This is a genomic window from Aquimarina sp. ERC-38 (assembly GCF_026222555.1).
Taxonomy (GTDB): Bacteria; Bacteroidota; Bacteroidia; order Flavobacteriales; family Flavobacteriaceae; genus Aquimarina.
Window position 1 is genome coordinate 1,609,287 of the sequence record NZ_CP098511.1, and the last position, 461,373, is coordinate 2,070,659.

Annotated in this window: 363 protein-coding genes, 3 tRNA genes and 4 pseudogenes (2 of these 370 running past the window's edge); 191 read left to right on the forward strand and 179 right to left on the reverse strand. The window is 35.2% G+C overall.

Annotated elements, in window-relative coordinates:
- The 3 genes from NBT05_RS06835 to NBT05_RS06845 form a co-directional block, all read left to right on the forward strand.
- Positions 1-1,080, forward strand: partial view of a prolyl oligopeptidase family serine peptidase gene (locus NBT05_RS06835; RefSeq protein ID WP_265772748.1) — the 3' portion only. Its footprint begins 1,050 nt before the window's first position; the window shows 1,080 of its 2,130 coding nt (coding positions 1,051-2,130); its start codon lies off the left edge, out of view; its stop codon occupies positions 1,078-1,080.
- A 73-nt stretch (positions 1,081-1,153) separates the two neighbouring features.
- Positions 1,154-1,726: a S8 family serine peptidase gene (locus NBT05_RS06840; RefSeq protein ID WP_265772749.1), complete on the forward strand. Its 573-nt coding sequence runs from the start codon at positions 1,154-1,156 to the stop codon at positions 1,724-1,726.
- Positions 1,727-1,815: 89 nt separating this feature from the next.
- Positions 1,816-3,153, forward strand: coding sequence for a hypothetical protein (locus NBT05_RS06845; protein WP_265772750.1), 1,338 nt, complete (start codon positions 1,816-1,818; stop codon positions 3,151-3,153).
- A 711-nt stretch (positions 3,154-3,864) separates the two neighbouring features.
- On the opposite strand, the gene NBT05_RS06850 is transcribed toward NBT05_RS06845, so the two are convergent.
- The 8 genes from NBT05_RS06850 to NBT05_RS06885 all read right to left on the reverse strand — a co-directional run bounded on the left by NBT05_RS06850 (position 3,865) and on the right by NBT05_RS06885 (position 9,318).
- Positions 3,865-4,914, reverse strand: coding sequence for an alpha/beta hydrolase (locus NBT05_RS06850; protein WP_265772751.1), 1,050 nt, complete (start codon positions 4,912-4,914; stop codon positions 3,865-3,867).
- Positions 4,915-5,416: 502 nt separating this feature from the next.
- Positions 5,417-6,589 carry a hypothetical protein gene (locus NBT05_RS06855; RefSeq protein WP_265772752.1) on the reverse strand — a complete coding sequence of 391 codons (1,173 nt, stop codon included), beginning with the start codon at positions 6,587-6,589 and terminating at the stop codon, positions 5,417-5,419.
- 222 nt (positions 6,590-6,811) lie between these two features.
- Positions 6,812-7,165 carry an NHLP leader peptide family RiPP precursor gene (locus NBT05_RS06860; protein WP_265772753.1) on the reverse strand — a complete coding sequence of 118 codons (354 nt, stop codon included), beginning with the start codon at positions 7,163-7,165 and terminating at the stop codon, positions 6,812-6,814.
- A gap of 284 nt (positions 7,166-7,449) precedes the next feature.
- Positions 7,450-7,776, reverse strand: a complete 327-nt coding sequence (locus tag NBT05_RS06865; protein ID WP_265772754.1) for an NHLP leader peptide family RiPP precursor — start codon at positions 7,774-7,776, stop codon at positions 7,450-7,452.
- Positions 7,777-7,919: 143 nt separating this feature from the next.
- Entirely contained in the window at positions 7,920-8,231 is a 312-nt protein-coding gene (locus NBT05_RS06870) for an NHLP leader peptide family RiPP precursor (RefSeq protein WP_265772755.1), read from the reverse strand.
- A gap of 28 nt (positions 8,232-8,259) precedes the next feature.
- The gene (locus NBT05_RS06875; protein ID WP_265772756.1) at positions 8,260-8,622 is read right to left on the reverse strand and encodes an NHLP leader peptide family RiPP precursor; all 363 of its coding nucleotides are present in this window, start codon (positions 8,620-8,622) and stop codon (positions 8,260-8,262) included.
- Positions 8,623-8,973: an NHLP leader peptide family RiPP precursor gene (locus NBT05_RS06880; protein WP_265772757.1), complete on the reverse strand. Its 351-nt coding sequence runs from the start codon at positions 8,971-8,973 to the stop codon at positions 8,623-8,625.
- Positions 8,974-8,988: 15 nt separating this feature from the next.
- Positions 8,989-9,318, reverse strand: coding sequence for an NHLP leader peptide family RiPP precursor (locus tag NBT05_RS06885; RefSeq protein WP_265772758.1), 330 nt, complete (start codon positions 9,316-9,318; stop codon positions 8,989-8,991).
- 652 nt (positions 9,319-9,970) lie between these two features.
- Here NBT05_RS06885 and NBT05_RS06890 point away from each other — a divergent pair.
- The 3 genes from NBT05_RS06890 (at position 9,971) to NBT05_RS06900 (ending at position 11,880) form a co-directional block, all read left to right on the forward strand.
- Positions 9,971-10,267 (forward strand): hypothetical protein, encoded by a 297-nt coding sequence (locus NBT05_RS06890; protein WP_265772759.1) that lies wholly within the window; start codon positions 9,971-9,973, stop codon positions 10,265-10,267.
- A gap of 192 nt (positions 10,268-10,459) precedes the next feature.
- A complete protein-coding gene (locus NBT05_RS06895; protein WP_265772760.1) occupies positions 10,460-11,410 on the forward strand; it encodes a 2-hydroxyacid dehydrogenase in 951 nt (316 codons plus the stop codon).
- Positions 11,411-11,415: 5 nt separating this feature from the next.
- A complete protein-coding gene (locus tag NBT05_RS06900) occupies positions 11,416-11,880 on the forward strand; it encodes a DUF1801 domain-containing protein (protein ID WP_265772761.1) in 465 nt (154 codons plus the stop codon).
- 178 nt (positions 11,881-12,058) lie between these two features.
- On the opposite strand, the gene NBT05_RS06905 is transcribed toward NBT05_RS06900, so the two are convergent.
- Positions 12,059-12,889: a mechanosensitive ion channel family protein gene (locus tag NBT05_RS06905; RefSeq protein ID WP_265772762.1), complete on the reverse strand. Its 831-nt coding sequence runs from the start codon at positions 12,887-12,889 to the stop codon at positions 12,059-12,061.
- 62 nt (positions 12,890-12,951) lie between these two features.
- On the opposite strand from NBT05_RS06905, the gene NBT05_RS06910 reads away from it, so the two are divergent.
- Genes NBT05_RS06910 through NBT05_RS06925 form a run of 4 tightly spaced genes read left to right on the forward strand, consistent with a single transcriptional unit; the run spans position 12,952 to position 15,999 of the window.
- Positions 12,952-13,614 carry a HupE/UreJ family protein gene (locus NBT05_RS06910; protein ID WP_265772763.1) on the forward strand — a complete coding sequence of 221 codons (663 nt, stop codon included), beginning with the start codon at positions 12,952-12,954 and terminating at the stop codon, positions 13,612-13,614.
- Between the two features lie 26 nt (positions 13,615-13,640).
- Positions 13,641-14,072 carry a deoxycytidylate deaminase gene (locus tag NBT05_RS06915; protein ID WP_265772764.1) on the forward strand — a complete coding sequence of 144 codons (432 nt, stop codon included), beginning with the start codon at positions 13,641-13,643 and terminating at the stop codon, positions 14,070-14,072.
- Positions 14,072-15,661 (forward strand): S41 family peptidase, encoded by a 1,590-nt coding sequence (locus NBT05_RS06920; protein WP_265772765.1) that lies wholly within the window; start codon positions 14,072-14,074, stop codon positions 15,659-15,661. Before NBT05_RS06915 ends, NBT05_RS06920 begins: the two co-directional genes overlap by 1 nt.
- A 29-nt stretch (positions 15,662-15,690) precedes the next feature.
- Entirely contained in the window at positions 15,691-15,999 is a 309-nt protein-coding gene (locus tag NBT05_RS06925) for a hypothetical protein (protein ID WP_265772766.1), read from the forward strand.
- Between the two features lie 19 nt (positions 16,000-16,018).
- On the opposite strand, the gene NBT05_RS06930 is transcribed toward NBT05_RS06925, so the two are convergent.
- Complete coding sequence (locus NBT05_RS06930) at positions 16,019-16,216, reverse strand: hypothetical protein (protein WP_265772767.1); 198 nt, start codon at positions 16,214-16,216, stop codon at positions 16,019-16,021.
- Between the two features lie 10 nt (positions 16,217-16,226).
- On the reverse strand, positions 16,227-16,799 hold the full coding sequence (locus NBT05_RS06935; protein WP_265772768.1) for a MarC family protein: 573 nt from the start codon (positions 16,797-16,799) through the stop codon (positions 16,227-16,229).
- 190 nt (positions 16,800-16,989) lie between these two features.
- Between NBT05_RS06935 and NBT05_RS06940 the strand changes: the two genes are divergently transcribed.
- A complete protein-coding gene (locus NBT05_RS06940) occupies positions 16,990-17,562 on the forward strand; it encodes a DUF3109 family protein (protein WP_265772769.1) in 573 nt (190 codons plus the stop codon).
- A gap of 292 nt (positions 17,563-17,854) precedes the next feature.
- Here the strand turns inward: NBT05_RS06940 and NBT05_RS06945 are convergent, their stop codons facing one another.
- Positions 17,855-18,601 (reverse strand): tetratricopeptide repeat protein, encoded by a 747-nt coding sequence (locus NBT05_RS06945; protein ID WP_265772770.1) that lies wholly within the window; start codon positions 18,599-18,601, stop codon positions 17,855-17,857.
- Entirely contained in the window at positions 18,601-19,143 is a 543-nt protein-coding gene (locus NBT05_RS06950; RefSeq protein WP_265772771.1) for an RNA polymerase sigma factor, read from the reverse strand. The genes NBT05_RS06945 and NBT05_RS06950 overlap by 1 nt, the downstream gene beginning before the upstream one ends.
- Before the next feature lie 710 nt (positions 19,144-19,853).
- On the opposite strand from NBT05_RS06950, the gene NBT05_RS06955 reads away from it, so the two are divergent.
- The 4 genes from NBT05_RS06955 (at position 19,854) to dgt (ending at position 25,796) form a co-directional block, all read left to right on the forward strand.
- Positions 19,854-20,831, forward strand: a complete 978-nt coding sequence (locus NBT05_RS06955; RefSeq protein ID WP_265772772.1) for a ribonucleotide-diphosphate reductase subunit beta — start codon at positions 19,854-19,856, stop codon at positions 20,829-20,831.
- A gap of 297 nt (positions 20,832-21,128) precedes the next feature.
- Positions 21,129-23,597: a ribonucleoside-diphosphate reductase subunit alpha gene (locus NBT05_RS06960; protein ID WP_265772773.1), complete on the forward strand. Its 2,469-nt coding sequence runs from the start codon at positions 21,129-21,131 to the stop codon at positions 23,595-23,597.
- Between the two features lie 371 nt (positions 23,598-23,968).
- Positions 23,969-24,268, forward strand: coding sequence for a hypothetical protein (locus tag NBT05_RS06965; RefSeq protein WP_265772774.1), 300 nt, complete (start codon positions 23,969-23,971; stop codon positions 24,266-24,268).
- A 178-nt stretch (positions 24,269-24,446) separates the two neighbouring features.
- Positions 24,447-25,796 (forward strand): dGTP triphosphohydrolase, encoded by a 1,350-nt coding sequence (dgt, locus tag NBT05_RS06970; protein ID WP_265773217.1) that lies wholly within the window; start codon positions 24,447-24,449, stop codon positions 25,794-25,796.
- A gap of 113 nt (positions 25,797-25,909) precedes the next feature.
- Here the strand turns inward: dgt and NBT05_RS06975 are convergent, their stop codons facing one another.
- The 18 genes from NBT05_RS06975 to NBT05_RS07060 form a co-directional block, all read right to left on the reverse strand.
- Positions 25,910-27,490: a sulfatase family protein gene (locus NBT05_RS06975; protein WP_265772775.1), complete on the reverse strand. Its 1,581-nt coding sequence runs from the start codon at positions 27,488-27,490 to the stop codon at positions 25,910-25,912.
- 80 nt (positions 27,491-27,570) lie between these two features.
- A complete protein-coding gene (locus NBT05_RS06980; protein WP_265772776.1) occupies positions 27,571-29,235 on the reverse strand; it encodes a SwmB domain-containing protein in 1,665 nt (554 codons plus the stop codon).
- Positions 29,236-29,247: 12 nt separating this feature from the next.
- On the reverse strand, positions 29,248-31,014 hold the full coding sequence (locus NBT05_RS06985) for a RagB/SusD family nutrient uptake outer membrane protein (protein WP_265772777.1): 1,767 nt from the start codon (positions 31,012-31,014) through the stop codon (positions 29,248-29,250).
- Positions 31,015-31,024: 10 nt separating this feature from the next.
- Complete coding sequence (locus NBT05_RS06990) at positions 31,025-34,114, reverse strand: SusC/RagA family TonB-linked outer membrane protein (RefSeq protein WP_265772778.1); 3,090 nt, start codon at positions 34,112-34,114, stop codon at positions 31,025-31,027.
- Positions 34,115-34,516: 402 nt separating this feature from the next.
- On the reverse strand, positions 34,517-36,337 hold the full coding sequence (locus NBT05_RS06995) for a right-handed parallel beta-helix repeat-containing protein (protein ID WP_265772779.1): 1,821 nt from the start codon (positions 36,335-36,337) through the stop codon (positions 34,517-34,519).
- Positions 36,338-36,525: 188 nt separating this feature from the next.
- Positions 36,526-38,028 carry a sulfatase gene (locus NBT05_RS07000; protein ID WP_265772780.1) on the reverse strand — a complete coding sequence of 501 codons (1,503 nt, stop codon included), beginning with the start codon at positions 38,026-38,028 and terminating at the stop codon, positions 36,526-36,528.
- 151 nt (positions 38,029-38,179) lie between these two features.
- On the reverse strand, positions 38,180-38,935 hold the full coding sequence (locus NBT05_RS07005; protein WP_265772781.1) for a T9SS type A sorting domain-containing protein: 756 nt from the start codon (positions 38,933-38,935) through the stop codon (positions 38,180-38,182).
- A 135-nt stretch (positions 38,936-39,070) separates the two neighbouring features.
- The gene (locus tag NBT05_RS07010; RefSeq protein WP_265772782.1) at positions 39,071-43,204 is read right to left on the reverse strand and encodes a hybrid sensor histidine kinase/response regulator transcription factor; all 4,134 of its coding nucleotides are present in this window, start codon (positions 43,202-43,204) and stop codon (positions 39,071-39,073) included.
- A gap of 321 nt (positions 43,205-43,525) precedes the next feature.
- A complete protein-coding gene (locus NBT05_RS07015) occupies positions 43,526-45,418 on the reverse strand; it encodes a right-handed parallel beta-helix repeat-containing protein (RefSeq protein ID WP_265772783.1) in 1,893 nt (630 codons plus the stop codon).
- A 180-nt stretch (positions 45,419-45,598) separates the two neighbouring features.
- Positions 45,599-48,010 (reverse strand): glycoside hydrolase family 2 TIM barrel-domain containing protein, encoded by a 2,412-nt coding sequence (locus tag NBT05_RS07020; protein WP_265772784.1) that lies wholly within the window; start codon positions 48,008-48,010, stop codon positions 45,599-45,601.
- 9 nt (positions 48,011-48,019) lie between these two features.
- A complete protein-coding gene (locus NBT05_RS07025) occupies positions 48,020-50,359 on the reverse strand; it encodes a glycoside hydrolase family 2 TIM barrel-domain containing protein (protein ID WP_265772785.1) in 2,340 nt (779 codons plus the stop codon).
- A gap of 16 nt (positions 50,360-50,375) precedes the next feature.
- Positions 50,376-51,941 carry a sulfatase gene (locus tag NBT05_RS07030; RefSeq protein WP_265772786.1) on the reverse strand — a complete coding sequence of 522 codons (1,566 nt, stop codon included), beginning with the start codon at positions 51,939-51,941 and terminating at the stop codon, positions 50,376-50,378.
- A 109-nt stretch (positions 51,942-52,050) separates the two neighbouring features.
- Positions 52,051-53,472 (reverse strand): sulfatase-like hydrolase/transferase, encoded by a 1,422-nt coding sequence (locus NBT05_RS07035; RefSeq protein WP_265772787.1) that lies wholly within the window; start codon positions 53,470-53,472, stop codon positions 52,051-52,053.
- Between the two features lie 169 nt (positions 53,473-53,641).
- The gene (locus NBT05_RS07040) at positions 53,642-55,012 is read right to left on the reverse strand and encodes a sulfatase (RefSeq protein WP_265772788.1); all 1,371 of its coding nucleotides are present in this window, start codon (positions 55,010-55,012) and stop codon (positions 53,642-53,644) included.
- 67 nt (positions 55,013-55,079) lie between these two features.
- The gene (locus tag NBT05_RS07045) at positions 55,080-56,495 is read right to left on the reverse strand and encodes a sulfatase (protein WP_265772789.1); all 1,416 of its coding nucleotides are present in this window, start codon (positions 56,493-56,495) and stop codon (positions 55,080-55,082) included.
- Between the two features lie 29 nt (positions 56,496-56,524).
- Positions 56,525-58,138 (reverse strand): T9SS type A sorting domain-containing protein, encoded by a 1,614-nt coding sequence (locus NBT05_RS07050; RefSeq protein WP_265772790.1) that lies wholly within the window; start codon positions 58,136-58,138, stop codon positions 56,525-56,527.
- Positions 58,139-58,188: 50 nt separating this feature from the next.
- A complete protein-coding gene (locus NBT05_RS07055) occupies positions 58,189-59,664 on the reverse strand; it encodes a sulfatase (RefSeq protein WP_265772791.1) in 1,476 nt (491 codons plus the stop codon).
- A gap of 77 nt (positions 59,665-59,741) precedes the next feature.
- Positions 59,742-62,387 carry a hypothetical protein gene (locus tag NBT05_RS07060; RefSeq protein ID WP_265772792.1) on the reverse strand — a complete coding sequence of 882 codons (2,646 nt, stop codon included), beginning with the start codon at positions 62,385-62,387 and terminating at the stop codon, positions 59,742-59,744.
- Between the two features lie 545 nt (positions 62,388-62,932).
- Between NBT05_RS07060 and NBT05_RS07065 the strand changes: the two genes are divergently transcribed.
- From NBT05_RS07065 to NBT05_RS07080, 4 genes are all read left to right on the forward strand, one after another.
- Complete coding sequence (locus NBT05_RS07065; protein WP_265772793.1) at positions 62,933-64,540, forward strand: glycoside hydrolase family protein; 1,608 nt, start codon at positions 62,933-62,935, stop codon at positions 64,538-64,540.
- A 384-nt stretch (positions 64,541-64,924) separates the two neighbouring features.
- Positions 64,925-66,475 (forward strand): sulfatase family protein, encoded by a 1,551-nt coding sequence (locus NBT05_RS07070; protein WP_265772794.1) that lies wholly within the window; start codon positions 64,925-64,927, stop codon positions 66,473-66,475.
- Between the two features lie 28 nt (positions 66,476-66,503).
- The gene (locus NBT05_RS07075) at positions 66,504-67,766 is read left to right on the forward strand and encodes a hypothetical protein (RefSeq protein WP_265772795.1); all 1,263 of its coding nucleotides are present in this window, start codon (positions 66,504-66,506) and stop codon (positions 67,764-67,766) included.
- A 63-nt stretch (positions 67,767-67,829) separates the two neighbouring features.
- A complete protein-coding gene (locus NBT05_RS07080; protein ID WP_265772796.1) occupies positions 67,830-68,537 on the forward strand; it encodes a hypothetical protein in 708 nt (235 codons plus the stop codon).
- A 90-nt stretch (positions 68,538-68,627) separates the two neighbouring features.
- On the opposite strand, the gene NBT05_RS07085 is transcribed toward NBT05_RS07080, so the two are convergent.
- From NBT05_RS07085 to NBT05_RS07140, 12 genes are all read right to left on the reverse strand, one after another.
- A complete protein-coding gene (locus NBT05_RS07085; RefSeq protein WP_265772797.1) occupies positions 68,628-69,260 on the reverse strand; it encodes an NAD(P)-dependent oxidoreductase in 633 nt (210 codons plus the stop codon).
- A 29-nt stretch (positions 69,261-69,289) separates the two neighbouring features.
- Positions 69,290-69,685: a DoxX family protein gene (locus NBT05_RS07090; RefSeq protein WP_265772798.1), complete on the reverse strand. Its 396-nt coding sequence runs from the start codon at positions 69,683-69,685 to the stop codon at positions 69,290-69,292.
- A 16-nt stretch (positions 69,686-69,701) separates the two neighbouring features.
- Positions 69,702-70,553, reverse strand: coding sequence for an alpha/beta fold hydrolase (locus tag NBT05_RS07095; RefSeq protein WP_265772799.1), 852 nt, complete (start codon positions 70,551-70,553; stop codon positions 69,702-69,704).
- Positions 70,554-71,012: 459 nt separating this feature from the next.
- A complete protein-coding gene (locus tag NBT05_RS07100) occupies positions 71,013-71,465 on the reverse strand; it encodes a nuclear transport factor 2 family protein (RefSeq protein WP_265772800.1) in 453 nt (150 codons plus the stop codon).
- A 5-nt stretch (positions 71,466-71,470) separates the two neighbouring features.
- Positions 71,471-72,934, reverse strand: a complete 1,464-nt coding sequence (locus tag NBT05_RS07105) for an arylsulfatase (protein ID WP_265772801.1) — start codon at positions 72,932-72,934, stop codon at positions 71,471-71,473.
- 26 nt (positions 72,935-72,960) lie between these two features.
- Entirely contained in the window at positions 72,961-74,343 is a 1,383-nt protein-coding gene (locus NBT05_RS07110; protein WP_265772802.1) for a sialate O-acetylesterase, read from the reverse strand.
- Between the two features lie 56 nt (positions 74,344-74,399).
- Positions 74,400-75,314, reverse strand: a complete 915-nt coding sequence (locus NBT05_RS07115) for a sialate O-acetylesterase (protein WP_265772803.1) — start codon at positions 75,312-75,314, stop codon at positions 74,400-74,402.
- Between the two features lie 11 nt (positions 75,315-75,325).
- Positions 75,326-76,210 (reverse strand): sialate O-acetylesterase, encoded by an 885-nt coding sequence (locus tag NBT05_RS07120; RefSeq protein ID WP_265772804.1) that lies wholly within the window; start codon positions 76,208-76,210, stop codon positions 75,326-75,328.
- Positions 76,211-76,511: 301 nt separating this feature from the next.
- Positions 76,512-79,310, reverse strand: coding sequence for a hypothetical protein (locus tag NBT05_RS07125; protein ID WP_265772805.1), 2,799 nt, complete (start codon positions 79,308-79,310; stop codon positions 76,512-76,514).
- A gap of 563 nt (positions 79,311-79,873) precedes the next feature.
- Entirely contained in the window at positions 79,874-80,899 is a 1,026-nt protein-coding gene (locus NBT05_RS07130) for a UDP-glucose--hexose-1-phosphate uridylyltransferase (RefSeq protein ID WP_265772806.1), read from the reverse strand.
- An 18-nt stretch (positions 80,900-80,917) separates the two neighbouring features.
- A complete protein-coding gene (galK, locus tag NBT05_RS07135; RefSeq protein ID WP_265772807.1) occupies positions 80,918-82,072 on the reverse strand; it encodes a galactokinase in 1,155 nt (384 codons plus the stop codon).
- Positions 82,073-82,220: 148 nt separating this feature from the next.
- Positions 82,221-83,219 (reverse strand): GntR family transcriptional regulator, encoded by a 999-nt coding sequence (locus NBT05_RS07140; protein ID WP_265772808.1) that lies wholly within the window; start codon positions 83,217-83,219, stop codon positions 82,221-82,223.
- Between the two features lie 300 nt (positions 83,220-83,519).
- On the opposite strand from NBT05_RS07140, the gene NBT05_RS07145 reads away from it, so the two are divergent.
- Complete coding sequence (locus NBT05_RS07145; RefSeq protein WP_265772809.1) at positions 83,520-84,626, forward strand: formylglycine-generating enzyme family protein; 1,107 nt, start codon at positions 83,520-83,522, stop codon at positions 84,624-84,626.
- Positions 84,627-84,811: 185 nt separating this feature from the next.
- On the opposite strand, the gene NBT05_RS07150 is transcribed toward NBT05_RS07145, so the two are convergent.
- The 3 genes from NBT05_RS07150 to NBT05_RS07160 form a co-directional block, all read right to left on the reverse strand.
- Positions 84,812-85,057: a transposase gene (locus NBT05_RS07150; protein ID WP_265772810.1), complete on the reverse strand. Its 246-nt coding sequence runs from the start codon at positions 85,055-85,057 to the stop codon at positions 84,812-84,814.
- Positions 85,058-85,276: 219 nt separating this feature from the next.
- A complete protein-coding gene (locus NBT05_RS07155; RefSeq protein ID WP_265772811.1) occupies positions 85,277-86,449 on the reverse strand; it encodes an IS256 family transposase in 1,173 nt (390 codons plus the stop codon).
- Positions 86,450-86,666: 217 nt separating this feature from the next.
- Positions 86,667-86,810 (reverse strand): hypothetical protein, encoded by a 144-nt coding sequence (locus tag NBT05_RS07160; RefSeq protein ID WP_265772812.1) that lies wholly within the window; start codon positions 86,808-86,810, stop codon positions 86,667-86,669.
- A 228-nt stretch (positions 86,811-87,038) separates the two neighbouring features.
- Here NBT05_RS07160 and NBT05_RS07165 point away from each other — a divergent pair, with 228 nt between their 5' ends.
- Both NBT05_RS07165 and NBT05_RS07170 read left to right on the forward strand, forming a co-directional pair.
- Positions 87,039-87,524 (forward strand): transposase, encoded by a 486-nt coding sequence (locus tag NBT05_RS07165; RefSeq protein WP_265773218.1) that lies wholly within the window; start codon positions 87,039-87,041, stop codon positions 87,522-87,524.
- Positions 87,525-87,579: 55 nt separating this feature from the next.
- Positions 87,580-88,812, forward strand: coding sequence for an IS256 family transposase (locus NBT05_RS07170; RefSeq protein ID WP_265772813.1), 1,233 nt, complete (start codon positions 87,580-87,582; stop codon positions 88,810-88,812).
- Between the two features lie 108 nt (positions 88,813-88,920).
- Here the strand turns inward: NBT05_RS07170 and NBT05_RS07175 are convergent, their stop codons facing one another.
- Positions 88,921-89,850 (reverse strand): UPF0236 family protein, encoded by a 930-nt coding sequence (locus NBT05_RS07175; protein WP_265771901.1) that lies wholly within the window; start codon positions 89,848-89,850, stop codon positions 88,921-88,923.
- 31 nt (positions 89,851-89,881) lie between these two features.
- Positions 89,882-90,103 (reverse strand): hypothetical protein, encoded by a 222-nt coding sequence (locus NBT05_RS07180; RefSeq protein WP_265771902.1) that lies wholly within the window; start codon positions 90,101-90,103, stop codon positions 89,882-89,884.
- Between the two features lie 196 nt (positions 90,104-90,299).
- On the opposite strand from NBT05_RS07180, the gene NBT05_RS07185 reads away from it, so the two are divergent.
- From NBT05_RS07185 to NBT05_RS07220, 8 genes are all read left to right on the forward strand, one after another.
- Positions 90,300-90,710 carry a response regulator gene (locus NBT05_RS07185; protein ID WP_265772814.1) on the forward strand — a complete coding sequence of 137 codons (411 nt, stop codon included), beginning with the start codon at positions 90,300-90,302 and terminating at the stop codon, positions 90,708-90,710.
- A gap of 208 nt (positions 90,711-90,918) precedes the next feature.
- Complete coding sequence (locus tag NBT05_RS07190) at positions 90,919-91,464, forward strand: heme NO-binding domain-containing protein (RefSeq protein WP_265772815.1); 546 nt, start codon at positions 90,919-90,921, stop codon at positions 91,462-91,464.
- Positions 91,457-92,665: a sensor histidine kinase gene (locus NBT05_RS07195; RefSeq protein WP_265772816.1), complete on the forward strand. Its 1,209-nt coding sequence runs from the start codon at positions 91,457-91,459 to the stop codon at positions 92,663-92,665. The genes NBT05_RS07190 and NBT05_RS07195 overlap by 8 nt, the downstream gene beginning before the upstream one ends.
- A 77-nt stretch (positions 92,666-92,742) precedes the next feature.
- A complete protein-coding gene (locus NBT05_RS07200) occupies positions 92,743-93,876 on the forward strand; it encodes an FIST signal transduction protein (protein WP_265772817.1) in 1,134 nt (377 codons plus the stop codon).
- The gene (locus NBT05_RS07205; protein ID WP_265772818.1) at positions 93,876-94,928 is read left to right on the forward strand and encodes a sensor histidine kinase; all 1,053 of its coding nucleotides are present in this window, start codon (positions 93,876-93,878) and stop codon (positions 94,926-94,928) included. Before NBT05_RS07200 ends, NBT05_RS07205 begins: the two co-directional genes overlap by 1 nt.
- A gap of 5 nt (positions 94,929-94,933) precedes the next feature.
- A complete protein-coding gene (locus NBT05_RS07210; RefSeq protein WP_265772819.1) occupies positions 94,934-95,251 on the forward strand; it encodes an Hpt domain-containing protein in 318 nt (105 codons plus the stop codon).
- A 10-nt stretch (positions 95,252-95,261) separates the two neighbouring features.
- On the forward strand, positions 95,262-95,981 hold the full coding sequence (locus tag NBT05_RS07215) for a LytR/AlgR family response regulator transcription factor (RefSeq protein ID WP_265772820.1): 720 nt from the start codon (positions 95,262-95,264) through the stop codon (positions 95,979-95,981).
- Between the two features lie 125 nt (positions 95,982-96,106).
- The gene (locus NBT05_RS07220; protein WP_265772821.1) at positions 96,107-98,533 is read left to right on the forward strand and encodes a DUF4114 domain-containing protein; all 2,427 of its coding nucleotides are present in this window, start codon (positions 96,107-96,109) and stop codon (positions 98,531-98,533) included.
- Positions 98,534-98,572: 39 nt separating this feature from the next.
- Here NBT05_RS07220 and NBT05_RS07225 read toward each other — a convergent pair whose 3' ends face one another.
- The gene (locus NBT05_RS07225; RefSeq protein ID WP_265772822.1) at positions 98,573-100,660 is read right to left on the reverse strand and encodes a tetratricopeptide repeat protein; all 2,088 of its coding nucleotides are present in this window, start codon (positions 100,658-100,660) and stop codon (positions 98,573-98,575) included.
- Between the two features lie 403 nt (positions 100,661-101,063).
- Here NBT05_RS07225 and NBT05_RS07230 point away from each other — a divergent pair, with 403 nt between their 5' ends.
- The 5 genes from NBT05_RS07230 to NBT05_RS07250 all read left to right on the forward strand — a co-directional run bounded on the left by NBT05_RS07230 (position 101,064) and on the right by NBT05_RS07250 (position 104,746).
- Positions 101,064-102,311 (forward strand): sugar isomerase, encoded by a 1,248-nt coding sequence (locus tag NBT05_RS07230; protein WP_265772823.1) that lies wholly within the window; start codon positions 101,064-101,066, stop codon positions 102,309-102,311.
- Positions 102,312-102,433: 122 nt separating this feature from the next.
- On the forward strand, positions 102,434-103,642 hold the full coding sequence (locus NBT05_RS07235) for a glycosyltransferase (protein ID WP_265772824.1): 1,209 nt from the start codon (positions 102,434-102,436) through the stop codon (positions 103,640-103,642).
- Positions 103,643-103,701: 59 nt separating this feature from the next.
- Positions 103,702-104,043: a type II toxin-antitoxin system RelE/ParE family toxin gene (locus tag NBT05_RS07240; RefSeq protein WP_265772825.1), complete on the forward strand. Its 342-nt coding sequence runs from the start codon at positions 103,702-103,704 to the stop codon at positions 104,041-104,043.
- On the forward strand, positions 104,030-104,332 hold the full coding sequence (locus NBT05_RS07245; RefSeq protein WP_265772826.1) for a helix-turn-helix domain-containing protein: 303 nt from the start codon (positions 104,030-104,032) through the stop codon (positions 104,330-104,332). Before NBT05_RS07240 ends, NBT05_RS07245 begins: the two co-directional genes overlap by 14 nt.
- 57 nt (positions 104,333-104,389) lie before the next feature.
- A complete protein-coding gene (locus NBT05_RS07250) occupies positions 104,390-104,746 on the forward strand; it encodes a helix-turn-helix domain-containing protein (RefSeq protein ID WP_265772827.1) in 357 nt (118 codons plus the stop codon).
- 7 nt (positions 104,747-104,753) lie between these two features.
- Here NBT05_RS07250 and NBT05_RS07255 read toward each other — a convergent pair whose 3' ends face one another.
- The 7 genes from NBT05_RS07255 to NBT05_RS07285 form a co-directional block, all read right to left on the reverse strand.
- The gene (locus NBT05_RS07255) at positions 104,754-106,040 is read right to left on the reverse strand and encodes a cellulase family glycosylhydrolase (protein WP_265772828.1); all 1,287 of its coding nucleotides are present in this window, start codon (positions 106,038-106,040) and stop codon (positions 104,754-104,756) included.
- Entirely contained in the window at positions 106,030-106,872 is an 843-nt protein-coding gene (locus NBT05_RS07260; protein WP_265770344.1) for an IS3 family transposase, read from the reverse strand. Before NBT05_RS07260 ends, NBT05_RS07255 begins: the two co-directional genes overlap by 11 nt.
- Entirely contained in the window at positions 106,872-107,267 is a 396-nt protein-coding gene (locus tag NBT05_RS07265; RefSeq protein ID WP_265770345.1) for a transposase, read from the reverse strand. The genes NBT05_RS07260 and NBT05_RS07265 overlap by 1 nt, the downstream gene beginning before the upstream one ends.
- A 26-nt stretch (positions 107,268-107,293) precedes the next feature.
- Positions 107,294-107,608: a hypothetical protein gene (locus NBT05_RS07270; RefSeq protein WP_265772829.1), complete on the reverse strand. Its 315-nt coding sequence runs from the start codon at positions 107,606-107,608 to the stop codon at positions 107,294-107,296.
- A complete protein-coding gene (locus NBT05_RS07275; protein WP_265772830.1) occupies positions 107,605-108,840 on the reverse strand; it encodes a hypothetical protein in 1,236 nt (411 codons plus the stop codon). Before NBT05_RS07275 ends, NBT05_RS07270 begins: the two co-directional genes overlap by 4 nt.
- Positions 108,837-111,914 (reverse strand): hypothetical protein, encoded by a 3,078-nt coding sequence (locus NBT05_RS07280; RefSeq protein WP_265772831.1) that lies wholly within the window; start codon positions 111,912-111,914, stop codon positions 108,837-108,839. The genes NBT05_RS07275 and NBT05_RS07280 overlap by 4 nt, the downstream gene beginning before the upstream one ends.
- Positions 111,915-112,266: 352 nt before the next feature.
- The gene (locus tag NBT05_RS07285; protein ID WP_265772832.1) at positions 112,267-112,929 is read right to left on the reverse strand and encodes an Abi family protein; all 663 of its coding nucleotides are present in this window, start codon (positions 112,927-112,929) and stop codon (positions 112,267-112,269) included.
- Between the two features lie 236 nt (positions 112,930-113,165).
- Between NBT05_RS07285 and NBT05_RS07290 the strand changes: the two genes are divergently transcribed.
- The 3 genes from NBT05_RS07290 to NBT05_RS07300 all read left to right on the forward strand — a co-directional run bounded on the left by NBT05_RS07290 (position 113,166) and on the right by NBT05_RS07300 (position 115,596).
- The gene (locus NBT05_RS07290; RefSeq protein WP_265772833.1) at positions 113,166-113,987 is read left to right on the forward strand and encodes a dolichyl-phosphate beta-glucosyltransferase; all 822 of its coding nucleotides are present in this window, start codon (positions 113,166-113,168) and stop codon (positions 113,985-113,987) included.
- Between the two features lie 144 nt (positions 113,988-114,131).
- Positions 114,132-115,151 carry an AraC family transcriptional regulator gene (locus tag NBT05_RS07295; protein ID WP_265772834.1) on the forward strand — a complete coding sequence of 340 codons (1,020 nt, stop codon included), beginning with the start codon at positions 114,132-114,134 and terminating at the stop codon, positions 115,149-115,151.
- Between the two features lie 4 nt (positions 115,152-115,155).
- Positions 115,156-115,596 carry a BLUF domain-containing protein gene (locus NBT05_RS07300; protein ID WP_265772835.1) on the forward strand — a complete coding sequence of 147 codons (441 nt, stop codon included), beginning with the start codon at positions 115,156-115,158 and terminating at the stop codon, positions 115,594-115,596.
- Here NBT05_RS07300 and NBT05_RS07305 read toward each other — a convergent pair.
- Positions 115,593-117,029, reverse strand: a complete 1,437-nt coding sequence (locus tag NBT05_RS07305) for a BLUF domain-containing protein (protein ID WP_265772836.1) — start codon at positions 117,027-117,029, stop codon at positions 115,593-115,595. The two genes, NBT05_RS07300 and NBT05_RS07305, sit on opposite strands and share 4 nt — an antisense overlap.
- Positions 117,030-117,326: 297 nt before the next feature.
- Between NBT05_RS07305 and NBT05_RS07310 the strand changes: the two genes are divergently transcribed.
- The 4 genes from NBT05_RS07310 to NBT05_RS07325 all read left to right on the forward strand — a co-directional run bounded on the left by NBT05_RS07310 (position 117,327) and on the right by NBT05_RS07325 (position 120,874).
- Positions 117,327-117,887 (forward strand): RNA polymerase sigma factor, encoded by a 561-nt coding sequence (locus NBT05_RS07310; RefSeq protein WP_265772837.1) that lies wholly within the window; start codon positions 117,327-117,329, stop codon positions 117,885-117,887.
- Positions 117,874-118,545 carry a hypothetical protein gene (locus tag NBT05_RS07315; RefSeq protein ID WP_265772838.1) on the forward strand — a complete coding sequence of 224 codons (672 nt, stop codon included), beginning with the start codon at positions 117,874-117,876 and terminating at the stop codon, positions 118,543-118,545. The genes NBT05_RS07310 and NBT05_RS07315 overlap by 14 nt, the downstream gene beginning before the upstream one ends.
- Positions 118,546-118,628: 83 nt before the next feature.
- Positions 118,629-119,825 carry a hypothetical protein gene (locus NBT05_RS07320; protein WP_265772839.1) on the forward strand — a complete coding sequence of 399 codons (1,197 nt, stop codon included), beginning with the start codon at positions 118,629-118,631 and terminating at the stop codon, positions 119,823-119,825.
- Positions 119,826-119,908: 83 nt separating this feature from the next.
- Complete coding sequence (locus NBT05_RS07325) at positions 119,909-120,874, forward strand: hypothetical protein (RefSeq protein WP_265772840.1); 966 nt, start codon at positions 119,909-119,911, stop codon at positions 120,872-120,874.
- A gap of 196 nt (positions 120,875-121,070) precedes the next feature.
- Here NBT05_RS07325 and leuB read toward each other — a convergent pair whose 3' ends face one another.
- The 4 genes from leuB to leuC all read right to left on the reverse strand — a co-directional run bounded on the left by leuB (position 121,071) and on the right by leuC (position 126,803).
- Positions 121,071-122,129, reverse strand: coding sequence for a 3-isopropylmalate dehydrogenase (gene leuB, locus NBT05_RS07330; protein ID WP_265772841.1), 1,059 nt, complete (start codon positions 122,127-122,129; stop codon positions 121,071-121,073).
- Positions 122,130-122,827: 698 nt separating this feature from the next.
- Positions 122,828-124,351, reverse strand: coding sequence for an alpha-isopropylmalate synthase regulatory domain-containing protein (locus NBT05_RS07335; RefSeq protein WP_265772842.1), 1,524 nt, complete (start codon positions 124,349-124,351; stop codon positions 122,828-122,830).
- A 140-nt stretch (positions 124,352-124,491) separates the two neighbouring features.
- Positions 124,492-125,088 carry a 3-isopropylmalate dehydratase small subunit gene (leuD, locus tag NBT05_RS07340; protein WP_265772843.1) on the reverse strand — a complete coding sequence of 199 codons (597 nt, stop codon included), beginning with the start codon at positions 125,086-125,088 and terminating at the stop codon, positions 124,492-124,494.
- A 302-nt stretch (positions 125,089-125,390) separates the two neighbouring features.
- Positions 125,391-126,803 carry a 3-isopropylmalate dehydratase large subunit gene (gene leuC / locus NBT05_RS07345; RefSeq protein ID WP_265772844.1) on the reverse strand — a complete coding sequence of 471 codons (1,413 nt, stop codon included), beginning with the start codon at positions 126,801-126,803 and terminating at the stop codon, positions 125,391-125,393.
- 478 nt (positions 126,804-127,281) lie between these two features.
- Between leuC and NBT05_RS07350 the strand changes: the two genes are divergently transcribed.
- Positions 127,282-127,354 (forward strand) — tRNA-Met (locus NBT05_RS07350).
- A gap of 480 nt (positions 127,355-127,834) precedes the next feature.
- Here the strand turns inward: NBT05_RS07350 and NBT05_RS07355 are convergent.
- On the reverse strand, positions 127,835-129,289 hold the full coding sequence (locus NBT05_RS07355; protein WP_265772845.1) for an aldehyde dehydrogenase family protein: 1,455 nt from the start codon (positions 129,287-129,289) through the stop codon (positions 127,835-127,837).
- A 316-nt stretch (positions 129,290-129,605) separates the two neighbouring features.
- On the opposite strand from NBT05_RS07355, the gene NBT05_RS07360 reads away from it, so the two are divergent.
- The 12 genes from NBT05_RS07360 to NBT05_RS07415 all read left to right on the forward strand — a co-directional run bounded on the left by NBT05_RS07360 (position 129,606) and on the right by NBT05_RS07415 (position 150,648).
- Complete coding sequence (locus tag NBT05_RS07360) at positions 129,606-130,571, forward strand: Brp/Blh family beta-carotene 15,15'-dioxygenase (RefSeq protein WP_265772846.1); 966 nt, start codon at positions 129,606-129,608, stop codon at positions 130,569-130,571.
- Positions 130,572-130,582: 11 nt separating this feature from the next.
- Positions 130,583-131,794: a lycopene cyclase family protein gene (locus tag NBT05_RS07365; protein WP_265772847.1), complete on the forward strand. Its 1,212-nt coding sequence runs from the start codon at positions 130,583-130,585 to the stop codon at positions 131,792-131,794.
- 123 nt (positions 131,795-131,917) lie between these two features.
- The gene (locus NBT05_RS07370) at positions 131,918-132,706 is read left to right on the forward strand and encodes an AAA family ATPase (protein WP_265772848.1); all 789 of its coding nucleotides are present in this window, start codon (positions 131,918-131,920) and stop codon (positions 132,704-132,706) included.
- 706 nt (positions 132,707-133,412) lie between these two features.
- Positions 133,413-136,532, forward strand: coding sequence for a SusC/RagA family TonB-linked outer membrane protein (locus NBT05_RS07375; RefSeq protein WP_265772849.1), 3,120 nt, complete (start codon positions 133,413-133,415; stop codon positions 136,530-136,532).
- Positions 136,533-136,542: 10 nt separating this feature from the next.
- Positions 136,543-138,450 (forward strand): RagB/SusD family nutrient uptake outer membrane protein, encoded by a 1,908-nt coding sequence (locus NBT05_RS07380; protein ID WP_265772850.1) that lies wholly within the window; start codon positions 136,543-136,545, stop codon positions 138,448-138,450.
- A gap of 14 nt (positions 138,451-138,464) precedes the next feature.
- Positions 138,465-139,316, forward strand: coding sequence for a hypothetical protein (locus NBT05_RS07385; RefSeq protein WP_265772851.1), 852 nt, complete (start codon positions 138,465-138,467; stop codon positions 139,314-139,316).
- Complete coding sequence (locus NBT05_RS07390) at positions 139,316-140,995, forward strand: sulfatase (RefSeq protein ID WP_265772852.1); 1,680 nt, start codon at positions 139,316-139,318, stop codon at positions 140,993-140,995. The genes NBT05_RS07385 and NBT05_RS07390 overlap by 1 nt, the downstream gene beginning before the upstream one ends.
- A gap of 10 nt (positions 140,996-141,005) precedes the next feature.
- A complete protein-coding gene (locus NBT05_RS07395) occupies positions 141,006-142,625 on the forward strand; it encodes a DUF5060 domain-containing protein (RefSeq protein ID WP_265772853.1) in 1,620 nt (539 codons plus the stop codon).
- Between the two features lie 135 nt (positions 142,626-142,760).
- Positions 142,761-144,326 (forward strand): alpha-L-fucosidase, encoded by a 1,566-nt coding sequence (locus tag NBT05_RS07400; RefSeq protein ID WP_265772854.1) that lies wholly within the window; start codon positions 142,761-142,763, stop codon positions 144,324-144,326.
- 49 nt (positions 144,327-144,375) lie between these two features.
- A complete protein-coding gene (locus tag NBT05_RS07405; protein ID WP_265772855.1) occupies positions 144,376-146,619 on the forward strand; it encodes a glycoside hydrolase family 3 C-terminal domain-containing protein in 2,244 nt (747 codons plus the stop codon).
- A gap of 188 nt (positions 146,620-146,807) precedes the next feature.
- Positions 146,808-149,114: a glycoside hydrolase family 3 N-terminal domain-containing protein gene (locus NBT05_RS07410; protein ID WP_265772856.1), complete on the forward strand. Its 2,307-nt coding sequence runs from the start codon at positions 146,808-146,810 to the stop codon at positions 149,112-149,114.
- 28 nt (positions 149,115-149,142) lie between these two features.
- Positions 149,143-150,648 (forward strand): sulfatase family protein, encoded by a 1,506-nt coding sequence (locus NBT05_RS07415; RefSeq protein WP_265772857.1) that lies wholly within the window; start codon positions 149,143-149,145, stop codon positions 150,646-150,648.
- Positions 150,649-150,756: 108 nt separating this feature from the next.
- Here the strand turns inward: NBT05_RS07415 and NBT05_RS07420 are convergent, their stop codons facing one another.
- The 7 genes from NBT05_RS07420 to NBT05_RS07450 form a co-directional block, all read right to left on the reverse strand.
- A complete protein-coding gene (locus NBT05_RS07420) occupies positions 150,757-152,898 on the reverse strand; it encodes a T9SS type A sorting domain-containing protein (protein WP_265772858.1) in 2,142 nt (713 codons plus the stop codon).
- Positions 152,899-153,027: 129 nt separating this feature from the next.
- Positions 153,028-154,287: a glycoside hydrolase family 117 protein gene (locus tag NBT05_RS07425; RefSeq protein ID WP_265772859.1), complete on the reverse strand. Its 1,260-nt coding sequence runs from the start codon at positions 154,285-154,287 to the stop codon at positions 153,028-153,030.
- Between the two features lie 3 nt (positions 154,288-154,290).
- Positions 154,291-155,670 (reverse strand): glycoside hydrolase family 28 protein, encoded by a 1,380-nt coding sequence (locus NBT05_RS07430; protein WP_265772860.1) that lies wholly within the window; start codon positions 155,668-155,670, stop codon positions 154,291-154,293.
- 5 nt (positions 155,671-155,675) lie between these two features.
- Entirely contained in the window at positions 155,676-156,554 is an 879-nt protein-coding gene (locus tag NBT05_RS07435; RefSeq protein WP_265772861.1) for a family 16 glycosylhydrolase, read from the reverse strand.
- 47 nt (positions 156,555-156,601) lie between these two features.
- Positions 156,602-157,987 (reverse strand): glycoside hydrolase family 28 protein, encoded by a 1,386-nt coding sequence (locus NBT05_RS07440; protein ID WP_265772862.1) that lies wholly within the window; start codon positions 157,985-157,987, stop codon positions 156,602-156,604.
- The gene (locus NBT05_RS07445) at positions 157,988-159,307 is read right to left on the reverse strand and encodes a sulfatase-like hydrolase/transferase (RefSeq protein ID WP_265772863.1); all 1,320 of its coding nucleotides are present in this window, start codon (positions 159,305-159,307) and stop codon (positions 157,988-157,990) included.
- 89 nt (positions 159,308-159,396) lie between these two features.
- Positions 159,397-160,164, reverse strand: a complete 768-nt coding sequence (locus NBT05_RS07450) for an IS5 family transposase (protein WP_265770084.1) — start codon at positions 160,162-160,164, stop codon at positions 159,397-159,399.
- Between the two features lie 416 nt (positions 160,165-160,580).
- On the opposite strand from NBT05_RS07450, the gene NBT05_RS07455 reads away from it, so the two are divergent.
- On the forward strand, positions 160,581-162,119 hold the full coding sequence (locus NBT05_RS07455) for a sulfatase-like hydrolase/transferase (protein ID WP_265772864.1): 1,539 nt from the start codon (positions 160,581-160,583) through the stop codon (positions 162,117-162,119).
- 380 nt (positions 162,120-162,499) lie between these two features.
- On the forward strand, positions 162,500-164,014 hold the full coding sequence (locus NBT05_RS07460) for an IS1634 family transposase (RefSeq protein WP_265772865.1): 1,515 nt from the start codon (positions 162,500-162,502) through the stop codon (positions 164,012-164,014).
- A 59-nt stretch (positions 164,015-164,073) separates the two neighbouring features.
- Here NBT05_RS07460 and NBT05_RS07465 read toward each other — a convergent pair whose 3' ends face one another.
- The 6 genes from NBT05_RS07465 to NBT05_RS07490 form a co-directional block, all read right to left on the reverse strand.
- Complete coding sequence (locus NBT05_RS07465; RefSeq protein WP_265772866.1) at positions 164,074-165,036, reverse strand: T9SS type A sorting domain-containing protein; 963 nt, start codon at positions 165,034-165,036, stop codon at positions 164,074-164,076.
- Between the two features lie 315 nt (positions 165,037-165,351).
- Entirely contained in the window at positions 165,352-168,276 is a 2,925-nt protein-coding gene (locus tag NBT05_RS07470; RefSeq protein WP_265772867.1) for a T9SS type A sorting domain-containing protein, read from the reverse strand.
- 190 nt (positions 168,277-168,466) lie between these two features.
- Positions 168,467-171,343 (reverse strand): glycoside hydrolase family 2 protein, encoded by a 2,877-nt coding sequence (locus NBT05_RS07475; RefSeq protein ID WP_265772868.1) that lies wholly within the window; start codon positions 171,341-171,343, stop codon positions 168,467-168,469.
- A 36-nt stretch (positions 171,344-171,379) separates the two neighbouring features.
- A complete protein-coding gene (locus NBT05_RS07480) occupies positions 171,380-173,884 on the reverse strand; it encodes a glycoside hydrolase family 2 TIM barrel-domain containing protein (RefSeq protein ID WP_265772869.1) in 2,505 nt (834 codons plus the stop codon).
- Complete coding sequence (locus NBT05_RS07485; RefSeq protein WP_265772870.1) at positions 173,871-175,430, reverse strand: sulfatase-like hydrolase/transferase; 1,560 nt, start codon at positions 175,428-175,430, stop codon at positions 173,871-173,873. Before NBT05_RS07485 ends, NBT05_RS07480 begins: the two co-directional genes overlap by 14 nt.
- Before the next feature lie 139 nt (positions 175,431-175,569).
- Positions 175,570-179,826 carry a two-component regulator propeller domain-containing protein gene (locus tag NBT05_RS07490; protein WP_265772871.1) on the reverse strand — a complete coding sequence of 1,419 codons (4,257 nt, stop codon included), beginning with the start codon at positions 179,824-179,826 and terminating at the stop codon, positions 175,570-175,572.
- Positions 179,827-180,089: 263 nt separating this feature from the next.
- Here NBT05_RS07490 and NBT05_RS07495 point away from each other — a divergent pair, with 263 nt between their 5' ends.
- From NBT05_RS07495 to NBT05_RS07525, 7 genes are all read left to right on the forward strand, one after another.
- Positions 180,090-181,100 carry a zinc-binding alcohol dehydrogenase family protein gene (locus NBT05_RS07495; RefSeq protein WP_265772872.1) on the forward strand — a complete coding sequence of 337 codons (1,011 nt, stop codon included), beginning with the start codon at positions 180,090-180,092 and terminating at the stop codon, positions 181,098-181,100.
- A 3-nt stretch (positions 181,101-181,103) separates the two neighbouring features.
- A complete protein-coding gene (locus tag NBT05_RS07500; RefSeq protein WP_265772873.1) occupies positions 181,104-182,756 on the forward strand; it encodes a UxaA family hydrolase in 1,653 nt (550 codons plus the stop codon).
- Positions 182,757-182,831: 75 nt separating this feature from the next.
- Positions 182,832-184,283, forward strand: a complete 1,452-nt coding sequence (locus NBT05_RS07505) for a tagaturonate reductase (protein ID WP_265772874.1) — start codon at positions 182,832-182,834, stop codon at positions 184,281-184,283.
- Positions 184,273-185,100, forward strand: coding sequence for an amidohydrolase family protein (locus tag NBT05_RS07510; RefSeq protein ID WP_265773219.1), 828 nt, complete (start codon positions 184,273-184,275; stop codon positions 185,098-185,100). The genes NBT05_RS07505 and NBT05_RS07510 overlap by 11 nt, the downstream gene beginning before the upstream one ends.
- Before the next feature lie 245 nt (positions 185,101-185,345).
- Positions 185,346-186,137, forward strand: a complete 792-nt coding sequence (locus NBT05_RS07515; RefSeq protein WP_265772875.1) for an SDR family oxidoreductase — start codon at positions 185,346-185,348, stop codon at positions 186,135-186,137.
- Between the two features lie 89 nt (positions 186,138-186,226).
- Positions 186,227-187,534 (forward strand): L-fucose:H+ symporter permease, encoded by a 1,308-nt coding sequence (gene fucP / locus NBT05_RS07520; protein ID WP_265772876.1) that lies wholly within the window; start codon positions 186,227-186,229, stop codon positions 187,532-187,534.
- A gap of 17 nt (positions 187,535-187,551) precedes the next feature.
- Positions 187,552-187,893, forward strand: a complete 342-nt coding sequence (locus NBT05_RS07525; RefSeq protein ID WP_265773220.1) for an L-rhamnose mutarotase — start codon at positions 187,552-187,554, stop codon at positions 187,891-187,893.
- Positions 187,894-187,926: 33 nt separating this feature from the next.
- On the opposite strand, the gene NBT05_RS07530 is transcribed toward NBT05_RS07525, so the two are convergent.
- From NBT05_RS07530 to NBT05_RS07545, 4 genes are all read right to left on the reverse strand, one after another.
- The gene (locus tag NBT05_RS07530; RefSeq protein WP_265772877.1) at positions 187,927-188,862 is read right to left on the reverse strand and encodes a helix-turn-helix domain-containing protein; all 936 of its coding nucleotides are present in this window, start codon (positions 188,860-188,862) and stop codon (positions 187,927-187,929) included.
- Positions 188,849-189,901 (reverse strand): flavin monoamine oxidase family protein, encoded by a 1,053-nt coding sequence (locus tag NBT05_RS07535; RefSeq protein ID WP_265772878.1) that lies wholly within the window; start codon positions 189,899-189,901, stop codon positions 188,849-188,851. The genes NBT05_RS07530 and NBT05_RS07535 overlap by 14 nt, the downstream gene beginning before the upstream one ends.
- Positions 189,902-189,904: 3 nt before the next feature.
- Positions 189,905-190,207 carry a carboxymuconolactone decarboxylase family protein gene (locus tag NBT05_RS07540; RefSeq protein ID WP_265772879.1) on the reverse strand — a complete coding sequence of 101 codons (303 nt, stop codon included), beginning with the start codon at positions 190,205-190,207 and terminating at the stop codon, positions 189,905-189,907.
- A gap of 218 nt (positions 190,208-190,425) precedes the next feature.
- Positions 190,426-191,175 (reverse strand): SDR family NAD(P)-dependent oxidoreductase, encoded by a 750-nt coding sequence (locus NBT05_RS07545; protein WP_265772880.1) that lies wholly within the window; start codon positions 191,173-191,175, stop codon positions 190,426-190,428.
- 309 nt (positions 191,176-191,484) lie between these two features.
- Between NBT05_RS07545 and NBT05_RS07550 the strand changes: the two genes are divergently transcribed.
- Positions 191,485-192,060 carry a VOC family protein gene (locus NBT05_RS07550; protein WP_265773221.1) on the forward strand — a complete coding sequence of 192 codons (576 nt, stop codon included), beginning with the start codon at positions 191,485-191,487 and terminating at the stop codon, positions 192,058-192,060.
- A 98-nt stretch (positions 192,061-192,158) separates the two neighbouring features.
- Here the strand turns inward: NBT05_RS07550 and NBT05_RS07555 are convergent, their stop codons facing one another.
- Positions 192,159-193,505 carry a POTRA domain-containing protein gene (locus NBT05_RS07555; protein ID WP_265772881.1) on the reverse strand — a complete coding sequence of 449 codons (1,347 nt, stop codon included), beginning with the start codon at positions 193,503-193,505 and terminating at the stop codon, positions 192,159-192,161.
- A gap of 406 nt (positions 193,506-193,911) precedes the next feature.
- Between NBT05_RS07555 and NBT05_RS07560 the strand changes: the two genes are divergently transcribed.
- Positions 193,912-194,709, forward strand: a complete 798-nt coding sequence (locus NBT05_RS07560; RefSeq protein WP_265772882.1) for a DUF2490 domain-containing protein — start codon at positions 193,912-193,914, stop codon at positions 194,707-194,709.
- A gap of 10 nt (positions 194,710-194,719) precedes the next feature.
- Positions 194,720-195,571, forward strand: coding sequence for an MORN repeat-containing protein (locus NBT05_RS07565; RefSeq protein WP_265772883.1), 852 nt, complete (start codon positions 194,720-194,722; stop codon positions 195,569-195,571).
- A 49-nt stretch (positions 195,572-195,620) separates the two neighbouring features.
- Here the strand turns inward: NBT05_RS07565 and NBT05_RS07570 are convergent, their stop codons facing one another.
- From NBT05_RS07570 to NBT05_RS07580, 3 genes are all read right to left on the reverse strand, one after another.
- Positions 195,621-196,259, reverse strand: a complete 639-nt coding sequence (locus tag NBT05_RS07570; RefSeq protein ID WP_265772884.1) for a response regulator transcription factor — start codon at positions 196,257-196,259, stop codon at positions 195,621-195,623.
- Entirely contained in the window at positions 196,256-197,008 is a 753-nt protein-coding gene (locus NBT05_RS07575; protein WP_265772885.1) for a sensor histidine kinase, read from the reverse strand. Before NBT05_RS07575 ends, NBT05_RS07570 begins: the two co-directional genes overlap by 4 nt.
- A gap of 629 nt (positions 197,009-197,637) precedes the next feature.
- Positions 197,638-198,255 carry a hypothetical protein gene (locus NBT05_RS07580; RefSeq protein WP_265772886.1) on the reverse strand — a complete coding sequence of 206 codons (618 nt, stop codon included), beginning with the start codon at positions 198,253-198,255 and terminating at the stop codon, positions 197,638-197,640.
- Positions 198,256-198,527: 272 nt separating this feature from the next.
- Here NBT05_RS07580 and NBT05_RS07585 point away from each other — a divergent pair, with 272 nt between their 5' ends.
- From NBT05_RS07585 to NBT05_RS07605, 5 genes are all read left to right on the forward strand, one after another.
- On the forward strand, positions 198,528-199,370 hold the full coding sequence (locus tag NBT05_RS07585) for a hypothetical protein (RefSeq protein ID WP_265772887.1): 843 nt from the start codon (positions 198,528-198,530) through the stop codon (positions 199,368-199,370).
- Between the two features lie 10 nt (positions 199,371-199,380).
- A complete protein-coding gene (locus NBT05_RS07590) occupies positions 199,381-199,833 on the forward strand; it encodes a hypothetical protein (RefSeq protein WP_265772888.1) in 453 nt (150 codons plus the stop codon).
- A gap of 9 nt (positions 199,834-199,842) precedes the next feature.
- Positions 199,843-200,607, forward strand: coding sequence for a hypothetical protein (locus tag NBT05_RS07595; RefSeq protein WP_265772889.1), 765 nt, complete (start codon positions 199,843-199,845; stop codon positions 200,605-200,607).
- A gap of 134 nt (positions 200,608-200,741) precedes the next feature.
- On the forward strand, positions 200,742-201,326 hold the full coding sequence (locus NBT05_RS07600) for a hypothetical protein (protein ID WP_265772890.1): 585 nt from the start codon (positions 200,742-200,744) through the stop codon (positions 201,324-201,326).
- Between the two features lies 1 nt (position 201,327).
- A complete protein-coding gene (locus tag NBT05_RS07605; protein ID WP_265772891.1) occupies positions 201,328-203,073 on the forward strand; it encodes a S8 family serine peptidase in 1,746 nt (581 codons plus the stop codon).
- 39 nt (positions 203,074-203,112) lie between these two features.
- Here NBT05_RS07605 and NBT05_RS07610 read toward each other — a convergent pair whose 3' ends face one another.
- The 5 genes from NBT05_RS07610 to mscL form a co-directional block, all read right to left on the reverse strand.
- Positions 203,113-203,898: a DNA-formamidopyrimidine glycosylase family protein gene (locus tag NBT05_RS07610; protein ID WP_265772892.1), complete on the reverse strand. Its 786-nt coding sequence runs from the start codon at positions 203,896-203,898 to the stop codon at positions 203,113-203,115.
- Between the two features lie 298 nt (positions 203,899-204,196).
- Positions 204,197-207,166, reverse strand: a complete 2,970-nt coding sequence (locus NBT05_RS07615; protein WP_265772893.1) for a S8 family serine peptidase — start codon at positions 207,164-207,166, stop codon at positions 204,197-204,199.
- 269 nt (positions 207,167-207,435) lie between these two features.
- Positions 207,436-208,563, reverse strand: coding sequence for an adenylate/guanylate cyclase domain-containing protein (locus tag NBT05_RS07620; RefSeq protein WP_265772894.1), 1,128 nt, complete (start codon positions 208,561-208,563; stop codon positions 207,436-207,438).
- Positions 208,564-208,687: 124 nt separating this feature from the next.
- Positions 208,688-210,130: a BLUF domain-containing protein gene (locus tag NBT05_RS07625; protein ID WP_265772895.1), complete on the reverse strand. Its 1,443-nt coding sequence runs from the start codon at positions 210,128-210,130 to the stop codon at positions 208,688-208,690.
- 152 nt (positions 210,131-210,282) lie between these two features.
- A complete protein-coding gene (gene mscL, locus NBT05_RS07630; protein ID WP_265772896.1) occupies positions 210,283-210,729 on the reverse strand; it encodes a large conductance mechanosensitive channel protein MscL in 447 nt (148 codons plus the stop codon).
- Between the two features lie 413 nt (positions 210,730-211,142).
- Between mscL and NBT05_RS07635 the strand changes: the two genes are divergently transcribed.
- Positions 211,143-212,156 carry a helix-turn-helix domain-containing protein gene (locus NBT05_RS07635; protein WP_265772897.1) on the forward strand — a complete coding sequence of 338 codons (1,014 nt, stop codon included), beginning with the start codon at positions 211,143-211,145 and terminating at the stop codon, positions 212,154-212,156.
- Positions 212,157-212,489: 333 nt separating this feature from the next.
- Here NBT05_RS07635 and NBT05_RS07640 read toward each other — a convergent pair whose 3' ends face one another.
- The 3 genes from NBT05_RS07640 to NBT05_RS07650 form a co-directional block, all read right to left on the reverse strand.
- Positions 212,490-212,690: a hypothetical protein gene (locus NBT05_RS07640; protein WP_265772898.1), complete on the reverse strand. Its 201-nt coding sequence runs from the start codon at positions 212,688-212,690 to the stop codon at positions 212,490-212,492.
- Positions 212,691-212,883: 193 nt separating this feature from the next.
- Entirely contained in the window at positions 212,884-213,192 is a 309-nt protein-coding gene (locus tag NBT05_RS07645) for a hypothetical protein (RefSeq protein WP_265772899.1), read from the reverse strand.
- Between the two features lie 142 nt (positions 213,193-213,334).
- Positions 213,335-214,102, reverse strand: a complete 768-nt coding sequence (locus NBT05_RS07650) for a DUF481 domain-containing protein (RefSeq protein ID WP_265772900.1) — start codon at positions 214,100-214,102, stop codon at positions 213,335-213,337.
- A 310-nt stretch (positions 214,103-214,412) separates the two neighbouring features.
- Here NBT05_RS07650 and NBT05_RS07655 point away from each other — a divergent pair, with 310 nt between their 5' ends.
- Positions 214,413-215,447, forward strand: a complete 1,035-nt coding sequence (locus NBT05_RS07655) for a potassium channel family protein (RefSeq protein ID WP_265772901.1) — start codon at positions 214,413-214,415, stop codon at positions 215,445-215,447.
- A gap of 148 nt (positions 215,448-215,595) precedes the next feature.
- Here NBT05_RS07655 and NBT05_RS07660 read toward each other — a convergent pair whose 3' ends face one another.
- From NBT05_RS07660 to lysS, 3 genes are all read right to left on the reverse strand, one after another.
- Positions 215,596-217,734 carry a catalase gene (locus NBT05_RS07660; RefSeq protein WP_265772902.1) on the reverse strand — a complete coding sequence of 713 codons (2,139 nt, stop codon included), beginning with the start codon at positions 217,732-217,734 and terminating at the stop codon, positions 215,596-215,598.
- A gap of 738 nt (positions 217,735-218,472) precedes the next feature.
- Positions 218,473-218,721, reverse strand: a complete 249-nt coding sequence (locus tag NBT05_RS07665) for a hypothetical protein (RefSeq protein WP_265772903.1) — start codon at positions 218,719-218,721, stop codon at positions 218,473-218,475.
- 282 nt (positions 218,722-219,003) lie between these two features.
- Complete coding sequence (gene lysS / locus NBT05_RS07670; RefSeq protein WP_265772904.1) at positions 219,004-220,713, reverse strand: lysine--tRNA ligase; 1,710 nt, start codon at positions 220,711-220,713, stop codon at positions 219,004-219,006.
- Positions 220,714-220,891: 178 nt separating this feature from the next.
- Here lysS and NBT05_RS07675 point away from each other — a divergent pair, with 178 nt between their 5' ends.
- Positions 220,892-221,050, forward strand: coding sequence for a YqaE/Pmp3 family membrane protein (locus NBT05_RS07675; protein WP_265773222.1), 159 nt, complete (start codon positions 220,892-220,894; stop codon positions 221,048-221,050).
- A gap of 29 nt (positions 221,051-221,079) precedes the next feature.
- Here the strand turns inward: NBT05_RS07675 and NBT05_RS07680 are convergent, their stop codons facing one another.
- Together NBT05_RS07680 and NBT05_RS07685 are read right to left on the reverse strand one after the other, a co-directional pair.
- Entirely contained in the window at positions 221,080-221,736 is a 657-nt protein-coding gene (locus NBT05_RS07680; protein ID WP_265772905.1) for a CPBP family glutamic-type intramembrane protease, read from the reverse strand.
- 248 nt (positions 221,737-221,984) lie between these two features.
- Positions 221,985-222,191, reverse strand: coding sequence for a hypothetical protein (locus tag NBT05_RS07685; RefSeq protein ID WP_265772906.1), 207 nt, complete (start codon positions 222,189-222,191; stop codon positions 221,985-221,987).
- A 122-nt stretch (positions 222,192-222,313) separates the two neighbouring features.
- Between NBT05_RS07685 and NBT05_RS07690 the strand changes: the two genes are divergently transcribed.
- Entirely contained in the window at positions 222,314-222,667 is a 354-nt protein-coding gene (locus NBT05_RS07690) for a helix-turn-helix domain-containing protein (protein ID WP_265772907.1), read from the forward strand.
- 20 nt (positions 222,668-222,687) lie between these two features.
- Here NBT05_RS07690 and NBT05_RS07695 read toward each other — a convergent pair whose 3' ends face one another.
- From NBT05_RS07695 to tpiA, 12 genes and pseudogenes are all read right to left on the reverse strand, one after another.
- On the reverse strand, positions 222,688-225,585 hold the full coding sequence (locus tag NBT05_RS07695; RefSeq protein WP_265772908.1) for a DEAD/DEAH box helicase: 2,898 nt from the start codon (positions 225,583-225,585) through the stop codon (positions 222,688-222,690).
- Positions 225,586-225,878: 293 nt separating this feature from the next.
- Complete coding sequence (locus tag NBT05_RS07700; RefSeq protein ID WP_265772909.1) at positions 225,879-226,325, reverse strand: DUF4844 domain-containing protein; 447 nt, start codon at positions 226,323-226,325, stop codon at positions 225,879-225,881.
- 560 nt (positions 226,326-226,885) lie between these two features.
- Positions 226,886-227,320, reverse strand: a complete 435-nt coding sequence (locus NBT05_RS07705) for a type II toxin-antitoxin system death-on-curing family toxin (RefSeq protein WP_265772910.1) — start codon at positions 227,318-227,320, stop codon at positions 226,886-226,888.
- A 1-nt stretch (position 227,321) separates the two neighbouring features.
- Complete coding sequence (locus tag NBT05_RS07710; protein WP_265772911.1) at positions 227,322-228,323, reverse strand: DNA-binding protein; 1,002 nt, start codon at positions 228,321-228,323, stop codon at positions 227,322-227,324.
- A 256-nt stretch (positions 228,324-228,579) separates the two neighbouring features.
- Positions 228,580-229,134 (reverse strand): helix-turn-helix domain-containing protein, encoded by a 555-nt coding sequence (locus NBT05_RS07715; protein WP_265772912.1) that lies wholly within the window; start codon positions 229,132-229,134, stop codon positions 228,580-228,582.
- Positions 229,135-229,144: 10 nt separating this feature from the next.
- Positions 229,145-229,483: a type II toxin-antitoxin system HigB family toxin gene (locus tag NBT05_RS07720; protein ID WP_265772913.1), complete on the reverse strand. Its 339-nt coding sequence runs from the start codon at positions 229,481-229,483 to the stop codon at positions 229,145-229,147.
- Positions 229,484-229,720: 237 nt separating this feature from the next.
- Positions 229,721-230,687: pseudogene (locus tag NBT05_RS07725) on the reverse strand (Fic family protein).
- 773 nt (positions 230,688-231,460) lie between these two features.
- Entirely contained in the window at positions 231,461-231,958 is a 498-nt protein-coding gene (locus NBT05_RS07730) for a hypothetical protein (RefSeq protein WP_265772914.1), read from the reverse strand.
- Between the two features lie 1,040 nt (positions 231,959-232,998).
- Positions 232,999-233,388 (reverse strand): hypothetical protein, encoded by a 390-nt coding sequence (locus NBT05_RS07735; RefSeq protein ID WP_265772915.1) that lies wholly within the window; start codon positions 233,386-233,388, stop codon positions 232,999-233,001.
- Complete coding sequence (locus NBT05_RS07740) at positions 233,381-233,842, reverse strand: DUF6896 domain-containing protein (RefSeq protein ID WP_265772916.1); 462 nt, start codon at positions 233,840-233,842, stop codon at positions 233,381-233,383. Before NBT05_RS07740 ends, NBT05_RS07735 begins: the two co-directional genes overlap by 8 nt.
- A gap of 216 nt (positions 233,843-234,058) precedes the next feature.
- Positions 234,059-234,490: a hypothetical protein gene (locus tag NBT05_RS07745; protein WP_265772917.1), complete on the reverse strand. Its 432-nt coding sequence runs from the start codon at positions 234,488-234,490 to the stop codon at positions 234,059-234,061.
- A gap of 48 nt (positions 234,491-234,538) precedes the next feature.
- On the reverse strand, positions 234,539-235,291 hold the full coding sequence (tpiA, locus tag NBT05_RS07750) for a triose-phosphate isomerase (RefSeq protein WP_265772918.1): 753 nt from the start codon (positions 235,289-235,291) through the stop codon (positions 234,539-234,541).
- Positions 235,292-235,737: 446 nt separating this feature from the next.
- On the opposite strand from tpiA, the gene NBT05_RS07755 reads away from it, so the two are divergent.
- From NBT05_RS07755 to NBT05_RS07765, 3 genes are all read left to right on the forward strand, one after another.
- On the forward strand, positions 235,738-237,192 hold the full coding sequence (locus NBT05_RS07755; protein ID WP_265772919.1) for a circularly permuted type 2 ATP-grasp protein: 1,455 nt from the start codon (positions 235,738-235,740) through the stop codon (positions 237,190-237,192).
- A gap of 10 nt (positions 237,193-237,202) precedes the next feature.
- Entirely contained in the window at positions 237,203-238,267 is a 1,065-nt protein-coding gene (locus NBT05_RS07760; RefSeq protein WP_265772920.1) for an alpha-E domain-containing protein, read from the forward strand.
- 88 nt (positions 238,268-238,355) lie between these two features.
- The gene (locus tag NBT05_RS07765) at positions 238,356-238,799 is read left to right on the forward strand and encodes a nuclear transport factor 2 family protein (RefSeq protein ID WP_265772921.1); all 444 of its coding nucleotides are present in this window, start codon (positions 238,356-238,358) and stop codon (positions 238,797-238,799) included.
- Positions 238,800-239,432: 633 nt separating this feature from the next.
- Here NBT05_RS07765 and NBT05_RS07770 read toward each other — a convergent pair.
- From NBT05_RS07770 to NBT05_RS07805, 8 genes are all read right to left on the reverse strand, one after another.
- On the reverse strand, positions 239,433-240,347 hold the full coding sequence (locus NBT05_RS07770) for a transglutaminase family protein (RefSeq protein ID WP_265772922.1): 915 nt from the start codon (positions 240,345-240,347) through the stop codon (positions 239,433-239,435).
- 5 nt (positions 240,348-240,352) lie between these two features.
- Positions 240,353-242,920 carry a circularly permuted type 2 ATP-grasp protein gene (locus tag NBT05_RS07775; RefSeq protein ID WP_265772923.1) on the reverse strand — a complete coding sequence of 856 codons (2,568 nt, stop codon included), beginning with the start codon at positions 242,918-242,920 and terminating at the stop codon, positions 240,353-240,355.
- Position 242,921: 1 nt separating this feature from the next.
- On the reverse strand, positions 242,922-246,218 hold the full coding sequence (locus NBT05_RS07780; protein ID WP_265772924.1) for a DUF2126 domain-containing protein: 3,297 nt from the start codon (positions 246,216-246,218) through the stop codon (positions 242,922-242,924).
- A 1,149-nt stretch (positions 246,219-247,367) separates the two neighbouring features.
- The gene (locus NBT05_RS07785; RefSeq protein WP_265772925.1) at positions 247,368-247,715 is read right to left on the reverse strand and encodes a hypothetical protein; all 348 of its coding nucleotides are present in this window, start codon (positions 247,713-247,715) and stop codon (positions 247,368-247,370) included.
- The gene (locus tag NBT05_RS07790; protein ID WP_265772926.1) at positions 247,688-247,933 is read right to left on the reverse strand and encodes a hypothetical protein; all 246 of its coding nucleotides are present in this window, start codon (positions 247,931-247,933) and stop codon (positions 247,688-247,690) included. The genes NBT05_RS07785 and NBT05_RS07790 overlap by 28 nt, the downstream gene beginning before the upstream one ends.
- Before the next feature lie 163 nt (positions 247,934-248,096).
- Complete coding sequence (locus NBT05_RS07795) at positions 248,097-248,762, reverse strand: HAD family hydrolase (protein ID WP_265772927.1); 666 nt, start codon at positions 248,760-248,762, stop codon at positions 248,097-248,099.
- Positions 248,755-249,723, reverse strand: a complete 969-nt coding sequence (locus NBT05_RS07800) for an ATP-grasp domain-containing protein (protein ID WP_265772928.1) — start codon at positions 249,721-249,723, stop codon at positions 248,755-248,757. The genes NBT05_RS07795 and NBT05_RS07800 overlap by 8 nt, the downstream gene beginning before the upstream one ends.
- Positions 249,724-249,754: 31 nt before the next feature.
- Positions 249,755-250,771: a glycosyltransferase gene (locus tag NBT05_RS07805; protein ID WP_265772929.1), complete on the reverse strand. Its 1,017-nt coding sequence runs from the start codon at positions 250,769-250,771 to the stop codon at positions 249,755-249,757.
- 716 nt (positions 250,772-251,487) lie between these two features.
- On the opposite strand from NBT05_RS07805, the gene NBT05_RS07810 reads away from it, so the two are divergent.
- Positions 251,488-256,779, forward strand: coding sequence for a T9SS type A sorting domain-containing protein (locus tag NBT05_RS07810; protein WP_265772930.1), 5,292 nt, complete (start codon positions 251,488-251,490; stop codon positions 256,777-256,779).
- 157 nt (positions 256,780-256,936) lie between these two features.
- On the opposite strand, the gene NBT05_RS07815 is transcribed toward NBT05_RS07810, so the two are convergent.
- Complete coding sequence (locus NBT05_RS07815; protein WP_265772931.1) at positions 256,937-258,079, reverse strand: acyl-CoA dehydrogenase; 1,143 nt, start codon at positions 258,077-258,079, stop codon at positions 256,937-256,939.
- A 536-nt stretch (positions 258,080-258,615) separates the two neighbouring features.
- On the opposite strand from NBT05_RS07815, the gene NBT05_RS07820 reads away from it, so the two are divergent.
- The 11 genes and pseudogenes from NBT05_RS07820 to NBT05_RS07865 form a co-directional block, all read left to right on the forward strand.
- Positions 258,616-259,845, forward strand: a complete 1,230-nt coding sequence (locus tag NBT05_RS07820) for a Glu/Leu/Phe/Val dehydrogenase dimerization domain-containing protein (protein WP_265772932.1) — start codon at positions 258,616-258,618, stop codon at positions 259,843-259,845.
- Between the two features lie 19 nt (positions 259,846-259,864).
- Positions 259,865-261,337: a sodium/proton antiporter NhaB gene (gene nhaB / locus NBT05_RS07825; protein WP_265772933.1), complete on the forward strand. Its 1,473-nt coding sequence runs from the start codon at positions 259,865-259,867 to the stop codon at positions 261,335-261,337.
- A gap of 104 nt (positions 261,338-261,441) precedes the next feature.
- Complete coding sequence (locus NBT05_RS07830) at positions 261,442-262,125, forward strand: MotA/TolQ/ExbB proton channel family protein (protein WP_265772934.1); 684 nt, start codon at positions 261,442-261,444, stop codon at positions 262,123-262,125.
- A gap of 1 nt (position 262,126) precedes the next feature.
- Complete coding sequence (locus NBT05_RS07835; protein WP_265772935.1) at positions 262,127-262,519, forward strand: ExbD/TolR family protein; 393 nt, start codon at positions 262,127-262,129, stop codon at positions 262,517-262,519.
- Between the two features lie 5 nt (positions 262,520-262,524).
- On the forward strand, positions 262,525-263,421 hold the full coding sequence (locus tag NBT05_RS07840; protein ID WP_265772936.1) for an energy transducer TonB: 897 nt from the start codon (positions 262,525-262,527) through the stop codon (positions 263,419-263,421).
- 6 nt (positions 263,422-263,427) lie between these two features.
- Positions 263,428-264,645 (forward strand): bifunctional folylpolyglutamate synthase/dihydrofolate synthase, encoded by a 1,218-nt coding sequence (locus tag NBT05_RS07845; RefSeq protein WP_265772937.1) that lies wholly within the window; start codon positions 263,428-263,430, stop codon positions 264,643-264,645.
- A gap of 447 nt (positions 264,646-265,092) precedes the next feature.
- Positions 265,093-265,845, forward strand: coding sequence for a hypothetical protein (locus NBT05_RS07850; protein WP_265772938.1), 753 nt, complete (start codon positions 265,093-265,095; stop codon positions 265,843-265,845).
- A 109-nt stretch (positions 265,846-265,954) separates the two neighbouring features.
- Positions 265,955-266,029, forward strand: a tRNA-Val gene (locus NBT05_RS07855).
- A gap of 286 nt (positions 266,030-266,315) precedes the next feature.
- Positions 266,316-266,483, forward strand: a pseudogene (locus tag NBT05_RS18450) (hypothetical protein); the annotation flags it as partial.
- Between the two features lie 27 nt (positions 266,484-266,510).
- Positions 266,511-267,083: a hypothetical protein gene (locus NBT05_RS07860; RefSeq protein ID WP_265772939.1), complete on the forward strand. Its 573-nt coding sequence runs from the start codon at positions 266,511-266,513 to the stop codon at positions 267,081-267,083.
- 158 nt (positions 267,084-267,241) lie between these two features.
- A pseudogene (locus NBT05_RS07865) lies at positions 267,242-268,441 on the forward strand (IS256 family transposase); the annotation flags it as partial.
- Positions 268,442-268,744: 303 nt separating this feature from the next.
- On the opposite strand, the gene NBT05_RS07870 reads toward NBT05_RS07865, so the two are convergent.
- On the reverse strand, positions 268,745-271,006 hold the full coding sequence (locus NBT05_RS07870) for a hypothetical protein (protein ID WP_265772940.1): 2,262 nt from the start codon (positions 271,004-271,006) through the stop codon (positions 268,745-268,747).
- 367 nt (positions 271,007-271,373) lie between these two features.
- Positions 271,374-273,398, reverse strand: coding sequence for an alkaline phosphatase D family protein (locus NBT05_RS07875; protein ID WP_265772941.1), 2,025 nt, complete (start codon positions 273,396-273,398; stop codon positions 271,374-271,376).
- A 385-nt stretch (positions 273,399-273,783) separates the two neighbouring features.
- On the opposite strand from NBT05_RS07875, the gene NBT05_RS07880 reads away from it, so the two are divergent.
- The 10 genes and pseudogenes from NBT05_RS07880 to NBT05_RS07925 all read left to right on the forward strand — a co-directional run bounded on the left by NBT05_RS07880 (position 273,784) and on the right by NBT05_RS07925 (position 285,429).
- On the forward strand, positions 273,784-276,807 hold the full coding sequence (locus tag NBT05_RS07880) for an FAD-binding protein (RefSeq protein WP_265772942.1): 3,024 nt from the start codon (positions 273,784-273,786) through the stop codon (positions 276,805-276,807).
- 177 nt (positions 276,808-276,984) lie between these two features.
- Positions 276,985-277,884 (forward strand): Hachiman antiphage defense system protein HamA, encoded by a 900-nt coding sequence (locus tag NBT05_RS07885; protein WP_265772943.1) that lies wholly within the window; start codon positions 276,985-276,987, stop codon positions 277,882-277,884.
- Positions 277,851-280,142, forward strand: coding sequence for a helicase-related protein (locus NBT05_RS07890; protein WP_265772944.1), 2,292 nt, complete (start codon positions 277,851-277,853; stop codon positions 280,140-280,142). The genes NBT05_RS07885 and NBT05_RS07890 overlap by 34 nt, the downstream gene beginning before the upstream one ends.
- 306 nt (positions 280,143-280,448) lie before the next feature.
- Positions 280,449-280,604 (forward strand): annotated as a pseudogene (locus NBT05_RS07895) (type II toxin-antitoxin system RelE/ParE family toxin); the annotation flags it as partial.
- Positions 280,605-280,617: 13 nt separating this feature from the next.
- Positions 280,618-280,920, forward strand: a complete 303-nt coding sequence (locus tag NBT05_RS07900) for a HigA family addiction module antitoxin (RefSeq protein ID WP_265772945.1) — start codon at positions 280,618-280,620, stop codon at positions 280,918-280,920.
- A gap of 209 nt (positions 280,921-281,129) precedes the next feature.
- Positions 281,130-281,561 carry a GNAT family N-acetyltransferase gene (locus tag NBT05_RS07905; RefSeq protein ID WP_265772946.1) on the forward strand — a complete coding sequence of 144 codons (432 nt, stop codon included), beginning with the start codon at positions 281,130-281,132 and terminating at the stop codon, positions 281,559-281,561.
- Between the two features lie 108 nt (positions 281,562-281,669).
- On the forward strand, positions 281,670-282,935 hold the full coding sequence (locus tag NBT05_RS07910) for an alpha/beta hydrolase (protein WP_265772947.1): 1,266 nt from the start codon (positions 281,670-281,672) through the stop codon (positions 282,933-282,935).
- A gap of 61 nt (positions 282,936-282,996) precedes the next feature.
- The gene (locus NBT05_RS07915) at positions 282,997-283,758 is read left to right on the forward strand and encodes a DUF3667 domain-containing protein (RefSeq protein WP_265772948.1); all 762 of its coding nucleotides are present in this window, start codon (positions 282,997-282,999) and stop codon (positions 283,756-283,758) included.
- 158 nt (positions 283,759-283,916) lie between these two features.
- Positions 283,917-284,441 (forward strand): DUF4304 domain-containing protein, encoded by a 525-nt coding sequence (locus NBT05_RS07920; protein ID WP_265772949.1) that lies wholly within the window; start codon positions 283,917-283,919, stop codon positions 284,439-284,441.
- A gap of 130 nt (positions 284,442-284,571) precedes the next feature.
- Positions 284,572-285,429 (forward strand): helix-turn-helix domain-containing protein, encoded by an 858-nt coding sequence (locus tag NBT05_RS07925; RefSeq protein WP_265772950.1) that lies wholly within the window; start codon positions 284,572-284,574, stop codon positions 285,427-285,429.
- Between the two features lie 63 nt (positions 285,430-285,492).
- Here the strand turns inward: NBT05_RS07925 and NBT05_RS07930 are convergent, their stop codons facing one another.
- Positions 285,493-285,858: a hypothetical protein gene (locus NBT05_RS07930; protein ID WP_265772951.1), complete on the reverse strand. Its 366-nt coding sequence runs from the start codon at positions 285,856-285,858 to the stop codon at positions 285,493-285,495.
- Positions 285,859-286,056: 198 nt separating this feature from the next.
- Between NBT05_RS07930 and NBT05_RS07935 the strand changes: the two genes are divergently transcribed.
- Positions 286,057-286,212, forward strand: coding sequence for a hypothetical protein (locus tag NBT05_RS07935; protein WP_265772952.1), 156 nt, complete (start codon positions 286,057-286,059; stop codon positions 286,210-286,212).
- 53 nt (positions 286,213-286,265) lie between these two features.
- Here the strand turns inward: NBT05_RS07935 and NBT05_RS07940 are convergent, their stop codons facing one another.
- From NBT05_RS07940 to NBT05_RS07955, 4 genes are all read right to left on the reverse strand, one after another.
- Positions 286,266-286,568, reverse strand: a complete 303-nt coding sequence (locus tag NBT05_RS07940; protein WP_265772953.1) for a nucleotidyltransferase domain-containing protein — start codon at positions 286,566-286,568, stop codon at positions 286,266-286,268.
- Positions 286,568-286,993 (reverse strand): nucleotidyltransferase substrate binding protein, encoded by a 426-nt coding sequence (locus NBT05_RS07945; protein WP_265772954.1) that lies wholly within the window; start codon positions 286,991-286,993, stop codon positions 286,568-286,570. The genes NBT05_RS07940 and NBT05_RS07945 overlap by 1 nt, the downstream gene beginning before the upstream one ends.
- Positions 286,994-287,109: 116 nt before the next feature.
- Entirely contained in the window at positions 287,110-288,147 is a 1,038-nt protein-coding gene (gene cydB, locus NBT05_RS07950; RefSeq protein WP_265772955.1) for a cytochrome d ubiquinol oxidase subunit II, read from the reverse strand.
- 2 nt (positions 288,148-288,149) lie between these two features.
- Positions 288,150-289,544 carry a cytochrome ubiquinol oxidase subunit I gene (locus NBT05_RS07955; protein ID WP_265773223.1) on the reverse strand — a complete coding sequence of 465 codons (1,395 nt, stop codon included), beginning with the start codon at positions 289,542-289,544 and terminating at the stop codon, positions 288,150-288,152.
- Between the two features lie 337 nt (positions 289,545-289,881).
- On the opposite strand from NBT05_RS07955, the gene NBT05_RS07960 reads away from it, so the two are divergent.
- From NBT05_RS07960 to NBT05_RS07980, 5 genes are read left to right on the forward strand one after another with little or no spacing between them, the layout of a single operon-like run.
- A complete protein-coding gene (locus tag NBT05_RS07960; protein ID WP_265772956.1) occupies positions 289,882-291,348 on the forward strand; it encodes an arginine decarboxylase in 1,467 nt (488 codons plus the stop codon).
- A gap of 28 nt (positions 291,349-291,376) precedes the next feature.
- Complete coding sequence (gene speB, locus NBT05_RS07965) at positions 291,377-292,231, forward strand: agmatinase (protein WP_265772957.1); 855 nt, start codon at positions 291,377-291,379, stop codon at positions 292,229-292,231.
- A 49-nt stretch (positions 292,232-292,280) separates the two neighbouring features.
- Positions 292,281-293,255 carry a deoxyhypusine synthase family protein gene (locus tag NBT05_RS07970; protein ID WP_265772958.1) on the forward strand — a complete coding sequence of 325 codons (975 nt, stop codon included), beginning with the start codon at positions 292,281-292,283 and terminating at the stop codon, positions 293,253-293,255.
- A 32-nt stretch (positions 293,256-293,287) separates the two neighbouring features.
- A complete protein-coding gene (locus tag NBT05_RS07975) occupies positions 293,288-293,827 on the forward strand; it encodes a Crp/Fnr family transcriptional regulator (protein WP_265772959.1) in 540 nt (179 codons plus the stop codon).
- 51 nt (positions 293,828-293,878) lie between these two features.
- Positions 293,879-294,433, forward strand: a complete 555-nt coding sequence (locus NBT05_RS07980) for a DinB family protein (RefSeq protein WP_265772960.1) — start codon at positions 293,879-293,881, stop codon at positions 294,431-294,433.
- 194 nt (positions 294,434-294,627) lie between these two features.
- Here the strand turns inward: NBT05_RS07980 and NBT05_RS07985 are convergent, their stop codons facing one another.
- The 9 genes from NBT05_RS07985 to NBT05_RS08025 all read right to left on the reverse strand — a co-directional run bounded on the left by NBT05_RS07985 (position 294,628) and on the right by NBT05_RS08025 (position 304,510).
- Positions 294,628-295,149, reverse strand: coding sequence for a hypothetical protein (locus NBT05_RS07985; RefSeq protein WP_265772961.1), 522 nt, complete (start codon positions 295,147-295,149; stop codon positions 294,628-294,630).
- Positions 295,137-295,442 carry a hypothetical protein gene (locus NBT05_RS07990; protein WP_265772962.1) on the reverse strand — a complete coding sequence of 102 codons (306 nt, stop codon included), beginning with the start codon at positions 295,440-295,442 and terminating at the stop codon, positions 295,137-295,139. The genes NBT05_RS07985 and NBT05_RS07990 overlap by 13 nt, the downstream gene beginning before the upstream one ends.
- Positions 295,429-295,725 carry a helix-turn-helix domain-containing protein gene (locus tag NBT05_RS07995; protein WP_265772963.1) on the reverse strand — a complete coding sequence of 99 codons (297 nt, stop codon included), beginning with the start codon at positions 295,723-295,725 and terminating at the stop codon, positions 295,429-295,431. Before NBT05_RS07995 ends, NBT05_RS07990 begins: the two co-directional genes overlap by 14 nt.
- A gap of 178 nt (positions 295,726-295,903) precedes the next feature.
- Entirely contained in the window at positions 295,904-297,418 is a 1,515-nt protein-coding gene (locus NBT05_RS08000; RefSeq protein WP_265772865.1) for an IS1634 family transposase, read from the reverse strand.
- Positions 297,419-297,623: 205 nt separating this feature from the next.
- Complete coding sequence (locus NBT05_RS08005; protein ID WP_265772964.1) at positions 297,624-298,493, reverse strand: glycosyltransferase family 2 protein; 870 nt, start codon at positions 298,491-298,493, stop codon at positions 297,624-297,626.
- A 4-nt stretch (positions 298,494-298,497) separates the two neighbouring features.
- The gene (locus NBT05_RS08010; RefSeq protein ID WP_265772965.1) at positions 298,498-299,565 is read right to left on the reverse strand and encodes a hypothetical protein; all 1,068 of its coding nucleotides are present in this window, start codon (positions 299,563-299,565) and stop codon (positions 298,498-298,500) included.
- A complete protein-coding gene (locus tag NBT05_RS08015) occupies positions 299,562-300,659 on the reverse strand; it encodes a glycosyltransferase (protein ID WP_265772966.1) in 1,098 nt (365 codons plus the stop codon). Before NBT05_RS08015 ends, NBT05_RS08010 begins: the two co-directional genes overlap by 4 nt.
- 12 nt (positions 300,660-300,671) lie before the next feature.
- Positions 300,672-302,138, reverse strand: coding sequence for a glycosyltransferase family 2 protein (locus tag NBT05_RS08020; RefSeq protein WP_265772967.1), 1,467 nt, complete (start codon positions 302,136-302,138; stop codon positions 300,672-300,674).
- An 800-nt stretch (positions 302,139-302,938) separates the two neighbouring features.
- Positions 302,939-304,510: a DUF4301 family protein gene (locus NBT05_RS08025; RefSeq protein ID WP_265772968.1), complete on the reverse strand. Its 1,572-nt coding sequence runs from the start codon at positions 304,508-304,510 to the stop codon at positions 302,939-302,941.
- Between the two features lie 362 nt (positions 304,511-304,872).
- Between NBT05_RS08025 and corA the strand changes: the two genes are divergently transcribed.
- The 3 genes from corA to NBT05_RS08040 all read left to right on the forward strand — a co-directional run bounded on the left by corA (position 304,873) and on the right by NBT05_RS08040 (position 306,874).
- Positions 304,873-305,937, forward strand: a complete 1,065-nt coding sequence (gene corA / locus NBT05_RS08030) for a magnesium/cobalt transporter CorA (protein ID WP_265772969.1) — start codon at positions 304,873-304,875, stop codon at positions 305,935-305,937.
- A 90-nt stretch (positions 305,938-306,027) separates the two neighbouring features.
- Positions 306,028-306,498: a hypothetical protein gene (locus NBT05_RS08035; RefSeq protein ID WP_265772970.1), complete on the forward strand. Its 471-nt coding sequence runs from the start codon at positions 306,028-306,030 to the stop codon at positions 306,496-306,498.
- A 19-nt stretch (positions 306,499-306,517) separates the two neighbouring features.
- Entirely contained in the window at positions 306,518-306,874 is a 357-nt protein-coding gene (locus NBT05_RS08040; protein WP_265772971.1) for a hypothetical protein, read from the forward strand.
- 56 nt (positions 306,875-306,930) lie between these two features.
- Here the strand turns inward: NBT05_RS08040 and NBT05_RS08045 are convergent, their stop codons facing one another.
- Together NBT05_RS08045 and NBT05_RS08050 are read right to left on the reverse strand one after the other, a co-directional pair.
- The gene (locus NBT05_RS08045; protein WP_265772972.1) at positions 306,931-307,680 is read right to left on the reverse strand and encodes a LytR/AlgR family response regulator transcription factor; all 750 of its coding nucleotides are present in this window, start codon (positions 307,678-307,680) and stop codon (positions 306,931-306,933) included.
- Between the two features lie 3 nt (positions 307,681-307,683).
- Positions 307,684-310,689 (reverse strand): ligand-binding sensor domain-containing protein, encoded by a 3,006-nt coding sequence (locus NBT05_RS08050; protein WP_265772973.1) that lies wholly within the window; start codon positions 310,687-310,689, stop codon positions 307,684-307,686.
- Between the two features lie 954 nt (positions 310,690-311,643).
- Between NBT05_RS08050 and NBT05_RS08055 the strand changes: the two genes are divergently transcribed.
- Entirely contained in the window at positions 311,644-312,186 is a 543-nt protein-coding gene (locus NBT05_RS08055) for a hypothetical protein (RefSeq protein WP_265772974.1), read from the forward strand.
- Here NBT05_RS08055 and NBT05_RS08060 read toward each other — a convergent pair.
- The 7 genes from NBT05_RS08060 to NBT05_RS08090 all read right to left on the reverse strand — a co-directional run bounded on the left by NBT05_RS08060 (position 312,183) and on the right by NBT05_RS08090 (position 319,628).
- Positions 312,183-312,584 (reverse strand): DUF2452 domain-containing protein, encoded by a 402-nt coding sequence (locus tag NBT05_RS08060; RefSeq protein WP_265772975.1) that lies wholly within the window; start codon positions 312,582-312,584, stop codon positions 312,183-312,185. The genes NBT05_RS08055 and NBT05_RS08060 overlap by 4 nt on opposite strands.
- Before the next feature lie 7 nt (positions 312,585-312,591).
- Positions 312,592-312,885 (reverse strand): TIGR03643 family protein, encoded by a 294-nt coding sequence (locus NBT05_RS08065; protein ID WP_265772976.1) that lies wholly within the window; start codon positions 312,883-312,885, stop codon positions 312,592-312,594.
- 11 nt (positions 312,886-312,896) lie between these two features.
- Positions 312,897-314,381, reverse strand: a complete 1,485-nt coding sequence (locus tag NBT05_RS08070; protein WP_265772977.1) for a cryptochrome/deoxyribodipyrimidine photo-lyase family protein — start codon at positions 314,379-314,381, stop codon at positions 312,897-312,899.
- Entirely contained in the window at positions 314,371-315,903 is a 1,533-nt protein-coding gene (locus tag NBT05_RS08075; protein WP_265772978.1) for a cryptochrome/photolyase family protein, read from the reverse strand. Before NBT05_RS08075 ends, NBT05_RS08070 begins: the two co-directional genes overlap by 11 nt.
- Before the next feature lie 10 nt (positions 315,904-315,913).
- A complete protein-coding gene (locus tag NBT05_RS08080; protein WP_265772979.1) occupies positions 315,914-317,218 on the reverse strand; it encodes a DASH family cryptochrome in 1,305 nt (434 codons plus the stop codon).
- Positions 317,215-317,355 (reverse strand): DUF2256 domain-containing protein, encoded by a 141-nt coding sequence (locus NBT05_RS08085; protein ID WP_265772980.1) that lies wholly within the window; start codon positions 317,353-317,355, stop codon positions 317,215-317,217. The genes NBT05_RS08080 and NBT05_RS08085 overlap by 4 nt, the downstream gene beginning before the upstream one ends.
- A gap of 134 nt (positions 317,356-317,489) precedes the next feature.
- On the reverse strand, positions 317,490-319,628 hold the full coding sequence (locus tag NBT05_RS08090) for an ATP-binding protein (protein WP_265772981.1): 2,139 nt from the start codon (positions 319,626-319,628) through the stop codon (positions 317,490-317,492).
- 275 nt (positions 319,629-319,903) lie between these two features.
- Between NBT05_RS08090 and era the strand changes: the two genes are divergently transcribed.
- Complete coding sequence (gene era, locus NBT05_RS08095; RefSeq protein ID WP_265772982.1) at positions 319,904-320,788, forward strand: GTPase Era; 885 nt, start codon at positions 319,904-319,906, stop codon at positions 320,786-320,788.
- Between the two features lie 49 nt (positions 320,789-320,837).
- Positions 320,838-322,145, forward strand: a complete 1,308-nt coding sequence (der, locus tag NBT05_RS08100) for a ribosome biogenesis GTPase Der (RefSeq protein WP_265772983.1) — start codon at positions 320,838-320,840, stop codon at positions 322,143-322,145.
- A gap of 110 nt (positions 322,146-322,255) precedes the next feature.
- Here der and NBT05_RS08105 read toward each other — a convergent pair whose 3' ends face one another.
- Complete coding sequence (locus NBT05_RS08105; protein WP_265772984.1) at positions 322,256-323,344, reverse strand: SDR family oxidoreductase; 1,089 nt, start codon at positions 323,342-323,344, stop codon at positions 322,256-322,258.
- Between the two features lie 91 nt (positions 323,345-323,435).
- On the opposite strand from NBT05_RS08105, the gene NBT05_RS08110 reads away from it, so the two are divergent.
- Positions 323,436-323,603, forward strand: a complete 168-nt coding sequence (locus tag NBT05_RS08110) for a hypothetical protein (protein WP_265772985.1) — start codon at positions 323,436-323,438, stop codon at positions 323,601-323,603.
- A 614-nt stretch (positions 323,604-324,217) separates the two neighbouring features.
- On the opposite strand, the gene NBT05_RS08115 is transcribed toward NBT05_RS08110, so the two are convergent.
- From NBT05_RS08115 to NBT05_RS08140, 6 genes are read right to left on the reverse strand one after another with little or no spacing between them, the layout of a single operon-like run.
- Positions 324,218-325,021 carry a TPM domain-containing protein gene (locus NBT05_RS08115; RefSeq protein ID WP_265772986.1) on the reverse strand — a complete coding sequence of 268 codons (804 nt, stop codon included), beginning with the start codon at positions 325,019-325,021 and terminating at the stop codon, positions 324,218-324,220.
- Positions 325,021-325,461 carry a TPM domain-containing protein gene (locus NBT05_RS08120; protein WP_265772987.1) on the reverse strand — a complete coding sequence of 147 codons (441 nt, stop codon included), beginning with the start codon at positions 325,459-325,461 and terminating at the stop codon, positions 325,021-325,023. The genes NBT05_RS08115 and NBT05_RS08120 overlap by 1 nt, the downstream gene beginning before the upstream one ends.
- Positions 325,461-326,066, reverse strand: coding sequence for a LemA family protein (locus NBT05_RS08125; protein ID WP_265772988.1), 606 nt, complete (start codon positions 326,064-326,066; stop codon positions 325,461-325,463). Before NBT05_RS08125 ends, NBT05_RS08120 begins: the two co-directional genes overlap by 1 nt.
- A gap of 20 nt (positions 326,067-326,086) precedes the next feature.
- Positions 326,087-326,416 (reverse strand): MerR family transcriptional regulator, encoded by a 330-nt coding sequence (locus NBT05_RS08130; RefSeq protein WP_265772989.1) that lies wholly within the window; start codon positions 326,414-326,416, stop codon positions 326,087-326,089.
- Positions 326,417-327,535 carry a CapA family protein gene (locus tag NBT05_RS08135; protein WP_265772990.1) on the reverse strand — a complete coding sequence of 373 codons (1,119 nt, stop codon included), beginning with the start codon at positions 327,533-327,535 and terminating at the stop codon, positions 326,417-326,419.
- Positions 327,535-328,512: a M23 family metallopeptidase gene (locus tag NBT05_RS08140; RefSeq protein WP_265772991.1), complete on the reverse strand. Its 978-nt coding sequence runs from the start codon at positions 328,510-328,512 to the stop codon at positions 327,535-327,537. Before NBT05_RS08140 ends, NBT05_RS08135 begins: the two co-directional genes overlap by 1 nt.
- Positions 328,513-328,725: 213 nt before the next feature.
- Here NBT05_RS08140 and alaS point away from each other — a divergent pair, with 213 nt between their 5' ends.
- Both alaS and NBT05_RS08150 read left to right on the forward strand, forming a co-directional pair.
- The gene (gene alaS, locus NBT05_RS08145) at positions 328,726-331,371 is read left to right on the forward strand and encodes an alanine--tRNA ligase (RefSeq protein WP_265772992.1); all 2,646 of its coding nucleotides are present in this window, start codon (positions 328,726-328,728) and stop codon (positions 331,369-331,371) included.
- The gene (locus tag NBT05_RS08150; RefSeq protein WP_265772993.1) at positions 331,372-332,337 is read left to right on the forward strand and encodes a GSCFA domain-containing protein; all 966 of its coding nucleotides are present in this window, start codon (positions 331,372-331,374) and stop codon (positions 332,335-332,337) included.
- Here the strand turns inward: NBT05_RS08150 and NBT05_RS08155 are convergent.
- The 3 genes from NBT05_RS08155 to gldJ all read right to left on the reverse strand — a co-directional run bounded on the left by NBT05_RS08155 (position 332,334) and on the right by gldJ (position 336,527).
- Positions 332,334-333,164: an O-methyltransferase gene (locus NBT05_RS08155; protein WP_265772994.1), complete on the reverse strand. Its 831-nt coding sequence runs from the start codon at positions 333,162-333,164 to the stop codon at positions 332,334-332,336. The genes NBT05_RS08150 and NBT05_RS08155 overlap by 4 nt on opposite strands.
- A 73-nt stretch (positions 333,165-333,237) precedes the next feature.
- Positions 333,238-334,539 carry a UDP-N-acetylmuramoyl-tripeptide--D-alanyl-D-alanine ligase gene (locus NBT05_RS08160; protein ID WP_265772995.1) on the reverse strand — a complete coding sequence of 434 codons (1,302 nt, stop codon included), beginning with the start codon at positions 334,537-334,539 and terminating at the stop codon, positions 333,238-333,240.
- Positions 334,540-334,853: 314 nt separating this feature from the next.
- A complete protein-coding gene (gene gldJ / locus NBT05_RS08165; protein ID WP_265772996.1) occupies positions 334,854-336,527 on the reverse strand; it encodes a gliding motility lipoprotein GldJ in 1,674 nt (557 codons plus the stop codon).
- A gap of 215 nt (positions 336,528-336,742) precedes the next feature.
- On the opposite strand from gldJ, the gene porU reads away from it, so the two are divergent.
- From porU to NBT05_RS08205, 8 genes are all read left to right on the forward strand, one after another.
- Complete coding sequence (gene porU / locus NBT05_RS08170; protein WP_265772997.1) at positions 336,743-340,567, forward strand: type IX secretion system sortase PorU; 3,825 nt, start codon at positions 336,743-336,745, stop codon at positions 340,565-340,567.
- Positions 340,568-340,607: 40 nt separating this feature from the next.
- Positions 340,608-341,786, forward strand: a complete 1,179-nt coding sequence (gene porV / locus NBT05_RS08175; protein ID WP_265772998.1) for a type IX secretion system outer membrane channel protein PorV — start codon at positions 340,608-340,610, stop codon at positions 341,784-341,786.
- A 197-nt stretch (positions 341,787-341,983) separates the two neighbouring features.
- Entirely contained in the window at positions 341,984-342,466 is a 483-nt protein-coding gene (cdd, locus tag NBT05_RS08180; RefSeq protein WP_265772999.1) for a cytidine deaminase, read from the forward strand.
- Positions 342,467-342,608: 142 nt separating this feature from the next.
- Positions 342,609-343,610: a pyruvate dehydrogenase (acetyl-transferring) E1 component subunit alpha gene (pdhA, locus tag NBT05_RS08185; RefSeq protein ID WP_265773000.1), complete on the forward strand. Its 1,002-nt coding sequence runs from the start codon at positions 342,609-342,611 to the stop codon at positions 343,608-343,610.
- A 3-nt stretch (positions 343,611-343,613) separates the two neighbouring features.
- Positions 343,614-345,290 carry a pyruvate dehydrogenase complex dihydrolipoamide acetyltransferase gene (locus NBT05_RS08190; RefSeq protein ID WP_265773001.1) on the forward strand — a complete coding sequence of 559 codons (1,677 nt, stop codon included), beginning with the start codon at positions 343,614-343,616 and terminating at the stop codon, positions 345,288-345,290.
- A 410-nt stretch (positions 345,291-345,700) separates the two neighbouring features.
- Positions 345,701-346,279: an NUDIX domain-containing protein gene (locus NBT05_RS08195; RefSeq protein WP_265773002.1), complete on the forward strand. Its 579-nt coding sequence runs from the start codon at positions 345,701-345,703 to the stop codon at positions 346,277-346,279.
- On the forward strand, positions 346,280-347,296 hold the full coding sequence (locus NBT05_RS08200; protein ID WP_265773003.1) for a M20/M25/M40 family metallo-hydrolase: 1,017 nt from the start codon (positions 346,280-346,282) through the stop codon (positions 347,294-347,296).
- A gap of 18 nt (positions 347,297-347,314) precedes the next feature.
- On the forward strand, positions 347,315-347,995 hold the full coding sequence (locus NBT05_RS08205) for an SDR family NAD(P)-dependent oxidoreductase (RefSeq protein WP_265773004.1): 681 nt from the start codon (positions 347,315-347,317) through the stop codon (positions 347,993-347,995).
- A 4-nt stretch (positions 347,996-347,999) separates the two neighbouring features.
- Here the strand turns inward: NBT05_RS08205 and NBT05_RS08210 are convergent, their stop codons facing one another.
- Complete coding sequence (locus NBT05_RS08210; protein WP_265773005.1) at positions 348,000-348,488, reverse strand: hypothetical protein; 489 nt, start codon at positions 348,486-348,488, stop codon at positions 348,000-348,002.
- Between the two features lie 560 nt (positions 348,489-349,048).
- Between NBT05_RS08210 and NBT05_RS08215 the strand changes: the two genes are divergently transcribed.
- Genes NBT05_RS08215 through NBT05_RS08225 form a run of 3 tightly spaced genes read left to right on the forward strand, consistent with a single transcriptional unit; the run spans position 349,049 to position 352,185 of the window.
- Positions 349,049-349,648: a SprT-like domain-containing protein gene (locus NBT05_RS08215; protein WP_265773224.1), complete on the forward strand. Its 600-nt coding sequence runs from the start codon at positions 349,049-349,051 to the stop codon at positions 349,646-349,648.
- Positions 349,645-350,724: a mannose-1-phosphate guanylyltransferase gene (locus NBT05_RS08220; RefSeq protein ID WP_265773006.1), complete on the forward strand. Its 1,080-nt coding sequence runs from the start codon at positions 349,645-349,647 to the stop codon at positions 350,722-350,724. Before NBT05_RS08215 ends, NBT05_RS08220 begins: the two co-directional genes overlap by 4 nt.
- A gap of 3 nt (positions 350,725-350,727) precedes the next feature.
- Positions 350,728-352,185 carry a DUF389 domain-containing protein gene (locus NBT05_RS08225; protein WP_265773007.1) on the forward strand — a complete coding sequence of 486 codons (1,458 nt, stop codon included), beginning with the start codon at positions 350,728-350,730 and terminating at the stop codon, positions 352,183-352,185.
- A 225-nt stretch (positions 352,186-352,410) separates the two neighbouring features.
- Here the strand turns inward: NBT05_RS08225 and NBT05_RS08230 are convergent, their stop codons facing one another.
- Complete coding sequence (locus NBT05_RS08230; RefSeq protein ID WP_265773008.1) at positions 352,411-353,175, reverse strand: ABC transporter ATP-binding protein; 765 nt, start codon at positions 353,173-353,175, stop codon at positions 352,411-352,413.
- Positions 353,172-353,912: an MlaE family ABC transporter permease gene (locus NBT05_RS08235; protein ID WP_265773009.1), complete on the reverse strand. Its 741-nt coding sequence runs from the start codon at positions 353,910-353,912 to the stop codon at positions 353,172-353,174. Before NBT05_RS08235 ends, NBT05_RS08230 begins: the two co-directional genes overlap by 4 nt.
- A 116-nt stretch (positions 353,913-354,028) precedes the next feature.
- Between NBT05_RS08235 and pafA the strand changes: the two genes are divergently transcribed.
- Positions 354,029-355,696 carry an alkaline phosphatase PafA gene (gene pafA, locus NBT05_RS08240; RefSeq protein ID WP_265773225.1) on the forward strand — a complete coding sequence of 556 codons (1,668 nt, stop codon included), beginning with the start codon at positions 354,029-354,031 and terminating at the stop codon, positions 355,694-355,696.
- Between the two features lie 169 nt (positions 355,697-355,865).
- Here pafA and NBT05_RS08245 read toward each other — a convergent pair whose 3' ends face one another.
- The 3 genes from NBT05_RS08245 to NBT05_RS08255 all read right to left on the reverse strand — a co-directional run bounded on the left by NBT05_RS08245 (position 355,866) and on the right by NBT05_RS08255 (position 357,666).
- Positions 355,866-356,726: a glycosyltransferase gene (locus NBT05_RS08245; protein WP_265773010.1), complete on the reverse strand. Its 861-nt coding sequence runs from the start codon at positions 356,724-356,726 to the stop codon at positions 355,866-355,868.
- 9 nt (positions 356,727-356,735) lie between these two features.
- Entirely contained in the window at positions 356,736-357,257 is a 522-nt protein-coding gene (locus NBT05_RS08250; protein ID WP_265773011.1) for a methyltransferase, read from the reverse strand.
- Positions 357,258-357,393: 136 nt separating this feature from the next.
- Positions 357,394-357,666, reverse strand: coding sequence for a hypothetical protein (locus NBT05_RS08255; RefSeq protein WP_265773012.1), 273 nt, complete (start codon positions 357,664-357,666; stop codon positions 357,394-357,396).
- 111 nt (positions 357,667-357,777) lie between these two features.
- On the opposite strand from NBT05_RS08255, the gene NBT05_RS08260 reads away from it, so the two are divergent.
- Positions 357,778-358,152: a hypothetical protein gene (locus NBT05_RS08260; protein WP_265773013.1), complete on the forward strand. Its 375-nt coding sequence runs from the start codon at positions 357,778-357,780 to the stop codon at positions 358,150-358,152.
- A 59-nt stretch (positions 358,153-358,211) separates the two neighbouring features.
- Here NBT05_RS08260 and NBT05_RS08265 read toward each other — a convergent pair whose 3' ends face one another.
- The gene (locus NBT05_RS08265; protein ID WP_265770084.1) at positions 358,212-358,979 is read right to left on the reverse strand and encodes an IS5 family transposase; all 768 of its coding nucleotides are present in this window, start codon (positions 358,977-358,979) and stop codon (positions 358,212-358,214) included.
- A 441-nt stretch (positions 358,980-359,420) separates the two neighbouring features.
- Between NBT05_RS08265 and NBT05_RS08270 the strand changes: the two genes are divergently transcribed.
- From NBT05_RS08270 to NBT05_RS08295, 6 genes are all read left to right on the forward strand, one after another.
- Entirely contained in the window at positions 359,421-360,107 is a 687-nt protein-coding gene (locus NBT05_RS08270; protein ID WP_265773014.1) for a TetR/AcrR family transcriptional regulator, read from the forward strand.
- Positions 360,100-361,767: a peptidase domain-containing ABC transporter gene (locus tag NBT05_RS08275; protein WP_265773015.1), complete on the forward strand. Its 1,668-nt coding sequence runs from the start codon at positions 360,100-360,102 to the stop codon at positions 361,765-361,767. Before NBT05_RS08270 ends, NBT05_RS08275 begins: the two co-directional genes overlap by 8 nt.
- A gap of 3 nt (positions 361,768-361,770) precedes the next feature.
- Positions 361,771-363,132 (forward strand): HlyD family secretion protein, encoded by a 1,362-nt coding sequence (locus tag NBT05_RS08280; RefSeq protein ID WP_265773016.1) that lies wholly within the window; start codon positions 361,771-361,773, stop codon positions 363,130-363,132.
- 81 nt (positions 363,133-363,213) lie between these two features.
- The gene (locus NBT05_RS08285; protein WP_265773017.1) at positions 363,214-364,662 is read left to right on the forward strand and encodes a TolC family protein; all 1,449 of its coding nucleotides are present in this window, start codon (positions 363,214-363,216) and stop codon (positions 364,660-364,662) included.
- A gap of 148 nt (positions 364,663-364,810) precedes the next feature.
- Positions 364,811-365,041, forward strand: a complete 231-nt coding sequence (locus NBT05_RS08290) for an addiction module protein (protein WP_265773018.1) — start codon at positions 364,811-364,813, stop codon at positions 365,039-365,041.
- On the forward strand, positions 365,042-365,344 hold the full coding sequence (locus NBT05_RS08295) for a type II toxin-antitoxin system RelE/ParE family toxin (RefSeq protein WP_265773019.1): 303 nt from the start codon (positions 365,042-365,044) through the stop codon (positions 365,342-365,344). It begins immediately after the preceding gene.
- 63 nt (positions 365,345-365,407) lie between these two features.
- Here NBT05_RS08295 and gcvP read toward each other — a convergent pair whose 3' ends face one another.
- Positions 365,408-368,272, reverse strand: a complete 2,865-nt coding sequence (gcvP, locus tag NBT05_RS08300; protein WP_265773020.1) for an aminomethyl-transferring glycine dehydrogenase — start codon at positions 368,270-368,272, stop codon at positions 365,408-365,410.
- A gap of 321 nt (positions 368,273-368,593) precedes the next feature.
- On the opposite strand from gcvP, the gene NBT05_RS08305 reads away from it, so the two are divergent.
- Positions 368,594-369,409, forward strand: a complete 816-nt coding sequence (locus NBT05_RS08305) for a hypothetical protein (RefSeq protein WP_265773021.1) — start codon at positions 368,594-368,596, stop codon at positions 369,407-369,409.
- A gap of 38 nt (positions 369,410-369,447) precedes the next feature.
- Here NBT05_RS08305 and NBT05_RS08310 read toward each other — a convergent pair whose 3' ends face one another.
- From NBT05_RS08310 to NBT05_RS08325, 4 genes are all read right to left on the reverse strand, one after another.
- On the reverse strand, positions 369,448-369,714 hold the full coding sequence (locus NBT05_RS08310) for a hypothetical protein (protein WP_265773022.1): 267 nt from the start codon (positions 369,712-369,714) through the stop codon (positions 369,448-369,450).
- Positions 369,715-369,717: 3 nt separating this feature from the next.
- Positions 369,718-370,272 carry a sigma-70 family RNA polymerase sigma factor gene (locus NBT05_RS08315; protein ID WP_265773023.1) on the reverse strand — a complete coding sequence of 185 codons (555 nt, stop codon included), beginning with the start codon at positions 370,270-370,272 and terminating at the stop codon, positions 369,718-369,720.
- Between the two features lie 302 nt (positions 370,273-370,574).
- Positions 370,575-372,602, reverse strand: coding sequence for a M3 family metallopeptidase (locus tag NBT05_RS08320; RefSeq protein ID WP_265773024.1), 2,028 nt, complete (start codon positions 372,600-372,602; stop codon positions 370,575-370,577).
- A gap of 1,069 nt (positions 372,603-373,671) precedes the next feature.
- Positions 373,672-375,081, reverse strand: a complete 1,410-nt coding sequence (locus NBT05_RS08325; RefSeq protein WP_265773025.1) for a DASH family cryptochrome — start codon at positions 375,079-375,081, stop codon at positions 373,672-373,674.
- A gap of 558 nt (positions 375,082-375,639) precedes the next feature.
- Between NBT05_RS08325 and ppk1 the strand changes: the two genes are divergently transcribed.
- The 10 genes from ppk1 to NBT05_RS08375 all read left to right on the forward strand — a co-directional run bounded on the left by ppk1 (position 375,640) and on the right by NBT05_RS08375 (position 390,459).
- Positions 375,640-377,658 (forward strand): polyphosphate kinase 1, encoded by a 2,019-nt coding sequence (ppk1, locus tag NBT05_RS08330; protein WP_265773026.1) that lies wholly within the window; start codon positions 375,640-375,642, stop codon positions 377,656-377,658.
- Positions 377,659-377,784: 126 nt separating this feature from the next.
- The gene (locus NBT05_RS08335) at positions 377,785-378,348 is read left to right on the forward strand and encodes a type 1 glutamine amidotransferase domain-containing protein (protein WP_265773027.1); all 564 of its coding nucleotides are present in this window, start codon (positions 377,785-377,787) and stop codon (positions 378,346-378,348) included.
- 134 nt (positions 378,349-378,482) lie between these two features.
- Positions 378,483-383,459, forward strand: coding sequence for a translocation/assembly module TamB domain-containing protein (locus NBT05_RS08340; protein WP_265773028.1), 4,977 nt, complete (start codon positions 378,483-378,485; stop codon positions 383,457-383,459).
- Positions 383,460-384,174: 715 nt separating this feature from the next.
- Positions 384,175-386,499 (forward strand): BamA/TamA family outer membrane protein, encoded by a 2,325-nt coding sequence (locus tag NBT05_RS08345; protein WP_265773029.1) that lies wholly within the window; start codon positions 384,175-384,177, stop codon positions 386,497-386,499.
- A 146-nt stretch (positions 386,500-386,645) separates the two neighbouring features.
- Entirely contained in the window at positions 386,646-387,371 is a 726-nt protein-coding gene (locus NBT05_RS08350) for an MBL fold metallo-hydrolase (protein WP_265773030.1), read from the forward strand.
- 4 nt (positions 387,372-387,375) lie between these two features.
- Entirely contained in the window at positions 387,376-387,999 is a 624-nt protein-coding gene (locus NBT05_RS08355) for a nitroreductase family protein (RefSeq protein WP_265773031.1), read from the forward strand.
- 9 nt (positions 388,000-388,008) lie between these two features.
- Positions 388,009-388,641 (forward strand): NADPH-dependent F420 reductase, encoded by a 633-nt coding sequence (locus NBT05_RS08360; protein WP_265773032.1) that lies wholly within the window; start codon positions 388,009-388,011, stop codon positions 388,639-388,641.
- Between the two features lie 3 nt (positions 388,642-388,644).
- On the forward strand, positions 388,645-389,037 hold the full coding sequence (locus NBT05_RS08365) for a hypothetical protein (RefSeq protein WP_265773033.1): 393 nt from the start codon (positions 388,645-388,647) through the stop codon (positions 389,035-389,037).
- Between the two features lie 32 nt (positions 389,038-389,069).
- Positions 389,070-389,369, forward strand: a complete 300-nt coding sequence (gene hpf / locus NBT05_RS08370) for a ribosome hibernation-promoting factor, HPF/YfiA family (protein ID WP_265773034.1) — start codon at positions 389,070-389,072, stop codon at positions 389,367-389,369.
- 190 nt (positions 389,370-389,559) lie between these two features.
- Positions 389,560-390,459 carry a mechanosensitive ion channel family protein gene (locus tag NBT05_RS08375; protein ID WP_265773035.1) on the forward strand — a complete coding sequence of 300 codons (900 nt, stop codon included), beginning with the start codon at positions 389,560-389,562 and terminating at the stop codon, positions 390,457-390,459.
- 115 nt (positions 390,460-390,574) lie between these two features.
- Here NBT05_RS08375 and NBT05_RS08380 read toward each other — a convergent pair whose 3' ends face one another.
- The 4 genes from NBT05_RS08380 to NBT05_RS08395 form a co-directional block, all read right to left on the reverse strand.
- Positions 390,575-391,258 carry a hypothetical protein gene (locus NBT05_RS08380; RefSeq protein ID WP_265773036.1) on the reverse strand — a complete coding sequence of 228 codons (684 nt, stop codon included), beginning with the start codon at positions 391,256-391,258 and terminating at the stop codon, positions 390,575-390,577.
- A 191-nt stretch (positions 391,259-391,449) separates the two neighbouring features.
- Positions 391,450-391,947, reverse strand: coding sequence for a 5-(carboxyamino)imidazole ribonucleotide mutase (gene purE / locus NBT05_RS08385; protein WP_265773037.1), 498 nt, complete (start codon positions 391,945-391,947; stop codon positions 391,450-391,452).
- A 9-nt stretch (positions 391,948-391,956) separates the two neighbouring features.
- Complete coding sequence (locus NBT05_RS08390; protein ID WP_265773038.1) at positions 391,957-393,114, reverse strand: 5-(carboxyamino)imidazole ribonucleotide synthase; 1,158 nt, start codon at positions 393,112-393,114, stop codon at positions 391,957-391,959.
- A 151-nt stretch (positions 393,115-393,265) separates the two neighbouring features.
- A complete protein-coding gene (locus tag NBT05_RS08395) occupies positions 393,266-393,457 on the reverse strand; it encodes a DUF433 domain-containing protein (protein WP_265773039.1) in 192 nt (63 codons plus the stop codon).
- Positions 393,458-393,743: 286 nt separating this feature from the next.
- On the opposite strand from NBT05_RS08395, the gene NBT05_RS08400 reads away from it, so the two are divergent.
- Entirely contained in the window at positions 393,744-394,316 is a 573-nt protein-coding gene (locus NBT05_RS08400) for an adenylate kinase (protein ID WP_265773040.1), read from the forward strand.
- Between the two features lie 71 nt (positions 394,317-394,387).
- Positions 394,388-395,392, forward strand: coding sequence for a GTPase ObgE (obgE, locus tag NBT05_RS08405; RefSeq protein WP_265773041.1), 1,005 nt, complete (start codon positions 394,388-394,390; stop codon positions 395,390-395,392).
- 11 nt (positions 395,393-395,403) lie between these two features.
- On the opposite strand, the gene NBT05_RS08410 is transcribed toward obgE, so the two are convergent.
- Positions 395,404-395,727, reverse strand: coding sequence for a GNAT family N-acetyltransferase (locus NBT05_RS08410; protein ID WP_265773042.1), 324 nt, complete (start codon positions 395,725-395,727; stop codon positions 395,404-395,406).
- Between the two features lie 232 nt (positions 395,728-395,959).
- Here NBT05_RS08410 and NBT05_RS08415 point away from each other — a divergent pair, with 232 nt between their 5' ends.
- Positions 395,960-396,607 (forward strand): hypothetical protein, encoded by a 648-nt coding sequence (locus NBT05_RS08415; RefSeq protein WP_265773043.1) that lies wholly within the window; start codon positions 395,960-395,962, stop codon positions 396,605-396,607.
- Between the two features lie 20 nt (positions 396,608-396,627).
- Here the strand turns inward: NBT05_RS08415 and NBT05_RS08420 are convergent, their stop codons facing one another.
- Positions 396,628-402,699, reverse strand: coding sequence for an alpha-2-macroglobulin family protein (locus NBT05_RS08420; RefSeq protein ID WP_265773044.1), 6,072 nt, complete (start codon positions 402,697-402,699; stop codon positions 396,628-396,630).
- Between the two features lie 180 nt (positions 402,700-402,879).
- On the opposite strand from NBT05_RS08420, the gene dtd reads away from it, so the two are divergent.
- The 14 genes from dtd (at position 402,880) to dnaG (ending at position 416,146) form a co-directional block, all read left to right on the forward strand.
- Entirely contained in the window at positions 402,880-403,332 is a 453-nt protein-coding gene (gene dtd / locus NBT05_RS08425; RefSeq protein ID WP_265773045.1) for a D-aminoacyl-tRNA deacylase, read from the forward strand.
- Positions 403,333-403,485: 153 nt separating this feature from the next.
- Positions 403,486-403,812, forward strand: coding sequence for a nucleotide pyrophosphohydrolase (locus NBT05_RS08430; RefSeq protein ID WP_265773046.1), 327 nt, complete (start codon positions 403,486-403,488; stop codon positions 403,810-403,812).
- Position 403,813: 1 nt separating this feature from the next.
- Positions 403,814-404,065: a hypothetical protein gene (locus tag NBT05_RS08435; RefSeq protein ID WP_265773047.1), complete on the forward strand. Its 252-nt coding sequence runs from the start codon at positions 403,814-403,816 to the stop codon at positions 404,063-404,065.
- Positions 404,065-405,297 (forward strand): 3-phosphoshikimate 1-carboxyvinyltransferase, encoded by a 1,233-nt coding sequence (locus tag NBT05_RS08440; protein ID WP_265773048.1) that lies wholly within the window; start codon positions 404,065-404,067, stop codon positions 405,295-405,297. The genes NBT05_RS08435 and NBT05_RS08440 overlap by 1 nt, the downstream gene beginning before the upstream one ends.
- Before the next feature lie 104 nt (positions 405,298-405,401).
- Positions 405,402-406,451: a tRNA preQ1(34) S-adenosylmethionine ribosyltransferase-isomerase QueA gene (gene queA / locus NBT05_RS08445; RefSeq protein WP_265773049.1), complete on the forward strand. Its 1,050-nt coding sequence runs from the start codon at positions 405,402-405,404 to the stop codon at positions 406,449-406,451.
- 277 nt (positions 406,452-406,728) lie between these two features.
- The gene (locus NBT05_RS08450) at positions 406,729-407,712 is read left to right on the forward strand and encodes a chalcone isomerase family protein (protein WP_265773050.1); all 984 of its coding nucleotides are present in this window, start codon (positions 406,729-406,731) and stop codon (positions 407,710-407,712) included.
- Positions 407,713-408,063: 351 nt separating this feature from the next.
- On the forward strand, positions 408,064-409,104 hold the full coding sequence (rlmN, locus tag NBT05_RS08455) for a 23S rRNA (adenine(2503)-C(2))-methyltransferase RlmN (RefSeq protein ID WP_265773051.1): 1,041 nt from the start codon (positions 408,064-408,066) through the stop codon (positions 409,102-409,104).
- A 99-nt stretch (positions 409,105-409,203) separates the two neighbouring features.
- Positions 409,204-410,181 carry a polyprenyl synthetase family protein gene (locus NBT05_RS08460; RefSeq protein ID WP_265773052.1) on the forward strand — a complete coding sequence of 326 codons (978 nt, stop codon included), beginning with the start codon at positions 409,204-409,206 and terminating at the stop codon, positions 410,179-410,181.
- A 129-nt stretch (positions 410,182-410,310) separates the two neighbouring features.
- On the forward strand, positions 410,311-410,880 hold the full coding sequence (locus NBT05_RS08465; RefSeq protein WP_265773053.1) for an RNA polymerase sigma factor: 570 nt from the start codon (positions 410,311-410,313) through the stop codon (positions 410,878-410,880).
- On the forward strand, positions 410,861-411,631 hold the full coding sequence (locus tag NBT05_RS08470; RefSeq protein WP_265773054.1) for a hypothetical protein: 771 nt from the start codon (positions 410,861-410,863) through the stop codon (positions 411,629-411,631). The genes NBT05_RS08465 and NBT05_RS08470 overlap by 20 nt, the downstream gene beginning before the upstream one ends.
- Positions 411,632-411,707: 76 nt before the next feature.
- Complete coding sequence (locus tag NBT05_RS08475; RefSeq protein WP_265773055.1) at positions 411,708-412,772, forward strand: hypothetical protein; 1,065 nt, start codon at positions 411,708-411,710, stop codon at positions 412,770-412,772.
- Positions 412,773-413,178: 406 nt separating this feature from the next.
- Complete coding sequence (locus NBT05_RS08480) at positions 413,179-413,619, forward strand: antitoxin Xre-like helix-turn-helix domain-containing protein (protein WP_265773056.1); 441 nt, start codon at positions 413,179-413,181, stop codon at positions 413,617-413,619.
- Positions 413,616-414,077, forward strand: coding sequence for an RES family NAD+ phosphorylase (locus NBT05_RS08485; protein WP_265773057.1), 462 nt, complete (start codon positions 413,616-413,618; stop codon positions 414,075-414,077). Before NBT05_RS08480 ends, NBT05_RS08485 begins: the two co-directional genes overlap by 4 nt.
- A gap of 80 nt (positions 414,078-414,157) precedes the next feature.
- Complete coding sequence (dnaG, locus tag NBT05_RS08490; protein WP_265773058.1) at positions 414,158-416,146, forward strand: DNA primase; 1,989 nt, start codon at positions 414,158-414,160, stop codon at positions 416,144-416,146.
- Between the two features lie 24 nt (positions 416,147-416,170).
- Here dnaG and NBT05_RS08495 read toward each other — a convergent pair whose 3' ends face one another.
- Positions 416,171-416,803: a response regulator gene (locus tag NBT05_RS08495; protein WP_265773059.1), complete on the reverse strand. Its 633-nt coding sequence runs from the start codon at positions 416,801-416,803 to the stop codon at positions 416,171-416,173.
- A 146-nt stretch (positions 416,804-416,949) separates the two neighbouring features.
- Entirely contained in the window at positions 416,950-417,738 is a 789-nt protein-coding gene (gene nadE, locus NBT05_RS08500; protein ID WP_265773060.1) for an NAD(+) synthase, read from the reverse strand.
- 219 nt (positions 417,739-417,957) lie between these two features.
- On the opposite strand from nadE, the gene gldB reads away from it, so the two are divergent.
- Positions 417,958-418,932: a gliding motility lipoprotein GldB gene (gene gldB / locus NBT05_RS08505; protein ID WP_265773061.1), complete on the forward strand. Its 975-nt coding sequence runs from the start codon at positions 417,958-417,960 to the stop codon at positions 418,930-418,932.
- Positions 418,925-419,263, forward strand: coding sequence for a gliding motility protein GldC (gene gldC, locus NBT05_RS08510; RefSeq protein ID WP_265773062.1), 339 nt, complete (start codon positions 418,925-418,927; stop codon positions 419,261-419,263). The genes gldB and gldC overlap by 8 nt, the downstream gene beginning before the upstream one ends.
- A gap of 247 nt (positions 419,264-419,510) precedes the next feature.
- Here the strand turns inward: gldC and yiaA are convergent, their stop codons facing one another.
- A complete protein-coding gene (gene yiaA, locus NBT05_RS08515; RefSeq protein ID WP_265773063.1) occupies positions 419,511-419,939 on the reverse strand; it encodes an inner membrane protein YiaA in 429 nt (142 codons plus the stop codon).
- Between the two features lie 170 nt (positions 419,940-420,109).
- On the opposite strand from yiaA, the gene NBT05_RS08520 reads away from it, so the two are divergent.
- Entirely contained in the window at positions 420,110-421,600 is a 1,491-nt protein-coding gene (locus NBT05_RS08520; RefSeq protein ID WP_265773064.1) for a hypothetical protein, read from the forward strand.
- A gap of 563 nt (positions 421,601-422,163) precedes the next feature.
- On the opposite strand, the gene NBT05_RS08525 is transcribed toward NBT05_RS08520, so the two are convergent.
- The 3 genes from NBT05_RS08525 to NBT05_RS08535 form a co-directional block, all read right to left on the reverse strand.
- Entirely contained in the window at positions 422,164-423,516 is a 1,353-nt protein-coding gene (locus NBT05_RS08525) for a hypothetical protein (protein WP_265773065.1), read from the reverse strand.
- Positions 423,517-423,849: 333 nt separating this feature from the next.
- Complete coding sequence (yihA, locus tag NBT05_RS08530) at positions 423,850-424,461, reverse strand: ribosome biogenesis GTP-binding protein YihA/YsxC (protein WP_265773066.1); 612 nt, start codon at positions 424,459-424,461, stop codon at positions 423,850-423,852.
- Positions 424,462-424,504: 43 nt separating this feature from the next.
- A complete protein-coding gene (locus NBT05_RS08535) occupies positions 424,505-425,269 on the reverse strand; it encodes an alpha/beta fold hydrolase (protein ID WP_265773067.1) in 765 nt (254 codons plus the stop codon).
- A gap of 312 nt (positions 425,270-425,581) precedes the next feature.
- Between NBT05_RS08535 and mraZ the strand changes: the two genes are divergently transcribed.
- From mraZ to NBT05_RS08650, 23 genes are all read left to right on the forward strand, one after another.
- Positions 425,582-426,052 (forward strand): division/cell wall cluster transcriptional repressor MraZ, encoded by a 471-nt coding sequence (gene mraZ / locus NBT05_RS08540; RefSeq protein WP_265773068.1) that lies wholly within the window; start codon positions 425,582-425,584, stop codon positions 426,050-426,052.
- Positions 426,039-426,941 (forward strand): 16S rRNA (cytosine(1402)-N(4))-methyltransferase RsmH, encoded by a 903-nt coding sequence (gene rsmH / locus NBT05_RS08545; protein WP_265773069.1) that lies wholly within the window; start codon positions 426,039-426,041, stop codon positions 426,939-426,941. Before mraZ ends, rsmH begins: the two co-directional genes overlap by 14 nt.
- A 38-nt stretch (positions 426,942-426,979) precedes the next feature.
- Complete coding sequence (locus tag NBT05_RS08550; RefSeq protein ID WP_265773070.1) at positions 426,980-427,297, forward strand: FtsL-like putative cell division protein; 318 nt, start codon at positions 426,980-426,982, stop codon at positions 427,295-427,297.
- Between the two features lie 54 nt (positions 427,298-427,351).
- Positions 427,352-429,292, forward strand: coding sequence for a penicillin-binding protein (locus NBT05_RS08555; protein ID WP_265773071.1), 1,941 nt, complete (start codon positions 427,352-427,354; stop codon positions 429,290-429,292).
- Positions 429,289-430,755: a UDP-N-acetylmuramoyl-L-alanyl-D-glutamate--2,6-diaminopimelate ligase gene (locus tag NBT05_RS08560; protein ID WP_265773072.1), complete on the forward strand. Its 1,467-nt coding sequence runs from the start codon at positions 429,289-429,291 to the stop codon at positions 430,753-430,755. The genes NBT05_RS08555 and NBT05_RS08560 overlap by 4 nt, the downstream gene beginning before the upstream one ends.
- Before the next feature lie 37 nt (positions 430,756-430,792).
- Positions 430,793-432,022: a phospho-N-acetylmuramoyl-pentapeptide-transferase gene (gene mraY, locus NBT05_RS08565; protein ID WP_265773073.1), complete on the forward strand. Its 1,230-nt coding sequence runs from the start codon at positions 430,793-430,795 to the stop codon at positions 432,020-432,022.
- Positions 432,023-432,027: 5 nt separating this feature from the next.
- On the forward strand, positions 432,028-433,410 hold the full coding sequence (gene murD, locus NBT05_RS08570) for a UDP-N-acetylmuramoyl-L-alanine--D-glutamate ligase (protein ID WP_265773074.1): 1,383 nt from the start codon (positions 432,028-432,030) through the stop codon (positions 433,408-433,410).
- Positions 433,411-433,508: 98 nt separating this feature from the next.
- Positions 433,509-434,723: an FtsW/RodA/SpoVE family cell cycle protein gene (locus NBT05_RS08575; protein ID WP_265773075.1), complete on the forward strand. Its 1,215-nt coding sequence runs from the start codon at positions 433,509-433,511 to the stop codon at positions 434,721-434,723.
- Position 434,724: 1 nt separating this feature from the next.
- Positions 434,725-435,816, forward strand: coding sequence for an undecaprenyldiphospho-muramoylpentapeptide beta-N-acetylglucosaminyltransferase (gene murG / locus NBT05_RS08580; protein WP_265773076.1), 1,092 nt, complete (start codon positions 434,725-434,727; stop codon positions 435,814-435,816).
- Entirely contained in the window at positions 435,816-437,165 is a 1,350-nt protein-coding gene (gene murC / locus NBT05_RS08585) for a UDP-N-acetylmuramate--L-alanine ligase (RefSeq protein ID WP_265773077.1), read from the forward strand. Before murG ends, murC begins: the two co-directional genes overlap by 1 nt.
- A complete protein-coding gene (locus NBT05_RS08590) occupies positions 437,162-437,878 on the forward strand; it encodes a cell division protein FtsQ/DivIB (RefSeq protein ID WP_265773078.1) in 717 nt (238 codons plus the stop codon). Before murC ends, NBT05_RS08590 begins: the two co-directional genes overlap by 4 nt.
- 7 nt (positions 437,879-437,885) lie before the next feature.
- A complete protein-coding gene (gene ftsA, locus NBT05_RS08595) occupies positions 437,886-439,304 on the forward strand; it encodes a cell division protein FtsA (RefSeq protein WP_265773079.1) in 1,419 nt (472 codons plus the stop codon).
- A 132-nt stretch (positions 439,305-439,436) separates the two neighbouring features.
- Positions 439,437-441,479 carry a cell division protein FtsZ gene (gene ftsZ / locus NBT05_RS08600; RefSeq protein ID WP_265773080.1) on the forward strand — a complete coding sequence of 681 codons (2,043 nt, stop codon included), beginning with the start codon at positions 439,437-439,439 and terminating at the stop codon, positions 441,477-441,479.
- Between the two features lie 97 nt (positions 441,480-441,576).
- Positions 441,577-442,026, forward strand: a complete 450-nt coding sequence (locus tag NBT05_RS08605) for a GatB/YqeY domain-containing protein (protein WP_265773081.1) — start codon at positions 441,577-441,579, stop codon at positions 442,024-442,026.
- Between the two features lie 123 nt (positions 442,027-442,149).
- Positions 442,150-442,223, forward strand: a tRNA-Arg gene (locus NBT05_RS08610).
- A gap of 104 nt (positions 442,224-442,327) precedes the next feature.
- Positions 442,328-442,666: a DUF418 domain-containing protein gene (locus NBT05_RS08615; RefSeq protein ID WP_265773082.1), complete on the forward strand. Its 339-nt coding sequence runs from the start codon at positions 442,328-442,330 to the stop codon at positions 442,664-442,666.
- Positions 442,667-443,379: 713 nt separating this feature from the next.
- A complete protein-coding gene (locus NBT05_RS08620; protein ID WP_265773083.1) occupies positions 443,380-446,430 on the forward strand; it encodes a SusC/RagA family TonB-linked outer membrane protein in 3,051 nt (1,016 codons plus the stop codon).
- 35 nt (positions 446,431-446,465) lie between these two features.
- A complete protein-coding gene (locus NBT05_RS08625) occupies positions 446,466-447,995 on the forward strand; it encodes a RagB/SusD family nutrient uptake outer membrane protein (protein ID WP_265773084.1) in 1,530 nt (509 codons plus the stop codon).
- A 505-nt stretch (positions 447,996-448,500) separates the two neighbouring features.
- The gene (locus NBT05_RS08630) at positions 448,501-449,925 is read left to right on the forward strand and encodes a glycosyltransferase (protein ID WP_265773085.1); all 1,425 of its coding nucleotides are present in this window, start codon (positions 448,501-448,503) and stop codon (positions 449,923-449,925) included.
- 266 nt (positions 449,926-450,191) lie between these two features.
- The gene (locus NBT05_RS08635; protein WP_265773086.1) at positions 450,192-452,909 is read left to right on the forward strand and encodes a malectin domain-containing carbohydrate-binding protein; all 2,718 of its coding nucleotides are present in this window, start codon (positions 450,192-450,194) and stop codon (positions 452,907-452,909) included.
- A gap of 77 nt (positions 452,910-452,986) precedes the next feature.
- Positions 452,987-453,601 (forward strand): MarC family protein, encoded by a 615-nt coding sequence (locus NBT05_RS08640; RefSeq protein ID WP_265773087.1) that lies wholly within the window; start codon positions 452,987-452,989, stop codon positions 453,599-453,601.
- Between the two features lie 140 nt (positions 453,602-453,741).
- Positions 453,742-454,338, forward strand: coding sequence for a Crp/Fnr family transcriptional regulator (locus NBT05_RS08645; RefSeq protein WP_265773088.1), 597 nt, complete (start codon positions 453,742-453,744; stop codon positions 454,336-454,338).
- A 123-nt stretch (positions 454,339-454,461) separates the two neighbouring features.
- A complete protein-coding gene (locus NBT05_RS08650) occupies positions 454,462-455,040 on the forward strand; it encodes a YceI family protein (protein ID WP_265773089.1) in 579 nt (192 codons plus the stop codon).
- A 160-nt stretch (positions 455,041-455,200) separates the two neighbouring features.
- Here the strand turns inward: NBT05_RS08650 and NBT05_RS08655 are convergent, their stop codons facing one another.
- Positions 455,201-456,895 carry a hypothetical protein gene (locus NBT05_RS08655; RefSeq protein WP_265773090.1) on the reverse strand — a complete coding sequence of 565 codons (1,695 nt, stop codon included), beginning with the start codon at positions 456,893-456,895 and terminating at the stop codon, positions 455,201-455,203.
- A gap of 206 nt (positions 456,896-457,101) precedes the next feature.
- The gene (locus tag NBT05_RS08660) at positions 457,102-458,154 is read right to left on the reverse strand and encodes an acyltransferase family protein (RefSeq protein WP_265773091.1); all 1,053 of its coding nucleotides are present in this window, start codon (positions 458,152-458,154) and stop codon (positions 457,102-457,104) included.
- Positions 458,155-458,525: 371 nt separating this feature from the next.
- Here NBT05_RS08660 and NBT05_RS08665 point away from each other — a divergent pair, with 371 nt between their 5' ends.
- The gene (locus NBT05_RS08665) at positions 458,526-459,392 is read left to right on the forward strand and encodes a zinc-dependent peptidase (protein ID WP_265773092.1); all 867 of its coding nucleotides are present in this window, start codon (positions 458,526-458,528) and stop codon (positions 459,390-459,392) included.
- Between the two features lie 357 nt (positions 459,393-459,749).
- Positions 459,750-460,460 carry a Bax inhibitor-1 family protein gene (locus tag NBT05_RS08670; protein WP_265773093.1) on the forward strand — a complete coding sequence of 237 codons (711 nt, stop codon included), beginning with the start codon at positions 459,750-459,752 and terminating at the stop codon, positions 460,458-460,460.
- Positions 460,461-461,014: 554 nt separating this feature from the next.
- Here the strand turns inward: NBT05_RS08670 and NBT05_RS08675 are convergent.
- Positions 461,015-461,373, reverse strand: partial view of a YpdA family putative bacillithiol disulfide reductase gene (locus NBT05_RS08675; protein WP_265773094.1) — the final stretch only. 631 nt of this gene lie beyond the right edge of the window; 359 of the gene's 990 nt are visible here — the last part of the coding sequence; its start codon lies off the right edge, out of view; it ends in the stop codon at positions 461,015-461,017.

The following is a 461,373-nucleotide window of genomic DNA, read 5'->3' on the forward strand; positions in this document are numbered from 1 at the left end:
ACATTAAAAAATGGCACTGTAGGAAATTTATATTGGATTGATAAAAATAATCATACTAGAAAGATAGCATTGCCATTTAGTACAGGATATATTGAAGTATCTGCTTTAAGTAAGGATCAACCGGATATTTCCATAACGCTCCAAGGCTGGCTAAACCCTAAACGTAAATTTACATTTGACTATCAAGCAGAAAGACTTATTGAAGATCAAGCGTTAAAGACCATATACCCAAAAATCGAAGATGATCAATTAAATAACTTAATTGTTGAAGAAGTAGAAGTGCCATCCAGAGATGGGGTATTAATTCCGTTATCACTTATCTACTCTAAAGACATGGTAAAAGATGGTTCTAATTCGGTATTGATAAGAGCCTATGGGGCTTATGGAGTCCCTATGTCACCCATCTTTAGTCATAGTCTTTTACTACCGGCATTTGAAGGAGGTATATATGCGATTGCTCATGTAAGAGGAGGAGGTGAAAAAGGGGATCGTTGGTATAAGGCAGGATATAAAGCAACCAAAAAAAATACCTGGCAGGATTTGATAGATTGCACGCAATTTTTAATTGATCAAAATTATACTGCAAAAAAGAAAGTGGCCATGTGGAGTGGTAGTGCTGGGGGTATTACAATAGGAAACGCACTGGTAAAAAGACCGGAGCTTTATGGTGCAGCGATTATAGATAATGGTGTATTAAATCCTTTACGTTTTAATCATGCACTTAATGGGATAGACTCCATGCCGGAATTTGGTTCGCCTAATGACCTGGAAGAACTACCTTACCTTGAGCAAATGGATGCTTTTACTAACATTAAAGAAAAATTAGATTATCCCGCAACTTTATTAAGGCTGGGTATGAAAGATCAACGGGTGGATCCTTTCCAAACCATGAAGTTCGGAGCCAAACTTAAAGATTACCATATGGGTAGTAAACCGATCCTTATTTATCCGGATTTTGAGTCCGGGCATCTATTACGTTTAGATAGTAAAGAAAAACAATTTAGAAAGACAGCAGAAGCAATCGCTTTTGCTCTATTACATACCGGACATCCAAAATATCAATTGGAAGTACAGAAATAACATAATAAAAGCTACAGATGAAATTTTGGACTTATGTATTATTTACTCTTTAAGCAATGGTTATAATAGTTTTATGCAAACAAAAGCCGCTGGAAACGAATCCAAAAATATAGATAAGCATTTGCATTATCCTAATGATTGGGCGAATGGAAAGGAGATAGTTGACAATTTTATACTGGTGGGAGCAACTTCAAAAATTCCGGACGAACATTTTGTAGCTTCTTTTTCTAATTACGGAAAAGAGCAAGTTGATCTTTTTGCCCCCGGAAAAGAAGTATATACTGCCCATTGGAAAAATACTTATAACATTACACAAGGCACTTCTTTTGCATCTCCAATAGTTGCCTATGTTGCAGCCTTAATTAGATCCCATTATCCAAAATTAACCGCTCCTGAAGTAAAACAAATCTTACTAAACTCCGGAACACCTTATGATTTGAATATCGAAATCAAACAGGAAGATGGAACTAAAAGCAAAGTTCCTTTCTCTAAGCTTTCTAAAAGTGGGAAAGTGGTAAATGCTTATCAGGCTTTGTTAATGGCGAAGATATTAAGTAAAAAATGGATAAGAATTATACGTTTAACTTTTAAAATTTTAAATTTATACAACTTTCTTCATTTGAGAATTACCTATTCACTTACATAGTTATGATCTAAAAATATTTAGAAGTGTAAAATAATTAAGTGTAAATATGTAATTAATAGTATACTTGTAGAATCATTACTGTCGGACTTATGAGTACAGATTATAAAAGTGAATCCTTTAGAAAATTACTTGATAAATTACAACAAGAAAGTTGGCAGTTGGAATTATTAGTATCCGGATTTGTAATCTTTGGTTTGTTTGCTGCGGTTGATAAATTACAAGAACCTATTAATCGAACTTCAATAGAGGGTCAAGTACTAATAAGTATATTTATGATAACTCTGTTAGTATCCTGTTACTCTATAATTTTAAACCTTATTCTTCACTTAATTTTACGTGGTTTATGGATTGGAGCCTTGGGTTTACGCTATGTGTCTGGAGATATTGATTTTGAAGTTTTAAATTATAATAAAAAATTTACAAAATATCTTAAAAAAAGAATAGTTTCTTTCGATAAATATTTGGCTACGTTAGAAAATACGTGTAGCGTTTTATTTGCCATATCCTTTCTATTAGTTTTTTACTTAATATCATTTTTTATTATCTCTTTGCTTTTTGCGGCTATAACTTTTTTTGTATTTAAGAATGATAGTTTCTCTGAGCTAACACAGCAATTTTTGGGATATTCCTTACTAATTTTACTCGCAATAGGTGTCTTATTTACATTCTTAGATTCTCTTACTGTTGGCTACTTCAAACGAAATCGGTACATAGCCAAAATTTACTACCCAATCTATTACATTTTTAGTTTTATAACACTTTCTTTTTTGTACCGATCTATCGTACATAATTTTATAGATAACAAGTTTGGAAAAAAGATTTTTAAACTTTTAATTCCTGTATATATAATAATTTTATTCATAACTAACATTGAGTATCAAGTTTCTAATTACATAGGAACTAATTCTTTCAAGAGGATTAACATGGATATAGTTATGTCTAGGAATAGCTACGAAAACAATCTTGAAGATAATAAAGATCTAGTAAAAGTTACTTCCATTCCATCAAAAATTATTAATAGTAATTATCTAAATTTATTTCACACTTATAATGGTAAAACTGAAGATCATATTTTCGCATATGATAGTACAATGCTTCCTAAAAAAGATGAACGTGGCTATTTTTTAGGTTTGTTCCGTCTTGGCGAAGATACGGATTCTATAATTAAAGTAAAGAAAGAAAAAGCTCGACAATATTTGTGTACGTTTAATCAATCTCATCAAATTTTAATTGACACTATATCCTTTCCTAGTGATTTTCTAATAAGTTATAATAAAAAAGAGCAACTTGGCTTTGAGACGGTATTAAATTTAAAAAACCTTTCGGAAGGAAAACATATATTATATCTTAAACGTTTAGAACGAAATAATCAAGATAGTTTGATTACCAAAGAAGTGAGTACAATCCCTTTTTGGTATTATAAATAGTAAGATTTGCTCTATTGTAGGGTAAACTTCCAAGTGTGTTTTCTTCGTATATAGGCTATAGTAGTAGTTCTTCTAGTTTGAGCATACTGTGCTCTAGTATTAGCTGTAATGTGTCAGTCAGCCATTCTTTGAAATTAATTCCTTGCATTTTATAGCTTTCAAAAAAAGTAATGTAGTATTACAGCGTTTTGTGCTACCTTGTACGATCCGCAGAAAATATAATTCTTTCTTTCGATTAATATAGGTTGGATTGCATTTTTGATCAGGTTTTTATATCGTTCGATGCGTACATTATCAAAGATGACTTTCAGTTTTGGATGTTAATTGATGAAATAAATTTACGCACTACCAATGTGTAGCCTTCCTTTTTTTATGGCATGAGATGCTGCAAATTTTTTTTGATTCTGACCTGAAATCTCAAAATTCCTTACTAACTTAACATCTGTTATTTTGTGTCATAACTTATATTTATTTGCGACAACAAAACTAAGTCGCATAATATACTTTGGACAATGTAGTTGCTTGGTGAGATACCACCAGAACGTCAATAACAACCTTATCAGTGGTCATGCTTTAGAAAGGGGTTTAGTTCAGTGCATCCATAAAGTTCTCAGTAAACTTTGAATTTAAAATAAAACAGATTCTCTTTAAGTAATTACTTCTTTGCATTGTATCCCACCTCAAACTTAATTATCGTAGGCTGTTCTTCTATCAAATGTCAGACTTTATAAACTTTATTATTTCAGACACATAATCTTGTTGGTTTTCAATGTTCATCGAGTGACCTGATTTTTTAATTACCTTTAATTCAGAATTTGGATAAAGTTCCTTATATTCGTGAGCAAATTCCCAATCTAAGTAATCACATTCGGGTTTTAATATAAGAACTGGTTTGTCATATTTTTTCATATCGTTTCTTATACTTTCAGGAACATTTTCGTAGGATTGATTTGTGAACATTGAGCAATACATTCCTGGCCTTCCTACAGGTTTTGAAACTATGGTAGAATCACAGACCATAGCTTTTACAAATTCTTTAGAAATCTTGTGTAAAATCCCATCAACTTTATTATCACTTATAAAACTAGTATTTCTACTAACCTTCGCTAAACTTAACCAAATTATTTCTCTAAAACTAAAATCATTTATTTTTGTATTGATTTTATTAATTCTCTCATCAATATCTGTTAGTTTATAAATATAATCTGGGGTGTTAAATTTATCATAATTTGTAGAATAGACAGGATGGATTTGACCTGGAGCTGTTAAAACTAATTTAGTTATTAAATTAGGATTATTAGATACAAAATATGATGCTAAAAAACCTCCCCAAGATTGTCCTACTAATATTACATTAGGCACATTCAATTTTTCTAATATTTCTTTTAAATCTTTTGAATGACGATCAACGGTATATTCATCAGGATTTTTAAGCCTTTTAGATAATCCGCACCCTATTTGGTCATATAAATAAACGTTGTATCCTTGTTTAGATATTTCCCTATATGTTTCAATAGTTGAATTGTCTATATAACCACCCGGACCGCCATGAAGATAGATAATTGTCGATTTAATTGATTCGACTTCTGATTTTAGTTGTGTGTACGCAATTTTAGATCCAGTACTTAATTCCCAATATTGAGTAGATTTTCTTGGGGTGTCATCAAAATCTGATTCAAAGTTTGGAATTAATATCCATATAATTATCCCTATAATTAGGATTAATGGTATATATATCAAAGGTTTTCGTATAATTTTCATATTATTTTAAATTTCTTCAAAATAATTGACATAATTTCCATTTTAAATACAATATCTCTTTGAAGTAATCAAAATTACTAAAATTCAAACTAAATATTAATATAAAGCTTAATTCCTGTCAAATTATACCCTCTAATTTTAAAATGACTGCAACCAGCAATAAGTTCCAAATCTTCTTCAGTTAGTTCCATATCGAGGTTTATATCTAAATCTTGAGGATTGGCAATAATGTTAAGATACAATGTAGAAGTGTCAGTTTGATTATTTACCTGGATTTCAGCTCCTTCAAACTTAAATTCTCTTACAGTTATCTTATAAGTGTGGCAACTGGATCATTTATTAAACTTTGCTTAAACGACTAGTCTTAACATGTTTTGGCATATATTTTTTGCAAGGTTACTCTCTACATTTGTTTTTAATTCGATCAAATTCATTTTTTTAATTAAAAAACTAACAATTAGTTTGTTTATAATTTTTATTTTTCCTCAATAAATATGGAATGTTATGCTAGTACAAATTTTATAACTTCTTCCATTCTAAAATTTGCCATGGTTTTATCTATTTCATTTTTTAGTCTATCCATCATGTTATAATCTGTTAATGTATTTTTTTCAAATTTGTTCATCAATTTTTTGAAAATATTCCAGTAATTGGGATTATCATCTGGATGAGGTATGTGACCAGAAACACCAAGTTTCTGTAACCTTTGTGCAATGTCTTCACGATCGTAACATTGAGTTCCAATTGTAAGAAATGCTGTTTTTGTTATCAATGGGTAATGGTATATTCCAGAGCCACATTGATGGATAACTAAATCTGATATTTTACAAATGTAATTCAAAGGCAACAATTTATTATAAAAAACATTATGTTTATACTGTTCGCTTATTTTACAATCATTGGTAGTTATTATAGCATAATTACGTTCTGCGAAGTATTCAATATATTTTTCAACAGGTGTTTTGTCGACAGTACCCGTTGTGACAAAGACAATAGGTTTGCCTTTATTTAATTCAAAAAATATCCCTAACCTAATTAATAGATTCTTCGAAGGTTTATTTTTTATAAATAGAGGACCAGAATAGAAATATGATGGTCTATTTTCTATGTTGTCTGGAAGGCACTCAAGAGAGGGTATTCCAGGAATAATCTTCGCTTTGGCACTTTTATATACGCTAAAATTATTTTGATCATCAAACTTACTATTTTGCAATAACCTGGAAGCAGTTTTTGATGACTCGGCAAATGAAGGTTGTACAGAGTCTGCCTTTTCCATAGAATGAAGATGGTTAGGATTTCTATAACTTTTATCAATTGACCTAAAAAATCCTGTCCTTTGAATAGAAATTCTAGGTACATTATTCTTTTCTGCTATAAGAGGGGAAGTAAGTGAACAGTCTTCTATGATTAAGGTAGGTTTTATTTTTTCGTATGCCTCTTTTTCTTTTTTCATCACATACTCTATGGCTTGTTTTCTATTTTTTAGATGCTTAGTTTTATCTCCAAAATAGTCTATGGGTACACAACTCACACCTTTCCTTTTTAAAAAATTTTGTAGGTCATTATGAGCCAAGAAATAGCTGTTCATACTCGTGTTATATTTATTATTTAGGGCAAGTAATGGAAGCATATGCGACAAACCTCCAGTAAAATATGGTATATTTAAAATAGTCATTTGGATAAAATAAGTTAAACGGTTAGGGAGCTTTTACGCATTTTTTTCCAACGGTATAGTTGATCAATTCCGATCTTAGTTCTTTACTAAAAACATATATTTATTTTAAAATTGTTATATTATATATAATCAAATCATTCCAGAAGCGTAGTTAATTTCCATTTTATAAGCAATGTGTATAAAGCAAGATTATTTGCCTTATACACATTGTTTATGTATTTACTACCACTCAAGGTGTATATCAATTTCTATCGCACCCCATAAATAACTTCCTTCTATATCAATTACAACGCCACCTGCAATAACTTCCAAATCTTCTTCAGTTAATTCCATATCGAAATCTGCAACTAACTCTTTTGGATCCGCAGGAATGTTAAGATATAAGGTTGAAGTATCTGTTTGATCATTTACCTGAATTTTTACTCCCTCAGGATTAAATTCACCCTTTGTAATCCTATTAAGCGTAGCAATAGGATCATTAATTAAACTTTGCTTAAATTCTTCATTTTCCCATGCTTTTGCATAAATTTTTTGTAAGTTACTGTCTGCTTTCTTTTGCAATTCTACTAAATTCATTGTTTCTCAGTTTTAAATATTAATAATTAATTTGTTTATAAATGTTATTTTAAAATGCAACTAAAAGGTAATGTTGACTTTAAATTATCAAATGAGTCATTTATACAACCAACTCTGTACCTTCAGGTAAATTGAACTTTTCTCCGGTTAATTTTTCTATTGCTTCAATAGGATTGTAATTCAACTCTGTTTTTAGAGGCTTCACTTTTCCATGCCTTAGTAACGATCTGCCGAAAACACTATCAACTTTACCTTTAAAATTTTAACACAATACTAATTAGGTTTTATTGAATAATCCAATTCAGTATCGGATGGTCTCTATATCGAAAATCTCTTCCACCTGCAATGATCTCTAATTCTTTTTCATTCAATTCAATATCGTCCAAATCTCTTTTGGTTGGAATATTAATGTAAATAAAATGTTTATTTGTTTGATCTTGTACCACTAAGGTTTTACCTTCCGGGATGTTTAATTTTTTTCCGGTGAGTTTTTCAATTGCTGCAACTGGATTAGCAATCAATTCCTGTTTAAAACTTTCATCTTCCCAGGATTTTTTGATAATAGTGTTTAGGATTTCTTGTCCTTTTTGTTGTTGTTCTGTAGATGTCATTTGTTTTTAGTTTATAAAGTTTGCATTCCATTCTATTTTCCGTAATCTATGAGTGAGCTAGAGAAGTTTTGATAAATTACTTTTCAACTTCGCTCGAAATGACTGGTAAAAGAATAGTATGCTTGCCTCGATTGATGAATAATTTATTTTAAAAAATCTCCGAAGACATCATTAAAGATTTCTATTATTGATTTACCCCCCGCAACCGCTTCCAGTTGATCTTCGTTAAGTTCTACATCTTCGGCTGGTGCCGTAGGAATATTAATATATACCGTATCTTCTGCGGTTTGATCACGTACTACCAGCGTTTTTCCTTTAGGAATGTTTAACTTTTTACCAGTTAGGGCTTCAATGGCTGCTACCGGATCAGCGATTAGCTCTTGTTTAAAACTTTCATTTTCCCAGGCTTCATTGATGATCTGTTGGTAGCGTGCTTGCTCTTTAGATACTTCCATAATAACTGTTCGTTTTTTGATGAATTAATTACCCAAAAGGAAAGTTGTCCGGAGCTTTTTCGTCAATCCAGATAGTAGGATCCCATATTTGCGGATCACCAAATTTGATGATAGGTATTTCAATTCCTCCGGCTACGGCTTCTAACTGCTCTTCGCTTAACTCTACATTTGCCGTATCTACTGCTGCGGGGATATTGATGTATACCGCATTCTCATCCGTTTGATCACGTACCACTAGCGTTTTTCCTTCGGGAATGTTTAACTTTTTACCGGTTAAGGTTTCAATGGCTTGTATTGGATTTACAAGTAGTTCCTCTTTAAAACTTTCGTTTTCCCAGGCTTCGTTAATAATTTGTTGATACAATTGTTGTTCTCTTGTTAGTTCCATCATTTAAAATTTTGCAGTGTTAATTTTTTCCCAGGGTAGTGAAGGTCTAGGGTAGAAAATAAGAGGTCTTTTTATTAGCTCATATCCTCCGGCAACCGCCTCTAGTTGTTCCTCATTTAACTCTACATCATTATCCTCAACAGGCATTGCTGCTGGAATATTGATATATACCGTATTTTCATCTGTCTGATCTCTTACTACCAGCGTTTTTCCTTCAGGGATGTTTAACTTTTCACCGGTTAAAGTTTCTATCGCCTGTACCGGATTTTCTAGTAATTCAGCTTTAAAACCTTCGTTTTCCCAAGCTTCGTTAATAATTTGTTGAAATAACTCTTGTTCTTTTGTAAGTTCCATAATATTAGTTTTTAATTACATTTCTGGTGTTGGGTCAAAAGGGGAAGGGAAATTTGGGATAATCCATTTTGGTATATCATTTCTTCCCCCAGCAACCGCTTCTAATTGTTCTTCACTTAGTTCCGCATCAACAGGTATTGCTGCCGGGATGTTAATGTATACGGTAGATTCATCCGTCTGATCTCTTACTACCAAGGTTTTTCCTTCAGGGATGTTTAACTTTTCCCCAGTTAAGGCTTCGATAGCTTGTACTGGATTTTCTATTAAGTCCTTTTTAAAACTTTCATTTTCCCAGGCTTCGTTAATAATCTGCTGGAACAGTTGTTGTTCTTTAGATAATTCCATGTAAATAATTTTTGATGATGATGCTACTAACTTTTAGCAGCTTTCTTGATGGTAAAATTAGGTCGTGAAGTATAGATAAAAATGCCAAATACACTGACGGAAATACCTTTTTTTAGTTGACTAGGCAAAAGGCACTAGGCAGAAGTTTTTTAGTTATTGTGGTTGCTAAGTTATCTTTTACTCGTTATTAAGTTATTATGTTACTAGGTTTATAAGAATCTTAGACGCAAAGTTTCAAAGCCTCAAAGTACCAAAGAATCTAAGATTCTTAAAATCTATATACTTGTATATCTTTGCATCTCTACCTCTCTTCTACTTTGTAACTCTACAACTCTACATCTCTGCAACTTTGTAACTTTGCACCTCTGCTACTTTATAACTTTGCATCTCTGTACCTCTACACCTCTACACCTCTGCAACTTTGTACCTTTTCCCCTCTGCTTCAAAAAAACTACGGTCTTATCATACTTGTTAAAAGGGAAATCTTTATTTAGCACTTATTTTTAACATTAAGAGAAAAAATTTTTGTTTTTAAGGGATAAAAAACTTAATTTGAGGACAACTTAACCTACAGATTAATGAAAAATTTTATATGTTTGCAACAGCTTATTCGCTGATGCTCCGATAGTTTATCAATTATAAGCCCTAAATAATGAACAAACTCGACCACCATAGTTGCTTTTTAAAAAAGATAGATGATTTTATCTACATGCTCATGGAAGCAGGTAGTAATAATTCGTTATGCCTTTTTGACCTGAATCATGTCAAAGAGCAATACGTAAAGATCAAAGCATCTTATCAAAGACATCCTGACTATTTTGACCTGCAGGATTTTGCAAATAACTATGCTTTTTCCTATTATCAGAAAAATAATATTTTGGATTATCAAAATCAAACCGATCAAATGGCTACACAAATTGTCGAATATGTGAGCGGACTTGAAACTTAATTCGACTTCCTTTTTTAGTAAATGTGTAATAGCGTAACTCTTTGTTGAGTTGCGCTATTTTAATACTACCTAAGTATAATTCAAGTTACAATCCTAAAAATTGTCGAACACCCCTAAAAAAAACAACCTCAACCAGGCAGTTTTAGTTTTGTACTTTTGATTTTAGTTCAGTTTCAAAACTAAAAAAGACGTATGAAGATTTTACACCTTGATAACAACCATCCTCTGCTTATTGCTGAACTAGATAAAGCAGGTTATCATAATGATACGGACTACACTTCGGATAAAAAGGAAATTGAGGAAAAAATTAGTAATTATGACGGAATTATCATCCGTAGTCGTTTTGCTATAGACCGTTCTTTTTTAAGTAAAGCAACCCATCTTAAATTTATTGGTCGAGTAGGGGCAGGATTAGAAAGTATTGACTTGAATTTTGCTAAACAACAAGGAATCCATCTATTTTCCGCACCCGAAGGAAACCGTAATGCTGTTAGTGAGCATGCACTTGGAATGTTACTAGCGTTATTTAATAACTTAATCAATGCAAACGAAGAAGTAAAAAACGGGCAATGGAACCGCGAAAAAAATCGTGGAATTGAATTGGATGGAAAATTCATAGGGCTTATCGGGTACGGAAATATGGGAAAGGCTTTTGCTAAAAAACTTCGGGGTTTTGAGGTAGAAGTGCTTTGTTACGATATAAAAGAAAATGTGGGTGATCAAAATGCAACACAAGTACCTTTATCCGTATTGTTTAATAAAGCTGAAGTGGTAAGCCTACATACCCCCTGGACTCCCTTGACGGATAAAATGGTGAATCAGGAATTTATTAATAACTTTAAAAATCCATTTTGGTTATTAAATACTGCCAGGGGTAAAAGTGTGGTAACAGAAGATGTGATGGTTGCTTTAAAAAACGGTAAGATACTTGGAGCCGGACTAGACGTTCTGGAATACGAAAAACTGTCGTTTGAACAGTTATTTGGAAGTAAAGAAAGCATGCCGGATGCATTACAAGAACTTTTAAGTATGAAACAGGTCATTTTAAGTCCGCATATTGCCGGCTGGACGGTTGAATCTAAAAGAAAACTTGCACAAACTATCGTAGATAAGATCATAGCACAATTTGGTGTACAAAACTAAAGAGAATGAAAGAAGAGCCCTTACCAAGTATTGAAAGTTATATCAACAACCTTCCGGAGGAACGAATAACACCTATCCGAAAATTACGAAAAGTCATTAAAGATAACTTACCTAAAGGTTTTTCAGAAGAAATAAATAATAGGACGATAGGATTTGTAGTGCCTCTTAATTTATATCCAAAGGGCTATCACTGCCAACCTAACCAACCTCTGCCTTTTATAAATCTGGCTTCGCAAAAAAATTACATAGCCCTACATCATATGGGAATATATGCTGATCCGAACCTTCTAACCTGGTTTAAGGAGGAGTATACAAAACATGTCAAAACTAAATTAGATATGGGTAAAAGTTGTATTCGTTTTAAAAAGGTAAACAACATACCCTACACGCTTATAGCAGAACTAGCTGCTAAATGGACTCCGCAACAATGGATAGAAACTTATGAAAGGGTTATCTATAAAAAAAGCTGAAGAAATAAATTCCTTCAGCTTTATGTATTTATTTTATCATTTAGTGTCCAAGATAATTTTATATTATTGATTTTCAATATTGTAATAATTAGTTTTGATTCCAGAAGCAATAGCAACCTGCCCGTCCGCAAGCGGGTCTTGCATCTTTACAGGACACTAATGTTGTTTTATATCAAAATTAAGCCTTACCTGGTAGATTCTCCTGAAATAAATGTACGTCTCTTTGAGGATAAGGAATAGAAATTCCGGCTTCATCCAGTTTCATTTTACTGGTTTCCAAAACATCAAATAAAACAGTCCAGTAATCTTCAACTAATACGGCTGGTCTTACAATTAAAACAATAGCACTATCTCCCAATTCACTGACAGCCACCTGTGGTTCAGGGTCTTTTAATACTTTTGGATGATCGTTTAAAACCCCTAGTAATACTTCCTTAGCTTGTTTAATATTATCATTATACCCAATGCCTATGGTAATATCAACTTTAGCAGTTCCCTGTGAAGTATAGTTAATGATATTTCCGTTAGACAAAGCTCCGTTTGGAATAATGATTTCCCGGTTTTGCCAATTCGTCATTTTAGTCGTAAAAATATCAATCATTTTAACTGCTCCAATTTGGCCTTGTGCTTCAATGACATCTCCTACGCGGAATGGCTTAAAAATAAGGATAAGTACCCCTCCGGCAAAATTGGATAGCGAACCCTGTAATGCCAGTCCGATAGCTAGACCTGCAGCGGCTAATACGGCAGCAAAAGAAGTGGTTTCAACCCCTAGGGTTCCTAGAACCATAATAATCACCAGGATCCAAAGCCCCCATCTTAAAATGCTTACCAAGAATTTTTCCAATCCCGGATCGTAATCCACTTTTTGCATGGATTTATTAGCAATTTTGATAATTCTTTTAATTACCCAATTACTTACAATTAAAATAAGAATAGCTCCAATAACTTTTGGGCCAAAATCAACAACAAACGCGATGCCCTGATCAATCCAGGTTTGAATTTCCATAAGATATTAATTTTAAGATTTTAACAAATGTAATCGGATATTACCAAAATTTCAAAAAGGTTATGAATACTTTAAAATTTGTATCTTTTTGCATTTACGGCATTTATTGTATTTTAGCAGAGACCTCAAAAGCACACTTAATGTCTGAATTTTGGCTGTATGTACAATTAGGTTTCTATCACGTACTTGATTGGAAAGCTTATGATCACATTCTTTTTTTAACGGTACTGGCAGTATCATTCTCTGCAGATCACTGGAAGAAAGTACTGTGGGCGGTAACCGCATTTACCTTAGGTCATACCATAGCTCTATTTTTATCTATTTATAAAGTAGTAAGTATTAATAAAAATATGATCGAATTTTTAATTCCGGTAACCATACTGATTACTGCTATTTTTGTAGTAGTCAGGTCCGGTAGTTTAAAACAACAAGCTTTATCTCCTGTTTTTATTGGAATAACTATATTTTTCGGATTGATACATGGCTTTGGGTTTTCTAACTATTTTAAAGTGATTAGTAGTAATACCGGAGCAAAATTAATACCCGGATTATCGTTTGCTACCGGGATTGAACTGTCACAATTACTATTAGTGGTAGTTGTATTATTGGTTGGGTTTTTGGTACAGCAATTCTTTAAAGTTGCAGAACGGGATTGGGTACTGGTCATAGCTTCTGTTGTTATAGGAATGACCATCCCTATGGTACAGAATAATTGGATTTTTTAATTGTGATACAAGCTTACCTGAATTAAATGCCAGCATTAAAACAATTACGATATGATAAAGCTTATTTACGCATTGCTCGTGAATGGGGTAATTTGTCACATTGTAAACGTAAAAAAGTAGGAGCATTGATTGTAAAAGACCGGATGATTATTTCAGACGGGTATAATGGCACCCCTACTGGCTTTGAAAATCCCTGTGAAGATGAAGAAGGCTATACTAAGTGGTACGTATTACACGCAGAAGCAAATGCTATTTTAAAAGTAGCTTCTTCTACACATTCATGTAAGGGAGCAACCTTGTATATTACCTTGTCTCCCTGTCGCGAATGTAGTAAATTGATTCACCAGGCCGGGATTGAGAGAGTTGTGTATCAAAATGCCTATAAAGACAATTCAGGATTGGAGTTTTTAGAAAAAGCAGGAGTATTAATTGACCATATTTCGGATTTAGACAATTGATGGGAGGATATTCAAAGAAATTTTTACCGCTGGTTATCGGAGTTGCAATGGGATCCGGCGTTTTTTTAGGAAGCAGACTGGATTTTGATGATCCGGCCGCCGAACTTTTTACGTATAATTCTAAAAAAGAAAAGCTAAACCGCTTAATTGATTACATTGATTACGAATATGTAGATGAAATTGATACGGATAGTATTGTAGATGTAACTGTTAATCGAATTTTAGAAAATTTAGATCCGCATTCTACCTATATTTCTCCGGAAGAACTGGAAGGTATTACTGAAAATATGCAGGGTGATTTTATCGGGATCGGAGTTACCTACTATCCCTATAACGATACCATATCCGTAATTAACACGATTAAAGGCGGACCTAGCGAACAGGCGGGGATCAAGGCGGGAGACCGTATATTGATGGCGGATAACGACACGCTGTACGGCCCTCAATTGCAACAAAGCCAATTAGCCGGTAAACTAAGAGGGGAGTTAAATAGCCGGGTACGCTTAAAAGTATACCGTCATGGCAGAGGAACTTTTGACGTTACCGTAACCAGGGGTAAAGTACCTTTAGAAAGTATTGATGCCACCTATATGCTTACCTCCTCTATGGGGTACATAAAAATTAACCGCTTTGCCGAAACTACGTTTACCGAATTTAAAAAAGCCCTACGTAAATTAAAAAAAGAAGGAGCTGCTTCTATGATTATAGACTTGAGGGATAACGGAGGCGGTTTTATAGCCCCGGCCCTTAAAATTGCCGATGAATTCCTGGAAGATGATAAATTAATTATGTTTACTAAAAATAAAAAAGGAACTATTGAAAATAATTACGCTTCCAGTACCGGTATTTTTGAAAAAGGGGATTTGTACGTATTACTAAACGAAAATTCAGCTTCTGCCAGCGAAATTTTTGCAGGTGCCATACAAGATAATGATCGGGGCACCATTGTTGGTCGCCGATCATATGGAAAAGGTCTGGTACAACGTGAAATGTCATTAGGTGACGGGAGCGCAGTACGTCTAACCATTTCGAGGTATTATACTCCGACCGGTAGGTCCATTCAGAGACCTTATAAAAAGAACGGGAACAAAGCTTATTTTAACGAATACCTGGAACGATATCGCAACGGGGAATTACAAAGCGCTGATAGTATCCAGGTAGCAGACTCCTTAAAGTTTAGGACACCCGGTGGTAAAATTGTGTACGGCGGTGGCGGGATCATACCAGATATTTTTGTAGGTAAAGAAGGATCAAGAGCAAGTGAAACCTTAAGTTATATGGTGCGTAACGGATTTATGGGTCGGTATGTATTTGAACAAATTGATAAAGATAGGGCAACCTACCAGGATTGGTCAAGAACTGATTTTATAGACAATTTTGTAGTAGATGATACAATGGCTGACGGTTTTATGTCTTATGCTGAGGAAGTTGGTATTAATATGAACCTTACCAATTACCAGGATCTATTAAAAAAATACCTAAAAGCAATTATTGCCCGGCAACTTTATAATAGCAGTGCCTATGAACAAATACTGAATAAAGAAGATCGTATGGTGAATAAAGTTTTATCTTTATATCAGAATTCGTAAAATACTAACCAGGCAAGTACGTCACTTTTATGTTCGAGATCAAGGAATATTTAATGGCAGTTGCCATATGTTCACCTTTGCTATTTTTTATTCTGGCGGTAACTTTTAGGCTACTTGATAATAGTGCCTCTATATTTTTGGACCATGATATTCTATTAGATTCCGCTTATGTGTCTAATAGTTTGATTAAAAAACAAATTGAAGATTCTAACGATGAAAAACTAAAGAAAAGACTTAAAAATTCCCTTCGATACCGAAAATTACATTACATTTTTATGATCCTGGCAATAGCAACCTTACCCATAGTGGTTGTGATAGCAGTATTATTTATTATCTGATGATCCTAAAAATGATAACCTATCCTTGCGCTTTTTCCTTAATTTTATAAGAAATTAATAAGGTAATTAATAAAACTATAGCACTGGCGCAACCTAAAATACTGTAAACAGCAATTCTGCTATTACCTTCTAATAAATTTGTAAAATTAAGTAAGGTTGCATTATAAACAGCAAGTGCCGAAGCCAAAACAAGTAAGATATATACTAAATATTTCATAAGCTATAAGTTAAAAAAGACCTTTAATATTAGTTGCAAACAATTTTACTGCAATAGCCAGAAGAATCACACCAAAGATTTTCCGGATAACATTAATCCCCTGTTTACCTAAAAAACGTTCAATACGCCCAGAAGACTTAAGGACAATGTATACAAAGATAATATTTATTAAAACAGCAATGATGATATTAATAGTCGCATATTCTGATCGTAGGGATAATAGCGAGGTCATTGTTCCGGCACCTGCAATCAGCGGAAAAGCGATAGGTACCACAGCAGCCGTTTCCGGAGCATCATCTTTATATAGCTGAATGCCTAAAATCATTTCAAGGGCAATAAAAAAGATAATAAAAGAACCGGCAACCGCAAAGGAGTTAACGTCTATCCCAATAAGGTTTAAAATCTTCTTTCCTACAAATAAAAAAACAATCATTAAAATGCCTGCAACAATAGATGCCTTTTCACTTTGAATATGTCCTACTTTATTACGCAAACCTATAATGATAGGAATACTACCGATGATATCAATAACCGCAAATAAAATCATACTGGCAGTTAGTACTTCTTTTAAGTCAAAATTCATAATTTGGGATTTAAAAATTTTGAGTGCAAAAGTACGTTGTTCTTTGTATATAATATCTACAAATAAGTACAATTGTCAAATATTCAGGGTTTTAACACATAGCAGTATTTTTTTATTTAAAACTAAAACAGGGTACAGTTTTACTATTCAGGATTCATACTTTTTATTGAATATCTCGTACCTTTGACAAATGTTTCAGTTAGGAAAAACCATCGTTTCAGAAGAAATTTTTAAAAAAGATTTTGTGTGTAATTTATCAGCTTGTAAAGGGGCTTGCTGTGTACAAGGAGAGGCGGGTGCCCCGGTTGAAACAGAAGAGGAAGCTATACTGGAAGACATCTATCCAAAGATTAAAAAATACCTACGACCCGAAGGTATTGCAGCTATCGAAGCGCAGGGAACTACCATTAAAAATGATTTTGACGAAATTGAGACCCCACTGGTGCAGGGAGAAGAATGTGCCTACGTAATTTTTGATAAAAAGGGAACAGCCAAATGTGGTATTGAAGAAGCCTACAATCAGGGAGCCATTACCTGGAAAAAACCCATTTCCTGTCATTTATACCCGGTCAGGGTGCAGCAATATACAGAGTTTGCAGCGGTTAACTACCATAAATGGTATATCTGTGATGACGCCTGTACACTAGGGAAAGAATTACAGGTTCCCGTTTATACTTTTGTAAAAGAAGCCTTACAGCGCAAGTTTGGAGACAATTGGTATCAGGAGTTAGAAAAAATAGCTCAACAGTATTTATCCAAATAAAAAAAGACAAGATCGGTAATAGTATTTTCGATCAATTTGTAGTAAGATGTAAAACTATAACTATCGTATATTTAGATAAAAAAGCGTCGTTTCTAGTGTCTTTTCGTAATAAAAATGAAGAAAAATTGCCTGTCTTTTATTCGATCGAGGATATCGAGAATAGCTTTTTTGACTAAAATATCAATCATCTTGGGCTTTGGATAAATGACTTAATGGTTCTACTAAGTTTTAACGGTATATAATTATAGCTTCGTTCTACATAATTATGACTAAAATTAATAAAAAGAAGCAGTTACTTATCAATTTCGCTAAGTAAGTCCGGGGCTTCTTTCCTTTTAAATGAACTGTTTCTGATCAAATCTTTTAACATATATATCGACTTATCCGTTTGCTTTAGTTTTAGATATGCTAAAGAAAGATACCACATCCCGCGATCCGTTAGTTTTCCGTTTCGGGCAAGATAATCTTCCAGAGTACGAGCAGCTTTATCATATTGCTGCAAGGCTAATTGCGAATTACCTTGGTATAATAATAAATAAGGACGGTTATACTGTTCATAGGCATTTTGAAACTCCAGGACGGCATGCTCATAATCTTTTTGCTCATAGGCAAGAAAAGCCTCTTTTTCCGAATCATTTTTTTCAGAGTTATTACCTCTGGTAAAAGGCAACACTACATTTTGGTAAGGTTCAAAATAAACGGCATATAATTGATCGGTATTGATTCTGGAAGATTGCCATATAGCAACCCCGGCCAGTGCAACTGTTAGAAATATAATTGCCGCCGCAATCCATTTTTGATAAAGGGGTAATACCTTTGACGTTGTCGATTTTGATGTATGAATCCTTTCTTCAAAGCGTTTTAAGTCTTTTTTTAAATCCATACGATTCTGCCGACCTGCAACTTCTCTTACATCATTTAGAAAACGAATTTCATCTTTTAAATCCGGGTTTTCTTCTTTTAACTTTTCAAACAAGGATGTTTCTTCGGGGTTCAAAGATCCTTGTATATACTTGTCAAGTAATATATCTTTCTCCATTATGACGGTGTTTTAATAAGTTCCTTTAGGGCTTTTAAACAATGGGATTTTTGACTCTTAACTACACTTTTATTTTCGTAGCCCAGGCTTAGGGTAATCTCGTCAATAGTTAGTCCGCGGTAATAGAACAAGGTTAACATTTCCTGGCATCTTTTTCCTAATTTTTTAAAAGATTCATGTAACCGTTTGCTTTGTGGTGATGGTTCAGCTTCTTTAAAAATATAAGACAAGGCTTCGGTTTCCGTATCTTCAGGAAGGTCTTCAAAGGTCGTTGTCTTCTGCTTCTGCTTTAAAAGGTCATAGATTTTATATTTTCCAATACTAAATAAGTACGTTTTTACAGAACTTTTAATATCGTCTAATTTTCCTCTGATAGCATGTTCACGTAAAGCAATAAAAGATTCCTGATAAATATCAATCACATCATCATGGGTAAGATCATACTTTCCGGCAAATTGTATAAACGAAGTACGATAAGAGGTATACATTTTTTCTAAAGAATGGTTCCCTCCTTTTTTTAATAAACGTATTTCTTCTTTCATAAATAGAATGAATTGATGATTCTTTGGAAGAAAAGGAAGGTACTATTTTATTTAAAAGTAAAAATAAGATTCCAAATTAAAATAAGTTTTTTTGATTTAAGCTAACATTTTAAACGATAAAATTAGGTTTTTTCAAAATAAGAAATTTCATACGTATTGAGTCCAAAAAATTAGAATTTAAAAATGAAATAAAGATCGAAATTTTATTTTTTAAAGCTGTTTTTTGATTAGTTTTTTGTACCAAAATCAGTTAAAAACCGCTTATCAAAAACCGTTAGTAAATCTGTTGAAAACCATGCGGAAGCCGTATGTTTAAAGGCTTGATAAGGTAATTGAGTAAGTATTAATTTTTATAAGCAATTCAGTTGTAAATAACTGTAATTTAGAATTTTAACTAGTGAAGTTGAAAAGGTAAAATGTGTACTATCACTTTTTCATGTTGAAAACTTTGTTGAAAAGCTCTCGTTACTTTTTGTTGAATACAGGCTTCTATTTTTGATCTTTGTTAAAGAACTGATCGAAGCTTTTCTAATAAAGAACCAGAAATTGATTTTTGTCTGTTATTGAAATTATTTTTTAGTTGTATGGCTAAGGCAATAGAACCAAAAAAGTGGAAATAAAGGGGTAAAAATTCTTTTGTAATTGTTTTTAAAGTTAGGATTAGTCCTACAGCTACGAAAAAGAAAAATATCAAATTTTAAGACACCCTTATGAATGCAGTAGAGCCAATTTTAGAAGAAAATAAAGACCGATTTGTAATTTTCCCTATTAAACATCATGATATCTGGGAGTGGTATAAAAAATCAGAAGCCAGTTTCTGGACGGCAGAAGAAATTGATTTACATCAGGATCTCACGGATTGGTCGGCTAAACTAAATGATGATGAACGTTATTTTATCAAACATATCCTTGCCTTTTTTGCAGCATCTGATGGTATTGTAAACGAGAACCTGGCAGAAAACTTTGTCAATGAAGTTCAATACAGTGAAGCAAAGTTTTTCTACGGCTTTCAGATTATGATGGAAAATATCCATTCGGAAACCTATTCTCTATTAATCGATACGTACGTAAAAGATGAAAAGGAAAAAAATCGATTATTCCAGGCATTAGAGAACTTTCCGGCAATTAAAAAGAAAGCGGATTGGGCATTAAAATGGATTGAATCCGATTCTTTTGCAGAGCGGTTGATTGCTTTTGCCGCAGTAGAAGGGATTTTCTTTTCCGGGGCTTTTTGTTCTATATTCTGGTTAAAGAAAAGAGGTCTGATGCCAGGACTTACGTTTTCTAACGAGTTAATCTCACGGGACGAAGGGGTGCATTGTGATTTTGCCGTACATCTACATAATCATCACTTAATTAACAAAGTGCCTAAAGAACGTATTCGAGAAATTATCGTAGATGCATTAAATATAGAAAGAGAATTTATTACAGAATCTTTACCGGTTAGCCTGATTGGGATGAATGCCAATTTAATGACGCAATACCTGGAGTTTGTCACCGATCGTTTATTAGTAGAACTAGAATGTGATAAAGAATACGGAACTGCTAATCCGTTTGACTTTATGGATATGATTTCTTTACAAGGAAAAACAAATTTCTTTGAAAAAAGAGTATCCGAATACCAGAAAGCCGGGGTGTTAACTAAAGATGCAGAAGAAGATAAAATCAGTTTTGACGCTGAATTTTAATAAAAACCATAACTCACACACAAACTATAAAAATCAAACAGAACTAGTTTGATTTTTAAACAACTAGTATCATTCTGAGCCTATCACGGCGGCTATAGTTAACCTGGCAACCGTAATTTTAAGTATAGCCGCTGATGGAACGGGCTCAGTTTGACTTTTTTTAAAGTTGATTACTTGGTAAAATAAGAATTGATGTAATAATAATAGTAGTATTTCCCGACTGGAAAACTGCTTTGAAATAGTAAAGGAAACCTCAAATTTTAATAAAAATAAAAACCACAAAAAATCCCGAAGCATATGTATGTAATTAAGAGAGACGGCCATAAAGAGCCGATTATGTTTGACAAAATCACTGCCCGAGTAAGAAAACTATGCTATAGTTTAAATCCTCTGGTAGACCCGGTAAAGGTTGCAATGCGTGTCATAGAAGGTTTATACGATGGGGTTACTACCAGTGAACTGGATAACCTGGCGGCTGAGATTGCAGCAACCATGACAATTACCCACCCGGATTACGCAAAGTTAGCAGCACGGATTTCGGTTTCTAACTTACATAAAAATACGAAGAAAACATTTTCTGAGGTAGTTACGGATTTATACGAATATATTAATCCGAGAACGGGTAAAAAATCGCCTTTAATTGCAGATGAGGTCTATAAAGTAATTAAAGAAAATAAAGAAAAGTTAGATTCTACCATTATTTATAATCGGGATTTCGGGTATGATTATTTTGGGTTTAAAACCTTGGAGCGGTCCTATTTATTAAAGATTGATGGTAAAATAGCAGAACGGCCACAACATATGTTAATGCGTGTTTCTATCGGGATTCACCTTAACGACCTGGACGCAGCTATCGAGACCTATGAGTTGATGTCTAAAAAATTCTTTACGCATGCAACTCCCACGCTTTTTAACTCCGGGACACCTAAACCTCAGATGTCATCTTGCTTTTTGTTGACCACCAAGGATGACAGCATTGATGGTATTTATGATACCTTAAAACAAACGGCCAAAATATCACAATCTGCCGGAGGAATCGGGCTTTCTATTCATAATGTACGAGCCACCGGTTCGTATATTGCCGGTACTAATGGGACCTCAAACGGGATCGTGCCTATGCTTAAAGTCTTTAATGATACAGCACGTTATGTAGACCAGGGTGGGGGCAAACGTAAAGGTTCTTTTGCTATTTACGTAGAGCCGTGGCATGCGGATATTTTTGATTTCCTGGATTTAAAAAAGAACCACGGAAAAGAAGAAATGCGCGCCAGGGATTTATTTTATGCCATGTGGATTCCGGATTTATTTATGGAAAGAGTACAAACCGATGGGACCTGGACGCTGATGTGTCCTAACGAATGCCCGGGGCTTTATGACATGCACGGAGAAGCTTTTGAAAAGAAATATGAGCAATACGAAGCCGAAGGAAAAGGAAGAAAAACGATCAAAGCCAGGGAACTATGGGAGAAAATATTAGAATCCCAAATTGAAACCGGTACCCCGTACATGTTGTACAAAGATGCGGCTAATAGAAAGTCAAACCAGCAAAACCTGGGTACTATCCGTTCTTCCAATTTATGTACGGAAATTTTAGAATATACCAGCCCTGATGAGATAGCAGTGTGTAACCTGGCATCCATTGCCTTACCGATGTTTGTAAAGAACGGGTCCTTTGATCATAAAGAATTATTCAGGATTACCAAGAGAGTTACTAAAAACCTAAACAGGGTGATTGATCGTAACTATTATCCGGTAAAAGAAGCAGAAAACTCAAATATAAGACACCGTCCTATTGGATTAGGGGTACAAGGACTGGCAGATACCTTTATTCAATTGCGCATGCCCTTTACCAGTGACGAAGCTAAGCAACTGAACCAGGAAATTTTTGAAACTTTGTATTTTGCAGCAGTTACCGCTTCTATGGAAGAGGCTAAAGTAGATGGTCCATATCAAAGTTATGAAGGTTCCCCGATTTCCAAAGGAGAATTTCAATATAACCTTTGGGGGATTAAAGATGAAGAATTAAGTGGTCGTTGGGACTGGGCAAAACTACGTAAGCAAGTCCTTAAGAACGGGGTTCGGAATTCATTATTAGTAGCGCCTATGCCTACCGCTTCCACTTCACAGATTTTAGGAAATAATGAAGCCTTTGAACCTTACACCAGTAATATTTATACCAGACGCGTGCTTTCCGGAGAGTTTATCGTGGTTAACAAACATCTTTTAGAAGATTTAGTAAACTTAGGACTATGGAGCGATGACTTAAAAGACGCCATCATGCGGGCTAACGGTTCCGTTCAGAACATTGACGGGATACCGCAGGAACTTAAAGATCTTTATAAGACAGTTTGGGAGTTGAGTATGAAGGATATTATTGATATGTCTCGCCATAGAGGGTATTTTATCGATCAGTCACAATCTCTTAATTTATTTATGGAAGGGGCAACAATGTCAAAACTGACCTCTATGCATTTTTACGCCTGGAAAAGTGGTTTAAAAACAGGAATGTACTACTTACGAACAAAATCTGCGGTAGATGCTATCAAATTTACATTAAGTAACGCAAAAAAAAAGAAACCTTTGATTGAAGAAACCATTGCAACTACCACAAAAATCAGGGAAACTAAGGTAAATGGTGCGGTTGAAGTAAGTTCGCAACCTACCGTAACTACAGAAGGAACATCTTTAAGCCCGGAAGAACTAAAAGCTTTGATAGCACAATCAAAAGAAGCTGAAGGAGATGATTGCCTGATGTGCGGATCATAGTAAGAACGTACTATTATTTGATACAATAGGGGTGCCTATACAAGACTGATTACAAACAGGAAATTTTTTTAATAAGTGTAGTAAAAAGGAGGCTGAATTATAAAGGTCTCCTTTTTTTTTGCTATAAACTTTATAATCGAAGCAGTTTAATTTTAAAAAGAACACACATAAAACCATACTTTACTACTTTAGAAATTCAAATTAGAAAAACATAAGATAATACCATGATTTAGCGTTATCTATAAAAGAAGATATGTGTAATAATAGGGTGAAACCATAAATACACTACTTTAAAAATAGTTTTTTATTGTTAAAATTTTGTTATTTATATCTATTTTTTACTACATTTAAATCTCTGAAACTGACAAAATATGGAAGACCTAACCATCCATCATTCTTTGTGTCCTCAATGTAATAATGATATTACCTACAGCACCATCTCCTGTAGAAGTTGCGGATTTGTAATCAAACAACCGAATAAGCAACAGAAAGTATTTCATAAAAAATCGATTGGAGACCGAAAAAGAATGCTTTTTAAAAAACGTATGCATAACATAGCAATTACGCTATTTTGGATCATAGGACTTACCTGTTCGGGTTTTTTGGTCTATTTTATGGTAACTGCCTTTCAGGAGGCTTTCTTTCCGGATATAGGAATGCATACGGAGTAGCGCAAAGGTATATAGCGATTAAAAATAGCAAGTCTACCAACTTCATCAACCGGTCAAAGATTAACAAACTACACTTTATTAGCTAATTTCGAAAAGTTCCAACTACTTCCATTCATTCTTTTTTCTAAACCTTATATTTGACTTGCATTTAATTTGAAAAAATCGTTCTATGCCTCAAATGAAATGGGAGCAACTACTCTCTTTAAAAAGACAAGGAGATACACAAAAAAGAATCCGTAAAGAACAGGATGAAACCCGATTGGGGTTTGAGGTAGATTATGACCGTATTATTTTTTCTTCCGCGTTTAGGAGTTTACAGGACAAAACCCAGGTAATCCCCCTGTCTAAAACCAGTTTTGTACATACCCGGCTTACCCATAGTTTAGAAGTTTCCGTAGTAGGGCGCTCCCTAGGTCGTTTAGCCGGAAAACAAATTTTAGAAAAACATCCGCAACTTTCCGAAATCCATGGGTATCAGTTTAATGATTTTGGAGCAATTGTAGCGGCAGCGGCTTTAGCGCATGATATTGGAAATCCACCTTTTGGGCATTCCGGTGAAAAAGCAATAGGCGAATATTTTAAAAATGGGGCAGGTAAAAAATATAAAGACCAATTAACATCAGAACAATATCAGGATTTAATTTCTTTTGAAGGAAATGCTAACGGCTTTAAAATATTAACCGAATCCAGAGAAGGCATTGAGGGCGGACTACGTTTATCGTATGCAACCCTGGGTGCATTTACTAAATATCCTAAAGCGTCTTTACCTTATAAACCTACCCATCATATTGCCCATAAAAAATACGGATACTTTCAGTCTGAAGAAGAACAATTTACAGACGTAGCTCAAGAAACCGGTTTGCTACTGCATAAGATAGATAATGCCTCAACTTATAGCCGACACCCCTTAACCTTTCTGGTAGAAGCAGCTGATGATATTTGCTATACCATTATTGATTTTGAAGACGGGATTAACCTGGGGTTAATTGATGAAGAATATGCGCTGGAATATTTAATAAAACTGGTTAAAAATTCGATTAATACTAAGAAATATGGTAAACTCAATACCACTGCTGATCGGTTAAGCTATTTAAGGGCGTTGGCAATCAATACTTTAATACAGGAGGCAACGGATACTTTTATAAAATATGAAGAAGAGATTCTATCCGGAACTTTTGCCACTGCTTTACTCGACAAAAGTGAATATCAAGCCCAAATAGAGGATATTTTAAAAACCAGTATTAAAGAAATTTATGAAAGTCCTGAAGTGCTGGAAAAAGAAATTGCCGGATATGAAATTTTACAAACACTATTAGACTGCTATTGTACTGCTGCTGATAATTATACTATAAACGAGTGTACAAACTACGACAAGCTTATCTTAAAATCCGAAAAAGACTGCTTTACTTATCAGTCCCTGGACCTTTATACCCGTTTGATTAGTATTTGTAAATACGTAGCCAGTCTTACGGATGGTAATGCGGTTCTAAAATTTCAAAAAATTAAAGGCACAAGTGTAGCTAAATGAAGATTCAAGTTATTTAATACTGATTTAGCTATATAAAAGAAGTGGTTTAAACAGTTGTAAACTATCCAAACCACTTCTTCTTTATGACTTAACTATTTAAGTAGTAGTACGCTTTATCTAAACTGAATTTCTTTAACGTCCGCAGCATTGTCTGCTCCTCTTAAAGATGTAAAAGTAGTCATCATTTCTTCAAGTTTTTCGGGGTTTGCTTCTGCCAGGTTATTCTTTTGACCCATATCTTCATTTAAGTTATATAATTGCGGGTAAGGAAAACTACCCACTTCAATACCTACTTCTTTTCTGAAGTTCTCTCCTTTATATGGAGGGATCATTAACCAGTCACCTTTTCTTAAAGCAGTTCTTCCGGAAGCTTCAAGGATTAAACTTTCCCGAGCTTCTTCTGCATTACCTAGTAAAGCATCCAGAACATTTTTACTATCCGTAGTAGTTTCTTCCGTACCGGTCAAATTTGCCAGGGAAGCTAATAAATCCATTTGACAAACAATAGCATCAGATACTCCGGGCTCAATTTTACCTTTCCAGTAAGTAATAAAAGGAACTCTGGTACCAGCCTCAAAAATACTGTATTTACCACCTCTTAAACCACCATTAGGATCATGGTTTCCTATCTTTTCAACAGCATCATCATAATATCCGTCGTTTAATACAGGACCATTATCACTGGAGAAGATGACTAAAGTATTTTCTAAAATACCTTCTTCTTCTAAGGTTTTCATAAACTCACCGATACACCAGTCAGCTTCTAAAATTACATCACCTCTTGGGCCCATTCCTGATTTACCTACAAATCGCGGATGTGGCGTTCTGGGAACATGCGGTTGCTGCATTGCATAATACAAGAAAAAAGGTTCGTCTTTGTTTTCCTTTACATAATCTTGAGCTTTCTTTAAAAAATGATCCGCCATCTCCGTATCTACCCATTTGGCACTATCACCACCTTTCATAAACCCAATCCTACCAATACCGTTTACAATACTACTATTATGTCCGTGGTGCCATTTCATCTCTACCATTTCCGGATTGTCAATTGCCGTAGGTTCCCCTTCAAAATTCTTTTTATAACTAACTTCTATCGGATCGTTTTTATCTAAACCAACCACGTTACCATCTTTTATATAAACCGTAGGTACCCTGTCTTGAGTTGCAGCTAATATGTATGATTGGTCAAAGCCTACCTCGTTAGGACCCGGTTTTACTTTTTCATTCCAGTTAACCACACCGGTTCCCAAACCTAAATGCCATTTACCTACAATTGCGGTTTTATATCCTTGTGTTTTTAGAAGTTTGGGTAAAGTTTGCTGTTCCGTACTGATTAAAAGCGGGGCAGTTCCCGGTAAAATCTTGGCATCTTTATTTTTCCAGGGATACATTCCGGTTAATAAAGCATATCTACTGGGAGTACAGGTTGCTGAAGATGCATATCCATTCGTGAATTTAAGACCACCTTCTGCCAGCGCATCAATATTAGGAGTAGATAACTCTGTGGCTCCGTAAGAACTTAAATCTCCGTACCCTAAATCATCCAGGTAAATAATGACAATGTTAGGATCATTTTCTTTGATAACTTCAGCACTTAACGTATCATCTTTTGTATCTGATTTCTTAGTTTCTGATTTGCAACTTATAAAAAGGAAAATGTAAAGAAGAGGTATTAACTGAAAAATGGTTTTCATGACTATTAAATTATATTTTGCTAAAAGTAAAACAAATTTATTGAATTCTTTTAGAGTTAAATGCACTTATACTAATGATATTATAATCTGGGTTCAATAATTAACAGATCAAAATTATCCAGCCAAAGCTTTTGAACAATAGGATCGTCCTGACCGATATTAGTAATTTCCAGATCAAAGCGTCCCTTAGAAATATCTGGAAGGCTAACTTCCGGTAAAGTCAAACGCACCCACTGTCCCCGGGGCGTAGTGGAAATGTCAAAAATAAATTTGATACCTTCTGCATTAAAAGTAAACTGTAAATTATTCATAGTATTTGCATTATCAATAAAAACCCAAACGGAAGGTATATAATCACCTGTCGTTACAGGACTTAACATAGGAAAACCACCACCTTGTAACCTTGCCGAATCAGGAATACCTTCTGCCGGGGTCTCAAACTTCATTGAACTATTACCTTCAAATGCCATTGAGGTATCTCTGAAATAATACAATGGGCCCGCATTAGACCTTCCGTTTTGCTGCGCAAAATATCCTTCGGTATTTGCTTTTCTAAACTGATTTCCGGAACCTGACCACGCTACTTCATAACCAGTAAAACCTTCAATATTCATTTCACCCCGAAAATTCATTACGACAGGTATTGCATCAAAACTTGCTAGAATTCTACTATCTTCGGATTGAATAGCACCCGAGGTATAAGATACGGTGATGTCATCACTATTAAAAATCGGTGCAGATAACACCAGGTCAATTTGAGATGCATCATCCGGATTAATCGTAACAGATGCTACGGGTATGGTTTCATTAAACCCGGAAACCGTATTGGTAACATTTACCGTAAAGTTGTTTTCTTCATTTACTATGGTTTTCAATTGACCGGACACCTTAAAGGATAGGACTTCGGATTCATTTTCTGTAATAGCACCATCAATAGTAAGAGGCTGGCTTGAAGGGACTACTTCAATAGTAAGCGGAATCAATTTTGTGGCTTCCCCGGCAGGTTTTGTAATATCTGCTCTTCTGGAAAGTATGCTACCTGCCTGAAAGGTGCCTAAATTTCGATACTGAACGTTTTCACTTTCTCTGTTACTGGTTGCTATAGAGCCACCGTTAAAAGTCCAGGTTCGGTTATCCGGAGCACCTACGGTAGTTCTATCTACATAAGTAAGTTGTTCTCCGGCTTCAACGGTAACTGTAGGCCACGACGCTGAATCCGTTAAGAGTGGCATATCACTTTCACTAACTTCCAGAACTACATCAGATCCTTTTAAAACCTGAAATGATGGTGAAACTTCATCTAATACATTTACCGTAAATGTTTTTTCGACTACCCATTTTCCTTCAACCGGAACGGATTCCCTTACAGAATCGTTAAAAACGTTTCTTAATACAATTTCTTTGACTCCTGGTTCTACAAATAATAGATTAAGCAAATTGTTTCCCGTAGCAGCAGGTCCCGAACCACTAATAAAATTAGTGTATATGGTGTCATTTTGATTAAAGTCGTTTCTTAATATCCGGGTTCCCGCAGGATATCGCCAGGTATGTTCAATAGCATTTTGTGATACATCCCTAAAACCAACATATTCGTTGACCGCTGTGATGTAATCTGATGTCTCAGTTCCTTCGGTAGTGATCCAGGCTAACGCTGAAAAATCTCCGAATGGCGCTTCATATTCTTCTGAGTCACAACCGAAGATAAGTACTAATGCAACGGCCACTAAAATTAATTTTGTTTTCATAGTTTTTAAGGATTAGTTAGCATTACCTGATACTGCATTGTTATTCAAGGTCTCTGAAATGGGTAAAGGGAAGTAACCGGTAGCATAGAACTGTGCGGCACCTACATACTCCTGTGTGATTTGAGGATTGTTTCTTGGGTCCGGGCTTGTACCTTGTCTGACTAAGGATCTCGCTCTTGTTTGAGTTGTTCCGGTTCGATCATCATAATATTCATAATCTGCCAGATAATAGGAACTAGATGCTAAATCGGTAAATCTTTCCTTTGCAATCCCCCATCTTCTTAGATCAATAATTCTTTGTGATACCCCTTCTACGGATAATTCAAGCGGACGTTCTACAAACATTAAGTGATCCATCAAGGTTTCTACCGTATAGGGGATACCTTCGGTTAAACTTGCACCCGGATCTAGTAATTGTAAGCCCCAGCGTTGTCTGATAGGGTTGATAAAGTCAATAGCTCCTGCAATATTATTATCACCTCTGAGCAGACATTCCGCATACATAAGGTACACATCGGCTAGGCGATTGACAATAACATTTTTTCCGGATTTCCAACTGGTACCTCCGGTTTCTTCTTCCCTGCTTACAATATCATGGTTTGAATATTTTTTAAAATAACCGTATTTATTTTGATTACTGCCAAAGTTGACTAAAACTGGTGCTGAAGGTGCATTATAGTATTCGGTATCTTCATCATTGACCACAGCAATCATTGCAGACGACCTAAGGGATACCTTTCTTATTCTTCGGTTTCCGGTTGCTCTGTCCATTACTATATTTCTAGGGTCATCTATATCCAAAGGTTCTGTGGCATAGGCATGAATAAGCCAGGAGGCAGCCGTAAATTGCTGGTTAAAACTGGCACCTCCGCCTTCAATCGGAGCTGAAAATCTGGCAAGAGGGGTAAAGAAACTTTCCTGGTCAAAGTTACCATCTTCTATTTGTTGATCCGTTGTGTAATTAATTTCAAAAATAGATTCCGAATTAAAATCACCGGCTTCTGTAAACATGATACTCCAATCCTGAACCAGACGATATCCGTACGCGGCGTTATTGATTACATCTTCAAAGAGTATTTTTGCATTTTCATAATCTTCAGAATATAGATAGCTGGTTCCTAAAATAGTAGCTGCTGTACCCGCAGTTACCCGGGAACGATCTCTCAAGGTTGGTGGCAAATTCTCATAGGCATAGCGCAGGTCTTCTCTAAAAAAGGCAATTACTTCTTCAGAAGAACTTACGGGTTTTGAAAAATCTTCTAATTCTTCCGGAGCTACATCTCGAATCACAATTTCTCCGTTGTTATACAGTGAATGCAGGTAGAAATGAGCCAAACCCCTAAAAAATCTGGCCTGACCCATTTGAACAGTCCATAATTCTTCACTTTTTAAGTCATCATTCATACCTTCTAATCCGGCAATTAGTTGATTAGCCCTCCATATAACCTGATAAAGCGCATTCCATTTAGTATTGATATACTGATTATCTTCATTAATAATCTGTTGATAAATATTTAAGGCATCAATCTCAATATTTCTACCTCTGTTTCCCGGAAAAGCAAAATCAGAACGCCAGGCTTCTTCTCTTGCCCCGACAATAGATTCATTTAGCATTGCTCCGTAAACAGATGTCAGAACAATGTTTGATTCATCCAAACTTTGATAATGAGTCTCCGCAGCTATTTCATTAGGATTCACTTCTTCTACATAGTCTTCACAAGAGCAAATGCTAAGCATATAAGTACAAGCGATAAGTAATCTGATAGTATATGTTTTCATCTGTGTAATTTTAAAATATAATTCTTAAACCCAAACTGTACGTGGAAGTTATCGGAAAACGCGAAGCATCAATACCACGCCTGGCCACGTTATTGCCACCTATTTCCGGATCATAACCCTCATAGTTTGTGATGGTGATAGGATTTTGTGCACTAAGGTACAATCTAAAGGTGTTTAGCTTAAGGGCTTCACAAGTATCATCCGGTAGCGAAAATCCAAGGGTAACCTGTTTTAGTCTTAAATAATCTCCGCTTTCTAACCAGAAATCCGTTGTTCCGGCAAAGTTGGGATGTTCTGTGGATCGCCCTCTAAATGAGGGAATATCAGACTGAGGGTTATCCGGGGTCCATTGATTGACCAAGTCCTGATGACGACGAAAACCATAAGTTGCAGCTTTATTCCCATTTAAAATTTCTGAACCTACGGTACCAAACCAGTTCATGGAAAAGTCAAAACGTCCAATATTATAATTCAGGTTAATACCGTATTCAAAATCAGGAAGGCCACTGCCCTGATAGGTTCTGTCTTCAGTAGTAATATCCCCGTCGTTGTTTGAATCTACGTAGCGTAAGTCCCCCAGATTTGCATTTGACCTGGATGGAAATCTTCTATAGGCTTCAAGTTCTTCCTGGGTTTTAATAGTACCATCAGTTTCAAATAAGAAAAAAGATCCTGCTTCAAAACCTTCTGCAATTACCGTTACTGTAGAGGTAGGGTCTCCGCTAATTAAAGCAGAATTGCTATTAAATACTACGCCGTTGCTCACTACTTTAGTTATTTCATTATCATTTGTTGTAAAGACACCTCCGATACTAAAATTACCTTTTCCCAGGGTACTTCTGTAATTTGCTGATATTTCCAAACCTCGATTGGTCATATTACCAAGATTAAGGGTTAATTGAGGGTCATAAAAAGCACCTGCGGACCCGGGCAGAGTGACTGGAAATAACATATCTTTCTTTTCTGTGTCGTAATAGTCTACGGTTAAGTCAAACTTATTATTGAACATAGAAAGGTCAAAACCAAAATTATCTGATATAGACGTTTCCCATCTTACATCCTCGTTAGCATAAGATCTTATAGCGTAACCAAAATCTATTGAATTATCATTCGGGTCAAAAACATAATCAGCAAACGGTGCCAGGGTAAGGGCAAATTCATAATCATCAAAACTATCATTTCCTACCTCCCCATGACTAAACCTAAGCTTAAAGTTGTTAATTACTTTTTTTATGGGTTTCCAAAAAGATTCCCCGGAAACATTCCATGCAGCGGCGATAGAAGGAAAAGTTCCCCATCTAAATTCTCTACCAAACCTGGAAGAGCCATCATAACGTGCTAATGCGGAAAGTACATACTTGCCGCCGTAATTGTATTGAATTCTACCTAAAGTACCTACACGTTTTGTAGTAAAATCAAATCCGCTACCTACGTTTTCGTTGATTGTACCTCCATTAAGTATACTGATTGAGTTATCCGTAATTCCTTCTATGGAAGCAAAGAACTGTTTGTTATTATCCTCTTCCAGGGTAACTACACCCTGAACCCCGATACTATGTTTACCTATTTTTTTCTTATAACTTAACCCACCATCCCAGCTAAACTTGGTAGTTCTTGCAGAACTGGTAGTAACTCCACTTCGTGTAGGGTCTACTTCTACGCTGCCATCGTCTACGTTAAACAAATCAAATCTAGGTCTAAATACGTTTCTAAAGTCATTGGTAATAGAAGAACCGACATTAGTGATAAGATCCAAATCATCGGTTAATTTACGAGTAATACCCAGGCTTATATTAGTACGGTCTCTATTACTATCATTTTTCTGCTTTAAGGCCTGCCCTAACCCGATAGTAGGAGTTCGGGTTCCACCACTACTATTTACCAGTGCAATATCTGCATCCGGATCAATTTCAGGAAAATAGGGTAGGTATCTACTGGCGGTAACAATTAAACCGGTACTGGATTGACGCCTGGTTTCATTGGTAATAGCGACGCTGGCATTTATTTTCCAATTATCAGTGTTATAGATAGCAGTAATACGTGCATTGTATCGTTTAAAATTTGAATTTATTAAGGCTCCGTCCTGATCAAATAAACTTCCGTTAGCACTATATGAAAACTTTTCTGACCCTCCTGAGATGTTTAAGTTATAAGTAGCTATATCAGCTGCATCTACCAGAACAAAATTATCAAAGGTATTGTCATTATTAAGCCATTCCGGGTTATTATTGATAAGGGGTTCAAAACCACCAAAATTTTCAAAAGTAGTTAATTCAAAAAATATCTGATCTTCGGTATTCATTAGGGGTGTACCCTGACCTAAGAATTGAAAACCGTTGTTTAATTCAAAATCAATTTTCATAGCTCCTTCCTTTCCGGTTTTAGTAGTAATTAGAATTACTCCGGCTGCACCACGAGAACCATAGACTGCTGTGGATGCTGCATCTTTAAGAATATCTATAGTTTCAATTTCATTAGGAGAAAGACCGGGATCTCCGATTTGAGGAATACCGTTAACTACATATAAAGGGGTATTGCCGCCACTCAAGGAAGTAATCCCTCTGATCTGAATATTTGCGGCTTCACCGGGTTCACCGGAGGCAGAGGAAACACTTACTCCTGCCACTTGCCCCTGCAATCTGGAAGCAACATCAGAAGTTATAAATTGATTAATATTTTCTGATTCTAATCTGTTCACCGCACCGGTTACTTCTTTTTTTGTAACCGTACCGTAACCTACAATAATCACCTCTTCTAAACTCTCATTGTCTTCTACCATCGTCACATTAAGTGTAGTACCTGTCACTTCGACTAATTCTATTTTTAAACCCAGGTATATAAATTCTAAAATATCCCCTATTCTTGCTTTTATGGAATATTTACCGTCAAAATCAGTCGTGGTACCTACTGTAGTACCTTTAATTACAATAGAAACCCCTGGAAGAGGTGAATCATCTACCTGGTTTTTTACGAATCCTGTTACTTCAATAGGATCGGTCTCCTGGGCATACGTACCGAAAACCATGACTACAAAGAATAACAAAGAGAAAAACACACTTCTTAATAAAGTTATTTTTTCTATGGATTTTTTATTTTTCATACAGGTGTAATTGTGTTAATGCTTAATGAATTTTAAAAGATATTATGGTTATTAAATGGATTTGAATATAGGTTTAGAAATTCATATTATGAACACTATAACTTATACACGCTAATTAGTATTTTATTTATGTTTTTAATTGAAATCCTACTAAAATTAGGTATTGTTAATACTACTTTATTGTAGGCTGTATTACTTAATAAGTTTGTCATAAAATTTAAAAAGGGTTGAAATATATGCTTCAACATTAGTTAATGAACACATAATATTTTAACACTTTTTATGTAAATGTCATTAAATTCAGTCAGGGGTATGTATATTTCCGTAAATTTAATGTGTTTTATAGTATATCAGTATAAGTTAACTATCTCGCTTAGAGATACATAAATATCAAATTTAGTTTTAATTTTTATAGTCAAATCCTTTATTATTTTTCACTTGTAAGGTTTCTTTTGTACTTTTATCTGCCATCACATGGGTTTTAACGGTGCCTTGATAACTATTTTCTATTAATTCTACGTTTTTACAATTTTCAAAATGAAATAAATAAGCTTCAGGGTACAATTGCTTTAAACCAGTAGTTTGAGTAATATGATTATTTCTAATAGTGAGGTTTTCAGATCTTAGTGCCCAGACAACTCGATTATCAAAGGTTTCTATAATATTATCCTCAAAAATAATATTTCGGTCATATATTTCATTTTGATTAAAGCCTTTATTAAACTTTGGTGAAATGTAAAATACAGCATGTTCTGCACCGCCGTGAGCACAATTTTCAAAATGGTTGTTTCTAATTATTAAATCTTCAACTGCACCGGATTCGTACCAGTTGACCATCTCTCCCCTTAACATTATCGAAGACATCTCCGAAGACAAATAATTATTTTCAATAAGGATTTTATAAGGGGTTTTTAGCATCATGTTTCTGGCCCGATGTTTAGAAATACGGCAACCACGCATCGTGAATGAAGGGTTCCAGGTTTTGTTTTCCAGTACATCTCCTGTTTTTAAACTAGTAGGTAACTTATCTTTAAATTTTAAAGTCGTATACTTTTCATTGACCATATTTACTTTAGTTACCGTATTTACCTCAGCCCTATCCGGACTGGGCTTTTTAATAAACCAAATTTCATCACCAACCCCGGCAAATTCAAAACCCATCTGTTCAAAATGCTGAAATGCAACCCTGACGGTGTACTCATCTATTATTTTATTAACAGTAACATAGGTGCCATGCACGTTTGTACCATCATCCAGCATTCCTTCAATCCTACAATTCTCAATTAAGATATCTCCCTTACAATTAGCAAAATGTGTAGCATCTGCGGTACTGGAAATATATCGATCAGACCCATCCCGTGTATAAACACCAGAATTTGTAATTTTGATATTTTCAGTACGCTCAAATAGAAACCCCATACCTAATGCGTGATGTATAATTACCTGATCGATAAGAATGTTAGCGGAGTTTTGGGTTTGAAATGCAGGTGCGTAACGATTGAGTTCTTTTTCACCTTTAGCTGCAAGAATGCATCCTACCGGTGGGTAATGTTTTAATTTTTCATAAAACCTAAAAACACCTCCATCCAGTTTTTCAATTTTGGTAGAATTAAGGTGCAATCCCCAGGCTCCATGGGCGGTTGCTTTTGTTTCCTTGTCAAAGCAATGTGCATGTCCAAAGCTTTTAAAGCTAAAGTCATTTATATCAGGAAACGAAATTTTATCATTTTTATATAGCCAATTATAACCATCTTTAAAGGGAATAGCGTCAAAATAACCTGCCTGTTCGTTTACTGCGGTAACTTCAGCTTGAAAAATTAAAGGGATATCCCAATCAATCGTTAAGTTTTTGATGGTAATTTTTTTGCAATTTTCAAATTGAAAGGGTGCGGTCAAACCGTTGAATATAAATTCGGAACCATTTCCTTCTATGTCGATAGTATCAAAATCTTCAAAACGAAATATGATTCTTTTATATCCGTTGCCATGGTTAGTAATAAAGGAGTACTTACTTAAAGCATATTCCGGAAGGAACTTATAAATCCCTTTTTCAAATACCAGTTTTAAATTTTTTTCTTTTACATTTTCTAAGGCTTCCCGGATGACCAGGGTCATATCCTTTTCGGAATGTTTTATTTCAATCGTCTTCTGAGCCTGTATAGCAATTGTTTTTAAGGATACAAATAGAATGGTGAAAACCAGAAAATTCTTGTTTATGATCATTATTTTGGATTAATCTTTACGAATACTCTAAAATACATTGAAAGGCATGTCAAAATTGTGGTTGTGCATTTATTAGTTGTCTACGTAGGTCAAAATTCCAAACAGGCTTTATCTAGGGTTTTAGTTGTATTAGCACCTTAAAAGCTATTGCATACTTTTAAAGAAACAGATAAATGTTTGTTGTGATCTTATAAATTAACGCCACTACCTTGTAAAGAGGTGTCATGTCCCCAGATAATCATCCACGGATCTTTGGTCTTTGCCTGATATGCTTTCATTTTAGTTTTCAGAAGTTTCAGAGTGGCTTGATGTCCTTCAATAGTAGCAAGATTATGTATTTCGTCCGGGTCATCAGATAAATTATATAGTTCAAATTCTGGTCTAAACAGGTAATCCTTTACCTTTTTATTTCCGAAGAATTCCTTTTTTGCCCTGTAATTAGCTTGCCAGGTGGAAGCCGCCCAAAGGTCTGAAGCAAACGGATATTCTAAACGGTAAGCGATGTTCCAGATCAATTTATAATTTTTATGCCTTATAACGCGCATTGGGTAATACATAGTAATTTCATGGAAGGTATGAGAAGCGTAAATTTCTTCCCATCCGGTAGGGTTTTCTTCTGCTATAATGTCATTAAATGAGTTTCCGTGAAAGGTGTTTTTAGTATAATTAACCTTCGCCATATCCAAGATGGTAGGGGTTAAATCTACCCAGGATATCAAAGCATTATTTGTTGTTCCACCACTAATTTTTTTTGTTGGATCTTTAATAATACAAGGCAATTTTATGCCAGGCTCATACACGGTGGTTTTTGCACCGGGAAAAGCCATTCCATTATCAGATATATAAAATACAATGGTATTTGCTGCCTTACCGGTTTCTTCCAGCATTTTCATAAGTTTGCCGAAGCCCTGATCGATACGTGAAATGCTTTGGTAGTATTGCGCTATTTCTTCACGGCTCTGTTTAGTATCTGGTAGAAACGAAGGGACGAGCACCTCTTTTGGGTCATAAATTATTTGGTCAACTCCGGTATATCCTTCTTTTTTATTTCCAAAATTGTTAGGAGCGTCCCAGGGATCCGGTTCAAAAGGATGTCCGCGATGTGGGTCGTCTGTACAAAAGTATAAAAAGAAAGGTTTTTTAGAATTTAATACCGTTTCACATTTTTGTGCCATCGCTACGGTATTTCTCGGATCTGCTTCCAGTACCGTATTAAAATGATATACTTTTTCCGGTGCGACATGATATTTACCAATCCGGGCGGTTTCATAACCTTCTTTTTCTAATAATACGGGTAGTGACTTTATAGAATCGTAAGTACTAAAGTGATGGTAGTCATGTACGTGTCCGTAAGATCCGGTGGCATGACCAAATTGACCGGAAAGAATTACGGACCTACTGGCAGCACAACTGGCACTCGTACAGTAAGCATTATTAAATTTTACGCCTTCTTCTGCCAACTTATCGAGATTTGGAGTTTTTATAACCGGATTTCCATAGGCGCCAATCGCATCCAGACCGTGATCATCTGCTACAAACAAGATGATATTAGGTTTTGATGAATTACCGGAGGTTTCGGTTACTGTTATTATTGATTTTGTTTTGTTTTTTGATTGTTCGGAACAGCCTATGATAATAGATGTCAGTACAAATGTTAAACTAAGTAGAAGGGTTTTTTGAATTTTTGTCATGTAATTATTATTCAATAGGTAAAGACTATTTGTAACGTAATTGTTTAGCTAAATGAATATTAAATAGTATGATTTTCCCTTTAGCTACAATTAAAAAGAGATTTTATTTCACAATAAAATCTCTCCTTTGTCATGGTAAACATAGCGATTATTAACTCTTTATCATTTTAGTTTTATAAACCTTACCTTCATTTACTACTTCTACAAAATAAATACCACTTCCTAAATCTGATACGGATAGGTTTTTTGTAATATCTGAATTTTGAATAGTTTTTACTTTTACACCCAAAAGGTTATAGATACTAACATTACTGCCTATCGGACTAGTGATATTAATGTAGTTAGTAAAGGGATTAGGATATACTGCAACTCCTTCTAACGTCTTACTTGGTACATTAAGAGTAGTTGGCTCTACAATTTGTATTCGATTAATTTGAATAGTATTTCCGTCTAACATGCCCCCTCCGTCAAAAACAAACCGAAGCCTGAACTGAAAGGTTCCTACCCACGTGGCTTCTGATGAAGGAATGCTTATGATATAGGATTGTTCAGAAGTATCCGCAGCACTTATATTTTGTCTGGCTACAATTGTAGTTGTACCACCTGCTAAAGTTTGAACTACAACCTCATTAGCATTTGAATTATTAATAACATCTATAACAATCTCTGTAAACGTAGCAGGATCTCCTACAGAAGTTCTGCTTCGTCTTAATTGGGCGTTATTTCCGGTTCCTGTACCTAAATTAAAGAAACCACCGGTTACCGTACCGGTTACTCCGGGACCGCCGGTCGTAAAACCTTCCAGGTCACCGTCTGTGTTAAAATTAGCATCGACCTGAGCAAAGGTAAAATTAACTATAAGTAGGGTTAAAGACAGAAGAAGGGGTTTAAGTATATGTTTTTTCATTTGAATATAGTTTAAAGGTTACTATATCAAATGAAGGTAGATTTTTGTAGGAATATGTATTTTTCTGTAATAAAAGTGTAGTTATAAGTCAATTAGATAAAAGCTAAAAATCAGTTACGTCTTGTTATTTTTAATTTAGCCGTATTTTTCAGTTTGCGATTTAGCATACTTGCCGGGGGTTACGTTATAATGTTCTTTAAAGAGTTTGCTGAAATGAGTCCTGCTTTTAAACCCTGTCATCACATATACTTCGTTTACAGAAAGTTTGTTTTGTTGCACTAATAAATCCGCAGCTTTTTTCAAACGGTATTTTTTTAGGACTTCAAAAGGTGTAAGGTCGGTTAATGCTTTTACTTTTTGGTAAAAATGAGTTCTGTTCATATACAATTCTTTAATAAAATCGTCCAGGTTAAGGTTTTGATTATCCAGGTTGTCTTCTATTAGGTTGTATAATTTTTCAAGAAAAGCATTATCGTTTCGATTGTTGATATTATTTTCTTTGGTAAGGGGGATACCTATCTGAAAACGCTTTCTTAATTGTTGCCTGTTACGGAGTAAGGCTTCTATCCTGGTAATTAAATGCTCAATATTAAAAGGTTTTCTAATGTAGTCATCCGCTCCGTCCCTGATACCTTGTATCTGATTTTCGATATCGGCAAGAGCGGTAAGTAAAATAACCGGAATATGACTGGTTTTAATATCTGATTTTATACTTTTACACAGGTCTAGACCGTTCAATACGGGCATTTGTACATCACTTATTACAATATCCGGCCACATTTGATCCATTTCATCCAGGCATTCTTTTCCGTTACTGAATGTTTTTACTTTAAAGAATTTAGATAAAGCTTCAGAAATATACATACGCATATCTGAATTATCTTCAACAAAAAAGATAAGTATTTCAGAAAATTCACTGTCAATTACAATTTTAGACAAGTCATCTTCTTTTATCATTTGTTCTTCAAAGGTAAATTCATCTTCAGCGGTTAATATGGTTTTTTGAATGAGATCTTCATCTTTAGCTTCTTTCTTTTTCACCACGGGAAGCCTGACAAAGAACGTAGTACCTTTATGCAATTCACTTTTTGCATAAATATAACCGTAGTGCATTTCAACTAATCGTTTGGCAAAAGCCAATCCTATCCCCGAACCGTTAATATGCTTGTTATGCTGTTTATGCGACTGATAAAACCTCTCAAAAATATGAACTAGATCTTTCTGATCTATCCCATTGCCGGTATCTTTTACTTTTACAATAAGGTCTTTTCCATGGCTCTCCAGTTCAATAGTGATAGCATCGTTTGCTTTTGTATATTTAAAAGCGTTGTTAAGTAAATTGTTGAATACCTTTTCTAATTTATCCTGATCTGCAGAAACGATAATATCCGGATGATGACTGATGACTTCTAATTGTTTCTGATCATTTTTTGCCATGAACCTGAAGTCCATAATCAGCTCTTCTATAAATGCGTTAAAATGAAAACGCGTATAATTCATTTTTAACAGGTTTGCATTTGCTTTTTGAAAGTCATGCGTCTGGTCAACCAGTTGTCCTATTTTTTTGGACTGTCTTCTGATAAGTTGCAATTTTTCATTAATATCCGGGATATACCCGAACTTATCGGATAAATTATCTACCGGTCCTTTAATAAGGGTTAGCGGTGTTTTTAATTCATGAGAAATATTAGAAAAAAACCGAAGCTTTTCTTCATTAGACCGGGTAATAGTATCAATCTCTACCTGTTCAAGCTGTAGATTATAATTTAATTTCTGGATTCTAAGTATAATTTTAATAACTATAAATAATAGTAGTAAAGCGCCTAAGCCATACAATAGATAGGCTTGCCATGTTTTCCAGAACGGAGGGGAGATTATGATGGATAGAATTTTAGGTTTTGTCCATTCTCCTAATGAATTAGAGGCTTTTACTTGTAGCGTATATTGTCCGGGGGGCAGTCCGTTATAATATATGTTTTGCTCATCAGATGGTACTTGAATCCATTTTTCATTTACCGGTAATAACCGGTATTTTAAGCTGTGGTTATCAGGATTAGAAAAATGTAAAGATTTTAGTTCAACAGAAAAAACATTCTCGTTATATTTTAATTGTAGTTCATCTACCTGATCTAATGTTGTGTCAAATAAAACCCGATTGGAGATTTTATCACCGGGAGTTACGGATTTATTAAAAATTTTAAATTCGCCAAAGGCTAATCGGGGTAGGGATTCCGTATTGCTAATATTTTCCGGATTAAAGTAGCAAATGCCATCCAGTCCTGAGAAGATATAATATCCGTTTTTAAGTTTAGCTGATATAAACCAGAAGTCCTCAAAGGGTAATCCGTCATTAATACCAAATTTTCTAAAACTCCGGTTCGCAAGATCAAATTTATTTAAGCCAATATTGGTGGAGATCCATAAATTAGCATTATCGTCTGATTGTAAACTTTTGACTACATTATTCGATAAGCCTTGTTTTTCTGAAAAGATTTCGAATTTTGGGGTACCCGTACTGTTCTTTACACGACATATACCACCACCTTCCGTACCCACCCATAATTCTTTATTTGGTAATCGAACTACGGAGGTGATAAAATCACTTGATAATGAATATTTGTCATCAATAGTTTGTGTAAATTGATCAATTTTAAGTTTGTTTACTGCAACATTTGCCTCTAGTTTTATCCTGAACAAACCATTAGAATCCGATCCGAACCATAAGAAATCATACAAAGGATCTACGTATACACATCGAACTAGGGAAAGTTTGTTATCCTTAAAGAAAACATTAGCGTTTAGAGATTCTATGTTAGCTACGGTATTATCCGTATTCATAGTAATTTTATACACATCGTAAAGACCACCAATCCAAATATTACCGTCAGTATCTTCACTAAATGACCTTGGCGTTATCATATCAAATTTGGGTATATGATCAGCTTTAATCTTCTGAAGTGTTTTTGAACCTGCCTTTACCTGGTAGAGTCCTTTGTTTTTAATAGTTAGCCATACATTTTTATTAGAGTCTACATATACGTCTTCCGTATTTTTAGCATCAGTTTTAGATATTGCAAAGGGTAGCGGATTAAATAATTCCTTATTGGTATCGTATAAAGCAATTCCTTCCAGGTTTGCAACCAGATACACCTGACTACTGTCAAGAGGTGCTATATTGGTGACAATACCTGCATGCGGTCCCAGTCCGTTTTCTAATCCCAGTTGATAATTTTTAAACGGATTTTGGTTTACATCAAAGGTAAATATACCTTTGTTAAAGGTGCTGTACCAACAAACTCCTGTACTTGTAACCTGAATTGAACTTGATCTTAATACCCCAGTATCCGGTTTAAAGTAGGAAGTTTTGTAGGCTTTATCTCCTAGAAATAAATCAATATTATCAATATAGATTAAACCATCGTTTAAGGTTCCAAGCCACATATTGTTTAAAGGGTCTATATGTAACGAATGAAACCTAAATGCTTCTAATTTTGTTTGTTTAAAAACAAAGGAAAATGTACTTCCATTTTGCTTAGCCTCAATAATAGCAATACCGTTCTCCAGAAGTACTCCAAAAGAATGATCATTAATTTTAGCAATTGCCTTGGAGTAAGGTATAGAATCACTTAGAATCTTTTTATACGTTTTTGATTCTACATTAAATATAAACAGACCTACGGAAGTAGTGAGCAGGTAATTAGCATTATCTAATGTCACAATGTCAAATGTAATAATGTTCTCTCCTAATTCGCTTTCGGGAGGTCGGTAATTACCGATAAGAGCTTGATTTTGATTAAATAAGAGAACGCCTCTTTTTTCTGTGGTACATACGAGTAATTGCTTCTCTTTATGGTATATAATTTTACGGATGATCGGTCCCGTAGTACCTGATTTTTTTAGTTTGTTTGAATATACATTGGTAAATTTTTGCTTTTGATAGTTATAAATCGAAATACCCTGATCCGTCCCAATCCAGATATTTTGCTGATCATCTTCAGCCATGCATCTTACCCTGTTGCTTACCAGTACATTTTTATCAACGGTATTTTTAAATACTTTAAAACCATACCCATCGTATTGATTTAGTCCGTCATACGTCCCAAACCAGATAAATCCCCTGAAATCTTCTAGTATTGAAGTAACTCCGTTATGCGCTAAACCATCAGAGATCGTAAGGTTTTTCTTTACTTCTAAAAATTTTTCCTGGCTATACAGACATAAAGAGATAAGATAAAATAGGGTAAATAGGTATTTATTTACAGTAAGCATTCAAATCCGGTTACGAAAGGTTAAGAAATTATAATTGACAACGGTACTCTACTTGTTATATGATAAAACATAAAAGCCAGTCACATCAGAATTTACAGATTTTCCGTAAAACCTTGACTGTCACATAGCAGTTGATATGCGAATAAATATAGGTATTTTTTTAGTAAAGTAGTTAAATGGCAAACAGGAATTGTCTATAGAAGTTAAAACACCTATCCCTTACAATCCAACTGAAAAGCTACAATCATTACAAACCTGCTTAACCGGACTTGGAGTTATCAGTGTAGCAGGTTAGTGATTGCATTGTAACATAGATAAGGGCTACTGAAATTGTATGGTAGGTACATTCTTATCAGACTTGATCATTTCCGTTGCTTTACCGGAATAGGTATTTTTCTCAAATTTTATATTTTGCGATGCATTAATATGTATTGCTGCATTCTGAGGATGTAATTGTGGAAAAGTCCCTGAATTGGTTATCGTATTTTCCTTGAAAAGCAGACCATCTGTATTCGTAATTTCCAAAATTAAATTATCAAATTGATTAAAGGTGTTGTTTGATATTTCTATGTTTCTAAAAGCAATATTTTTATTATCATCGTCCGTGGCAAAGCGAATTACCCCCCGGTTAAAACCACTATGTTGATTATCCTGAAATATATTATTTCTTATAATAACATTAGCTGCGTTTCCGGATTCGAACCAATGCCCGCTTTCTACCGGAATGAGAATGGCCTCCATCTCCGTGCTAAAAAAATTATTTTCTATCACCGTTTTTTTAGGATTTGAAATCAATAGACCCCTGGCCCTATTATTAGAAATTATACAGTTTTGAACTAATACATCCGGATAAGCATCGAGATTTTCTATCAAATCACCAATTTTTAAATCCTTAGGCAACTCTTCATTTAAAGTAATAATTTGATAGCGTTGATTGATATATTGAATGTTTTTTATAGTGGCTTTATCGTAGGCGAAAAAAGAGTTGCTTAATCTTACAAAACCCAAGGTGTCTTTTTTATTTCCTATTTTAAACCCTAATTGTTGATGATGTTCCATGCGCACACCGATAGAATTTTCAGATAAGATATCTACAATACTTTGATACGTCCCGTGTACATTTAGGGCATCATCTAGTTGGTTTGTAAATTTACTGTTCTTCAGGACTACTTTTCCCCGACATCCTACAAAATGAGTGGCATCTGCTGTAGTTGAGACCATCCTTCCCTTAGAAGGGGTAACGTTAAAATTGTCCAGAATTAAATCCGAAGAATTCTCAGCAATAATTCCCATACCGCCTGCATGGTGAATCGTTACATTTGTTCCCTTAAAACCAGTAGTATGTTTTACACTAAAGGCAGGGGAAACCCGGTTAAAGCCTTGTGCACCTTTCATAGTTAATATTTCACCAACCGGGGGCAGTTCTTTTCTATGTCCAAAAACACGTACCAAACCAGGTTTTAACTGTTTGACTTTTATAATATATTCAGCACCCAGGTTTTTATACTCCGGTGCACGTTTATCGTATGCATATTTATAGGTGATCTTATCTGTATGGTTTCTATTTGTTTTAGGAATCTTACCTTTTGAAGTTATTTGAGTTGCAGCTTCTGTATTAAAAGCAATCCCTTTTCTTTTAGTGTCATATAAAATGGATTGTCCTAACTCATGTTCATAATAAGGTTTAATAAAATAAATCTGCTCATTTCTGATTTCATACGGATATTCATCCGAAATTTGCATGTCAAACGAGTTTTCTTCTTTGTTATTTGCAACAATTAACCCTTCACTATGAAAAGCTTCGCTCCAATCTATAGTAACATTTTTAACCGTAATGTTTGCGCTATTCTCAATTAAAAAAGGTAGCATTACTCCATGAAAAATAAAGGAAGAACCTTGCCCATCTATAGTTAGGTTTTTAAAGTCATCCAGGGGGAAAGGGGTAGTAGTTAATAAATCTCCGTGATTAGATAAAAAAACAAATTTTTCAAAACCTTTGTCCGGATAAAAGTGGTACGTTCCCTTTTCAAATTTTATAGATGTTAACGCTTTATTTTCTAAAATTTTAGCAAGAACACTAGGGGTGGCATCTTCACTAATTTCAGTTGTAAATACCACTTCTGTGACTTCATTCTTTTCAGTAGTTATATTAGAATAAAAGTTTGTGGTTAGGAATGTAAAAAAAAGAATTACAGTATAGGTTCTAAAAGTCATTGATATGATAAATTTTAGTCATTTTAAAAAATTTAATTACCAGTGGTAACAGCATATAAATTTGGATCAATTTCAGCTTTAAAAAGTAGGTAAGCGTACTTTTATTGTATCTTTTAGTTTTCAAATTGTTACCTGATAAAAATACGCCTTCAAGACGTTAACTCTGTATAAGTAAATATCTTAGTTTACCTTAATTTCTATAGAATTTTTAAGTTTCTCAGATTGTGCCGTTAATTGTAATTTTCCTTTTTTATGACCGGTTTTTAAAACGATGAGACACCTGCCTTTCTTAGTTTTTATAGAAGTAGTGTTGGTAAATCTAGTAGTATCGCTAATATTTCCATTTGAGATTCCAAGAATTTTACCATCCCCCAGGAGTTGAATATTCAATTCTGTTTCCTGATTATTTACTAAAACACCTTTTTTATCCAGAATACAAAGTTCTATTTGGACAATATCGTTGGTAGAAATTTCTTCCTCGACTATTTTAAAATTAATCTTTTTGGGTTTATTATGTGTTTTTATTTCAAATTTACAAACCTCTTTTCCGTTGATAATACCTACTGCCTTTACAATGCCTGGTTGATAATTTACTTTTCGCCATTTCATAATCCAGTTAGGCACATCTGCCAGTTTTTTATTTCCTATCTTTTTTCCGTTTACGTATAAGTCCACAGATTCGCAATTGGTATAGGTGACCAGGTCATAAGGTTTGCCTTGTTCAAGGTTCCAGGTTTCATTTATGGGAGGCCAGTACCATTTACCGGAAGTAGAAAAGTCATTTGTGTCTCCTTCATATACCGCAATCCTTACCATGGGTGTATCTGTCCAAAATGCCTGGTATAAGTACGATCTTTCTTTTCTGAAACCCGCAATATCAAGCAGACCAGTATCCGTACCTAGTTTAGGAAATTTTCTGGACTCTCCCAGATAATCAATACCCGTCCATAAAAAAGCCCCGATATTATGGTCATTTTCCAGCACATCAAACCAGGGTAACTTTTCTATATTTGAAAAGCGTTTTTCTTCAGAACTACTAAAATAGATATAACTTTCAGTACTTACATACGCTTTGCCCGGATTACGTTCTGCAATGGCTTCATTCCATTGTTCTCCATAATTTAAGGCAACCAGATCCATGTATTTGGTAGTTTTAATAATATCGTCAACCTTTTCCGCTGGATTTTTATCTTTACCTCTTTCCATTCCGGAGATAACCGGCCGGGTGGGGTCAAGGGTTCTTACGAAGTTGGTATATTTTTTTAGTCCGAAACTTTGCCTGGCATCATCCGGGCTATGATTTTCATTACCTACACTCCACATAATGACACTGGGGTGGTTTCTATCCCTAAAAATGGTTCGCCGATAATTTTCTTTCCATTCCAAATAAAAATTAGGATCCCCAAACCCATTAGGATTAAAAAAGTTACCACCTTTCTTTGCTCTGGACTCATTATCATACCACTTATCTACAAATTCATCCATCACCAGAAAACCCATTTCATCAAATACATCCATAAGTTCGGGGGAAGCAGGGTTGTGCGCAGTTCTAATCGCATTACAGCCAATATCCTTTAGGTTTTGTAAGCGTCTTTTCCATACTTCGACAGGAACCGCAGCACCCAGTACCCCGGCGTCATGATGTATGCACAGGCCTTTTAGTTTTTTGTTTTTACCATTTAGGAAGAAACCCTTTTCGGCATCAAATTCAATAGTCCTGATTCCAAAAACAGATGTATAGTCATCGACTACTTTACCACCCACAATTATTTTGGATAGTGCTGTATACAAAACCGGGGTTTCATCACTCCATAATTCAGGAGACGAGATGATAATTTGCTGATCAACTTGATAATTCTTTAATAGTCCGGCATGTACTTGTGAAGAAGTAGCTCCTACTTTTAAACCCTCAGCATTATAAATTACGGTTTCTAACTCAAAATCTACGTTTCCCTTATAATTTTCTACGGTGGTTTCAATAGCTACCGTAGCTTCTTCCTTTGTAATTTTAGGAGTAGTAATAGAAGTACCCCAATTACGGATGTGGAGTTCATCAGTAACCCTTAACCATGTGTTTCTATAAATACCTGAACCAGTATACCACCTGGAATTAGGCTGTACGGAATTATCTACTCTTACCGCAATATGATTAGGTTCATCAAATTTTAAGAATAACGAAATGTCATAATAAAAACTGGTATATCCATCGTATTGATTTCCTACATGTTCGCCATTTACATAAATTTGAGCATGCCGGTAAACCCCGTCAAACTGAATTTCTATATGTTTATCCCTGTAGCTTTCAGGAAGGGTAAATTCTTTACGGTACCAAGCGATCCCTCCGGGTAACCAGGCATTTCGCCCGGAATTTTTCTGATCAAAATCAAATTCCCTACTCCAATCGTGAGGTACATCCAGTATTCTCCAATTTGTATCATCAAACTCAGGTTCTTTAAAACCTATACTATCGGCTAACTGAAATTTCCAGTTTTTATTAAAATTTTCTGTTATTCTGATATGTTGCTTGACTTCTGGTTGTGAAGACAAGTTAAAACAGAGTAAACTGATCATTCCTAGAATGTAGAATTTCATAAAAGCGTGCTATTGAATGTTAAATTGCGCAGTCCCTTTTAATTTTTTTGAAGTTGCAGAAACTTTTAGAACACCCTTTGCGTTACCTATTCGTAATAAAGCGGTGGCAATACCTGCTTCTGCTTCTAATTTTTCCGGGTTAATTACGGACGCAGCTCCTTCCAGGCTTACTTTTATTTCCTCTGAAAAATTCGGGTTTACCGTGCCGTTTTCATCCATCGCTGCGATGTAACAAAAAACTACATCATTAACTCCTGATTGTGGTTCTTTTCCGCTTTTATCTAACCAGATTTTTAATTTCGTAGGTGCTTTAGGCGTATGAACAAGGTCTTCTGAAACTTGTTTTCCGTTGATATAACCTATGGCTTTTAAAGTTCCGGCCTTAAATGAAGGAAGGGTAAACGTAAATGGTGGGTGCGATAACTTGTCTGTATTTTTACCAGAATCCGGTTTTTGAGTACCAATTACTTTATCGTTTAAAAATAAGGTAACTTCTTCTGCGTTTGAAAATACTTTTACATCCTTCGGAGATTTCTCATTCCAATAGGTTGCGATTTTTAAAACATTCCCTTCAATTGCGTCTCTTTGACTTTGATAAAAATAATATCCAAACTTAGGAAGCCTGAAGATATCCATAATTCCGGAATATTCAATATCAGGATGATACCCCCGGTTGTAATCATACATCACCCAGTAACTATCTGAATACGCCACGGTATTTAAATTGTCATTATGAGATTCTTGTAGGTTGTACGCCTGGTTTAATAAGCGCTCTTCACCAAAGGATCTTGCCTGCCGGCTACTTTTTTCGGTTCGTAGGTCATTAGGTAATTTATCCTGATTAAGACCTGCATTTTTAGAATAATATTCCCAATCCCCGTATTCTGAAACCGAATAGGGTTTATCTTTTAATTTATGCGGATGTAAAATCCGATGTTGCCTGGCTTGCAGATAAATATCATATACCTCATCCATCCATCCGCAGGAATATACATGTTCTCCGGGATATTCAGCATGGACGATTTTATGTAGTTTTTCCATAAAAAAGACCGGCATTTTTGTTTCGTTTAAAGAAACTTCCCAGGCCAATACAGAAGGTCTGTTTCTATCTCTCCGGATCAATTCTGTGGCAGACCGATAACAGTAGTTTCTAAAAGAATCCGTGTCCTTGTAAAATTGCCAACCCATAATGGCATCAATCACAACAATGCCCAGTTCATCACAAGCGCCCATAAACGCAGGGGATTGCGGATAGTGAGACAGTCTTATATAATTGAACCCGCCCTCTTTTATTTTCTTTGCATCCCGGTATTGTGCATTGTCAGAAAGCGCATAACCAATAAAAGGATATTCCTGATGGCGATTGACCCCACGTAAAAAGGTTTTTTCTCCATTAATATGCAACTGGTTATTGCTATCAAAAGTAAATTCCCTAATCCCGAATCTGGTTCTTTGCGTATCTACAATTTTTCCATTATTTATAATAGCGGTTTCCAGTACGTATAAGTTCGGATTTTCAGGAGACCATAATTTTGAATTGATGACATCAAGATTCATGCTTAATTCTGCATCTTTACCGGCTACAATAGTGGTGACTATCTCTTTTTTTATAATCACTTTGTCCTGAAATGATATGGTATTTACTAAAGTGATGTTACTATCCGAACCTTCTTCGTTAACCACATGTGTTTTAATACGTACTGTAGAACTTTCTTTTGCAACCTTTGGGAAGCTAATAAATACACCTCCACCAGCTACTTTATCTGCTAATACGGGATGTGAGATGTACACTTTTTCTTTAAAAGTCAGGAAAGCGTTTCTATACAGTCCACCGTACATATTAAAGTCTAGCGTTTTTAAGGGTTTAGGCCCGGTAATCTCATTATCTTCATTATTTAAACGGATAGCAATTACATTTTTTGTATCCTTTTTTAAATATTTGGTAGCATCAACTACCACGGGCAAATAGCCTCCATGATGCGTAGAAACTTCAGTGCCGTTAATCCAGATTTTAGAATAATTCATAGCGGCTTCTAGTTCCAGAAACACCTTTTTATCCGTATCATTTTCCGGTAAGCTGATTTCTTTTCGGTACCAGCAGTTTCCCTGCCACTGGTTGTTTACTACGAGTGGTTCTATGTGCGCAGTATGAGGTAAGGTAACCATTTCCCATTGAGAATCATCATAGTCCGGAAGTTCAAAGCCTTCTTCAGAAATACGGGTGTCTTTTAGTATCTTAAATTTCCAATCCTGATTTACCTTTACCACGCCATAATTTTCCTGTGTAAAGGCTTGTATGCTTATTAAAAAAGTATAGAGCAGGCATAGTATGGAGTTAACTTTGATCATAAATTAGGTTAATGGGTTATTGCTGTTTTTGAGATTCTTTAAGGTGTTTTTTATAGTCGTCAGCCATTTTCTTAAAACCGATTTCCACACCATTTTGCATTTCCTGATACAAGGCAGGTTTTTCTTTTTTTACATATTCCAGAATAGCCACAGCTTTGGACGCTATTGGAACATAGGTAGTACTTACCGGTTCCATTTCTTTATCTAATGTTAAGGTCTTTTCTCTTAACTCTTTTACTATTTCTGCATACTTTGGATCTGCTACCAGATTCTTCGTTTCCAAAGGATCGTTTTTTAAATCATACAACTCTTCTTTGGGTTTAGTGTCTTTAAAGAAAAACTCTTGTGTTTTAGTAAGTTTACCTTGCTTTTTTAAGGTTCTCATTACATGTACTGCCGGACGATAAAATTCCAGATATGCCTGATGTGCATCAAAAGGAACCTTCGGCATATCGTTTCTGATATATTTCCATTCACCAGAGGTTACCGCCCTTGACTTTTCTTCGACTTCATCCCATAAATCGCGGGCAGCATACACATAATCTCTTTTAAAATCAGGATCAAACATAGGTTTACCCGTCATAAAATCAGGTATTTCTACACCTGCCGCATCTAGAATGGTAGCTGTTATATCCGTAGCACTTACCACATCTTTTCTTATTTCTCCTTTTTTTAATTGCTCAGGATAATAAACGATCAATGGAATTCTTAAACCCGGATCATGTAGATAGCCTTTTCCTTTAATATTACAACGACCATTATCACCAATAAAAATGACCATCGTATTGTCCGCCATTCCTTTGTCTTCCAACTCTTTAAATATCACCCCAATTTCTGCATCGATATATTCCATTTGATCCAGATACTTGGCCCAATCCAGTCGAATGGTCGGATGATCTGCCATAAATTCGGGCAATACCACATCATTCGGGTTTACGGGATGTTTTGATTTGGCCCTAACCTCATCCCACCAATCCCCTCTATGTGTTGCAACCAATTGAATTTGAGCGAAAAAAGGTTCGTCTTGTTTTTCAAACGTGTCATATTTATCAAATAAACCGAATTTTGTTTTTCCATCCCATTCCCCCAGGTTTTCATATTTGAAGTTCACGTCTATTTTCCTTCCTTTGTTCATTACGGAATGGTTGCCTAAAATGGTTGTATAACCTGCCTCTCGTAATAATTGGGTAAAAGGGGTAAATTGAGGATCAAGGGGAGTTTCTCTATTACTTCGGTGGTGATGCGTATTGCTTTTAACCTGGTGTACGCCCAGCATCATCGATGACCTGCTAGGAGAACAGATCGGATTGGTAACAAACGCATTTTCAAAACGAACGCCATTTTCTGCCATTCGGTTTAGATTGGGCGTTTTTACAGCCTGCATACCGTAACATTCAATATCCGTACTAATATCCTCTGCCATTAGCCAAATAATATTAGGTTTTTTTAGTATTTCTACTGCTTCTGCTGTTTGTACTTTTTCAATTTGGGCAATTTCTTTTTTTTGTTGCCCGCAGGAAAGTAAACTTATACAGTATAAACTAGCTATAAACCAAGTATTGGATATTTTTACTTTTATCATTACAGATTTGTGTTGAAAAGTACCATGTAGAAGGGTAGTATACTCAATTTTCTAAATAAATTATACAAATTATACCCATTCGATACTTTAGTTATGTTATTACTAAATTTCAATTATTTTCATTAAAAATTCCACCTGAATAGGGGTAAAATTCATTTTTAATACTTTCCTTCTTAAAAAGATCATTCATCGCTGCTACAATTTCCGGATGTTGTCCTGAGATATCTTTGGTTTCAAAAATATCATTAGCTAAGTTATATAATTCCGTATGGTAAGAATCTGCAATCCGTACTGCTTTCCAGTCTCCTTCTCTGATGGCTTGTTTAAAACCTGCGGGCTTGTTACCTTCCTGAATCTCCCAATATAAATATTTATGCTTTTGTTGTTCCTGGTCCAGTAATTCCGGTAGAAATGAAATGCCATCCACTTGTTCCGGGGCATTTATACCAGCAACTTCTGCCAGGGTAGGCAGAACGTCATAAAAGGTTGCCTGATGCTTAGAGACCGTTCCCGGACTGATTTTACCTTTCCAATAGGCAAACATTGGTTCTCTTACACCACCTTCATATAAATCTCTTTTATGACCTTTTAATCCGCCGGAACTTTTAAAAAAAAGGGGGTCATGATTTTCTTTTTGTGGTCCGTTATCGCTGGAAAAGATGATCAATGTATTTTCCAGTTCGCCTTGTTCTTTTAGAAGATGAAACAAACGCCTTACCTGATTGTCAAATAGCGTAATTCTCGCGGCGTGATTACGTTCTTCTTCCGGCCAGCCTTTTTCTCTATACAAATCATTATGCGAAATATAGTATTCATGTGCATGTGGTATTCGGTAAGACATGTACAAAAAATAGGGCTTCTCAGGATTTCTTTTATTTTTTAAGTAGTCTAAGGCAAAATTAGTTCTGAATTCATCCAGAATTTTATATTTGGTATAGTCATAAAAAATAGAATCCTGGTCATTGTTTACCCAGTGAACACGTTCGTCAATTTCTTTTCCGTTTTTATCTTCTCCCCATTGCTCCTGGACAGCATAATCAAAACCTCTGCCTTTTGCCCAGGTAGAGGTGTCTTCAGGAACACCTAAATGCCATTTACCGATCATTGCAGATTGGTACCCCGCTTCTTTTAATAGTTCCGGAATGGTAATCTCCGTTTTACGTAAGGGTATTCTAGTCCATTTACCGTCCATCGCTCCTTTGTTACCACGAATACTTAAATGCCCCGTATGCATCCCTGTCATTAAAGAGGCTCTTGAAGGTGAACAGACGGAAGTACCAGCATAGAAATCGGTGAATTTTTTGCCTTGATGCAGTAATGAGTCTAGAAAAGGGGTTTGTATTTCTTTTTGACCGTAGGCACCTAATTCGCCGTAACCCATATCATCTGCCAGCAAAAAGATAATATTTGGTTTTACTGCTTTTTTAGTAACAGCAGCTATTTCTTCTTTAAATTTCTTCTCATTCTTAGATTCCTTTTTACAGGAAGCAACAAGAATGGTAAAGCAAAAAGTGTATATAAGGAATTTCATAAATTCACCTTTATTGTTTTTTACAAAAAAACCTAAAAATGCAGGAAGCATTGTATCTATTCGTTTAGGATATGTATGTACTGATAAAATTCCTTGACACCCGGGAATGACTTATAAAAGTCTATAAACCAATTTATAATCCTACTGCTTCCTGGAATACGTAATGGTATTAAAATACAGGAACCGCTTCTTTCTCCCAGGTTGCAATATCTTTTTTTAATTTCGTTTCAATTTCCAGTCCCGTACCTATTAAGTTAGTAGTTTCGCTAATATCTTTTACAACGTTAAATAGTTGAAATTTACCGGAATGATATTTTATAAGCTTATAATCGCCATCAATAACCGCAGCATACTGGTCTTCATAACTTCTAAAGAAGAACAATTGCCGGTCTGCGATACTGTCACCTTTTAAAATAGGAAGTAAACTTTTACCCTGAATCCAATCGTCTTTACATGCTTTACCCGATACAATTTCCAGCAAGGTTGGGTATATATCTATGGATTGCACCGGGATTGTGGTTTCTGAACCTGCTGTCGTTACTCCCGGATAATTAATAGTTAATAACACCCTGGCACCACCTTCACCTAATGCATTTCCACCTTTTTTACCTCCGCTTAGCGGAGCATTCGTATAAGCACCACCCTGGTCTGATAGTAATATAATAATTGTATTATCTTCAATTCCTTTTTCTTTAATGCTTTTTCTAATCTTACCTACAGATTCGTCTAAAGCTTCTATCATGGCAGCATGATGAGCGTATTTACCTTCTAATCCTTTATCCTGGTATTTTTTTAACAGATCCTTTCTACCTACAGAAGGTCCATGTACCGTGTAGTACCAGAAAGACAGCATAAAGGGTTGTTCACGATCATAGTTTTTAATAAAATTCGTAGCTTTCTCCGTTAAATCATCGGTTAAGTAGTCACCCTCTTTAACCCCTGAATTTTGATATCCTAAAACATCTTGTTCTTCTTTAAAAAACGGGTAATAATAGTTTCTGGGATGTCCGGCGTTCGTAGTTCCGTACATTTCGTCAAAACCTTGTTTATCCGGATAATGTGCTCGATGTCCTAAATGCCATTTTCCCAAGAACATGTTGTAATATCCATATTCTTTTAAGCGCTCTGCATACGTAATTTCTTCCAGGGGTAGGTAATTGATAGAAGGCATCTGTACCGGATCTTTAGGCCACAAACTGTATTTTTCTATTTCAGGATTGCCGGAAATATGACGTACCATTTGCATTCTTACCGCTTCTTTACCCGTTAAAAGAGATGCCCTGCTTGGGCTACAGGTGGGAGTAGGAATGTAGGCACGGGTAAAGTCCATACTTTCTTTTTTAAACTGATCGATATTGGGCGTTTCAAAAACCGGATTTCTATAACCTACATCTGCCCATCCCCAGTCGTCGACAAATAATAAAACTATATTCGGCTTTTCTGGTTGGGGTACCTTCTCCCGGAGTGTTACTTCCTGACTTTTACAAGTTGTAAAACTAGCGGTAATACATAATATTACTATGGTATGGAATATATTCATTTGATTTATTTGAAATATCTGTATTTATCTATAGCCGGATCAATATCAAACTAGCTATACCAACGTATTAATTTTTAACCTTCAATTCGGCTTTTAACGGGTCATATTTAGGGTTTTCTTTCATCATCTGGGCTCCGACACTATGCCTCCAGTTTTTTAAATTTTGTAATAGTTCCAGGCTCAATACTTGGTGGGTACTTGCAAGGTTTTGGGTTTCCCTGGGGTCCTTTCTCAGGTTATACAATTCTAAGCTTCCATCCTCAAAAAACTCTATTAATTTATAATCACCTTTTCTCACCGCACCGTAGGGTTTTGTCCGATGGTAATGTGGATAATGCCAGTAAACAGCATCTCTATTAATATTTTTTGAATCTCCTTTTAATAAAGGTGCGATACTGATACCATCCTGATGTTCGCCCGGTTTTAAAGGCAAGCCGGCTAATTCTAGAACCGTAGGGTAAACATCCGTGCCTATTATAACTTCATCGCTAGTAGTATTAGGTGCTATTTTTCCAGGCCATCTTACTATAAAGGGTTCTCTTACACCACCTTCATAAGAAAAACCTTTATACCCCCTAAGACCGGCAGTTGTCTGGTCAAAATTACCCCCATTATCCCCAGTTAAAATGAGTATGGTGTTGTCCGAAATTCCCAATGCTTCTATCTTCTTTACAATACGCCCTACACTATTGTCTAAGGATGTGAGCATACCCGCTCTTTTCGGGTCTATAAATTCTTTTTTTGTATTCTTAAAACTTTGCGCTTTTTCAGTATACTTTTTTTCTAATTTTTCCGGGCACATTAGGGGTCCGTGAACGGTATAATAGGATAAATACAAAAAAAATGGTTTTCCCCGGTGAATAGTGTCTAAGTAGGTAATGGCTGCCCCTGTTAATTTATCGGTTAAAAAATCTCCCGGATTTCCATCATCTAGATTAGGCATTTCAAAAGGTGAAAAATATTTCCCTTTTCCTTTAGGCATTCCCCAATGATTACCACCTATATTTATATCGAATCCGTGATTAGTTGGGTAATGTGATGCCAAGTCACCCGGGTTTTCGGGTATTAGGTGCCATTTTCCGAAAAAAGACGTATGGTAACCACCTTGTTTTAACGCTTCTGCCAGGGTTGTTGTGGTATGTTCGATTTTCATATTCCAATCTGGGATGGAAAGCTTTGCGTAAGGAAAGTTGTGTCCTGAAATCCAATCAGTTATATGGGTTCGTGCAGGATATCTACCAGTTAAGATCGCTGCCCTGGAAGGAGAGCAAACGGTACTGCAAGCATACGCATTAGTAAATAACATCCCTTGTTTTGCCAATGCATCTATATTAGGTGTTTCATTAAAAGTAGCTCCGTAGCAACATAAATCTCCCCAACCTAGATCATCAACCAATAAAAAGACAATGTTAGGTTTGCCTTGAGCATAAAAACTCATGGCATAAAAAAGTAATATGGTTTTTATAAGGTTTATCAATATCATATAGGTTAGGGAGTTATCCTAATTTTATCCTAGTTTAAAATAATCTTTTTTGATAACTTTCTATCTGGAGTTTTAAGTTGTATGATATACAATCCCTTTGACAACGAAGAAACATCTAACTCAGTGTTCTGGTTTTTACTCTTTTTTGACAACACAAGTTTACCTAAAACGGAATAAAGGTTGATTTCTGTCGAAGCCTCCGAACTAATAATTAATTTATTTGAACCGGAATCCTGGTATACCTTAACCTCCCCGAATACTTCATTTTTCTCAATATTTAAAGTTTGAGCTTTTGTACTTGTTTGTAAAGGATTTGGTGTATTTCTATCTTCCCGAACGATAAAAATTGGTGGCCCGTCAATATCACATCCTTCAAAGTCATTTTCTCCACCGTCGGTTATCAAACCATCTGCTCTTACTTCTGATGAAAAACCAGTATGTGTAAGGTTATCTAAAACTATTTTAAATTTACCTGCCGGATTATTAAAAGATACATAATCTTCTAATGATAAATAAAGAACAGGTGCTATCGATGGTGAGGTATAAGATTCATTATCCGGATTTATGGATAAGTTGATAGCTCCCCTCAAAGCACAAGGTACGTACCTTAAACGCCCGCCTCTGGTTTGAGCTTTTGTACCATAGGTTGCTGATATATTAGCAACAACAGATTCTTCTGAAAATGTACCGGGAGTATGACCATCCAATGGGTTGCCATTGCTATCCACTTGCCCTTTACTTTTAGATAAAAAACCGGAACTAATGGAAACTACGGCCTGGCAACTAGTACCGGAAACGTCTCTGATATCCACCATCCCTTGCATAATAGTATGTGGGGACAACATCACTGCATGTGATCCGTTTGTACAAGATATATTTCTGGCATATACATTATTAATTATCGGGGTTTTATCTGTAAGATATAAATTGGCAAGGCCTTTAAACCCTGATTCCAGTCTCAAAGTAACTCCACCCTCTCCTGATAAATTTCTAAATAGCATATCCTGAGCCACTTGATTTTGGGTTAGACCGTACCCGTAATGTGCATTTTTAATATCCATGTTTTCTATAATCCCAAAGGTTGCAAACTTAGCTGGTGAACTACCTGCGGCACCGGAAGAAAGGGCATTAAACTTAGTATAATTATCAAGAATCAGGATATCTGCTACTTTAAAATTAGTAGTATTCCCTAATTTAAAAGCTCTGATTTTATCATTAGGTTGCAAATTTGTAAAATCAAATGTGCATTTTGTACCATTTGTACTTTGAAAACTCCAATTGCTTATATTTCTAAAGTTATTCGCAAATCCAACACTAAAGATTGTTTCAGCGGGAAGCGGTGATTTAAAAACAACATTTGGGCGTACGCGTATATGAACCCCAGTTTTTATATCGACTTCTTCTAAAGTATAAGTACCCGGACTAATAGTTAATACTCCACCTCCGGAAGAAGACAGCGAATCTATCATCCCCTGCAGTGCACTGGTAGAATTATCTCCGTTCGGGAAAGTCATTCTATTTGTGGTATTGATATTGGGATTGTAAAAGTAGGAGTCCGGAGGTAGGGGTCTATCTAATGGATTTTGGGCGAGGCAAAAAAAGGTTCCTAAAAAAAGGGCTTTTAAAATTAGTAAAGATTTCATATCTGTAGTTTGAGTTAAGTATGTTAAGATTTTTGCATTCATATGTTCTATTATTTTGTGACGTAGGCTTGTCTTTGGTTTAAACCAGGTTCATCATACTTTTTTAATTGGTTAAATAATTCTTCCTGCATTCTTTTTGCAACTTCTTTATATTCGGGATCTTCATAAAAATTGATAACTTCATCAGGATCTTTCTGTAAATCAAAAAGGTAGGGTTTTTCTCTTTTATCTATAATGAGTTTGTACCGATGATTTACAGCAGATACCCACCATCCGCCACTTTTAGCAAAATAGGTGATTCGATCACCTGTAATTTCTTTTTGAGCATTTGTAAAATCATCTGAAGTATCTAGCCCGTGAAAATTAGCTTCTGTGTTTACTCCCATTAAACTTAAGATGGTAGGCGTAAAGTCTACATTAGTATACGCTGTATGGATCACTTTTTTAGCAGGGATTTTTTCCGGATAACGAATTAAAAAAGGGATTCGGGCAGAACCTTCGTATGGTACACTCTTGTTACGTCTGTTATGTTCAAAAAACATATCTCCATGATCTGAGGTAAAGATAACAATCGTATTTTCAGTTAAATTATTATCTGTCAGGAATTTTAAAATGCTGCCTACACTATCATCAATATGACTAATCATTCCGAAATACTGTTTTAAGGCATTTTTTTCATTTGCGAATGCTTTTTTACCTATGGCTTCATTTTTATCGTTTTCGTTTTGACCACCGGCCCAGGAAGGTTTGATGGCAGTGTATTGTGCTTCCATAGTTTTTGGGGCTTCGATTTTTAAATGCTCATACATGGTGTTGTACGGAGGTTTTGCATAATCCGGGGTATGAGGATCTGGGATAGAAAGCATTATGGCAAAAGGTTGATCTTTATCCCTTTCTAAAATTGCTAAGGTTTTCTCGGTAAAGAAGTCAGTAGCATGTATTACTTCGTCCTGTGGTAATTTTGAAGCGACGTTTTGATTAATACCTCTAAAATTACCATTTTTTATATGGAAATAAGGGGCGTGTCCTCCGGTCATCATATATGTATTGTCTTCAAAACCGGCTTTGTACTTTATACCAAAGGTGTATTTTTCCTCTCCAGCCAGATGCCATTTACCTACATATGAAGTTGCATATCCCTGATCTCTTAAAATTGTGGCAAAAGTTGGGATATCTTCTCTAATATGTAATCCATTTTTAGGAGCGCCGGTTGCTTGAGGATACAAACCGGTAACTAACGAAGCCCTGGAAGGTGTACACACCGGACTTGAAGCATAGTAGCTCATTGCTATGGCACCTTCGTCAGCCAACTTATCGATATTAGGTGTTTTAGAATTATTACCTTCTCCCCAGACGAATGCTTGCTCTTTTGGTAATAATTTTTGATAAGCACTAATGGTTCTAAAATTATGTTCATCTGTATGAATGATAATTAAATTCGGTTTTTTTGAAGTGTTAGAAACCATTTCTTTTCTAGGCTTAGCAGATGCCACTTGCTGACTCTTAGCGTCGCTGATAGTGCTCATGCAAACTAACAAGAATAGGATTAAGCTTTTATATTTCATAGGTACTTTAATTACTTATTTATACTGTTTTTTTGCCATTAATAGGTCACATCAACAAATCGCATAGATCCGGCAGGTACCGTTAAGGCAATAATTTTATCAATTGGTTTTAACGTTTCTTTACTTAAAATATCCTGAACGGCAACGGGCTGCTTTGTCTGAAACCTAATCCTTACGGCTCTGTCCTGTGGGTCCAGATATCCCTGGTCTACCAGCACTATTCTTGTATGATTTTGGTCTATCTCAATTGCACTCCAAAAGGCACCATTTACCAGGATAGGTAACTTTTTTTTACCTTCTTCTACATTGTTTTCAATAGTTTTACTGAAGGTTTTAGCATTAATTTTATTTCCATTATCAAAACCTACTTTACCATTAGAGATGAAATAGGGTAACTTTTGACTTTCAACAAAAGATTTTGACTCTACCGGGGCAATGGGTACCATTCCGTTTGGTAATTCCGGTATGTAGTTTAGCCAACGGTATTTTACACCCAGGCCGATATTAGAAAAGTCATTTTCAGGAACAGAAGCACCAGCCCAATGCATTTGCGCAACAGAGAAAACAGCATTATCATCATCACTTTTATATTGCATAAGATTATGATGGTTATCCACAGAATGGATTAAATCTTCGTCAACATCTTTTATAAGATGCCAGGAGCTGATAGATTGAATATTTTCTCTTTCTACTACAGGTAAAACTCCTGATTTCATTAGGGCAAATAGTATATCTAATCCTTCTCCCTTAGTAAAACTATTATCTAAAATAATTCCATAGCGAGCTCCGTAACTAGCCATAGCAACCCCTTGTCTCAAATAAGGTGATATGGAATTTTGTCCTCCGGGTGATAACGGTCTCCAACTTGTCGGGTTGTCATCTACCAGGCGCATAGCAAAGTCATCTACATATCCCCCGGAATGCATCCCGATTCTTCCAGCCAGATTTAGATCCTGAACCCTATTGCTGGTATCTTCAGAAGCTGGAATTAAAAAATCCTTGTATTTTCCTGAAAAAAACAAATTTTTCCAAAGTGGCAAATGAGAGGTAGCCGCCCAGAACATATTTTTATACCTGAAATAGACCTTTGCCTTATTATTTTTTCGGATTGCTTTAGCCAATCGAGGCATATATTCATTAACTAAATGAACTACCCTAGGATCTTCCGTATTATCCATTTCAGCATATATAAATCCGTAACAGGTAGTGGGTGCAACCTCCAGGACTTTTTCCATGGTTTCTATTTGAAGGTAAAAAGGATCATTTCCATGACCGGCCCAGAAGGTAAATGCCTGCCCTTTTTTTTCATATTCTATGGCTGTTTTGACAATATCTTCTCTGCTATCATTGTAATTGCCTCTTTTGTCCCTTTTTAAAGCACTCTTTCCAATAATTTTTACTAAAGAAGAGCGATCCGTATTTTCTTTTGGAGATTTTTGGACTACAAATTTAAGGGTTCCTCCTTTTAAATTTTTTACTTTAGGATTTACTTTTTTTGAGGTAATCATAACCCAATCACGGTTTGATTTTTTTTGGTAATCCGGGAGTGTAAAGTTAAGTGTCTGCTGGTAAAGTGTTGTTAAGTTTTGTGCAACTTCCAGCATTCTCCCTTGTAATGGGTGGTTTTGTTGCCACCATTTATCTTTTAAGGTATTATAAAAATACACCCCATTTCCTCCGTCAACTTCTCCTGTTGCCACTAATTGATTTGACCTTTGATCAAATACAAAATCGTTATGTACCGGACTTCCGTACCTTGTTCCGTTTCTAGCGATTAAATTACCTTTATTGTCCAGTACAAACAGTATACCGCCATGTTGTAAAACAATCTCCTTTCTATTTGCCAGAAAAACCCCTTTGGAATGGGCGTACCGTTGTTTTTCCTTATTAGAAGCTTTAAAATTCGTAATAATGTCAAAATTGCCATTTATTCCAATACATTGTGCTAAAAAATTCAGATCATTAAAAAGTAGGAGGTCATCTTTATTGTCGCCATCAAGATCTGCTACTTTAATATCGGTAATCATTGATTGTTTAACTTCTTTTAATTTATCGTTTTTAAAAGAGGTTTGTTTAATCACTTGCTTGGTTTCAGCATCTAAAAAACCCATAAATTCCCAACGATACTTATCGTGATTATAGGTTAGTAAAAAAAGGCATGGCTTGTTCGCTTCCAGAAAATTTCCGGCTTCAATTTTTCGTACAACACCTTTTATGGTGGTTGTAGAAACCAATTGTCCCTGGTCATCTAATTCATATAATTTATAATCATTACCACCGGCAAAAACCTGAATTTGATTATTGTTATTTACTACTGCGATTTCTGAAAACCGCACTTTATGCCCGGGATTGAAGGCCCATAGTAATTGTCCGGAACTGCTTAAAGCATATATGGTTCCGTCTCCACTGGCTACTAATACATCGTCATTTTGATCATTAGTGATATCTACGGCTTTTATTTCAAATATAACCGCTGGTGTTTGTGTTTGATATTCCCAAATCTTCTTCCCTTCTAGAGAATATAAAGAAATACTACCAGACAATTCTGAAAAATAGAATACACTATTACCGCTTACAGTAGCTATCTCAGCATTCCTAATCATATGACCGTCGGTAGAAAAGTTTTGTGAGTTTGTCACTAAGGTGACTAATAACAGCAGTATCAAGGGTATTTTATATATCATTGCTTACTATCCTTGTTTAGTACTATAACCGATTTCGTACATGGTTGACGTTGATCTAAAACCGGAATATAATGTTTAACCATAGTATCTCTGTAAGCATCTATGTATAGTGATCCTTCTTTGGCTATAATCCGAAGTAGTGTTCGATTTTTTAACTTCATTGTTTTCTTGCAGTACTTTAAAAACAAGATGAAGGTAAAAAAGAATAGTGGCTTTAACAGTTGAATGATGGTAATACTCATAATAAGCAGTACATTAATTCACAAAATTCAACTTCTTTGTAAATAAGTATGTACCCGTACGTAAACGATATGTATTTACTGGTTTTAAAGTTGCTGGTAAGTACTTTTATAACTTAATTGTATATTGTTTTGAAAGGTGTAAACTAATACAAAACAACAGGTCATAGTAAGTAAAAGTTTCTAAAATGCACTATTCTAAAATCGACTTTCATTTATGTATACTTCAATATTAAAAATTATAGTATTGCTATTACTATTTGTTTTTCCTTTTCAAATAAATGCTCAAAACAGGAAAAACAGGTGGTGGTAAGAGAAAAACCCGCAGTATGGAAAAACCTGGTGTTGGGCGGTAGGTTTGTGGATAGGATAAAACTTATGCCAAATCTAGGTGGAATGACTAGCGATACCTGGGGAAGCGCAAACGTAATTCCCAGGGATGTTAATAATGGGATTGAAGACCCAGACTGGTCTTATTGGGGAGGGAATACCCGGTTAGACAAGGACGGATTATTTCATCTAATAGTTTGCAGATGGCCGGAGAAAGCCGAAAAAGGGCATTTTGAATGGCCGGAATCTACATTGGTACATGCAGTTTCAAAAAATTCTTACGGTCCTTATAAGGTGATTAAAAGTGAGGGTTTAGGCAAAGGTCATAATCCGGAATGGTACATTTCTAAAAATGGAAAGTGCGTAATTTATACAATTGATAAAAGATACATTGCAGATAGTATCAATGGTATTTGGCAAACTTCTCGATACCAATTTGATGATCGGGACAGAAAAGATACCAAACAGAAAAATTATATGACCAACTGTACCTTTACCCAAAGAGAGGATGGTAGTTTTTTAATGATCAACAGACACGGACAATCGTGGTTTAGCAAAGATGGAATTTCCACTTTTTACCGGGTTTCAGAAACTACAAATTATCCCAAGGTAGCGGGTAAATTTGAAGATCCGTTTGTATGGAGAGATCATGTGCAATACTATATGATTGTCAACGACTGGAAAGGTAGGATGGCCTGGTACCTGCGTTCTAAAGATGGTGTGGATTGGGTAGTAGATCCCGGAGAAGCCTATATGCCCGGTAGTATTTCAAAACATGAAAACGGTATTCACGAAGATTGGTTTAAATACGAGCGGGTAAAATTAAACCAGGACAAATTCGGTAGAGTATATCAAGCTAATTTTGCCGTAATCGATACATTAAAGCATTCGGATTTAGGTAATGATACCCATAGTTCAAAATGGATAGCAGTTCCTTTAAACAAAGGCGTGCTAGCAGAGATTGAAAATAAAAATTTTATTGATTCTAAAACTAAGGAAATTAAAATCAAAATTCTTGCGGAAGATGATTTTGACCCACATACCGCCATAAATATTAAGTCTCTTAGATTTGGAGCATCTGAAGAAGTTAATTTTGGAGGAGGTAGTAAAGTCTTGAAAACAGTAAAATCCGGTAAAGACCTGATTGTTGTTTTTAGCGGTAAAGGAAATGGGCTAACAAAAGATAATTTTGCCGGAAAATTACTGGGTAAAACAATGGATGGAAATTTACTTTTTGGGTATTCTAAATTACCGGGAATCACTTATATCACACCTATTTTATCCTCGAGACTTCCTGAATTTACATTGTCTAATAATGGTCTTAATATAAATGTAGAAGTAGAAAATTTTGGACAAATAGTTTCAAATAAATCAAAACTAAAAATAAACTTAATTGATATTTCCGGAAGAGAAATAGTTTTAGGTACAGCTACCGTAGGTCAGATCGAACCTTTTGGAAAGGAAAAAGTAAAAATTAAGTCTTCCGGAACCTTTGTAAAAGGAGAAAAATTAATGGTGAGAACTATAATTGAATCAAAAAACTTAGAGCCTATTTCATTGACAAAAAATGTCATTGTAAAATAATAGAAAGGCTATATAATAGGGGAGTAGCTTATTATTTAGTTAAAATTAAACCGGAAATTTTAGTTGGCGTATAGATTTTAAACAGATTCTTGACTTTAAAATTCAAAGGGAAGCTTTACCTAATATTTTAAAATGAAATTCATATTTGATTGAAATAATGATAAAATTTTTGTTAATTAGAAATCAATCATTTTAAGTTTTTACCTGTAATAATTAACTAATTGTTAAGCTGATTAATCTGTAATTTTTACTATAGCATACAAATTAATCATGTAGAGGTACAAGAATTTAGAAGTAGTTAAAGAAGTTTGTTTTAAATACCAATCTGATACCAAATTAGCATAAATGCATTAAATAAGTGCCTATTATAATTTTTCAGTTCATATGAAATACATATTATTACTTATAATTATCTTGACGATAAGTACACTTCAGGATAATAGGGCACAATCTTCCGGAATTAAAGGAAAACCAAATATTATCTATATCCTGGCAGATGATTTAGGTATTGGTGATATAAGTAGTTTTAATAAACAAGGAAAAATTAAAACTCCGAATATAGATCAATTGGCAAAAGAAGGAATGCGTTTTACAGATGCACATACTTCATCTTCAGTTTGTACACCTACTCGTTACAGTATTATGACTGGTAGGTATAATTGGCGCACAGTTTTAAAGAAAGGGGTTTTGAAAGGAACTTCTCCTGCCTTAATTCCGAAGAAAAGAAAAACGATTGCCTCCTTACTTCAAAGTCAGGGTTATGTAACTGCCTTTATCGGTAAATGGCATCTGGGGTGGAATTGGGCAGAAATAGAAAACCCTAAGGGGAGTCCTAAAAAGCAAAGCAACTACGATTATTCAAAACCTATAAGTCATTCTCCTAATGATTTAGGCTTTGATTATGCTTATGGGATTAATGGTTCCCTGGATATGGGACCTTATATTTATGTGGAAAACAGAATGCCTACGGCAAAGACAGAAAGGATCATTGATAGAAAAAACGGATACGCTTTCCGGAGGAAAGGGCTTATTGCCACCGATTTCAAACATAAAGAAGTAACCCCTAACTTCATAAACAGGTCTATTGAGTATATAAAGTCTAAAAAGGATACTAAACAACCGTTTTTTTTGTACTTGCCATTACCTTCTCCGCATACCCCTATCTTACCTACCGAAGAATTTATAGGAAAATCCGGAATCAATCCGTACGCTGATTTTATCATGATGATAGATACCTACCTGGGAACGTTATTTAATACAGTAAAAGAACAAGGGTTGGAAAATAATACTCTGATTATTTTTACCAGTGATAACGGTACTTCTCCTAAGGCAAACGCAAAAGTATTACATCAATTTGGTCACCACCCAACTAAACATTTTAGGGGAATGAAAGCTTCTATCTTTGAAGGGGGGCATAGAGTTCCCTTTATCGCAAAATGGCCCGGGGTAATTTCACCTAATTCTGTTTCGGATCAAACTATCTGTACTACGGATTTTTATGCCACCTGTGCGGAAATATTAAATTATGAAATTCCGGATAACGAAGGCGAAGATAGCTATAGTTTAGTACCTTTATTTAAAGGTAAAGAGATTTCTGGAAACTTTAGAGAGGCAACTGTTCATCACTCAAGCGGAGGTTTTTTTTCAATCAGAAAGGGAGATTGGAAACTAATTCTATGTAAAGGGGATGGAGGATATAAAGAATTAAAAGAATTGTCAGAAACTGAAGCACCGGAATATCAACTGTATAATTTAGCCGAAGACCCTTCGGAAACTAATAATTTATATCGTGATTCTTCAACTAAGTACCAGGAGTTAGAGCAACTTCTTATAAAATATATTGAAGAAGGAAGAAGCACACCGGGTAAAGTTCAAAAGAATGATGCCATCAACTTTACCTGGAAACAGGTAGGTTTTCTATCTAAAACTAACTAATAACAATCCTAAACCTAAAATTGAAACAATGAATATACATAAAACAACGAATTTTAAGTTTTTTGTCTTAACGGTTCTTATTTTCTTAAGTCAATACACGTTCTCACAATATAAAGAACCGGATAGTTACCGGGAACCTAAGAAAATACTAACAATCAAAAAGTCAAATAGTAACGATAATGTTTTGTTTCAAAAAGCAATAAGCGAGGTTTATAAAGCAGGCGGGGGACATGTTGTCGTTTCTAGTGGAACATATACAATATTAAACATAAACCTGCAAAGTAATGTACATATCATCTTTGAAAAAGATGTGATTATTCGACCTGATATGGAAAAAGCTCCGGTACATTTAAAAAAGGGTTTAAAATCCGGAAATATTTTTCAATTAGGTAGAAAAAACTTTACTGAAAATGTATCTATAAGAGGTTCAAAGAAGAATAATGTACGAATTAATTTTTCTGAAGAAACCGCTATGTTAAGAGCTTTTAATATTGGCAATTGTAAAAATTTTAAAATTGCTAATATTACTATCGATGATAATAAAACTCTTTACAGTAGCCTTGTCCTGGGTTGGATAGGAGAAAAGAATGGGATAGGTTTAATACCAACGGACGGTCTTGTAGAAAATTTTAAAGCGATAAATGCAAATTACGAATTTGGAGCTGTACAGGCACAATCCGGTCTGAATATAGTTTTTAAAGATATTGAAAGTATAGGGGGTGTAGCCGTAAGATTAGAAACAGGTTATAAAAAAATGAACGATTCCGGTACCGGAGGTTTATACGATATTACTGTTGAGAATTTGATCTCTAGAAAAGGGCAGGCAGCACTATTATTACAGGCACATACTTTAGATCATGGAGATATTGTTGCCAAAGATATCAGTGCTTATGGTAGCGAATTTGCCGTTATTTTGGAAGCTGCTTTTGTATCCAGAAAAAACTTTGATGAAAACCCAAAAAAGACTCACGGCACTTTTCAATCTGTAACTATTGATAAGGTAAAAGCAGTTTATGAAGATGGTCCCATTGAGACAAAATATGCTCATTTGGACAAGTATCCCATAGAATTACATCCTAAAATTCAAGTAGTTACAACTAACGGAGAAAAACAGTTTTTTGGTCCGTCTATTGCTGCCGTTGCCCATTTATTCAAAAAAGATAATAACGTTAAAATTACTAATATAAAAGCTACTGGCTTTACACATCATCCCGATATCATTACACCAGAAAATCTTAATACAAAAAAGAAGGGTATTAAAGAATTATTAAGTCAGAAAAAACCAAATTAAAATTTGATATTCTTTCTTTATATGAGATATTTCATATGTATGCTATTAGTTGTCATAAGTTCAATGAATGCTCAAAAAACTGCCTTAAATGATTATTTGAAAACCGCAGTTTTACTATTTGAAGATGATTTTAACCGATTGGAAATTAAAGATTCTGTAAATTATCTGAATAAGGAATGGAGACCCAATCTAAGTAGTACTAATGTCAAACAAAGTGCTATTGTACAAAATAGATTATATCTCGAAGTAAGCGCAGATGCTAATCATGGAGCGTCTGTTGCCCGGACTGTACCTTTTGATGATGGCATACTACAGGTAGATTTCAGAATGCTGGACAAGGGGTTTAATAAAAAAAGAGGGTTTCATATTAATTTTAATGATGAAGATGCTACGGAATTTGTGCATTATGGTCACGTATGTCAGGTCTCTATTACACCAACCAGAGTTCAACTGGTAGATCAATTTACAGGAGTGCACCGCAATGACGTCTGGGCACTTATTAAAAGTGGAAGTGCAGAAAAAGAACGGAAGGGTAGGGAGATGGTTAAAGATAAGTATTGCAAGTACCCTATAAATTTAGAATTAGAAGAATGGGGAACCTTGACTTTGCTTTTTATCAAAGACGAATTATCTGTGTTTATAAATGAAAAGCTTATAGCATGTAAAAAATCCCCTGGATTTGATCATAAGTTTAAGAAAGAAACAGTTCTGGCATTATGGAATGCTGCTGTAGAATTTGATAATTTTAAAATTTGGTCACTAGATAAGTAACGAAGTATAGTTAATTCTTAAATTTGCTTCGAAGGAGTTTACAATAGCGGTTAAAGTTTAACCCTTAACCGCTGTGTATAGCTTATTTTACTAATACCCTATAGTAAAGCGTTTTTTAGAAAAAGAAGCATTTTCAACCTCGTTTAGTATACCAACGGCAAAATCTTCCATAGAGATAGCACTTTCCCCTTTATCATTTGCTAATAAATAATCCTCCCCTATTCTAAATTGATTAGTTCTTTCGCCTTCAAAAATGTATGCAGACGGAGAAACATTTGTCCAGTTCAATTCGGATTCTTTTAGGTAGATATCTTCCAGTGCTTTTTGATGAGAAACCGCAATGGATTTATAATCTGCCGGAAAATCGGGAGCATCTACTAATAATAAATCTTCACTAACTTTTAAACTACCGGCTCCGCCTACAGCTATTAATCGCACCTCTGCTTTTTTGGATGCTTCTACTAATGATTTTGTGGCATCTATAATTAAGTCCGTATTTTCATGAGGTGGTGCATACGCGCTGATCACTACATCACTTCCTTTTAAATTTTCTGCCAGGGTTTCCGTATCAAAAATATCAACCGCCTTAATATCTACATCATCTATTCCAAAAAAACTCTTTTCTTTTGAAGTGATTAATCGTAATTCATGATTTCTTGTTGTGGCTTCTTTTGTAATTCTTTGTCCAATGTTTCCACCGGCTCCGATAATGGTTACTTTCATGATTTTATATTTTTAATGAATATTGTTATTTAAATTTTGGCGAAGTAATTAAACTTGTATTTTACTCTAGGAAATACTTTTCGGTCATAAATCCATGATACAATGGTAGCTACAATAGCTATGATTGACATGGCACTACTCCCGTCATTTGCTACGGTATGTGCTGAGAATGCTAAGAGGGCATCAAATAGAAATCCGGCATAGGCCAGTTCTTTTAAGAAATAAGACTTTTTAAGAAGTATAACCATTATTCCTAAGATTTTAAGAATAGCCAAAGGGTAAATTAACCAGGTAGGAAATCCGAGATGTATAAAAAAACCACTGGCTCTTCCATAACTGAATAGGTACATTCCTGCTGAAAATGAAAAGACCAGGATCATAATGGCAGTTGCCACCCAATATATAATTTTGTTTTTTTTCATCATTTTAATTTAAAGGTTACTATTTTATAAATTTATTGATGATTTTGGCTATATCACTAGCATATTCTTCTAATACGAAATGACCTCCGTTAAAAAAATGCATTTCAATGTTTTCTAAATCTTTACCGTATGCTTCTCCTCCTACTTTTGTAAAAAACTTATCATTTTCACCCCAAACAACTAAAGTTTTAGGTTGATGAGTTTTAAAATAATTTTGCCATTCCGGATATTTAGGAAAATTAGAACCATAATTAAAAAACATAGCAGCTTGTATTTCTTTAGCACCTGTTCTACTTAAAAAAGCATTATCCATCAAGTAATAAGAGGGATCAATATCCGAAGGCCTGGAAGCACCACCAAGATGTTGCTCCTTCAGTCCGTCAATGGATAGTAGATAATCCTTAAAATTATGAAGGCCATCCATATCATTTGCTTTTTGAAATTCACCAATTTTCATAGCCCATTCGCCTAATCCTTCCATATATGCATTGGCATTTTGAATGATCAGGCTTTTAATTAATTCCGGTCTATTTGTTGCGATTCTAAATCCGATAGGTCCGCCATAATCCTGAACTAATAGGTGAAAAGAGTTCAATTCAAGAGCATCTATAAATGCATCCATTATTTTAGATACATTATCAAAGGTATATTCAAACGCTGATGGGGCAGGGGTTGCACTTAATCCAAAACCTGGATAATCCGGCGCGATAAGGTGATAGTCATCAGATAACTCTTCTATCAATCCCGTGTACATATAGGAGGAACTGGGAAAGCCATGTAATAAAAGGATAGTTTCCTTATTCTTTATTCCGGCTTCTCTATAAAATAAAGAGATTCCGTTAATTTCAATTATTTTGTTCTTTGTATTCATTAGGTGTTTTTTAAGTTTCTAGTGAGCTTTACATTTTCTACTTTTTTCTTCTTTTTAAAAAAGGAAGTTTAATTGGTTCTTATGATCCACAGACAATTGCTACTATTAAAGCAAAAACGAGGTCTGTGTCATTTTTACTACAATTCAATTTTATTTAATGTAATATTTTTTATTACAGTTTTAATTAAAAAAAATCTAAGATTGATTATTAGATGCTTTTACATCTGGTTTGTAATAACCTCTCATCCATAATTCCTCGTATTTTCAATAGACTTTAACTTAGTGTTGATTTATTTGCCAACCTTACAAGTAGCTTTAAATTTATTTTAAATAGTCATTATGGATTTTTTGAATTAGGTAGGAATAATTTGATGTGCAAAATACATTAAGCTTAAAAAAAGAATTAACATAGGCTACATTGACTAGTATTTTCTGTATAATCTTGGACTATAAATAAAATTACTGCTGGGCGGAATCGTTATACTGCCAAAGTACATTTACTAGTTGCCACTTCATATTAAGTTTTACTATGTGCATATAATCAATCCAATCATCTGCTATTAATTTGACAGAAGCAACCTTATCGTACACATCCAGGATAATTACTTCTTTTTTTGGTTTTATAGGAAACTTATCCTGGTTGGTATTGTACGTTTCAGCTAATAAAATCATAGCGTCCGTAAAGGTTTCTCGTAAATATTCCTTTCCCGATTTTTTATTTGTCCAAAATGTTCTTTTGACCATTCGAGGATGAGCGGCTCTCTCAAACTGTTCTGGCTTTACATTATGTTGTGATTCTATATAATCCAGCGCAACCTGTTTAATATCTAAAGAATCTTGTTTTGTTTGTCCCTGAACAAAAGAAGTTATAAGGAATAAGAGAAATACGATAAATTTAGATACTTGTTTCATTCTTGTTATTTAGTGGAAGCTTCATCCAGATAAGAAGCGTATTTTGTAATTAAATCCGGATGTTTATCTGCCACATTTGTAGTTTCATAAATATCGTTCTTTAAGTTATACAATTCAAAATAAGAGGGGTTATTTTCACCTTTTTTAGGTGTTATTCTAAACAATTTCCAATCGTTTACACGTACAGCTTCGTAATAAGGATTTTTTCCGTGTTCCCAATTCCAATATAGGTATTTATGTTTCTTTTGAAAATTATTTCTGCCAAAAATAGTAGGTGCCAGACTTATCCCGTCAATATGATCGGGAATGGGTATTGCCGCTAATTCGCACGCTGTAGGTAAGAAATCCCAAAAGGCACTCACATGATCAGAAACCTGGTTTTCTTTGACGACTCCTTTCCATCTTACTATAAATGGAATCCGAATCCCACCTTCATATAAATCTCTTTTCTTACCCCTTAAGCCTCCGGAACTATTAAAAAACGAGATGTCTTGCCCACCTTCATTTGAAGGTCCATTATCACTCGCAAACATGACAATGGTATTTTCTTCCAGATTTAATTCTTTAAGCAATGCGATGATACGCCCAATATTTTTATCCATCCGTGAGATCATACCCGCATAGGTTAGATTTGGTTGATCTTGTGCGCAGTACCCATCAGTATATTGACTTCCATATCCGTTTCCTTTTTGGGCGCCACCACCCACTTTATGAGGTGTTTCCGGCCAGTTTAAATTTTTATAGGGTTCTTTAGAATCTTCAGGAACCGTTAACTCCGCATGAGGAATCGCAAAGGGCAAGTACAGGAAAAAAGGTTTGTCTTTATTATTTCTTATAAATTCTAAAGATTCTTTAGCAAATTCATCATGTGAATAGGTGCCTTTACCCACCATATAAGAACCATCTTTATCCCGAATATTTAAATTTTCGGGATAGACCACTTTGGTTTGATTTCGCCATAAATATTCAGGGTAATAAAAATGTGCAAAACCTTGATTTTGAAATCCAAAGTAATGGTCAAAACCTTGCTGGTTCGGACTGTTTTTTGCAAAAGTGCCTTCGGACAACCCCCATTTACCGATAATACCTGTGGTATAATCGGCTTTTTTTAAAAGTTCTGCAACCGTAACATCGTCGGGATTCATTAATTGTCCGTTTCTAGTTACAGAAGCGTTCCCCATGTGCATACCGGTCATTAAGGCACATCTTGATGGCGAACAAACGGTTTGTCCTGCATAATGATTGGTGAACTTAATACCTTCTCTGGCCAACCGGTCAATATTAGGGGTTTTAATCTTCTCCTGGCCGTACACACCTACATCCCCATACCCCATATCATCTGCCAGAATGTAGATGATATTTGGTTTTGTATTCTTTTTAACAACGGTTGTTGCTTCTTTAGTCGTAAGACAGGATGAGCAGAGTAGTACTATGCATCCTAAAAAAGTACGAGCAGTTAAACTTTCCATTTTCAATATCCTTAGATAATTTCCTATTAATCCCAATTGTCTGTTCTAAATGAAGAGGCAGGCAGCCCTGCGGTATTATATAAAGCTCCATCTATATATTGAGACCAGCCATACCTTACTGCTACCGGCTTTGCCACGCGATCACTCCAAACTTCTAAACTTCCTTTTGTAATTTTAGTTGTTGCGGTATAAAATATTCGATCTTCACCAGCAACTTCAAAACCTGTCAGTTCCTTTCCCATTGTAGTAACCCCATTAGGTGCATAATCAAAATGTAATAAAACCTTATTTGATTTGACTTCCATTGATTTATAAATTGGTCCGCTAAACTCAATACCATCATAGCCGTAATCCTTTGCTAATGCCCATAATGCCAATCGTTCTCCTACTTTTCTTTTCTCAGGAGGATGAATACAGTATTTATCGCCAATATCTAAAGTTACTACCATTCCTGTATTTTCAACATTCATCATAGTCCTTAATTGTTTTTCCCGTAAGAATGCCTGTGCATCCCCACCCCATCCTACAGGTGCGATTTGTACAAAATAAAACGGAAAATCCCCTTGGTTCCAGGCAACTCTCCATGACTTTATTAAAGCAGTAAATAGTTCCGTATAATTGTGATGATAACTTTTATTTGATTCTCCCTGATACCAGATAACCCCTTTTATGGTAAAAGGGATTAAGGGGTGTATCATCCCATTGTATAAAACAGACGGGTTTTTTTGAGGTTTTTTATCATCTGTATTCCATTTGTCAAAACCTGCAAATTCTGCATCTATACTACTTTTTGGTGTCCAGGCTTCTGCCGGAGTACCACCCCAACTACTTAAAATCAAACCTACTGGGACTTTTAATTTTTCCTGTAATAATTTACCATAAAAATAAGCGGTTGCACTAAAATTCTTAACCGTTTCGGGTTTTGATAATTGCCATTGTCCGGAAATTGTATCTGAAGGGGCATCTGCTATTTTTCTGCCAACGTTAAAAAAGCGTAATTGATTATTCTTACTATTTAAAATGGCTAAATTGCTTCCGTTTACGTGCTGACCTTCAAACCCCTTTACCGGCATTTCCATATTGGATTGCCCGGAACAAACCCAAACTTCTCCCACCATAACATTTAAAAGGTCAATCTTGTTTTCTCCTTTTATAGTAAGCCTAAAAGGGCCACCTGCTTTTGCTTCTTCTAAAAAGATATTCCAGGTACCCCTCTTAACTTTTGCCTTATAGGTTTTTCCTTTAAAAGTTATTTCTACTACTTTTTCCGTTGTAGCCTTACCAAATATAGCAATAGGTTTATTACGCTGTAAAACCATGTTACTTTTAAACAACCCATTTGGTATTACCTCTGCATATAGAGAGGTAACAAAGAATGTCAAACAAATCAGAATACCTTTTTCTATCATATTTTAAATAGCATCTATGCCTTAACCAGAAAACTAATTACACTTTATAACTGGATCTATTCATTGATCATTTTAATTAATTCATTAGCAAAGGCAATACCCAGTCTTTTTTGCCCTTCTGCATTGTAATGTACATTATCTTTGTGTTTTGGGTAATCAGACCAAGTTTTATCGGTGGTTGTTTTAAGTATGGCAGTATTCTGTACCATGGTTGGCACCTTTTCCATTTGGGATCGTACTATTGCCGGACCCCCTTTTATACCATACCTGGAATTGATTTGTCCGAAAACAAAAGGCATATTTTCTTCATTAAAGGTAGTTCTGTACTTTTCAATTAACTTTTGAAGGTTTTCTGCATAACTGGTTGCAGCAAATTCTTTCAGGGCATCATTTTCACCCTGCATCCAGGCCATACCAATAATTTTGTAATCTTTCCCTTTTTCTTTTAGGATGTTTAGGTTTTTATTAATTAAATTAATGTGTATCTGCGGTAAATTCCAACCTTGTTTTTTTTCTCCTTTTTCTATTTCTTTTGCTTTTTCAAGTGTATAATCAGAACTCCAGGCACCGTATAAAGAAGTGCCTCCTTTTGCATGTTTTATCAAAAGAAATTCCTTATTTGGGTATTTCTCTGCCAGGGTTAAACCAATAAATAGTTCCGGACCGAATCGTTTTGTAAAACTATATTTCTCATTAGGTTTATTTTTAGAATACGATAAGGGTACTTGATTTAAGTACGTATAGCTTACGGTAACTCTATCTGCAACTTTAGCTATTCTATCTTTAAGTTCTTCTGATAAATCGTCGTAATTACCAAAACCTACCATATTGGATTGCCCAGCTAATAAAACAACATTTACGACACTATCAAGGTTTTTCTTAATAGGTTCAGGTATTGAATGTAATCTGCAACTTGCAAAAATGATTAGGAGTACTACTAAGTAGTTTTGAATCTTTAATTTAGTTTTCATGTTTTAAGAATTTAGTCCATCAAGTTTATTAATTTTTCTCCAAAAGCAATTCCTAGCTTTTTTTGTCCTTCGGCATTGTAGTGTACATTGTCCGGATGTTTGGGATAGTCAGTCCAGGGTTTGTCAGGTTTTGTTGTTACGATTGCTACTTTTTTATCAGCTTTTGCCACTTCCAGCATTGCCGTTCTTACCTGTTCCGGTCCTTCAGCGTACTTTCTGGGGGGTACATTTATTTGTCCGATGATAAAGGGTAAATCAGCGATGCCAAATTCTTTTCTATAGCTACTGATTAAATTTTGTAAGTTAACTTTGTAATTGTTTGCAGCGATAGGTTTACCAGCATCATTTTCTCCTTGTAGCCAACCTATACCCATTATTTTATACTTTTTTCCTTCTGTAAGTAAGCGTTTTAAATGAACTTTACTATTATCTATATGTTTAGCATAAAGTTGAAGTTTCTTTCTAACCTCACCTTTTTCAGAAATATTTGCTTTTTCCTGGCTCCAATCAGGGTTCCATGCTCCATGTAGTGAAGTACCTCCCGTAGCAGTTTTTATCATTAAAAATTGGTGATCCGGATATTTTTCAGCTAGCGTTAGCCCCATGAATAGTTCCGGACCAAAATGTTTTGAGAAAGGGTACTTTTCCGTTTGCTTTCCATCTACTTCAGACAACGGTTTTGGTCGGTTTCTAAAATCCGTAACCAGCACTCTCGAAGCTACTTTTTCAATCCGATCTTTTACAGATGCAGACAGTTCATCATAATTTCCATGGCCAACCATGTTTGATTGACCAGCAAGTAACACCACCTGAACTTCATCTTCATTTTGTGCATTTCCCAAAGAAATAGTAAAAGAGTAAAGTAGAGCAAAAATTTTTAAAATACGGATATTCATTTTAAGAGTGTGTTATACATATCAATAAAGAAATTAAACTATATTTTTATGTATATTTCAATACATAAAACGTCTTTGTGGATAAAAGAAGGTATGAGATAGGTCAGGAAATTAAATAATGTATAATGAAAGTACATTCTATTTATTATTTCAAAACAATTTAATAAGAAAACAGATTAATTTAATTGAGCGTTTTTTCTAAACCCTTCCGGATCTACTAAAATGGTACCGCCCAAGTTTTGTGTCCAAATCTTAGTTTTAAAGTAATAGCCTTCTGAATTCTAATTTGCCTATGGTAAGCTTATAAAGCTTCATCCAATTCAATATCAATAAATCGAAAACCCCCTAGAGGAATTTCAATTGAAACTTCTGATTTTTCACTGGTTTTAAAAGTTTCTTTAGTTAAAATATCTGAAACTTTTGTAGGTGCAATTGTATTGAAGGTTACTATTGCGGTTGCTTTATTCGGATTGATATAGCCATTCTCGATAAGCGTTAACCTTAAATGCTTTGGTGATGTTTGGGCAACTACCCAGGCAACATTTCCGGAAACTGTCACTGGTAGTTTTTTTGATAAATCCTGAATGTCTTTTTCTATAGTTTTAAAATAGGTATCTGCAGGAAAGCTTTGTTTACCATCTGATGAATAGTAATTTCTACCATCTGTAATATACTCTTTCATAATATTTTTGTAGAGCGGATGCAAATGGCTTTGTAAAGTTCCTCTCGGTGCATCTAGATCTGCAAACATACCATTCTGAGGAGGTGTGATAAGCACCATTCCGTTTTTATATTCCGGTAAAAAGTTTAATCTTCTCTCGGTAACACCTGCTGCATATCTTGAAAAATCCCATTCTGTAACAGGTGCTCCAGGCCATGAACCATTCATCCTACTAAATACAAAAGGCTTGTCTTTTTCAAAATCTTCATCATAAAAAACCGTCCATTTTATATTAGCACCATCATCCAGAAAATGTGCATCCGGTTCCTTCATACTCACATGAACTGGTGAAAAACTTAAAACTTCTTCACGTTTTGGAACATAAATGGCCCCTTTTGCAATTAATTCCCAATAGAGACTGAGATACTCCTGATCTACCGCATAATTATTTATAAATTGTGCACCATAAGCCGTATGGTAGATTAACATCTTTAAAAAGTGATTGGGTAAATTCTGATACCCGTACTGTCTTGACCGATCCAATGTAGTATTATCCCTGACTGCCCTGGTTCCCCAGGAATTAACCGCGCCACTGGCCCACATTCCTAAACGGCCGGATATACTTAATTCCATCACCTTGTCAGAAGTTTCTTCCATGGCAGGTACAAAAACTTCTGCAAATTCACCTGACATTAATCTTGACCAAGGTTTTAAGTAATTAGAACCCAACCAAAATATATTTTTTGAACGTAAAAATATATTTGCATTTTTATCTTTGGCATAACCCGCCAGTGGATATAATAAGCTATCCACAACAAAATTTAAATTTTCAGAATGATCTTCTAATTCGGGATAAATTAAGACTGTTTTCTTTCCGTTAGCAAGGTCCAGCACTTTTTTAGTGGTTTCTAACTGATACATAAAAGGATCGTTACCATGACCTCCCCAATAAGCATAACCTTTTTCATTTTCAAACTTCTTTCTCACCTTATTTAAAACCTGATCTTGTGATAGAATATATTTTGCACGTCTGTCCCGCTTTTTTCTATACACTTCATTTTGTAATTTGGATCTATCCCATTTTTCCCGAGGGATATTGCCATGGTTTAAAAACACTGGACTATTATAAGTGCTTGAAATTTCTTCTTTTAATTTCTTTACCTTTTCAGGAATTTGTTCAGTCATCAAATATACTGGTAGGTTATCCCTCTGCCAGGAGGGTTTTTTAAAGTTTTTAAGGGATGCTCTTATGGCATTTGTGTTTTTTAAAATTTCTGCAATCTTCCCCTGTGGCTTTGATTGTGAAAATCCCTTTTTCCACCCGTTTTTATCTGTATCAATTACATAAATGTTACTGCCACCACTTTGTTCACTTGCTAATAAAATTTTATTTGTATTTGGGTCTTTATACAAATCATTAAATGCATAAGTACCTTCTACTATTTCTGCTTTGTCATTATTAAGATCCGAAGGAATTAAACGTAGTTGGCTGCCAACTTTAACTACATAAAGTTGTTGATCATTTTCTGTTATAGTTGCAACTTCTACTACATCATAACCCGTTCTAATTTTATTTAACTTGTTATAAACAAATTTACCAGTAACCGGGTTATAAATTAAAAAAGCATTATCATTAGAATGCGCAGAAGTACCTAAAACTGCTTCTTGCATACCATCATTATTAAGGTCTGCCAAATAAAAATCACCGATAACCCGTAGTCTTTTTTGACCATTGGCAGTTAGTTGATCCTTTCTATAAGGTAAGTTTTCCAGTACCTTAAAAAGGTACATGGTACCCGGAACATTCATATGATTGTTAGTTCCTAAAACTGCCAGGATATCCTCTCCGTCTTTTTGCTGAATAGGTCTTATAAAATTAGCAGTACTTACATTTTTTTCAGGAAGGTCTGTTTTGTATTTCGATCTGGGTACTTCTATAGAATAGGTAGATGACTTTATTTCTTTAACTAATTCTCCTTGAGGGGATAAGTAATAAATACTTTTATCAAAACCACCAGCTACCACATAGGTTTCCGTACCCGTTTGAACTGTACAAACCGCATACATCGGGGCACTATTTTTTTTAAACTTCCACAATAAGTTTCCTTGATAATCCAGGCAATAAACGGTTCCGTCAGCATTTGCCGCCAGAATTTCATCCCTTCCGTCCCCGTTAATATCCTTGCACCAGATATCGTGGTTCATAAAACCGGAAAGTTTATTTTGCCATAAAATATCCCCATTGTAAGAAATACCTAGAAGGGTGCCTTCATAACTATTTCCGATAATATAGGATTCCCCGTTGTTAAGGGCAGATGATACTTTGGTTATCGTGTAACCTGTTTCGATACCATAAAAACCATTATTTTTAATTTCCTGCGCATTTAGGTTTCCTAAACTCAAAAGTAAAATTATTGTCGAAATTAGTATTTTTCTCATTGATACATAGTTTAACATTAGTGTACGGTAAAGATTCAAGACCCGCCTGCACGGGTATCAATCCTATCCCAGCCCTTCCCAAAGGGAAGGTAGCTAAAATTCCTTTCCTTTAGAAAAGATTTAGGATAGGATAGTTAGCTGTAAATTAAATAGTTGGGTTAATTTTAATACGCCAATACTATAATAAACTAGAGCCTTAGTTCAAAAAATAAATTACTTTTAAAAAAGTAAAAAAGCAGCCTTCTAATATTTTAAAGTTTGAAATTACCTTATTTTACGATGCTTAATAGACTTTTATTTTAACCGGACACTAATAATAGTGCCTCCTATTTTCGGTTAAAACGTAATAATCCTAAAATGCAAAAAGTAAATAAGTTAAAATTTTAAATAAGTATTTTGGTAAAAAGCTATGACATCTACATACGCCAAACCATAGTTATGCCTAAAAAAGCAACTATCTAGTAAAAATTAAAAACCTTTGATTCTTCATTAGCTAAAAACATGCCATCTTAAATAATTGCTTTATCCTTTTAACTAAAAATCAAAGTATTAACAACAATTTATTAGCTTACTATCAAATCTTTTAACCTTTCTGCTGCTTGTTCTGCGGTAATGTCCCTTTGCGGCGAACCGAACATTTCATAACCTACCATAAACTTTTTGACGGTCGCACTTCTAAGAAGTGGTGGATAAAAACTCATATGCCAGTGCCAATGTTCATTAGATTCTCCATTAGTAGGAGCCTGATGAATTCCACTGGAATAAGGGAACGAACATTGAAACAGGGCATCAAAAGCTTTCGTAATTTTAGAAATTGCATCTGCAAAGTTTAAACTTTCCTGTTCTGAAATTTTAGTGATATCCGTATATTGCTTTTTAGGTGCAATCATGGCTTCAAAAGGCCAAATTGCCCAAAACGGAGTTAATACCACAAAATCTTCATTCTGATAAATGATACGCTCGTTGGCTTCTAGTTCTTGTTTTAAATAATCCCCTAATAAACTGCTTTTTTTGTCATTAAAATAAGCACGTTGATGTTGGTCTTTTTTTGCAACTTCATTTGGTAAGGTGGATTGACTCCATATCTGACCATGAGGATGCGGATTGCTACAACCCATGACCGCCCCTTTGTTTTCAAAAATCTGTACATAATTAATGATCTCGTTAGCCCCTAACTCCGCATATTCCTTTTGCCAGGTGTTAACTACCTTATTAATGTCTTCCACTTTCATATCTGCCAGACTTTTAGAATGATCCGGGCTAAAACAAATTACTTTACAGATACCCTGCTCACTTTCAGCTTTAAATAAGCCTTCGTTTACGGTAAATTTTGGAGAAGTGGTTTGCAATGCGGCAAAATCATTAGTAAAGACATAAACATCTTTGTATTCAGGGTTTTTTTCTCCGTTGATCCTGGTATTACCGGCACATAAGTAACAATTAGGGTCATATGCAGGACGTTGCTCGTTAGCAATAGCTTCGTTTTGTCCTTGCCAGGGTCGTTTAGCCCGGTGCGGAGAGACTAAAACCCATTCTCCGGTAAGAATATTAAAACGCTTATGTGAATAATCTTGCAGGTATGTTTCCATGCTTTTTTTCTAAATTTGTTAATTAACTATTTGTGTTCCCTGTGCTAGCTTTACACTATAAACGGAACAGTCTGTTTCAAACGCTTGTCTGAACTTTTTAGACACTTCTTTTTTAAACTTCTTAAACTCATCTTTTTTAACTAGATTAATGGTACAACCACCAAAACCTCCTCCCATCATTCTAGAACCCAGTACATTTTCATTTTCTTTGGCTCTGTCCACTAAAAAATCCAGTTCGGCACAGCTTACTTTATATTTAGTACTTAAGCCTTCATGAGATTGATATAATAAATCCCCTAAAGTATTAATATCATCTTTTTGAATAGCTTCAGAAAATTCTAGTACCCGATTGTTTTCATTGATAATATAACGTGCCTTTTGGTAATCCTCCTCAGAAATATCAGATTTAATTTTATCTAAATCTTCTTTAGAGGCATCTCGTAAAGCAACAATATTTAGTAATTTTGAAACCTTTTCACATACTTCACGTCTGTCATTATAGGCACTTTCGGATAAATCATGCTTTACATTTGTATTGATCAGCATTAATTTATAATCTTTGAAATCAATTTTGTAGGGTTCCGATTCTACGGTTCTGGTATCTAGTAATAGGGCACTTTTTTTGATACCAAACATGCTGGCGTATTGATCCATAATACCACACTTCACGCCTGCGTAATTATGTTCTGCTTTTTGAGAAATTAGAATCATCTCATGTTTGGTTAAACCTAAATCAAACAATTCATTTAATCCGTATACAAAACTATTTTCTAACGCGGCAGAAGAAGACATCCCAGCACCCCCCGGTATATTACCAGCAAAAACACTATTAAAGTTACCCACAGTTTTTCCGAAGTTTTGTAACTCTGCTACTACACCTAAAATGTAATTTCTCCAACCGCCTTTATTTAAAGGTGCTATACCTTCCAGATCAAATTCATACATTTCTTCCTTATTCAAGGCATAGGCTTTACTCTTTTTTGAGTCACTCTTACTAATGGCGAGAGCAATTCCCTTATTTATTGCAGCCGGAAAAGCAAATCCGTCATTATAATCCGTATGTTCTCCAATCAAATTAATTCTACCGGGCGAAAATATGAGTAAGGGCTTATCCTTATCTTTAAACTGAGTTTTAAAACTGCGCTTTACTTCTTTAATTAATTTTTTATTCATAATGATTTGTAAAACAATTATCTAATATTTACTACACCTGTATGCTTGAACGTATAGATAAGTGACTTTTTAAGAAGTTTCTTATATAATATGATAGGTCATAACATGTATGTAGCATTTGTATTTTTTCTCTTTTATAAATGTAATTTTACAGTGATTTTCTAATAATTAGGCTATTAAAATTTTCTACTTGTGCAAATTCATTAGTTAAAATCATTTGCGCTAATCGTTCCCCCATAAGTTTAAAATCTGTTGAGATGGTTGTAATACCTCCTTCTACTATTTCTTTTAAAATCGTATCGTTATAGGAGATAATCCCAATATCTTTAGCTATCTTAAAATGTTGTTTTTTAATGTTTTTTATCACCCGAATTAGATTTTTATCATCCAAAATAATATATACTTCACCTTGTGATAATGTTCTGTTCCTAAGTGTTTCGGTAACTTCATACGCAATATGATAATCCGTACAGAAAGATTTAAACCCTTTTAAAATTCCTTTAGGTTGGAGTTGTTTTTGAAAAAGTAAAACTGCTTTTTGATACTTTTTTAGCAGTTTCAATCCTTCTTGCAAACCCTGATATATGTCTTTTTTAAAATTTTGGTAAATCGAAGGATATTGGATCAATTCCTTGTGGGTTTGATCCAGGATGTAAACTTTATCTTTTGGAAGTCGCTTCATCCATTGTTCAGTTCCTTTAAGGTGGGCAGGCATAATTACATAATAACTATAATCACCAACATTGTCATTGATTAATTTAGCAAATACATCCGGATTGAAATGATGAAAAAAGATATCTACCTGTACGTTTTTACCCATGCCAGCTAGAAAAGAATTGTATAAATCTTCTTTAAAAGAATTAAATTCATCAAAGAGTAAAAATACCTTTTGATTTACATTTACATCCTCACTCATTACATAATAACCCTTGCCCACCACGGACTGAATAATTCCACGAGTTTTTAGTTCGTTAAATGCCGTAAGAACTGTATCCCTAGAGAGAGAATGTTGTTCCTTAATACTATTTAAAGAAGGTAGTTTATCTCCTCTTTTTAAAGTGCCTTTTATAATTGCATCTTCAATGGAAGCAACAATTTGCTTGTACTTGGGCGTACCAGATTTTTCTTCAATTGTTACAATTTCCATTTGACAAATATAAAACATAAAATCCTAATAACAAACTGGTAGGTACTGGTATGGTAATTTTTATTTTTCTGATAGATTTATAGATGCAAGGTATGATATGTTCAAATGTGCTTCTATATGTTTACAAATAAGAAAGAGTGTATAAAAAAATAGACAAAAGCAATTTTAGCACTTTTTATAAACTTCGAATAGGCTTTTTAGGAAATATATAAAGTTATCTTTATTAACAGTAAATGACTTTGACAAGCTTCTAAAAGTTTTATATTTATCAAAAAGAGATAAAGTAATTCTTCCGTCTTAATGAAATCTAAAAGCAACACGCCTCTATTTACTATTGGTTTACTAATATTATTAATGGTTTACTCCTGTAAAAATGAAGTTCAAAATGAGAAAAAAAACGAAGATAAAGAAGAGAAAAAGGAAGAAACTATAGCTGTTAAAACACCCGAAGGCATGGTGTGGGTAGCACCAAAGAAGTTTTTACAGGGCGGTAAGGCTAATGATCCGTATGCTATGATGCGTGAAAAACCTGCACACTACGTTAGCGTAGATGGTTTTTTTATAGATATTACCGAAGTTACCAATAAACAATACAAAGACTTTGTGGATGCTACGGGCTACATCACGGTTGCCGAACGTGAAATTGACTGGGAACTACTAAAGAAAGATTTGCCTCCGGGTACGCCTAAACCTCATGACTCTATTTTACAGCCTGGCAGCTTGACCTTTAATAAAAATGTGGAAGCTGTGGCTAATATGGAAAATTATACGCAATGGTGGACCTGGAAGATTGGAGCCAATTGGAAACAACCCCAGGGTCCAGGTTCTTCTATAGAAGGGCAGGATTATTATCCAGTGGTGCATATTGCCTACGAAGATGCGGTAGCTTACTGTAAATGGGCAAATAGAAGGCTTCCTACCGAGGCAGAATGGGAAGCTGCAGCACAAGGCGAACATACCAATGCCATTTTTACCTGGGGAAATAACCCGGAACTATTGGATCAAAAAGCGAATACCTGGCAGGGTACGTTTCCAACCCTTAATGATCCGGTAGACGGTTTCAAATACATATCCCCGGTCAAATCTTACGAACCTAACTCCATAGGGATCTATGATATGTCCGGTAACGTTTGGGAGATCACCAGTGATTATTTTAATGTCTCTTACTACGCTAATCGAACAGATGAAGACAGTACCAACCCAAAAGGAGCAGATAAATCCTATAACCCAAACAATCCGTACGCCGTAGAACATGTAATCAAAGGAGGATCTTTTCTGTGTCATGCCTCTTATTGTGCCAGTTATAGAATTTCGGCACGTATGGGAACCACCGCCGACTCCGGATCAGATCACGTAGGATTCAGAACCGTAGCTACTAAGGAGATGTTGTTGAATGGTGATGGATGATACGGGTAGAGTAAGGGATAATTGGTAAGGTGGGAGTTTTTATGTATGACCTGATTGGGTTTAGAATACAACAACAAATTGTTGCCTATAGATAATAGGATGGAGAACTTGTAATGCTGAAGGAAAGAAAAATTTTCTATGTAAACCATTGTGAGATTATTGTATAGCAAAATTAAAATAAAATGTCATAGTTTGGTATAAATAAAAAGTTGCTCTGGGGTATGGTTAAACTTTCTTCTAACGTTTTTAGCTTGTGCCCATTTCTTTTCTATAGGGTTTAATTGCGGACTATAGGGTGGCAAGAATTCTAAAGTATGCCCTTCTTTTTCCTTTACTTCGAAAACCCATTGACGGAAATCTAATAAATGAACTGGTTTAAACTTTTTTAGTTTAGTACATGACAAAAAACAGATAACTATTAAAAAGTCCATAAAATAAGTTTGCTTTTTGTTATATAAAAATACCGGAGTTCGGTATATTAAAGTATTATTCTTCAAGTAATGACTTTAAAAAAGAACTCCGGTATCAGGGCTAAAAATATGGAATTGTTAACACTCTTTAAAGCCCATTTTAAAGGTAACCTAAACCTAGCTAGAGGTAGTGTCCATTTTAGTGTGTCTGGGGTTGTTTAGAAAAAGTTTTCAATCAAATTAACAATCACGTTTTTTTAGTTTATTCTCAAATTTAAAATTATATACGGGATAGGCATACTTTTTATTGCCTTTTTCTATAGCGACACTGGTAATTAAGGTCAATACTGATTCTTCGCTAGGGAGTCCGGACCTTACTTTAAGGGTCCTTCTTGCGCTTCTGTTAAAGCGTTCTATCCAGTTGGTAGTATAGAGCATTCTTTGTACCCTATGGTCAAAATCCAGATAAGTAAGGTAATCTTCCCATGGCACTTTGTCTATATGAGAGATCAGTTTTGGGTAGTCTTTCCATTTGATCTTGATCTGGCCTATCTTTTTCATTGCCTTTTCCCGGGTATGACCTACTACACCTGGCGAGAGTACTTCTCTGAGGTCTTTTGCCAGTTCCGCTTTATCCTGATGGCGTACCCTTGCCTGCAAGTTTCGCTGCAAGTGTACGCAGCACAACTGATGCGGGGTAGCTTTCCACACGCTGGCTACAGCTGAGGTAATACCACTCAAGTTATCCGAGGCCACCAGTCCAACTGTTTGTAACCCCCGTTCTTTAAGTCCCTGTAGCACCAACCTCCAACCTGTAGCTGATTCATTGGGCAGGGTTTCTATAGCAATGACCTCCCGGGTATAATCTTCTTTTAAGGCTAGTATAATATAATAGCATTCGTTTTGGTATTTACCGTTGCGCCTGACTTTTACCTGCAACCCATCTATAAAGATGGCAAGGTAGTGGGACTCCAGGGTACGCTCTCGCCATAGGCGCATCTGATCATAAAAGCTTTGGGTGAAATTACTAATGCTACTTTTGCTATAGTGACGCCCATAGAGAGTTTGCATTACTTCACCGATATCCCGGGTAGTAAGCCCTTTACCGTAGAGCTGAAAACTTACCTCGCGAAGGTAATCTTCTTGCTCCCTGAACAGGGCTAGAAGTACTGGGCTAAACATACTCTGACGGTCCCGGGGGATGCGCAGTTCTAACTGGCAACCCTGACCAAAGACCTTCCCCAAACGGTAGCCATTGGCTTTATTACCTTGAGTAGCATTTGTAGCCAAAAATTCGCTGCACTCGTTGTAAAGCATTGCGTTAAGTACCATTTCCAGGACATCATTGAGCCCGGTTGGCTTTTCTAAAAATTTGCTCAGTACAAATTCTGTTTGTTTCTTTGTAAGGTTCATGGTTTCCTTCAATTTTTAAAATTTTACAGTGATGTTAATTTTGTAAAATTGTTAAATTGTTGGAAACTTTTTCATTACACAGACACACTTTTTTGGACGGGTATCTAGCTAGAATCCGTTTTATCTGCTTGTTTATAGATGCTTTGTGCAAAGTAAAGTCGGTCAATTTTGTCAAACTTGCTGCTGGCTTTGCCACATTAGTGGATGCCTCAAGTAATTACAGGCGTATCCAACGCTTTATGGCACTTGCCGATTTATTTGCAATATAGGTAGCCAAGCTTATCTTTAGCTTACTTCCCCAGAAAAAGGGTTTGGTTTTATCTATGGATAGGACCAATTGGAAGTTTGGTAATAAAAACATAAACATCCTTATGCTGGGGGTTAGTTATAAAAACGTTGCTTTCCCCTTACTCTTTAAAATGCTTGACAAAAGGGGAAACTCAAATACTAATGAACGTATTGAATTAGTTCAAAGTTTTATGGATTGCTTTGGTAAGGATTGCATTGACTGTTTGTTAGCAGATAGGGAGTTTATGGGGAAGAGTGGCTCAACTTCCTTAACAAGAACAATATACCTTACTTCATCCGCATACGTAATAACTTTAAAATATTTTGTCCAAGAAAGCAACGGGAAATTACAGCACAACATTTGTTTTATAACCTGAAAGTTGGAGAGTTAAGGCACTATTCAAAAATAGTTAAAATGCACGGAGAATATTGTTATGTATCAGGTAGTAAAACTATCAAAGAAGGAAAAACAGACTTCTGTATTATTGTTTCCTTTAACAAACCAGAGCAAGCCCTGGAGTACTACGCTAAAAGATGGCAGATAGAAACCTTGTTCAGGGGTTTGAAAACCAGTGGGTTTAACCTCGAGGATACTCACCTAACCCATCTTGATAGGCTAGAGAAATTAATTCTACTAGTTATGATAGCATTTATATGGTGTTATAAGATTGGTGATTTTATTGATAGGGAACTAAAACCAATAAAAGTTAAAAAACACGGTAGAAGAGCTGTATCTATATTCAAATATGGATTAGAGTATCTCTCTAAATGCTTGCTGAGAGTGTAAATTAAACCTTATCTGAAGATTTAGAATTACTAATTTTAATATTTACTCAGATAAGATGATAACTACAGAACAACAAGAATTAGAGAAGAAAGCCCTTGAGCAATTTATGACGGGCAAGAGTTTATTTGGCAAGGACGGTGCATTTGCACCGATACTAAAGAGTTTTATAGAAAAAGCTTTAGAAGCAGAGATAGAGTTTCATTTAAGCGATGTTGAGCGTTTAAAAGGCAATAAGCGCAATGGCAAATCCAAAAAGACGGTTAAGAGCAGTGAAGGTACTTTTGAGATAGAAGTCCCCACAGATCGTCAAAGTAATTTTGAGCCAGAATTAGTTAAAAAACGCCAAACGATTCTAGCAGAGAACTTATCGGAGAAGATTATTGGTTTATATGGTCTTGGGATGGGTTTACGCGACATCTCAGCTCATATTAAGGAGCTCTATGATACCGATATCTCTCATACGGTATTGAGTCAGATTACTGATAAGATCATTCCTGATATCAAGGCTTGGCAGAGTCGTCCTTTAGAATCGATGTACTGTATTGTTTGGCTAGATGCTATGCACTATAAAGTCCGGGTTGACGGTAAGGTAGTACACAGGGCTCTTTATAACATTTTAGGTATTAATAAGTCCGGATACAAAGAAGTACTAGGGATGTATGTCTCAGAGAGTGAAGGGGCTAATTTTTGGCTACAAGTACTTACGGATCTTCAAAACAGGGGTTTGCAAGATATTTTAATTGCCTGCACAGACAACCTAAAAGGCTTTACTAATGCTATTATCAGTGTTTTTCCCAAAGCCATCACTCAACTTTGTATTGTCCACCAAATTCGTAATTCCTTAAAATGTGTAGCCTCCAAGGATCAAAAGGAGTTTTTAAAGGATTTAAAAAAGGTGTATCGTGCTGTTAGTAAAGATATGGCCGAGGAGGAACTTTTACGGTTAGAAGAGAAATGGGGTAGTAAATATCCAGTGGTCCTTAATAGTTGGCAGAACAACTGGGAGGAACTCTCACAGTATTTTCAATTTAGTGCCCCTATCCGTAAGATGATCTATACCACTAATGCCGTGGAAGGTTTTCACCGTCAAGTGCGCAAGGTAACTAAAACTAAGGGTGCATTTACCAATGATATGGCTCTGCTCAAACTAGTTTATTTAGCCACTAAAAACATTCAGAAGAAATGGACATCCCCTTTACAGAACTGGAGTTTAATTATCCAGCAATTATATATCAAATTTGGGGATCGGGTAGAACTTGATTTGGAGGTAAAACCAGGTAGTTCGTGACGCTACCGCTAGGGTTCATTTTAAAAACAATTCGATTTTTTCAAATCAATTTTGTGAAAAGAAAAAATCAAATTATTTTTAAAACGTAAAAATAAATTTAGACAGAGTTTAGTCTACACAATCTAATTGTTTGATTCTGTGTTCTTGATTGCTTTTATATACCACTCTGAGTTGTGCCATTTGTCGGAACCCTTCCATAGTCCATCGCTGGCCTGATAGTTTTAAGCGTTGTTGTAATACATCTTTATGAGCAGATTCAATAGCACCTGAACCGATAAGAAGCCCTTTTTCGAGATATCTGTGGTATTGCATCCTGTCTCTGTTTTGTTTGTAATAACTGATTAGTCTATTTCTCTTTGCTGTGGTTTTTTGTTGTTTAGGTAATTCTTCAAGTACTTCGATAATAAGGTCAATACCTTTGTCTAATATCTGTTGGGAAAGCTTATTTATCCAATCATGCCTTTTGTTTTCATCCTTGTAATATAATTTGGCAAATTCGCATAAATGTTCTTTACTATGGTAATAATCTACAATTTGTATACTCTCGGGATAGTATCGTTCTACCCACTTCCAAATCCACCTGGCACCATCAGCGATAAAGACAAGGTTGTTCAGGTTCTCTAGATGATAGTCCATCTTAGAGGTGAACTCTTTATGATCCCCCAGGTGGGTAATATAAGTCGAGCTAGTTAGCTCCGTCCGGCTTGGGCTTACTTCAACAATATCTTTGGGTTGGTAGACCCTACCTAACTTACTTTCCTTCCAACTTTCTTCCCGTGTCAGGTACATAGCTCCATCGACACTTACGTAATGAAGTTCATTAGCCTTCTGATAATCATATTCTTTGTAAACCTGCTCTGAGATAACTTTGGTATCAGCATCTTCTATCCACTGCCCATACCTATGGCAGATACGCTCTATTTGTTTGGCATTGACACCTGCCCCCGTTAAACTATTGATAACTTGTTCGGCATCGCTGAAAACTAAGTGTTGCCCTATGAAACACATCGTCTCTTGGGCTAGGCTACTAATAGCCATACTACCCGGACTTTTAGCTATAATATGAGACTTACATACTTCTATCTTTCCGTATCGGGTGTGAAGTTTTTTTTAAGTTCTTATCATTTGGTATAGCTCCAACTGATAGCTGTAGGACTTCCTGCTCTATCTTTTCCATCATAAAGGCATATGTAAACTCATATTGATAACCATTCTCCATACGCTTTGGATCGGACTCCCATTCTGTAAAATGCTTCTCAAATATAGCTAAAGCTTCGGCTTTTTTACTCATTATATTTTTATCCCTAAGATAACTATTTCTTCCTAAACGGATTTTTGTCGTACAACCATTTTAATTACTACCACCTCCTTCTCACTTACCGAAGTTAATTTACCATTTGTCTACACTTAATTTACCATTCGTCGAAGTTCAACGACAATTTCCGGTATAAAATTGCATTTTTATCACCTATTAAAGTACAACTAAAATGAAGACGCTTAAAATTCTACTTATTGAGGATGATGAAATTGAACGTTTAAAATTCGGGAGAGTTTTAAGTAAGAATGGGTATCCACATCAACTTCAGGAAGCAATTAACGGAGAAGAAGCTATACAAATTTTAGAAACCCCTTCTCAATTACCAGATCTGATTTTATTAGACTTGAATATGCCAAAAATGAACGGTCTCGAGTTTCTTACTATGTTGAAAAAGGACGAAAGGTTAAAATATATACCAGTTATTATTTTAAGTACTTCCAATAACCATAAAGATGTTAAGCAATGTTATGAGGCGGGAATCGCCGGCTATATGATCAAGCCACTCAAATATGAAGCTTATGTGGATAAAATGAAGGCACTGCTTAATTATTGGAGTCTGAATGAATTATTTACTAGTTAGTACATAGCTTTTTTATAAAATTCAATCAAGGGAATTATCAGTATTTATAGAAAAATCTATATCTTTAGAAAGCAATTAGGAAAAGTTGACAACAACTGATTGATTTTGAATAATTTATAGATAGATTGTAGTTTGGTTTATAAAGTTATAAGTAAATCATCAATTATCACACAGGATCTTTAAAGGCTAACTAGTATATACAAAATGAATGAAAGGTATTGTATTTACAGAGTTTTTAGACCTGGTTGAATCTAAATTCGGTCTCGAAATGGTAGATCGGATCATTACACAATCCACGTTAAATTCTAACGGAGCTTACACGGCTATCGGAACTTATAAATTTTCTGAGATGGCCGAACTTCTCACTAATTTAAGTCTAAATACCGGGATTGATGTGCAAGAATTACTACTGATCTACGGAGAACACTTCTTTACAGTTCTGCAAGAAAGCTACGGAACCATGTTACGCCAATATGCCGGACCTATCGAATTGTTAAATGCAATAGAAAATCATATTCACGTAGAGGTTCGTAAAATATATCCCGAAGCAGAATTACCTTCTTTTGAAGTTTTGAAAAAAACCGATAACTCTTTAATAATGATATATAAATCCGATAGGGCAATGTATAGTTTTGGTCTGGGCTTGATGCGAAGTGCGTTTCGATATTTTGATAAAAAAGCCACTATTACTTATACTAAACTTAAGACTGACGGAACCGAAGTGAAATTTGATATATACCTTCTGGATGACTAGAGCCACTACCGAAATTTTAGAAAGAGCTTTACAACGTGAAAAAACTGCCAGAAAACAAGCGGAAGCTATCCTTGAGCAAAAAAGTAAAGAACTTTACGAACGTACTCAGGAACTAAAAGCCGCTAATACTCGTCTCGAAAATTTATATGATACTAAAAATAACGAACTACAAGGTGTATTCAACAATTTAGTAGATGCTTACATTTTAATGAATACGGAAGGGAAGGTCATTGAAATGAACCAATCCGCCAAAGAACTATTTGGTTATGATATCCAAAAAAAACCACTTAATGTAACTACTTTAATCTATAAAGATGATAAGGCTTATGCGATGAAGTCATTTCAGGAATTATTGCAGAAAGGTGCTTTTACCGATTATAAAGCAAGGGTGTATACAAAAAATAAGGGAGTACGATCCGTACATATCAATGCAAGCTTAATTAAAAATAATGATAGCATTATAGGAGCGCAGGGTATTGTACGTGATATCACCGAGCAATTACAACAGGAGCAGCAACGTGAAGAATTACTGATTGAATTAGAAAGTAATAATAAAGAGTTACAGGATTTTGCGCATGTGGTATCGCATGATTTAAAATCCCCCCTTCGGAGCATGAATGCACTGATCACCTGGTTAAAAGAGGACTATCAGGAAGTACTGGATCAGAATGCACAAAAATCCTTTAATCAGCTTCTTCTTAAAGTAGAAAAGATGGATCATTTGATTGAAGGAATTCTTCGTTACTCCAGTATTGAGCGTACTCAGCAAAAAAATAAAGCAATCGACCTTAACCAGTTAATTAATGAAATTCTGGAAGTCATTCATTATCCGGATCATATTCAAGTACAAATTATCGATGAATTACCAGTAATTCAGGGAGATCGTTTCCGTTTACAGCAGCTTTTTCAGAATTTGATTAGTAATGCTATTAAATATAACGATAAGGAAAAAGGAATTATCACTTTGTCTGTAAAGGATAGCGGAGACTACTGGGAGTTTGAAGTTTCGGATAATGGCCCAGGCATTCCGGAAGCCTACCATCAAAAAGTTTTTGAGATTTTTCAGACCATTACTAATTCAAAAGAATCTACCGGGGTAGGATTGTCAATCGTCAAAAAAGTAGTAGACCTGTATAAAGGGGAAATTAAAATTTTGTCAAATAAAAATGGGGCAACCTTTCGCTTTACCCTGCATAAATAGGAAAAGTCCGAGTATTAGGTTAAAAATAAATTAGGCTTAAAGTTATCAGTTCATTTGAACATTGAAAAATAAAATAAATGAAAATTCAACAGTACCTAAAACAAAACGGTGAAGCATGGAAGCTTTTATCAGATGAAACTTTTCTACTTCAAAGACCTCTGGTTTTTGTTTTTGGAAACCGATTTCAATTAGAAAATGATAAGGTTTATGAAGAAATACGATCTTTATTTCCGGATGGAGAATTGATAATAGGATCTTCAGCCGGAGAAATACTAGGAGAAAATGTATACGACGATGCTATTGGGGTTACTGCGATTGAATTTGAAAAAAGTACTTTTACCGTACAGCGTACTAATATTCTTAATTATAATAGAGATGCTTTCCGAACTGGGGAAATCCTGGCAGCTCAAATTGATGCTAAAAAGCTTAAACATGTACTGGTTATTAGTGAAGGCAGTTTTGTTAACGGTTCGGCGTTAGTAGACGGTTTACAAACCAAGCACACATCGGTTTCTTTTACCGGAGGGCTATGCGGTGATGATGCAAGGTTTGAAAAAACATTATTAGGGTATAACGAATCACCTAAAGAAGGAGAGGTACTAGCTATTGCCTTTTACGGAGAAAGTCTGGAGATAACCAAAGCACAGTTCGGAGGATGGACTCCATTTGGTCCCGAAAGGATAATTACCCGGTCTGCTGATAATATTTTGTATGAATTAGATGAAAAACCAGCATTACAGCTTTATAAAAAGTATTTAGGAGAAAAAGCTTCGCAGTTACCACAATCCGCTTTATTGTATCCGCTAAGTGTAAAATCAGCAAATAAAGAAGAAGCTATTGTACGAACCATACTATCTATTGATGAAGACAATAACGCTATGATATTAGCAGGAGACGTGCCCGAAGGTTCAATGGTGCAACTGATGATGGCAAATATTGATAAAATTGCAGAAGGAGCAGCAAAAGCAGCCGAACTCGGAATGGCAACCCGTAGACAAGAACCCGAACTTGCTATTTTGATTAGTTGTATCGGCCGTAAATTAGTAATGGATCAGCGGGTCGAAGAAGAAATTGAGGAGGTAAGAGAAGTTATTGGTACTTCTGCTACAATTACCGGTTTTTACTCTTACGGAGAGTTGGCTCCGTTTAATGGGAGTCAAAAATGCGAACTTCATAATCAAACGATGACCTTAACCCTTTTTAGCGAATAATGAATTCTTTATTAAAACGTCAAATACGTAAAAATTTACCTCAAAAATACCAGGATGATCCGGAGTTGGCAGAGTTTTTAGCGGCAATTGAAAAGTCTTATGTGAACTATGAAGATCAATTTGCCATGTTACAACGAGCTATGTCCATTAGTTCTGAAGAACTATTTTCTGCTAATCAAAAATTAAAAGAAGAATCTAAACAGCAACGTCTAGTTATTCAACGCTTAACAGATGCAACTAAAATCCTAAAATCCCTGAAGGTAAATAAAGAAATTGCTAGTAATCATAAAAGTGAGACCCTTACGGGAATAGAACTGGCAAAACTTATTGAAGAGCAGGCGCTAAAAATTTCAAGGTTTGAAAAAGAACAAAGCCAAATTTTAAAAGATTTGGAAAAGAGTAATGAAGAGCTTAGTAATTATGCTCAGATAGTTTCACATGACCTAAAATCTCCATTACATAACGTACATACACTTATTGCTTTTATAAAAGAAGATACGGATAGTTTAAATGGGGAAACATTAAGCCATTTAGGTCATATCGAAAAGAATCTTGAAAAAATGCATAACCTGATAGATGGTATTTTACAATATTCCAGGATTGATACACAAACCAAACCCGACGTGGCGTTTGACTTACATCTTTTAGTAAAAGAAACCATTGATAGCATATCCAGTGGTGACCATATTGATTTTATTATGGACACCTCTTTACCAGTTGTAAAAGGAGACCCTTTTCGAATCAAACAGGTTTTTCAAAACTTACTTAGCAACTCGGTAAAGAGTATAGAAAAAGACAAAGGTTTGATCCGTATAGGTCATGAAGAAAAAGAGGACTTCTGGCAATTTTATGTTATTGACAATGGAGTGGGAATACCGGAGCGTTACCACGAAAAAATTTTTGAAATTTTTCAAAGCCTGGATACTGAAAAAAAATCTACAGGCATCGGACTGTCTATTGTAAAAAAAATTGTAGACTATTATCAAGGTAAAGTCTGGCTTTCATCCAAAGAAGGGGAGGGAACTTCGTTTTATTTTACCATTGTTAAATAACGACTATGGAACAACCCAATTTAAATTATATTGAAGAACTGGCTGCTGGGTCAGATGCCTTTAAACAGAAATTAATTGCCATTGTAAAACGGGAGTTTCCTGAAGAAAAAGAAACTTTTTTGTCAAATTATCAAGCAAAGAGGTATGAGCTTACTGCGGAGAATGTACATAAGTTAAAACATAAAATCGGTATGTTAGGTTTTGAAAAAGGCTACGAAGTAGCAATAGCTTTTGAAAACGAATTAAAAGATGAAGAATATTCCCTTTATCCTGATTTTATACGTATTTTAGAATCCATAGAAGCATTTTTGATTAAAATTTAATTCCTTATTTATGAATTGCATTATTATCGATGATGAAGAAACTGCCAGAGCGATTATAGAACAACTCTGTACCCAGGTAGATGACCTGGTAGTTCATGCATCTTTTCCCAATGCTATACAAGCCATTAAATACCTGAATCAAAACGAAGTAGACCTTATATTTCTCGACATACATATGCCGGATTTTACCGGTTTTGATTTTATTCAAACCTTAAAACATCCTCCTAAAATTATACTGACCACTTCGGATAAAAATTTTGCTTTAGAAGCTTTTGAATACGATTGTATTGTAGATTACTTGGTGAAGCCAGTTACTTTACCCCGATTTTTAAAAGCAATTCAAAAAGCGCAACTATTCAACAAAAAATCGATTGTTTCTAAACCAGCGGATACACTCACTGAAGAAACAACTACAGATCGTAAAGACCTTTATATTAATATTGACCGAAGATTAATTAAATTAGATATGGACAGTATTGAAATAATCGTAGCAAAAGGGGATTATATCACAGTTAAAACAGATACTAAAAATTACATTGTACATTCTACCATGAAAAAGATCGAAGAAAAGCTTCCGCAGGAAATTTTTCTAAAAGTTCATCGATCTTACATAATTAATACTACCAAAATTGTAGATATTGAAGATAATAGTGTACTAATTAAAAAGGAAGTCATTCCTGTAAGCCGTTCTAAGCGTCCGGAACTAATGAAACGGTTGAATTTGTTATAGGTAGTACTTGTTGTACTATTCAAATTCACCATTGGTCGAAGGTAATTTTCCACTCATCGATTCTTCCCCCGGTATCGTTTAACTCTAAAGTATTTTTGAAGATATAACCCAAATCTTTAGAAAATATGAGAATTTTTACACTAGTAATACTTTTAACCTTAAGCTTTTCCGCAACAAGCCAGAATTACAAATTTTTAGGAGGATATGATAGCGAAGGAGTTCCGGATTACCTGGTAGAAAGCGATATAGTTTCGCAAGCCTTATTAGATACGATTGCCAAAGCCTTACCCGAAGGATTTCCTGTACCGGATTATAATCCGCATTACATATCTTCAGGGTATGATACGGATATTATTATTGAGAAACCAGCCGAAGTATGGGTCACTTTTGTAGGAGAAGGGGCAGGATATAAAAACGTATTAGGTTTTTATACTTATAATATAAACAATCCCCAACAAACACGTCCCACTCCGGAGGAGATTACTATTGTATTTCCTAATGTTTCTAAAAAATACAGTGGGGGAGGCCTTGAGGTAGGGAATAAAGTTTCTATTGGTACTTTTCCTCCGGATACCGGAATTGGATGGGTACTATTAGCAAATGCCTGGTCTGATAATAAAGTAGGTAACGGATTATGGCAGCTCTTCTCAAATCCTAATTTTAACCCGGAAGCAGATGAAGCATTAAGATATCATAACGTTTTACTTGCAGATCCGGAAAATGAACGAATCATTCTTGGGTTTGAAGATATACGACGAGATTACGGATCCTGCGATAATGATTTCAATGACGCGTTGTTCTATGTTACGGCAAATCCTTTTTCAGCCATAAAAACTCAGAATTATGCAGATATTGCCAGTGCTACCGATGTATCTTCGGCAAACAACGGAGGATTAGAAAGTAACGGGCGGTTAGCGGATTTAATTGCAAAACGTAATTTTAACCGGACAAAAAGTAATAGTTTTTTAAGTAAGAAAAATGTACAAACCAGGTTTATACCGGGAATGTTTTCTTATAAGTCCAACGGCATTGATCTTAGTACGTATCTACCGGAAACTTCTTTACAAGGTACTGAAGTGGCTCATATTTCCAGTCCGAAGGATTTAGTAGCAATTACAAATGCAGCGCAGGTTTTTTCAGTTGATTATTATGATAAAGGAAATAGAACAGCTGCAGCTTTAGCTATTTATACAAAAGAAAACGTTTATAACCACACTAAAACTATCTGTGACCGATTAAATAACGCAGTACTAGACGACGTTCGAACGGTAATGATTGACGGATATAAAGTGATTTTAACTAAACTGAAAAAGAAATCTGGAGAGCAGGAGTTTACCATACATTTCTCTATCAAAGAGTCAGCAGATTTTAATACGCTGTTAAGTTTATGGAATATTGAAGATTATCCTTCCGGTACCTATAAGAATTTTCAATTATGGGGAAGTTCCATGCCACAGTTGGCTTTTTTAACTAAAAGCGTTTTAACCTCCTTGAAAGAAGAAAAAGAACTAAAGTCTCAAAACGAAAGTGAACTCATTCCGAATGTTTTTGTAAAAGAAGGATATTATAAAGCTGGAAAACTCTTTTTGACGCTAATTAATAAAACTAAAGAAACTTCAATTTCTTTAACCGGGAACTATAGAAAAACTGAGCTCTCAGCAGAAGAAAATTTAATTAAGAACATCCCGTTAACGGGTGCCTATGAAGAAGAAATCAGTGTGGATACACAAAGTCTTTTTGATATTGGGATAGCCATTAAAAGTGCGCACAGCACAATTTCCGATGGATTGTATTTGGCAGACGGTCCCTGGGGATTAGATTACCTGGATCAGGGAGCTGATATTGTAGAATTTCAAGTTGAGTCATCAAATCATAATTCAACTACAAGCGAAATTGCTTTTGAAAGAAATGTTTTGTTGTCCGGAAGCATTAAAGAAACGGTAAATATTTTCAGAAATGCTCTTGCCGGTGATCAGGCAATGTCCACTACAAACTTTGAAGCTTTAAGCTTCGACCTGAAATCAGATAAAGATGTCGAAGTTATAATGGTGGAAGAAGGCCTAGACAGTTGGGAAGATAGGTTACGCTTTACCATTAAAGCTTCATCAGTATTGAAAACACATCATGTTTCGTTTTCAGATTTTACAAATACACAAGGACGAACAGCTGACGGGATTGCTTTAAAAAACATTGTATTTTCTATACAAGGAGACTACAACTCTTATCAGAACTTTGAGGTTCAAATTAAAAATGTAAGATTGGCCGCCTTTCTAAATATGACCACAAATAACGTAGTTGATGTTGTAACAGAAACCTATAACTATCCGAATCCTTTTACTGATCAAACGACCATTCAAACTCCTTTAATAAATCAAAGCATAACATTAAAAGTATATACAACTACAGGTCGTAAAGTAGGTACGCAACAAAAACAAACTAATAAAACGGGAATCTTTCAGTTTAATCGTAACGATTTAGCACCTGGTTTATATGTATACGAGATTACTAATAATAAAGGATACCGAATTTCAAAAAGGTTTATCATAAAATAGTTTAGGGTTTTTTATTTCAAATTTGGGTTAGCAACGGAATCATTTATTGATTTCGTTGCTGTTTTGTAGAGAATCTATCTTCTTATGAAATAAAGGTTTTTTCAAGAAATACCATTTAAGATAAAAACCAAATTCAGTAAATTCAAACCCGGCAGCAGTTGCTGATGCAATATTACTGTACTTCGCATATAAATTTGCAATAAACCGATCTGAGAAATGATGCCCTAGTTTTGCTTCTGCCCTAAACGTATTTGAAGATGGATCGTTTTCAACCCATTGCCTACCCACAGCTGCACTTAAATGATAAAAAACAGGTTTTTCCATACTATTTAATACTTCAATAAAAATTTCTCCCAGGTTAAATTTAGAAGGGCTAAAATAAATGGTAGGAACCTGATCTTTAAAAGAGATGTTTTGATAATTGATCCCGGTTTTAAGAACGGGGCGGTGTAATAAAGTATAATATAAAGAAGTAAACAACAGATTTCTAGTATTCTTATCAGATTGCGAAGTATGCATCAATTGTGTATACCAACCCAAATTAAAAGTAGTGCCAAGGTTATAAGTGAGGTAATAATTATTCATGACAATTTCCCGATCAATAAGGTCTGCATTAAATTGTTGTAATTGTCGCTGATATCCTAGGCTTGCATTTTGAAGTTTAAAAGGTTTGGTTGCTACTTCCAGGGTTCCTAATACTTGTGAATAATCAGTAGTAAAACCCTCTGAATAATTGATACCAATAGTAGATTTTAGAAGGGTATTTCCGGTAAGTTTATAACGCGCACCCAAGCTGGCTTCTTGTGCGGTTGCTTCCCGTTCCGAAACACTATTTTCAGTCGAACGATATACATATTGTCCGGACAATTTAAGCTTCGGACTTATTGGAATTAAAGCAGAAAATTCTGAATTTATGGCGCGGTTATCTCCGTTATCAAAAGTATAAGCGGTCTTTTGAGTGAGAAAAGGGGTATGAGCTTTTTTAATTTTTTTTACTAACTGTTCGGCATCAGGTTGTTTGGAATAGTAGAATAAGGTCTTATAAGCAGCTGACAAAGCTTTGATGTCCAAACCTGAGGCTCGATACGCATTGGCAATTCCCAGGTTTCCATCAAAAGAAGAGGGATAGGTTTCCAGTAATTCCTGGTAGGTTGTACGACTTTGTTTAAAATCTCCGGTGTACATTCCGTAGGTAGCTATTAAACTTAAGATTTTTGGATTCGTAGGATATGTATTTTCTAAAAGAGTTGTTTGTTTATTAGCTGCGCGAAATTTGCGATTCCAGAGTAACGCCTGAATATATCGCTCTTGGGTAGTTAGGTATAACGTAGTATCATTAGGAATTTCTTTAACTTTTTGAACCGCTTGGTTACTAAGTTGTAAAGCATTCTTATTTTGATTTTTTTTATGCATTACTAGAGCTAAACCGTTTAAGGCAATGATACTGTCTTTTTTATTGGTAGCGATAGCTTTATAGGTATTTTGAGCTTTATCAAAACGTTTTAACTTCAGAAACAACTCGGCAAGATTCAACAAGGTATCTTTATCAGAGGGAAAATCCTTAATATTTTGTTCTAAAAGGTGTAAAGCCTCTTCGTATTCTTTATTTTGAGATAATTGAAAGGCATATCCTAATCGTATGTATTTTAGAGATAACAAAGCATTTTGATTAGTACTTTGTAATTGTAAAGCTTTATCGACCCAAAGAAGTGCTTCAGGATACTCTTTAAGGTTAGATAAAGTGTTAGCATAACCTAATATTACAGCAAAGTTGTCAGGGTAATCATGGTTTAGGTTTTGGTAATACTCTTTCGCTTTTTTATAATTTTTATTCCATAAAAGGGATTCTGCATAGTTAATTTTAATTTCAAAATCTTTAGGATATATTGTTTTTAATTCCTTAAAAATCGAAATGGCTTTTTCCGGATCTCCGGATAACCCTAAGGCTCTTCCGTAGCAAAGTTTTGCTGTTTTATTAGTGGGGTAAATCGCTACCATTTTCTTAAAATAATTCTGTGCTTTTTCAAAATTCCCATTTTCCAGATAAACAAAGCCTTCGGTCATGTCTTGGGCCATAATACCTAAGGTAAAAAGTAAAAAGAAAGTACAGGTTAAAATTCGGGGCATAAAAGGGTATTTTAACTAACAAGGTACATAACTTTAAACAAATAAAGAATTTTCCCTTCTGAAATCAGTTGATTTTCCCCACTTACCGACAGTAATTGGTCATCTGTCGAAAATATGTCACCAAACCTAAACAGAATAGGCATCTTTACCTAAATTAATTTTTATAACCCGTGGTACATTTAGATAATAGTTATGGTAAAATCCGTCAGTTCGAGTGCTTCGCCCAAAGGAAGAAGTGTACTTCATCTACGTTCAGCAGAGCTATCGAGAACAAGGATTTTAATCAAAAAAGCTATTCTCGATACATTTTTTCTTCATTTCATTACGAAAAAACACTCGAATTGACGCTTTTTTCCCTTAATGCACCAGAGGCTCTTGTAATATTTCCCTAAAAGAATAACTTATGACAACGCTTAAATCATACCTATCAAAAGTTTCCGGGGAACAAAAGTTTCTAATTAGCGGTGTAATTGTTAATGCTGGCAACTATTTTTATAATCTTGCCATGGGTAGAATCCTGGGACCCACCCTTTTTGCAGATGCGGCTTTATTTATTACGTTCTTATTAATACTATCCTTTATGGCAATGACCTTTCAGTTAACTACTGCTAAATTTACGGTATCATTAACTTCTGCAAAACTAAAAGCCTTTATTAAAAGCATGTATGGTATTGCACTACTGTTCGGGGTGTTGACCGGACTATGTTTAATTGGTTTTGCTAATGTTTTACAACAACTCTTTCGCACGCAATCTTCCATTTTGTTTGTGGTTTTTGGGATTGGGGTGCCTTTTTATTTTATGATGAGTGTAAATCGTGGAATTCTCCAGGGAAATCAAAGCTTTGAAAAGTTGGGACTTTCCTACCAGTCAGAAATGTTTAGCCGACTCCTTATTACATTAGCTCTAGTCTACTTTTGTTCTTTTATAAGTTCTTCTCTATTAGTCGTAATTGGGATTATCGCTTCTTTTATTTTCGGAATGTTTCCGTTTAAAAAAGTTTCGTTTTCTAGTTCAGATAAAGCTTTATTTCCTAAAGGTACCGTAAACAAAACAATGCTAACTTTTTTTATAATCACGGCTTTTTATGAGATGACCCTGATCATTATCAATAATAGTGATATTATCCTGGTAAAACATTATTTTGAAGAATATCAGGCAGGATTATATGCTTCTCTTGCTTTGATTGGTAGATTGGTGTATTTTGTTTCCTGGATGTTTATCATGTTATTATTACCTACTGTAATTAAATTAAAGAAAGAAAACAAAGCTACGACTCCCATTCTTTTTAAATATATCGGTTACATATTTATTTTAGCTGGCTCGATTGTTCTGGCTTGTTACTTATTTCCTGAGACTTTAGTGAGCCTCGCTTTTGGTTCTGACTATCTTAGTATTGCCCCGTTATTGTATAAATATGCTATTGCTACTTCTTTATTTGCTGTAGCAAACCTATTTGCATATTATTATCTATCCCTGGATCATTATGTACCTATTATTTTCTCAGGTTTTGCTGGTATTGCACAGGTAGGATTGGTGATTATATGGCATCAGTCCTTAGCACAGGTGGTAGAAGTACAGATTCTGGTAATGACCGTATTACTTTTAATACAGTTAGGGTATTTTTTAGTAAATAATAGGAGACAGGTGTAAAAAGAACAACTGCAATATATAACCACTCACCGAAAGGTTACGGTTACTTATCGAAAATCAAAGTCAGTACTAAGTCTACTACTATATCTTTGAAGTAATATAACCCCAAAAAGAATATTAAGATGCGATTAGCTATAGTTACTTCATATCCACCTAGTAAAGTTACCTTAAATGAATACGCCTATCATTTGGTTAAACACTTCAGGCAACATCAAGACCTTACGGAACTGATTTTATTAACCGATACTTCCGAGAATGAGGCAGATATTGCTTTTGAAGAAGCAGGTTGTAAGGTTGTCGTTAAACAATGCTGGAAGTTTAACAGTATGACGAATATATTTTCGGTATTAAAGGCAATTAATCAAACCAAACCTGAAGCGATACTATTCAATTTACAGTTTATGAAATTTGGGGATAAAAAAATTGCTGCCGCATTGGGATTAATATTACCCTTTTTATGCAAACTAAAACAAATTCCGACTATAGTGCTATTACACAACATTTTAGAACAAGTAGATTTAGATAAAGCTGGTTTTAGTAAAAATAGGATTTCCCAATTTTTGTATACCCGTATAGGTAAACTGTTGACCCGGTTTATCTTGCAAGCAGATAAGGTAGCAGTGACCATTAGTAAATACGTAGATATTCTAAAAATGGAATATGATGCGGATCATGTAGTTTTAATCCCTCATGGTACTTTTGAACTTCCGGAAGCTCCGAATTTTAATAAAGATTTAAAAACTTTAAAGGTAATGACCTTTGGTAAATTCGGAACTTATAAAAAAGTAGAAACTATGATTGAAGCGGTGGTAGACGTTCGGGAAAGAACCGGAGCCAACCTGGAAATTGTGATTGCAGGTACTGATAACCCGAATGTACCCGGATACTTGGATGAAGTTAAAAAGCAATACAGCCATATTTCCGGTCTTACCTTTACCGGCTATGTAGCCGAAGAAGATGTTCCTAGATTGTTTGAAGAAAGTGCTATGGTTGTTTTTCCATACACTTCTACTACAGGGAGTTCCGGAGTATTGCATCAGGCTGGAAGTTATGGAAAAGCAGTGGTCATGCCCGATTTAGGTGATCTTGGGATATTGGTTAGAGAAGAAGGGTATCGAGGTGAATTTTTCAATCCGGAAAGTAAAGAAAGTATGGCGGATGCTATTGAAAAAATTGCCATGAATAAATCCTATAGAAATCAATTAGAACGGGCAAACTATAAAGCCGCAACCGCTTATCCAATGTCTAAGATTACAGATATGTATATAGATGTATTTAAGGAAATATCTAGTGAAAAGTATGAAATTAGTCAGGAAAAGGTTTCTTTTTAAAAAATTCTATTGCATAAAGTTGTCTTTTTAGGTAACTTTATAGTCTTAATTTATAAGTTTTGAAGCCGTTCAATCGTGAGATAAGGTTCTTTAAAAATCACTTTATTGATTTCTATAATAAACAATCCAAGCCTGTCAGAAAGAAAATTGATTGGACACTTTTACTTATTAAAACCCTTAAAATAGTTCCGGAAAAGTTTTTAAAGCATCTTACAAGCACAGAAGGACTCTGGGAGATCAGAGTTGCTGCCGGAAATGGAATTTATAGAATATTTTGTTTTTTCGATGATGGTAATTTAGTAGTAATACTCAGTGCTTTTCAAAAGAAAACACAAAAAACTCCTAAGGGAGAAATCGATAAGGCTAAGAAATTGAAAAAGGAATATTATGAAAGAAAATAGTTATTTGTACTCGCTGGAAGATCACCTTAATACACAATATGGTAAAAAAGGAACCGAATCCAGAGATCAGTTTGAAGAAGAATTTGAAGCTTTTAAACTGGGTGTTTTAATAAAAGAAGCCAGGAAAAAGCAACAACTAACCCAACAACAACTAGCAGAAAAAGTAGGAACTACTAAAAACTATATTTCAAGAATAGAAAATAACGCAAGTGATATTAGATTATCTACCTTAATGCGTATCGTTCGTGAAGGTTTAGGGGGTAGTTTGAAATTATCTTTGGATTTATAATTGTAATTCTCAATTCGAAATAAACTGAAAAGCAGGTTTTTTTTCACCATATTTGACATGAAAATAAAAGCTATTAAAACAGAAAAGGATTATCAGCAGGCATTAAAGCGTTTAGAACAAATCTTTCATGCCAAAGAAGATACATCCGAGAGCGATGAAGCGGATATTCTTGTTATCCTTATCGAAAAATACGAAGAACAACATGATTCGATAGGAATGCCTGATCCCATTGAAGCGATTAAATTTCGTATGGAACAAATGGGAATGAAGCAAAAAGACCTTGCAGAAGTAGTAGGGTTTACTAGTAGGGTAAGTGAGATACTAAATAAAAAACGTAAACTTACTTTAAAAATGATTAGGGAACTTCATAACAAACTTAATATTCCCACTGAGGTTTTAATTCAAGAATATTAACAGATTCTCAATTCGAAATAAACTGAAAAGCTGGTTTTTTTTCACCATTAGTTCGGATAAAACCAAAATGTTTTTGAATAGCTCTTCTCCAGGGCAAACTTCCTACAACACCTTTAGGGACATTGGTAAAATCATAAAGTGTCCAGGATAAAAAATGTACAGATTCTTTTTTTAAGATATTTTGGAAATTCTGGTAATATAGGGCTTGATCTTCTTCAGAGTTTCCAAATGGAGCCCATAATCCCCGGTAAGAGGAAAGTCCAAATTCTTGTAGGACAACAGGCTTTTGAAATGCTTTCAAGGGTTTATACCGCTCCTTAAAATCTGAAATTTCACCGTAATAATGAAAAGATAAAAAATCTACTTGATCTTGCAAGAGTTTAGCTGCTTCCGGACTAGACCAACCGATGGTTATAGGGTGGATACTATCTATTTCTTTAGTTTGTGCTACCAGTTCAGTCAGCCAAGAGGTTACACGGGATTTACCCCGGGAATCAAAGTCTAGGTCTGGTTCATTTTTTAAATCCCATGCTAGTAGCGCTTTGTGATCTTTTAAGTAATCTACGATTTGTTCGAGGTGTCGGTGGGTAAAAGTCCAATCCTCCAACGCATAATTTCCGTAAAAATCAAAAAGGGTTACGATTACCTTTAGATTAACTTTTTCAGCTGTATTCATGACCAACCTAAGCTTTTCTAGTTTTTCAGGTAGCACATACTCTTTTCCAAAGTCCGTATAAGGTATAAATATGCGTATCGTATTTAGACCGGCATTTTTAATTAAATGAAAATCCTGATCAACTACCTCAGCGTTAAATTTATCACCAAATAAATCCCAAGGCGTATCTTTTGGGTAATAATTAATTCCTTTGATTGGAAAGGGTTGGTTATCTACTAAAATAATGGTATCGTTTACCAAAGGACTTTTCTTTAGAATCCTGGTTTTATCAAAATTTAGTTGGGTTCGGGTCAGGTGGCGTATTCTCCAAAAACCGTCTTCCTTTAGCATAATAACCTGATAATTAGAATTTGTTTTTGAATATAAAGGATTATTTTTTTTGGGTATGATTTCCTGAACTTCTAATACATTACGATCCGTAAATGCAACAATCTGGCCATCTTCACTAAAGAAATTCGCATCCAGTTCGTGACGAAGCGTTGATGAGTTTATGGTAACATCGACAGTATCTTTTAGATACTTTTTTAGTTTTTGTCGAGCTTTGGTGGTAAAATAAGATTCTAATACTAAAGTGTACATCCCTAAATAGTGTTGACCGCTTTTAGGTTTATATTTCATTGTTAAAAATAGTTATTGTTTTCCTTTGATCTTTGTTTATTGAAGGAAAGTTTTCTTCAAACTGGACTGGCGTTTTCTTATCGATGTTGTTATGTGTCCTTACATGGTTGTAATGGTTGACAGCTTGCTTCATTCTTTTCTTTAGTTGATCAAAGGTTTTAATCTCCCAGTAGTCAAGATAATCCCTTTTGATAGTCCTGTTGATACGTTCTGCATAAGCGTTATCTTGGGCAGATTGTGCCATACTGATCCTACAGTCATGTTGTTCTAAAAGCTTGATATAGGCTTTGTAGATATATTGACCGCCCCTATCGGAGTGATGTACCTTTGGTGGTTTATGGTCCTTTAGTGCCATTTGTAAAGCTTTTAGGTTAGCCGTAGCACGCATATGGTCCGATAGGCAGTAACCTACAATTTTCTTTGTATAAACGTCAATGATAAAGACTGCATAATAATGCTTCCCACAAATAAGAATGTAAGTAATATCACTTTGCCAAATTACTGACGGTGCAGCTACTTCCATCCCTTTAATTAAATTAGGGTAATACACCTTAGCGGCAATAGTCGTCCTTTTATAGTTCTTCTTGATCTTGAGCCTATAGCCCAATAACATCATAGTTTCTACAAACCTGTCCCTACCAATAAAATTAGGTTGTAGTATATCGTACATCTTTTCTACCCCACAACCCGGAAAGTCTTTGCGCAACTCATCTACCTCTACTACTAAGCCCTCAATCTTCCGATCAAAGACTTCTTGGCGCTTAGCGTATTGGTGTACGGCTTGTTTGCTAATACCTACAACGTTATATAGCTTATTTAATGAATAACCCATTACTTGCTGATGCTTTTGGAACCACCTAATTGTGGGGTGTTGAAGTTTTTTTTAATATCGATGTTAAGTTCATCTTTGGCTATCTCCACCACCTTCTCCAGATAGTCAATCTTGATTTGTTTACGCCCCAGGGCAGCTTCCAACTCTTTAACCTTTTTCTCTAATTCTTTTAACTTCTCCGAACTACTGTGTTTCATCTCTACAACTCTTGATCCATGCTCGTTAAAGGTAGAATATTTATAAATCCATTTGTAGATATTTGAGCGGGATATCTTATGTATCCGCTCCAATTGTGGGACACTGAACTTACCCGATTCAAAGTCACTGACCAATTGTTTTTTAAAATCCTCAGAATATTTTCTTCTCTTCTGAATACTCTTTAAATTTGCTCTCATATATTAATCACTTTATTTAAAAGTGGTCAACCTATAGCAGGGATGTACAAAGTGTCTGAAAGTTGTTGTGCTTTGTTTTTAGTATACCAGGAGTTTACGTAATCCGTTGCAATATCTGATAATGCCTGTGGATCTAATGTACGTCCCGGGTTTAAAGTATCTTTCCAAATCAGTTTTGGCATATAGGCGGCAACTTCTTTATCCTGAATACGGAGCATACTACTTCGATCTGCCCCGCTGTTTAAAAAGGCGAATGTTTTTCCAATCCCAAAGAGTAAGGCAGCGTTGATGCCTATAAAGGATACTAATAACAAAGCTCTGTACAGTATTTTATTTTTCATTTGATAAATATCCTTTCAAATTTCTTTTGGATTCCCATGGTTTTAATTTCTACAGTTACCGGATTTGCTATTTTATATGCGTTTGGATTAATGATAAACTTAACTTTCCCATTTACTGACTTTTTATGCATCTTGATATTCTCCTTATGATTGGTGCTGATGCGTAAAGAAATGGCAGACCCATCCGGAAGCAGTTGGTTTAAATATCCTCTTATCGGACCGACGTGAATGGTGTCATTTTTAAAGTTCACTGGAAAATCAGAAAGTGCAGGCAAGAATGATAAGCTTAAAGCTTCGCTAACTGCAAACGAAGGAATTTGAGCAGTACAGGTCCAAATACTCTTTTCGTCAGGATGTACCAGGAAGGTTTTTGCCACTCCATTAATCGTTGTGCCAGATGCAACGGTAACAGTGCCTTGTTCATCTATAATTAAAAATTCTACATATTGCCCGTCACTAACTGTATTATCAAAACGATCTTTTATTACTGAAGTATATAAGGTTAAGGTTTGATTTCCATCGGCATAGGGATGTTTTCGGGTAGCAAAAACTTTAAAATTTTCTGCATGAGTAGGATAGATATTTAAACTAAACTCCTTTGAAGCACTATTAGGAGTTGAGGCAGCAATCAGCATTTTACCACTTTTTTGGCTTGTACTGATTTTTTGCCAGGCTAGACTATGCTCTGTATACATAAGGTTTTCGGTTTCCTGAATTTCAAATTGTTTTTTTATCCGTATTTCGGTGCTGTCTGTAATTGGATTGTCAAAAATATCCGTAGGAATTACGGTCAACATGCTAAAATCGCTAACCTCTGTGGTGATTCGTGTTGGTCCCAGGTAAGATTCCAGTACGTTTTGTAATTCCGGATTGTATTGAATTCGAAGCGTATTTTGATATAATAGTTTTTCCTGATCTAATAATTGAAAAGTAACAACTCCTGCTTGTTTGGATATAAAATCAGGTAATATAAATTTTAAGATATTATTAGATGTGATTTCTCCTTTTATAATTTGATTTCCGTAAGCAGTAGTAATTAGTAACTGTACCTCTTTTGGTTGATTGGTTTTAAACGAAAGTTCGATGGTGTCTCCAGCGGTATAGATTAAATGATCATTTAGTAATTCTATTTTAGTTATAGAAGTTGGTGTGATTAACACAAAGGATAGTGCGGTACAAATTACTGCAAAGAAGAAACCAGCTAAGAGTATGTATTTCTTTTTTAAATTCATTGAGGAGAACCGATATAAGCGTTAGCTTCAACTTTAAGATATTGAAATGACTTTTGGTTTACGGGTAAAAAGGATAGGTTCTTGGTTTTAGGGTCTTTATTGTTAACTACAGTATTCGGCAATCCGTTTATATAAGTGTTGCTAAAATTACTGCTTATCACCTTCAACTTCGATATATCCTCAATTGTATAGCTAAAAGCCTGTTTTCGCTGAGGTCGTAATCCTTCTTTATGATAATAGCCATCCACCCAGATTAAATTTTGCTTTTTATCATAATAAGAAGTCACTAATTGCGGAATGGTAATCTCCTGTAACCCCCCGTTGAACAACGTTCCTTGTAGTAAATTGTCTTTGACTGTTAGGGTATTAACTGATAAACTCTTGTAAAGATCTTGTGTGACTACATTCCCGGCACAATGCAGGTCAAATGTGAATGGAAGTGCAGCTAATTCTACCGGGGTAAACTGACTGGGATTATATATTTCTGGTTTTGTACTTCCTTTCTCTATCCAGGCAGTAGCTTCAAAATCAATGCGAAATACCGTAGTCTCCTTTGGCATTAATTTATGTTTTATATAGTCTTTTGCATTATAGGTAGTTAGTGGCAGGTTGGTATTGGTGTATAAGGTGCCTTTAATTACTACATCTGCCGGAACGTTATCTATATTTTGTATGATACCAATAATGCTATATTTTTCATCCTGACTTACCAATTTAGCTTCTAAAACGCTAAGTTCCGGTTGCTTTAGCACATCTTCGTGATAGGTTTTTTGTACGGAGATTTTGCGTCTGCCATGATTGTAAAATTGTGTATTATTCTGAGCTAAAAATTGATCCGGGGGTAGGTCAGGGTTTGCCGCCATAGGTAATAGATGCCAGCTATTTGATCTTTTGACCAATTGCAGCTCATAGGATTTATCTGCTAATTCTAGTGGTGTTACCCATCGGGTTATTGCGGTAGCAGTAGCGGTGCTATCTGTTTTCGAAATAATTTTTACCTTAATATCATTTAATTTAGCATACGAACTTAGCAAACCGTCAGAAACAGAAACCTCCAACATAAACTGGTCTAAGTTTTTTTTACTTAATGGGTCTATATAGGAATACGCCCGTTCGAATTCCTTAAAATCCAAAGCATCAAAATATGCTTTGACTACGTTAGTAGGACTTATTTGCGAGTCATTTTGCAGGTAAAATATATATAATGAATATAAAGTAAGTAGTGCCAGGCCCAAACCCCATGTATGTTGAACTTTTATTAATCGGGTCTTAAATTCCTGATAAGAGATAGCATATAAAAGAAAGGAAGGTGTTTTTTTTGGACTACTTTTTAAAGCACGTATAAAAAGAGATTGAATGTTTAAAGCAAAAGCAAAAATAACAGTTAGTAGAGGTAATGTGCCCCATAACAATTTTAGAGATGTAGCAACATCATCTTTCGGTAAAATTCCATGTATGGGGGGAACATTTAGTTTTTCCCAAACCATAATACCATTTTCTAATTGACGAAGTCGCTGCCATCCACAAAAAAATAAAAGAGGATCGTAGAATTTATCATTTGAAAAAACATATTTAAGATGATATTTTTCAGGAATTGTTAAAAATTGTTGTAGAGATCCGATACCTTCCACCCCTCTGAATTTCGAATTTTCTAGCCGTTCTACTGCTCTTGAAGTCAATTCTGGTAATCTCCGGGCTGAATGATAATTGCCATCAACCGTCATGGCTTGAGTTTGCGCTGATAGCCATGCCATCTGATCTCCAAACCCTAAAGGAAGGTATCGCCAGTGATCGTGTTGATCCTGATTTAAAAAGTTAATTATAGGCAGCATCTTGATTTTTGCTGGTTGCGAAGGCCTGAAATACCCTAAGGTCATCGTAAAAATGCTAAAAAAGATAAACAAACCTGCCAGGAAACCTCCTAATAACCTATGATAAACACTCCCGTACAGTGTTTGTAGTTTATTACGTAAATCACCCTCTGCAAAACGGTAGCAAAATTCTCCAAATATAGGTAAAGCCATAATCGAAGCCCAAAGTGTAAAACGGTCTAAGGTTAAAATGTTAAAAGCGTTTTCACCCAAAATGGCTTTTGGTATCGGTGTAGTTCCCCCGGTTCCTAAAATGGTAAGTAGCGTTAAAGACAACCCAAAAAATAAATACCGTTTGCTATAGTACCTGTAAAATAAATAGGGGAGAAAAACTAAAAGTATCCCCCATGGAATTAAAAAAAAGACTAACCCGGACGAGGTAACTTCCAGAAAATGATCCCGGGAGCCATGCGGAATAGGAACCTGGGTGATTGGGTTGTTTTTAGTATTGACCCAATAAGGAAGAATACAAAGTATAATAAGTAATAAAGAACCAAATCCAAATACTAAAATTCGGCGTAAATGTTTTAAAAATTGGGTGCTAAATGTTTTTAAGCGAACCTTTTGATAGCTTCCAGCTTGATCTTTGGCAGCATCCATAAGCACCATTCCAATTAATGGGAAGATAAAAAAGACCATTCCAAAAATAGGGGTTACATGATGAGAGGTAACTGTAACCGCTAGTAAACTGAAGGATTTAATAAGATAAGTATATTTCCCAGACTTTAACCAGAGATAGATTTCCGGCAATGCGTGCATAAGTACAGAAATACCAATGATACTAGGAAGTTGACCAAAAATATGTAAGGTTTCTACAAAAGAAGAGGAAAATACGGCAAGTATGGCGGCGTACCCCGAAGCTTTTCGGTTTGCCGTAATTACTAAAGAAAATCGATACACTCCGGTAATAAAAAGTAAGATAGCAAGTAGCGCAACGCTAAACAACCCGAACTTTAATCCGCCAATAAATGAAAACAGCGCTATACTCTGATGTACCAGCGGGGGGTATCCCATGACTGTAAAGCCAGTGTACCAACTATAACTCCAGGGTTCAAACCACCCGGAGGCGTAGTGGCTGGCAAAAAACAAGTGGATCAGGGCATCGTAAGTACTTTCTAACGTAAAGAAGATGGTAGTTCCATGAAAAACCAATCCTAGTAGTAATGCCGTAATCAAGTATTTGTTGGTAGTTTCAGGATGCATAGGTTCTTTTCAAAAAAATGAAGAGAAAACTTCCCTTTAAATATCTGAATTTATTTTGGAAAATTTTTAGAAAAGGTAAATTGAATAAAGGAAACCTGGTAAAAAATAATTTAAAATTATTTTTTCCATGCTGGTCCATCTTTCCAATTTTCAGTAAAACCCATATCTATAGTTTTAATACTAGGGTATTCTGAAATTAGTTCTTGAACTTTATTGGTAAAATGATTCGAACTATTAATTTTCTTTAACAACCTATCAATTATTGAAATTACACCGTATACTGTACTATTGAAATTTTCCGGTTGATCTCCGTAAAATTCATACTTTTTTCGTTTAGGAATAATTGGCCTATTTACTGTAATACCTCTGTTCCATAACCTCCATGATGAGCACAAATATTTCTTACTTCATTTAAATAAATTATCCATGAAGATAAGATAGTTACAGGCAATCCGAAATCCTCTGCTACTGCATTTTTTTGGTCATTATTCCTTAAACCTTTATATAATCTGGCAAGTTTACCTAAAGTAAGTGTTTCCATAGCCATATTGGATGGAGGTAAAGTCTCAAAAGTATATTTCTGTTTAAAAAATTTAAGAAACCTCTCTTGAGGTTTTTCATAACTATTCTTAATCTCTTTATTTATAGAATTATAAACATGCTTATTAGTATATAGATCATACTTAGTATACCAATAAAAACCATGATTTATACAGTAGTAATAAGTTAGTTTTGAACGTAGAGCTATTTCAATACGTTCCAAGTAATCACTTAGTATTGTTCTTAATTTCTTATCAAATTGGTAATGCACTATGATATCATTGAAACAGACCCCTTCCTTAAATCTATGACTACCATCTTTTTCTTGAAGGTGATACATATAACCAGTTAAACGAAAGTATCCAATTGTTGATAAATACCTTTTTGCCCGGTCAATATCAGATACAAATAATTTTCTTTCGACTAACAGGTTAATCTGCTCATCTATAGTTATGGGTTTCTTTTCATATTTCATTAAAACACAAAAAAAAGCCTCGCAAATTGCGCTTGAATCAGAGGCGTGCGAGGGATTGATATTACAAAGTTAATAATTTTTCTTTAAAAAAAGTTATTTCTATAAACAATCATCGATAAATGGTAAATCTATCGATAAACGGTATTTACCTAAAGTAAGATTCTACTCATCGAATAGTGGGAATATTCAGCCGGAGTTCAAAGTACTTTTGAATCATAACCCCAAAATAGTACATCATGAAAACCGGAATTATCATCCCCTGTTATAACGAAGAAAAGAGATTAGATCGTAATGCATTCCAATCTTTTATAAAAGCGCATAAAAATTATCACTTATGTTTTGTAAACGACGGTAGTCAGGATCAAACGCTGGAAGTTTTAAAAGAAATTCAAACAACAAACTCTAATCAGATCAGTGTTGTAAACATGAAAAGAAATGGGGGGAAAGCAGAAGCCGTACGTGTCGGGGCAAATTATTTACACCACAAAGTTGATACGGAATTTATAGGCTTTATGGATGCGGATTTGTCAACTGATTTTAACGACTTCAAGGGTTTAGTACATACCTTACAAACAAATAGCAAATTAGATCTTGTTTTCGGTTCAAGAGCTAAAGAAGGAACCGGAACTATCGAGAAAGACGGCTTCCGTCAGATAATATCTTATGTTATTAACCTACTGATTGTTTTCATTATCGGATTGGCTATTAAAGATACGCAATGCGGAGCTAAAGTATTTAGAGCTAATTTAGTCCCTGTTTTATTTAAAAAGCAATTTGTAAGCAAATGGTTGTTTGATGTGGAAATGTTTATACGTTTAAAGAATCACCTAGGTAAAGCTAATACCGTTAAGGCAATCTACGAACAACCTTTATTAAGATGGGTACATATGGAGGATTCTAAATTAGGTCTTAAAGATTCCTTAGAAATTCCATTAAGATTAGCTGCCATCTGGTATACCTATGCTATTAAAGATGTAGTATTGACAGATGTTGGTCATACTTTTGAAGAGCCTCAATTTGAAGTAACAAACCATTCTGTTACCGCAGTGGCAGCATAAACCAGTTATTAAATTCTGAATGAGTTAAGCTTAAGCTACAATCTGTTGATATGTAAGTATTATTTTAAAGTAATAAGTGCGCATATATGTTATTTATTATTTTTATATTTCCGAGTGAAGTGGTACTGATGTAAATTTTAGTAAATGATTCAGCTCAAAGAACATAATCTTAAAGAATTGCTTAAGAAAATTGCTGAGCAATTGGGTGGTAAATTAATGCGTTCAGGAAATACTTATATTTTTAAGGTTGATAATGAAAAGGCTAAAGGTTGTATTACGGGTCATGTACTATCACCCGGCTTAGATGCCCTTATTTATGATATCACTTTTTTTAAAGAAACAAAATTTGATATTGACGAAACTTTTATGAACCCTATTTACTTTCTATTTTTTTTAGAAGGTCAAATTATTCATCAATTTAAGAACGGAAAACAATCCCATCTTTTAGAAGCTTATAATAACATCATTTTACACAGTCCCAAAGACAAAAGAAATTTCACTACGGTAGCACCGGGAGTTCATATTAAAATGAGTGATATCCATGTTCTAAAAAAACAGATCAAAAAAAATCAACGCGGATCACTTTATTACCTAACGGAGGCTTTAAAGCAAATGTTTGCAGACTTTAATACGGATAAGATTTATGACTATAAAGGATTACTCTCTGGTCAGACAGCTAATTACCTCAAACTTTTAATAGAAAATGATAAAAAAGGTGTGGTAGGTAAATTATTTGTCGAAGCAAGTATTTTAAACATACTTTCTTCTCAAATAGGAGGATACGAGGCCTATCAAAAAGATAATCCAACAATAGATTCGATATCAAAAAAGGAATTGTCCAAAATTTTATATATCTGTGACTTTATTGTAGATAATTTAAGTGAAAAGATAAGTATTGATAAATTGACAAAACTATCCGGACTTTCTCCGGTAAAATTGCAGGCAGGATTTAAATATTTGTACAAACAATCCGTCTATGAATACATACGTGATGTTAGGTTAGAAACTGCTATGAATTTAATTAGTAATACCAATTTGACCTTATCAGAAATTACATACTTAATCGGTTTATCTAGTCGAAGTTACTTTACCCGAATTTTTAAAGAACGTTATAATATTTTACCTAAAGATTTTAAAAAACTAAAAGATACTTCTCTTTCATAAAGCTATGACTACATTAATCTACAAGTCAACGATGGCACCGGATTTTACGCATAATCAAATTCGATCTATGTTGTATCATGCTCGACATTTTAATGAAATAAATGAAGTGTCAGGATGTATCTTTTATGGAAACTCCCAGTTTTTACAAATGATAGAAGGCGAGCAGCATACTATTAGCGATTTATACGGTAGAATTCAGGAAGATAACCGCCATCATTCGGTTGAACTTTTATTTCATGAGGAGACACCAAAACGTCTGTTTAAAGAATGGAATATGATCTTTTTTAACGTAAAGCTATTTGAAGATTTTAAGAGTGAAGATGAAAATTTTATGAAATCAGTACTGGTAGATCGTTTTAAAGAAGAGCCTGAAATTCCAAGTATACAGGTATTAAGAGCGCATGTAAACTCTCTTAAAGAAAATCCGGAGACTAATTTTATCTAGATAGTAAGCAATAGCTTTTTTATAGCAACCCAAAAATCCGAAGTATTTTTTTTAGAAGTTCGATTGATATCATTTGAGTGATACTTATAAATGGTTAGTAATTGCTCAATTTTGGTATTACCTACGGCATTAAGGTTAGCCATAGAGAAATTAGTAAAATATCTTTCTTCGGTTAAATCTTGTTGAAGTACTTTAATATCAAGATGTCGGGAATCTTCTTTAATTTTCTGATAGATAAATAAAACATCTTCTTTCTTACCTTCCAGAATTTGAAAAAACTCCTTAAAATCATAAATCAAGCATCCGGTAACAATTCGATCCCCATTGTTTCGGTAAGAAGAATTTAAAATATCGTCAATATCTGCCTGGGTAATTCCGGGCTTGGCAACAGATTTGTAAGATAGCTGATATAACGAATTTTTAATTTTATCCGAACTTCGGTACTGCTTTGGTAACATTCCGATATATTTCTGAAAGAGCGAAGAAAAGTAGCTACGATTAGAAAACCCAATTTCGTAGGAGATTTCAGAAATATTCTTATCCGTAGTATCTAATAATTCAACAGCTTTCTTAATCCGTAGCTTTGTCGTATAATCCTGAGGAGTACTGTTAAACAAATACCTAAAACCAGATCGAATTTTCTTAGAATTTAAACCACTAATTTCAATAAGCTTGTTTATTGTAATTTGATGTCCAAGATGTGCCACGATATATTCTTTAAGCGCTGCAATCTTTTCAATTTCCGTCCTTTTTAAAGGAATAGTAATATCAGAATTATTTGCAAATTGTTCTTGGAAAAAGAACTGCCTGGCTAATAACATGAGGGTAGCAGCCTTGTTCATCATAAGGCTTAACGTATCCGTACCTCTGTTTTCGATCAGAAACTCCAGTTGTTCCAGTACCTGTGCCCTAATTTGTCCGAAATACCGATACGACTGTCTCTGGTGCAATTCTGTAAACAATTTATAAATTGAACTTTTAAAGATATCAATCTCTTTATCTTCAGTATTTACCAGAAGGTCCTCTACCATAATAATCATATTCAATTGTACCAGTCGATCTCCTTCAAAAATCAAATGGTCATTCTGTTCAGTATTATTTGCTATGATAATATTTTGTAAAATTTCAATTTTATTATACTCAATATTAAAATCACTTTTGTGGCTTACTTTTCCGGATCGGTGGTATAAACAGGAGATAACTGCAGAATCTGTGGTCTTTAAAGTAAAAGTGATTTTTTCTTTTACGCTTAAATCAAATAATATGGCATATACACCACTAAAAATCTGTAATAATCGAATTTCTCCTTCTGTACTTTTATTTTGTAGGGTAAGTATGGTAGAAAATTCACTTAGTACTTGTATATCAGCATCAAGTTCAGAAGCAATAGTTTGAAAAGAATCAAAGATGTTTTCAGGAATAATTTGTAACATAAAAGTTCCTATTCTTAGGATAAAATTGATTTGAGTAAAATGAGTACCTCAAAAGTATTTAAACTCCTTTTTACATTTTAACACTTGAGATTATAGTTTTAATAAATAAGATTAATTAGAGGTTAGCTCAAAATAATCTTAGAATAGACCATAACGGCAAAATGATGCTTTAGGCGTTAAAAAACAACATGTTAACCTTAAAATGTTAAAGTTTTATGAATAATGTATAGTTATTAAACTTTTTTAGACAAATAATTGTCTACTATAATATAAGGTAAGCTCTGAAATAAGATCCGTATGAAAATAATTTCTCTCTTTACGAATGAAAAAGCATTGATTTCAAATGCTAAAAAGGGAGATCATACGGCACAACATACGCTTTATCAAAAATATGCCCCTCAAATGTTAGCGGTATGTAGAAGGTATGTAAAAGATCTTCAATTTGCCGAAGATGTCTCGATACAGGGATTTTTGAAGGTTTTTTTACAATTGCATACCTACAGTGGTAAAGGAAGTTTTGAAGGGTGGGTCAAAAGAATTATGATCAATGAATCCATCAATTTTCTAAAGAAAAAACGAAGTTTAGTTTTTGATACCAATACAGAAGGCTATGAAAAAGTTACTAATTCAGGAATCACTTTAAAGAATGATGCGGAATATTTATTGAAATTTATAGATAGACTTCCGGATAATTGCAGGTCAATTTTTATACTGTATGCCATTGATGGATATAAGCATAGTGAAATTGCTGAATTGCTTGAAATACCTGAAAGTACTTCCAAGTCAAAATTGAGTAAAGCCCGAAAGATCCTTCAGGAGAATATAAAAAATTATAAACAGCGATATGAATCACTTTGATGTAGATGCGTATACAAAAGAGGTATTAAAAGATTTTACGATTGATCCTAATAAGGATGCGTGGACTACAATCTCTGGTAAGTTGAAGTCTGCAACACGTAGAAAAAAAAGGATACAACGAGTAAAAATTATGACTGCGGTAGGTGTTGTTATTTTTATTTCAGCTCTTCCGCTAAATCCGTATGGTTTTTATAATCCTTTTACAACAAATACACTTGCTTTTAATTGTAATTCTACAAATAAGGTTAATAATGGATCAATTGTTGTGACTAATAATACATTAAGTACGCAAGTTGTAAAGAATAAGGCAAATTCAACTAGCCTTCCTAAAAATAAGACGCTAAAGGTTTTTTTGAAGAAAGAACATAAAGAGAATGACCTCTTATGGGATAAATTTCAGGAGAATACATTAAAGAAAGATACAAGTGCTAACCGTATTGTTAGTATTACAGAGAGAAGTGAAGTAGATTCTTTATTGACTTTAGCCCAGCAACGAATTATAGAAAAGGAGCAGTTACATCTTCAGGAAAATAGGAAAATGATCGCTTACGAAATGCTTTCTGACCTGGATAAAGAAACGCTGACAGAAAAAGAAAATAATTTTTTAAAAAATATAAAACACAGTTATTCAAAAATTAAAACAATTCTTTCAAATTAAAAACTCACATATTTTGGTTGTTCATCCAGTTTTATTCAAATGAGATGTCAATCTTTTAAAAAGACTATTTAAATATTAACGCTATGAAACACTTTCTATTCCTATTACTGCTCTTATTATTTGTAAATAAACAGGTTACTGCTCAAAACGTCGGAAAAACGGAAACTCTTGCTATTTTAAATCAACAATTGGATGAAATAAAAGAAGAGGAAAAACAAAATTTAAAAGTACAAATTAACAATATTAATAGCTTGTTAGACAACGGAGTTATTGGGGTTAACGAAGCCAACCGGTTAAAAATGCAAGCTGCGGAAAAAACTGCCAAGAAAATTGAAGAACGCCAGACGTACTTACGACAAGCTATTACTCACTTAAACGGTTCCGGAAATACGGTAAGAGAAACTAGGGACAGCGAGATTTTTTCAGATATAGATACTTATTTTGACAAGAGAAATAGCGTATCTCCTGCAAAGCCACAAGGATATCCGCAACGACCACCGGTAAGACAATATCAATATCCTCAACCTGCCAGAGGTTATCAATATCAGCAACCTATTCAGCGAAATCAACAGATAGCACCTATAGGTAAAAAGAAATTATGGATATCAACACCAACATCTGTAGACCTGGTGTTAGCCGGAGGTTTATCTAATACAATAAGAGAGGAATTTGATCAAATTACAGAAGTTAGCCAGGAAAATATAGAAGATGAACGTTATTATGACCTGGAAAACTCTCGTTTCTTTGAATTTGGGTTTGCCTTAAAGACCCCTTTAGTACGTAGAAACGGAATTCGTATTAAATACGGATTATCTTATCAAACGAATATCCTGGCACCTAACGGCAATCGCTATTTTGCAGAGCGTAATGGCTTAACACAGTTAAGGGTGGCAAATGAGGAGATTAGAAGGTCACGTTTTGTAGTAAACAACCTGGTCGTACCTATTCATTTTGAAATAGGGTCTACCAGACTAAAACAAACCAGTGAGTCTAATTATTACTCCACTAAAGGTCAATTAAAGATAGGTTTCGGAGGGTATGCAGGGTTTAATGTACATGCCAGACAAACGCTGCAAACTTATGAGCGTAACCGAGGGTTGGTATATTTAAGGAGACAATATATCGATGGTTATGATGTGAATCGTTATATCTATGGGTTAAGTGCGTATATCGGAGTTGGAGGGTTTTCTATTTATGGAAAATACGATCTGAATACCATATTTAACAATGGGGTAGAAGATGAGCGTTTTGTATCCGTAGGTTTGCGGTTTGACTTATAATAAAAACAACGAATAATATAGAAAATTAAATTTTCTAATTTAGGTAGAGAACAAAAATGATATTTAAAATTATGGAGATGAAAATGAGAAATTTAGTTATTGCAGTGGCAATTTTATGGGGATTACAATCTTTTGCACAGGAGAACTCGTTAAAAAACGATATTATCATGGCTCAAGATGGTCAGATACTACAGGTAAAGGTAACAAAGGTTACTGATAATACCATTAGTTTTACCTATCCGGGAGAAAGTGTTACTAACGAAATTAATTCAAAAGGGGTTGATAAGATCATTTTTGCCAACGGAAGAACTCAAAATTTTGGAAGCAAGGAAGGAAATACTTCTCAGGTTCAAGCTCAAGTTGTCAGTCCGAAAGTTGAAAAAACAGCACCAGTTACGGTAGTTCCCGGCACGAATACTACCGATCAAAGTGCCTCTATTTATTCGGATTTTATTGAGGAAAAAGCTCCGGAACTTCCGTTATTCACTAAAAAAACCATGGCAATTATTCCGGTAAAATTTACGAAAGGAAAGCTATACGATAAAACTTTATCTAAAGATGCTACGGACCTTATGGTATCCTTGACTTCACAAAAAGCTGCAACTTCGGGAATCAAGGTTTTGGGTAAAGAAGATGTCATTAAAAAACTACTTGCTGCCGGAATTAATTATGAAAAACTAAGAAACTCTTCACCTCAGGAATTAAGAAAAGTACTGGGAACCGAATATTTATTGTATGTAACCCTAGAAGAAAAGGAGAAAGGAGAAGAAGCTAACCCTACAACCTCTTTAGGTTATGATTTTTTAAGTAGTGAAGAGAAGGTAGCTACATCTGCCAGTGATAAAAAACAAACGGAGTTGAGTGCTAATTTAAGAGTTTATGATGCAGACAGTGAAGTTGAAGCATATGAAGTAGATTTCTTTGAAACTATTTTTAAGAGAAGTCCTTCTACTCTAAATACAAACGTTGGTATAAGCAATAAATGGAAATCCTCTTTACGGTATTTAACAGATCAATTATATACTTCTAAGGTTTTTATGGGGCTTTAGGCGCTAACTAAAGATTTTAAAATATTAATTCAGCTATGTATTATAATAATTAGTCTTGATTGTTGGTTCTAGAAGCAATATTGATCTTAAATCTTTACCAGACACTAATAAAGTTGATAATAGAAATTGATAAAACCCGGGAATAAATACCGCATGTTATTTATTTCCGGGTTTTATGATAGAACAGTTCTAATATTTATAGATTGTTAACTAACCAATCTCCAACTTCGCTGGTTTTATAGGAGGTACCGCCTTCAGCCAGGTCTTCGGTTACATATCCTTCTTCTAAGGATTTATTGACTACGTTTCTGATAGCTTCTGCTTCTTCTTTTAAGTTAAAGGCAGTTTCAAACATCATAGCCGCAGATAATACGGTAGCTAAAGGATTTGCAATATCTTTTCCTGCAGCTTGTGGGTACGACCCGTGAATAGGTTCAAAAAGCGAAGCTTTTTCGCCTAAAGAAGCAGAGGGCATTAACCCCATTGACCCGGAAATTACTGACGCTTCATCAGTTAGGATATCCCCAAACAAATTTTCGGTAATTAATACGTCATAAGAATTAGGCCACTGTACTAATCGCATCGCAACCGCATCTACAAATTCGTAGCTTACTTCTACTTCCGGATAATCTTTTTCCATTGCCTGTACAGTCTCTCTCCATAATCGGGAAGATTCTAATACATTGGCTTTATCTACGCAACATAACTTTTTACCTCTGGACATGGCTGCTTCAAAACCTTTTTTAGCCAATCGTTGAATTTCTTCACGTTTATAAGTACACGTGTCGTAAGCAGTATCGCCGTTGTCTTCTCGTCCTCTTTTACCAAAATAGATACCACTTGTTAATTCTCTAAAGAAAACCAGGTCCGTGCCTTCAATACGTTCTCTTTTTAAAGGAGATTTATCAATTAAAGAAGGAAAAATAAAAGTAGGGCGAACGTTAGCAAACAAACCTAACTTTTGACGCATTTTTAATAATCCTTGCTCCGGTCTTACCTTCGCTGAAGGGTCATTATCAAATCTGGGATGACCAATAGCTCCGAATAATACTGCATCAGCTTTTTCACAAATCTCATGAGTTTCATCCGGGTAAGGCTCACCTACCGCGTCGATAGCTGCGGCACCGGTTAATGCTTTGGTCCAGTTAATTTGATGATTATATTTTGTTGCGATCGCATCACAAACTTTTACAGCTTGATCAATAACTTCAGGACCGATCCCATCTCCGGGAAGTAATGCTATGTTTAGGTTCATTTTTTTGGTTTACTTTTTGTTTTAAGTACTAGGTACTATGTATTAAGTACAAAGTGTAATAGTTATTATAATTTATATAGATATTTTTAAGTCTTCAGAATTTTAATGTGATCACTTTCTTTTAGATACTTTTATCAAAGTTCCTTTTTCATTTATCTAAATCTTTCATTTTACAGTAGTTTCGCTAATTTTTTATTTCTTTTTCAAAATAAATCTTTGTTACCTTCAAAATCTTCATATGTAAGTCCAACTATATCGTCTAAAATTCTATCAATTTGTTGTTTGAAATCACCATATTATTTTTCATTTAAATGTTGGAAGTTCAATTCTTGGTATCAATTAAATTATTTGAAGCTCCATTGTCCGTACTGTTATCAGAATACAAAGAAGTAATAATAATTGCTAAAAGGATTATTAATGATATTCTTACTTTAAGAAGTTGTTTAAACTTTCCTTAATTGGCTGCAAAATGTTCTTTTTCACTTACTTTTTATCATTTTTAAGTTCCGTAGCTACGGCTATGCAACTGAAAAATGATTTCAATTAAGCAAAAAATACCTATTTTTCGCTTCAATCAGAAAAGTTTAAACCACTTCTAATTATTTAAAATTTATTTTTCATCTACCATCTACCATCTACCATCTACCATCTACCATCTACCATCTACCATCTACCATCTACCAACTACCAACTACCAACTACCCCCTTATAATATTCAACATTTTCTGCGTAGCTTTAATGGCGGATACCGTTTGGTCAGAGTCCAGTCCGCGGGTAACAATTTCTTTTTCTTCAGTTTTCCAGGTAATAACAGTTTCACATAACGCATCCGAATTACTTCCTGGGGGAATGCGTACGGCATAGTCCACTAATAAGGGAAGTGTTTTACTTTTAGCCGTATATACTTTACGAATAGCATTCATAAAGGCATCGTACTGTCCGTCACCACTGGCATGCTCCTCCACGGTTTCTTGGTCAAAAGTGATTGCTACCGTAGCCGTAGGTTTTAATCCTTTGGCATGGCTTAGCACGTAGGATTTAATTTTAACCGTGTCTTTGTATAAATTGCTGTCTAAAACATCAGAAATAATATAAGGCAAATCATCCTGGGTAACCACTTCCTTTTTATCCCCAAGTTTTATAATTTTTTGGGTAACTTTTTTGATATCTTCAGGACTTAGTTTTAAGCCCAATTCTTCCAGATTTTTTTCAATACTGGCTTTTCCGGAACTTTTGCCCAGGGCATATTTTCGTTTTCTGCCAAAGCGTTCCGGCATCAAATCATTAAAATACAGGTTGTGTTTATTATCACCGTCCGCATGGATTCCGGCGGTTTGGGTAAACACGTTTTCACCGACCACCGGTTTGTTTACCGGGATTTTAAATCCGGAAAAGGTCTCTACCAGTTTGCTTACTTTATACAATTCGGATTCTTTTACGTTGATTTTTACATCCGGAAAATAATCGTTAATTACCGCGGTTACACTGGCTAGCGGAGCATTACCCGCCCGTTCTCCCATCCCATTCATGGTCAGGTGTAAGCCATTCATTCCTGCTTTAATCCCTTCCATAACATTAGCAACACCTAGATCGTAATCGTTATGTGCGTGGAAATCAAAATGAATTTGTGGATATTTTTCTCTTATTTCCTTAAGAAAAGTAGATGTTTCATCCGGAATCAAAACCCCCAAGGTATCCGGAAGCATTATTCTTCTAACGGGCTGGGTACTTAAAAAATCAAAGTATTCAAAAACGTATTCTTTAGAATTACGCATACCGTTACTCCAGTCTTCCAAATATATATTACTGGTAATTCCCCTTTCTGCTGCTTCTTTTAAATTATCAGCAATATCAGAAAAATGTTGTTTTGCTGTTTTTTTTAATTGATAAGTCAGGTGGTTTAAAGAACCTTTGGTCAAAAGGTTTTGCACTTTTGCACCGGTATTTTCCATCCATTGAAAAGACTTTCCTTTATCTACAAAAGTTAAGACCTCTACCTGATCTAGATGATTAGTTGCGGTAGCCCATTCGATAATATTTTTTACCGCGTCAAATTCACCTTGCGAGACCCGGGCAGATGCCACTTCAATACGATCTACGCCTAATTCTTCAATAAGAAGCTGGGCGATCGTTAATTTTTCAGAAGCAGAAAAAGAAATACCTGAAGTTTGCTCTCCGTCACGGAGCGTAGTATCCATAATTTCCAGGGCTCGCTTGGTCATTTTTTTAGTATATCTTTATCTTATAAATTAAATTTGCGTTAGGGATAGTAATGAAAATCCCACAGCCTGATCCCGAAAGCTTTCGGGAGAAGTGCGAGGAATTGTAATGGATAGCCCGCTCGAACGCCCAAAATAGTTGTCTAAAATGGTCGATCTTTTGCAAATTCCTGAATTTCGGATTTCATCCGGGTAAGATAATCAATGTCATCATACCCATTAAGCAGATTTTCTTTTTTATAACTATTAATATCAAAAGATTCGGACTCCCCGGTAGCGTTAATTGTTATTTTTTGCTCAGGAAGGTTCACCTCTAATTCAGAATTCGGATCTTTTTGGGTTTGTTCGAAAATCTTTTGTAGGAATGTTGGACTTACCTGTACAGGTAATACACCCACGTTCAGGCAGTTATTTCTAAAAATATCTGCAAAAAAACTAGATACCACACATCGAAAACCATAATCGTAAACCGCCCAAGCTGCATGCTCTCTGGAAGAACCGGAACCAAAATTTTTACCACCTACCAGGATTTTACCTGAATATTTAGGTTGGTTTAAAACAAAATCTTCTTTTGGCGTATCATCGTTGTTATACCGCCAATCCCTAAATAAATTATCGCCAAAACCTTTACGTTCCGTAGCTTTTAAGAAACGTGCAGGAATGATTTGATCCGTATCCACATTTTCTATAGGAAGCGGAACAGCGGTACTGGTCAATATTGTAAACTTATCGTAGGCCATTTTTTTAATTATGAATTTTAAAAGGTTAAGAAGTGAAGTTGATTGATTACCACTACTTCTGAATTTATAATCCTGTATTCTGCATTATTATCAGTTATGAGTTATAAACTAAGCTAGTTAGTGCCAAATATTACTCATAATTAATTAACATTCTAATTTTATAAAGTCGTTATTACAATTTCTATTATGAATTCAATTCCTTACAACTCTGAACTCTGAACTCTGAACTCTGAACTCTGAACTCTGAACTCTGAACTCTGAACTCTGAACTCTGAACTCTGAACTCTGAACTCTGAACTATTTCAAGCAATTGCTTCTTCTTTTAATAAAGTCCTTGGATCGGTGACAACACCGGTTACTGCGGTTGCCGCAGCTACCAGTGGACTTGCCAGTAAGGTTCTGGAACCGGGTCCTTGTCGCCCTTCAAAATTTCGATTAGAAGTACTTACCGCTAACTTTCCTGCCGGGATTTTATCCGCGTTCATAGCCAAACAGGCAGAACAACCAGGTTCTCTTAGCATAAATCCAGCCTCCGTAATAATATCCAGTAATCCTTCTTCTTTAATTTGGTCTTCCACTTCGTGCGATCCGGGCACCAACCATGCGGTTATGTTTTCCGCTTTTTTTCTTCCTTTAATTAGCGAAGTAAAAGCCCTGAAATCCTCGATACGGCCATTTGTGCAACTTCCTAAAAAAACATAATCCACTTTTTTACCGATCATATCCTGTCCTTCATCAAACTTCATATAGTTTAATGATTTCTTATAAGTAGATTCTCCGCCACCAATCGTATGTGCTTCCGGAATTTTATTAGTAATACCCATACCCATACCCGGATTTGTACCGTAGGTAATCATAGGTTCAATATCAGTAGCATTAAAGTTGTATTCCTTATCAAAAATGGCATTCTTGTCCGTATACAAAGTTTCCCAGTAAGTCATTGCTTTGTCCCATTCAGCTCCTTTTGGCGTATACGTCCTTCCTTTTATATAATCGAAGGTTTTTTCATCCGGCGCAATCATACCGCCACGAGCACCCATCTCAATACTAAGGTTACAAACCGTCATACGACCTTCCATGGTCATATTCTCAAAAACATCACCGGCATATTCTACAAAGTACCCAGTAGCTCCCGAAGTAGTTAAACGGGAAATTATATAAAGTGCCACATCTTTAGGGGTTACTCCTAATCCTAAAGTACCGTGAATATTGATACGCATCCTTTTAGGCTTAGGTTGCATAATGCACTGCGTAGACAATACCATCTCTACCTCTGAAGTTCCAATACCAAAAGCAATAGCACCAAACGCCCCATGAGTCGAAGTATGTGAATCTCCACAAACAATGGTGGAGCCGGGGAGGGTAATTCCGTTTTCTGGTCCTACTACATGTACGATTCCGTTTTTTCGATGCCCAAGCCCCCAGTGACTAATACCCCATTCTTTTGCATTTTCTTCTAAGGCCTTTAACTGGTTGGCAGACAATGGGTCTGCTACCGGTAAATGCTGATCAATAGTAGGCGTATTATGATCTGCCGTTGCAAAGGTTTTTTCAGGGTATAAAACGCTGTTCCCGCGACTTTTAAGACCTAGAAAAGCAACCGGACTAGTGACTTCATGAATAAAATGGCGATCTATAAAGAATACATCCGGTCCATCTTCAATTTTTCGTACTACATGTGAATCCCAAACTTTATCAAATAATGTTTTACTCATCGTTTTGCATTTAACAATCTAATTTTTCCGGGAAGATCTAACCGAAACCTGTAAACTAAGCAGGTTAATTTTGCTTTTTCACTAAAATTCTGTCTGCAAAAATACAGATTTGAAACCGAACATCCTTAAAAATTCTTAAAAGCCTCTACGATGGTCAAGAAATTACCGGATTGTATTGTGTTTTTTGAAAATTTGTGTTTTAAGTAGTAAAGATTTATTTGTCAATATATTAAAATCGGATTAGGTAGGAGAAGTGGCAAAGGACTAAGGTAGTATTTACATTGTTCAATAATTATTTTTACTAATATTTCTTAAAATTTTGTTTTGAAGTTGAAAAAGGTTGTATATTTGCCGTCCAATAGCGCGGGATGCTTCAAGAGCCTCAGCATAAGTTTCGAGAACCTCAGCATAGAGTGCTATTATTGAAAATTTGAAATTATTTATTAAAGAATTATCTTTAATATCTTAAAATATATATCGCGGGATAGAGCAGTAGGCAGCTCGTCGGGCTCATAACCCGAAGGTCACAGGTTCGAGTCCTGTTCCCGCTACTAAGATAAAAGTCATGACTTAATTGTTGTGACTTTTTTTATTTTATAAAGTGAGTGTAAAGGGCGAGAAGTTTATCCCAAGTGAGGTACGAGTCGAGGGAAGTCCTGTTCCCGCTACTAAGATAAAAGTCATGACTTAATTGTTGTGACTTTTTTTATAGATTATGATTATTAGTGTCCGGTTAAAATATGTAATAGCTTATAAAGTATAGTCAAATATGGCAATTCCAAACTTTAAAGTAGTTAGAGGTTGCTTTTTTACTTTTTAAAAGTAATTTGTTTTTTTTGACCTGGATAATTTTATATTATTGATTTTCAAAATTGTAATAATTAGTCTTGATTCTTGATTCTAGAAGCAATAGCGACCTGCCCGTCCGCAGGTGGGTCCTGAATCTTTACCGAACACTAATGGATTATAATAGCTAGGCCATTTTCTAAAGGCTTCTCACAACATCTTCTTATTTAATAAAAAAGCATCAATTATTCTTTTTTAAAGACATCCATTAAACGACCTTTGCCATAAAAGAAACGTAAAATTGAAATGATTTTTTGAGAAGAAATGACTTCTTTAACTCTAAAACGGGTTAGGTCTAAAAAAGGCTTGTACTTTTCTTTGACGACAGATTTAGGGTGACAAAATTCTAAGATACCCTGATCCCCGTGGATTTGCCCAAAACCGGATTTGCCAAAACCTCCAAAAGGAAGTGCCGGAATCGCAGTATATACCCACATGCTATTGATAGAAACCATACCCGCTCTCAGGTTTTTGGTGATATTTGAAACCTCTTTCTTTCCAAAAACAGAGGCTCCCAGAGCATAATCGTGATTATTTGCTTTTTCTACAGCTTGTGCAGCATTTTTAATGGGGATAATTGCTAGAACAGGTCCAAAGGTTTCTTCCTTCATCAGCAACATATCCTCTGTAACATCAACCATAATCATGGGAGGTACTTTATTTCCTGTTATATTTTCTAAAGCTCCAAAAACTAATCTGGCTCCTTTAGAAAGGGCATCCTGAACTTGGTTTACAATAATATCGACTTGTTGTGTTTGCGCAATTTTGGGAATATCTTTTTCAACTTTTAGGTATTTGGTTTCATCAACAACTTTATTTAAAAAAGTTTCAAATACATCCTCCATTACATAACAACGTTCTACGGATATACATGCTTGACCTGCCAGACTAAAAGCACCCCATGCGGCTTTTTGAGCTGCTATATCTAGATCAGCGTCACTTAAAACAATCATAGGGTCTTTGCCCCCTAATTCTAATAATAGAGGAGTTAAATTTTCTGAGGCATTGCGCATTACAGATTGCCCCGTTTGATATCGTCCGGTGAGTACAATTTTATTTACGTTAGATTGTACCAGGTTTATTCCAATTTCCTTACCACCGTGTACTACCTGGACCATATTTTTAGCAGGAAAAACTTTTTCCGTAATTTCTTTAATAATATCGGCTACGCCCGGAGTGACTTCTGAGGATTTCAAAACAATCGAATTTCCGGCAGCAATAGCTTCAATTATTTGGTTGAATGGTGTGTAAAAAGGCATGTTCCAGGGAGCTAACACGAGGATAACTCCCATAGGCTGGTATTGTATTTCGGCCTTGTAATTTATCATAAAACCGGAAGACATTTTTTTTGGTTTAAGAACCTTTTTTAATCTTTTAATTACATAAGTAGTATGATGTAAAACAGAAAAAACTTCCAGGAGCCCTTCTTCATAGGTTTTGCCATTTTCTTGATGTATGACGGCAGCAATATCTTCTATCCGGTTAGTGATTTCAGTTCGTAATTTTTTTAAAAATTGCTTTCTTTCATCATAATTATAAGCAGACCATAATTGAAATGCTTCTCTTGCCTGTTGAATTACTTGATGAGTATCATTCTTTTTAATAACCTCATTATACAGGGGTGGGTGTTCTAAATCCATAAGCCTTAAATAATAAGTACTAAAAATAATATTAAAAATCGGATTTTATTTGATTGATACTTAAGAACTTTGGAAATATTAGAATGAGAACTTAAAATTATAAACTTTAAGTAGATATCAAGTTCTAGGGAATAAACCATAATGGCATAGCCTGAGAAATTTTTATTTTTTAAACTTCTATCCGTAAATTTTGGTTGATTCAAATATATAACTACTAAAAAAATTATAAATCCATTAACATTACTTCTTAAATTAATGAGTCCTATAGAATTCTCTTAAGATATTTGATATATTTAGATGATCAATTACATTCAATATGCTAGGGGTACAAAAAAAATCACAGCCGGTTCAATGGCTTAATTTGCTACTATTAATAATTACACTGGTAGCATTTCCGTTTATATCTTCGATCACAATTTTATCTGAGCAAGTACAATTTGCAATTATCTTAATAGTTTTTACTTTTTTAGGTTTACCTCACGGTTCAATGGACCATATTATCTTTAGAAAATTAAGAGATAGTCAGGATGAGAAATCGACTACGGACAAAGCATATATATATTCTTCTATCCTTAAAATGGTATTGTTTGCTTTAGTTTGGTTTATTTCTCCATTAATAGGCTTTGTAGCTTTTATATTAATGTCTGCCTATCATTTTGGTGAATCACAATTGTATAGCTACCTGCCTTCAGAAAATAGAAAAGTATCACAACTTCTCTATCTACTCTGGGGGGTTACCTTATTATGTTCCATAATGATCATTCATTTAGAAAGCACACAAAAGGCGTTATTTAGCATATTTCCATATTTTACCCAAGAGCATGACTTTTATAAATTTATCGAATCGAACGCATTGTTCCTGTTCCTTGGGCTTCAATTGGCAAACCTTTTTGGTTTTATTTATTTATTCATTAATAAATTTATGAAAACACTTGATTTTGTCCTGGAGATCCTGATTCTGTTTAGTTTGATATGTGTTTTTTATTACACGCCTTTATTCATTGGCTTTATATTTTATTTTGGAGTATGGCATTCTATAAAAGCAATGCAACAAATCTTTATGTTTCGGTCAAAGAAAGGGGCAAGTTATACTATTAAGAAATACTATAAAGAAACCTTCTTATACTCAATACTAACCCTTTTTGGATTAATAGGTATTATCATTATCGATCGGTATTTTAATTTACTAGGAGATTATACCTTATTATTTTTTATCCTTATATCTATTCTGACAGCGCCTCATTTTCTCCTTTTTGGTAAAATGATCGCTTCTATTAAATAAAATTTAGAATTATGAAAAACGTTCTTCACACAACTTTAGCTTCTTCTAATTCCCATACCATTAACAGCAAACTTATTTTTGATTATGCCATTATAGGTATGGGGGTTGCCGGTTTAAAACTGGCTATGGAGATGAAATCAGACCCCTTCTTCAGTAATAAACAAATATTAATTGTAGATGCAGAAATTAAAAACGAAAATGATAAAACTTATTGCTATTGGGAATATGGCGAAGGACATTGGGATGAGATTGTCAAGAAAAGCTGGAAGCATATAGAAGTATTTGACCGTAAAAAAAACAAACAAATAAAAAGTATAGCTCCTTTAGTTTACAAACAAATAAATTCTATAGATTTTTATAACTATTGTATTAATGCTTTAAAAAAAGACGATTGTTTTACCTTTTTAAACCAAAACGTTTTATCTGTCGCAGAGGCTAATGGTAAATGTACGCTTCAAACGGATGCTCATAAAATTATTAGTGATTACGTATTTGATAGTCGGGTAGAAGAAAAGTTTTTTTCAAAAAAGGAAGATCATTTATACATCAAACAGACTTTTGTAGGTTGGTTTATTAAAACGGATCAACCTATTTTTGATCCAAATACCTTTACTTTTATGGATTTTCGCTTACAATGGGAAAATTCAACAAGTTTTACCTATATTCTTCCTACCTCAACAACAGAAGCTCTAGTTGAATTTACGCTGTTTGCTAATTATCGTTTAGAACGAGAAATATATGAGCAAAAATTAGAGGAATACCTAAATATATATTACCCGGATGTAACTTATGAAATTGTGGAAGAGGAGTATCCGATAAGACCTGTCCCCATGACAGCATTTGATTTCGACAAAAACCCTTCTAAAAAGATTATTAAAATTGGTATTGCGGCAGGATGGACAAAACCTTCCTCCGGGTTCACTTTTAAAAGATCAGAGAAGTTTATTAAAGAGATTATTCAGAATTTAAAAAATGAAAAGCCTCAAAAGCATGTAAATAAATTAATACCCTGGCGATTTAGGTATTATGATTTGCTTTTATTAAGAGTGTTAAAGCATCAGGAACACAATGGCACCAAGCTTTTTATAGCCATGTTTCAATTGTCAAAAGTAAATATTTTGTTTAAATTTTTAGATGAAGAAACAAACCTTATAGAAGAATTTTTATTTATGATAAGGCTACCTAAATGGCCATTTATAAGAGCTATTTTCTCTAAAAATTAATATTGAATTTGTAGTAATTTCTAAATCAACAGAAGTTGTCATTTTTATCTAAAATAAAATATTAGTTCTCGATGCTTATCTATGTAAAAATTATTGAAGTAGTAGTTTGTTTATTATGAGATTATGTCCTATTTAGCGTCCATACATTTAAAAACAGATAGAGATCATCCTTATCCCTATAATGTTCCGGCTATAAAATTTGCTAAAAATATTGATGTGTCTGATAACATCACCTTTATTATTGGGGAGAATGGTTCTGGAAAATCTACGTTATTAGAATCTATTGCCTTTAGATTACAGCTTCCTCATATGGATGGGAGGGGATACCATAAAAAATGTTTTGATGCAGCCAGAAAATTACTGCCTTATTTAGAATTAAAATGGAATATTGAACGTTCCGTAGGTTTTTTCTTTAGGGCAGAAGACTTTGGGGATTATCTAAATAGTGTGCATCGTGCGGATGTTAATTTACACAATCAAATGGGAATTTTAGATGAGGACGTTCCGGATCATATTATTCAGCAGATGAAAGATAGTGCGAATTATCAATTACACCAGGTTCGCAGAAATTACGGACAAGAGTTGGACACCTTTTCTCATGGAGAAGCCTATATGCACATTATGAACCAAATGGTAAATCAGCGGGGCATTTACCTGCTGGATGAACCAGAAGCTTCGTTATCCCCTTCAAAACAATTAGCATTTATGTATTTTTTACAAGAGCATTTGCAAAATTTTAATTCTCAATTTATCATCGCTACCCATTCTCCCATGTTGATGGCGTATCCTGATGCTACGATCTATGAAATAACAGATATGGGTATGAAAAAAACTGCACTTGATGAAACTGATCATTATTCAATTACCAAATCGTTCCTAACTAACCCAGGTGCATTTTTAAGGCATTTTTAAGTGGTAGTGGATTGTTTTTAAACGAAAACCATGCTATCACAAACTTACTTTAGTTATTATTAGTATCCGGTTAAAATAAATAAAAGTTTAGAAGACATAGTAAAATAAGGTAATTCCAAACTTTGAACTGTTTGGAGGTTGCTTTTTCACTTTTTTAAAAATAATTTGTTCTTTAACCTATATATCTATTAAAATATTGATTTTCAATACTATAAGGATTAGTCTTGATTCTTGTTTCTAGAAGCGATAGCGACCTGCCCGTCCGCAGGCGGGTCTTGAATCTTTACCGGACAATAATGTTAAGAAATAAGTATCTAAAGAAACTAAACCTACAATAGAAAAAAGACACATATTTCCCTACTAATTGAACGGACTAAAATTAATTATTTGTTAAGGTAGCATCATTTTTTGGTAATAAACAATAGTTAAAAAAGTACTACTTATTTAAAGAAAACCTAAATTATTAACTTATTTTATTTTGAATAATGTATTCAATCCGTTGATAAAGAGACGCATTAACTAATTTTTTAGGTTAATTAACAATTTGTTAAGGTTAAACCATTTGTCTTATGAAAAAAAACATCTGTGGCAAGTAGAAGTATTCGTATAGTGAATCTTTGTAGAACTAATTAAAACGATTCATAATATGGAATTTAGCAGTAGTAAGCGTTCACACAAAACTATCTATATAACATTTCTTTTTGTTATGTTCATTTTTGTAATGCAAGCGCAAACAACTACCATAAGCGGTAACGTCCTCGGTGAAGGGGTACCGCTACCCGGAGTCAGTATTTTTGTAAAAGGTAGTACGATAGGAGCAGTTACGGATTTTGATGGAAATTATGAAATTAAGGCAAATGAAAATGCAACTTTGGTTTTTAGTTATGTCGGTTTCCAAACACAAGAAATAGCCATATCTGGAAATACTATAATTGACGTAATAATGCTACCGGATGTATCAAACCTCGAAGAAATTGTAGTCATAGGATATGGAACCCAAAGAAAAAAGGAGCTCGCAGGTGCAGTGGGTCAGGTAAAAGCAGAAGAACTGGTTAGAATGACAACTACGGATATTGGTACGGCGCTTCAAGGACAAATATCCGGGGTAAGTGTTACTTCAAGTACAGGACAGCCGGGAGAAACAGCAAATATTCTTATTCGTGGTTTTTCTTCTCTACAAGATGGACAAAACGGTCCTTTATATGTAGTAGACGGAATCCCCTATGACTTTGATCCGCAATTAAGTATTAGCGAAATCGAAAGTATTGATATCTTAAAAGATGCTGCCTCTTCTTCTATTTATGGAACCCGAGGTGCCGGGGGGGTGATTCTAATTACAACCAAAAGAGGTAAAGTGGGTCAAATGGATATTACATTAAATGGCGAATATGGCGTTCAGGAAATTACCTCATACACTCCGTTTATGGAATCGTATCAATATACTTATCTGGATTTATTAAGAAGTTCCAATACATCTGATAAACCTTTTGATAATATTAATGCAGAAATTCACAGAAATGCCAACTGGTTTACTAATAATACAAATATTGAAGATAATATTTTAAATGATTTGGCGGCGGTTCAAAACCATTCTCTAAACGTCGCAGGAGGGGCAGAAGGCTTAACTTATAATTTTAATATCAACCTGTTTGATCAAGAAGGGATCATGGTTAATTCCGCTTATCGGCGTTTAAACTTAAGATCTAACGTGCAGTTTAAAAAAGGAAATTGGAAAGTTTTTACAGGTTTGACTTTTAGCAGAGACCGTCAAGAACGACCACTGGGCAATGTATTTTCTCAGATATTTGAATATAAACCTTTTCAGCCACCTATTAACCTGGGAGAAACAGCTTTAACAGATGTAACGGAGTTTGAACCGGATTTCGCAGAAGGTTTAGGTCAGGTACGAAACTTAGGATTTGTCGCCAGGCGTTTAAATTCAACGAATGTTTTAGACGGAAGCAATACCGGAGCTAATGTTCAGATTGACTACAATCTTTTAGAAGGTCTTAAACTCACCGCTCGTGGTGGAGCTCAATACAACACTAGAAAAGGAGATAGAATTATTCCTTTACTGAACGTTTTTAATACACAAGGAGTGTTAATTCCACCGCAACCCTTTGAAGTCACTTCAAAAAGAACTTCCCTTTTTGAATATGAAAAATTAACTTTTGAAGGAATTTTGAATTATGATAAATCTATAGGAAAACACAACCTATCCTTACTTTTAGTAAATTCTATTGAAAGGTCCGAAACACAATTCTTTGAAGCAGAAAAAAGAGATCAGGCTAATGAGCAAATATCAGTTTTTGACGGATATACACAGACCTTTAATATCGCATCAAATGGTAGGGATAATGTAAGAACACTTATTGGGTATCTAGGAAGAATTCAGTATAACTATGATGGGAAATACCTGTTTAGCGCTAGTATCCGTAGAGATGGCTCCTCACAGTTCAGTCCTCAAAACAGGTGGGGGATGTTTCCATCAGTAATGCTTGCCTGGAATGTTTCAGACGAATATTTTTGGGAAAACCTGGGCGCTTCGGCCAGCAGTTTAAAATTAAGAGCCACCTATGGAACCACGGGTAATGACCGATTCACTCCGTATGGTAATCAAGCCGTTGTAAATTTAGGCCAGGATTACGTATTTGGAAGTACGAATGCTTCGCCTGGTGTAAGTGGTAGTCAAACCTTATCCTTTGGTACGATTCAGGAAAGGTTTGCTAATGAAAACGTAAAGTGGGAAACCTCTGTTGAATCCAATTTAGGATTTGATTTGGGTTTATTTAAAAATAGCCTGACTATCTCCGGAGATTATTATAGAAACGAAAAGAGAGACCTTCTCTTCAACGTGGTAAATGCACCGTCAACTGGGGTTTTTGGAAATAATAGAAATATTATCCTGAATGTTGGAAATATGGAAAATATTGGAATTGAATATGCAGTAAATTACAGACATCGTGGTAAAGGAGGGTTTAACTGGAATACCGGTATTACCTACTCTCAAAATACAAATAGGGTAACTAAAACCAGTGATAACAATCCCATTATATTTTTAGACCAAAGTTTTGTTTCAAACAGAAGTGATGTTCCTGAACGTGTAAGTGTAATTACAGAAGGTTTTGAAGCAGCATCCTTTTTTCTAAGAGAAACAGATGGTGTTATTAGCACTCAAGAAGAATTAGATGCATATACCGCAGAAGTTGATGATCCCGATGCAGAAATCGGTAGTTTTAGGTATATAGATCAACTTACCGTAGATACGGATGGTGATGGGGTTCCGGATGCAGGAGATGGTATCCTTGACCAAAATGATAAAGTATATAAAGGTAGCGGTGTTCCGGATTTTGAAATGGGGGTTAACTTTAATGCTAATTATAAAGGTATTGATTTCTCTATGAGTTGGTTCGGGTCGTATGGAGCTGAAATTATGAATGGAAGTAAGGCCTATGCCTACCAATCCGGTACCCATCAGGATTTATATTATTCATGGACTACCCAAAACACAACTTCTAATATACCCTTATGGGAATCGAGAAACACGGCATCGTATCGGGGGGGCTCTGATTTCTGGTTAGAAGATGGTTCATTCATCAGACTTAGAAATATATCCTTAGGCTACTCGCTATCTAAAAAAATAATTGACAGATTAGGAATAAGTACTTTTAGGATTTACCTCCAGGGGCAAAACCTGGTTACATTAACAAAATATACCGGGTACGATCCGGAAGTAGGAAACAATGGTTTTAGTCAACGGGGAATTGATTTAGGAACCTTTCCCATTAGTCGTCAGTATAAACTAGGACTACAAGTAAAATTTTAAAATTAAGGTTATGAAAAAAAATATAAAAACATACTTTAACAGCTTAGCCACCGTCAAAGTAGCTACCTTATTACTAATCAGTGTAGTTTTACTTTCCTGTGATGAAGATTTTTTAGAACAGGTGAACCCAAATGAACTGACCACTGGTAGTTTCTGGCAAAATAATAACGATTTAAATGCCGGATTAACGTCGGTGTATAGCGTCCTAAAGAATAATAATATTCTGGGGATTGAAAATGAAAATCTTAGAGCAGATATCGCTACCCATTTACAATGGAGAAATATGCTGGCACCTAATGAGATGTATGATCAGACCTTTAATGTAAACTCTAGATATGTCAGAGATCGATGGAATAATTTATATTTAGGGGTATTTAGAGCAAATCAGGTGATAGAAGCTTATGAAAGATTAAAAGACACCTATGTATCAGATACTGAAAGAGAACTGGGTGAACGGATTTTAGCGCAGGCAAGAGCGTTAAGGGGGTTTTACTATTTTACCCTAAATCATAGTTTTAATGAAGGTAATATTCCCTTGTTAAGAAAAGTTCCATCTACTTTTGAAGAATTTCAAACCGCACTTTCTACCTCAGATGATGTAAAATCGTTTTTCAGGGAAGACCTTAAATTTGGGATGGATAACCTTCCTAATTCCTACGACGCCTGGAGTGAATTTGGTAGTGATAACCTGGGGCGTATTACTGCGGGAGCTTGTGAAGCATTACTTGGGCAAAGTTATATTTATGAAAATGATTTTGTAAATGCAGAAATACATTTGAAAAATGTGATAGATAATTATGGATACCAATTGGTAGACGATATTTCAAAAATATTTACCGGAATTGAAGAATTTGGACCAGAATCTATCTTTGAAATCAATTATACTACCGATATTCAATTAATTGAAACTGGAGAACGCAGCCTTACACACAATCTTTCCCATAGGTTGCAAAGTTTTAATTTACAACCCGCTACCTGGCTAGCCCTAAAATACAGAGAAGAAAAAATTGACACCTTAGATCCTGCAAACACCCGTACGGATGCTCCCATTTTTGATAACCGGGGTGAAATTACAGGTACCGAAACCAGATTTCGAATCTACAGTTTGAGAATGCAGAATAGTATGTCTTCTGCAGATGATCCCGATGCTCCGATCTACGGAGTTACTAATGGGGAGTTGGGGAATGCGGGAGGAGAACCTCCACACGGTAGAATCAGGCAAAATATGTTTAAAAAATACATTCACTGGAATATAGATAACCAGGGTGAAGGTGAAGATGACTCTACAGAGTTTAATAATCAATCGGATATCAATTTAATTTTAATAAGACTAGCAGATGTATATTTGATGTATGCAGAATGTATGATAGAAAAAGGAGACGTTTCTGAAGCTTTACGTTATATTAACAGAATTAGAAAGCGCTCTCACCTTATTCTTTTAGGAAGTGAAACTGATCCGAGTGCAGAATTTGCTGATGGACAAACTACCTATATGGATGATATCGATTTTAATCCTGACAACGGTATGCAAACGGTAAATGCGGCTAACTTAACAGAACATTTGCGATTTACAGAACGTCCCTTAGAATTATCACTTGAAGGTAATAGACCGGTGGACTTAAGACGTTGGGGAGTTTATAAACAACGCTTACAGGATTTAGCCAGTGTAAGTTATAGTTTTGTCAATATGGAAGTAAATAGTAATGGGAAACACCCCAGGCGTTTTAAACCCTTTTCGTTTAGAGACGGTGAGGACTTGCCAGCGCATTTCTCACCCCATGGGCCTGTAGTTTCCAGTCAGCCTACCATTGCTGATAATACCCTGGGTGCCCAGAGATTTACAGAAAGTGACAATGCCTATTTACCGATGCCTCAAGATGAAATTGATGCAAATTTAAATTGGAATATTTTTGAATAATAAATATGAGAACAATGAAATATATTAAAAATATAATAGCGGTTTTCTTACTGATTATAGTGGTGATCGGTTGTCAGGAAGAAAGTACCGTGGCCAGGGATAATGCCTTTACTGCTTTAGGATTTACAACTAGCTTTGGTGCGGGGGTAAATAAACAAACTACAGTAAACCAATTTGAATCTTTTATGGACTTATCTTCCGGGGCTACACGTCACGAATGGCGTATACCGGAAGGAGCATTTTTCTTAAGAGGGCCTATTCCTAACCAGGTTAAAATTTTTGATCCGTTTATTATCAATCCCGGAACTACCGTATCTACGGATAGAACCGTGCACGTACTGTTTAAAGATGGAAGTTCTAGTACCAAGGTAACACTATACAACGAATTTGCTGACTCACTTGCTTTTCAAGCCAGACGTTGGAATCCGGCAGATAGTACGGTCGTAGATACTCTTACCAGAACCATTCGTATGGGTGATAAATGGGTATATGAATACGAACTGAATCTGGATGTGTATGATACCATTGTTCCTGAAATGCGTATCAGGGATATTAATGGAGTCAATATAGATTTGCAAAGCACAGATGTTATCAACCTTAGTCAGGGCGATCAATTGATTTTTGAAGATTTACGATCACCCAGTAATAATGCAAGACCCGATCTTACTACCTTTAGAATAACCTCTCGTAATCCTTTTGAGGTAGTTTATGATAGTGAAGAAATGACATCGGCAATTGATACCATTACTTTTGATGCAGGCGTAGGAGAATTCACGGGTTTATTAATTTCAAAAAGAGATCCAACGGATAACTTGGCCGGAGATACGCAACGTTTTGAAATTCCAGTAATCTTTAATGTTCGGTAATGTTGAAACTATTTTCATTCAGTTTTCTTGTAATTCTATCCGTTTTCTCCTGTAAAAAGGTTCCTGAGAAAATTGAAGAAGAAAAGAAACCGAATATTATCTACATTATGTCAGATGATCATACCACACAGGCTTTTGGTATCTATGGGAGCAGGTTAGCCGGTTTAAACCCAACCCCAACGCTGGATGCTATAGCAAAAGAAGGAATGATCTTTGAAAATTGCTTTGTCACCAATTCTATCTGTACCCCCAGTAGGGCAACCATTATTACCGGGCAATACAGTCAGGCAAATGGCGTACTGGATTTAGAAGGCAACGTGGCTACTAGCAATCAATACCTGCCGGCAGAAATGAAAAAACTGGGTTATCAAACTGCTTTGGTAGGCAAATGGCATTTAACTCACCAACCCAATTTTGATTACTATAATATTTTTACAGAGCATCATCAGCAAGGTTCCTATTTTGACCCCTATTTAACAGAAAGTACGATGCATTACGAGCCCTTTAATAGTATGCCTGATTATGAAGGGAAACAATACAAAGGACATAGTTCTGATGTTATTACTGATATTATCTTAGATTGGTTAAAAAACAAACGGGATAAAAACAAACCTTTTTTTCTAATGCATCAGTTCAAAGCACCTCATGATGATTTTGAATATGCCCCCCGTTATAAAGATTATTTGAAGGATATTTTTATACCGGAACCCTCAAGTCTGTATGATAATAAAAATAATGGTTCCGTAGCAACAAGAGGAAAAAATGATTCGCTACTATCCGTAATTGGTTCTTCAGTTTCAAAAAGAAATACCATTCGAAATATGGGAATGCGGATATGGAGTACAGAATTTACTTCCAGAAATAACCCCGATTTTGACATAGACCGAACAAAAAATCTTAGTGATCGAGAACATACTCAGGAAACTTATCAGGAATATCTAAAACGCTATTTAAGATGCGTAAAAGGCGTAGATGATAACGTTGCTCGTTTAATCGACTATCTAAAGAAGGAAGGATTATACGAAAATACCATAATTGTGTATACCGGAGATCAAGGATTTATGCTTGGAGAACACGATTATATAGATAAGCGGTGGATGTACGATGAATCCATGCGTATGCCTTTTTTTGTAAGGTACCCTGAAAAAATTAAGGCCGGATTAAGAACAGATGCCATTATTAACAATACTGATTTTGCACCTACGCTCATTGATTTGGCAGGAGGACAGGCTCCCGAGCAAATGCAGGGTCATAGTTTTAAGCATATATTGCAAACCGGTCAGGAACCGGAAGATTGGCAACAATCCACCTATTACAGGTACTGGATGCATATGGCACATGCACATGCTAATCCTGCCCACTTTGGGATTCGTACAAAACAGTATAAACTGATTTTTTTCTACGGTAAATACTGGGTGGATACTAAAGATCCGGATGCGGATTGGAATAAAAAAAGCTGGGGTAACCGTTTTGAATTAGATACACCCGTTGCCTGGGAATTTTATGACTTATCCGTAGATCCTAAAGAAATGAATAATGCTTATAAAGATCCGAAATACAAAGATATTATTACCAACCTAAAAACACAATTGCTAGCAAAACGAAAAGAACTGGATGAAGAAGATAAAGAAAGATACCCACACATTCAAAAAGTGATTGACATACATTGGAACGACTAGAATTTGCATAATGAACGCTACTTTTAAAACCCTTATACTCTTTTTTTTACTTTTTTCAATAAACAGTTTTAGCCAACTAAAGCAGGAAAAATTTAAAAAAAATTATATCTATAATATTCCTAAATGGGAAGTCCTGGATATAGTACTGACTACCAAAAACAAAATAAAATCACCATTCACCACAGCTTTTACAACTATGTTTACTCATGAGGGTGGTGCACAAATAGAAGTGCCTGGCTTTTACAATGGAGATAACACCTGGATCATCAGATTCTCCAGCGCACTTACTGGAAAATGGCGTTTTACAACAGTATCCGAGATTAAAGAATTAAATGGAAAAACCGGAAAAATTACGGTAACAGCATCTAATAGCAATAATCACGGAGCCATTGTTATTAACAAAAAAAATCCGCAACATTTTTTCTATGAAGATGGCACCCCTTATTTTTTAACCGCTTTTGAATGTGATTGGTTGTACGCACTGGATTACCATAACGATAAGAACTTGCCTAAAACAGATCATTTGTTAAACTTAATTAAAGCAAATGGATTTAACCAGATCGTTATGAACGTATTTTCTTATGACGTAAGTTGGAAAAAAGACGAAAGGTTAAAAAAACATCCTGAACATGAATTTGGCGCTCCAAAAGATATATTTCCTTTTTTGGGTACTAATGACCAACCGGACTATTCAGCTTTAAATCCTGAATTTTTTAAAAAATTAGATCGAACCATTAGTGCCATGCACGATAAAAGGATAGTTTCGCATTTAATGATTTATGTTTGGAACAAATTAGTAGCCTGGCCAGATATGAACACAGAAGCAGATAATATGTATTTTGACTATGTAGTAAAGCGTTATCAGGCATTTCCTAATATGGTTTGGGATATTTCCAAAGAAGCTTTGTACTACGGCAGGGCAGATGCTGACTATGTACATGGTAGAATAGATAGAATCCGAAAACAAGATGCATATAACCGATTACTCTCAGTTCATGATTTTAAATATTGTTCGCGTTATCCTGAGAAAGTAGATTTTATTTCTATACAAAACTGGTCGCATAATATTTATGATAAGATGATGGAAGTTAAAAAAAGGTTTAAAGACAAACCGGTTTTTAATATAGAACACGGGGGCTATGAAGAGTCACCTTATGTGGTTTTTACCGGTGATTATACGAATCCCGAAATTTGTCTGCGTCGTAATTATATGTGCCTTTTTGCCGGCGTATATACGACGTATTACTGGCAGGGCACTTCCTGGAATGTAATTATTTACAATCCTTTTGAACAACCCGTTGATTTTATAAAACCCAGGTTTGATTATTTTAAACCTATGAAAAAACTGTTCTCTCAATTTGAATTCAATACACTAAAACCAACCCCTGCCAAAAATGGAAGTGCCTATAATTTGACGGATGATAAAGGAACGGTTTTATTATATATTCATAAAGAAAACTATGGGATAGATGCTGCCTTCTTAAAAAATAAAAAAGAACCGAGGAACTATCAATGGTTTCATACCTTAACCGGAGAAATGACGGAGGTGAAAACCATACAGAATATTAGGAAATTTGTTTCACCTTGGAGCGGTACAGCAGACGCCATCCTGATTTCAAAGTTAGAATAGGGAATGAGCATTTTTTAGTCATATCATCTATTATAAAAGACATACGTTTTGTCATATTAATACTTGTAAATGTTACTTCGTAACGCATTATTTTAGGAAATTAAAACCTCAAAAAATCATCTAACAATTAGTACTATGAAATTAAAAATATACAAGTTGTTTACATATCTGTTAGGTTCCGTTTTGCTGATATCATTATCATGTGCAGACAAAAATAAAAACAGAGATATTGCGCAACGTCAAAAACCGGTTTTTGAAGCTAATTGGGAATCTATCAAAACAAACTACAAAGATCCGGAATGGTTTAACAATCAAAAATTCGGAATTTTTATTCACTGGGGCGCTTACACGGTTCCTGCTTACGGTTCAGAATGGTATCCGAGGAATATGTATATGGACTCCGCCGTTTTTACGGCACAGTTAAAGCATCAAAAAGATGGTCCGTCAAGAGAAAATACACATCATTTAAAAAATTGGGGAAACCTAAAAACCTTTGGGTATAAAGATTTTATACCTATGTTTAAAGGTGAAAATTTTAACGCTACAGAATGGATTGACCTATTTCAAAAAGCAGGTGCAAGATATGTAGTTCCGGTAGCAGATCATCACGATGGGTTTGCCATGTATAAATCGAATACTACTCGATGGAACTGCGTTGATATGGGGCCTAAAAAAGATATTTTAGGCGAACTTATGAGAGAAGGTCGGGCAAAAGGACTCATTATGGGAGCCTCTTCCCATTATGCATTTAACTGGTCTTTTTACAACAAGAAAAATCATTTTGATACTACTGACCCTCAATATGCAGATTTGTACTCAAGTAAAGGAACAGACGTAAACGAACCGGTTTCCGAAGCGTTTAAAGCTGCCTGGTGGGAAAGAACAAAAGATCTGATAGATAACTATCAACCCGATATCTTATGGTTTGATTTTATGCTGGATACTCCGGACTTTAGGGAGTACCGACCTAAATTGGCTGCTTACTACTACAACAAAGGATTGGAATGGGGTAAAGAAGTCGTATTACAAGACAAAAATTTTTATGAAGAAGCATTTCCTAAAGGAACGGTTATCTACGATCTGGAGCGCGGTAAACTGCCTGGAATTCGAAAATTACCCTGGCAAACCGATACTTCTATTGGAAAAAATTCCTGGTCTTATGTAACTAACTGGAAGTCTAAAGAAACTAATGCATTAATCGATGACCTGGTAGATATCGTTTCAAAAAACGGAAACTTACTGCTGAACGTAGGACCTAAATCTGACGGTACTATTCCGGAAGATCAGAAGAAAATTTTATTGGAGATGGGGAACTGGTTGTCCATAAACGGCGAAGCCATCTATGATACAAAATATTGGAAAACCTTTGGCGAAGGACCTACCGAGGTTAAAAAAGGACATCATTCAGAAGGGAAAAATAAAGGATTCTCTTCAAAAGATATTCGGTTTACAACAAAAGCTAATAAGTTATATGCTATAGTCTTAGATTGGCCGGAAGATGGCAAAGTAAATATTAAGACATTAGCAAAAAATGCCGAATATCTGAAAGATACAAAAATAACTGATGTAAAAGTGTTAGGGAGTACCGATCAGATAAAATGGTCTCAAACCGATAAGGGATTGATGGTTGATATGCCAAAGGAGAAACCCTGTGATTACGCTTTTGTAATTGCACTTAATATGAACACAAAAAAAGTATAGAATACGTATTTTAGAAGCTATTTTAAATCAAGTAAAAGGAATATCGTAAATGCTAAAAACAGATAGTAAAATAGATCATAAATTAGTTACCATAAATTCGAACAGGCTACCGGTGAGAAGTGTAATACTGCTTTTTTTTATACATATAGTCACTTGTTTTTCTCAAAAAGTGGATTTGTCTTTTCAAGATGCATCTTTACCGGTAGATACCCGGATAGAGCTGTTGGTTTCTCAAATGACCGTTGAAGAAAAAATAAACCAGCTTACGAATGGTGCTCCTGCTATCCCAAGATTACAAGTTCCTGATTACGATTGGTGGAGCGAAGCTTTGCATGGCGTGGCACGTAATGGTAAAGCTACCATATTCCCTCAGGCTATTGGCTTGGGTGCAACCTTTGATCCTGACTTGGTTCAAAAAGTCGCTAATGCTATTTCAACCGAGGCAAGAGCAAAATATGCCATATCTCAGGAAATGGGAAATCATAGTAAATTTGCAGGCCTGACTTTCTGGTCACCCACGGTAAATCTTTTTAGAGATCCTAGGTATGGGCGCGGACAAGAGTGTTACGGCGAAGACCCTTATTTATTATCAAAAATAGGGGTAGCTTTTGTAAAAGGCTTACAGGGAGATAACCCGGATAAGTTAAAAGTAGCTGCATGTGCTAAGCATTTTGCCTTACATTCAGGACCGGAACATGATAAGCTGAAATTTAACGTAAGCCCTTCAAAACAGGATTTATATGAAACGTACTTCCCTGCCTTTAAAGCATTGGTAACCGAAGCAAAAGTGGAAGGGGTGATGATGTCATATAATATGGTCTATGAAAAACCAGCCGTTTTAAATTCTTTTTTAATCCAGGAAATCTTAAGGGATACCTGGAATTTTGACGGATATATAACTTCGGATTGCGGAGCAATTTCAGGCATTTCCGGGAAGGATGGTTTTGTCAGCACCCCTGTAGAAGCTGCGGCAATGGCTTTAAAAGCCGGTACTAATTTAAACTGCGGACAGGCATATAAATTATTAACCAAGGCCTTAGAAAAAGAATTGGTTACGGAAGAACTTATTCATGAGCGCACCAAACAGTTATTTAAAACCCGGTTCCGCTTAGGTATGTTTGATTCACCGGATACAAGTTCTTACAAAACCATCAGTTCAGATCATATTCATAGTACAGAACATATTGAATTAGCTCGTGAGGCTGCCCAAAAATCAATAGTGTTGTTAAAGAATAAAAATAATGTACTTCCTATTTCAAAAGATATTAAAGTACCTTATCTAACCGGCCCGTTTGCTAATTCTAATGATATGTTAATGGGGAGTTATTACGGAGTAAGTTCTAATGTGGTAAGTATCCTGGAAGGAGTTACGGATGCCATATCTTTAGGAACCTCTCTAAATTACAGAAGCGGTGCCTTACCTTTTCATAAAAATATAAATGAGAAAAACTGGGCGCCTAACGTAGCAAAGGAATCCGATATTGTAATATGCGTGGTAGGATTAACGGCCGATCGAGAAGGGGAAGGTGTAGATGCTATCGCCTCTGATCATGGTGGAGATCGTAAAGACCTTAAACTACCGGAAAATCAAATCAACTATATTCACCAGCTGGTCGAAAAGAAGAAAGGCCCTTTAATCCTGGTTGTGGCAAGCGGAAGTCCTATCTCTTTAGAAGGTATTGAGGAACACTGTGATGCTATTTTACAAATTTGGTATCCAGGAGAACAAGGTGGGAATGCTGTGGCAGACGTACTTTTCGGTAAAATTTCGCCGTCCGGTCATCTACCAATCACCTTCCCTAAAAATGTAGAGCAGTTACCCCCCTACGACGATTATTCGATGAAAGGCCGTACCTATAAATATATGACCAAAGAACCTATGTTTCCATTTGGTTTCGGACTTACCTATTCTAAAACGAAGTTTAGTGACCTATTGGTAAACAAAACAACGCTAAAATCAAAAAATTCTTTGGAGGTAGAATTAAAAGTTGCTAATACCGGAGATTTCGATATAGAAGAAGTCGTTCAGCTGTACGTAAGTCCGGAAAATACTAGTGAAAATTTACCTATACACAGTCTAAAGGCATTCGAACGTGTTCAATTAAAAAAGGGGGAGACTAAAACGATAAACCTCTCTTTAACTCCCGAAGAATTAAAAGTAATTGATAAAAACGGAGAAAAGACCTGGTTAAAGGGTAATTATAAAATTTCGGTTGGAAATGCTTCCCCGGGACCTTTAAGTAAAAAACTAGGAGCAACCGTACCTCTGGAAACCACAATTACTTTACGATAGGTGATGCGTGGATTGACCTTTTTAATACTAAAACCCATAAACATATAGCTAAATGAGTATAAAATGGCATAGAAAATTCATGTTATTTAATGTTGATTTAGCTATGTCATAATTTAAATATCAGAATAACATAGATAATGAGACTCATAAACCTGCTTGTAGTACTTTTTTTAGGTTTAAACAGCTATATGTTTGCCCAATCAAAAGAAGTTGCAAATTATGCCACACCAGAGATGGAAGAACAGGTAGAAGCGCTTTTACAAACCATGTCTTTAGAAGAAAAGCTGGCTCAAATCACGGGTACGCGTTTACGGGAAATCATGGTAGATGGTAAACTTTCCTTGGAGAAATGTCGAGAACATATTCCACATGGTATTGGTCATTTTTGTCAGTTTTCATCAGGACTAACCTTATCTCCTGAAGAATTGAGAGACCTGGTTAGAGAGATTCAGCAATATTTGGTCACAGAAACCAGAACAAAAATTCCGGCTATTTTTCATGAAGAAGCCATTACCGGCTTTGCTACGCAGGGTGCAACCACTTTTCCGCAACAGATTGGCGTAGGTTGCTCCTGGAATCCCGAAATCGTTCGGAACAATGCACGTTCTACTGCACAAAATATGCGCGCTGCCGGGGCTACCTTAGCATTATCCCCTATGTTGGACTTAAGCAGAACAGCACATTGGAATCGTTTAGAAGAAAGTTATGGTGAAGATGCTTATTTGACTTCAAAAATGGGTGTTGCCTTTGTAAGAGGTTTGCAGGGTGACGATTTTAAAACGGGCGTAGCAGCTACCGTAAAACATTTTGCCGGTTACGGAACTTTTAACAATAACGAAAAAGAATTATATGAAGAATATTTAATGCCACATGAAGCAGCTATTAAAATCGCAGGGGCAAAAAGTGTAATGCCATCCTACGGGAAATACAAAGCCTTACCGGTTGTGGCTAACCCTACCATGTTAGATCAAATGTTACGTAAAGAGATTGGTTTTGACGGGTTAGTAGTGAGCGACTACTTTTCTGTTTCTAAAACGTATAAAGGCTATAAGCAAGCACCTTCAGAGATGATTGCCGGCGCCATGGCAATTAATGCAGGGGTAGATGTAGAACTAGCATCGCCCATTGCCTATCCGTTATTACCGGAAGCTTTACAAACGGGGGATGTATCTATGGAAACGATTGACGCAGCAGTAAAACGCTCTTTATTGATGAAAGCCAAACTAGGATTGTTAGATAAAGATCCGGTTATAGGAAAAGAAGGAACTTTAGATTTTGATCCTTTGGCTAACCGTAAATTAGCTTATGAAACTGCGGTACAATCTATTGTTTTATTAAAAAACAACGGTATTTTACCTTTAAGTAAGAAAGTAAAAACGATAGCTCTGGTAGGGCCAAATGCAGCTACCGTTCACGGCTTGTTGGGAGATTACACCTACCAATCCATGATTTCTTTTTGGCATAGTAAAGAATTTGACCCTACTAATCCCAAATTAGTAACCCTTAAGGAAGGATTAGAAAACAGGTTAAATTCTAAGGTGAAGATCCTTCACGAAAGAGGTTGTGACTGGAGTGCCCCTTTAGAATCAAAAATTGATGCCAGTGGTTTGGGAGATGACCGATTAAGTAAGTTAAAATTGTTGACTATAAAAGGATTGCCACAACCCGATTTACAACGTGCCATTAAATTTGCAACGCAGAGTGATGTTATTATTGCCGCAATGGGCGAAAACTTATATTTATGTGGTGAAGGTAGAGAACGTAAAGGTATTCGTTTACCAGGATCACAAGAGGCTTTTGTAGAACAGTTACTTAAAACGGGTAAGCCTGTTATCTTAGTGATGTTTGGTGGCCGCCAACAATTAGTAAGTAAGTTTGAAGACCGATGTGCAGGAATTATCCAGGCGTGGTTTCCGGGAGAAGAAGGCGGTAACGCAGTAGCAGATATCATTACCGGAAAAGTAAATCCGTCTGCTAAGTTATGTGTAACCTATCCGAAAACCGAATCCAAAGCAGAAATTAATTATAAAAACGGGTATCCTGATCAGAATTTAGTGCAATATCCATTTGGTTATGGGCTTTCTTATACGGACTATACGTACTCTGATCTAAAAATAAATTCTGAAGCTAAAATTACTGATCAGCGTATTACTATGTCGTTTAAAGTGAAGAATACAGGTAAGGTGAAAGGTACTGAAATCGTACAATTATATATTTCCCCCTTAGATACTCAAAGTACAATGAAACCTATTCAATTAAAAGGTTTTCAGCGGGTAAGCCTTAAACCGAAGGAAGAAAAAGTACTACAATTCAAAGTTTCTCCACAGCAATTTGCAGAGTATAAAAATAGCCAATGGGTGATTGAGCCGGGGCTTTATAAATTTATGATTGCCGCATCCAGTACAGATGTTCGACTGGAATCTCAGATAGCATTAAAAGGTCCTAAAAAAGTTTTAGAAAATGGCAGGTCGGTATTTTTTGCACTAACCGAATAATTAGAAAAACAAGTAAAATAAAATACAAATGAAAAAAGGTCTCTTATTAATGCTAAGTCTGGGTTTAATGTTTGGGGTTTTTGCGCAACAAAAACCAAACGTTATTGTCATTCTAGCCGATGATATTGGTTTAGGAGATGTCTCTTACTATCGTGAAAAACATACAAAAGAAGTTATATCAAAAACTCCTAATATAGATAGGTTGGCAAAGGAAGGTATAGCCTTTACTAATGCACGTACTCCGGCAGCACTTTGTGCACCTACCCGTTATGCGGTTATGACAGGTAATCATTGTTATAGAAGTTATGCACCCTGGGGAGTCTGGAGGTTTTATGAAACCTCACCCATCAAAACGGATCAGTTAACATTAGGATCACTCATGAAAAAAGCGGGGTATCAAACCTCTTTCTTCGGAAAATGGGGATTTGGAATGGATTTTTATGAAAAAGGTACCACTACGGTCTATAAAACTTCCGGAAAAAAGGTTGAAAAAAATATTGACGTACACCAAATTGCAGGTAAAGGACCCAAAGAAAATGGGTTTGATTATAGCCTTACCTTTCCTTCCGGCATTCAAAATATTCCATATGTAGTGTATGAAAATGAAAAGTGGATGCCCTTAAAAGCAGATTCTGAAATCGGATTTATTTCACAGGAGAACATGACTAAAATTGGGGTAGTACTGGATAAAAGTGAAGGTCCTGGCGATACCCACTGGGATCCGCACAATATGGGGCCGTTACTGGTAAATAAAGCGGTTAATTATATTAAAAACTCCAGAAAAGGAGATCCCTTTTTCATGTATTACTGTTCGCTGGCCGTACATCTGCCACATACACCTACTAAAAGTTTAAACGAAATTGCTATTGCCAATACAACTCCCTCCCGTCATTTGGATATGGTAAAAGAACTGGATGTACAACTAGGAATGCTTATAGATGCACTTAAGGAAAAAGGTATTTATGACAATACCTTACTAATCTTTACATCAGATAATGGAGGATTATCTAATAAACAATCAAAAGCATCCGGGCATAATTCCAGTGATATCTACCGTGGTGGGAAAAACAAGATGTATGAAGGCGGCAATAGAGTGCCTTTAATCGTTTGGTGGCCAGGAAATGTAAAACCTAATTCCGTTTCTGAAACTCCTGTTTTGGGGATCGATATTATGGCCACTTTAGCTGCTATCACCGATCAAAAAATAGAAGGGGATAATGCAATGGACTCTTCAAGCTTGCTACCTATATTAAAAGGAGAAGACACATTAGTCCATCCGTTTATCATGACACAATCCGGTAGTGGGAAGCAAAGTATTATTATTAAAGATGGTTTTAAATTAATCATGCAACATGATAAAACTGATAAGACATACAGAAGTAGAAAACCTATTGCTTTGTTCAATCTGAACAATAACCCTACAGAAAAGGAAAAAGGCAATCTAATTAAAAATCCGAGCTACACTTCAAAGGTACAAGAGCTATTTACTTTATATAATACCACCAGAAATAGTGGGATAAAAACGAGGAGTTAAGTCAAGGGTAGATTGTTAAACATTTTCAAGTAAATTTTAAAACCTGCTAAAAAAGGAGTTATCCAGTTTTAGCAGGTTTTCTTACTATTTTTATGAACGGAAAAAGTTTTATTTTTTAAGAAATTTTGTTGTTATCGATGCCTCATTTTGATTGGTGATATTTACAATGTAAGCTCCGGTTGTCAGATCAGCAACGGATACGGTAAGCGTTTGGTTGTCGTTATTCTCCTGAATAATGCTTTCCTTAACCAGGTGACCAAGTAACGAATATATTTGAATTTTTCCTTTTCTAAAACCTGTATTTTCAGGTAACTCAATATTCAAATGATCACTGACGGGATTCGGAAAAATTTGAAGTTTTGCAACCAAGTTTTCAGGAGTGCTTAAAGTATTTTCCGTATCTTCAATAGCGTTGATACCTGCCGTCCAATAGGTACCGTTAAGCTCATAAGCACCAAGATCCGGTGCCTTCCCTTTAAATCTCTTTTTAAAACCTGCAATGATGATACCTTTATCAACTACCGCACTTCCCGGCGTAGGCATAAAATTTTTATTTGCCTTATCTTCAAAAGGTAATTTAGCTGAAATTAAATTACTTCGGATATCAAAATCCTTAGCCGTTTCGCTAAACCAACCTTCCGTATTCGCAAAATTATTATAAACCTTATTTTTCTCCTGAACGTAACCATTTACCCAGGAACCCATGGCTCTTTCAGCATTCCAAATCGTATTATGGTAAAAATTCAAATGTGTATTATTCCAGTTTACCTGATATCCACTCCAGGACACGTTCCAAACCACATTATGGTGAACCGTATACCCTTTGCTATTATTATCCAGGTAAATTCCTGCGGCTTTGGCAGGTTTGCCTTTAGAATGAGAATAGGCGGGTGCCGTAGCATCATGAAACCAGTTATGGTGTATCTCAGAGTTTTTTAAGTTAGCATTACCTACAGTGTAAAAAACTCCGGAATCACTATTAATTCTTTGTGATGCTGAAACATCATTATAAGCGATTGTACAATTATTTCCGTTTACATACATTCCGTCTCTACCAGCATTAAAGATAGTATTTTTTAATACCTTCATATTATTAGCACTGGTTCTGATAGGCGATGCATGAATCCCTAAATAATCCGTGTTACTTACCATATTTCCTTCAATAGTGCAATTAGTAGCTGCCCAGCCTGGTACCAATATACCGTTTGCCGAGCTATGGTTGATGGTACATCCTTTTACCAAGGTATTATCGCCAAGAACTTCCAGAGACGCTTCACTAATTTGAGCGGATTTATTAGTTAAATCATCATAACCCTCACTACCATGAATGATTTTACAATTGATTATCTGATTATTATTTGCATTATTATGAATTTTCACACTTCCGCCAAAAAAGCTTAATCCTTGAAGTCTTACATAATCTCCTTTTATTTCTGAAATATATTTAGACCTTGCAAATTCAACAGTGCCATTATTGGGCTTAGTGCCGTTAGCAGGCTGGAGGTAAAGTGTTTTTGTTGAGGCATCATAAAACCATTCGTTGGCATAATCCAATACTTCTAATTTATTAAATAAATAGAGTTGACCTCTTTCATTTCTAGGATAGTTTCTTTTAACTGTTGGGTTATGCGGGTTAAAGGGCCAATTATTTATATTAACACCATTGTGATTAATTCTATTACCGGTGCTGCTTGTAATTCTCCGGGTCCAACTGGCTCCTGAATGTGCACCGAGGTAATAAACTAACCCACCGGTCCAATTGATTTTCGGCATATTGTTGACGGTAAAGTGATTACCGTTTCCTCCGGTTACCGGAGTGCAGTTAATAGTCCAACGATTGTTGTCCGTATTATTTGGCCATCTTGCCAGATCCATATATTTACCATTATGGTAGACAGCTCTATACCGTTCGCCAATCTTCATATCTACGGTAGCTTTGTAAATATTACCTCTATGTATTTGCCACCCATTAATTTTAGTAGTAGCACTAATTTCAACCTTTTCGCCGGGTGCAGCTTTAAAGGTTAAGAAATTATTTTTAGTACCGTTCTTGTTAATGTTTAATGGTTGTTCGTAACGACCACCCCTGATAATACAAACATCACCGGCTGACATGGTCGACACTGCTTTGCCAAATGTTTTATACGGTTTGTTAATCGATCCGTTTCCGGTCGTATCATTTCCATCTGTAGCCACGTAGACATCTTTGGCAATACTTACTGTAGTTGTTAATAATAAGAGAAAGAGCAAATAAATGTTAGTTATTCGGAACATAATTCAATATTAAATGTAAAAAAGTTGAGTAGTTGTGTAAGGCTTTTTAATTCCTTGTTATAATCAATGCTAAAATTACATAAATATTGTGTTAATTTCTAAAAATTAATCCGTTTTACCGGTTAACTCCCTATTACTTTTTATGATTCTTTCCTTTTGTTCCTTAGTAAGTTGCTGTTTATAATACACCCCCGGACTATGGTAAACGTGGTGTTTTTTCATTTCCGGATCGTCAATGTCCAGACTGAGGTCACAATCAAACCTAACCAGGTTTGCATGATTGGTCGACCATCCGTTAACCGCTGTAAAATGCGCTAAACCCCAGGTAATACCCCTACCGTCTTTTGTGTTGGTAAAAGCATCAGGAATATAAGGACCGGCTGCAGTAGGCATTAACTCTACCATAGAAGCTATCTTAAAATTAACCCCATCTTCTGCAAACTGAACGGTGTTGTGTTCGTTCCCATCTTTTATGGTCAATGCGGCAATTCCCTGTTTAAAAGGAAAAAGTGTGGTTTCATGACCGGAGGCTAAAACAGGGTTCATTGAACTTTTTGTAAATGGCCCAAACGGACTTTCAGCGGTTGCCAGGCCTTGCATACGGACTAAATTCGGTTTTTGATTAAAATCTGATTTGTAGTATAAATAGATTTTATCTTTATAGACGAGGGGATAAGGGTCATGGATAGAGTATTGATCCCAGCTGTCCTTAGGTCCATTCGGAATGACAATTTTGTTAGTGGCTGTCCAGGGCCCATTCGGAGATTCGGCATAAGATAATAGTACCGGACAGTCGTCACCTCGTAAACCACTAGCTTCACTAAATCCCTGGTAATACATATAATATTTACCTTGCCATTTTAAAATATCTGCTGTGGTTACGGATCGATGCCCCGGATTTGGTTTCGGTGGTCGCGGGATGGCAACTCCCTGTTCTTCCCAGGTAAAACCATCAAGGCTGGTTGCATACCAAATTTCAGAAAGATCCCAATCTGAAGAAGGAATGGTTTCCGTACTTGATTTTGCTCCTTTTGGCGAAGTTACCGTATGCCTGTAAGTATACCAGACGTAATACTTTCCGTTTTCAAAAATTACTTTTGACGGATCACGCCTACTAATCGTGCCATCTGCATTACTATAATCAAAACCGTTAAGTTTAGTGTACTTGAATTGAGTATATAATTCGTTGGTCTCCGGGCTTGGAGTTACATAATTTTCGTAATTGCGTTCTAATGCCCTGCTTAACGGAAAGTCCGGTTTTTTTTCTGGTAACATAAAGGGAAAATGATTATCCTGAGCGCCACAAGGAATGGATAAAAAGCTTATACAAACTAGTAAATACCAATGTTGCTGAATTGTTTTCATTAATTAGTTTTTTAATAGGGTTTCAAAGCGAAAGTCTTTTATATTTGTTTTATAGGTAACGTTAATGGATTTTAGTTCGTCGATATGTCTGGCATACATACCGAAGGCTGGGAGAACGCCAAAGAGTTTAAATTCAGGATAACGTTCTTTATCTTCGGGAACAACTATGTCTTTATGTTGTACCGTACCACCTCCGGGTAAAGTAATTTGTATGTTTTCGAGCTCAACCGATTCAATTTTATGACCAGGTGTTCCCGTAATCAAAATTCCGGAGGGTGGTGATACTCTTGAATCTGCTGAACTTCGGGTTTGAGCCACTACATTTCTGATAAGTACATTTTTGATAGAGCCTACCGGACGTTTTACAGCATCTCGATATGTTTTTAAACGTTTACCTAACCGAATAAATATAGGCATTTCTGTATGGGTCATTCGTATATCCTCCATTAAAACGTCATGAATATTAGCACCATCCACACTTAATATCTTAATGCCTCCCCCTTTAGTATCGTAAATCTCACAGTTTTTAAAGCTAATATCATAAAAATCTCCCATGGATTCCGTACCTAGTTTGATTGCACCCCAATCACTTTTTAAAGTACAATTTTTAACTTTTACATTATAAGTAGGTAACGGACTGGTAGTTTTAATGCATATAGAATCATCTCCGGAGTCTATATTGCAATTTTTAATGAAAACATTATGACTGGAATCCAGATCAATTCCATCATTATTTTTATTAGCATGGTTGTATATGGAAATACCATCAATAAAAATGTCGTAAGATTGATAAAAATGACAAGCCCACGCAGCTGCTTCCCGAAGATGAATATTCTGTAAACGAATTTGAGAGGATTTTACAAAGCGAACTAAGAAAGGACGATTTTTACCAATTTTTTTATCAGATAAACCAAGTTCTGCCCTTTTCAATTTAAGGTTTCTAGCAAGAAATGAAGCTCCGTTTCCATCTATCGTTCCTGTTCCGCTGATTCCTATATTAGTAACTTGTAAGGCTCCTATTAGGCAGGTACCTCTTTCCTGACCTACGGCATCAGTAAAAGTGTCTATACTTTTATAATCTGTAGGGTTAGAACTGCCTACAAGTTTTGATTGCTCCTGGACATGAAGTGTTACGTTATCTTTTAGAATTATAGTACCACTAATATAAATTCCATTCTTTAAACGGACAATACCTCCTCCTTCTTCAGAGCATTGATCAATAGCTTTCTGTATGGCAGTGGTATTTATAGTTAAGCTATCGCCTTTAGCCCCAAAACTTTCAACATCATAAATTCTAGTTTTGGATTGAAAAGCATATAATACTCCAATACTACAAAAAAAAATCAAAAACCTACCATACTTCTTTACTAGCAATGTACGCATTCTTGTTATCGATTAGCGACTAATTCCCATGTTCTTACCCAGTTGTAATAAGTAGTCCTTTCTTCTTCGGTATATTCCATACCACCATTTTCAGGAACTTTATTCCAATTGTAGGTTTCCACGACCATTCGTAAATGCATGGTAATATCAAAATCTGCTGGCGGCTTTACTTTGGATTGAAATTTACCGTCTAGAAAGAATAGAATTTCATCTTTTGATTTCCACCATACTCCATACACATGAAAATCATCATAAACCTTTCCACTGGCGTCCGCTCTGGCTTTATGAGAACCTTTCATATAGTCGCAACCTTCAGGAATATTTCTGCTATGAGTATTCGAATTCATAGCTTGATCAAAGTTTTTTATCCATGCCGCCGGGTTCGTTATTTCACCTACACATTCCTGGATATCTAATTCTGTTGTTCTCTTATCACAACCTTTTACACCTTTACGGTTATTAATTAACCAAAATGTCGAGGACATAAAGGTTTTATTAGCTTTCATTTCACATTCATAGTAGCCATAAGTCATTCCTGCTTTGGAGCCTACGTAACCGCCGCCGTGAGTAAAAATTTTATCATCCCTTATAATTTTCTGAGGCAACAAGGTGGTGGTAATTTGTAAACTACCATCAGCAACTTTTATATTTTCAGGAAGGAATAGACCCGGCGGACGACCAATCCAACCTTGCCCAGAAATCTGCCATTTATCTTCATCAATCTTTTTACCTTTAAATTCATCAGACATTTGTTTATTTAGCTTCCAGATCATATTTGGGGGTTTAGGATCTTCGCCTTTTTGGAAGCTCGGTTTTTTTTGTGCAATTACACTACTTATTGTAACTAAAAAAGCTACTATTTGAATTTTTCTAAATTTATTCATTTGTTTATATAATTTTATATGAAGCGTATAAAACGGATGTCAAGCATTTACTTAGATATAGAATTGCTGATTTCCTTTTTATTTAAAAATATGTTTTGCTGCCGGACGTGCAATACGTCCTTGTAAACAATGGGCGGTCTGTCATCCTTAGTAATGGTTTGTAAACTAAAATTAGTAATAACCAGACCATCTACATGCCTGGCATAAATACCGGAAGCAGGCAGAGTTCCCACTTTTTTAAATTCCGGCCACCAATTGCCTAAGGTTTCTAAGGTATATTCTTTTAAATCTGTCTTGTTAGCATCTTCTTTTGTACCGCCACCGGAAACAGTAAATTGGATATTATTTAATTGGATGTTTGAAATATAGTGATTAGGCATTCCGGTAATGAATATAGCAGCATTTTTATCCAGTTCACGGTTGTCCGCAATCATATTATTAAAAATAAAGCCATGCATGGCTTTCATAGGTAACACTTCCTGAGGAGCATCCACCCCCGCACGTTGCTGGCAAAAAGTCATAAAAATAGGCCTCGGTACGTTTTTCATTACAATATTTGAGAACAACATATTTTTCATTTCTCCTCCTTCATTCATTTGAATCTTGAACCCGGAATCCTGTATGTCGTGAAAGGTACAATTACTTACCGTGACCGATTCGAAATCTCCCCTGGAGGCCAGGCCTATTCGCATTCCTGCCCATTTACTGGTAAATACGCAATTCGTAATCACAATGTCTTTACAGGGCTTGTCCGGCTTTGAAGTTTGTAAACAAATGGAGTCATCACTGGTATCAAAAGAACTGTTAGAAACACGAACGTTTGTACAACCGTCAAAATCCAATCCGTCTCCGTTATGATTCACCCGACTGATAATTTTAATACCATCAACTACAATTTCATGACAATACAACCAGGCGGAAGTCCAGGAAGCAGGGTTGATCAAAGTGATATCTTTTAAACGAATATCTTCACTATTTAAAAACCGCATTAACATAGGGCGTCCTCCTTTGGCTTTTGCGAAATTTCTTGGGAATCCGTTTCCGTCAATAGTACCATACCCCTCTATGGAGAAGGATTTTGCGTTGCGGGCAAAAATCAAGCAACGATCCATATGAGGTTCGTTTTTATAAGTGTTTTTATGGGTATCTGTAGTATAATCCTGATAATTAGGACTCCCTAATAAAACCGCACCATTTTCAATATGTAAAGTCACAAAATCTTTTAAATAAATAGTGCCGACCAAAACCGTTTTTCCGGAAGGGATGACTACTTTTCCCCCTCCCTGTGACGTACAAGCATCGATCGCTTTTTGAACAGCTTCCGTATCTAACGTGATGCCATCTCCTTTGGCCCCAAAATCCAGCACATTGTAAGTGGTTGCACTAATAGGTATTGAAATAGTTAATATGAAAAAGGTAATAAATACGTTCATTTATATTTTATATGGTGTGAATATTGCTGTCAAATCGGCCATATCACCGGTTTTTTGTTGCCAAATTTTTAGTTCTTTAAGAAGTTTTGTAATTATCTTTTTAGACTCCTTCTTTTGATAGAGATTGGTAGTCTCCCAGGGATCTTTTTTTATATTGTATAGTTCCAAAACCTTCGTTTCAGGATATATAATTAACTTATAATCTCCGGAAATCATACCTCTCTGATCATCAAACATAGCGAGATAAATTGAGTTTCTGACATTTTGTTTTTTTGAAATTAACGGAAGCAAACTTTTAAAATCCGTAGCTTCCATGGGTTTTAATTTAAGCAGGTCAAATAGGGTAGGGGCAATGTCCTGTAAATACACCCGCTGATTGATTTTTCTATTGGCATCAAATCCCGGAGCTTTTACAATTAACGGTGCTGTTACACTTGGTTCATAGAGACATACTTTGCCTGACACTCCGTTTTCGCCAAAGTTAATTCCATGATCCGAAGTAAAAACAATTAAAGTACGGTCATAAATTCCTTTATCCTTTAATGCCTTTATAATATCACCAATCCGAACATCCATATGGGTAACCATGGCGTTATTCCGTTGAACGCGTTTTTGCATGGTTTTCAATCGTAAAGGATCTGGTGCGTATTGATACTTTATATTTTTATTTAAGCGCATTTGATCAGAAAAACTTGGGGGTAGGGTTATTTTATCGGTGGGATATAAATTATAATATTGTTGTTCGGTTTCTCTGGGTACATGGGGTGCATTAAAAGCCACATAGGCAAAGAAGGGTTTCTCTCCTTTATAATTCGTGATAAAGTTAGCAGCCTCGCTTGCGGTAACATCTGTTATATGTCCCTCTTCCGTATAATATGTATTGAATTGTCCGGATCGTATGCTTCCTGTTTCGTTAAATATAGATTCTACCGGTTTTCCACTAGCATGCCATTTACCGGTCATATAAGTATAATAGCCGTTATCCTGTAATTTTTCGGGTAATGATTTTGGGGCGTTTTTCCTATTAATCTTTTTAGCATCCCATAAATATTTTCCGTACATCAGCATGGTTCTGCTTGGGATGCAGACTGCGGGTGACCAGCAACCCATATTGTATGCTGCAGTAAATGATATACCTTCTGAGGCTAATTGATCAATATTAGGAGTAACCATTAAGGTATTTCCGTAGGCACCAACCGCCTGATTGCTTTGATCATCAGATTCTATAAATACTACATTCATCTGGGTAAAACCACTTACTGTGGTAAAAAAACAAAGTATATAATGTAGCACTTGATTTTTATTAAGTAGGTTTTTCAAAATATTATTAAGAATTTTTGTATGATATAGAAATGTACGACAAATTACTGATTAACTTTAAGAGCATGTTTAAATAAGATTCTTATAAATTACCTTATTCTATTGAGAATGATTTGACAATTCTGCCATAATACCCAAGATTCTTGACTTTCCTTCGTTTTTTCATAGTCTTTATCGAGTCTTCTGAAGAAGTTGAAGATACCGAAAGTCCTTTCAGTTACCCATCTCCACTTCAAGGGAACAAAACCTTTTGTGGATGGGGGAGTTGATGATATCTTTACCTCAAGTCCAATTACATTTTCTTCAGCCCACCTCTTAAATATTGTTTTGTAGGCATGATCAGCTACTATTTTTTCCATCCTATCCAGGTACCCTAATAAAGGTTCCACAACTTTGTTGGCTACTACCCCATCAGCTTCATTGGCAGCCCCTACAACAACCCCCCAAACTAAACCTAACGTATCAGTAATTACGTGACGTTTACGGCCATTTACCTTTTTATTACCGTCAACCCCTTTTGACATACTTGTAAAAGGACCGGACTTTATGGATTGACTATCAATGGATAACAAGCTAGGTGTTGGTTCTTTCCCTTGTCGGTTCCGCTCCATTTTGTTAAGCTCAATATTTAATCTCTCTTGTGTCCCATCTTTTTGCCATTTGCGAAAGTAATAGTATACACTTTGCCATTTTGGAAAACTATCCGGGAGGTTACGCCACTGAGTACCTGTACGGAGTTGCCATAAAATAGCGTCTACAATATCCCGTAGTTTATAATGCCCCCGGGTTTTCTTAGGTAAAAATAATTCCATATATTCCCATTGCTGGGTAGTTAATCTGTTATATTTAGATTGCATAAACATTGTTGTTTTAGTCAACTACAAAGTTTAGACTATCCAGCTTTTTAACAAAAAAATTATCCGAAAATTTAGTTTAAACATGCTCTAAGGCGTATTTACTTCCTTCTAAATGAGGGAAGGTTAAGAATAAGATAGTTACTAAAGCTAAATATCCGGTCTTAAATCCCTCCCTCAGGGGAAGTAAATTCATGATCTAAAAGTACAGACTTTGTATAGCGCACCATACAAGAGATATACAGAATACTACCATAAATGATCTATTGAGAGAAGTAAAAGTAAACAGGAGGTTTATAATACCTTTAAGATAACCTATTCGTCCTATAACAAAAGACATTTGTATTGAGTATTTAAAGACAATTAAAATAACTTCGGAAACTCACAAAAAGCAAAGTATAATTTGTGACTTAGATCCTATGAAAAAAATACTACTTTTTAGCTTGCTTACTTTAATACTATCTTTTAAAAGCCAGGCACAAAAGAAACCAAATGTTGTTGTGATTTATACGGATGATCACCGGTATACCGGCGTACATGCCTTGGGTGGACAAGCAGTTAAGACTCCTGCTTTTGATGATTTGGCCCTCAACGGGATTGCTTTTACGAATGCTTACATTATGGGAGCTTTTAGTGGTGCTACCTGCATTCCCAGTAGAGCCATGTTACTGACCGGGCGTAATTTATTTGAATTAGACGGACAGGGTCGTACAATCCCTGAAGAGCATACCATGATGGGAGAGACCTTTATAGAGGCAGGTTATTATGCTTATCATGTAGGTAAATGGCATCAGGACATGAAATCTTTAGCCCGGTCTGCTCATAGTGGTGCAAAGGTAAGCGGAAAACCCTCCTATCTGACCGATCAATTTAGAATGCCTTACAGCGACTGGCAGGCAGATGGAAACTATAAAAAAGAAAACGCCTATTTATTAACATATAACGACCAGGGAGAAGTTGTAAAAAGGGCGTTGAATAAAAATGATAAGGCAGGACCAACAGGAACAGAAAAAATAGGGCCACATGTTTCAGAAGTACTGGCAGAAGAGGCATCTGACTTTATCAGGGCGTACGCTAAGGAGAAACCATTTTTTATGTACCTGGCTTTTCCAACACCTCATGACCCCAGGCAAGCTCCTAAAAAATACAAAGCGATGTACCCGGAAGAAAATATGGTTTTACCTCCTTCTTATATGTCACAACATCCTTTTGACAACGGGCATATCGTACTTCGAGATGAAAAGTTGGCGGAGTGGCCAAGAACCGAAGCTATTGCAAAAAAGCACCTATCTGATTATTATGCCATTATCACCCATCTGGATGCTCAGATAGGACGTGTGATAAATGCTTTAAAAGCTAGTGGTGCCTATCAAAATACAATCATCGTCCTGGCAGGTGATAGTGGTCTGGCCGTAGGGAACCACGGATTAATGGGTAAGCAAAATATATATGACGAAGATGGTACGCACATTCCATTTATCATTTCGGGAGGTTTATTAAAACAAGAAGATAAAGGCAGGCGAGAAGATGCTTTATGCTATAATTTTGATATTATGCCCACTTTATGTGATATGGCTGGTATTAAAACACCGGCTTCGGTTTCCGGAAAAAGTCTGTTGCCTTTGATAAATAACGAAGTAGAGAGCGTAAGAACAAATCTTTATTATGCCTATCGCCAGCATCAAAGAGCGTATCGAAAAGGAAACTTTAAATTAATAGAATATGTGAGGGCACCAGATAAAAATAAAAAACGCGGAGATATTATAACGGGTTCCAGAGTTACTCAACTCTTTGACCTTTCAAAAGACCCTTGGGAAACATTTAATCTAGCGGATTTTCCGGAATATGCAGCTAAGGTGGTTTCTATGCGAAACGAAATGAAATCAAAAGCTACCGAATTAGGAGATACCGCTGACGGAAAGCGTACAAGTGTTGATTTTTGGAAGTATTGGGATTAGAAAGAAAGGTTCAAATAAGTGATTTTTACAAGGGAATAAATAAAAATTAGTATGTACAAATCAGGCTTTTAACCGAAAATTATCTCGTCTTCGATACAATTTTCTATCAAAAATCACTTAAACTGACGTTGATTTTCTTACGTCGAGTTCTGGTTGATAATAAATTTATAAAAAAAGGCCTTACTTCATATTGAAATAAGACCTTTTTAGAATTTTTATCTAATTACCAATTTCTTGTTGGTAACCGTATTTCCATTCTCCTGACTTCCGCACATTTTTAGGATTTAGTTTTTGATTAATTTTATGTTTCTGATTTAGAGTTGTATGGTTTTTCTTTGGTTTTCATTTTGGGTGTTAATTCATCTTTTTATCTTCGTTTCATGTTCGTTCGGAGACTTAAACATACAAATGGCAAGATCTATATTCAAGTAGTTGAGAAAATTCATGGTAAATACAAAGTTGCCAAGAGTTTCGGTGGATCCCAGGATGATAGCGAACTCAAAGACCTCTCAGAGAAAGCTTCACAGTGGATTAAGAAAACGTTGGGTTCGAAGGAGTTTGATTTTGCTAATGAAGTTTTATTATATCAAAATGTCCTAAATAATATCACTTCCCATAAGTTAGCAGGTGTACAACTTGTTTTAGGTAAGCTATTCGACGAGATTGGTTTTAATAAGCTTAATGATACACTTTTTAAAGATCTAGTTTTATATCGGTTGGTTTACCCTAAAAGTAAATTGAAAACTACCGAGTATTTGTATCGTTATGAACAAAAGAGTTATTCAGAAGATGATATCTACAGGTACATGGACAAGCTTTATGATGGTAAAAAAGAACAGATCCAAACTATTAGTTTTGAGCACACCTTAAAAGTGTTAGGTGGGCAAATCAGCGTTGTTTTTTACGATGTAACTACACTTTACTTTGAAGTCGATAACGAAGATGGGCTGCGTAAAACAGGGTTTTCAAAAGAAGGCAAGCACCAAAACCCACAAATTGTCCTGGGGCTTTTAGTAGGCAAGGAAGGCTATCCCTTGGCTTATGAAGTTTTTGAAGGTAACAAGTTTGAAGGCCATACCATGCTTCCAGTGATTTATGCCTTTAAAAACAAATACAATTTAAAACAACTAGTTATTGTTGCAGATTCGGGTTTGCTTTCAAATCAAAACATTATTGATCTGCAAAGAGGCTCTTATGAATTTATATTAGGGGCAAGGATTAAAAACGAGACTAAAAATATAATAAAGAAAATACATGCTTTACAACTGAAAAATGGGGAGAGTGAAGTTTTGCAAAAAGGCGATTTAAAGCTAATAGTTACCTATTCTGACAAAAGAGCTAAGAAAGATAAGCACAATAGGGAGAAAGGGTTAAAACGGTTGGAAAAACGCATAAAATCCGGAAAACTGACCAAAGCCAACATTAATAACAGGGGGTACAACAAGTACCTGAAATTAGACGGGGAAGTAAGCATTACCATTGACCAAAACAAGTTTAAAGCAGATACCAAATGGGATGGCCTTAAAGGGTATATTACCAATGCAAAACTCAGTAAAGAAGAAATTCTAGAGAACTACGCCCACCTGTGGAAGATAGAAAAAGCCTTCCGTATTGCTAAAACAGATTTAAAGATCAGGCCTATATTCCACAGAAAACAAAAACGAATTGAGACGCATATATGTCTGACTTTTACAGCTTACAAAGTTTATAAAGAATTAGAGCGCCAACTCAAAATAAAAAAATCTGACCTATCACCAGAAAAAGTAATTGAAATATTACAAAGTATCTATCAAATAGAAATAGTAACTCCCAATACAAAAGAAAAAATTACCAAAACACTATTACTTACTGACGAACACAGAGAAATTAGTCAACTTTTTAATTTTGGGTGTTAAAATTCGGAAGTCAGGAAAAAGGCCTTACTTCATATTGAAATAAGACCTTTTTAGAATTTTTATCTAATTACCAATTTCTTGTTGGTAACCGTATTTCCATTCTTAATATTGATCATGTAAAATCCTGAAGTAAAACCAGAAACGTCTATTGATTTTGTGGTATTACTTATATTACCCTGATAAATAGTTTGTCCGTTTATAGTAGCAATACTAATTTCCGAATCGCTATCTGACTTTGTATTAAGGTCTATAAAAACAACATCATTAGTGGGATTAGGATAGATGTTAAAGTCAAAATCAGAAATTTTAGCAATACTTAGTGTTCGACGACCATTTGGACGAATTTCTTCTGGTAAGGAACGCGCGGGATCTTTAAAACCAGCCTTACCATCCGGACTGTCTACAGGGATAGACGTTTCAAAAAATACTATATAATCAATACTGGTACCGGCAGATCTACCGTTCATAGTAAAGGTATATTGCTTGCCTTTCTTTAATTTATAAAATACAGGATTTAGACCGTTATGCTCTAGTTGACTACAATTCCCCCAGAAACGTTTACCACGGCCAAAAAATTTATGTAAAGTTTTTAAATCGGCAGTAGTAGGTTTTGCAGCACCACTGGTAAAATCACCTTCCATCTTAATGAATACATCATTCTTTTTATCAGCTTTTTCTGTTTTTTCGATAGGTGAATACATACGCATTACCATTTGGTACGTAGCAGTCTTAGGCGCAGTAAAGGTATAGATTAAAACCCCCTGCGTTTTGTCTGCAAAACTTCCTGTGTATTCAAGATACGTATTGTTAATAGGTTTAGGGGCATTCGGTATCCCATCAAATTTAGCCAAATACTTTGGATCTCCGGGTTTTCGTACGACCCAGTCTTTTATTTTGTTCCCAGTGTCTTCAGCTTCAAAAACGACATAATTAGGTCCGTAGTTGATTTTAGTTTGCCCTTTCGTATGTAAAGGTATTAGTAAAAGGGTAAGTACAGTTAAGAGTATGAATTTGCGAATCATAGTATTATGTTTTAGTTATATTATATTACGCAATATCTATGTTTTTATTATAAAATGATAGAACTAAAGTTTTTTTTGATACAGTAAATGTTTTGTGATAAAGTACTTGTAATAAGTGAGTAAAAGAAGAAAATTCCGTCGATCTGTACTCCTTTGCTATCTCTAAGCTCACCGAAAAATTGTATAAACTCTGAAATTTTAGTAAACCCAGGCGTTCTTTTACTCAACATTTAATTATAAGGGCCTGTTGTACATTGTGACTAATCTAATGGACGGAAAAAATTAAAAAATGTACAACAGGTTTAGACCCTTCACTCAATTAACTACAAATTTGAAAGATTTTGATACAGAAGCATTATTTGATAGAATTCTTAAAATATATAATCCTGATGATAAATTAGATACCTGTATATCTTGATTAGCTGATGCATAACCTGATTGTATCATCTTACCTTGAAAATTCCAGATGGTATATTCGGTATTGTCATCAATATGATGTAATTGAAATATTCCGGATGCAACCGGGTTCGGATACATATTAATTTCTTGATTTGTTCTTACGTCTTGCTCTACAGGTACTGATAAGCTCTGACTTTTTATAATGGCTTTATACCAACCACTTCCCCATCCTGCACTCCATAAAATTGATTCATCTACAGGATCAGGTTTCACATCTACAGTTCTTTCTGCATGTGCTAAACCTTTATTAATTTTGGTCCAGGTAGTACCTGCATCCATAGATAAATAGATACCCGGATTTAAGAAGTTTGTAATCATACTAGGTACCTGAGCTGCCACAGAAATTACAATTAGATCGGAATTTACCGGTGATACTTCCGTTTGCCAGACGTATGGAGCTTCAAAAATACGGGTCCAGGTAGCACCTTTATTTTCACTTTTCCAAACACCACCATCGGATAAGGCTCCGGCACGAGCTCCGGCAGAAATGAACATAAAACCGGTATTTCTATCTATAAAAAAGTTATTGACTGATTTTATCACAGGAGGAATGCTTACTTTACTCCAACTTACTGCTCCATCAGTAGATTTATATAATCCCCCTACATCCTTATTACCAAACTGGTTTAAGGACGCATATATTACTTTTGGATTGTCAGGATCCATTGTCAACCTACGTACACTACTATTTGCAGGTAAACCGGAATTACTAGCTCTCCAATCAATCCCGCCATTAGTTGACCTGTATACACCATAGGTGCCTTTTGTTAATATACTTTGATCGACAGAATTACCCACTTCTGATACGGTTTTTCTAGTAGCACAGAAATACATATGGTCAGGCGTACTTGGATCGATCAGTAAAGAATTTTGATGTGCCAGATTTTGAAATTCCGAATTACTAGCTTCAAATATGGTAGCAATATTAGCCCAGGTTTTGCCACCATCTGTGGAGCGTCTTAATTTACCCCTATGTTCTTGACGTGATGCCAGTAAGTAGATGGTATTAGGATCGTCTGGTTTTACAGCTACGGTAGATGCAGTATGCATTCCATCATCATTATTTTGCCCTTCTATTTGTTCTATAGCTACAGCATCCGGATTTTGAAAATTTCCGGAGTTGACCGTTTGCCATAAGCCATGTTCTCCGCTACATAATAATTTACGATTAGGAATTCCGGTTTCTAACAACATAAATCTTCCGGGCAGGTTGGTATTTCCTCTTCCCACCCAGGTGTCACTACCAGGTGCTAATTCATAATTATCTGCTTGAGTCCAGGTCGTACCTCCGTTATCAGATCGTAATAGTTGCTGTCCGATTCCGGTAAAAACATTTCCTTCTATAGTAATGGCAAGCATCCTAGCAGCAGATAAGGATTCTCTACCTTTATCCATACTACGTTGTAGATGAGAAAATTCTATATTGGCTCCGGTTGGGTTATTTCTGGATTGCCAGTAAGCCTGATTGGTATTTTTTATCCAATACTGCCCGGCTCTTGAAACTGCCGTCCAGGTAGTACCACCATTTTCAGTTTTCCATACGTCACCGGGGCCAAAGCTGAAAGTATGGCGTTTATTATGCACCAAGTAAATTTCGTTTTTATTTGTAGGATTTACTACAATTCGATTAAACGTCGGAAGAGCAGCGGTAGGAAAAGTGGTGTAAGTGGATTTAGATACGGCTTTTGAAATACCTAACCAGTTAGCTATGGTTCTGTGATAATTATCCCTAATCCCAAAATTGGTGATAGTTTGTAAATTTATGGCTAGATTACCTGTAATATTTTGCCACGACACCCCACCATCCGTACTTTTATAAATACCTCCACTACTGCTAATCGAAGAGCCTTTAGGATTATATACCGTTTGTTCTATTGCGTAAAGGATAAATTCACCGGTACCGGAATCGTAATATGAAGTCAAGTCCCGGGGTAAGTTATTAGGTAATCCAGTAGCGCTTACCGCCCAGGTTTCACCCAGATCAGTACTTCTAAACATCCCCTGGCTTGTTGCCATGATAACGTGGTTAGGGTTGTTTCTATCAAAAATAATTCTACCTACATCCAGGTTATCAGGTGCCAGGTTAGTAGCCACTTTTTTCCAGGTAGCCCCTTTATCAATGGTTTTCCATACATAACCGTAGTTAGCTCTTGTTTGTTTAATACCATTGGGTCGGGCAGCACTACGGTGGTTGCTCTTTACATTCCAAAAATCACCGGCACCTAAAAGCCAGATCTTATCATTAGTGGGATGAATCGCTAGTTTTGAATGGCATTTTCCTACCGTAGATACAATACTCCAGGATCTTCCTCTGTCTGTGGTTTCATATAATCTACCGCTTGTTTTACTTCCTGTCTGATCGTTAGCAAAGGCAATACCATAATCGGGGTTTTGAAGTGAAAAACTAATATCAATTACCCGTCGCATTTCCAAGCCACTACCGTCACTGTCTTTCAGGGTTTTCCAGGTTTTACCGCTATCCCATGACCCAAAAGCGGCATGCATATCAGCACCGCTGAACATAGTATTAGCATCTGTAGGGTGACACCAGAATTCTTCGCAATACCCTGAAGTACCCGGTGAGAAATTAATCCATTCAATATTTTGGTCAGATGTAACACGTTCTGTTCTTATTTTATCAAAAAAAGGAGAATTAGTTGTTACCGTATTTGTTTCTGTAGCAGAAAAGGTAGATACAGGAGCATAATTGTTGTTGTTATATTGTGCATATATGTTTAGCTGTACAGCTAATGTAAATAAAATGAGTATTATTTTTTTCATAAGATTATATCATACTTTATCTTCTTCTATCAACTTTAAACAAGAAAGGGTATAAAGATGCGAACAACTGTTGTTTTATTGATTCTTATATGTGCTAACATCTAAAACATATGTGTTTTATAACTAAATAATTGCGCTTTTACAGATAAAACTTTTAATTAAGCTTACGGATCAAGATGTGTGAAGAATGTTATTTTAATTGTTTTAAAATAAATCCGTTTAGAGGAATGTCTCCTTTTTCCTGAAGATTTTTAAAGTGAAGTAAAACCCCATCTTTTCCGTTAGATTCAAATTGAGAGGTGATAGAAAGAGGTTTGCGTTCACCAGAATTATCATTCTTATAATAATTTACCACATGATCGTCTGATTTTCTGGAAATTGTCCCATTTGTATCTGTAACTTCTACTTCTATTTCATTAGTCATTTTTATTTTAGGTCTTCTGGAATGATGAAAACTCTCCAACTCGTAAGTCCCGGCTTTTAGATTTGAAATTTTTATGGTCAGTTTCCCTTTTTCAATATACAACCCGTCCGTACCTACAAAACTTAAGTTGCCGAGCATAGCACTATTTCCTAACCATGCAATCTTTTCATCAGAAATAACGGCTATTTGAGCATTAAACTCATTTAAAGTAAATTGTAAGTCTTTGTTAGAGTTTCCTGTCCATGCTTCCCAATCGAACTGAACTAACTGTTCCTCTCCACCAATATCCACTTTAGATACTGGGAAGTCATAAATAGGGGAGAGTTCATGAATAAACTCATCAGGATCATAGACTACGGTAGTTGCCTTGATTTTTTGAGTTGGTATTCCATCTGCTTTAGCAGTGACCGTAATAGTTCCTGGAGAGTTAGTAGCTCTAATGTAAATACTGGCGACACCATTATATAAACGGGCCGGATTAGCATCTATCGTTCCATTGTCGACGATGGTTCCCGCACCTGAAATAGAAAATTGTATTTTATTATTTGCTGTGGTAACAACTTCTCCGTTAGCATCCAGTATAGAAGCATGAACCAATCTTAAATCAGACCCCCCGGCGTAAAAAGGTTGATCTGTAATATTAAAACTTAATTTTAAACGGGTTGGTCTACCTTCTTTGTGTCGAACAAATTCGGTTACTTTTTCTCCGTTCGTATACCCAATTGCTTTTAACCTTCCCTCTTTCCAGTTATACCTAAAAGTAAAGGAAGGATGATTTAGATGTTGTTTGGTTACGTCATTATCCGGCAATTGCCGGGCAACAAGTTGGTCATTATGATACAAGGCCACTTCCTGACAATTACTAAAAATACGAACTTTACCATCTCTTGAAGCGGTTTCATCGGCTATATGTACCATAGGTTTGGGAACCAGTTCTGATTGATACCAGTAATACACTGGTTTTGGGACGCGATATGCAGAAAGTACTCCGTAGGTAGTCATAAAATCGCGTTTCCATTGCTCATCGTCTACGTTAGGTTGCAAATGATTGTAATCAGCTCCAAGCCAGGTAATAGCGGCAAAGTTGTTTTTACTGCCTTTATACCGGGAAATATGAAATTGATTTACTTCAGAGTTCGGAGAACTTCCGTGCTCCATAACTATGGTAAACGCAGTTTCCGGAAACTCTGATCTGCGATAATCCATAGTGGCATACACATCAGTGATCCCTTGGTTTTTAACCCCGTTCCACGGACTTGAAGCGGAGGCGGTTATTCGAAATGGGTCTTCCTCTTTGGCTACGGTTTGCATTTGTGGAACCGGACCCCGATGGTTGATGCCGGCTCCCCAGACGATGATAGAAGGATGATTTCTATGATTGCGGATCATGGTTCTGGTAGCGCGTTCTAAGTTTGAAAACCAGGCTTCATCACCCCAGTTGATCCAGGTGGATGGTTCTTCATACACAAAAATACCTAATTCGTCACAAGCTTTTATAAAGGCATCATCTTGTGTATAATGAGAGAGCCGGATAATATTCATCCCTGCTTTTTTATACTGCAAAGCTTCCTTATAATGAAATGAGTTGGGAACGGCATCACCAATGTTAGGGTAGTTTTGATGCCGGTTAGCACCAATTAGAAACAGAGGTTCTCCATTTAAGACAAAACCTTTGCCTTTTTCCAGAGTGAATTTTCTGAAACCAAAGGTATTCTCTACAAAATCAACCGGTATATCCTCATCGTAAATTACAGAATTCGCCCGATATAAATAGGGGGTATCGGGAGACCATAGATGATAATCATCTTCAATAATAGCGGTTTGCCTAAAGGTATACGTAGCATTTGCTGCAATTATCGCTTCGGAAGTTATTTTTTTAATAACGAAGCCTTTTTTATCGATAATATTAGTTACTATTTTACTTCGTTTACTCGTGGTATTTTCGTTCTTTACCGTAGTTTTAACGGTAACCGTACCATTATTTTTATTTACCGTAGGTGTGGTAATATGAACCCCGGCATCATAGGCTTCCCAGTTATAATTTACGTGAAGTTTATTAGTAGTAACTAAATAAAGGTCACGATACAAACCACCAAATTTTACATAGTCGGTTTCATGCGGGTCCGGCGGAATCACCTGGCTAAAACCATTATCAGCTTTTATGGCAATAGTATTTTCTTCCCCAAAGTTTACAAAATCAGTAATATCAAAATGAAACGGGGTGTATCCGTTAACTGCATACGTCCCCACTTTATTACCATTCACCCATAATTCGGTTGCATTATGTACTGCTTCGAATTCCAGAAAAACTTTTTTAGAGGAATCCGCATTAATTTTAACTTTCTTTCTATACCAACTTACATTACGCAGATAGGTTTCCTGCACCCAGGTTTCTTTAATACTATCCATTTCAGAAGAAACCAATTGTGTGGTATGTGGAATGGAAACATCTTCCCAGGAAGAATCATCATAGGTGATACCTGTTGGAGTGGTACCATTTGCGTGGGTTTTACTATACTTCCATCCTTGGTTCAAATTTGTTTTAGTTCTATCCCCAACTTCTACTCCGTAAGCCAACTTGTTTTGCGTATAGCCGATTTGTAAAGTAAAAAAACTAATTAGTAACAAAAACGAAACTTTCATTTTTAAATCTTTAAGAGTGAAGTGGTGTGGTTGAATCTACAACTTTACAGTTTTAATTTCAATAGTATTTGGAGAAAGACCTTCTGAACTTGCTTTTATTTTGATTGTGCCTTCTTCTAAAGATGATTTGACAATAAGCAAACATTTTCCGTAGAAAGCTTTGATAAAAGGTTCTTGAAAAGACTCTAAAGAAGCAGAGTTACCGTTACCGACAGCTTTAAACGCACCGTTTCCGTTTACCTCAAAATTCACCAGGTTTTCCGCATTTGGGCATAAGTTACCGTCTTTATCCTCAATTCTTACCGTTATAAAGGATAAATCTTTACCATCTGCATCTATTTTAACACGATCTGCAATTAATTTAATTTTGGCAGGTTTCCCGGCAGTTTTAATTTCTTTGCTTACCAGCTTTTTTCCGTTTTTATAACCTACCACTTTGATACTTCCCGGTTGATACGGAACCTCCCAGGATAATCGATATTTGGATTTAAAAATACCTCGGTTAAAATTATATCCTTCTGTTTCAAATCCCCTGTATTCTGTAAATACATCGGTCAGGTCTTTTCCTTTAACCTTTTTACCGAAGGATTTTCCATTTACAAACAATTCGGCTTCATCACAATTAGTATAGGCAAAGACCGGGATGGTTTCTCCTTTTTTTTCTTCCCAGTTCCAATGTGGTAATACGTGAATCATAGGTTCTGTGGTCCATTGGCTTTGATATAGATAAAACCGGTCTTTAGGGAAACCGCATAGGTCTACCGGAGCAAAATAAGAAGCGTGAGACGGCCAGTCGTCATTCCAGTAACCATTAGTAGAATTATCTTTACCACCGTAAGGAGTTGGTTCGCCCAAATAATCAAATCCGGTCCAGATAAATTCACCTAGTACATCAGGATTAGCTTCTTGTGCATCAAATTCAACATCTGGTGAGTACGCCCAGGGTGGCCCTACGGTAACGTCATAACTGGAAACCTGATTGGTTTCTTTTTTAACGGTGTAGTCTAAAGGGATATCGTAGTACCCTCGCGTACTTGTTTGTGAAGAGGTTTCAGATCCGTAGAAGATCATATCCGGATTTTGTTCTCTTATTTCAGCGTAATACGCAGGCTTATAGTTAACGCCTACTACGTCTATCTGATATGCTAATTTATTAGTAAAGGATGCAGGATAATAGTTGAAACCAGCCGTAGTTGGGCGCGTATCATCCTCATCATGGCAAATGTCATTTAGCATTTTTGCTACTTTCCACCCGTCTTCCTGACTTTGTTCCAAAATTTCGTTACCAATACTCCACATGATGACCGAAGGATGATTGCGATCTCTCTTAATCATATCCCTTAAATCAATTTCTGCCCACTCGTCAAAATAGTTACTATAACCATTTGGTACTTTAGGGGTTTTCCATTCATCAAAAGCCTCATCAATAACTACAATTCCCAGGCGATCACAAACCTGTAACATTTCTGTAGAAGGGGGGTTATGACTTGTTCTCAGTGCATTAGCTCCCATTTGTTGCATGATCTGCATTTGACGTTCTGTAGCTCTGTAATTTACAGCTGCCCCAAGCGGGCCAAGGTCATGATGCATACATACCCCATTAAGTTCAACGGCATTACCATTTAAATAAAAACCATCCTTTTTAAATTCAATCGTTCGAATTCCAAACTCCGTTTCATATTCGTCAACCACTTGATTACCTATTTTTAACTGACTTATAGCTTTGTATAAATTGGGTTTTCCAATATCCCAAAGCAACGGATTCTTTATAACAATTCGCTGGATATGTTTAGTTTTAGTTCCATTCTTAGACGTGATGCTTTGCAAGTCTCCGGCAACTTTGTTGTTGTCTTTGTCTAGTATGGTAGTTTCCAGTTGGATTGCAGTGTTAGCTTTTGTTGTGTTTTTTACGGTAGTTTCTATCTGAACCGTTGCTTTTTTATCGGTAACTTCCGGAGTAGTGACGTAAGTGCCCCACTGCGGAATGTGTATGGGTTCATTTATTTTCAATCGTACATTACGATATAAACCAGCTCCGGCGTACCATCTGCCGGACAAAACTTCAGGGGCTAACTGCACGGCTATCACATTGTCCTTATCAAAGTTAATATGAGGTGTCAAATCGTATTCAAAACCGCTATACCCGTAATGCCGAAAACCTAAGAAATGACCGTTAATCCAGACTTTAGAATTATTCATAGCACCATCAAATTCAATAGATATATGCTTATTTTTAAATTTATTTTCAATGGTAAAATGTTTCCTATACCAGGAAATACCATCCGTAGGAAGCCCGCCATTTCTAGCGTTGTATTTCTTATCAAAAGGCCCTTCTATGGCCCAGTCATGAGGGAGGTTTACTGTTCTCCAGTTTTTATCGTTTACATCAATAGTTTCTCCTGCTGCTATCGAATCATTTAAAAATAACCAGTTTGCATTAAAATTTTGGTCTGCTACTACTTCAATTTTGTTTTTCTGACCAAGGAGACAGGTTGTAGTCAATAGCCATAAAATAAGAGTAACACTTTTAAGGTGTGCCATGCGTTAATTGTAATTTAGTCGTAGTATTAGTGGTTTTTTGATAACAGTCTGAAATATCCAAAGAGTCATCCATACTTTTTTGTAATTGTTCTAATTCTTTAAATAAAGATGCAAAACGTTCTTTTTGTTCGGGTTCATTAGCAATATCGTACATCTCTTCCGGATCGTTTTCTAAGTCAAATAAAAGTGTTTTTTTTATTTTCGGATATACTAATAGTTTATAACCATCCTTTCTGATCATGCGTTGTGCATCCCGATAAGCACCATAGATCGCAGTATATTTACTAGCTGTTTCTGTTCCCTTTGCTATATCTAAAAAACTATTAAACTCAACATATTCCGGTTTTTTGACTCCGGCAATTTCCAGTGAGGTTGCCATTGCATCTTGTAAATAAACATCAGTATCTGTTTTCTTATTTTTTGGAATATCGGGGCCTAAAATAATCATAGGTGGCCTGATACTATGGTCAAATAAGTTTTGCTTTCCTAATAACCCGTGACGCCCCATGGCTAAACCATGATCAGCAGTAAAGATAATATAAGTATTGTTCATTTTGCCGGAAGCCTTAAGAGCCTGAAGGATTTTACCAATTTGTGCATCTACATGGGTAATACTGGCATAATATTCTTTAGTATGTGTTTTTATAGCTAGTTCTGTTCGAGGAAAAGGTGCTAAAGCTTCGTCTCTCACGTTTTGACCACTTGCCATGTCTTGTTTATACGGATATTGTGGTAAGTAACTTTCAGGAATGGAGATAGTGTTTAAATTATATTTCTCTAAATATTCTTTTGGAGCTTGCCTAGGATCATGCGGCGCATTGAATGCCAGGTACATAAAAAACGGGTTCTCTTTTGTTTCGGCTTCATTTATAAAGAGGATAGCATCGTCTTTTAAGACCTCACTCCAGTGTTTTCCATCTTCCCAAAAACCCCCTTTAGAAGTGTCATACGGAGACCAGGATGTGTCTGATACAAATTGGGGACGACCATATCCATCAGGCATGATGGCAGCAAAATTAGCGTTTTGAACTTTAGTTATAGAGTCTATCTTTCTGGCCATGACCTTGTGATCCCATGCATCTTTTGGCATACCTGCTCTTACATGCCGGGTATGCTGAAAAACGCTATCAGCTGGAGCATCCACGTGCCATTTACCGGTCATATAGGTGTCATAGCCTTGCGATTCTAATAATTTACCCCAGGTTTTATCCAGGGCTCTATTTTTATTCCAGTTCTTTCTAAAATGATTAGCTTTCCATACCGACCTTCCGGAGATTAACATAGCCCTGGACGCAGCACAGACAGCACCACTCCAGGCACCCATATTGTACACGTGGGTAAGCGTCGTACCTTCTCGGACTAATGAATCCATGGTTGGGGTAATAATTTCTTCGTTTCCTAAAGCATGTATGGATGAATAGGTTTGATCATCTGTAAAGATAAATACGATATTAGGTTTTTGTTTAGTAGTAGTATTCTTTCCGGTTTTTGTACCACATGAAAAAAGAAGGCTAACCGCCATTAGTAGAGAAAAGGGAATCTTCATAGTTGTACGTGTAGAAATAAAATTACGAATCATTAATTACATATGCCTACGTGTTCTTGCAGATCAAAAGTCAGGTTTATCCGTATAAATAGGAAGCACAGATGATTTTTATAAGGCAACAAATGTTTTACGCTTTTGTTTATGCCTTACTATCTTTGAGTCTAACGTATTTACTGGGAATAACCCCAAATTGTTTTTTAAAACATTTAGAGAAATAAGATGCGGTATTAAAACCGGTTCTGTACATAATCTCCTTGACAGAAAGGTCACTTTTCTCAAAAAGCTGAACGGCTCTTTTTAATCGAATATTTCTGATAAATTCACTGGAAGAAAGTCCAGTAAGTTCTTTTGTTTTTAAATACAAATTACTTCGGCTCATATTCATTTCCTTAACAAGCATTTCCACACTAAAATCCGAATTCATCATATGCTTTTCAACAATCTCAATGGCATTCTGCAAGAATATTTCATCAGATGAAGTGACCGTTACATCTTTAGGTTGAAGTACAATATCTTTATTAAAACGTTTTCTAAGTTCTTCTCTTTGTTTTAAAATGTTAGCTAACTTAAGTTCTAACAATTCCATATCAAAAGGTTTTCTAATATAAGCATCAGCCCCTGTTTTTAAACCTTCGATTTCTTTTTCTTGCGAAATTTTGGCAGTCAGCATTACTACAGGTATATGGCTGGTTTCTTTGGTACTTTTTAATTTATTACATAAGGCAATACCATCCATCACCGGCATGATCAAATCGGTTACGACCAGGTTAGGCATAACCTTTTTTACCAGTTCAAAACCTTTTTCACCGTTTTCTGCTTCATAAATATAATATGACTCTCCCAGTCCTTTTTTTATAAACGACCTGATGTCCGGATTATCATCTACAATTAATAATACTGGTAATTTAGACCGGGACCTTATCATATTGTTATCTGCAATATCATCCATCACACCTATTGCATGCGTATCTGCGTCTTCCTGGGTGATAAAGGTGCTGGCTTCGAATACTTCATGAAATTTTAAACCGCTTTTCTTAATATAGGTTTCTTTTTCTTTAGGAAGCCAAACGGAAAAGGTAGTTCCGGTTTCAGCATTGCTTTTAACCTTTATAATTCCCTGATGAAGCTCCACCAGGTTTTTAGTATAAGAAAGCCCAATCCCGGTTCCCTTCGTTTTTAAATGTGAAGACAGGTCAGCTTCGGTATAAAACCGTTCAAAAATATGTTGAATTCTATGTGCCGGAATACCAGGACCTGAATCTTTTACCTGTATTAAAATATATTTGGACTCGTCAATCTCTAAGTCCGGGAACGTAGGTTTTTTAGGATCTTTTCCGTCGAAGATTTTTAATGAAATAGTACCATGTTCCGGAGTAAATTTAAAGGCATTGGATAATAAGTTATTTATGATCTTTTCGATAGCATCGGCATCAAACCAACTGTAGATAGTGTCTTTTGAAATAGTAACATCAAAAGATATATCTTTTTTAAGACCTAAAAATTGAAAGGGTTCGCTTATTTCTTTTAAGAATTCTACAATATTGCTCTTAGATAAATTCAGATTCATTTTACCATGATCCATTTTTCTAAAATCTAATAATTGGTTGATAAGCCTAAGCAGGTAGTCCGTATTCTTCCGCATCAGGATATACTGGTCTTTCACCTCTTTAGCACTCAGGGTGTTTCCTTTTTTTATTAGAAAATCCAAGGGTCCTTTTATAAGGGTTAGGGGAGTCCTGAACTCGTGAGAAATATTAGTAAAAAACTCCAGCTTTACCTTTTGTATTTCTTCGTTTTTTTCTTTCTCCAAATATTCCAGGTCCAATCGGTGTTTTCGGTTTGCTCTTATAATAGTATACCTTCTAAACGCTAAAAGCAAGCCTATAGCCAGAAGTAAATAACATATTTTGGCTGCATTTGTTTTCCATAAAGGTGGTTTTACGTGTATATCGAGACTGATAGGGGTTTCCAGCCAGACATTGTCATTATTTGAGGCTTTTACTTTTAACGTGTATAAACCAGGTTCCAGGTTGGTATAGGTTGCATATCGGTTATCTGATGAGGTATAAACCCATTCTTCATCAAAGCCTTCTAATTTATAAGCGTACTTGTTCTTTTTTGAAGCAGCGTAGTGTAAGGCTGCAAATTCGAATGAAAAACTGTTTTCTATATGTTTTAATTCAATTTCTTTAATTTCATTAATTGATTTGTCCAGAATCACTCGTCCGTTAATACTTTCACCGATTGCAATGGGTTTATTAAATATGGAGAAGTTGGTGAAAACGGTTTCCGGAATAAATGTATTATTTATAATTTCTTCCGGATAGAAGGCATTAAATCCGTTAACACCGCCAAAAAGTAATTTGCCGTCTACGGTTTTAAAAGCTGCCAGTTCACTGAATTCATTACTTTGTAGACCGTCATTCACATCATAGTTTTGAAAAGTTTCTTCTCTGGGGTCAAATTTGGAAATCCCTTTATTTGTAGAGAGCCAAAGGTTATCCTGTTCGTCTTCCAGGATTCCTTTAATTACATTGTTGGGTAACCCGTCATTTTCAGAATAACTTTTAAATCGTATCGACTGGGATCCGGAACCTGGAATTAATTTGTTTAATCCACCGCCAAAAGTTCCTATCCAGATCGTACCGGATTTACTTTCAAAAACAGTTAAAATATAGTTATGGCTTAGGCTGGTATCATCTTTAGGATTGTTTTTAAAAACATCAAACTTTGGGTTTTTAGACCGTATCTGGTTCGGGGTTAAACGAGAGAGCCCTTTTCCGGTGGCAAACCAAATATTACCTTGAGAATCCTGATGTATATCCCGAACAATATTGTTTGAAATGCTAAATTCATTAGTGGCATCGTATCTTAAAATATCTTTAGTAAAACTTAAACTGTCCTTATTGATCAACCATCGTCGTACGCCACTCGTATACGTACCTATCCATACATTTTTTGCATTGTCCTGCATTAAAGAAAACACACTATTAGGTGTATCCTCCATAGGTTTAATATCTTTATCAGTTATAGGTTTATCCCCGTCTAAATCTATTCCGAACATACCGGGAGAGTTTTCACATCCGATTAAAAGCCTTCTTTTATTCTTTAATTGAATTTCTTCTAGAGCAAATACTTTACTCAACATTTTAAAATTCTTAAACCCCCTGTCGCTACCATCTTTACTTTGTAAATTGAGTCCTCCTCCTTCTGTTCCTACCCATAGGTTCTGATAACTGTCCTGATATATTGAACGTATTTTATTATTACTAAGGCTGCCAGGGTCCAGACTTTTCTTAAAATGCCAAAATTGTTTGCGTTGCGGATCGAATTTATTAACGCCACCGCCATTAGTTCCCACCCAAACAATGCCGGTGCTGTCGATATATAATGATTTTATAGTGTTTTTAGTAAGACTTTTTTCCGAATTTTGAGGATCGTAGCGGTAGGTGCTGATGAGCTCCGGAGCTTCTGTTTCAGACAAGTTGGAGAATTCAAGAAGGCCATCATCCGTACCCGCCCAGATATGCTGATTACTGATTTGTACCGAATTAAATACGCCTTCATGAATAAACTGTACCTCTTTATTAGCTGTTTCACGGAGGTATCGGTATAAACCATCTTTAGTCCCCAAAATCAAGTTACCGTAACTATCTTCATTAATAGCCATTACATTGGAATCAGGAAAATTAGTTAAATCATTTAAACATTGAAAATAAAAATCTCCGTTCCTGTCCCTGGCTAGTTTTGATAACGTCTTTGCACCACCGATCCATATCTGCCCCGTACTATCTTCAAAAAAAGAAAATACAATATTCCTTTTCCCCGTAGGAGCTTCGGTGTTAGGGTATAAATTAAAATGTTTGAACTTCAGAGAGTCGAGAGGTTGATTAAGGTCAACCATATCGATACTGCTTGAGTTGCCTACCCAGAGGCGGTTTGCGCTATCTCTGAAAAGTTGTGTTATATAATCATTATGGATACTGTTCTTATTATTTTTATCCGAAGTAAATGAGGTGAATTCTTCGGTCTCCCTGTTAAAATAGTTTAACCCTCCTCCTGTAGTACCAATCCACAAATTACCCTGCTCATCGTCAATAATTTTCCAGACTAAGTTACTACTGATGCTCTTCGTGTTTTTAATATCCGGCTTATAAATAGTGAATTCGTAACCATCATATCTGTTTAAGCCATCATGGGTGCCGAACCACATAAAACCATCATCATCTTGAAAAATTGTATTGACATCACTTTGAGATAGACCGTTCTCTGTAGTCAAATGTTCAAAGTTTAACGCATTTTGAGTATAGGCAGTAAAAGGCTCTAGAATAAGTAAAATCAGAAAAAACCTTACCGTTTTTTGGAGCGCATGATATGTTTTTAAGTAGGTAGTCATATTAACAAATATATTAAATTATAAACGCAGATTTTAGATAATATTAACGCATTAGAATAGATAAGATTATAAAAGGGGTTTTATAAAGTTCTTTTTATCAGGTATTTGTAATTTTATAGATAGGAATCAGGTAACTATTAAATAACATTCTGTGGTATCTTTTAAATCATATACTATAATGATACCTATTTAATATCCTAATTTTACAAATTGATAAGTTAGTGCCCGGACAGGTCACTTTTAGAGATAAATAATACAAATTAATGAAATATATAGTTTGCGAGAAGCCGGGGGAGTTCCTCTTAAAAGAAAAAGACCCTCCGGTCAGAAAGGCAGGCGAAGCACTGTTGCAGATTAACAAAGTAGGTATTTGTGGTACGGATTTACATGCCTATGCCGGTAACCAGGCCTTTTTTACTTATCCGCGAATTTTAGGTCACGAACTGGCCTCTGTGGTGCTGGAAATAGGAGCAAATGAAAGAGGCATTAAGACGGGTGATAGGGTGGTAGTCATGCCCTATTTAAGTTGCGGTACCTGTATTGCTTGTAAGCATGGTAAAACAAATTGTTGTACCAACATCAAAGTTCTGGGAGTGCACGGTGACGGAGGGATGCAGGAGCAAATCACCGTTCCGTCAACTATCCTGTTAAAGGCAAACCATCTTTCGGATAATGAAATGGCAATTGTCGAGCCACTGGCCATCGGAGCACATGCCATAAGAAGAGCTAGTATTCAAAAAGGGGAAACAGTGGCGATAGTAGGCTGCGGTCCTATCGGAATTGGTATTATGAAACTGGCACAAATTGCAGGTGCAAGGGTAATCGCAATCGATACGAACGAGGAACGTATGCAATACGCCAAAGAGAAAATTGGGGTTGATTTTATCGTAAAAGCCGGAAAAGAAGCGGTAACAGAAATAGAAAATATTACCAATGGTGATCTTTGTACAGCAGTATTTGATGCTACCGGAAACAAGTTTGCTCTGGAGGATTGTCCGAACTATATGTCCCACGGAGGACGTTTTATCCTGGTAGGGCTTTCCAAAGGAGAGTTGACCTATGCACATCCTAAAATACATGCTAAAGAAATGACCTTAATGTGTAGCCGGAACGCGACGACAGAAGATTTTGAACATGTAATTAATGTACTGGATCAATTTCCTACGGAATCTTTTATTACGCATTCCGTAGATTTTACAGAAATGATCTCACATTTTGACAGTTGGTTACAACCGGAAACAGGAGTGATAAAAGCATCTGTTAATTTCAACTAGATAATGACTCAGAGTTACGCTCAAATAGATACAAAGGATAACATTATTGTAGCCATAACTCCTTTAAGAAAGGGGTTAAAAGCTGTGATTGCCGACCAGGAAGTTATCTTAAAAGAAGATATTAAACAAAAACATAAATTCTCCCTATATGATTTTAAAATAGGCGATGAAATTTATATGTACGGCGTATTAATTGGGAAAGCGGTACAGCCCATACCTTCTGGTTGTGCGATTACTATTGATAACGTAAAACATGCCTCTGCAAATTTTAAAGAGGACAGAGAGAAGTACACATGGACTGCTCCGGATATCACCAATTTTAAAGGTAGCACCTTTAACGGATATTACAGGGAAGACGGTAAAGTAGGAACTGCTAATTATTGGTTAGTCATTCCTTTAACCTTTTGTGAAAACAGGAATTTGGACGTTTTGGAAGGCGCCTTATTGGAAAAACTAGGTTATGAAACGAAGAAGGACTTTGCCGTTGATACGGATGCGCTGATCAATGCTTATAAAAACGGGGCATCCCCGGATGACATTTTAAACACCCCGGTTATTACAACAAAAGAAGAGCGGTCTAAAAACAGACTCTTCCCGAATGTGGACGGAATTAAATTCTTAAAACATGACGGCGGTTGTGGGGGGATCCGGCAGGATGCCGAAGTTCTGGTAAAATTACTGGCAGGCTATATCACAAACCCAAATGTAGCCGGAGCTACCATCTTTAGCCTCGGTTGCCAGAATGCACAGATATCTATGCTGCAAAAAGCCATAAAAGATATTGATCCGAATTGTACCAAAACCGTTCATTATCTGGAACAACAGAAAAGCGCCAGTGAAAGGCATCTGATAGAAGAAGCGGTAAAGCATACGTTTATTGGTTTGATGGAAGCAAATCAACTTACCAGAAAACCAGCACCATTAAGTAAACTGGTATTGGGCTTAGAATGCGGAGGATCGGATGGTTTCTCCGGAATATCTGCAAACCCTGCATTAGGTTATGCCTCAGACTTGTTAGTAGCCCTAGGAGGATCCCCGGTATTATCCGAATTTCCAGAGTTGAACGGAGTTGAACAAGAGCTTATTAACCGATGCGAAACGGTGGCAGATTCTAAGAAATTTTATGGTCTGATGCGTGCTTATTCGGCGGCGGCGGTTGCGGTAGGATCAGGGTTTGAAAACAACCCATCGCCCGGAAATATCAAAGACGGTTTAATTACGGATGCAATGAAATCTGCCGGAGCGGCTAAAAAAGGAGGTACCTCTCCCGTAGTTGAAGTTTTAGACTATACGGAGCAGGTTACAAAACCAGGTCTACACTTATTATGTACCCCGGGTAATGATGTAGAATCTACAACCGGTTTGGTCGGTTCCGGTTGTACTATAGTCGTTTTTACCACAGGTTTGGGAACACCTACAGGCAATCCAATAGCACCGGTTTTAAAAATGTCGAGCAATACGAATTTATATGAACGTATGAATGATATTATTGATATGGACGCTGGAACGGTGATCACGGGCGAGGATACCATTGCCACTATGGGTGAAAAGATTTTAGAACATATTATCAGTGTAGCTAGCGGTGAAACGCCGTCTAAGGCAGTACTGCATGGAAATAACGATTTTATTCCCTGGAAAAGAGGGGTGTCGTTATAAGTAAATTTTCAATTAAATAGGATCATACCCGTTAGGTTTTATAAACACCTCAGCGTACTTGAGAAAATAAAGTGAATGCAAGAATTAAATAGAAATACGGTAACTGCCAAAACTTATACAGAACGTATTATCCAGTTTGGGGAAGGGAACTTTTTAAGGGCTTTTGCTGATTGGATGGTGCATAAAATGAATAAAGAAGCTGATTTTGATGCCGGAGTGGTTGCGGTTCAGCCCATAGATCAGGGGTTGGTTCATTTGCTTAATGACCAGGATGGTTTGTACACTTTATATTTAAACGGTATCAAAAACGGAAAAGCTATTAGCGAATATGAAATTATTGATTGTATTCAAAGAGGAATTGATCCTTATAAAAATTACGAGGAGTATCTGGCACTTGCAGAAAACCCGGATATACGCTTTGTAATTTCAAATACTACGGAAGCAGGAATTACTTATCAGAAGAATGATCAGTTAAATGATACACCCCCTGGTAGTTATCCGGCAAAATTAACCGTATTACTGTATAAACGTTTTCAAAGTTTTGGCAATGCTCAGGACAAAGGCTTGATTATAATTCCATGTGAATTGATTGACAGAAACGGAGATCATTTGAAACAGATTATCTTACAATATGCAGAAGACTGGAAACTAGGAGATCAATTTATAGCATGGATTCATAAAAACAACACTTTTTGTAATACTCTGGTGGATAGAATTGTTCCGGGGTATCCCAAAGATAAAATGGATGCAATTACCGCAGAATTAGGTTATAAAGATAATTTAGTAGTTGAAGGGGAACAATTCCATTTATGGGTAATTGAAGCGCCAGAAAGTGTAAAAAAAGAAATTCCATCTGAAACTTGTAATTTGAATATAGTCTTTACGGATAATATGGAACCTTACCGTACCCGTAAAGTACGTATATTAAATGGTGCGCATACGAGCCTTGTTCCCGTTGGGTTTTTATACGGTATTGATAAAGTACGTGAATCTATAGAAGACGAAGTTGTCGGAACGTATCTAAGGCATGTTATTTTTAATGAAATATGCCCGACTTTGGATTTTCCGGAAGCGGAACTCAATCGGTTTTCAAATGATGTTTTGGACCGGTTTAAAAATCCCTACCTGGAACATGAATTGTTAAGTATTGCTTTAAATTCGACCTCTAAATTTAAAACACGGGTCTTACCATCTGTATTAGAATTTATAAAGAAGAAAAATGAACTGCCAGAAGGCTTATTATTTTCTTTAGCATCCTTACTTGCATTTTATAAAGGAGATCGAGAGGGTCATACGTATTCACTTAAAGATGACCCTACTGCTTTAGAATTTTTTATAGCGCAATGGGCTACTAATGATATTCCATCTTTGGTAAAAGCTAGCTTATCAAACATTAGCTTTTGGGGCACGGATTTAACAGCATACAAAGGTTTGGAAACTAAGGTTTGTACCTACCTTAAGGATATCACCAATAACGGAATGAAAACCGCTTTAAAAACATTTTTAAATAAGTATGATGGTTATTGATTCGCACCAACATTTTTGGAACTACGAACCTGTAAAACACAGTTGGATTGGCGATGATATGTCAGGAATCCGTCGTGATTTTGATCCGCAGGATATAAAAAAAGAACTGGATGCAAATGGCGTTCACGGATGTGTTGCCGTGCAAGCAGATCAGACTTTAGCCGAAACTGATTTTTTAATTCGGCTTTCCGAAGAAAATGATTTCATTAAAGGCATTGTGGGTTGGGTAGATTTAAGAAATCAAAAGGTAAACGGTGATTTAGAACGATATAGTGCCTATAAAAAAGTAAAGGGTTTTCGTCATGTAGTGCAAGGCGAACCGGATCCTAATTTTTTATTGAGGCCTGATTTTCGTAATGGAATTACAGCTTTGGAAAAATATAACTTTACTTATGATATCTTAGTTTTTCCACATCAATTAGGGGCAACTTTAGAATTTGTAAAACAGTTTCCGAATCAAAAATTTGTAATTGACCATCTTGCCAAACCTTATATTAAAGATGGGTTTTTTGATGGTTGGGCTACACTTATGACTGAGATTGCAGAACACGAGAATGTATCTTGTAAAATTTCAGGGATGATTACAGAAGCGGATTATCATAACTGGACATCAGACCAATTGCACCCTTATATGGATATGGTGTTAAATACTTTTGGAACTAATAGAATCCTGTATGGTTCGGATTGGCCGGTATGCCTGGTTGCCGGAAATTATAAGCAGGTAAAAGATATTGTCACAAATTTTATAGCAACTTTATCCCAGGATGAACAGGAGGATATTATGGGTAAAAATGCTATTCAATTTTATAATTTATAATATATGATTCATTTGAATAGAACATATCATGAAATCCGTCAGTTCGAATGTTTCGACCAAAGGAAGAAGTGTATTTCATCTACGTTCAGTAGAACTATTAAGTCTTTCGACCAGGTTCAAAATGATAAAGATTTTAGTCAAAAAAGCTATTCTCGATACATTTTTTCTTCATTTCATTACGAAAAAACACTCGAATTGACGCTTTTTTCTTTAAATATATTTGGAATAGCTTATAATACATGCTTATGGATTTAGGACTTAAAGGAAAAATTGTTGTGGTTACCGGAGCGGCGGGGATTAAAGGGAGTATCGGAGAAACCATTGTTCAGCACCTGGCAAATGAAGGTGCTATTCCAGTCATAGTTTGTAGGAATGACCGTGGTATAGGTTATGAAAAGGAGTTACAGGATAAAGGGATTGATGCATTATTTGTAAAAACGGATTTATCAGATCACAAACAGATTGAGGCAGCCGCCCAGGTCATAGATAAGAAATACGGACGAATTGATGCTTTGATTAATAATGTAGGGGTAAATGACGGCGTAGGTCTGGATGCCTCAATAGCTGATTTCATGCGTTCATTACAATTAAATATGGTAAGTTTTTTTGCGATGACCAAATACTGTTTACCTATGATTAAAAAAGTGAAAGGAAATATTTTAAACATTGGTTCAAAGGTTGCGCTTACCGGTCAGGGAGGTACTTCCGGGTACGCTGCTTCAAAAGGGGGAGTTATTGGTCTAACCCGGGAATGGGCCGTTGATTTAATTAAAGACGGAATTCGTTCAAACGCTATTATCATTGCCGAAAGTTGGACCCCAGCTTATCATAACTGGATCAAAACGCTCGAAAATGGAGAAGAAAAATTAAAGTCCATCGTAAAAAAGATTCCTTTAGAAAACAGAATGACTACGCCGGCAGAAATTGCGGATCAATGTTTATTCACTATTTCAGAAAAGTCATCACATACTACGGGTCAATTTATAACCGTAGACGGTGGATATGTTCATTTAGATCGTTCTTTATTAACAGAATAAACTTTGGACACAATTAAAACATAGATGCTATCTAATTCTTTGTTTTAACTTTTTAATTGATTAAAAGTATAAGAATTAAACTATAACAGATGACTCAAACAACTAAAGCTCCTATCATTTCATCCGGATTACTGGTGCCTTTTATACTCATAACTTTTTGTTTTGCCCTTTGGGGTTTTGCCAATGACATTACCAATCCTTTAGTCAGTGCTTTTGGCCGTATATTTAATCAAAGCCAAACAATTAGTTCATTTACACAAGTTGCTTTTTACGGGGGTTATTGTCTGATGGCAATACCAGCCGCATTATTTATCAAAAAATATTCATATAAATCCGGTATTTTATTAGGTTTAGCACTTTATGCCGTTGGTGGATTAATCTTTATCCCGGCAGCATCTACGGGTTTGTTTTGGCCTTTTTTAGCTGCCTTTTTTATCTTGACCTGCGGACTAAGTTTTTTAGAAACCAGTGCAAATCCCTACATACTTTCTATGGGGGAAGAATCAACATCTACGCAAAGGTTGAACCTGGCACAAGCTTTTAATCCGATTGGTTCTATAACTGGTGCCTGGGTAGCTAAAGATTTTATTTTAGCAAAAATGAACAAGTTGAGTACCGCAGAAAGAGCAGCTTTACCTAAGGAAGAGTTTGAAGTTATTAAGATGTCCGATTTACAGGTGATTAAAGCTCCTTACGTGATTATAGGCTCGGTCATTGCCGTAATGTTTATCATTATTCTTTTAAAGAAAATGCCAAGAAATAAAGAAGTGGATTCTGGTAAGGGTTTGGATATTAAAGGTACGATGAATCGATTATGGTCGAATATACGATATAAAGAAGGTGTTTTAGCTCAGGCTTTTTATGTGGGTGCCCAGATATGCGTATGGACTTATACCATACAATATGGGACTAAAGTTTTTATGGATCGCGGGATGATCGAGGCCGAAGCTTCGGTTGAAGCGGGTTCCTATACAATTTATGCTTTGATTGTCTTTGCTGTAGCCCGATTTGCATGTACTTTTTTGTTGAAATATTTAACTCCCGGTTCCCTGTTAATGGCATTGGCAATAGGTGGGGTGCTCTTATCAATTCCTGTTATTGCCGTTGGGGGAATGATTGGTTTGTACGCATTGGTTGCCATTTCGGCTTGTATGTCCCTTATGTTTCCTACCATATATGGGATTGCGCTAAAAGGGGTGGGTGATGATGCTAAACTGGGAGCTGCAGGTCTGGTTATGGCAATTGGGGGAGGAGCTTTACTTCCGTACCTACAAGCCTATATGATTGATACGATTGATGTAAACACATCATATATTTTACCACTGATCTGTTTTGTTTTTATAGCGATTTATGGGTTCCGATCTTATAAAAAATATCCTGTTGGAGGAGTTGAATAGTAAACTGAAATAATATGATGACCACTAAGAGATATTGTTACGCCTGTGATCTAAAGGATAATGCTCAACTCATTGCAGCATATAAAGCGTATCATGCAGAAGGTAAAGCATGGCCGGAAATTACTAAAAGCATCAAAGATGCAGGTATTGTGGATATGCAAATTTACCTTACCGGGAATAGAATGTTTATGATTATGGAAGTGGATGAGACTTTTAACCCGGAAGAAAAGGCAAAAATGGATGCGAACAATCCCAAAGTACAGGAATGGGAACGTTTAATGTGGAAATACCAACAGGAATTACCCTGGGCGAAAAAAGGGGAGAAGTGGATTGCCCTGGAACAAATATTTCAGCTTTGATTTTTTATGTTATATGCTTTGTGTGATTTAGCTTTATACACTCGTTTGGTTTCTGTAATGACTTGGGGAAACACCCAGGTGTCTTTTAAAATACTTTACAAAATACGAGGCATCTTCAAAACCAACTTTAAAAGCTACTTCGCTTATTTGCAGGCTTGAAAATTTAAGTAAGCGTTGTGCTTCTAGTATAATACGTTCCGAGATCAATTGAGATGCGGATTTGCCAATAACTTCTTTAGTAATGGTAGTCAGTGTTTTTGAAGATATATGAAGCCTTTCGGCATAGTGTGCAACAGAAAGTCCTTTTTGATAATTTTCTTCGATCAGGTTTTTATACTGTGCAAAAATTAATTCGTGATGACTGTTAAATTTAATATGAGTTTTATTTGCATCCTGATTGATACGTTCTAATATAATAAGTAGAGATTTAAGGGAAAATCTAATAATATCTTCATAACCGAACAGGTGTTTTTTTGTAAGTTCTTCCCTCATGATGTTAATATAACCTGAGGCAGTTTGAGCCGTTTTAGTATCTATTTCATAACAAGGATCTTCTTTAGAACTAAAGACATTGTATTTTAAAAAAATATCTACGTCATTATGCATAAAAAAATGTTCGTTAAAATGTATCAACCATCCCTGAACATCTAGATTATTGTCAAAAGCATGGATATGATCTTTTGAAATAAAAAGAATGGTATTCTTCTTAATATTAAATGTTTTAAAATCTACCGTATGTGTGCCGCCCTCTTTAAAAAACCAAATGATCTGATAGTAACTATGAGAATGCGGTATAGCAGCTTTTTTTGCACTCTTTCTCCGGTACTCGTTCAGTTCATAGATTTGAAATTGTAACTTCTCCGGGTGCGCTTTGTGAAGGTGATATTGTTCCATTTTTAAGTCATGTTTATTCATCCGGATTTTAGGAATTGCCAGAAAAAGATGTTCGCCTGAATCAATAATCTCCAATTAATTTTTGTGCAGCTACAATTCCGCTGTAAATCGCACCATCCATATAACCACCGTATACCGGAGATGTCTCTGCCCCTGAAAATAACAATTTACCATTCATATAATCCTCTGAAAAAACTGAGTTACCATATTGAGGGCTCATATAGATGGATTTAATTCGTTTACAGGAGGTGTTTTTATCCTGAGACCAATCTTTTTCTTGATAGGTAAGATAGTCAAAAACTTCTTCTCCCAGGTATTTTACAAGATGGCTTAAGATTTTTTCTTTCCGCTCCTTTGGTAAAATGTCTCTTAAAGCTTCGTTGACAAATCCCATCAGGGCATACGAATTATCTTCGGCATTACTATGGTCATATAATTCGGTGACCGCACCTACCTGTCCGATCAGAGTTCCTGACAAGTTCTTTTCTCTCCAGAAAGGTTTTTTAAATGTCAATCCTACTTTAATCGCATTACTCATCCAGGTATGAGTGGTTTTCATCGCCTTTATGGTTCTATCGGAAAGCTCAGGGTTAAAAGTAATACGGGTTGCAATACGTGGGGGTATGGTGATAATTACTTTATTGGCGTAATACGTTCCGTTATCAGTAATTACTTCAACTCCGGTTGCTGTTTCCTTAATTGCCGTAACGGTTGTAGAAGTTTGTATCTTTTCTCGGTTGATTGCCGTTAAGCTTCGGATCATGGCACTACTTCCTCCGGAAATCCTATAGGCGGATGGGGTACTAGGGTCATTTTCAAAATAATGTGCGGGTGCCATTGAACTATAGACCAAAACACTTTTACCATTACTGTATTGATGAAATTTTTCTATATCCAAATCATCTAATAAATTCAGGACATTTTGATGATGATTTTGAAACCAGGTAGCACCCAGGTCAATACCGTTTATAGTAGAAATACGACCGCCGGTACGGTCACGGGATTCTAATATAACAAAACTGGTTTCCTTCAGCTTATTTAAAAAATAAGCCGAAGTGAGACCAGAAAGACCAGCACCTACTATGACATATTTAGTAGTATTTTGCTCTGTCATTTTTTAATCCATTAAATGCGTACCGTGAACAACTGCAGCACCTGCCCGTAAAGCAGCCGCTACAAAAGTTACTTCTGCCAGTTCTTCAGGGGTTGCACCCGCTTCTACAGCGTGCTTTTTATGTATTTCAAGACAATAAGGACATTGGGTGGTCAGTGCTACGGCTAATGCTATTAACTCTTTATATTTTTTTGGGATTGCTCCATCAGCAAGTGCAGCCTGATCAAGCGCCTGAAATGCTTTCATGGCAGGTTCTGCGTTTTTTCCCAGTGTACCTAATTTCTTTAGGTGATTCATATCGTACATACTATACTTTTTTTAGGTTATAAGGCTAAATCAATATTATTTATGTAGAACCAAAGTTTTACTATGATTTATGTCAAACAGTATTGATTTAGCTTTTTTTATAAGAAGTTATTAAAGTAAACTTCGTTTTATATTCTGATTTATAAGTGTCCAGTGAGGGTTCAAGACCCGCCTGCGGACGGGCAGGTCGCTATCGCTTCTGGAACCAAGAATTAAGCTTAATTTCTTCCGGCCATTACTCCGCCATCCGTATCCCAGATAGCTCCGGTCACCCATCCGGCTTGATCCGATAGTAAGTAGGTAATGGTATTTGCTACATCTTGAGCTTGTCCGTTACGACCTATAGGATGAAAAGCATTAAAACCTTTAAGTCCTTCTTTTGCCTCTGATCTTCCTCCAAAAACGCTATCGTATACCGGAGTTTCCACAACTGCCGGGGATACTGCATTTACCCGGATTTTATGGTCGGCAAGTTCCATAGCCAAATGTTGGGTTAAAGAATGTAGCCCGGCTTTTTGCATGGAGTAAGCAGAAGAAGGGGTTGCTTTTACTGCCTGCTTGGCCCACATGGATCCTACATTTACAATAGCACCTCCATCAGTTTCACTCATTTTTTTGGCAGCTGCCTGAGTAATAAAGAAAAACCCTCTGTTAAGGTCCTGATACGAATCGTAATCTGTTGTTGTATGATCCAAAAATGCTTTAGGACCAAAAATACCAGAGGCATTTACAAGATAATCAAGGTTGTCAAGCTCGTTAATTTGTGCAATCAATTTCTCAGTTTCCTCACTATTAGTTATATCTACTTTATGCGTATGTAAATCACCGCTTGCCTGACTTTTAAAAGACGAAAGTTTGTCATCATTAGTTCCTACTACGTGTACTTCACATCCTTGATCCAATAAGGTTTCTGCGGTTGCTCTACCGATACCACTGCTTCCACCTACGATTAATGCTCTTTTGCTCATGTTTTTTATTTAAGAGTTATAAATTATTTGTGATACAAAAGTAGAGGACGTTTCTTCCTTTAAATAGTGATAAAACGAGAATGAATGGTAATTATAGGAAATGGTGAGTTTCTTTGCTTTGTAAAGCGAAATTACTGGTTAACCATAGTATTAGTAATTGTAATTTAAAACAGATAATATCCTATTATTTTATCTAAGCTTTAATCTATATCTCATTATAAGCTTACCTTTAAATTTCATTACATTGTTTTTATTATCAAAAGAGCTATAGACCATATTGTATATGCCGTTGCAGACTTAGATTCTGCAATAAATGAATTTGAAGAAAAAATAGGCGTACGACCGATATTCGGAGGGTACCATAAAACACAAGGTACAAAAAATGCCCTGGTAAATCTGGACAATGGGTGTTACTTGGAAATTATAGCGATTGATGATACTAATGCTGACGTCAATCCACCCAGGTGGATGGGAGTTGATATGTTATCCAAGGATCAAATTACACGTTTTGCCATTAAATCAAATAGCTTACAAAAGGATGCGGATATACTTAACAAATGGAATGATCGCATGGGTACTATTGCCAGGGGATCCCGGAATACCGCAGAAGGTACTTTTTTACAATGGGAGTTACTGATGCCCCTAGCCACACCGGAAGTAGAACTAATTCCTTTTATGATTGACTGGTCTAAAAGTGAAATTCATCCTTCGGAATTTTTACCGAATATGGGGTGTCAACTTATAGAACTATATGGTACACATCCTGACCCTCGTAAATTTGATGAGTTATTTAAAGACTTAAATTATGATTTTAGGATTAAAAAAGCAACCGAAGTGGCTATAAAGCTCGTCTTACAAACCCCTAACGGAAAAGTTGAGTTATGATTTTAGGAAAGTAGTATTTGCAAAATTAAAATTGTGAATGCCTTTTCCGCGTGTTTAGTAGATAAAACTACAATCCTAGTTTTAAGATTGGGGTCAGACTAAAAATATTGTCCGATACCGAAAACCACTCCGTTTTCTCCGTCCCCAGTGACATTAAAACCATAGTCAAATCGTATCACCGCGTTAAATATTCGTTTATGAATTAGTCGGAAACCTACTCCGGGATATACTCTAAAACGATCTTCAGAAAATATATCGTTAAGATCGTTTCCAGGGCGCTGAATTCCACTTATATCCACAAATGCGTTACCCTGAAGGACAAACCAGTTTTTTTCAATCAGAGAGTATCTATATTCTGTATTTACAGCAAATGAAGCAGTACCTCTGTCAATAGTATTTCCAGCTCCACGGGTATTTAATTGATTGTCTATGGTAATAGGAACAAAATTAGTATTATCCACCGGATTACTGTATTGTAATTGAAGTTGATTTGCCCAGTTTCCGCGTTTGCCAATACGTGTAAAATATTGCGTGGTATTATTTAAAATATACTCGGTTTGTAATAATCCTTCATTTTTAAGAAAGTAATTAGCATCAAAAAAATTACGAACACCAGAAAGGTTATGAAATTCCAAGTCCAGGTCTATGTATTCATAAGATGCCCGTACTACCTGGCTATTCAATTCCGGTTCCGGAGCATTAATTGGTATGATGTTTTGCATTTCTTCCTCGATGGTTACGTAGCGTTCTTCAAACGCTCTAAACCCCAGTTCAAACCTATTGTTAAAGTTGTGTTCGTAAAATAACGTAAGTTCAGGACCTCGTAAGGTGTAATTATAATCTGTTTGCTGATCACCGGAATATATAGGTTGTTGTGTAGTAATATCTTGATAATTAATCCCCAGACCTAGTTTATTTGTAAATAAATAGGGATGTTCTAAAAATAAACCAAAGGAATTAAAAACTTCTCTCTGGTAAAATCCACCGGCAATAATGTTTCGTCCCAGTCCGTTAAACTCAAATACGGACACCCTAAAAGAAAAGCTATCATCATTAGCCTGACCAATTCGTAACCCCGGAATAATACTAAAGTTTTCAGTTAAATTATAGGTTACGTTATAATCGTTACCCATTTTTTCTACGGTGTAGGTTGCAAAGGCAACACCATCCAGGCGTTTGATCCGTTCAATATCATTGATGATTTGTAAGGAATCAATGGCCTTGCCTTTTTTAACTTTTATAATACGATCTAAAAAAACGGCTTTAGTCTTTTTGTTTCCTGTATAGTTAATTTCATTGACTACACCTTGTTGTGCGCAGATATTAGTAACACCAAGCATTAAAAATACCAGGTAGAACAACTTTTGTTTATATATATGAGTGATGCGTATAATAGTTTTATCTGTATTTGTGAGTACTAAGAGTCGTAAAAGGTTTAAGATCATTACCAGAGTCTTTTGTTTTTAGTTTTGAAGTTTGATACAGCGAGTTCATATTTAGTCTTGACGAATTAACACTTTCCACTATATTCTTATTAAAAAGATCAATAAATACCTTAAAAGAGGGATAGTATTACTAATTTGATAATTTATTTGATTTTCCTAATTAAACTTTAGAAAATTAAACCTTATTAATAATTCTGTTCTAAGAAAAAATTAGGAGAAAGAGAGGTTCATTTAAGAGAATTATACATTTTTATATTTCTAAATAAATAAAATAAATAGTACGTTAGCGGTAATTTTAACCATTATTAATTCAACTAACAAACCTGCTAGAACTGTGCTATTATCTTTTCCATGTATAATTGGTAAGTTTTCCTGCTTTAGTTTGCCAAATACCACGTTTATCTTTTTGCTTGTTCTCCTACTCGGGCAATCCGTAAAAACAAACGCCCAGGAAGAAGCTGAATTACTGCCCGAACGATCGGTATTTAAAGAACCTACTACTAAATACTGGATCAATACTTACGGTAATATTCGTATTTCCAAAAAATTATTTTGGGTAGCGCAGACACATTTTAGGTTTCAAGAAAGTGAGGATATTCCTTTTGCCGGAAAAGTAGCGCAAATTTATAACCGGCATGCATTAGGGTATATCTATTCAAAAAAGATCAACTTCGCCCTGGGAGGTGTACTTCGATTGAATTATGACGTAAATGATGAGAATGAAGATCGCAATATGATTCCTGAATATCGAATTTGGCACCAGTATCAATTTGCCATGGAAGTTGGTCGAGCTATCGCTTACCATCGATTTAGAATCGAACACCGCTGGTCCAAAGGGTTTAAGGAAGAGAGTGAGTATATTTTTAGAAATCGATGGAGATATATGTTCCGTTTAAAGATTCCTATTAATAAACCCCATATTGAATCTAATGTTTTTTATGTAGCTCCGGAAGCTGAATTAATTATGCAAAGTGGCGAACCAGTTATCGCAAGCCCAATGGAAGACCTTAGGTTGCATACTAGTTTTGGGTATATTTTCTCTCCTCAACTTACTGCCGCTACAGGGTTAATGTATAATATGGGACAGACTCTAGATAACGGAGGTATTTGGAAACAAGGCTGGACGATCCGAATGCACTTGTATTTTTCACCGGATTTCAGAAAAAAGAAGAACAAACTACCGGAAGTTCATTTCAGGGATTAACAATAGCAATATGACTACGAAAAAGAAATTAACCTCAACCGTATTATTGTCAGTTAGTGTGATTTCAACTTTATTGGCAATTTATTTTGGATTTAAATATTACAATTTGAATGCTAATGAGGGAAAGAATACAGATGATTTTGAGAGTAACCGGAAATCTGACGAACAATACGAACAAGCATCTAAAAAAATTGATTCGTTAATTCTGGTAGAAGAATATGTCGCTGCGGAAGCTTTACTAAAAGAATTGAAAGCAGTCAGGAAAGTACAAACGGATCTAGGCAGTGAAGCCCGGAGCAAATTATTGAGTACGCTTATAAATACAAAGAAAGAGAACCAGGCTATCGTTAAAAATAGAATAGCAGGTGATTCTGTAAATAAAAACGAAGTGCCTGTAGATAGTCTGTTAAAGGAAGAACTGATCACTAAATTGAATAGTGCCAAATCTAAAGTCCGATCTTTACAAAACCAATTAACTAAAACCGCTGAAAACGAATATTTAACTTTTAAAACCTCTAAAGGAACCGGACTTCATTATGTAGGCCAGGTTAAAAAACATAAGGCAAATGGTTTTGGGATCGCACTATTGGAAACCGGAAGCCGTTATGAAGGTACCTGGAAAAATAACCTTCGGGATGGATACGGTAAGTTTTACTGGGATGACGGAGAACATTACGAAGGGGCATATAAAAATGATAAGCGCGAGGGACAGGGAACCTATTTTTGGAAAAATGGTGAAAGGTACACGGGAGAATGGAAAGATGATCAACGGAACGGTCATGGTGAATTTTACAATAAAAAAGGAAAGATAAAAGCCAGCGGTACCTGGGAAAAAGATAAACTGGTTCAAGAAGATAAATAATTCTTCTTTTAAAATTGGTGTGATTTTTTCTACTTGTAGTTTGTGATCTCTAAACTTCAACAATCTTATGTCGTATGGCGTACATGACCAGGCCGGTTCGACTACGGGTTTGTAATTTTTCAAACAGGGCATCCCGATATCCGTCAATTGTTTTAGGGCTTAAAAACATCTTTTGAGCAATTTCTTTATAGGTCAATTCTTCACAAACCCATTTTAAAAATTCGATTTCCCGGTCTTTAAGTACGATCTTATCGGATTTACCATTTAAGGAATTAATTAAAATTGTCGATACTTCTTTAGTATGGTAAAACCCGGTATTCATCAATTCTAAAAGCCCGGTGTATAATTCATTTTTTTCAACATCTTTTAAAATATACCCTTTGGCACCTGCTTTTAACATTTTAATAATAGTTTCTTCTTCATTTTCAACCGATAGGGCCAACACTTTAATTTCCGGATATTTTTCTTTTAATATCCGGGTGGTTTCAATACCGTTTAAAATAGGCATTTTTACATCCATTAAAATAATATCAGGCAGCTTGTTTTCATTTTCTAACTTGTCCAGTAAATCCCTGCCATTACAACAGAGGTAACTGGCATTAAAACTATTAAAGGAGTTAACCAGGCTGCTCAAGGCTTGTGCTAACAGTACGTGGTCGTCAACCACAACAACGGTATAATTATTCATTCTTTATAAAAATATAAAATAGAGAGTTTAGTGCCTTGATGTAAGGTAGAATCAATTTGCGCAGTTGCCCCGATAAGTTGCGCCCTTTTTACAATATTACTTAAACCAATTCCTAAGGTATCCGTATCCGAATTATTAAAACCAATACCGTCGTCAATTGCATCAATTTTTAAATGGGTGGCTTTAAAATCAATATACAAACTTAACTCAGTCGCTTTTGCATGTTTTATGGTATTTGAAAAAAACTCCTGTAAAATTCTAAAAAGTACAATTTCAACTCTTGCATCCAATTCTACAACGGTTCCTTTTGTTTTTACCGAAGCTTTTAAATATTTTAATCGGTTAAAACGTTCAATCTCCTGTCGCAATGCCTCAACAAAAGAAATATTTTTTAAAGCCTCAGGGTTTGCTGCTTTGGACAACGTCCGTAACGCCTCTAGCGCATTAGTCAGAGTTTGGTTAATCGCTTCCTTATGATCATCATTTTGTAACTGTAATTTAGCCAAAGTAATCAACTGCCCAATATTATCATGTAATTCCCAACTAATATTACGAAAAGTTTCTTCCTTAATTTCAATTTTTGAGGTGATAATTTCTTTTTCAAACCGCTTTTCAGCATCTTTTTGATTTAAAAGCAATTTATTTTTTCGCTTTTGAAAGATAATAAATAACGTCACTAACACCACCGCGATGCAAAAGGCAACGATAGATAGTAATAGGAATAAGTCATTTATTTCTTTTTCGTCCATAAAAACCCTAAAATATAACAGGTGTAAGCAATCAAGTTAAGTAAATTTAGGACGATTTTATAACTTAACATTTCTGTTTTTAAATAACTTACGAGTAGCATTAAAGGCAATAAACCCACAAATAAAATTAAGTTGCCCATTGTTATCCAAAATGGGAGACTATTTTTAAAACTAAAGATTGTATTACTTCGTAAAATTTGTAGATAGTATAAGAGTGTACAAACTATGATACTTATTACTCCAATTGAAAAATGATTGACCGAAACTTTACTAAAAAAATCCAGATCAATTATTTGTAATAAAACTCCAATTAAATAAAAAGTTATTAAAGAATAAATTGCTTTTCTATTAACAATAATTGTTGAATACCAATACAGAAAATATGAAAAATAAAAAAATAACAATCCATTATAAACAAACCAGTTTGATATTTCGGTATATGTTTTTACTAAATAACCAGTAATATCAAACAAAAAGACTATCCAAAAAAAGTAAACGAAATTTTTTTCACTGGTTTGTTTATACTTGGGATAAGTTATAGTTGCAACTATGGCTGCAACCAACTCCATAAAACTAATACTAAATTTTAAAAAAAGGGTGCTATACATTGAGTTGAGGGTTTTTTAATTTTAATCTTCTGGTACAAGAGAGTCGCCTCCCATATGTCCAAAATTTGAAGCTTCCATACCTTCAATAGGTCTATTTTTGTCTTCATTGACTACAGATTGAACCAACTGAGTTGAATTGTTATTCTTTCTCACTTGATTTTTTGGCGATTGCGTAGTTCCAATCATAAATAATGTTAGTTTCCCCTTTTCTATATAGTCACGAGTGATAATATTGTTTACACCAAAATAAAATTTAAGCCCTAAATTTTTATAATTTTTTTTCTGTGCTTCTAATTCAGTATATTTAATATACTCTTTTATTTGTTTGATGGGGAACCAAATAGATCTTGGGTCTTTAATACCCAATTCTTTTTGAACAATATTCAATCGATCTACTGTATAAGCAGTTTCAAAACTTCTTATTTTTGTTGTGTCAATATAGAATCTGCTAAGAAACTCTTCATCTACAGTTTTATCTTGCTTTATTATATTTTGTAAGCTATCTACTTTAGACCTTAACTTTTTTATAGTAACACTTTGGTCATCACCATTTCCTTTTTGCTGAATTTGATCACATGCTGTTAATAAAGATACAGTTACTACAAGTACTACTAGATTTCTGTGAAGTAATTTTTTCATGATAGTTATATATTTTTTAATTAAGGCGGCAAGATAGAAAAGCCAACCTCTCTATAAAACCGTGTTTTCACCCTTTTTTACTATACTTTTTCCTTTACTACCAGATGAAAAACATCGCAATTATAATCCGTTAAAAACCAATACGTAAAAGGCGTTTTTCCTCTCGATTATAAGTTTATTGCCAGCCATCTTTGTACTTGTATTTCATGAACTACATAGGGGCAGCCGAAAAACTATACGAGAGAGTAGGCATTATTATAAACTTAATTATTATGAATTTATACGAAGAAGTTTTTCATGGGGAATCTTTTAGTGAAGAAGATTTTTATGAAGCAGCACGATATGCTTTTCATCAGGAATTATACGATGCAAGCCAGGAAGATATTGATGAGTACCTGATCGAACAGATTAGCGAGATGTCACCAGAAGAGGTTGCAGAATTCTGGGGGAAGTTAAAAAATATTGCTAAAAAGGTAGGTTCGGGTGTATTAAAAGTAGCATCCGTAGCAGCGCCAATTGCGGGAACCGCTTTAGGAGCAAAATTTGGAGCTCCACACTTAGGTAAGATGGTAGGCGGTATGGCTGGAAACCTTGCCGGGGCAGGAGCCAAGGCACTAGATCGTAATATTCGGCGGTCCGGACGCTCTTATAGACGTCGTCGTGGGGGGAGCAGAAGAAGATTGGATCCGAGAGTTAGAGGGGTTTTACGTAGATCCGGAAGGCATTTACGAAGAGCAGGAAGAGCTGCAATCAGGGGAGCAAATCGTTACGCTGCCCAAAATCCGGTAAGACCAAGATACCGGTGGGGAGAAGATTTTAACGAAAATTCGTCAGCTACCTTATCCAAGGTAATCGATAACCCTCAATTTCAGGCGTTAATGTTCGGGCGGGCTCATGGAGATTCGCATACTGAAAATATTACCGAAAATGATTATGACTATATAGACTTAATGGAAACGGTAAATTATCTGACAGAAGGCATCCTTGCAGATTATTATAAAGAAGATTTACTGGATGATGATACGTATGCTGTCAATGAATACGGAGAGTTAATTGTCAACAACCCGGAAGAAAGAGCAGAAAGAGCAGAAAGTCTGATTGAAGAATTGATATAAAGAGTAAAGCATGAAACCAATTCTTGAATATCTAAAGGCACAAAAACCGGAGCTTACCGAAATGATTACGATGATTGAAGCCATACAGGCTACACAGCAAAATACTCATGAAGAGGATAGCACAATTGAAGACGAGGATACTATAGAAATACAGCATCCTGATGCAACAAAGCATCAATCTAGAGAGCTTCCGGAAAGCATAAGTAGGTTACAAGAAGCATTACATCATTCGCAACGGGTTATTAACTATTTAAAAAGAGAGGTAGTTAATGAATCTGCAATTAATTATGATTTTGCTTTGGCCGTAGGAGCTTGCCCGGATTGTTTTGGGTGCGATGCCTATTGTGAGCAATGCGAAGGCAAGGGTACCCCGGGATTTTACATGCCCGATCCATCCTACTATTCAGAATTGGTTTTACCAGCTTTACATAGAGTAGAACAAAAAAATAATAACAATAAATAAGAAAATATTATGTATTACGCAGATGATTTATATGACGAAAGTCTACTAATAGAAGACCTGTTAGATGATGGTTACTTCGAAGATGACCTTCTAGACGACGATTTGTTAGACGAAGATGATTTTGAACTGGAGGAGGAGTATGGAGAAAGTTTTGACGAACGAAAGCCTTACCGTCGAAACTCAAGATCCCGTTACAACAAATTTAAAAGACTTTCACCACGATTAAGCAGCCGGGTTAAAAAGCGTTCAAACTTTGGAAGGCGTTTACCAAATAAAACCGGAAAGTACATTACCAAAACAGATTTAAAAACAGCATTAAATGCGATTTCTAAAGATGTCAACGGGATTAAAAAGAGTGTAATTTCTAACGGAAAAACGGTGAAAGCCCTGGATGGAAAGTATGCAACTATTGTAAAAGATATTGCCAGGAAAGATGCAAATCAAACTAAAGTTCTTAAAAATATGCAACAAATGAGCATGTTAAGTTCGTTGTTAAATAAACCGAAATTTGATGAATCTAACCTGGAAGTTAACATTCCGCAGGATGGTGAAGGCGAAGTAACCGTTAAAGAAAAAGTAGATAACAAAACGGTAAATTTTGACCAAACCTTAAGCTTGTTACTCCCGATGCTTACAACTGCGGGTGACTCAGGAACTGGTAAATCATCCAATGATATGATGTTACCGTTAATACTCCTGATGAATAATAACAACTCAGGATCATCTGATACAAATGCGATGTTACCTATACTATTGTTAATGATGAATAAATAGTTTTTTACGAATCTAATAGAGGTTATTATATAAAATAAAAGTTTAAAAAACGCTATTTAGTATACCCAACTTAAAAAAGGGTTGAACAAATAACAACTGTAATAACCTCTATTTTAACTTAAAAACAAAAAGTAATGAGTACTACCAAAACATTTAATAACGAAAAGCTTTTCAATAAAACGAAGGATACTATTAACGGTATTAAAAAACATAGAATATATGAGTTTGCTAAAAAAGAAGAAGCTATCGGGAAAAATAGTTTTACAAATTCTGCAATTAATGAAATTAAAGAAATAGTAAAAACCTACGGGGAAGAAGTAAAACAGCAAACGCAAACAATTCAAAAACGTTTTGACAATCACTTTAACATGATCCTGGAGCCTAATACAAAAGCTTTAATTGATAAGTTCAACATCCCCCTGGACAACTGGCAGCAACAATTTGTAAAAAATGACCTGGATAAAATTCAATCCAACCTTAAAGATCCTGAGTTCAAAAAGAAATTACAAAAAGTAAAAGCCTTAAAAAATTCGCTGGAACTTAAAAAGAGTTATAAATTATATCAAAGTGCTTTAACAGAAGAGTTTGTAGCGGAGTTCTCTGAAATGCTTGGAAAAATATCAATGCCTGATATTGTACAAATTATGCCTTTTTTAAGAAAGGTAACTTCATTTATAGATGAAATTAAAGAACAGGGGTTAACTACTACAAACATATAGGATGGATCCAAAATTAAAATTAATTGTACGAGGGAATCCCCGGGAAGAACTCTCTTTACTGCTAAGGTTGCATAAGGCAAATATATATCCCAAAAATTGTAAGGTTATTTCCCAGTTTGGAGATGTGATCAGTTGCCGGATTTTAAGGAAAAATCTTTTATCGGTATATGATGATAAAGCCACACGTAGTTTAAAAGCACCACAGGTCATCCCGGCTAATTATAAAAATTCGCGCATCACTGATGTTAGTATTGGGGCGTTTCAGGAATTACACCAGAATTTGGTGAGTAGTAACTATAAAAGAAGTCCGGTGGTTTTTGGGATTATTGATTTTGGTTTTGATTTTGGGCATAGGGATTTTCAGGATGCCTATGGGAAAACACGTTTTGAAAAAATATGGGTACAACCTACACCGTATCGCAATTCAAATAAATATGGGTATGGGGAGATTTTTAACGCCCCTGAAATGAACCGAGCAATTACATCTCAGAGCCCATACCGTTTTTTGGGGTACCATCCCGGTAAAAATGATCGATTCGGTAGAGGTATGCACGGAACCCATGTATTGGGAATTGCCGCAAGTTCAGGAGCCTCCGGGGCCAGAGGATTGGCATCTACATCTCCCATCGTAGCCGTGGATATGGGGTCGAGCTATGTAAATGGTTCGGATTTATCTTTAGGAGACTCGGTTAAGTTAATCGAAGGGATCGATTTTATCCTGGAGCAGGCAGGGGAGCGCCCTTGTGTTATTAATTTAAGCTTAGGGGGGCACTGTAGTGACCATACTGGTAAAACCCTGGTAGAAATTGCTTTAAATAATGCAGTTAAAAATAGGAAAGCAACAGTTATCGTACAAAGCACCGGAAATTACTTTAAAGCGGATTGCCACCATGTAGGTATCTTAAAAGAAGGAGAAAGTAAAGAAATTACCTGGTTGTTTAAACGAAGGGACCCCTCTGCCAACGAAATTGAGGTTTGGTATGAAGGCGAAGATCGTATTACCGCCGAATTGTATACAGATAATGGAATTTTAATAGGAAGGTCAGAACCATTTAATGATGCGGTACTCAATTATGATAAAATTCAAAACGGAATTATTTACCATCGGAGCAAAGAACCAAATACTGGAAAGAATCATATTAATATCATCTTGTCTAAACGACCGGAATCCCGAAAACTAATTTTAAAATTAAAAGGGGGACAGGTTAAAAACGGAGAATATCATGTGTATGTAGAGCGGGATGATATGGGGCAATCTCGATTAGCTCCGCAAGATGTCGATACCAATTTTACGATTGGTTCTATCTGTAATGCCCCTTTAACCATAGCAGTTGGGGCATATAATCAAAAAAGCCTGGAACGCGACCCAATGTCCTTTAGCAGTGCTGGACCAACGATTGATCGTCGGGTGAAGCCGGAAGTTCTGGCCCCGGGAAATAAGATTGTTGCAGCCCGTTCTGCTTCAAAATATCAATTAGAACCCGGGCACGGATTGATAGCTAAAAGTGGTTCTAGTATGGCGGCACCTTACGTAGCTTCTTTAGCCGTTAAAATTCTGGAAAAATTTCCTAAGCTTTCTATATATGAGATTCGTCGCTTATTGTTTCAAAGTTGTAATGCCAGAAAGCACCGAAACCAATCTGATGCAAATCAATCCGGCTATGGGATGGTGTCTTATGCAAAGCTTCGGTTTTTACTAAAGCAGAAGCAACGCAGTCAGCAAAGCAAGAATCGACTGCACTACTAGTGAAAAAAGCAGGTTTGGTTAAATCTGATCAAAAATAATTTACAAGTGTTGCCACTTCGGAGAATAGTACGTGGATCTTCCACCTACAACTATCTTTTCAATCTTACCGTTCGTATAATGACAGTCAGCACCAATCTCACGTCTTTTTCGCATCATAAACTGCTCAGGAAAATCTTCATAATGAGCTTCAAGATCAATAGCAGTTTCTATAACATATTGTAATTTAGTATACACCCGTATGATTTCTTCTTCACTCAAATCCGCAACATTCTTTTCCGGGTGAATTTGAGCCTGGTATAATACATCATCTGCAATCCAGTTACCAACCCCGGCGGTAACACTTTGATCCATAATTACTTTTTTAATGGCTGTTTTCCGATTCCGGAGGGCTGCCTTGAATTCTTCTAAGCTAATATCCCGGGTATCTTTACTTAACTTATGTTCTTTTTGATAAGCCTCGATAGTATCTACCAGATCCCAACGACCAAATTTTCTTTTGTTTTCAAAAGCAAAGTGAAAACCGTTTTCAAAAGTCAAAACAATATGCCCGAATTTAGGACGATCTTCTGCTTCTTTATAGTAGGTAGGCTTACCGGTCATCCCAAAATGCATCAATACTATTTTCTTACCGGAGGTTTTTACAAATAGATACTTCCCGATACGTTGAGTACCTGTAAATTCTGAGCCGATTAAAGATGTTTCAAAATCAGCTAAGGGTTTTTTTAATAATCGTGCGTCCCGACAATCAAAAGCCACAATTTTTTGATGAAGGGCGGTGTTTTCCAGATATTGTTGATATCCATATACTTCAGGTAATTCCGGCATTTTTTTTAGCAAATTACATATTATGTATGGATACAAATGCTTACATTCTTAAAAATGCGGACTGTAAAACTAGTATTTCTACTTTTTAAAGTAAGCGTCCGGTGCTTTTTAAAATGATGAAATGTATTCATATGGAAAATTGTAAAGAAAACACAGATTGTAAATACTTTCAGCTTAGGGGTTATCTTCCAGATATGAATTTTAATACGGGTAAAAGATAAATATTGTGATAACTTTTCAAAAATAAAAAACCGCCCTTGCGGACGGTTTTTAGGTTATGGTAATTATACTACGCTGATTATTTGATAAATAAAGATTGCGTTGCTGATTCTTTCCCTTTATATACTTTTATAAAATACATTCCGGGTTTATATTTTTGCATATTTATTTCAACTTTCTTTTTAAATTTAAAACCATCTGAGAGTATTACCTGTCCGCTAAAATTACTGATAATATATTTACCTGTACTAACACCAGGAAATTGAACACTAAACAAACCTGTATTTGGATTAGGAGAGACTGTAAATTTCACATCTCCTTTTACAGGATCCTTCTCATCAATCTGACCACCAGTAGTTATTAAAAAAGTTTCTCCTCCTTCAATCTCTTTATTATCATTTTGTTGAACAACGTCTAGCATCAGTTGTTGCCCTTTTGGTAATTTTTTAAATACATTAAATTTAAATCGTAACGTAAAGGTTTCATTGTATCGTAATGGCACTCGGGTAAAAGCAGTTGAAGCCCCCTCTAAAACCACTCTATTTTCATCGATAATATTGATTCCTTTATTTTTAAAAGACCCCATTTCAAGCATACGTTTAAAGAGTTCTTCGTCCATTTCAACTTCAATGTTCCCTACTTCAAAAAACGGAATTTCAATTCTGTCAAATTTGTCCAGTCCGCGATCAATAAAAGCAATGTTTGTAAATTCGCTTTTCCGGTTGATTCCCCTAACATATAAATTTAAAAACGGATTATCGGTAGTTACCGTATCATATACCATTACATTTTTCCAGGCTATATTGTTATTATTTTTTGCATTGAACGAAATACTTACTCCGTTTTGTTCATTAGCCATAGGATCATTTGCAGAGATGATTCTTGAGGTCAGGCAAAAATGGTGCGCCTGGTTGCCAGCCCCATAATCTGCCGGGTTAGGCGGGAACCACGGAATTTCTACGATAGTAGAACCTCCGGGCGGTATGGAAGGAACATTTACCGATCCGATGATATCACCATTTAATAACGAACCTGCATAATTATTAATAAAATGGGTTGGCCAAGTCAATCCGGTAGATGCACGTGCGAAATAGACTTTAACGACCGCACAGCTTGAGGTAGTCGTACCTCTGTTTCGCACCTTTACGTACACCGCATTAGGTGTAAATTCTTTGTACTCCGGGTTTTGATGTGTGGTACCACCATCCGGGTTTTGACGTACCCAGATATCCTGGCTTCTATAAAAATTAGAGGAAGTATTGTTTGGTTCCTGACCGGTATCATCAGGCCTGTCCTGAGAATACAGGTCAAAGGATTGTGTTCCCGGAGGAGTTGTGATTTGAGCAAGGTTCACTGCAGCCTCAGCATCTACTAGTCCGTATCCCAGTTCGTTGTTCCAGGTACCATTAGGCCGACCCGCACTAAAAGAATAGGTATATAAATCAGTTCGTACTTTTTGGGCACTGGCTTCGATAATTTGTTGTACCTGATCATTGGTTAGGCAAGGGTTTTCGGCTAATACCAGAGCAGCTACTCCTGCTACAAAAGGACATGCTGCAGAAGTACCTCCAAAACTATCTGTATAATCATCATTAGCATAACCATTGTAACCTGCACTTCCCTGCATATCTGTTGCAGAGATACTGGTTCCTCCTGAGACTACATCCAGCGGAGTACCAAAACTACTGCCAGGTCGTGAAGTAGGTCCCCAGGGATCACAAGAGTCAGGGACAATATCGATACGCCCGGACCGCACACCACATCTATCAATGGCACCTACGCAAAGGATTCTAGGATTTGAATTAGATGGATATTCAGCTCCGTTAACATTACCATTACCTGCAGAGAATACAACTACGGATCCTAAACCATCTCGCCCATTGTCTAAAGCATTATTGATCGCATTATTAATTAAACTGGATGGAGAACCACCACCCCAGGAATTACTCAGAATGTCGGCTCCATTTTGCCAGGCCCAGTTAATACCATTAGCTAAGTTTGTACTGGTCAGAATTCTAACACTTATTGACATTAAGCTGGTACGTGGTGCTACCCCGGATACTCCCTCATTATTATCTTGTACTGCTCCTATGATTCCGGCACATGGCGTTCCATGGCGGCCCCAAACTGAGGAAGGAGATGAAGAGGTATGCGTATCAAATCCCGGCCCAAAATTGTTTGTTTGTAAATCCGGATGATCTCTTTCGAATCCCTGATCTATAATGGCAACTTTAATAGCTGAAGAACCTTTTGTAATGTTCCAGGCATCTTCTGCATTCATATCAATGCCGGTAGTACCTCCGTTTTGCCCGGTGTTATTTAACGTCCATTGGTCGTTATAATACGTATCTGCTGTAAAAAATGCGGCAGTAGCAGCTCTTTTTTCGGCTGTTGTGTCTGTATCAAATCCCCATTCTAACATAAAAGAAGGTTCGGCATTATTAAAATTGCCGGATTCATAAAAAGCGTTTGCCATTTGCATCGCATTTAAGCCCTCTTTTTGAGTAACTGAAAGCGTGTACCAAAGCGGCATAAACTGATTTTGCCCGACAATTGTAGTATGGGTCTTTTGTGCAAATTGTTTTAAAATTGCCAGATCCCCTTTATTTTTAAGTTGTACATTAAAATATTGAGTTAGTGCCATCTTCTTTCCGGAAGGATCAAAAAAATACGGATTGACAAAAAGTATTTCTTTTTGCGAATCAAGCTTTTTTTGAAGGGTTTGATACCCCTGTTCCGTTATTTTTGTATCAGAAACTTTGATTTCTGTCCAGTCCAGTCCTTCGTTAGCATTTTGAATATGAGACGAACCAGATAGCGATTGTGCCGTATTATCGCTTACCGTTTTAGTAATACTGGTTAAGGGCATATCCTTAGCAAAACTTTTCTGAATATCGTTCTGCGATTTTGTGACTACAAACAGAAATTCTTTATTGACTTCTAGCGGAACTTTTTTTCCCTGGTAATAGTAGTAATGTTCTTGTGCATACATTCCTGTAGCCCATAATACACAGAAAAGCAATAGCATCTTAGCGTTAAAATTTTTCATGATTATTTGTTTAAAGATTAATTTTTCTCAAATCTAAAGCTCTATTTAATGATAACAACTGGGGAAATTAACCTTTTTATAGGGTGAAAACACCCTTTAATTTTCAGTGTAATTTTTGGATTACCTGCTATGATTCAACTGATACTCATATTATTCTTCTTCTGATAAATGCTTAGGATCAGGAATTCTTTGCAGGGTACTATGGTGCTATTTCATGGAATTTATAGGTATAAATTTTAGCTACTTGATAAGGAATATAGTATGGGATACTATATGGACCCTGAGGATTTAGATGAGATAATTTTCTTAGAACCTCTTGATAACTTAACCTTAGCAGGAGTAATACTATATAATACTACTTTTTCTTCTTTTCCTTTTAAACTAATATTGCCAATAGAAGTAGCGATAAACCTGGATTTCAGCTTTAAAAAGGCAAGTAAGTCTTCGGAAATGAGTAGAGACTGGTCGTAGAAATTACATTGTTCTTGTATCCTTGCTGTGGTATTGATCACATCGCCATGGAAAGCAATTTCCTTTTTAACCGAACCTACTTCGGTGGCAATTAACTTTCCGCCGTGTAATCCGGCTTTAAACTCCGGGAGTAACCCATATTGACGTAAATAATACTTTTTGCGTTTTAAAAGTCTTCGAATAAAGGCAAAGTAAACCCTGATACAATTTAATGATCGAATACCACTTTTAAACGGCCAATGTAAAACAGCTTCATCACCTACATATTGATAAACATTAGCATCATACTTTAACAATACCCGGTTCAGGTCATAAAACGAATCCTGGATAAATTCACTGTACTTAAAATGGCCTAATTGTTCTGCAATCGCCGTAGAGGATTTAAGGTCCAGAAACATAAAAATTTGTTGTTCTTCCCTGGGTTTTTGATACCGGCCCAGTAAAAGTTTAAAAAATACCCCGCTACCAAAGTTTTCGTTTGCTATTTTAATAAAGGAGAAGATAAGCGAAGCCAAAATAAAATATACAACGATTACCCAGAAAATTTTACTGGTTCGCCACCAGTCCCCCTGATGTATATAATTTAAGTCGAGCTCTTTTTTTAATAAACCAAAAACAAAGCTGGTCGACCATATTAAAACGACCATGTAAATTATGGATTTTTGCAGTAATACAAACCATAAAGCTAATCGTTTCGATAAAAAATTATCAAAAACAAAGTCTACAATTGCATAAAAAAAACCAATAATACTACCAAAGATAAACCCAATTCGCAGCCAATCCCAAATAGGGACCGCAGAATTATCCAGACCTTCTTCATCTCCTAATGCGTAGTACCTAATAACAATAAATATGCAAAAGGCTACTGTCCAGAATAATACGGTATTACCCAGGAGTTTTAAAAATTGTTTAATAGAATAGTTCAATCCGCTATATGGTTTTTGCTATAGCCTAATATAAAAAGTATTTTACAAACCATTATTTAAGATTAGGGGTAAATTTAAACCTAAGCTTAGTTGTAAGAATATCAAGTTGGTAGGTGCTTTGGTTTTAGATAGCTGCCAGTACCATATTTCTAATTTTGTCTCTGGACTCTTCGGTAGCGACATCGGTTTGTTTAAACTCATCCAGGGTTTTGATAAAACTTAATTTTTCAGTGCGCCCGTCGAGATTTACCATATATTCGTCATTAGACCTGGCAAACGCCATATTCCATTCGTTAAAATGCCGGTTTAACTTAATGCCTTTCCACAACGTTTCTACGTTACTATGCCGATGGTCTTTTTTCATACGTTGGTATAAGGCCAGTACTTCTACTTTAGGCCCTTCCAGAAGCTGTAAAAATTTATTGTCAAAATATACCAAACACCCAGTAATATTCAATTGATTATTAGTAATAATAGAAGTTTGTATAATGTCGTTAATATCCTTTTGCGTAACCGTCGGGACTACTTCTGACTCATAACTTAACTCAAACAATGTGGTGTTATTTTGTAAAGCGTTCTTATACTGGTTAGGAAGAATGCCGTATTGTTCGACAAATTTTTTAGAAAAATAACTACGATTGGATAGACCAATTTTATAACAAATTTCGGACATGGTCATATCCGTAGTTTCAATCAATTCTTTTGCATAAGAAAAACGAAGGTGCGTGATCAGGAGGTTTACCGAAGTGTTAAATAAGAACTTAGTGCCAATCTGTAATTTTTTAGGATTAATGCCCGTACTGCTACTTAAGCTTTCTACACTTATTTTTTGGTCAATATGAGCCCTGATATAATCCTTTATAGTAGCGATTTTAGATAATTCTATATCGGTAAGCCCGGTAAAAGATTTTTTACCGCCTAGATTTCTAATATAAGAATTCACCTGGGAGGCAAACATTTTTAATACGGAGCCTTCATTCATAATCCTACCAATCGTACCGCTATCATTCCGGATAATAGCTTCTGCTTGAGTTAATGTTTTTAAATCAATAGGTCCCAGGTAACGATAAGATTCCTCATAGGTTATTTTCGCCAATGCCTGGGCAACGTAATTCACCAGTTTTCTATCCGTATCAGAACCGGATTTTTTAATTTGATCATAGTCAAAAATTAAGGTGCAAATGTTGAGCTTTTCCTCCTTCGGAAAGATAATTTCTGACTCATCCGTAGGTGCCGTAAGAAAAATGGTGCTTTTATTTTTATCAACGATAGACAGCAAAGTTTCGGATAAAAACCTATGAAAATAATGTCCTTTTACTACGTATGAAAAGTAGTAAGAAGCCTTAGGAGTATGCTCCAGTACAAATTGAAAATCTTCTTTAAACATAAGATCATAAATCCTGACCTGAAAGCCTTTAAAGATGGTATAAGAACGGATATATCCGTCTGCATGTTCATTATTTATCTGTAAAGTGTGAACGCCATTATTCTCATAAAGTTCACCGTTTAACTGTTCGCGATAGGTAGTAAGATATTCTAAAGGAGTACTTTCTTTAATACGAAACATGTATATTATTAGTTGTCTATGGGTAAGGTTAGTAATATAGGTTGTGATTAATATACGAAAATAAGGTACGATTTTAATATTATAAAACCTGTTTTAAACACAATAAGGAATAAAACTAACACAATTAGGGAGTACAAAAATGATATTTTAAATTACCCTTTATTTTTTAAAAACCGATTCTGTTCTTCCAATAAATCTGCCACCCGGTCTAATAGTTCAATATCCTTTGGGGTCTTAACCGTTGTATCTTTAGGATCTTGGGCCTTAGTCTTCAAAGAATTCATGAATTTTACGACTAAAAAGACCACAAAACCAATAATAATGAAGTCCAGGCTCACTTCAATTAGCTTCCCATAGCTAATAGCAACTTCCGTAATTTCCGGATTTTGACCAGGTATAGAAGCTTCTCTTAAAATCCATTTTTTCTTTTCAAAAGTAAGGCCATCTGTCAATAGGGTTAACGGAGGTAAAAAAACTTCTTTTACAAGCACGTCTACTACTTTATTAAAAGAAGAACCTATAATAACTCCTATAGCAATTTCGATCATATTACCTTTTACGGCAAAGTCTTTAAATTCTTTAAATAATTTAAATGTCATTTTCTAACCCTTTGTTTCTTCAAAAATCAGATATTATCAGAAAAGGAAGTAATCCGTTAAAATTAATTTGTACACATATTCATAGGTGTAAAGAAGAATTAAGATAGCTCAGCACAAACTTTACAAGACAAGAAATTACAGTACACCCTTTAAAAAAGAAGATATGAATAGAATATTGGTTATATAAAAATATCCTATTCCGGTAGTTTATTAACCCATTTGAGGTTTTGGATAACATTAAAACTGTAAATGTTGACACTTCCGGGATTTTGCGAAATATATACCGAAAAATGTTATTTATTGATAGTAAGCCTTAGTAGCTTTGATTAATATAGAAAGTTAATAGTTTGAAATTCAATACTTACACTAAGTTGTTTTTTGTGCTATAACCATAACGGTAAAGTTTAAAAAATATGGAAGTAAATTTCAATAGCCTTAAGAATAAAATAGGAGGCACGGTTAAAGAAATAGAAGACGGAAAAGTATTTTATCTTAATCCGGCGATCGGTAAAGGTTTTATTGCCTATCATTATTTGCAACCGGGACTGGTTGCTTTTAATATTCAAATATCCCTAGATATAAGTACTACCTTACCTTTACAATTTATAAAAGAGGATTCTTTGCAATTTCTATTTTGTCAGGAAGGCTCAATACTATATACAGTTGCAGGAGAGACGCTAAGTCCGGTACAAATTGATCAGTATCAAACGGCAGTTTTACAACGTAAATCGGAGAATCCTGGGGAGATTACCGTAGCAGCAGATCAATCTGTTGTGATCAGGGTTATTGTAGTGGATAGAAGTGAATATTTTAAAAGCTTTTATAAAACCTCCGAGTTGATCGATCAGAATGTTCAGGATATCCTTAAGCATATCACAGATAAAAGTACGTATACCCAGGTAGGCAATTTTGATCTGTCCATTGGGGAACAATATAAGCAAATAGCAAAAACACACGAAGAAAATGAAGTCAGTGGTAGTTTGTCTCAAAAAGGTAGATACTACATTATTCTGGCAAAACATATTCAAAAATTTAGTAATGAAATGAAGGACTCCGGAAATGAAAGTGGATTAAACCAAAGTGAACTAAAACGAGTAATTGACCTTAGTAATCATATCAAAGAACAACCTGAAGCTTCTCATAACATAAGAATTCTATGTCAGTCTACCGGTTTATCCCCGGCTAAAATACAAGAAGGTTTTAAGTACTTATTTGATAACACGGTATCTAATTATGTTTGTGAAATTCGATTAGAAAAAGCAGAGGAATTAATTCGGTATTCGGATTTAACTGTTTCTGAGATTGTATACACCGTAGGTTTGACCAGTCGAAGCTACTTCTGTAAAATTTTTAAGAAAAAGTATAATTATAGTCCGAAGGATTATAGAAATCGAATCAAACAGCAATTATCAAATACAGCAGAATAGTTATTCACTAACTACTTTATTAATACATAGGACCTTACTTCTTGAAGTAAGGTTTTTTCATTTTATAGGAAAAAGTCAGTTTAATATTTAACAACTTTAGGCTCTAGTTTAAATTAGCGTTGTTATTAAAATAATGCTGAACATCCCTCTAAATCTCCCTTCAAAGGGAGACTTTTTTGCTCCCTTCCTTCGAAGGAAGGGTTGGGGAAGGATGTTTTTAATGATGCTAATTTTAAAATCTGATTATCAGTATTTTATGTAATAATATTAATATCGCTAACTTATACTAACAACGCTTATTAAACTAGAGCGTAACTTTATAATAGATTCAAATTAGTTTGACTTCATGTCGGAAACAACATCTCGTTTAAAATTCATCATATAGAAAAATAACCAACCGGTAAAATAACAAATTACATCCCAAAAATCACCGGTATAACGTTCATGTAGCGGGGGTAAGATTATTTCAAAATAAATAGCATAGCCAGAAGTTATTACTAATTGTAACAGAATTGGTAATTGAAAGTCGCTCATACTTTTTACTATACGAACCGTGGTTTGTATTATCCATAAAACTAATGGAATACATAATAAATCATTAAGGTAGTTGTTGATAAAAGGAGTTAAAGTTAGATTATTGATTTTTGCAAAGTATATAAGACTTCCGATAACTAGAAATACCGGGAAATATACTTTTTTTATCCAATAATATGCTCGAAATTGGTAATTATGCAGCCACATAAGTCAGTACAAAAGCTAAAAAAGAACCTACGGCAAGAACAATTACCCAGATAGAATAGAAGGCTTTGGCCGGATATCGAACCATTGGATTTTTATGAACCCTGGCGTTTTCAAAGAATTCCGTAATTTTATTAGGTTTTTCATTAGCCGCTTCCTGTTGTTTTGCAGCCAACTTCTGTTCTCTTTCTAGTTTTCTCTTAAGAATTGTATTAATTAATTTTCCGCAGTTTTTACAATAATCACGGTCAAGGTTTTCAGTAGTACAATAAGGACATCTTCGTATAACCTGATTCATAACGATATGAGATTAGTTATAAACTTAAACAGTTTTTACATCTTCCACTATTTCAATCCAAGTTTATATTGCTTCATTGACAATAAGATATGTTTAAATGATAGTAAAACTACCTGCGTTTTAAAAAGGCAAAAGACTATTTTTAAAGATTCAACGAAATACCAAAATTAATAACCGAAGAACGGTCGTCAGGGATATCTGAAGAAAAGTTAGTAAACGTATAGTTGTATAAAGCGGACAGACTGATCGTCTTCGAAATAGGCAGTTCGGACTTAAACTGACCTAAAATACGGTGATTGCTAAAGTCGCGGTATAAAGGCTGAAAATATAAGGTTCCGGTAAAACTTAGGTCAAAACGTTTTAAGGTTTGATTGATAGAGAGATAGGTGCTATTACGGTGATTATAGAATTTTTCTTCAATAGAATTTAGTTTTTCAACTTCGTACATATACGAATTGCCTATATACATATGCGTACGGTCTTTTTTTACAAATTCGTAACGCAATCCGGTGCCTAAAAGGCTTCGCTGTTCTATGGTAAGTTGGGTGTTATTCTGATACTGGATAAAAAGTTCATACCATAAAGAAGTAGCTATTTTTTGGTTAAACCGGGAATGTAAAAACAGCGAATTCTGAAAATCTTTTTCTTGAGCCCGAATCAAATTGTAATCAGATATCAAAAAGTATATAGAGTTGAAGTCCTTAGATTTGACCTGTGTGGCTATATTCCAGTTCAATTGAAGGATATAGTTATTATTATTCTCTGTATAATTAGCCAAAATGTCACTTTTTAATACAAACCGAATGGTATCCGTTTGCATTCTTTTGGACTCTACATTTACCAACTGTGCACTTATCTTTAAGCTATAGAGCAAACATGCGATAAGTATGTAAACTATCTTAAAATTCATATAGAAAAATGGCAAAGGTAATTGAACCTAAATTTTATTATGATCTCTTGTGCTAAAAGATGTGTCACAAACTTTACCTTCTTGTTTTTCTGCCTTTGAAGAATAGCTTAAGAATTAAGTATACCTATTTAATTTTAACTTTTAAAGTTTTAAAAGAACTTGCTTATGGTTTTTTAGCAACCTGATCTTAGATTTATAGTAATAACGATCAGTATTTACCGTATTCAGTCTAAAAGATTGTTAGGATTAGGTGTAATTGCGTTATTAGAGAAATAATAAAAATGATAGTATCGCGTATGATTTTAATTCAATGAACTACTTTTTATTTTTCTTAGGGTTACTAATATCTTTGTTTGTAGTGTACGACATGGTGTATACTATTCTATCACCAAAAGGTGCAGGATTTATTGCAGATTATACCTCTCGTAAACTTTGGCGTATGATCTTAATAAGTACCGGGAGCAATGCAAAGAAAAAAGCGCTTACCTTCGCTGGCCCTTGTATTATTTTACTTATCGTTTTGTTGTGGGTACACCTGCTTTGGTTAGGTAATACCTTGATTGTCTATGCGTGTCCGGAAGCTATATTTTCTTCTCAAAAAGATCAGTATGTCACCGGGTTTTTTGAAAGTACTTATTTTGTAGGCTATGTACTATCTTCTATGGGGAATGGAGATTATACTCCGGGGAGTGATGCATGGATGTGGTATACCGGATTTATATCTTTTACCGGGGTCATTTTTATAAGTCTGGGAATATCCTTTCTACTTCCGATTATTGAAGCAGTTACCTTAAAACAGAAGGTAAGCCTTCAAATCTTTATGCTGGGTCAAAATCCTAAGGAGATTCTTGACGCTTATAAAGGTAATGACTGCACCTATTTAATTTCCGAATTAAAAGAATTGGAACCCGCAGTTATAAAATTGGGTCAATATCATTTGGCATATCCGGTTATCCATTATTTTCATTCTACTCATACTTTTGAATCACTACCTTTTAACCTGGTAGTGCTTGATGAAGTAGTGACCATGTTGCTTTCTAATACGGATCTGTTATCTGCAAAAGATGTATTTCGTCTAAAAAAAGTGCGTAAAGCAATGACCTACTATCTTTCAACATTAAATAATGCTTTTATTCGTCCAGGAGATGACGAACCTGTAAGACCCAATAAAGGTAGCCTGACTGAAGAAGTGGTAGCTGACCTGGATACGGATTACTACCATCAGGAAACTAATATATACCGAAGAAAGATTCTACTAGCTTACCTGCAAAACGATGGTTGGACTTGGAAAGATATGATGTTTAATCAGGAAGAAATCGAATTAAGAGTAAAACAAAGTTCTTAAACTATTTTAGGTGGGATGTTTGTGAATTATACTTTTCCAATATGAAAAATTATATGATAAAACAAGACGTAAATAAATTAAAAGCATCCTTCTGAAAGATTTATATCAAAAGGATGCTTCTTATAGCTTACAGCTGACTTAACCTATGTTAAACCGCAATTTTTTCAGCGGACGGCATTCGGTCCCAATTACGGTGTTGTGCAATCGCTTTACAAAAGGCTTCGCTGTCTTTATTGATAAAAATAGCTTTATCTTTACTTACATCTTGTTCCTTTAAATCAGCTAGTAACTGCTCTCCTTCGTTTGCTACGGCAATGGCTTTACAATGTTTATACGCTTCTTTTACAAATTTGCTGAATTTTGCTTTAGACAATAAAGTCTCAACGGATTTTTTACCTCCGGGAATAAAAACCGCATCAAACAATACGCTTTCCGTCGTCATAATTGCAGCGTTTACTTCGTGTTCCATATTTTGGTCGCAAGTAACCGTGCCCCCGTGCGGTGCTATTATTTTTATGAGTCCTCCCTGATCTTTTACCGTTTTTTCTACCTTTTCAAAATCAGACATGCTAAAACCATCCGCCACTAATACAGCTACCTGTCGGGTCTCTATGGTATCGAAAACCGTATGATCTTGGCTTAACTTTTTAGAAGCTTCCAAATATACTTTCTTTTCTTTAGGTTGGTGTTTTGATACCTCTGCATCTGCTCCGATGGCCTGATTTAAAGGTTTTTCAACCGTATCTGGTATGTCCATTCCCAGGTTATCTGCTACTTTAGCCGCCATATCCTTATCAATCTTACTGATAATATAAAGCATTCGGCTTTTAATAGCCTGGATTTCACATTTGCCTAGTTCAAAAGAATAAGCACTAATTACATGTTCTTTTTCCCAGGGAGCCAAACTACGATAGAACAAGGCAGGTTGGGAGAAATGATCGGCAAAACTCTCACTACGATTACGTATTTTATGCGCATCTATTTTTTCTTGATAGGATTCAAACCCGCCATCTTCGACTTTACTAAGATATGGACATCCGCCCCCGATGGTATTAGGGAAATAAGCCGTTCTTCCTTTATGAATCTCCATTTGCATATGCCCGTCACGTTGATTATTGTATACAGGTGCGACCGGACGATTTATTGGGATTTGATGAAAATTATGACTTCCTAACCGGGATAATTGTGTGTCCCGGTAAGAAAACAAACGGCCTTGTAGCAAAGGATCGTTTGTAAAATCGATTCCAGGAACAATATTACCAGGTAAAAAGGCTACCTGCTCGGTTTCAGCAAAGAAGTTTTCCGGGTTTCGGTTCAGCACCATTTTTCCGATGATTTCTACCGGTACCATTTCTTCCGGAATTAATTTGGTAGCATCCAGCAGGTCAAAATCAAATTTATGTTCATCTTCTTCTGCAACTACCTGAATTCCCAGTTCCCATTCCGGATAACTTCCAGTATCGATAGCATTCCATAAATCCCGTCTATGAAAATCAGAATCGGCACCGCTGATTTTAACCGCCTCATCCCAGGTCACGGAGTGTACGCCTAACTTTGGTTTCCAGTGGAATTTAACAAAGTGTGCCTTTCCTTCTTTATTAATCAACCGAAAGGTGTGGATACCAAATCCTTCCATCATCCGGTAACTCCTGGGTAATCCCCGATCACTCATCACCCAGATATGATTATGCATGGTCTCGGTAGTTAAAGAAACAAAGTCATAAAAAGTGTCATGAGCAGAGGCAGCTTGTGGTATCTCACGATGCGGTTCCGGTTTTACCGAATGGATCAAATCCGGAAACTTCATAGCATCCTGAATAAAGAAAACCGGCATGTTGTTCCCCACCAGATCCCAGTTTCCTTCTTCGGTATAAAATTTAACGGCAAATCCCCGGACATCCCTGGCTAAATCTGTGGAGCCTTTGGATCCGGCAACGGTAGAAAAACGGGTAAATACCGGAGTTTTTCTGGACGTGTCAGTAAATATACCTGCTTTTGAATACTGTTCGATACTTTTATACAACTCAAAGTAGCCGTGTGCTGCACTTCCCCGGGCGTGTACAATACGTTCCGGTATACGTTCATGGTCAAAATTGTGGATTTTCTCCCTTAGTAAAAAATCTTCTAATAAGGTAGGTCCACGTTCTCCCGCTTTTAAAGAGTTATTCGTATCATTAACTTTTAACCCCTGTCGGGTAGTCAGAGGTTTATCCGTATAGTCAATTTCGTAGTTTTCTAACTGCTTTGATTTTTCTGAATCATTAGGGTTCTTTACGTCTTTATCCATGATTTGTGAATTAATTCTTATGTTGTTTTAGGGTTCTTTGTTAACCCGTAGTGCATTTAAAAAATTATAATTATAAAATCCAATAATTCGAGCCCCTCAAATAAAGGAAGAAGTGTACTTCATTTACGTTTATTAGAACTATTGAGTCTTTCGACCAGGCTCAAGACAATAAGGATTTTAGTCAAAAAAGCTATTCTCGATATCCTCGATCAAGTTAAGGACAGGCTATTTTTTCTTCATTTTATTACGAAAAAACACTCGAACTGACGCTTTTTTTCCTACATGTACTAAAGGTTTTATTAATAAATCGACAGGTAATTACTTTGTAGTTATACTAAGTACAAATTCAAAAAACCTATTGTTATTGTAAATTAAGTAATGCCAAAAAAGAAGAAGAATGCAATTACACTTTATCTGAGTGTTTTTCGATTGGGTTCTAAAATTTAAGGGATAAAACCAATTCTACCTATAGCGTATGAGATAGCGAAAAGATATGATACATTTCTAAAAGTGATAAAAATATTCTTCTAATAAGAGCCTGTTTCTTTCCTGCTGTTTTAGATATGCTATTTTTAGAAGCAATTATTTCAGAACTCTTTTTAGAGAAAGAGCAGGGGAGAGGTTTTTTAAAACAATAAGGGGGATGTCAATGATAGCTGTATCCCATAAAAAAAAGTACTACTTGTTATGAATAAAACAAGTAGTACTTTTTTAAAGATATATTTTAAGTAGATACCTCTACGCCATTGCGTTTTGAGGGGCCCAGTGCGAACATAACATTCCTGGTGCCGCTTTTTGCGGATTTGCACAATCACTGGTTTCATATCTTACACAAGTTACACAGTTGCGGTCATCTTTTAAAGATAGTTTCATATCAAAACTATCACAGGTATAACTGCTACTTACTTTTACTCCGTGTACTCTACAAGTACTATTTTCGTTTAAATTCTCACAGTTTTCACAACTGTTTCCTAATCGTATAGCCATAATTTTTCTTTTTAATGTTTACTTAAAGATAAGGCGTATAGTTTTTGGAATGAATTTAAATAGCTGTCAGCAAGTAGTTTGTATTTAGATTGTTTTAAAATAGGAATATGATTAATATACTTCGGTATTGAATTAATATTACAGGTATCTTAAGAAAATAGTAATCTAAAGGCTGAAGGAGTACTGTTAATTTTCTTATTTAATGTAAAACATATTTGCTCCCTTTTTTAGAAGGGAGGGTTGGAGTAGGATGTCTATTTGAATTGAAACACCCATCTCTAACTATTCCCCTAAAGAAACCCAAAGCACCTCTTCTTCTTTTACTACCTGTGCAAGACCGGATTTGGTTAAAGCTTTAATACTTTTATCCCAGGCTTTGTTACTTAGTGCTGATTGAGATTTTAAATCGGCAAGCTGTGTTTTTTCTTCTTTTTCCAGAAGTTCATAAACCGCTTTGGCATTATCATTAAGCGCTTCAATTAGTGCGGCTTTAGCATTTTGAACTTCTGGGCGCATTTGCGGGAAGAATAACACTTCCTGGATAGATTGGTTATTTGTTAAATACATGATCAACCGGTCCATCCCAATTCCCATTCCTGAAGTAGGTGGCATTCCGTATTCTAATGCGCGTACAAAGTCCATATCGATAAACATGGCTTCGTCATCCCCTTTTTCGCTTAACTTCAACTGATCTTCAAAACGTTCTAATTGATCGATAGGATCATTTAACTCCGAATAGGCATTGGCAATCTCTTTACCGCACACCATTAATTCAAAACGCTCTGTCAGCTCGGGGTTATCCCGGTGTTCTTTACACAGCGGACTCATTTCTTTTGGGTAATCCGTAATAAACGTGGGTTGGATGTAATTACCTTCACATTTTTCTCCGAAGATTTCATCAATTAGCTTTCCTTTTCCCATAGAAGCATCTACGGGGATATTCATCTCCTGCGCTGCTTTTCGTATTTCATCTTCACTTTTATCAGTAATGTCAAAACCGGTAAAATCTTTGATGGATTGAGCCATGGTCACCCGTTTATAGGGGGCTTTAAAGTCAATCTGATGTTCGCCAAACGTAGCAATACTGGTACCATTTACGGCAATGGCGCAATGTTCTAATAATTGCTCGCAAAATTCCATCATCCAGTTGTAATCTTTATAAGCTACGTAAATTTCCATAGCTGTAAACTCCGGGTTATGGGTACGGTCCATCCCTTCATTCCTGAAGTTTTTAGAAAATTCATACACCCCGTCAAAACCGCCAACAATCAATCGTTTTAAATACAACTCATTGGCAATACGCATATACAAGGGGATGTCCAGGCTATTATGGTGTGTGATAAAAGGCCTTGCTGCTGCACCTCCGGGAATGGGTTGCAAGATGGGGGTTTCTACTTCAAAATAATCTCGCTGGTTAAAAAAGTCACGCATCGCATTAAAAAGCTTAGTACGTTTTACAAATACTTCTTTTACGTGCGGATTAACCACCAGATCAGCATATCGTTGACGATATCGTAATTCCGGGTCGTTAAATTCGTCATATACATTGCCCTCTTGATCTACTTTAGGTAGGGGGAGAGGTCGTAGTGCTTTACTTAACAGAGTAAAATTTTTAACCATTACTGTTTGTTCCCCTACCTGGGTGGTAAACAATTCTCCTTCAATTCCCACAAAATCGCCAATGTCCAGTAATTTTTTATAGACTTCGTTATAGAGCACCTTATCTTCTCCCGGACAAATTTCATCCCGGTTAAAATATACCTGAATACGTCCTTTGGCGTCCTGTAGTTCTGCAAAAGAAGCTTTCCCTTGTATCCTTCGGGACATGAGTCTTCCGGCAATACGAACTTTTCTATTTTCGGTAAATTCTTCTTTAATAGTGTCCGACGTATGGTCAATTTCGTATAAATCAGCGGGATAAGGGTTGATCCCCAAATCTCTTAATGATTTTAATTTTTCTCTACGTACCAGTTCTTGTTCGGACAGTTGCATGGGTGATTCATTTTAAACCCGTAAAGATACAAAGTATGAGGATTAGAAATAAGAGATTGTTTATCGTATTTACTAAGAAAATAGAATGCAAAAAGTAACAAAAACTAAAGTCATTCGTCTTATTTTTAGCATCCGTAAAAAACCAGAGGATGCAAGTATTCATCATAATCAAAGAAGAATGAGTTTTTGGAGAGTTGTTTTAGCTATCTTTTTTCCGCCTCTGGCGGTATTAGGTAAAGGTTGCGGATCTTTACTAATTGTATTATTACTTACTCTTTGTGGCTGGGTACCCGGGGTTATTGCTGCGTTGGTTATTTTAAATAATCCGGAGAGGTAGGTAGTAAGGTTTCTTAGAAACCCGATTTTTTAATTAGATATATATAATTCCGAAAAATGTTTAATAGCCATAAAGAAGACGGCAATTACATTTGTTAATGCATGGAAGTAGACCGCCCATTTAAAACCAAGTTTTAATCGTAGGTAACCTGCAAAGACCCCAAAAATAAAATGGTGAGCGATAAGAAGCGGAAATAAAATTATATGTATTAACTCTATATTTTTATAATTACTAAAGTGTAGAATTGCAAATAAAATTGAAGTAGCGTATAATAATTTTTTGACACTAACTGAAATATATATGTCTTTAAATAAATAAGTGTAGCTAAGATACGATAACAATAATAATAATAGTAATATTGGAATATAGCCTATAAATTTAAAAGGTAATTCGTTTATAAACGGAAGATAATCAGATGGGTCAGATAATATTGTAAATATGAATAGTAAAATTAAGGAAATTGAAACAATATAGTTGAGTTTACTCTTTTGTAATAGTAATCTAAAAGCTAATTCTTCTACAAAAGGAACCAAAGTCATCATAAGCCCCCACATTTTTAATCGTTCTAAAGTAGTTTTATTGTTCTCTAAGGCAGTATAAATATCATAATTAATAATGGCAGAGAGAAAAGAAGTAAAAAAAATAAAACCAAACGCTACTAAAAAATTAATTAATACAAAATGCAATAGTATTTTTTTTTTTGAAATGGAAGGTAAAGTTTTTAGATTAAAAACAATGTTAAAATAAAATAGCATAAGTTTGATCAATACTTGAGTTTCTTAGTAAGAATAGAAAAGCTATCTCAAAGATATAGTAAATTATATAATTTAGAAGATAAGTCAATTTAATTCGCGCAAAGTAATATTTTTCATTTCTTTAAAATCTAAGTTAATTAAGTACTAAGTATATTGAGATAGCTCATCTAACAGATTTATTAACCGAAAATTCTATTGAAAGTGTCTGCTACTGTACGTCCTGCTGCGGTTACACCATCCCACATTGCTTCTGCAGTCTTCAATCCAAATTCATTAATTGCGTCCCTCAAATCTGGATGTAAGAGAGGACCAGTCATTAAACCACCATGTGTATTATTTAACTCGTTTGAAGATAAGGATTGCTGTTTAAAATCATCCAATTTCATAATAAAAGTTTTAAAAAATTAGTAAAATATTTATGTAACAATAATATGGGAAATTTCTCTTATTTACAATAACTATTTCAATATTTTCATTACTTTTAATAAAAATTTTATAAGTTTTAGTTATGATGGAAGTTTTAGATCGAATTAAAGAAATCAGAAAACACAAAGGATATTCACATGAATATATTGCCAATGAATTAAACATTAGTCAGGTAGCTTATAGTAAGTTGGAAAAAAATGAAACCAAACTAACGGTTGAACGCCTTTATCAGTTATCTGAAATTTCAGAAACTCCTATCGAAGATTTTTTAAGTTCAAAAGGTAAAAATACTATTAATCAAAATTTGTATGATAGTTCTACAGGATATGTTGAAAACCTCTATCAGGAAAACAAAGAAAAAACAAATAAAATCATTGAACTTTATGAAGCCAGACTAGCAGATAAAGATCGTTTAATTGACCAACTTTCTATATAAAGCGACTATTGAATAAGGGTTTAACTCAACAATTCCTCCAACTCAGCAGTAACATACTCCGGGATACTGTTTACGTCAATAATATTTTCGGATAACTGTTTTTTGTTTTCTTGTAGTTTTAAAATCTTTTCTTCAATACTGTTTTTAGTAATAAACCGGGTAACGAGTACATTGTTTGTTTGTCCGATCCGATGTGCCCTTGCAATCGCCTGTTGTTCCGCAAAAGGGTTCCACCATGGGTCTAATAATAGTACATACGAGGCTTCAGTAAGGTTTAATCCAACTCCTCCCGCCTTTAGCGAAATAAAAAAGAACCGGATGTCTTTTTTTTCCTGGAAATCTGCTACAATTTGTTCTCGTTTTTTGGCAGGGGTTTGTCCGGTCAGGCTGGTATACCTTGTATTTTGCTGATCACACCAATTCTGATAAATTTCTAAATGCGATACAAACGAACTAAATACCAAGGCTTTTTTATCAGCTTTGTTCAACGTTGTAAGAAATTCGATGATATCTATAAACTTTCCTGAACCTTCGGTAGCACTACTATTGGCTAATACCGGATGATTGGCAATCTGCCGAAGCTTCATCAACGTATTCAGAATTTTAATTTTATTTTTTGGGTTTTGATCTAAGGAAAGTAATGCATTTCGAGCAGCCGATTTTTCGGTTTCGTAATAGTTCTCCTGTTTTGGGAGCATTTCTGTAAAAATAACTTGTTCAGAAAGTTTAGGTAAATCCTTAGCTACCTGTTCTTTAGTTCTACGTAAAATAAAAGGGTCTACTAATAATTTTAATTCTTTAATACGCTCTGTATCTTGCTCTTTTTCAATAGGAATTTTAAATTGTTCTTTAAAAAAGCGAAAACTACCTAGCATCCCGGGATTGATAAATTGCATTTGCGACCAAAGGTCAGACAAAGAATTTTCAATCGGTGTACCGCTTAACGAAATTTTATGAGCTGTCCGTACCTGGTTAATTGCTTGAAAAATTTTAGACTCTTTATTTTTAATCTGTTGGCTTTCATCAAGAACTAAGTATTGAAATTCAAATTTTAGAAAGGTGTTCAAATCCCGGTTTAAAATTGAATAGGTAGTTAAAATGACGTCGTAGGTATTTAAATAAGATTTTAATTCCTTACGTTTTGTTCCGGTGAATAAAGCGATGGCAAAATGAGGCGCAAACTTTTGAATCTCGTTAGCCCAGTTGAAAACCAAAGAAGAGGGGAGAACGATCAGAGCGTTTAAATACGTCTTTACTTCCAGCGGATCACTAAATAAGTCAAATTGAATTTTATCTTGGACGACATTTGAAGTCGGAAGATTTTCTTTGGCGTAAACTAGCATCGCAATGGTTTGCAAAGTTTTACCTAAGCCCATATCATCTGCCAGGCAAGCCCCCAAAGCATTTTGATAATGCTGTATCAACCAGGTAACTCCTTCATGTTGATACGGCCGTAAATCTGCTTTTAGTAATTTCGAAGGTTGATAATCAGTAAGGTCGTGTTTCTGAATATCCAAGACTTCCGGCGTGGTAATGTTTTCTAAAAGGGTGTAGTTACTTTTACTTACCGTAAAGCGTTCCCCTTTTTGTTTTCCGTAAGTAGCCATGGCTTTATAGGTTTGCATCCAGGGTAACGGAATAATAAAAACGGTTTCTTTATCAATAGGAAAGTGACGGTTATTATCCCTAATAAAGGGGATAAATTTGTAGAATGGAATCTGATGATGTCCTACGCTTACGATTCCTTTAATATCAAACCAGTCTTTTTCTGCGGTGGTATTTATATGAAGTTCCGGAGTAGCTAATAGTATTTCTTTACCGTCAATAACTGGTAATTCAACGTCAAACTGATGTTCTTTTAAAAATCGTCTATGACTTTTCACCCAACTTAACATGCCATAAGGATCAGTATCCATAGGAAATTCTAAAAACAGACTGGCATTTAACTGAAAGCCCTGGTCAATTAAAAATTGTACGATTTCTTTTTCTTTGGTCCTATTTCGTTGTACCTGCCGAATGGTAATTTTATTGGTATGATCTACTTCAATGGTAGAAGCGGTGGTTTTACTCCAGTGATATTCAAAAATTTGGTGGTTATATTCAAAAAGTACGGTAGCGACATAACCATCCTGTTTAAAGTTATCCGTAATTTTTAACGTATATGCACTTATTTGGTTTTCAATGATAATATCAAATCCTTCCGTTTGAATTTCTATATTTTTAAGTAATGGAATGATAATTTTTTCCAAATAGCTTTTACAATGTTTCTCGGGGATGTTGATTTGTTCTTTAGTGAAAAAGGGAATTAGCTTGTTGGCATTGAGATGTGGCACGCTACATAACCGACCGTTCATCAGCAAGTAGGAGGGAGTGTTTAATAAAATAATAATTACCTGATCTTTAGGAAGATAATTTTTCTTACCTTCTCGCAAGGTAAATGCATAATTAATTCCATTGGTAGTTTTAGTAAACTGAAGGATAGGTTCTAAAAGTGTTAGTTTGGTCTGAATCCGGGTAGTTTCTAAATATATATTTCTTTCCGCACCAAAACATAAGGGAAATTCATTTTTTGTAATTGTTTTATAAAAAGAAGTAAGCTTTCTAATAATAAAATTTAAGATGACTTCTTTCGTCCGGGTATCCAGAAATAAGGCAATCAATGGCGTCTTTTTCCTGGATTTTTTAGGCTGAAAGCGTTTTCCTAAAGCTATTGGATGTAATTGATTGCAAAGATTTAACAATTGTTCATGATCCGTGTTTTGATATTCAACTCCTGAATAGGAAAGGATGGTTTCGGTGATTTGTTTTTCAATATATTGTAATTGCTCGTTTTTTGTTGAAACTAAAAAGGCTACCGGTAAAGGTGGAACTCCCGGAATTTTTTGTTCAACCAGGTGGTAGCAAATAATGTTTTCCATTCCCTTAAAATAATTCTTTTTGTGCTTTTCGATGAATTACAAAGCTAATTAAATACGATGTATTCTATGTCTAAAAAAAGATGTCTACTACAGTGGATACGCCTATTTTTAAGCTTTTTTCTTTAAGGGATAGGGATTAATAAAGTAGAATTTGTCATTCACTTATTTACCCGTATTACTAAAAGTCTTTGTTCTTCTATTGTCAATTAATAATTTGTAGACTTTTTTGGGTTGTTTATTAGTTAGTGTAAAATGCGTTTTAGTGGATTTTTATGTAAAGTTAGTATCAGTTTTTACTTCTTCTTTATTATTTCATTAGGGTCAAATCCATACATAAATTTATTTAATTGTCCATTCGAACTTTCCAACTCGACAATATCCATTAATTCCTCAAAATATGTACAAATTCTTTCCCGGTCTTCGCTGTCCAATTCCATATAAACGTCGGCAAATCTTGAAAGTCCGATTTTAATTTGTTCTTGGTATTTTTTGTTAGTCGGATTTTCAGATTCTGCAACATTTTTAAAGTCAGAAGCAGCATTGTTGATTTTCTTTGTGAAAATTGGTCGCATTTTTTCGTCAGCAATACCAGGATAGTAATTTTCCGCTATAAATTTTTTCTTTGCGATAAATTCTGTAAATTTTTCATTCGCGTTTTCGGGTGTTTTCATTTCAATCGCTTTTTGTCCGCAAGCAGCTAGGGTTAAAAATAGAACTAAAATTTTAATGTATTTGGTCATTTCCGAAATTGGTAGTAAGGTTTTTATATAGAAACGTAGGGTAGGTGATAAGCATTTTCGTTTTATTACTTGGCTAAATATAAATTTTTTCCTTCTATAAATTTCAAATTTTATATTTAGCGATATCGCGGATAAGTCCAAAATTTTTCAAACAATTTCAAACCTCTCTATATTTATTATACAACGTTGTGACCAGTATTTTATATATGGTTTTATTTTGTTCTACTTGTTTTATAAATATATTTTGCGCTACATCTTTTTTTAAATCTCTACTTGGTGATACTATCATTTGATAGTATCAAAAATAATATCTTTAAATTTGTAAATACAGGATAATCTGTTGTTTATTGTTATTTACAACGTTAAGTAAAAGAACCTACAGGGCAGGAGATAAGCACTTTCATTTCGGATTGATACTAAATCAAATATGTCTTTTTACATTTATATTTTTTGCAAATGCCAAATTTTATAGTTGGCGACTTTGTAAATAAACACAGTCCTTTTGGCAAGCCTAAACCGCCCTATGTTTTTTTGTACAGCATTATGTGCAGGCTTTTGCGCTATTCTCTTGTTTTAGCCACTATTATTCTTAGTTTTAATTCGTAGCTAAAATCTTCTTCATATATAATAGAAGCAATGATTTCTTTAAGTAAGTCTCTATCAATAATATTATCAGCAACATCCACAGCAATATTTTCAGTTGATGAAATGAATTTAGATACAAGATGGTCTAGTCCATTAATTTCCAAGAAATATGCGCTTAGTGCAATAGAAGACCTTTTGTTTCCGTCATTAAATGCGTGATTCTTGTTTATTGAATAAAATAAATAAGCAACTTTATCTTCCAATTCAGGATAATAGTCGTCGTTTTGAACGAAATCTAAGGTAGCATGAAGTTGTCCTAAATCTTTTGCTCCAGTCAATCCACCTGAATGTTCAATTATATAATCGTGTTCTCTGACTGCGTATTCAAAATCGAAATACATAAATGCCATACTATCGATTTTTAAGGCGTTTAAAAACATCAATATTTTCGTCGATTCTTTCTTCTAGTGCCTTACTTTTATCTCCTAAAAATCGTTCAAAGTCAGATTGCGCTACGGTATTGATATAATTTTTTAAGCTATCGTGAAATACTTTTCTAAATCCATAATCTCGACTTGCCATTTTTATTCTTGCATCTTCAATTAAGGGCTTGAATAATGGATGTTCTGAAAATTGAAATAGAAGTAAGTCCATTTCTGATTTTGTCAATTTTCTACCAAGAGACTCATATTTCTCTTTCATTTCGTGAGCGAGACCAGTCTCGAAAGAGGCTATGAGTTTTAAAACTTCTGAATACATTGTATCTCTTGCATTCTCCTTTTCACTTATATTGAGTATTTTTTTATATTCTACAGCATTTTCTTTGAATATACATTCGTAAATTTTACTTGTATAAATGGCATACTTGAAGTTTCCTAAATCTAGGTATGTGCTTAAAGCTTGAGTGAATTCTTTTCTATAATGTGGCTCTTTAAGAATAGCATTTAAAAAATCTTCGTCTCTTTGGTTTATATATTTGGTTGAACCTCCAGCTTTTTCATTTAGAGTATCAATTACGATATCAAGAATTTTACTTCTCAATGCTTTGGCCATTTCACTTTCAACCAATAACATTCCCAAGTTTAGAAATGACCTGAAATTGAATACCCCCAGTTGAGATGTTTTATTAGAAAGATTTATGATATGTCCAAAATCTGTTTTGAATTCTTTTAGATTTTTACCTTTCAAAACAATATAGCCATTGTGCTTAAGCTCCTTTTCATGATTCTCAAGATATCTGTCAATTGTGGCTATATCAATTTGATAGAATTCAGATATTTGTTGTTTAGTATATTTATATTCTTCTTGAAATAGTATTCCAGGAATACCAAAGTAATCCCTTAGATTGCTTAATACTAGAGGATTGTTTAAGATATTCTGTCTGTCTATATTTGAAGAAATTAAATCTTTCATTTACGCAAATTTTGTTGATAACTTTTTATATGCTTACCGCACTTATGCGGGGAGGATGTTAATAACCTAGAAAATGTTTATAAATCCGATTTACAAAATACATTAATTCAGACCGTAAGCTTACATTAGTTTTTTCTATGATACTTTGATAAATACACAATGTTTTTCCAGCTTGCGCATAACGGCTCTCGTATGTTACGTTTGCTTGCCAAAGGCGACATATGCAATATATCAATTGTAGCAGTAGTAATTTATACTATTGCCAAGTCGTTTTACTTAATTTTAATTTTGGATTATTAAGTTTTTTAATAGTTGTTCTAATTTTTATCCTGTCAGATTGCGGTAAGAAAGTCGGAACTAAATCGGTCAAGTCAATTTTTAAAAGTCGATTGATTACGATCAAATCTTTTAAGGAGAAAGGACTCACGCCATTCATAAGCTCAGAGATATAAGATTTATTTCGATGTCCTAAAATTTCTCCGAATTCTTGTTGTGTTAAATTTAGGCTCTTTAATTTTTTTCGGATCAACTCTTTTCTCCGTTGAATAAATAAACGCTCCTTTTCTGCAATTAATTCTGCAATGTCACTTTCGCGTAGTTTTTTATCAGATATTTTTGAGTTAGCACTCCAGTTTTGTTTTTCATAACTTTCAATCAAATCTCTCAATTTTTTTCTAATAGATTTAAATTTTGGATTTTCCTTAGAGAGAATACGTAATTTTCTGTCTGCAATTAATGCTCTTTCAAAATCCAGTTCGTCTTGGATCTTTCCTGCCTCAATCAGTTGTGATATGTCAAATTGTGTTTTCATAATTTCATTTTTAAATCCAATTGTTAGACTTTAACCACTTTTTTATAGTATTTCTATTATTCTTAAAAATAGTTTCATATTCTTGATGTGTTCCAGCCCATACAACAGTAGCTTCACTATCACTAAACTCAATCATAATCATCGTTCTGTGGATATTGATATTAAAGAAGTAAAATCCGTCGCTATGTATTTTGTCAGCATCGGTTCTTGTTTTGTTTAATTCAGTTTGGTCTTTCCAATCATTCCCATTAATATCCTTAATAAGCTTATCAATAGCGTTAGCTAAAGAGACATTTCCTTTATTCTTCCTTTTTAGTTTCTCTAGTATTTTCTTATTGGTAAGTCTCACTTATTATCACTAATATATAAAAAAGTTCGGATAATAACCGAACTTATATAATTTTCAATTATTGCTAACGTTCAGCATAAGAAACTACAGGGCAGGAGATAAGCACTTTCATTTCTGATTGATACTAAATCAAGTATATCTATATTGCTCTTATCCATTTTAACGTAAGATTTAAATTTTTTGACATCGTAGATAAGTCCAAAATTTTTTAAACGATTTCAAACCTCTCTATATTTATTATACAACGTTGTGACCAGTAATTTTATATATGGTTTTATTTTTTTCTCCTTGTTTTGCGAATATATTTAGCGCAACACCTTTTTTTAAATCTCTACTAGCTGTTGATGAAGAAATATTTTTAAAAGTATTCATATATACTTTTCGAGTAAATTCTTTCTATATTTAAAGAAATGAAGTAATTAAGTCTTTGTTTTATATCCTAATTTCTATTATTAAAGTTAAGTAATTCTGATAAAGATGTATTTATAACACTAAGCATATACTCAATAAATAACGTAGACTTACCAGCCTTGTCACAGTCAGCTAAAGCTTTATAATATTTATCTTGATCTTTACTTATTAAAGTTTCGAATGGAATATATTCGAAAACAGGGTATTTAGTCATTAAGATTAATGTTTGCCACAATCTTCCCATTCTTCCGTTACCATCAAGGAAAGGATGTATAAACTCCATTTCGTAATGAAATACACAACTTTTAATTAATTCAATTTCATCACTCTTTAGGTATTGAAATAGATCTTTCATTAAAAAAGGTACATTTTCATAAGGAGGAGCTAAGTGTTCTACTTTTGAACCCTTCACTATACTAACTCCCTGTTCTCGGTATTTTCCTGCATCTATAACTAAACCGTTCATCAAATTTTTATGAGCATCTAAAAAAGAACTTTCATTAGTAGGATTATAGTTTTGGATGAGTTCATATGTTTTTAAAGCATTTAGAACTTCTTTGATATCTTTTTCCGGACCTAAAACTCTCTTGTTTTCGAGTATTGCTGTTATCTGCTCCTCAGATAAAGTATTTCCTTCTATTTTTAAAGAAGAATGAATAGTTCGAATCCTATTTTGTTTTTTCAGGGTAGGAGATGGTTTATCAAGGAAATGAGCATTTATTTCTCCTAATTTTTCTGAAATACTACTTATTAATTTTAGAATTAGTGGAGTAATATCATAAGGTGGTTTCATAGTGATACTATCATTTGATAGTATTAAAAATAATATCTTTAAATTTATAAATACAGGATAATCTGTTGTTTATTATTGTTTACAGCGTTCAGCAGAAGAACCTATAGGGCAGGAGATAAGCACTTTCATTTCAGATTAATACTAAAACTGATATATTTATTTGTAGTTGACTATTTTAAAATGAATGTCAAATATCAAAATTGGTAACATTGTAGATAAGCCTCGAATTTTTAAATAATCTTAAATCTTTCTATGTTTTATAGAGTGTTACCACAGGTTATTTTTTGAGGGTAAGTTTATCAAGCACGTTTTTCTTTACTTCTTTCAATAAAGTCTTTATCTAATTGCTCCATTTCTAAACTTTACTCCTTCTTATCTACAATTAACGTAACTCCATTAGGTTCTTTTACATATCCTACATCGTCAATTTTTATAGTATTTATTAACTCTATCTCCTAAAACATAATTTTCTATTGAATTAGTTAGCTTATTATGTTCTATATTCACTAATTTCTTTTCTACATAGTAAAATTAAGAATCTTGTTTGCTAAAAAGAATTTTTAAGATGTGGCAACGATTAGAATAAATGTCTGCACATTTAGAAAGTTAGCGACTTCAATAAAATACAAGGCATTACACTTTTAGTATTTTTAAATTATCTATTAAAATAATTAAATTTGTAATGCTGACTTCATACATACAAAATCACTTTTGCTCTAAAACATTATAAAGCAATGCGTTTACATGTTGTTAACAATTGCTTTGTATAAAATTTATTCCATAGTTTTTCGTGTCAATGTATAATACAAAACATCCTCTTTAAATTTTACAAAATAAGACTCACTCCAAAAATATTCAGAATCGCTTTTACTGCAAATGGAGAAATATCCCAAGTCGTCTCTATAATAAATATTATCTATCTTATAACTACTTTCAATAGTAATTTTTGAAATAATTTTGTTTAAAAAATCCTCTGATAATAATAAGTCACAAATATTAGAAAAGTTGTTTCCCTTTATCTCTATATTTTTTTCAAAATTTAAATTTTTAGGTTTTGTAAGTGCAAGGCGATCTCGTTTTATTAAATTGAGAAAGTGGTAAGAGTCAGGTATTAGAAGCATTAAACCGTGGTAGTCTAATTTTTTGTAGAATTGGGATTCTTTTTTCTTCTTTTTAAGATCTATTAAAAGACTATCAGCATGAACATAATCTTGACCCAGTAAATCAGTAAAACTAAATACTAATAAAACAAAAAATAATATACTTTTCATATCTACAATATTTTACAATAATCTGTATTAAAGTTCAACAATACTAATAGTTTATATCACTTTAGATCTAAGATTAATCGCTTAAAATAATATTTGCTAACGGTTGAGCTATGAACAGTACTGGTGCAAACTAGCATTCGCTTTCCGCCACGCACATCATAAAAATACACAAACCTTTTGATGAAGCCCAAAGCCCATATTGCTTATAGATTGTGTCGTAAACAATGTTTTTCTAATCATTATAATTCAGAATTTCTAGATTAAAATTCACCATATTTATATACTAATAATAACAGTGTACCATAGAACAATACTAAGTTTATCATAACAAAGAAAAAGCGTTTGAATTTGGTCAATTTAAAAGCTTTGGAGTTCCAAATAATAACAAGTAAATGAAATGGTATATAAAATAACTGTTCAATTTTATTATTATTTACTATCAGACTCAACATTATTGATATTGGAAAGAAAATAATTACCCATAAACTTACATTATAAATATTCAGAATTAAATGCTCAAAAATATTTTTCTTGAATTGTATATAGAGTAAATAACTAGATAAAGTTAGTAAGAGAATATTCGTTAATAAGATTATAAATTGTGAAGAAATATTACTTGATATTACAATTCCCAAAAAATCATTTGCGATTGAATAGTGTAATAAAAGAAATAAAGATGCTATCGTAAAGAATTTTCCAGGACTAAAATAATACTTCCTAAATCCATTCCAATAGTTAGTAGCTAGTGTTTCAGGTTGTCTTAAAGCAATTTTAATATTTTTAAAAAAAGATTTTTCAAGAGAAAAAATACTATCAAACAAATCCACAAATATTGTTCGAAATGTAACTCTAGTGTTCTTAAAATATTGACCACAATTTGAGCAATAATTTTCTTTAATTTCGTTGAAGCAAACAGAACATTTCATATGTTGATTTCCGTTTTTGAATTTTGTTCTGACATTTTTTACAACGTTACGTATAACAAGCGTAGCCTGCTGATACATGGCTATACATCGTTATACATCGTTGTGCGTTCGTTTTTATTCTTTATTAAACATATTTTCATAATCTTTTACGTGATGAGGGAATTCCTCCTTATAAAAAGGATACGGAATTCCAAATATTGATATTTCATATTCTTCCTTATCCATTCCTGTTATTTGATTTTCGACTCCTTTAATTTCAATTCCCTTATCATTAGTAATTTTTAGCTCAGAAATATTCGTTGTCGAAATCATTTTATCTTCTGGATAATCAGAGGCGAGTTCAATTTGATTATTCTCACAATATTCTTTTAAAAGATCATATCCAAATTTTTGGTCGGTAAATCTTAAATCACCGATAACAACTCCCATAGGTACATCTGCTTTTTCCAATTCCGTTGTTCCAATTAGAAGTCCATTTAAGTATATATTGTATATTTTACTCAACTTTTTTTATTTTATTATCCATATATAATTTTTCGACAACTAATTTTAAATTCTGCCGATCCATTCCTTCAACTTCACTTTTGTACTTATCAACTGACTGCATATAAGATAAAAGAAACCAAGAATCTATATGCCCAAATTCAGGTGAATTGGTTAAAACGACCTCTACTTTCTTTTGATGTTTTTTATTATAAAATCTGCATCCTCCTATATGAAAGTTGTAGTTCCATCTTTTTGAAAGTTCTCCTCTTCTAGGAATATTTTTATTACTTCTTGAAATTAATTTTTCGTAATCTTCTTTAATCCCAATATCTAAACCATATTTTTCTCCAAGCTTAAACATAAGTTCTTTTCCTTCTTGACGATAATCAGTTATAGCTTCTTGAACAATATCAAGATTGACATCGTTCCTTTCTTCTTTTTTGAGAAGGTTATGAATCCATTTTTTAATCATTAATTGCTTTTCATTTTCGGTAACGCAAACGACGCACAACGTTTAGTTATATGTAGTGCAGGAGCAAAAATCAAAGGTTTTCGAGCAAGCACTTAGCTAAAGTTTATGTTTTGTTTTTATATTTTCTAAAATACTGAATTTAAATCTTTGGCGACAAACCAAATAAGTAATGACTTTTCGATTAAACCCAAATCCTGCATTATCGCATAGGTGTTGTTACCAGTAGTTTACTCTTCTGTCAATTTTAGGTTTTTCGTTCAGTTTTTCCGCAAAAATATTGTTTTCACTTTCAAAGTTGTCTTCATTTTCAGGGATTATTTGTAAGAGTATTTCTGTCTTTTTTCTGTCAAGTGTGATTTCTCCACCTAACTCAGAACTGTTTTGTTTTACTCCATAAATTGTTCCGTCAGATAATATTACTCTGTGCCAAGACGAGTAGTCCGTTCTTAATGAAAACTCTAAAAAATACTCATCTTTTAAGTTTTTTTTAAATAGGAATCTTGAGTTAATCCCACCACGCATACCATCAGTATAAAATTCAAATTCAGTTATTTTGTTAAAATCGAAGCGGTTAGGTAAAGAGCATTTTCCATTATTAGCTTTCTTAAAAGCTAGTCTAAAAATTTTTATTTTCTCTTTTCCGATCATTTTGTTTGTTCCAATTGTTGGTAACAACAATATAAAGAATACAAACCCCTAAATAGCCCTAACAATAGCTTCAAAACTTTCAGCATCTAGGGCGGCACCTCCGATCAGTCCTCCGTCTACATCTTGTTTAGCAAAAATTTCTTTAGCATTGGCTGGTTTAACACTACCACCATAAAGGATGGAAACCTGATCTGCAATTTGCTGATCAAAAGCTTTTGCAATCGTTTTTCGGATAAAGGCATGCATTTCCTGGGCTTGTTTCGGGCTTGCCGTTTCTCCCGTACCAATGGCCCAGACCGGTTCATAAGCCAGAATAATTTGGCTCCAGGCACTTTTATCCAGGTCAAACAACGCATTTTTAAGTTGGCTTGCTACCAGGTCAAAATGTTTATCACTTTTCCGGTCGTTTAATTCTTCTCCAAAACAAAAAATGACAGTCATTTCTTTTTGTATAGCCGTAACTACTTTTTCTTTAAGAATAGCATCCGTTTCCCCAAAATGGGCTCTTCGTTCGCTATGCCCTAAAATTACCGTCTCTACTCCGATACTTTTTAACATATCCGCAGAAATTTCACCGGTAAAAGCACCATTAGCCGCTTGGTGCATATTTTGTGCAGCTACGGTAATGGTAGTCTCTCGCAATTGTTCAAAACTGTAATACAAATTAGTAAACGTAGGGGCTACAATAACTTCAACATTATCGATTTGATCTACTCGTCCTTTTAATTCACCTAACAAATTACCTGTTTCCGCCAGGTTTTTATTCATTTTCCAGTTTCCGGCAACAATCTTTTTTCTCATAACAAAAGTTTAGTGGTTTTAATTTTATCAATAGTAAGATACAAAGGTAAAGATTGACACCTATATTTTAAGGCAAAACAGTGTAAGTTGTCTTTTTTATTTTTGTAAGAATTGAGTTCTTTACAACCAATTATTTAGTAAATCAGCCCATCCTGCAATCGTTTTAAGAGGAAGAATGTTAAGCAACTAATTGGAAAAATTTTTATCAATTCACTTTGGAAATACTTAATTCCATCCAACCTCTACACTTTTCCACTAAAAATATAACAACAAACCCACCAAAAAAAATAAAAATTAGCTTCCAAACTTCGGGTTTTTAGGACATTTTATGGCTATCTCGCAATATTTTACATAAAAACTAAATTTTGAATTTATTTTTATGGATATAGTACCATCCTACTTGTAAAAGAATACTATATTGTTGGTGGATCACAAATAACTTTATAATGGACTTACCCTTATTTTCTTCTTACCGGTACAATAACACCTATTTTGACGAAGTTTTTGAAAAAGAAGAAAAAGCTAAAGAGGTGTATACTACTTTATTTAATCTTTACAGTGGTCATACCATTTCGGATTTTAAAAACCTTAATGAGAAGGCAAAAGCTTCCTTTTTTAACCAGGGGATTACCTTTCAGGTGTATGGAAATAACGAAACCAAAGAAAAAATTTTTCCGTTTGACCTATTTCCACGGATTATTGATGGTGAAGAGTGGGAACATATCGAAAAAGGAGTATTGCAACGTAGCAAAGCACTCAATTTATTTCTAAAAGATATCTATCACGATCAGGAAATTATAAAAGAAGGAATTGTTCCCAGGGAAATGATTGCTTCTTCAGAAAATTACCTGGAACAAATGAAAGGCTTTGATCCTCCCGGTGGGATTTACAATCATATTAGTGGTACGGATTTAATCAAACATGCAGATGGTAAATATTATGTTCTTGAAGACAATATACGTTGTCCGTCAGGGGTAAGTTATGTGGTTTGTAACCGTACTGCCTTAAAACGAGCATTATTTGGGGTTTTTGATCAGTATAAAATTAAAACGGTAACCGATTATGCGCAAAATCTATTGGAAATCCTGGAAACAGTAAAACCCAAAGGCGTAGATACTCCGACTTGCGTGGTTTTGACCCCGGGCGTTTTTAACTCGGCGTACTACGAACATTCGTATCTGGCCAAAGGTATGGGCGTGGAGTTGGTTGAAGGCCGGGACCTGTTTGTGGAGAATGATTTTGTTTATATGAAAACCATTAACGGGCCACAACGAGTAGATGTTATTTACCGTAGGGTGGATGATCTTTTTATTGACCCTAAAGTTTTTAAACCGGATTCAGTACTGGGGGTTCCAGGATTATTTTCGGCTTATTTAAAAGGTCATGTTTGCCTGGTAAATGCACCCGGAACCGGAGTAGCAGATGATAAAGCCATCTATACCTATATGCCGGAAATTATTAAATATTACCTGGGAGAAGATCCGATTTTAAGCAACGTACATACGTACCATTGTAGCCGGGAAGAAGATATGAAATACGTACTGGATAATATCGAAAAACTGGTAATTAAACCTGTTGATGAATCCGGAGGCTACGGTATCTCTATCGGAAACAGGTTGACCCAGGAAGAAATTAAAGAAGTGCGGGAAACCATTACCAAACATCCTCGAAAATATATCGCACAACCCATTATGTCTTTATCGGTACATGCGACTTATATTGAAGAGGAAGAATCCTTTGAACCCCGACACGTGGATTTACGTACATTTACGTTATTAGGACAAGATAAAGACTTTGTTTTAAAAGGCGGATTGACCCGGGTAGCATTAAAAAGAGGAAATTTAATTGTAAATTCTTCGCAGGGCGGAGGGTCTAAAGATACCTGGGTATTAAAAAAATAATCAAAAACATATGCTAGCAAGAGTTGCCAATAATTTATTTTGGATGGGGCGTTATATTGAACGTTCCGAACATGTAGCCCGATATCTTTGTGTAAATTATTTCTCATCTCTGGATGCGCCCAATGATTTCTCGCAATCCCGTCAGTTTGTGCTACAGTCACTACGCTTTATGGTGGGCGACCCGTATAGCGGGAGCGAACCTTTACACGAACCCGAGGTGCTTTTTGATATCGGACTCAACACCGATAAAGAATATTCTATCATCAATTGCGTAAAACTAGCCCGGGAAAATGCAAACAGTGCCCGGGATTTAATTTCAACCGAATTGTACGAAGCCATCAATAAATTCTATCACTTTGTATTAAACTATTCTGTTGAAGACTATAAAAAAAGAATGTTGTATGATTTTACGACTAACGTAATGGAATTTACCGCCATTCTAAAAGCTAAAATACGGACTACGCTATTGCAGGATGAAGTTTATTCTATTATAAAACTAGGGGTAAATCTGGAACGAGCCATGCAGGTAATTCGGATTATCAATGCCAAGTACAATGATATTTTGGTAATTAAAATGCAACAACAAGAGCAAGTGCAACGGATCATTGCGTCTCAGTCTCAAATGCAATCTAGTACGTTACAATCTCAATCTCAGTCTCAATCACAATCACCAGCGTCTGATCCGCCTAGTCCTTTACGTCAAGAACATCAATCTGAAGTGACCCTGGAATGGTCTACCTTATTAAAATGTATTGAATCTTATGATATGATGCGCCGGTACCATAAAAAAGCACCGGACAATATGAATACCCTTGACTTCTTGATTTTAAATACGAATTGTCCGCGATCCGTTGTGAATAGCCTAGCTGAAGTTGCCAACCATATCCAGGTGCTTTCCAACGAAAAAAATATATCTAAAAATTCCTCTATATTTCTAGTAAATAAAATTTATTCCGAGTATAAGTATAAGTATATTGAAGAAATTGAAGTGGATTTTAGGACTTTTATTGAAGATATTTTAGAAAAACTGGTAGCCATCAGTAAAAAAATGGAAGAAGAATATTTTGCATATTAATACGGTTGTATTCTTTTTATTTGATTAGTTAAATTGAAGTAGAACTTGGTTTTTATGGCAAGGTTTAGAGGACTGAAATACTGATATTATGAAAAAAAGATTTTTATTATTCTTTATGGTCATCCTGCTTCCCATGCTATCGGAAGCTCAGGAAGTTTCTAAATCGGATAGAGCTAAAAGTATAGTACAAGCTGTAAATCAAAAAGATGCAAAAATGTATGTTGATAACTTTAGTGAGAATGTACAAGTTTATATGTATGGCGAAGATGGAAACTTTGAATTAAAGATTGATGGTATTGATGCTTTGTATAAAAATCGTGCAGAACATCTTAAGAACCACCCGGAAGCCCGAAATGAAATCCAACACTTGGCAGAAATAGATAATCGACTAATTATGCATGATAAGGTTTGGTTAACTCCCAATAGGAAAGAAGGAAGTTCGGTAGTAGAAATTTTTACTTTTAATAAAGAAGGTAAAATTAATCGGGTGGATGTACTACAAGAAAAAAACCTTTTCGATCCGGAAAATTAAAGGGAAATATTAATTTAATTAAATGAAACCTCTTTATAAGAAAACACGGTTATAAATTATGAAAATATTATTGTTATTGTCCGGTTTAAATAGATAAAAGTTTACAAAGCATAGTAAAATAAAGTAATTCCTAACTTTGAATTGTTTAGAGGTTGCTTTTTCACTTTTTTAAAAGTAATTTGTCTTTTAACGTAAATGTTTATTATAATATTAATACCATAATGATTAGTCTTAATTCTTGGTTCTAAAAGCGATAGCGACCTGCCCGTCCACAAGCGGGTCTTGAATCTTTACTGGATACTAATGAAATATTCAAAATATGTTTCTATTCTTAAAACACTAAGAGGATGAATAGTTAAGATAACTTAATGATTTAAGAATAATTTAGTTTAAAATTTAATATTTTCCTTAAATAAGTGTGTATTTTTAGGTGAAGATTACATCCATTCACACAGAACATAACCAATTTTAGGAATATATTCATGGAAGAAACAACAACACACACGCATAAAAGATCCATGCCTAGGGCGGATCAACAGACCAATCAGCCACTTACACGCGAACAATTATACCGTAAAACGCAACAACAACAGCAACAACAATAACCCGAAATAGAGGAGTTTATGCGCAAGTCTACGCAATATCCAATAGTTTGGCTTCTTCTTCAGACCTAATATCCACTGATACTTTTAATTTACTTAATCCCGAACCAAAAACCACCCCTTTTAAAGGAGGTACGTCATAATAATCTCGTCCCCAACCTACCACAATATGTTGATCTTTTGGTATTTGGTTATTCGTTGGATCGAAATCTACCCACCCGAAATTCGGAATGTAAACGGCAAACCAGGCGTGAGAAGCATCTACTCCAATTAACTTTTGTTTTCCCGGAGGGGGCAGGGTTTCAATATAACCGCTAATGTATTTTGCTGGTAATCCAATCGACCTAATACAAGCGATGGCAATTTGGGCAAAATCCTGACAAACCCCTTTTTTCTCTATCATTACTTCGCCTAGCGGAGTAGAAACCGTAGTAAATCCGGGAACAAAGTCAAAATCCGTATAAATACGTTGCATCAATTCATAAGTTGCTTCAAACACTGAACGATCGGGATAAAAGGAAACCTCCGCGTATTTTTTAATTGCATCGTCCGTATTTCGTATTAAAATGGATTCTAAAATAAATTGCTTCGCGTCAATTATTTCAGGAGCGTTTGAATTCAAAGTTTGCCATGCTTGTTGTAAAGTTACCCTTTTACAGGCATCACTAAAAAACGTATCTCGTATGTCCGCGTATTGACGATCTACTGTACTTCTTGAGATGACCACCAGCTTTTTATGTGACTTTTGAATGGAAAACCGGGTAATATGGTTTCCGAAAAAGTCTCTTCTTTCTGAAATATCTGTAGGTTCTGGTTGAATTTGTAGGGAAAAGTCCAATAGCTTTTGACCCGAACTTTCTCGCGGCCGGATGGTCGCGATGTTGTGACAAAGGCTCACCGGGGCTTCATAGCTATAACTGGTTTTATGAAAAACGGAAAAGATCATAACAATTAGATTGGAAAACTTTGAAAGGTTAATTGCTTCTGAGGTAAAGTATGGCTGAAATAAATATCCGAAACGGATTGTGAAGTTTGATAAAGTAAATTACTCATCTCCGTCAATAAAACCGCCAGGTTTTTTCTGAAAACTATATTTTCCGGATCAATAGCAGTCAATTTTTCAACGGAAGTCAAACGTAGTTTAGAATATGCTTCAAAAACATATTTTTCATAAGCAAGTAACTCCATTGACCTTCCGGAAGCAGGTAATTTCTTAACATCCTTAAGGATTCGAGAAACTAAATACGTAAGGGACCTACTGTAGGTAGCATCCAGTAAAATCAGTTGTATTACATTTTCAATAGTCACATAAGAGCGGTAACTGTACCGGTAGATATTTAAGCTTTCATGACTATTTAAAAAAGATTCTAATACTTCATAAGCAACAGGTCCTTCTGCTTCAACAGTCAATAATGCTCTACATTTCGAAATAGTAAGCACCGCCTGTTCCAGGTTAAGGCCAATAAAATAGAGGAGTAGTCCTTGATTTACCAAAATACTCTCTTCAATTAACCCCATAAAGGCGATAATACGGACAATGGTTTTATCTAAAAATTTGATAATTTCGTTGTAAGACAACCCGTCAAAACCTTCTTTTTCAAGGTCAGACCATGATTTCTGAATAATTTTAAATACATGCCACATATCCGAAGACCATAAGTTACGAATAGAATAATACGAATTAGTAAACATCATCATCGTATTAGCCAGGCTACCCATTTTATTTTTATCAAATAATACAGCCTCTAATTCTGATCGTACATCCGTTACCGGTTTGTTCTTTTTATCCCCTACAAAACCAGGAAATGTACTCGTTATCTGAGTAACCCCTTTAAGAAGTATATTTAATTTTTCGTTTTCCAGAGGATTTTGGTCTTTTTCGGACTTTATTAATTGACGTAGCGTCATTCGTAAAAATCTGCATACAAATAAGGACCGGCTGATATAACGCCCCGCCCAGTATAAATTTTCGGCAGTTTGACTAGGTAAATCTTCCAGTCCGGCCAGCGTCTGTTTTGAAAAGGCAATGCCATCAATATGAGTGGTTTCTTTCTCTTCTTTATCTGTAAGTACCCAAAAATCTTTACTGGTACCTCCCCTTTGATTACTTACCCGTAAATTACCTCTTTCCGGAGCTACCCGGATCAGCCCTCCCGGCATAATGGTATACTGATCTTCTTTAGCTAAAGCAAAAGCCCTGCACACCATATTTCTGGGTTCCAGGCTTCCTTTAGTAAAGTTAGGTACGGTTGAAAAATTAATTTTTTCCTGGGCTACGTAGAGATAGGGTTCTTTTTCAATTCGATCTTTTAGTAAGGATTTTTCCTTATTTGACAAATATTCACAAAAAAAGATACTTTCCCGGTTAGACCGATCAATTCGCTTAATTACATGATTGTTTAAATTACTCAGCACAAATTTCCTTTCTTTTTCCTGTCCGCACCACCAGGTGGCAATCTGAGGAAGCATTAATTTTTCGCCTAAAAAATAATTGGCGATGGCTGGCATAAAAGGAATTAAACCCGAATTTTCTAATACCCCGCTTCCGATAGGATTGATAATAGTCACATTTTGTTTTCGAACTACATCTAATAAGCCTGCTACGCCTAGATGCGAATCTTCCCGTAGTTCTAAAGGATCCATAAAAGCATCATCTACCCTTCTTAACACAACATCTACCCGTTTTAAACCGTTTAGGGATTTCATGTATAAAAAGCTATTTCTAACCACAAGATCGTATCCCTGCACTAGAGGATATCCTAGAAAAGAAGCCAGGTACGCATGTTCAAAATAGGTTTCGTTATGAGGGCCCGGGGTTAAAATTATAATGTTAGGCACCTCCCTTTTTTTAGGGGAAGACTGAATCAACAGGTTATTAAAGTCCCGAAAAAAGCCGGATAATTTTTTTACATGAAGGTTCTGATATACATCAGATAGTACCCGGGTGGAGGTCGTTCTATTTTCTAGGGCATAACCCATACCGGAAGGGGCTTGTGTACGGTCATTCACAATCCACATCCTGCCGTCCGGTCCTCTGGATAAATCCGAGGCATAAATAGATAAACGTTTTTCGGTTTTATAAGAAATTCCGTTACATTGGCGTAAAAACCCACGGTGACCGTAGATAATTTCGTAAGGAAGAATCCCTTTTGAGATTAGTTTACGTTCGCCATAAATATCTTTCAGAATTAAGTCCAACAAATGTACCCGTTGTTTTAAACCTTCGGAAACCCGGTTCCATTCCTCTTTTTCAATCACAAAAGGAACAATATTTAAATTCCAGGGTCGGTTTAAGCCTTTAGGGTCGTTATATACGTTATAAGTCACCCCATTTTCAGAGAGCATCCAGTCGATCTCTTTCTGTCGCGCACTTAACTCTTTGCTACCTAGTTGATTAATATGATCCGAAAGGGATTTCCACCCCGGTTTAATTTGCATATCCCGGGTAAACATTTCATCGTGAGTATCTTCACTAAAATAGTCCTGAAGAAACAGGCTCGAATTTACTTCTCTCTGCATTCTATATCATTCGTTTTTTCCGTAAATCCAGGGTATGCGGATACTCCTGATTTATCGGTAACTCCTGGTAATCAAAATTCTTATTTTTTACCAAATTCTTCTGTTCTTCGGAAACATGATCCGGAATTTCGCCCTGGGTATGGTTAAAATTCCAAAATCGGTTAATCCTTCTTGATTCGGCTTCATAGCTATTTACCGGAAATTTGTCATAAGACAATCCCCCGGGATGCGCTACAAAATACGTACAACCACCAATAGATTTCTGGTTCCAGGTGTCAATAATATCAAAAACCAGGGGGGTATCAGTTTCAATCGTGGGATGTAATGCTGACCAGGGTTGCCAGGCTTTATAACGTACCCCGCCCACATAAGTTCCTTTGGTTTCTGTAGCTGCCATAGGTATTTTAACACCGTTACAGGTAATACTGTACCGCTCATCCGTAAAATTCGTCACTTTTACCTGAACTCTTTCTAAAGAAGAATCTACGTAGCGAGATGTGGCACCACCCGCCATTTCTTCGCCTAACACATGCCAGGGTTCAATAGCCATTCGTAATTCTAACTCCATTGCTTGAATTTTAGTCATTCCTAATAAAGGAAAACGAAATTCGAAGAACGGGTCAAACCAATCCAGTTGAAACGGGTACCCGGCCTCATTTAATTGGCGCACAATATCGGCAATATCTTCTTTTACATAGTGCTCCATTAAAAATTTATCATGCAATTGCGTTCCCCATCGAACGAGTTTCTTTTCGTAGGGATGTTCCCATAACCAGGCCACCAGGGTTCTGACTAATAACAACTGCATTAAACTCATCTGTGCATGAGGTGGCATATCAAAAGCCCGTAATTCTAAAATACCCAGGCGTCCGGAGGAAGAATCAGGCGAATATAATTTGTCAATACAAAATTCAGCACGATGAGTGTTTCCGGTAAGGTCGGTTAACATATGCCTGAATAAACGGTCTGTTACCCAAAAAGGGATTTCACCATCTTTCGGAATCTGGTCAAAAGCAATTTCCAGTTCGTATAAATTCTCTAACCGGGCTTCGTCTACCCGGGGTGCCTGACTGGTTGGTCCAATAAACGCCCCCGAAAAAAGATACGATAGCCCGGGATGGTGTTGCCAAAAGGTCAGTAAGCGTTGTAATAGTCTGGGTTTACGCAGCAACGGGCTGTCTGCCGGAGTAATTCCTCCTAAGGTCACGTGGTTACCCCCACCAGTGCCGGTATGCCGACCATCAATTAAAAACTTTTCCGTACCTAATCTCGATTTTTTTGCTTCCTCATAAAGAGTTAGGGTGTTTTCAGTAAGGGCTTTCCAGGAAGTGACCGGGTGTACGTTAACTTCAATAACCCCGGGGTCCGGAGTAATCTTTAAAACTTCTATACGGTTATCTTTAGGCGGGGCATATCCTTCTAGCGTAATCGGTATTTGTAATTCGGATGCTGTGGCTTCTATGGCGGTAAGCAATTCCAGAAAAGCGGCAATATCTTCAATAGGTGGTAAAAACAAATATAATTTTCCCTCCCGAACTTCAGCACATAAAGCGGTTCGAACAAAAGGCGTTTTATGATCAATTGCTGAAGCTTTCTTTTTGGTCATTCCGGTAATTTCCGGTAAAGCTTCTTTTAGTGCAAAAAGATCCGGTTCGTACACCGGGATGGAAGGTATTTCAGGATCAACCAATAGCGAGTTAAGTGGTAATCGCAATCCGATAGGGGAGTTTCCTGGCAATAAAAATATCTTCTTCCGCCGTACCTTCCATTGATTTGATATCCATTGGTTTTTATAATGTGCTAACGGAAGTACGTACCCTTCAGCTTCACCAGGGGTTTGGTTCAATACCTGGTCAATTTTCTGCTTAACCGAAACTTCTTTTAATTCTAATTCAGAAGGGTCTACGTCCAGCGGAAGGTTTCCCTGTTCCCATAAAAAATAGAAAGTATCTTCAAATACTGGGGTTACCGTTTCTTTAGGGCAGCCTAAATAGGAAGTAAGAGTGTTTAAAAAAGTATTGGCATCTTCTTTCTTAGACGTACCTTTCTCCGTAAATTTTGCGAATAAGGATTCATCTTTCCAGATCGGTTTCTTGTCCTTACGCCAGTACAATCCGATTTCCCAACGCGGTAAAGGTTCTCCAGGGTACCATTTTCCCTGAGCGTGGTGCAACATTCCGTTTTTACCGAAGGTTTCCAGCAGTTTGCGGGATAAGTCTCCGGCTAATTGACGTTTATGGTCTCCATCTGCGGCAGTGTTCCATTCCGGAGATTCCATATCATCTATAGAGACAAAAGTGGGTTCTCCTCCCATGGTTAGGCGAACATCCCCTTCTTCCAGTTTCTTATCTACTTTAAAACCCAATTGGTAGATAGCCTCCCATTGTGCTTCCGTATAAGGTTTGGTGACCCGGGGGGATTCAAAAATACGCTTGACGGAATTTTCATAAAAAAATTCGGTTTCACAAACATCCGTAAGACCTTCAATCGGGGCGGCACTTTCATAATTAGGGGTACAAGCTAACGGGATATGACCTTCACCTGCTAATAATCCAGAGGTGGCATCCAATCCGATCCATCCGGCCCCGGGGACATAAGCTTCAACCCATGCATGAAGATCGGTAAAATCTTTTTCAGGACCAGAAGGTCCGTCCAGGGATTTTTCGTCAGCTTTTAATTGTACCAGATACCCCGAAACAAAACGGCTGGCAATACCCAAATGCCGCAAAGTCTGTACCATCAACCAGGCAAAATCACGACAAGACCCTAGTTTTTTAGTAAGGGTGGTCTCGCAGGCTTGTACCCCAACTTCCATTCTCACCGTATAATCCAGGTATTGATAAAGTTTTTGGTTAAGGCCTATCAGAAAATCTATGGTTTTCTTTGGGCTGGTATCTATGGTTTGTATCCATTCTTTTAATAACGTACCTTTCTCTTTTATTTCCAAGTAAGGAAGTAACTCTTGCTGTAAATGCGGTTTATAAGTAAATGGGTATTGCTCCGCATATTCTTCTACAAAAAAGTCGAAGGGATTAATTGTTTTCATATCAGCAATAATCTCTACTGCGACTGAAAGTTCTTCGGTTTTCTCCGGAAATACCAGGCGTGCGAGGTAATTACCAAATGGGTCTTGTTGCCAGTTAAAAAAGTGGTTTTCCGGTTTTATTTTAATAGAATAGGCTTCAATAGGTGTCCTACTATGCGGTGCTGGGCGTAAGCGTATGATATGTGGAGATAAATTTACTTTACGATCATATTTATAAAGGGTTTTATGTGTAATCGTAACTTTTAATGCCATTTTCTAGTTGATTTCCTGATTTAAAAATATAAAGTAAAAGATATTTAAAATATACCACTCAACGCCGGAATACAAAAGTTATTTCAGCGAATTCTTTAATTTAAATTTGGCTTCTGTTTTGACTTCTTTACATGGGCTTCTTAAAAGCTATTTAATCAAAATAGGAATACTTAAAATGATGATATTCTTTTAAACTCAATATTTACCTTTGAATGAGTATAATTTTCACTTAATTTTAGTGTGATTAAAGCGTAATTTTTTTCAGTATTTGGTGAAAAAACCGGAAATTTATGAGGGGTAATTTCAAATAGTATGAAAAGGGGTACGCTTACTAGATAATCCCCTCCGCTTTATAGAGAAGTGTAAAATAAACTTATGGTAGTTAGTATATTTGTACCCAACAACAAGCAACATACACAAACTTGACGGCTTTGTAACTATTGCCAACCCATAAAAAAAACCGGATGTTAACTACATCCGGTTTTTTTATTTCTTAAACTGTTATGTTTTTTCAATAGTTATTTTAGGTGAATTATTGGTTGCTAATGGTGTATAAATGATAAGGGCTCTAGTTTGTAATAGCGTAGATAATTTTAATTCATATAAATCAATCCCATCCCTAGCCCTTCCCGAAGGGAAGGTAGCTAAAAGTCCTTTCTTTTGGAAAGGATTTAGGATACGATAGATAGCTTAAAATAAAACGGCTGGGGGTAATTTGATATACCAACGCTATTGTAAATTAAAGCCATGATAATCAACTTATTCGATTTTACATTTATTAAAGAAAAAGAATTAAGGTACCTTACTTAAGAAAGATATCAAAACCTACCAGGAATTAGATATTTACCCATCCATTAGACGGGCGGTGGAAAAGGGAAAACCTTTTCCTGGATACAGAAGTAAGTAGTAGAGCTATATAAGTAGCTACGGATGATGGAGGAAGGAGCGACAAAAAAACTAGTGGTAATATAACTAGAGGTAAGGAAGGTTTTACAATGCTTTAGTTATTGGCGAAGCTATGAGAGAATAATAACCGAACACTATTGTTAGTTAAAAGGCACTCGAAGTGATAGTGAATTAGTCTGTATTGCTAAAATACTTGCTAATAGATATATTTACTTTTTTCTTTATCGGAAGGATAAAATTACCCTAACTCCTTTTGCGTTTTTTATCTGGGTTCATTACCGTAGCAAAAAAGTCAGTAATGTATACTTTTTGCGTAAACTCATTAATAAAATAAATAATTTTAACGGTATTTCTTTTGGTAATAGGGTAGAGTATTGATCTAAATTCTTTATTAAAACTAGCTAAATCTTCTTCTAAAATTCCTCTTTGAGGATTAACAGCTAAAGACATGGCCAGTTTCATGATTTCACCGGATTTTTTATCAGCACTTTCAATACTATGGGTTTCATATAAATGTGCTAATAATTCCCAATAATATTGTTCTGCTTTTGATGTTATTTCAACTAAATAGCTTTTCTCCCTTTCTTCCAATGGTCTACTTCACTTTTAAATTCATTGATAGGTCGTGTTTTACCATTTTCTATAGCTTCAAGAGAAGCTTTAGCTCTTTGGTGCACCTCAGATATGTCATTAAAATAAAACGCATTAGATTCTTGTTCAAAAATAGCCTTGATTTTAGTTAAAACAACTTCTTTTTGGGTTTGAAGTAATAGATGCATTAGTTCTAACTTGGTACTTTCTATATTCATCACATCAATTTTAAATTCTTAACAAAGATAATTTATTATTCTAAATACTATTTTACCTACTCATCTGCATTCTTCATTTTGTAATTTGTATCTTTATTCAATAAACCAAATTTTTGGAATAATATTTATTCCCTATTTTTCCGGAATAACTCAAATTATATTCTTATAACAGAGGTAGTAATTCCTTCAGGGTATGGATCGTATGTTTAGGTACATACTCTTTAGGTAAATTAAAATTTTGAGAATGTATATTCTCTCCGTTGTCTTTTAAGCATATACTAATCCAGTTTAGTTGATTAGGAGAAAGAAAATCTTTAGACGTATTGTCTCCGATATAATAATACGTTCCTTCGCCAAATACGGACTCAAAATACCGATAATTGTTTGGATTGGGTTTTTCACTTCCAAATTCTTCGGAGATGACAATTTCTTTAAAATACGTCGATAAGCCCAGGGCTTTAATTTTATTCCGTTGTTGTACGCTTCGGCCATCGGTTAACAATCCCAGGTTGTATTCTTTGTTTTTACAATAATCCAAAACGGCTATGACTTCTTCTTTTAAAGTAATATTTGGCAAATGGTTTCTATAGATATCTAATAATTCATTTTTATAAAGTTGAACGGTATCTGAACTGTAAGCGGTTACCACTTTTTCAAAAGCATTCTCTTTAGTATGGTACCAACGGAGCATTTTTTGGTGAACTTCGACTGCGTCTATGGATAATTTTGTAGCAATAAAATCAGCTATAGTTTTATATGCAGACTCTAAATATAGAATTTCTTTAGAAAGGGTGTCATCCAGGTCAAAAATCACGTTTTTTTTATCCATGGTAATCTTCAACTAATACTTCAGAATCGTAGCGTAACATTAATAAATTATCTTTCCATTGATCAAAGGGTTCAACGGGTTTATCTAATAGGTACTCGTTAATCACCCACTTCGGATAATTAGCACCTGCCAGATAGGATAGGGGATAACCCCCACCAAAACGGGCATTGATTTCAATACCAATAACATCTTCAGTCTGCGCATGTACAAAAAATTGAAAAGTCAGGCACCCCCGCGCCCCTTCTATATGTTGCAAGCGTTGAGATATATAATTCATCAGAATGTTCTTTCTAGTCAATCCTTTACTTACCTCTCCACCCCTAATCTCAATTCTTTTTCGGGGAACAATACATTTTAGATCATGGTTTCTGTCATAATACAGGTCACATGTATACTCGTCGTGTTCTTTTTTAGAATAGTATTCCAGAAAAAGTAATTTTTCGTTTTCAATCAATTCGTTACTTAAATCACTTTCTTCTTTAATAATATAAAGATCACTGCTTCCGCTACCATCAATAGGTTTTATAAAAAATGGGAAGGTATAATTTGTACGAGAATATTCTTTTGCGTATTTGATGTTTTTGGTGGCAAAAAAATGATGAGTATTTCTTTTATCATTGCAATAGGATATAAATTGCGCGGAAGAAATAATTGGATAAATTCCGTTTGCTACAAATTTCTCATAATTTTCAGCAAGCACGGGTAGCTCAGGATCAATGGTAGGTACGATCAGTTTGATACCTTCCTTTTTACAAAGTGTAATCAGTACATCGATATAAGCCGGGTCTTTGACAAGCGGAAGGTTAAAAGATCGATCTGCAATCTGTGCGGCAGATGATAATTCAGGTGCAGCATCCGAAACAAAGACCTTACTGTCCGGAAATACTTCTTTTAATTCTTTCTGAAAAGCCCTAGTCAGAGATACTCTTCTTCCGGCGGAGGTAATTAATATATTGTTCATGCTTAGGTGTAAATGCTATTTAATAAAAGTGTTAACCTTTTACCTTTTTAAAAAGACGAAATGATTGAAAACTACTATATAGTAGCAAGGAGTTGTTAAAAACAATCGTTAAAATTTTATAAGTATTTGCCTGATATTCATGATTCGGAAAATAGGTAAAGGGGTATGCTTTATGTTCTTTTGCTTCTTTCAGGGCTACTTTTAAATCCTTAAAGCTCTGGTTAGATTTAAAATACCGTATAATCATAAAAAATGTAAAAGATTCCTGACGTGCCTTTAGTTTATCATGTAGTAAGTTGTACTTACTATTATCTCTATCCAAATCCCTGATGATCGGAGTGAATTCTCTTATGGTCCGGCGAAATTCTATAATGGAATTATTAAAATGTGTGGGATTGGTTGTATGTAATAAAGAATTTTCATGTTCAAAATAATGATGAACTTTTAAGGGTAAAAAGGAAATTCTTTTTGCTTTTAGTAGTAACTCCATGGTGAACCGGACATCCTCTAGCATCTTATTATTATGAAACACGAGTCCGGTACTTTTTAAAAACTCTTTTTTAATAATATACCACCAGATTTCATTACGGTATCTGTAGTTAATTAAAAATGAATACCCATCTGTCACCGGATCCAATATTTTATCCGAATCTTCTAGTGGAATTACCTTCTTTTCCGGGGTAGCTACGGTAGAGGCAAAACCTAACATATCCAGGTTTTTATCTTCCATCTTTTCTAATAATCCGCCCAGGCTGTTTGGGGTTAAATAATCATCGGCATCTACAAAATAGATATAGGTACCCTTTGCCATTTCAAGCAGGTTAGTTCTGGTGGGATATGCCCCTTGATTTTGCTGTTGCTTCACAATAATATTAGTATGTGCCTTAGCAAATTCATTAGTAACCTGAAAACTATCATCTTTAGACCCGTCATCCAGTAAGAGGATTTCGTATTGATCTTCTTTAAGGCCTTGGTAGACAAGACTATTTAAACATCTGAGTATATGCTTTTCCGCATTATATAATGGTATAAGGATGCTTAGTTTCATAGCCGGTAAAAGTAATTTAATTTTTTAACATTTATAAATAGCGATTAGATATTAATTGGCATTATTAAAGTAAATAAGTAGTGAATATAAAACATGCTATTTTTAGAACCCTTGGAATTTATTTTGACATTAAGATAGTGTTTTAACACTTTTAAAACTACCTTCCTACACAATTTTCTTTATCAAAAAATTAGCAGGAAAGAGTGAGTTATTTTTACATTATATTTAACATAAACGTATACATATCAATAAGTATTAGATAAGTGCGTTTGTAAGAAGTTGTAATACTTAACTATTTATTTAGAAAAAGATAACAGTAAATAACCCTTATTTAACTTTTTAAATATATTTTTGCAACAATCTACCCCCTAGTTCAATTTTATATACTTTTTTATTGATGTAATTAGAAGTCTTTAGATGTTTTGATTTCAAAAAGTAAAAGTTAGTAACTCCACGTATTCTTTAACAGAAAGTCAGACAAATTGAATTTTTTGTTAGAAAGGTAGGACGTACACTCTACTTTTTTAAGGCTGAAAGCTTACAAAATTAGTATCTGATATGATCCGAGTAATTGCATTTATAAATTTTTAATAATGTAACAAATTAAATATCATATGATGAAAATTACTTTTACTTCAAATCAAAGGGGCGCTTACTCTAAGGGCCTACTTTTATCCTTGCACAAACTATTTCTACTAATAAACCTGTTATGCCTGTTGAACATCGCAGTATATGGCAAAAGTCATTTACTACCTGAAGGCTTGCATAAAAACAGTAAGGCTCAAACCACTAATTCATTTATAGAATTGGACGAATCGGGGCAACAATTAGTTATTGGACAGGGTCAAGCCAAAGGACTTATAAATGCTAATAAACAAGGAATAACGATCAACGGGAACGGTTGGAATATGTTTGCATTACCCCAACAGATTAATGAAAATACGGTACTAAAATTTGAATTTCGCTCTACACAACTGGGAGAGGAGCATGGTATTGGAGTATCTAACAATAATGTGCCTTCCGGACTTGCCGGAAATCGCTTTAAACTTTATGGAACTCAAAATGTTCCGGAAAGAGTGGCAAACAGGGATTTTCAATATACCGGGAGCGGAGAGTTCGAATCCTTTTCTATTCCCATAGGACAATTTATTACCGGGGATTACAAATTTATTGTATTTATCAATGACAACGATGCTGCTACAGGTCAAGTAAATTCTTCTTTTAGAAATATTGAGTTTGTAGATGGAAACAGTACCCATCCTGTAACCGGTACTCCTAGTATAAATTATGCTTTTAACTTTGGGAACAGGAGGACAGCACGGCCAGAAGGTTTTATAAAAGACTTCGGAAGAGGCTATGGTGTGAAGGACAGCCTGACGTTTGGATGGTTATCTTCTTTTAATAACCGTCCTCGTAATGCTTTTATTGCCGGCGCAGACAGGGGTAAAATCTTTAATATTGACGTAATAAGAAATTCATTTATGCAGATGAACCGTCTGGGAACTGCCCCACAGTTTAAATGGGAGGTAGAAGTTCCCAACGGTATTTATCGAGTGATTGTACAGGCAGGTGATCCGCAACCGGAAACCATACAAGGAACCAGGCACTTAATTACCGCAGAGGGGGTGCCCGTTATTGATTACACACCTAATGGTGGTTTTGGAACACGTACCGGAGTGGCAGAAATTACCGTTACGGACGGTCGATTAACTATAGACGGTAGTAACGGTTTTAATGCAAAACTTAACTCTGTGGTCGTACAATCTGATGATGGTCTGCAATTTCCTGCAGTAATAGGATCAGTACCCCTGGATGGAGCTACCGATGTTAGTTTGGATACTTCCATATCTGCTAATTTCCTTTCTTTTCCAAATGTAAGTAGTAACGGAGCGACTAGTCTGGATAATGAAAGTTTAGAAAACAATGTGGCACTTTTTAAAGTTGAAAATGGAGTGCCGATACCAGTTCCTGCTAATATCAATGGTACCGGTGGTGGTGATGCAATTAATATTACTGCAACCACTTCTTTAGAACCTAATACCCGTTATGTATACGTTATAGAAGGAGTTAAAGACCTGGCTGGGGCAACCATTTATCCTTATGTAGCAGAATTTATAACCGGGGACGGAATACCTGTGGATACTGGTAATTCTCAGGAAGTGGTAGGATTAGAAAATGTTGCATTTTCTAATCAGGGTAGTGTTGCCGAAGGAAGGTATTCTTCACTGGTTATTGGACCGGATGGTAAGTTGTACGGATTAGGAATTGCCGGGCAGATTGATAGATGGACTATAGGGACCGATGGAACTTTACTTGATAAGCAAACCTTAACCGGGTTGAACGATGCTTTTGGTAATTCCAGATTAGCCATAGGTCTGGCTTTTGATCCCAGGTCTACCCCTGAAAATTTGATAGCTTATGTAAGTCATGCTTCATTTACCTTTAGCGGTGGAGAACCCTGGGATGGTAAATTATCTAGGTTAACTGGTGCTAATCTTGAAAACCATGAAACAATTCTGACTAACCTGCCCAGGTCAGTGAGAGATCACTTAACCAATAGTATCATTTTTAACCCAAATAATCCGAATGTACTCTATTTCAATCAAGGTAGTAACAGTGCGGGAGGAGATGCTGATGGCGCGTGGGGTAGGCGTCCGGAACGTTTATTATCTGCTGCAACCTTAAAATTAGACCTAAGCTTATTACCTGCTACTTTACCGCTAGATGTACAAACCACAGATGTATTAGAAGTAATTGGTAATGCTCCGGTAAACTCCATACGCATGAGTGATGGAACCTATAATCCGTATGCTGTCAATTCTCCTTTAACCATTGCAGGTTCCGGGATACGAAATGCGTATGACCTGGTGTATCATTCAAACGGAAAAATTTATGTGCCAACTAATGGAACTGCCGGTGGAAGTATTAGTCCCCCATCAGTAGAAGGAACAAGAAGACCTAATGGCGATTTTTACAGTGGATCTGTAATCCCCAGGGCAGTTGGAAATGATACTCAAAAGGACTTTTTATTTAAGATTGACCCAAGTGCAAGTATAGGTTATTTCGGACACCCTAATCCGCTTAGAGGAGAGTATGTATTAAATAGCGGATCACTAAGTACCAGTAAGTATCCGACCGGTATTTTACCTGACGTTAATTATACTGGATTTGCCTATGATTTTGAATTTAATAAGTCTCCTAATGGGGTAATAGAATATAAATCTCCCGGTTTATTGCAGGGAGCTATCATTGTATGTAGATATAGTAATGGCGATGATTTGATAGTACTATATCCTAACGGACCTAATGATGATATCGCAACTAGTAAGACTGGCATTACCGGTTTAACCGGACTTAAAAACCCTTTGGATTTAATAGAAGATCCCAATACCGGTAATATTTATGTTTCCGAATTTACCCAGGACGGAAAGATTACTTTACTTAAACTTGAAGATAATGGCTTAAATGTAGATCCGGATACTGACATAGTAGAGATATCTTCAAAAGAATTAATATTTGAAGGTATTATTAATCGAGCCGTACCAAATAAAAAAGTTACCATCGCTAACCGAAAAACAGAAGCTATTGTACTGGACAGTTTAGTAATTTCTGGTATTCATGCTAGTAACTTTAGTACAACCGGCATAGCATTACCTTTGACTATTGAACCCAATAGCTCTTTGGACATATTTATAAATTTTAATACAGGTTCAACTCCTGCTGATTTAAGTGGTTTACTTACCTTGAATTTTGCAAATGAAGAAAGTCAAACTGTTGGTTTATACGGTTTAAGTAAAGGAGGTTTTGCTGCTGGAGAAGAACCATTTTTACAACAAATTGTAAATGTCTTAGGATATCCTATAAATACCGGAGGAAACACATTAAGTTATCCTATTACTAGTGATTTACTTGGAGATGAAATTGCAAATTCGGTTTTTGAACAGGCAGAAGTTTCTATGCCTATCAAATTAACTCCGGTGGGTCGGTATTCACCCATAGAGGCAGCAAGTTTTGGGTATTATTTATCAGATATCCCTGATTCTGAAACCGAATTGATTGTCCTTACTAATACGTCTGCTAATTCACAAACTCTTTTTCCTTCCTTTACGGGTAGTACCTTGTTTAACATTAGCAATTCCTTTGGCTTTTACGGTAGTACTCAAGGGAACAAAACTTTTTATACGGAGGATCAATTAAATGCTAATCTACCCGTTCCGCATGCATGGCGGATCTATCCAATAGTAAATAGAGAAGGAAATACAGTTCCAAATACCTTTTTGTTTACAATGGAAGAAGCAAGTAATGGAGATTATCAAGATTACATATACGTAGTGTCTAATATCAAACCGGTAGCTATTGTAGATAAAAATGAGATATCAGTTTCATTTGCAACTCCGGTGAACGATGACGTATTTTCAAAAGGAGAATTGTTTACTGTTGAAATAACCGCAACCAGTACCAATCAAAATATTACTGATGTTCAGTTATTTGTAGATGATGTCCTGGTAAGGACAGTTACGAGCGCTCCATATGTTTTTGGTGGTGACAATGCCCCAAATGATTTAACCGGATTAACTGTAGGTGAACACGTTTTAAAAGCCATTGCTACGGATGCTGTAGGAAATACCGAAGAAGCCTCTATAACAATTTCTATTATTGAAGATCCCAATACTGCTGAAATATTCCTAGAAAACATGCTTAAAGTTCCCGGAACAGATATCGCTTTTCCGTACAATGATAGGGTAGTTTTTCATAGATTAAAATCAGGAAGGTTTCTAACTACCGATAAGAATATTATTAGGGTTCATAACGTAGGTAATGCTGACTTAAAAGTGGATTCGGTTACCATTTCTACTAATGACTTTGAACTTATAAATCCCGTAGATGCTGATGGATTCACCTTAGGTGTAAATGAGTTTAGAGACGTTCCGGTTATATTTACCAAATCGGAAGGAACTGAAAATGAATTGGTAGAAGCTACTTTTTCAGTTATTTCAAATGATATGAATACCCCGGTAGCAAGTGTAGTTCTGGCAGGTGAATTTCAGTTGGCATGTTGTGGTGGCAGGGAGCCAAAACCCAGGGATATTGTAAAATTATTAGGCTTTGCTACGCAAATTACCGGAAACGGAACGCGTTTAAAATCTGCCTATCCTACGGCTGCTTCTATAGCGTCCGGAGATCAGGGTGACCTGGAGCTTTCGCAATTATGGGTACAGGCGGATCTTTCTCAACCAGTAACTTCTTTCTTTGTAAACGGATTTAGTGGTAATGGTAGCCAAACCGTAAAGTTAATAGATGATCAAAAAGTCACGGTAGACGGGTTTTCTTTTACAAGAACAGTAGCATGGAATCAAGCTATGTTTCCTAGAGTTGGAGATAATTCCATAACAGATCCGTTAGTCTTTGCATCTAAGAATGTCAGTTCACCATTTGCTATTGAGATTCAGAATAGAAGCACCTTAGGTTCCGGAAGAATAGATGTAAATACAGGACTACCTCCAGACCTGGAGGTTAGGGCATATAAAATTGTAAATCCGGACGGTAGCATTCGAGAAAATGAGTATTTTGTAACGATGGACTTTGCCCGTAATTGTACTGATTTCGGTGGGGGGACTTGTGATTACAACGACAATGCCATCTATATCACAAACATCAAGCCTTTTGATCCAACCTTAGTTGCTCCAACTGTGGCTGCTTCGGTTGCAAAGGCTACTCTGGAAACTTTCCCTTTATTAGATCAGGGTATAAGAGCAGAGGATATTTTGGTTTTTCCTAATCCCACAAAGGATGTTTTAAACCTAAATATAAGTAACTATAAAGGGCAAAGTATAGATTATCATATAAGTGCAATTACAGGAGCTACTATTAAAAAAGGTGCTTTAACAGGAGATAGCTCAAACAATTCAGTTATTAGCGTAGGCTCTTTACCTAATGGTCTGTACTTTTTAAACCTGGAATTAAAGGATGGAACAGCGATTGTTAAAAAGTTTGTTATCAGAAAATAAAACCTGAAGTAACTAGCAACTAATTCTGATTTTTATAAATACTAAGCCCGGATATCTATAAACTAAGTTTATTAGGCATCCGGGCTTTTCTTTTGATACGGGTATGAAGATTAAACTTGTAAAGTTTATACCTACTAAAACTGGATGGTAAAATAACCTATTCTTTACTTAAAGCTCGGGAAATTACAATCTTTTGTATCTCACTGGTACCTTCATAAATCTGTGTAATTTTTGCGTCTCGCATCAAGCGTTCTACGTGGTATTCTTTTACGTAGCCATTACCGCCGTGAATTTGCACCGCTTCAATCGTTACATCCATTGCTGCCTGAGAAGCCACTAGTTTTGCAAGGGCACTGGATACATCGTAGTTGTTGCCGGTATCTTTGTCTAATGCAGATTTGTATACCAATAAACGGGCTCCTTCAATTTGGGCGTACATATCTGCCAGTTTAAAAGCGATAGCCTGATGGTTGATAATCTCGGTTCCAAAAGCTTTTCTTACCTTGGCATATTCTTTAGCCAATTCATAAGCTCCGGCTGCAATTCCTAAAGCCTGTGCTGCAATTCCGATTCGGCCACCGCCTAGTGTTTTCATTGCAAATTTAAAACCAAAACCTTCCTCTCCAATCCGGTTTTCTTTAGGCACTTTTACATCATTAAAAATAAGCGAATGTGTATCGCTTCCTCTAATTCCCAGTTTATCTTCCTTTGGGCCGATCTCAAAACCTTCCCAGCCTTTTTCCACGATAAAGGCATTGATACCTTTATGCTTTTTCTCTCTGTCTGTTTGAGCGATTACCAGATAGTAATCTGAAGAATTTCCGTTAGTAATCCAGTTTTTAGTTCCGTTTAAGATATAATGATCCCCTTTATCAATAGCCGTTGTTTTTTGAGAAGTAGCATCGCTTCCCGCTTCCGGTTCAGAAAGGCAAAACGCTCCGATTGATTCACCGGTAGTCAGTTTTCTTAGATATTTATCCTTTTGTGCTTCCGTACCGTAGGTTTCTAACCCCCAGCATACCAAGGAGTTGTTTACCGAAACAATAACTGAGGCAGAAGCGTCAATTTTAGAAAGTTCTTCCATCACCAGCACATAAGAAAGCGTATCCATTCCGCCGCCGCCATAGTCCGGAGAAGCCATCATTCCTAAAAATCCAAGCTCCCCCATCTTTTTTACCTGTTCTGTAGGGAATTGCTGATGCGTATCCCGTTCTATCACACCGGGTAGTAATTCGCTTTTAGCAAAATCCCGGGCTGCATCCCGGATCATCAATTGTTCTTCGGTAAGTGTAAAATCCATAAATGAAACTAAATTTATTATGCATGCATAGTAACAAAGATAGTGTTTAATTGCTTTATATGGATTGGCATAAAGGATAATCTGAGAATTAGCTAAGGATCTTCTCTATTTTTTGACCAAAATTCATTCTTTACCTATTAACAAGTATTTACCTCCGGTACATTTAGAGAAAAAAGCGTCAATTCGAGTATTTTTTCGTAATGAAATGAAGAAAAAATGTATCGAGAATAGCTTTTTTGACTAAAATCCTTGTTCTCGATACACTTCTTCCTTTGGTCGAAGTACTCGAACTGACGGATTTTACAATTATTATTATTTAAATGCACCACTGGTAAGTATTTATAAACTTCCGGTTTAAAATTTAGAAAAGAAGTTAGGCCTTCCCATGTTTAGTTTTCTATATTTGTGAAGGTCGATAGTTTTAATAGTAAATGATATGTTACAGCAGTAACCCCTGTGGGGGAAACATGATTTTAAAACATTTTTAAACGGAATGCCAGCATATTAATTATTATTTAAATTATTACCAGTTTCACATGAAAGAACTTTTAACAACATACGAAAATAAAGCACCGGAAATAGTTTTTAACTGGAAAGACAGTGAAACCGAAGCTGAAGGATGGACAGTTATCAATTCTTTACGTGGGGGTGCTGCCGGAGGTGGAACCCGAATGCGAAAAGGGCTTGATATGAATGAAGTCCTGTCCCTTGCTAAAACCATGGAAGTTAAGTTTACCGTAAGCGGACCTGAAATAGGAGGGGCCAAGTCCGGAATCAATTTTGATCCTAACGATCTCCGTAAAAAAGGGGTGCTGGAACGATGGTATAAAGCGGTTTCTCCATTATTAAAAAGTTATTACGGCACCGGAGGAGACCTTAATGTAGATGAGATCCATGAAGTAATTCCTATAACAGAAAATTGCGGGGTCTGGCATCCGCAGGAAGGTGTTTTTAATGGTCATTTTCAACCTACCGAAGCTGATAAAATCAATCGTATCGGGCAATTACGTCAAGGTGTTATCAAAGTGTTAGAAAACACTACTTTTTCTCCTGATGTTAGCAGAAAATATACGGTGGCAGATATGATTACCGGGTACGGAGTAGCAGAAGCCGTTCGACATTTTTACGAACTATCACAAAAATCCATAACAGGCAAACGGGCTATTGTACAGGGTTTTGGGAACGTGGGTTCGGCAGCGGCGTATTACCTTTCTGAAATGGGTGCTAAAATTGTGGGTGTTATTGATCATGCCGGTGGTCTAATCAAAGAAGAAGGTTTTACCCATGATGATATCCGAAGGTTGTTTTTAAATAAAAACGGAAATAAGTTACAGGCAGATCAATTAATTCCGTTTAAAGAAATAAATGAGAGAATCTGGTCATTACCTACCGAGATTTTTATGCCTTGCGCAGCATCCCGGTTAATTACCAAAGATCAGATTAGTACCATGATCGCTACCGGACTGGAAGTAATCTCTTGTGGGGCAAATGTACCTTTTGCCGATAAAGAAATTTTCTTTGGACCTATTATGGAATATACAGATGATAAAGTTAGCTTGATACCTGATTTTATCTCAAATTGCGGGATGGCGCGAGTGTTTGCTTACTTTATGGAACGTCGGGTATCAATGACGGATGAAGCGATCTTTAAAGATACTTCAAATACGATTTACAAAGCCTTAGAAAAAGTCTTTAAAAAGAACAATAATGCAGCGACGGGTATTAGTCAAACCGCGTTTGAAATTGCATTAAAACAACTATTATAAAACGAATAAATAATTTATTATGTTCACATATTTTTTAGGTAAAAGTCCGAAATGGTTTAAAATGACCATGATTGCTTTTTTAGTACTCAATGTCGTTTTCTATTTTACTCTGGGGCCTGTAATCACCGCCTGGATTTTTATAGCCGAATTTATTTTTACCCTGGCTATGGCTTTAAAATGTTATCCGCTACAATCGGGAGGTCTTTTAGCCATAGAAATCCTGGCTTTAAACCTGACGACACCTGAAAATGCATACCATGAAGTAGACCAGAACCTGGAGGTTGTACTTTTGTTAGTTTTTATGGTAGCCGGAATCTATTTTATGAAACCTTTACTAATGTATATTTTTAGTAAAGTATTTACAAAGATCAAATCCAAACTGGTTTTATCCTTACTATTTGTATTTCTAGCCGCTATTTTATCTGCTTTTCTGGATGCTTTGACGGTAACTGCGGTATTAATTAGTGTAGCCGTTGGATTCTATGGAGTCTATCATAAAATACACTCAATGCCTATCGCTGATTATGATGCGGACGGAACGCTGGATCGAAAAGACTTAAGTGGTGAAACCCTTGAAAAGTTTAGAAGTTTTTTACGAAGTTTAATTATGCACGGAGTGGTAGGAACAGCGCTTGGCGGGGTTTGTACGCTGGTAGGAGAACCACAAAACCTGCTTATCGGAGAGCGAATGGGTTGGGATTTTATCGAGTTTTTTAAACAAATGGCGCATATTACCTTACCAGTATTAGGAGCAGGGCTTCTAACTACGGTAATTCTAGAAGTAACCGGGACTTTTGGGTTCGGACAAAAACTACCGGAAGTGGCTAGGAAAATTATTGAGAATTATACGGAAGAAGAAGATGAAAAACGTTCTGACCAAGCCAAATACGGATTAATTATCCAGGGTGTTTCAGCTATTTTATTAATTGCCGGATTAGCTTTACACATTGCTCCGGTTGGTTTTATCGGGTTGGCTTTAATCATTGTACAAACTGCCTTTATGGGAATTACCGAAGAACATCACCTGGGCCCTGCCTTTGAAGAGGCTTTACCCTTTACCGGATTATTAGTTGTCTTTTTTGTAGTAGTGGCTATGATTCATGACCAACATTTATTTTCACCTATTATAGATTGGGCATTAAGTTTACCTTTAGAACAGCAACCCTCTATGTTTTATATGGCAAACGGCCTGTTATCCATGATTAGTGATAATGTTTTTGTCGCTACGGTATATATAGGAGAAGTAAAACAAGCCTTTGATAACGGGGTGATAGATCGGGAGCAGTTTGAGAAGTTGGCTATTGCTATTAATACGGGTACCAATTTACCAAGTGTGGCCACACCAAACGGGCAGGCAGCGTTTTTGTTTTTACTAACTTCTTCCCTGGCTCCGTTAATTGATTTGTCCTACGGGCGTATGGTAAAAATGGCATTGCCTTACACCATTGTTTTAGGAGGTGTTGGTTTATTAGGGGTGATGTTTTTACTCTAAATTAAGTGCTAAATTACACCTATAGCATACTTTAGTTTTATTACTTACGTTATGGATTACAAGACCAAATTTAATACGACCTTTTTATGAATTACCTGCTTTTAATGTCAACTATATTACAGACTGCCGAAGAAGTTGATGTAGCAACCGAAGAGAATGGACTGTCCATTATCGATCTGCTTATCAGCGGCGGAACGGCGGGAGTAGTCATTATCGCTATTTTATTTGTACTGCTTTTTGTTGCTGTTTATATCTACTTCGAACGGCTCTTTGCTATTAAAGCTGCCTCGGTATATGATGAAACTTTTATGCATCAAATCCGGGATAATGTAGCCGGCGGTAAGATCGAAGCCGCAAAAATATTATGTGCGCAAACAAACAACCCGGTTTCCCGGTTGACCGAAAAAGGGATTTCGCGGATAGGCCATCCCTTTGAAGATATCAACAAGGCAATTGAAAATGCCGGACGTCTGGAAGTGTATAAATTAGAAAAAAATGTAAGTATTTTGGCAACGGTAGCCGGTGCTGCACCGATGATTGGATTTTTAGGAACTGTTATAGGTATGATTCTTGCATTCCATAACCTGGCATCCAGTTCGGGTAGTGCCGATATGGGGTCGCTAGCAGAAGGGATTTATACGGCAATGACCACGACGGTAGCCGGATTGGTAGTGGGGATCGTAGCTTATATTGGATACAACCACCTGGTTGTAAAAACGGATAAAGTGGTACACCAGATGGAAGCCACAGCAGTTGACTTTTTAGACCTGTTAAACGAACCTGCGTAGTATGAACATCAGAGGAAGAAATAAGGTGAGCCCAGAATTCAGTATGTCGTCCATGACGGATATTGTCTTTTTATTATTGGTATTCTTTTTATTGACGTCACCCACTATTACCCCGGAGGCTTTGGATTTGATTTTACCCAAAGCCAACGGAAAGAGTTCTAACGTTCAGAATATTTCGGTAAGTATTACTAATAAGTTGCAATATTATGTGGATAATGAGCGTATCAGCCAGAGTAGGTTAGAGTCTACCTTAAAGTCAAAATTAGTGGGCCAAAACGAACCGACCATAATTTTAAGGGCGGAAGAAGGGGTGCCAATAGAAAAAGCGGTAAGTGTGATGGATATTGCTAATAGGAATAAATACAAAGTAATTTTAGCCGTTAAACCGGAATAATTTATATGATAAAACTGGATACAAAATATAAAAAGAAGTCATTTATTCTTACGACGATCATCCATATTTTGTTGCTTCTCCTATTGTTTTATCTGGGTTTTAGTACGATTGACGAAGAACTGGAAGGAGGCATTGCGGTAAACTTTGGGACTACGTTAACCGGTTCCGGAGAACAACAACCTACGGAAGCCATTAAATCTTCACCCAAACAAACAACCCCCGAAGTAACCCCGGTAACTCCGCCGGAACAACAAGAAGACCCAGAAATCACGGACGAAGTAGTTACTCAGGATATAGAAGATGCCCCGGTAATCGAAGAAAAACCGAAAAAAATTCCGAAGAAAAAAATTGAGAAACCGAAGGAAAAACCAAAACCCGTAGAAGAAGAGGTAAAAGAGGCTAAAAAACCAAAGGAAGAAATTAAAGAAAAAATAGAAGAAAAGAAGCCGGATCCTAAACCGGATAAATCCACTCTGGACATCCTAGATAGCTTTGCAAATGGTCCAAAGAGTGATGGTACTACAGAAGGGGGTGAAGGAGATGATGCCACTGCGGGGGATAAAGGAAGTCCGGACGGTGACCCCAACGCAAAATCCTATTACGGAACGGGAAAAGGACTGGATGGTGACGGAAATTACCGTTTAGGGGGTCGGAAAGCTTTAAACAAAGAAAAATTTGTCCAGGATTGTAACGAGGCCGGAATCGTAGTGGTAAAGATAGAGGTAAACCAAAGCGGAAAAGTGATTAAAGCTACTCCGGGAGTCAAAGGAACTACGAATAGCGTAAGTTGTCTGTTAGCGCCTGCAAAAAGAGCTGCATTAGCAACCAAATTTAATAGTGATCCTAACGCCCCGGCAAAACAAATTGGTACGATTGTTTACCAGTTTAAATTATCAGAATAGTTGGCAATGAATTACCAGGAAACACTGGACTGGATGTTTCGGCAGTTACCTATGTACCAGAACAAAGGAAAAGTAGCTTATAAAGCAGACCTTTCTAATATTAAAAAGCTAACTTCTTATTTAGGTCAACCTGAAAAAAACATCAAAACTATACATGTTGCCGGTACGAATGGGAAAGGTTCGGTCAGTCATATGTTAGCTTCTGTTTTTCAAGAAGCAGGTTATACCACAGGATTGTACACCTCACCTCATTTAAAAGATTTTCGGGAAAGGATACGTATTAACGGAGTGACGATTTCAATAGAAGCCGTTGTTAATTTTATAGAAAGTCACTATGAGTTTATCGCGAAGAACTCCTTTTCATTTTTTGAACTTACGGTAGGGATGGCGTTTGATTATTTTGCTACCTCAAAAGTGCATATCGCTATTATTGAAACCGGACTGGGCGGACGTTTAGATTCTACTAATATTATTATCCCGGAACTTTCAATAATTACCAATATTGGATTTGACCATACCCAAATTTTAGGGGATACGCTGGAAGCCATTGCAGGGGAGAAGGCTGGTATTATCAAACCGGGCGTTCCTGTAGTCATAGGCAGAAAAACACCAGAAACAAATCCCGTTTTTCTTTGTAAAGCTAAAGAAAATCATAGTCCGATTTACTTTACGGAAACTTCTAAGAACAATTTGTACCAAACAGATTTATTGGGGAGTTACCAACGGGAAAACCTGCAAACGGTGAATAAGGCAGTTGAAGTGCTAAAAGAGAAAGGCTGGAATCTTCCGGAGCAATCTATAAGCAAGGGGCTATCTGAAGTAATTAAAAATACCGGTTTGTTAGGTCGTTGGCAAATTTTACAAAAGCAACCTAAGGTGATTTGTGATACCGGGCATAATATCGATGGAATTACGGCAATTGTTAACCAATTGGAAAAAGAAACCTTTCAAGAATTACATATTGTTTTTGGCGTGGTAAAAGACAAAGATTTAGCCCAAATGTTACCCTTACTCCCTAGAAAAGCGATTTACTATTTTGTACAGCCCAATTTAGAACGTGCCTTGGAAGCCACTATTTTACAAAAAAAAGCAAGCGAATGCGGTCTGCAAGGATTTAGTTTTAAAACGGTTCAGGAAGGATATCAATATGCTTTACAAAAAGCTAAAAAAGAGGATGTACTTTTTATCGGGGGCAGTACTTTTGTAGTCGCCGAGGTGGTTTAATAGCTCTAGCTTTTCTCCGTGAAATATTTGTATTTTTAAGTATTAGTGTCCGGTAAAGATTCAAGACTTGTCTGCAGACGGGCAGCTCGCTATCGCTTCTGGAATTAAGAATCAAGACTGTTTATTATATCGAAAACAAATATTTACGCTAAAAAAATTGCTTTAAAAAAGTAAAAGTAGCCTTCAATCATGTTAAAGTTTGAAGTCACCTTATGTTACTATGCTTTATACAGGTTTAGTTAATACTTGTTTTGAACTAAGCATCCTTTTACAGTGAATACTATTCAGTTGAGTAATAGTCCTGTCTCCTGGTTCCTGTCTCTTGGTTTTTATAAAGATAGTAATTTTAAGTCTTTACCAATTAATAGTGCGTAAAATGTAACAGATATCTGAAAGTATTCTTATTTTAAAAAGACTATTCTATAAGAAGCTAAAAATTAAAAGAGTATGAAATATCTTTTAGTACTACTATTATTAAGTATCAGTTATGCTTGTAATGATGACGAAGTAAGGCTACAAGAAGACGTATTAGCTGATTATATTGCCTTAAACGATGCACTGGAACTTACAGATTTGATTGCCTGCGCCGGTGGGCGAGAAGAAGGGTTATTTAATGATGCCACTATTCCTACTTCGATATTTTACTATCCGATTGAAGGTGCTACTGATTTTAGATATTATGAAGCAGAGAGCATAGCCGATTCTGTGAATTTCAACAAGTATAAAAGAAAAGAACTGCCAGACGAACCTATTTTTAACGGATACTTACGGAAGTTTACGCGTACTCCTTTTAAAGGCGAACGTATGGGGATTGTAACCTATAAAACCGAAGGGAAATTACACGTTTGTAATCCGATTCGGTTAAAAATTAACCCCAAACCTACGGAGGTTAATGCAGATCTGGTTAACATCCAGGAAAACCAGGTAAATCCGGTATTTACCTGGGAAGATGGGAGGATTAAAGAAAATGTGATCTACTTTCAGATCATATCAGATACTGAAGGAAACCTGATTTCCGGGACTTATACCATAGAAAAGAATTTTACTTTTTACAACCTGGATAATGTAGTTTTAAATATTACGAATAAAAGGACTATGCCTGTTTTACAACCGGATACGGAGTATGTATTTACGATGATGGCTGTAAGTGAAGATAACTGGGTAAATTTGTTGGTAGAAAAGAAATTTAGGACTAAATAGTTGAAAGAAGGGGTCTTATCGGGAGGGATAAAAAATATTAGAAAAAACAAGGTATTCTTTTGGTGAAAGCTAAAAACAAGTTTATATTTGCAACCGCAATCAGCAAAGCGGGCAATTAGCTCAGTTGGTTCAGAGCACTTGGTTTACACCCAAGGGGTCGGGGGTTCGAATCCCTCATTGCCCACAATCAAACGAAATTCCGGTCAAATAAAATTTGGTCGGAATTTTTATTTGACATTAAATGTAAGTGCAGTCTTAAAATTTAAAAATGATTTAAAATCTTAGCTATATGCAAGATAAAAGGTATTTGCTTTTTGCAAGCTATATTAGTAAGTGATGAATTAAGAATGAAAAAACTACTTATATTTTTTTTAATAATAGTTCAAAATGTAATTACTGCTCAAAAGGCAGAATTTTAATTAGAAAGAACTAATTATGAGTTAGGGGAAACTATTAAAGTCCTTTTTTCTATTAAGTATGATACTAAATATGACTCCATAAATATACCTAAATACTCTGATTTTAAAGCAAGGAAAATTTCAAGTTCATTATCTTATATAGACAAGGAAGTTTTAAAAGGTAATGAAAAAAGTCTATTTGAATTAGAACCTTTTGATAGTGGTACTTTTACTATTACACCTCCATCCTATTACTTCAACGGAAAAGTGGTAAAAGCTAAACCAATAAAAGTTAAAGTAACTTCATCAAAAGAATATGAACAAATTAAAAAAGATTTAAAACAGTACCTTCAACATATAGTTAATAAAGAATTTGAAGAATCAATGGATTATATGCCTTCTGAATTTTTTGATATTTTCCCAAGATCTCAAATGTTGTTAGTTATGGAAAATGCTTTAAATATTCCGGATGTTGAAATGAACTTTAAAAATCCAAGAATTGAAAGTATAGAAAAATCTGTTAAAATTAAGCGTAAATATTATTCCTTTATAACATATTCTACGGTAACAAGTATTAAAATGTTGGATGATTTTTCAGATGAAACCTTAGATGAAAAGACTTTTAGAATAAACTTAATAAAATTGAGTTTGGAAAAAGGATTTGGTTCTAACAATGTTGCTTATAAAAGTAGAACTGATTCTTTTGAAATAAAAACTTCTAAAAATGCTTACGCAATATCTAAAAATGGCAAATCGAATTGGAAATTTTTAGTTTTAGAAGAGGAGCAAAAGATAGTACTTGAAAAGATTTTACCTAAAGATTTACATAGTAAAATATAAAAATTCTAAATGCTTCTTACATATAGCTAAATCAACATAAAATAATATGAATCTTTATATAAAAACTTGAATTTCTACATTAAAAAGCCTCGTCTTAATTGAGAGTGTAAACTGTACTCTGTCTGATTAAAATTTTAGTTTAATTTTAATGAGATATTATGACAACACAAGAACAACAAGAATTAGAGAAGAAGGCACTAGAGCAATTTATGTCTGGTAAGAGTCTTTTTAGTAAAGATGGTGCTTTTGCACTAATGCTTAAAAGTTTTATTGAGAAGGCTTTAGCGTCTGAGATGGAAGGTCACCTGGACGATGTTGAACGTTCCAAAGGAAACAAACGTAATGGCAAGGGCAAGAAGACCATCAAGAGCGGTTTTGGGACTTTTGATGTTGAAACCCCTCAAGATCGTCTCAGTAGCTTTGAACCAGAGCTGGTCAAAAAGCGGCAAAGTATCCTGGCAGACAACCTTTCAGATAAAATAATCGGTCTCTATGGCCTGGGGATGAGCTACCGTGATATCTCTTCACACATCAAAGAGATGTACGACACAGAGATCTCCCATACCGTGCTAAGCCAGATTACAGATAAGATCATTCCGGATGTAAAAGCATGGCAGAACCGTCCTCTAGAACCTTTATACTGCATCGTCTGGTTAGATGCTATGCACTACAAGGTTAAAGTAGAAGGGAAGATCGTTCACAAGGCACTTTACAACATCTTGGGAATTAACAAAGAGGGGCAAAAAGAAATACTAGGGATATACTTATCTGAGAGCGAAGGTGCTAACTTCTGGTTGCAGGTACTCACCGACCTTAACAATAGGGGGCTTGAAGATATTTTGATAGCCTGTACCGATAACCTAAAAGGATTTACTAATGCGATACTCGGTGTTTTCCCCAAAGCTGAGGTTCAACTTTGTATCGTTCACCAAATACGTAACTCCTTAAAGTATATAGCTTCAAAGGATCAAAAGGAATTTATGAGGGACCTTAAAAAAGTCTATCGGGCAACAAATAAACAAGTGGCAGAGGATGAACTGGAAAAGCTATCGGGCAAGTGGGAAGAAAAATATCCGGTAGTCATTCAAAGTTGGCAAAACAACTGGGAGCATCTATCACAGTACTTTAAGTATACAGCACCTATTAGAAAAATCATCTATACCACCAACGCTGTAGAGGGGTACCATCGCCAGGTACGCAAAGTAACCAAGACCAAGGGTGCCTTTACAAATGATATGGCACTGCTCAAGCTCGTTTACCTTGCTACGATGAACATCCAGAAAAAGTGGACAAGCCCTCTCCACAACTGGAGCTCTACCATACAGCAACTTTATATTATCTTTGAGGATAGGATAGACCTGGATATTGGTAAAAACCAATCAAAACGTGTCGCTGACGCTAGGTCGCATTCCAAAATCAGTCGAAAACAAGTTTCGACTAATTTTGAAATGGATAAGAAAAAATAACTCAGACAGAGTTTAATTTACACTACCTCTTAATTAAGGCTATGCCTGTGTTTTTGCCTTGATCTTCAATTTTTCTCTTTATAAATCTTCTATGCTATTTTATATTCGTTTAGCTATATGTAGCATAACCCTTTATTAGCATACTAAAAGTTTGGGAAATTAAATTGTTTCCGCTTTTGTAAAACAAAAATCAAATTAGGCAAATTTTTCTAATTGATGTAAGAGCGATTTATCTTTATTCCATTGTTTCAATAATCTTTTATATTCTTGTTGTGTTTTAGTAATTTTCAAAGTATAAGGGCTTCCTTTTTTAATAGTTTCTGTTTTTAGATCAATAGTTACACTTCCGAGGGCATTTTCCACTCCTTCTCTTAATTGTTGATTTGCTCTATATTCATACACAAAATCTATAGGAGAATTTAGAAAAGGAGTTAACATTTCCCAAACCTTCGTATGATTTTCGGTTTTAGGAACTTTTCGAATCCAGTTTTCAGGTGGTTGTGGTTTTTCTTTTGTATTATTTAAAAGTTCTTGTTTACAACGATCTAATAATTTATAAAATAAAGAAGACCTGTTTTTAGATTCTAAAAGTGCTGGGACTAAAACTTTATTAAGATATTTTCTAGATAAAGATTTGGTAATTTGTTCTTGAACATTCAAAACCCAGTTTTTATCTTCATCTTTAAAATTACTTAGTACTACAAGATCAAGTATCAGAAATAATGCTACTTCGGTTCTACCTACTGAGCGGTCTCCATAATATAAATAAGAGTCTTTTACGACATGTATATTATTAGTGCTGATGTAGTTTGGGATATTATCTATAAGTTCCAAAAGTTCTAAATCCTCTTCTGTTTCTTCTAGTGCTAATTTTTTTAGAACACTTAAAAGAACCCCAATTTTATAAAGGTTGCTAGAATTTCCGGCAGATATAAAGATATTTTTAAAAATACTAAGTTGGTATTTTTCTATTAAAGCCATCCAATTCTCTGCTCCAATAGTGTCAAATAAAGCATTTAAAACATTGTTTAAATTTTGAATTAAAGTTGGGTCATTAACAAAACACAATGCCCTGGTAAGGGTTTTAACATCAAGGCCACGATTAAAATTTTCAAAATCATAATCAACAAAACTTAATAATATTTCTTTTATAATATCAGTATATTCGGAATCGGGGGTTTTACTTTCCTTCATGTAATAGTCTATCCATTCCAGCCGATTTTCTAAAGGTCTATTGTTTAGAATTGAAATATGACTGCTTTTTGGCCATAAAACAATAGCCCCATAATGATACCAGTATTCAATAGACATCCCCGCATTACCCGTATAACCTTCTTCTTCTTTTTCCGTTGGTTCTCCATCGCCTAAGTTAAATTCGGTAATAATATCCTTTTGTTCAAGATGAAGATCTCCTAACCCGGGATACGTACTACTCCAATGCTCTACGTATGAGTATTCATCATAAACTTCTCCCATAGTTCCATCGTAGTCCGGTTCTTCTCTATACCCCCGATTTCTATAACTATAACGACCTTCATAATAATAGTCTGATTCTAATTGTCCATTTTGATAATGAGTTAATAGAGCCAAACTCGCGTAATAATCAGTTTGTCTAGTCGCATTTAATAATGCTTCGGCTCTGGGTCTGTCATGACCCTTTAAATTTTGTAGCGAGAAGTTTGTTGGAGTATATTCGTGCCCCAGTAAAATTACCTTGGGAAGTTTATTAAATTGTTTTTCTGATGAAATTAACAGCTTCGAAATTTTAATCTGTTGTGAACTAAATTTTGGGGTTCGTATGGTTGTACTTTGATCTTTATTTATCAAATTATAGACTAAACATATTCTATACCCTGATAGAATAGGTTTAACTTCATGTTCACAATCAGCAAAAAAAGCAGCATATGGAATTTTATAGGATTGGAAAGCTTCTGAAAAGTCAATAGAATTATTTCTACCATCAAAATTGATATTTAGCAATCCTCCTGTATAATCAGAAGGTAGTCCGATAATTAAAGTACCGAACATTCCTTTTTCTTTTTCAGAATCTTTGTGAGGTAAGAAAAAATCTCCAGTCTCATATATTAGAAGTTTATATAAATTAGCTTCTATACTTTTTTCTTTTTCAAAACCAAGTCCTTTTTTAACTTTTTTAATTATTTTTTTTAGATATGGTGACCATTCCGGATTATGAAAAGAAATGGATGTGGCATCTATTTCCCAGGCACTACGTACGTTATTATCATATATCGTTTTGCTTCCTTTTCCAAAGGGAGCTTTGTGCGATACCTGAATTAACGATTTTGCTTTGACGGGATCAATCGGAAAACTAATTTCGCCTAAATTTTTAACACGAAGTCCAGGTAATATAATTTTTTCTGCTCCGGAAACTACAAAGGTGCCGTTACCTTTGATATTATGTAGAATATCAGAAATATGCTCTAAACTATTTTCCATCTAACAAAAATAATGGTTATTTCAGAATTTGCTTTATAAAGATAGTTAAACGATTTTCTTAAACACGGGCAATTAACCACTGATAAAAAACCGCCAAAAGCAATTGATTTTTATAAGATTTGGGATTTTCGGTAACTTATTAGTGTTTTGAAGTGAACTTAAGATGAAAAAACAATAATTAATTACTAACCCAATAAACTGCATATTTGAGCTTGTCTACAACCATATGGATAAAATTTCAACTTTGCGCATTCTCGTAAATTAAATTAATAAGGAGGCTCATATAACTATTAATATAGTAACTATATAATAAAGTGTACTACAACGCCAAATAAATTATAAGATATACCTGGTATTATAGCAATGACTAGTTGATCACCATTTTCTTTAAAATATCATCAGCGTTATTGGTAGCAAATCGTATAAAGTAGACCCCTTTAGCAGTAGATGTAAGATTAAATATTTGTAGATGAATGCCTTGGGATATCGGTTGTTGGTTGGCAAGTTTTTCCACTAATTTACCATTGATATCCAGTAAAGAAATAGAAAGTTTACTTTTTTTAGTTAATCCATATTGTATGGTAAGAATTTGAGAATCATTCTTTAACGGATTGGGATACATGCTAAAAACCGAGATAGTACTATTTATAATATCTTGAACATTCAAATTATTAAAATTAGGAACCTCTAAAGGAGCAAGTGGGGGTGGGTTCTCCTTTTCGGTACTTGCCGATGAAGCTTCCTGCAATCGATTTTGGGTATCTGTAGTAAACCAATTACCTCCGTTTATTTCCTTATTATTTTCTTCTAATACCTCTACAAAAAACCAATCTGCCTGTGCTTTTTGAGCGGTAAGGTCTAAAATAAAATAGCCATGTTGATCCAGATCCGTATATTTCATATGTGGATTTGGATTAGTATCAGTATTTGGAAAAGGTTTATTAATTTGAAATTCAATTCCTGCAGCTGCTTCTGCTCCTATATTTTCATCAAAATTAGCGGAAGTTACACTAGGTGTTGCAAATTCAACGGCAATAGAACCTTCTCCGGTAGTTGGGTTATACGTAATACTCTCCGGAGCTCCCGGGCTAAAAGCAGAAGGCCTTTTACTCACGTCAAATGCAAAGGTGCTATGAAAATCTCCGGTAAGAATCACCGTATTGTCTATACTATTATCTGTAATAAAATCTATAAGTTGATCACGTTCTGCCGGGTAACCATCCCAGATATCCAGAAATATACTTTCTAACTGTTCGGGTGTTTGAGGGCTTTGTGCCGCCCAACCTACATTAAATTCTGAAAAGATTACTTGATTTGCAATTACTTTCCATTTTGCGGTAGAATTTTGCAGTTGAGTAAACAACCAATTCTTTTGGTTTTCACCCAGAAGGGTTCTATCAGTTGCATATAATCGCGGATCCGTAACGTCATTTATTTGTTCGTCTCTACCTTCCAGTCGCGTGTCAATATTGATAATATCTGCCAGGTTTCCGTAGGACAGGGTTCGGTTGATATTAAAGTTTGCTTGATCGCGAATGGGCATCCATTCAAAGTATACCTGTTTAGAGATCGCTTTACGGTCTTTCCAGTTCCCTTCATCTTTTCCATCTTCTCCATGATTTTCTGCTCCGTCTTTGTAGGCATCATTAGCACTTTCATGATCATCCCAAATGGCAATAAACGGATGTTGTTGGTGCGCTCGTAACAAGTCCGGGTCAAGGCGATATAGCGAATAACGAGTACGGTAATCGATTAAACCTAGTATTTCGGTTTCCGGTTGGTTAGCACGATCTGCCCTGGATTCATCATACCCGTATGTACCGGGCCCAGCTCCATATTCGTATATATAATCCCCTAAGTGAATTACTGCATCCAGATCCTTACGCTCTGCTATTTTTTTGTAAGCATTAAAATATCCAGCTTGATAATTAGAACAAGAAACTACCGCAAAACGTAATTGATCAATATCTTGTAGCGGAGAGGTTCGTGTTCTTCCAATTAAAGAATTTGCACTTGAAGTATTAAAATAATAAAAGTAAGTAGTTGCTGGTAATAACCCGTCTACATCAATTTTTACCGTATAGTCCCGTTCTTGAGAAGTAGTAAAAGTACCGGTTTTTACAATATTTATGAATTCAGAATCTGTAGCCATAGTCCAGGTAACTTCAATTGGAGCATCAATTTCGGGTGTTATCCGGGTCCAAATAACAACACGGTCAGGTAAAGGATCTCCTGAAGCTACTCCGTGATAAAAAGGTTTTAACTCAGGATTAAAAGCTAATACGGAGTTGGTGATATTTTGGGTGTTTCTACCATAAGTTATATGTTGTGCCTGTATAGTAGTAAAGAGAAACAAAAAGATAGCTAAAGTGATGTATGATAGATTCTTCATGAGGATACTTTTCTTTTTTGACCAAAAGTAGGATATAGAAGGTGTACATTATTTATGAAATAGTAAACAGTATTTAACCAAATAATTATCTTTTATCCGGTACGTTATTTTAATGTAACTACTTTAAGGTTCCGGTAGACTTAGTGGCTTTTATATTACCGTTTTAAAATTTAGTAAAGTGTTTATACAACGTAAAGGTAACCGCTCGTATGTTATTTCACTCTTTTGATAAATATTTACTAGAGATACCTTCTTTTAAAGAATATCTAAATACTATAAGGTTATGCCTTTATACAAACTACCAAACATCATCCTCCTAGTAATAAATACTTTTAAATTGATCAAAAATCCCTTAGATTCGTAAAATATATACGGGAAATAAAGGATGTATGTCTTTTATATTATTGTTGGCAGGAATTACAAAAAACAAAATCAAAAGATAATGCCGTTTAGAGTCACAGAAAATTTAAGAGATAAAAAAGTTTATAAAGAAATTCAAGATGACGATATCGAGTTATATGGAGAAATACATAATAGGAGTGATGTCACTCTAATTAGTACTGGAGAAACTTCTATAATTGGTCGAATCGATGATTCCACATTGACAGTCATTTCAGAAACAGAAATAAAGCATACTGGCAATTTGGATGGTTCTAGTTCGGTAAAATTAATTTCAAAACAAGGAAATGTAACTGTTAACGAAGAAATTAATGGAAGTTCGTCATTAGCTGTCGAAGCGGCATATGACATTACATTGAAAGGTAACATTAATGGAAGTAGTTCGATTAATCTCATAAGTAAATACGGTAATATCACTATACATTCTAGTGATATAAACGGTAGTTCACGTCTAACTGCAATTGCAGAAGGTGACATCATATTCAACAAACATAATGGTGATGGTGCTGATATTAATGGAAGTAGTTTTGTAGAACTTATAAGTACAAGAGGTTCTATTACTATCGATGGTCACGTAGATGGTAGCTCTACTGTTAGATTAACGGCTTTCAAGGACATAACTATCCACGAAATTGATGACAGTAGTTCTGTTATATCAAGAAGCAATGGGAAAATAATATTGAATGGAAAAATTGATGGAGATTCTTATGCTGAATTTCGCGCTAATGAAGGCATCTTAATTACAGACAAAGTTTCAGGAAATTCTTTGACCAAACTAGCAACTAATTCAGGTGAAATACGAATTAACAATAACATCGAACACGGTGGGAAAGTTATCTACTGGCCAAGTCCGTCATTTCAGCTTGGCGGTTCCGGAAGTAATTCTGCAACTGCCGAAGAATGGGTTTCTGAATATGACCCCTCTATAGGTGGAGAAATTGAAGGGTCTTGGTGGAATAACTGGTTTTGGTCTTATGGATTTGTTTCTTACAACATTAATAAACCCAAAACACTCGAAGAGCTTATTGAAATTGTTAAAAACAATCAAGGTAATACTATTAAAGCTGTAGGTGGTGGTTGGTCTTTTTCAGATATTAATCTTCCGTTACAAGAACAAAATGAAGTTAGTCAGGTTTCAATTTTCGGCAAAGGAAAAGGTAATTCAGTAGACCTTAGCAAGGTTTTCAGGCATATGAACAATTTTGGTCTTCCTATGGATAATTATCCGCAAGAAGTGGCAAGATCTTTAAATCACTCTTCCGATTACAACTTAAACGAACTTAGAAATGATGTCCGAAGCGGGGTTCACTTACAGTCAGTGGCTTCAACCGAATGTGTATTGATAGACACAAGGGGTCTTAATTCAAGTTTGCAATGTCATTTGGGTGAAGTTAACTACGAAGATAGCTTTGGTAAACCATATTATAGGTTTTGGGTTGAAGCAGGAATTACAATGACTGATTTGAATAAGCTTCTCGACCATCAATCTCCAAGAATGGCAATTGAGGCTAGTGGAGGTTCACCAGGAGCAACATTAGCAGGAACTTTAGCTACAGCTACACACGGGGGAGAGTATAAGGATAAACTTCTTGTTGATAGGATAAAAGCGGTTCATTTAGTTGCGCCAAATGGTGAACAATGGTGGATTGAAGGGAAAGATAAGGTGATGGAAGAAATTGAATTAAAAAATGCTTTAGGTACAAGAAACATTAATATTATTAATAATGCTACAACAAACTTATCAGGCTTAACTTCAGAAGATTTTTTAAAAACTGTGGTGGTATCTCTTGGTGCTATTGGTATTGCATATTCAATTGTTTTGGATGTTGTTCCTCAATTTACAGTAAGACAGAAAACCATAAAATATTGTGGCAATGAAAACGCGACGGGTTGGCAAAACCTCCTCTCAAAAGCGAATGTGTCCATTTCTGATTTGGAAAATAGAGATTCAACGGCTAATGAAAGACTTGTAAATTTTTTAAAGGATGGAAGTCTTAATGGCACAGGTATACCCGAAGAAAAAAATAGATATGTAGACTTAGCTATTAATCCATTAAGTTATTCCTCGTGGATAGTAAACAGAGAATTTTTTGAACAAAAAATAGCAATCGATAAAAACCAGCCAACTTTATTTGAAACCTATCCTGCTTCTTTAACTCAAAAAATGACAGAAGGTGCTGATAGTGCTGAAATGGGTGGCCAATTGGTCGGTAGAATATTAGATTTTATGAGTTTACCTAGGGATACTCTTGGACTCGCAATAACAGCAGGTCATATTCCTTCTTTTCCAAATGCCTTATCAAATTCACCAATGCTATTATCTGCATTGATGTCGCACCTTCAAGTTAAAGCTATGTGGAATCAGACAAATGAATCTGATAAGCGAAGAGGACATAAATTTTTGGATGATATTTTAGAGGGTATTTTAGATGCTCTACAGAATACTTATGAAGAAGTAGTTTCTGATTTTACAGGGCTTTCCTATGAAGTAGGTGCAATAGGCTGGCCTGATGGTGGTTTCCCCGGTAGAGGTTATGAAGTTGCATTGCCTTCTACAGTTGCATTCAGTTATACGGTTGAGATTATGCGATTGATAGAAAACTTCCGAAGTCAAAACAAAGTCTTTCTTGGGTATATCTCAATTAGATTATGTCCAAAAACAAACACTCTTTTTGGTATGCAGCAATTTGAAGACTCAGTAATGGTAGAAGTTGTTGCACATAGAACTCCTCAAGCCAATGAAATATTCGATGAGTTGATTAATTACACCAAATCCTATAACATTACGCCAAACTTCTCTACACAAACATTTCCTATGTTTCATTGGGGTCTTGAAACCGAACTTTTTGATGGGACATATCTTGAAAATACCATTTTAGGTGAACCTTATTCTGTAAGTCTTGGAATGTCAAGGTTAGATGTTTTCAAATTTGTAAAAGATTACATTAGAAAAGGGGAACCTCCGATATTTGATAATGCATTTCTAAATAGAATGGGACTTAATTCGTAAGAATAACTCCTGCCAACACGGTGTATAAGTAATAGCGGTTTAAGTGATAAAATGAAAGTTAAGACATAAAACAAAGGTCAATTCAAAACCGAAAGGTTTGTGAGTAGAAATCCGCTACTACTCATACACTAGACCGTTATCAGCAATTTCAAAAAATCCAACAGCAATCAATAATAAATGAGAAAAGCATTAGAGGATTTAATTAAAAAATCGATTGTCTACAAATATGACTTACCATATTCGGTCGGTTCTGTTCCTCGAACAATTTACTCTACATCTGATGATAAGTGCTATTCTATATCGGATAATAAGTCTCTAGTAAAAATTATTTATAATTCTATTATTGACTATTCTTTCAATGAATTTGACTTTACTGAAAGAGAACTAGAAGACCTACATACTATTGCGTTTCAGGAAAGAATAAGATATAATGAAGATGATTCGGATGCAACTAAATTAAAATATGGTTTTTTTGGAGAAGTAATTTTACATTCAATCTTAAAGGTCTTTTTCGGCACTCAAACCTTTATCTCTAAAGGATATTTTTACAACCCATTAGAAAATTCGGAATCTAAAGGTTATGATGCATATCACCTTATTGAGCACGATTCAAAGGTTCATTTGTGGTTTGGCGAAACTAAATTTCATAAAAGTTACACACAAGCTGTTAATGATGTGTTAGCGAAAATTCAAAATTCTTTGTCAGATAAATACCTTAGTAAAAATCTCTTAGCACTAAGAAAAAACAAAGATAATTTAAACTTAAAAGGTTCAAAAATCGAGAAGATTTTAGACGATTGGACAGAAAATCCAAATATTAAAATTATTGAAGAAATTAAACAACATTCAATAGAATTAGTCTATCCAGTAATCATTCTGTTTCAACAGAATAAAAAAGGCTATGACGAAAGTATTAAAGCAATACCAAAATATATCGAAGAAAAACATAAGCTAGAAAAATACGATTTATCAATCCCGTATTCTGTGTTTTTTGTTTTTCTGCCTGTAGAGAATGTCAAATTGGTTAAATCAGAAGTTATCAAATGGATAGAATCAAAGAAGCCTCTAATGTCATAATTGGCATAAATAAATACCGAGAAAATCAAATCAAAGATTATGATTTAATTAAAATCGTGTGTAATTATTTTGATGGTATTAAAGATGAGGAAGTATCCGAAGCTGATTTAAGATTTCTAAAATATATCTCGAACACAGTAGGCATACCACATTTTTATGACCTACTTGAAAAATTCAATACTAAAACAAAAATAAATAATTTTGATTTAAATACACTTTCATCGATTATTTATGAAAGTACATTGAACTTGACTTCAACCAATAAGGTTCATAAATATCAAAAAGAGATACTAGAACTGTTCAAACCAAATCAATTAAATAGATTTTTTTTATCGGCTAGCACATCATTCGGTAAAACACACATCGTTTTCGAGATAATTCAAAAGATGGATTATGATAATGTAGTTTTAATATTTCCTACAATAGCATTACTCTCTGAAAATCTACAACGACTTACATCTGAAGACAATTACAAATATTTTCTAGATAAATATTCCATTCATACATTGAGTGATATAGAAGATTTAGAAGACAAAAACTTATTCATTTACACACCAGAACGATATCTATCATTTATTGAAAAACGTGAAGAAGAAATAGATTTCGATTTTGCTTTTGTTGATGAGGTTTACAAAATCGATAATGATTACATAATAGATGAGGAAGTAAGAGAAAATGAAAGAGATGTGGCTTATAGATTAGCCGTTTTCTACTCATTAAAAAAGGATGTTGACACATTACTTGCAGGACCCTATATAGATTTCTCAAGACCAAACGATAGTAATTACAATCGTTCATTTGATAGATTCTTAGAGGTAAATAACATTCAATTAATTGACTACAATAATTACGAAATTGTAAATAAAACCTACAAAGACATTAAATCAAAAAAGAGTTATCATATAGATGATAATTTAGAAATCAGCTTTGAAAAAACATCAAAAAATGATAGACTCATTGAATTAGTACAAGCTATAAATAGCATCAATGAAAACACCATTATCTATTGCTTCTCTAGAAACTCAGTTGAATCATACGCAAAAACCCTGATAGCTTCTAAAGTTTTGGATAATCATAATAGTGACGATTATTCAAGTTTTTTAAGTCACATATCTAATAACTTTAATAAAGAATGGACGCTAATTGAGGCACTTAAAAATGGGATAGGTATACATCATGGTTTAGTGCCAAAGTATATTCAAAAAGAAATTGTCTCATTATTTAATAGTGGATTAATCAAAGTACTAATTTCTACTACAACCATAACAGAAGGCGTTAATACATCAGCAAAAAATTTAATTGTTTTACATAGTAAAAAAGGAACTAAACCACTCAAAAAGTTTGATGCTAAAAATATCGCTGGTAGAGCTGGCAGATTTTTGTATCATTATAGCGGAAGGGTAATTGTACTCAAAAATGATTTTATGAAGGCTATCAATGCGGAAGCTGAAGGTATTAAACATAAAAACTATGACTTGAATTCCCCAAAAGATGAAGTCGATTTATATTATACAGATGATGAGTATCTCACAGACGATGATAGATTAAAAGTTGTTAATATAAGAAGTAAGCAGTTAGAAAGAAATATTCCTGACGAAGTCTTTCAATTATATAAAGTAGTAAGTCGTTTAGACAAAATCGAAATTTATGATAGTATCAAAAAATTAACGGATTTGGAAATAAGTGCAATTAAAAAGTTAATAAGATTTATAAATTTTAAAATGGATATTGACTATGATGGATTTCAAGTTGTGTTGAATATTATAGAGCCGATTGTAAAAAATCAAAAGCTCAAATTTCTAATTAAGTATAAGGGAGAATCTGGGCAATATTCAACTTTAACGCATTTAGTTCATTTTTACTTGACTGGTGGTTTTAGAGGCTCAATTAATTTCAAGCTCGGAAAAGGTAGCACTGTTGACAAAGCTATCTCTGACACTTCTGAATTTGTTTATAACACTTTAAAATATCAAGTGGTAAAGTATTTAGGTGTGTTTAATATAATGTATAAATTTTATTGGTCTCAAGTTACTCAACAACCAATGGAGGAAGTAAGCGGGCTTGATAGATTATTAACTAAGTTAGAATACAATGCATTTACTGAATCTGGTCGTATTGCGAGTGATTTTGGAGTGCCAACAGCAGTTGTGAATTTTTATGAGGATTCCGAAAATTCGGAAAACATAAGGAAATCATTTGATGATTATGAAATTGAGATATTCAACAGGGTGGAAAAAATAATAAAAGGAGAAAATTAACACATAAACACTGGTGGCAACAACGGTGACTGTTGCACAACTTTCTAAATAGAGTATCTTTAGTTATGCAAGGCAAGAAGAATTATCAGGAGAAGCTATTTCAGCAGTTTCAATTATCAAATTGTGATCCGGAATCCAATTTTTATCGTAGGCTTCACTCACTTTTAGATTTGAATTTTCTTTATAGAGAAACCAAAGTATTTTACGGCACCTCAGGTCAAAAGTGTATAGATCCCGTGGTGTTTTTTAAACTATGTTTGGTAGGATATTTAGAAAATCTCATAAGCGATCGAAAACTCATAGTGCATTACGGATCTGAGAATTCCACCCTCTAACAGACTAGAAAAACTAACTGGAAAACTAAGCGGATTTTACAGCATAAGGATTAACAAACAATGGAGGATCATATTTCAATGGAATAATGGAAACGTAAAAGATGTTGAAATCATTGACTACCATTAAAAAAGTAAAAGAAATGGAAAAATTAGCAAATGTACATCCGGGAGAAATTTTAAACCTTGAATTTCTTAAGCCACTTAAGATTTCGGCGTATAGACTTTCAAAAGATCTAAAAATACCACAAACTAGGATTTCGGAAATTATAAAAGGTAGGCAAATAGTAACGGCAGATACTGCTCTCCATTTAAGCAAATATTTTGGAAATTTGGCTAAATTCTGGCTTGGAATTCATGATGACTATGATATTGAAGAAGAGCAGGATAGAAAAAAACTAGAATTGGACAAAATCAAAAAATACGAAAATAAAAATGTTGCCTAAAACTATATATAGCCGATTAGGCAATTAGTGTTCAATCAAAAGGTTGTTGCTTATTTACTAGGTTGCCAAATTTGAAATGTGGCATATTAGACTTATAAAAAAGTATAATATGTTTATCTAGCTAAATAAAAAAAGAAGCAAAAGTGTTAATCATTTGTTCTACGATTTCTTATACCAACCGTTGCACGCAAACCAAAAAATCTATAAAAATGCTATCCGAACTAATCATTGAGCCTTGCAGTAAAGAGAATGTAAAGAAAATTGTAGATGGAATTAATGAATACAACTTACATAAAGTTCCTGCACTATCCGATGTTTGGACACCGCTAGAATATGTTGTGAAAAATAAAAATGGAATTGAAATTGCAGGATTGTTATCGGGAATTAATTATTGGAATGGTTTGGAAATAAAAATTTTATGGGTAAAAGAAGGGTATCGAAAAAAAGGAGTTGGAACCCGGATTTTAAAATATGTGGAGAAAATAGCAAAGGAAAAAGGAGCAACTATTTCTATGCTTGATACATTTGATTTCCAGGCAGAAGGTTTTTATATGAAAAATGATTACTTACCCATCGGAGAAATAAAAAATTTTCCTAGTGGACATAGGAGAATATTCTTCTCTAAGAAATTGAATGAATAAAATTCAAACAAAAACAAAATCCTATAAACGGATAAATTCATATATTTTGCTTACTTCAATTCAATTTACGTATTTGGCTATGTATAAGCTTTAAAATACTAGTATCTTATGATTAAACTTAGACCGTTTATAGTTGTTATTTTACTATTAGGGATTGCTTCATGTATACAAAAGGAAAAAGATCAGGTACCTAAAAATACTAATACAACAAAACCCAATCAAGGAATTCAGATTGGGCAGTTCGATAGTTTATACTCGAAGATTCTAAATCAAGAAAGAAAGCTCATTATCTACCTTCCGGAAAGTTTTAAAGATCTTAGCAAAAAAAGAGAAAAGTACCCTGTAGTTTATCTGTTAGATGGTAGTTATAATTTTATTTTACTTGTTGGTATGCTTAAACAGTATAGCGAAAAGAACGAGAAAATCCTTCCAGAAATGATTGTGGTAGGCATTGAGAATATTGATTTTAAAAGCAGAAGGATGGATTTTTCTCCAACTACAAACGGTAATCCTAAGGAATTCGGAGGAGGAGAAAAATTCTTAAGTTTTTTAGAAAAAGAATTGTTTCCGTATATAGAAAAGAACTATGCAGGATCTGGCAATAGAACAATAATCGGTCATTCCTTTGGAGGTTTGGTGGTGATGAATGCGCTTACTAATCATTCCGAAATGTTTACTAATTATTTGATGATCGATGGTAGTCTTTATTTTGATGATGAGTTATTTTTAAAAAATTCGGAATACAGTTTAAAAGGAAAAGATTTAAAAGATAAAAACCTTTATATCGGAATTGCAAATACTGCTACCTATGGAAGTAGTCTCCAAAGTGTCAGAAAGGATACCATAGGAGCCAACAGGTATGTAAGGCACTCATTAGAGCTTGTAAACCAAATAAATAAAATGAACACGAACCTGAATATGAAATGTAAGTACTATAAAAATGATACACATGGAAGCAGTGCATTTTTATCACAACTTGACGGATTACGGTTTTTTTACTCCTGGTTTGAATTTAAAAAAGAGCAAAAGTACCGTCACAAATATTTTGTTCCCAAAACGCAAGATGAACGATTTGCCAATTTAACTAAATCACATTACGATAATGTATCAAAGAAATTAGGTTATACCTTTAAACCTGAAAGAGATTGGTTAAGTAAGTATGCTTATTCTCTAAATAGTTTTCAAAATCAACCGGAACAAGCAATAGAAACCTATAAACTGAACATTAATTACTATCCTAAAACCTCAAAGGTATACGAGGACTTAGCAGACTTTTATCTTCTATTAAAAGATACGGCAAATGCTGCTTTATATAACCATAAAGCACTTAATATTAAAAATAATACATCAACTGATGAGATGGTCATTGAATAAAATGAAAAAATCTAAATTAATCTCTTATTCTTAACATAATTAATATTGATAAACCTTAGAAATGTATTGTAAAAACTGTGACCATTTACTTCATGACAATTTTTGCGCACGTTGCGGACAAAATGCAAAAGTAGATAGGCTAAATTTTCCAAGTTTTCTAACTGAAATTTCAGATAGTATTTTTCAGTTAAATCGTGGATTCCTTTACACAATAAAAGAGTTATTTACCAGGCCAGGTCATACAATTCGAGATTTTATACAAGGTAAACGAAAAAATCATTTTAAACCTATTGCTTTTGTACTAACACTATCCACAATTTATTTTTTTGTTTCTCAAATATTTGATAATTCTACGTTAATTGATGATTTTATTACCGGATATTCTGATGGTGGGGATGAGCATAGATTGAAAGCCAGCTCGTCATCAATTCTAAACTGGTTGTCTAATAATTACGCTTACACTACTTTACTCTTACTACCCCTCTTTTCTTTGGCCAGCTTTATCTCCTTTAACGGATTTGGACAAAATTACCTTGAACATATGGTAATTAACTCTTACATAACCGGTCAGCAAGCAATTTTCTATTCTCTTTTTATGATTATGGGGGTAATCATAAAGAATGAAGATATTACGGTATTATTGGCTGTTATAACTTGTTTTCTGTTTAATTGTTGGGCTTTTTCTCAATTCTATTTAGATAAAAAAAGAATAAAAGTAATTTCCAGACTTATCATAAGCTATTTCCTTTATATATTTTTTATATCTGTTTTTCTAATTGTATTAACCTTTGGTTTGATTAAAAATAATAGAAATCGGTTTTGAATTTTCTTTTCAGAGAGTTAGAATCATACTGATAGTAATCACAAATAGTTATGTATTCTTATTTAAGTTTAAATATCCTTATAGATTTTATTATTTACTAATTTAGTTTCTTTAATCATATACAAATGATCTTTAAAAACTTCCTGTTTAAACCGAAGATGAACGCAAAAGAAAAACAGCTTAAGTTTATCAAAGAGTACTTAAAACCAAAACTAAAAGAAAACGGATTTCGAACTTCGGGAAATACCTGGTGGAAGCTTTATAAAGATTTCTTTATCCTGATAAATCTACAAAACTCACTATATAATAGAAAAGATAAATTAAGTTTTTGCTTTAATATTGGCGTGGGATTAACTAAAAAGATGAAAGATCCTGTAAGGAAAAAACCAATTTATTCCGACCTTACTACTTATTTAAGGGAACCTTCATATTTGTCTGATTCCAGAATAGAACATAAATATCGAAAGGACGGTTGGCTTGGATATTTGATGACTAATAAAACGGATTTAGAAGATTTTACAAATGAATTATCAATTGATTTTGAAAAGGAAATTTTACCTAAATTGGACGAACTTACTTCCATAGAAAACTGTTTAAAATTTTACGAGAAGTTTAATTTTTGGGGAAATGTACTGCAAACACAGGTTGAAGATTTTAAAATAGCATATAAAAAAAGTCGGTAGGTAGTAACAAGAAAGAAGTAATAACAACGGTGTGTTTTTAAAATTTGACGAAACAATTTATCTATACATTAAAAGATTTTAGATAATATACGGTACATGCTTCTACTTAAAATTTTTGTTTATTTACAACATGAAATTGACCTATCAGGATGCTGTCGAGGAGAGTTCGTTTATTCTTACAAACTTTAACTGTAACCCGGCACAACAACTTTTGCAGGATAAAGGGTATTACAAAATACTTTGGGCAAAAGAAAAGGATTGCTCCTTATTAGTTGATGGTTACAAGGTTCACCTGGAGCATAATCAAGTACTTTTTAGTACGACTTTACATGTGCTGGAAATACCTAAAGAATCCGGGATGACAGCAATTGTATTTAATCGGGAGTTTTATTGTATCAGGGATCACGATCATGAGGTTTCTTGTAACGGAATGCTCTTTTTTGGGTCTTCACAACCTCCGATTATTACCTTAAATAAAAAAGATGTAAAAAGTTTTGAAGCTATGTTTCTGGTTTTTCACGAAGAATTTGAAACCAGGGATCGAATCCAGGGAGAAATGTTGCGTGTAGTGCTTAAGCGTTTACTGATTAAATCTACCAGATTGGTCAAAGAAATGAAAGGTATCACAGAAATGCCAGGATCACAAATGGAAATTATGCGTAAATTTCACGTGCTGATTGAAGAACATTTCAGAGAAAAACATCAGATAGCAGATTATGCAGACATGTTGTTTAAATCCCCTAAAACACTTTCTAATATTTTTTATAAAGCGGGTTATCCTTCTCCTCTGGCGATTATTAATGAACGTATTATCCTGGAAGCAAAACGCTTATTATTATATTCGGAAAAAACCGCAGAACAGATTTCTTTTGAATTAGGATACAAAGAAGGGGCTCATTTTTCAAAATTTTTTAAATCCCATTGTGGAATCCCACCGGCAGCATTCAGGGCAGAACATAAACTTCAACAAAAAACCGTCCAAACATAGTTTGAACGGTTTTTTGTTATGGAAGCTGTTTAAACCACTTCATTTAAATAAATTCAGGTATCCCTATTCAACTACCAATGTATATTCAGGTGTTGGATTCAAAGGACAAAAGTACACGTATTCACCTTTAGTCAATGTTACTTCGTTTGTCTTTGAAGTACTATTGGTTTTTACTGGAGAAGTTACATAGGCAGCCTTAATATGATGTGCTGGATCTGTCTTTCCCTTTGGAGCTAGTACAAAACCTACCTCACGATCTACGTCCTTATTTTCAATTTCAAAAACATAAGTACCTTCAGAAAGTTTTACGGTTTTTTGTACAAATTCACCTTCGGTCTGTTGTAATAAAACTGTTTTTACTTCTTTTTTCTGTGCAGAAACATTCAGGGCTACCATTGATACAAATGCAATTACTAAAAACTTTTTCATTTTCTCTTTATTTAGATTATAAAATTATGTATGGTTCCTAAGAACAATGCAAAGATAAGAGGGCATATAAGGATACAACCTGTACTATTTTCCTCTTTGTTTGTATATAATTCCTGTTTTATAATAATGGGTAGAAATTAGTAACTACATTTAAGAGTAGCACGTAAATACTAGCAAGACGGTTGGCTTAAACATTTAATGACTAATAAAACGGATTTAGAAGATTTTACAAATGAATTATCAATTGATTTTGAAAAAGAAATTTTACCTAAATTAAATGAGCTTACTTCCATAGAAAATTGTTTAAAATTCTACGAAAAGTTTAATTTTTGGGGAAGTGTACTGCAAATTTAGTTGAGAAACTAAAAATAGATATAAAAAAGCAGTAGGTAGTCGTTTAAGGAAATTTATTCCTTTCTATAAAAAATAACTCCAACTCTTTCAATATGTTCCATCAAGTCCGGGTTTTCTATCTTTTGGTAAATAGATAAGTCAATTTGGTAGGGTAGGAGCAAATCATCTAGTTCCGTCTCAATTTTAAAAAGCTGGAATAGGGTAAGGGTATCTCCTTTTAGCGTAAGGTCAATATCAGAGCCATTACGGTGATTGCCTTTAGCACGGGAACCATAAAGAATAGCTTCTTCTATTTCAGGATGTATGCGTAGAATTGAATTGATGGCTACAATATGTTTTTCTTTAAGTCCGTACATTAATCTTCTTTAGCTTTTATTTCCTGCATTTTTTGTTGAAAAGCTTTAAAAAGCAGATAGAAAGTATTGACAATACTCTTGTAGATTTCATTTGAGGTCTCTTCGTTATAAGTATGGCTTGTCAAATTTCGTTTTTTAATCATCTCCATCCAGTTATCACCATCAGTAATTAATTCATTTTTAAAAGCTTCACGGGTAGCATCTCTAGATCCTCTTATTTCATAAGTACCTTGATATACAAAAAAGTCCTGCATAACTTTCCAGGCCAACTCATGTGTATATTCAAATGCCTGGATCAGTCCTTGTTTTTCAAGTTCGCTAAGGGGTCTTTCTTTATCCAAGGCAACCGCTTCGCTTAATTTTGTAAGCGCTTTATTATAATTACTAAGTCGTTGTTTCCAACGAATATCTTCCGTATTTCCCATAAGTCAATTTTTATTCTGGAAAGATTCACTTTTGATTCTTTTATTGCCCATTAATAAGCTTTCTAATAGTCAGTAGGTAAGTTTGTTTCAAAGAATAATACAAATTCTTCAAACCCTCAATAACTATAATCATCCAATTTTACCTTTCCGGCAAAGGTTTTATATACAAAATAAGTGTAACCTAAAACAAGGGGTCCGCCTATAACCACCATGGTGAGGCTAATACCTAAGGATTTATCTGAAGAAGCAGCGTTATAAATTGTAATGCTGTTTGCCGGATCAATAGTGGAATATAAAAGAACCGGATACAATTCTATAGCCACTAATGCCATCATCAGAGCAATCGTTAAGGCCGAAAAGAAAAAAGCGATCTTAAACTTCCTTTTACTAGCTAACCTGGGGATATTAGCAATACTTAAAAAAGTCAATACTGGAAAAATAAATAAGGCCGGGGTGGCTTTAAAATCATCGCTTAAATGCGGAATATAAATTAGGGTATATAACGAGGTAATGACAAAAACAACAATAAAAAGGATAATCCCTTTTTTAAGTAAACCTTCTAATTTATCAAAAAGTTTACCTTCTGTTTTAAGTAAGAGATAAATAGCACCATGCGACATAAATAAAAATAAGGTGGTAACTCCGGTAAGAATAGCATAAGGGTTTAAAAATCCTAAAAACGGACTTCCGTCATATTCCAGGTCTGACCCGATAGGAATACCTTGTAACACATTTCCTAAAACCAAGCCTAATAAAAAAGCGAGCATAATACTACTTACACTATAAGCAATATCCCATAATTTACGCCACCAAAGCATTTCTTCTTTACTACGAAATTCAATGGCAATTGCCCTAAAGATGATAAACATTAAAAATAACATAAATGGAACGTACAATCCGGAGAAAAAAGTTCCGTACATCACCGGAAATCCGGCAAACAAAGCTCCACCACCGATAACCAGCCAAACTTCATTTCCATCCCAAACCGGCCCTACGGCATTTAAAGCAATCCTGCGACTCAGTTCTTTCTTGAAAAATAAATGCCAGGCACCTGCGCCAAAATCAAACCCATCCAGAATGGCGTAGCCTGAAAATAAACCACCTACTACCAAGAACCAAAGCGTCGGATAATCTATTCCTAAAAATGTTTCCATAATTACGCATTTACGATTTTAGCAACTTCCTCTGATATATCTTCGGTAAAATGGCGTTCTTCCATATCATTATGATCCTCATCATAAGGTCCGTGTTTTATTTTCTTATTTAGCAGGTACAAGAATAGAAACAAAAGCAAAGCATAAACTACAAAGAATAAAATAAGCGAGAATACAATTTGATTAGCAGTTACGGCTTTTGAGAAGGCTTCAGAGGTTCTTAAATGTCCGTACACTACCCACGGTTGCCTTCCCATTTCTGCTGCAAACCATCCCACTTGATTTCCGAGTTGTGCCAGAATTACAGAACCCACAAATATTTTAAGTAACCAGCGCTGATCAAACAGTTTCTTTCGCCACCACAAATAACAGGCGTATAAAGTGAGCGCAATAAAAAACATCCCGATGGCAATCATCATATGATAAAATTGAAATACCGCATTTACCTGCCCCGGCCGATCCTCTTCAGGAAAAGCGTTTAATCCGGTAACAGGAGCTTCAAAATCCTGGTCAATAAGAAAAGAAAGTCCGCCGGGTAGTTTTAATCCCGTGACTTCCTGAGATTCATCATCTACCCACCCAAAAAGATACAGGTCTGCCGGGGCACTTGCTTCATAATGTCCTTCCATGGCGGCAAGTTTTGCAGGTTGATTTTCAGAAACCCCATCAGCAGAACTATGTCCGGTTACTAATTGCATTAAAGAGAAAACCGTAGCAACCCCCAGGGCAATTTTAAATGCCATTTTTGAAATGGTCACATAACGACCTTTCAATAAGTAATACGCATGTACACTTAAAACTAAAAACGCACCGGCCAGAAAAGCGGCAAACCACGTATGAGTTAATCGGTCTACGCTGGACGGATTAAAAACCATTGCCCAGAAATCAGTAATTTCAGCCCGGGCGTTCATCCCTTCACCTACAATATGATACCCCGCCGGAGTTTGTTGCCAACTGTTTGCCACTACAATCCAAACGGCAGAAAACATAGAACCTAAAAACACACCAATGGTCGAAACCAAATGCACCCAGGGTTTTACACGATTCCAACCGAAAAGTAAAATTCCTAAAAAACCACTTTCCAATGCAAATGCAAAAATACCTTCGGCTGCAAGGGCACTTCCGAAGATATCACCCACGTATCGAGAGTAGGTAGCCCAGTTCGTTCCAAATTCAAATTCCATTACAATACCCGTAACCACACCAATACCAAAGGTGAGTGCAAAAATTTTAGTCCAAAACTTGGCAAGGATATGATATTTTTCATTGTTGGTTTTAATCCAGAGGCTTTCCATAATGACCATGATCAAGCCTAAACCAATACTTAAAGGCGGATATATATAATGGAAAGCGATGGTAAAAGCGAATTGAACCCGAGCGAGAATTTCTGTATCCATCATCCTTATTTTTAGCTATACAAAGTTACTAAGAATACCAGGTTTCTTTGATAACAGAGCTTACCTTTCTTTATAAAAACTTAGAATAATTTCAGTGTTATTCAACACTTTTTACTTTGATTTTTACATTTAGCTTAAATTATATATTTTCCGGAAGAATACGACTTTAATTATTGATTTTCACCTCTTTTAAAATTCGTATAACTTAACTTTATTTGAGTAGGAGTAATATTATTTTATCAAATTACAAACAAATTTTATCATTATTCAATACAAATTAATTTCAAATCCTAAAAAGAATTAAATTTACCGGCAATTATCGGTTTTACTTTTTAGAATGAAAACAAAATATTTTGATCTTATAGATCAGACCTTTGATTTTCCACAGGATGAATTTACCTTAAAAAACAAAGAGCTCCGTTTCCATGACATCGACTTAATGGCTTTAGTTGAAATATATGGAACTCCCCTTAAATTTACATACCTCCCAAAAATTTCAGAAAATATTCAGAGGGCAAAGAATTGGTTTTCAGAAGCTATAGAAAAGCACGCGTATGCCGGTACGTATAATTATTGCTATTGTACCAAGAGTTCGCATTTCAAACATGTAATGGACGAAGCATTTAAAAACGATATTCATATTGAAACTTCTTCGGCATTTGATATAGATATTATTGAGAACTTAAAAGCGCAAGGGCGTATCTCTAATGATACTTATGTTATAAGTAATGGTTTTAAACGGGATCAATACGTTAAAAACCTGGCCAGGTTAATTAATAACGGTCATAAAAACTGTATTGTAGTTATAGACAACTACGAAGAAATCAACCTGCTGAACGAAGCTATTACGGGTTCTTATAATATTGGTATTCGAATTGCATCCGAAGAAGAACCAAAATTTGAATTTTACACGTCCCGCCTAGGTATAGGATATAAAAATATTGTCCCTTTTTTTAATAAACAAGTCAAAGACAACCCGAAGGTTACTTTGAAAATGCTTCACTTTTTTATCAATACGGGCATTCGGGATACAGCATACTACTGGAATGAACTGTTAAAGTGTATGAAGGTATATGTAGCGCTAAAAAAGGTTTGTCCCAGTCTGGACAGTTTAAATATTGGCGGGGGCTTTCCTATTAAAAGTTCGCTGGCTTTTGATTATGACTATACCTATATGGTTGATGAGATTGTGGGTCAAATCAAACAGACTTGTGATGAGGCAAACGTTCCGGTACCTCATATCTTTACAGAATTTGGGAGTTTTACCGTGGGGGAGAGTGGCGGGGCCATTTATAAAGTATTGTACCAAAAACAGCAGAATGATCGTGAAAAGTGGAATATGATCAATTCTTCTTTTATTACTACCATACCGGATACCTGGGCAATTAGTAAACGATTTATCATGTTGGCTATTAACGGGTGGGATCGAGAATATGAACGTGTATTACTGGGTGGACTTACCTGCGATAGTGACGATTATTATAATAGTGAACAGCATGTAAATGGTATTTATCTCCCTAAAATCTATAAAGATAAGCCTTTGTATATAGGCTTTTTTAATACGGGAGCTTACCAGGAGACCATCGGTGGTTTTGGTGGTTTACAGCATTGCCTGATTCCGACACCCCAGCATATTTTAATAGATCGTAATACTGATGGAACGCTGGTTACTTCCGTTTTTACTCAACAACAAACTTCGGAGCAACTATTAACTATCTTGGGTTACGACTATGGCGTTAATACTGCTTACGCCAAAGCTGAAGAAGCGCTTTCAGACTTTTCTCAAAGTATTGAAAATTTATAATCTAATTTAAACTTAACTGTTTCTACTTATGAGCGTTTTACAAAGATATGCTGGTATTGACCAGAAATACGCAAATCCGGACTCATCAAAAATTGTCCTAATCCCAGTACCTTATGATGGAACAAGTACCTGGGGGAAAGGAGCTGATAAAGGGCCGGAAGCATTTTTACATGCATCTGAAAATATGGAGTTGTACGATATCGAAACAGATAGCGAAGTGTACAAACAAGGTATTTACCTTACTGAGGCCATTGAGGAAAACAGCACACCTGATGCTATGGTGGAAGCGGTACATGCTACGGTAAAAGGTTTTATTAAACGTAATAAGTTTGTTACTCTTATCGGGGGAGAGCATTCTATTTCTATTGGAACTATACGAGCGTTTCATGAATGTTTTGATTCCCTGACCGTACTGCAGATTGATGCGCATGCAGACCTAAGGAAAGAGTATGAAGGTTCACCCTATAATCATGCCTGTGCTTTATATGAAGCTAACGAAAAAACAAACCTGATTCAGGTAGGTATTCGTAGTATGGATATCAGTGAGAAACGGGTGATGAATGAAGAGCAGGTATTTTTTGCGCAGGATATCTATCTGGATGACTACTGGATGGATAGTGCCATTGAGTTGATGACAGATACGGTATTTATCACGCTTGATCTGGATGCTTTGGATCCCTCAATCTTACCTTCTACCGGAACCCCGGAGCCAGGCGGACTGCTTTGGTATGAACTATTGACTTTTCTGAAAAAGGTCTTTAAAGAAAAAAACGTGGTAGGCTTTGATATTGTAGAATTATGTCCTAATCCGATGGATAAATCTTCGGACTTTCTAGCTGCAAAACTGTACTACAAAATGTTAAGTTATAAATTTGAAAATTAAACAGAATCCGGATACATTCCTACTAGCCATAGGACTAAAAACAATTTAAATGAAAACCAAAGGTGCTATTTCTCAGTTTATTGAAAACTACTATTTACATTTTAATGCAGCCGCGGTAGTTGACGCTGCCAGAGGCTACGAACAACAACTGGAACAAGGCGCAAAAATGTTGGTTTCACTTGCAGGTGCCATGAGTACCGCAGAGATTGGCAAAATTTTTTCTGAGATGATACGTAGGGATAAAGTACAAATTATCTCATGTACCGGGGCAAATCTGGAAGAAGATATTATGAATCTGGTAGCACATAGTCACTACAAGCGGGTGCCTAACTATCGGGATTTAACCCCACAGGATGAATGGGAATTACTGGAGCAGGGATTGAACCGGGTAACAGATACCTGTATTCCTGAAGAAGAAGCTTTCAGACGTATACAGGAACATATGGTTAAGATTTGGAAGGATGCAGAAACAGCAGGAGAACGCTATTTTCCGCATGAATTTATGTATAAATTAGTACTCTCCGGTGTTTTAGAAGAATATTATGAAATTGATGTGAAAGATTCCTGGATGTACGCTGCTGCAAAAGCTAATATACCCATAATTGTTCCCGGGTGGGAAGATAGTACCATGGGTAATATTTTTGCCAGTTATGTAGTAAAAGGTGAACTTAAAGCAAATACGGTAAAATCCGGTATTGAATACATGACATTTCTGGCAGACTGGTATACGGCTAATTCTCAAAATGGTATTGGCTTTTTTCAAATTGGAGGGGGTATTGCTGGTGATTTTCCAATTTGTGTAGTCCCAATGTTGTCCCAGGATTTAGAGCGAACAGCTACTCCTTTTTGGAGTTATTTTTGTCAAATAAGTGACTCTACAACCAGCTATGGCTCCTATAGTGGTGCGGTACCTAATGAAAAAATTACCTGGGGTAAGCTGGATATCAACACCCCAAAATTTATCATTGAATCGGACGCTACTATTGTGGCACCTCTTATTTTTGCTTATTTATTAGATATGTAACAATACATTTAAGATTTAATAAAGCAGTATTCATGCCCAATCCTATAACCAACTTTGTAAAGAAAATTAATACGCAGGATTTATGGGATGATGAACTTGTGATAAAAAGAAAAGAATACCTAAAGCTTCAAGGAAGTATTGATACTAATCTGTACTACATTACCACGGGTAGCTTAAGAATTTATGTGGTTGATGAATTTGAAGAACATATTATAAGATTCGGTTATCAAACTAACTTTATCGCTGCCCTGGATTCTTTTATTAACGAAAAACCTTCGGACTTATATATTCAGGCAATTAAAAAGTCACGAATAAAAGTCATTAGAAAAACCAACTTTATGAATTTTGTCCGAAGTTCAGAAGAAAATATTGGAATTTGGTACCTAATGCTTGAGGATTTAATCTTACAACAAATGGAAAGGGAACGGGATATTTTGACCTCTTCCCCTTTAGAAAGATACAGAAGGGTATCAGTGAGAAGTCCGCAGTTATTTCAGGAAATTCCGGATAAATATATTGCTTCTTACCTTAGAATGACCCCGGAAACACTTTCCAGAATTAAAAAGTCTTAATTCAAATCAATTTTTTTACCAATGAGAATACTGATTTTTGTTAAAAAAAACATGAGTATTCCATCAGAAACACTTTTACAAGATTTACAGAAAAAAACCGAATTTAATCGAGAACAGGCTAAGCAATTTCTTTCCTTATCAATGGATCAACTTAACTGGCGACCCAAGGAAGATAGCTGGAATATTCTAGAATGTCTGGAACATTTAAACTTATATTCCGATTTCTACATTCCTGAAATTTCAAAGTGCATTACCAATTCTAAAACATCAATGTTTAAAAACTTTACTCCCGGACTTTTAGGCGATTATTTTGCTAAAAGTATGTTACCAAAAGATAAGCTAAATAAAATGAAAACCTTTAAAAGTAAAAACCCTATAGATAGTTCCCTAGATAGTTCAACTATCAAACGATTTATTACTTATCAAGAGCAAACCCTGGAACTTTTAAATCAAGCAAAAAAGGTTAATCTCAATAAAATCAAAACACCAACAAGTATCTCACAATGGATTCGACTTAAACTAGGAGATACCTTTAGGGTGGTCATCTACCATAATGAACGGCATATCGTGCAGGCGATTAATTTAAATTCAAAAAATCAATTTTAACATTTAAATACATTTCCGGGATAAATTACCTCTTGTAAATTTAGAAGTAATAATTTTCAGTATGAAATTAGAAGTTTCTATATGCATACCAGCATACATTTTTAAAAGCTCGAAGATATTTTGTATTTTTACATTAGTTAAGTCTGCAAAACACGAAAGTCGACTCCATGTCGTTTTTTAAATTTAATTTAAAATTAGTGTTTTAGCGGGCTTATTTTATTTTCAGCTGTTAATGGATTCTTGTTATTGTCATAATAGTTTTTCCAATCCTTATAACTTTTAGTATCATAGAGGTCGATTACTAATTTAATTTGTTCTTTGATAAAGTTATAATATCTGATTTCGCCTCTTTCAAATACTCTTTGAATTGTCCAACAAAAATAATCAGCTAAGTTTAATAATGGATCATTTGTTGGATAATTTACGTTAAAAACTATGGTGGTTTTCATCTCTCTATTCCCATTAATTTTTGCAAACCGCTGTTTGGCTTTTAGAAAAGCCAATTCTAAATTATGGTTTTTGGTGCTTTTACCTCTTTCAGAGATATGCATTACAAGTTTTTCCTGTTTTGAGAGTTTATTTTTAAGAAGGTGTGATAATAAATCAGCGTAAAAATATTCTTCTTTCCCCTTATGTTTGGTCTCATAACGTTCAATATCCTTTCTTCCAACAACAGCTTCAAAACTACAGTTAATAGTCTTTATTAAATCAAACATTTCTTTTCGGACTTCGGGTAAATCATCTGTTGCATGCAATAATAGCCATTTTTATTTATCTTTTTTAAAACGCTTGGAACGTGATAGAATTCTTCCCTAATTATCTTCTTTTGAAGTACATTAATTTTTTCTCTTACTTCATTTAATGGGTCTTTTACATTCACCATACCTAGAATAAAGACATTTGAAACTCCATTTGTTCCAATAATATTCTTTTTACCTTTGCCATAAAAAGTGGTATCTCCGGCTTCATCCAGAAAACGATGATAATCCATTAATTTAATTTTTTCCATTTTTTAATTTTTGCTCTGCTAATCTTAAGATTATATGAATATTATTTTCACCTTTTAATTCATTGACAATCTTATCTGACAACCATATGATAAGTAGTTCCTGGTAGTCTACCCTAAAAATTTCAGAGAACTTTTTTACGAGTTCCTTTTTAGCGACTCTATTGTCATTTTCGATTTTACTTAAAATAGAGGCATCTACTTCTATTTTAGCAGAAAGCTCTCTTAAAAGAAAATTATTTTCTTCTCGTAATTTTCGTATTGTTTTCCCAAAACTATTTCCCATAATTTGACTTGACAAAATTTGTCAAATATATCGATAAAAAAATGGCTGCAAAATTTAATTCTGTAGCCAAATACATATTATCAAAATAGCAAACGCTAAATATAAAAATAATCTAAAATTTCAACCATAAGCCTCATCAACCACTAAGCAGGATTCAACCTCTCCTGACTTCCGAATTTTAACACCCAAAATTAAAAAGTTGACTAATTTCTCTGTGTTCGTCAGTAAGTAATAGTGTTTTGGTAATTTTTTCTTTTGTATTGGGAGTTACTATTTCTATTTGATAGATACTTTGTAATATTTCAATTACTTTTTCTGGTGATAGGTCAGATTTTTTTATTTTGAGTTGGCGCTCTAATTCTTTATAAACTTTGTAAGCTGTAAAAGTCAGACATATATGCGTCTCAATTCGTTTTTGTTTTCTGTGGAATATAGGCCTGATCTTTAAATCTGTTTTAGCAATACGGAAGGCTTTTTCTATCTTCCACAGGTGGGCGTAGTTCTCTAGAATTTCTTCTTTACTGAGTTTTGCATTGGTAATATACCCTTTAAGGCCATCCCATTTGGTATCTGCTTTAAACTTGTTTTGGTCAATGGTAATGCTTACTTCCCCGTCTAATTTCAGGTACTTGTTGTACCCCCTGTTATTAATGTTGGCTTTGGTCAGTTTTCCGGATTTTATGCGTTTTTCCAACCGTTTTAACCCTTTCTCCCTATTGTGCTTATCTTTCTTAGCTCTTTTGTCAGAATAGGTAACTATTAGCTTTAAATCGCCTTTTTGCAAAACTTCACTCTCCCCATTTTTCAGTTGTAAAGCATGTATTTTCTTTATTATATTTTTAGTCTCGTTTTTAATCCTTGCCCCTAATATAAATTCATAAGAGCCTCTTTGCAGATCAATAATGTTTTGATTTGAAAGCAAACCCGAATCTGCAACAATAACTAGTTGTTTTAAATTGTATTTGTTTTTAAAGGCATAAATCACTGGAAGCATGGTATGGCCTTCAAACTTGTTACCTTCAAAAACTTCATAAGCCAAGGGATAGCCTTCCTTGCCTACTAAAAGCCCCAGGACAATTTGTGGGTTTTGGTGCTTGCCTTCTTTTGAAAACCCTGTTTTACGCAGCCCATCTTCGTTATCGACTTCAAAGTAAAGTGTAGTTACATCGTAAAAAACAACGCTGATTTGCCCACCTAACACTTTTAAGGTGTGCTCAAAACTAATAGTTTGGATCTGTTCTTTTTTACCATCATAAAGCTTGTCCATGTACCTGTAGATATCATCTTCTGAATAACTCTTTTGTTCATAACGATACAAATACTCGGTAGTTTTCAATTTACTTTTAGGGTAAACCAACCGATATAAAACTAGATCTTTAAAAAGTGTATCATTAAGCTTATTAAAACCAATCTCGTCGAATAGCTTACCTAAAACAAGTTGTACACCTGCTAACTTATGGGAAGTGATATTATTTAGGACATTTTGATATAATAAAACTTCATTAGCAAAATCAAACTCCTTCGAACCCAACGTTTTCTTAATCCACTGTGAAGCTTTCTCTGAGAGGTCTTTGAGTTCGCTATCATCCTGGGATCCACCGAAACTCTTGGCAACTTTGTATTTACCATGAATTTTCTCAACTACTTGAATATAGATCTTGCCATTTGTATGTTTAAGTCTCCGAACGAACATGAAACGAAGATAAAAAGATGAATTAACACCCAAAATGAAAACCAAAGAAAAACCATACAACTCTAAATCAGAAACATAAAATTAATCAAAAACTAAATCCTAAAAATGTGCGGAAGTCAGGAAAAAATGGCTGCAAAATTTAATTCTGTAGCCAAATACATATTATCAAAATAGCAAACGCTAAATAAAAAAATAATCTAAAATTTCAACCATAAGCCTCATCAACCACTAAGCAGGATTCAACCTCTTTAGTATTCGGCTTTTTTGCGATTTTGATTTTTTCAGTACAATTCATATCCCAATCAATTAGATTTTGATGTGCAAAGCCCTTGAGGTGTTTATCCATGGCCCAAATACCCCATTTATCATAAAAATGATTGCAATTATTAATAATATTTTCCAATTGCGGTAGGGGAGGGCGGTAAAAAGCATGTTGCTGGTGATACACCACGGCTTCACTTAAATAAAACGGATAATTACGTGCTCTTGCTTTAAAAGCTAAATCAGTATCTTCTCCTCCGTATCCACTATAGTGTTCATCAAAATAAGACAAGACCCGCAATAATGATTTTGTGATGGCAAAGCATAAACTCCAGAATAACTCATAAGTTTCTTCCTGACGAATCTGAACCACCCGGGGCCGTCGTGGATGAAAGACACTTTCTCTTTCCAGATAATTATAATCAAAATTTTCCGGTACCGGCTCGGAAAGGTATTTAGGAGTTCCCATGATAATTCCATTTTCACGAGATTGCAGCTGTTTAGAAATAGTCCCTATAAAATCTGCAGAAGGTATACAATCCACATCCAGAAAAATCAAATGTTCGTAATTAGCCAATTTAGCTCCCGTATTACGAGCTTTTGCTGCCGGTAAGCCTCCCTTTTCCGGCATGGACAGATGTCGGATGCGTATTGGAAAAGTATAGGTGTCTGCTGAAATTTGTAATTGGTCACTATAAGAAACAATCACGACTTCATCAGGTTTTTTTTTACTATTTTCTATACCGTTAAGCGCATTTAAAAGATGTTTCCTTCGGTTGTATTCAATAATGATTAAACTAGTTTGATGTTCCATATTTTTACAGGCTAATTAAAATTTCAGAAAGATTTTTTTGGGTTAAGGCTTTATTGATCAGATCCGCATCATACTGATTTGATTTTAAAAACCTGGCAAATTCTACAAAGCTTCCGGGTAAGTATTCTTCAGGAATATAATCTGGTAAAGCGTCGAGTTGAGACATTGATTTTGTGATGTTATTACTATCAAAACGGACTCCTAGTTTATTTTTTTCCATAAGTTTACAAATTTCGTTTTGTTCTTCAAAGGGCCTTTCTTCCGGCACCATCAAGAATTTTCGTTTTCTGGATAATAGTTCTGAGGTGGTATTGCTTCCGCAGGAAGAAATGATATAATCCGCATGATCGATATAAGGAATAATATTACTTACAAAACCGGGATAAGTGATGTTCTTATGTTGCTGATGTTCCGGAACACTGCCTAAAACAATAATCTTGGTATTGGTAAATCGATCTGCTAATTTTTTATAGAAAGAAGCATCCATTTTTGATCCGCCTTTCCCCTGAATAACCAAAATAAAAGGAACTCCCACCGGATCAAGATAGTTACCGGTAGTTTTTGCTTTAGATATAAATCCGGTATAATAGGTTTTTCTTCGTACCCAGTCCGGGGTGTCTTCGGATTCTAAACTTTCAGGATAATACGCCATTAAAAAGCAAGCTTCCCGGTATGCGTTGAGGTGCGGGGCATCATTACGTTTTCCAAACATACGCCGATAGGCAAAAGGCACGGAAGCTACCCTGGCTAGTGTGGCAATTTCTACATTTACATCTACCAGTAGCAGCTTGATTTTTTTCTCTAAAATGGTATTTAAAATAGTGGCACTACGCGAAGTGATTTTAGACAGGTTCATTGGCGCGCAATGTAAGTATTCCGGTGTTTCGTAATACTCCATATCATACTCAGTGCCGGTCAGTTCTTCATCTTCAATCGGTACTACCTGTTCTTTATAGGTAAAGTCAAAACTTGAAGGGGAGAAGATAGTCATATCTTCTTGTAACTCCTTCATTAATTCATTCGCATAGTTGCTGTGACCATAGCCATGATAGTGTGCGTAATACCCTATCATACGACCATCGTTTTAGGTTGTGATTTATAAGTCAAACGGTAGTATAAATCTTCATAGGAGTCAATCATATATTGAATATTACAAAAATCTTCAGCTCGCTGCCTACAATCTTTAGGAACAATCGTAAGTAAACGGGTTAATACCTCACCCGCATTGTCAAATGTTGATCCTTCTTCTAGTAAGATTCCGCAGCTATCCGTTAAGATTTCCGGAGCAGCACCTTTGTTATAAGCAATAACCGGGGTTCCGGTAGCCAGGGATTCGGCAATAACTAATCCATAAGGTTCTTCCCAAGTACTAAAAAACAAGGTAGCCAGAGCATTTTCGTAAAGCATATTAATTTCAGATTGTTTGAGGTGGCCTTCATAACTAATTAAAGGATTACTTAAATGTGGCGCTACTTCTTTTTCGAAATATTCCGGTACACACTTAGGTCCTACGATTTTTAAAGGAAGCTTTGCTTTTAAAGCAAAACTAATGGCATCTTTTACCCCTTTTTCTTTACAAATTCTTCCGGTAAATAAAAGGTGCTCAGATTTCTTATTGGGACTAAATTGCCACTGATTAAGATCAATTCCATTATACACCACTTCGTAGTGATCAATATAAGGTTGCCAAATTTGCCCCAAACGATTGCTTACGGCAGTAAAAACCTGGTTGTTATGATCCTTTACAGCTACGGTACCTAATTGTAATAAAGGAAAGGGCGGCGTATGTAAGGTAGTAATCATAGGTTTGTTGATATTATTCCCTATAATGATCGGAGCGTAATGCAATGAGTGATTATGAACCACATCATAATCCGCATTCGCAATTCTGTTGATAGCCTTAGAATACGCCAGGTTTTTAAGTACAAAAGCTTCATCAATGCCATCCAATTCTGCCAGGTATTGATCAACCGTTTCCAGTTGCATTCCCTGATCACAAAGCGGGATTACATGAGCTAAAGTTTCTGAATCTTTATGAGCGTATAAATCTACGTCATGCCCTCTTAGTACCAATTGATTACAAAGAATATGGGTCAACATTTCTAATCCGCCGGGATAGGGTTCCCGTATAGGATAATGTGCGTGTGCGATTACAGCAATTTTCATAAGCCAAATTTTTTAAATACTAGTACTGGTTTTTACTGCTTTTCTGGTTTCTCCCAATTCATAAATGGTGACAAGTTTGGCCAGAAAAATTAAGGTCCCGAATACAGCAACGATAGCGCCGTACCAGGCAACCGGATATGAAATGAATAATAGCAATCCGGTAAGAAGTAAAATCAGGGGTGTTATAAAGTCCTGTATGGTAAAAGTTCCGTTTTTATAAAATTTATTAGTTCGGTTAAAAGGTTTTTCTTTTTGGAAAAAGATATTCCACCAGTAAAAAGCACCATATTCTATAGTAGATAAATGCGCGCATAACATTGATAAAGCCCTTAAGGGGTGGTTGGAAACCTTCTGCAAAGCTATGCCCATATATAATACTAAATGAGTGAATACGGAGAAACCGGCTAATCCTAAAATAGAATAAATATTAATTTCAGGATTTGCTAATTTTAATAAGGTACTATACACCACACAAAGTAACGGAATACCTAAAAAATTGATCCAGGCAGTTAATTGTAAACTTAAAAACCATTTTTTCTTTAGCGTAATTGTTCGGTTTTGAAGTAGCGTTAGTAGTACCTGTAGATTACCAAAAATCCAGCGGGCACGTTGTTTTCTAAAATCTTCAAAAGTACCGGGAATCAGTCCTTGTCCGATCACTTTATTCTTAAATCCGGTTTTATAGCCTTTCTCTAATACAGATAAGCCCAACATAGCATCTTCGGTAATACTAGAAGCACTCCAACCTTTAATAGCATCCAATACTTTAATATGTATAAGCGTCAAAGTACCAGTAGGTAGTGCCACATCTTCATAATTTGCCCCTTCAGAAAAACAGTCAAAATACAGTTCGTAATTATCACTGATTCCTGTGGTAGAAAGGCTAGTGTTGCTATAAGATTGCGGGTATTGTAGTACAGCCAATTTCCTGGAAGTTATAGTGGCAACCGCATCACTTAACGCGTTTTGATGTAAAATATAATCTGCATCCAGGGTAAAAATATAAGTTGCCTGCTTTGATGTTAATTTACGAGCCAGGTTTAAAGCACCTGCCTTATAACCAGACAACCGCTTTACATTAATAAAAGTCACCTTATCTCCCAGAGAACCTGCTAAGAACTCAATAGGTTTCCAAAGACTCTCATCTTTGGTATTATTAGAAATAATTATAATTTCAAAATTGTCATAGTTTTGATTGAAAGCAGCTCTAACGGCAGAAGCTACCACGGCGGGAGGTTCTGAACAGATAGGAATGTGTATACTGACAAAAGGTTTTTCCGTTTTCTCTTTTACCCTAACTACTTTCTTCTTCTTTGGAAAAAGTAACACCCGGGAAACCCCTGTAAAAAGTATAAACAGAAAATTGATACTTAAGATCAGTTCAAAACTGTAAGGAACAAAAAATAACGTAATGACGAGAAATATACTGATCATTACCACTTTTTGAAGCAACGAAGTTTGATATTTTTTGGTAATCATTTTGTAAAAGTATTTGTTATGTAGCTTCAATTTACTATTCGAAATAGGTGGGGCATAACAGTATTCAGGTAATGTTTAACACTGGCTTTTCCTTTAGCAGACAATTAACGTTCGTTGAATAGATTATCCTAACTTGTTGTTAATTAATAGTATTCAATTAAATTAGCCAGATTTTAAATGAGTTCAAAATGTTGAGAATGCAGTCCATCTAGTTAATGAGTAACATCTAAATAATGGGGAAATCTACTTAATAAATTACTTTAAGGAAAGGGATAAACTATCCTAAAGGTCAAAATAGTATCTTTTTATTTTATAGAGCAAAGCTTAACTTTAAAATGCACCCCCTTTAAATTAAAGAGTTCAATGTTGTATAAAATTGAAAATCAGTGCTTAGTATATTTTTTAGTAAAACTAAAGGGTTTTAGAAATAAATGAATAGATTAAATAGAAAGAAAGCCAAAGTCTTTAAAAGTTTGTATTACAGTTGCTCTAAGTGAAGTTGAGAAAATTGTGGTTTGATTTTATAATTATTTTGACTACTGTCAATAACAAGCGTAGTTGGATTACTAATGTAATAAAATAGCAATTTTATAATTTTTCAGACAAGCTTAAATTAAACCAGCGAAATAGCGTAAAGCGTATTATAAAGTAATTGAAAAGTGCAATCTTATAAGTAAGACGCTGTTTTAGACCTGTTATCTTTACCGTAGGTTTATAAGTTCAATAAACTTAGCTATCATAGTTCCTTTTACTTGCAGGAAGGTAAATGTTGGTATTTTCGACTTTAATAAACCTATTTATTACGAAATTAAATCTTCCAGCCCTTTAAAAGGTTGGTATAAACGTTGGGGCATTTCGATTAAAATAGTATTCCATTTAAGCATATTGCCATTCCATAGACCCGGGCGTTGTAAACAGGCGATATCCTGGTCTTTATGAAACCGTACACTTCTAAAGCCTTCTTTATTATCACAATATTCTGCCAGGTTATATTTTTCGCCATTATATCGTTGGATAGAACAAGCCATTTCGCCAGGAACGTAATATTCAATATTTTTATAGAGTATATCCTGTTCTTCACTTAGATGGTTTAATTCCTCAGGATGTACCAATGCCAGGTGTTTACCATTAGCATGAGAAATCCAGCAGGGTTTGCTTTCTCCGGGTTGCGACCCTTTAATAGCAGCACATACCCGTAAGGGTTTATCCAGGTATTCGCAGATTAATTTATTCTTTTCTTCGGTGGTGAAGTTTTGAATTTCCGAAGGTAGTACAATATTGAATTCTTTTTTGATTAAGCGAATTACTTCTTCCGTACGTTGAGGATTGGGTTGGTAATTCTCATCTCTTAATTCAGTAATAATGGTATCTGCCAGTCTCCTTGAACTTAATAATTGAGACATAAGGACCCGGCGAAATCGGTTCAGCGGTAATTGTATTTTTTTTGACTTTACATTTTCTGCCCCTGAAATATAAATAATATCATCTTTAATTTCATTCAAAGCGGATAAATAAACTCCATGTCCCGGAGTGCTAAATAAAATTGAGTTGTCCTTTTCACGTACAATTTCATTTTTATTGTTTACACAAATAGTTTCACTTTGTACCGGGCAATGAATAAAGTTTACGGTTACATTTTTCATCTTTTTAATAACCCGGGGGGTAGATATATTATTCAATACATCGTTAAACTGCTTTTGGGATTTTGAAGGAACGCAAAATTGCATAGCCACATGTTTAAACTTAGACCCTTCCCGGAGAGCTTGTAAAAACCTGCCTTCAAAAAGGGTAACGGATGACTTTTTCAAACGTTTATAAAACGGGAATAGCATTTTCGGTAACGTATTGAAATTGATATTGGCACCGTATAAAATCTCGTGCGTCATATGCAGTTTACCTAAGTCCGTATGTCGAGCAGATTCATTGTGTTTTTTTAAATTTTGTTGCAGGGTTTTATAAAAAGGAAATCTTTTAATTTTTCTAAAAAAAGTAGCAAGTTGATAGCTTTGATTCCGGTTGACATAGCGCCCGAAAGATTCTTTTTCAGGATCAAATTGCGCATAAAACTTCTCTAAGGTGGCTACAATTTCATTATACTGGTTTGACGAAACTATAAAATGGCATAAATTTAAGTTTTTAGACTCTTTTTTAAATTGTTGTTTTAACTTTTTAACCGTAGCTTTCTCCTGCTTTACTACCCCGTTTTCTTCCTGTGCGCCTTCCAGAATATGTACTTCCTTTCTATTAATCATAAGGGTTTCATACTGATTTCGGACAATTTCTTTTGTAATTCCCCTTAATCTGAATTCAGCTTCATCTAATTCTGAAAAATTAGAAGTAATATCCTGTGGGGCGGGAGTAGATATATCCATATAGCGCTGGTTTTAATCAGTATTGGTAAAAATTAATGAATAAGAAAGCCATAGGTAACATACAAAATTATGCTTATAGCAGTAGGTAAAAATATGGTTAATATAAAAAAGGCTTTTTCTTTTTAGCGCAAATGTTTAATGGTATCCGAATTAACTGCAAGTTCACACCTTGGATAAGAAGTACATGAATTTTTCATTTTTATTTTAAGTCATTACCGTTAAGCGCTTTTTATATTTTTTAGTAAACTGTGTCAGATTTTAACTTACGCTTTACGAACCTTATAAGAATATAGCAGGAAAAATACTACATTAGTGACTTAATATGTGTACAAAGCATTAATGTAGTTTGTAAATATCTATCTATGGAAAAAACAACCTCATCTCTACAACAAGCCGTTAATCACGTACCTGGTACTGTAATCTACACGGGTAATAAGGAACCAAATGAGCTTTACATTGAGGTTTTTGAATATAATTCTAAGTTTTACGAAGAAAAAGAACTTAGCACTATTGAAGAAGCCTTTCACTATTCGGATACCACACCTACTACCTGGATCAATATTAATGGATTAAGTCATACGGATGCCATCGAAAAAATAGGGGCAAATTACAATCTGCACCCACTCATATTAGAAGATATTGCACAGACCCAACAACGGCCTAAAATGGAGGAGTATGAAGACTACTTATTTATTGTATTAAAAATGCTATACTTTGATGAGCATCAAAAACTAAAAATTGAGCACGTCAGTTTAGTATTGGGAAATACGTTTGTGATCTCCTTTCAAGAAGCCAGTGGTGATGTGTTTGAACCCATTCGAAATAGGATTAGGAAAGCAAAAGGTAGAATAAGGGCAATGGGTTCTGATTACTTGCTGTACGTATTGATGGATGCCATTGTAGATAACTATTTTCAAATGATTGAATATATGGGGGATAAGATAGAAGGCCTGGAAGATCACCTCTTTCAAAAAGATATACGTGAAGATATTACCCAGGAAATTCAAGAGTTAAAAAGAGAAATTTTAAAAATAAGAAAAGCTGTTTTTCCACTTAGGGAAGTGATCAATAAGGTTGAAAAAAACGAACATCCACTCATACAGGAAAAAACACAAATTTATCTACGGGATTTATACGATCACATTATCCAGGTATCTGAAAACGTGGAAATCTACCGGGATATGATTTGGGGATTGATGGATATGTATATGACCACAATCAGCAATAAAATGAATGAAGTGATGAAAGTACTGACGATTATCGCTTCAATTTTTATCCCCTTAACCTTTATGGCAGGAATCTACGGAATGAATTTTGAATACATTCCGGAGTTAAAATATCGTTATGGGTATTTTGTATTATGGGGTGTTATGATTGGTACCTTTATAGGGTTATTGTACTATTTCAAAAGAAAAAAATGGTTGTAACTGTAGTCTTTTCAGTATAAATTTAGTGGCTCCTTTATTAATTTTCGGGTGAATTGTATACATTTACATATCACGTCAAATCTTAATTTTATGAGGCATCAGGCAATCCGATTTACAATCAGACACTTTTACTTTCTTCTTTGTATAAGTATACATTTCTTATTTTTTTCTTGTACAACGCTATACGATCATTATACCTTTACGGAGACGATTGAAACTAAAGTACAAATTGAGAATTTAATCCGGCAATCTGTCAACTCGTTTTCTGAAAATAAAGAACAAGTTACTGCTTTTCAAAATCAATTGCAAAAAATGTTAATTTATGAAAAGGCAAAAGATAAAAATGAAATTACTATCAAAATGTGGGAATATATAAATAGTCCGAATTCTTCCGTAAGTAAATTTTTAAAATTATGGGAAGAAAAAGACACATTAAGTCCGGCATTTACTGAAGAATTTAAAGTCCCGATACAACGTATTTTTGATCTTATGGTAGCTTACGAAAACAAAAAGGATCAACCTACCGAAGATGCTTTACAACAAATATTGCAAACCCCTTAATCTATAAAATACTTAGGATATGAAAGAAAATGCAATAAACCAGGATATCAACGATAATCTTTTGGAAGAATTAAAAAGTTCTATACTTACGTTAGTTAAAGATAAGTATGACATGGATAGTAAAAAGATTAAGAATGAAGTTGAAGAATTTTTACAATCTTCAAAAGATCGATTGATTAGATGGACGGTTTTACTGGCAGAGAAAAGCATAACCCCGGAAGAATATGCTCTGCTTTTAACCGCTCAAAAAGATGAATTTGTCATTCAATCTTTATATCAAGCAGGCATCTCCCGAATTTCGTTAGGGCACCTTAAAAATAAGATTATCGATGTCATTATAGATACGGTTATTCGTTTTTTAACGGGAAAAGTTTAGTAAGTTTTAGCTTAATTCTTTTATCAAAGAGAAATAGTTAATTTGACAAATAGGTGCTACCGGTGCATACTATCTAATATTTCCATGACTTCCACCTTTTTACGAACGGAGACCGGTACGTTATCTCCATTTTTTAAAACTAAATAACCACCGTCTGACTTGATAAACGCACGGATGCACTGTAGGTTGACCAGGTGGCTTTGATGTACTCTTAAAAACTGGTAACTCTTTAACATATCCGTAAAATATTTTAAAGTTTTAGTTACAAATATCTTTTGTCCGTCTTCCAGGTAGAAAATTGTATTATTACTGTCGGATTCACATCGCACAATATCATCTAAGCTCACTATGATAATTTTATCGAGCGTATGTAAGGATATTTTATCCGGTTTCTGCTCCGGTGCAGAAAGGGTTTCTTTTAAAATACTTAATCGTTCGGGGTTCGGTTGGATTTGTTCTTTGGCTTTTTCTACGGCTTGTGCTAATTCTTCACTGGAGTAAGGCTTCAGTACATAATCAATAGCGGCAAATTTAAAAGCCCGAATCGCAAATTCATCGCTGGCCGTTACAAAAATAATTTTTGATTTAAGGTCAGGAAAAATTTCCAACACATCAAACCCAGTTCCGTCACCTAACATAATATCCAAAAACAGAATATCCGGTTGTTTACTTCTGAGGGCTTTTGCTGCGGTAACTACGCTCTGTGCCGTATCAATAATTTTGATATCCTTATGATTCGTTTCCAGGTCCGTCTTCAATAAATGAAGCGCATCCGGCATATCTTCTACAATAATCGCTGTAAGCATAGTTTAATAGTCTGTTTTTAATGGAATATGAAATTCAATTCTGGTTCCCGTAACACTACCGTCTTCTGCAAGTACTTCCTCAATTTTTAAAGCATCCTTACCGGATATTGAAGTTAAACGCTCGGTGGTTACCGTTAATGCCATGGATTGATGATCTGTTTTTAATTTTGCCTTTTGCGATTGAAAGATCCCCGAGCCGTTATCCACAATTTTACAAAATAAATGTTCTTCTGTGGTTCTGAAATACACTTTTAATACACCTTCTTTTACTCCTTTTAAAATACCATGCCGGATCGCATTCTCTACAAAAGGTTGAATCAACATAGGCGGAATAAGGACTTCTTCCGGATCATAATCCGAATCCAGGTTAATTTCGTATTCAAAATTTTTGGAAGCCATTAATTTTTCAACCTCAATATAATGCTTAATAGTATTAATTTCCTGATCCAGGCTAATATCATCCTTTCTGGAATTGTACAGGGTTTCTCTCATTAAGGTGGCAAACGTATTGATGGTAGTATTCATTTTAACCGGATTGTTAGATCCCATGGCTTTAATCCCGTTTAAGACATTAAAAATAAAATGGGGATTCATCTGTAACCGTAGTGCCTTTTGCTCTAAGGATAACAAGTGGTTTTGCATTTGGAGACGTTCCTGCTCAACTTTATTTTTAACCTTTACCTTTCTGATTTTATAAAAAGAAATTCCGGTCATGGCAGCAAGAAATAACAATAGAACAGCTATTTGAAAGGATAACTTTTTATAAAAAGGACTGTCAATAAATATTTTAAAAGTAATCGGGTCACTTTGTTCCCAGCGATAATTACGGGATTGAGCTGTAAAAGAATGGGGGCCAAAAGCTAGTCCGGCTAAATTTTGCTTTTGTTCTGAAGTCCAGGGGCTCCAGGCTGTCTTATTCAAACGGTAACGGTATTCAATATCCTGCGGATGATCCAGGTCAATAGTAATATAATTGAAGGATAATTCCGTCTGTTCCGGAGACAATTGTAACACTTTTTCCTCTTTGGCCCACTTATCGGGATTGATAGAATCTAACGGACGGTAAGCAATTTCTAAATTTTCAAAATGAATTTTGGGTTTGATAGTTTTCTTTTTAACTATGCTGGGTTTATATTTAGTCAATCCGTAAATAGCACCAAACCATAAATTGTGACTACTATCTTTAGTAACAGCATTTAAACAAGTCTCAATCCCTAAAAAACCATCGTTTACTCCATAATGAAAGACATCATCAATCTGGTCCAGTAGATTGATTTTAATTTTATCTACTCCTCTTTCCGTACCTACCCATAGATGATCGGTACGGTCAAAAATCATCTGATAGATATTATTAGAATATAACTCCTTATCTCCTAGTAACCGGGCAAATTTTGGTTTTTTGGAAAGAAAAGACCACCAGATGCCTGATCCCTCCGTACCCAGGTAAATTTTATCCCCTTTAAATACTAAAGAATTAATAGAAGCGCCTTGTTTTAAAACATCCTGATAATGGGTTACTTTATTATTTTTTACAAATCCCATGTCACCATCACGGGTAACATACCACATACGACCTTTTTTGTCGGGTTTCAGATCCTTTATATAAAGATCCTTGATTCCACTTCGTTTCGCGAATTTATAGATGTTGCGAACCTTATTTTTCTTATAATCATAAACAAATCTGGTGATTCCTCTGGAGTAAGACGCAACCCAGATGGTATCCTCAATAACCTGTATGCTTCTAACCCAGTTAGAAAGTAAACCTCTCTTTTTATTAATAATTATATTTTCAATGGCAAAGGTGTCCTTAAGGCTGGTAGCATTATCAAGATAGCTTATTTTCTTTAAAATAATACCTTTACCTTCGGTTCCTAACCATAAATTACCTTTGTTATCACTATCAATGGTTTTAATTTTTGTATTTCGTAAGGAAGCAGGTTGCGGAATTCTATGAATATGGTCGTTATCAATCTTTACCAACCCGTTCTCTGAATTAGAAGCCCATATCTGGTCTTCAATAGCATGTACTGCGTACACACGATTGCCTTTTAAACCATTATCCTGGTCGTAGTGGGTAAAGTTATTTTGAAAAAATTTATAAAATCCTCCCCCTGACGTGGCAATCCAAATAGTAGACTGACTATCCGTAATGGTTTTTTGAACGTTAGATACTGCCAGGCCGTTTTTTGTACCAATACGAGAAATAATCTTACGGTTTGAAGAGTCAACAATATAAACCCCCTGGTCGTCAGTAGCGCACCATAATTCTGTTTCTTTGTGGATAGCCAAATCCGTTACCCGTTTAGGCTCATTGATCCAGTTATTACCATAAGACTTAGCATTAGTCATGACTTCTAAAACTCCGCGGTCGTAAGCGGCTGCGTATATTTTATTATCTTTAAAGAGTACTGCCGTAAAGTTAAAGGCACTGTGGCGTATGGGTTTTGTCTTTCCATCGAGGCTTCGGATTTTATATAATCCCGAATTTGTAGTGATCCAATAAAGTTTTCCATCATAAGCAATGCCGGTTACTCTGCTTTTATCAATTTTTTCACTAATAGGATACTTGCTAATACCCTGAGCCGGGTCGTATGACAACAATCCACTATTAGTTGCCAATAAAATTTGATGGTTCTTATTAAAAATTTTATAAACCGGAGTAGTAGCATAGTTAATAATATCACTACGGGTCTTGATAGATAAGCCTTTACGATTACCTATAAATAAGGTGTCACCTACGGTTTTAAGGGTGTTAACATAATTTGAAATTAGGTCATCACCTTCATTCCAAACTTTGAACTCTTTCCCGTCAAACCTGCAAATACCTCCCCCTCGTGTTGCTAACCATAAATAGCCCACATCATCCTGTACAATGTCATGAACCTGTGATTGGGGTAAACCATCTTCAAGTGTATACGCACGAAGACCTCCGTTCTGAGCATAGCCTAAATAGAAACACCCATAGGCAAAAATAAAAAAGAGTAGTAATCGGTTTATATACAGGGGCATTAATTGCTATTACGATTGCTTCACAAATATAATTAAAGATATTTCCTTTTAAAAGAAATGAGTTGAATTAAAGGAAATTTACCAGCGAAACCTCTACTAACTGTTTTATATAAATACAATTGGAGTTCTCGCTGATAATTTTCAAGAGTTGGATAGTAGGATATAATATTTTAAAGTACGTTACTACTTGTAGTTTTTAGTGTAGTACATTCCAGCTTAAAAAAAGTACCAGGCCTACTAATAAAAAACAGTATAAAATCATAATTTTATAAAAAATAAAATCTTTGTTTTTATTAGAATTAAATAGAAAAGGTAAGTGTGTATGTTTTTGATAATTTAAGTTCATTTCCCGGACTATTTCTTAAAAGTATGTTTAGTATCTAGCAATTTTATAAATTCAATGTATGCTTATTTTATATAAGTAAAGTATCTTGTAAGTCTCAGAATAGTAAATATTCTGAGAGACTTACAAAGATATTCCTTAAAGATGCTGAGATCATAAATAGTAAAAGCGATGTTCTTTTCAGTGGTTCCCCCCCAACTTCGTAAAAGATATTATCTGCTACTCCGTTTTCTTTAACTCCTGACTTTAATAATCTACTCTTAATGTCTTCTGAAAACTTATCGTTTTTCAGGTTTTAAACCCCATTAAACATAGAAATTTAAGAACCGACATATTTAGAAATCAATCTATCTTAAAGCATTATTTCGATTCAAATGTAAATAGGATAAAGCGTTATCAAGGTGTAAATTTAGAATTTGAAGATAAGGGTTTAGTATTCGTAAAGTCAATAAATAACACTCGCGAATTCCTGTATTTTAGTAACGCTTTATTGAAAAGTACTTTGTGAAAATAGCAATAAAAGCACATCTAATTTGGCAATTTCTTAGTTGTCTATTTTTAATTGTCAATATAAAATCGTATACTTAGGGAATAAACCCAAATAATTAAACATGAAAAATTACCTATTTTTATGCCTTATGGCCTATTTCACCTTGTCTTGTGATGATGCAAAAGATGCTTTAAGCGAACTTACAAAATTTGAACTAGAGTATGACTCGGAAATTACAGTTCCTGCCACAACCATTGTAAATACTCCAATTACACTGGATACTCCTCCGGTTACTACGAATTCCAGTACACGATTTGAAGAGCAAAACACCAATGCCGATCTCGTAGAAGGGGTGAAGTTACTAAAAATGACCTTAACCATTACGGATCCTACCGATGGCAATTTTGACTTTTTAGAAGAGTTAAAAGTAGGGATTAAAGCGGATGGACTGGAAGAAGTACAGGTTGCTATTGCCAGTGATATTATGGATGATGGAAAACGTATCCTGGAGATGGAAACTTTTGACGTAGAATTAAAATCTTATATTATTCAGGATGAGTTTAGTCTAAATGTTTCTACCACTACAGATCAAACTATAAATGAAGCGTATGATATTAGTATAAAGTCTATTTTTGAAGTAGATTTTGAAGTTCTGGGACTTTAATCCATTTTTTGCCAAAGTTTGTCAGCTGTAAGTTGAAAACTACCCAAAAAATGAAAGTTACATTCGGAAGGAGCAATTATTGATAAAAATAATTGCTCCTTTTTATCCTTATACAGGTGATAGGTTTGTCCCACTATCGGTTCAAAATTAAACCTGGCCTGGTAAACTAAATTATTATATTCATACTCTGCCATTAACGCATCATACTCTTCTTTTAACTTATCGTAACGTGTTTTAATCTGATGATTGACTTTATTGATATTGCTATTTTTCCAAGCAATAGTATCTACAGTAGTAATAGCTGGAGCCGATACATCCGTAGCATAGGGTTTTAGACCCGCATCATATTTATTTTCTTCTTCATTAAAAACTACCTGATCCGGTTTTTTACTGGTCATACTGCTGTTATCTTTTAGAAATTTTATTATGAGTAATCTGTTTTTGACGGGAACATTTAAACCGGGCGTCATCAATACCATACATTCTTTTCTGTGAATGTTTGGTCTTTCTACCTTGAACCCGGGCCCGCCACATTCTAAAACTGGAAGGCTTCATTTCCTTCCGCATAATTTCTATCACTTCCTGCTCTGTAATTCCAAATTGTAATAGAATTGCATCAAAAGGGGTTCGGTCTTCCCAGGCCATCTCGATAATTCGGTCTAGTTCTCTTATGGAAAAATGTTTCTTTTCTTTCTTCATAGTAATTATAATTAGTCAAACGGATTACGGTCTGCTAAGGTATGCTTCTTTAAAATACGGACACTTTCCTGAAGTACCAAAGGATCTTCTTTTAATTGCCAAAGCGTATCACTGGCTTTCTTGCGAGTCTTTTCAATCTCAATAATTGGTTTTGGGTATAAAGTTTCCAGGTTGATATTAGCAAACCGCTGATCTAAAATCGTCATTTTATAAGGTTCATGTATAAAAGAGGTAGGCACATCCCTAAGTTCAGGAACCCATTTTCTGATAAATTGTCCGTCCGGATCATGTTCTTTACTATTGCGAACCGGATTGTAAATACGTAACATATTAATTCCGGTCTCACCTGCCTGCATTTGCAATTGCGGAAAGTGGATTCCGGGTTCAAAATCCAGAAACATTCTAGAAAGATGAGAAGAGGCAGCCTGCCAGGGTTGCCATAAATTATGGGTAAAAAATGATACGACCATTGCCCGCATCCTGAAATTAAGATAACCGGTTTCCCGCAGGCAACGCATACAAGCATCGATTAAAGGATATCCCGTCATACCGTTTTCCCAGGCAATTTTATACTCCTTAGATAATTGTTTTTTTAATTTTCCGTAGCCTTTATTAATACTTTCAAACTCCATCGTATCTTCCATCTCAAACTTCTGAATAAAATGCGCTTGCCAACGTAATCTAGAGGTAAACCCATCAATTTCTTTTTTATAAGGAGAAGTTTCTCTGAATTTTTTGGCATATTGCCAGACTTGCCTTACCGATAAATTACCCCAGGATAAATAAGGAGACAGCCGACTGCAACCTTTACGTGCTAATAGAGGTTTTGAAATATGACGGTTGTAATTAATATATCGTTGTTTAAAAAAAGAATCCAGGTACTTATGAGCATAAGGAACACCCCCGTGCTGAAAGTTAGAATTTTCAGTATAAGTTAATTCTTCAATTTGCAGAGATTTTTCTAGAAGGGCTATTTGTTCGAGCGTTATAAAAGAATTTGGTTTCGGAGAAAAAGGAAATAGCTCTTCTTGCATGTAGGTTTCCCATTCTTCTCTCCAGTACTCCCGGTCTTTTCTTCCTCTTGTAACCCCGTTATGTATATGTTCCTTCCAGGTAATCAGGTTATTTTTACAAAACCTGGCAAAGGCTTTATCACGTTCATAGGTAATTTTAATTCCGGTTTCCTGATGCGAATACACCGTATGTATTTTCCAGAATTGTTGTAAAATACTAAAGGTTTGTATTACCTCTGCATTAGCGGTAACTATCTTTGTATTGTAGGGTGTCAAAGTTTCATTTAAATGAAGTATGGATTGCTTTATAAACCGCCAATGGCGTTCATCATAATGCTCATCGTTTTTAAGGGAATTTTCAAAAACATACAATAAAAGTACAGGTTGTTCTTGTTTTATAGCATGATAGATGGCTTCATTATCAAGCAATCGAAGGTCTCTCTTTAACCATACAATATTTACTTCCTGCTTTTTAGTACTCATGGGGGTTTTCAATTATATGATTGGCTCTCTCTTTATAAGCAGTTAATTGATCCGGACTCATTTTATTTAATAAACTCATCATCATACTCATTCGCTGGTTACCTTTAAAATAAGCCCTTTTATCATCCAGGAAATTCCAGTACAACACGTTAAACGGACAGGCATCATCTCCTAATTTTTTACTAACCTTATAGTGGCAACCTTTACAGTAATTGCTCATTTTATTAATATAGCTACCTGTAGAAACATAAGGTTTGGTCGCTACAATACCTCCGTCTGCAAACTGGCTCATTCCCCGGGTATTGGTCAATTCAACCCACTCAATAGCATCAATATAGATGCCCAGGTACCACTCATCCACTTCATCTGGGTCACATTGCGTTAATAATGCATAGTTTCCGGTAATCATTAAACGCTGGATATGATGGGCGTATGCGTCATCTAAGCTTTGGTGTATGGCGTGATGCAAGCAATTCATTTTGGTTTTACCCGTCCAGTAAAATTCCGGTAATTTATTTTTATTCTGTAGTTTGTTTTTTTTCTTATAACTCGGCATTTCTTTCCAGTAAACACCTCTCATATATTCTCGCCATCCTAAAATCTGCCTTACAAAACCTTCTACCTGCGAAATACGGATGTCCTCCTGATGCGATCGCCAGTAGTCAATAATCGTATCAATCACTTCTTTAGGGCTTAACATCTTACTGTTCATCGCAAAAGATAACCTGCTGTGAAAGAGGTATTTTTCATCTTCATGCATGGCATCCTGATAATCCCCAAAATGAATCAATAAGTACTTACAAAAATATTGGAGTACTTCCAGGCATTCTTCGCGAGAAGTAGGCCAATCAAAATCTTTTTCATTAATATTACCTATGGTTTGGACTTCGTGTTTCTCTAGCAGGCTTACTATTTCAGCTACATTTCTGTCATACTCTTTTTCTGGTGGAATAGGGTCTTTTCCCGTCCATTTGTTCCGATTACTTTTATCAAAATTCCATTTGCCACCTTCAGGTTCTTTTTCATTTACCATCATCACACCGTATTTTTTACGCATATCCCGGTAAAAGTATTCCATGGTCATTTGTTTTTTACCTTCAAAAAAACCGGTTAAATCGGTTCTTGAAGTCAAAAAATGTTCGGTATCAAAAGATTGAACCGGTAATTGTAACAAACTACTAATTTCTTTTAGTTGTTGATCCAGGCGATATTCATCAGGTAATTGATATTCAAAAGAAGTTGCTTTCTGTTCTTCGGCAACTTTTTTTAAATTTTCTGTAAGATTTTGAGTGTTATCCAGGTCATCCAGGGTGTAATAAATTACCTGATGCCCATTATCTTCCAGCCACTTTTTAAAATTACGCATGCTTATAAAAAACGCTACCACTTTTTGGATATGGTGTTTTACATAATCCGTTTCCTGGCGCATTTCTGCCATAAAATAGCGTACGTCACGATCCACTTCCTGAAACCAGGAATGTTGCTGATTTAATTGGTCTCCCAGGATTAATCTTAGTTTCATAGCCTCCGGATTAATGTATGATTTGTTCCAACCATAAATTCTGAAATTCCTGTTGCGGGTCGTAGCGTTCGGCTTGCCTTTGGATATTAAACTTACGATTCCTGGGGTCGTTACCAACTCCTGCTACGTACATCCAGTTGCCGTAGTTGCTATGTACATCATAATCCACCAGTTGTGATTCAAAATAAGAAGCCCCGATCCGCCAGTCCAATTCTTTTTCTTTGGCAAAAAAAGAAGCTACATTTTGCCGTCCCCGATTACTCATCCATCCGCTGAATTTTAATTCCAGCATATTGGCATTCACAAAAGGTTCTTCGGTTTCACCGTCAATCCACTGCTTAATTTTATTCGAATTGGTACTCCATTCGTAATCTTTATCTAAGATGCCGGTAATTTGAAAAATTTTATCTCTATGTTTTAAAGAAACGTATTTAAAATAATCCCTCCAGATAAGCTCAAAAATTAACCAATAAGTAGAATCATTAGAAACTACCTCTTCTTCAAAACGTTTTACTTCATGGTAGATACTTCTGGCAGAAATACTACCATTCGCTAACCAGGCAGATAGTTTTGAACTATAGGCTTCACCAACCAGCCCATTTCGGGTTTCTTTATACCGCTTTAGATTTTCGGTTTCCCAGAAGTAATTTTCAATTCTACGTTTTGCATTTTTACTACCACCTTTAAAAGTAAATGCAGCTTCTTTAGGAACATAAAATCTAGAAAAGCCTAATTGTTGTAGAGAAGGTATTTCAGTGTCTGTAGGAACTAAATTCTCTTTTGACATTTTTTCTACAGAAACAACAGGCCTTACCTTTACATACTTTTCACATTTCTTTCTAAAGACCGTATAAATCTTTGGGGTATCGTTTATCTCAAAAGGTACATCCTCCGGGTGAAAGAGAAATTGGTCGTAAAGTTCGATCCAATCTACGTCAAAGCGTTTAATTTCGGATTTTACTGCATCCGTCACTCTGTTTTCATTACGTGTCCATTCTTTTTGAGAATACATCGCATGAATTTTAAATTCCAGATTATCAATAAATTGAGGAAAAACATCTTCGGGTTGTTGTTGGAAGATAAATAACGAGATGTTTAGTTGTTCTAATTGATTTTTTAAATCCGTAAGAGTTTCAATTAAAAATTGTGCCCGGTGCTTTTCTGTTCTTTTAAAACCAAATTGATTTACTTCAAAAGCACGAGGATCAAAAAAGTAAAATGCCATAACCCGGTCATTTTCCTGAACCGCTTTAGATAACACCTGGTTATCCCGTGTTCTTAAATCATTTCTAAACCAAACTATTGCGTTTTTCATTCCTTCTTATGATTGTTTCTTCTACATTTTTCACTACAATATTGTACCTGCTCCCAATCTCTTTCCCACTTTTTACGCCAGGTAAATGGTCGTTTACAAACCTTACAGGTTTTAACAGGTAAATTTGCTTTCTTCAAGGTAATTATATTGTTTAACAAATTTACTAAAAAGCTAAACAAATTTTGATCTTAATAAGAAGATTAACAGTTCATATCGATTAGAACAGGAACCGGAAGGTCATACAATAATGTTATCTAAGCTACTTTCATACCTATTTACGAAGAACATTTAGAATTACATTAAAAAAGTGTTGCGTAGCATAAGGTTTAATAAGAATCTCATTAATAGCGACATTTTGCAACAAGGGGTCGTCTTGTTTCATTTCAGAAGCCGTTAAAAGTACAATAGGGATGGAAGTGTCTGATTTCCTAATCTGTTTTATAGCTTCAATACCGTTCATTACAGGCATATGTAAATCCATCAAGATAGCATCATAGGTTTTATTTTGAAACATATCAATAGCAATTTGACCGTTATCCGCAAGATCACAAATAAACCCAAAATTTTCCAGGGTCTTTTTAGTAACCAGTTGGTTGATTTTATTATCTTCAGCTACCAGGATTTTTTTATTGACGATGTCAAAATCAGAATTTTGAGTTTGTTCGGTTTGTTTTATATCCTCTTTTACCGTTTTAAAAGTAAGTTCAAACCAAAATCTTGAACCTTTACCCAGTTCGCTTTCTACGGCAATCGTTCCTCCGTAAAATTCAATTAACTTTTTAATAATCGGTAAACCAAGTCCGGTTCCTTTAAAAGCACTTTCTTTAGCATCCACTTGTGAAAAACTTTCAAAAATATCTTCTTGTTTATCTTCAGGAATACCAATGCCATTATCGATCACTTCAAATAATATTTGAATATCCGTAGAGGTGTATTTTGTACAACTCAATTTCAATTGAATAAGGCCACCAGCGGTGAATTTATTTGCATTACCAATGAGATTGATTAATATTTGAGACAATCGAAGTCGATCACCCGAAACAATAGTAGGTATATCAGGATCAATATGATATTCAATCTGGTTATTTGCTTCATCTGTTAGATTATCAAAGGATTTTACAATACTAATAGAAAGTTCTTTAAGATTAAAACTTTCTATGATCGGTTCGATCTTACTTACCTCTATCTTACTCATCAGTAAAATATCATTAATTAAATTTAATAAGTAATCTCCTGAAAATTTAAGGGAGTTTAAATATTCACTTTGTTGTTCATCCAGATTTTTAGAATTTAATAATAAAGAAGTAATTCCTACTACTCCGTATAAGGGGGTGCGTAGTTCATGACTAACCGTATTGATAAATTGAGATTTTTGTTTTAGTGCTTTCTCATATTTATCATTAGTCAATTGCAGTTGATCGTTTTGAACCGATAGGAGGGAAGCCAATTTAATGTTTTTCCTGTTCAGGTACCATAACGTAAATAAAAAAACCACTAAGACTGCAAGAGAACCAATAGCAATTTTAGATAAGATACGCGACCGGTTCATCCTACTTTCAGCATATCTTTTTTCTCGCTGGAAATGAGCTACCTCAAACCTGGAGTTTGCAATTTCGTTTTGTGCTTTTTGCATATTTTGAAACTCCTGGTCTTTTAAATCCGCATAAGTCAATAGATTGGCAATAGTAGCTTCCGGTTTACCTAATGCTCTTAGAGTAAAAGCATAATCTTTATAGATATCCGGAACAGCATCCACATCATGTTCTTTACCGAGACGAATCGCTTCTTGATAAGCATCTGCGGCTAGATCTAAAGAATCTATAGAATGATAATACTGACCGTCAATATGATAGAAATACGTACGTTCCTGAGGGTTCCCGTAAGCAAATGTAAATTCTTCACAAAGATTCAGGATATTTTTAGCTTCTGCATATTGTTTGTTTTTTGCATAAGCCCAGGCCATATTAAGTTGCACTCTGTTTTCTGCGATTGAATCTACCGGACGAAGTAGGGTTAATGCTTGTTTATAATTTTTAATAGCACCTGTTAAATCCTTGTAGCTATCTATACGGATAATAGCAATATTACCTAAAGCCCTGGCTGCAAGAAGAGAATCTTTATTTTTTTCAGCAATTGCTGCGGTTTTATTAAAAAAATCCACGGCTTTTTCCATCTCTTCTAGCTGATAATATACAATCCCTTGTAAATTATAAGCTTCGGCCTGATATCTTTCCTTTTGCGGATTAGGAAGGTTTTCAACTAAGATTAAAACTTTATTGTTATTATTAATAACCTCGCTAATATCATCATCGTAGATACGTCCTTTATTGTGTAATAATATACTATCCACTACTTGCTCAATTTCTCCTTTTAATAAAGCACGTTGTGCAGAAATACCTGGAATCGACAAGAAAAATAAGCTTATCAAAAACAGAAAATACTTTCGGAAATTATGAGTAAATAAAGATTGGTTTAAACTTAAATACATAACAGTTGGTTACAAGGTCATAGAATGTTAATAAATATAACAGTTATTGTAGTAATTAGCTAAAATCTTACTAAAATCACCCTTAATTAGGTCTTTTTGATTGGAATTTACGGTAAAGCCGTCTGCTTTAAAGTTTTGTTTACTACAGCTGATGTTTATCGCAACAATAGCTTACTTTTAAAGTAAATTTGTACTATATGACACATAAAGCAGGGTTTGTAAATATTATTGGAAATCCTAACGTAGGAAAATCAACCTTAATGAATGCATTTGTAGGGGAACGCCTATCTATCATTACATCTAAAGCACAAACCACACGACATCGTATTCTGGGAATTGTAAACGGAGCTGATTTTCAAATGATCTTATCCGATACACCAGGAATTATCAAACCTGCCTATGAATTACAGGAATCCATGATGGATTTTGTAAAATCTGCTTTTGAAGATGCGGATGTTTTAATCTATATGGTAGAAATCGGAGAAAAAGACTTAAAAGACGAAGCTTTTTTTACTAAAATTACTCAGGCTAAAATACCGGTATTTTTATTACTTAATAAAATTGACACTTCAAATCAGGAACAATTAGAAGAACAACTGGAATGGTGGTCAAAAAAAGTACCTAACGCCTTAATTTTTCCAATCTCTGCGCTTCAAAATTTTAATGTAAAAGAAGTTTTTACTCAGATAGTAGCTTACTTGCCGGAATCTCCTCCTTTTTACCCAAAAGATCAGTTAACGGACAAACCGGAACGTTTTTTTGTAAATGAAGCTATTCGTGAGCAAATTTTACAGAACTACAAAAAAGAAATCCCTTATTCGGTAGAAGTAGTCACAGAAGAATTTTTTGAGGATGAAAATATTATTAGAATTCGTTCTATTATTATGGTAGAGCGGGATTCGCAAAAAGGAATTTTAATTGGTCATAAAGGGAGTGCTTTAAAGCGAGTAGGGGTAGAAGCAAGAAAATCATTAGAAAAATTCTTCGGAAAACAAATCCATATTGAATTAGTGGTGAAAGTAAATAAAAACTGGCGGAATAACGAACGGCAACTTAAACGTTTTGGGTATTTAAATAAATAGTAAAAGTTCGGATAGAAAGGCTACTTTTGCAAAAAATCAAATCATTGCTATGAGTGCAATTGTTGCTATTGTCGGTCGACCAAACGTAGGAAAATCCACTTTTTTTAATCGATTAATTCAGAGAAGAGAAGCTATTGTAGATGCAGTAAGTGGGGTTACCCGGGATCGCCACTATGGAAAAAGCGATTGGAACGGAAGGGAATTTTCATTAATTGATACTGGGGGTTACGTAAAAGGAAGCGATGATGTTTTTGAAGCTGAAATTGACAAACAGGTAGAACTGGCTATTGAAGAGGCAGACGTCATTATTTTTATGGTTGATGTAGAAACGGGAATCACCGGAATGGATGAAGATGTGGCGAGTTTACTACGTAAAGTTAAAAAACCTGTTTTTTTAGCGGTAAATAAGGTCGACAATGCCATGCGGGCTGCAAATGCCGTGGAGTTTTATAACCTCGGACTTGGTGATTACTATACTATTGCCAGTATAAACGGGAGTGGTACCGGTGAATTGTTAGATGCCCTGATCAAAGAACTACCGGAAAAACAAGAGGAAGTTGATAGTGACCTCCCCAGATTTGCAGTTGTCGGAAGGCCTAATGCCGGCAAATCCTCGTTTATCAATGCATTAATCGGAGAGGATAGATATATTGTGACCGATGTAGCCGGAACGACACGTGACGCTATCGATACTAAATACGATCGTTTCGGATTTGAATTTAACCTGGTAGATACTGCTGGAATCCGAAGAAAATCAAAAGTAAAAGAAGACCTGGAGTTTTACTCCGTTATGCGATCTATTCGTGCTATTGAACATAGCGATGTATGCTTGTTGGTTGTAGATGCCACCCGGGGTTTTGACGGACAAGTACAAAACATTTTTTGGTTAGCCGAGCGTAACCGAAAAGGTATTGTTATTTTGGTAAACAAATGGGATTTAGTTCAAAATAAAGAAAGTAATACCTTAAAGGATTATGAAAAGCATATTCGTCGTGAGATAGAGCCATTTACAGATGTACCTATTGTATTTATCTCCGTACTTAACAAACAACGAATTTTTAAAGCTATTGAAACTGCCGTAGAAGTATTTAAAAATCGTTCTAAAAAGATTAAAACCAGCGTAATGAACGATACGATGTTGCCTATTATCGAACGAAATCCACCTCCGGCGTACAAAGGTAAGTATGTAAAAATTAAATATTGCATGCAATTGCCTACGCCACAACCACAGTTTGCTTTCTTCTGTAATTTACCACAATATATCAGGGATCCGTATAAGCGCTATCTAGAAAATCAACTACGTAAAGAATTTAATTTCCACGGAGTACCCATTGCAGTATATTTTAGGAAGAAGTAGCAATTATAAACTCTGGATTAATAGTCCAATTTTTCTAAAAGTATAAATTTTAGAGGTTAGGTGATTGTTATGCTCATTTAAACCACTTCAATATTACCATAAATTTATAGTTACCAATTCTGACTTTTAAAATTCATAGTAACTGCATATTTAATATTATTTGAAAGATAGGATAAAAGATTGTAATCAGGAATTTGAATAAATTCTTCCAGAAGTTCCGTGTCCCATTCCTGAGATCTAGAAGTTAGATAAGGGTTTAAATGATTACCTATGGTCTTGTAATAAAATTTTTCTAAATCATTCATATCTTCATAAGCTGAATTGACAAAGGAGTAATTTGAAAAACCTACAGAATCCAAAATTTTAGATATGCCTTGTATAATATTAGTTCCCTGTTTGTGAGTTATGTTTAAGTAAGGTAGGTTAGCATCTAATACTTTAACGATAACTTTTGCCGCGTAGTCATTAGGAATAATGTTTAAATTTGCACTAGCGTTTGTAACAATTCGAATAGAATCTTTCTTATCTGCATGATAAAAGAATTTAGCAAATAAAAAAAACACCATGTATCTGGATATAAATGACTCCGGTGCATCCATAGTGTTGCCTCCCAGAACACTTGGTCTTAAAATTTGAAGTTGTATATGATCTTTTAAACATTGCTTAGTCAGAAATATTTCAGAATGATGTTTTGATTCTTCATAGGCGTTTCTAAAGGATGAAACTTTATATGTGCTATAATCGTTTTCTATAAAACCTTCTACATTACCTATCGAAAACGCAGTACTGATAAATACGAACTTTTGTATGTAGTTCTTATATGCACGATATAACTTTTTAGTAAATTGTAAGTTCTGATTAATGATATCTTCATTCTGAGATTCGTTGACAGAAAGATTTACATATCCGGCAGAATGTATAAAAAGAAAGTTTTTTTCTTTAAGAAACAAGTGAGGTAAAAAGAAATTCTTTTCTTCAATACATACAATCTTTTTTAAAATATCAGAAATATGATTTTTAATGCATGGAGGGGCAAATTCACTTTTTAAAACTTTTACAATTCTTTCTTTACCCGTAGTATGGTTCTTATCTCTAACTAATAAAAAAACGCTTTGTAAATTATTCCCCTTCTGTAAAAAAAGTTCATAGAGTATTCTTGATCCTAAAGTTCCAGTAGCACCCGTTAATATGATATTCATATGATGTTATTCGTCAATATGTTAGTAGTGTATAATTATAGCTAAATAAATATAAAATGGCATAGAAGATTTATAAAGAAAAAAATTGAAGATGAAAACAAAAAATGTAGGTATGGCCATAGCTAAAGCAAGGCTTTTTAACGCAAAAATTCAGATTTTTTCTATAAAGATTCATGTAGTTAAAGTTGATTTAGCTATGAACAAAGGCTTTATTAAAATAGTACCTTATTTGCTGAGTTTAACAAATTCTCCTGAATAACAAATTCTTTTATAGTAGGTAAAAGTACCAGTACCACAGGAAAAGCCCAAAATTAAAAATAAATTACCTTTAAATACGTAATTCATATTATAAAGTTCTGCTTTACTTCTATTGCTTCAATCAGTATAAGATGCATGTGGAAGTTGCGTTTTTAGGAAGGTAATCCGATAATAATTTACGTAATATAAAAGAACCCTAATTTTAGAAAGAAGTTCAACTTATTAGACTTGGTTTTTTGTTATAAAAATTAGGATTATAATAGCAATTGTTGTTTGAAATTAAAATTCTCGGGCTTCGAGAACCTCAGCCCTCCTTTCATTTTTAAATATTCAGCCCTCCTTGTATATATAAGGTTCAGTACTATTTAATTTATTAATTCACTATAATTTTAAAAGTGTTGCTGAAAATTTCATACAAAAGAAACTTTAGAGCTTAAGACTATAGACTTAATACTCAATACCGCTTGTACAACTAACTTAAGACTTTACACTTAATACTTTATACTTAACACCTCTAACTTAATACTTTATGCTTAATACCTCTTACTTAAGACTTAATACTTCTTACTTAAGACTTAACACTGCTAGACTTAATACTTTATACTATAAAAAAACCTACCAACTCCCGCCAGCACCTCCACCGCCGAAACCACCGCCACCGAAGCCGCCACCAAAACCTCCGCCGCCACCGAAGCCTCCGCCACCGGAACCGCCACCAAAGCCACCACGACCCATACTGCTTAAAATTAGGATATCAAGCAAGCTACCTGCACCGGATCGACGTCCTCCGTTTCTTCCGCCACCTTTGTTATTTTTGGACATGGATAAAATAATAATGACAAAGATGATAATAATTAGAATCATTGAAAATGGTGGACCATCACTTTGAGAATTTCGTGGTCGACTTCCTTTAAAAGTACCGTTTAACACCTCAAAAATAGCAGAAGTCCCTTTATCCAATCCCCCGTAAAAGTTACCTGCTTTAAATTCAGGGGTGATGATCTGGTCGATAATGGTTTTTGTAGTAAAATCCGTAAGTCGTTCTTCCAGACCATACCCGGTAGTGATAAAAATTTTCCGGTCTTCTTTAGCTATTAAAATAAGCAAACCATTATCTTCTTTAGACTGCCCGATTCCCCATCGTTGCCCCCATTCAGCTGCGTAGGTGCCAATATATTCCCCCTGCAACGAATTGATAGTAGCTACTACAATTTGAGTCGAAGTAGTATCTGCATACTGAATAAGTTTCTGTTCTAAGCGCTTGGCTTCCTGTGGAGAAAGTATATTAGCGCCATCATATACAGATGTTTGTTGGGTAGGTTTAGGTGGAATTTGTAATTGACCATATAATGGCAACAACAAACCCATCAGAATTGTGAATAGTGCAGTAAATCGAACTTGTTTTACAATGGTTTTCATTAGCCTTTCGAAATTTCATCCGGTAATTCATTTTGATCCGAATGATCCCATGGAAAATGGGTTTGTAGTTGTTCTCCTGCTTTTAAAATGCCTTCTACAAAACCTTTTACGAACTCTCCATTTCTAAAATGAGATTGAATTACGGTACGCGTACTTTCCCAAAAATCATCCGGAACTACTTTATTGATCCCGATATCTCCGTAAATAGAAAAGGTATGGTCCTGAACTGCAACGTAAATAAGTACACCATTCCGTTGTGCCGTGGTATCCATTTTTAACCAGTGAAAAACTTCCGCAGCACGTTCAACCACATCTTTATCCGTATGAGGTTCGATATGCACCCTAATCTCCCCGGATGTGGTCAGTTCTGCCTGTCGTATGGCTTCTACAATTTCCTGTTCCTCTTCAGCGGTTAGAAAAGCTTCAACTTCAGATTTCATTAGCTATTAAAGTCAAAATCAACATCCGGTGCTTTCTCAGATCCTTCTTCAGCTTCAAATCTTGCCATTTTATCAAAACTACCAAATAATCCTAGTACCAGGTTGTTAGGAAATACCCGTAGGTATTTGTTATAAGTACCTACTGATTCATTAAAGCGATTACGTTCGACGTTGATACGGTTTTCTGTCCCTTCTAACTGTGTTTGTAGGTTTAAGAAATTCTGATTTGCTTTTAAATCAGGATAGCGTTCTACGGTAACTAAAAGTCGGGATAGGGCAGAGGATAGCCCGCTTTGTGCCTGTTGAAATTGTTGTAATTGTTCAGGAGTGATATTACTAGGGTCAATATTTACACCGGTAGCCTTTGCCCGTGCTTCTATGACTTCAGTAAGCGTATTTCTTTCAAAATCCGCAGCCCCCTGTACCGTTTTGACCAGGTTGCCAATTAAATCATTTCTACGTTGATAAGCACTTTCTACATTAGACCAGGAAGTTTGCGCATCTTCTTGAAGGGTAACTGCCTGATTATAACGTCCTGCAAATACCATATATAAAACGACAACAATAGCAATGATTATTGCTATGGGAACTAATACTTTTTTCATAATTTGTAATTAATAAGTGGTCAAAGTTGATTTTTTATTTTTAAAAGTTCTGACTTGATCCCTTCTAATTTTTGAACGATATGAAAATTAGTCATGGCAGCATCCTTTTGTTCTTTTAAATGTATTTTAGCACCTTCCAGGGTAAAACCACGTTCTTTTACCAGATGATAGATAAAAGATAGGTTCCTCACATCTTCCGGGGTGAACTTACGGTTGCCTTTTGCATTTTTCTTGGGTTTGATCATATCAAATTCCTTTTCCCAAAATCGGATCAAAGAAGTGTTCACTTGAAAAGCTTCGGCGACTTCTCCGATACTGTAATACATTTTTTCAGGTAAATCTACGTGCATCTAACTTCCTTTTTGTGGTTCAAAATTACCTTCTTCATCAAAAACTAACGGGTTTTCAGGAAAATCCTCGGTTGATAATGCTTTAATTTCTTTCAAAGCTCCTTTAGTATTATCCATAAAAGGATACACTTCGTCCTCTTGCTTTGCACTATATAATTTTCCTTTTATAAACTTCCCACTTCGATCAATTTCAACCGCAACTATCGGAGCGTATCCTTTAATTCCGGTTACATTAAAACGAGCATAGGTACAGAAATTACCTAAACTGTAAGCAATAAATCGATCTTTATATACTTCAAATCCCCGAGATACATGAGGTCCATGACCAAAAATTAAATCGGCACCTTCATCAATGAGTTCGTGAGCAAATTGATATACATTACCACGGTCTTCTCCATAATATCTTTCAGTAGATCTGGGAACATGCGTATGTTCAAAACCCTCAGCACCCCCGTGAAAAGAGACCAGGATAACGTCTGCCTTCTCTTTTAATTCACGTACAATACGTCTGGCATTCTTTATATTTTGAATCTTTAAGCAATCTTTGTTAGGAGCAAAAGCACAAAACCCGTAAGTAATTCCGTCTTTTTTAAAAACGGTGGATTCCTGAGCAAAAATACCTGCATAAGCAATGTTATACTTTTTCAAGGTTTTTGCCGTGTTTTTAATACCAATATCTCCAAAATCCCCAATATGGTTGTTGGCAATACTCATTACATTAAATCCGGCATCCTGAAGATAGGTGCCATAAGCTTCCGGAGAACGAAAAGAATAACATTTGGACGGATCGGAGCAGTTCTTAGCATTTTCTCCTGTATCCGTAAGGGTGCCTTCTAAGTTTCCAAAGAGTACATTGGCTTTTTGTAACAACGGCATGACATTTTTAAAAGGATGTTGACCGGGCGGTGGCAGGTAACTTACATTCGGAAAGTTCGTACCCATCATGATATCACCTACGGCCATTACCGTATAGGTTTGATAAGCAGCAATTTTTACTTCGTAAGATTCAAGTAATTCGGTTATGGAATCCAGTTCTTTTTCTGGTAGTAACTGGGCGTATGTAGTGACGTTTATAAAAAGAAAAAGTATCTGACAAAACAAAAATAGTTTTTTAAGCATCAATCCAGGGTTTCATTGATCAATGTAGATGCTTTCAGCATTTCATTAAATTCTTCCGTAGTCAAACTGCCGTAATAAAAATTACGGGGATTGATACGTTCACCGTCTTTAAATATTTCGTAATGCAGGTGTGGTGCTACAGATCTTCCGGTACTCCCTACATATCCGATAATATCACCTCTTTTTACTTTTTGTCCTTTTTTAACATTGTATTTACTTAGATGCGCATATAAACTCACATAATTAAATCCATGGTCAATACGCACGTGATTTCCGTATCCGGTAGAATTGGCATCAGCCCGGGTAATGGTGCCACTTCCAGAAGCAAAGATTGGAGTTCCGGAAGGAGCAGAAAAGTCCATACCGTAATGAAATTTTCTCGCCTTTGTAAAAGGATCACTTCGCCATCCGTAACCCGAAGCCATTCGTTTCATATCCGAATTTTTAATAGGTTGTATGGCGGGGATTGTAGTTAATAATTCTTCTTTTTGCTCAGCTAACTTGGCAATCTCATCCAGAGAGATGGATTGTACCGCGATCTGTTTAGTTAATTTATCAATTTGTTTTTTAGTATTGGTAATTAATTCCGAATTATCATACCCTTCATATCCTTTATAACGGTTAATCCCTCCGAAACCGGCATTACGTATTTCTTCAGGAACGGGCTGTGCCCCGAAGTATAATCGATAGATATTATCATCTCGTTCTGCAATTTCCTGTAATACTTTATGATCTTTCTTTAATTGCTTATTAATTAATTCGAACTGCAACTGCATGTTCTCCAGTTCTCTTTTATAGGCTTTCTCTTTAGGAGTTTCTAAAGCAGGAATATTTAAATAAATCAGGAGTAAAATAAAACCCGCTAGAAAAGCACCAAGTACTCCAAGAATGGCAATCCCAAACTTGCGACCTTTCTTTTGTTCTATTTTACGATAGGATAAGGTATCGCTGTCGTAGTAATATTTAACCTTTGACATAATATAATTTATACTATTTTTGCAGCATATTCGCTAATAATACCAGGTATTGCTAGCGTTCTATACAAATATAACAAAATGTAGTAGAGTTGGGGTATGATCGTATGACTAAAACCGGAAACTGGTAACAGGAATTCCTTAGCGTAAAAGATTCTTATAAAGAAATCAATACTATTCAATAACCACCTATTACACTAAACAAAACTCATCGTTGTGAAATCACAAGAAATTCGTAAACAATTTTTATCTTTTTTTGAATCCAAAAAACATAAGGTAGTTTCTTCTGCTCCTATGGTCATTAAAGATGATCCGACTCTTATGTTTACTAATGCCGGAATGAACCAGTTCAAAGAATATTTTCTTGGAAATGGTACGCCTGCTGCTGTTCGGATTGCAGATACACAAAAATGTTTACGGGTAAGTGGTAAACATAACGATCTGGAAGAAGTAGGGATGGATACCTATCACCATACCATGTTTGAAATGCTCGGTAACTGGAGTTTTGGGGATTATTTTAAGAAAGAAGCTATTCAGTGGGCCTGGGAATTATTAACCGAAGTTTATCAACTGGATAAAAATAGTTTGTATGTTTCGGTTTTTGAAGGAGCTCAAGAAGATCAATTGGAGTTGGATCAGGAGGCTTATGACCTCTGGAAAGCGATTGTAGATGAAGACCGAATTATCTTAGGAAATAAAAAAGATAATTTTTGGGAAATGGGAGAACAAGGTCCTTGTGGTCCCTGTTCTGAGATTCATATCGATTTACGGTCAGATGAAGAAAAAGGTAAAGTGCCCGGCAAAGATTTAGTAAATCAGGATCATCCGCTGGTGGTTGAAATCTGGAACCTGGTGTTTATGCAATACAACCGAAAAGCCGACGGGACACTTGAAAAGTTGCCTGCGCAGCACGTCGATACCGGAATGGGTTTTGAACGTTTATGTATGGCACTACAGGGCGTAAAATCTAATTATGATACGGATGTCTTTACGCCGTTAATTCGTGAGATTGAAACCATTACTTCACAAACCTATAAAAAAGAAAGCGATCCGAATGAGTTAGATGGGAAGGTAAGCGTGGCTATTCGTGTGATTGCAGATCATGTAAGGGCGGTTTCTTTTTCTATTGCAGACGGACAGCTACCTAGTAATACGGGGGCAGGTTATGTGATCAGACGTATTCTACGAAGAGCTATTCGCTATGGCTTTACCTTTTTAAATACTAAAGAACCTTTTATTTATAAGCTGGTAGAGACTTTAAGTAGTCAAATGGGAGCTACCTTTCCGGAATTAAAAGTTCAAAAAAACTTAATTATTAATGTAATTCGGGAGGAAGAACAATCATTTCTACGAACTTTGGACCAGGGGCTAGTGTTATTAGATAAAGTGATTGCCGAATCTACTACGAACAAAATACCAGGTGAAAAAGTTTTTGAACTTTACGATACCTTTGGTTTTCCGGAAGATTTAACCGCGTTGATTTTAAACGAACAGAAGTTTGCGTATGATAAAGAAAGTTTTGACCGGGAATTACAAAAGCAAAAAGACCGTTCCCGTAATGCTTCTCAGACTACTACGGAGGATTGGATTGTGTTACAACCCGAAGTTCAGAGTCAGTTTATTGGGTATGACCAGTTAAAAAGCGAAGTTGCTATTGTCAAATATAGAAAAGTGGAAAGTAAAAAGGAAGGAGTACAATATCAGCTAGTATTCGACCGTACTCCTTTTTACGCAGAAGGAGGGGGACAGGTAGGGGATAAAGGCTACCTGGAAGACACTAATGGAGATGTAGTTTATATTATAGATACCAAAAAGGAAAATAACCTGGCGATTCACTATGCCAAATCCTTACCTAAAGAAGTAACAGCCACGTTTACCGCGGTAGTAGATAAAAAGCAAAGGTTACGATCAGCGTCAAATCATTCTGCAACTCATCTTTTGCACCAGGCGTTACGTTCTGTACTAGGCAAGCATGTAGAACAAAAAGGGTCTATGGTGCACAGTGGATATCTTCGGTTTGATTTTTCTCATTTCGCCAAAGTATCCGAAGAAGAACTACAGCAGGTTGAAGATTTTGTCAATGCCCGTATTCGGGAAGCCTTACCGCTTCAAGAGCAAAGAGCAACCACTTATGATAAAGCAATAGCAGAAGGGGCTATCGCCTTATTTGGTGAAAAATATGGGGATTCAGTGCGGACGATCCGGTTTGGAGAGTCTATGGAATTATGCGGAGGTACACATGTGGATAATACCAGTGCTATTTGGCATTTTAAAATTACCGGTGAAAGTGCGGTTGCTGCTGGTATCCGTAGAATTGAAGCAATGACAGGGGATGCGGTTAAAGAATATTTTACCAGCCAATCTGATACTTTTTCTAAAATACGTAAAGAACTGAAAAATCCTAAAGACACGATTAAAGCCATACAATCTTTACAGAATGAAAATGCTGTCTTACGTAAACAGGTGGAAAGCTTATTAAAGGACAAAGCAAAAAATCTTAAAGCATCTCTAATATCTGAGTTTGAAGATATCGACGGAGTTCAATTTTTGGCTAAAAAAGTTTCGCTGGATACCTCCGGATTAAAAGATTTGTCTTTTGAATTAGGCAAAGAAGTGTCAAATGCTTTTATTTTGTTAGCGTCTCAGCAGAATGACAAAGCATTATTGTCATGTTATGTAGCAAAAGAGTTGGTTGAGACTAAAGAATTAAACGCCTCGACTACCGTAAAAGAACTAGGAAAGTACATCCAGGGAGGTGGAGGAGGTCAAGCTTTCTTTGCAACTGCCGGAGGCAAAAATCCCGAAGGTATTGAAGAAGCTTTACAAAATGCGCGAAAGATTGTTAGTAAAGTAACTACATAAATGAAATTATATACTCAAGTTCCGCTACAAGATCAAAATCCTAAAATATCCTATCATGATAATATGGTACTTCTGGGATCTTGTTTTGTAGAGAATATAGCAGAAAAACTATCCTATTTTAAATTCCGGCATATTTTAAATCCTTTTGGTATTTTATTTCATCCTAAGGCTATTGAAACTTTGCTTTGGATGGCTGTTAATAAAGAGCGGTATACAAAAGAGGACTTATTTCAGTATAACAATTTATGGCATTCGTTTGATGCGCATTCTTCTTTAAGTCATGCCGAAGACTATAAAGTATTGAGTAATCTTAATACGGGTGCTTCTAATTTATTTTCTGCACTACAAAATGCAAATTATATCTTTATCACCTTAGGAACAGCGTGGGTATATCAATTGAAATCTATTGACTTAATTGTCGCAAATTGCCATAAAATACCTGCATCTGAATTTGAAAAGAAACTATTGTCGGTAAATGATCTGGTGAGTTCGCTTTACAATAGTATCGAATTGATCAGACAAGCAAATCCAACTTGTAATATTATCTTTACAGTCTCTCCGGTAAGACACGTAAAAGATGGCGTTATAGAGAATAGTCGTAGTAAATCGCATTTGGTAACGGCTGTACACACAGTACTAGAAGAAGATAAAAATATCAATTATTTTCCTTCTTATGAAATCCTTATGGACGAATTGAGAGATTACCGGTTCTATAAACAAGATTTGCTACATCCCAATGAAACGGCCATTCAGATTATATGGGAACGATTAGTAGCAACCTGGTTTTCTAAAGAAGTACAACATGAAATAAAAGAAGTTGATTCCATACAAAAAGGATTATTACATCGTCCTTTCCATGAAGAAAGCGAACAACACCAAAAGTTCAAAACAGACCTGCAAAATAAGATAGCCAGCATTCAGCAAAAATTTCCGTTTATGAAATTTGAGAATGAAATAGATAATTAATCCCGGGATAAAAACATTTCTAATTCCAGTTTTTCCTTTGCTTTAAATTCAGTGTTATAAATAACTATTCCGGCCTTAAAAAAATCAATCGCACAAATAACATCCGGGTCTTCTTTTACTTTTTCCCAGGCCTGTTGCATATCAGGAGTCCAGTAAATATCGTCAAAAACGATTACCGCATTTCTGGCATAAAAAGGTTTTAACTGGTTAAAATAAGAAACTGTAGGTTCGTATTTGTGATTACCGTCAATAAATACAAAGTTGAGTTCAAGGTCTTCTATTTTTAAAACCTCCGGTAGCGTATCTTTAAAATCACCTTGTATTACCTCAGTTTCCACCGAAACATTTAGCTTCGAAAATTGTTCTCTTGCTATTTCGCACAATCGAGGAATTCCTTCTAAAGTAATAAACTGGTGATAAGGCCTATCCTCTATGGCAGTTAAATAATATTGCCCTGAAACTCCTAGATTGGTCCCTATTTCAAGAACACAAGAGGCGTTCATTTCTTTAATTATCAAATGTAAAAATTGACACCATATCTTGGGAGAAGCTGCTTTTTCGCAAATTTCGCTTACACTTGCCTTTTGGTCAGACCCAAAAAAATCATAACTTATAATTTCATCAGATTGTAACAAGCGATCCCGATATTCTTCAAGGATTTCAAATTGTGCTAATTCCTCATTCGTATATTCCTTATTTCTAACCCTTTTAAACACCCGTAGGATATTTCGGGTAGATGCATGGTGATGGTGTAATGCGTCCATGGATTTTTTTAAACGCAAATTACTGGTAATTAGATGCTTTGCTTTTTTGATTTTTTTTACCATAATTCTTACAAAACTTGTGGTTTAGAGTAAGGTAAAAATAATGCATTCATTATAAAGTAACTACATAAAGTATTTAATTTTCCCTTAAAATCGGACGCATTAATTTTTCTAATTGCATTCCGCGCGAACCTTTTAATAATATTCCTTCATGTTTTACCATCAATTTTTCAAATATAGGTCTTGCATTTTCCGTATTTTTTACTTTTACAGTAGATGATGTCTCTGGGGTAGTAGTAGAAAAGTGTTCTCCTATTAATAGAATAGTCGTAAATTCCTTTTTTTCTGCATAGGCTACAATTTCTTTATGTTCTGCCGTACTTTCTTCCCCTAATTCAAACATATCACCTAATACTACCAATTTCGTTTTAAAACTCATTCGTTCAAAATTATCAAGGGCAGCTTTCATGCTTGATGGATTCGCATTATATGCATCCAGTAGTATAGTTCGATCATCTGTTTTAATTATTTGAGATCGATTGTTATTAGGAATGTAATTTTCTATCCCTTCTTTAATTTTTTCCGGACTTACTTTAAAATAAGTGCCTATTGCTATTGCACACGCAATATTAGTTATATTGTAATCACCGACTAATTGGGTTTTAATATTTTGATCCTGAAAAGAAATTCCAACGTATTCTGAATCACTATTGCTTTTCACTTTTACGTCTGCGTCTACACTTTGTGTTGTAAAACTAAATTTCCTGATATTTTCTGTTTTCTTTAAAAGCTTTTTATCATCAGTATTTATAAATACCAGTTTTTTATTTGAACGTAGGTATTGGTACAATTCGGTTTTTCCTTTTAAAACTCCTTCAATACCACCAAAACCTTCTAAATGTGCTTTTCCAATATTGGTAATATAACCGTAATCAGGTTGAGCAATACTACATAAAAATTCAATTTCCTTCTGATGATTGGCTCCCATTTCCACAATTCCTATTTCGGTATTGCGATCCATGGATAATAAAGTAAGAGGTACTCCGATATGGTTATTAAGATTTCCCTTAGTAGCTACCACCTGGTAAGACTGAGATAACACAGCAGCAATTAATTCTTTAGTAGTTGTCTTTCCGTTACTTCCGGTAAGGGCAATAATAGGTAGGTCTAGATAGGATCGGTGATAAGTAGCTAAGTTTTGAAGTGTTTGTAATGTGTTTTCTACTAATATATATCGATAATCATGTTCATCATAAAATTGAGAATCATCAACAATAGCGTAGCTTGCACCACGCTCGATAGCTTTAGACGCGTAAGTATTACCATTAAAATTATCACCACTTAAAGCAAAAAATAAGTTGCCTTGCTGTAAGGTTCGGGTATCTGTATTAATCCCGGTACTGGTTAAAAACAGCTGATGAATTTCAGAAATGTCCATATGTAAATAGCGTTCAGAATAACAAGAAATATACTAATTTCCTTTGGGGATACGATAAATTTCATCGTTTAACTAAAAAAACTTTTACTTCCCCTCTTTCTGAAGTGAGAATGGAATGGGGTGCCTATTAAATATGTAAACCTGTCACTGAGCATTCTCTGATAAATAAAAAATTCAAAAAGTTGAGTTTGTTGGAACCCCTGCACAATCATAAAGTAACCAACCATTTCAATATCAGTAAATGCAGGATAAAAGTAAACCTTACTGTTTCCAGCAAGGTTTAGTAAACGAATTTTTATATATTTTCCTAGCGACTATTTAGGTTTAATATGCTTAGGTGTTTTCTTGTTTTTAGCTTTTTCACCCACTCGCGACATTGCATTTCTAAATCCGATAAAATCAGTTGCCATATCCTGCGGGAAGAATCTTCTTTGTGCCGGGTCTAGCCAATATGCACGATCTTTCCAGGAACCTCCTTTATACACTCGTACTTCATCACTAACGATCGTAGTACGAGTACTGGATTCGTCGTACTGTCTTTTCATTTTAGAAGGGTTATCTTCGTCAGGTCCTACGCTATGACGTGGAGAATTGTACATTTGACGATTAGGCAAGGTTTCATCCTGAAAACCTTCGTAGTACCTGGAAGAACTTTTATCTCCATCTCTAAAATTTCTGTTTTCGCTCTGAGTAAAGTTAGTCCTTAAGTAGGTTTCATTTTCATCAATCGGTATTTGTAAAATTCCTCCTGGTAAGACCCGAGCAACGATTTTACCATTACTTAAAGTATCGTAAACAATAGAATCCGTAGTTACGATCTTCACCGTTCCATCAGGGTTGATAGCATTTTTAGTATATATATTACCTCTGTAGTAATTGAAGTCATTGTACTCATCATCTACAATAGGTCTGTATACATCTGCAACCCACTCTGCTACGTTACCAGCCATATCATATAAACCATAATCGTTAGGTTCATACGACTTTACCGGTGCGGTAATATCAGCTCCATCATCACTCCATCCGGCAATTCCACCGTAATCTCCATCACTTTGTTTGAAGTTAGCTAATTGATCACCACGGGTTCTTCTTTTTCCGGAACGGGTATACATACCATCCCAAGGATATTTTTTTCTACCTCTATAGATATTATAACTTCTTAATTCAACTAATCCCAGGGCAGCATACTCCCATTCTACTTCAGTTGGAAGTCGGTATTGTGGTAAAAGCAAACCGTCTTTTCTTTGGATATATAACCCGGTAGAATCATTATTTTTTTCATAACGTTGTGAAGCTCGTCCTCCTCGGGTAGCTTCATCGTTACCACCATAAGTTTGATTAGGTGCATTTAAATATGTGTCCGTATCAAATGTACTTTCTGCGGATACATCTTCGAGTGGAGCACCTTCTCTAATAATTCCTTGTTCTTCCAGTATTTTTTCATTTACCCGGTTTGTTCTCCAGTTACTAAATTCAACTGCCTGAATCCAGTTAACTCCAACTACAGGGTAATTTGCATAAGCCGGATGACGTAAATAGTTATTGGTCATCATCTCATTAAAACCTAAACGATTTCTCCAAACCAGGGTATCCGGTAAAGATCCCTGATAAATGTTTTTATACTTAGGTTCTGTAGGAGGGTAAACACTTTTTAACCAATCCAGATATTCAAGGTACATAATATTAGTAACCTCTGTTTCATCCATATAAAAGGACTGAACGTGTTGTTGGCTTGGCGTATTATTCCAGTCGTGCATCACATCATCCTGAACACGGCCCATCGTAAAAGTACCACCTTCTACAAAAACAAGACCCGGACCGGTCTCTTGTTCCTTGTATTCTGTATTTACTTGAAAACCGCCTTCTTTAGAATTGTACTTCCAACCGGTTGCTCTGGAACTGTCACCGTAATCATTTTTACTACAGCTGACTAAGAAAACACCAACGGTAAGAACCATTAGCGAGTTAAAAACTAACGAGTTTTTCATAATTTTAAGTTCGTTAAAGTAGACTTTAGGGTTCGCAATATACTAATAAACGTTAAATTTACCCTAACATTTTTTAAAATTTATCAAATATCATATTTTTCTATTTAACAATATCTGACTTTTGGTAGAACGTTCTATATTCCCGTTTATTATTATTTTTGAAGAAATTCTAATATTTAGTAAGCACTAAACTGCAGATGAAATCGTTATAGATTATGATGAAAAAGATACTCCTCTTACTAATACTGGGTCATTTCGCACAGGCTTTTGGCCAGACAACAAAAAAAATTGCCATCACCTGGAAAGAAATTTTTTATGAAACGACTACGGCAAATTTCAAATTCCCTGCTTTTGATCGACAATTTTTAGAGTACCAGGACCCTGGGGTCATTTATTATGTAAATCAATGGAAAACTCCTGGATCCATAGATGCAAACACTGCAAAAATTAGTAATGTTTCCTTTGAACCTATTAGTAAAGAGCAATTAAAAAATCTTACTATAAGCGACATTCCGGAGCAAATTGATTTTAAAGTATCTTCCATAAACTTTAATGGAAGTCCGGGGATTCATCTGAAGTTAAAACCTTTTGTAAGGAAAGGAAGCCAATATCAGAAGATCACCAGTTTTGACCTTTCTTATGCTAATGGAGTATCTACAAAAAACTTCCGTAGAAAAATGGGGTTGACTTCTTCGGTGCTGGCAAATGGAGACTGGTTTAAATTTCAGGTAGGAGAAACAGGCGTTTACAAAATTTCTGCATCTTTCTTAGAAAGTATGGGTATTGATCTATCAAATGTTAACCCAAATACGTTAAAAATTTATGGTAACGGTGGTGCTATGTTGCCCTTACGTAATATGGACAATACCCAATTTGGCTTAAGAGAAAATGCCATACAAATAATAGGGGGAGAGGATGGGATTTTATCCGGTGATGACCATATTTTATTCTATGGAGAAGGAACTATGGGGTTTAATCAGGAAAATATGACTCATTTAAATCTATATGATGACCGGTCATTTTACTATATTACTTACGGAGGCAATCCGGGTAAACGTATAGCTGCTTATGTGGAACCTACGGGAGCCGCAACTACACAAATAAATCAGTTCACCGAAAATCAATTCGTGGAAAAAGACGAGGTGAACCTAGGTTCTTTAGGAAGACGTTGGTTCGGAGATAATTTTGATATTGAGAACACCAAAAATTACAGTTTTAATTTTCCCAACCTGGTAACTTCTGAACCGGTAGAAATAAGTGTACAGGCAGCTGCTTCCGCAGAGTCTTCTACTTCTATGGATATTAATGTCAACGGAACCAATCTTCAAACCATAACCTTCGGAACTACCGGGAGTTTAACGGTTGCTAGTGGTTCCGGGACTACTTCTACATTCAATGCTTCCTCAGATAATATCAACGTACAATTAACCTATAATAATGGACAAAACCCCCGGGCACAGGGATATCTGGATTATATCAGTATTACAGCAACAAGGGCATTAAGAGGAACCGGATCTCAATTTCAGTTTTCTAATCAGGATAATGCTTTACAAACAGGTATTGCTGCTTACCAGATTACTAATGCTTCTTCTATCACCCAGGTTTGGGATGTATCGAATCCGACCAATATAACCAGATTGACCAATACCTCCGGAACCCTAACTTTTAAAAGTAGGTTGGGAGATCAAAATAAGAAATTTGTAGCCTTAACTGCTACGGATTTTTTGGATCCGATTCAGGATTCTGAACCTAAAGTAGATAATCAAAATATTAAAGGAACTATTTTTCTAAACCAACAACAACAATTTCAGGATGTAGACTACTTAATTATTGCAAGAAAAGAATATCTTTCTTCGGCAAACCGACTCGCAGAACATCATAGGAGCCGTAACGGATTTAATGTAAAAATTCTAACCTTAGCTGATATTTATACAGAATTTTCCAGTGGAAAACAAGATATTGTGGCTATTAGAAATGTAATAAAATATGTATATGATAATGCCTCTGAGGAGAGTAAAAGATTAAAATACCTCGCATTACTAGGAGACGCCTCGGTAGACTATAAAGATAGATTGCCAGATAATACAAATGTAGTTCCAATCTTTCATTCTCTACGTAGCTTCTCAACCTTATCTTCATTTGCTTCAGATGATTTCTTTGGATTTATGGACCCGGAAGAAGGTCTGGTGCAAGGTAGTGATAAGCTGGATATTGCCGTAGGGAGAATTCTGGCAGGTTCCCCACAACAAGCTGAAAGAATGGTTGATAAGATCGTAAATTATAACAGCAAACCTTCTTTTGGAAGATGGCGAAATTCAATTTTATTAGTAGCTGATGATGTAGATGTGGATTGGGAGGAAGCCATACAGCTTAATCTGAACGATTTGGGGGATCGCCTTTTTGAAAGCAAACCCTTTTTTAATATTGAAAAAGTATATGCTGATGCCTTTAGGCAACAATCTTCTTCTTCAGGTTTTAGGTATCCTAAAGTAACCGAAGCGATAAACACCAATATTGAAAAAGGTGCCTTGCTAATTAATTATTTTGGTCATGGAGGTGAAGATGGTTTAGCCAAAGAATTTATTTATACAAAATCTGATGTTCAAAATTTAACGAATCAAAATCGGTATCCTTTATTTATTACGGTTACCTGTGAATATACTAAATTTGACAACCCTCTACGGGCAACGGCAGGAGAGTTGTTATACAATAATCCCGAAGGAGGAGCGATCAGCCTTATTACTACAACCAGAAGTATTGACGTTAGAACAGGTATTCGTTTTAATAACCAGATCACTGAATTTCTTTTTCCGGAAGGAGATAATTACCCCTCGGTGGCAGAAGCCGTACGCCTTACCAAAAATGAATCTTCAAGTAATGATATTCGAGTTGTATTTTATATTGGTGATCCCGCTTTAAAATTAGCCATTCCGGAACCTAACGTTCGCTTAACCCAAATTAACGGTACTCCGATTGGCAATGATACCATCCCTTTACAAGCTTTGGGACGCGTGAAAATAGCAGGAGAAGTGGTTTCAAATACCGGACAGGTTTTGACAGATTATAACGGTGTTCTATCGTCGGCTATTTATGATAAAAATATTGAACGCAATACGCTAGCAAATGATAATACCCGTGATAGTGGTGGTGAAATTATAAAACTGGATTTTACAACCTTGGGTGAAATTATCTTTAGAGGAAAGGCTTCGGTTACCTCGGGTCAGTTTGAATTTGATTTTGTGGTACCCAAAGATATCAATATATCCGAAGGAAACGGACGGATTAGTTTTTATGCGGAAGAAGCAGAGGTTGCTCAAGATAGAACAGGGGCTAGTAATAATATTGTAATAGGTGGTATTAACGAAAACGCCCCCGAAGATAACCAGGGGCCGGAGATACAACTATTTATGAATGATGAAAATTTTGTATCCGGTGGCGTAACGGATCGTTCTCCCATACTTATCGGAAAACTACAGGATGAAAACGGAATCAATACAGCCAGTGGGATCGGACATGATTTATCTGCTATTTTAGATGATGACGAATCTAACCCGATTATCCTAAATGATTTTTATGAAACCGAATTGGATGATTTTACCCGTGGGGTGGTAAATTTTAAACTTAGGAATTTGGAGCCGGGCTTACATACGCTTCGTTTAAAAGGTTGGGATGTTTACAATAATGCCGGCACACAGGAAATTCAATTTATCGTAGCCGAAGATTCCGGTTTAGCTTTAGATAACGTTCTTAACTATCCGAATCCTTTTATCAGCAATACTCAGTTTTGGTTTGAACACTCAAGTAGTATTTCAGATGTATTAGAAGTTCAGGTTCAGGTATTTACTGTATCGGGAAAGGTAGTGTGGACAACCAATCAAACCCTGTCCGGAAAGACCAGTTATAAAGAAGAAATACAGTGGGATGGACGGGATGACTTTGGCGACAGAATAGGAAAAGGTGTCTATGTATATAAGATATCCGTAAAATCTACGTTAACTAATGAACGGGTAGAAGAATTTGAAAAACTCGTAATACTTTAAACGCTAAATTACTTTATATTTATCAAAATTTAATTTTCTTATGAAAAAGTTTATAATCTTCGGATTAATCTGCTTTACGTTTTTCAATGGTAGGGCACAGGGAGAAGGTAACAGACCTACCAGAGCAATTACAACTGCAGTCCCTTTTTTATTAATTGCAGCAGACGCAAGAGCAGCGGGTCTGGCAGATCAGGGAGTAGCTACTTCATCAGATGCTTTTTCTCAACAATGGAATCCGGCAAAATATGCTTTTTCAGAAATGCAACAAGGGGTAGGGGTGAATTATTCACCGTACTTAAGTAGCCTTGTGAATGATATAGGATTAGGTAATTTAACCTATTACAATCGTTTTGATGAGAGAATGGCAATTGCAGCAAGCTTAAAATATTTTAGTTTAGGAGAAATCGTTTTCAGGGAAAATGCAAATGATTTGGGGATTACTCAGCAACCAAATGAACTTACCTTTGATGTGTCCTATGCATTACAGTTATCTGAAACCTTTTCGATGGCCGTAGCCGGTCGTTATTTACGTTCGGACCTTCAATTAGATCGGGTTTCCGAAGCAGAAGCCGCAAGCGGATTTGGAGTAGATGTTGCCTCTTTCTATCGAGGTCCCGAAATTGCAATGAATTCTTTTAACGGTCGTTTAAGAGCAGGTGCGGTTATTTCTAATATCGGACCAAAACTTAAGTATGACGATGCCGGACAAGAAAGTTTTATTCCTACCACTATTAGATTAGGTGCAGGTTTTGATTTTATCCTGGATGAATATAACAGAATTACCCCTTCCATAGAATTTGCTAAATTGTTAGTGCCAACGCCTATTGAACCTACAGATAGCGATGGTAATGGTGAAATAGATCGTAACGAACAAATAGCCGCACAGAATGAGTATGAAGATATTAGTTCGTTCGGAGCCATATTTTCTTCCTGGGGAGATGCTCCCGATGGATTTAGTGAGGAATTGCAAGAATTTACCTGGTCATTAGGGGCAGAATATATGTATCGAGATGTTTTTGCTTTTAGGGCAGGATATTTTAATGAAGCCGAAGAAAAGGGGGCACGTAAGTTTATTTCTCTGGGTGCCGGGTTTAAGTATACTATAGTGAATATTGATCTATCCTACTTGTTTAATGCAGGTAGTACGAATAACCCATTAGAAGGTACGCTACGATTCGGACTTTCCTTTAATTTTGGAGAGCAGTACTACGATAGATAATATATATCTAAATAGTGCAATAGCTAAAAAACTATTTCTATATAAAGATAAAAGACCCCAAAGGTTTCTAAAACCTTTGGGGTCTTAATAGTTCCTGGTTACTATCAATATGGCTATAGTTATATTGCAATATTAAATAGCATAGAAGATCTATGTTATTTGATGTTAATTTGGCGATAAACTTTACTTTTACAAACATGAAGGAGATAAAAATAACCACTTCTCTTACTGTTTTCTCGGATATTTCGGCTTTGCCGGATCATATAGAGGAGTTAATGAAGCAGGCTATTCAAATACGAGAACAGGCGTACGCTCCGTATTCAAACTTCTTTGTAGGAGCAGCTATTTTATTAGAAAATCAAAAGGTAGTCCTGGGCAATAACCAGGAGAACGCCTGTTACCCTTCCGGATTATGTGCTGAACGTACGGCTATTTTTAACGCCGGTGCTAATTATCCCGGAGTAAAAATAGAAGCTATTGCTATTTCGGCACGATCAAAACAGTACCAAGTAAGGAAACCGGTACCTCCCTGCGGATCCTGTCGGCAAGCCATTTCAGAATACGAACATAAACAAGCTACAGCTATTCCTATTTATTTTATGGGCGAAGCAGGAGAAGTGTATGTATCCGGTTCATTATCTAATTTACTGCCATTTACTTTTGATAATACCTATTTATAAGGTAAACAAAACATTTTATACAATATCTTCTTTTACCATACTAAGTAATATGCTATTTTTGTGCGGAATTGTAATTTTAATTATTAATTAAAATTACAATTCATTTAATTACATAAAGCAACAACCCGCATTATACATTTTTATGAAAGAAATAACTAAAGAAGTTTATCTAAAATGGTACGAAGATATGCTGTTTTGGAGAAAGTTCGAGGATAAACTAGCTCAGGTATATATTCAACAAAAAGTAAGAGGTTTTCTACATTTATACAATGGGCAGGAAGCCATACTTGCCGGTGCGTTGCATGTAATGGATTTAACAAAGGATAAAATGATTACCGCTTACCGGAATCACGTACAACCTATCGGGATGGGAGTGGATCCTAAACGTGTCATGGCAGAGTTATTTGGCAAGGGTACCGGTACCTCACAAGGATTGGGGGGATCTATGCATATTTTTTCAAAAGAGCACCGGTTTTACGGTGGGCATGGTATTGTAGGAGGCCAGATTCCATTAGGAGCGGGCTTGGCTTTTGCCGATAAATATTTTAAAAAGGATGCCGTAACCTTAACTTTTATGGGAGATGGTGCCACTCGTCAGGGGTCTTTACACGAATCTTTTAACCTGGCGATGTTATGGAACTTACCAGTAGTTTTTTGCGTGGAAAATAATGGATATGCTATGGGTACGTCTGTTGCCAGAACGGCGAACCATACGGATATCTGGAAATTGGGGTTAGGATATGAAATGCCTTGTGGCCCGGTAGATGCTATGAACCCTGTAAAAGTAGCAGAAGCTCTGGATGAAGCTATAACCCGTGCCCGAAGCGGAGGAGGACCTACCTTCTTAGAATTAAAAACCTATCGATACAGAGGACACTCCATGAGTGATGCACAAAAATATAGAACCAAAGATGAAGTTGCCGAGTATCAAAAAATTGATCCGATTACCCAGGTATTGGATGTAATTAAGGAAAAAAACTACGCAACTGAAGAAGAAATAAAAGCAATGGATAAAAGGGTAAAGGATAAAGTCGCAGAATGTCAAAAATTTGCCGAAGAATCCGATTTCCCTGAAAAAAGCGTCATGTATGACGTTGTATACGAACAAGAAGATTATCCGTTTTTAGCACATAAACCCGTTTAAATTATGGCAACAGTAATTAATATGCCCCGACTTAGCGATACCATGGAAGAAGGTGTGGTCGCTAAATGGTTAGTAAATAAAGGAGATAAGGTAAGTGAAGGAGATATACTTGCCGAAATCGAAACGGATAAGGCTACGATGGAGTTTGAATCTTTCTACGAGGGTACCCTTTTGCATATCGGTATTCAGGAAGGTGAAACTGCTCCGGTAGACCAGTTATTAGCAATAATCGGAGATGAAGGTGAAGATATTTCCGGGTTGTTAAACGGATCTGCGTCTTCTAACGGAAGCGAAGAAAAAACAAATAGTAGTAAAGAGGATACTTCTTCAAAGGAAGAAACTACAACTGATTCAGGTTCAGATTCAGACTCCGGAGAAATTCCGGAAGGGGTTGAAATTATCACCATGCCCCGGCTAAGTGATACCATGGAAGAAGGTACGGTTGCAAGTTGGCTTAAAAAAGTAGGAGATGCCGTAGAAGAAGGAGATATACTTGCTGAAATTGAAACGGATAAGGCTACGATGGAGTTCGAATCTTTTTACAACGGTACGCTTTTACATATTGGTATTCAGGAAGGAGAAACCGCAAATGTGGACGCCCTATTAGCTATTATCGGACCGGAAGGAACTGATGTTTCCGGTTTAAAGGATGGAAAAATACCTTCTGGTGCTTCATCTTCCGGAGAAAAAGCAGATTCACCTAAGGCTGATAGTAAAGAAGAACACAAAGAAGAGGCAGAATCTTCTAGTGCCAATGAAGGAAGTCAAAAGCAAACCAATAACGGAAGAATATTTGTTTCGCCTTTAGCAAAAAAGATTGCAGAAGATAAAGGGATTGATTTAAATAAGGTTCAGGGATCCGGAGAAAACGGTAGGATTGTTAAAAAAGATATTGAATCGTATACGCCTTCTGAAAGTAGTACTTCTGTAGAAACAGTACCGGATAAGGATAGTAATTTTGCAGCACCTCCGGTTCAAACTTTTACGCCTGCCGGTGAAGAAGTATTTGAAGAAGTTAAAAATTCTCAGATGCGAAAAGCAATTGCAAAAAGCCTTTCTGCATCTAAGTTTACAGCACCACACTATTACCTGACTATCGAAGCGGATATGAGTAATGCAATGGCTTCTCGTAAAACCATTAATGCGATACCGGATATAAAAGTGTCCTTTAATGATATGGTGGTGAAGGCTTGTGCCATGGCACTGGTAAAGCATCCGCAAGTGAACACGCAATGGAAGGATGATGTAACTAAGTATGCTAAGCATATAAGTATCGGAGTGGCAGTAGCAGTTCCTGATGGACTTGTCGTACCAGTATTACCTTTTACAAATGAGATGTCACTAACTCAAATTGGGGCTAAAGTGAAAGATCTGGCAGTAAGAGCGCGGGATAAAAAATTGACGCCACAGGAAATGAGTGGTAGTACATTTACCGTATCTAATTTGGGGATGTTCGGAATTCAGGAGTTTACCTCTATTATTAACCAGCCTAATTCGGCAATATTATCCGTAGGGGCTATCGTAGAAAAACCGGTGGTTAAAGAAGGAGCTATCGTTGTCGGACATACTATGAAGGTAACTTTAGCTTGTGATCATCGTACGGTAGACGGAGCTACGGGAGCGCAATTTTTACAGACATTACGACAATATTTGGAAAATCCGGTAACTATGTTGGCGTAATAATTTTTATACTAAATCAAGGAGCTGTTTAAAAATAGCGTACTTTATTATATTCGTTGAGTAGAAGAAGGTAGTATGAGTATTGTAGTTAATACTTAAAATTACTGTTGATAATTATTAGTGTTCGGTTAAAATAAATAAATGCATATAAACTATAGTAAAACAAGGTAATTTTAAACTTTAAAGTGTTTGGAAGTTGCTTTTTTTACTTTTTTAAAAATAATTTATTTTTTTAGCGCGAATAATTTTATAATATTGATTATCAATATTATAATTAGTAGTCCTGATTCTTGGTTCTAAAAGCGATAGCGACCTGCCCGTCAGCTGGCGGGTCTTGAATGTTTACCGGATACTAATGTAAATAATTATAAAACTATTGTCGAACGGCTTTTTACCATAACCATATTTGTATGCCCAGACCTATACATAATATTAAAAAGAAAGTACTATCAGATGCAAAGTATACTACTTACGAGTATACTTTTGATTATGAAGTTAGTAAAAATAGACTGGAATCCCATAAACGAATTGTTTTTGATCATGGGGACGGGGCTTCTGTATTGATGTATCATAGACAAAATAAAACGGTACTGTTAACCAGGCAGTTCCGATTACCTACCTTTTTAAACAAGCATAAATCCGGATACTTAGTTGAGGTATGTGCAGGAATGTTAGACGGGGATACGCCTGAAGATTGCGTACGTAAAGAAGCAATCGAAGAAACCGGTTATGAAGTATTTAATCTTGAAAAAGCATTTGCGCCTTATGCATCCCCGGGTGTCATGACAGAAATTGCGCATCTTTTTGTTGGTGAATATGATCATAGCAAACGACCCGGTAAAGGAGGGGGGCTTGCTGAAGAGCATGAACATATCGAAATTCTAGAAATGGATTTTAATACTGCCTATCAAAAAATATTAACAGGCGAAATTAAAGATGCGCGAACCATCCTTTTACTACAATATTTAAAAATTAAAAATCCGTTTTAAATGATTACTCAAGTCTGTAAATACGCACTTTTTTTACCAATAATTATAGTTAGTTTTCTATTTCACAATTGCGAATCTAAAAAAGAAACGGTTGAAGCTTCTGAGCCTGTAAAAGAAGATAATAGTTCAACAGATGATAGTAGTGATAATAATAAAGTTACAGAAGCAGAACGAATTTTAAGTTTTCTGGCGGATGATGCTTTACAAGGACGAGATAGTGGTAGTAAAGGATTAGAGAAAGCAGCTGATTTTATTCAAAAAGAACTAACTTCTTATGGAGTAGTCCCTTTTAAAACTTCTTACCTTGATACTTTTGTGGCACAAGGTGAAAATACGTATAATGTTTTAGGATATCTACCGGGTAACGATTCAAAATTTGCAGATGAAATGGTTATTATTGGCGCACATTATGATCATATCGGTACGGCAAAAGCAGTTGCAGGAGATATCATTGCAAACGGTGCCAATGATAATGCTTCCGGAACAACTGCAGTTTTGCTATTGGCCAAAAAACTAGCTGAGCAAAAAAGTAATAAACGTAGTGTACTCTTTGCTTTGTTTAGTGCTGAAGAGAAAGGCTTGATTGGCTCAAAACATCTGGCAAAAGAATTGAAAGAAGCAGGTAAAGATGTTTATGTAATGCTAAATTTTGAAATGATAGGAGTCCCGTTAAATGATAAAGATTACACAGCTTATATTACCGGTTTTGAATTATCTAATTTTGCAGAAAAAATCAACGAATATAGTAAGCAACCGGATTTGATTGGCTTTTTACCAAAAGCCAAAGAATTCAACCTTTTTAGGCGAAGTGATAATTATCCTATTTATGAATCTTTAAATATCCCTAGTCAAACTATTTCTACTTTTGATTTTACTAATTATGATTATTACCATCATGTAGATGATGAAGCTTCTCAAATGAATTATCCTTTTATCAACACCTTAGTAGAAAAGATAACTCCTGCGGTTACCATGCTAACACAAACTGAAACTAAGGAGATCAAATTCAAACAGTAATAGATATTTAATTCAATTATGAAAAATATTATTGTTACCGGAACAAGTAGGGGTATAGGATTTGAATTGGTAAAAAATTTTGCCGCGCAAGACCATCAGGTACTAGCACTTTCCCGTAACGAAGAACCTGTTAATACTTTAAAATTAGAGAATGTAACTACGCTTGCTTTTGATCTGGCAAAATCAGAAGATACACATAAAGTTGCGCAGTTTGTTGAGAATAACTGGAAAACGGTTGATGTTTTAATTCACAATGCAGGATTATTAGTAAACAAACCCTTCTTGGAATTATCCCTAACAGATTTTGAAAAAGTATACCAGGTTAATGTTTTTGGAGTGGCAATGCTTTCTCAAAAAATAATACCATTTATGAATACAGGGGGTCATGTGCTTACGGTAAGTAGTATGGGTGGTATCAGGGGAAGTAGCAAATTTCCGGGTCTAACTGCTTACAGTTCTAGTAAGGGGGCAGTCATTACCTTAAATGAAGTACTAGCCGAAGAATTTAAAGAACAAAAAATTTCCTTTAATACCTTAGCTATAGGTGCAGTGCAAACAGAAATGTTGGCAGAAGCCTTTCCTGGATATGAAGCCCCGTTACAAGCTCACGAAATGGCAGAATATATTGCAAATTTTGCAATGGATGGAGCCAAATATTACAATGGCAAGACCCTAGAAGTATCCAGTACTACTCCTTAGTAATTTAAAATTTTAAGTTTTTATACTTATAAAACTGGTCAACAGTTAACAATTCTTTCATTTCGTCATTTTGTGCGTAAATGATTGAGTTAAGTTCTGTTGTTTTTTGAGGATAGGGTAGTTCTGATTGAATTACCTCGTTTGCTTTCTTTGAATATTGATATATTTTTTTTTGAACGACAAGGCTAGTATAATGATCCAGATCTAGTTCTTTCTGAAGAAATACGGCTCGTTCCCGCGCCATAGATCGTAATAATTTATCTTGTTTAGATGCCTCTTTCTTCTTCTCTTTACGATCTTCTTTTTCAGAGGTTGAAGCTTCCATATAGTCAGCTTCCATATCAACATCCATATTGCTTCCCGAAGCAGGTATGTTTTTACTAATTTTCTGTTTTTGATCGGATGTATTTTGTGCTAGTTTTTTAGAAGTATCCTGTGAATTACTATGTACAGCATACAGCAAACAAAGTACTAATAAAATATTTCTCATCATCTATTTATTTTTAATTGGTAGTTTGTAATTCAAATTATAGTTTGGTTGTTAACATTTTTATACCTATTGCTAAATCAACGGGAAAAAACCTGAATTTTTGCGTTTAAAATCCTCACTTCAGCTATCGTTATACCTACGTTTACGTCTTAATCATTAACTATTTCCTTTATAAATCTTTCATGCCGTCTCATATTTATTTAGCTATATATGGCACTACTTCCTTCAAATTTAGAAAATTATAGCTATAGTAAAAGTAATTTGGTCAATCTCTTCTTGCATATCGTATAAATTTTGACTTTATACGTTATATAGAAATGTTGTTAAATAATTCTGTTTAAGATATAAAGTTAATTATATTATTTTATTGTGCTAAAGCCATACTAAATTTGTTGTTTTCTATTAAAAATGTATAGTTGAACATTTTTACCACTTTAAATTACATTTTTCGTTAAAAATATAGTCTTAAATAATTTTTATTTATCACTTTTTATAATTAGGTGACACTATTTTTTGAGTTAAAACAGCTCGCTAACTATCTTGCATTTTTGTACTTTGCCATGGTGAAAACTATTTTATTAAAATATATTCCGGAACGGTCGGTAGACCAGGTTTTTAATCTAATTGTGACTCACAACGTGTATTTAAAAGTAGTAAATTCAAGGGTGACAAAACATGGTGATTATCAATTAACCAGGGAAGGAACTCATGTGATCACTGTCAATGCAACATCAAATAAATATCGTTTTTTAATTACTTTAATTCATGAAATTGCCCATCTTGTTGCTTTTAAGAAGTATGGGACTACCATTAAACCTCATGGTTATGAATGGAAACATACGTTTCAGAGCCTAATGCTTCCTTTTATAAACCCTGGGATATTTCCGGAGAAGTTACTGCCTTTTTTGGCTAATCATTTTAAAAACCCTAAAGCAAGCAGTGATACGGATCAATATTTATCTTTAGCATTAAAACAGTACGATCCGGAGAATGATAAAAGCTATATATTTGAGATACCTACAGGTAGTACTTTTAGGTTATATAACGGTAAAATCTTTAAAAAAGGGAGAAAGAGAATTAAACGCTACGAATGTCAGGAAATAACTTCCGGAAAAATTTATTTATTTAATCCGAATGCAGAAGTAGAACTTATAACAAAATGAGACAAACAGACAAATACGCCATTATTATGGCAGGAGGAGTAGGATCACGTTTTTGGCCAATGAGTACAAGCGAATTTCCGAAGCAATTTCATGACATGTTAGGTACCGGGGATACTTTAATACAACATACGTTTAAACGGCTTAATCATTCGGTACCTACGGAAAATATTTATATCCTGACTAATGAACGTTACGATCAATTGGTTCTTGAACAATTACCTGAAATTAGTAAAGAACAAGTGATTACGGAACCAGCAATGCGCAATACGGCGCCATGTATATTGTATGCTTCCTTAAAAATTCAAAAACAGAACCCAAATGCGGTAATGGTAGTGGCACCTAGTGATCATTGGATTGAAGATGAAGCTGCCTTTACGGATAATCTTGAACAGTGTTTTACTGCTTGTGCTGAAAGCGATATTTTAATGACCCTTGGGATTACTCCTACTTTTGCCAATACCGGATATGGTTATATTCAATACGATAAAAGTGAAGAAGTGGTCAAGAAAGTCATGCAATTTACTGAAAAACCAGATTATGCCACCGCCAAAAGTTTTTTAAAACAAGGGAATTATCTTTGGAATGCTGGTATTTTTATCTGGAGCGTATCTAGTATCACTGCGGCTTTTGAAGAATACCAGAAAGATATGACTCATCTATTTAAAAAAGGCAACCTGGTTTACAATACAGAAGGTGAAGCTGATTTTATCACGCAACATTATCCTAAAGCAGATAATATTTCAATTGACTATGCAATTCTGGAAAAAGCAACGAATGTATATGTAAAACCAGCCGGGTTTGATTGGAATGACCTGGGTACCTGGGGTTCTTTATATGATAAATTAGATAAAACCGAAGAAAGCAATGCAGTGGTAAACGCGAGAGTGCTTTGTGAGGATGCATGTGGGAATATGATACGAACCAAAGCTAATAAGATTGTAGTCGTAGATGGTTTACAGGATTATATTATTGTAGATAAAGATGAAGTGTTATTGATATATCCTAAAAAGAAAGAACAGGATATTAAACAGGTTCTTAAAAAAGTAACCGAAGAATATGGTGCTGAATTCGGATAAGATATGGATACCGATAATCAAGATAAAACGCCTGCTACTGAGAAAGAGCATATAGAAAGTGTTAAGCAGGATGCTATTGGCTTGTTTGAAAGTGTCAAAAAATTTCTTTCGGAATTATTAGATATTCGAACAGACACTGATCGGGATCAGACTATCGAACATGTCAAAAATGATATTCCGTTTAAAGGGCATAACGCCTGGATTTTAGTTTTTTCCATATTTGTTGCTTCTATTGGCCTTAATGTAAGTTCAACAGCGGTGGTCATCGGAGCCATGTTAATTTCTCCTTTAATGGGTCCGATTGTTGGGGTTGGCCTATCCATTGCTATCAATGATATTGATACTCTAAAACGATCCCTGGTAAACCTGGGGGTAATGGTAGTGCTAAGTGTACTTACGGCTACACTATATTTTTCCTTATCTCCGTTAACTGAATTAACACCAGAACTGGAAGCACGGACTGCCCCTACTATTCTGGATGTATTTGTCGCTATTTCCGGGGGGCTTGCTTTAATTGTAGCCAGAACTAAAAAAGGAACAATTCCTAACGCAATTGCAGGTGTGGCGATTGCTACGGCCTTAATGCCACCCTTGTGTACGGTAGGATACGGCCTCGCCGAATGGGAACCCAAGTACGCGGCAGGGGCCATGTATTTATTTACCATTAACGCAATTTTTATAGCACTTTCCACTTTTATTGTAGCTAAATTGTTGCGTTTCCCAATGTTGCGCTATGCAAATTCTGCTAAAAGAAGGCGTATTGCGCAGTTTGCTTCGTTTATTGCTATTTTAATGATGATCCCTGCTACCTGGACATTTGTCAATGTACTGGATAGAAGTGGGGCTACTAAAGAATACAATGATTTTCTATTGAAAAATATTAGTGAGAATGAAGGTCTTTATCTACGTAAAGACTTTTATGATTATGAAAATAGGTCTATTAAACTATTTTTTGATGGTGAAATTTCCGAAGCCACTATAAGTGATTTAAAAAACGAATTAAAACTACATGAACGGATAAAAGATTTTGACTTAAAAATAAACGGGAACAAATCAACAGGTATTGACCAGATATCAAAAGCTAATGACCGATATATTATCCAATTAGACCGCCTGGAAGAAGAGAACAAAGGATTATTAGATCAAATAGAAAGCTTACAAAGCCAGTTATCTGATGTTGAGAATCGCCTACGTGATGAAAATGCTACTTCAAAAAAAAACCGCTTACCTTTTTTAAGCACTTCCAAAGATGCAAAAATACGCTTTCCGGACTTAGCTGGATTAGGATTCGGAGAGGTTTTACAATCCAACTTTGTAAAAATGGATACAGTTTATACGGTATTTCCTGCCTGGCGTTTTCAAATTGTAGATAGTCTTGATCAAAAACGTACGGAAAATCTAAGAAAGTGGTTACAAAAAGAATTAAAGGTAGATACGTTGTTAGTAAGCAGGAGGTATTAATTTCTGATAAAGATTCAAGACCCGCCTACAAACGGGCAGGTTGCTATCGCTTCTAGAATTAAGACTATAAAAATTATTCACGTTAAAAAGAACGAATTACTTTTAAAAAGTAAAAAAGCAGTCTTCAAATAATTTAAAGTTTGGAATTACTATATTTTTCTATACTTTACAAACTTTATTTATTTAACCGGGCACTTATAATTTAAAAACCAAAAATAACACTATTTACAACCCCTGTAGCTGTGCTTTTCGAACTTTTTTAAATAGATTAGAAGAATATACAAACTCAGTTACCGCTTCATTATCTGTTTTAAAAATTTGAGATTTATCTCCTTCCCATTCCAAATATCCTTTCTTTAAAAAAATAATTTTATCTCCGATTTCCATCACAGAGTTCATATCGTGAGTATTAATAATAGTGGTGATATCGTTTTCACGGGTAATTTCCTGTATCAGGTTATCAATCACAATGGCAGTTCTGGGATCTAATCCTGAGTTAGGTTCGTCACAAAATAAGTATTTAGGTTTGGTTACAATGGCCCTCGCAATAGCTACCCGTTTTTGCATTCCCCCACTAATTTCCGAAGGTAATTTATCATTAGCATTCTCTAGGTTAACCCGTTCAATCACTTCATGTACCCGAATCAGCATTTCTTTCTTTCGTTGTCTGGTAAACATTTGTAGTGGAAACATCACGTTTTCTTCTACGGTCATCGAATCGAAAAGCGCACTCCCCTGAAATACCATCCCCATTTGTTCCCGTAGCTTACTTTTTTCTTTATCCGATAATTCCTGGTATCGGGTTCCGTCATAGCTAATCGAACCTTGTTCCGGTTGAAACAAGCCTAACATACATTTTAAAAATACCGTTTTACCACTACCGCTGGTTCCGATAATCAGGTTGGTTTTACCACGTTCAAAAGTGGTAGTAATTCCTTTTAGAATCTCCTCGCCATTAAATTCTTTATGTACATCGTCTACTTCTATCATGAGCTTAATAACAATTGAGTTAAAATATAATTTGAAATAATAATAACTACCGTCGTCCAGACAAAGGAAGAGGTACTGGCTTTACCTACCTCAAGTGCTCCTCCTTTCATATAATACCCATGGTAAGAAGGTACTGTAGCTAGTGCAAAGGCAAAAATAAAAGTTTTAATAAATGCATATACCAGGTGAAAAACAATAAATTCATCCTGTAGACCGGCAATAAATTCGGTACTGGAAACAAAACCTCCGTAAACCCCAGCCATATATCCTCCAAAAATCCCGACAAACATTGCAATCGCAATTACAAAAGGATACATCAGCATCGCAATAATTTTAGGGAAAACTAAATAATTAAGAGAATTGATCCCCATTACTTCTAATGCATCAATCTGCTCTGTTACCCGCATGGTACCAATACTTGAAGTAATATAGGATCCAACTTTACCAGCCATAATTACCGAAATAAAAGTTGGGGCAAATTCTAAAATCATTGATTGCCTGGATGCAAAAGCAATTAAACGTTTTGGTAGAAGTGGGTTGTTTAAATTAAGTGCAGTTTGTATAGCAATTACTCCACCAATAAAAAATGCTAAAAAGATAGTTATGCCCAAAGAACCAATAATCAAATCGTCTATTTCTTTAAAAATTAAACTTCGAAGTACCGAAGTTTTTGTCATTTTGCTAAAGGTTTTTTTTAGCATTAAAAAATAGCGACCAATATCGTCAAGGTAAAACATGCAAAAAACGGTTATAGTAGGCTAAAATAGAAAAAAATAAGAGGACAGTATTTAACCTTATATTAAAGTTTTACTTTTATACAATCCCTATTTTTACGCTTTTCTAATTCTCCATGATGAAACAATTACTATTTACCATCTTATGTACGTTATACGTAAGCCTACCGGTATTTTCTCAGACAGGTAACAAGATTAAAAAACAAATCCCTTTTATGACCGAAGCTCCTAAATTGGTTGTGGGGATTGTGGTTGATCAGATGCGTTATGATTATTTAACCCGTTTTTATAGTCAATTCGGGGAAGGTGGTTTTAAGCGTTTGATGAATGATGGTTTTCAATGTGCTAACAATCATTTTAATTATATACCCACCTACACCGGGCCGGGCCATGCATCCGTATTTACCGGGACTACACCGCAGAATCATGGAATTATCTCTAATTACTGGTATAATAAATTTGAAAAACAGCAGGTATATTGTGCCGGAGACCCATCAGTTGCTGTAATAGGTTCTGATAGTGAAGCAGAAAAAATGTCTCCCCATCGTATGAAAACCACCACCTTTGCTGACCAAAACCGATTACATACCCAAATGCGAGGTAAAAGTGTGGGAATTGCTATTAAAGATCGGGGCGCTATTCTTCCCGCAGGACATGCGGCTAATGCTGCTTATTGGTTTAGGGGTAAAGAAGAAGGGAATTGGATTACCACTTCGTATTACTTAAATAAACTACCGAAATGGGTTTCTAATTTTAATACATCCCGAAAAGTTGATACGTATCTTAAAACCTGGAATTCCTTATATGATTTAAAAACTTATATACAAAGTGGTCCGGATGATTCTCCTTATGAGAACGGTTATAAAGGAAAAAATAAACCTACTTTTCCTTATGATTTAGCTAAATTAAAAGATGAGAATGAAGGGTATGATATTATAAAATATACGCCTTACGGAAATTCGTTAACCGCAGATTTTGCTATTGCTGCCTTAAAGGGAGAAGATTTAGGAACTGATGCAATTACTGATGTACTAACCGTTAGTTTTTCTAGTACGGATTATGTAGGTCACAATTTTGGGGTGAATTCAAAAGAAATTCAGGATACGTATTTAAGGTTGGATAAGGACTTAGGCCGATTATTAAATGCCTTGGATAAACAGGTAGGAAAAGGGAAATATACATTATTTTTAACCGCAGATCATGGGGCGGTACATGTACCGGGATATTTAAAATCTCAAAAAATACCTGCCGGATATTTTAATGCAGATTCTTTAAAAACAGACATTGTTAATTTTACCAAACAAAAATTCGGATTAGATAATTTGATTGAAGAAGTGGACAATGACCAGGTATTTTTTGACTACGACCGGATTGCTACCAGTAATATTGCCACTACGACTATTGAAGATGCTATTGCAGAATTTTTATTAAAAAAGGACAAAATCAACAAAGTGTTTACCCGATCTCAATTAGAAAGTACAGAGTATGTTAACGGAATTGCCTCTTTAATTCAAAACGGTTATCATCAGAAACGAAGCGGAGATGTTATCTTTGTCATGGATCCTGCAACCATTGCTTATCCCACTAAAGGGTCTACTCATGGGAGCGGATTAAACTACGACACGCACGTACCTTTATTATTTTACGGAAAAGGGATTAACAAAGGGAAAACCTACAAAAAAACGCATATTATTGATATTGCCCCCACCATTTCGGCTATGTTAGGAATTGCTTTTCCCAGCGGAGCTACAGGTTATGTACTGCCCTTTGTTTTTACGATAGAGTAATACTTATGTCTGATCAACAAACATTTGATTATCGCTGTACTTAAGTACTTTAATTTTACCTCAGGTGTATTCGAGGGGTAACTATGAACAAAGAAAGGCTCTTCAATTCGTTTAACCAGAAAGTTGCTGGTAACTTATTGATTTCGCTTTTCTTCTTGATCAAAGTTGTTTATAAAGAAAGCTTTTGCTTAATTCCCTTCCATCGTTCTTTTCTTAAAAAAGCACCTTCTTGTTTAGATAATAAAAAGGTTTGATTTGTTTTTCTTGCTATAAAATATCCCTTGATATAATCAATTATCAGAAAAGGTTTTTTCTTTAACAAAGCTAATTTAAAAGAAGCAATTATAGTCAGCACTCCGCCATAACGCATGCGATAAAAAGCAATTCCCTGATTTTTACCAGCTTTTTTTTGATATTTTGCCCCGGTAGGTTTGAGATGTTTTACTTGTAGTTCCGGAATGGTTTTAATTTTCCAGTGATGATACCGGGTTTTAATTTCATCGACCGTATCCCAACCCATTTCCGGAGCTAAGCCCCCGATAGCTTTAAAACATTCTTTACGATAGGCTTTTAAGGCTCCTCGAATATGATCTTTATTTGTTAAGTTTTCAAGTTGCCACCCGGTTTTAGTTTTAATATAACAAAATCCACCTACCATTCCGAGAGTAGCATCCTTTGTAAATATCTTTGCAATTTCTTCCAGATAATTCAGTGGGAAAATGAGGTCGGCGTCATATTTGCAAATGATGTCGTAGTTGGTGTCTAATTGAGATAACCCGTAGTTAAAAGCATTGATTACTTTACTTCCCGGTTGGTGTTCATGTGAAGAATGATGAGATATAACTTGTACAAAGTTGTATTTTGATTGAAATTCCTTACAAATAGACAAGGTCAGATCGGTAGAATTATCGTTAACAACCAGTATCTTAGCTGGTAGCAGAGACTGTTTGCAAAGTGATGTTAAAGTAGTGGCTATAAATTGTTCCTCATTATAAGCGGGAATGACAATATAAATTTGGAACACCTTCATACGTATGTTTTATAAACGTTCAGCATATACCATATAATACCGGGGTGTAATTTTTCGCAGTAGAGGTCGGATTCCAATTTTATTGACAGGATGTACCCACTGTAAACGATCTTTAATAGTCCAGCCCGCTTTTTGAAGTAACCAGTCAAATTGCCAGTCTTCAAATTCGTGATAATGTCGGTCCCAGAGATCCGTTTTACTTTGATAGGCCGGGGAGAACCATAATTTTAAAGGTACGGAAGCTACCAATTGAGTAGCCTTCGTCTGCATGAGAAGGGGTAAAGGAGAAAGCATATGTTCAAAAATTTCAAACGCAGTTAAAACTTTTGAAGTATCATTAAGAATAGTATTCAAATCTAAGTCCAAATCTTCTCCGGTGGTATTACGAACGGTATATCCTTCTTTTTCTAATAGAGGTACTAATGGGTTTCTAACGCCCAAATCTAGCAAATCTTCCGGGGGTTGTACATGTTTTTTTAGAAATGAAATTGTTTTTTGATACCGCTTATGCGGAAAACTATTTTCGTACATGATCCCATTATAATTTTTGTAAAAATAGAAATTTGAAAACAGGAAATAAACTTTTGTAGTAATTACTTAAGAATTGCTCATACTACAAAAGTATAATTACACTCTAATGATAAAGACTATAAATTATAAAAGGGAATCAATTTTTAGTTCTGTTAGAAAAAACAACCTTATTTCGTAATTCCTGCTGTTTTTCTTTTTGCAGGATTTTTAAATGAGCACAAGCAAAAATTGCATTTTCAATGCGTTCATTTTCTCTTTCTCCGGATAATATATAAGAGATAAAAGTTTTTGAATACGGTTGTTGATTTTTATTGAAAATCTTACTTTCATACAGATAGGTATGTATCTGTTTTAAAGGCTTGCTACCAAGAGCCTTAATAATTGCCGTTCGTTCGTCAGTAGTAATCATAAATTAGTTGGCTATTCTTAAAGGTATATCTATATTTGTGAACGTTTTGTTATACTTTGTGAATACAAAAGTAGACAAAATTTCCCTAATAAACAAATTAAATAGAATATTTTGGATAAAAAGAATACAATTTTAGACAGGGTTATCATTTTTGCAGACTATTTAAACATTAGTTTACGCAGTTTTAGCCTTTCAATTGGAGCTAGTCCGGGATATTTACATAGATTACAATCTGCCAAAAGTAACATTGGAGGAGATTTTATAGAAAAGATTATTCAACTTTACCCACAATTAAATTCAACCTGGTTAGTTACCGGTGAAGGAACAATGTTAAAAGGTTCATCCTTAGTACAGGAGCCGGGTCAAACTTATGGTAAAACTGATTATTTTAAAGAGGCCTTATTAAATTATCTAGAAGATCAGGACGTAAAGAATAAACTACGGGAGACTATAGCAGACCCTAATGATTTGTTACCTGAAGAATAATACTTTATAACCTATTTCCATTAATAGCTTAGAGCATGTTTAAATAAGATTCTTATAAATTACCTTATTCTATTGAGAATGATTTGACAATTCTGCCATAATACCCAAGATTCTTGACTTTCCTTCGTTTTTTCATAGTCTTTATCGAGTCTTCTGAAGAAGTTGAAGATACCGAAAGTCCTTTCAGTTACCCATCTCCACTTCAAGGGAACAAAACCTTTTGTGGATGGGGGAGTTGATGATATCTTTACCTCAAGTCCAATTACATTTTCTTCAGCCCACCTCTTAAATATTGTTTTGTAGGCATGATCAGCTACTATTTTTTCCATCCTATCCAGGTACCCTAATAAAGGTTCCACAACTTTGTTGGCTACTACCCCATCAGCTTCATTGGCAGCCCCTACAACAACCCCCCAAACTAAACCTAACGTATCAGTAATTACGTGACGTTTACGGCCATTTACCTTTTTATTACCGTCAACCCCTTTTGACATACTTGTAAAAGGACCGGACTTTATGGATTGACTATCAATGGATAACAAGCTAGGTGTTGGTTCTTTCCCTTGTCGGTTCCGCTCCATTTTGTTAAGCTCAATATTTAATCTCTCTTGTGTCCCATCTTTTTGCCATTTGCGAAAGTAATAGTATACACTTTGCCATTTTGGAAAACTATCCGGGAGGTTACGCCACTGAGTACCTGTACGGAGTTGCCATAAAATAGCGTCTACAATATCCCGTAGTTTATAATGCCCCCGGGTTTTCTTAGGTAAAAATAATTCCATATATTCCCATTGCTGGGTAGTTAATCTGTTATATTTAGATTGCATAAACATTGTTGTTTTAGTCAACTACAAAGTTTAGACTATCCAGCTTTTTAACAAAAAAATTATCCGAAAATTTAGTTTAAACATGCTCTTAAATCTTTCCTACTTTTAGGTTATAGAGTTATTAAACTATATAATTTTAAAATTGATTGCCGGACAACTATATTATAGCAGTCTTTTTTTTACAAAAAATCAGTTTTCTACATTTTTAAAGGTATACCTACTCGACTGTTTCTACTATAATTATAGTTGATAACTTACACTTAATTTCATAAAGTTAGCTTGACTATAAATAACTTTCAATAGGAAATTATATCAGTAAATTGCTTCTAATAGCAGGTGAATTAACCTATAAATCTGGTGACAATACTAATAGCGTTAAATGGAAGTTAACGTATTATAACATAATAGTAATACTATTATATTTGCGATTTAAACTATACAATGAAGTATTTGCTACAACAGCTGAAAGTTCAAATTCCGGATAAGATTTATGTCAAAGACCCGGAATCTTCTGCTTTAGGCAAAAAGATTATTAAACACAGTATTTTACTCATTGATACCTATGGTTTTGAACAATTTAATTTTAAAAAATTAGGCACGGAAATAGGTTCTAATGAAAGTTCTATTTACCGATATTTTGAAAATAAACATAAATTACTATTATATCTAACTTCCTGGTACTGGGGATGGTTAGAATATCAATTGGTTTTTAATACGCATAGTATTACTAATTCTAAAGATAAATTAAAACGAAGCATTGAAATTTTAACCCGATCTATAAAAGAAGATTCGTCTTTTTCACATATTAACGAGGTGCTACTTAGTCAAATTGTTATCAACGAATACTCTAAGTCTTATTCGACTAAAAAAGTAGATGTGGAGAATAAAGCAGGTTATTATTCTATTTATAAACGATTAATTGTTCGAATTAAAGAATGTATTGAACTTTGTGATGATACGTACCCTTTTCCTATGAGCTTAGCAAGCACCATTATTGAGGGGGCTTTACATCAACATTTTTTGAGAGAACATTTTTCATCATTAACAGATTGTAGCCAGTCCATAACACCCACTCGTTATTTTCTGGACATGTTAGAACGCATACTTAATATAAAATTTGATGGCTAAAAGTATTTTAACTTCCTGGCAGCGATTTCTTCGGCTTTTGCAAGTTGACAAAAAGGATATTTATCAGACCTTTTACTACGCCATATTTGCCGGTTTGGTCAATTTATCGCTTCCATTAGGGATTCAGGCAATTATCACATTATTACAAGGTGCACAAGTGAGCACCTCCTGGGTGGTACTTATTGTATTAGTGACCCTTGGGGTAATTTTTGTAGGGGTGTTGCAGTTGATGCAAATACGTATTATTGAAAATGTACAACAAAAGATTTTTACCCGGGCCTCTTTTGAATTCGCATATCGTTTTCCGAAAATTAAAATGAGCGAGCTTCAAAACTATTATCCACCTGAATTAGCAAATCGTTTTTTTGATACCCTTACCGTACAAAAAAGTTTGTCCAAAATTCTAGTAGATTTTCCGGCAGCACTTTTACAAATTATATTCGGACTAATTTTATTATCTTTTTACCACCCGTTTTTTATTATTTACGGACTTTTACTTATTCTTTTAATATACATTGTTTTTAAATATACGGCAGTTAAAGGTTTAAATACCAGTTTAAAAGAATCTAAAAGTAAGTATAAAGTAGCACATTGGTTACAAGAAATTGCCCGGACTATCGTCAGCTTTAAACTTTCCGGAAAAACCAATCTGGCATTGACTAAAAATGACCATCTGGTAGATGATTATTTAAAAGCAAGAGAAAGCCATTTTAAGATTTTGATTTTGCAATATAGTCAGATGATTGGGTTTAAGGTATTGGTTACCGCTGGGTTGCTATTAATTGGTGGAATACTCGTTTTAAATCAACAAATGAATATCGGACAATTTGTTGCTGCGGAAATTATTATCCTATTAGTAATTAGTTCCGTAGAAAAACTGATCGTAGGTTTGGAGTCCTTTTATGATGTATTAACTTCTCTGGAAAAATTAGGTCAGGTGGTAGATAAAGAGCTGGAACCACAGGGAGGAGAACAACCGTTTTATGAAAACGAACACTTTAAATTGGAATTAAAAAATGTAAGTTATAAAGTACCTGGAAGTACTAAAGATATTTTGCATGGTATTAATTTATCAATCACCGAAAAATGTACCATGTTAATTCAGGGGCCAGCTGGTTCAGGTAAGACTACCTTATTAAGGTTAATTGCCGGATTGGTGCTCCCGGATAAAGGTTCTATCTACGTGAATGATGTCTCGTTACAGGGGTTGCATCTTAACGAATATCGATCTTTATTAGGACAATCCCTTACAGAAGAGTCTCCATTTGAAGGAACGATCCTCGAAAATCTGACTTTTGGTGATCAATCCATTTCCAGGGAACGGGTATATTGGGCCTTAGAAAAGGTAGGGTTATTAGACTTTGTCAAAGAACAATCTGCCGGGTTAAATATGGTTTTATACCCGGAAGGAAAACAGATACCATATACCATATCAAAAAAAATCATCCTGGCCCGAAGCATCGTAAGAGAACCTAAATTACTTATTTTAAAAGATCCACTTGATCAATTTAGTCCGCAGGAAGCAGAGCGAATCATGAATTTTTTAACTTCGGGAGAACGTTCATGGTCACTGGTGGTTGTCAGTCAGAACCCTAGATGGGTTTCTAAGTGTGGTCGTATTGTTTTAATTGAAGATGGTAAAATTATTAAAGAAGGATAAGTTATGCTAAATATTTCAACAAATAATGTTACTAATATTACGGATATCTCCGAGTATAGTGCAGTACAGCGAGTTTTTCATAAAGACCATTTTAAGTACTTTAATCGTTTTTTGATTGTATTTGTCATTGTGCTGATTATCATTCTATTTCTACCCTGGACACAGAATGTACAGGCAAAAGGATATGTAACGACCTTAACTCCGGGACAACGTCCACAGACCTTACAATCCCCCATACCAGGCCGTATTGAAGAATGGTTTGTGCAAGAAGGAGATTTTGTCAAACAAGGAGATACAATCTTACGGATTTCTGAGGTAAAAAATGAATATTTTGACCCGGACCTGGTTCAGCGTACCGGGCAACAATTAAAGTCAAAAGAATTATCTGTTTTTTCCTATTCGGAAAAGGTAAACGCCCTTGAAAATCAGATTAGTGCATTAAGAAGGGAACAAAAACTAAAGCTAGAACAGGCACAAAATAAACTAATGCAATCCAAATTAAAGGTAATTAGTGATAGTATCGACCTAGAAGCTGCAAAAACCAATCTTACCATTGCAGAAAGGCAATTTGAACGTACCAGTCAATTACAGGGAGAAGGCTTAAAAGCAGTGACGGATGTAGAACAAAAACGCTTGAAATTACAAGAAACACAGGCAAAATTAGTTGCACAACAAAATAAATTACTTGCCAGTCGTAATAACGTACTTAATGCTGAAATTGATATTAATCGGCTTCAAGCGGAATATGCAGAAAAAATTTCAAAAGCCCAAAGTGATAAGTTTACCGCCCAGTCCAATGGATATGACAGCCAGGCACAGGTGAGTAAATTAGAGAGTGAAGTAACTAATTACAAGATTCGAAATGGTTTGTACTTTGTACAGGCTCCACAAGATGGGATGATCAATAAAGCCATCCAATCCGGAATAGGGGAGACGTTTAAAGAAGGAGATCCTCTGGTACGTGTTATGCCTACCAATTATCAACTTGCCGTAGAAATGTTTGTTGATCCTATCGATTTACCGCTTATGCATATAGGAGAAGATGTCCGGATTCAGTTTGACGGATGGCCGGCTATTGTATTTAGCGGATGGCCTAATGCCTCTTATGGAACCTATGGAGGAGAGATTGTTGCTATTGAAACCTTTATTAGTGATAATGGCAAATACCGTATTCTGGTTTCGCCGGACGAAACGGATCATGAATGGCCGGAAGGGATCCGGGTAGGTTCCGGAGCTCAGACTATGGCATTACTAGATGATGTACCCATCTGGTATGAAGCTTGGCGAAGATTAAATGGATTTCCGGCTAATTATTACCAACCTGATGTTGCAGATGTTAAAACAGAAAAGAAAAAAAAGAAATAAAAGGTATACACGTAATTCAATAGTATAACCGGTTATTAGTATCAACCGATTTTACTATACTTAAAATGTAAACAACTTAGAATGTTCGGAATGCTCTTAAAAAATCAAATAAAACAGACGATCTTACAGATAGTTTTCTTTGTTGTTTGCGGTGCAATCCCCGGGTTATTTGCACAAGAGGAACCCAAAGAAGTTTTAACCTATAAAGATTATATGAATCAGGTTAAAAAGTTTCATCCGGTAGTAAAACAAGCAAATTTATTAACGGATATTGGAGATGCTCAGGTGCAACAGGCGCGAGGTGATTTTGATCCTAAGTTAGAAGCATATTACGATCGTAAGGATTTTAAGGATATTGAATACTATGACATTCTAAATGCTACCTTTAAGATTCCCACCTGGTTTGGGGTGGAGTTAAAGGCTAATTTTGAGCAAAACCAGGGAGAATTTTTAAACCCGCAATTAAATGTTCCGGAAGAAGGTTTATTTGCAGCGGGCGTATCCGTTCCATTAGCTCAGGGTTTATTAATTAATAAGAGGATGGCTTCCTTAAGAAAAGCAAAGTTTTATCGGGAGCAAAACAGGGCAGACCGCGATTTATTAGTAAATGAAGTGCTTTTTGAAGCATCTTTAGCCTACTTTTCCTGGTTACGTTATTATAATGAAACCCAGATTTACGAAGACTTTTTAGAAAATGCTTCTGTACGTTTAACGGGTATTCGGACGAGGGCAAGATTGGGAGATATTGCCGCTATTGATACCGTCGAAGCCAAAATAGCCGTACAGAACAGGCAGTTATCTCTTGAGCAAGCTAAAATTTCACAGATAAAAGCAGCTTTGGAATTATCAAATTATCTATGGATTCAAGATAATATTCCAGTAGAATTGCTCCCTGATGTAATTCCCGAGCAAAATATTAATCTAATTATTAATAACGAATTAAATTTAGATATTCTGGACAGAGATGCCATTATCCTGGAAAATCATCCGAAGATGCGCTCGCTAGCCAATAAAATCGGTGCTTTGGAAGTAGAAAGAAGATTACAGTTAAATACATTACTTCCTAAAATTAACGTCAATTACAATTTTATAACTTCCACCCCGGATTTGTTAAGTACTTATAATGAAAATAATTATAAAGCCGGAGTTACTTTTTCCTTTCCTTTGTTTTTAAGGAAAGAAAGGGGGAGTTTACGTATTGCAAGATATGAATTGCAAGACCAGGAATACGAACGAACTACGGTAAGCACCCAGTTGACGAACAAGATCGATGCTTCCTTTAATACCCTTGATGCTTTAAAAGTACAATTAGAATTAATAACGGATATCGTTAGTAATTATCAGGTATTACTATCCGCAGAAGAGCGGAAGTTTAGTTTTGGGGAAAGTTCTTTGTTTCTTATAAATTCACGGGAATCCAAACTAATCGATGCCCGTTTAAAGAGCAATGAACTACAAAACAAATACTTTGATACCAAAGCAAAACTGTTCAATAATTTAGCTATAGTCCCCGAAGAAGTAGAGAAATAGCAGTAAAGTGCAATACCCCAAAGGTTTTGTAAACCTTTGGGGTATTTTTCCTAATTTTTCTATTTTTCTGTAGTAAAGTCTTATTTTTAACGAACTAAATATGTAATTTAGGAAATGACAACGTAAATTTTATATATATAACTAAAAAATGAGTGTCCAATATATTTCAGATAGTGAAGGAATTCCTACAGGTGTTTATATACCTTTAGAGGAATGGAACAAACTTAAAAGTAAATATAAAAACATTGAAGTGGAATTAAATGATATTCCTGAATGGCACAAAGCTGAACTTGATCGAAGATTTATTGATTACAAATCTAATCCGAAAGATGTTCTGGACTTTGATGAAGCTATAGATGATATTGACAAGGAGTTGTAAATGTACAAATCTATAATACTGCCATTAGCAAAAGAAGATATTAAAGAGACTGCAAAATGGTATAATAAGCGGCAAAAAGGTTTAGGGAAAAGGTTTACAAAAGAAGTCCGTAAAACTGTAAATTATATTTGTAAAAATCCTGAAAGCATTACAATTCGTTATAAGAATTATAGAACAGCAATTGTAGATGTTTTTCCATACATGATTCATTTTATAATTGATAGGGATAATAAAAAGATAATCATAATTGCTGTATTTGCAATGGCAAGAAATCCGAAACACTGGGGAAGAAGGATAGAGTAACGGTTAAAGTTAAGACCCCAAGGTTTTCAAAACCTTTGGGGTATTTTTCCTAATTTTCCTTTATTAAGCTTCTACCATTTCTTCTTCCTCGTAGGCTTCAATTGGAATACAAGAACAGATCAGGTTTCTATCACCATAAGCATCATCTACCCGTCGTACCGAAGGCCAAAATTTATTATCAGCTATATAAGGCAATGGATAGGCTGCTTTTTTTCTGCTATACGGAAAATCCCATTGATCTGCTACTAGCATCTGCAATGTATGCGGAGCATTTTTTAGTACAGTGTTCTTATCAGAAGCCTCCGACTCATTAATTTCTTTGCGGATGGCAATCATAGCATCACAAAAACGATCCAGTTCTTCTTTACTTTCGCTTTCGGTAGGTTCGATCATCATAGTTCCGGCTACCGGAAAGGAAACCGTAGGCGCATGAAATCCATAATCCATAAGACGCTTGGCAATATCTGTTACTTCAATACCTTTTTCTTTAAAAGGGCGGCAATCAATGATCATCTCATGAGCAGCACGACCTTTTTCTCCGGTGTATAATACGGAATAATGACCGTCCAGCCGCTGTTTTATGTAATTAGCGTTTAAAATAGCATATTCAGTAGAAGCTTTCAAGCCTTTTGCTCCTAGCATTTTAATGTAAGCATACGATATTAAGCAGGCTAAAGAAGAACCCCAGGGTGCAGCAGAAATAGCGGTAATCGCTTGTTTTCCTCCGGTAGTAATCACTGGATTGCCAGGTAGAAAAGGTACCAGTTGCTCAGCAACGCAAATAGGTCCTACACCAGGACCACCCCCTCCGTGAGGAATAGCAAAGGTTTTATGTAAATTTAAATGGCAAACATCTGCTCCGATAGCTCCGGGATTGGTCAATCCTACCTGAGCATTCATATTAGCGCCGTCCATATACACCTGTCCGCCGTAATCATGTATAATTTGAGTAATTTCTTTGATAGCAGATTCATACACCCCGTGGGTAGACGGATAAGTTACCATTAAAGCTGCCAGGTTATCTTTGTGTTTTATAGCTTTTTCCCTAAGGTCTTCCACGTCAATATTACCTTCTTCGGTAGCTTTAGTAACCACTACCGTCATTCCTGCCATGACGGCAGAAGCAGGATTAGTTCCGTGTGCCGAAGATGGAATTAAGCAAATATTACGGTGTGTATCGTTTCGAGATTCATGGTACGCACGGATCACCATCAGACCTGCAAATTCTCCCTGCGCACCCGAATTAGGTTGTAGCGAAGTGCCGGCAAAACCCGTCACTTCATTTAGTTGCACTTCCAGTTCTTTTAATACCTGTTGATAGCCTTCTGCCTGATCAACTGGTACAAAAGGATGAATATTATTCCATTGCGGGTTACTTAAGGGTAACATTTCAGCTGCTGCATTTAATTTCATGGTACAAGAACCTAGCGCAATCATGGAGTGATTTAATGATAAATCTTTACGTTCCAGTTTTTTAATATAGCGCATCAATTCCATTTCAGAATGGTAGGTATTAAATACCTCATGTTCCATAAAGGAAGTGTTCCGCCCTAGGTTTTCTGCAATATACATTGTATCAACAACTTCTGAAATTGAATGATTTTCTTTATCAGCTACGCCCGTAAAAATTTCCAGAATTTGATTTATGGAAGATATTGATGCTACTTCGTTTAAAGAAATAGAAACGGTATGTTCATCCGGGTAATAAAAGTTGATCGCACTACTTTCTGCTTTTTCTTTTATTTTAAGCGCATCTGCTTCAATTTGCAACGTATCAAAAAAGTTTTGGTTCTTAACTGTAAATCCTAGTTTTTGCAAAGCATTGGATAAGGTAGCAGTCAGTTTATGTACTTTTTCCGCGATATAATTTAGTCCCTTAGGACCATGATAAACTCCGTACATTCCGGCCATAACTGCAAGTAATACTTGAGCCGTACATATGTTAGAAGTAGCTTTATCCCGTTTAATATGCTGTTCACGGGTCTGTAAAGCCATTCGTAACGCCCGGTTTCCATCCGTATCCTGGGTGACTCCGATAATTCTTCCCGGAATATTTCGTTTATAAGCTTCACGTGTTGCAAAAAAGGCTGCATGAGGACCTCCGTATCCTAAAGGTATTCCGAATCTTTGAGTGGTACCTACGACTACATCTGCGTCAAAACTTCCCGGGGATTTTAAAACTACCAGACTTAAGATATCTGCTGCTACAGCCACTTTAATTTCAGAAGCATGTGCGCTGGCGACAAAATTAGCGTAATCATAAATTTCGCCTGTCTTACCGGGGTATTGTAATAAAGCACCAAAAAATTCAGTTGAAAAATCAAAAGTAGTATGGTCGCCTAGCACCAATTCGATATCTAACGGGGTTGCTCTTGTTTGTAATAAAGAAAGGGTTTGGGGTAACACTTCTTCAGAAACAAAAAATTTGGTAATAGTATCTTTCTTTTGCGCACGGCTACGTAAGCTGTACAACATGGTCATTGCTTCTGCTGCTGCGGTACTCTCGTCTAATAAAGAAGCATTAGCCAGTTCCATTCCGGTAAGGTCACAAATCATGGTTTGATAATTCAGCAAGGCTTCTAGACGACCCTGGGCAATTTCTGCCTGATAAGGGGTATAAGCAGTGTACCAACCTGGGTTTTCTAAGATATTACGTTGTATGACCGCGGGAGTCGCGCACTCGTGATAACCTAGTCCAATGTAACTCTTAAACACCTTATTTTTAAGGGATAATTGTTGAATATGAGCTGCAAATTCCTGTTCGCTCATAGCCTTATCCAGTTGTAATTCTTGTTTTAAAAGAATATCGTCCGGTATGGTTTCATAGATAAGTTGATCCAAAGAACTCGCTTTAATGACCTTAAGCATTTCTCTTTTATCTTCTTCTGAAGGGCCTATATGACGTTTAGCAAAAGAATCCGTATTCATAGCAACATTGAGTTTTAGTAAAACACAAAATTACATATTAAAACCGTAAACAATTCATAATTAATATTTACAATTATATGAAGTGATTTAAACTTTTCTCAATTGGCTACAAAATGTTTCCCAAACTGAATTTAGGACATGCTTTTTCACTTACTTTTTATCATTTTTAAGTTCTGTAGCCACGGCTATGCAACTGAAAAATGACTTCAATTAAGTAAAAATACCTATTTTTCGCTTCAATCAGAAAAGCTTAAACCACTTCCACATGTTTTTAACTGCTTTGGCTAGTTATAAACATTAGGATAATAATACCTTTGTTATGTGCGTATTTTGGAAAGGTTTTTTAATTTTTATATTACCAGTAGTCTTCATGTGGCTCTTGCTTGCATTTCTTTAGTTTACTTAAGCTTTCTACAAGTACAAGTAGTACCAGATGTTGCTTTTTTATGGTTTTCTTTAGGCTTGGCTATTTCCGGGTATAATTTTGTAAAATATATTCCCGCGCTTATTCAGCATTTTCATACGGATTATTATAAGCGTAATCGAGGAATACTTTACTTTTCAATGTTTGTAATTATACTAACCAGCCTGCTTTTTTTACAGCTTAGCTTTCCAAAGTATTATATTCTTTTTCCGTTTCTCTTACTTACCTTTATGTACGTGTTTCCTTTATCCGGAACCTGCAAAAATTTACGAACAATTCCTGGAATTAAAATAGTAATTGTAGCTATAGTATGGGTCGGGATAACCTACATTGTTCCTGTCTTTTATATGAATGTGGTTACTATGTTATCTTTTATGGAGATCTTCCAGCGCTTTTTATTAATTCTAATTTTAATGATTCCTTTTGAAATAAGGGATTTAAGCGAGGATCAGGAGTTTTTGCAAACATTGCCCCAGGCAGTTGGGATATTTAGTTCAAAAAAAATAGGATATGTTTTGGTTTTTTTATTTTTGATGTTATCGTTTGCTCAATACGTATGGGAAGCACAAAAATGCTTGCCAGATGTTTTAATGGCTATCGTATTGTTTTTTTCTTTAAAATATACAAAAAAAACCCAGTCGAACTATTATAGTTCGTTCTGGGTAGAAGGTATACCTATACTATATGTAGTGCTTTGGAAATTTCTTCCATAAACCGATCAGATATAGTAAAAAAGATAATGTATGTACTTTTATTTCATAGATTCTTCTTGCAATACCTTTTTCATTTCTTCTTGCATTCTTTCTTTTGTATTAAAATCCAAACTAATCACTTTAGGATTTTTAAAATGCTTGGTCAACTTTCCATTTCTGGATGAATACTTTCTACAAGCACTACAATAGATTAAATGCACATTTAACAAAACTTTCTCTAGAAGCGAAGCTTCTTTGTACTGATTCTTATCACAAAAGTGATTCGCATCATCACAACTTACAAATACTTTTTCTTTCCATTTCATAAACTAAAACCAATTTTTTTCTAGGCACTCGACCATAGAAGTTCTCGCTCTATGGATGATTACCCATAGGTTAGACGCGGTTATATCGAACTCCTTACAAATAACTTCGGTATCAAATTTGTCAACGGTTTTCATTTGAAAGATTCTGGCTTGCTTCTCGGGTAAGGTACTCATACACCTGTAAATTGCAACTCCAAGCTCTTTATTTTCCAGTTCATTCTCTGCAGTTTGGTCAAAAGGGTCTGCAACACGTTCTTCTAGCCAATCAGCATCACTACCATCGTCATTTACGTAACTCATCCGTACTTCGGCTTTTCCTTTATTACTATTTATTTTCCGATAGTGGTCGATAATTTTTCTTTTTAAGATAGATATTAACCAGGTTCTTTCACTGGCCTCACCCTTAAAGTTTTTCATGGATTTAACCCCGGCAAAAAAAGTTTCCTGCACCAGGTCTTTTGCCATTTCAGAATCATCTACGCGAGTAATCGTATAATTGAATAGATAATCACTGTATTTATCTATCCATAGGTTTGGGTTTAAAGAGCTATTTGGCATAATTTTAAATTGAAATTAAAAGGTTTTTAAAAGTACTACTATTTGAACAATAGTTAAAATGGTTTTGTACAAAGTATTATCGCGATCCATAATAATTGGTTAAATACTATCAGGTTTTGTAAGAAATAGCGAATTTAAAAATTTTAATTCCTACATTTTACAATTTCTTTTTGTTTTTTTAAGAATCTTGTTTAAGTAATTATACATTGAAACATACTATTTTAAAAGCTACATTATGAATCCACCAATAGAGTTTTAAACAACTTCCATATTTATTTTTTTTATTATCAAAAATTGTTCCGTTATATCAATCCTGCTCTTTTTAACAAAGCTTCCGGTTTTGGTTCTTTTCCTCGGAAGCGTTTATACAACTGCATAGGGTCTTCGGTACCTCCCTTTGATAAGATGTGATCTTTAAATTTAGTTGCCGTGTCCTTATCAAAAATTCCATTTTCCTGAAAGTAGTCAAAAGCATCTGCATCCAGCACCTCTGCCCATTTATAAGAATAGTATCCGGATGAGTATCCACCCTGGAATATATGCGAAAAAGAAGTACTCATACAGGTTTGAGGTACCTCAGGAAACAGGTCGGTTTGTTTAAATACCTCGTTTTCCTGTTTTTTTACATCTTTAATTCCTTCAGGGTTCCCGGCATGCCATGCCATATCCAAAAATCCAAAGCTTAATTGCCTAAGTGTTGCCATCCCTTCCATAAAGGTAGAAGATTTTTTTATTTTATCAATTAATTCCATAGGAATGGTTTCTCCGGTTTGATAATGTTTGGCAAAAAGTTCCAATGCTTCTTTTTCATAACACCAATTCTCTAATATCTGGCTTGGTAGTTCTACAAAATCCCAGTACACACTGGTTCCGGATAATCCCGGGTAGGTAGTATTAGCCAATATACCATGTAACGCATGTCCAAATTCATGAAACAAGGTAGTTACTTCATTGAAGGTTAATAAAGAAGGTTTAGTGGGAGTAGGCTTGGTAAAATTACAAACAATAGAGATATGAGGTCTGCTATTGATACCTTCTTTTTGCATCTGGGTTTTATATGAAGTCATCCATGCGCCGTTACGCTTACCTGCCCTAGGATGAAAATCAGCATAGAATAAAGCCATAAAATCACCGTTTTTATCTAAAACCTGATAAGTTTTCACCTCTTTATGATAGGTATCTATCGTTGTTATTTCTTTAAACTGTAACTGAAAAAGACGAGAAGCAACTTGAAAAACCCCATCAATCACATTTTCTAATTCAAAATAAGGTTTTAACACTTCGTCGTCTAGAGCATATTTTTCCTGTTTTAGTTTTTCTGCATAATAAGCGCTGTCCCACTTTTGTAACTGATCAATTTGATCTAGCTCTTGAGCAAATTGTTGTAGTTGTTGAAACTCTTTTTCTGCGGCGGGTTTTGATTTTTCTAATAAATCACTAAGAAAAGCTTGTACGGATGCTGGGTTCTTTGCCATTCGCTCTTCTAATACATAATGAGCATGCGATGAGTATCCTAATAGTTGAGCTCTCTGATAGCGCAAATTTACAATCTTAAGTACATTCTCTTGGTTGTCAAAAGCATCCTGATAACATTTGGAACCAAAAGCAATGGATAGTTTTTTACGTAAATCCCGATTGTCCGCATATTTCATAAACGGAATATAACTAGGATAATCCAAAGTAATCAGCCAACCTTCTTTATCCTTTGAACTGGCCAGAGCTTTAGCAGCTTCTTTAGCCCCTTCCGGCAGTCCGTTCAGATCTTTTTCATCGGTGATTAGTAACTCGAAATTATTGGTAGCTGCTAAAACATTCTCACCGAATTTTAATCCTAATTGTGAAAGTTCTTTGTCAATTTTCCTGAGTTTTTCTTTGGCATCCTCAGGAAGTAACGCACCGTTACGGACAAAAGATTTATAATTTTTTTCTAATAATGTCTGCTCTTCGGGAGTTAGGTCTAATTGATCTTTTTGATCAAAAACCGTTTTTATTCTCCGGAATAAGGCTTCATTAAGTGAAATATCGTTACTTAATTCGGCTAATAATGGAGAAACTTCCTGAGCTATTTTTTGAATATCTTCATTGGTTTCGGCACTATTTAAGTTAAAGAAAACACTGGTAACCCTACTTAGTTGTTCTCCGGCATAATCAAGGGCGGCAACGGTGTTTTGAAAAGTAGGGATGTCTTTATTTGTAATAATTTTCTGTATTTCTTCTTTTTTTTGAAAAATAGCCTGTTGAATTGCTGGTAAAAAATGTTCGTTTTTAAGAGAAGAAAAAGGTGCCTCATCAAAAGTATTTGATAGAGGATTGGTATCTAAAGAATTCATAAGTTATATTCTGATAATAATTTCAAAGATAAAACGAATGGTCTTACTAAGGAAAGTTTACAACATAAGTTTAAGATCATTAATGTCCCGGTAAAGATTCAAGACCCGCCTGCGGACGGGCAGGTCGCTATCGCTTTTGAAATCAAGCATCGAGAATAATTATTACTACATTGAAAATCAATATAATGGTAATGATTTAAGCTCTGGTTTAAAATGATGTAGATCATATTTAATTTATATTAATCAATACCCGCCCCAGCCTCAAAGGGAAGGTAACTAAAAGTTCTTTCCTTTAAAAAGGATTTGGGGTAAGATAGATAGCTGTAAATAAAATAGTTAGATCGATTTTATACATATGCACTATTGTAAACTAGAGCCATTATTTACGTTAGAAAATAAATTACTTTTATAAAAGTAAGAAAGTAGCCTACAAATATGTCAAGGTTTAAAATCATTTTATTTTACTCTGCTATATAATCTTTAATTTATTTCAACCGAATACTAATTGTTTATGATAAAAAATGACAAATACAAGACAGAGAAATAACAACTTTTACCTCAAATCGACCAAAAGCAAATAAAAAGGATAAAAAATTTAGATTAACAGTATTTTAATACAATTGTTAATAACTTTTCACTGATTTTTATTGCGTAAACCCCGTAAGATATTACCTTTACCACAGGTTTTAAGAGTAGGGTCTTATGCTGAATTTTTGTGTAATATATTTAAGTTGGTTAATAAATATTGTTATATTCATACGTAAGACCTAACATTAAGAGTCGCTGAGGAGCGGCTCTTTTTGTTTTATGTGAGATCAGTTCTTTAAATTCACTATATTTTTATTTAGGAATTTAGTAAAGAAAACTAAATTTCTATATATTTTTAAAAAGCATGAATACTTGGGGTTACAATTAATTAAAAGATGTATTCTTATTTTTATAGCATCTTATACTTCTAACCCACTCAATATTAAATCTTAGCCCTTTTACATTGTCTCTACCTGGTATAGGTTTTATTCTTTGAGTAATTATAAACTTATATCTTTACCAGATACAAGGTATAACTTAATTATACTTCTAGGGTATCTACCGTTTTTAAAATTCGGTTGATCGAACGATCCCATTTTTTATAGATAGCTACAGGCTTAGGGTAGATGGTTTTTTCTTCTAATAACCACGGAGTATAAATGAGATTAGATGCTACCTGACACAATTCAGGTATCCATTTTTGTATATATTCTTTTGCCTTGTATTTTAAACTTTGGTGAATGGGATTGGTATACCAGATTTCGTAGGCTTGTACGTGCCAGTTCATCCAGTTAGACGTTACATCGTAGTCAATAAGTTTTTGTTCAAAATAAGCAGCACCCCAGGTCCAGTCAATTTGATAATCATGTACTAAAAAACTCGAGCAATTAACACGCCCACGATTACTCATATATCCCGTTTGATTTAATTGTCGCATATGAGCATCTACAAACGGAATCCCAGTCTGTCCTAGACACCACTTTTCAAATAAGTTTCTGTCATTGGTAAAAGGTAATTCTTTACTTCGATACCCTTCAGTTTTAAAAATGGCATTCCCCATCTTCATACCTTTAAACGTAAAATAATCTCGCCACACCAGTTCAAAAACCAACCACCAGGTACTTTGATTTTTTTTGACCTGAGTTTCATATCTTTTAATTTGTTTATAAATTGTACGTGGGCTTAAAGCACCTACTGCCAGATAGGGTGAGAACTTAGAGCTATAATCCATTCCCAGGGATCGATTCCGCGTCCAGCGATATCCTGTCAATAACTCGGTTTCAAAAGTATAATACCGTAGTTGTGCTAATGCATGTTCTTCTCCTCCGCGTAAATAAGGTTTATGACTATCCAATTCTTCAGCTGAAAAGCCTACTTGTTCCGGAGTGGGAAATTCAAATCGTATCTCTCTGTCTACAGACGGAATTTCATCGGGAATATCAAAAGGTGTCCTAACCGTGGTTTCCTTACTTACCGGAATTCGATAAGCTTTACTGGTCAGCGGTATGTCTTGAATTTTAAAAGGGATATCATCAATATGGTACAAAGTCTTACCCCAAATTTCTTCAAAGTCTAAGGTGTCAGGAAGGTTGCTTTTTACTTTTTGAACTACCTTTTGTTCTTCAGGAGCATATTCTTGTTCGGTAAAGATGTGTTGAATGTCAAAATTTTGTACAATTTCCGGGATGATATTTTCCGGATAAGCGTAAACTACGGTAAGTTGATTGTTCTTTTTTTGTAAAGAATCTGATAAATTTTCTAGAGATTCTTTTAAAAAAAGATATCGGTTACTTCCGGTTTTTTTAAGTCCGGCAATATCATTTTTAAATAATCGTGGATCCACACAGTACAAACAAAAAACCGGTTTGCCCAAATCTACCGCACGTACCAAGGTCTCATTGTCATGCAATCGTAGATCATTCTTAAACCATACTAACGTGTTCCCACTCATGCTTACTATTTTGATTCAATTTCAGTAATTTGCACCGGACCTTTGTATGGTAACCGATAAAAGTTGATTTCATTTACAAATGATAAGTATTTATCTTATACAGTCAACATATTGTCTAATAACATTCTTTTTGTAAAGAGGTTATCGTCAATTTTGTACAAGTACAATGATTAAAATTTTCAGAGAATGACTGATTCGCAGAATCGGCAAGTCTATTTAATCGTCCGGAAGATTATATAGTGCCTTTGAAAATTTTCAATTATGATTTTAAACTTTCCTGTCTTAGACTAATTTCCTCTAGTTTAATTAATATCCCCTTAAGAAGATTTTAAATATCATTTGATAAGTTTACAAAACCTACATAGGCGGTAAAAAGTAAATGATTATGAGCTATACTAATATTCAAACGTCACAACTCCAAAAAAATAAATATAGTGGTACACCTTATGTCAAGGGCTTAAGAGAAAAAATGAAAGATACCAGCTACGTAGCCTCAAAAATCTACTGAAACAATAAAGTATTAGAACTATTTAAAGACCTAAATCTGTTTTATTCTCCATGAGTTCAATTAAAAACAAGTATTTTCATCGTGACCTGTCCTGGTTACGTTTTAATCACCGTGTTTTGCAAGAAGCTAAAGATCATCGTAATCCACTATACGAGCGAATTAAATTTCTAGCGATTTTTTCTTCTAACCTGGATGAATTTTTTAAAGTAAGGGTTTCCGATATTCGGAAAATTAAAAATCTGGATAAAAAATTACGAAAAAAATTAATTACCAAGCCTAATAAGCTTTTAAAGAAGATAAAAAAGGAAGTTGCGCAACAGCAACAGGAATTTGGCATTATTTTTAGAGAAAGTATTTTACCAGCTCTTATTGAAAATCAAATTCATTTGATCAATCGTTTTCAATTTACCAAGCACCAGCAAAATTTTATAACGGAGTATTACCAGGAAAAATTAGCGAACAAAGTAACGGTAATACATACCAAGGCTAAAAAAGATGACCTGTTTTTAAACAATGAGGAGTTGTACCTGGTTGGAATTGATAAAAAGGGTAGCTTGCAATCTGTTTTAATCCCCCCGGATAGTAAGCGTTTTGTAGTACTTCCTGAAGAAGAAGGTTCATTTGCCATCACCTTTATTGATGATATTTTAAAATTTGTACTTAAAGAGAAATATGGCATTGACTTTTATGCTATTAAAATTTCCAGGGATGCCGAACTCTATATTGATAATGAATATTCCGGTAACTTATTAGATAAAATTAAAGATTCCTTAGAAAACCGGGAAACCGGGCAAGTTACACGTTTACTAATTGATAAACATGCTTCAGAAAACCTAGTTGAATTACTCCAGAAAATACTGGATGTCAATGATACGGATATAATACAGGGCGGCATGTACCATAATTTTAAAGATTTCTTTACATTTCCTAATCCAAGTCATCAAAACCTTCATCTTAAACCACTTTTACCTTTACCGCACAAAGAGTTAAAACAACAAACAGACCTTTTTCAGACTATTAAAGAAAAGGATCGGTTATTATATTTTCCATACCAAAGTTTTGACCATGTGTTAGACTTAGTGCAACAAGCCGCAATAGACCCTACGGTTACAAAAATTAAAATTACCATGTATCGGATTGCTGCTCAATCCGGAATTGCCGAACTATTATTAGCTGCCTTAAAAAACGGAAAAGAGGTTTTCGCTTTTATTGAAACCAAAGCCCGGTTTGATGAAGAAAATAACATTAAATGGGGTGCTAAATTATCAGATAATGGGGCCGTAGTCAAATATAGCTATCCGGGGATTAAAGTACATTCTAAAATTTTGAGTATTGAGCGTGAAGAAGAAGGTAAACTTATACATTATGCATATATCAGTACTGGAAACTTTAATGAGAAAACCGCCAAAATTTATACGGACTACGGTTTAATGACTGCAAATCCTAAAATAACCGAAGAATTGGAACAAGTCTTTTTAGTGTTGGAAGGAAAGATTATCGTTCCTCGTACCAAGCATCTATTAGTTTCTCCATTTTCAACCCGTACCACTTTTGAAGACCTGGTACGGAACGAAATTAAAAATGCCAAAGCTCAAAAACCTGCCGGAATTACTCTTAAAATAAATAGCTTACAGGATAAAAAGATGATTAAACTCCTCTATGAAGCAAATAATGCCGGAGTACCCATACAGTTATTAATAAGGGGTATTTGTTGTTTAATTCCGGGTATAGAAGGACTAAGTGAACATATTAAAGTATACAGTATTGTTGACCGATTTCTGGAACATGGCCGGGTGTATATCTTTCAAAATAACGGACAAGAAAAAATGTTTATGGGGTCTGCTGATTGGATGACACGTAACCTTGACCATCGTATCGAAGTAATTACACCTATTTATGACCCAGACGTTGCCAAACTAATAAAGGGCACCCTATCTTTACAGTTTAAAGATACAGTTAAAAGACGTGTAATTGATGCGGAACAAAGCAATGACTATTACTCAGAGGATGCCTCTGCACCTGAACAAATACAATCCCAAGTTGCTATATACGAACAATTAGCCAAATAATATATGAATTTATCCGTAGTAACCAGATGTTTTTCAAGTCAAGAAAGCTGGTATATGAACAAAAAGATCATGGCGCAACCTTCTAATTTTGCAGTGAAAATTAAGTTTAACGATAAATTTTAATAAATGCAATTGAAAGGAAAAAATATAGCCATTTTAGCGACAGATGGATTTGAAAAATCAGAACTTTTTAAGCCTCATCAACAATTAAAAGAAGAAGGGGCAAATGTACATATTATTTCGCCGGAAGAAGGCGAAATTAAAAGTTGGGATAAAGACCATTGGGGAGAAACTGTTACTGTAGATAAAACAATAACTAGTGCTAATGAAGCTGACTATAACGGATTGGTATTACCGGGAGGCGTAATTAATCCTGATAATCTTAGAATTAATGAAGATGCTTTAAGTTTTATCAGAAGTTTCTTTAAAAGCGGAAAGCCGGTTGCAGCGATTTGCCATGCTCCCTGGTTACTTATTAGTGCCGGAGTGATAGAAAACCGTGATGTTACCTCTTTTAAAAGTATTAAAGAAGATGTAGTAAACGCAGGAGCTAACTGGCACGATAAAGAAGTAGTAGTGGATAGTGGTTTAATTACCAGCCGTAACCCAGATGATTTACCGGCTTTTATTAGCAAAATAATAGAAGAAGTAAAAGAAGGAAAACATGAAGAACAAGCAGTAAATGCATAGTGCTATAACATATAGTTTACCGTAAATTCTTACAAATCCCGGTTATTAGCAATAGTCGGGATTTGTAACATCTATAACCTAATAGAACTAACTGAAAACTCCTACATCTAACTGCTCACAAGTCAAATAAAATAATGACCGATACGAAGAAAAAAACAAGAAGTAAAACAGCTAAGTGGATTCGGGGCTTTGCTATTGCCATGCTGTCTGTTTTGGTTTTTTTTATCGTTCTAGTCTTATTTATACGTAGTGAATGGGGGCAAAATTTAATTGTAGATAAAGCCCTTGCATACATAACGGATAAAACCAATACTAAAATTACAGTTGATAAAATTTACTTGACCTTTGGTGGAAATATTTTTATTGACGACCTGTACGTAGAAGACACTCAAAAAGACACCTTACTATACTCGCATTCTCTGGAAGCATCCATTGGACTGATACCTCTTGTACAAGGAGAAGCTTTTGAACTTGAAGAATTACTTTGGAACAAAGCAGTAATTAATATCAAACGTCCGGAAGGGAAGGAGGATTATAATTTTCAGTTTTTGATAGATGCTTTTGTCACTCCGGATACCGCTACAATTAAAGAACCCGACACTACCGAAAATGCCTTAGCCATACAAATAGGATTAATCGACCTGGAAGCGATTCGAGCCACCGTAAATGATGCCGAAATGGGACTTACCGCTCGGTTAAATCTAGGGAAATTTGTAGCAGAAGCAAAAAGCTTTGACCTGGATAGTATGGCGTTTGTCCTTGAAGAAACCCTTCTTGAAAATACCAACCTTATTTACAAACAAACAAAACCTTTTCCGGTCCCGGAAGAAGAAACAGAAACCTTATTACCCATTATTGAAGTTGAAGATATTGAAATTTCAAACGTGCAAATTATTTATGATGTTCCTCCGGATAACTTATTTGCCGATGTGGATGTAACCGAATTGCTTATCGAAGACCCGGTACTGAATTTAAGAGACCAAATCATAAAATTAGAAGCTTTAGCTATAAGTAATACAAATATCGCTTATAAAAGTATTACAAAGCCAATTGCCGAACCTGTAGAAAATGACACTCAAGAAACTACCAAAATTACCTGGCCAGAATGGGAAGTGGCCTTAGAAGACATCAATATTTCTAATAGTAACATCACCTTAATTCAATCGGATTCCATTACTGCTCCGAACCAGTTCAATCCCGGAAACCTTTCGCTACTAAATTTACAAATTTCAATTCCCGAAGTACAATTAAATAAGGATGAAGCAAATTTGGCTATAGAACAAATTGCTTTTACGGAGAAAAGTGGTTTTCAATTACAAAATGTTCAATTAAATGCTAGCGTTACTCCTTCTCGATTAGACCTATCAAAAATAGTAATAGCCACTGGAAATAGTAGTATTAACGGAAAAGTTCAGGCTAGGTTTAAAAGTTTGGAACAACTAGCCAATCAACCGGAAGCCACGCAATTATCTTTAAAAATTCCGGAAATTAAGGTGGGTATGGCAGATGCTTATTACTTTCAGCCTGCTTTAGCTGAAAATCAATATATTACTTTAATCGCAAAACAACCGGTAAACGGGCAGTTATTCGCATCCGGTACTTTACAAGAAGTTCAGCTTACCAATACGCAGGTTCGTTGGGGAGCAAAAACACAGTTGGCCGTATCCGGTATTTTTACAAATCTGACTACTCCGGATTCTTTACAATACAATATTGATCAACTTAATTTAGTCAGTCGTAAATCGGATTTTGATCCGTTTCTTAAGGAAATTTCGTTACCCATAACAATTCCGGATACCCTACAACTCACCGGAGATGCTCGAGGAACACTAACTTCTTTACAGACAACCATGCAGTTAACTTCTTCTGAGGGAGATGTTGGAGTTAATGGAACTTTTGACTTTGGAGACGCTATTGCCGTAGACAGTAGAATAGATGTTGAAAACCTACAATTAAATAACCTACTTCAAAATCCGCAACTTGGCAAACTATCAATTACCGCCGAAGCCAAAGCTTCCGGAGCTACTGTGAATGAATTGAATGCAATTTTTACCTCTAGAGTAGAAGAAGTTGATTTTAATGGCTACACCTTTAAAGATTTTAACCTAAATGGGAATATAGAAAACGGAAACGGAACCATTTCCGGTACGTATAAAGATGACTATCTAAATATGAAATTAGATAGTCAGGTTGTTTTAGATTCTATCTCACCAGAAGCTACCGCTACTATTGAAGTAATTGGTGCAGATCTAAATGCTTTAGGGCTTACTCAAAAAATCATTAAAACCCAATTTACAACAAATGCAGGTTTTAAAGGTTCAGCTGATGGATTTGATGCTAATGTAACTATTGATAATATTACCGTAGTGCACAATCAGGATTCCTATTCAGTAGATCCTATAAAGGCTAAGGCTTTTGTGACCGCGGATACTACAGACGTATGGTTGAATAGCCGTTTTTTAAAAACAAATTTGGCATCTAATGCAGATATTGCCACCACCACTGGAGCCATTACCCGGCAGGTGAAACAATACATCAGTAATCAAAAGATTAAAGATACTATTCCCGGAACGGTACAAGTGGCTTTTGAATTAGGGTTTAAAGAAACCCCGGTGCTAAGTGATGTTTTTTTAAAAGGTCTTAAAAATTCTGATACAGTACTGGTCAAAGCCTCCTTTGATGAAAACAAAGAACACTTAAAATTGCAAGCAAGTGCTCCATCACTCAGCTATCTGGATGGAACTTTAGATAGTCTCAAACTGGATGTAAATGGTAATCAACAAGAATTGGATTTTACCCTAGACTGGGCGGGGATTACCTACGATCCTGTAAATATCCAGGAAACTACTATAAAAGGAGAAGTGCGGGATCAGATATTATACGTAGCCTTTGATTCTTTTGATAAAGATGAGGCCGTAACCAGTGTAAAGTCCGAGCTTAAATTACGTAATGATACTTTATATTACCACCTTAACCCGAATTCTTTAGTTTTAGAAAAAAGCCCCTGGCAGATACAAGCGGGCAATGAAATACGTTACACTGATAATCATATTTATGTTAAGGATTTTACTATCAGTAAGGAGAATAAATCTTTTACCATTGCTTCCGGAAAAAACAGTACTAAAGAAACTTTGGAATTTCTTTTTAAAAATTTAGAATTAGGAGGATTGACTAAGTTTTTAAACCCGGAACAGCGTCTGGCTTCCGGTACGCTTAATGGAGAAGTAATTATTGAGGATTTATTTAATAAAACCGGTTTAGTAGCAGATATTACTATAGACCAGTTAGCGGTAACTGAAGTTCCTTTGGGCACCTTTTCTCTAGATGCAAATAGTAAACAGTTTAATAATTACGACCTGGACGTTTCTTTAAAAGGAAGTCAAATAGATATGACTACAACGGGTAATTATAAAGCCTCTACGGGAAATACTACCATTGACCTGAATTTTAATCTGAATAAATTAGATATGAAATTGGTCGAACAACTGGCAGAAGATGCTATTACCGAAGCCTCCGGGAGTATTTCGGCACAGGCACGTTTTACCGGACCTTTACTTGAACCCAATTATAAAGGTAGTTTTAATTTTAATAAAACCTCCATCACCGCAGCCATTTTAGGAACTCCGCTTTCCCTATCGCAGGAGAAAGTAACTTTTGATAATACCGGGATTTTTCTTGAACAATTTACCATTACGGATGTTGATAACAATCCTTTAGATATTAACGGGAATATTGGAACTAAGACTTTTGCCAATCCTACTTTTGACCTTTCGGTTAAAACCAAGGATTTTACGGCAATTGATGCTAATGAAGAGGATAGTAATTTATTTTATGGAAAAGTCAATTTTTCATCAGATATAAAAGTCACCGGAGACCTGGAAATACCAAAGGTAAGAGGAAGTCTTTCCATCTCAGAAAACTCTAATTTTACTTTAATCATTCCTGAAACGGAAGTCAGCATCAAGGAGCGAGAAGGGGTTGTATTATTTGTCAATAAAGAAAATCCGGATGCTATTTTAACCCGTACCGAAGATATAAACTCACAAGCAGCACAGATACAAGGTTTTGATATTGAAGCCAAATTAAATATAGGGGATCAATCCCTTTTTAAGATTATTATCGATCAAAGAACCGAAGATTACTTTCAGGTACACGGTAACGGGGATTTTCAGTTTGGGATGAAACCTAGTGGGCAGATGAATCTGGCGGGGCGGTATGATATTACCGATGGTCAATACAAGGTAAGCCTTTATAATCTGGTAAAACGAGAGTTTGACATCGCTTCCGGAGGTTCCATTGTCTGGAGTGGTGATCCTTTTGAAGCCCAATTAAACGTACGTGCTATTTATGAAGTCGAGGCCAATGCAGCTGGGATTATGCGATCTGCCGTAGATGCGCAACAATTTAATCGGGATCTGGATTTTCTGGTATATTTAAATGTAAACGGTGAGTTATTACAACCCGAGATATCTTTTAATCTAGACCTTCCGGAAGGGGAAAGAGGTTTTGGCGGTGGTGCTTTATATGGAAAAGTTCAACAATTGAACGAACAAGAAGCCGAACTGAACAAACAGGTATTTTCTTTATTGGTATTTAATAGGTTCTTCCCGGAATCCGGATCAGATGGGAGTTCAGGAGGACCTGCTTCTATTGCCCGGGATAATGTAAATCGGGTGTTGTCCGGACAGCTAAACAGTTTTTCAGAAAAGTTACTAGGGGATTCCGGTATTGCTTTAGACTTTCAATTGGACAGTTATAACACCTACCAGAACAATTCTGCTACAGCCAATACCGACCTGGCTATTAACGCAAAGAAAAAATTATTTGACGACCGCTTGATTGTACAGGTAGGAAGTTCAGTCAATGTAGAGGGAAACCGACAAGCCGGACAACAAAGTTCTCCGATTATCGGAAATGTTGCTTTAGAATATCTCTTGACAGAAGATGGTAAATACCGTTTAAAGGGCTTCCGAAAAAACGAATTTGAAAGCGTAATTGACGGTCAGCTGATTGTGACTGGAATCGCTTTTATATTTAACCGGGAGTTCAACCGTTTCTGGGAGCTATGGAAGTCATTAGGTATTGTGAAAGAGGATGAAGAGGGGAATTAGGAATTAATTAGTTATTAGTTTAGAGTTATGTAAGTGTATATATCAAGTTTTATGCTATGAAGTATTAAGTCCAAAGTATTAAGTTGGTAATAATACATATCATTACTAATGCCTTTTGGCTAGTGCCTAATAAACTAAAACGGAGGGCTGAGGTTCTCGAAGCCCGGTTTATTAAGTTCAGAGTTATGAATCTAGAATTAGGAATTATGAATGCAGAATTATGAATTATTTAGTTATGAGTTATGAGTTTAGAGTTATGTAAGTGTATATATTAAGTTTTATGCTATGAAGTATTAAGTCCAAAGTATTAAGTTGGTAATAATACATATCATTACTAATGCCTTTTGGCTAGTGCCTAATAAACTAAAAATGAGGGCTGAGGTTCTCGAAGCCCGGCTTATTGAGTTCAGAGTTTTGAATCTAGAATTAGGAATTATGAATTCAGAATTATGAATTGTTTATCTATGAGTTAGGAGTTTAGAGTTATGTAAGTGTATATATTAAGTTTTATTTGTATGAAGTGTAAAGTCCAAAGTATTAAGTCAGATGTGAATATTGCAACTAGTGCCTTTTGGCTATTGCCTAATAAACTATGCTATGTAAATGGAAAATATAGAAATGACTAATCAACTCAATAACCCAATAACTAAGTAACACAATAACTTAATAACCCAAAAAACAAGCAACAAAATAACCACAATACCATTAAAACCTAATGACCAGGAAAAAAGTAAAAATATATGTATTTATTTTTCTCTCCCAGATACTAATTTTGTCTTGCGGAGTAGAAAAATTTATTCCTGAAGATGAAGTATTGTATACGGGAGCTACGTTAGATATCAAAGCAAACGATACCATACGAGACTTAAAAGAAGTAAAAGGAGAAGTATTACAAGTGATACGACCTAATCCAAATACTAAAATTTTGGGAATGCGACTTGGGTTATATTATCATTACAAAGCACAAAAAGAAAAACCAGGTTTTATCGTAAAATTTCTTAATAAAAAATTGGGCGAAGAACCAGTGTACTTATCCGGGATAGATGTAGAAGCTAGCGAGAAGTTAATTGAAAACCGCTTTGAAAACCGGGGTTTTTTTGAAAACCGAATTGATGCTGATATTCATGAAAAAGAAAAAACGGCTTCCATTACGTATACTGCAGAAATAGAAGCTCCCTACCGTTTGCAAACGTACCAATTAGACTCATTTCCTTCACCTATGAATAAAGTAATTCAAAACACGATGGATAAAACCATTCTGAAAAAAGGAAACCGTTTTGATCTGGCATTGTTTAAACAAGAAAGACAACGAATCGATGATTACCTAAAAAATAAAGGATATTATAATTTCAATTCGGATTTTTTGATCTTTGAAGCAGATACCAATCAATATAAAAATAAACGTTTTGACCTGTACCTGCGTTTAAAAAAAGAAGTACCCAAAAAGTCAATCGTTCCTTATACCCTCGAAGAAATTAATGTGTATCCTAAATATTCCCTGGAAACCGAAGAAAAAGTTAAAGATACCGTAGTGTTGGATTCCATCAATTATATACAGGACAGCCTATTTTTTAAACCCAAACGTTTAGAACCCTATTTACTACTGGATAAAGGGCAAAGGTATAATCCGAGAGCATCAAGTTTAACTAGTAAACGTCTTTCTGGTATCGGCACGTATAAATTTATCAATATTCAATATGAAGAAATGGATACTATTAATGATGGGGTAACCCCCAAAAAGTTAAGAACTTCCATTTACCTTTCTCCATTAACAAAAAGATCCGTTCGCGCCGAATTACAAGCGGTAAGTAAATCCAATAATTTTGCAGGGCCCACGCTACTCGCCCGCTTTAGCAACCGTAATCTTTTTAAAGGTGGGGAAACCTTAAATTTAACTTCAACCTTAGGATATGAAACGCAACTGGGGGGTAGTGGCAATCGGGGGCTGAGTAGTTTGCAGCTAAGTTTATCCGGAGATTTAATTTTTCCCAGGTTATTATTTCCTATTAAAATAGACAAACCTTTTGAATATGCAATTCCCAGTACAAAAATTAGTTTAGGGGGCGAATTGTTAGACCGAAGCCGTTTGTATCGATTAACTTCATTAAATGCTATTTTTGGCTACGAGTGGAATGCAAATCGCTTTGTATTTCATGGTTTAAACCCTATTAGTATTAATTATTTAAACCTGACCAATACTACCGATGATTTTCAGGAAATCTTGGATGAGAATGCCTTTTTACAAAGTAGTTTTGACCAGCAGTTTATTGCTGGATTTACCTATACCTTTATCTACAACGAAATTGAAAAAGAAGGAATTAAGAACGGTTTTTTTACAAAGGTAAACCTGGATGTAGCAGGTAACCTGGTAGATCTTATCGCCTCCGGTTCCAGTGAAAATGAAAATGTGGCAAGAACTTTTTTAGGCTTGCAATATGCACAATACTTTAAGATTGATACGGACATCCGGTACCATCTCAATTTTAAAAATGAACATCAGCTGGTTTCCCGGGTATTTGCCGGTATCGGTAAACCTTATGGTAATTCTAAAACCCTTCCTTTTATAAAACAATTTTTTTCGGGTGGTCCCTATAGTGTTCGTGCCTTTAGGATTCGGTCCTTAGGCCCGGGGGCTTACCAACCGGAAGACCAAAATAGTGATCGCAACTTTTTTGATCGTTCCGGGGACATACGTTTAGAAGCTAACTTAGAATATCGATTCCCGTTATTCCCCTTTGTGTACGGGGCTGTTTTTGTAGATGCAGGAAATGTCTGGTTATTAGATGAAAACGTCGAATTTGATACAGATAGTAATCCCGGGCGACGTAATAATTTTGAGGGAGGTCAGTTTTCTTCTGATTTTTTAAACCAATTAGGTATTGGGGCAGGAGTAGGTTTACGAGTAGATATTCAGAATTTTGTAATTCGTTTTGACCTAGCTGCACCCTTACAAGATCCTGCCTCTGAAGGTGACGGGAGTTCGTTTAACTTTAACCTGGATCAGCCGGTGTTAAATTTTGCTATTGGCTACCCATTTTAATCTGTTTGGAATTTTAAGCTTACGGTAATCATTATTGCTGATAGATGGTACTTCTGTTATTAATAAATCAGTTAAGAACTCTTCGGATCGCAGTAATAAGATGAGGTTTGTAGTTGTATCTTTAAGATTCACAAAAATTCACACTTATGACCGCTACCAACATACCATATCCCAAGATTATTTCAGAAATAAAAGAAGCAAATTATGGGGATCGTGTACTAATTCTTCCGGATACTTTTTTATTAAAAGTAGCTAAATTTCAATTTAGAATTGGTAACAGCTACATCATTCGGCATGTCAATCGAAAAGAAATTTTATTGATAGATGTAGTACATGAATCTTCAAAGAATACAATTGATCAATTCATTAGTGATGGATATGATATCCAGGGGTTGTTATTAACTCATGGCGACCTGATTGATCAGGCATATACTAATATGACCCAATTATCTAAAGACCTTAATAATGCACCCATTTATATACACCCTTTAGATAGTAAAAAGTCCAGCGCTAATCTTAAAGATATTACCCAGAGCAATCCTGTATTTGACGAATTTTTAATAACTGTCTACCATACGCCCGGACATACTGAGGGTAGTGTTTTAATTCATTCCAGTATTAATAACGGGATGTTATTTACCGGAGATAGTGCCGTAGGTGGGCCTTATCATAAAGAAGAATTTTATTTTGAGCGTCCACCTATCGAAAAGATGATTAGCGATCAGGAATTAGCAGGTAGCTGGCAGGTTTTTGACCTTCCGTTCACCCATTTGCTTCCTTTACATGGTAAACCGGAATTTAATCTTTCCGAAGAGAGGCAAAATGATATTTTAATAAATTTAAGTAAAAACGAAACTACAGAATCACTATAAGATTATGGAAACTAAGCTTTTAACAAAGACAGCAAATACGGAATATGAAATTAATATGCTTTTAAAAGAGCGGTTCAGTCCCAGGGTTTTTTCAGATATGCCAGTATCAGACACAGATTTACATAGCTTGTTAGAGGCTGGTCGTTGGGCAGCAAGTAGTAATAATTTACAACCCTGGCGAATTATCTGGGGGGTTAAAGGCAGTAAATCTTATGACCGCATCTTTAATTGCCTGGATGAATTTAACCAAAGTTGGGCGGGTAATGCTCCGGTGCTATGGCTTACGTTAATTAAAAAGTCCATGCCTAACGGAAAAGAAAATTTTCATGCCCTACATGATTTAGGCTTGTTTATGGGAAATGTATCTATACAAGCACAAAGCATGGGGATTGCGGTACACGAAATGGCCGGAGTGAAATTTGAAGAAGCTAAAAAAGAGTTTGAGGTACCTGAGGATTTTCACGTAGTTACTGCAGTAAGTATTGGATATTACGGAGGTGATCCGGATCAACTACCTGAGGATTTACAAGAAACAGAAAGGGAAAGTGTAAGAAAGAGAATGTTACAGGTGGAATTTGCCTTTGAGGGTAATTTTGTAGACCGGGCAGACCTCGGGAATAAAAAGTAGAAAAAAGGTATGAAAATTGGAATTATAGGAGATCATAAAAGAGGTCAGAATCTAGGATTGCTCTTGGCCCAGGCGGGGCATGAAGTACTGTTCGGAAGTTCAAACCCGGTAAGTTTAGGTAGTTTTATCAAATCCATAGGTAATTCCGTAAAAGTAACTGCTACTACGATAGAAGATGCGTTTGAAGAAAAAGTAGCAGTCTATATTTTAACCGTAGCTTTTAGTGAAATTGATCGATTAGCTGAGTTATATGCTGGTGAGTATAGTAATACGGTGATAATTGATGCTACTAATCCGGATCCCCTGACAGACGGAGACATAGCACAAAAGGTATTGGACTCCAATCAAAATGCATCAGAATATGTTGCTTTAAAATTTGGAACAGCTAGAATAGTAAAGGCTTTTAATACGATAAGTTCAGAAGATTTAGCTAGTAATACGCTTAAAAATAGTATTTTAGCTATACCCTATGCTGCCCAAGATCATCAGAGTAAAGAAATAGTCCGAAGTCTTATTGAGGACTTGGGATTTGAAGCTGTCTATATTGGCGATCTTAGTAAAACACAAATGATGGACCCCAATCATAGGATACACGGAAAATCTTTAAATCGTAAGGAATTAGAAACTTTAATAAATCTATAAACTATGAAAATAACAATACTCTTTATACTCTTACTTGTTACCATGATGGGTTATGCGCAGGATTCCATAAAGCAAATAGCAAATCACCCGGAATTAGAACGGATTGCTGAAAACATAGCCAGAGAGTACAACAAACAACTGAGCATGCGAGAAAAACAATTATTATTGTTTGAAGATAAGCTGGTAGAATATATGATTGAAGAACAAAAAGTACGTACTAGTAATTTAAAGATAAGAGAAAAAATCAGTATCCTAAAGTATAATTACAACGTAGAAACTTCGGATATGGCGGATATTCTCACTAGAACGCAACATGTACTTTATAAAAAAATGAAACCGGAATTACAACCGGTAGAACCAGTTATGGTAAAACAGGCAAGTCTTTCTGATAATTAACAATTAAAAAATTTAACAATAAAAGATAATTTATGAATATTATATATGAGTATGCCAATGTTTCTGCGAGTGATCGTTTAGAAGCTATTGTAGAAGAAAAATTAGGTAAAATTGGAGAGAAATATCCTTTTGTCATAAGAGGAGACGTGTTTTTTAAAATTGAAAAGCGAGCTGATAATACCGGTCATGTTTGTGGGATACGTTTAAGTGCTCCAGGTCCAAGGTTATATGCTTCTACGGATGGAACTGATTTTGAAGGGGCCATTCAAGAAACGGTCAGGGATTTAACAGATCAATTAAAGAAAAGAAAAGCTAAAATGCAATCGCATTAATTAAGGTCAACAAGAAATTAAAAAGTCATTTAAAATAAACTCAAAGTAAGTGGTTATTTTAAATGACTTTTGTTGTTTATTCTAAATTCTTATCGTTCAATTACAGATAACAGTTAAACATTATTGTATTTGAAATCATTGCATAAAGACCAGTCATCTAAATTACAAATTACTTTAAACCATATTTTATATGAATTTACGATTGTCAGAAGCATGGGCCAAAATGGTGGAGAAATTACAGGACTGGTTTCAAACCTTTATTGCCAGTATTCCTAATATTATTATTGCGATAATTGTATTTTTTATTACGTTTCTTGCTTCCAAGTATATTTCCAGGTTAGTACTTTCCTTATTAGGTAGAAGTCATCTAAATAAAACGGTTAAAAACTTAATTTCTAAAATGGTTTCTATAGCCGTTATTCTACTTGGACTTTTTATGGTTTTGGGAATATTAAACTTAAGTAAAATGCTTAATACTATTCTTGCTGGTGCAGGGGTAGCAGGGCTAGCTATCAGTTTAGCGCTACAGGGAGCTTTGACCAATACGTATTCAGGGATTATATTGTCTTTTGTAAAAGCTGTAAAATTGGGGAATTGGGTAGAAACTAATGGTTATTCCGGAGAACTTACCAATTTGGATTTACGTGCGGTAACTATTAAAGAGATTGATAATAACCTTGTTTACATTCCTAATAAATTAGTGTTAGAAAATCCGATTAAAAACTATTCCTTAACCGAGAAATCAAGGGTAATTGTTAATTGTGGAGTAGCTTACGATAGTGATTTACAAAAGGTAGAAGATCTGGTTATCAAGACAATTAAAGAAAATTTTCCTGACTTGGATGAAGAGAAGAGTATATTATTTATGTTTGAAGAATTTGGAGGAAGTTCGATTAATTTTGAATTACGTTTTTGGGTAGCTGCCCAGGCTATGATTGAAATCGTACAGGCAAAAAGTAAAGCCATCAAAGTGATTAAAAAAGCTTTTGATCAAAATGATATTGAAATACCTTTCCCTATTAGAACTTTATATATGCCAAAAGGAGTTAATGTAAATAGTCCTTCTACTAATCAAAATAAAACTGATTAATATGGCTCAACCAGGTTTGATCCAACCATAAAAGGTGATTTAATCCAAAACAAGAATTAGAAAAAAAAGAAGGTAAAAATATAAGTGAGTACTTTGATATAAAATCAAATAAATCTTAAAGATTTTTTTTTGGAGTATTGGTTATTTTTACTCCTTGTTGGCTAATTTGATTATAAATAGTACTGATAGCATTTTGAAATATGTAAAAAAACCAACATATTATGCCGGCTAGTTTAGATCCGTCTTCCCAGATATAAATATCTGAATTCGTTGGATTGGTAAAATCAACTATGATTGAAAATGCTAATAGTACTAGAGTAGCTATAAAAAGTGCATAATTGGTTTGCGACATAGTTTGAAAAAATGCTATCCCATATACCAACATAAAGGCTACATAAACAAATAAAACCATCAGTTCAGGAATGCCTAAGTGTGGAAATACTACTTCATGAAATAAAAAAATATCATCCAAACCTAAAACTAAAAATAACAAGCCGGACACCCCAAAGAATTTTTTTAAGTGAGAAACTTCGGATTTATGATGGAGTACTATTGCGGTAAAAAATGATATGGCGGCCGCTGCAGCCCAAAAGAAAATACCTACTTGTGAAAAGAAACCGGTATACACCGGGGCGTTTACTACTGCGACAGGATCCCTGGTTAAATCCGGTATAGGTATATGATAAAGCTGATGTATTAGTAAAACTAGTCCAATGAAAAACGTAGCTAATAGAGCAGATAAAATTGCACTTATACGGTTAGGATGTAATAGCAATTGATCTAAAATGTAAAATTTCATGAATTAGTTCTTCGGTTAAAAATTCAAAATGGTTAATAATCAATTTTAGCGGTTTCAAATAATATGTATTAGATATATTGAAACCTGGTTATAATTATAAATACTATTTACAATCCGTTGAAAAAACCCATAAGAAATAGCACCGCAATTTCTTTTTTAGATAGTTGTGATCTGTCTTATCAGATAACAAATTACAATTTTTTATTTAGCCGGATTTGCTTAGCTCCTTCAATTACTTTTTGTTTTAAACCCTCCTTGTAAACCATTACTTTATCTCGTACATACGTATCTGAAGCCCCTATAATTTGAGCAGCTAAGATTCCGGCATTCAGTGCTCCATTTAAAGCAACGGTAGCTACCGGAACACCACCGGGCATTTGTAAAATGGATAATACAGAATCCCAACCATCGATAGAGTTACTAGATTTTACCGGAACACCAATAACGGGTAATGGAGATAATGAAGCAACCATTCCTGGCAGATGCGCTGCACCTCCGGCACCAGCAATAATAACCGATATACCCCTATTATGTGCGTTTTTACTGAAATCAAATAATTTCTCGGGAGTACGGTGTGCTGATACAATATCTACTTCAATCTCTATATCAAAACCCTGTAAGATATCAATTGCTTTCTCCATAACGGGCATGTCACTTGTACTTCCCATAATCACTGCTACTTTACTCATGTTAGTTCATTATTCACTGATTACCTCAATTAAATTTTTAACTTCTTCGGCTATTTTTCTTGCTTTAGAAACTTCTTTATTGACTATGGTTACATGTCCCATTTTTCTAAAAGGTCGGGTTATTTTTTTTCCGTAAATATGAGGGATAACCCCATCCATTTTTAGTATGTTATTCAGGTTTTTATAAATTACGGGACCTTCGTATCCCTCTTTTCCTACCAGGTTCACCATAATTCCGGCAACTTTACTAGCGGTATTTCCCAGAGGTAAATTTAGAATTGCCCGTATATGTTGTTCAAACTGGTTGGTATAACTAGCTTCAATACTATAATGCCCACTATTATGGGGGCGGGGAGCTACTTCATTTACCAGTATCTCATTATCTTTAGTAACAAACATTTCTATAGCGAGCAACCCCACGTGTTCAAAAGCTTCAGAAACTTTTATGGCTATATCCTTTGCCTTTGTTTGAATAACTTCATCGATTCTTGCCGGACAAATTACATATTCTACCTGATTGGCTTCCGGATGAAACTCCATTTCGACCGTAGGATAGGCAACTGTATCACCATCCGGGTTTCTAGCCACAATAACAGCTATTTCGTAAGCAAAATCAATTTTTTCTTCTATAATACATTCCGTTTCCGGTAGTGTTTGTAGCTGACTTTTATCCTTGATTACCTCGACTCCTTTACCATCATAACCTCCTTCGGTACTTTTCCAGATACAGGGTAAAGTAATTTTATTCTCCTGAAAGGCTTTTAATAACAGTTCCTTACTTTCAAATTTTGTAAAAGCAGCGGTGGGGATTTGGTGTTGTTTATAAAACTCTTTTTGGATACCTTTATTCTGAATTTTTTGAAGGGTTGAAGAAGATGGGTATACTGTAATTCCTTCTTTTTCTAATTGTTGCAAAGCTTTGATATTAACCGCTTCAATTTCAATGGTAAGTACATCTACTTTCTTTCCAAAATTATAAACCGTATCAAAGTCTTGCAAGTCTCCGGTCTCAAAATGGTTACAGGCAATAGCCCCGGGCGCTTCCGGGTTAGGGTCTAATACCGCTGTTTGTATATCAAACTTTCGGGTTTCATATAATAGCATCTTACCTAATTGACCACCCCCTAAAATACCCAAAGTAAAATCCGAAGAAAAATAAGATTGCATGCTTGTCTATATTGCTTTTGCAAAAGTAATTTTTTAAATAAAAGAAAGCGTGCTTTGTGTTTTAATTTATTATAATGCTAAATTAGGTAAAGAATAAAGTTATAATTTCTAAAATTTTAAGATGAACACAATTAAATTTGCTTTAAATACGTCATTGTTTATAGCACAATGCTACATAAATAGCTGAAGTTTCTAATCTATATTGCGTTGCAATTTGTTGTACTGTTACTCCTTCCAAAAGTTTTTTTAGTATAAATTCTACAGTTATACGTGTTCCCTTAATTACAGGTTTCCCCAGCATCACTTTGTGATTAGAAATAATATATTTTTGATAACCTGACATAATGAACTCCTCTTAACTTTTTAGGTTGAAGCGAAAAATAGAGATTTTTTGCTTAATTGAAGTCATTTTTCAGTTGCATAGCCTTAGCTACGGAAATTAAAAATGATGAAAAGTAAGTGAAAAAGATCATTTTGTAGCCAATCATAAAAGTCAAGATGAGTTCGGTTATAAAGATACTAAATTATCAGTAAGATATATGTATCTTTGCCGCCTATTTAAAAAGGAGCACTTGCCTTTTGTTAGCACCACTCAAGCTACGTAGGTAAAATAAATTAAAAGTAGAATCATGGTTAACATTGTGTTGTTTGGTCCTCCGGGAGCCGGTAAAGGAACTCAGGCAGAAGTTTTAAAAAATAAATATGACCTGGTTCATATTTCTACAGGAGATGTTTTTAGGTATAATATTAAAAATAAAACGGACTTGGGTACCCTGGCAAAATCCTATATTGACAAGGGACAATTGGTTCCGGACGAAGTAACGATAAATATGCTTAATGCTGAAGTAGAACAACATCAGAAAGTAAAGGGTTTTATTTTTGATGGATTTCCAAGAACCGAAGCACAAGCGGAAGCACTTGAGGTATTTTTAAAAACAAAAAATACGGATGTAAAGGCTATGATTGCACTGGAAGTTGCAGACGACATTTTAGTTGCCCGATTACTAGAAAGAGGTAAAACTTCAGGTCGTCCGGATGATGCGGATGAGGAGGTTATTAAAAACCGAATTAAAGTATATTATGACGAAACGGCAATTTTAAAAGGGTATTACGAAAAACAAAATCGGTATCACGGTGTGGACGGCGTAGGTTCTATAAATGAAATCACCGAACGCTTAAGTAAAGTTATTGACACTTTATGAATTAGGTAGAAACCTGATTATTATAAATAGCAAACCTTTTGTAAAAGCGGAATGTTTTTAAACAATACACCATGACCGAAGGCAATTTTGTAGATTACGTTAAACTCCACGTTGCTTCCGGTAACGGAGGTAAAGGTTCTGCACATTTACATCGGGAGAAATATATTACTAAAGGTGGACCTGATGGTGGTGATGGTGGTAGGGGAGGCCATGTGATTATTAAAGCCAACCCTAATATGTGGACGCTTTATCACCTTAAATTTAAACGTCATTTTAAAGCATCTCACGGAGGTCATGGTAGTAAAAGCAGAAGCACCGGAGCTGATGGAGATGATGTGTACGTAGAAGTACCTTTAGGTACTATTGTTCGGGATACCGAAACACAAGAGATTCTATACGAAATAATAGAAAAAGACGAGGAATATATAATTGCTACCGGGGGTAAAGGTGGCAGGGGAAACTGGCATTTTAAAAATTCTGTTAATCAAACGCCCCGTTACGCACAGCCAGGAATTGAAGGTGAGGAAAAAGATATTACCTTGGAATTAAAGGTGCTGGCAGACGTAGGTTTGGTAGGGTTTCCAAACGCCGGTAAATCCACTTTACTTTCCGTAATTACAGCAGCCAAACCTAAAATAGCAGATTACGAGTTTACTACCTTAAAACCAAATTTGGGAATTGTAGCATATCGTGATTTCCAAACTTTTGTCATGGCAGATATTCCTGGAATAATTGAGGGAGCAGCCGAAGGAAAGGGAATCGGACACCGTTTTTTACGGCATATCGAACGAAATTCTACGCTATTATTTTTAATTCCCGCAGATGCGGATGATATTGCGGCTCAGTACGAGATATTACTAGATGAACTACGTCGTTATAATCCGGAATTACTAGACAAAGAACGCTTACTAGCAATTACTAAATCCGATATGCTGGATGAAGAATTAGAAACAGAAATAAAAGCCGAATTAGAACAAAAAATTAAAATTCCGTATTTGTTTATTTCTTCCGTAGCACAAAAGGGTCTAACTGAATTAAAGGACGCTCTTTGGCAAATGCTTATGGTCGAAAAATAAGCCAAAGCGCATTAACTCACCGTGTATCCTTTCTGTAAAATTCCTTCGCCCAATTCAGGATGTCGTTTTAGATATGCCGCTACAAAAGGGCATAAGGGTACCAGTTTATAACCTTTTTCTTTAATATAAGCCAGTGTTTTTTTGACAATGGTACTTCCCACTCCCTGGCCTTCTAATTGTCTGGGTACTTCAGTATGGGTCAGGTAAATCACATCATCTTTAGTCAAAATATATTCTATTATTGCAGTATTTTCACCTACTTTTAATTCAAACCTCTTTTTAGGCAACTCCGTATTGTTGACTAATTCAAGTTTTGACAAATCTTCTGTTTCCATAGTTTTATTTTATAAGGAAGATACTGGTTTCTATCAAACAAATACTTTACGGACTGGTTAAAAGTTTTTTAAAATTAGGGGTTTCGAAGCTGTAGAAATACTTGTTTTTTTACTTTTAATCTTTAGTCGAGTTTATTCGCACTATAATAGAATCAAATCAATCAAAATCAAAAACAGAATGAATTTAATCTTAAAAAGCCAAGTCTTTAAATTAGGGTTGATATTATTTATTATGAGAGTAAATCCCCTGTATTCTCAAGAAAAACAATTATCCGTATATGGGCAATTATCTGGTTTTCGGAATAAGTCACTTACTAATGATTTGATGATAAAATCTGATATAGGCCTGTCACTTTTTAATGATTTTTGGATTTCTCCTTTTTTCGGGTTTTCCTACCTTTCTGCACAACAGGAAGATACAACTTTAGAAAATGCTTTACCACAACCAATTACCCTAAGTACGCAGAATTTAAACCTGCAATTCTCAACACTTCAAACCGGGATCAAAATACGACTTATCGAGCAGGATAGCAACGTATGGCCTATTGTACAAACTACTTTACAATTCGGGCAAGCCAAAGCTACCGCAACACAATTTATACTGGAAGAAGAACCTGATTTATTACGCCAGGAATTTAGAAGTGAAACCAAAGAATCAGTAATCTACCCTGTATTTTCTTTAGGCATAGAAAGCACACCTTTTGGTTCGGAAACAGTAAATTTATCAGTTTTACTTTCGTATACTATTTTAGATGTTCCAGAAATGGCAGATAAAATTAAAACTGAGTTGCCAGAAGATTCCGGATTTACCGGAGATTTAAGTTCTATTGGTCTTACATTAGCTTTAAAATATACCTTTCTAAGAAAAAAAGAACTTTAATTTTCCCTTTCCTTTAGTTATCATTTCTCTACCTGTAATCGAACCCCTTCCGAATGACTGCTTAATTCCGGAGCGTACATGGATTGAATCGTGGTGATGCCGTTTGAAAAATCTCCTAGGTTCGTAACCCTTACATCGTATTCAAATACATACGTGCCTTTAGGTAAGTAATCAAAAAAGAAATCAGTACTTACATCCTTAATACTTTGATAATACCCTAAACCGTCCTGATATTTATAACCGGAAAGCACCGTAGTTGGTTCAAAAGTAGAAGCCCTCATATCTTTCATATGGACAAATTGCAGGTTTCGATCACTGGTAATCACCATACGTACGGTTACCAGATCACCAATTTTAGGCGAAAGGTCTTTTTTTATCTCTTTTAATTGGGGTCCGCTTGCTGTATTAGATTTGATAAATAGCTTTTTATCAATGGTAAGGTTGGTTTTTGCTCCGGTAATTTTATCCAGGTCTTCAAAATACTGCCAATATAAAGCACCCCAGGCAATACCTTTTCCTTTTTTGGTAAGCGTTACTTCTGCTTGTTTTGATACGACTTCGGTCCCCAGCCAGAAAGTTTTAAAGTATCCGGTACCCGCTTCTACGGTTTGATTTTGGGTAGTTCCCATATCAATTTTTGTTTTACCAACTTTTGCACTTACCTTATCTGTGATTGACAACCAGTCAGAACCATGAGATAGTAAAGCATATACAGCTTCAGTAGTAGCTTTGGTAGTAGGCCATCTGTTGGTTTGTTTATTTTTTAGTAACCAGATCTTTAGGTTATCTACAATTTCAACTTTATCTTCTTTTTGATACACTTCATCAAAAACTTCAATAAGCAAGGCTTGGGTTTCTACCGGAGCCTGATACCAGAACCAACCGGACGTATTGCTTTTCCAGTACATGCCTAATTCTTTATTGGTAATGCTACGTTCTTTCAGAGATTTTAAAATTTCACCAGCCTTATCCTTACGGTTATTTCTATGAAGGAGTAAAGTAATCAACCCCTGAGAATATAAATTCTTTTCTAACCAGTGTGTTGCTGCTTGCTCCAGATAATAGGTTAAAGCTTCTTCGCCTTTAGCAGGTAATTTTGTATCAAAATAAGATCGTACATACAGGTAATGCAATTGGTTGTAATCTAAATGATCTTTAGTAAGATCCATTTTTGGGTTATTTGCTTTACGAACTAAAAGTTCTTCGTAGTCCTTTAAAAATTCCTTATCTAAATATTGAAGTGCTTTTTGTATCATAATTTTCTGATCCGGTGTGAAATCTGTTACGCCTAATTTCTGTAGATGCCCAAATCCGGCAATAATATGTTGGGTAATATACCGGTTTTCAAGTCCGCCTTCAAACCAGGGAAAAGCCCCGGAATTATATTGCAGGTCTTTAAGTTTACGTAAACTTGCTTGTAATTCGTTTTGCAGGTTGTTCTGATCAAACAATAAAGCAATCCGTTTTTTTTGTTCGGTTTCACTTTCTGCATCCCGTAACCAGGGGGTTTCTGAAAGGAGTACTTCTTTAAGTTCCTGGTTTTTTTCTAAAGCACTAACCAGGGCATCAGAATTTTTCCATTGATCAAATACTTGTTGGATACGTGGGTTTTGGGTGACTATAAAATGACCTAACGCATTTCCGTAAAACCTTGAAAACACTTGTTCTGAGCAGTTGGAACTAGTAACTTCCTGTAGATAAGGAAGTGCTTGTATAGCGTACCAACTAGGATTAGAAGTTACTTCAAAAGTTAAGCGGTGATTCGTTAAGGTTTTAGAATTTGTATTTTTTAACTTGTCTAGCGTAAAAGTGTTCGTCTGATCAGAACCCACCCACATAGGTAAGGTTTCGGTTACCAATTTACGATTGGTAACTACTGGTAAAACTCCTTGTACGCCATCAGAAAAATCACCTGCTGAAGCGGTAATCACATATTGAAGGGCCGATAAATTTTCCGGAATCTTTAAGGTCCAGGAAACTGCCGTATTCCCGGAAGCTTTTACGTCAAATGAAACGGATTCTTTGTCTGAGAAAATTAGCGATATTGGTTGATTCGTAATTGGGTTGGTTAAAAGTAACCGGGCATTTCCAGCTAAGGATTTAGCGCTTAAATTAGAAATTTTACTGGTAATTACTACCTCATCACCCTGTCGTAAAAAACGAGGAATATTCGGTAACACCATAAGTTCTTTTTGTGTTACCGTTTCAAAGGATGCAGTGGCAGACTCCAGGGTTTTAGTATGCGCTACCAATTGTAATTTCCAGCGGGTCAAGGCTTCCGGGCTGGTGAAAGAGAAAGATACGTTACCTTCTGCATCTGTTTCTAACTTTGGAAAAAAGAAAGCCGTTTCCTGCAAATTTTTTCGAATGGGAACCATTGCCTTAGGTAATTCTTTTTTATCGGATGCATCCTGGTCTAAAACTCCCGATGCTACTCCATAACCAATAACTACAGAACTATCTGATGTTTCATTAATCATCTCTTCATCAGCTACTTCTTCAATTACTTCAGCTTCAGGGGTAGCTACACTTCGCATCATCACGTTACTTTTAAAACGCATAGTATTCATACTACGGCCAAAACTAAAGCCAAACCAGTTAAAACTGTCAAATTGTTGTTGTTGATACTGGTTACGGTATTGATGGTAATACGTGACAAAGCGTTGGGGGTTAAAACTATTTGCTGCTGACCATCCGGTGGAAGGACTAAATGATATTCTTCGGATTGGATCAAATTGCCATTCATGACTTTTAAATTGATCCAACGACATATCATACATAGAAGCCAGAACTTCTGTAGCGACAGATTCTCCTTTAGGTCCTTTAATCAAAAAACTCCAGGTTTCTTTACCTCCGGGTTCTAACAGGTTTCTAAAAGTTTTGGTACTAATCTGAAGATCGGTTTCTGGGTAAGGTACTTTTATTTGCTGGGAATAACTTTTAAACGAATTCCAGATTACATAACTATAAGAAATGGCAATTCCGCCCAAATCTGTTTTAGAGACAGGAATTTTTAAAGTTTTAGAATTTTTAGTCAAGGTTAAAAATTGCTTTTCGACCCTTTCACCTTGTTTATGTATTTGTAATACCACATCCAGTTCGTCCAGACCGGTTTGTAAGGTGACTATTGCTTCTTCCCCGGGCTGATAACTGTCCTTATCTACACGTATTGAAAAAATTTCCTGTGTCTTTTTCTTAATTACTTTTGAATTTTCGACTTTTAGATAAGATACATCCTTTACCGGTTGACCGTAAGGGTCTTTAGTTTCTAAGGTAATACGATAATTACCTTCTTCCCATTTTTTTGTGTTAACCTTTAACTGATCTGTTCCAACAATAGTATCTTCTGCCTTCTTTCGGGTATCATACACTTCTTGATATACTTCTTTTTCAACCGACCAGGTTTTAAGGTCTTCTTCATTTTTATAAGGGGTGTGGGGGAATTTTTGATAAAATTCGTTCTTATCAATTCCGGCATAATCAGGTGCCGGCCAGGATCTGTCAATCAGGATACGATCTGGTGCTTTTAATTTATCAATTTTTACAAAACCGGTATTGTCAACAGGTTGATCATTTAAATTTTGCGTACTAATACTAATGTTAAGAGCCTCTTTGGACACATCGATCTTATTTTTTGCCTCGATCCTTGCCGTAATGGTATGATATCCTACTTTTACTAGAGTAGTTGCAGAGCGGGTTTCGCCGTTAATATCTGTGACATCTGCCACCACTTCATATGTAAAAATAGGTTGCTCTTTTTGATCAACTGTTTTATCGGCAATAGCTTTAAAGTCAATCGTAAAATCACCATTTTCGTCCGTTATAGTTTCGCCAAAAGTTATTTCCTGCGATTTGGAATTATATGTAGGCCTCCAGTAGCACCATATTGGATATTGTACTTTGCGGGTAACCCGATAGGTTACCTTGCTATTAGATAGAACACTTCCTGAATATGCCGAAGCATTCCCATCTAATGAAACCGTATCATCAAGGCGGTAGGACTTAGTGACCGGTTTAAATTCAACTGAAAACTTCGGGCGTTTATATTCTTCTACAGATATGGAATGGTAACTATCATCCGGGCCTTCTATAGTATAAGTCCCGGTTAAACCACTCTTAGGAAGTACAAATTTTCCGGAAAAAGATCCATAAGCATTGGTAACTACGTTTATTTCAGAAACCGTTTCCCCATTCACATTTCTTAATTCAATTGATCCTTTACGATTCATCAGGGCTTTATACTCCTTGTTATTAGAAGTTGAAAAAGATATCCCTTTAAAATAGACAGTTTGTCCGGGTCGGTAGATACTTCGATCTGTAAAAAGCGTAGTTCTCTTTACCACTTGTTCTTCATTTCTATTTCGGTTGCTGTAATTTGAATAACTATATAAACCATTAAAAAATGCAGTATCTTCCTGATAGGTAACTTTAGCGGTTATATTAGAAAAATTTTTATTTCCTGAAAAAGAAGCAATACCATTGTTATCGGTGATCAAAGTAGTATTAAGTGTTTCTCGACGTCGATCATTTGATGAAAGTTGAATTTGAGCCTTATTAAGGGGTTTACCGGTACTTCGATCGGTAATTCGATACTCAATGGTATCCTCCAATTTGTTTTCGGTTAGTGCAATATTAGTAGATTGAACCGTTCCGTAAGCATATTTCTTAACCGCTAAGGCTTCCGTCTGACTTGCAGTAATCAGGTACATACCTTGTGGTAGTTCAGGCAGTATCTTTTCAGTGGTATGTTGTTGGTAATCTTTTTCATTAGTAAGTGCAACTTTGTACGAAGTAACAACGGGTAAGGATTTAATAAAACTTAACTTATCTTGATCTCTTCTTTTTTTTCGGAAGATCAATTGTTGCTCCCGATTCATTTTGTGAACCCGGATATGTAATTCATCTATATTTTTATACGAAAATAATAGACGGGATGGGGTATTTATTGGCGTATAGGAGTTGGTGGTTATGCCAGAAAGTAAAGGAAGCTTGATTTTAGTAGCCAAAACTTTACAATTCTTCGCCCCTGTACTATTAGGATGCAAATCAATCGCCTCTTTACAAATTGTAAGTGCTTTATTGAAATGCCCCTGGTAAGCCGAATCACTTTCTGTTTGAAATTTTTGTGCCTGTTCCTCGTATAATTGTGCTTCCTCAAAATAAAAATCAGTTACTTGAGGTGTGTTTTTGTGAAGTTCTTTTTCTCTCTGCAAGGTATTTAGAAAAACCACATCTTTATTTTCAAAAACGCTATTATCTCTCACAAAATCCAGTCTCTCCGTAGTCAGGGCAATAAGGGGTTTTGAATTTTTATTTTTTAGATGAAAACTAGTAAGTTCCTGGTAAAGTGCTAAGGCTTTAAATTGAAGAGAAAGTGTATCTGTGGTTTGTAATGTTGTCTTAGCAAATTCGGGATGAGGATGTAAATAAGCAGGTTGATCAATTTCAAAAGCATCAATGGGTTGGGTAATAGAATTTTCAGGTGTTTTATAAAAATCAAGTGCCTGATGTGCCAGTAAGTCAAATAGGGTAGGGCGGTACTGTATTGAATTTTCAACAGTATTCAAAAGTGTTTTATAATCCTGTAAGCTTTCTTGTTGTAGTTTTTCTTTATCCGAAAGTGATTCTTCAAATTTGCAATGGATTTCATGAAATAATGTTTCCAGGTCCCAGGTTCTAAAATCTTCTGAAGTTGTTTTTTGAGCCGTTTTTGTACGGTCGTAAAATTTATAACGGTTCTGCTTAAAATACTGCCAGTATAGATTAGCCAATACGTTCGTCAGGATATTTTTCTCCGGAAATTTACTCTTACTAATTTCCGTTTTGAAATTTTTAATAATTTCCAACCTTGCATTTTCTTCAATCTGCAGGTTGTATTTAGATTGATATAATAGGGCTTTGATAACCTCATTTGTATTTCCTTTCTTTTTAGCATCAATAAGAATTTCATCTACAATAGCAATTGCCGATTTAGGTAATCCTTTTTTTTCCAGGTTTTCAATCTCGTTCCAGCGATCTTTATACATTTCCTGGCTAGTTACGTTGGTAAGTATACTTAATATTAAGAATAGAGAAGAAAATAATTTTTTCATGAGTGCTAATTTGTTGGTGAAGTAAGAGCAACATTGATGCCGTATCTGTATTTTCGTAAGTTATAAATATAAATGATTTGTTGGTATCAAAGGGTAATAGAAGTAAGTTTCAAACTTAAAAATGCAATACAACTACCAATAGATGATATGAATACAGGATAAATATTTTAAAAACAAATAATGAGAGCGGTTATCCAAAGAGTACAACAAGCATCTGTAACGGTTGAAGATAAGAAGGTAGCAACAATAGGAAAGGGTTTAGTGATTCTACTAGGGGTTACGCATGAAGATCAAGAAGAAGATATCAGTTGGCTATCTCAAAAAATCATAAACCTTAGAATTTTTAATGATATAGAAGGTAAGATGAATAAAAATATTAAGGATGTTGAGGGAGATGTCATTATTGTAAGCCAGTTTACATTATTTGCAAGTACAAAAAAGGGAAATCGACCTAGTTATTTGAACGCGGCAAAACCAAATATTGCTAAGGATATATATCTGAACTTTATAGAAGTTTTTAAAAGTATGCTAAGGAAAGATGTTGGAACTGGCATCTTTGGTGCAGATATGAAAGTGTCCTTAATTAATGACGGACCAGTTACGATTATAATAGACACTGAAAATAAGGAATAATAATAATTGGTGAGAAAGTATTTCTTCTATTGGTAACTTTTAAATCACCATTAAAAGAACTTGTCAGCTGAATTACAAGAACAGGTTGTACTAAAGAAAGTCTCTTAACTGATCAAATTGTAGTATTTTTGCGCTTGACCATAGAATTTTTACATGAATATTCAAAATGCGCAACAAGCCGTAGATGAATGGATCAAACAACACGGTGTTCGATATTTTAATGAGTTAACTAACATGGCGCAACTGACCGAAGAAGTAGGGGAGGTAGCTCGCATTATAGCCAGAAGGTACGGAGAACAGAGTGAAAAAGAAAGTGACAAAAACAAGGATTTGGGAGAAGAACTTTCAGATGTTCTTTTTGTAGTACTTTGTCTCGCTAATCAAACCGGTGTGAATCTGGAAGAAGCTTTTCAGAAAAAACTGGATATAAAAACAAAAAGGGATCACGACCGACACCACAGCAATCAAAAGCTATTATAAGTTGAAAGTAGTACTATCTAAAAAATCCTATTGGAAATCCGTGCTTTTTCTGGGACTTAAGTTCATTGTAATCTTTTCGATCTTAGAATATGTATTCAATTACGGATGGACAGGTTTTAAAGACGTATACACAAATATCTTTGCTTACGGTCAATGGAAGCGTTTTATTTTATCCCGTCTGGTAGGAGGGTTGCTATATGGTATGATCCTGGGTTTCTACTTTCATAATAAACAACTTAAAGAGCAGTTATAATGACTTTACATTTAGCTCACGTGAGCCAAATTAAAAATAGTACAATCCGGATTACCGGGTCAAAAAGCGAGACTAACCGACTTTTAATTCTGCAAGCCTTATACCCGTCCTTGCAAATTGAAAATATTTCAAATAGTGACGATTCTAACTTGATGCAGAAAGCATTGACCGCCTCAGAAGAACTAGTAGATATACATCATGCAGGTACGGCAATGCGTTTTTTAACTGCTTATTTTTCAGTGTTAAAGGGTAGAACTACCGTGTTGACCGGAAGTGAACGTATGCAGGAACGACCGGTAAAAATTTTAGTAGAAGCACTTCGTACCATAGGATGTCAGATGGAGTATGTAAATAACGAGGGATATCCACCGATTAAAATTACAGGAAAAGAACCGAATAGCAGTGAAGTATCCTTATCTGCCAACGTAAGTAGTCAGTATATATCTGCAATGATGCTAATAGCGCCTTCTTTAAAAGAAGGACTTACCATTCGACTAGAGGGAAAAATCACTTCAGTTCCGTATATCAAAATGACCTTAAGTCTGTTAGAAGAAGCGGGAATTAAAGGGAATTTCAAAGATAATATAATCACCATCCCTCCGGTAACCCAGGTTCCGGAAAAGAAAATAGTGGTAGAATCAGATTGGAGTTCAGCATCCTATTTTTATAGTATTGCTGCATTGTCTTCGGGAGTTGTTTTAGAATTAAGTAGTTATAAGAAGAATAGTTACCAGGGAGATTCTGTTTTGTCTGAAATCTACCGTTCCTTTAGCGTCACTACAGAGTTTAGAGAAAATAGCATTGTCTTAACGAAAGAAAAAAATAGTGAGCTTCTGCAGGAAGAAGTTAATTTTGATTTAACCAATTCTCCGGATATCGCACAAACTATAGCGGTCACTTGTTTTGGGTTAAATATTCCCTGCTACCTTACCGGGTTGCATACTTTAAAAATTAAAGAAACCGACCGTCTGGTAGCCTTAAAAAGCGAAATTGAAAAACTGGGAGGTAACATTCAAATTACAGAAGATAGCCTACGTCTTGCAAAGCGGGAATTAATTAAAGAAGGCGTTGTAATTGAAACGTACAAAGATCACAGAATGGCAATGGCCTTTGCCCCTCTGGCTCTGACTACTAATTTAAAAATTGAAAAAGCAGGGGTAGTATCTAAATCTTACCCTGATTTCTGGAATGATTTGCAAAAAATTGGCTTTAAGATAAGTCAGGAAAAATAGGTGAGTCCATCCTTAAAGAAACTTATAAAAAGATAATCCCGTAAATACTTGACATCCCCTACCTGTACATTGTATATTTACAACCTTTTAAAATGTAAAACTGAATGAAATTATCAAACTTTAATTTTAACCTTCCTAAAGAATTACTGGCAGAGTACCCTTCAGAAAACCGTGATGAAGCGCGTTTAATGGTATTAGACCGGGAAAAACAAACCATAGAGCATAAACAATTTAAGGATCTTATTGATTATTTTGAACCTAATGATGTAATGGTCCTTAATAATACCAAAGTTTTTCCGGCAAGATTGTACGGTAACAAAGAGAAAACCGGTGCAAGAATTGAAGTTTTTTTATTGAGAGAATTAAATTCCGAAACCAGATTATGGGATGTTTTAGTAGATCCTGCCCGTAAAATTAGAATTGGTAATAAATTATATTTCGGAGATGATGAAAGTCTGGTAGCAGAAGTGATTGACAATACTACTTCGCGCGGACGTACTTTGCGTTTTTTATATGATGGCTCTTATGATGAATTCAGACAGAAATTAACAGATCTGGGAGAAACTCCCTTACCTAAATATATTAAAAGGGAAACCGAACCTGAAGATGAGGAACGGTATCAAACGATTTATGCAAAAAATGAAGGAGCCGTGGCAGCACCTACTGCTGGACTTCATTTTTCTAAACATTTAATGAAAAGATTAGAAATTAAAGGGGTAGATTTTGCAGAAATTACACTTCATGTAGGCTTGGGAACTTTTAACCCGGTTGAAGTTGAAGATTTGTCCAAGCATAAAATGGATAGTGAAGAAGCGTATATTACTAGTGAAGCCGTAGCAACTATTAATAAAGCCATTCATGGTAAACAACGAGTGTGTTCAGTAGGAACTACAGTAATGCGTGCCTTAGAAAGTGCTGTTTCATCTAATCATACGTTAAACGAGTTCCGGGGCTGGACTAATAAGTTTATATTCCCACCTTACGAATTTAGCATAGCAAACAGTATGATCACTAATTTTCATACACCTAAATCTACATTATTGATGATGGTTTCTGCTTTTGCAGGACATGATTTTATGAAAGAAGCCTATGCACAAGCAGTAAAAGAAAAGTATAAATTCTATTCTTACGGAGACGCAATGTTGATTTTATAATAACCGAATTTAGAATATAGAGCTAAATATTATTATTTATTAAAAAGACTTTAATGATAGTGTTAAAGTCTTTTTCTGTTAAAGATTTTAAAATTAAATATTGTTAAAAGTTGGTTAATTTAGCTATATTCGTCTAATTTTAAATTTATTAAGACTTATTTATTTAGTAAAACACGGTTTTTATTTTTAACTATACCGTTTTTCAAATTTAGAATTGTATATTTTATCACCTCTTCATAAAAAATTGTAAGTAAGGTGAAATCTAATAACTCAACATATGAACTTAAAATTATACTTTTTCTTCTTACTTATAAATGCCTTTATCACACAAAATTACGCACAAACCTTTGTAGGGAAAATTGGGTTTAATGATGTAGATACTTTTGATAATAAAGAACTTGTACTTAATGGTGCCGGAGCTAAAGATAAAGATTATGTAATAGCGCTATATCTAAACTTTGAAGTGGATGGTCCGGAAGATGGAATTATGGTAGCTGAAAAAGATGCAGATATGGGATTTACCATTAAGATGACATCTTCAAAAAGTAAAGAAGAATTAAAAAACCTGATTCGGATAGGCTTAGAAAGGGCCACTGACGGTAACAGCTATGTAATTGAAGAAAAGATTCGGGAATTTATAGACCTCTTACCTTCAGAAATGTTGAAACACGGGATCTTTAGGGTAAGTTATGAGAAAGGCGGCGTAATGAAGCTATACCAAAACAAAAGAATCGTAGGTACGCTTGAAGATAGTTTTGAATTTAAAAAAGCCTTTTTTAAAATATGGCTTGGAACTAATCCGGTTAATGTAGAACTTAAAAATGAGCTGTTAGGCACTTCAGATATAAATCCGGTTTTAGGATCCTGGAAAACTTTTGATAAAGAAACCGGCGTGGCCTTAAGTATTGTTCGCTTATATATGATTGATAAGAAGTTGAATGGTACCATTGAGCGTATGCTTAGAGAATCCGAAAGGGATGCAGTTTGTTATAAATGCACCGGAGAAGATAAAAACCAAAAAGTAGAAGGATTAGTGATCCTTAAAGATTTGAAATTAAAGGATGATTATAAATACGTAAATGGGCTATACACAAATATTGTATCCGGAAAAGTAGCAGATTGTCAAATTTGGATGGATGAGGATAATCAGGATGTTTTAAAGGTCCGCTACAAAGGCGGGGGAGGTGTTCACGAATGGAAAAGAATTGAAACGGATGAACCCACCAATCGTGAAGAATACCGAACGGTTAAGCGTTTTTAATATTACAATATTTACTTATGTTTTACAGCCGTACGTAACTACTTAAATTACATATTTCTTGATAAAAGATTAATTCTTTAAAATGGGTGTACGGTAAAGTATATTAAAATAAGATGATTCCAAACTTTAAAGTATTTGGAGACTACTTTTTTAAAAGCAATTTGTTTTACTAAGCGGAATCATTTTATAATATTAATTTTCAATAGTATTATGATTAGTCTTGGTTCTTGATTCCAGAAGCAATAGCGATCTTGAATCGTTAACAGACACTCATGCTTTTAATATAACACCATATATGAATAGCATCTAATTGTATTAGGTTACACTACTTTTCTGAACTATTTTTGCAAAATGAAATCTTCAAAAAAGGATATTCGCGCTTTATCCAGAGAACAACTTCGTAGTTTTTTTAAAGAGCAGGGAGAAAAAGCCTTTAGGGGTAACCAGGTATACGAATGGTTATGGAATAAAGGTGCGCATAGTTTTGAAGAGATGACAAATCTTTCTAAAGATACCCGGGTATTTTTAAACCATCACTTTGTTATTAATCATATCAAAGTAGACCAGATGCAACAAAGCAAGGATGGCACCATTAAAAATGCCGTAAAGTTGCATGATGATCTGATTGTAGAATCCGTGTTGATTCCTACCCCTACGCGTACCACAGCCTGCGTATCTTCACAAGTAGGTTGCAGTCTGGATTGTAAATTTTGTGCTACGGCCCGTTTAAAAAGAATGCGTAATTTAAACGCAGATGAAATTTTTGATCAGGTACTGGCAATTGACAAAGAAAGCAGGTTGTACCATAACCGGCCTTTATCTAATATTGTATTTATGGGGATGGGCGAACCCCTGATGAACTATCCTAATGTTATAAAAGCAATTGATAAAATTACATCAGAAGACGGGCTGGGGATGGCACCCCGTCGGATTACCGTTTCAACCTCCGGAGTACCTAAAATGATAAAAAAAATGGCAGATGATGAGGTGCGTTTTAACCTTGCTGTATCCTTACATTCAGCGATTGACGAAGTACGTACCCGGATTATGCCATTCAATAAAACCTTTCCTTTACAGGATTTAGCAGAAGCCTTACGATACTGGTATCAAAAAACCAAAAAACGAGTAACCTACGAATACGTGATCTGGAAAGGAATTAATGACCAACAGAAAGATATTGACGCACTTATAAATTTTTGTCATATCATACCCTGCAAGGTAAACCTTATCGAATATAACGCTATAGATGACCCTAGCTTTATACAAGCCTCAGAAACTTCGGTACAAGCTTATATCAGGCAATTAGAGTCTCATCATATTGTAGTTAATATAAGACGGAGCAGAGGAAAAGACATCGATGCTGCCTGCGGGCAATTGGCAAATAAGGGATAATAAAAGGAATGGGATACGCATTAAACTATTTGGTTTTCTGGTTACCCCACAGCCAAAGATTTATAGTATCTTCGTACGGACATAGTTAATTTCTTTTTTTTGAAAACTGTAGAGCAGATCAAGCAACCTATTCTCGAAGAAATGGAACTTTTCGAAGAGAAGTTCTCACAATCGATGTCCTCTAAAGTAGCACTGCTTAACAGAATTACCCATTACATTGTAAAAAGAAAAGGAAAACAAATGCGGCCTATGTTTGTTTTTCTTTCCGCCAAACTTGTTTCCGGAGGAAAAATTCTAGAACGTACGTATCGCGGAGCTTCTGTCATTGAATTAATTCATACTGCTAGTCTTGTACATGATGATGTAGTAGATGACTCTAATCAGCGAAGAGGTTTTTTCTCAATTAACGCCCTTTGGAAAAATAAAATTGCCGTTCTGGTAGGAGATTATTTGTTATCCAAAGGCATGTTGGTTTGTATAGACTACAATGATTTTGATCTTTTAAAAATAATTTCCGTAGCCGTTAGAGAAGTAGTCGAAGGAGAATTACTCCAAATTGAGAAAGCCCGTAATCTGGATATTACCGAAGAGGTGTATTACGAGATCATCCGTCAAAAAACTGCTACTTTAATTGCTGCCTGTTGTAGCTTGGGAGCATGTTCGGTAGCCCCTGCCACAGAAGCTGTAGAAGATATGCGAAAGTTTGGTGAATTAATTGGAATGGCCTTTCAAATAAAAGATGATTTGTTTGATTACGGGGATACGGCTATCGGAAAGCCTACAGGTATCGATATTAAAGAACAAAAAATGACCCTCCCGTTAATTTATACCTTAAACACTTGTAGTAAACAAGAAAAACGCTGGTTAATTAATAGCGTTAAGAATTATAATAAAGATAAAAAACGGGTTAAAGAAGTAATTGCTTTTGTAAAAAATACCGGGGGATTGATCTATGCTGAAAAAGTAATGCACAACTATAAAGATAAAGCGCTAGCCATCTTAAAAAGATATCCGGATTCTGAGTATAAAGAAGCATTGGAGTTGATGGTTACCTTTGTTATTGATAGAAAAAAATAATTTTATTATTTTAACTAATTGGTACATAATTAGTTGTTTTCATTGTTTTAAATTTTAAAAGTCTTCAGGCAACCTAAATATAAAAATATACGTCTTACAAGAAAGCAATCAGGTTAAGACAGCTACAGGGTGAAAGTGATTAGATTTTATACAAACGAAAAACAGCTAATTAAAAGAGCCGGAGATAATCAACGGGATGCGCAACGTAGGTTATATGAAACCTATGCTCCTAAGATGCTAGGTGTTTGTAGAAGGTATATCACCGACCAACAGTTTGCCGAAGATGTAATGATTGGTGCTTTTGCAAAAGTCTTTTCAAAGATAAGTCAATTTAAATTCGAAGGAAGTTTTGAAGGTTGGGTACGTCGTATCATGGTGAATGATTGTATTTCTTTTATCAGAAAACAAAAACGACATGTATACGTAGAGGAATTTGTGGATACCTCAGCATCTTACTACGATGATTACCATCAGCACCTCGAAGTCGAAGAAATTCAAAAACTTATCGATACTTTACCGGATGGATATAAAATGGTTTTTATACTCTACGCAATTGAAGGATATAAACATAAAGAAATTGCAGAAGCTTTGGATATTTCAGAAAGCGCCTCTAAAACACAACTTTTTAAAGCTAGAAAATTATTGCAACAAAAAATTAATAATGTAAATATAAAGAACGATGGCACCTTTAAAGTTTGAAGAAGAAATGAAGGAGAAGTTTGAAGCAAGAACGATACAACCTTCGGAGAATTCATGGGATCAATTAGAAAGCTTATTAGATAAGAATCAAAATAAAAAGGTTAATAATAAATTCAGTTATATTTTAAAAATAGCAGCAGCTTGTATAGGATTGATTTTTATAGTTTCGATTTACCTTTTAAATAACCAGAAAGATAAATCTATAAATACTATTGTAGATAGTAACGATGCTCCTAAGCATAACTTCATAGAAGACACCCTTAAAAATACAAACAATAAAAATGAGTATTTACGTAGTACCCAACAGTATCAGCTTACAGAACATAAAGGATCGATAGATTCTGTAAAGGAACGTAAAGTGATGGAACAACCAGTGGTAGCAAATACATCAAATAACATAGTTGATCATAAAAAAATACAGAAAGCAGTGCTGACAGAAACGACGAAAATATCACTAGAAAGGATGGATAGTATTAATATTAATTCAAAAGTTAGACAACTAGCCCTAACTGTAGCTTCTCTTGAGAATAATAATACAGTAGTTAGCGATCAGGAAATCGATAGTTTATTAAGGCAAGCGCAGAACGAAATCCTTCAGGAAAAAATTAAAAATGCTGATACGGTGGATGCCTCTATGTTATTAGCAAGTGTAGAAGCAGAGCTGGATGAGTCTTTTAAACAAAAAGTATTTGATGCTCTTAAATCAGGGTATAAAAAGATAAGAACCGCAGTAGCGCAACGAAATAATTAACAAAATTCATCAATCAAGGTTGTACTTCCCTTCTTGGTAAAAGGAGGGCAGGTACTACCACAAACACCTAATTATTATGAGATATGTATATATTTTCGCCATGGCGATGGTACTAACTAGTGTCCAATATGTGACCGGACAAGAACAAATTCCTAATCCAATAAATCAACTCAAAGAAGAAAAAGATCAGGTGGTTCAGTCAGAAAAAGCAATATTAAAAAATAAGGTAGCGGCAATTAACAACAGACTGGCAAAAAATGAAATTTCTAAAGCAGAAGCACAACGTCAAAAAGAATTATTAGCTAAAAAACATGCTCTTAATATCGAAAACAAATTAAACATTTTAGATAGTAAAATAGCCTTATTAGAAAGAAATGGCTTGGCTTACCCTTTAAACGAAGAACTTACTATTGATGAAATACAAAAGGATTCAGTTACAACAACAAAACAAAATACAATTGTTTTTAATTTTGGGAATAAAAAAGAAAAAAAAGTAAAATACGATCGCCGTACCACCAATCATATTGTAATTGGAGTGGGATTTAATAATGCAATTGCAAACGGGCAGTCCATTAATGATTTAGATTATAAACTAGCAGGTAGCCGATTTTTTGAATTAGGTTGGATGTGGAGTACCCGGGTTTTTAAGAACACCAACTTTTTAAGATTGAATTATGGGCTATCCTATAGTTCAGAAGGACTGAAACCTACGGATAATCGTTATTTTGTAAGAAGAGACGGTATAACGGCGTTGGAGGGATTCAGGGTGAATCTGGATAAATCAAAATTCAGGTTAGATAATTTTATAATACCCGTACATTTTGAGATAGGAACTTCACGATTTATACAAGAAGAAGATCGTATTAGATACAATACTTCACATCAATTTAAATTAGGTATTGGTGGTTTTATTGGAACAAACATAAGTACCCGACAAAAGTTAAAATATAAGGAAGATGGAGAAGATATTAAAGATAAAATAAAAACGGATTATAATACTAATGATTTTCTGTACGGGGTAAGTAGTTATATTGGTTTTGGGGATACTTCCGTATACTTAAAATATACCTTGTCTCCAATCTTTCAAGATCAGGAAATAGATCAAAATAATATTTCTTTGGGGGTAAGGTTTGACTTATAGCACTTAAGAACAATAATGAAGGGTGTAAAAATGTATTTTTTCAAATTTATTTTGAGTTTTATTAAATTTTAGTATCTTTAAAATTAACTAGTATTTTAAACATTAAAATATGGTTTTCTTGAGGGAAATAACTATAAATTTTCCTTTATTTGGAAGAAATTAAAGACTTGGAGATATTACTAATAATATAACACTAGTGAATTAAAAATCAAAAGGTCTTAAAATTTATATCGCTGAAATAAAAAACTAACTAGTTCTTAACCTATAGAATATGGTAATATGGAAAGAGGTTGTTCAATACGAATGATCTCTTTTTTTTTTGAACGTAGGTAAAAAGTCATTATAAAATTAAAATAACATTTGTCATATATGTAACGACAATTGTTGTATATTTGTAAAAAAATATATGTCTGCAGCTATTGATTTTTTTACAAGCTCTGATAGTGCTTTTATAAAAGGTGCTAATGATGATAATCGTTCGCTTTTATTAATCAGGTTAGTCAGAGAAGGTATTCCTTATAAAGAATTTGAAAAAATTGCCACCTGGTCTCCCTTTACTAATAAAGACTGGGCGCATTTCTTAAATATATCCATACGTACACTAGAGCGTCATAAAGAAGATGTCAAAGTTTTTAAACAAGAACAAAGCGAGAAAATTGTCAGTATCTATCAATTAATGCATTATGGCACTTCTGTTTTTGAAGACGATACGCTTTTTTTTAATTGGCTGTACGTAAATACACTTACGCTAGGTGGAGTTTGTCCTAAAGATTTGCTGGATACTACCATTGGGATACAAGTGGTAAGAGATGCTTTAGGCCGGTTAGAGCACGGGGTATTAGCATGATAGTATACCGTTTGTCTAAGGGTGCTTATAAAAATGACCTTTCCGGTTTCGGTGCCGAAAAATATGGTGGGCGATGGAACAATAGAGGTACCCGTATGATCTATACCGCACAATCCAGGGCGCTTGCAAATCTTGAAGTAGCCGTACACGTACCGCTCAATATGTTGCCTAGAAACTATTATATGGTTAGTATTAAAATTCCGGATGCTTCCATACAAGTATTTAATACCGATCACCTGGATGATCCTATCTGGCGCTTACATCCGCCTTCTGAGATTACCCAAACAACTGGAGATCAATTTATTGCCACAAATGATAAGCTGGTATTAAAAGTGCCATCCGCCATTGTTCCGGGCGATTTTAATTACTTGATTAATCCAGTACACCGTGACATTTCAAAAATTAAAATTATAGATACCACTCTGTTTGATTTTGATCAACGCTTGTTTAGATTGTAAGTATCTTAATAATTTTAAAATTACAGGCTATAAAAAGCCGTTCTATTCCTTTACTTTTGTAGGTGCCAATTACCTGACCTATGATTCACAAAAATACCGTTGATGCAGTATATGACGCCATTCGTATTGAAGAGGTGATCGGTGATTTTGTAACGCTTAAAAAATCAGGTAGTAATTTTAAAGGTTTAAGCCCATTCAGTGACGAGCGTACCCCTTCTTTTATGGTATCCCCGGTAAAACAAATCTGGAAAGATTTCTCAAGTGGAAAAGGGGGAAACGCCATTGCTTTTATTATGGAACACGAGCATTATTCGTACCCCGAAGCGATAAAATACCTGGCTAAAAAATACAATATAGAAGTTGAAGAAACAGAGCAAACCAGTGAACAAAAAGAAAAAGCAAATGAAAAAGAAAGTTTATTCCTGGTTAATGAATATGCAAATCAATTCTTTCAGCAGAAGTTAACGGGCAGTGAAGAAGGGAAGGCAATCGGATTAACCTATTATAAAGAAAGGGGCTTTACTGAAGATACTATTAAAAAATTTGAGTTAGGATATTCTCCCGATCTCTGGGATGCTTTTACCAATGCAGCTATTAAAAGTTCTTATAAATTAGAATTTCTGGAAAAAACGGGGCTTACTATTGTAAAAGAAGCCAAGGACGGAAGTCAAAAAACCTTTGATCGTTTTAAAGGACGTGTGATGTTTCCTATCAAATCTTTATCCGGAAGGGTACTTGGTTTTGGGGGTAGAATTTTAACCAATGATAAAAAGGCTGCTAAATACCTTAACTCCCCACAAAGTGAGGTATATGATAAAAGTAAAGTATTATACGGAATTTATCATGCAAAACAAGCTATTGCAAAAGAGGATGAGTGTTACCTGGTAGAAGGCTATACGGATGTGATTCAGTTTCATCAAACCGGGGTAGTAAATACGGTTTCTTCTTCAGGAACAGCCTTAACTCCGGATCAGATACGATTAATCAGTCGGTTAACCGCTAATATTACCGTTCTATTTGACGGCGATGCAGCCGGGATAAGGGCATCTATACGGGGGATCGATTTAATCTTAGAACAGGGGATGAATGTGCGTATTTGTACCTTCCCCGCAGGAGAAGATCCGGATAGCTTTGCCCGTGAAAATACACTTCCGGAACTTAAAGAATATCTTAATCAAAACACTCAGGATTTTATACAATTCAAAGCTTCTTTACTACAAGAAGAATCAAAAAATGACCCTTCTAGAAAAGCAGAAATGATCACCGATATGGTACGAAGTATTTCTAAAATACCGGATGCCATAAAAAAAGAACTATACGTACGTGAATGTGCAAGGATTATGGAAATTTCTGAAGAAGTGCTATTTAATACCCTGGCTCAGACTTTAGCAGGAGCTGAAAGAGAACAACAAAAGAAAATAGCGGTTTCTAAAAAACAAATGGAAGTCGTACCAGATACTTCTCAACCTGTAGAAAAAGTAAATCCGCAATACGAACTGGAAAAAAAGATCATAGAAATCCTGTTGTTATACGGTAAAAAAGAAGAAGAATTTGAGGACCTGGTCTTAAAAGAAAATGAGGATGGAGACCTGGTGCCGGAATTAGAAAAACATACCATGTGTGTTTTTGAAAAAATCTTTTTAGACCTTCAGGAAGATGAAATTGAATTTACTAATGAAACTTTTAAAGCAGCTTATAACATACTTATTGAAGAACTAAATCTTGTTGAAACTTTTAAAATAGAGAATTTTATTAATAAAATGACCCCTGAAATCGCATCTCAAATTACGGAGATTATTATGAACGAAGAAAAGTATGAACTTCACCGTTGGGATGATAAAGAAATTCACGTAAAACAAAAAGACTGGACGGTTGCCCGTTATGTTTCTGATGTTATTCTAAACCTACGTAGGTTTTTAATTAATTTAAAAATAGAAGAACTATTAGAAAATTTTAAAAAAGACACTTCAATCTCAGAAGAACTAAATCTTGAAGAAATTAAACAGGACGTTATGGACTATACCCAACTTAAAAAAGTATTGTCTAATAAATTAAACCGAGTAGTATAAATTACCTAATTATAATTAAAAAGTTCAGTTGATATGTAGCAGACGGGATTGATGTATCAAATCCGCCAGATTATCAACTTTTAATTTTTTAAGTAAACGCGTTTTATAGGTACTTACGGTTTTTTCATTAATAGAAAGCGTACTGGCGATGTCTTTATTACGCTTACCCGATGATAAGAGGTTAAGTACTTCAATTTCCCTAGAAGAAAGCTTTTTATACTTTACCACCATATTGTTCTTTTCCGTATTGCCATTAGCTAACTGTTGGGTAAGGTTATCATTCAAATAGATACCTCCGCGTGCCACTTTTTCAATCGCCTTTTTTAAAGTCTTGGTAGATACGGTTTTTGATAAATACGCAGAGGCTCCTGCCTTAATAGCACTTAATGCATACATTTCTTCGGGATGAGAACTAAAGATAATCACTTTAATTCCGGTAAATTCTTTCTTAATGGTACGTAAAGCAGTAATTCCGTTGATTTGAGGAAGATCTAATTCCATAATCAATAAATCCGGAGTTTCCCCTTTTAGCACATCGTACATTTCATTACCATTACTAACTTTTCCTACAATGTTAAAATTGTCAATATTTTTAAGTAGTGATACGATTCCTTTGCGTGTAATAGGATGATGGTCAGCAATTAATACATTTGTCATTACGTTTGTGTTTGTAAATGTTTAAGGCGTTTCAAAACTTAAACAATTATTAAAGATTTACTACTTTGTGTGAATAATATAACGTAAAATTACTAAGAAGTAGTATTATAACCATCAAATTTATTCTTTCCTCGATTAAGTGTTTACTATAATAGATGAACGGGTATTTTGCACACCGGAATGGGTAGCATTTTATGCTGATTTACCGTATTTAGACGGGTGTAAATCTCAAAAACTTCTTTTTTCCTACCCGAAAAATCATCAGAAGTTTTGCTTTGTTCACTCATTTTCATAGCCCATTCCAATTCGTCGTAAGAAGCACCCAGTTGATCTTCATCACTACGGTTATCCCCAAAAAGACCATCGGTAGGAGCAGCCTCCTGAATGCTTTGCGGTACTTCCAGTGCTTTGGCCAAGGCGTAAACTTCACTTTTTAATAAATCGGCAATAGGACTAACATCCACACCGCCATCACCGTATTTAGTATAAAAACCAACGCCAAAATCTTCTACCTTATTTCCGGTTCCTGCTACCAGGTATCTATGTAATCCGGAAAAATAATAGAGCGTGGTCATACGTAAACGGGCTCTGGTATTAGCCAGGGCTAGATCAGATTGCGGATCTTCTTTTTCTTCCGGAACAGCCGTAATTAAAGCTTCATACACCGGGTTCAGGTTTACTTCGACATTGGTTACGTTTGCAAACCTTTTTTTAAGTTGGTTAATGTGTTCTCTGGCGCGCGATACCTGGTTGGCTGACTGATGAATTGGCATTTCCACACATAAAGTTCGCATTCCGGTTTTTGCACATAATGTAGAGGTAAGCGCACTATCAATACCGCCACTTACTCCAACTACAAAACCGGTTTGCCCGGATTTAGTAGCATAATCTTTTAGCCAATTCACAATATGATCAATAATTTTTTCTGTTTTCATAGCAAAATAATTTTAAAATTAAAAAATATCAGTTCCGATCATACCTGGGATAGGATGCTGTAAATACCTTAATTTTACCTTTGGAACTGATATGAGTATTAAAGCGGATAAAATTAATAAAAAAAGAAAGCGTTACAGAGGTAAGTTATTAATTTATAATAACATTATCACAACCATTTTTATAGTAGCATTGAACGTTTTATATGATTATAAATTTTTATGAATATCTATTATACATTGCTAATTATTGCCTTGCCTATGATGCTGGTAAGTTGCTCCGAAGATCAAAAAACCAAAGACGAAATAGCCGGTATCCCGGTCAATATTTCAATCGAACGTTTTGACCAGGAATTTATAAACCTGGATAACCAAAAGTTAGCTGATTTAAAAGTTACCTATCCCTTTCTCTTCCCGCCTCAATTTCCGGACAGTATCTGGTTAAAAAAGTCTGTAGATACGTTACAGGCAGAACTAAGTTCAGAGGTTTTAAAAAAATTTCCAAGCTTAGAAAAGTCAGAAGATGAAATTAAAAATCTGATGCAGCATATACAGTACTATTTTCCGGAAATAAAGGTGCCACGAGTAGTGACCATTACCTCAGATGTGGATTATCAACAAAAAATAATCCTGGCTGATAGCCTTCTATTAATTTCGCTAGATACATATCTAGGTACGGACCATTATTTTTACCAGGGCATCCAGCAGTTTATCAAAAAGAATTTTAATGCAGACCAGCTTACCTCAGATATTGCCGCTCGGTATTTAAAAGAAATTATTCCGTTACCATCTGATCGTACTTTCCTGGCAAATATGATTTATTATGGTAAAGAACTCTATGGCAAAAGCAAGTTATTACCACAAAGTAGCGAAGCACAACTGATAGGATATACCGATGAAGAATGGCAGTGGGTCTTAGAAAACGAAGAACAGGTTTGGCGTTACTTTATAGATAGGGAATTATTGTATAAAACCGATAAGAATTTGAGTACCCGGTTTTTGTACCCTGCTCCATTTTCAAAATTTAATCTTCAACTGATTGATAACGAATCCCCGGATCGTGTAGGTAGGTTTATAGGTTGGCAAATCGTAAAATCATTTATGCGCAATAAGGACGTATCTTTGCGACAACTTATTAATGAAGATGCTGACCAGCTATTTAAAGCATCCCGATATAAACCAAAAAAGAATGAGTAAAATACATACTTCAGAAATAAAAATTGATGTGTCGCTTGATGAAAATAAGGTGCCGGAAAAATTAAAGTGGACGGCAAAAGACGGGGGAGTTATAAATGAGGAAACCAAAGCGATGCTTTTATCCGTATGGGATCCTAAAAAACAAGAAAGCCTACGTATTGATTTATGGACTAAAGATATGCCGGTAGATGAAATGCGTTTATTCTTTTATCAGACGTTGGTATCTATGAGTGATACGTTTTACCGTGCTACTCAAGACGAAAAAATGACGGCTACCATGAAAGATTTTTGCGACTACTTTGCAGAAAAATTAGATCTTATCAAGAAGTAATTGATAAATTTTATTATGAAAATTAATTTGGGGTTAGTGTTATAAAGCAAAAACTATAAGTTTTGTAATATCTCAGTTGAGTTTGAAATTAAACATAGTATCAATCATACTGAAGCAAATGCAAAAATATGCCCGAATATGACGGATATATAAAAAACGCCTGGAGAAGAATCAGGCGTTTTTTATGTTATAAATTTCGGTCAACAATTTAGATTTAAACTCAGTTAATTATTTACTTAATGTTATTTTAAACTTTTATATCTCGTGTATTTTTCTGTACGGCTATGGCCGAAAAAAGACTCAAAATAAAAGACATTGCATAAAATCCTTTCTCACTCAATGTTAATTCGGCATTCCATAAAACTATAATTAGCAATAGGATAGAAGCCAAAGAACAAAACCAACTAATTCCTGAATAAATTTCAGTTACCGGAATACCTTCCATTCGGTCACGTACACTTTTTTGTACTGAAACTACAGCAAAAAGTCCAAAGAGTAAGATAGTAAAATAATAACCTTTTTCATTTAACTCCATTACTGCGTTCCAGAGTCCAATACAGTAAGAAGTCATTCCTGTGACTAGAGCAATCCAAGAAACTGAAATAAATGCCTTAGTTGGTTTTAGTCCGATATTCTTTGTACTTGCTTCCTTTTCGTTAAAAATTTGATTTTCCATAATAATAAGTTTTAAAAATGATTTTCTGATTAATTATGGTACAAAAATGAGGGCTTTACCAATATTAAAAAATTCAGTTTTAAGTAAAAACTTACGATTAAAGTTTTGCTTTATTTTATTTATTATATTGAAAAATAATTAGTTAAATAATAAAAATCATACGATTAAAAATGCTTGATAAGTTAATTTCTGTACTATCTAAAGAAGAAAAGAAAAAGTTTATTAAGTATCTAAAGAGTAGGAACAAAAGAAATGATAGCAAAAATATTAAGTTGTTTGATTTATTAAGTTCAAATCCGTTGATTAAACATCCGGATGTTCATCTTTATGATCATACTGCTAAAAATCAATATTACGCCGTGGTCAACAGGCTTACTAACAACTTAATTGATTTTATTGCTGTTAGGCATTTGGACGAGGAAGAAACAAAAGATGTTACTCTTATTAAATGGATAGCAACCAGTCGTGTCTTATTGCAACATAATGAAATTAAGGAAGCATTTAATTTATTAGAAAAAGCAGAAAAAAAAGCAATAAAAGGCGAACTCTACACATATCTACATGAAATTTATCAGATTCAAATCCAATATGCTCATTTACAACAAAAAGAAACCCTGGATCAAATTCTTGGTAAACTAAGGGGTAATCAAATAGCATTACAAAGGGATAGTAATTTAACTGTACTATATGCTTCTATAAAACAAGTACTTATTCGTACAGATATAGCACAACAATCCATTCCTCTGGATCAGGTGATCCGTCAGATTTTAAATCAAACCGGGATAATTATTACGGCAGACCTTTCTTTTAAAGCCCTATATCAATTGATTCACCTGTTTTCAGAACATGCAACGGTGCGAAGAGATTTTTACACGGTCTTACCTTTTATGGAAGAATGTTACCGAATTTTTAAGGATAAATTAAAAACCATCGCAAATACAGAGTATCAAATTGAAATTCTCTATATCATAGGAAATGCTTTTTTTCGTAATAAATATTTTCTGAAAGCTTGGTCCTACGTAAAAGAAGCAGAGCAATTAATTAAGAATACTTCAAACAAACCTACAACTTCATCCAGAAACATATACTTATTAAAATCGCTGCTTTACAATTACACCGGAGCCTCGGAGAAAGCTATTCTACTTTTAGAATCTATAAAAAAAGGATCAACACGTTTCTCTGTTGATTTTGAATTTAAGGTACACCTCAGTTTACTAGTGTTTTATTTTCAGCAAGAACAGTATAAAAAGTCTTTACGTATATTTTCGCTTTTTGAACATACGGATGCCTATTATCAAAAACGAATAGGGCAGGATTGGATTGTTAAGAAAGACCTTGTCGAAATTTTATTACGTATAGAATTAGAACAAATTGGTTTAGTAGCATCCCGATTAGCCAGTTTTTTAAAAAAACATAAAAAATACCTTCGTGCTATACATGAGGATAGGGTGTTAACCTTTGTAAGCTTAATTACCTATTATCATAAGCACCCCGAAAAAAGAAAAACAAAGTATTTTATTGATAAAATTGAAGTTTCTTTTAAATGGAAAGAACATTCGCAGGAAGATATTTATGTAATGAGTTTTTATGCCTGGCTTAAAAGCAGAACCTCAGGAGGATCACTTTATACAGTAACCCTGGATTTAATAAATGCTACCTAGTCAATCCCTAAAAATTAGGTTTTGAGGTATTTAGGATGGGTTTATTGTTTTTATAACGATGTGTATAAAATAATTTTTTAAACTCTTTCTTAAGTATGGCTCTCCTGGCGGGAAGTACTAAATTTATAGTACTTCTATACCGTAAGAATCTACTCAGTGATGGATATCCTCTTAATTCCGGAATTACTAATACAAGTATTTACACCATTTTGTAAATAAAGCCATGTGATTCTAACTGCCTGAAAAAACTGTTATCAACTATAGCTAAAGAGATATTAAATAATCTAACCTCTTCTAAAAGAACAACCAATTATTAATTTTTATAAAGAATGGATTTTTTAGGTATTTTGTATGATATGTATAGGGATTTACACATAACCACTTAAAAAACAAAAACGCCCGGTAAGGGCGTTTTTAGAACAGTTACTATTTAGAAACTTACTTGTTTTCAACAAACAGAGTTGACGTAAAATATCATTAGATAATTTTTAGTTACTTAATATTTATAGAGCATTAAAGTTTAGGTATTTATACTTCTTTGAAACCATCATTTTCTATAATTATTATAAAGCACAAGCAGGTGCTTTTACAATTTCGAAAATACCATTATCATTTCTACCTGTCATATAAAGCCAACCCTCATAAAATTCAAAATTTGTAATATCAATATCATAGTTTTCATCAACACCTTCTAATTTGGGAGATGTAATACTAAGATCTAATTTTTTTATAATAGTATTATCTGAGCCATCCAAAGGATTCAACAAAAGGTATAAATTATCTCCGTTTAGAGTCATATCATTAACAATATATGCATCCTTATCACCAGAAAAAACTAGTGTTTGTTTTATATTAGGGTCGTCTACATTAATCTTGTAAATACGAAACCCCTTTTCACCACCTTGGATCACTGTATAAAGAGATTGTTTCTCAAATAAAATATGGGTAGCAATACCAATATCCTGACTAAAAGTAATAACATTTGTAGGTTTAGGTGGCGATTGCGTAAGATCCATCTTCATAATATTTCTATTATCGGTCTTAAATCCTCCAACCATATACATATCATTACCTTTAATGGCTTTGCTTCTAGCTCTGTAATCATCTATTGCTTCAACTAAGCTTGGCTCTTTTATACTAGTATCTATCTTATAAATTTTAAAGAAATCAATTACATTATCTACAGAAACATAAAGTATATCATCTTTAAATACTAGATCGTATACCCATCCCGTTATATTTTCACTAACATCAACAACTTTTATGGGTAATGCATTAGTATCAGAAAGATCTAACTTATAAATAGCCACTCCTGGGGGTCCTAAACCAATCAATTTTGTTTGTGCATAATAAATGTATCCGTCTTTAAAGGTAAAGTTTCGATAGAGAAATTCAGAGCTAGAAGCAACAGGCAATACCGTATCTTCGCATGGCACAAGTTTATGAGTAATAGATTGCTCAACATCTTGATCACATGAAAGTGTTTTTACGGTTACAAAGAATTCGGTCTCGCCTTCTTTTAATTGCCAGGATATACCACTGGTTGTAATACTATCCATGGTGTGGGTCCCATCTTTATCAATTACCTTCCATGTATATATAGCGTCTTTGGTAATAGAAGAAGTTGCTTCTACGGTAACTTTTGCTTTATTGTTAGCATCCTCTTGTAAAGCAAGCGAAACCTCCGGACAAATTTCGTTAACCATGCTATCCTCATCAGTATCACCAGTATTATCATCTTGGCTACAGGCTGTAATACATAGTAGTAATGTTAGAAGGCTAAGCTTTATATATTTTAAAACGCGTAATCTAAATCTTAATTCAGAATGGTTGCTTTCCAGTAGCTCTTTACTTTTTGTTTTTAGTATCATCTTTTTAAATTTATGGTGATTTAATAGTATAACGGGCAACATCATAAAAACCCTACCATAAAAACTTACATTAACAATAAAAGTTTAAAAGAACACCATCCTGTCAAACAGTATTATGAGAGATCAAGAGATAAGGAATCGCTTAATAACTTAGTAACTAAGTAACCCCATAACCAAAAAACCAGTGCCTTTTGCCTAGTGCCTATTCGACTAATAAAACAACCCAATAACCATAAAACTTTTGGCTATTGCCTAGTGCCTATTCAACTAATAAAACAACCCAATAACCATAAAACTTTTGGCTATTGCCTAGTGCCTATTCAACTAATCAAATAACCCAATAATTATCAACTAACAACCAGTAACCAACTAAAAACCCTACTTAACAGATCCTGAAACTTCCTGATTGATACTGTCTATATATTGTAATACTTCATCTCTTCCTAATCCGGAACTAGATGAGGTTATAAGGTAATGCGGTACTTCTTCCCAATAAGTTAATAATTCGTTTTTATAAGCTTCAATCTGAACTTCCAGTTTTTTTTCTGATAGCTTATCCCCTTTAGTAAAAAGAATAGAAAACGGAATTTGATTTTCTCCTAGCCATTGCATAAATTCCAAATCAATTTTTTGAGGCTCATGTCGGCAGTCAATCAAGACAAAAGCAGAAACCAGTTGGGTTCTTTTGGAAAAATAGGCAGTAATAAATTTTTGAAATACTTTTTTAGAAGATTTTGAAACCCGTGCATAACCATACCCTGGTAAGTCTACTAAAAACCAGCTTTTATTTATCAAAAAGTGATTAATTAACTGGGTCTTACCCGGCCTTCCTGAAGTTTTAGCCAGGCTTTTACGCTGGGTCAACATATTTATTAGAGAAGACTTACCCACGTTAGAACGTCCGATAAAGGCATATTCAGGTAAACGCTCCTTTGGGCATTTACTAACATCACTATTACTGATCACAAATTCGGCACTGGTAATTTTCAAAATACTATGGGTTTATGGTCTAAAACAGTTACAAAGATGATAGTTACAATCCTCTTTCCTGTAACCATGTGTGTAGAATTTTATTAAAAGCCTCCGGATGTTCCATCATAGCAGCATGTCCGCATTCATCAATCCAAAAGAGGTCAGAATCAGGTAATAACTTATTAAAATCATCCGCAACTTCAGGTGGAGTAACATTATCATCTTTACCCCAAATAATACAGGTAGGCGTTTTCATATTAGGTAAGTCCGAAGCCATATTATGTCGGATAGCACTTTTTGCAATGGCCAAAGTCCGTATAAGTTTATTCCGGTCATTTACCGTAGCATATACTTCATCTACAATTTCCTTAGTAGCAATTTTCGGGTCATAAAAGACATTTTCAGCTTTGGCTTTGATATAATCATAATCCCCTCTTTTAGGATAGCTCTCTCCCATAGCACTTTCATAAAGTCCTGAACTTCCGGTTATGACAAGTGCTTTGACTTTTTCAGGAAACATTTTACTCCCTAACAAAGCAATATGGCCTCCCAGAGAGTTACCTAGTAGAATAACCTTTTGATAACCCAGTGCATCAATAAATTCTCCCAGGTACTTAGCAAATGTACCTACACTTGTTTTGATAAGGGGCATGTCATATAGAGGTAGTTCTGGGATTAGTACTTTATATCCTTTTCCTGGAAAGAAGTCCACAACACCACCAAAATTACTTAAGCCTCCCATCAACCCATGCAATATGATAATAGGAGTACCCTCTCCGGATTCTAAATAACTAAATTTTCCTTGTTTTTGTAACTCGTGTGTCATTAAAGCTCTTTGCAAACTCTTAGAGCAAATATAGCACTTTCAAAATAAGTTTCACCTTTTTTCAGAAATAGTCATTAGGTATTTTTATTAAGTAAATTTTCAGTATTTACATTAATTTTCCATAAGAATTTAATAGGAATCACACTAGCTTTTTTCAATTTTTCAAGGCTAGTTTCCTTAACATTTTTAGGGGCTTTTATACTACATATCAGCCATTTATTAAAAAATTATTTATTAACAATGTGGTAAGAAGTGGTAGAAAGTGGTAATTTTTTCAATATATTTGACAATAGAACTTTAAAGTAAACGCTGTTGACCCATCTTATTGGTACATACGAATGTAAGGCAGATGCTAAAGGCAGATTAATGCTTCCGGCCGCTTTTAAAAAGCAGTTGGCACCCGTTTTACAAGAGGGTTTTGTACTGAAAAGAGGCGTGTTTCAACCCTGTTTGGAATTGTATCCCATGAAAGAATGGAATTTATTAATGCAAAAGATGAATAGGTTGAACAGGTTTAAAAAAAAGAATAATGATTTTATAAGAAGGTTCACGGCAGGAGTAAAGATGATAGAGATAGATGGAACCGGTCGCTTATTAATTCCAAAAGACTTAATTGTATTTGCCGGAATTACTAAAGAATTGGTTTTATCCTCAGCAGTGAACATTTTAGAGATATGGGATAAAGATAAATATGAACAGGCAATAGATGATGCAACCTCAGATTTTGCAGATCTAGCTGAAGAAGTAATGGGATTTGAAGATGATGGTAATGAGTTATCATAATTCGGTATTATTAAAAGATACGGTAGACGGCTTAAATATTCGTCCGGATGGCATATACGTGGATGTTACCTATGGGGGAGGTGGTCATTCCAAAGAAATTCTAAGTCGGTTATCTGATACCGGTAAGTTATATGCATTCGATCAGGATGCCGATGCTCAAGATAATATCATTGATGATCCCAGATTAGTGCTTATTCCGGAAAATTTCAGGTATATCAAACGTTTTCTACGCCTCTTTGGGATTAAAAAAGTAGATGGTATTCTGGGAGATTTTGGAGTCTCTTCGCATCAGTTTGACCAGGCCGACCGTGGTTTTTCCACGCGATTTGAAGCCAGATTGGATATGCGAATGAATCAAAATGATTCCATATCTGCCATCGAAGTTTTAAATACTTATGAGGAAGAGGGTCTTCGAAAAATGTTTTGGGATTATGGCGAATTAAGAAACGCTCCTAAACTGGCTCGAACCCTTATTTCAGCCAGAAAAAATAAAACGATTGAAAGTAGTACGGACTTAAAAGAAATTTTACAGGCTTTTTTACCAGCTCATAAAGAACACAAAATACTCGCACAAATATTTCAAGCAATACGTATAGAAGTTAATCAGGAAATTCAGGTTTTAAAAGAATTTTTACAGCAAACCCCCGAGTTATTATCTCCGGGAGGTCGGTTAAGCTTAATCTCCTATCACTCCCTGGAAGACAGATTGGTAAAACGCTACATCCGCAGTGGTTTATTTGAAGGAGAACCTGAAAAAGATGTTTTTGGAAATATCTCGGTACCCTTTAAAAAAATAAACGGACTGATTGTACCAGGCGTCGAAGAGATTAGACAAAATAATCGGGCCAGAAGTGCCAAGTTGAGGATAGCAGAACGTATAGCAAATTAAGGGAATAGTAGATAATTAGTAATAGTAAAGTACCCTACGTGAGTATTAAATTTTATGACATATTAAAAGGTAATTTCTTAATCGCAGATGATGCCATTAAAAATTGGAGGATGTTATTATTTCTTTCCTTTCTAGCCATTGTTATGATAGCCAGTTCTCATAATGCAGAAAGCAAGGTGCATCAAATCGCAAAACTAAATAATGAAGTAAGAGAATTACGAACACAGTTTGTAGACGGACGTACCGAACTTATGCAGTTAAAAATGGAGTCTTCGGTGATTACAAAAATGAATGAAATAGGAATTAGTCGTCCCACGGTTCCGCCTAAAAAAATTATTGTTAAATCAGGTAGCTAATTGGCCATTAAAGAAAAACACATATTAAGTAGGTTTTACCTCGTGGCAGGGTGTATGTTCATCTTTGCTATCATGGTGGTGGTTAAATTGCTCAATACCCAATTTGTTCACGGGGATACCTATCGCGCTAAGGGCGAAAGCCGTGTTTTTAAGACTTTTGATATTCCTGCCAACCGCGGAAATTTGTACGATAGCAAAGGGAATCTGTTGGCTACTTCAGTACCTAAATATGATATCCGGTTTGATGCGGTGACCGTTAGTAATCAAAACTTTCAAGATCATATAAAGCCTTTATGTGACGCTTTATCAAAGGAATTTGGTAAACCAAGTGCTCATTATAATAAAGTGTTGCGCAAAGCAAGAGCGCAAAAGAACCGGTATTTACTAATTCGTAGGAATATGGGGTATTCTCAATACATGCGGGTTAAAAATTTTCCGCTGTTTAAATTGGGCGCCAACCGCGGAGGATTGATCGTAGAACAACGTACGGTAAGAGAACACCCGATCGGAAAGATTGCCGAACGAACCGTAGGATATGAACGTAAAGATGAACAAGGGTACTATACCCGGGTAGGGTTAGAGGGTGCATATGGTCCTTTTTTAAGAGGCAGAGAAGGAAAACGTAAAAAGCAAAAAATCGCTAAAAATCAGTGGAAACCTATTGGGGATGCTAATGAATTGGAGCCCCAGGATGGATATGATGTAATTTCAACTATTGATGTAAATATTCAGGATATTACCCATCATGCTTTATTGGCTCAATTAGAAGAGTTTGAAGCAGAGCATGGTACGGTCGTAGTCATGGAAACAAAAACCGGGGAGATCAAGGCAATTTCAAATTTGGGAAGAACCAAATCCGGTAAATACTACGAGCGTTTAAATTATGCGGTAGGTGAAGCACATGAGCCCGGCTCTACTTTTAAGCTAATGACCATGGTGGCAGCATTGGAAGATAAAGTCATTGATTCCAGCTTTGTTGTGGATACGGAAAACGGTCGTATTAAATTCTATGATCGGACGGTAAAGGATTCTAAATGGGGTGGATACGGTAAGATTTCAGCGGCAAAAGCATTTGAATTATCCTCTAATACGGCTTTTGCTAAAATTGTAGATCAGCATTATAAACACAATCCAAAGCGCTTTGTAAATCGCCTTATGAATATGGGCATTCATAAAAAATTAGGTTTATCTATAAAAGGAGAAGGAAAACCAAAACTCCCCTATCCCGGGGATAAAGACTGGTACGGTACAACCTTACCCTGGATGGCTCATGGATATGGAGTCGCCATGACCCCTTTACAAACCCTTACTTTTTATAACGCAATTGCCAACGATGGCGAAATGATAAAACCCCGTTTTATAAAAGAGGTAAAAGCCTGGGATCGAACCAAAGAAAAGTTTGATAAAGAAATTTTAAACCCTGCCGTTTGTTCTTCTAAAACAGCAGGAATTGTCAAGCATATGATGGAAAATGTGGTAAAGCGAGGTACCGCCTCTAATATTCATATAGAGAACTTTCAAATTGCTGGTAAAACAGGTACTTGCTGGGGTAATTATGGAAAAGATAAAGAACGAGAATATATTTCTTCTTTTGTAGGTTACTTTCCCGCAGATAATCCGCGCTATTCTTGTATTGTTGTGATTCATAAACCCAACAAGAAAAAAGGATACTACGGTAATATTGTAGCTGCTCCGGTATTTAAAAAAATTGCCTTAAAAGTATACAATGATATTCCGGTAGTAGATTATGTAACTCCGGAAGTAGCAGAGAATACCGCAGTTGAACATAGTTATAAAACCTATTTTAAGAAAGCCCAAACCTATAAAACTAAAATGCCGGATGTTACCGGTATGCCTGCAATGGATGTAGTAGCACTACTGGAAAATTTGGGTTTAAAAGTACAATGCAAAGGCAGAGGAAAAGTAAAGACTCAGTCCATTACTGAGGGTGTGTTCATTAATAAGGGTCAAACGGTAAATCTTCAATTACTATGAAGTTGTTAAAGGACATACTATATAAAGTCAGCCTTGAATCCGTTCAAGGAACTACTGCCGTACCTATAAATGCAATACAGTTTGATTCCCGTAAAGTGAAAGATAATGATGTGTTTGTAGCCATAAAAGGAGAAATCTTAAATGGGCACAATTATATAGAAAAAGCAATCGATCAGGGTGCAAAAACAATTATTTGCGAGGAGTTACCAGAACAAACCATAGAACAGGTTACCTATATTAAAGTTAAAGATAGTCAGCAATCCCTGGCGTTTCTAGCTTCCAATTATTACGACACCCCTTCTGAAAATTTAAAATTGGTAGGTGTAACAGGAACTAATGGTAAAACTACCATTGCTTCTTTATTATACCAATTGTTTAAAAAGGCTGGTTTTAAAGTAGGATTATTATCTACTGTTAAAATTGTAGTGGATACTCAGGAATTTCCTGCCACACATACTACTCCGGATTCACTGACCATCAACCGCTACTTATCAGAAATGAATCAAGCCGGAGTCGAATTTTGTTTTATGGAAGTGAGTTCACATGGAATTGCACAGAAGAGGGTAGAAGGCTTACATTTTGCCGGTGGCGTTTTTACTAATCTATCCCATGATCATCTGGACTATCATAAAAGTTTTAAAGAATATCGGGATGTAAAAAAACAATTTTTTGACGGGTTGCCTAAAACTGCATTTGCATTGACAAATGCGGATGATAAAAATGGTGATTTTATGTTACAGAATTGCAAAGCTAGAAAATATGCGTATGCCTTAAAAACTTATGCGAATTATCGGGGTAGGATTCTGGAAAATAGTTTGAGCGGACTTCTATTAAATATTAATGATCGCGAGGTCTGGACAAAGTTGATAGGGGATTTTAACGGGTATAACTTACTAGCAATCTATGGAGTAGCAGATCAATTGGGATTAGAAACAATGGAAAACCTTCAATTAATCAGTGAATTAAATAGTGTTAGCGGTCGGTTTCAATATCTGATTTCAGATTATCAGAAAATCACCGCAATTGTAGATTATGCACATACTCCGGATGCTTTAAAAAACGTATTAGCAACCATTAACAGCATTCGTACCAATAACGAAACCTTAATTACCGTAGTAGGATGCGGAGGAGATCGGGATATAGAAAAAAGACCGGTAATGGGCAATATTGCCGCCTCGCTAAGTAATAAAGTGATTTTTACCAGTGATAATCCCAGAACTGAAGACCCTGTTGCTATTTTGGAACAAATAGAAAACGGAGTATCCCCAAACGATTATAAAAAAGTAGTCACCATTACTGATCGGAAACAGGCGATTAAGACAGCCTGTCAAATGGCAGAAAAAGAAGATATCATCTTAGTTGCCGGTAAAGGGCATGAAACCTACCAAGAGACTAATGGAGAACGGATTGATTTTGATGATTTTAAGATTGTAAAAGAAGTATTAAACACCATGGGCAAATAAACAAAAGCACAAAAAACCAAAATAAAACAACCACCTTATGTTATATTATTTATTTGAATACTTAGAAAAAACGTACCAGTTTCCAGGTGCCTCTTTGTTTCAGTTTATAACATTTCGGGCAGCGTTAGCTATCTTCTTCTCCTTACTAATTTCTATTGTTTACGGAAAACGTATTATCAACTATTTACGTAAAAAACAAATGGGGGAAAGCATTCGGGATTTAGGATTGGAAGGTCAGAAGGAAAAAGCAGGTACACCTACCATGGGAGGGGTCATCATTATTATGGCTACTTTAATTCCGGTATTACTATTTGCTAAAATTGATAATATCTACATTCTATTACTAATAATTACCACTTTATGGATGGGGGTTATTGGATTTTTAGATGATTATTTAAAGATAAAGAAAAGAGATAAAGCGGGCCTGGCTGGTAAATTTAAAGTGATCGGACAAGTGGGTCTTGGAATAATCGTGGGATGTGTAATGTATTTTCACGAAGATATTACCATTCGGGAAGAAAAAGCTAATGCGGATACCGCCCTGGTAGAAAATTCGCCGGAAATTCCTGATTTTAAACCAGCAGTAAAGTCTTTAAAAACAACCATACCTTTTGTAAAAAATAACGAATTTGATTACGCAGCCGTCATGGCATGGATTCATCCTTCCCTCAAAACATACGTTTGGTTATTATTTATTCCTGTAGTTATATTAATTGTAACTGCGGTATCTAATGGAGCAAACCTTACTGATGGAATTGACGGATTAGCCGCGGGATCATCTGCAATCATTGTACTAACCTTGGCTTTATTTGCCTGGGTATCTGGGAACAGTATTTTTTCAGATTACCTAAACGTAATGTATATTCCAAATTCTGGGGAAATGACCATATTTATTACGGCTTTTACCGGGGCTTTGGTTGGTTTCTTATGGTACAACACCTATCCCGCCCAAGTATTTATGGGAGATACGGGTAGTTTGACTATTGGTGGAATTATTGCTGTGATTGCCATCGCCATTCGAAAAGAGTTTTTAATCCCTATTTTCTGCGGAATCTTTTTTATAGAAACGCTATCCGTAATGATGCAGGTAAGCTGGTTTAAGTATACCCGTAAAAAATATGGGGAAGGCCGAAGGATATTTTTAATGTCTCCGCTACATCATCATTACCAAAAAAAAGGAATCCACGAGAGTAAAATAGTAGCTCGATTCTGGATCATCGGTATATTTTTAGCCTTATTAGCCATTATTACCTTAAAAGTAAGATAAACGTCATGAGTATAAATAGGTCACTACATACAAATATAACACCCGTAACATCAGCTGGAAAGCTGGTCGTACTGGGTGCGGGTATTAGTGGCACCGGGGCAGCACTTTTAGCAAAACAAAAGGGCTATAACGTATGGGTTTCGGATGCTTCGGGAATTGCCGAAGTCGAAAAACATAAATTAAAGCAAGCAGGTATAGCCTGGGAAGAAAACGGACATACCTTATCTAAAATTCTGGATGCGGATGTAGTAATTAAAAGCCCGGGTATTCCGGATACGGTAGCACTTATCCGAAAGATTGAAGAAAAAAATATCCGGATCATTGATGAGATTGAATTTGCTTCTCAACTGACCGAAGCTACACTGATAGCGATAACCGGAAGTAATGGTAAAACAACCACTACGATGCTTACTTATCATATTCTTAAAAACGCAGGATTTAAGGTGAAAATGGCGGGCAATATCGGAATAAGTTTTGCGGAACAGGTATATCAGGAAGATGCGGAATATTACGTATTAGAAATCAGTAGTTTTCAACTAGACCGAATTCAAAAGTTTGCACCTCATATTGCAGTGATTACAAATATCAGTCCGGATCATTTGGATCGGTACAACTATGAGTTTGATAAATACATAGCTTCCAAATTTAATATTACAGTGAATCAGTCCGGAAATGACTATTTCATTTTTGATACGGATGATCCTAATATTACCAATCACTTAGAAAATAATAAAACAAAGGCGCAGAAAATTCCTTTTTCACTTCATAAAGAACTGGATAAAGGTGCTTATGTGCAAGACAATCATATAACACTAAACATAGATCATAATAAAATAAGTATGCCAAGAGAAGCTTTATCATTAAAAGGAAATCACAATGTAAAAAACGCAATGGCTGCGGCTACCGTTTCTCAATTGTTAAAAATCAGGAAAACAACCATCCGTGAGAGCCTGGAAAGTTTTCAAGGAGTAGAACACCGTCTGGAAGATGTCTTGCGTATCAACAACGTACGATATATCAACGATAGTAAGGCTACCAATGTAAATGCGGTACAGTATGCGTTAGAAACTATGAAAGCCCCCACCATTTGGCTTGTAGGTGGCGTAGATAAAGGAAATGATTATACATCATTGTATCCGTTAGTAAATGAAAAAGTAAAAGCGATCATTTGCATCGGGATTGATAATCAAAAGATTATTGAAAGTTTTAAAAATTGTATGGATACGATTTTAGAAACTCAATCTATGAAAGAAGCCGTACGTATGGCATATGGTTTGGCAGAGCGTAATGATAACGTATTACTTTCACCAGCCTGTTCTAGTTTTGACCTGTACAATGGGTATGAAGAAAGAGGACGACAATTTAAAGAAGCTATTAGGGAATTATAAAGAATAGTAAGATAAACGCACATAATCAACTTAAAATAAAATAATAATGAACAGATAATTAGACCCCCAAGTCTAGGACCTATTTAAAAATAATATAAATGAATGCCATTTTTCAGAATATAAAAGGAGATCGCGCCATATGGGCCGTAGCAGCACTCTTGGCTCTTTTTTCCTTCTTGCCAGTGTATAGCGCCAGTAGTAACCTGGCTTATTTATACGGTAACGGGAATACTTTTGTGTTTCTAATAAAACATTTTGCACATTTGGTGTTAGGCTTTGCCATTATGTATGGGGTGCATAAAATACCGTATCATTATTTTAAAGGATTATCAATTATCATGCTGCCGGTAGTAGTTTTGTTACTCTTGTTTACTATGGCACAAAATACAACTATCGGCGGGGCTAATGCCAGTCGATGGATTCGGGTTCCTATTGTAGGGGTGACTTTTCAGACTTCAACCTTAGCTGCGGTAGTTTTAATGGGGTATGTAGCCCGTTACCTTTCTAAAATTAAAGATAAAGTGATCACTTTCAAAGAGACCATTTTACCTTTATGGGTACCAGTATTTATTATTCTAATGTTAATTCTTCCGGCAAACTTTTCAACTACTGCCATTATTTTTTCTATGGTTATCGTCCTGGTTTTTTTAGGAGGATATCCTTTAAAATATTTGTTTTTAATTTTAGGTATGGGTGTACTTGCCTTGACCGTTTTTATTCTAGCAGCAAAGGCCTTTCCGGATGCGTTTTCAAACCGGGTGGCTACCTGGGAGAGCCGGATTGAAAACTTTATGGATGGTACGACCACACAAGAAGATTACCAGATAGAACGCGCAAAAATAGCCATTGCCAGGGGAGGCGTCTTTGGGGAAGGTCCTGGAAAAAGTGTGCAACGTAACTTTTTACCGCAGTCTTCTTCGGATTTTATTTATGCCATTATCATTGAAGAATGGGGATTGATCGGAGGTATCTTTTTAATGCTTCTATATCTACTTCTATTATTTCGATTGATCATCGTTGCTTATAAATGTACGGATGTCTTTGGGAAGTTGTTGGTAATGGGCGTAGGATTACCCATTGTATATCAAGCGCTGATTAACATGGCTGTAGCAGTGGAGCTATTTCCGGTTACAGGGCAAACCTTGCCACTTATCAGTAGTGGTGGAACTTCTATATGGATGACTTGTTTAGCCATCGGAATGGTACTAAGCGTAAGCAGAAAGCGAGAAGAAGTAAAAAACCAAAAAGGTCATGACGAACTTAAACAAATAGATGAAGAAAATCCTTTAGAAATACTATCGGAAGCAATATAAAATGATAAAAAAAGTCATCATATCAGGTGGAGGCACGGGTGGACATATCTATCCGGCAATCGCTATTGCTAACGAATTAAAAAAACGTTCCGAAGGTATCGATATTCTGTTTGTAGGTGCAAAGGATCGTATGGAAATGCAAAAAGTGCCTAAAGCGGGCTATCCAATCAAAGGTCTGTGGATTAGCGGAATCCAGCGGAAGTTATCCCTTAAAAACATGTCGTTTCCGTTAAAACTAGTGTCTAGCCTTTGGAAATCCTTTCAAATTATAAAAGAATTCAAACCAGAAGTGGTTATTGGTACCGGTGGCTTCGCCAGCGGGCCTTTATTAAAAATGGCTGGTTCAGCAAATATTCCGACTGTTTTACAGGAACAAAACTCTTTTCCTGGCATTACCAATAAATGGTTAGCAAAAAAAGCAGATTTAATTTGTGTAGCCTATGATCGAATGGAACGTTTTTTTCCTAAAGAAAAAATTGCTAAAACCGGAAACCCGGTACGCGAAGATTTACTGACCATAAATAATAAAAGAAAGGAAGCCATCAGCTATTTTAAACTTGATGCTTCTCAAAAAACAATATTAATCATCGGTGGAAGCCTGGGAGCTAGGCGTATTAATCAACTTATACATAAAGAGCTGGATTTCTTTAAAGATAAGAATGTACAACTTATCTGGCAATGCGGATCGCTTTACTTTTCAGAATATACAACTTATGCAGATGGTCAAAACGTACAGGTGTTTCAGTTTATTGACCGAATGGATTTAGCGTATGCTGCTGCGGACCTTATTATATCTAGGGCCGGGGCAAGTTCGGTTTCTGAATTATGTATTGTAGGGAAACCGGTAATATTTATACCCTCCCCAAATGTGGCAGAAGATCATCAAACTAAGAATGCAGAAGCTATTGTAACTAAAGGTGCCGCCCGGATGATTAAAGAACCTGAATTAGATACCAGGTTTGAAGGGGTAGTTTCGAAGATATTAGAGAGCAGTAAACTACAAGAACAACTGGGAGAAGCTATTAAAAAATTAGCACAACCGAATGCTACTAAACAGATTGTGAATCATATAGAAAAAATAAGTAAAAGATAATGCAAGGCGTTTTTACTAACATATCAAACTTTTATTTTATCGGCATAGGCGGAATAGGAATGAGTGCTTTAGCTCGATATCTATATGCTTTGGATAAAAAAGTAATGGGTTATGATAAAACAGAAACAAGCCTAACCAAAGAATTAATAACTTCTGGTATTTCTATTCATTATAAGGAAGACTTAGAAAAAATTCCAAAAAGTTTCTTATCCAAAGAAACTACCTGGATTATATATACTCCTGCAGTTACCGGAGATCATAAAGAATTTCAATATTTTAAAAAAGAAGGCTTTACTATAAAAAAAAGGGCGGAACTTCTGGGAGAAATTACAAAACAATATAAAACACTGGCGGTAGCTGGTACGCATGGTAAAACGACCACAACGGCAATCCTGGCGCATCTTTTAAAAGAATCCGGGGTAGGTATCACCGCATTTCTAGGTGGTATTAGCGAAAATTATCATTCTAACCTGGTTATGACCGGTACGGATGTGATTGTGGTAGAAGCAGATGAATTTGACCGTTCCTTTTTACAACTATCCCCGGATATTGCAGCCATTACTTCAATGGATGCGGACCATCTGGATATTTATAAAGAAGCAGACGCCCTTACAGAGTCCTTTGTGGCGTTTGGGAGTTTAGTAAAAGAACAACTTTTAGTAAAAAAAGCACTTCCGCTTGACGGACTTACTTTTGGTATTGAAGATAATGCTGATTATTGTGCCATAAATGTACAAGCAAAAAACGGTACGTACTTATTTGATCTTAAAACTCCCGAAACTCTTATAATAAAACTGCATTTAAACCTACCAGGAAGACATAACCTGTTAAATGCGGTTACAGCCTTTGCAATGGCATTGCTTTATGGATCCCCATCTGAAGCTTTGGCAAAGGCTTTAACCAGTTTTAAGGGCGTACAAAGAAGATTTTCTTATCACATTAATCAAGAAGATTTAATATATATTGATGACTATGCACATCATCCTACAGAAATTGATGCGTTACATCAGGCAATCAGAGAGATGCATCCAGGTAAAAAGGTAACGGCTATTTTTCAACCGCACCTGTTCTCAAGAACACGTGATTTTGCAAATGATTTTGGTAAAAGTTTATCAAAATTTGATCATACCTGGTTGCTGGATATTTATCCGGCACGGGAATTACCTATTAAAGGGGTTGATGCTCATTGGTTATTAGAAAAAATACCTTCAAAAAATAAAAAATATATTACAAAACAACAACTGGAAACACAAATCATAAATAATCCTTCGGATGTATGGGTGACCATAGGAGCCGGGGATATTGGGGAAGAAGTAGCAACCATTAAAAAAATACTAACAACCAAATGAAGAGAATGATGCAGTTTCTAAAAATGATGGTACTTATCGTTGTACTAGGCGGTATGTATGCTTTCGCTGATCAGCGGAACAAAAATCGAAGAGTAAAAGATTTACAAATAAAGTTTGTGGATCAACAAGACCCCTATCTTAATGAATTATCCGTTGATAAATTGTTAATACAAAATCAAATCGGAGTTGCAAATATTGGCAAAGAAATTCTAGCTTTGAACAACGCCGAAGCCGCCTTAGATGCCCATCAACTTATTGAAGAATCTGATGTGTATGTCTCTGTAAACGGACAACTTAACGCCATAATTAAACAAAAAACACCGATAGCAAGAGTAGATGCAAGTACTCCTTATTACATAGATATTACCGGAAAACGAATGCCTTTATCTCAAAGTTATACGGCGCATGTACCTATGGTATATCAAGTGTCAGAGATGGAGGTGCCCGAAGTTTATAAATTGGTAAAACAGATATGGCAGGATGAATTTTTAAAAAAGCATATAACTGACATTTCAAGAATATCAGCACATACCTATGAATTAGGAATCAGGGCACTGGACTTTAAGGTAGTTGTAGGAACAGCAGAAAACCTGGAAGAAAAGTTTAAAAACTTTAAAGCTTTTTATCAAAAAGCGGTAAAAGATAAGAGTTTAGAAAAATATAGTAAAGTGAATTTAGCATTTAAGAATCAAGTGGTTTGCACCCTTAAATAACTTCCGTATGAATACAGATACAAATCAAATAGCAGTAGGCCTGGATATAGGAACCACAAAGATTGTGGCGATGGTAGGTAGATATAATGAGTACGGTAAAATGGAAGTGATGGGCATTGGTAAGTCCAGAAGTTTAGGGGTACATCGTGGAGTTGTGAACAATATAACCCAGACTATTCAATCCATACAGCACGCCATACAAGAAGCAGAAGCTGTTTCCGGAATTAGCATTGACCGGGTGACAGTAGGTATCGCAGGCCAGCATATCCGTAGTCTACAACACAGTGATTATATTACACGTCCTAATGCAGATGCAGTTATTGACGAAGAGGATATAGAAACCCTTTGCAATCAGGTGCATAAACTGGTAATGCTGCCAGGAGAAGAAATTTTACACGTATTGCCCCAGGAATTTAAAGTAGACGGTCAAGCCGAAATAAAAGAACCGGTAGGTATGTACGGGGGGCGTCTGGAAGCTAATTTTCATGTTGTGGTAGGACAGGTTACTTCCATTCGGAATATCGGGCGTTGTGTTAAAAGTTCAGGACTCGAACTATCCGAAGTGACCCTGGAACCTTTAGCTTCTGCAAATGCAGTGCTAAGCCAGGAAGAAAAGGAAGCGGGAGTTGCTCTGATTGATATAGGGGGCGGTACTACAGACCTGGCTATCTTTAAAGATGGAATTATTCGTCATACTGCCGTAATACCATTTGGTGGAAATGTAATTACCGAAGATATTAAAGAAGGTTGTTCTATTATCGAAAAACAAGCGGAATTGCTAAAAATTAAGTTTGGCTCTGCCTGGCCAGGTGAAAATAAGGATAATGAGATTGTTTCTATCCCCGGGTTAAGAGGAAGGGAACCTAAAGAAATTACCCTTAAAAACCTTTCTAAAATTATCCACGCAAGGGTAGTCGAAATTATTGAACAGGTTTTCCTGGAAGTAAAGAATTACGGGCACGAATCCCCGAAAAAGAAATTGATTGCCGGGATTGTATTAACCGGAGGCGGATCACAGTTAAATCATCTAAAACAATTGGTTGAATATATTACCGGGATGGATACGCGAATCGGTTATCCTAACGAACACCTGGCGGGTAATAGTGATCCTGAAACGACAAGTCCGATGTATGCTACAGCGGTTGGCTTAGTCATGGATAGCCTGGAACATGCGGATCGATATGTTAAAAATACGGAGGGAGATGAAGTGGTTTCTCAAAATACTTTTTCATCTGATCAACCGGAAGCTACAAATGAACCTATTACCGATGATCGTTCTTCAGAACAAACTATTCATGAAGATATAAAGCAAGAGCAGGAAGCAGAATTAGCAGAAGAAACCAGAAGAAAAAATGTACGACCCAGAAAAAACATTTTAGAAAAATGGACAGAGAAGTTCAAAGAATTTTTGGACAATGCAGAATAGGACTGAGCCTACCTACCAGTAGGCAGGTGTAAAGAAATTGTCCGGTAAGTCCTTTTATCAAAATGTATAGCGATAAAGAATAAAAACCAACCTAACCCATAAAGTATATAAAAAGAATAAAAAGCAGCAGTTATGAATATGAACCAGGATTTTGATAATATTTCGTTTGACCTCCCCAAAAATCAGTCTAATGTGATAAAAGTAATCGGTGTTGGCGGTGGCGGTAGCAATGCGATTAACCATATGTTTCAACAGGGCATTAAGGGAGTGGATTTTGTAATTTGTAATACGGATTCACAAGCTTTAGAAAATAGTCCGATCCCTAATAAAATTCAGTTGGGGGTTTCCTTAACAGAAGGATTGGGAGCAGGTGCTAATCCTGAGGTAGGAGAGCAGGCGGCAGTAGAAAGTTATGAAGATATCCGGAACATGCTGGAAGGCAATACAAAAATGATCTTTATTACCGCAGGTATGGGAGGAGGTACCGGTACCGGAGCTGCTCCTATTATTGCAAAAATGGCTCGGGAACTAGATGTATTGACAGTGGGAATTGTCACCATTCCGTTTCAATTTGAAGGACGTATGCGAAATGAGCAAGCCCAGATAGGTGTGGAGAAATTACGCTCGCATGTGGATTCTTTAGTGGTCATTAATAATAATAAATTAAGAGAAGTGTATGGGAATTTAGGTTTTAAAGCCGGATTTTCTAAAGCTGATGAGGTCTTATCTACTGCTTCCCGAGGAATTGCCGAAGTAATTACCCACCACTATACCCAGAATATTGACCTTAGAGATGCAAAAACCGTATTGAGTAACAGCGGTACGGCTATTATGGGGTCAGCTCATGCTTCTGGGGCCAAGCGGGCAAATGATGCTATTGCCAAAGCACTAGATTCTCCCTTATTAAACGATAATAAAATTACCGGGGCAAAGAATGTCTTGTTATTAATTGTTTCCGGAAAAGAGGAAATTACCATTGATGAAATCGGAGAAATTAACGATCATATTCAGGTTGAGGCTGGGCATGGTGCCAATATTATCATGGGGGTGGGCGAAGATGAATCCCTGGATGATGCGATTTCTGTAACTGTTATTGCCACGGGTTTTGATATCGACCAACAAGATGAGATTGTTAATACGGAAAGTAAAAAAATTATTCATACCCTGGATGATGAACAAAAGATGGCTGCTCAAAACTTAACACCTAAGTTATCTTCGACTACTTCCAGAATCAGTCCGGAAGTGTCACCAATTCCTAAAAAAACACCGCCCCCTGTAGAACCGGAAATTATCAAACATGAACTGGTAGAAGACGAAGAAGTAACTATTAAAGAAACCTTATTATTACCAACTACCCAATTCTTAAAAAATGTAGAAGTGGTAGATGTAGAAGAAGTGTCAGATTTTACGCCAGAAGATAATTTTGTAATTATCAATGCGCAGGATATCTTAAGCGAGATAGAAGTAAAGGATGCTAAAGAAGTAGAAGAACGGAATGCCCGATGGGAAGCTAAGGAAAAGTTGGCCGAAGAAGAAAGGTTAGCAGAAGAAAAGACCAAAGAACAGTTTCGATTATCCTTTGATATGCCCTCTCAGGACCCGGATAGTTTGCCCAAGCCTTCCAACCTACAAGCAAACAAGTCAGAAAATCCTAATAATAAAAAAGAAATTAAGCCTATTATCCATAAGCTAACAGATGACATTTCACCAAATAAATCTAAGAATCCTTTTGACTTTACCGGAACTCAAGATGTTTCTTCGTCATCAGTGACCAGACATAGCCTGGAAGATTACATGGAAGAAGAAAAAAGATTGATAAATGCAAAACCGGAGGAGGTAGATGAAGAATTAAAAATTGAGAAGAAAGAAATTGATATTGATCGTAGTGATGAAGCTGCTTTAGACGAAGATCCGACAGATCAACCCATTTCTGAAATTCTAAAAGCCAGAACTGCAGAGCGAAGGGCTAAAATGAAAGAATTTAATTATAAATTTAGAAATAACGCTTCGCAGATAGATGATATTGAAAAAGAGCCAGCATACAAAAGAGCGGGAATTGATGTGGATTCAAAACCACCTTCAAAAGATATTTCCAGGACTTCATTGCATACGGATAGCGATAACAATATCCAATTAAGAAAGAATAATTCTTTTTTGCATGATAATGTAGATTAATTTAAAAAGTGTTGCAGATACAATAAATTCATAATTCTGAATTCATAATTCTGAATTATTAGCTATATTCGCAATCCGAAAAACAGGTTACAAGCAGATGAGTTTACAAGATCAGGTAATGGTTAAAATGAAGGAAGCTATGAAGTCGAAGGACACCAATGCGTTAACTTCATTACGTGCCATTAAATCAGCTATTTTGTTAGCTCAGACGGAAAGTGGTGCCAAAGAAGAACTGAGTGAAGACCAGGAATTGAAATTATTGCAAAAACTGGTGAAGCAACGTAAGGATAGTGCTGCTATTTTTACCGAACAGGGAAGAGATGATTTGGCACAACCCGAATTAGACCAAGCAGAAGTGATTGCCCAATTTTTACCGGAACAAATGAGCGAGGAGGAGATTGAAAAGGTAATTGAAGATATTATCAGTCAAACCGGAGCAGAAAGCATGAAAGATATGGGGAAGGTAATGGGACAGGCGAATGCTAAATTGGCTGGGAAGGCAGATGGAAAAACCATTTCAGTGATTGTAAAAAAGAAGTTAAGTTAGTGTCGGTGAAAATAGTTGACAGTTGATTGTTGTCAGTTTTCATTGCATGTGAAATATAAAAAATAGCTCTTAATAGTTTGTTAAGAGAAAAATTTTAAAAGGTTTCCGCATACGCGGAAATAGGGCCCCGTGGCGCAACTGAATAGCGCATCAGATTTCGGCTCTGAGGGTTACAGGTTTGAATCCTGTCGGGGTCACATATGCAAGAAACCGTGTCCAAAAGGGCGCGGTTTTGTGTTTAGAAGAGTATCTAAATTAGGAGCTATAAGTTAAAAGCATAGTTATCTATTAAGTGAAGTTTATGATCGCTACTTATTCCAAACTCTCATTAATGTTTGTGTTTCTAGCAGGTATTGTTATTCTCTGGAAACATAATGATGGAAAAGTTTGGATAGCCAAATTTTCTAATTTCGGTAGGATGGCATTAACTAATTATGTTTTGATGTCCATTATAGGGACTACTTTGTATTACGGTTGGGGATTTGGTTTATATAAATACTGCGGGGCACTATTTTGTCTTATCCTCGGACTATTATGTCTTTACCTTCAAATATTGTTTTCTAATTGGTGGTTGAGTAAATATAGACAAGGGCCTCTGGAAAAAATATGGAGAAAACTTACCTGGATAAATGATAGATAATTTATAGTGAAGGTAAGCATATAAAAAGCGCGCAACCAGATTAACTAAATAGTAAGTAGTCAAATGGCTCGAAATATAGAAATGAGTTAACAGTTTGGTTTTAGTGCAATCCAGTAAAGCGTGAGTTTGCTATTCAAAATAAAATTAGATAAGACCTTGTTTTACCAGTAGATATCTAGAAAGGAAGTAGAAATAATCTACTAATATTGCAATAATAGAAGACGATAAAAATCTATTATTCAAATACTTATAAATTAATTAAAAGCTTACTAATAGGGTTTTAGGAAGTAGTAATGCATTTTTAACTTAAAACTCAATCATTCGTTGTAGCATATTGACCATATGTTTTAGGGCTTTTTCTAATAACTCATCATCTTTAAACCTGTCTTATAAAAAAAGAATCATTTAAGATAATCAATGATTTTATGATAAGGAAATAGTTCGGGATTGTAAATTTTATTTAAGAGAAAATAAAATTTAAAAACTGGGGAGATCTTTTATTTTATACCGATCCGGTTTCTGTCTAGTCAGTCTCTATTAAAAATTTTAAGCTTAAAATAATTTAAATAATAGCATTTAACTTCTTAAGTTTGCAAATCTTTAACTTAAACCTAATCTAAATTTGAAATTTAGAAATACAAAATAAAACTTCTTACATACATCACATTAAATTTAAATTAACTTAAAACCTTTTAACTAAAATTACTCTTATTATGAAAACGCAATCTTTTAAGATTCCAGGAATAGGCATTGTTATGATGCTATTTCTGTTATGCGCTAGCTTTCAACCTTTAATAGCGCAACAAACCATCACCGGGACGGTCTCGGATGAAAAGGGGCTCCCTATCCCCGGAGCAAATGTTTTAATTCGAGGTACTACTACTGGTGCACAAACTGATTTTGATGGTAATTTTACTATTGAAGCATCAGCGGACGATGTACTTATTATTTCTTATCTGGGTTATGTATCACAACAGGTAACCGTAGGAAATCAAACAAACCTTAGTATTCAATTATCAGAAGATGCCAGTATACTGGACGAAGTTGTCGTAATTGGATATGGTACTACCAGAAAAAGTGATTTAACAGGTTCCTTATCACAAGTGACTGCTAAGGAATTTGAAGATCAACCTTTAACCAGAGTAGAGGATGCCTTACAGGGTCGGGCTGCCGGGGTAACCGTGGCAGGATCCGGAGAACCGGGCGCAGGTATTAAAGTACGGGTAAGAGGGGTAAACTCTATAACTGGTAATAACGATCCTTTAGTGGTAATAGACGGAGTTTTTGGCGGAGATTTAAGAACTATCAACCCTAACAACATCCAATCTATTGAAGTATTAAAAGATGCTTCTGCACTGGCTATTTATGGTTCCAGAGGTTCCAATGGGGTGATACTGGTTACTACTAAAAGAGGTTCCGGTAAAGCTAGAGTTTCCTTAGAACAGTTTGTATCTTTTTCAACTGTTAGAAAAAGGTTACCAACCCTAACTTCTGCAGAATTTGCGAGAGTTCAAAATCAGGAGCATCTTGATGACCCAGCTAATGACCCTGCGGATATTCCATTTTCTGAGGCGGATATAGCAAATTTTGAAGCAAACCCAATTAATTATCAGGATCTGATTTTTCAAACTGGTATTACCAGTAATACCCAGATTGCTATTAGCGGTGCTAGTGAAGATAATTTGCGTTATTTTATCTCCGGTAACTATATTGATCAAACTGGAACGCAAATTACCTCAGAATACAATCGATATTCATTTAGATCAAACCTAAGTAAAGATTTTAATGATAAATTTAGCCTGGCGGCTAATATTACAGCTAGCAGGGAAAGCGTTACTAATAATCAGGATGCATTCAATACTTCTGGTGGAACTGGTATTTTACAGGCAATAACCTATGATCCGACTACTCCGGTACGTGATGAAGATGGAAATTTTACACTAAGATCAATTAATGAGATGGCTAACTTTGCGTTTAACCCAATTCGAAGATTGGAACTCAGTGAAGTCGAAGAAACTACAGACCGTTTAAATATTACGTTAAATGGTAAATATAACCTTACGAACAACTTCAGTTATGCATTAGTAAGTGCTGTCTCTACACGTAATAGCGCCAGGGAATCGTTTAGGATTGAAGGTGACTTTGAGGCTAATGGTTTTTCAAATCTTGGTTATAGAAATCTTAATTCTACTTTTTACCAGGTTAGTAATATCTTAAACTGGAACAAGGAATTTGGTAAAAATAACTTTGATCTTACCGGCGTTTACGAGTTTCAAGGCGATCGGGAAGTTGAACACGGTTATTTAGTATCTGATATAAACGTTGAGAGTCTATTTCTTGCAGATCAAAGCAATACAGAAGATTTTTTTAACAACGGTAACGAAACAGCTATTGAGTCCTATCTTGGACGATTGCAATATAACTACGACGGGTTTTTATACCTTACCGGATCTATGAGGATTGACGAATCCTCAAGATTTGCAGCAGGAGAGAGAACGGGTTATTTTCCTTCGGGAGCCATATCGTTAAATTTTGCGGATAAAGGTTTTATAGAAGATAGTGATACATTTTCAGCGTTAAAACTAAGAGCAAGTTGGGGTAGAGTAGGAAATCAAAATATTAATGCTGCTGCCCGATTTTCAACAACTAGTGGCGGTAGGAGTGCATCCTTCGATGGGGAAAATGCTATAGTAGGTGAATTTCAGGATCAGGAAGGTACCTCTGATTTGACTTGGGAAACTACAACGCAAACCAATATAGGTATTGATTTCGGTTTCTTTAACAATCGCTTTACCGGATCATTGGATTGGTATAATAAGGATACCGAAGATTTATTACTTCAAACTGTTCTGCCAGGTACTTCTATCCGAAATTTTATCAATGCCGGTACGGTAAATAATACAGGAGTTGATCTGGTATTGTCAGCTAGCATCATTCAAAACGAAAACTTTAGCTGGGAAGCTAACTTTAATGCATCTCAACTTTCAAATGAGGTGACTAAGTTGAACGATCCGGATATAGATTTCATCCCAGGGAATATTGCAGGTCTCAGTGGAAATTCAGCAAGATTAAATGTAATTCAAATAGGCGAACCTATAGGTACCTTTTATGGTTTAGAGTTTTTAGGAACCTGGAAATCAACAGATGACATTCCGATAAATCTTTTAACTGGTAATCCGGCAGGTCAACCAGGGGGTCCAAGGTTTAGGTTAGATGAAAATAATGCTCCGGAACTTACTGCTATTGGAAATGGTTTACCTACCTTAACCATGGGGCTTAATAATACGTTTACCTATAAAAATTGGGATTTGAATATTTTTATTAACGGAGCTTTTGGATTTGATGTCTATAATCAGGTAACAGGTGCGATAAGCGGAAATGGGGGTAATAGAAGTAATTTATCGCCTTCTCGTATTAATAGTTGGACTCCTGAAAATGAAACGGATATACCAAGTGTGGACGCAACAAATGTATTGAATAGTTCTCGTTGGGTAGAAAAAGGGGATTTTGTACGCTTGAGTAACCTTAAATTAGGTTATACTTTTAACGAAGGAATTATAAAGGGGGTGAGCAGTTTGCAGCTTTATGTAAGTGGACAGAACTTAGTTCTTATTACGGATTATAGTGGCTATGATCCTGAGGTTTCATCAACTGTAAGAACAGCTAGAGGTGAAACCGCTAACGATGATGCTGGTGCAGGGATCGATGCGGGAACCTATCCTAATCCTACTACAGGGGTTTTTGGGGTAAAAGTAACATTTTAATAAAATAAAAGAGATTAATATTTTAATAATAAAATATGAACACACATAATTTAAATAAAGTTTTAGGGAGAACTTGGTTTTTTGGTTTTTCCTGTTTGATGACTATTGTATTAGTACTTCAAGGATGTGCGGATTTAGATCCGGATCCTTTAGAATTTAATAGGCCTCCGGATTCCTTTGGTAGTTTAGAAGAGATGGAGAGAAGTGTAGTAGGTATTTACGCTCAGGTATTATTAGCTTCTCGTGCAACCACTTTTTATGCACCAGCCTGGGCAGGTGATGATATTACTACCCATAGGGCACTTAATAAAAATGAGTTTAGGGAATTTGATCAACGCGTTGTGTTATCTTCTAATTCTAGGCTTTCAGATAATTTTAGAGATGTTTTAAATGTTATCAATACAGTTAACGGGGTGCTGGACAGATCTCAAGGTTTAATTGGTCTGGAAACTATTGATCAGGAGCTATTGAATCGTTTTATTGGTGAGTCTCTTTTTATAAGGGCTCTTATGTTTTATCACTTGACCCGGATTCATGGAGAAATTCCTTTACCTCTTACAAGAATACCGGACCCAAATATTAGTAAATCTTCTATCTTAGAGGTCTATACTCAGATAGAATCAGATTTAATGGGAGCTGAGCAAAGGCTTCCGGACATATATCCTGGAGTACTTGCTGGAGCTCCTAGGCCAAATAAAGGTTCTGCTAAAGCTATTTTGGCACGGTTATATATGGACTGGGCTGGGTTCCCTTTAAAAGATGCAAGTAGATATACTATGGCTGCGAGTATGGCTAAAGATGTGATGGATAATGCAACTGTTCATGGTTTTGGACTGGTAAATGATTTAGAAGATTTATGGACAGTAGCGGGTCGTTTTAATTCAGAATCTTTATTTACTTCGGTATTTTGTGCAAGCGGATGTCAAGGTATTGAAGTTGCAAATAGAAAATTTGTTAGATTTGCATATCCTGCGGACTTTAGTGGCTTTAGTGAAACATTTGGGGAAATTAAATTTTTTGAAGATTTTCCGGAAGGACCTAGAAAAGAGGCTACCTACCGGACTGATTTAGATTGGAGAAGTTTTAATTCTCAAAAAAGTCCGGTATTTAAGAAATTAGTAGGTCCTATTGGTGATATAAATCCGACAGTATTATTTACAGATAGAAATGATTTTATCATGCGCTATGCTGAAATCTTATTAATTTACGCTGAGGCTTCAGGCTTAACTGGTAATGTCACTCCGGAAGCCTGGGAGGCCCTAAATCAAATTCGTAGAAGAGCTGCTGGCTTACCTTTTAATATTCCGGATGCAAGTGTGGATATAACCTCGGGTGATATTGCAGAATTAGCGTTTACAGAGCGCAAGTGGGAATTTGCAGGAGAATACTTAAGATGGTATGATTTGGTACGAAGAGAAAGAGTAGCTGAAGTACTTTCTCAGCGTGGTAATGTAAGTGGGTCTATTGATGAGCACAATCCTATTCTCGGAAGTCTTGAACCTAGTAATTACTTTGCACCGATTCCAGCAGCGGCAGTAGCTCAAAATCCTAATTTGGCAAATTAAATAGAAGTCTTAAAATAATTAGATAATAGATATTAAGTAAAATCACTTAATTTAAAAGCAGTGAGCCACAGGTTTTGGCTCACTGCTATTTTTATATCTTTAAATTTTAATATATTTATTATAAACTGATTGCAGGTAATAAATCCTTTTCTCTACTATTTATGCTTGCTTAAAATGTTTTAAGCACCTTCCTTCTTATAAAGAACTGTTCTTGTTTAAATGTAACGGTGTTCACTAATACTTCATTTGGATAGCCTTCATAAGTACTATTTACTCATATTTCAATCCTCATTTGTTATTTCCCTATATTTTCTACACATAAATGTGGGTGGGGACATCTACACCTGTGTAAAAAATGTACACATCCTAAACCTGTATAACTATATAATCAATTGATTTTCAGATGATTTTTACCTGGCACCACAATTGTCTTTTCTTATTTGAAAAAGAAAAAAGATTTATGAACCGGTCATCAGATCAAATACTATCTAAAAACATAATGAAAATGAATGAATTTCAGAATCGTTTAGAAAAATTTATTTCTAATTCATCATCAACGATTATATTAGTTGGGACTTTTACACTTTTATTTGGAGCTGTATCCCTTTTTTATTTTTTAAACCCTTATTTTGAAGCTATTTATTTAGAACGCCTAAATACAGCATGGGGAATAGGATTGACTATTGTAGGAACTACGCTGTTAGTTGTAAAAATTGCTTTCTTGGTTTATATTTTAAGTTTGTACGTAAAGTATAAAGCAATACCATCCGTTTCTAACAAAGAATTGCCTCTATGTACGGTAATTGTACCGGCATATAATGAAGGAGAGCTGGTTTATAAGACTTTAAAAAGTTTAGTAGCCAGTGATTATCCTAGTGAAAAATTACAAATTATATCTATTGATGACGGAAGTAAAGATGATACCTGGAAATGGATGCAAAAAGCAAAATTCGAATTAGGAAATCGAATATCTATCTACCAACAACCTAAAAATATGGGAAAACGCCATGCACTTTACAGAGGTTTTAATTTAGGTATGGGTGATGTATTTATTACGGTAGACAGTGATTCTATTGTAAAAAAAGATACACTACGAATAATGGCAAGTCCGTTTGTAGTAAATAAGGAATGCGGAGCAGTTGCGGGTAATGTAAAAGTATTGAACAGTAAAAAAGCATTGATTCCTCGTATGTTGAATGTAAGCTTTGCTTTTAGCTTTGAATTTATAAGATCAGCGCAGAGTACATTAGGGTCGGTATTATGTACTCCCGGAGCATTGTCGGCATATCGAAGAGAAGCGGTTTTCAAGTGTAGAGAAGCCTGGATTAATCAAACCTTTATGGGAGAAGTATCTAAAATTGGAGAAGATCGTGCTATGACCAATATGATCTTAAAACAGGGGTATAAGGTATTTTTTCAAAGAGACGCCCATGTGTATACCAATATTCCTGAGCGATACAAAAACTTATATAAAATGTTTACCCGATGGGAGCGAAGCAATGTTAGAGAGAATATTGCTATGAGCAGATTTGCTTTTACCAATTTTAGGGACGGATCAAAAACCGGAACCAGAATATTGTTACTTAACCAATGGTTAAAAATGGTCATGGCTTATCCCGGGGTACTTTTAATGTTATTTTTCCTGATTACCTATCCAGTGCTATTCTTAAGTTCAACCATGGCTAGTATCTTAGTATTCTCAAGTTTACAAGCCTTATTTTACGGTAAGAAACACAGCATGTCTGAAGCATTCTGGGCATATCCATACAGTTTGTTTTACGCATTCTCTTTATTTTGGATTACTCCATATGCCATTGCAACCGCAGGAAGAAGCGGATGGTTAACACGTGACCTTCCTGAGAATACAGATAAAAAACCAGAAAATATTACTATTACAGATACACAACAAGTAGTTGCAGTTTCTTCTTAGTATACCATAAACAATATTTAATCCAACTTAAATAATGTAAAAGGGGTTCTTCAATCAGAAGAATCCCTTTTCTTTGTGTTATTATTTAAAAAAATTGTGGTACTATTCTAAGGTTCAATAGATTTCTATAAATGTAATTTTATCGATGATTTTGTATATGGTAGAAAGCTTCTATTAATATAGTACATGTAATTGTAAGTTATTCGTATTTTTGTTTTACTAAGCGTAAGCTCCCAAAAAAACTAATATCCTAACTGTCCATCGTCATGAAATTTAAATATACAGCTATTAAGAAAACTACGTTCTCTTTGCTTTGTTCCTTACTTCTCCTAATCAATTCCGGATATGCAACCACCTCAATTAATATAGCTCCACAATTCGAATTATTAGTTAATTGCGGAGGTGGAGCAGTACAAACCACCACCGGATTGTATGAGAAAGATCAATTTTTTACAGGTGACGGAAAAACATTCTTTGATACAAATATAAAAAGTAAAGATTTAGAGGATATTTATATATCGGAGCGAAGTACGGAAACTTTTAATGGGAGCTTCGGTTATAAAATTCCGGTACCTAATGGTACCTATACGATCTATTTACATTTTGCTGAAATATATTGGGGTGCTACTGGTGGAAGAGCAGAGGGTAGCGGAAAAAGGGTTTTTAATACCACAATTGAAGATAACCTGGTTCTGGAGAATTTTGATATTTATAAAGAAGTAGGGGCAATGACTCCGCTAGTAAAAACTTTTGATGTACAGGTTACTGATGGTGAATTAAATATGGATTTTCAGGGAGTGATTGACCAACCCAAGTTGTCAGCCTTTGCCGTTGTATCAAAGAATATAGCCTTAGGTAAACCTTTGCTTAAAATTAATAGCGGCGGTGAAAAGGTTACTGTTTCCGGAACTAGCTTTGAAGCTGATACTTATTTTGAAGGAAAAGGGAAAGCTTTTGAAAAAAGTGCGATCAATACTATTGCTAGTACGGATGATGACCTTCTTTATAAAACAGAACGAAGAACCTTAAGGAATAATGAATCCTTTAGTTATAAAATTCCGGTTTCTCAGGGAACCTATCAGGTTCGCCTGCATTTTGCGGAAATTTACTGGGGTGCTACCGGAGGGGCGAGGGCTGTAGGTGGCGAACGTGTTTTTGATGTAAGTATTGAAGGTAAAAAAGTAATAGACGACCTGGATATTTATGGCGAAGTGGGGGCAATGACCGCTTTAATTAAAGAGTTTGAAGCAAACGTATCTGATGGAATCTTAGACATCGATTTTACTGCGGAAGTTGACCTGCCTAAACTTTCGGCATTGGAATTATTTGGTGACGGAAGTGTTATTAATACGAAAGATGATAATTGTGCCTGGAATAACTTAGCCAATGGCCCTCTAGAAAAACTGGAATCACAAAGTGCCAAAGTAAATGGCAAATTATATACTTTTTCCGGTTTTCTAGACAATCTTAAAATTACCAATGCCACTGAAATTTTTGATCCTAAAACGAATACTTGGAGTAAAGGAGCTCCTATACCAGTATCCGTAACACATGCAGGTAAGGCAGTGGTTGGTCAGGATATCTGGATCATTGCCGGATTTATCGGTAATCATCCGGGTACCGCTACGGATAAAGTTCAAATTTATAATACGCAAAAAGATACCTGGACAGAAGGACCTTCATTACCTAATCCAAGAGGTTCCGGGGCTGCTGCATATTTTAATGAGAAAATTCATTTCTTCGGAGGTTTATTACCGGATCGAAGAACAGATGTGGGAGAACATTATGTTCTGGATATTAATAACCTTAGTGCCGGATGGAAAGCTGCCGCACCGTTACCTAATCCCAGAAATCATTTAAGTGCAGCGACCGTAAACGGCAAGATTTATGCTATTGGAGGTCAATACGGCCATGATGGTGGTGTAGATGATCAAAATTTTCTGGATGAATACGACCCTGTAACAAACGAATGGACCCGTAAAGCGAATCTTCCCTCTGACCGGTCCCATTTTGAACCCGGAACTATTGTACATAATGATAAAATTATTATTGTAGGAGGTAGAAGAGGAAATTTCTTTTATGAGGATATTACTGAATATAATCCGGCATCTGACCAATGGAATGAATTATGTAAACTTCCGGCAAAACTTCTGGCGCCCAATGCAGAGGTATTTGGAAATCGATTGGTGATAGCAAATGGCGGAAAAGAAGGTATTTGTTGTCCGTTGAGCACTACACAATGGATTGAAGTTGAACCGGAGCAACGTACTTTTAACGATCTTCTTATTTCCTTAGAAGCAGAAAATGCAGATTTAAAAGGTTGCGAAACAGATCAAACTCATTCCGGTTTTAGCGGCAGCGGTTTTGTGGACTTTATTAAAACCGAAGATGAATCTATAGAGTGGGTTATTGAAGATATTCCCGCTGACGGAACGTATTTTATTTTCTTTAGATATGCTTCCCAATCCGAAAATAGGCCGTTACAACTTGTAATAAATGATGGAGTTGTTGCTGATCAACTTGATTTTCCTGCAACCGGAGCCTGGAACAAGTGGGAACTTACTGAAGTAGCTGCCTATCTTACTAAAGGAAGAAATAGTATCCAAGTAGTTTCTAATGGACTTAGTGGTCCCAATATTGATATTTTAATAGTGAGTAAAGTAGCTGAACGTGGTAGGGAATTATCCGTAGTAGATAATAAAACGGTAACATCAGATTTTTTAACTAGTAGAGCAGTGCATTTAAAAGTCGTGCCTAACCCTGTTTTATCTAATTTAAACTTTGAGTTTAACTTAGATAAAAAACAAACCTTTCAGGTAAAAATTTATTCGCTTAATGGAAAATTGTATGATTCATTACAGTTTTCAGGTACAAACGGGATTTACAAGGATGTTATCGATACTCACGTATTGCCTCAAGGAGTTTATATTTTTAATGTAGTCTCAAACCAGGGTACAGAATCTAAACTGTTTGTAAAAAAATAAGTTAGATACAAAGATTTTTACTTTGAGTAAAACCTTTATTACTTTAATAGTCAGTTTAAAAATGGTAAGTTGAGCATATGCTGGAAATTGTAACTACCTTATTTTTTCTTTTTGCAGTTTTGGACCCCATTGGTTCTATTCCTGTTTATCTGGAAGCTACAAAACAGTTTGACAAAGCTTACAAAAAGAAAATTGCAGTCAAAGCTTCTTTTGTTGCCTTCCTTATCTTATTATTCTTTATTGTGATCGGACAACTCATTTTAGAAGGGATGTCCATATCCCTGGATGCCTTTCAAATTTCCGGGGGAGTGATACTTTTTTTATTTGCACTGACTATGATCTTTGGGGATGGAAAACCGGAACAGGAGAAAAACAGAATTACAGATTACAATCATGTCACTATCTTTCCTATTGCCATACCATCCATAGCTTCGCCCGGAGCAATTATGGCAGTAGTTTTACTTACGGATAATCATCTATATACCATTTCGCAGCAAGCGGTAACTACAGCATTAGTACTTGTTGTTATTGGTATTACCTGTTTGTTGCTTCTGGCTGCAAACCATCTGCAAAAACGAATTGGTAATTATGGTATTACGGTAATCAGTAAGATCATGGGATTAATTCTGGCTTCTTATGCAGTACAAAGTATTATGAGTGGTATTACTAACTATTTTATCAAATTGAATTAGAAATGTATATTCTTTCTGATTTACCCTTTAGTTATAATACTAAACGATTTGACAATATTAGAAGATTGTAGTAAGCGATAATACCGTTTAAAGAGTAAATCCTGTATTTTTGCTCTTGAATTAGTTAACGTATTACTCAATTGTTACAAGAAGATACTGCTTTCCACCAGTTACTGGTATATATTTCTCAATACGTAACGCTTACTGAGCGAGAAATTCAATTGGTTTTTGATAAAACCAACTATCGTACTTATTTGAAAGATCAGTACATTATTCAACAAGGAGATATCTGTAAAAGTGCTTGTTTTATCGTATCCGGATGTACCAAAATGTTTGCGTTAGATAAAGAAGGGCAGGAGCATATCATTATGTTTAGTATTGAAAATTGGTGGACTTCAGATTTGGGTAGTTTTATTTCACGGTTACCCTCACAATATCATGTAAAGTGTTTAGAACAAACTAACTTATTTGAATTCACCTACGAAGCTTTAGAAGACCTATATCAGGAAGTTCCTAAGATGGAACGTTTCTTTAGAAAAATTATTGAGCGGGCTTTCGTTGCTTCCCAAAAAAGAATATTCGATACTTTTAGCTTAACTGCTACAGAGCGTTATCTTTCTTTTAGAAAAACTTATCCTGAGATTGAGCAGCGAGTTCCTCAATATATGATTGCTTCTTATCTAGGAATTACCAAAGAGTTTTTAAGCAAGATCAAAAGTAAATACCTTCAAAGCTAAAGTTACTCTTCACCGGCAAAAGTTAAACTAGATTACTATGGTTTAATAAAGTAGTTTATTGTCAAAGAAAGAGTGTTTATAGAAATTTGTACCAGTTACAAATAAATCTAAAAATAATAAATCATGAAAAATTTTATTAAAAACATAGGACTTTTTACGCTAGTAGTACTTTTATTATCTGCTTACAACACTTTGGACATAGAAACAAAAGATATTGATGTAAAAAATAGTAAAGTAGTATGGAAAGGTTACAAAGTTACCGGATCACATGAAGGAACAATTGCTATCCAATCAGGGTCTCTTGAATTTACAGACCAGGTTTTAACCGGAGGTAAGGTGATCATAGATATGACTAGCATTGATTGTACGGATCTTACCGATGAAAATAAAGGAAAACTGGAAGGACATTTAAAATCAGATGACTTTTTTGGAGTAGAGAAATATAATACCGCCAGTTTGGTATTTACTGAGGTGAAACCAAAAGGAAAAAATGCATATTCAGTCATTGGGGATCTTACTATTAAAAGCACTACGCAGCCTGTGACATTTGAGATATCTGTTTACGGGAATAAAGCCACGACAAATTTAAAAATTGACCGAACTCAATATGATGTTAAATATGGCTCTGCAAGTTTTTTTGACGGACTTAAGGATAAAGCTATTTATGATGAATTTGACCTGGTTGCAGATTTAGAATTTTAAATAAAATATTAGAAGAAATCCCTTTTTAAAAGATTATAATAAAATAAGCGAAGTCAAAAGGGAGAACGGTGATTTAAACTGTCCAGAACCTTTTGACTTCGCTTATTAACTAAGAATTTTAACTATTCTTGTAATCTATTCTTACAACGTTAATTTGGTTTTAAGAAATAAACCCACCGGTTACTGCCGCTCCGGCTGATAATACGGCGGTAATTACTAACCACCATGCTGCAGAAGCCGCAGTTTTACGGGTATGTTCTGCTTTAATAACCGCTTTTCTTTTGATCATTTCCATCTCCTGTCGTGCTCGCATCTCAATAGCATGTAACTTATCAGAAACTTGAGTTTTGGCTTGTTCAATAGTATCACTTATTCTGTCGATATGACTGTCGTTAATCCCTTTATTACGAGTAATTAAAGAACGTACGGTATTTTTATCAAACTTCTTTAGACGGTCTTTTATAATTGTAAAACTATCTGAAGGTTTATCAATAATTTTAACCATATCTTCTTTTAAAGAATCGTAATTTAATTCCTCCCTTTCAGTCCCATTAAAGAAGGAAGCTACTCGTGCTTCCAGACTTTTAGTAAGATTGTCGATTTGCTCCTTATTAAATTTTGAAGTCACAGAACTAACAGACTCTTCTACCTGTAAAGCATATTTGTCGATTTGTGCCCTATCTAAATTTGTATTTTTTTCCAATATATCAATAATGGAATCTCTATCAATATCTTTTACTTTTCCGGAAGCAATGGATAATAACATTTTTGGATTTTCTATAATCTTTCGGATATCTTCTTTTAACTGATTAGAAGAAAATGACTCTGGTTTTGCTGATTGAAGTGTTGATTTGAATTTCGCAATACGTTCATCAATTTCCTGTCGGTCCATATCGGTAAATTGTTCCAACATTTTTTTGGCATTTTCTGTTTTACTTGCGTCACTATCGTACGTATCTTTTAGTTGTGCCATAAGATCTTTCAACTTCTGTGTTTTATCAGTACTCTGCGAATCTTTATTTTCAGAACCTTTTAGCACCGCAGTATTTAATACTTGTTGGATGGCCATCCACTTCCCGGAGTTATTAGTACTACCGGAAGTATCTGCTATTTCACTAATATCATTTTTAAGCTGATCGTAGTTCGGTAATTTATTATCTACCTTATTTAAAAAGTTATCTAAAGTGCTGGAGATCTGATCCAGGTTTGAAGATGCATCAAATTCTGATTTTACCTTGTCAATAGTATTGGTCACCAGGTTTTCTATTTTCTTTTCCTTGCTTGAAGTCAACATATTCTGAACTGCTTTAGAAGAAGCTTTTAATCCTGAAGTTGCCGTATTAATTAAACCTCCGATGGCAGTATTTGCAATTTTAACTTCCAGGTAAAATAGAATAATAAAAAACAAAGCCCAGATCACTAATCCTAGGGTTAAACTCGTTTCTCCGGTTTCAAACATGCTTAGGTTAACCGCAAGGGCAGTAGCTGCAAAAAGAGAAAGACAAGTGGTAATAACGCTCCAAATTCCAAATCCGGAAGTAATTTTAACCCCCATAGACGTATCAGAGCTGTAATCCTGATCAAAAGTGTCATTATTATTGTCGTCAGAAGAATCACCGGTATGATTAGAAGCCTTTACAAACTTTTCCTTTAAATTACCAATAGCTGTAATTCCCATAGCTACAGAAAGTGCCGTCAATATAAGTTGAAAAGCAAGAGCTAAGATTACGCCAGATATAATGGTAATAAAAAACTTAGGTGATAAAAAAAGATCATCCGTGACTACTGTGTCTTGGATGAACATAGGGTGAATCTGAGAAACCAGAAACAGTTTGGTTTGATATATAAGTTCCATAAATATTAAGTTATGATTAGTACTTGTTTATAGTATGCATGTGTATTTCAGTTTTATAAAATACTAGCGATAACAAATTAAGTTCATAAGCTTATTGATTTTTAACTCTTTTAGCTAAATAGTTAATTGTAAAATAATTTTTTAATATTTTAACAAATTTATTAGAAATTATATATTTTTGAGTTAATGTATTATTGCATTGATCTTTATTTCCGCAATAATTTACGAGCAGGTTCTTCTATAAAATGGTACAAGAACGCACTACTTAATAAACTAATCAAAAAAAGAAGTAAAACCACAATTCCTGTAGAAAGAAACAATTCTTTATGACCTATATAAGTTTGGTAATACTTAAAAAAAGTGTGGTGTATCAGATAAAAGGAAAAACTTAAAGAACCCAGGTATTGCCATAAAGGATGTGCTAACCTTTTAGTAATTGCTCCTTGAGAATCCCCGAATACCAGTAAAATTATAAACATAGGACACCAATAGTATACAGAAAGCTTAAAATTTTCATGGACAAAGGGCTGAACGCATAAAAAGACGAAACCAATACCCAGTGCCAAGTATTCTCTCTTTGAACTATTAGTAATGAATTTAAAAATCTGAAACTTTTTACTTACTAAAAATGCAATAATACCTATACTAAAATCTGCAATACGAGTAAAAGGTGAAATATAAAGCCAGTAATACGCATTGGGAAAATAAAAGAAGATAAGCCCTAATAGAAGAATAATTGCAACAATACTTAGAGCTAGAGGTATTAATTTTTTAACCCGAAGTAGCATGTAAAATACTCCCGGAAAGCATAGATAAAAAAATAATTCGGTTGAAATACTCCAGGAAACCCCGTTAAAAGAAAAATAATAATCACTTACAGGGATATAACTTTGAAGTAGAAAAAGATTAGTGGCTAATTTCTTAAAATAAAAAATACGGTCTCCATCTAAAAATTCTGAAAAAGTCAGAGGGAGGGCAATAAGCAGACTTAAGTAATAAACTGGTAACAATCGGGCAATTCTTCGGTTTAAAAAAATGGTAAAGGAAAAGTTTTGTTGTTGAAACGAATCGTAGTATCGATAAGCCAAAATATAGCCGCTTAACATAAAGAAGAAGGTAACCCCTATAAAACCTTCTCTAAAAATATAGCGGTATAAGCATTTCCATACGGTACTGTATTCCGGGATTACATAATTTAGATGACTGGCAAAAACAAAGACAGCAAAAATAAATCGGAAGGCTTGTAAATTGGTTAACATGATAAGCGAAGATAATACAGGAATTAATAATTCCGAATTCGGAATTTAAAATTTAAAAACACTAGTGTCTGGTTAAAATAAATAAAAGTTTATAAAGCTTAGTAAAATAAGGTGATTCAAAGCTTTAAATGTTTGGAGGTTGCTTTTTTACTTTCTCAAAATTAATTTTTTTAACATGAATGATCTTATAATATTAATTCTAACACCATCATAATTAGTCTTGATTCTTGATTATAGAAGCAATAGCCATTTTGAATCTTTACCGGATGCTAATGGTTTAAGAACACTTTGTTACATATCTGCTTTATACTTTTTCTAAAAGAGCATGATAATTGTATTAATTTTGAGTAATTTAACTTTTAAAAAGGAATATGAACATGCAGGGGGTTTTTATAAGTTTTCAGAATGCCAATGAACCTGTATCTATAGTTTCACAATTATTCGGAATTATTGCCGTATTAAGTGTATCCAGTATTTGTATTTTCTTTTTTTTAAAATATTTGGAATATTTATATGTACGCTACTATAAAAAACCTGTATTTGTACATTTTTATCCAATACAAAAGAAAATTCCTAAAGCTTATAAGAACTATTTATCTGAAAATAAATTTTACGTTCGCTTATCCAAAAAGGAGAAAAGATATTTTGAACACCGCTTAACCAAATTTTTAAAAGCAACTCGATTTGTAGGTAGGGAAGGCTTGCTTATCAATGATAAAAAACGGGTGCAGGTAGCAGCAATTGTGATTCAACTTACCTTTGGGATGCGCAATTATATGCTGGATTATGTAGAGACCATTATTTTATATCCAACTTCATTTTATTCTATTTTAAATAAAACTAAAAATAACGGAGAATTTAATCCCAGGTCAAGAGCCCTGGCCCTTTCATGGGAACACTTTAATAACGGAAAGTGGCATCCGGAAGAAGGAGTAAATCTGGGAATTCATGAAATCACCCATGCTTTACATTATGACGCTATGAAAAGTAGTAATATCAGCTCCGAACTATTTTATGACACCTTCCTGGAACTGGAGCAGTATTTATCTTCAAAAAAGGTGCGAACAGATATTGTGGACACAAAAATTCTACGGGAGTATGCCTATACAGACAAATTCGAGTTTCTAGCAGTACTTATAGAAGTTTTTATGGAAACGCCCGAAAAACTAAAAAAGAAATTACCGGTAGTCTATGCATATGTAGTTCAAATGCTTAATTTTCGATATTTTGAAACATGACTAACCTCTAGTGTGTTTAGAGGAAAAAAGCGTCAGTTTGAGTGTTTTTTCATAATAAAATGAAGAAAAAATAGCCTGTCTTTGACTTAATCGAGGATATCGAATCCTTCGATTTGACTCAGGATTACAAAGCTTTTTTAACTAAAAATCTTTATCATCTTGAGCCTGGTCGAAAGACTAGATAGACTACTTCTTTCGGTTGAAGCAATCGAACCAATGGATTTTATAATTATTATTATTCAAATGTGCCACAGGTGTAATTAGTAAATCGAAAGAAAATTCTTAAAATTTTATACGGTAAAACAGGAGTTTAGGGAAAAATTTTTATATTTGAAAACCTAAATAAAATAAACAACTATGGATACCACAAAGCAAATAGTTCCTGTAAACGAACTTTCTACCGAAGGAAGAGTCGCTTTTTATAAGAAAACATACACCCACCTGGCAATGGCTGTACTATTATTTATCATTGTAGAGTGGGCCTTTTTTCAATCCGAAACCATTGTTAACTTTGCCTTTTCTATGACTCAGGGCTGGAGATGGCTATTGATGTTAGGAGGCTTTATGTTGGCCACTTCCTATGCAGAACGTTTGGCACACAGTACGCATAATATAAATCAACAGTACCTTGGATTATTAGTCTATGTAATTGCCGAAGCTTTTATTTTTATTCCTTTAATTGGAATTGCCATGATGGTATCTTCTGAAAGTGGGGCAAATATATTAAATCAGGCGGCCTTACTTACGCTTTCTTTATTTACCGGATTATCTGCGATCGTGCTGATTACTAAAAAGGAATTTTCTTTTTTAAAATCTGCACTTACCATTGGTTTCTTTATTGCCATCGGATTGATTGTTGCCGGAATGCTTTTTGGTTTTAATCTGGGCTTATGGTTTAGTGCCGGGATGGTTATCTTAGCTTCCGGAACAATTTTATACCAAACTTCTAATATTGTACACAAATACAGCGAAGATCAATACGTAGGTGCTTCCTTAGGTCTGTTTGCTTCGCTAATGTTATTATTCTGGTATATTTTAAGTATTCTATCCAGATTTAGCGGAGATTAGGTCTTACCAAACCTTTGAATTTTAGTATAATTGTAATTTTATGAGTAACATCCCTTTAATTTATACACTATTGTATGTACACTTATCATTAAAAGCTATTTTATGTTGATTTAGCTATATAATAGTAGATAATGTGTCTCAAGACATGTTTTGAAGGTATAGTTAGACGTATAATGAATTAATAATGGTTGGAAACAATTGAAGAATTTTAGTAAAATTCATACTTTTATTAAACAATTTTAAGATAGATCACAAGAGCAATTAATTATTAGTTAACTCAATAACCAATAACTAGTAAATAATGGGCTTCGAGGCTTCGAGAACCTCAGCCTCAGCCATAGGTTTTTTTCAAAAATTTAAATATTACTAATAATCCAATAGCTTAATAACTAATAACAAAATAACTTCTACCTAGTGCCTTTTGCCTAATCAACTAAATAACCTGTAACAAAACAACTTCTGCCTAGTGCCTTCTGCCTAATCAACTAAATAACTTAGTAACGGATAACCAGTCCCTAGTGCCTTTTGGCTATTCAACTAAATAACTAATCTCACTAAACCTTCACCTCAACCTCCTTCTTAGAAGTTATCGTATCCAGAATCATCTGCGCATGTACCCTTGAATTCTCTATAAACCAAACATGCGTATCCATTCCTCCGCAAATTACTCCCGCTAAAAATAAATTTTCAACGTTGGATTCCATGGTTTCCGGGTTATAGGCGGGATGTTTTTTACCGTCGGTAGAAAGGTGAATGCCCATGTTTTGCAGGAATGTAAAATTAGGTCGGTATCCGGTTAGTGCCAGTACGTAATCATTAGCAATAGTAAAGCTTTTTTGAGTAGAAGTATCCAGCAGAATCAGTTCGTTTTTTGTGACCTCTTTAACTTCCGTATGAAAATAAGCTGTAATGC

Coding starts and splice junctions, on each gene's coding strand:
- porU (WP_265772997.1), top strand. CDS start 336,743: ATGATGAAAAAGATACTCCTCTTACTAATACTGGGTCATTTCGCACAG.
- NBT05_RS07580 (WP_265772886.1), bottom strand. CDS start 198,255: ATGAAAAAATTACTTCACAGAAATCTAGTAGTACTTGTAGTAACTGTA.
- NBT05_RS07595 (WP_265772889.1), top strand. CDS start 199,843: ATGTATTACGCAGATGATTTATATGACGAAAGTCTACTAATAGAAGAC.
- NBT05_RS07365 (WP_265772847.1), top strand. CDS start 130,583: ATGAAAAACGTTCTTCACACAACTTTAGCTTCTTCTAATTCCCATACC.
- NBT05_RS07705 (WP_265772910.1), bottom strand. CDS start 227,320: ATGGCATTTATGTATTTCGATTTTGAATACGCAGTCAGAGAACACGAT.
- NBT05_RS07585 (WP_265772887.1), top strand. CDS start 198,528: ATGAATTTATACGAAGAAGTTTTTCATGGGGAATCTTTTAGTGAAGAA.
- NBT05_RS06910 (WP_265772763.1), top strand. CDS start 12,952: ATGAATACTTTAAAATTTGTATCTTTTTGCATTTACGGCATTTATTGT.
- NBT05_RS08590 (WP_265773078.1), top strand. CDS start 437,162: ATGAAGAGAATGATGCAGTTTCTAAAAATGATGGTACTTATCGTTGTA.
- NBT05_RS07915 (WP_265772948.1), top strand. CDS start 282,997: ATGTATTGTAAAAACTGTGACCATTTACTTCATGACAATTTTTGCGCA.
- NBT05_RS08050 (WP_265772973.1), bottom strand. CDS start 310,689: ATGCCCCTGTATATAAACCGATTACTACTCTTTTTTATTTTTGCCTAT.
- NBT05_RS08205 (WP_265773004.1), top strand. CDS start 347,315: ATGAAAAATATTATTGTTACCGGAACAAGTAGGGGTATAGGATTTGAA.
- porV (WP_265772998.1), top strand. CDS start 340,608: ATGAAAAAGTTTATAATCTTCGGATTAATCTGCTTTACGTTTTTCAAT.
- NBT05_RS08070 (WP_265772977.1), bottom strand. CDS start 314,381: ATGAGTACTAAAAAGCAGGAAGTAAATATTGTATGGTTAAAGAGAGAC.
- cydB (WP_265772955.1), bottom strand. CDS start 288,147: ATGGAAACATTTTTAGGAATAGATTATCCGACGCTTTGGTTCTTGGTA.
- NBT05_RS07320 (WP_265772839.1), top strand. CDS start 118,629: ATGAAACACTTTCTATTCCTATTACTGCTCTTATTATTTGTAAATAAA.
- murC (WP_265773077.1), top strand. CDS start 435,816: ATGCAAGGCGTTTTTACTAACATATCAAACTTTTATTTTATCGGCATA.
- NBT05_RS08115 (WP_265772986.1), bottom strand. CDS start 325,021: ATGAAAACCATTGTAAAACAAGTTCGATTTACTGCACTATTCACAATT.
- NBT05_RS08440 (WP_265773048.1), top strand. CDS start 404,065: ATGACTTTACATTTAGCTCACGTGAGCCAAATTAAAAATAGTACAATC.
- NBT05_RS08280 (WP_265773016.1), top strand. CDS start 361,771: ATGCTAAATATTTCAACAAATAATGTTACTAATATTACGGATATCTCC.
- NBT05_RS08005 (WP_265772964.1), bottom strand. CDS start 298,493: ATGGAACATCAAACTAGTTTAATCATTATTGAATACAACCGAAGGAAA.
- NBT05_RS08620 (WP_265773083.1), top strand. CDS start 443,380: ATGAAAACGCAATCTTTTAAGATTCCAGGAATAGGCATTGTTATGATG.
- NBT05_RS07000 (WP_265772780.1), bottom strand. CDS start 38,028: ATGACAAAAATTCAAAAAACCCTTCTACTTAGTTTAACATTTGTACTG.
- NBT05_RS07310 (WP_265772837.1), top strand. CDS start 117,327: ATGAAAATAATTTCTCTCTTTACGAATGAAAAAGCATTGATTTCAAAT.
- NBT05_RS07900 (WP_265772945.1), top strand. CDS start 280,618: ATGGAAAAATTAGCAAATGTACATCCGGGAGAAATTTTAAACCTTGAA.
- NBT05_RS07640 (WP_265772898.1), bottom strand. CDS start 212,690: ATGAGCGACTTTCAATTACCAATTCTGTTACAATTAGTAATAACTTCT.
- NBT05_RS08265 (WP_265770084.1), bottom strand. CDS start 358,979: ATGCAATCTAAATATAACAGATTAACTACCCAGCAATGGGAATATATG.
- NBT05_RS07800 (WP_265772928.1), bottom strand. CDS start 249,723: ATGAACAATATATTAATTACCTCCGCCGGAAGAAGAGTATCTCTGACT.
- NBT05_RS07920 (WP_265772949.1), top strand. CDS start 283,917: ATGAACGCAAAAGAAAAACAGCTTAAGTTTATCAAAGAGTACTTAAAA.
- NBT05_RS07250 (WP_265772827.1), top strand. CDS start 104,390: ATGAAAATAAAAGCTATTAAAACAGAAAAGGATTATCAGCAGGCATTA.
- NBT05_RS08075 (WP_265772978.1), bottom strand. CDS start 315,903: ATGAAACTAAGATTAATCCTGGGAGACCAATTAAATCAGCAACATTCC.
- ftsA (WP_265773079.1), top strand. CDS start 437,886: ATGAATACAGATACAAATCAAATAGCAGTAGGCCTGGATATAGGAACC.
- NBT05_RS07960 (WP_265772956.1), top strand. CDS start 289,882: ATGAAAACAAAATATTTTGATCTTATAGATCAGACCTTTGATTTTCCA.
- NBT05_RS07455 (WP_265772864.1), top strand. CDS start 160,581: ATGAAAAAAATACTACTTTTTAGCTTGCTTACTTTAATACTATCTTTT.
- NBT05_RS07020 (WP_265772784.1), bottom strand. CDS start 48,010: ATGAAATTCTACATTCTAGGAATGATCAGTTTACTCTGTTTTAACTTG.
- NBT05_RS07070 (WP_265772794.1), top strand. CDS start 64,925: ATGAAATACATATTATTACTTATAATTATCTTGACGATAAGTACACTT.
- NBT05_RS06865 (WP_265772754.1), bottom strand. CDS start 7,776: ATGACATCTACAGAACAACAACAAAAAGGACAAGAAATCCTAAACACT.
- NBT05_RS08400 (WP_265773040.1), top strand. CDS start 393,744: ATGGTTAACATTGTGTTGTTTGGTCCTCCGGGAGCCGGTAAAGGAACT.
- NBT05_RS06940 (WP_265772769.1), top strand. CDS start 16,990: ATGTTTCAGTTAGGAAAAACCATCGTTTCAGAAGAAATTTTTAAAAAA.
- NBT05_RS08245 (WP_265773010.1), bottom strand. CDS start 356,726: ATGAAGGTGTTCCAAATTTATATTGTCATTCCCGCTTATAATGAGGAA.
- NBT05_RS07890 (WP_265772944.1), top strand. CDS start 277,851: ATGGATAGAATCAAAGAAGCCTCTAATGTCATAATTGGCATAAATAAA.
- NBT05_RS08365 (WP_265773033.1), top strand. CDS start 388,645: ATGAAAATAACAATACTCTTTATACTCTTACTTGTTACCATGATGGGT.
- NBT05_RS06950 (WP_265772771.1), bottom strand. CDS start 19,143: ATGAAAGAAGAAATACGTTTATTAAAAAAAGGAGGGAACCATTCTTTA.
- NBT05_RS08355 (WP_265773031.1), top strand. CDS start 387,376: ATGGAAACTAAGCTTTTAACAAAGACAGCAAATACGGAATATGAAATT.
- NBT05_RS08190 (WP_265773001.1), top strand. CDS start 343,614: ATGGCAACAGTAATTAATATGCCCCGACTTAGCGATACCATGGAAGAA.
- ftsZ (WP_265773080.1), top strand. CDS start 439,437: ATGAATATGAACCAGGATTTTGATAATATTTCGTTTGACCTCCCCAAA.
- NBT05_RS07245 (WP_265772826.1), top strand. CDS start 104,030: ATGAAAGAAAATAGTTATTTGTACTCGCTGGAAGATCACCTTAATACA.
- NBT05_RS07060 (WP_265772792.1), bottom strand. CDS start 62,387: ATGATATATAAAATACCCTTGATACTGCTGTTATTAGTCACCTTAGTG.
- NBT05_RS08535 (WP_265773067.1), bottom strand. CDS start 425,269: ATGACACACGAGTTACAAAAACAAGGAAAATTTAGTTATTTAGAATCC.
- NBT05_RS06900 (WP_265772761.1), top strand. CDS start 11,416: ATGAAAGAAGAGCCCTTACCAAGTATTGAAAGTTATATCAACAACCTT.
- NBT05_RS07485 (WP_265772870.1), bottom strand. CDS start 175,430: ATGAAGATTCCCTTTTCTCTACTAATGGCGGTTAGCCTTCTTTTTTCA.
- NBT05_RS07675 (WP_265773222.1), top strand. CDS start 220,892: ATGAGTTTTTGGAGAGTTGTTTTAGCTATCTTTTTTCCGCCTCTGGCG.
- NBT05_RS07370 (WP_265772848.1), top strand. CDS start 131,918: ATGTCCTATTTAGCGTCCATACATTTAAAAACAGATAGAGATCATCCT.
- NBT05_RS06945 (WP_265772770.1), bottom strand. CDS start 18,601: ATGGAGAAAGATATATTACTTGACAAGTATATACAAGGATCTTTGAAC.
- obgE (WP_265773041.1), top strand. CDS start 394,388: ATGACCGAAGGCAATTTTGTAGATTACGTTAAACTCCACGTTGCTTCC.
- galK (WP_265772807.1), bottom strand. CDS start 82,072: ATGAATAAAAAATTAATTAAAGAAGTAAAGCGCAGTTTTAAAACTCAG.
- NBT05_RS08105 (WP_265772984.1), bottom strand. CDS start 323,344: ATGAATATCATATTAACGGGTGCTACTGGAACTTTAGGATCAAGAATA.
- NBT05_RS08040 (WP_265772971.1), top strand. CDS start 306,518: ATGAAAGAAAATGCAATAAACCAGGATATCAACGATAATCTTTTGGAA.
- NBT05_RS07985 (WP_265772961.1), bottom strand. CDS start 295,149: ATGTTTGATTTAATAAAGACTATTAACTGTAGTTTTGAAGCTGTTGTT.
- NBT05_RS06845 (WP_265772750.1), top strand. CDS start 1,816: ATGAGTACAGATTATAAAAGTGAATCCTTTAGAAAATTACTTGATAAA.
- NBT05_RS07390 (WP_265772852.1), top strand. CDS start 139,316: ATGTTGAAACTATTTTCATTCAGTTTTCTTGTAATTCTATCCGTTTTC.
- NBT05_RS08395 (WP_265773039.1), bottom strand. CDS start 393,457: ATGTCAGGTTATCAAAAATATATTATTTCTAATCACAAAGTGATGCTG.
- NBT05_RS07360 (WP_265772846.1), top strand. CDS start 129,606: ATGCTAGGGGTACAAAAAAAATCACAGCCGGTTCAATGGCTTAATTTG.
- NBT05_RS07475 (WP_265772868.1), bottom strand. CDS start 171,343: ATGAAAGTTTCGTTTTTGTTACTAATTAGTTTTTTTACTTTACAAATC.
- NBT05_RS08225 (WP_265773007.1), top strand. CDS start 350,728: ATGGATACCGATAATCAAGATAAAACGCCTGCTACTGAGAAAGAGCAT.
- NBT05_RS07435 (WP_265772861.1), bottom strand. CDS start 156,554: ATGAATAAATTTAGAAAAATTCAAATAGTAGCTTTTTTAGTTACAATA.
- NBT05_RS08250 (WP_265773011.1), bottom strand. CDS start 357,257: ATGTACGAAAATAGTTTTCCGCATAAGCGGTATCAAAAAACAATTTCA.
- NBT05_RS07525 (WP_265773220.1), top strand. CDS start 187,552: ATGACCACTAAGAGATATTGTTACGCCTGTGATCTAAAGGATAATGCT.
- NBT05_RS08345 (WP_265773029.1), top strand. CDS start 384,175: ATGACCAGGAAAAAAGTAAAAATATATGTATTTATTTTTCTCTCCCAG.
- NBT05_RS08415 (WP_265773043.1), top strand. CDS start 395,960: ATGAGAGTAAATCCCCTGTATTCTCAAGAAAAACAATTATCCGTATAT.
- NBT05_RS06890 (WP_265772759.1), top strand. CDS start 9,971: ATGAACAAACTCGACCACCATAGTTGCTTTTTAAAAAAGATAGATGAT.
- NBT05_RS07200 (WP_265772817.1), top strand. CDS start 92,743: ATGAAAATTCAACAGTACCTAAAACAAAACGGTGAAGCATGGAAGCTT.
- NBT05_RS08340 (WP_265773028.1), top strand. CDS start 378,483: ATGACCGATACGAAGAAAAAAACAAGAAGTAAAACAGCTAAGTGGATT.
- NBT05_RS08475 (WP_265773055.1), top strand. CDS start 411,708: ATGAGATATGTATATATTTTCGCCATGGCGATGGTACTAACTAGTGTC.
- NBT05_RS07235 (WP_265772824.1), top strand. CDS start 102,434: ATGCGATTAGCTATAGTTACTTCATATCCACCTAGTAAAGTTACCTTA.
- NBT05_RS06965 (WP_265772774.1), top strand. CDS start 23,969: ATGGAAGACCTAACCATCCATCATTCTTTGTGTCCTCAATGTAATAAT.
- NBT05_RS07085 (WP_265772797.1), bottom strand. CDS start 69,260: ATGAAAGTAACCATTATCGGAGCCGGTGGAAACATTGGACAAAGAATT.
- NBT05_RS07885 (WP_265772943.1), top strand. CDS start 276,985: ATGAGAAAAGCATTAGAGGATTTAATTAAAAAATCGATTGTCTACAAA.
- NBT05_RS07995 (WP_265772963.1), bottom strand. CDS start 295,725: ATGGGAAATAGTTTTGGGAAAACAATACGAAAATTACGAGAAGAAAAT.
- NBT05_RS07495 (WP_265772872.1), top strand. CDS start 180,090: ATGAAATATATAGTTTGCGAGAAGCCGGGGGAGTTCCTCTTAAAAGAA.
- NBT05_RS06990 (WP_265772778.1), bottom strand. CDS start 34,114: ATGAAAAATAAAAAATCCATAGAAAAAATAACTTTATTAAGAAGTGTG.
- NBT05_RS07150 (WP_265772810.1), bottom strand. CDS start 85,057: ATGGACTTTTTAATAGTTATCTGTTTTTTGTCATGTACTAAACTAAAA.
- rlmN (WP_265773051.1), top strand. CDS start 408,064: ATGAAATCTTCAAAAAAGGATATTCGCGCTTTATCCAGAGAACAACTT.
- leuC (WP_265772844.1), bottom strand. CDS start 126,803: ATGAGTAAAACATTATTTGATAAAGTTTGGGATTCACATGTAGTACGA.
- NBT05_RS07095 (WP_265772799.1), bottom strand. CDS start 70,553: ATGAATACAAAGAACAAAATAATTGAAATTAACGGAATCTCTTTATTT.
- NBT05_RS06905 (WP_265772762.1), bottom strand. CDS start 12,889: ATGGAAATTCAAACCTGGATTGATCAGGGCATCGCGTTTGTTGTTGAT.
- gldC (WP_265773062.1), top strand. CDS start 418,925: ATGAGTAAAATACATACTTCAGAAATAAAAATTGATGTGTCGCTTGAT.
- NBT05_RS07300 (WP_265772835.1), top strand. CDS start 115,156: ATGACTACATTAATCTACAAGTCAACGATGGCACCGGATTTTACGCAT.
- NBT05_RS07470 (WP_265772867.1), bottom strand. CDS start 168,276: ATGAAAAAAATAATACTCATTTTATTTACATTAGCTGTACAGCTAAAC.
- NBT05_RS06995 (WP_265772779.1), bottom strand. CDS start 36,337: ATGATCATAAACAAGAATTTTCTGGTTTTCACCATTCTATTTGTATCC.
- speB (WP_265772957.1), top strand. CDS start 291,377: ATGAGCGTTTTACAAAGATATGCTGGTATTGACCAGAAATACGCAAAT.
- NBT05_RS07710 (WP_265772911.1), bottom strand. CDS start 228,323: ATGAAAGATTTAATTTCTTCAAATATAGACAGACAGAATATCTTAAAC.
- NBT05_RS07645 (WP_265772899.1), bottom strand. CDS start 213,192: ATGAATCAGGTTATACGAAGATGTCCTTATTGTACTACTGAAAACCTT.
- NBT05_RS07335 (WP_265772842.1), bottom strand. CDS start 124,351: ATGACCAAGCGAGCCCTGGAAATTATGGATACTACGCTCCGTGACGGA.
- NBT05_RS08625 (WP_265773084.1), top strand. CDS start 446,466: ATGAACACACATAATTTAAATAAAGTTTTAGGGAGAACTTGGTTTTTT.
- NBT05_RS07665 (WP_265772903.1), bottom strand. CDS start 218,721: ATGGCTATACGATTAGGAAACAGTTGTGAAAACTGTGAGAATTTAAAC.
- NBT05_RS08065 (WP_265772976.1), bottom strand. CDS start 312,885: ATGAAGAAAGAAAAGAAACATTTTTCCATAAGAGAACTAGACCGAATT.
- NBT05_RS07590 (WP_265772888.1), top strand. CDS start 199,381: ATGAAACCAATTCTTGAATATCTAAAGGCACAAAAACCGGAGCTTACC.
- NBT05_RS07295 (WP_265772834.1), top strand. CDS start 114,132: ATGATTCAGCTCAAAGAACATAATCTTAAAGAATTGCTTAAGAAAATT.
- mraY (WP_265773073.1), top strand. CDS start 430,793: ATGTTATATTATTTATTTGAATACTTAGAAAAAACGTACCAGTTTCCA.
- NBT05_RS07935 (WP_265772952.1), top strand. CDS start 286,057: ATGACTAATAAAACGGATTTAGAAGATTTTACAAATGAATTATCAATT.
- leuB (WP_265772841.1), bottom strand. CDS start 122,129: ATGAACCTAAACATAGCATTACTTCCCGGAGATGGGATCGGTCCTGAA.
- NBT05_RS07145 (WP_265772809.1), top strand. CDS start 83,520: ATGAAATCTAAAAGCAACACGCCTCTATTTACTATTGGTTTACTAATA.
- NBT05_RS08310 (WP_265773022.1), bottom strand. CDS start 369,714: ATGAAATGGAAAGAAAAAGTATTTGTAAGTTGTGATGATGCGAATCAC.
- NBT05_RS07160 (WP_265772812.1), bottom strand. CDS start 86,810: ATGTTTTTATTACCAAACTTCCAATTGGTCCTATCCATAGATAAAACC.
- NBT05_RS08255 (WP_265773012.1), bottom strand. CDS start 357,666: ATGATTACTACTGACGAACGAACGGCAATTATTAAGGCTCTTGGTAGC.
- NBT05_RS07565 (WP_265772883.1), top strand. CDS start 194,720: ATGACTACGAAAAAGAAATTAACCTCAACCGTATTATTGTCAGTTAGT.
- NBT05_RS07555 (WP_265772881.1), bottom strand. CDS start 193,505: ATGATCTTAAACCTTTTACGACTCTTAGTACTCACAAATACAGATAAA.
- NBT05_RS07315 (WP_265772838.1), top strand. CDS start 117,874: ATGAATCACTTTGATGTAGATGCGTATACAAAAGAGGTATTAAAAGAT.
- NBT05_RS08110 (WP_265772985.1), top strand. CDS start 323,436: ATGAAAACAAAAAATGTAGGTATGGCCATAGCTAAAGCAAGGCTTTTT.
- NBT05_RS08060 (WP_265772975.1), bottom strand. CDS start 312,584: ATGACCAGTAAAAAACCGGATCAGGTAGTTTTTAATGAAGAAGAAAAT.
- NBT05_RS07905 (WP_265772946.1), top strand. CDS start 281,130: ATGCTATCCGAACTAATCATTGAGCCTTGCAGTAAAGAGAATGTAAAG.
- NBT05_RS08220 (WP_265773006.1), top strand. CDS start 349,645: ATGAGACAAACAGACAAATACGCCATTATTATGGCAGGAGGAGTAGGA.
- NBT05_RS07815 (WP_265772931.1), bottom strand. CDS start 258,079: ATGGATTTTACACTTACCGAAGAACAATTGATGATCCGGGATGCAGCC.
- NBT05_RS08605 (WP_265773081.1), top strand. CDS start 441,577: ATGAGTTTACAAGATCAGGTAATGGTTAAAATGAAGGAAGCTATGAAG.
- NBT05_RS08325 (WP_265773025.1), bottom strand. CDS start 375,081: ATGAGTGGGAACACGTTAGTATGGTTTAAGAATGATCTACGATTGCAT.
- NBT05_RS07285 (WP_265772832.1), bottom strand. CDS start 112,929: ATGAAATATGAAAAGAAACCCATAACTATAGATGAGCAGATTAACCTG.
- NBT05_RS07730 (WP_265772914.1), bottom strand. CDS start 231,958: ATGAAAAGTATATTATTTTTTGTTTTATTAGTATTTAGTTTTACTGAT.
- NBT05_RS08160 (WP_265772995.1), bottom strand. CDS start 334,539: ATGGACATTTCTGAAATTCATCAGCTGTTTTTAACCAGTACCGGGATT.
- NBT05_RS08485 (WP_265773057.1), top strand. CDS start 413,616: ATGATAGTATACCGTTTGTCTAAGGGTGCTTATAAAAATGACCTTTCC.
- NBT05_RS06880 (WP_265772757.1), bottom strand. CDS start 8,973: ATGGAACTTACAAAAGAACAAGAGTTATTTCAACAAATTATTAACGAA.
- NBT05_RS07990 (WP_265772962.1), bottom strand. CDS start 295,442: ATGGAAAAAATTAAATTAATGGATTATCATCGTTTTCTGGATGAAGCC.
- NBT05_RS07380 (WP_265772850.1), top strand. CDS start 136,543: ATGAAAAAAAATATAAAAACATACTTTAACAGCTTAGCCACCGTCAAA.
- NBT05_RS06895 (WP_265772760.1), top strand. CDS start 10,460: ATGAAGATTTTACACCTTGATAACAACCATCCTCTGCTTATTGCTGAA.
- NBT05_RS07765 (WP_265772921.1), top strand. CDS start 238,356: ATGAAAAAAAGATTTTTATTATTCTTTATGGTCATCCTGCTTCCCATG.
- NBT05_RS07410 (WP_265772856.1), top strand. CDS start 146,808: ATGTTTGCCCAATCAAAAGAAGTTGCAAATTATGCCACACCAGAGATG.
- NBT05_RS07635 (WP_265772897.1), top strand. CDS start 211,143: ATGGAAGTAAATTTCAATAGCCTTAAGAATAAAATAGGAGGCACGGTT.
- NBT05_RS07830 (WP_265772934.1), top strand. CDS start 261,442: ATGTCAACTATATTACAGACTGCCGAAGAAGTTGATGTAGCAACCGAA.
- NBT05_RS06840 (WP_265772749.1), top strand. CDS start 1,154: ATGCAAACAAAAGCCGCTGGAAACGAATCCAAAAATATAGATAAGCAT.
- NBT05_RS07035 (WP_265772787.1), bottom strand. CDS start 53,472: ATGAAATTCCTTATATACACTTTTTGCTTTACCATTCTTGTTGCTTCC.
- NBT05_RS07535 (WP_265772878.1), bottom strand. CDS start 189,901: ATGACAGAGCAAAATACTACTAAATATGTCATAGTAGGTGCTGGTCTT.
- NBT05_RS07570 (WP_265772884.1), bottom strand. CDS start 196,259: ATGAATAATTATACCGTTGTTGTGGTTGACGACCACGTACTGTTAGCA.
- NBT05_RS08290 (WP_265773018.1), top strand. CDS start 364,811: ATGAGTGTCCAATATATTTCAGATAGTGAAGGAATTCCTACAGGTGTT.
- era (WP_265772982.1), top strand. CDS start 319,904: ATGACACATAAAGCAGGGTTTGTAAATATTATTGGAAATCCTAACGTA.
- NBT05_RS08195 (WP_265773002.1), top strand. CDS start 345,701: ATGCCCAGACCTATACATAATATTAAAAAGAAAGTACTATCAGATGCA.
- NBT05_RS07955 (WP_265773223.1), bottom strand. CDS start 289,544: ATGGATACAGAAATTCTCGCTCGGGTTCAATTCGCTTTTACCATCGCT.
- hpf (WP_265773034.1), top strand. CDS start 389,070: ATGAATATTATATATGAGTATGCCAATGTTTCTGCGAGTGATCGTTTA.
- NBT05_RS07225 (WP_265772822.1), bottom strand. CDS start 100,660: ATGCCCCGAATTTTAACCTGTACTTTCTTTTTACTTTTTACCTTAGGT.
- NBT05_RS08640 (WP_265773087.1), top strand. CDS start 452,987: ATGCTGGAAATTGTAACTACCTTATTTTTTCTTTTTGCAGTTTTGGAC.
- NBT05_RS07510 (WP_265773219.1), top strand. CDS start 184,273: ATGGTTATTGATTCGCACCAACATTTTTGGAACTACGAACCTGTAAAA.
- NBT05_RS07140 (WP_265772808.1), bottom strand. CDS start 83,219: ATGGAAATTGTAACAATTGAAGAAAAATCTGGTACGCCCAAGTACAAG.
- NBT05_RS08200 (WP_265773003.1), top strand. CDS start 346,280: ATGATTACTCAAGTCTGTAAATACGCACTTTTTTTACCAATAATTATA.
- NBT05_RS07480 (WP_265772869.1), bottom strand. CDS start 173,884: ATGGCACACCTTAAAAGTGTTACTCTTATTTTATGGCTATTGACTACA.
- NBT05_RS08230 (WP_265773008.1), bottom strand. CDS start 353,175: ATGATAGAAGTAGACGATGTACATAAAGAATTTAATGGCGAGGAGATT.
- queA (WP_265773049.1), top strand. CDS start 405,402: ATGAAATTATCAAACTTTAATTTTAACCTTCCTAAAGAATTACTGGCA.
- NBT05_RS06920 (WP_265772765.1), top strand. CDS start 14,072: ATGGGAGGATATTCAAAGAAATTTTTACCGCTGGTTATCGGAGTTGCA.
- NBT05_RS07945 (WP_265772954.1), bottom strand. CDS start 286,993: ATGGGAAATACGGAAGATATTCGTTGGAAACAACGACTTAGTAATTAT.
- NBT05_RS07650 (WP_265772900.1), bottom strand. CDS start 214,102: ATGAATTTTAAGATAGTTTACATACTTATCGCATGTTTGCTCTATAGC.
- tpiA (WP_265772918.1), bottom strand. CDS start 235,291: ATGAGAAAAAAGATTGTTGCCGGAAACTGGAAAATGAATAAAAACCTG.
- NBT05_RS07740 (WP_265772916.1), bottom strand. CDS start 233,842: ATGATTAAAAAATGGATTCATAACCTTCTCAAAAAAGAAGAAAGGAAC.
- NBT05_RS08285 (WP_265773017.1), top strand. CDS start 363,214: ATGTTCGGAATGCTCTTAAAAAATCAAATAAAACAGACGATCTTACAG.
- NBT05_RS07745 (WP_265772917.1), bottom strand. CDS start 234,490: ATGATCGGAAAAGAGAAAATAAAAATTTTTAGACTAGCTTTTAAGAAA.
- NBT05_RS07185 (WP_265772814.1), top strand. CDS start 90,300: ATGAAGACGCTTAAAATTCTACTTATTGAGGATGATGAAATTGAACGT.
- NBT05_RS07005 (WP_265772781.1), bottom strand. CDS start 38,935: ATGAAAAAACATATACTTAAACCCCTTCTTCTGTCTTTAACCCTACTT.
- NBT05_RS07305 (WP_265772836.1), bottom strand. CDS start 117,029: ATGTTACAAATTATTCCTGAAAACATCTTTGATTCTTTTCAAACTATT.
- NBT05_RS07050 (WP_265772790.1), bottom strand. CDS start 58,138: ATGAAATCTTTACTAATTTTAAAAGCCCTTTTTTTAGGAACCTTTTTT.
- NBT05_RS08000 (WP_265772865.1), bottom strand. CDS start 297,418: ATGTTCGTTCGGAGACTTAAACATACAAATGGCAAGATCTATATTCAA.
- NBT05_RS07695 (WP_265772908.1), bottom strand. CDS start 225,585: ATGGAAAACATTATTTGCTACCACCTGGTTGAACAAAAAATTCCGGGA.
- NBT05_RS07400 (WP_265772854.1), top strand. CDS start 142,761: ATGAAATTAAAAATATACAAGTTGTTTACATATCTGTTAGGTTCCGTT.
- NBT05_RS07625 (WP_265772895.1), bottom strand. CDS start 210,130: ATGTTTCGTATTAAAGAAAGTACTCCTTTAGAATATCTTACTACCTAT.
- NBT05_RS06975 (WP_265772775.1), bottom strand. CDS start 27,490: ATGAAAACCATTTTTCAGTTAATACCTCTTCTTTACATTTTCCTTTTT.
- NBT05_RS07755 (WP_265772919.1), top strand. CDS start 235,738: ATGGACTTACCCTTATTTTCTTCTTACCGGTACAATAACACCTATTTT.
- NBT05_RS07325 (WP_265772840.1), top strand. CDS start 119,909: ATGAGAAATTTAGTTATTGCAGTGGCAATTTTATGGGGATTACAATCT.
- NBT05_RS08155 (WP_265772994.1), bottom strand. CDS start 333,164: ATGGTAAAAAAAATCAAAAAAGCAAAGCATCTAATTACCAGTAATTTG.
- NBT05_RS07545 (WP_265772880.1), bottom strand. CDS start 191,175: ATGAGCAAAAGAGCATTAATCGTAGGTGGAAGCAGTGGTATCGGTAGA.
- NBT05_RS07270 (WP_265772829.1), bottom strand. CDS start 107,608: ATGAAAAATAAAATACTGTACAGAGCTTTGTTATTAGTATCCTTTATA.
- NBT05_RS08410 (WP_265773042.1), bottom strand. CDS start 395,727: ATGGAAACAGAAGATTTGTCAAAACTTGAATTAGTCAACAATACGGAG.
- NBT05_RS08555 (WP_265773071.1), top strand. CDS start 427,352: ATGTTCATCTTTGCTATCATGGTGGTGGTTAAATTGCTCAATACCCAA.
- NBT05_RS08135 (WP_265772990.1), bottom strand. CDS start 327,535: ATGCTTAAAAAACTATTTTTGTTTTGTCAGATACTTTTTCTTTTTATA.
- NBT05_RS06985 (WP_265772777.1), bottom strand. CDS start 31,014: ATGAAAACATATACTATCAGATTACTTATCGCTTGTACTTATATGCTT.
- NBT05_RS07210 (WP_265772819.1), top strand. CDS start 94,934: ATGGAACAACCCAATTTAAATTATATTGAAGAACTGGCTGCTGGGTCA.
- NBT05_RS08275 (WP_265773015.1), top strand. CDS start 360,100: ATGGCTAAAAGTATTTTAACTTCCTGGCAGCGATTTCTTCGGCTTTTG.
- NBT05_RS07415 (WP_265772857.1), top strand. CDS start 149,143: ATGAAAAAAGGTCTCTTATTAATGCTAAGTCTGGGTTTAATGTTTGGG.
- NBT05_RS07105 (WP_265772801.1), bottom strand. CDS start 72,934: ATGGAAAGTTTAACTGCTCGTACTTTTTTAGGATGCATAGTACTACTC.
- NBT05_RS06960 (WP_265772773.1), top strand. CDS start 21,129: ATGTATGTAATTAAGAGAGACGGCCATAAAGAGCCGATTATGTTTGAC.
- NBT05_RS06875 (WP_265772756.1), bottom strand. CDS start 8,622: ATGATGGAACTAACAAGAGAACAACAATTGTATCAACAAATTATTAAC.
- gldB (WP_265773061.1), top strand. CDS start 417,958: ATGAATATCTATTATACATTGCTAATTATTGCCTTGCCTATGATGCTG.
- NBT05_RS07015 (WP_265772783.1), bottom strand. CDS start 45,418: ATGACTTTTAGAACCTATACTGTAATTCTTTTTTTTACATTCCTAACC.
- NBT05_RS07760 (WP_265772920.1), top strand. CDS start 237,203: ATGCTAGCAAGAGTTGCCAATAATTTATTTTGGATGGGGCGTTATATT.
- NBT05_RS07975 (WP_265772959.1), top strand. CDS start 293,288: ATGCCCAATCCTATAACCAACTTTGTAAAGAAAATTAATACGCAGGAT.
- yiaA (WP_265773063.1), bottom strand. CDS start 419,939: ATGGAAAATCAAATTTTTAACGAAAAGGAAGCAAGTACAAAGAATATC.
- NBT05_RS07605 (WP_265772891.1), top strand. CDS start 201,328: ATGGATCCAAAATTAAAATTAATTGTACGAGGGAATCCCCGGGAAGAA.
- NBT05_RS07180 (WP_265771902.1), bottom strand. CDS start 90,103: ATGAGTAAAAAAGCCGAAGCTTTAGCTATATTTGAGAAGCATTTTACA.
- NBT05_RS06980 (WP_265772776.1), bottom strand. CDS start 29,235: ATGAAAACAAAATTAATTTTAGTGGCCGTTGCATTAGTACTTATCTTC.
- NBT05_RS07425 (WP_265772859.1), bottom strand. CDS start 154,287: ATGAAAACAATTCAGCAACATTGGTATTTACTAGTTTGTATAAGCTTT.
- NBT05_RS08235 (WP_265773009.1), bottom strand. CDS start 353,912: ATGTTTTACCTTGACGATATTGGTCGCTATTTTTTAATGCTAAAAAAA.
- NBT05_RS07265 (WP_265770345.1), bottom strand. CDS start 107,267: ATGAGAGCAAATTTAAAGAGTATTCAGAAGAGAAGAAAATATTCTGAG.
- NBT05_RS07875 (WP_265772941.1), bottom strand. CDS start 273,398: ATGAAGAATCTATCATACATCACTTTAGCTATCTTTTTGTTTCTCTTT.
- NBT05_RS08430 (WP_265773046.1), top strand. CDS start 403,486: ATGAATATTCAAAATGCGCAACAAGCCGTAGATGAATGGATCAAACAA.
- NBT05_RS08630 (WP_265773085.1), top strand. CDS start 448,501: ATGAATGAATTTCAGAATCGTTTAGAAAAATTTATTTCTAATTCATCA.
- NBT05_RS08450 (WP_265773050.1), top strand. CDS start 406,729: ATGAACTTAAAATTATACTTTTTCTTCTTACTTATAAATGCCTTTATC.
- NBT05_RS07025 (WP_265772785.1), bottom strand. CDS start 50,359: ATGATCAAAGTTAACTCCATACTATGCCTGCTCTATACTTTTTTAATA.
- NBT05_RS07220 (WP_265772821.1), top strand. CDS start 96,107: ATGAGAATTTTTACACTAGTAATACTTTTAACCTTAAGCTTTTCCGCA.
- NBT05_RS07255 (WP_265772828.1), bottom strand. CDS start 106,040: ATGAAATATAAACCTAAAAGCGGTCAACACTATTTAGGGATGTACACT.
- NBT05_RS07505 (WP_265772874.1), top strand. CDS start 182,832: ATGCAAGAATTAAATAGAAATACGGTAACTGCCAAAACTTATACAGAA.
- NBT05_RS07125 (WP_265772805.1), bottom strand. CDS start 79,310: ATGAGAAAAATACTAATTTCGACAATAATTTTACTTTTGAGTTTAGGA.
- dtd (WP_265773045.1), top strand. CDS start 402,880: ATGAGAGCGGTTATCCAAAGAGTACAACAAGCATCTGTAACGGTTGAA.
- NBT05_RS06860 (WP_265772753.1), bottom strand. CDS start 7,165: ATGAATTTAGTAGAATTGCAAAAGAAAGCAGACAGTAACTTACAAAAA.
- mscL (WP_265772896.1), bottom strand. CDS start 210,729: ATGACATTTAAATTATTTAAAGAATTTAAAGACTTTGCCGTAAAAGGT.
- NBT05_RS07980 (WP_265772960.1), top strand. CDS start 293,879: ATGAGTATTCCATCAGAAACACTTTTACAAGATTTACAGAAAAAAACC.
- NBT05_RS07375 (WP_265772849.1), top strand. CDS start 133,413: ATGTTCATTTTTGTAATGCAAGCGCAAACAACTACCATAAGCGGTAAC.
- NBT05_RS08520 (WP_265773064.1), top strand. CDS start 420,110: ATGCTTGATAAGTTAATTTCTGTACTATCTAAAGAAGAAAAGAAAAAG.
- NBT05_RS07115 (WP_265772803.1), bottom strand. CDS start 75,314: ATGAAAACTAAATTAAAGATTCAAAACTACTTAGTAGTACTCCTAATC.
- NBT05_RS08525 (WP_265773065.1), bottom strand. CDS start 423,516: ATGATGTTGCCCGTTATACTATTAAATCACCATAAATTTAAAAAGATG.
- lysS (WP_265772904.1), bottom strand. CDS start 220,713: ATGCAACTGTCCGAACAAGAACTGGTACGTAGAGAAAAATTAAAATCA.
- NBT05_RS07355 (WP_265772845.1), bottom strand. CDS start 129,289: ATGGATTTAGAACACCCACCCCTGTATAATGAGGTTATTAAAAAGAAT.
- NBT05_RS08130 (WP_265772989.1), bottom strand. CDS start 326,416: ATGCACGTAGATTTACCTGAAAAAATGTATTACAGTATCGGAGAAGTC.
- NBT05_RS08025 (WP_265772968.1), bottom strand. CDS start 304,510: ATGGATATATCTACTCCCGCCCCACAGGATATTACTTCTAATTTTTCA.
- NBT05_RS08360 (WP_265773032.1), top strand. CDS start 388,009: ATGAAAATTGGAATTATAGGAGATCATAAAAGAGGTCAGAATCTAGGA.
- NBT05_RS07465 (WP_265772866.1), bottom strand. CDS start 165,036: ATGATTCGCAAATTCATACTCTTAACTGTACTTACCCTTTTACTAATA.
- NBT05_RS06935 (WP_265772768.1), bottom strand. CDS start 16,799: ATGAATTTTGACTTAAAAGAAGTACTAACTGCCAGTATGATTTTATTT.
- NBT05_RS08350 (WP_265773030.1), top strand. CDS start 386,646: ATGACCGCTACCAACATACCATATCCCAAGATTATTTCAGAAATAAAA.
- NBT05_RS06885 (WP_265772758.1), bottom strand. CDS start 9,318: ATGGAATTATCTAAAGAACAACAACTGTTCCAGCAGATTATTAACGAA.
- NBT05_RS08035 (WP_265772970.1), top strand. CDS start 306,028: ATGAGGCATCAGGCAATCCGATTTACAATCAGACACTTTTACTTTCTT.
- NBT05_RS07500 (WP_265772873.1), top strand. CDS start 181,104: ATGACTCAGAGTTACGCTCAAATAGATACAAAGGATAACATTATTGTA.
- NBT05_RS07280 (WP_265772831.1), bottom strand. CDS start 111,914: ATGCATCCTGAAACTACCAACAAATACTTGATTACGGCATTACTACTA.
- NBT05_RS07930 (WP_265772951.1), bottom strand. CDS start 285,858: ATGAAAAAGTTTTTAGTAATTGCATTTGTATCAATGGTAGCCCTGAAT.
- NBT05_RS06955 (WP_265772772.1), top strand. CDS start 19,854: ATGAATGCAGTAGAGCCAATTTTAGAAGAAAATAAAGACCGATTTGTA.
- NBT05_RS07100 (WP_265772800.1), bottom strand. CDS start 71,465: ATGAAACAAGTATCTAAATTTATCGTATTTCTCTTATTCCTTATAACT.
- NBT05_RS08660 (WP_265773091.1), bottom strand. CDS start 458,154: ATGTTAACCAATTTACAAGCCTTCCGATTTATTTTTGCTGTCTTTGTT.
- NBT05_RS07430 (WP_265772860.1), bottom strand. CDS start 155,670: ATGCGTACATTGCTAGTAAAGAAGTATGGTAGGTTTTTGATTTTTTTT.
- NBT05_RS07175 (WP_265771901.1), bottom strand. CDS start 89,850: ATGGCTATTAGTAGCCTAGCCCAAGAGACGATGTGTTTCATAGGGCAA.
- NBT05_RS07045 (WP_265772789.1), bottom strand. CDS start 56,495: ATGATATTGATAAACCTTATAAAAACCATATTACTTTTTTATGCCATG.
- NBT05_RS07775 (WP_265772923.1), bottom strand. CDS start 242,920: ATGCAGAGAGAAGTAAATTCGAGCCTGTTTCTTCAGGACTATTTTAGT.
- NBT05_RS07805 (WP_265772929.1), bottom strand. CDS start 250,771: ATGAAACTAAGCATCCTTATACCATTATATAATGCGGAAAAGCATATA.
- NBT05_RS08045 (WP_265772972.1), bottom strand. CDS start 307,680: ATGCTTACAGCGATTATTGTAGAAGATATGCCGGATGCGCTTCATTTA.
- NBT05_RS06915 (WP_265772764.1), top strand. CDS start 13,641: ATGCCAGCATTAAAACAATTACGATATGATAAAGCTTATTTACGCATT.
- NBT05_RS08670 (WP_265773093.1), top strand. CDS start 459,750: ATGGATACCACAAAGCAAATAGTTCCTGTAAACGAACTTTCTACCGAA.
- NBT05_RS06855 (WP_265772752.1), bottom strand. CDS start 6,589: ATGACTATTTTAAATATACCATATTTTACTGGAGGTTTGTCGCATATG.
- NBT05_RS07155 (WP_265772811.1), bottom strand. CDS start 86,449: ATGAACCTTACAAAGAAACAAACAGAATTTGTACTGAGCAAATTTTTA.
- cdd (WP_265772999.1), top strand. CDS start 341,984: ATGAAGGAGATAAAAATAACCACTTCTCTTACTGTTTTCTCGGATATT.
- NBT05_RS08015 (WP_265772966.1), bottom strand. CDS start 300,659: ATGAAAATTGCTGTAATCGCACACGCACATTATCCTATACGGGAACCC.
- der (WP_265772983.1), top strand. CDS start 320,838: ATGAGTGCAATTGTTGCTATTGTCGGTCGACCAAACGTAGGAAAATCC.
- nadE (WP_265773060.1), bottom strand. CDS start 417,738: ATGAAAACAGAAAAAATTATTGATCATATTGTGAATTGGCTAAAAGAT.
- NBT05_RS08650 (WP_265773089.1), top strand. CDS start 454,462: ATGAAAAATTTTATTAAAAACATAGGACTTTTTACGCTAGTAGTACTT.
- purE (WP_265773037.1), bottom strand. CDS start 391,947: ATGAGTAAAGTAGCAGTGATTATGGGAAGTACAAGTGACATGCCCGTT.
- NBT05_RS07275 (WP_265772830.1), bottom strand. CDS start 108,840: ATGAATTTAAAAAAGAAATACATACTCTTAGCTGGTTTCTTCTTTGCA.
- NBT05_RS07120 (WP_265772804.1), bottom strand. CDS start 76,210: ATGAATATCCGTATTTTAAAAATTTTTGCTCTACTTTACTCTTTTACT.
- NBT05_RS07030 (WP_265772786.1), bottom strand. CDS start 51,941: ATGATAAAAGTAAAAATATCCAATACTTGGTTTATAGCTAGTTTATAC.
- NBT05_RS07845 (WP_265772937.1), top strand. CDS start 263,428: ATGAATTACCAGGAAACACTGGACTGGATGTTTCGGCAGTTACCTATG.
- NBT05_RS07910 (WP_265772947.1), top strand. CDS start 281,670: ATGATTAAACTTAGACCGTTTATAGTTGTTATTTTACTATTAGGGATT.
- NBT05_RS08665 (WP_265773092.1), top strand. CDS start 458,526: ATGAACATGCAGGGGGTTTTTATAAGTTTTCAGAATGCCAATGAACCT.
- NBT05_RS08335 (WP_265773027.1), top strand. CDS start 377,785: ATGCAATTGAAAGGAAAAAATATAGCCATTTTAGCGACAGATGGATTT.
- NBT05_RS07010 (WP_265772782.1), bottom strand. CDS start 43,204: ATGCTTACTGTAAATAAATACCTATTTACCCTATTTTATCTTATCTCT.
- NBT05_RS07700 (WP_265772909.1), bottom strand. CDS start 226,325: ATGACCAAATACATTAAAATTTTAGTTCTATTTTTAACCCTAGCTGCT.
- NBT05_RS07055 (WP_265772791.1), bottom strand. CDS start 59,664: ATGAGCACTATCAGCGACGCTAAGAGTCAGCAAGTGGCATCTGCTAAG.
- NBT05_RS07190 (WP_265772815.1), top strand. CDS start 90,919: ATGAAAGGTATTGTATTTACAGAGTTTTTAGACCTGGTTGAATCTAAA.
- NBT05_RS07460 (WP_265772865.1), top strand. CDS start 162,500: ATGTTCGTTCGGAGACTTAAACATACAAATGGCAAGATCTATATTCAA.
- leuD (WP_265772843.1), bottom strand. CDS start 125,088: ATGGCCTACGATAAGTTTACAATATTGACCAGTACCGCTGTTCCGCTT.
- NBT05_RS07385 (WP_265772851.1), top strand. CDS start 138,465: ATGAAATATATTAAAAATATAATAGCGGTTTTCTTACTGATTATAGTG.
- pdhA (WP_265773000.1), top strand. CDS start 342,609: ATGAAAGAAATAACTAAAGAAGTTTATCTAAAATGGTACGAAGATATG.
- pafA (WP_265773225.1), top strand. CDS start 354,029: ATGAAACAATTACTATTTACCATCTTATGTACGTTATACGTAAGCCTA.
- NBT05_RS08420 (WP_265773044.1), bottom strand. CDS start 402,699: ATGAAAAAATTATTTTCTTCTCTATTCTTAATATTAAGTATACTTACC.
- NBT05_RS07075 (WP_265772795.1), top strand. CDS start 66,504: ATGAATATACATAAAACAACGAATTTTAAGTTTTTTGTCTTAACGGTT.
- NBT05_RS08320 (WP_265773024.1), bottom strand. CDS start 372,602: ATGAATTCTTTAGATACCAATCCTCTATCAAATACTTTTGATGAGGCA.
- NBT05_RS07835 (WP_265772935.1), top strand. CDS start 262,127: ATGAACATCAGAGGAAGAAATAAGGTGAGCCCAGAATTCAGTATGTCG.
- NBT05_RS07685 (WP_265772906.1), bottom strand. CDS start 222,191: ATGAAATTGGATGATTTTAAACAGCAATCCTTATCTTCAAACGAGTTA.
- NBT05_RS08315 (WP_265773023.1), bottom strand. CDS start 370,272: ATGCCAAATAGCTCTTTAAACCCAAACCTATGGATAGATAAATACAGT.
- NBT05_RS08635 (WP_265773086.1), top strand. CDS start 450,192: ATGAAATTTAAATATACAGCTATTAAGAAAACTACGTTCTCTTTGCTT.
- NBT05_RS07230 (WP_265772823.1), top strand. CDS start 101,064: ATGACAACGCTTAAATCATACCTATCAAAAGTTTCCGGGGAACAAAAG.
- NBT05_RS07655 (WP_265772901.1), top strand. CDS start 214,413: ATGAACTACTTTTTATTTTTCTTAGGGTTACTAATATCTTTGTTTGTA.
- NBT05_RS07850 (WP_265772938.1), top strand. CDS start 265,093: ATGAAATATCTTTTAGTACTACTATTATTAAGTATCAGTTATGCTTGT.
- NBT05_RS07080 (WP_265772796.1), top strand. CDS start 67,830: ATGAATGCTCAAAAAACTGCCTTAAATGATTATTTGAAAACCGCAGTT.
- NBT05_RS07040 (WP_265772788.1), bottom strand. CDS start 55,012: ATGAATATATTCCATACCATAGTAATATTATGTATTACCGCTAGTTTT.
- NBT05_RS07110 (WP_265772802.1), bottom strand. CDS start 74,343: ATGATAGAAAAAGGTATTCTGATTTGTTTGACATTCTTTGTTACCTCT.
- NBT05_RS07450 (WP_265770084.1), bottom strand. CDS start 160,164: ATGCAATCTAAATATAACAGATTAACTACCCAGCAATGGGAATATATG.
- NBT05_RS08375 (WP_265773035.1), top strand. CDS start 389,560: ATGAATTTACGATTGTCAGAAGCATGGGCCAAAATGGTGGAGAAATTA.
- NBT05_RS07940 (WP_265772953.1), bottom strand. CDS start 286,568: ATGTACGGACTTAAAGAAAAACATATTGTAGCCATCAATTCAATTCTA.
- NBT05_RS08615 (WP_265773082.1), top strand. CDS start 442,328: ATGATCGCTACTTATTCCAAACTCTCATTAATGTTTGTGTTTCTAGCA.
- murD (WP_265773074.1), top strand. CDS start 432,028: ATGAGTATAAATAGGTCACTACATACAAATATAACACCCGTAACATCA.
- NBT05_RS07610 (WP_265772892.1), bottom strand. CDS start 203,898: ATGCCGGAATTACCTGAAGTATATGGATATCAACAATATCTGGAAAAC.
- fucP (WP_265772876.1), top strand. CDS start 186,227: ATGACTCAAACAACTAAAGCTCCTATCATTTCATCCGGATTACTGGTG.
- NBT05_RS08470 (WP_265773054.1), top strand. CDS start 410,861: ATGGCACCTTTAAAGTTTGAAGAAGAAATGAAGGAGAAGTTTGAAGCA.
- NBT05_RS08150 (WP_265772993.1), top strand. CDS start 331,372: ATGAAATTATATACTCAAGTTCCGCTACAAGATCAAAATCCTAAAATA.
- NBT05_RS08495 (WP_265773059.1), bottom strand. CDS start 416,803: ATGACAAATGTATTAATTGCTGACCATCATCCTATTACACGCAAAGGA.
- NBT05_RS07840 (WP_265772936.1), top strand. CDS start 262,525: ATGATAAAACTGGATACAAAATATAAAAAGAAGTCATTTATTCTTACG.
- NBT05_RS08120 (WP_265772987.1), bottom strand. CDS start 325,461: ATGAAATCTGAAGTTGAAGCTTTTCTAACCGCTGAAGAGGAACAGGAA.
- NBT05_RS07970 (WP_265772958.1), top strand. CDS start 292,281: ATGAAAACCAAAGGTGCTATTTCTCAGTTTATTGAAAACTACTATTTA.
- NBT05_RS08055 (WP_265772974.1), top strand. CDS start 311,644: ATGAAAAATTACCTATTTTTATGCCTTATGGCCTATTTCACCTTGTCT.
- NBT05_RS07880 (WP_265772942.1), top strand. CDS start 273,784: ATGTATGTCTTTTATATTATTGTTGGCAGGAATTACAAAAAACAAAAT.
- NBT05_RS08010 (WP_265772965.1), bottom strand. CDS start 299,565: ATGATAGGGTATTACGCACACTATCATGGCTATGGTCACAGCAACTAT.
- NBT05_RS07130 (WP_265772806.1), bottom strand. CDS start 80,899: ATGGAAACATACCTGCAAGATTATTCACATAAGCGTTTTAATATTCTT.
- NBT05_RS08560 (WP_265773072.1), top strand. CDS start 429,289: ATGAAGTTGTTAAAGGACATACTATATAAAGTCAGCCTTGAATCCGTT.
- NBT05_RS08575 (WP_265773075.1), top strand. CDS start 433,509: ATGAATGCCATTTTTCAGAATATAAAAGGAGATCGCGCCATATGGGCC.
- NBT05_RS07795 (WP_265772927.1), bottom strand. CDS start 248,762: ATGGATAAAAAAAACGTGATTTTTGACCTGGATGACACCCTTTCTAAA.
- NBT05_RS07195 (WP_265772816.1), top strand. CDS start 91,457: ATGACTAGAGCCACTACCGAAATTTTAGAAAGAGCTTTACAACGTGAA.
- gldJ (WP_265772996.1), bottom strand. CDS start 336,527: ATGAAAAACTCGTTAGTTTTTAACTCGCTAATGGTTCTTACCGTTGGT.
- nhaB (WP_265772933.1), top strand. CDS start 259,865: ATGTTCACATATTTTTTAGGTAAAAGTCCGAAATGGTTTAAAATGACC.
- NBT05_RS08380 (WP_265773036.1), bottom strand. CDS start 391,258: ATGAAATTTTACATTTTAGATCAATTGCTATTACATCCTAACCGTATA.
- NBT05_RS07215 (WP_265772820.1), top strand. CDS start 95,262: ATGAATTGCATTATTATCGATGATGAAGAAACTGCCAGAGCGATTATA.
- NBT05_RS08020 (WP_265772967.1), bottom strand. CDS start 302,138: ATGATTACCAAAAAATATCAAACTTCGTTGCTTCAAAAAGTGGTAATG.
- NBT05_RS08080 (WP_265772979.1), bottom strand. CDS start 317,218: ATGAAAAACGCAATAGTTTGGTTTAGAAATGATTTAAGAACACGGGAT.
- dgt (WP_265773217.1), top strand. CDS start 24,447: ATGAAATGGGAGCAACTACTCTCTTTAAAAAGACAAGGAGATACACAA.
- gcvP (WP_265773020.1), bottom strand. CDS start 368,272: ATGAATACGGATTCTTTTGCTAAACGTCATATAGGCCCTTCAGAAGAA.
- NBT05_RS07870 (WP_265772940.1), bottom strand. CDS start 271,006: ATGGAAAATAGTTTAGAGCATATTTCTGATATTCTACATAATATCAAA.
- NBT05_RS07925 (WP_265772950.1), top strand. CDS start 284,572: ATGAAATTGACCTATCAGGATGCTGTCGAGGAGAGTTCGTTTATTCTT.
- NBT05_RS07715 (WP_265772912.1), bottom strand. CDS start 229,134: ATGAAAACACAATTTGACATATCACAACTGATTGAGGCAGGAAAGATC.
- NBT05_RS08295 (WP_265773019.1), top strand. CDS start 365,042: ATGTACAAATCTATAATACTGCCATTAGCAAAAGAAGATATTAAAGAG.
- NBT05_RS08270 (WP_265773014.1), top strand. CDS start 359,421: ATGAAGTATTTGCTACAACAGCTGAAAGTTCAAATTCCGGATAAGATT.
- NBT05_RS07515 (WP_265772875.1), top strand. CDS start 185,346: ATGGATTTAGGACTTAAAGGAAAAATTGTTGTGGTTACCGGAGCGGCG.
- NBT05_RS07820 (WP_265772932.1), top strand. CDS start 258,616: ATGAAAGAACTTTTAACAACATACGAAAATAAAGCACCGGAAATAGTT.
- NBT05_RS07405 (WP_265772855.1), top strand. CDS start 144,376: ATGCTAAAAACAGATAGTAAAATAGATCATAAATTAGTTACCATAAAT.
- NBT05_RS07490 (WP_265772871.1), bottom strand. CDS start 179,826: ATGACTACCTACTTAAAAACATATCATGCGCTCCAAAAAACGGTAAGG.
- NBT05_RS06930 (WP_265772767.1), bottom strand. CDS start 16,216: ATGAAATATTTAGTATATATCTTACTTGTTTTGGCTTCGGCACTTGCT.
- NBT05_RS08140 (WP_265772991.1), bottom strand. CDS start 328,512: ATGTCAAAGGTTAAATATTACTACGACAGCGATACCTTATCCTATCGT.
- NBT05_RS08125 (WP_265772988.1), bottom strand. CDS start 326,066: ATGAAAAAAGTATTAGTTCCCATAGCAATAATCATTGCTATTGTTGTC.
- NBT05_RS06925 (WP_265772766.1), top strand. CDS start 15,691: ATGTTCGAGATCAAGGAATATTTAATGGCAGTTGCCATATGTTCACCT.
- NBT05_RS07575 (WP_265772885.1), bottom strand. CDS start 197,008: ATGGACGAAAAAGAAATAAATGACTTATTCCTATTACTATCTATCGTT.
- NBT05_RS07170 (WP_265772813.1), top strand. CDS start 87,580: ATGATAACTACAGAACAACAAGAATTAGAGAAGAAAGCCCTTGAGCAA.
- NBT05_RS06870 (WP_265772755.1), bottom strand. CDS start 8,231: ATGGAAGTATCTAAAGAGCAAGCACGCTACCAACAGATCATCAATGAA.
- NBT05_RS07260 (WP_265770344.1), bottom strand. CDS start 106,872: ATGGGTTATTCATTAAATAAGCTATATAACGTTGTAGGTATTAGCAAA.
- NBT05_RS07290 (WP_265772833.1), top strand. CDS start 113,166: ATGAAAACCGGAATTATCATCCCCTGTTATAACGAAGAAAAGAGATTA.
- NBT05_RS07540 (WP_265772879.1), bottom strand. CDS start 190,207: ATGTACGATATGAATCACCTAAAGAAATTAGGTACACTGGGAAAAAAC.
- NBT05_RS07600 (WP_265772890.1), top strand. CDS start 200,742: ATGAGTACTACCAAAACATTTAATAACGAAAAGCTTTTCAATAAAACG.
- ppk1 (WP_265773026.1), top strand. CDS start 375,640: ATGAGTTCAATTAAAAACAAGTATTTTCATCGTGACCTGTCCTGGTTA.
- dnaG (WP_265773058.1), top strand. CDS start 414,158: ATGATTCACAAAAATACCGTTGATGCAGTATATGACGCCATTCGTATT.
- NBT05_RS07790 (WP_265772926.1), bottom strand. CDS start 247,933: ATGAATATAGAAAGTACCAAGTTAGAACTAATGCATCTATTACTTCAA.
- NBT05_RS07660 (WP_265772902.1), bottom strand. CDS start 217,734: ATGGATAAAGACGTAAAGAACCCTAATGATTCAGAAAAATCAAAGCAG.
- NBT05_RS08655 (WP_265773090.1), bottom strand. CDS start 456,895: ATGGAACTTATATATCAAACCAAACTGTTTCTGGTTTCTCAGATTCAC.
- NBT05_RS07395 (WP_265772853.1), top strand. CDS start 141,006: ATGAACGCTACTTTTAAAACCCTTATACTCTTTTTTTTACTTTTTTCA.
- rsmH (WP_265773069.1), top strand. CDS start 426,039: ATGAGTTATCATAATTCGGTATTATTAAAAGATACGGTAGACGGCTTA.
- NBT05_RS07090 (WP_265772798.1), bottom strand. CDS start 69,685: ATGATGAAAAAAAACAAAATTATATATTGGGTGGCAACTGCCATTATG.
- NBT05_RS06850 (WP_265772751.1), bottom strand. CDS start 4,914: ATGAAAATTATACGAAAACCTTTGATATATATACCATTAATCCTAATT.
- NBT05_RS07615 (WP_265772893.1), bottom strand. CDS start 207,166: ATGAAAAATTTTAACGCTAAGATGCTATTGCTTTTCTGTGTATTATGG.
- murG (WP_265773076.1), top strand. CDS start 434,725: ATGATAAAAAAAGTCATCATATCAGGTGGAGGCACGGGTGGACATATC.
- NBT05_RS08390 (WP_265773038.1), bottom strand. CDS start 393,114: ATGCAATCTTATTTTTCTTCGGATTTTACTTTGGGTATTTTAGGGGGT.
- NBT05_RS07780 (WP_265772924.1), bottom strand. CDS start 246,218: ATGGCATTAAAAGTTACGATTACACATAAAACCCTTTATAAATATGAT.
- NBT05_RS08210 (WP_265773005.1), bottom strand. CDS start 348,488: ATGATGAGAAATATTTTATTAGTACTTTGTTTGCTGTATGCTGTACAT.
- NBT05_RS07440 (WP_265772862.1), bottom strand. CDS start 157,987: ATGAACGTATTTATTACCTTTTTCATATTAACTATTTCAATACCTATT.
- corA (WP_265772969.1), top strand. CDS start 304,873: ATGGAAAAAACAACCTCATCTCTACAACAAGCCGTTAATCACGTACCT.
- NBT05_RS07690 (WP_265772907.1), top strand. CDS start 222,314: ATGATGGAAGTTTTAGATCGAATTAAAGAAATCAGAAAACACAAAGGA.
- NBT05_RS08480 (WP_265773056.1), top strand. CDS start 413,179: ATGTCTGCAGCTATTGATTTTTTTACAAGCTCTGATAGTGCTTTTATA.
- NBT05_RS07205 (WP_265772818.1), top strand. CDS start 93,876: ATGAATTCTTTATTAAAACGTCAAATACGTAAAAATTTACCTCAAAAA.
- NBT05_RS07770 (WP_265772922.1), bottom strand. CDS start 240,347: ATGATCTTTTCCGTTTTTCATAAAACCAGTTATAGCTATGAAGCCCCG.